Raw genomic sequence first — 461,373 nt, forward strand, 5'->3', positions numbered from 1 at the left:
GCCGAACTTGTTGCGTCAGATCCGCAGATCAAGGGCATGTGGGCGGTTCCGGTTTACGCGAACCCCACGGGTGCCGTGTACTCCGAAGAAATTGTCCGTACGCTCGCGTCGATGCCGACGGCCGCGCCCGACTTCCGCCTGTACTGGGACAACGCGTACGCCGTACATCCGCTTGTCGGCGAGACTGCGCCTTCCTACGACATTCTCTCGATGGCAGCGGAGGCCGGACACCCCAACCGTCCGCTCGTGTTCGCGTCGACGTCCAAGATCACTTTCGCCGGCGCTGGTGTGAGCTTCTTCGGTAGCTCGGCGGAAAACCTTGCCTGGTACCAGAAGTTCCTGGGCAAGAAGAGCATCGGACCGGACAAGGTCAATCAGCTTCGCCACCTGCGTTTCTTCGGCAATGCCGACGGCGTTCGTGCGCACATGGAGAAGCATCGCGCGTTCCTCGCGCCCAAGTTCGAGCTCGTACTGCGGATCCTCGAGGATCGTCTCGGTGCATCGAAGGTCGCGTCTTGGACCGAGCCGAAGGGCGGATACTTCATCAGCCTCGACGTGGTCGACGGCACGGCCAAGCGGGTCATCGAACTGGCGAAGAACGCGGGTATCGCGCTCACCGCTGCCGGATCGGCTTTCCCGTACAGCACGGATCCGGACGACCGGAACATCCGGTTGGCCCCGAGCTTCCCGTCCACGGCTGAACTCGAAGTTGCCATGGACGGCGTGGCTACGTGTGTTCTGCTCGCAGCTACCGAATCGCGTCTCTCCGAGATCTGAGTTCTCGAAGCGGCGTGCCCGGTCGGTACTTTTCGGTCTTGTCTTGTACCGTTCGGAGCATCAATTCCCGACATAGGGTGTAAATCCCGGAGGTTGTAGTGACGGGCGCGATCAACGCTTCGGATGGGCCTTCTTTCGAGGCGCACACCGCGAACTCGGAGTCGGTCGTCGAAGCTGACATACCGCGACGCACCCTCCGTGTCGGTGTTCTCGGATTCTCTGTACTCGGTGTTCTGGCAGTCGCGTCCGTGCTGATGGTTCTTTTCGCCGTGCCGATGAATACGCGGTACTGGGGCATCTTCGAAAATTTCCTCGATCTCGACGTCTACCGCCACGGCGGCAGCGTTGTGGTTCAGGGCCTTCCGTTGTACGACGGGCCAGTCCTGGAAGGGATGATGTTCACGTACACCCCGTTTGCGGCTTTGCTGTTCACGGTGTGGGCGGTGCTCTCGTTCAAACAGGCGATTGTCGTGTGGACGGGTTTGAACATCGCTGCGCTGTTCGCAGTGATCGTGTTGTGCTGGAAGTATCTCGGTTATCGGCTCGACGTGAAGGCGTACGCCGTCAGTGCGTTGGCCACCACGATCTTTCTGTTCATGGAACCGATACGTACGACGCTCTGGCTCGGGCAGATCAACATCTTCCTGCTGCTCTTGATCGTGTGGGACCTCGGTCGGGACGAGAAGAGTCGGCTCCGAGGAATCGGGGCAGGCATCGCCGCCGGCGTGAAGCTCACTCCGGCCTTCTTCTGGGCGTACCTTTTCATCACTCGTCAATGGCGTGCGTTGGTGACGGCCGTCGTGACGTTCGCTGCGACCGTTGCGATCGGCTTCGTCGTGATCTACAACGATGCGTACAAGTACTGGACCGGCACTCTTGTCGACAGCGAACGCGTCGGACCGACGGACGCTCCGAGCAACCAGTCCGTGTCCGGTCTGATCGCTCAGCTCACTCACACTCCGACGCCGTCGCGGGTCCTGGTCCTAGTCTTCAGTGCGCTAGCGGTATGCCTCGGACTCGGTGCCGCGTGGATTGCTCACCGCCACGGCCAGAAATTGCTCGGCCTCACCATGACGGGGTTGACTGCGACCACTGTCTCGCCGTTCTCGTGGGGCCATCACTGGGTGTGGTTCGTCCCGCTGGTCGTCCTCGCCGCGCACTACGCGATGGTGTCGAAGAAGCGCTGGGCGTGGGTGGCGCCGTTCGTTTTCCTGCTCCCGGTCTTGAACTGGTCTCACACCTGGTGGGACCCGTCGGTCATTCCGGGTACGGATCGCTTCATCGGAATGGGCCTGTTCATGTTCGTGCCGCCCGAGTATCTGCGGATTCCGACCGTCGGCGTCTACCTCTGGGTCTTCACGCTTGCCGCGGTCTCGACGTTGGTTCTGTTCGGCTGGAAGAAGTGGAAGATTCCGGCCCCGGATGCGTCGGCGCCGGTCACAACTGCCGTCTGACGTGGCAGTATCGGACTCATGGCACTTCAACTGAACCTTGTCGGTGACCCCGAAGCTGATGCCCTCCTGGCCGAGGACCCGTTGGCGTTGTTGATCGGAATGCTTCTCGATCAACAGGTTCCGATGGAAACGGCCTTCCTCGGTCCGAAGAAGCTGGCGGATCGGCTCAGCGGTATCGACGTCAGGCGTATCGCCGACATGGACACCGACGAGTTCATCGCCGTCTGCGCCGAGCCTCCGGCTGTGCACCGATTCCCCAAGTCGATGGGCGAGCGTATCCAGCTCATGTGCCAGTTCATCGTCGAGAACTACGACGGCGACACCGCGGCGATCTGGACTTCGGGAAATCCCGACGGCAAGGAAGTACTGAAGCGGCTCAAAGCCCTACCCGGTTACGGGGATCAGAAAGCCCGGATCTTCCTGGCGTTGCTCGGAAAACAGATCGGCGTCGAGCCGAAAGGTTGGCGCCAAGCGGCCGGCGACTACGGGCTCGAAGGTTCGAGGCGCTCGATTGCAGACGTGGTCGACGAACAGTCTTTGCTCGAGGTCCGCGAGTTCAAGAAGGCCGCAAAGGCAGCAGCGAAGGCCGACAAGAAGTAAGCCGCTTTCAGGACTTCCGGGACCCGCTGGCACGCACTACTTTCATCAGGTCGCCTGCGGGGCCCTCGAGCTGACGCGGCGGGCGCCACACTGCACGCAGGGATCGGTCGAGTTCCAAGCCTTCGACGGCTACCACCCGAAGTTCTCCCTGCTTCACCTGGTCCTCGACGGCCAGCGTGCTCAGTACCGCCGGGCCGACGCCACCGAGCACGCTGGTTCGAATCGCGGCCGAACTACCCAGTTCCAACAACGGTGCACCGCGCTCGTATTCGTGTAACGCCAGGTCGAGAGTCGTTCTGGTTCCCGATCCGGGCTCGCGCACCAGCAGCGGCGTCGCTGCCAGTTCGGCGACGGTCAGCGGCTTTCGTCGACGCGCCCATGGATGATCCGGATGAACGACCACGACCAGCGAGTCACGCGCGACGGTGACGCTGGACAGGCTCTTCGGAACGGTCGGTGACTCGACGAATCCGAGGTCGCACATTCCCACCTCGACAGCCTCGAGGACGCGGGTCGAGTTGTAGACCTGAAGGTGGACGGTGACACCAGGATGTAGTGACCGAAAGATACCGAGCCAGGCCGGAATCAGATGTTCGGCGACGGTCATGCTGGCACACACGGTCAATTCCGCGGATCGTTCGGTCCGCATCCCTTCGGCGACGTCGAGAAGCTGCCTCGAGTTGGCGAGGACGCGGCGCGCCCAGTGGACGATGACGGTCCCCTGCGGAGTCAAAGTCGCCCCCGTCGACCTTCGGTGTATGAGTGGCATCCCGAGCTGCCGCTCGAGGGCTTTGACGGCGCGGCTGGCATTCGGCTGCGCAATGTTTGCTGAACGGCTTGCCGCACTGAGACTTCCGTGATCATCGATGCCGATGAGTAGCTCGAGAGTGGTGAGGTCGGGCCACCGTCTGGTCATGCAAACAGGCTATACCGAACTTCACGTTCATATCGATTTGATATGCCGTAATGGTAGAAATCGCCCTACCGGAGCGATGGTGGCTCAAGGACGCTGGATGAGTGAACCGTGATGTGAAGTCCGTGGCCGAGAAACCCGCAGTCGCCCCTTCGTCAGAAGTACGACGGTGGTCCAGTGTGGCTGCATTGGTGCCCGGAGTTGCGTTGTGCGCCTTGGGGGCCACGGTCGCGCTGATAGCCGGTCAGTTCACCTCCGCCGTGAGTCCGTTGCTGATTGCGATCGTGGCGGGTGCGGTGTTGGCGAATGCCGTCTCTTTGCCGGCGAAATTCCAACCTGGCCTGGCATTCTCGGCGAAACGGCTACTTCGGGTGGGTATCGCTCTGCTCGGGCTGCAATTGATGTTCTCCGACATCGTCGGTTTGGGCTGGGGAGTGATCGCCGTTGTGGTTGCGATTGTGTTCCTCGGTATCGCCGGGACCATGTATGCCGGAAAACTTCTCGGATTGAGTTGGTCGCAGAGAATTCTGATTGCCTGCGGCTTCTCGATCTGTGGTGCTGCCGCCGTGGCTGCTGCGGACGGTGTGGTGAATGCGCGAGAGGAAGAGTTGCTCACCGCTGTTGCGTTGGTGGTGATCTTCGGAACTCTGATGATTCCGACAATCCCACTGTTGGCCAACGCTTTCGGTATGAACGAGGTCGGTGCAGGCATGTGGGCCGGTGGGTCGATCCACGAAGTGGCGCAAGTGGTGGCTGCCGGCAGCGCTCTCGGCGCCACCGCGTTGGGTGTCGCGACCGTGGTGAAACTTGCGCGCATGTTGATGTTGGCGCCGGTCATGGCGTTTCTGAGTATCCGGCAACGCAGGATGGTCGACAGCACTGCCGCCAAGCGTCCCCCGCTGATTCCGTTGTTCGTCGTGGCATTCATCGGCTGCATGGGCTTGCGCTCCACGGGCATCTTGCCGGATGAGCTTCTGGGGCTGGCGAAGACGGTGCAGACGGCGCTGTTGGCCGCCGCGATGTTCGCACTCGGGCTGGGGGTGCGGTTGAGCGTCATTCGTGGAGTTGGCGCCCGGCCATTCGTGCTGGCCGCGATTTCCACTGTGTGGGTGGCAACGATCGCCTACGTCGGAGTCGTGCTGGTCAGCTGATCGAGCGCTGAGTCCGCCATGCGCTCGGGCTCATCGAGAACTGAGTGCGAAACCAGCGCGAGAAACTACCCTGCGTCGAAAACCCGAGGTGCACAGCCACTTCGGTCAACGAATAGCGAGGGTTGGAGACAAATCGTTCCGCGAGGGAGCTTCGAACCGAATTGAGAACGGCCGTGAACGTATCTCCGGATTCGGCGAGATGACGGTGCAGTGTCCGCCGGTCGAATCCGAGACTGCGTGCCACCTGCTCGACAGAGCAGCGGCCGGTCGGAAGCAGAACTTCGATCAATTCCTTGGTGCGGCTGAGGGTATCGGAGGTTTCCGAGGCGGGAAGCGAGTCGAGGAACTGGCGAGCGTACGGCCGGAGTAACTCGTCGGAAAGTTGGTTAGCCGCATCCAGGTCGGCGGCGAAGAAAACGATACCGGTGAACTCGTGATCGAATTCCACCGTCTCGCCGAGGATTCGCCGATGCGTGCTCGTGTCTTTCGGGGCATTGTGCGTGAATCCCACGCTGACCGGTTGCCATCGAGAACCCAGGAAACTCCGCAGGATCTGCAGTGTCGCGCCGACTGCGAGTTCGACGCTCTGTCTGGTGTCGACCGGTTCGCCGACCTCGAGCGAGATTCGCAGGGTGGCGAGTCCGTTGACCTCGTTCAATCGAATGCGTAATGACTCGTTGTACGTGTGCTCGTATCGCATCAATACGTCGAGTGCGCTCCTGACGTCTGGTTCTTCCCTGATGACCAAGCTGAGGGGGCCGAGATTGGACAGTCGACGCAGGCCGGCGAGTAGAAGCCCGAAGTCTTCGTGTCCGGACTCCGCTGCCGATCGCTCCAGGAGCGATGCGATGGAGGCGGCCGGTACCCATTGGTCGGGGTTCGCCAGGCTTGCCGGGCTCAGGCCGACACTTCTCATGAGGGCAACAGCGTCCACGTCCACTGTTCGGCACAGGTCGACGTATCGGTTCAGTGACGCGTAGCGGGCGAGTGGCTTCATAGTGCCCCCTTTACTCGATGTCCCGAAATGTTGTGTTGTGTGTCTCGTCAAGTTAAGCATGTGAGCCGGATCTCACATAGTTTTGTTCACATCAGTTCGGCACGACCACGAAGCCGAGCACCGACTTCTGGAAGTTGTTGCGTACGAATACAGCTCGACCGTAATCGAGTCGAGCCCGCCCACAGAATTGGAGAGCATTGATGGCAAACGCCATTCGGTTCCACGAGATCGGCACACCGTCCGTCATGAGTTGGGAAGAGATCGAGGTAGGACGACCGGGCGCCGGAGAGGTTCGGGTTCGTCATGAAGCGGTGGGGTTGAACTTCGCCGACACCTACTTTCGAAGTGGCCTCTATCCTGCGCAATTGCCTGCCGGGATGGGCGTCGAGGGCGCCGGTGTGGTCGAAGAGATCGGCGAGGGAGTAGTCGATTTTGCAGTGGGGGACCGTGTGACCTACACCGGCAGTCCGCTGGGTGCGTACGCCACCGAGCGGATCATGGCGTCGTCCGACCTGATCGCGCTACCCGACGGCATCGCCTTCGACACCGCGGCCGCCATGACCATGCGAGGACTGACTGCCGCCTACCTTCTACGTCGCATCTACCCATTGAAAGCGGGAGACACCGTGTTGCTACATGCTGCGGCGGGCGGGGTTGGACTGATCTTCACCCAGTGGGCAAAACTGTTGGGAATCAATGTGATCGGAACGGTGTCGAGCGACGAGAAGGCGAGCGTTGCCCGAGCTCACGGTTGCGATGAAGTCGTCATCTACACCCGCGAGGACGTCGTCGCGCGTGTCAAGGAGATCACCGGGGGCGTCGGCGTGCCGGTTGTCTACGACAGTATCGGGCATTCCACGTTCGACATCTCTCTCGATTGCCTTGCCAGGCGGGGGCTGCTGGTGTGCTTCGGAACGGCGTCCGGACCGACTCCGCCGATTCAGGCAATGCAGTTGGCAGTCAAGGGATCACTCTTCCTCACACGTCCGGCTCTCGCCGATTACATCGCGGATCCCGAAGAACGTGCCGAACTGGCGGGCGAACTGTTCTCACACGTCGAGTCCGGGCGAATCAAGATCGAGATCAACCAGCGGTACCCCCTCGAAGATGCGGTGCGTGCGCACCACGACATGGAGTCCGGTCGCAGTATCGGTTCCTCCGTCTTCTCCGTCTGAACCGAAACAGCACTTCCCAGAGGAATTGTCATGACCAACACCGCAACGCTCACAGAAAACCTTCCCTCGTCGAGGAATACGATCCGCGTCGAGAAATTGACCTGTTCGATCGGGGCAGAGTTGTCCGGGGTGGATCTCGGCGAGGTCGCGCGAGATGATGCACTCTTCGCCGAAATCAAGGCATTGTTGCTCGAACACAAGGTTCTGTTCTTTCGCGACCAGACCTTCTCCAAAGCCGAGCACGTAGAACTTGCCCAGCGATTCGGTGAACTCGAGGATCATCCGGCTCTGGGCAGCGACCCCGACCACCCGGGCCTGGTCCGCATCTACAAGGATCTGGACAGCCCGCCGGAGCATTTCGAGAATGCATATCACTGCGACGCCACCTGGCGCGTTAACCCGCCCATGGGATGTGTATTGCGTTGTGTGGAAACACCTCCTGTCGGCGGCGACACGATTTGGGTGAACATGGCACTCGCCTACGAGAATCTGCCGGCGCGGGTCAAGGAGCAGATCAAGGATCTGCGTGCCAGGCACAGTATCGAGTCGACCTTCGGCGCTCGGATGCCGATCGAACAGCGGCACCAGCTGAAGGAACGCTTTCCCGACGCCGAACATCCCGTGGTACGAACACATCCGGAGACCGGCGAGAAGATTCTCTTCGTCAATTCGTTCGCCACACACCTCGTGAACTATCACACGCCCGAGAACGTCCGCTATGGAATCGATTACGCCCCCGGCGCCGGGAATCTGCTCACTTACCTGGCGAGCCAGGCTCAGATTCCCGAGTACCAGGTTCGGTGGCGTTGGACCGAAAACAGCGTCGCGATCTGGGACAACCGTTCGACACAGCATTACGCGGTGCAGGACTACTGGCCCGCGGTTCGAAAGATGGAGCGCGCCGGAATCATCGGCGACGCACCGTTCTGATCTCTCTTCCCAGCCCCGAAGATAAATTCATTCACTCGATCGGAGTCACGCTATGCATTTCCACGACGATTCACTGTTCCCCGAAACCCAGGACAAGCTTGTCATCACCGTTGCTCCCTACGGACCGGAGTGGGAGCCGGACGATTTTGCAGAAGACCTCCCTCTGTCGATGGACGAGCACGTCCAGCAAGCCGTCGACTGTTTCAACGCCGGTGCCACAGTTCTCCACATCCACGTGCGTGAACTCGACGGCAAGGGCTCGAAGCGTCTGTCGAAGTTCAACGAGCTTCTCGGTCGCTTGCGTGAGGCCGTTCCCGAGATGATTCTGCAGGTCGGCGGGTCGATTTCGTTTGCCCCGGAGGGGGAAGGTGCCGATGCGAAGTGGTTGTCCGACGACGTGCGTCACATGCTGGCGGAATTGGAGCCGGCTCCCGATCAGGTGACGATCGCGATCAACACCAGCCAGATGAACATCATGGAACTGATGACCGACGACGACATCGCGGGTACGTCGATGCAGCGTCCGGAATTGGCCGATACGTATCGGGAAATGACTGTGCCCGCCGGTCCGGAGTGGGTGGCAGAGCACCTGCGCCGGTTGCAGGCCGCTGGAATCCAGCCGCATTTCCAGTTGTCCAGTATTCCGCAGCTCGAAACGGTGGAGCGGTTGATCCGACGCGGCATCTACACGGGTCCGGTCAACCTCACGTGGGTCGCAATCGGCGGCGGCTTCGACGGCCCCAACCCGTACAACATGATGAACTTCGTCCAGCGTGTTCCCGACGGTGCGTGCCTGACGCTGGAAACGCTGATGCGTAGCGTCCTGCCGGTGAACACGATGGCCATCGCGATGGGCTTGCACGCTCGTTGCGGCAACGAGGACACCATCTGGGGCCGCAAGGGCGAGAAGATGACGTCGGTGCAGCAGATCGAGCAGTTGGTGCGCATTGCAGGCGAATTGGGCCGCGAGGTGGCTACCGCGAAGGAAGCTCGGGACATCTACCGGATCGGCGAGACGTATGCCGACACCGACGAGACGTTGGCGAAGCTGGGTTACGCGCCCAACCGCCGTATCGGCCAGCTGGGATTCACGCAGCACGCCTGAGTTCACACCCTCTCGTACAACAGTTCCGGGGGTACGAACCGCGACGGTTCGTACCCCCGAATCCCCCCGTCTACCTCGAGTACTTCCTAGGAGAGTCATGGGACTGCAAGCTCCCGCCACGCCACGTGTGGACACCGCGCTCGGAATCGGCGGACGACGAAAGTTATACCCGTGGATCGTTTTCGCCCTGGCTTTCGGTCTTCTGCTCTCGGACTACATGTCGAGGCAGGTGCTCAGTGCAGTCTTCCCGATCCTGAAAGCGGACTGGGATCTCTCCGATTCGCACCTCGCCTCCCTGAGCAGCGTGGTGGCATTGATGGTCGGGCTGTTGACGTTCCCGTTGTCGCTGCTCGCGGACCGCTGGGGCCGCGTCAAGAGCTTGATCTTGATGGCGGTGTTGTGGAGTGTCGCGACGTTGCTGTGCGCAATCGCTCAGACCTACGAACAGATGTTGGGCGCCCGGTTCCTGGTCGGTGTCGGTGAAGCGGCGTACGGCAGCGTGGGTATCGCCGTGGTCCTCAGTGTGTTTGCGCCCCGCGTGCACGCAGCTCTTGCCGGTGCCTTCATGGCCGGTGGATCGTTCGGTTCGGTCATCGGTGTGGCAATCGGTGGGTTCATCGCAGTCCAGTTCAGTTGGCGGTGGTCTTTTGCCGCCATGGCGATCTTCGGTCTGATTCTGGTCGCGCTCTTCCGTGCCCTCGTCACCGAGAAGAAGCTCACCGCTTACGCCGTCGAGGCCGCGCCGGATGCCGCCGGGGAAGCGGTGAGACACGACGGTTTTCGTGCGCCGGTGTCCTCGCTGTTCACCAATCCCGCCGTGTTGTTCGCCTACATCGGTGGTGGTCTCCAGATGTTCACCGCCGCTGTACTTCTGGCGTGGTTGCCGAGCTTCTTCAATCGTTACTACGATTTGGCCCCGGACAAGGCCGGCGTCACGGCTTCCGTGTTCGTCCTCCTGGTCGGAAGCGGGATGGTGGTCTGCGGTTTCATCACAGATAGATTCAGCCGCGACGATTCGGCGCGAAAATGGACCACCGCCATTGTCTACTGCGCCATCTCGTTGGTGACGCTGAGCGTCGGGCTCCGGTTGGGCACGGGGACAGCACAACTCGTGTTGCTCGGTATCGGTGCATTCTTCTCCGCCGGTTCGTCGGGGCCGACGGCAGCGATGGTCGCGAACCTTACCCATCACTCGATTCGAGCGTCGGCCATGGGAACGCTCACCGTCGCCAACAACCTTCTCGGGCTGGCGCTCGGTCCCTTCGTTGTCGGCATCCTCGCCGATCACCTGGGTCTTCTCGGCGCTCTACAGCTTTCGCCCTTCGTCTATGTCGTCGCGGCCCTCGCGTTGGTAGCCGGCAAGCGTGCCTATCCCGCCGGGATGAGGCGGCTGGCGACGTTGCAGAATCGGCCCGAGATCCTCGGCGCCACTGAAGTAACAGACGTTCGGAGCTCATGATGAATGAATCAACTACGGTAGTAATGGTTCCCGGTCTGCGGGATCATGTCGAAGATCATTGGCAGACTCACCTCGCGCGCAGGCTCGACAACGTTCTGACGGTTCCTCCCCTCGAGACCGACAAGCTCAGCCGCGATGCGCGGGTTGCGGCATTGAACGAGGTGCTGACAAGTGTCTGCGGGCCGGTGGTCCTGGTCGGGCACAGCGCCGGAGTCATGACAGTTGCTCACTGGGCGAGGGCGAATCATCGAGAGGTTGCGGGCGCACTTCTGGTCACGCCGGCGGATCTCGAACTTCCGCTGCCCGAGTCTTATCCGTCTCTCGAAGATCTCGACCGACACGGGTGGCTACCGATACCGCGTCAGCGTCTGCCGTTTCCGAGCACGGTCGCGGCGAGTCGGAACGATCCGCTGGCCGGGTATCGCCGAGTTGTGGGTTTGGCTGAAGGATGGGGGAGTCGGTTGCTGGATCTGGGCGAGGTCGGACACCTCAATCCGGCGTCCGGATACGGGTATTGGCCGCGGGCGGAGTCATTGGTGCGGGAACTGCTCGAGTCGGTGTCGCGCGCTGCCTCGTCTCATGCCACGGATTCCGATGCGCAGGAGGAACACAGTCGTGCTTGATCTTGCTGCTCTGCTGGAAGACTCGGCCCGGCGGTACCCGGAACGGGATGCGCTGGTTCTCGGGGAAGCGAGGCTGACGTATGCGCAGTTCGACGCCTACGCGAATCGCATCGCCCATCTGCTCGTCTCGCGGGGTGTCGAGCCAGGTGACAAGGTGGCGTTGTCCTGCCCGAACGTTCTCGAGTTCCCGATCGTCTACTACGGCATTCTCAAGGCCGGCGGCGTCGTCGTTCCTCTGAACATTCTGCTCAAAGGGCGCGAAATCGCCTATCACCTGGCTGATTCGGAAGCAAAGCTGTACTTCTGTTTCGAGGGAAGTCCCGAATTGCCGATCGCTGAGTACGCCATCGCCGGGTTCGAGCAGAGCGAGACCTGTTCGGCCCTGATCGTGATCAGCGCCGAGTCGGGTGCACCGTCGTCGATCCTCGGAGTCGAGACTCTAGGCGAAGCACTGGCATCCGTGTCCGGCACGGAAACGCCTGCAGTCGCGGTTGTTCGTGAACCGACGGACACCGCGGTCATTCTCTACACCAGCGGCACGACCGGAAAGCCCAAGGGTGCCGAACTCACTCACTGCAACATGGTCTTGAATGCACTGTCGACCAACCGGTTGTTCGAGAGCGTTCCGTCCATGCATGAGCGTTATCTCCTGACTTTGCCGTTGTTCCACTCGTTCGGCCAGACAGTGACCATGAATGCGGGAATCTGCGTCGGTGCCACCTTGGTGTTGATGCCGCGCTTCGATGCGACCGCGGCACTCGAGATCATGGAACGCGAAAAGATCTCGGTCTTCGCGGGCGTCCCGACCATGTATTGGGGACTGCTCGGCGTGCTGGAGGAGGTAGTGAAATCCGGGGTGGATATCGAGACCGTTGCACAGAACATGCGGTGCGCGATCTCCGGTGGCGCAGCGCTTCCCGTGGAAATATTGACACAGTTCAGGGAACGCTTCGGTGTTCAGATCCTCGAAGGGTACGGGTTGTCCGAGACCTCTCCGCTGGCCTTGTTCAGTGACCCGGAGAGCGACCCCCGGCCCGGTTCGATCGGCGTGCCGATCTGGGGCGTCGAAGCGCGGCTTGTCGACGACTCTTGGCACACGATCGCCGGCCCCGATGAAGTGGGAGAGTTGGCCATTCGCGGGCACAACGTCATGAAGGGCTATTTCAACCGACCAGAGGCGACGGCGGAAGTCATGTGCGACGGATGGTTTCGCACCGGGGATTTGGCACGGGTCGATACCGACGGAAATTACTACATCGTCGATCGCGCGAAGGACATGATCGTGCGGGGCGGATTCAACGTCTACCCACGCGAAATCGAAGAGGTTCTGCTCACTCACCCAGCCGTCTCACTCGTCGCTGTCGTCGGGGTGCCGGACACGAGCCTCGGCGAAGAAGTTGTCGCCTACGTGATCCTAGAGCCGAGTGAAGAGATCTCCGAATCGGATCTCGTGGAATGGTCGCGGGAACAGATGGCCGCCTACAAATATCCGCGCCGCATCGAGTTCGTGCCGTCGCTGCCGATGACGGCAACCGGAAAGATTCTCAAACGTGAACTGAATCAAGCATTTTCGATGGTCTGAGGAGATCGATGACTGACGTTCGAGCAAGTGAAGCTTTTCCCGTGACCCAGGCCATGAAGGATTCGGGTGGCTGGAATCCGTTGTGGGACGGACTTTCGGAGCTGGATCCCGAGTGGACCGAGCTGTACATGAAGACAGCAATGCAGCCCTGGAACAGTGGGGTGCTGTCACCTCAGGTGATCCAGTTGCTGTGCATAGCCGTCGATGCGGCGAGCACACACATGTACGCACCCGGCGTACGACGCCATATTCGCGCCGCGCTCGACATGGGAGTGACCCCGAAGGAGATTCTCGAGGTGCTGAAACTGACCACCGTCGTCGGGATTCATTCCTGCAATGTCGGCGTTCCGATCCTGATGGAGGAAATAGCAAACCGGTGAGGGCGGTCAGTCCCGCTCGCGGTTCTCCCGTTCCTCCCGCTGACGCTGGAGGAACGGGCTCGGGTTCTGTCCGCCGATCGGACCGTGGCCGAGGACTCCGTGCTCGTAGGCCGACTCCGCGTGCAGGGCAACGTCGATTCCGCGGGCCTCGTCTTCACGCGAAATGCGGAAGCCGAAGGTCTTGTCGATGAGCTTTCCGAGACCGTAGGTCACACCGAAGGCATAGAGCGCGACCACGACGACGCCGACGAACTGCTTGCCCAACTGCGCGAATCCACCGCCGAAGAACAAACCTTCCGGACCGCCCGTCATCACGGCCGTCGCGAGGAGTCCGATCAGCAACGAGCCGACGATTCCACCGACGAGGTGCACGCCGACGACGTCGAGGGAGTCGTCGTAGCCGAGCTTGTGCTTCCATCCCACGGCGTACGAGCAGACGATGCCGGCGATCAGACCGATGACGAGCGCACCGAACATGTTCACCGTTCCGCACGACGGGGTGATCGCGACCAGACCGGCGACGACGCCCGAAGCTGCGCCGAACGTCGTGGGGTGTCCGTCACGATTCTGCTCGACGAACAGCCAGCCGAGTAGTCCGGTGCAACCGGCGACGAGTGTGTTGAGGAAGATCTGCGAGGCCATACCGTCGGCCGCAAGGGCCGAGCCGGCGTTGAATCCGAACCAACCGAACCAGAGCAGGCCTACGCCGAGCAGGACGAACGGCAGATTGTGCGGACGCATCGACTCGGCCTTGAAACCCATCCGCTGGCCGAGGACCAGTGCCAATGCCAGACCCGACGCTCCGGACACGATTTCGACCACGAGGCCACCGGCGTAGTCGAGTGCGCCCATCTGGGCGAGCCATCCCTGCGGATTCCACACCCAGTGAGCGACGGGGACATAGACGAGCAAGGACCAGATGGGGACGAAGATCATCCAGGCGGAGAACTTCGCGCGGTCGGCGATCGCACCACTGATGAGTGCTGCAGTAAGGATTGCGAACGTCAATTGAAAGGTTGCGAACAACACTTCCGGGACATTCCCGTGCACGGTCGACGGGTCGATGCCCGCCATGCCGATGTGCTCGAGTCCGCCGATGATGCCACCGTGATCGTCGCCGAACACGAGGCTGTAGCCCACGAACAACCACGCAACCGTGACGAGTGCGATCGAGACGAAACTCATCATGATCATGTTGAGTACGCCCGTCGAGCGGACCATGCCGCCGTAGAACAGTGCGAGTCCTGGCGTCATCAGAAGTACGAGTGCAGTACTGACGAGCAACCAGGCAGTTGCTCCGGCATCGATGGTGGCGGGCACAGTTTTCTCCTCACGCACGCGGACCAGCCCGCGTGCACGGAACCCACGATGAGTGCGTGCGGTTTCCTCCGCACTGCGATTGTGTTGCGAACATGTTTCGGGAGAAGTCGGCGTTGCACCCGCACCGGACCACCTGTCGTGGGTCGCCGGTAGTCTTTGCGCGTGGCCCTGTACCGGAAGTATCGACCCGCGTCCTTCGCCGAGGTGGTGGGGCAGGAGCATGTCACCGCACCGCTCAGCACGGCCCTCGACACCGGACGCATCAACCATGCCTACCTGTTTTCCGGCCCGCGCGGCTGCGGAAAGACGTCGTCGGCGCGAATCCTGGCGCGTTCGCTGAACTGTGAGCAGGGACCGACGTCGACGCCGTGCGACGTGTGCGACTCGTGCGTTTCGCTGGGCCCGGGCGGCACAGGCAACCTGGATGTGACGGAACTCGACGCCGCAAGTCACGGTGGCGTCGACGACACCCGAGAACTTCGAGACAAGGCGTTCCACGCACCCGCTGCTTCTCGCTACCGCGTCTTCATCATCGACGAGGCACACATGGTGACGGCGGCGGGTTTCAATGCGCTGCTCAAGATCGTCGAAGAGCCGCCGGAACACCTCATCTTCATCTTTGCGACGACGGAACCGGAAAAGGTTCTCCCGACCATCCGTTCGCGTACACACCATTACCCGTTCCGCCTGTTGGCGCCGTCGACCATGCGCGGACTCCTGGAAAAGATCTGCGCCCAGGAGGGCGTACCGGTCGAGCCTGCGGTGTATCCACTGGTCATCAAGGCCGGTGGCGGTTCCCCTCGTGACTCGTTGAGTGTCCTCGATCAGCTGCTCGCGGGCGCAGGAGAAGAAGGTGTCACGTATCCGCGCGCTCTCTCTCTTCTCGGAGTCACCGACGTCGCGCTCATCGACGAAGCAGTAGACGCCCTGTCTGCCAGTGACGGGGCCGCGTTGTTCGGCACTGTCGATCGCGTGATGGACGCCGGTCACGATCCACGCCGATTCGCGCTCGATCTTCTCGAGCGCCTGCGTGATCTCATCCTGATGCAGGCTGTTTCCGATGCCAGCGAACGAGGATTGGTCGACGCTCCGGAAGCGGAGCTGGTCACGATGCGTGAGCAGATTCAACGAGTCGGCCCGGCCACGCTCACCCGCTTCGCCGAGACTGTCCATGCCGGGCTCAGCGAAATGCGTGGTGCGACGGCGCCGCGGCTACTGCTCGAAGTGATGTGCGCGCGAATGCTGCTGCCGTCGGCCTCCGACACCGAGTCAGCTGTATTGCAGCGGCTGGAGCGCCTGGAACAAGGTATTCCGGCTGCCGGAGTCGCGGCTGCTCCTCGCGCGGCAGCAACGCCGGCACCCACCGTGCCGCCGCTCGAACCGGAGATTGCTTCCAAGTTCCAACGGCCCTCTCAACGCAAGGCCGAGCCTGAGGCACGGCCGGAACCAGCCGCGCCTGCTCCAGCTGCGGCGCCGCCGGTTGTGGAGGCTCCTGTCGTCGAACCTCCGGTAGCGGCAGTTCCCGTCGTCGAGACTCCCACTGTCGAGATCGTGGAACCGCCGGTTGCCGAAGCTCCGGTGGTTGAAGCTCCGGTTGCCGAAGCTCCAATAGCTGAAGCTCCTGTGGTTGAACCACCGGTTACTGCTCCTGTCGAGGCGGAAGAGCTGATCGGGCTTGCCGAGCCGGAACCCGACTACGAGCCCGAGCCCGAGCCCGAGTTCGACGAGCCGGCGGTTGCCGAAGCTGCGCCGGTCTCGGCAGGCCCCACAGTCGAGACTCTCCGTGAATCGTGGAACACCTTGCGCAACAAGGTCGGTGAACGAAACAAGGTTCTTCCGGCCATGCTGTCCGCTGCGACGGTTCACGACGTGCGTGGACATGTCGTTGTCATCGCTCACGGCTCACCGGTCCTGGGTGCTCGTGTGACGCAACCGCACAACGCGGCGGTCATTTGCGAGGTCCTTGCCGAAATGTTCGGTGGCACTTGGCAGGTCGAGTATCAAGAAGGTGCGCCTACAGCGCCGACAGTATCGAGCGCAACCAAGGCGACGGAAGCTCCGAGCCGCCCTGCCGCTGCGCCCCGCTTCTCTCGCCCCAGTCAGGAGCGCGCAGCGCAGCAGCCCAAGGCCCCGCAGCCCCAGCGCGGAGATTCGGACGACATTCCGCCGCCCGAGGCCCCCGACTATCCGGAAGACCCTGGACCGGCCCCTGCTCCTGAGGTCGACTACGAGGCAACTCCTCCGCCTGCAACGCCGGAGGACGAGGACGAGATGTTTGCGGAGGCGGCGGAGCCCGCTGATCCGACTGCCAGACGTGATCCCGAGGATGTTGCAAAGGAACTCCTCAAGGACGTCCTCGGAGCTCGCCGCCTCGAAAGCTGAGTTGCCGTCTCGGTCCGTGTGCGTGAAACAGCTGTCGGAATCCAGCTGCACCACTGTGTGATCGAATTGTTATAAGTGCCGTTCCCTTTGTGCGCGCGCGTCTCGAAAGCGCGCCGGCTCGGCCTCGCAAAGCTGAATTGTATGTGGCTGGTTTGCTGGCACATTCGTTCGCTCAGTTCCGGTGTAACGAAACGTCGATTCGGACGATGGTCGCCGGAGAATATCTGGAATTTCTCGTTGTCTGATGGGCATTCGAGTGCTGCTGTTAAATTTCGGTGTGTCACGAATGTTCAGATTGATAGTTGTCGGATGTTTGATTTGCGGGGATCGACCAATTTGGGACATTCGGCGAATTGGCCACATATTCGGCATTGCGGCATTTCGGTGCATATTCAACTGAATATTTGCCGATCGCGAGAAAATGGCGGCGGTGAAACCGGGATCCGGTACGGATGTTCAAGCAGGAGCATGACCGGTTGCGAAGCAAATAAGTAACTCCGAGTTACAGCTAACGCTCGATTGCTGTCAAATTGCTGAAACACGTTCATTGCGCCGAACAACCCTTGTTATTTGTTTATGCCTTGAGGTGAATCTGCGTTTTACACACCGATGAGGGCGTGGTTAGTCTTCGGTCGATTGAGTCTCCCGTGGATGCGCGCGAAAATAGGAAGTGTAAGATGACTGAAGATTCAACTAATCCTGCGATTGCGATAGTCGGGATGAGCATGTGGTCCCCCGGTGCACATGATCTGCAAGGATTTTGGGAGAACGTCCTCGCGCGTCGGATGCAATTCCGAAAGTTTCCGGAGTCACGGATGTCCCTCGACGACTACTGGAGCGCGAGCCCTGACGACGTCGACAAGACATACGCCGATCGCGGCGCGTTCATGGATGGTTTCGAATTCGACTGGGTCGGTCGCCGGATACCGGAGCGGACCTTCAAGTCGACAGATCTCACACACTGGTTGGCTCTGGAAACAGCACTCGGGGCTTTGACCGACGCGGGCTACAGCCGAGGATCGGTACCCACTGGACGCAGCGCCGCAATCGTCGGCAACTCCCTCACCGGTGAAGAATCCCGGATGTGGTCGATGCGTTTGCGTTGGCCTTACGTCAAGCGCGCACTCGCTGTCGCAGCCGAAGCGCGCCAGTTGGACAGTTCCGTCGCCGATGCTCTCGCCGAGACGATGGAAGAGGTCTACAAGGGCCCATTGGTGGAGCCGAGTGAAGACACTCTCGCCGGCATGTTGTCGAATACGATTGCCGGCCGGATCTGCAATTATCTCGACTTCAACGGCGGCGGGTACGTCGTGGACGGTGCGTGCGCGTCCGGAATGCTCGCGGTGGCGACTGCAGCCGAAAAGCTGGCGTCCGGCGCGGCCGACTTCGTCTTGGCAGGGGGAGTCGACGTCAGCTTGGATCCTTTGGAACTGGTGGGATTCGCCCGTTTGGGTGCACTGACCCGTGGCGACATGAACGTGTACGACGCAAGCCGAAGCGGATTCATCCCGGGTGAAGGTTGCGGATTCGTGGCCTTGAAACGACTCGAGGACGCCAGGGCGGACGGCGACTACGTGTACGCGACGATTCGCGGCTGGGGCATCTCCACCGATGGCAAGGGTGGAATCACCAAGCCCCGCGCCGAAACTCAGGCCGAGATGATCCGTCGCGCATACTCGCGAGCGGGATTCGCGGCCAGCGAGGTTGCCTTCGTCGAAGGACACGGAACTGGTACTCCCGTCGGAGACCCCGTCGAACTGGCCGGCGTCCAGCAGGCCGCTCAGACGGACGGGCCCGTCGAGGCTCGTAGCATCGGCATGACGTCACTGAAGTCGTTGATCGGGCACACGAAGGCGGCGTCGGGCATCCTTGCGCTGATCAAGGCGACCATGGCCGTCAATCAACGAATCCTTCCGCCGCTCGCCGGTTGCACCGACCCGAACCCGGCGTTCGGAACCGAAGCGCCGGCACTCTTTCCGCTCGTCAACGGTGAGATCAGAGATCCGTCCGAGAAGATGCGTGCCGGTGCGCAAGCCATGGGTTTCGGCGGTATCAACTGCCACGTCGCGATCGAATCGGCTGATGCACCATCCAGCAAGCTGACACCCTCGCAAGACGTCCGCACGATGATGGCGTCGTATCAGGACACCGAGGTTTTCGTACTTTCTGCAGATTCTGCGATGGACTTGGCGACCCGAGCGCGGGATGTTGCAGATCTGGCGGTTCCGTTGAGTGTTGCCGAGCTGCTGGACTTTTCGGCGAAGCTCTCTCGCGTGATCTCGCCGACCGCGCCCTTCCGTGCTGCAGTGGTGGCCGGACGTCCCGCGCAGTTGGCCGAACGCATGCGTCAGCTTGCCGTGATCTGCGAGAACTCCGCTCCTGCATCCGGCCAGGTGAAGGTCGTGAGCAACGAGATCTCGATCTCGAACGCCGTCCACCATGACATCGGATTCCTGTTCCCGGGACAGGGATCCCAACAACTCGAGATGGCGCGCGTGCTGATCGAGCGCTTCGAGTGGGCACGCGAACTGGCGACCCAGGCGGACGGCTGGTTGGAGGGAGTTGGAGCGGAGGCGATCACGCCTCGAATTCTGCGGAACCCGGTCAAGAGCGCTGACGCTGCGGAATTGGCGAAGTGGAAGCGGGATCTCGCCCAGACGCAGTTCACCCAGCCTGCCGTCGCTTTGGCTTCGCTGCTCTGGTTCGAGTACCTCCGCCGATTGGGTGTCACACCCAGTGCTGTCGCCGGCCACAGTCTCGGCGAGTTGACCGCGCTCTACGCGGCAGGAGCTTACGACCAGAAGACGCTGATCACCTTGGCTGCGGCGAAGGGTGCGGCCATGGCTGTCAGTGGTGGTGGAAACGGCGCGATGGCGAGCCTGACCTGCGACCGATCGACGGCTGAGGCGATCATCGCGGAAACAAAGGGTTACGCGACCGTCGCGAATCTGAATACGCCTACACAGACCGTGGTTTCGGGCACCAAAGACGCGGTCGACGATGTGGTTGCCATCGCGAAGACGCGCGGAGTGTCGGCTCAGGCGCTTGCCGTGTCGAATGCTTTCCACTCCGAGATGATGAACGAGGCCGAGCGGGAGCTGAAGTCCACTGCGCCCGTTGACGAGCAAGTCGATTCGCTGACTTGCCCCGTGTATTCCTGCGTCGAAGGGAAACGCGTACAGACGCCACTGGCACTTCGCGAATTGGTCACCAAACAGGTTGTCTCACCGGTCGACTGGGTCAAGACGGTAAGTGGAATCTCGCAGGACGTGGACCTGCTCGTCGAGGTCGGACCCGGCCGTGTGCTGACCGGGCTCACCAAGGCGATCAATGGGACCGACGGCGTGCGCTGCTTCCCCGTTGCGTCCAAGTCCGGACGCGACGAGGACTTCAATGTCGCACTGGCCGCGATGTACGTCCACGGCGCTCAGGTCCGATGGAACGAACTTTTCGACGGCCGGTTCGTGCGCGAATTCGTTCCTGCCGATCAGAAGGTGTTCATCGAGAACCTGGCCGAGGCGAAGCTGACGGTTACCTCTGCTCCCGAACCGCTCGCACTTGGTACGTCCGGCGGGGATCCGGCTGCGGCGCTGGCCGATTACCTGAGCCGACGCGGGACCTTCCTCGTCGACGTGATTCGTGCTGATGTAGGCAGTGGAGCGACTTCTCCGTCTTCTCCATCTGCTCCGACTTCGCGGGCAGTCACCAACGGCCACGAATCCGTGGCAGCGAAAGCTCCTTCGCCGGTTTCGGCTCCGGTAGTCGAAGAGCCGGCTGACGCGGGCGCTGGGTCCGTGGAAAGTGAGCTGATCAGGATCCTCGCCGATACGACGGGATTCCCCGCCGAGTCGATCACGACGGATCTGCGTCTGCTCGATGATCTGAATCTCGACTCGATCAGTGCGGCAGAGGCTATTTCGAAGGTTGCGCATCAGTTCGAGGTTGTCGACCTCGACCCTGCCGAGTTGGCCAATGCCACGATCGGAGAAGCAGCATCGCTGATCCTTGCGGCATCACCGAATTCCGGTTCTGCCGTTCCAGCAGCGAGTTCGGTGCAGTCGGACGTGTCGCGAATACTGCTCGAGGTAATCGCGGAGGACACCGGATTTCCGGTGGAGTCTCTCGATGTGGATCTCCACCTGCTCGACGACCTGAACATGGACTCGATCAAGGCTGCCGATGCGATAGCAACTGTGGCAACGCGATTGGGTGTTCAGGGTGATCTGGATCCGGCCGAACTCGTCAACGTCAGCCTGGGTGAACTCATCGAAGTGCTCGATCGATCCGCGAAAGAGAAGTCGGGGCAGCAGCAGCCGGTTGCGCGGGCGCTGCCGGTGAAGGCAAAGGGTCTATCAGCCGACAGCTTCACCTGGGTTCGCGATTACACCCTGGAAAAGGTTCGGAGCGAGACAGCGTTGCACGGAGTCCGAGACCTCACGGACACGACGTTTGTCGTCATCGGTGACGACGCCGGTTTGGTCGGAAGGTTGGAATCCGAACTGCGAGGGCGTGGTGCTCAGGTCGACATTCGCACATTCTCCGACGGCGCTCCTGCGAATGCACAGCACGTGGTTGCCGTAATGCCGCGTGTGACCGATGATTCCGTCACCGAAATCGGCTTGCGCCGTGGGATCGAACACATGTACAAGATGGTTCCGGCGCAGCAAAGTGGAGGCGCACGAACCACATTGGCAGTGATTCAGTTCACCGATGTCGAGTTGGGCAATCCGGCGCCGGTATCGAGTGCGGCGGCTTTTGCCGCTTCGGTGCATCACGAGCGCCCCGAACTGGATGTCCGCGTCATAGGATTCGACGGCTCGACTGCGGACGCGGTGGTGGCAACCACCGTCGTCTCCGAGTTGGATTCGGTTGCATCCTATGTGTTCGCGACTTACGACACCGAGATGGGACGCACGGCACTGCAACCGCGGGTTCTCGCCTCGAGCGACTACACCGTCCGCGAGAGCGGGTTGGGAAGTTCGGATGTAGTGGTCGTGACCGGTGGCGCGAAAGGCATCATGGCGCAATGCGCTCTGGCTCTCGGCCGAAAGACAGGCGCCGAAATAGTGCTGATCGGAAGCTCTCAGCGACAAGCGGGTGACGAAATCGCTTCCACTCTTGCAGACTTCACGTCTGCCGGTTTGAGCGCTCACTACTATCGCTGCAACGTCACGGATGCTGCGGCGGTGGCCGGCGTCGTCGCCCAGATCGAGGTCGAGGTTGGGCCGATCACCGGGTTTGTCCACGGTGCGGGGGCGAATGTTCCGCGGCGGTTCGAGAGAGTCGACAGCGCTGCGGCTTTCAAGGAGGTTGCACCTAAGGTCCTGGGCGCAGCCAACTTCGTCGAAGCGCTCGCTGATCGCGACTTGAAGCTGTTCGTGGGCTTCTCCTCCATCATCGGATTCACAGGTATGCCCGGAAACAGCTGGTATGCATACGGAAACGAGCTTCTCGACGAAATGGTGATGCGGTATGCCGCCGGGCACCCGAAGACTCGGACGTTCTCGCTCGCGTACAGCGTGTGGGGGGAGACAGGCATGGGCGCCCGCATGGGCAGTGTCAACCACCTCGCGAAGATGGGTGTCATGCCGATTTCCACGGCTGCGGGAGTGGATCATTTCCTTCGCCTGGTCGACAGCGGACCCGAGGCGAGTCGTATCGTCGTGACCAGTCGACTCGGCGGTCTGGACACCTGGGCGCCGGCAGCACCGGCTCTGCCGGCGGTGTCGCGGTACATCGACCAAGTGGTGACCTTCGAGCCGCAGGTAGAACTGGTTACCCGGACGACGTTGTCCACCTCGGCAGATCCTTTTGTCCTCGACCATGTCTGGAAAGGATCGGCGCTGCTTCCGACGGTGTTCGGACTCGAGGCGATGTCGCAGGCGGCGGCCTATGTCACCGGACGCGTGACTCTGGGCCGCGTCCGCATCGACGACATCAAGCTGGATCGACCGATCGTCGTCGACACGGTCGAGGGCACCAGAGTCGAGATCAAGGCAAGCGTCGTGGAGCAGGATCGTGATGCTGCAGGAACGCGGGTGCATGTCACGATCGGCACCGAACGGACCGGGTACGGACGGCCCCATTTCTCGGCCGACTTCATCTTCGGGCTGGACGAAACACTGCCGGAGTTCGAGAAGGAGTTGCCGCGACCGGTGCTCGACATCGATCCGTTGGACGATCTCTACTCGTGGTTGCTGTTCCATGAGGGAGATTTCCGCCGACTCGAAGAGATCTCGAGCCTCGATTCCGAGCACATCCTCTTCAGCGCTATTTCGCGAGCCGACCGTAGGCAGCACCTCCTCGGTGATCCCTACTTCCTCGATTCCCTGCTCCAATCGGGCCAGATCATGGTTCCGCGGGAGATCTGCCTTCCGGTCAACATTGCGCGAATCGACATGTACGACGGACGATTCGAGGCTCGTTCGTTCACCGCGTACGCCTACGACAAGGTGCAGACAGAGACCCACATGCAAGCCGACGTGGCGGTGGTGAAGGACGGACGAGTGGTGATGCAGCTCGAGGGATATCGCTCCCAGATTCTCTCCCACGACGAAAGCCGTCCTACGGCTGAGGAAATCGCGAATCCGACTGCGCGCGACGCACAGATCATTCTCGACAAGCTCGCGCAACACAGCCGGGCGTTGGGAGTGAAGAGCCCGCGGGTTGTGGTCGCGCATACCCCGGGGATTCACGAGTTGACCAAGTCGGAACGCCACGAGCAGGAGAAACCGATCGCCGAGGCGGCCGTGAACATTCATCTCGATGAGGATGTGGTGATCAAATGAGTAATGCCTTTGCCATCGAATGGCAGGAAACCGGAAAGCCCGTCGTCGTCGGTGATATTCCGCCCTCTGTGGATGTCTCGCTCTCGCACGACGGCAGCAAGTCACTCAGTTCGGCCGGCGACTGGCCTCAGGGGTGTGACATCGAACCGATTCGCTCCCGAACCGCCGTGCAGTGGAAGGCGCTTCTGGGTTCGGCGCGGATTCCGCTGCTGGACGAGTTGATCGCAGGCGGCGAATCACTCGATCGTGCGGGAACCAGGCTGTGGGCGGCGGCCGAGGCGATCCGAAAGGCCACGGGGCAGATGTCGGTTTCTCTGGCGATGGGCGCCAGGGAGGACGACGCAGTGACCTTCCGCGGCGGCGCAGACGGAAGCGTGGTGGTTCTGACTTTTCCAGCTCTGTTGACGGACAACGAGGAGCGGATTCTCGCGTTTGTGACTCATGAGGAGGATGCGGAAGAACCGGCGCAGGACTCGGCACCACAGTTCGACTCCGGCCCGTTGTCGGCGAAGTCTCTCGCGCAGTTCGATCCGATGGCCTACGGCTCCGACGTGCATGTGGTGGCCCGGAGCGGCTATCCGGCGGTGACGATCCGGTTCCCCGTCGGGTTCCGGGACGCGTGCAACGTCGGTGGATCAGTGGGGTTCGCGAGCTTCGCGCTGTGGTTGGGCGCTTTGCGAGAGAGGGGAACCGGACCGATCTCGAAGCAGATCGTGGAGGACATGGCGACGGGTCGTTGGGGCATGGTGACCAACAACTCCGAGGTGTTCATCGATGCGAACCTGTACACCGACGACATTGTCGAGGGGACGATCTGGATCACCGAACTCACCGGTCCGGATCGGGCAACCACCAATCTGCATGTCGAATGGTCCCGGGTCGACGGCGAGACGCGCACTCACATCGGGTGGAGTGCGATGCAGACGACGTGGGTGGAAATCCTCTCCCACGGTGTGGTGGCGGCACGGCCGATGCCGCAGTACTTCCACGATTTCATCGAGCCGATGACGATTCCGACGGGGACGAAGAACATCGCTGTTCCCACCGAACCGAAGAACGTCGATCGTGGTTCCGTGATCCGCTCGGCTCCGATGGTGCCGCGCAATCCGTACCTGCTCGAATCCGAGGTGTTCTCGACGACGTTGCAGGACGGAAACGTCGTGGGCAACATCTACTTCGGCAACTATTACATCTGGCAGTCGAGGGTTCGGGACAAGTTCCTGGTCCGTTCTCAGCGTGAGGCCATGGCGGCCAGAGGCGCTCTCGGGGAACTTCGTTGTGTGCACACCAGGGTTGAGCATCTGCGCGAGGTCATGCCGTTCGACGACGTCCTGGTCACGATGTCCTTGTCTGCCCTCTACGAGAGGGGGATCGACCTCGAGTTCGAGTACTTCAAGGTCAATGAGGACGGATCACGGGAGAAGCTCGCGATCGCTCGGCACAGAACTGTCTGGACGATGCCGGGCGCTCCGGGAGAACTGGAAATCTCTCCGCCGTCGAAACTTCCACAGTCGCTGATCGATTCGGTGCTGGAGGCGATCGACGGAAAGTAGACGGGGGATTTTCCGAGATCGAAGTGGAGAGACGGGTTGCGTTTTCCTTGCGGGAGAACGCAACCCGTTTCGATGGGGAGGGGAATGTATGGGTATCGGGGTTTCCAGAAGATCGGTTCTGAAAGGGTCGGTAGTCGGCACAGCGGCTGTTGCTTTGGGTGCAAAGGCAGGTGCTGCTCCGGCGGGGAGTGTGGATATCGAGTCTCCGTTGATTTTTCATTCGCCGGAGTTCGAGCCGTTCTGTGACGAACTACATTCGTTGTCAACGCTTTCCGGAAACGAGATCACACTGACAGCGCAAGTGGGGCAACATGCCTTTCATCGGGATTTTCCCTCGTCCCCAGCACTGTCGTACCGCAGCGGAGAGATCGGTGGCGGTTATCTGGGCCCTACCGTCGAGGCGCATTCCGGCGAGCCGATCATGTTGACGTTCGAGAACGATCTGACCGGACATCCGTTGGCAGCGGACATGGATATGACGCTGCACGGAATGCAGGCCGACTTTCGTGCGCACCCGCCGACGTCGTTGCACTTGCACGGTGGAGTCACTTCACCTGAGAGCGACGGCCACCCGGAACTGCTGGTGATGCCGGGACAGGCTGCGATGCATCACTTTTTGCACGGTCAGGAAGCCGCCCACCTCTGGTATCACGATCACGCGATGGGCATCACCCGGCTCAACGTCTACGCCGGTCTGATCGGCAACTATCTGATCAGGGATGAATTCGACACCGGCGAACTGGGAAATCCGTTGGGGTTGCCGGCCGAGGAATTCGAGATCCCGTTGATCCTGCAGGAGAAGATCTTCACGCCGACAGGCGCCCAGAACGGCCGATCCACCATCTTGATCCCGGAAGGATCGTGGGAAGGCGGCGCGGTGGGCGACGTCGGCTTGGTCAACGGCAAGGTGTGGCCGGAACTGTCTGTGGCTCGGGGCCTTTACCGCTTCCGCATCGTCAATGCGGCGTCGGCAAGTGTGTGGAATCTTCACTTCTCGAACATGATGACGTTCTGGGTCATCGGCAACGACGCCGGAATGCTCGACGCGCCCGTCGCGGTCAATGCCTTCCGCTGCGCACCGGGGGAGCGGTACGACCTCCTCGTCGATTTCACCGGACTGTCGGAGGGTTCGACGGTGGAGCTTCGCAACGACGAGGCGCCCCCGCTACCCGCCGCTGTCATCGGTGAAGTGACGATGCCGCTGTTCTGCCGGTTCCGCGGTGACGCCAGGCGCGGATTCACCGGTGGTGTTCCGTCGCAACTGCGCGGTGGGCGCCGGCAACGTGACGTTCTCGCCCCGTTGGAGCAGCCGACGGTAATTCGCACGGTGACGGTGAGCCAGCAACTGGAACTGCGGAATCCACCGGCTCAGATGACGCTGAACAACCTGACGTTCAGCACCACGGACGTCGAGAGGCCGCGGCAAGGCACCGTCGAGCAGTGGAACATCGTCAACACCACGCCGGACCCGCATCCGATACACCTGCACCTGGTGAATTTCCGGATTCTCGGCAGAACACCGATGCGGACGCTGGAGTACTTGATCCGACATCCGCAGCCGGTGATCGGCAACAAGTGGACTCCGTCGCCCGAAGGGTTCGAGGCGGGGCCGATGATCGCGCCGGCGCCGTGGGAAGCGGGAATGAAGGACACCGTCAGGGTGGACGGCGGCACTGTCACCCGGATCATCGTGCGATTCCCCACCGCGGATGAGCTGGGTTTCGATCCCGACGCGATGTTCGATCGTCTTCCGAGCGGTGGGATGACGGGCAGTGGGATGACGGGCGGTGGGATGACGGGCGGCGGGCGCCACGATATGGCTGATTCTGGTCGACTCCAGGGATATGTGTGGCATTGCCATCTACTCGATCACGAAGATCACGACATGATGTTGCCGTATCGCATCGTGCCGTGAGTGCTTCCGGGGGCGCACCCGAAATGAACCGAAGCGGGCAGGCGTTCGCGCACCTGATCACCTCGGTCACCTAGCAGGATCGCTTCGGTCCTTCCCATGAATTTGGAACACGTTCTACAGTGAAAGGGCTGAGGTCTGTACCTCGGCCATGCGCCACCACCGAAGGTGGCGCGGACGATCTGCAGACCGGTTCGACGAATTACACGGAAGGAACACCTCACAGTGACCACAGAGGCATTCATTTATGAAGCCATCCGTACCCCGCGAGGCCGCGGCAAGAAGACCGGGTCGTTGCACTCGGTCAAGCCGATCTCGCTGGTCACGGGTCTGATCCAGGAACTGCGCGTGCGCTTTCCCGACCTCGACGAGGACCGGATCTCCGACCTCATCCTGGGCGTCGTCACCCCCGTTGGCGATCAGGGAATGGACATCGCCCGCGTTGCAGTCAACGATGCGGGACTGCCCGACACCGTCGGCGGCGTTCAGCTCAACCGTTTTTGCGCTTCCGGCCTCGAGGCCGTGAACATGGCTGCTCAGAAGGTTCGGTCCGGCTGGGACGAACTGGTGATCGCCGGTGGCGTCGAGTCGATGTCCCGCGTTCCGATGGGATCCGACGGTGGACCGTGGGCACTCGACCCCGCCACCAACTACGACAACTACTTCGTGCCGCAGGGCGTCGGCGCAGACCTCATCGCCACCATCGAGGGCTTCTCGCGTGACGACGTCGACGCATACGCCGTGCGCTCGCAGGACCTCGCCGCCAAGGCGTGGACCGGCGGATACTTCGCCAAGTCGGTAGTGCCGGTCAAGGACATCAACGGCATCACCATCCTCGACAACGACGAGCACATGCGTCCGGGCACCACGGCAGAGAACCTCGCCGGCTTGGCTCCCGCGTTCGGTGTGATCGGTGAAATCGGCGGATTCGACGCCGTGTCGCTGCAGAAGTACCACTGGGTCGAGAAGATCAACCACGTTCACCACGGCGGCAACAGCTCGGGAATCGTCGACGGCGCTGCCCTCGTGCTCGTCGGTAGCGAGCAGGCCGGCAAGGACATGGGTCTGACGCCGCGCGCTCGCGTCGTCGCCACCGCCACCAGCGGCGCCGACTCCACCATCATGCTCACCGGCCCGACGCCGGCGTCGAAGAAGGTTCTGGCAGCTGCCGGCCTGACAGTCGACGACATCGACCTCTTCGAGATCAACGAGGCATTCGCTTCCGTCGTCCTGAAGTTCCAGAAGGACCTGAACATCCCGGACGAGAAGCTCAACGTCAACGGCGGCGCTATCGCCATGGGTCACCCGCTCGGTGCAACCGGCGCGATGATCACCGGAACGATGGTCGACGAGCTCGAGCGTCGTGGCGGCAAGCGCGCCCTCATCACCCTGTGCATCGGCGGCGGTATGGGCGTTGCCACCATCATCGAGCGCGTCTGACGCGGCGTCCGTCCTTCCAACGAGGCTTACCAGGAGTCAAGCAAAGTGACTGATCAGAACATCATCAACTGGGACCAGGACGCCGACGGCATCGTCGTGCTCACCATCAACGATCCCAACCAGGGCGCAAACACCATGAACGACGCGTACATCGCGTCGATGAAGGCCACCGTCGACCGTCTGGTCGCCGAGAAGGACTCCATCACCGGTGCCGTCATCACTTCCGGCAAGAAGACCTTCTTCGCCGGTGGCGACCTCAAGAACATGATCAAGGTCGGCCCCGAGCAGGCCGAGGAGATCTACAACCACAGCGTCGAGATCAAGGCAGACCTGCGTCGTCTCGAAACTCTCGGCAAGCCGGTCGTCGCCGCCATCAACGGCGCGGCGCTCGGCGGCGGTCTCGAGATCGCTCTCGCGACCCACCACCGCATCGCGGCAGACGTCAAGGGCGTCAAGATCGGCCTGCCCGAGGTCACCCTCGGCCTGCTGCCCGGTGGCGGCGGCGTCGTGCGCACCGTGCGGATGCTCGGTCTGCAGAACGCGCTCATGGGCGTCCTGCTCCAGGGGCAGCAGCGTGGACCCGTTCAGGCCAAGGAAGTCGGCCTCATCGACGAGGTCGTCGGCTCGGTAGAAGAACTGGTTCCGGCTGCGAAGGCATGGATCAAGGCCAACCCCGAAGGCGGCGTTCAGCCGTGGGATGTCAAGGGCTACAAGATCCCTGGCGGAACTCCGTCCACTCCGGCATTCGCTGCCAACCTTCCGGCGTTCCCCGCGAACCTGCGTAAGCAGCTCAAGGGTGCTCCGATGCCGGCTCCGCGCGCCATCATGGCCGCAGCCGTCGAGGGTTCGCAGGTCGACATCGACAACGCGCTGCTCATCGAGGCTCGCTACTTCACCTCGCTGGTGACCGGCCGCGTCGCGAAGAACATGATCCAGGCGTTCTTCTTCGACCTGCAGTCGATCAACGGCGGCGGTTCACGTCCGGCAGGCATCGAGAAGTCCACCATCAAGAAGGTCGGCGTCCTCGGCGCAGGCATGATGGGCGCGGGCATCGCGTACGTCTCCGCGAAGGCCGGCTTCGACGTCGTCCTCAAGGACGTCAGCATCGAGGCTGCCAACAAGGGCAAGGCGTACGCCGAAGGCATTGAGGCCAAGGCGCTCTCGCGCGGCAAGACCACGCAGGAGAAGTCCGACGCACTCCTCGCCAAGATCACCCCGACGGCTGACCCGGCAGATTTCGCCGGCGTCGACTTCGTCATCGAAGCAGTCTTCGAGAGCCAGGAACTCAAGCACAAGGTGTTCCAGGAGATCGAGGACATCGTCGATCCCAAGGCACTGCTGGGCTCGAACACCTCGACGCTGCCCATCACGGGTCTCGCCACCGGCGTGAAGCGTCAGGAAGACTTCATCGGCATCCACTTCTTCTCGCCCGTCGACAAGATGCCGCTGGTGGAGATCATCCGCGGTGAGAAGACCTCCGACGAGACTCTGGCTCGCGTGTTCGACTACGTCCAGGCGATCCGCAAGACGCCGATCGTGGTCAACGACTCGCGTGGCTTCTTCACCTCGCGTGTCATCGGAACCTTCATCAACGAGGCCATCGGCATGCTCGCCGAGGGCGTCGAGCCCGCCACCATCGAGCAGGCCGGTATGCAGGCCGGTTACCCGGCTGCGCCGCTTCAGCTTTCGGATGAGCTCAACCTCACCCTCATGCAGAAGATCCGCAAGGAATCTGCCGACGCCGCCAAGGCCGAAGGCAAGGAACTGCCGGCAGATCCGGCCGGCGAGGTCATCAACACCCTCGTCGAGAAGTTCGATCGTAAGGGCAAGCTCGGTGGAGCCGGCTTCTACGATTACGCAGAGGGCAAGCGCACCGGCCTGTGGTCCGGACTCCGCGAGAACTTCAACTCCGGAACCTCCGACGCCCCGATCCAGGACCTCATCGACCGCATGCTGTTCATCGAGGCGATCGAGACGCAGAAGTGCTTCGACGAGAACGTCCTGATCACCACGGCGGACGCCAACATCGGCTCCATCATGGGCATCGGATTCCCGGCCTGGACCGGTGGCGTTCACCAGTTCATCGTCGGTTACGAGGGCGGCACGGCCGGCTTCGTCGCTCGCGCAAAGGAACTCGCTGCGCAGTACGGCCCGCGGTTCACCCCGCCGGCTTCGCTAGGGGCATAGCCCCCGTGCGCCTTTTTGGTAGTTACGGCTACCAAAAAGGCGCACAGGGGTTCATCCCCAGCCTGTGAGTTATCCACAGACGAACTCCGACAGCGAATTTCGCGTCAGTCCTGTCGGAGTTCGGCCTGACGCTTGGTGCCATGACTACGTCTCATGGTGGAAGCGAGTTTCTCCGGATTCTCGATGCGCAATCCGGTCTGGTACGGCAACAGCAACTCTCGTCATTCGGATACAACCGAGGGATGCTGCGGAACTTTCTGGACCGCGGCGAATGGCAGCGCGTTCTACAAGGCGTGTATGCAGTGACCGCTGGCCCGCTCACCAGAGAAATGATCTTGAACGCCGCTTGGCTTTATGGTGGCCCGCAAGCGATTCTGAGCCACGACACTGCAGCTGAGGAATGGGGAATGCGTCGCATCGACGCAGACAAGCCAGTCCATGTCACCGTGCCCTACGGCAAGTCGGCTCGCTGTCAGTCCGCGACAATCCGCCGAGTTCCAGCGCGAACGTCGGGTGCACTTGTCAGAGTGGGTGGCGTGGTTCACCCCGGGGTAGTCGTCCACCGATCCCGAGCCCACCGATACATCGGCGTGCCGTCAGTCATACCTCGAACGTCGCGGGCGGATACCGCGATTGATCTTGCGACCGCCGAATCCACAGCGCGAAGCGCCTACGTTTCACTCATCACCACAGTGACAAATGCGCGAATTCCGTTGAACGATGTGCGTCGTCGGATTGACGAACGAACACCACATCGATTCAAGGGTGCGCTTTCCGATGCGGTACGACTCCTGGCAGACGGGGTGCAGTCAACGCTCGAATACCACTATGCGGTCGACGTGGAGCAGGCGCACGGGTTGCCGTCGGCCAGACGCCAGTCTCCGGTCCGCGTCGACGGCCGCACGCTGTACGAGGATTGCGACTACAGCGAATTCGGTGTGCCGCTGATCGTGCGTCTCGACGGTCGGTGGGCGCATTCCATGGCCGAGGTGGCATTCCGTGATCGCCGCCGTGACAATGCGGCAGAGCTGGCAGGTCGTCCGCGGTTGGTCTACGGATTCGACGAGGTGATGAAGACCCCGTGCCAGGTTGCGCACGAGGTGGAGACGGTCTTGCGGCGGGGAGGCTGGGTGAGGACGCAGTCGGGTGCCTGCGGCACCTGTGCGCCTTTTTGGTAGTGCCGACTACCAAAAAGGCGCACAGGGGCTTTGCCCCTAGGCCTTCCACCACGGGCGAAGCGGCACATGCGCCTCACCCTTGGGGCCGAGCTTCACGGCCAGAACCTGGTGCAGCTGAACGACATTGCGCTCGAACCCGAGTCGTGAGCCGGCCATGTACAGGCCCCAGACGCGGGCGGTTCCTTCGCCGACCTCGGCGACGCAGGCGTCCCAGTTGTCGACGAGATTCTGGCACCATCCGGCGAGCGTCAGTGCGTAATGCTCGCGAAGGTTCTCTTCGTGACGCACCTCGAGGCCGACGTTCTGGATCTCGGAGATGATGCGACCCGAACCGGTGAGCTCCCCGTCGGGGAAGACGTACCGGTCGATGAATCCGCCTGCCTTGGCGCTGCTTCGGTTGTCCGGACGGGTGATGCAGTGGTTGAGCAGACGCCCACCCTCACGCAGCTTGCCCTTGAGGAACTCGAAGTACGCCGGGTAGTTTCCGACGCCGATGTGCTCGGTCAGGCCGATGGAGGACACTGCGTCGAATCCGGTCTCGGCCACGTCGCGGTAGTCGGAGAAACGGACCTGGGCGAGATCGGCGAGGCCCTCGTCCTCGATGGCCTTCTGTGCCCAATCCGCTTGCTCGCGAGAGAGAGTCACGCCGATCACCTTGACGCCGCGCCTGGCCGCGTAGCGGACCATCGAGCCCCAGCCGCAGCCGATGTCGAGAAGTCGATCACCCTTCTGGAGTCCGAGCTTCTCGAACACCAGGCGGTACTTGTTCTCCTGGGCTTCTTCGAGCGTCTGTTCCGCATTGTCGTAAGCGGCACAGGTGTACGTCATGGACGGGCCGAGGACGTACTCGTAGAAGGTGTTGGAGACGTCGTAATGGTGATGGATGACTTCGGCGTCACGAGTCTTGGAGTGACGCAGTCCTTCTGCGACGCGACGCCAGCGAGGAAGGTGTTCCTGGGGCGGCGGGGCGATGGGCCGCAACAGATCCCAGCCAAGTGAGCGGGTGATGCTGGCGAGTGTCAGTGCCGACGGGCGCTTGAGGTGGAGTTCGTCACCCATGATGCGCAGGATCTCGTACGGATCACCGGGGTGAACACCCTCGGCTTCGAGATCGCCGGAGACGTACGCGCGGGCCATGCCGAGATCGCCGGGCGCCGTTGCGAGATAAGTGGTTCCGCGAGTCGACTTGAGGTGCAGTCCGTAGTCGGCATCTTCGGGGCCGGCGGTGCTGCCGTCGTACGCGGTGAATCGAAGCGGCAGCATGCCGTCGGAAAGCGTCTCGAGAATCTCGGCAATAGAGAGCTTGTCCTGGCTTTTGGAGTCTTTGAACGTGGTCATTTACGTTGCACCGCCTTAGAGAATAGATCCAATAAACGGGATTTCGGGTCGTAGCGTTCCTTGAGTCCGATGTACCGGTCGCCGCCGTAGTACAGCTCCTCGAAGTCTTCCTTCGAGTAGTAGGAGTCGGAGTAGAGCGATTTGTGTCCGTCGAAATCGCTGACCTTTTCTTCGATCAGTCGATTTGCTGCCCCCTCGCGCTCACCGGGAACGATCGGCACCGAAGACCAGAAGCCGATGTTGACGTAGGTGCGCTTGGGTTCGAGGGGGTAGAGGGGCCACGGCCGTGATGCAGAAGCGGCGGCAGGGCTTGGCTCGCGAAGACGCAACGGGCACAACCACAGTGGTTCGATCGGGATTTCCTCGAGGAACCACGAGACGAAGTCCGCGGTTCGTTCGATGGGTACCTCGACGTCCTGGACGACGCGTTCGCGCGGGGGCTTGCCCTTGCGCTTTTCGAGGCGATCTCCGATGTCGTACTTGTGGTCGAGGGCGATCAGCTTCCAGTAGAAGCTGCTGCGCAGGTACTGCTTGGGCCAGAAGCGCCGGATCTTCGGGTTCTGTGCACCGAAAGCTCGTGAGCACCAGAACCAGTCGGTGTCCCAGCGCCACAGGTAGTCGCGAATGGTCAAGCGATCCGTCTTGGGCTGGGTGAGTGACGAATGCTGGATCGACCGGTAGAAGATGTCCTGGTCGGTGTAATCGCTGACCGGGCCTTCCTCGTCGGTTTGCACGCCGAGTGTGAGGTAGCTCTCGGAATCGGTGAAGACCACCCCGTCGAGATAGTCGACGGCGATCCCGTCGTACTCGCGTTCGGTGACGATGCGATCCATCGTTTCTTCGAGTTTCTTCAACGAATCGAAGCGCACGTGGCGCAAGGCGACGTACTTCTTGACGGGTTCGAGTGCGATCTTCAATCGCGTCGAATAGCCAAGGGTGCCGTAGGAATTGGGGAAACCGAAGAACAGTTCGGCGTGTTCGCCGTCCGGTGTTGCGGTGATGATCTCGCCGCTTCCGGTCAGTACGTCGATTTCGAGTACCGACTCGTGCGGCAGGCCGTTGCGGAACGAGGTGGACTCGATGCCCAGGCCGGTCACCGCACCGCCCAGGGTGATGGTCTTGAGTTGAGGCACGACCAGGGGCGCCAGCCCGTAGGGCAGCGTCGCGTCGACGAGGTCCTCATACGTGCACATGCCGGCGACGTCGGCTGTGCGCGCCTGCGCATCGACGGCGATGACACCTGCCAGACCGCTGACGTCGAGGCCGGGGGCCGACGTCTTGGCGCGAGCGCGGAACAGATTGGATGTCTTCTTTGCCAGGCGTACAGAAGCATCGGCGGGAATGGCGCGGTATGACGCGAGTAGGCGTTCGACGCCTTCTCTGTGCTGCTCGAACCCCATTTCACGCGCAGCATCGGAACCCGGGCCTTGCTTTGTCCGGATTCGATCTAACTTCTGAACTACCCCATTGAACGAGAGAGTCACACCCTGACGCTATCGGTAGTTGCGTGTGCAAGCTATCCGGAGGGGCATTAATGCCCGAATTTGATCGAGTTGTTGCAATCGAACTCGGTAAATGCTCCGAGTGGTGAACCAGCTCACACGGAATGGGTAGATGGTCGAGATACCCGGGCGCAGCAGGCAGTATGGAAAGGAATATCTGCGCAGTTCGAGGTGCGGATTCGGGTAGTCATTCGCGGTATCGAGCCGCGTTGGTCGAGCAAGGAGACGTAGGGCATATGGGTCAGGTCAATGCAATGAGTTCGACAGTCGTCACAGCAGCACCCGACAAGGTGCTCGCGGCGCTCTCGGACTACGAGACGGTTCGCCCGCGAATCCTGTCCGAGCAGTACCTCGACTACAAGGTCGTCGAAGGTGGCCAGGGTGACGGAACCGTCGCGCAGTGGACGCTCAAGGCGACGGAAAAGCGCTCGCGCAACGTCAAGGCGACAGTGACGGTCGACGGCAACGTCATCACCGAGAAGGACGCGAACTCCAGCCTCGTCACCACCTGGACCGTTGCCCCCAACGGCACCGGAACGACGGTGACGACGCTCACCCAGTGGCAGGGTGCCACCGGTATCGGCGGCTTCTTCGAGCGCACGTTCGCTCCGAAGGGTCTGCAGCGCATCCAGGCCCAGGTCCTGGACAACCTCAAGCGCGAACTCGTCTAACCGATCCTGCATCACCGAGATGGCGTCGTACCTTCACCGGTACGGCGCCTTCTTTCACGGGCCGGTAATGATCCGTCCGAATTCGGTGAGTGCGGGGTTTCCGCTTTCCCAGTAATCGCTGTGAACTCCGAACCCAGGCTCCCCGGGAGATCCGGTGAATACCTGCGCGCCGAATTCCGGATCCGACGGGTCGAACCCGTGGACTCCGAGGATCTTGGGGATCAATTGGACCGGATCCCAGAAGGCCGTCGTCGAATGAACATGGTGAGCCACCTCGTCCGAGTCGACGCCGTCCAGGCTCAGTTCGTTCACGCGCTCGGCATCGACGCCGGGGCTTGCGACAAAAACCAGTTCGTCGACGTCGAGAGAAGCGCCACGGGTAGTCGCAGCACCGATGACGGTGCTGCCGTAGGAATGACCGATCACCACGTTGTGCGAAGGCGGACCGTCATGCGAGGTTCGTAACCCGTCCTGGAAGCTGTCGAGCCTCGGCGCTGCGGAGGTGGCGTACCGATCCGATGCTGCGTCGGGAATGCCTGGGGGAGCGTCGTATCCGGACCACAGGATCACTGATGTGGCTTCCGTTGGCGCCGCCCTGACCGCCGCGTCGTACATGGCCTTGGTTCGTTGCAGGTCTCCGCCGACGCCCGACAGCCCGGAGCCGGTTCCGGGAACCAGTGTTGCGACGTTGCCGGCGGCATCGGGATTACCGACTGCCACGACGGCATGCCCATCCGTGACCGAGAGAAGGAACGTGTCCGGTCGAAGTTCGCCGCGCACGGCCGTGTATCCGGCAGCTACCGTTCGATCCGGTAACTGCTCGAGCGCAGAGAGGTACCGCCGGTTGTAGTAGTCCCGGTCCAGAGCGGGAAGGCCGTCCCGGCTACCGATGGACGGATCCCACCCCGCCAACGCGTCTTTCTCGTTGGGCGTGAGCGATTCCCAGAGTCGGTGTAGCTCCGTGGGTGTCCCGGGGAGTGTCGACCTCCCGTCGAGGATGTCGACGACAGTGCGGTCGAGGCGATCAGGCTGATTGCCAAGGAGTGATCCGATCTCTCGGAATGCCGCACCCAGAGCAGTCGCGGCCCGGTTGTCTTCGTCGTCGAGTGCCGTCAATGCAGTGGAGATCTTCTGCTGAAAAACCTTTGCAGCCGTGTCGTTTTCGGAATCTTGCATGGCGTCGGCCAGATTCCACGGCTGCTTCGTCTCAGGTGCCGATACCGCTCCACTGTCTGACACCGTCAAGCCGTGTTCGAGAGTCACCTCCTCGACCAGGTCCAGAACTGATTTTCGCGCCGCACCGATCGTATTGGACGCTCCGGCATACAGATCCGCAACTACGCGAACTGCAATCGACAGCCGCGACGAGGAAAGCGAGATGCCAGACCACTGCACTGCGGCTGCGCTCGACGCTTGTCCCTGCCAGAATTCGCGGACGGCGTCGATGCTGCGTCCGGCGTCATTGCCGAGAACTTCGATCTGCCGGTCGATGTCGATCAGTTCCGAAGCGCTTGTGCGCAATTTCTCCGGTGACCACGTTCGAAGCTGAGAGACGGTGGGCTGCATCAGTAGGCTCCGCGCAGTTCGGACACCACTTCGCCCTCGGCAGCGTCGTACAGACGTGCTGCGGCAGCGGTTCCCGACGCCATGAGTCCCAACTGCGTAGCCAGGTGCCGGTACGCGTCGGCGATGATGCCGGCATTCCCAGTCGACACAGCCGCGACAGCGGACGAGTTCAGGGCCGCCGCGGCTTCGAAAATCGGGCCGGCGGAATCGATCCCCGAGATCTGATCCGCAATTCGAGACAGATCAGCTGAAAGTTGCTGCAGAGCAGCGAAATCTACCTGAAGTATCGGCCCCATGGCAGAACCGTATCCAGGTGAGCGGGCTACCTCGGCGGTGCCGACATACCTGTGGACAAGTGGAATTTCTCCACAGAAGACAGGTCAGGGGGTTGTGAGGAAGGCGGTGACTCCGCTGGTGACGGCGGACGCATATTCCTGCTGACCGTCCGGGCTCGTCATGCGCGCTGCCTCGTCGGCATTTCGCATGTTGCCGAGTTCGACCAGAATCGACGGCCGCTGCGACAGATTGAGTCCCGTCAGATCGGCGCGTGGTGCCAGCCCGTCGTCACCGATGTAGGTCGACGGGGTGAGCCCGGCGGTGACGAGTGAGTCGCGCATGGTTTCGGCAAAGGCGACGGACGGGCCGGCCTGCACCGTGTTCAGCGGGGGCGCGGAGTAGCAGACGTGGAAGCCCTCGGCTCCGGCTGCTGCGCCGTCCGCGTGAATGCTCACCACTACGTCGGCGCCGGAGGAATTGGCAGCTTCGGCGCGTGCGTCGACGCAAGATCCGACGCTGATGTCGTCCGGTCGACTCAGGACCACTGTGGCGCCTTGGCCTTCGAGTTCGCTCTTGACCAGGCTCGCGACTTCCCAGTTGAAGGTGTGCTCGGGGAACCCGGCATCGGTGTTGGTGCCGGTGGTCTGGCAGTTCTTGGTGCCGCCGCGGCCCGTGGGGACCTGGGTGTTGATGCTGTCGTCGTTCGCCCCGCTGTGCCCGGGATCGAGGAAGACGACCTTGCCGGTGAGCGCAGCGGGGACGTCAGCGGCGACAGTGCTCAGCGGAGACACCTCGACCGAAGTCGTGGCCTCGGCAGTCTCGGTCGGAATCGTGCACGCAGCGCTCAGAAGCCCGGCCCCGACCACGGCGATCAGGGCAGTGGAGCGGAACACACGTGATGCCATGTTTGACCCTCTTGACGGTTTTACGGTGTCTGACTGGTTCCGGCGCACCCGCTCACGGTAGCGCGCACCGACTACGCTGGTGGGGATAACTCTGTAGAAAGGACCGCTCGTGCAACCAGGTGGAGCACCCGACATGTCTGCTCTGTTGGCTCAGGCTCAGCAGATGCAGCAGCAATTGATGGCGGCGCAGCAGGAAATGGCTCAGGCCGAAGTGACCGGTCAGGCCGGTGGCGGACTGGTTGTCGCCACGGTCAAGGGCACCGGCGAGGTTGTCGGTCTGCAGATCGATCCCAAGGTCGTCGACCCCGAAGATGTCGAGACGCTGCAGGATCTGGTGATCGGCGCGATCGAGGACGCTTCGCGTAAGGCACAGGAAGTCGCTGCTGAGAAGCTCGGCCCGTTGGCCGGCGGACTCGGCGGAGGCCTTCCCGGTCTCCCCGGCTTCTAGAAACGAGAACGCGTGTACGAAGGTCCGGTTCAGGATCTGATCGACGAACTCGGGAAGCTTCCCGGAGTCGGGCCGAAGAGCGCTCAACGCATCGCTTTTCACCTGCTCTCCGTGGAGCCTCCCGAGATCGACCGTTTGAAAAATGCATTGCAGCGCATCCGTGACGGCGTTCAGTTCTGCACGGTGTGCGGAACTGTCTCCGATCAGGAGAAGTGCCGCATCTGCGCCGACGCACGTCGCGATCGCACGGTGATCTGCGTCGTGGAGGAACCGAAGGACGTCCAGGCCGTCGAGCGCACCCGTGAGTTCAAGGGTCGTTATCACGTGCTCGGCGGTGCGCTCAATCCGCTCTCGGGGATCGGGCCGGACCAGTTGCGTATCCGGGAGTTGTTGGCTCGCATCGCAAATCAGGAGGACGGCGTCGACGTGTCCGAGGTCATCATCGCCACCGACCCCAACACCGAGGGCGAGGCGACAGCTACCTATCTCGTTCGCATGATGCGAGACATTCCGGGGCTGACGGTGTCTCGGTTGGCTTCGGGTCTTCCGATGGGTGGCGATCTCGAATTCGCAGACGAGTTGACGCTGGGTCGCGCTTTGTCCGGCCGTCGCGAATTGTCGCGGAACGCTTGATGAGCGGCACGGAGCAAGGTCAGCAGGTGCGCCGTACGTCCGAGCAGACGCGTGCGCAGATCATCGCGTCGGCCGGGAAAGCATTCGCGACTCGGCCGTACCGCGAAATCACGCTCAAGGACATCGCCGAAGACGCAGGCGTCAGCGCACCGCTGATCATCAAGTACTTCGGTTCCAAAGAGCAGTTGTACGACGAGTTGGTCGACTTCCGGGCAGCGGCGGTCACGGTCTTCGACGCCCCGAACGACTCGCTCGGCGAGCGCATGGTCTCGCTGTTCACCAAGCCGCTGGAGTCGTACAAGCCGCTGTCCATGAGCTTGTTGTTCATGAGCGGCGTCAGTGAAGAGAGCAACCGCAAGCTGCGCGAGAACTATTCGACGCAGATGATCGACACCCTCGCCGCTCGCCTGTCCGGCCGCGACGCGAGATTGCGCGCGGAACTGGCGATGTCGATGGTGGTCGGAGTGGCGATCATGCGCCGACGGATGATGGCCGGCCATGCCACCGGCACCCAGGACGAGGTGGTTGCGCTGTACGCACCGCTGGTGCAAAAGCTGCTCGACGGGTGAGCGGCGTCACAATTCTTGCTAGGTAAATATCCGTTCACCTAATGTAGGTGAACGGATATTTACCTAGTGAGAACAGGCGGTGTGGGGTGACGACGCTCGACCGTCCGCCGGGCACGCCTGCAGTCACCACCTTCGATACGGGACTCGCGCAGCCGCGCTCCCGCTTCCTGTTCCCCATCGTTGTCGCCGCCGCAGTGTTCCAGGCTGTTCTGCAGACGGTCATCGTTCCACTGCTGCCGGAGTTGCCGCACTTCACCGGCGCTGGACGCACGGCCGTGTCCTGGCTGGTGACCGTCACGCTGCTGGTCGGCGCTGTCGTCACTCCCATCTTCGGTCGACTCGCCGACATGTTCGGCAAGAAGAAGATGCTTCTGGTTGCATTCTCGATGATGACTCTCGGCTCGATGTTGTGTGCGCTGTCGTCGGACATCGCTGTACTCATCTTCGCGAGAGCGTTGCAGGGGGCCGGGTCGGCAGTCATCCCCATCGGAATCTCCATGCTGCGTGACGAATTGCCACGGAACAAGGTCAACGGCGCAGTGGCCATGATGAGTTCGACGCTCGGTGTCGGAACCGCTTTGGGCATACCGTTTTCCGCGATGATCGCGCAGTACTCGAATTGGCACGTCCTGTTCTGGGTAACCACCGCCATCGGGCTGTCCGTGACTCTTGCTGCGGTGCTGTTCATTCGAGAGTCCGAGCCGAATCCGTCGGGAAGATTCGACGGCGTCGGGGCGGTTGGTCTGAGCGCCGCGATGATTGCTCTGCTTGTGCCGATCACTCAGGGGTCGAGTTGGGGGTGGACCAGTGGAGCGGTGATCTCCATGCTGGCCGCGTCGGCGGTGCTGTTCACGCTCTGGGTAATTCAACAGCGGCGCAACGTAAATCCGCTGGTCGACGTCCGTGCTCTCGTGAAACGTGCAGTGTTGATCCCGCATCTGGCGGCTCTGCTGGTCGGGTTCGCGTTTTTCGGGAACACGCTGATCACGACACAACTGCTGCAGGGGATGAAGGGGCCGGGTGCCGGGTACGGCCTGTCGATCATCGCGGCAGCGCTCTGCCAGATTCCGGCGAGTATCGCGATGGTGCTGTTCTCACCGGTTGCGGTGCGTATCACCGACCGCTTCGGTTCACGGACCGCGATGTTGACCGGCGCCGTGTTCCTCGCCGGCGGGTACGGGATTCACGCCGTTGCCGGTAAGCCGCTGTGGGGAGTGGTTGCAGCACTGGGTATCACAGCGGTCGGGACTGCCATCGTGTACAGCACGCTCTCGCTGCTGATTCTGGTTGCCGTACCTCGTCAGCGACTGGCGGCTGCCAACGGGGTGAACTCACTTCTGCGGACGTCCGGAAGCACGATCTGCAGTGCGACGGTGGCAACCATTCTCGCTGCATTCGTGATCAGCGGTTCGGAACATTCCACGTCGTGGACCGGATTCTCCGTCGCCTACCTGGTGTGCGCGGGCTGCGCGGTGGTCGTGTTCGCGGTGTCGATCCTGTTGCCGCAGGGACGAACCCCGAAACATCTGGATTTGCCGGATCTGGTCAGGCGACCCTGAATCCCGAGAGGAAGAGCGTGATCATCAGATCCGCGAACTCGTCGGTGGTGTACTTCTGGCGATCCGGCCAATGCGTTGTCGACCACAAGGTGTCTCGTACCGATCGATAGAAAATTTCCGGTGCCACGTCTTTGCGGAAGATTCCCTGATCGACGCCTTCGGCAATCGCTTTCATCCAATGCTCGCGGACTTGGCGGGAAGGCCCGTCGACGGATTGCAGGAGATCGTTGTCGCGAAGATAAGCCCGATCGTTCTGGTAGATCGCCGTCGGGTGCGGGTGTAGTTCGATGACGACCAGCGTCTCGCGGATCAAGCCGCGCAGGACTTCCTCGGGGTCGTTTGCCGTCTTCTCCACCTGATCGAAGCGGAGCTGAATGTCGGTGATGAAGCCGCGCATGAGCTCGGCAACTATCGCATTCTTCGACTTGAAGTAGTGGTAGAGGCTGCCCGAGAACACACCGGCGGCGTCGCCGATCTCGCGAACGGTCGTGGTGGCGACACCCTTCCTGGCAAACAGCTCGGCTGAGCTCTCCAGGATCTTCTCCCGACGATCTGGTGATGCCACTGAAATCTCCACTGGTTGTCGGTCCTGCTCAGGGCAGGGTTTCGGGGGTGCCGGGCTGCCGGCGTCGAACGTAGCGCAATCCTGCCCGATAGCTCCGGCTCGAACCAATTCGTCGGTGAGATCGCGTGTTTCCACTTCCGGATTCCTATGCTAGCTTCAAAATCAAGCGCTTGCTCAACTTTCGTTCACGGAGGATTTCAGTGCAGAGCCTGCAGACGCAGTTTCCGAATTTCATCGGCGCAGAGGCCGAACCACCCCGCGTCGCCCGCTACGCCGTCAACGAGGCGATGATCCGCAACTGGGTCGAGGCGCACGACGACCGCAACCCGATCTACGTCGACGCAGAGGCCGCCCGCAGTACCGGCCGTCGAGACGTCGTCTGTCCGCCCGCCATGATTTCGACCTGGGTGATGGCGGGTTACCGACGTTATCGGCAGGTCCAGCAACTTCGTGCCGACGGAGCCTCCGAGGACTTCGCGTATTCACGACTGCTGGCGTTGTTGGACGAGGCCGGATACACCTCCGTTGTCGCGACCAACGTCGAGCAGGAGTATTTCGCGGAGCTGAGCCCCGGTGACCACGTCACCGCGCATTTCACCATCGAAGCGATCTCGCCGTTCAAACAGACGGCTCTCGGTCACGGGTGCTTCATCACTCTGTTCAAGAAGTACGTCGACCAGGGCGGAAAGACGCTGGTCGAAGAGCGTTTTCGATTGCTCAGGTTCAAACCAGATGCCCAGACAGATACTCAACTCGAAGTCCAGGAGGTAATCGCATGAGCGAGACTGGCTCCCGCAACACCGCTGTTCCGAGACTGACCGTCACCGACGACAACGATTTCTTCTTCTCCGCGGCCAAAGAGGGCCGCCTCGAGATCCAACGGTGTGCGGATTGCAAGACGCTGCGCCACCCACCCGCACCCGCGTGCCCGGAATGCCGCTCGTTCAGTTGGGACACAGTCGAATCCACGCGGCGATGCACGTTGCACAGCTTCACGATCATCCATCACCCGAAGGATCCTGCTTTCGAGTACCCACTCGCCGTGGGACTCGTCGATCTCGAAGAAGGCACGCGTCTGGTTGCCGACATCGCGGGGATCGATCACGAGGAACTCGACTTCGGCATGGAACTCGAAGTGACCTTCTCCGAGCACGCTCACGGCGAGATGCTGCCGCAACTGAGGCGACGGGGTTCGGTGCAATGACGAAACTGATTGACTGCGAAGTGGGTTCGGCCCTCCCCAGCCTCGAATTGCCGTTGGATCGAACGCTGATCGTCGCCACTGCGATCTCTTCTCAGGATTTCGAGGACGTGCATCACGATCCGGGCAAGGCACAGGATCGCGGAACTCCCGACATCTTCATGAGCATCAACACCACCAACGGGCTCATCGACCGCTACATCACCGACTGGTCCGGCCCGGCATCACGGATCGTCAAAACATCACTACGGCTTGGTGTTCCGAACTTTCCCGGAGACACCATGACATTCACCGGCGAGGTCACCGCCACAGACGGCCGGGCGCTCACCGTGACGGTTCTCGGGAAAAACGCCCGTGGAACACACGTGACGGCCGACGTGACTCTCGAACCGGTGGAAAGGGTAATCGCATGACACGAGGATTTTCGAGGCAAGCAGCCATCGCCGGAATCGGCGCCACCGAGTTCTCCAAGAACTCCGGCCGCAGCGAATGGCAGTTGGCGTGCGAATCTGTGATCGCCGCACTCGACGACGCGCACATCGAGGCAGAAGAGGTGAACGGATTTGCGCTGTTCACCATGGAGAACAATCCTGAGATTGCGGTCGCACGCGCCCTCGGGATCCCGGAATTGACGTTCTTCAGTCGAATTCCACACGGCGGCGGCGGTGCCTGCGCACCGGTTCAACAAGCAGCGCTTGCCGTCTCCAGCGGAGTTGCCGACGTTGTGGTCGTCTACCGTGCCTTCAACGAAAGATCAGGTCACCGATTCGGCGCCGGCCCGCCACCTTTTGCGTACAACGCGTCGACGGACCAGGAGTATCGGAACTGGATCAACCCGTACGGGCTTCTGACCCCGGCGCAGCAGGAAGCCTTCCTCGCCAAGCTGTACATGCACAAGTACGGGGCAACCAGCGCCGACTTCGGCCAGATCTCGGTCCTCTCACGCAAGCATGCGGCGAACAATCCCAAGGCCTGGTTCTACGAACGCCCGATCACTATCGAGGACCATCAGAACTCGCGCATGATCGCTGACCCCATCCGTCTGCTCGACTGCTGCCAGGAAAGTGACGGTGGACAGGCGCTGGTCATCGTCAGCGCGGAGCGCGCCCGCGACCTGCCGCACAAACCTGCGATCATCAGCGGTGCTGCGCAAGGTGTAGGTCCACAACAGATTTCGATGAGCAGCTACTACCGCGAAGACATCGACAGCATGCCGGAAGTCGAACTCGTGGCGCGCCAACTGTGGGACCAGGCCGGTATCGGCCCGGACGACATCGATGCCGCAATTCTCTACGACGCCTTCACTCCGATGGTTCTGCTTCAACTCGAGGAGTACGGATTCTGCGGTCGAGGTGAGGCAAAAGACTTCATCGCCGACGGGAATCTCGAGCTGGACGGTCGCCTGCCGATCAACACCCACGGTGGCCAACTCGGTGAGGGATACATCCACGGCGTCAACGGCATTGCCGAAGGTGTACGCCTGATCCGCGGCACCTCCACCAATCAACCCACCAAAACTCTGGACAACGTGCTCGTGACCGGCGGCTCTCCCGTCCCGCACAGTGCGCTCGTCCTCTCGGCAGATCGCTGAATCTGCCGCCTATTCGAGAAAGCAGGAACAAGATGAGCGAGCGGATCACCTACGCCAGGGCCACCCACGGCGAGGAAGAAATACAGGCTGTTGTCGACGTCTTGCGCAGCGGGCATCAAGGATTGCGCATCGGCAAGAACGTCTTCGAGATGGAAGAACGTATCGCGGCCTTGGCCGGCAAGAAGTTCGGCGTCATGTGCAACTCGGGATCCTCGGGTTTGTACTTGGCAGTCGAGCTGCTTGGACTGCCTGCGGGAAGCGAGATCATCACGTCGCCGTTGACGTTCTCCACCGATATCGCACCGATCGTGCGTGCCGGTCTGGTGCCGGTGTTCGTGGACGTGGAACCCAACACGTTCAACGTCGACGTCACCAAGATCGAGGCAATGGTCACCGAGAAGACCGGTGCCATCCTGATGCCGAACCTCGCCGGCAACTGCCCGGACTGGGACGTCATTCGTGATATCGCTGATCGCCATGGACTCAAGGTGATCGAGGATTCGTGTGACGCGATCGGCGCCACGCTCCGCGGTACTCCCACCGGGTCTCGGGCGGACATCGTCGTCACCAGTTTCTCGATGGCACACATCATCACGTGCGCGGGAACCGGTGGAATGGTGTGCGTCGACGACGAAGCCAGCCGTGACAAGGCTTTGCTGCTTCGCCGCTGGGGCCGTCGTAGCGAGCCGAACCTGTTCGGCAGTACCAAGTCCGGCCGAGTCTTCCGTGAAGAACTCGACGGCGTCGACTACGACAACGACTTCATCTTCGAGCTCATGTCGTGGAACTTCGAGCCCTCCGAACTCGGCGCAGCTTACGGCGTCGTGCAGCTCGACAAGCTGGAACAGAACTACAAGACGCGTAAGGCCACATTTGCGGCCTTCACGACGGCATACGGCGCCCACCCCGAATTCTTCACGACGCCGGTAGAACTCGACGGTCTCGACACGGCGTGGCTGTGTTACCCGGTGATGATCAACGAGAACGCCCCCTTCACGCGCAGCGACCTGCAGGAAGCCATCGAGGCCGACGGTATCGACACACGAACTGTGTGGAGCGGCAACGTCACTCGTCACCCGATGATGAACAACATCGAGTTCCGTCAGCCGGCCGAAGGATTGCCGGAAGCCGACGCGGTTTTCGCCCGAGGAATGACACTCGGCATGAGTCACGGCCTGCGTGAAGACGAAGTTGCACGGATTGCGGAGAGCATCAATCGCTTCGCCTCGAAGTTCAAATAGCATGACGAGGCGCTTTGACGGCCGCCGAGCGCTTGTCACCGGTTCCAGTCGCGGAATCGGTGCGGGCGTCGCGGAGCGACTGGCAGCCGAGGGTGCCGACGTCGCCCTCGTGGCTCGGACGCTCGGCACGCATGCAACCCTGCCCGGCAGTCTCGAAGAGACTGCGGCTCGAATTGCCAAGTACGGAACCAAAGTCGAGATAGTTGTCGCAGATCTGACGGACGAGCAGCAGCGCGACACCGTTGTGCCGCTGGCGATCGAGAAGCTTGGCGGGACTATAGACATCCTGGTGAACAACGCGGCAGCGGCGATCTATCAGCCGCTCTCGGATTACCCACTGCGGCGGCGACGGTTGATGTTCGAGGCAAATGTCCATGCACCGCTCGATCTGATGCAAGCCGTGGTGCCGGGGATGGTGGCAAACGGATACGGCTGGATCGTGAACGTGTCCAGTGGCACCGTCAAACCGTGGCATGGCCCGCCGTTCACGTGGGTCGAACCGGGAACTGCCATGACCGTGTACGGCGCGTCCAAAGCAGCGCTCAACAGGATGAGCAACGGCATGGGCGTGGAGCTTTACGGCCAGGGGGTTCGCGTCAACACGGTTCAACCGCGGGCAGCGGTGCTCAGTGAGGGCGCCAGGGTCCTGGTCGGTGAGACTATCCGGCCGGATCAGGTCGAATCTATGGAAGAAATGGTGGAAGCGGTCACAGCGCTGTGTGATTGCGACACCGAGTTCACCGCGCGCTCGAGCGTCAGCTTGGACCTGATCGACGAGTGGTCCCTTACCGTGCGTGGTCTGGACGGAACGGCATTACCGGAGAACCCGGCATTACGAACCGAGGAGTTGGCATGAAGCCCGTCATCGTGGACGCAGCACGAACGCCGTTCGGCAAGCGTGAGGGTTGGCTGTCCGGAGTCCACGCGGCGGAACTGTTGGGTTATGCGCAGAAAGGCGTGCTGGATCGGGTGGGCGTGGATCCTGACGCGGTCGACCAGGTCATCGGCGGCTGTGTGACGCCTCTCGGTGAGCAGTTCGGAAACATCGTGCGTACGTCCTGGATGCATGCGGGCCTTCCGTTGAAAGCGGGCTGCACCACGATCGACGCGCAGTGCGGAACCGCGCAGCAATCGGTGCAGTTGATTGCCGGGCAGATTGCCATCGGTGCAGTCGACGTGGGTGTGGCGTGCGGTGTGGAACTGATGTCGCGGGCACCACTCACCTACAAGGTGGGTACCGGCCTCGGAACACCACGTCCGGAGTCGTGGTCACTCGATACCGTCGACCAGTACACCGCAGCCGATCGGATTGCTGTCAAGCGCGGTTTCAGCCGCGAGGATCTCGACTCCTTCGGGCTGCGCTCGCAGCAGCGAGCCGCAGCAGCATGGGAGGCAGGACGCTTCGACTCGCACATCATCGATGTGGTCGCTCCGGGCTCTGACGCTCCGGTTCATCGGGATCAGGGTCTGCGCGAATCGAGTCTCGAAGGACTCGCGAAACTGCGGACCGTTCAAGAGGGCGGATTGCACACCGCTGGAACGTCTTCGCAGGTCTCGGACGGTGCGAGTGCCGCTCTGCTGATGTCCGAGGATCGAGCCAGGATGTTCGGGGTGCGGCCGCGGGCAAAGATATTGGCGCAGTGCGTCATCGGCGGAGACATCGAGTACATGCTCGACGGTCCCGTGGACGCGGCAAACATCGTGCTCGGCCGCACCGGTCTGACGATCGACGACATCGATCTGTTCGAGGTCAACGAGGCATTTGCTTCGGTACCGATGTCGTTCGCGCAGGTTCACGGCGTCGATCCCGAATTGCTGAACGTCAACGGTGGTGCAATCGCGCTGGGCCACCCGGCCGGTGCAACCGGAATCAGACTGTTGGCCAATGCCATCGACGAACTGGAGCGCCGGGACAAGTCCATCGCGCTGATCGCGATCTGCGCGTCCGCCGCAACCACCTGCCTGATTCTCGAACGCATCTGACAAGAACCGAAGATTGAGGAACCTGCCATGGCACTGCCCCTGCTCGAAGATCACCGTGACCTGGCGGAAGCGGTAGCCGCATTCGCGAACCGCTTCGGTGGAATCGCCGACACGCGGAGCAACGTCAAGCGGTACGCCGCCGGTGATCGGCCGGACTCGTGGGATGGATTGGTCCGTCAGGGACTGCACGCAGTGCACCTGCCGGAGCAGTACGGCGGTGACGGGGCAGGGCTTGCCGAACTGGCGGTGGTAGTCGAGCAATTGGGTGATGCGCTTTACCCGGGACCGTACGTTCCGACGGTCATCGCCAGTGGGATCCTCGCGAAAGCTGCCGGCCCGGCTGCGGAATCAATGCTGATCGAATTGGCCACCGGCGCAACCGGAGCAGTCTGCACCGGCGTGGGATTGCGCGCGGCTCGCAGCGATGCAGGGTGGACCGTGAGCGGTTCTGCCGACCCGGCTCTAGGTCTACCCGGAGCCGATGTCGTTCTCGTGCAAGCGAACAGCGAAGACGGCGAGTTGTGGTTCCGGCTCGAGCAGTCGTCTTCCGCTGCGGTGGAGGTCGAAGACGGAGTGGATCTGACACGCTCGATCGGGACGCTGACGTTGACCGATCACAAGGTCGACGCTGGGCTGATCGTCGAGGGTCTCCAGGCGCACCGAGTCGAACTGATCGTCAACACGGTGTTGGCTGCGGAGGCGAGCGGTATCGCCGGGTGGGCGCTACGCACCGCGGTCGACTACGTGAAGTCCCGGCAGCAGTTCGGCCGTCCGGTCGGAAGCTTCCAGGCAGTTCAGCACAAGGCGGCCATGATGCTGGTCCGCTCCGAGATTGCCTGTGCCGCAGCGTGGGACGCAGCTCGGTCCGAAGAGCACGGCGAGGATCAGCAGAGACTTGTCTCGGCTCAAGCTGCGTTGGCCGCTTTGCCCGTCGGCATCGAGAACGCCCTCGAATGTGTCACGTTGCTCGGCGGAATCGGATTCACTTGGGAGCATGACGCGCATCTGTACTGGCGCCGGGCAATCAGTATCGCTGCGGTGGCGGGTTCCGAGGTGAAGTGGGCACACACGTTGGGAGACCGGTCCGCCGATTCGGAACGGGATTTCTCCTTTGTAGACCCGGACATGCTGCCTGAACTACGAGAGCAGGTTCGCAGGGTTCTGGACGAGGTTGCGCTGCTGCCCGACGACGGAACCACCAGCGCCAGTTGGGCGCCGGCCAAGGGGAGCGCTCGACGCGCCCGATTTGCCGACGCCAAACTGGTAGCCCCGCACTATCGGGCGCCGTACGGGCTGGGAGCAGGACCGAGAGAACAGGCCGTCATCGCACACGAATTCGCGATGCGAGGTTGGGCTCAACCGTCCACGGTGATCGGGGAATGGGTGCTGCCCACGATTCTCGAACACGGCAACGCCGAGCAGCAGGACAGGTTCGTCGAGCCTTCGCTGCGCGCCGACATCATCTGGTGCCAGCTGTTCAGTGAGCCGGGCGCGGGATCAGACCTGGCCGGTCTGAGCACGAAAGCGCGCAAGGTCGACGGTGGCTGGGTCCTGTCGGGTCAGAAAGTGTGGAACTCGGGCGCGCACGAGGCCGATTGGGGAGTATGCCTGGCGCGTTCCGACGCCGACGCTCCGAAACATCGTGGGCTGTCGTACTTCCTGGTCGACATGACCTCGAAAGGTATCGACGTACGTCCGCTGAAACAAGCCACCGGTAAGTCGGAGTTCAACGAGGTATTCCTCGACGACGTCTTCGTCCCGGACGACTGCCTGGTGGCGGAGCCGGGGCAAGGGTGGAAGCTTGCTGCGACAACGCTGTCCAACGAACGCCTGAGTATGGGCAGCACGCTGCACCACGGTTCGAGTCGGCTGTTCCGTCAGGTTATCGCCGACGCGAGCCACGACTGCCCTCGCGAAGACGCAGTGGAGGGCCTCGGCCGCAGTATCTCTCGTGAGTTGGCACTGTCCGCGATGAATCTACGCGGGGTGTCGGCGCGACTGGCGGGTCAGGAACCGGGCGCCGAGATCAGCGTGTCGAAGGTGTACAACGCCCTGGCGCAGCGTGAGGGCTCGCGGGATCTGTTGCGACTGCTCGGACCTCGTGCCGCCGTTGTCGACCCGTCGGCGAATTACGCGATAGACCACATCGGACTTCCCTCGATTCTGTTCGGCGGCGGAACCGTCGAAATTCAACTCAACGTCATCGCGCAGCGCGTACTCGGCCTGCCGCGTTCGTAGATCTTAGGAGTTTCACCATGTACTTGGATTTGTCGGAGGAGTCGAAGACTCTGCGCAAGGAATTGCGGGCGTACTTCGCGGAGATCATCAACGACGAAGACCGCCGTGCTCTCGTGGATCAGACCGAAGGCGGCCCCGTCTTCGATCGCATTCTGCGCCGAATGGGTAAAGACGGTTGGCTGGGCTTGGGGTGGCCGGAGGAATTCGGCGGTCGGGGCGAGAACCCCGAAGCTCTGTACGTGTTCTACGACGAGGTGATTCGCGCCAATGCGCCGCTGTCGCTGGTCACGCTGAACACCGTCGGACCCGCTCTGATCAAGCACGGGACGCAAGCTCAGAAGGACTTCTTCCTGCGTCCGATCCTGGCGGGCGAGTTGATCTTTGCCATCGGCTACACCGAACCCAATGCGGGCACCGATCTCGCGGCCCTCGAAACACGCGCCCGCATCGAGGGTGACGAGCTTGTCATCAACGGCAACAAGATCTTCACCAGCGCCGGTGTGTTTGCCGACTGGGTCTGGCTTGCCGTTCGCACCGATCCCGACGCGCCTACGCATCAGGGCATTTCCGTGGTCCTGGTGCCGACCAATTCGCCGGGGTTCTCGGTCACCGAAATTCACACCGTGGGCGGAATCAGCACTTCGGCAACCTATTACGAAGATGTTCGGGTGCCGATCACCAATGTCGTCGGTGAGCTCAATCAAGGGTGGAAGCTCATCACCAACCAGCTCAACCACGAACGTGTTGCCCTGGCGGCACGCGGTGGTATAGCCAACGAGCTCTTTGCCGAGGTGGTCGAATGGGCAAAGACCGAACCCGCCGGTGACGGCCACGTCTACGACATCGGCTGGGTACGTGAGAAATTGGCGGAAGTCTACGCGCTGCTCAGTGCTGCCGACCTGATGAACCTACGACTGGTGGCGGACGTCGCCGCCAACACCTTGGGCGGCGGGGATTCGGCCGCGGCCAAGATCTTCGGTACCGAAGCCGTCGTCAGTGCGTACGGCATGCTGCAGGAAGTGCTGGGCGCCAAGGGCTTACTGCGCCCCGGCACACCCGGAGCGGTACTGGAAGGGCGGGTCGAGAACCTGGGTCGACGCGCACAGAACAACACCTTCGGCGGTGGAACCAACGAAGTGATGCGTGAAATTGTCGCCGCAAAATGTCTGGGCATGGCGCTTGCTGCGCGTCGCCGGCCCGCTGCACAGAACGAAAAGAGCTGACATGGAATTCGAATTCGACGACAACTTGTCCGCCGTGCGGGATCTGAGTGAATCGATCTTCTCGGCGAAGTCCGGAGTGGACCGACTGCGGGAAGTGGAGGGCGCCGGCGGTTTCGACGCCGAACTGTGGAAGCTCCTCGCCGATTCCGACGTTCTGGGAATTCCTCTGCCAGAGGAGGTCGGGGGAGCGGGACTCGGAATGCTAGGCCTGGCAGCGGTGCTCGAACAACAGGGCCGCCGGGTCGCCCAGGTGCCGCTCTGGTCGGTGATTTCGACGGCAGCGCTGCCGATTGCCGAGTTCGGCAGTAAGGAGCAGAAAGCGTCGTGGCTTCCGGGACTGCTCGACGGCTCGGTGATCGTCACCGGCGCCTTCGACACCGGCTACAACGCCGAGACGGCAGTTCGCGCCGAGCCGGCTCCTGACGGCTGGGTTCTGTCGGGCCACGTCGACTCCGTACCGGCCGCCGAGTTCGCTGCCGCACTGGTGGTTCCGGTGACGATGCCGGACGGCAGTGTCACCGTGATGATCGTGCCGACGGACCGGGACGCGCTGGTGCGTACACCGCTTGCGGTGACGAACCGCGAGAGCAACAGCGCTGTGCAGTTCGACGGGGTTGCGGTTACTGCAGCTGACGCACTTCCCGCGGACGGCGCGGTGGTTCGAGACTGGACGTTACGACGTGCGCGGGTCGCTCTGGCGGCCCTGGCTACCGGCGTCTGCGAGGAAGCGCTGGCGATGACGGCGAAATACACCTCCGAGCGAGTGCAATTCGGACGTCCACTCTCGACCAACCAGGCAGTTGCCGTCCGGGCCGCCGACGCGTACCTCGACACCGAGAGCACAAGATTGACCACCCACCGCGCTGCCTGGCTGATGGACAGCGGAGTCGAGAGTGAAGCGGAAGCGGCTGCGCTGGTCGCCAAATGGTGGGCGTCGCGCGGCGGTTTGCGCGTGGTGCACGCGACCCAGCACATGCACGGCGGAATCGGCGCGGATGTCGACTATCCGATTCACCGCTATTTCCTGTGGGGACGGCAGATCGCCTTCACTTTGGGGAGCGCGGGGGCGATAGGCGCCGAACTCGCCGATCAGTTGGAGATCCGAGCCCAGATCGGGGCGTCGGCGTGAATATCTGAGACGACAGGTTCCAGTCACGGGCAGCGCGTCGGCAATCATCGCGCTACTCTGCCCTTCGTGAATCGCACTAGTTCGTTCATCAGGCCGTTGGTTCCGCGGGACCCGCACGAGCCGCACCGGGTGGCGACGCCGCTCGAACTGCTCACCGACCTCTGCTTCGTCGTGGCGGTCGCTCAAGCGGCCACCGGCCTGCACCACGCGATCAGCGAAGGGCACGCGGCTTCGGGCGTCGGGCACTTCGCGATGGCGTTTTTCGCGATCTGGTGGACGTGGCTGAATTTCACGTGGTTCACCTCGGCGTACGACAACGACGACGGAATCGCCCGGCTGCTGACCATCTTCCAGATCCTCGGATCGCTGGTCCTTGCAGCCGGCATCGTCCGCTTCTTCAACGACGACGCCCTGCTGATCATCGTCGGCTACGTCATCATGCGAATAGCACTGGTCATCCAATGGCTCAGGGTCTCGCGGAACGACCCCGAACATGCGCTCACGGCGCGTCGATACGCTCTCGGAATCGTGTTGGTCCAGATCGGTTGGATCGGTTTCTACTTCGTGCCGTCCGCCGTTTACGTCCCGACGTTCCTGGTGTTGGTTCTGTGCGAATTCGCGGTACCGATCTGGTCGGAGAAGCCGGGCATGACGCCGTGGCACCCGCATCACATCGCGGAGCGGTACTCGTTGTTCTTCATCATCGTTCTGGGCGAGACGATCCTTTCGACCACCATCGCGATTCAGGACGCCGTGGACGGTGAGCATCCGGCAGCGCAGGTCACCTACGTCGTGATCGGCGGCATTCTGATTGTCTTCAGCCTGTGGTGGTTGTACTTCCAACGCAATGCAGGCGAAGTGATCGGCGGTCACAACGTCTCACCCTTCGTCTGGGGGTTCGGTCACTACTTCATCTTCGCCGCCGCTGCCGCCATCGGTGCGGGGTTGGCCTCGCGCGTCGACTTCTGGACTCATCACGGTGACGGCAGCGCGTTGGTGACGGGTGCTGCCGTCACCGTTCCGGTCGCGGTCATCCTTGCCGCCTTGTGGTTCATCCACATTCGACTACACGACTCCTCGGTACGCACCCTCGTGCCGTTCTCGGTCGCGATAGTCGTCGTGCTCGGTGGTACCTACACCGCGGTGCCCGAACTGGTCGCGGGACTGGCCTGCGCCGCGCTGTTGGCCGTGGAACTGATTCTGACCGAGGGCAAATCCGAAACCGTCTGAACCGGGTCAGCGAATCGCGAGTCGCTCCTTGCGGAGCTTGTCGACCTCGGGCAGATGCAGGGGTTCAAGCTCGTTCACACCCAAGGCGCGCATGAGCAGGAGGTCCGCGAGTTCGGGGTTGCGAGCCAAAGCGGGTCCGTGCATGTACGTCCCGATCACCGAACCCTGCACGACGCCTTCGAATCCGTCGCCGACGCCGTTTCCGACACCATGGGTGACACGTGCGAATCCAGAGGCTGAGCTACCCAGAGTTGTTCCGCCGCGGTGATTCTCGAAACCTGAGAGGGGCGCGGTGAGTCCGTCGATCAGCGGCTTCGTGATGACTTCGCCGATGGAACGCTTCTCCTGCGGCGAGGTTGTGACGTCGAGCATCGAGACACCGTCGACGCGTTCGCCGCTGGAGGTTTCGTACCAGTTGCCGAGCACCTGAATGGCAGCGCAGATCGCCAGAACCGGTGCGCCACGCTCGGCGGCGCGTTGCAGACCAGGGTATTTCGCGAGGTGACGCGTGGCGAGGCGCTGAGCGGAATCCTCGGCGCCACCCAACGTGTACACGTCGAGCGAATCGGGGACCGGATCGCTGAGGGTGATGTCCACGATTTCGGCGTCGTAGCCGCGCATCCGTAGACGCTGACGCAGGATCAGGGCATTGCCGCCGTCGCCGTAGGTGCCCATGACGTCGGGGAGTACCAGACCGATGCGAACTGTCGAGTCAGACATTGCGAGACTCCTTCGCGATGGCAGTGTTGAGGTCACGGAAGGCCGTGTAGTTCGCCAGTACCTCCACACGTCCGGGAGGGCAGGAAGCGATGGCGCGCAACGGGTCCGGGTCGAGAGTGTGCTCGACGCCCGCGTACGTGAGGCGAACTGCCAGATCTGTTCCGCGTTCACCGGCGGCCACTACCTTGACACCTTCGAAGTGCTCGAACTTCACGTCCCACAGCCAGGAGAGGTCCTCGCCGTCCGGCACCTGACCGTTCACCGCGATGACCAGACCGTCCACCGTGGGATCGATCATCGACAACGCTTCCTGCCAGCCGGCGGGATTCTTCGCGAGCAGCATGTGAACGGAGTGCGGTCCGACCTCGACGGTGCTGTATCGACCTGCGACTTCTTGAACCGTCGATGCGGCGGCAACTGCCCCGACCGGATCTGCACCCAAAGCCGCTGCAGCCGCTACGGCCTGAGCTGCGTTGCCGCGGTTGGCTTTTCCGGGGAGGGTCAACGTCATCGGAATCTTCAGGCCGTCGGGGCCGTAGAGATTGTCGTCGTCGAGCCACCAGGTCGGCTCGGGCCGCGCGAAGTCGGAACCGGTACTGCGCCAGTGCTTTCCCTCCCACACGATGGGTTCGCCGGTGCGCGGGCAGCTGACGGAATCGCCGGCCCAACCGCCGCCGGCAGCAACCCACACGACGTTGGTGGCGTCGTATGCCACGGAGGTGACCAGTACGTCGTCGCAGTTGGCGACGATCACCGCATTCGGATGCGCGTTGACGCACGCGCGCAGTTTCCGTTCGATCATGTTGATCTCGCCGACCCGGTCGAGCTGATCGCGGCTGAGATTCAGCAGCACGATCACTTCCGGGTTCACGGCGTCGGCTACGTGGGGGACGTGCAGTTCGTCGACCTCGAGTGCCGCCAGCGTCGCATCGGTACGCGCGGCCAGGGCGGCCACGATCCCGGCATCCATGTTGGCGCCGTCGGCCTGCGTGGCGACGTCACCGAGTGTCGCGAGCGCTGCGGCGGTCATACGCGTGGTCGTCGACTTGCCGTTGGTGCCGGTGACCACGACGGTGCGCTTGCCGCGTCCGAGCTGAGTCATGAGCGTCGGGTCGATCTTGAGGGCGATCAGCCCGCCGATCATCGAACCCTTGCCGCGACCGGCCTTCTGCGATGCCCAAGATGCTGCTGCGGCAGCTCGCATGGCGAGCTTTCCGCGCGCTGTGATCGATAGTCCAGTTCCCACGGCCCGAGTTTGGCACAGGGCGTCGTCAGACGCCGAGTCGCGCCGGTGGTGAGGCTGCAGGTGTGTCCGAGAAAACAGTGTTCGCGGGCTTACGTCTCATCTGTGCGGCGCTCGCTCCGGCGATCACGATGACCGCCCCGACCAGTGACAACGGGCTCGGATCCTCGTGCAGGAACAGCCAGGACGCGCCGATTCCCACGACTGGCACCAGCAAGGAGAGCGGCGCCACCATGCCGGCGGGATAGCGGCCCATGAGCATCGTCCAGAGCCCGGATCCGGCGATGGTGCCGAGCAGAATGATGTAGGCCAGCCCGACCAGCGACGGCCAGGCGTCGGCGCTGAATGCGGTGCCGAGTGCGTGCCAGCCGACTGTGGGGCCTTCGACCACGGCTGACAGAGCGAGCATCGGTAACGGCGGGATGACACACATCCACAACATCAAGCGCATCGGTGCAGGCTCGCCGACGGTGTTTGCCGCAGCCAAGCGGCTGCCGAGATTGCCGAACGCCCAGGACAGGCCGCCGAGGAGTGTGAGGACGACGGGCAGCAGTGCCGCGTGGTGCGAGCGGTCCCAGCCGATCAAGGACATCCCGCCAACGGCGACGGCGATACCGGAGACCTGCCAGACGCTGAGCTTCTCGCGGAGCAGGAAAGCGCCGAGTAGGACGGTGAACGGTGCTGACGACTGCAGGACAAGTGATGCAAGGCCCGTCGGCATCCCCGAATGCATCGCCCAGAAGAGGAAGACGAACTGGCCGAATCCGAAACCGAATCCGTAGAGCAGCAGCCAGCGGAGCGGCACCTGTGGACGCGGCACGAAGATGACCACCGGAATCGCGATGATCAGAAACCGCAGCGCTGCGAAGAAGAATGGCGGGAAATGATCCAGGCCGACGCGAATGGCCAGGAAGTTCAGACCCCACAAGACGATCACGGTCAGGCCGAGGAGACGGTCGCGGGGAGTCATGCGTTAATCGTGAGCCGTACGAAGCATCAGAACAAGCGAATATAGATGCACTATCCATGTAGTTTTGCTACATGGATATTCGTCACCGTATGGATGCCACGCGCCTGCGAATCCTCCGCGAGCTCGCCGACCGAGGAACCGTCGGCGCTACTGCTCTCGCCCTCTCGATGACGCCGTCCGCCGTCTCGCAACAACTCAAGATCCTCGGACGAGAAGCGGGGGTCTCGCTCCTCGAACCGGACGGGCGCACGCTGCGCCTCACCGACGCGGGTCGAGCGCTGGTGCTTCGCGCCGACGACGTGGTGGCGGCGCTAGACCGGGCGGCGGACGAGATGGCGTCGTACCGAGGCTCGCCGCGGGGAAAGGTGCGAGTCGCGTTCTTTCCCTCCGGCGCGGCGCTCCTGCTGCCCGGTGTCCTGACGGCGCTGAAGAACTCGGACGTGGACATCGACGCCTACGACGTCGACAAACCGGCGTCCGCTGTCCCTGGACTGTTGGCCGATCACGATGTGATCCTCACCCACCGTGACGAACGCGGAGCCGAGACGTCGTTTCCCCGGGTCAGCGTGCAACCGCTGATGCGTGAACCGATCGATCTGGTGCTGCGGCCTGATCATCCACTCGCCGAGCAGGATTCGGTCCGGCTGGAACAATTGGCCGACGAGAACTGGATAAGCGTGCGCGGCGGGTTTCCGGTCGACGACGTTCTGCTGTCGGTTGCGTCGGTAACCGGCGTCCAGCCTCGCGTCGCTCATCGGATCAACGATTTCCGCGTCATCGAAGAACTGGTGGCGGCGGGCCACGGCGTGGCTTTGATGCCGCGATACGCGATCACGCATCCCGGAGTGTCGAGGAAACCGGTGGCGGGAGTGCGCGCTGCACGAGTTTATGAATTGGCAACTCGGTTACACGCCAACCGCAGTCCGGCTATCGGAGTCGTGCTCGACGCCTTTCGTAACGTCGCGCGTGCTGTCGGTGAATGAAGGCCGTCGGTGAATGAAGGGCCGTTGGTGAATGAACGGCTGTCGGTGAATGAGCAGCTGTTGGTGAATGAACACAAAACGGGAGCGACACGATTAGTGTCGCTCCCGTTTCGGTAGTGCAATCCTCACGGATTAGTGAGGGTCGCTTAGTGAGGGCCGGTATCAGGCGAGAGCCTTGGCCTTCAGTGCTGCGAATTCTTCTTCACTGATGGTGCCGGCGTCGAGAAGTGCCTTTGCATCTGCGATGGATTCGGCCGGGGACTTTCCGGCAACCTCACGAATGTAGCTGTCCTGCGCGTTCTTGACCTGCTGCGCAGCCTCGAGGGACCGCTGTGCCATTCCGTCACTGCGAACGATCAGGTAGACGAGCGAGGTGAGCAGCGGAATGAAGAACAGGAAGACGATCCAGATTGCCTTCACCCAGCCGGAGGTCTTGTGATCGCGGAACAGGTCGGTGATGATCGAGAAGAGCAGGATCAAGTACGCGATGAACGCGAAGCTGATGATGATCAGCCAGAGGAAGTCCCAAAAGGAATCCATTGTCGAGCTCCATTTCACAAGTCGGATTTGTCTGAGCTGACTATCTCACGCGCACGGGGCGTCTGCATCATCCTCGATGGGTGAATTCTTTTTGTTAACTTCGCTAACCGACTCTTTCGGGACCAATGTCATGCCGAATCGAAAACATCGACCGAAAATCTTCAGTGCTCTGAAAACGACCCTGGCCCCACCCGAAAATCGGGTGAGACCAGGGATTGTTCACGAGTCGGGAGCTGAGTGTCAGCTGGCGCGGTTCACTGCCGAGACCACAGCGCGCAGCGAGGCCGTCGTGATCGACGTGGCGATACCCACACCCCAGACGACGGTGCTCTGACCCTCCGGGCCCGTCACGGCGCACTCGACGTAGGCCGCGGCCTGGGCGTCGTCACCGGCGGACATCGCGTGCTCGGAGTAGTCGAGGACACGAACGTCGAAGTTGATGCTTCCCAGCGCGTCGACGAAGGCAGCGAGTGGGCCGTTGCCGGTACCCGAGATCTCCTGCTCCTTGCCGTTCACCTTGACGATCGCGGTGATCGCATCGGTGCCGCCGTCCTCCTCGGACGCGGTGACCTTCTGCTTCATGCGCTCGAGCGGGGTGATGGGAGCGAGGTACTCCTCGTGGAAGACGTCCCACATTTCCTTCGGCGAGACCTCGCCACCCTCGCCGTCGGTGATCTTCTGGACCGACTGCGAGAACTCGACCTGCAGACGACGCGGCAGCACCAGACCGTGATCGGCCTTCATGATGTATGCGACGCCGCCCTTGCCGGACTGCGAGTTCACACGGATGACGGCCTCGTAGCTGCGGCCGACGTCCTTCGGGTCGATCGGCAGGTAGGGGACCTGCCAGAGAATGTCGTCGACGTCGGAGTTCTGGCTGTCGGCGTCGACCTTCATGGCGTCGAGGCCCTTGTTGATCGCGTCCTGGTGGCTGCCGGAGAACGCGGTGTAGACCAGGTCGCCGCCGTACGGATGACGCTCGTGGACGGGCAGCTGGTTGCAGTACTCGACCGTGCGACGGATCTCGTCGATGTTCGAGAAATCGATCTGCGGGTCGACGCCGCGCGTGAACATGTTCAGAGCGAGAGTGACCAGGCAGACGTTGCCGGTGCGCTCACCGTTGCCGAACAGGCAGCCTTCGATGCGGTCCGCGCCGGCCTGGTAGCCCAGCTCGGCTGCAGCGACACCCGTGCCGCGGTCGTTGTGGGGGTGCAGCGACAGGATGACCGAATCGCGGCGGGCCAGGTTGCGGTGCATCCACTCGATGGAGTCGGCATACACGTTGGGTGTAGCCATCTCGACGGTGGCGGGCAGGTTCAGGATGACCGGGTTGGCCGGCGTCGCACCCAGGGTTTCGGTGACGGCGTCACATACTTCCTTGGCGTACTCGAGCTCGGTGCCGGTGTAGGACTCGGGCGAGTATTCCCAGCGCCAGTTCGTGTCCGGGTACTTCTTCGACTCGGCGAGGACCAGTTCGGCGGCGTCGGTGGCGATCTTCTTGATCGTGTCCTTGTCGGCGCGGAACACGACGCGGCGCTGGAGAATCGAGGTGGAGTTGTAGAAGTGCACGATCGCGTTCTCGGCACCTTCACAGGCCTCGAACGTGCGCTTGATCAGCTCGGGACGCGACTGCGTCAGCACCTGGATGGTGACGTCGGACGGGATGGCGCCGTCCTCGATGATCTCGCGAACGAAATCGAAGTCCGTCTGGCTCGCGGACGGGAAGCCGACCTCGATCTCCTTGTAGCCCATACGAACCAGGAGATCGAACATACGACGCTTGCGCGCCGGGCTCATCGGATCGATCAGCGCCTGGTTGCCGTCGCGCAGGTCAACGGCACACCACTGGGGTGCTCGGTCGATGATCTTGTCCGGCCAGGTGCGGTCGGGCAGCGTGACCGTCTCGACCTCTTCGGCGAACGGGCGGTAGCGGAACGTCGGCATCGACGAGTTCTTCTGCGTGTTCCACGCAGGCTGGTCGGACGGTGCCGGCTTCGTGGGCGGGGTGATGGTGCGAGTGCCGGTGGTGAATGCGTCAGCGGGGGACATGGGTGTGATCTCCAGGATTGTGGACCCGGCCTGTTGACCTGTTGGTCAAGACCATGAGTCCGGAAGGCTTGGTCGACCGGCGCACAAAAACCCCGCGGCGGGAGGCCAGTCTGGATCAGACCCCGTCGCGGCAACCAAGAAGGAGTGCGCGCTGCATGCACAGCACTCTACTCCTGGATTTCGCGAGAAATCGGTGGGGTTCGCCCTCATGTCCAATTTGTCGCCGAATTGTGCTGCCGTTTCGGCCCCGAAAATGGTGGACTGTCGTCCATGGATCCCCGAATCGCCGTGGCGAGCACGTACCTCGACGCGCTCCGCAGTCACGATGGCAGTTCCGTACCGCTGGCTCCGGACGCGGTACGCCACGAGGTCGGGCTCAAGACCGGATTTTCGGGGAATCATTTGCGGCGCAGCCTTTCCGGAGGTCCTCAGTATCGCGTGATCCGCGACATTCGTGAGGTGGAGTGGACGGTCGACGGGGACGACCTGACGGCTGACTACCTCCTCGACGCCGGGTTGTTCGGGCGGAACCTGATGACCGTTCGGGTTACCGAGACCTTCCGGATACCCGCTGACGATCACCGCATTCACCACATCACCGCGAAGATTCGACCGGCGCGCGCCAAGCACACGTGATGCGCTCGATCCGCTGGATCGTCTGTTCACTGCTGATCGTTCTCGCTGGTCTCGGTGCTGCCGGCTCGGTGCTCGCGCTGTTCGTCCACACCCAGGTGAACGACACCGACAGTTACGTCGAGACGGTTGCCCCGTTGGCTTCCGAACCTGCTGTCCAAGCGGCTGTCGTTGATCGGCTGACCGAGGAACTGACGCAGCGGTTGGACCGGTTTCCGCAGGTGGTGACGAGACAAGCCGAGAAACTTGTTCGGGAGGCGGCTCAGTCGTTGGTCTCCAGCGACCAGTTCGCGACGCTCTGGACCGCGGCCAACCGTCAGGCGCACGCGCAACTTGCTGCGATGGTGACCGGCAGAGCCACCGACGGCATCGTTCGGTCCGACGACAGCGGAACAGTCACCTTGTCCCTCGAGCCGATCATGACAGAACTGCGGACGAACCTCCGCGATCGCGGATTCACCGTCGTCGATCGTCTTCCGACGTTCGATCCGCAGTTCGAGATCCTGCAATCCGACGAGCTGGTGCGGGCCCAGGACCTCTCGAACACTCTCGACCGGGCAGCGGCCTGGCTGCCGTGGGTGTCGCTGGCCTGTGCGATCGCGGCCGTCGCAGTTGCGCCGAGGCGAATGCGCGCACTGTCCCTGGTCGGGCTGGCGACGGCGGTGGCGATGATCGCCCTGTTGGTGGCGCTGGCCGTCGTGCGGCGAGTCTATTTACAGAATTCAGACATACCGTCATCTGAGGCGGCAGTCGCGGTGTACGACGCGCTGGCAGTTTCGCTGGTCAGCAGTATCCGCGTGCTTCTCGCCTGCGGAGTTGCCGTCACGGTGGTCGGTTACGTTGCCGGTGGCTCGCGTTCTGCGACGTTGATGCGATCGCGGATCTCGCAACTGATCCCGCGCGGATCTGAGGCGAACAGCAGTACGCATCGGGAAGTCCCAGGACCACCTCGGTAAGCTCGACCTCTGGTATCTGTAAACAATTTCGACCTGGAGGTAGAAACGCGTGGCTCTCGTCGTCCAGAAGTACGGCGGATCCTCGGTGGCAACCGCCGAGCGCATCCGACGAGTCGCTGAACGGATCGTCGAGACCAAGAAGGCCGGCAATGATGTCGTCGTCGTGGTGTCAGCGATGGGCGATACCACCGATGAGCTGCTCGATCTGGCTCAGCAGGTGTGCCCTTCCCCGCCGGCCCGTGAAATGGACATGCTGCTGACCTCGGGTGAGCGCATCTCCAACTCCTTGGTAGCGATGGCAATTCACTCCCTCGGCGCCGAAGCTCGTTCGTTCTCGGGCTCACAAGCCGGAGTCATCACGACCGGCAGCCACGGAAACGCCAAGATCATCGACGTCACGCCGGGCCGTGTTCGCACTGCGCTGGACGAAGGCTCGATCGTTCTGGTCGCCGGATTCCAAGGCGTCAGCCAGGACAGCAAGGACATCACGACGCTCGGACGCGGTGGCTCGGACACCACTGCCGTGGCGTTGGCAGCTGCACTCAACGCTGACGTCTGCGAGATCTACACCGACGTCGACGGCGTTTTCTCCGCCGATCCGCGCATCGTCCCCGACGCTCACCGCCTCGAGACGGTTTCCTTCGAGGAAATGCTCGAACTCGCAGCGTGTGGTGCGAAGGTGCTCATGCTCCGGTGCGTCGAGTACGCCCGTCGTTACAACGTGCCTGTGCACGTCCGTTCGTCATACACCACCAAGCCCGGAACAATCGTGTCCGGATCGATGGAGGACATTCCTGTGGAAGAGGCCCTGATCACCGGAGTCGCGCACGATCGCGGCGAAGCCAAGATCACCGTTGTCGGATTGCCGGACACACCGGGACACGCTGCCAAGGTGTTCCGCGCAGTCTCCGATGCCGAGATCAACATCGACATGGTGCTGCAGAACATCTCCAAGGTGGAGACCAACAAGACGGACATCACCTTCACGCTTCCGACGGCCGACGGCCCCCGCGCCGTCGAGATCCTGACCAAGCGTCAGGAAGACATCGGCTTCACGCAGATCTTGTTCGACGACCACATCGGCAAGGTTTCCCTGGTCGGCGCCGGAATGCGGAGCCACCCGGGCGTCACCGCCACGTTCTGCGAGGCGCTGGCCAAGGCAGACATCAACATCGACCTCATCTCGACCTCTGAGATCCGCATCTCAGTGCTGGTCAAGGACACCGAATTGGACGACGCTGTACGTGTCATCCACGACGCTTTCGGGCTCGGTGGCGAAGAAGAAGCAGTAGTACACGCTGGAACGGGACGGTAATTTCTCATGACGACTATCGCTGTTGTCGGTGCGACCGGTCAGGTCGGCATCGTCATGCGCACTTTGCTCGAAGAGCGGAACTTCCCCGCGGACAAGGTGCGGTTCTTCGCATCTGCACGCTCCGCCGGTAAGAAGCTGCCCTTCCGCGGCGAAGAGATCATCGTCGAGGATGCGGCCGCCACATCGGATGAGGACCTGAAGGGCATCGACATCGCCCTGTTCTCAGCCGGTGCGACGCTCTCGCGCGCCCAGGCTCCGCGCTTCGCTGCTGCCGGCGCGACCGTTGTCGACAACTCTTCGGCATGGCGCAAGGATCCCGAGGTTCCCCTCGTGGTGAGCGAGGTCAACCCGCAGGACACGAAGAACCTGGTCAAGGGCATTATCGCGAACCCCAACTGCACCACCATGGCAGCGATGCCGGTGCTGAAGGTTCTGCACGACGAAGCCGGTCTGCAGCGTCTGATCGTCTCCAGCTACCAGGCCGTGTCCGGTAGCGGCATCGCCGGCGTCGAGGAACTCCTCGGCCAGGTGCGCGCCGTAGTCGGAGACGCGGAGAAGCTGGTTCACGACGGCAGTGCCGTCGACTTCCCGGCCCCGAACAACTACGTCGCCCCCATCGCGTTCAACGTCCTGCCGCTGGCAGGTTCGCTGGTCGACGACGGAAGCGGCGAGACCGACGAGGATCAGAAGCTCCGCAACGAGAGCCGCAAGATCCTCGGACTTCCCGATCTGTTGGTTTCGGGTACGTGCGTGCGCGTTCCCGTCGTGACCGGGCACTCGCTCGCGATCAACGCAGAGTTCGCCAACCCGCTCTCGGTTGCTCGCGCCAAGGAGATCCTCGCCGACGCTCCGGGCGTCGAGCTGGTCGAGGTTCCGACGCCGCTGGCCGCTGCCGGTGGCAACGCGTCGCTGGTCGGTCGTATCCGTCAGGATCCGGGTGTCCCGGAGGGACGCGGACTCGCGCTCTTCGTTTCGGGCGACAACCTGCGTAAGGGTGCCGCGCTCAACACGATTCAGATTGCCGAGCTGTTGGTCGGCTAGATCTTTCGTTCGGTACCGGCCCCGCACCTAGGTGTGGGGCCGGTGTCGTTTCGACCGGCGCTCTAGTCGAGTTCGGAAATGGCGACCAGGCCACCGAGGTACTCGGCATCCGAATACGCTTTGGCGAGTAGCGCTCCGAGCTCACCGAGAGCTCCGTTGTCGCTGCCGTACGCAACAAACATGCCCGCTTCGGGATCGGTGCCGAAGCGGCCCTCCAGATGCGGTGCATCGCGGCCTACCACTGCGTGGGCGACCGACGCCCAGTCGTAACCGGAGCCTTCGAAACCCTCTACCTGCTCGAATATCGATGCCACCTTGCCGAAATGCTGGTCGGTGAGCATCAGTGACCAGTTGCCCGGAGACGTTTCGAAAAGCTGTAGCGGTTCGATCGATGGTGATTTCATGCGTGTATTGAAGCAGATCCGACCGACAGGTTTCAGTCGGCCGCTAACGCCCGACCGATTGTGCGAGAGCCACGGCAAAACTGGAAAGTCGTTCTCGGGTATAGGTTTCGGGATCACTGACGGCCAGTCGTCCGAGCATTTCGGCGAACGACATCATGGTGTGTGCGAGGAGAACCGGATCAAGGCCTTCGAGCTTCGACTCGAGGGCAATCCCGGCGCGGGCCAGTTCTTCGGCGCGGGCGAAGACAGCTCCGCGAGAGAGCTTCAACAAGCCGTGATACTCGCTGGGGGCGTTCTCGACAGACGTCAGAATCAGGCGCCAGCGCGTCGGGTTCTCCAGTACGGCGTCGACGAAGGCGCCGACGGTCCCGGTGTACGACGCCGCTGGGCCGAGTTCGCTCAGATCTGTCGGCATGGTTTCGAGCACCTGAGCGATGGCTCGCTCGTGCTCGCGGCGCAGCAGTGCAGCGACGAGATCGGTCCTGGTATCGAAAATCGTGTAGAGGACGGGCTTGCCGACACCGGCTTCGGCAGCGACGGATTCCATGCTGAGGTTGTGCAGGCCAACGCGGCCGGTGACCTCGAATGCTGCGTCGAGGAGCTGCTCGCGACGTTGCTCGGGCGCCATGCGAGGGGCGTACTTGCGCCGCGGTGTATCCGTTGCGTCAGCTTGTGACCTGGTCATCGTGTGCATCACCTCCGCTCTCACCCTAATCTGCCTGCCACTTCTTCGTGAATAATACGCAACCGTTGTATTCATCGTCTGCAATTGTTACGGTGGCGTTGTATTCGAATGGTGCTCAGTGAGGCGCCTCTGCCGAGATCTCGAGGAGAACAACCGCTATGACAGCGTCGACCTCTTTAGTGCCGAATGATCTGTTGCTCCATCCCTCCACGTACGATCGGCCGGAGTTCGACGCGACCACGCGGAGACTGCTGGGCGCGACCGTCGACTGGTTCGAGGCGCGTGGAAAGAATCGACTTCTGGCCGACTATCACGACAAGATCTTCTACTCCGACTTCCTCGACTTCGCGGCAAAGGAAGGCCTGTTCGCCACATTTCTGACGCCCGCCCGCGACAGTGGTGGCGACTCCGACAAGCGCTGGGATACCAGTCGTATCGCCGCGCTGTCCGAGATCCTCGGCTTCTACGGACTCAACTACTGGTACCCGTGGCAGGTGACCATCCTCGGTCTCGGGCCGGTGTGGCAGAGCGACAACGAGACGGCAAGGGCGCGGGCAGCTTCCGCTTTGGCTTCCGGAGGCGTTGCGGCATTCGGACTGTCCGAGAAAGAGCATGGCGCGGACGTCTACTCCACGGATATGGTCTTGACGCCCAACGGCAGCGGCGGGTACCTGGCCAGCGGTTCGAAGTACTACATCGGAAATGGCAACTGCGCCAACACGGTCTCTGTCTTCGGCCGTGTCGACGGAGTGGAGGGCACTGATCAGTACGTCTTCTTTTACGCCGACTCGGACCATCCGGCATTCACCGTGGTGAAGAACATCGTTCCGGCCCAGATGTACGTAGCGGAGTTCTCACTCGTCGACTATCCCGTTGCGGCAGAGGATATCCTGCATACCGGCGAGGCAGCATTCAGTGCCGCACTCAACACCGTGAACATCGGAAAATTCAACCTGTGCTTCGGCGGAATCGGTATGTCGACTCATGCCTTGTACGAGACGATTACCCACGCGCACAATCGAATCCTGTTCGGCAATCCCGTCACGGCGTTCCCACACGTACGACGTGAATTCGTCGACGCGTACGCGCGCCTGCTGGCGATGAGGCTCTTCTCGGATCGTGCGGTGGACTACTTCCGCACCGCATCGCCCGAGGACCGCCGCTACCTCTTGTTCAATCCCGTCACCAAGATGAAGGTGACAACCGAGGCACAGAAGGTGATCGGACTGCTCTCCGACATCGCTGCGGCAAAGGGCTTCGAGAAGGACAGCTACCTCGCGGTGGCCAAGATGGATGTCGACGGGCTGCCCAAGCTCGAGGGGACCGTCGCCGTCAATCTCGCCCTGATCGCCAAGTTCATGCCGGCGTACCTCTTTGCCCCCGAGTCATTTCCGGCGATTCCGACGCGCAACGACGCAGCCGACGATGAGTTCCTGTTCCGTCAGGGTCCGGCACGGGGGTTGTCGAAAGTTCGATTCGACGACTGGCGAGCGGTGTACGCGAAGTTTGCGGATGTTCCCAACGTTGCACTGTTCGTGGAGCAGGCAGAAGCGCTCGTGACCCTTCTAGTCGAAGCTGCACCGGATGCGGCGCAGCAGGTCGACTTGGACTTCGGCCTTGCGATCACCGAACTCTTCACCCTCGTCGTCTACGGCCAGTTGATCCTCGAACAAGCCGAGATCTTGGGATTGGACGAGGAGCAGCGGAACGGTGGGGTGCTGGATCAGATCTTCGATGTCCTGGTCCGCGACTTCAGTGCTGCAGCGGTGGAGTTGTACGGAAAACCCAGCGCCAGTGAAGATCAGCAACGGTTGGCACTCGCATCTATTCGGCGCCCCACGTTCGCGGCGGAGCGATTCGAGTACGTCTGGCAGCAAGTAGTCGCCTTGTCTGGTGCCTACGAAATGAACGGTGCAGGGTCAACGAACGGGGAGGAATGAAATGTCTGAACTGACGATGAATCGACCGCGTGAGGATTACGGCTTCTTCGGCCCAGGATCACCCAGTTGGAAGATCTGGGCCGCGCCGACAGCGCTGATCGGGTTCCAGCGGTCGGTGGTGCTCGAGCACTTCGACCCCTTCTTGGCTGCCGCAGTGGCAGACATGAGCGGGATTTACAGCGATCCGGCCGGGCGACTCGACCGAACCTTGGCGTACTTCCTGACCGTCGCCACTGCCGACGGGCGGACGGCATTGGCCTTGTCCGACCACCTCATGACAGTTCATGCTCAGGCCACGGGCATTGAACCGATCACCGGAACTCGTTACAGCGCAAACAATCCGGCGTCACAACTCTGGATCCACGTGACGGGTTGGCATTCGGTGCTCAAGTGCTACGAGATGTATGGGCCGGGCCCGCTTTCAGCTGTCGAAGAGCAGCGGTACTGGGAAGAATGCGTGATCGCTGCCGAACTACAGACATGCAAGACCTCCGACGTTCCACGCTCCCGAGAAGAGGTACGTGAGTACTTCGCTGAAGTCAGGCCCAGATTGTGTACCTCCGAGCGTGCCAACCGGGCGATGCACTACTTGTTGAGAACACCGAGAGCGCAGGGGAAGACGAAGTTCGCGACATTCAGCCGATTGGTCGCGCCGGCCACTATCGCGACTTTGCCCGGCTGGATGCGAACGATGGGTGGGTTCGATCAGCCAGCGTTGTTGGACAGAGCAATTGCGCCCGCGGTGCGAACGGCAGTCCGGTTGGGTAGTTCACCGAAGAACATGACCACTGCTCTGAAAGTCATTGCGCCGATGACGGGCAAGGTGTTGGAGCGCCACCTGCGTGACGAGCAACCCCTGGACCCGAGAGTTGTCACGCCAGCGGAGATTCGGGAGCGATTCCCGCGAGCCGCCAAGGTTGCGCAGGCCGTCTGACGGGTTCGCCACGGCCTGTTGGCACCGCATCGGGGGGATCCCTTCGATGCGGTGCTCGGCCGTGTTCTGTTGTGCCTGAGGTTCGTTCTCAGGTTTTGAATGTGGTGTTCGCCGGGCGCGGTTGCTGCCCGGGGTCGATCGAGGGCGGGGGAATGAACCAGGGTTTGTTGTCGACTCCGATGCGGATTTCCCATTTCCCGACGAACCCTGATTTTCGGTGCATCAGTCGGTGGTGTGAACGGCACAGCAGGACCAGGTTGTTCATCACCGTCGGGCCACCGTTGGCCCAGTGCCGGATATGGTGCGCATCAGTCCACGCGGGCACGCATGTGCAGCCCGGGAAGGCGCAGCCTTTGTCTCGGGCGATGAGGGCGACGCGTTGTTCGGCGGTGACCAACCGCTTCCCTGGTTGCGCATCCAAGGGCGCGCCGTGATCGTCGAGCAGAACGGTCGAGAGGAAACAATCACACCCGAGAAGTCGGGTCTGCGACACCGACAGTGGCCCGAGCCAGGGCATGTGCCCGACATCAAGATCCGACAAGTCCAGATCGGGTGAGCCTTCGTCGTCCACATCAGAAGGCGACGCGGCGCAATCCCGATGCTCCGCCAGATCCCGAGCATTGATGTGCACGTTCACGTGCGGGCGTTGACCACCGTCTGTGCCTGTTTTGGCGCAGTCGAGATAGCGGCGGATCAGTTCCGTGAACCCGTCGGCAGTTCGTTTCGCTGCCGACCGAGAATCCGGGGTTCCATCGGGTGCCGGGGTGGGCATCGTCAGATTCGACAACGCCGACAACAGCATTTCGCCGGTGAGGGCGTCGAAATCGCCGCGCACCACCACTCGACCGTTCAATGTCGAGGCGATCCGCAGCTCGTTCCGGTCGATGTCTTCGGCGGGTGGAATTTCATCGGATTCGAAGATTCGCTCCAAGGTCGCGATCACGTTCCGCACTTTCGTGGTCGTCGCTTCCACGCCCGACGCAGCCGCAAGCAGTAGGTCGATACAGCGAGGGAGCGCCTCCTCCGGCATGCCCTTCGGTGGTGATTCACAGAACGCCACGATCAACACGGCATGCTCGAACGAGCAATCCCCGCCATCGAACCGAGCAGCCACCGACGGAAACGGCCGCAAAGCAGCACCCAACGCGGCGATCTTCTTCCCGTCCCGAACCTGCAGCATCGTGTTAGCCGCCAACCACGCACCCACACCGCGACTGGCAATCACCTGATCATCCGGGCGCAACGACAACTCGTCCACCACCGCCACACGCACAGCTTCGAGACGAAGAATCTCCGCACTCGCTTCGACAGCAGCAGCGCGCAACTCGGCAGCAGTCAACCGCCACAGGCGTCCGCGTAACCCCACCGCAGAACCAGACACCACGTCCGACAACAAGACACTCATTGAATCCCCCGATCCCCTCCCCAAATTATACTCGAACATGCGTTCGAGTCAAGAGCGTTTTCGAATCTTCGGCTTCTCGCAAAGCTGCAAGAGTGCATCCGTTGTCCGCAAACGTGTTTCGTCGGGACGGAGGAGGTCGTCGAGTACGGCGACCGGTGCGGTGGGGTAAGGTCGCCGATTTTCGAGCTTTGGTTGGAGAAGGTGGTCGGTGTTTGACCGTGCGGGCACACGGGTAACCCGCTCCGGATGCCGTCAGCGTGAGGGGGCCGTGAGTGGACGAGTCACACAAGATCCGTCGCCGATCGTTTGTTCAAGGGCTTGGCCTGCTGGCCGGTCTGAGCGCGTTGTCCGCTGGATCAGCGACGGCTCGACCACCTGATGTCGATCCACTGCGCCCGTTCCAACTTCCGTCGCCCCGTCTGGAACCGTTTCGGGAGACCCTTCCTGTCCTGCCGGGCATTTCGGGTGGCAACCTGGAGCTTCGTGCGGCATCGTCGATGCACCGATTCCATCCGGACCTACCGTCGTCGCCGTCGCTGGGTTACGGCGGAATGGATTATCTGGGCCCCACCGTCGAGGCGCACGTCGATCAGCTCGTCACAGTCCGATATGCCAATGACATTTCTGCGTATCCGCTTGCCGCGGATGTCGATCCGGGTCTGCACGGCGTCAGCGACCTCGACCGCACACAGGTCCCCACCTCGCTTCACCTGCACGGAGGAGTTACTGCACCGCAGTTCGACGGGCATCCGGAGCTGATCCAGCGTCCGGGCGAAGGTTTGGTTCACGAGTACACGAATGGTCGTGCAGCCGGCAATCTTTGGTATCACGATCACGCCATGGGAATGACGCGCCTCAACGTCTACGCCGGGCTGGTCGGGATGTATTTTCTCCGTGACGACGCAGATACAGGCACCACCGGGAATTCTCTCGGCTTGCCGTCCGGCGAATTCGAGCTTCCGATGATTCTGCAGGACAAGGTCTTCACCTCCGACGGTCAACAGAGTGTCCGTTCCACGTGGCTCACTCCGCAAGGTTCATGGGATCCGGCGACCCCCGGTGACGTTGGCGTGGTGAACGGCGTCGTGTGGCCGAAAGTGGAGGTTGCCCGCGGCCTGTATCGATTGCGACTGCTCAACGCCGCAACCTATTCGGTGTGGAATCTGCATTTCGCAAATCGTATGCGGTTCTGGGTGATCGGGTCCGAAGGCGGTTTACTGGCCGCCCCGGCGCCGACGGATCACGTTCGGTTGAGTCCGGGTGAGCGCGCTGATCTGCTTGTCGACTTCAGTATGCTCGAGCCGGGCACGACGGTGGAATTGCGCAACGACGAACCGGTACCCCTTGCGGTGGCGCAACGCGGCACACAGGTGATGCCGGTCTTCTGTCGGTTCGACGTGGGCAGCGCAAAGGGATTCACCGGCTCGATCCCGCAGCAGCTGAATTCCGTTGCTGCCGAACCGGCGTCCCCGGATATGGTGCGAAATCTCACGATCATGCAGCTGTCGCGTCCCTCGGATTACCCGTCGATCACTATGTCGCTCAACAATTTGCGGTTCACTGATTCAGATATCGAACTGCCGCGTCAGGGAACCATCGAGCAATGGAATTTGATCAACATCACCACAGAACCGCATCCGATTCATCTGCATCTGGTGGCGTTCCGCGTTGTGGGGCGCCAGAACATCGACACTGCAGCGCTCATGCAGCGGTATCCGGTACCTGACCTGGGAGTCCGGTGGACGCCGTCGGCAGAGGAATTCGTGACCTCTTCGCTGCGGCCTCCCGAAGTGTGGGAAACGGGGGAGAAGGACACGGTCATCGTGGATGCCAACTCGATCACCCGCGTGATCGTGCGCTTTCCGACGGCCGACGAGTTGGGCTTCGATCCGGATGCAACTTTCGCGAGAGGTTCCATGGCAGATCACTCGGCACACGGAGAAGTCGGCATGGGGGACCTTCAGGGGTACGTCTGGCACTGCCACATGCTCGATCACGAAGACCACGACATGATGTTGCGATATCGGGTGGTGACGTAGCCTTCAAGGGGAGAAAAGTTCCCAGAGGAGGCAGCTGTGTCGGAAGGTGCGCCCACCGGGCCCCTGGACGGATATCGGGTGATTGAACTCGGAACCTTGATCGCCGGGCCCTTCGCCGGGAAACTGCTCGGCGACATGGGCGCCGACGTGATCAAGATCGAATCGCCGGACCGCCCGGACCCGCTTCGTACCTGGGGTCAGGCCGAGCAGGACGGTCATCGATTCTTCTGGACGGTTCACGCCCGCAACAAGCGGTGTGTGACGTTGGACCTTCGCGTCGACGCGGGACGAGACCTGTTTCTGAATCTGATCGAACATGCCGATGTGGTGGTCGAGAACTTCCGGCCGGGCACCCTCGAGAAGTGGGGCCTGGGATTCGACGTTCTCAGTGCGCGCAATCCGAAGTTGGTGTTGGCCAGGGTATCCGGTTACGGGCAGAGCGGACCGCAAGCCAAGAGCGCCGGCTACGCCTCGGTTGCCGAAGCGGTCAGCGGATTTCGGCATCTGAACGGTTATCCAGGGCAGGCGCCTCCGCGTATTGCCCTTTCGCTCGGAGATTCTCTCGGCGGGATGTTCGCCGTTCAGGGAGTGCTGGCGGCGTTGCTCTCACGAGAGCGGACCGGCCGTGGTCAGGTGGTCGACGTTGCCCTCACGGAATCCTGTCTGGCGGTGCAGGAATCCACGATCCCGGATTACGATCGGGGCCGGATCATCCGGCAGCCCTCGGGAACGAGATTGGAGGGTATTGCGCCGTCCAACATCTATCAGACCTCTGAAGGAAACTGGGTGGTGATCGCAGCCAATCAGGACACGCTCTTCGTGCGTCTGTGCACCATCATGGGGCGACCGGAACTAGCGCATGACGACCGCTTCTCCAATCATGTTGCGCGTGGCAAACATCAGGACGAGCTCGACGAACTGATCAGTGCCTGGGTCGCGCTCCAAGATCCCACCAGCCTGGTGGAACGCCTCACCGAAGTGGGAGTTGTTGCCGGGCCGATCAATACGGTTGAAGATGTCGTCAAGGATCCGCAGCTGATCGAGCGGGGGATGCTCGTCGACCACTACGACGAGCGGATCGGTGAAAACGTCCTCGGCCTGGGCGTCGTGCCTACCTTCAGTGAGACACCCGGATCCGTGCGCAACGCGGGAGCGTCGGCGCCGGGTCACGACAACTCCTCGGTGTGGGGCGGGCTCCTCGGACTCTCGGACGACGAGCAGGCAGAACTGAAGATGAAGGGCGTGATCTGACATGTCGGTACCTGGCGTGGGTATTCCAGCAGTCAGTATTCGTGAAGTCGGACCACGGGACGGGTTGCAGATCGAAGACCCGGTGTCGCTGGCGGAGAAACTTCGTCTTGTCGACGCTCTGGCTGCGACGGGTGTTTCGCGTATCGAGGCGACGTCGTTCGTCTCACCGCGCGCTGTGCCGGCGTTGGCCGACGCGGAATTGTTGGCCGCAGAACTGCACCAGTGGCCCGGCATCGAGTTCTCGGCATTGGTCGCCGGAATCGGTGGAGCGAAACGGGCCGTCGCCTCAGGAATGAAAACCGTCGAATATGTTGTGTCGGCATCGAATGGCCACAGCGAGGCCAACACTCGGTCGACGACGGAGCAAGCGACCGAACGTATCGGAGAGGTCGTCCGGATCGTCCACGACGCCGGAGGACGGGTGGAGGTCATCGTGGCCACAGCCTGGGACTGTCCGTTCGACGGTCCAACCGACCCGGATCGTGTTCTGCGGATTGCGGAGCAGGCCAAGGAGTTCGGTGCTGATCAGTTCTCGATCGCAGATACCATCGGCACTGCCACGCCGGGACGTGTCGGACGATTGATCGACGCTGTGGGCGAAAGAGTAGGTGACTTCGGCTTGGGTGCGCACTTCCACAACACGCGTGGCGCTGGTCTTGCGTGCGCGTTTGCGGCTGTGCAGCACGGTGTTCGAAACCTCGACGCGTCCACCGGAGGTCTCGGTGGTTGTCCGTTCGCTCCCGGTGCCAGTGGCAATATCGCGACGGAGGAACTGGTCTACATGCTCGAAGACATGGGCATCGCGACAGGTATCGACCTGGATGCGAGCATTCGTGCCGCTGCCGTTGCAGAGGAGATAGTGGGCCATACGGTTCCCAGTAATCTTCTCCGCGCCGGCGATCGGAAGCGGTAGGGACCTTTACTCTTCTCGGTTGGGTGATGCCAGCTGCAGTTTGACCAGCTGCTCGTGCGCCGCGGCCGGCCAACCGATGCGCTGCTTCTCCAGATACCAGGCACCGGCGGCAAATGCGATCGCGAGGACGATCCAGATCGCGACGCTTCCGATCTGAGAGCCCAGGTCGCTCGATGAGGACACTTCGCCCGTGCTGTAGTCGTATTCCGTTGTCGTGGTGATTCCCTCTACTGCGAAGGTCCACAGAATCGGAAGGGCACACAGTGCGGCGAGGGCACGTGCGACATGCGCTGGACGCAGTTCGAAGATCATTCATTTCTCCTGGTGATCGACCCGGTGAATCTCACTCTCCTCGAAAGCTATTCGGGTTCGACGGCGCTGTCTGTAGTCGGATCGACGGACATGGACGAGGTGCCGAGCTCTCCCCGGTCCCCCTGCCGTAGCAGCTGCATGCCGTTGTGATCGAACTCGATTCGTCGAACGTCTTCAGTGTCGACCAGCATCGTGGCCATAGCGGTGCGCCGAGGTGGAAGGATCCGTATGGTCACTTTTCCTCGCGTGATCGCGGTGAGTTCCCGGACGATGCTCGAGTGGATTCGGTCGCGCACGTCGGCGTTCGCGCCATCCATTCCGTGGTCGTCGAGCAGGACCACTTCGACGCCGCGGTTTCGAGCGGCACGCACAGCATCGATGACATCTGTCTGTTGTAAGCCTGTCGCCCTCAGTGAATCTCGGAGTTGCGCCTCGAGGAGTTCGCATTCTTGCCGCTCGGTGGTTGTCAGTGGAACCCCGGAAGCGACCCGTTCGAGGAGCGGGCGTGCAAGGACATCGAGCCTGTCGAGTTGAGCGTCGCGTTCCTCGAGAATCGCAGCACTGGCGGATGCAGAGGCAATTCGTTGGGTGGACTGCTCACGAAGTTCGTAGATAACCTTGGCTTGAGGACGGATGGTGTATGCGAAGAAGGTCGACATCAGAACAGGGCCCGCGTTGATGACCGTCAACGACACTCCGTACATGGCCCCCTGGCCGGTGGTGGAGGACCAGATGGCGGTCACCAACACCATGAGTCCAAGCCCGAGCCACGCGAGTGCTGTACGCCCACGAACGCACATGAAGGTGAAGACTGCCGTCGACATCCCGAACATCCAGAGTTGAGTCATGTCGTTGACGGGGACTGGAACCACTGACAACACCAGGCCGCTCGTGACGGCGCCGGTCAGAGACACCAGAACGCTCTGCCCCAGCGGCATCGGGTCGCCTCTGCTCAGTACGAGTGTGAAAGCCGCAGTCGAGCACACGATAATTGCCAAGATCATCGGCCAGACTGCGCGGACGTCGGACGACGTGTAGGCGACCGAGATCACGCAGGTGAGCGCGAAGCATGCAGCCATGAATCGAGCAGCACGGCTGTGCATGCCGAGAAGATCGCGGACATCTCGTCCGTCCGGTCTGGTCATGTCATCACCGCTACGGGCAAGCTCAACGTCAGAGTAACCGAAGTGCCGCGGCTGGGTGATGATCGAATGGTTGCCGATCCGCCGTCGAGTTGACGCATTCTGCCGCGGATGCTGACAGTGATTCCGAGGCGATGCGTCTCGACGGAGCTCGGATCGAAGCCGACGCCGTCGTCGGTGACGACTACTTCGAGGTGGGTGGCGGTTGCCGTGACCGTGACCGAACGCCGTGCACTGCTTCCGGCGTGTTTGACGCTGTTGCGCAGTGCCTCGGCCATCGCACCGGCCATCGCACGAATCGAGTCGGGTGCGTATCCGCTCGGATCAGACCCGTCGGAGAGGGCGGTCTCGAACGTGATGTTTTCGTCCACTTCCGAAGCGGCTGAACGCAACTGAGCGAGGATTCCGTCGAAGTCGAAACTCGTCTCGTGGTCGGTTCCGGAGCGCAGTTCGTCGAGTCTTGCCACCGTCCTTCGCGCCTGAGCGACGACCGAGGGATCGGCGTCGTTTCTCGAAGCAGCGAGCAGAGTCGACATCACGGTGTCGTGGATGAGTGCGTCGAATCTCTCGCGTTCGACGGATTTGGCCTCGGCCGCGGCGGCGCCGGCGGCAGCGGCATGAGTGGTGGCGATGGTCGCATCCAGTACTCGTCCGGTTCGCAAGGCCATGACGGCCGCTGCTACGAAAACCGCGCAGAATGTCCAGGCGAAGGCGAGGTCGGGAACCAACAGGTGCGTCGCGGGACTCGTCCGGATTATGTGATTGGTCAACTGTGCGAGTGTTGCCACTACGAAAAGGTGCACGACGGCAGCGGCCGGTCGCCAAGCTGCAGCGGCAGCAAGGCTGGCGACGCCGGGGAAATTGGAAATCCACAAGGTGAAATCTGTGACGTGGTCACCATTCCACGCCGGCCACCACAGGAGGATGACCACGACGTAGAGAACCGCATTTGCGCTCGCAGTTCGTTTCACCCATCGGGTGTCGGCGTGGAACGTCGATGCTCCCAGCGCCAGCCCACTACCGAAAGTCGCGACCACCGCCAGTGGAGTCCACCACGACGCAGACATCGTGGTGGCTTCTGCAATCGCAGGGGCAAGCAATATCAGATAGCAGACATAGCCGGCACCGATGAAACGGCCGAAGAGCCTCAGAATTTCGTCAGAAGCACTGGCTGTTTTGTCGAAAGCAACTCTGTCGATCAGAGTTCGTCGATCGTCACTATCTGATCTTGTATCGCTCGCACGAGTAATTCGCATTTCGTCGGTGCGTTCCTTCCAACGTCGGCATACTTCTCGCGAATCCGCGACAGGTGGGTCCCCACCGTTCCCACGCTGATGTAGAGGTTTTGAGCGACGCGTGACTTCGAATCACTCAGTAGCCATTCCCTGAGAACCTCGATTTCGCGCTCCGAAAGGTGCGGTCCGACGGGATCCTGTGCCATGCAGTTTTCCACAGTGACTGTCATGAGTTTCGTCCTTACTTCTCTGTAGCGGAATGACAGACCCCCGACAGTGCCGTCTTCTTGTCAGATGAATGTAATTCGAAGAGGGAAATTTTTCCCAGACATCAATTCCTCTGCCCATATTTTCAGGGGCAGCGCTGTGAGAGTTATTGTTGCCGAACCTCATTGTTAGTCAAAGTCAGCTTTTTTCCGGAAGTAGGCCGTTCAGGAATTGGTAATACCCCGTCTTCGACCGCGCGTTTGTACAAATCCGTTTTTGTCGGTGCGGGTCGTCCGACAGCCGCATATTTCTGCCTGATGCGCTGGAGGTAGTCGTTAACCGTCTGCGGCGCCAAACCGGTGAGTCGCGCAACTCGATCCGCCTTCTCTCCGGATGCGTAAAGTTCGAGGACCTCGAGTTGTCGAGGGCTCAGACCCACTTCGTCGAGACCTGGATCCCCGTCGATTGCGGCAGCCCACTCTGTCGTCACCACCTGCCTTCCCGACGCGGCGGCGCGTATCGCATCAACCACGACGGCAGTCGGTTCGGACTTGCGTACAACACCCAGTACGCCGGCACGGGCGGCCGAGCGAACGAGGTACGGGTTTTCCGCCCCGGTGAAGATCAATGTCTCGAGCCCGGCGGCCCGCAGTTGCTCGACATTGCTCTTGGGCGATGAACCGTCGGCCAGCCGGAGGTCGAGGATTGCCAGATCCAAGGCGACGTTCTGAGCGAGCATCTCGGACACAGTGGTCGCGATGCACACCAATTCGAGGTCCGGCTCGTCCTCGAGCATCACGGACACGCCGATTGCTACCGACTCGTGGTCTTCCACCAACCCGACACGGCGGTGTGGAAATGCTGTTTGCTCTGGCATAGCGATTGTTTCCCTCCGCTCGATGCGAGGACGTTATCAGGCAGAGCTGACTGACCGGTATGTTACGTGTCAAGATTTGAAGTCAGCCTGGACTGTTTTACGTTTCGGCTCTACAGTTATCTTGTGACCGAGACCACTTCCGATGCGAAAGTAAGCCGTACCCAGGCCGAACGTACAGCGGCGATGCGTGGGCGCCTCCTCGACGCCGCCGTCGAATCGTTGGTCGAGCTGGGCTACGCACGGACCAGCACGCAAGAGATCGCCCGCCGCGCAGGCGTCTCGCGGGGTACGCAACTGCATCATTTTCCGACCAAGGAATCGCTGGTCGTCGCGGCCGTCGAGTATCTGGTCGACAAGCGGCTGGAAGAAATCCTCACCGCTGAAGTGGATCGTGGTCGAGGCCTCGAGGTCCTATCGGACGCGTTCTCCGGGCCGCTGTTCTATGCCGCCCTCGAATTGTGGGTCGCGGCGCGGACCGATCCCGTTCTGCATGCGGCGACGGTGCCCCTCGAACGCAAGGTGAGTGAGGCGCTCGAGTTCGGCAGCGCCGAGTTGTTCGGTGATCGGTTCGATTCCGAGTCGGTCGAACTCACCATCGAACTCGTTCGTGGGCTTGCCGTCTCAGCCCTGTTTCGTACATCCGAAGCCGACGACGCGCTCAGAGCGCGATTGTTGCCGGCCTGGCAATCCCGAGTGGAGAAGAAGTGAAGCTTCCCGAACATGTCGAAACGCTGATCGTCGGTGCCGGATTTGCCGGTATGGGCTTGGCCGCCAGAATGCTTCGCGACAACCGCGCTGCAGACGTCGTGTTGATCGAGCGTGGAGCTGACATCGGCGGCACTTGGCGCGACAACACCTATCCAGGCTGTGCCTGTGACGTGCCGACGGCGTTGTACTCGTATTCTTTTGCGCCGAGCGCCGATTGGAGTCATACCTTTGCTCGTCAACCCGAGATCTACAACTATCTGAAGAAGGTGGCCGCAGACACCGGCATCGTGGAACGCGTAGTCCTGAACTGCGAACTCGAAGCTGCTGTGTGGGACGAGGATGCGGCGCTGTGGCGTATTCGGACATCTCGAGGGTCGTTGACGGCCAAAGCTCTGGTCGCCGCGACCGGAGCGTTGTCGACGCCCAAGATCCCGGATTTCCCCGGTCTCGACCAATTCTCGGGGACCACTTTCCATTCGGCGACGTGGAACCACGAACACGAACTGCGCGGTGAGCGCGTAGCCGTGATCGGAACGGGAGCGTCGGCGGTTCAGTTCGTTCCCGAAATTGCCGACCCTGCTGCCCATGTCACCGTGTTCCAGCGAACTCCGGCCTGGGTGATTCCGCGGATGGATCGCACCCTGCCTGCCGCACAGAAGGCCGTGTACTCGCGGATTCCCGTTACACAGAAGGTGATTCGAGGGTGGGTTTACGGCTTCCGCGAGCTACTCGGTGCCGCGATGTCGCACGCGACGTGGGTGCTGCCTGCCTTCGAGGCGGCCGCGCGCCTTCATCTGCGCAGACAGGTGAAAGATCCGGAGTTGCGCCGGAAACTGACTCCCGATTTCACGATCGGTTGCAAGCGCATGCTTCTGTCCAACGACTGGTTGCGCACCCTTGACCGCGCGGACGTGAGTCTGGTCGACAGTGGGCTCGTCTCGGTCACCGAAAACGGAGTGGTCGACGGAAGCGGAGTCGAGCACAAGGTCGACACCATCATCTTCGCCACGGGGTTCACGCCGACGGAACCGCCTGTTGCGCATCTGATCACCGGAAAACGTGGCGAGACGCTGGCCGCACATTGGAACGGTAGTCCCAACGCGTACAAGGGTACTGCGGTCAGCGGGTTCCCGAATCTGTTCCTCATGTACGGTCCGAACACCAACCTCGGACACAGTTCGATCGTGTACATGCTCGAGTCCCAGGCCGAGTACGTCAACGACGCCTTGAACACCATGAAGCGAGAGCGGATCGATGCCCTCGACGTGAACGAGACGGTGCAGGTGCACTACAACAAGGGAATTCAGCACGAGTTGCAGCACACGGTGTGGAACAAGGGCGGATGCTCGAGTTGGTACATCGATCCGGAGGGGCGCAACTCGGTGCAGTGGCCGACGTTCACTTTCAAATTCCGTTCGCTGCTGGAGCATTTCGATCGGGAGAACTACTCCGCTCGCAAGATCGAAAGCGTCGAGGCATGACCGCGACGCACTACGACGTGGTGGTTATCGGTTCGGGATTCGGTGGCAGTGTCGCCGCTCTTCGCCTGACGGAGAAGGGCTACCGCGTCGGGGTGCTCGAAGCCGGTCGACGGTTTGCCGACGACGAGTTGCCTGAAACCAGTTGGAGACTTCGAAAGTACCTGTGGGCGCCGTGGATCGGATGTTATGGGGTTCAGCGCATCCATCTTCTTCCGGATGTGCTCGTGATGGCGGGGGCCGGCGTCGGAGGTGGGTCGTTGAACTACGCCAACACGTTGTATCAGCCACCCAATCGGTTCTTCGAAGACCGTCAGTGGGCGCACATCACTGACTGGCACGACGAACTGGCGCCGTACTACGACCAGGCCAAACGGATGTTGGGTGTTCGCACCAATCCGTCCTTCACTCCTGCCGATGCGGTGATGAAGGACGTAGCCGAAGAGATGGGCGTGGGGGAGACCTTCACGTCCACCCCCGTCGGGGTTTTCTTCGGGGAGGCAGGAGTTTCCGTGCCGGACCCGTTCTTCGGCGGAAAAGGACCCGAACGCACAGGTTGCACGGAATGCGGGGGATGTATGACCGGTTGCCGAGTCGGTGCGAAGAACACGCTGGTCAAGAACTACCTCCATCTCGCCGAGCAAGCGGGCGCCAGGGTTCATCCGCTCACGACCGTCACCGACCTTCGGCCGGCGGCAAGCGGTGGTTACAGCCTGCTCGCGAGGCGAACGGACGGCGTCCGCCGGCGAGAAGTTCGGTTCACCGCCGATCAGGTGGTGGTTGCCGCCGGAACGTACGGAACGGCGAGACTGCTGCTCGGTATGAAGGAATCCGGTGCCCTGCCGGGCCTGTCGGATACTCTCGGCACCGTCGTACGTACCAATTCCGAAGCCGTACTGGCCGCAACGTCGAAGTCGCGTCGACGGAACTTCACGCAGGGCGTAGCCATCACGTCGTCCTTTCACCCGGATGATCACACGCACATCGAGCCGGTGCGATACGGCAAGGGCAGCAATGCAATAGGACTTCTGCAGACCGTCCTGAGTGACGGCGGTGGGCGAACTCCCCGGGTGCTGAAGACTCTGGCAGTCGCGGCCCGGCACCCAGGAGCGTTCTTGCGATCGTTGTCGGTACGGAACTGGTCCGAGCGAACCGTCATCGCGCTGGTGATGCAGACCGACGACAACTCCCTCGAACTTTCCAAGAACACCAAACGATTCGGGCGCTCCCTCACCAGTAGACCGGGACCGGGCGATCCACCTCCTCAGTGGATTCCGCAGGGTCATACAGCCATTCGCAAGGTCGCCGAGAAGATCGACGGCGACCCGGGTGGTTCCATCGCCGAGATCGTGAACATCCCGATGACGGCACACTTTCTGGGTGGCTGCGCTATCGGTGACAGCGCGTCGAGTGGCGTCGTCGATCCGTATCTGCGTGCATACGGTCATGAGGGACTGCACGTCATGGACGGTTCGGTGGTGAGCGCAAATCTCGGAGTGAATCCTTCCCTGACCATCACTGCGCAGGCGGAACGAGCGTGCGCGATGTGGCCGAACAAGGGTGGCGCGGACGCCCGCCCGAAGACCGGCGAGCCATACGTACGTATCGATCCGACTTTGCCGTCCGATCCGGTGGTGCCGACGCATGCACCAGGCGCTTTGCGGCTTCCCCTGACCGTTCGAGCTGAGAAGGTGTCCGATGTGGAGCGTGCCTGAATCGACAAGTGACCGCGTCGACTGGCCGGTGAGTGATCCGCCGCCGTGGCCGGCTCGCGTTCGCGCGACACTGTGGTGGCACCGCAGTACGTCGGCGGCGCGGGAGCTCGGCCCGGATGGTCGAACGATTCCGATGACGGTGGCCATGATGGTGGACTACCTCGATTCGCCGGTCGGCCCGTATCGCGAGATCCTCGCCAGTCCGGTCTTGCATGCGCCAGGGAAACGGATCGGGCCTATGCCGCGGATGGCGGTCCCTTTCATCGCGGTGGATTCGGAACCGTCGGTGCACGGTGGGCGAGTCCACTGGCAACTACCCAAGATTCTGGCCGAGTTCGACGGAGACGTGCAGCAGAAATTCACTGCAACCGGCGACGGATGGCGGGTGCGTTCGGATACGCGGATGCTCGGGCCGCGTCTGCCGATTGCCGGGGCGTTGGGATTTGCGCAGCCCGAGTCCGGCGGAGGTCTGGCGATCGCGTCGGCAAGGCTGACGGGATCGTTCCGATACGCGCGCGTGAGCGTCGAGGCAGAGGGGCAGACCCTGCCGGACTGGTTGGCTGCGGGCACCCATCACGGCGTCGTGATTCTGGGCGGAAAAATGACTACGGGAGCGGCCAGGCGTCGGTAACGGGGGTTTGACCTGCGAAAAAGCGACCAAGGCCGCCCGTCAGTGACCGGGCGGCCTTGGTCGTGTGGTGTGAAAGTCAGGTGTCGACGTCCCACAGGCGCCTCTCGGCGGGTGGTCGCTCGCAGCGACAAAAGGGGTGGGGCCCGGGGCTTGTTCGGACGCCGACAGGGTGTTCAACGGCGGTCTCCCCGGATTTGTTCCCGTCCTTGATATGTGACACCGGTCTCGATTCAACTTAGGCAATCCTTTTCTTGACTAATTCCAGAAAAGCGGCATACTGGGAAACATGCGAGACGGAGAGCATGACTTCGACCCCCGAGCGCAATTGCGCGCCGTCGGGTTGAGGGTCACTGCTCCGCGCCTCGCCGTGCTGGATGCGGTTACAGCCCAACCGCATTCAGACGCCGATTCTGTTGCAGCACTCGTGCGGCAGCAGCTCGGATCGGTATCCACACAGGCCGTTTACGACGTGCTGAAGGCATGCGTGAACGCAGGATTGCTGCGACGCATCGAGCCGGCGGGTTCGCCCGCACGGTTCGAGACGAGGACTGGTGACAACCACCATCACCTCGTCTGTCGCGGCTGCGGCAAGGTCGTCGACGTCGATTGTGTTGTCGGCCAAGCTCCCTGCCTCGAACCTTCCGATAATCACGGCTTCGAAATCGACGAAGCCGAGGTCGTGTTCTGGGGCCGTTGCGAAGATTGCCTGAAGAATTCTGCCGAATCCGACACCGAGTCGGACGCGGTCTCGCAGAATCGAATTGATGCGTCCAGAACCTCCGAGTCAGCCACCTCGCATGCAGCCCATGCGTTCGACTCGGATGCAGCCCCGCTCCTCTGACGCCCAGCCCACAACGCTAGGAGGCTTCGCCATGACCAAGCCCACCACCAACAATTTCGGTATCGCGGTCGCAAGTGATGACGAATCGCTGACCGCGGGTATTCAGGGGCCGGTGCTCCTTCACGACCACTACCTGATCGAGAAGCTCGCGCAGTTCAACCGCGAGCGTGTCCCGGAGCGCATCGTCCACGCCAAGGGCGGCGGCGCTTTCGGTGAACTCGTCATCACACACGACGTCAGCAAGTACACCAAGGCCGCGTTCCTGCAGCCGGGTAAGAAGACCGAGTCACTCGTCCGCTTCTCCACCGTCGCCGGTGAGCAGGGCAGCCCGGACACCTGGCGCGATCCGCGCGGTTTCGCGATGAAGTTCTACACCGAAGAGGGAAACTACGACCTCGTCGGCAACAACACCCCGGTGTTCTTCATCAAGGACGCCATCAAGTTCCCCGACTTCATTCGTTCGCAGAAGCGACTGCCCGGCTCCGGTCTTCGTGACCACGACATGCAGTGGGACTTCTGGACTCTGCGTCCCGAGACCGCTCACCAGGTGACCTGGCTGATGGGTGACCGCGGTATCCCGAAGACCTGGCGCAACATGGACGGCTTCGGATCGCACACCTACCAGTGGGTCAACGCTGCGGGTGAACGCTTCTGGGTGAAGTACCACTTCAAGACCGATCAGGGCATCGAGTTCCTGACGCAGGCCGAAGCAGACAGCCTCGCCGGTAGCGATCCCGACTACCACCGCGCGGATCTGTACAACGCCATCGAGGCCGGTAATTTCCCGAGCTGGACACTCAAGGTTCAGATCATGCCGGTCGACGAGGCCGAAGGCTACCGCTTCAACCCGTTCGACCTCACCAAGGTCTGGTCCCAGAAGGACTACCCACTGATCGAGGTCGGCAAGTGGACGCTGAACCGCAATCCGGAGAACTTCTTCGCGCAGATCGAGCAGGCTTCGTTCGAGCCGTCGAACGTGGTGCCCGGCATCGGATTCAGCCCGGACAAGATGCTTCTCGGCCGCGTCTTCTCCTACGCCGACGCACATCGTTACCGCATCGGCACCAACTACGCCGACCTGCCGGTCAATGCCCCGAAGAACGAGGTGAACTCCTACTCCAAGGAGGGCGCCATGCGTTACAGCTTCAATTCCCCGTCGACGCCGGTGTACGCACCGAACTCGTACGGCGGACCGCATGCCGATCCGTCGGTTGCCGGTGACGAAGGACTGTGGGCGTTCGACGGCAAAGCAGTGCGCGCCGGATACATCGAGCACGCCGAGGACGGCGACTTCACGCAGGCCGGAACGCTGGTCCGTGAAGTTCTCGACGACGCAGCTCGTGAGCGCCTGGTGAGCAACATCGTCGGCCACGCCCTTGCCGGCGTCAGTGAGGAAGTTCTGTTGCGTGTCTTCGAGTACTGGAAGAACGTCGACGCAGATTTGGGCAAGCGCGTCGAAGAAGGTGTACGCGCAGGTCAGTGACCCGCTGACATGAGCATCGCTTAGGTCTACCGAATGCGGACCGCTGCAAGGGAAATCACTTCCCGGCAGCGGTCCGTTTCCGTCTACCCAACTACAGAAGCGCAAACCAATAGACGAAGCATGCGAGAAGGAATACAACGACTGACTCCATGACGACACCCCTGTTCGACGTGCACTTCTGCTGTTCGCACTCTCCATGATCCGCTTCTCGAGCTGAGAATGCTCGGGGCACAAGTTTCGCGAACCGAGGTGTTGGGCAGTCAATTCCCATGGCAATAGGTGCGGTTCTCTTCGACATCGACGGAACGCTCGTCGATTCCAACTATCTGCACGTAGAAGCGTGGTCGCGAGCTTTCTTCGAGGTAGGTCGCCCGGTCGACGCGTGGCGGGTACACCGCAGCATCGGCATGGACGGAGACCAACTACTGGAGTCCTTGCTCGGCGAAGACATCGACGGGTGCGGACCGCGAGCCAAAGAACTTCACACCACGTACTACCGGCAGTCGGCCGACCGTCTCCGAGTACTGCCGGGAGCGCGCGAGTTGATCCGCCGAGTTCACTCGCTCGGACTGCATGTGGTGCTCGCTACCTCGGCGCCGGACGACGAACTGAAGTTGCTACGCCGGACGCTCGACATCGACGAAATGATCTACGCCGCCACCTCTTCGGAATCCGTCGACGAGGCCAAACCTGATCCGGACCTGATCGAGGTCGCGCTCGCGAAGGCAGGTGTCGACGCGGGCAATGCGGTCATGGTCGGGGATGCCGTCTGGGACATGAAGGCGGCGACATGGGCGGGCGTTGTGGCTGTGGGAGTGCGCAGCGGCGGCATGTCGACCGACGAACTCGAAGGTGCGGGTGCGACTGCCGTGTACGACGACGCCCGCGACCTCCTCGACCACCTCGACGGCAGTGTGATTTCCGAACTCGTTTCAGGCCTAGATACCGGGAGTTGATCAGTGATGGCACGATTCGGCTACACCTTGATGACGGAGCAGGCAGGTCCGAAAGAACTGGTTCGCCATGCAGTTCGGGCCGAAGAAGTCGGCTTCGACTTCGAAGTGATGAGTGATCACTACTCGCCGTGGCTGACCGAGCAGGGGCATGCACCCTACGCCTGGTCGGTGCTGGGGGCAGTCGCCCACGCCACCGAGCGAGTCGGTTTGATGACGTACGTGACTTGTCCGACCGTGAGGTACCACCCCGCCGTCGTCGCTCAGAAAGCTGCGACGATCCAGATCCTCGCGGACGGACGCTTCACCCTGGGATTGGGAAGTGGCGAGAGCCTGAACGAGCATGTGGTCGGCGAGGGTTGGCCGTCCATCGACACCCGCCAGGACATGCTGCAGGAGGCGGTGAGCATCATTCGCGCACTGCTCGCCGGAGATCTGGTGAGCTGGAAGGGGGAGTACTTCGACGTCCAGTCCGCCAGGATCTGGGATCTCCCCGAGAACCCGGTTCCGCTGGCGCTGGCCATGTCCGGAGACAAGTCCGTCGAGCGTTTCGGTCCGATGGCCGACGATTTGATTGCCGTGCAACCGGATTCGGAGCTAGTGCACTTGTGGAAGCACGTGCACGGCCGAGCATACGGATTGGCTCCCGCAGGCCGGACCATCGGTCAGATTCCGATCTCGTGGGACCCTGATCGCGACACGGCAATTGCACGAGCTCATCAGCAGTTCCGGTGGTTCGGCGGAGGGTGGTCCGTGAACTCCGAACTGCCGACGCCGGCGAGCTTCTCGGGTGCGACTCAGTTCGTGCGCAAAGAGGATGTAGCTGAAAGCATTCCGTGTGGTCCCGATCTCGATGTGATCGTCGAAGCGGTCAAGGCATACACGGACGCCGGATTCACCGATGTGGCACTGGTACAGATCGGTGGAGATACCCAAGGCCGATTCTTCGACGAGGCGGCCAAGCCGCTGCTCGAGGCTCTGCACGTCGAATTGGGTTGATCGAGAAGATCAATCGAGTTCCGCCGAGTGGGCTCTTGTCGAGTCGCGCGCTACCGCCGTGCAGCCTCGCCTGCTGCGCGACGAGGGCCAGTCCCAAACCGCTTCCGGCGTCGCCCGCACCGGTACCACGAACGAATCTCTCGAACATCGCTTCGCGTTCCGAAGGCGCGATCACGGTGCCGTTGTCGTCGACGAAAACCGTCGCCGAACCCGTCGCAGCCCCTGATCGGACGGTGATCTCGACTTCGTCGGCATTGCCGTGCCGAACGGAATTGGTGACGGCGTTGGTCAGCACCAGACGGATACCCGCGGGAAAGGCCTGAACCGAAAGTTCTTCCGGTGCTTTCAAACGAACGTCGACCTGCGGGTGCAGACGGCCGGCGTCAGCGACGGCGCGATCGGCAACCTCGACGAGATCGACGTCGGCACAATCCTCGGGATCGGCCACGTCACCCAGGGCTAGAGTCTCGAGGTCGGTCAGGGTGCGCTCGATCTGGCGCTGCGCTTCCAACAATTCGCCGGACAGTTCGCGCCGTTGGCTTTCCGTGAGATCGAGTGTTGCGAGAACTTCGAGATCGGTACGCATCGACGTGAGAGGTGTGCGCAGTTCGTGGGCGGAGACGCGAGCGAAATCGCGTGCCGACTCCAACGCCTCCTCGGTGCGGCTTCGATCGCTTTCGATGCGACTGAGCATGCTCTGGATTGCCTCCGACAGTTCTTCGGCTTCTCGCGTTCCACGTACCGACGGTGCCCGGCGCGAGAGTCCGTCGACGTCGAGGTTGTTGCCGATCGAACTGGTGGTCTCGGTCAATTGCTGTAGTGGCCGGACGGCTCGGCCGGTGAGGAACCAACCGAGCCCGGCCGCGGCAAGGATGGCGACCACTGCTGCAGCGGCCACTTGGAACTGCTGCTCACGGATTGCCTGGGTCAGTGGGTCTTCGGGGATGCTGACGGCCAGTGCGGCGCCGCTGTCGCCGGGCACCAGAACATCACGACTGCGAACATCGGTGGTAGCCAAGGCGCTGACGGTCGCGGCTTTGAATCCGGGGCTGACCACGGATGGTTCTGTTGTTGCAGTTGGTGTCTCGATGAATAGCGGGCTCGGCGCACTCGCCGCGACGCCCAGGGTGACGGAATCGAGAGTGCGTTCGAGTTGTTCGGATCCGTTGACACGCAGAAAGACCGCGAACGCAATTCCGATCGCGGCAATCACGATTCCGGCGGCCAGGCCCGAGGCGATGGCTACGCGAGTCTGAAGTGACAGCGGCCGCTTCATCGTTCGGCCCTCAGGACGAAGCCCACCCCACGCACTGTGTGGATCACGCGGGGCGCTCCGTCGACTTCGAGTTTCTTGCGTAGATAGGTGACAAAGACGTCGACGACATTGGTGTCGGCAGCGAAGTCGTAACCCCAGACGAGTCGCAGGAGTTGTGCGCGACTGAGTACGACACCGGCGTGCTCGGCGAGTACCGACAACAGGTCGAATTCTCTTTTGGTGAGTTCGATTCGTCTACCGTCGATGTGCGCTCGATGGCCACGGAGATCGACCGTCAGCGGTCCCACCGTGATCGGATGGTCGACCGACGGGGTGGCTCGCGTCGTGCGTCGAAGCAATGCGCGGAGTCTGGCGACGAGCTCGGCCAACTCGAAGGGCTTGGTGAGGTAGTCGTCGGCGCCCGCCTCCAGCCCCGCGATGCGATCACCCACGGAACTTCGGGCGCTGAGTACGCAGATCGGAACCTCGTTGCCGATCGCGCGCAGGGCGGTCACCACCCCGACGCCGTCGAGGCCGGGCATGTTGACGTCGAGAACGAGCGCGGCCGGGCATTGCTTGTTCACCGATGACAAGGCCGATCGTCCGTCGACGGCAGTTGTCGTGTCGAAGCCCGACAATCGGAGTCCACGTTCGAGCGAATTCAGAACCTTCGCGTCGTCGTCAACGATCAGGATGCGCTCGCGTGTACTCACCCCAGCCATGGTGCCATCGGATCAAGGCCTGGGGCCTCGCTCGGAGCGAGGGCCGTCGCATTCTCATCAACTCCTAAGAAACCGACAACAGATCTGCAGTGTTGGCTTCATAACCTCGGGTTTCTCGGATGCGACCGCGCCGAGAACTCGAGAACGTTCGATCAAGGAGAACAACGATGACGCGATTGAAAGTGAACGGCAAGCGGGCCCGCCGGACCGGTGTGGTGGTGGCGTCCGTGGCGGTCCTCGGTATGGCAGTGGCGCCGGGAATCGCCTGGGCTTCCAACCCGATTTCCGACGGGTCACCGGTGGCGGTGCGGTCGATCGCGACCGCTCCAGCCGAGTTGGGTGTGGCTCCCGAAGTAGCGTGTGGTGTCGCGGCGCCGATTTCCGACGAGGAGCTGCAGAAGCTCATCGACGAGGGGAAGGTCGTGCGCGCGGAGGAGGCCGGTACGGCCGCAGTCACTATCGAAGTGCCGAGCGAAGCTGCGACATTCGTTGCGCGTGAAGGGGTGCCGGCGTTGCCGACCGTCGAGTGGGCTCCGACGACCGAAGGTGTTCCGGCAGAGGTGCTCGACATGGCCGGTGTCGCTCCGCTGGAGGAAGGCGTTGCCCTGTCATGCACGGTTGCCGCGGGCTGACGAGCGAAAAAAGCTCCGCATGAACCGCTTTGACCTGGAACGGTACGGCCGTACTCAACTGGGTCTGGAGGTTGGTCAAGCCTGTCGGTAGCACTTGCTACGTTCGGGGCGGTCTCGGCGAGCATGCCGGGGCCGTCGCCGACGGCGTCATGTGTGTGGTGTCTTGCAGAGGGTGCGGTACGGCCTGATGCGGGGCGCGTTTCGAAAGGTGTTGTGTTTCATGGTCATGGGCCCCACCCACGCGATGTCCGGTGCTGCTGTGGGGTTGGTGGTTGCGGAGTTGTTGCCTCTCGACTGGGGAGGGCCCACATCCACTGCGGAAACTTTGACCTTTGCCGGAGTGTGTGCCGGAGCCGCCTTGCTTCCCGACCTCGATACCGGTCAGTCGACGGTTTCGCGATCATTCGGTCCGCTCAGCAAGGCTCTGGCCAAAGGCATCGACGCAATTTCGGTGACCTTCTACCGCATCACCAAAGGCAAGAAGGACGGCAAGCGTCGTGGTGGGCATCGGACGCTCACGCACACCGCGCTGTTCGCCGCCGGGTTGGGTGCCGGGGTCTCGGCGCTGGTTGTTCAGTTCGGGAAGCCAGCCATCATCATCACCCTGTTCTTCTGCCTCGGGTTGGCCATCCGTGGATTGGCGGGTGAATTGGCCAAGGAGAAGGGTTGGCTCGCGGTCTCCGCCGTTGCGTTGGTGCTCTCTGCCCTCACCTGGCAGTGGTATCCGAGTGAGGCTGGATCCACGGGGCTAGGTGTTGCGGTGGCACTGGGTTGCGCCACGCACTGTCTCGGCGATGCGATCACCAAGGAGGGAGTGCCGTTTCTTGCACCTCTGATCCCGCTCGGCGGCAAGCGATGGTGGGAGCAACGACTGCCGTCATTCCTATCCATCCGTGCAGGTGGGAACCTCGAGAAGATCCTGATCGGGCCGGCGTTGACGGTTCTGACTGCCTGGTTGATCATCAGTGCGTTCGACGGTGCCCCGGAAGCGATCTACGCGGTCTTCGCTCCGATGGTGCAGTGAGCTTCGGAAAACTTTTATTACGGAACCACTGGCATCGTAATCATATTTGTTCTACGTTCGTCCCTGACATGAACCGAGTCGGCTGACGGAGTGAGCAGTGGTGCATCAAGCAGAGCGCATGGCAGAGCACAGCTCGAGCGAAGACGGTGTGAGCCGGCGCGGATTTCTCGCAGCGAGTGCCGGCGCAGCTGCTCTCGCGGGCATTTCCTGGGCGCCGGCTGGAGCAGTTCCCTGGGGTTCGGCATCGACCATCGCGCCACCGCCCGGATTTCCGTCGGACATTCCGTTGTCACAGCAGGCGTACGCGAACTGGTCGCGAGAAATCATGCTCGACAGCGTGTGGACGGCCACGGCACGTCACAGCGATGACGTCGTCACCCTCGCCAACTGGGCGTTCGACAACGGGTACACAGTGCGTGCGAAGGGAACGATGCACGGGTGGAGTCCGTTGACGGTGGTGCCCGGCGCGCCTTCGGATCGAGTTCTGCTGGTCGATACGATGGCCAAACTGAATTCGGTTGTGGTGCAGCACGGCACGCCCGCAACGGTCACGGCGGGCGCCGGCGCCAGTATCGAAGCGATTCTGACAGCGCTCGAGCGAGAAGGGCTCGGCTGGGCCAACTCTCCGGCGATCGGTGAGCTGTCCATCGCCGGCGCGCTGGCGATCGGTGCTCACGGGGCAACCTATCCGGCTGTGGGGGAGACGATCACCCCTGGTCAATCGTATGGTTCGCTGAGCAACCTGATCACCGAGATCACGGTGGTGGCGTGGGAGGAAGGCATCAATCGGTACGCACTGAAGACATTTCACCGATCGGACGTCGAGAGCACCGCCTTCCTGGCCCATCTGGGTCGAACCTTCGTCACCTCCGTGACGCTGCAAGCCGGGGAGAATTATCGGCTGCGGTGCCAGAGTTTCACCGACATTCCGTGGCAAGAACTCTTTGCTGCTCCCGGGTCGCCAGGGCGTACCTACGAGAGTTTCGTCGAGAAATCCGGACGGGTGGAAGCAATCTGGTTCCCGTTCACGCAAACACCGTGGCTCAAGGTCTGGACACCGACCCCGGTCAAACCGCCGGAGTCCCGAGAGGTGAGCGGGCCGTACAACTACTTCTTCTCCGACGCGATTCCCGAAGAAGTCACCACCCCGTTGGGGATGGTGGCACAGGGTCTCCAAGCTGCGACGCCGCTGTTCGGCGCCTCTCAGTTCGGCGCTGTAGCAGCAGGATTGGTGCTGACTGACACCGACGATCTCTGGGGTTGGTCGAAAGACGTTCTGTTCTACCTCCGGCACACGACCTTGCGCGTCGTAGCCGGGGGCGGGGCGGTGATCACCAAGCGGTCCAACATCGGCCGAGTCGTCCACGAGATGACGAGTTGGCTGAACGAACGAATGACGCACTACGCGTCGTTGGGGCAGTATCCCGTCAACATGCCGTTCGAAGTGCGTCTCTGCGGTGTCGACGATGACGGCGAGGTGTTGGTCGACAGCGCCGGAGTGCCGGACCTGTCAGCGGTGCGGCCGCGGGCGGATCGTCAGGACTGGGACACAGCGATCTGGATGAACGTGGTCTCGATTCCCGGCACCGCGGGATTGCCTGCGTTCCTTCGCGAAATGGAACGGTGGATGGTCGCGAACTACTCCGGCGATTACGCGACCTTCCGTCCGGAGTGGTCCAAGGGGTGGGCATTCACCGATCAGGCGGCGTACCAGGACGACGAATTTCTCACCAGCACAGTGCCTGCCACCTTTCGTGCCGGTGGCGACGGGAATTGGGACTTCGCTCTCGCCACTCTCGACGAGCACGACCCGCACCGCGTATTCAGCAATACGTTCCTCGACCGCGTATTGCCACCCAGCTGAATCTCCTACTGCGGAAGCGGTTTGCGCCAACATACGTCGGTGACACGGATACGCTGATTGTTGTCACCGTTCCAATCGACGCTCAGCCCCTGAGTTCGGAGTGCGTCGGCTACCTGGCGCCCGACGGTCTGATCGGTGTGCGCGATCATGTGTGCCTTGGCGGTTTCGTCGCCGCCGAAGGCAGCGGCGACCAGCGCGGGATCGAGATCGTGGGCCGGACGAAACGCACTGTAGGACAAGTAGAGATCGGACGGCTCGTCGCCGAGACGCTCCGCATCTTGCATGTGGAAGAACGTGTACGCCCACTGAGCAAAGGGATACCCGTTCTGGTCGGGTTCGGACGGCGTGCGTTCGTCGTCGATTTCGGTAGTGCCGCACTGCATGCAGCAGGTGAAGTTCATCCGGGCTACGATGCCGTTGCGTTCGAGTTCGGCGAAGGCTGCGGAGAGGCGCTCGAAGTCTCCGGGAGCCGTCCACTGGGTCTGCTCCTCGAGTCTGTGGTCCCAGACCTCACGCACTACTGCGTCGATCTGTCTGCCGAGTTCGTCGTTCTCGAAGCCGCCCTCGACACAGTCTCGGGCGGCTTCGCAGATTTCGTCGAACGTCGCGAAACCTGGGACTACCAGTTCGCGTGCTTGCTCACGTACGGCGACGATGTCGGCCTCACTGAGCCCCGGTGCTGACCGTGACTGTGCTGACCGTGACCAGGGCAATCGCATACCGGCACCGTACTGCACCGATCCGACCGTCAGGCGACGTCGGCTGCTGCTTTCGTTTCCTCCTCGTTTGACGGGGCCGGCTTGTTCGGGATGAGCGCCGTCGCGATCAGGCCCACCACGACAAATCCGGCTGCAAGGTATCCGCCGAGTGTGATGCCGTGAGTCATCGCAGATTGGGCAGCGTCGGCGACGAAGGCAGTGTTCGGTGAACCGGCCAGCGAGTCGATGGCGGCGCCTGCGCTGTCGGTGACTGCCCGCGTCAACTGATCAGCCTGAGCTTGGTCGACACCGGATCCGGTGAGGTCGTTGTTCAGCGTCGAATTGAGAGTGCTGAAGAAGACCGTGGTGAGGACGGCGATGCCCAGTGCGGATCCGAGTTGGCGGAACGCGCTCTGAATGCCGGAGCCTTGACCGGCGCTCTGCTCGGGAATCTCCTCGAGCACGACGTTGGTCACCTGCGCAGTCGCAAAACCGACGCCGATTCCGTAGAAGAACAGCACTGCGGCGATAGTCCACCAGGGGCTGTCTGTCGCAGCGATGAATCCGAGACCGGCGAGACCGAGCGCCTCGAGAGCCAAACCGATACGGACCAAGCCCAACGGCGAGACCTTCGATGCCAGCCCGAAGCTCGCACCACTGGCGACAAAGCTGCCGATGGCAATGGGAACCAGTGCGAGCCCTGCCTGGAGTGCGCTGTATCCGAGCGTGAACTGGAGCCAGAGAGGAAGCACCGCAACGATTCCGAACTCGCCGAGCCCGATGATCAGCGTCGCGATGTTGCCGTTGCGGAACGACGAGATGGAGAACAACCGTACGTCCATCAGCGCCCGCGACGGATCGGCGCTGCGGGTGAGCATGGTTTGACGGTAGGCGAACGCACCGAGCGACAGAACGGCGAGAACCAACGCCACCAGAACCGGCGACGGTCCGCTGGACCATGACAGACCGAACAGATCGAAGGGTTCCTTCGTCGTCAGCCACCCGTACGTACGTCCCTCGACGAGGCCGAAGGCCAGCAGGCCGAGCCCGGCGATGGACAGTGCTGCTCCGGTGGCGTCGATGCGCCCAGCGGTGCGGGGTGAGGGCGCGATGAACAGCACTGCGCCGATCAGAATGAGCGCAGCAAGCGGAATGTTGATCCCGAATGCCCAACGCCATGAGGCATGTTCGGCAAGCCAGCCGCCGAGCAATGGGCCGAGGGCGGATGCAGCGCCGATGGTGGAACCCCAGACCGCGAAGGCCTGGCCGCGCGCCTTTCCGGTGAACATCGCGTTCAGAAGCGACAGTGACGTGGGCAGGATCATGGCCGCGCCGGCGCCCTGCAGGAAGCGCGCCAGGATGAGCAGACCGCCGTTCGGCGCCAGTCCGGCCAGCAGGCTCGTTGCGCCGAACACGACGACACCGGCGATGAAGATACGACGGGCGCCGACCAGGTCGGCAACTCTGCCGACCAGAAGCAGGAGTGCCGCGAACACGATTGCGTAGGACTCTTGGATCCATTGAGCCTGAACGGAATTGATCCCGAGATCTTCGATGATCGAGGGAACTATGACGTTGACGATCGTGGTGTCGACGACGATCAGTGCCACGCCGAGTGCAATGGCGATCAGGCCCAACCACTTACGGGTGGTGGGTGAAATGTTCACGAATAAACCTCCATTGTGAAGTAACTTTATTATGAAGGTATATTTGAGGCGGTAAGTTGTCAACGTGCGCGCTGGGTTCGACCGGCCGCCGTCTGGCACAGGAAAGGTGGGATCACCGAGGTGGAAGCACCGCGCGACATCTCCGTGGAGCGGGAGCGGCTGATGGACGAATTCCGCGCGTACGGTGGCACGTTCACCGAATTCAGCCATCGATTCGCGTCGTGGCTCGGCCTGCATTCCACCGACGCGACTGCCTTGATGGAAATCACCGCTGCCGAGGAGAAGGGGACGCCGCTCTCACCCGCCCGCCTCGGAGAGCGGATCTCGCTGACGTCGGGTGCAACCACCGCGTTGCTCAACCGCCTGGAGAAGGCGGGACATATCGTCCGGACCCGAGAGAATGCAGACCGGCGAGTGGTCACGCTGCACAGCAGTGCGCATGTGCAGGACCTGGCGGACGAGTTCTTCGGGCCCCTTGCCGTGCGACTCGACGCCATGATGGCGAAGTACCCGCCCGAACTGCTCAGTCGATTCGAGGAATTTCTCGTCGACCTTCACTCGACGATGAACGAACACCTCGAGCAGGACAACCGCTGAACAAAGAACGCCGCTCGACTCCGGAGAGTCGGGCGGCGTTCTTTGTGCCGGTGACGGCTACTTGCCGAGCTTGGCCTGCAGGTCGTCGAGAACCAGGCCGGCACCTGTCGGGCCGAGACCCAGGAACCAGGTCTCGTCGCTCACCTCGGTGGCGCGTCCTTCCTTGACTGCGTCCATGCTGGCCCACAGCGGTCCGGCAACAACCGTGGTCTGGCCGGTGTCGGCGGGATTTCCGTAGCTGGAGTAGAAGATTCGGTCACCCTCCGCCTCGGTGATCGTTTCCGGGCTGACCTCGACGGCCAGTTCGTCGATGTCCTGGATCGCCGGGCGGGGCAGGCCGACGTCCTTCAAGATGACGCCGATGAACGACAGATTGCCGTACAGGCGCAGCTTCCCGGACATGAAACGAACCAGTGAAACGGTCGGGGAGCCGTCGATCGACTCACGTACCTTGTCGGCGTGCTCTTGGTAGTCGTTGAGAACCTGCTCAGCCTTGGTCTCCTCGCCGAGTGCGTCACCGGCAAGGAGGAAGTTCTCCTTCCACGGAAAGCCGGGGCGGATGCTGAAGACCGTCGGAGCGATTGCCGCGAGTTGCGGGTAAAGCTTGTCCTGGCGCAGCTTGCTGCCGAGGATCAGATCGGGCTGCAGTGCGGTGATCGCCTCGAGGTTGAGGTTGTTGGTCGTGCCGACATCGGGGACACCGACCAACTTGTCCGCCAGGTACGACGGCTGACCGGCGGCGCTTTCCGGGCTGGCGATGCCGACCGGGGTGATCCCGAGCGAGAGAACCTCGTCGAGTTCACCGCTGTCGAGGACGACGACGCGGGTCGGCTTGGCCTCGAGGGTGGTCTCGCCCAGGGCATGGGTGATGGTGCGAGGGAACTCGCCTGGCGCGGCATCGCTGCCGAGCTTCGCGGTTTCCGTGTCGGCGGTGCTGAACAGCTTGCCGCCGGTCGCGACATCGGTGTTGCCGTTTGCGTTGCCGCCGGCGTCGGAAGAGCCGCAGGCCGTAGCGGCAAAAACAGTCGCCAAGGCAACCATGGCGACCCGGACCGACGTGCGGCTCCGGAGAGTGGTGCGTGAGTGCATTAGGCTACCCTACCTTTCGGCTATCGGGCTTGGTCAGGGAGGTATCCGCACCGTTGACGCCAGGTGAGCGGCGCGTCAGGTCTCGCTCAGCGGGACCGCTACGCAATTCGGACTACAGGGTGCGACCAACGTGTTAGCTTCGCGAAAGACCTGTACTGGTAAGCGAAGACGCGTGTAGTGAGGATTTCGATGACCCTGAACATTGCCGATCTGTTCGAGGCCGTTGCCGATGCGATCCCCGATCGAGTTCCCTTGATTCTGGAAGACGTGCGATTGAGCTACGCCGAACTCGAACTGCGATCGAACCGACTCGCTCATCACCTGCAGTCGGTGGGCGTCGAGCCTGGGCAGCACGTCGGTATTCACATGCGTAACTGCGTCGAGTACGTCGAAGCGCTCCTGGCTTGCTTGAAGATCAGAGCGGTACCGATCAACGTCAACTTCCGCTATACCGATGCAGAACTCCTGTACATCTACACCAACTCTCAAATGGTGGCACTGCTGGTCGAAGAGGAATTCGCGCCGACGGCATTGGCCGTGGTTCCGCAGTGTCCGGAGATCACCCACGTGCTGATCGTCGGCGAAGACTACGAGAACGCCCTTGCCGCGCAGACTGATACCCGCGACTTCGGCCCTCGCAGCAACGACGACCATTTCATCATCTACACCGGCGGCACAACCGGAATGCCCAAGGGTGTGGTGTGGCGGCACGAGGACTTCTTCTTCGCCGCGCTGTCCGGAGCGAACCTCAGCGGGCCGCCGCGTCGAAGTCTCGAAGAGGTTGTGGATGCAGCTGTAGCGAACACCAATCCAACTGTGCTGCTACTCATCCCGCCGCTCATGCATGGAGCCGCAATCTATTCACTGCTCACGGCATTCCTCATGGGAGCGCCCCGAGTACTGACCCGCAGCTTCGATCCGATGGAAGTGCTGCGACTGGTCGAGGCCGAGAAGATCACCGGAATCACCGTCGTCGGCGACGCGATTGCTCGGCCGATCGCCGACGCCATCACCGCAAGCGAAGGGCGCTACGACCTTTCGACTCTCCAACTGATCGGGTCGGGTGGCGCGTTGTTCTCCCCGAACCTGAAGGCAGAACTGACAACCCGACTACCGGGGTTGGTGATCAAGGATGCATTCGGTGCTTCGGAATCCGGCAACGACGGCGTCGTCGAATTCGGTGAGGACGGTTCCAAGCGAATTCGATCCAACCCCAACATGATTCTTGTCGACGACGAATTCCGTCGCATCGAACCAGGCTCGGACACAGTCGGTTTCATCGCCCGGGCCGGCCATGTTCCCGTTGCATACTTCGGCGACCCGGCCAAGACTGCTGCAACTTTTCCCGTCGTCGACGGGGTTCGTCTGGCGGTACTCGGGGACATGGGCACGATGGAAGCCGACGGAACCATCATGCTGCTCGGGCGCGGTTCGATGTGCATCAACTCCGGCGGCGAGAAGGTCTACCCCGAAGAAGTGGAGCAGGCACTCAAAACTCACCCGGCAGTTTTCGACGCCTTGGTAGCGGGCGCGCCCGACACTCGATTCGGTGAGAAGGTCGCCGCGGTGGTGCAGGTTCGACCGGGATTCGAAGATGTTGCGACGGAATCATTGTCGGAGCATTGCCGCACCCACGTCGCCGGGTACAAGATCCCCCGCTCGATCGTGCTCGTACCAACCATCCTCCGCTCGCCCAGCGGTAAGGCCGACTACCGTTGGGCTCGCGAAACCGTAGCTGGTTGTACATAATCGTGAAACACCTGCGGAAGTAAGTAGGTCGCTGACAGCTTCCATTCGCGCCCTGCTTTCAAGATTTCGATTGGAGATTTATGCCCACCAGGCAACTGACCTCGGTAGATTTCGGATTGATTGCGGCCAACGTGGAAAACCGTTCTACCGATGTTCTAACGATATTCCTGTTCGATTCAGATAGCTCTCTACCGCTCGATAGAAAAGAACTGCTCGAACTCCTTGCTGCGCGTGCGTCGAGGATCCCGCAATTGCGATGGACTTTGACCAGAGTCCCTGGAGGGTTGAATTTTCCCTACTGGATTGACTCCAAACCGTTCGATATTGACGACCATGTCGAAGATAATGTTGAAATTTCGACGTGGAAAGGTGTGTTCGAATACTCTGCCGAGTTGGCGGCGCGGTTTGTAGATCCTTACCAATGTCTGTGGCGTCTGCACGTCATTCGAGGTGTTCGCGATGCGCCTGGAGTGCAGGGGGAAGCAACGGTAGTGATTCTCAAGGCCTCCCATGCTCTGGGGGACGGACGGATGTACAACGAAATCGTTCACGATCTGTTTTCGACGAAGCAATTACCCGACTTTGTTCCGCAACTGACAACGCCGAACCCGTGGTGGTCGTCCGTCATGGGAATTATTGGAACGCCGCGTAAGTATGTCCGCGCATTAAGGGCTCTGCCGGAGTCCCGGAAGTACGACGCGCCGGATTCAGGTGGTGGCGCTGTGACCTTCACCGGCGAGCGCTCGGCGACAGCGGTCGCGCTCGATTTGGTACTGATTCGAGAGATCAAGAAAGAATGGCCAGGAGTTACGGTGACTGCCATTGCCCAGACCGTGATCTCGTTGTCTTTGGAAGAATATTTCGGTGACAAGAGTCCGCGGTCGATGCAAGTTATGTCCGGGGCACCCGTGGGTGCCGCAGTGCGCGGACAAAATCACATGGGCTGCTATCACATCGACTTGGCGTTGGGCACAGTAGATATCGAGGAGCGACTTGTCGCCATCACCAAGAACAACAATCAGGCCAAAGCGGGATATCTCGACGCATACCGAGCCGTACGCGCACTGCAATACGAACTTCCGGCAATTGCGATCAAAGCTGGATTGTCCGCGGAGCCCAAACTGGGAACTGTCGCGAGCAGTGTCAACCGTGGTCCCGCTGTCATGACACTCGGCACCTCGAAGATCCTGTCGACCGTGTCTTTCCCATACGCGTCCCCGAGGAGTCCCTTCAATCACGGTATCTACTCGGTGGGTGACGTGCTCGCTATTTCGGTGCTCAGCGGATCCCCGGACAGTGGTGACATCGACGACTACGCGACTGTTCTCGAGAGGAACGCGGCCCGGGTTCAGGCATGCCTCGCGGAGCGAAGTACTACAGCCAGGGCTCGATCGGCTTCTTCACCCACATGATCTTCTCGTCCGGATGCTCACGCCGAGCTTCGGGACGGTCTGGGTTGGCTGCTGCCCACACGGCTTTCTTGTCGAGCAGTCCGGCCGCGATGGTCCAGGTCTCCCGCGTGCTCGGCGGATTGGCGCCCGCCGCCCGCGCAAGCTTGCGTAGCCGATCGTCGGGCATGTCGAGCAACTCTGCACTACTGATATCGCGATCCCAGGCGAACTTGGCAAGACCGACAGCTTTCTCACGTCGGCTACGGCTCGCCATGTCGTTGTGCGAGAAGTCTGGTTCGGATGCCACGGCTTCACCTTATCGTCAACGAAATCGAGGCCCTCCCGCGTAAGCGGAAGGGCCTCGATTTCTGTTCTTCACTGTCGGGGTGGCGGGATTTGAACCCACGACCTCTTCGTCCCGAACGAAGCGCGCTACCAAGCTGCGCCACACCCCGTGTCGAACCTCGGTTAGCTTACATTACCGAGTCGACTGACATTAAATCCGCAGGTCAGTTGCGTAGAACCGACGCTGGAGACTCTGCGGAACTGTGTGCGGAGACATGCTCCGGTTCGCGCCTGGTCGCCGGAACCAAAGTCAGCAGAGTTGCCTCGGGGCGGCAGCAGAAGCGTGCCGGAGCCCACGGCGAAGTGCCGATGCCTGCTGAGACGTGCAGCTGGGTGTGTGCGCCCCACTTCGACGGTCCCTTGACCCGGGATCGGTCGATCTGGCAGTTGGTGACCAGCGCGCCGTAGAACGGAAGGCACAGCTGACCACCGTGCGTGTGGCCGGCGAGCACCAGGTCGTAGCCGTCGTCGGCGAACCGGTCGAGAACTCGAGGTTCGGGTGAGTGCGTCAGGCCGAGCTTGAGCTGGGCGACGGGATTGGGTGTTCCGGCGACGGTGTCGTAGCGATCGCGCTTCAGGTGCGGATCGTCGACGCCGGCGGCAGCAATGCGAATACCGGCCACTTCGAGTTCGCGGCGCACGTGGGTCATGTCCAGCCATCCACGTTCGGTGAACGCGGCCCGCAGATCGCCCCAGGGGAGGGGATCTCCGGTGATGCGCTTGTCCTTGTTGAAGATGTAGCTCAGTGGATTCTTCGGTTTCGGAGCGAAGTAGTCGTTGCTGCCGAAGACGAACAGACCCGGCCGAGCCAACAGATCGCCGAGCGCCTGGACCACTGCCGGGACGCTGCGCTGATGCGACAAGTTGTCTCCGGTGTTGACCACGAGGTCGGGGTCGAGGCCTTCGAGCTCACGCAACCAATTCTGTTTCAACCGTTGGTTCGGCATCATGTGCAGGTCGCTGAGATGGAGGACCCGCAGCGACGACGAACCGGGCGCCAGGACTGGCATCGTCACCTCACGCAGTGCAAATGCATTGCGTTCGATGCCGGATGCGTACCCGATCCCTAGTGCAGCGGCGCCCGCGGCACCAAGTGCGGTGCGGGTCAGATTGGTGCGGAACTGGGAAGACACCTCTCAAGGATACGGGTGTGGCGTTCTTCTGCGTCGCTCTCGCTGCCTTTTACAGCTATTCCACAGAGAATTGTGTCCGGGCGGAGGTAACTATCGGCACGCTCGAAACGCCGAGCGCGTAGCGTTTCCACCATGTCCGACACGACACCATCGCTCAAAGCCACCCTCCGAACCGACATGGTTGCATCCATGAAGGCGAAGGATCCGCTACGTACAGCCACCCTTCGGATGCTCATGGCAGCCATCCAGACCGAAGAGGTGGCCGGTAAGGAAGCACGGGTCCTCACCGACGAAGAAATCATCAAAGTCCTTGCAAAGGAATCGAAGAAGCGCGGCGAATCGGCCGAGATCTACACCGAGAACGGCCGCGGCGAACTTGCCGCGAAAGAGCGCGCCGAAGCTCAGATCATCGACGAGTACCTGCCGACGCCGTTGACCGACGCCGAACTCGTCGACGTCGTCGACACCGCCCTCGCTCAGGTGTCCGAGGAGCTCGGTGAGCGTCCGGGTATGCGTCAGATGGGCCAGGTCATCAAGGCCGCCAGCGCGCTGGCCAAGGGCAAGGCCGATGGCGCCCGTATCTCTGCAGCAGTGAAGTCCCGCCTGTAGTAGCGCGCCACCGGAAACCGAAAACGGCCGCGAACTCCGAGTCACTCGGAGATCGCGGCCGTTCTTGTTTTCAGGGCCGTCAGTTTTCAGGGCCGTCAGTTCGGTGGGGTCCCCGCAGGCGGTGCGGGTTGGCCTCCCGGGGGAGTCGCGCCCGGTGCCGGAGCTGCTGGAGCTGCCGGGGATGCGGGTGCTGCCGGAGCCCTCACGGAGCCGTCACTGATGTAGATCGTGACGGTCGAACCCGGGATCGCGGACCCGGACGGCGAAACTCCGGTGACCGTTCCCGCCCGTGCTCCGGACGCCGTGGTCACGGAATTGACCGTGAAGCCGGACGCCTGCAACCTCGACGTCGCCGCCGACTGGCTCAGGCCGACAACCTCGGGAACCTGGCCGTTCTGTGATCCCCGTGCGTACTTCTCGTCGATCGGAGGCAGCGAAGTGGGCCCGAAGTTGTTGGCGACCGGGTTCATTGCCGCGAACCAGGATCTCGCCGGTTCGGTACCGCCGTACAGGTTGCCGCTGTAGCAGGGGCGTAGCGGGCTCGAGCAGATCTCGCCGGGCGTCGGGGAGTCGCCGAAGATGTAGACGGCCGCAGCGAGGTTGTTGGTGAAGCCGAGGAACGCCGAGGACTTGTGGGTCTCGGTGGTACCCGTCTTGCCCGACATCGGCAGGCTCCATCCGGCGCTGCTCGCGGCACCGGCAGACGTACCGGCGCCGACGTCGTCACGGCTCATGGCGTTGGCGAGTGTGTCTGCCAAGCCGGGCTCGACGACCTGCTCACAGCCCTGCTCGGTGACGGCCACCGGCTTGCCGTAGCGGTCGAAGACCGAATCGATGGGACTCGGCGGGCACCACTTGCCGTGCGAGGCGAGAGTGGCCGCGACGTTGGAGAGTTCGAGCGGGTTGATCCAGGTGGGGCCGAGGGTGAACGAACCGAGGTTCTGTTCCTTCTGGAAGTCGGCCATGCTGCGCTCGTCGAAGCCCGAGGTGTTGGGATCGGCGTACGAGCGCATGCCGAGACGGACAGCCATGTCGACGGTCGGCGTGACGCCGGTCGCCTCGATGAGCTTGACGAAAGCGGTGTTTGGGGACTGTGCCAGGGCGTCGGTCACGGACAGCGTCGGCGGATAGTTGCCGGCGTTCTCCACGCAGTACGTCGAGACCGGGCAGCCTGCCGCACCACCGCTACCCATGCCCTTGGCTTCGAAGCGCTTGGGCACGTCGAGGGTCGCGTTGATGCCGAGGCCCTTCTCCATCGCCGCAGCGGTCGTGAAGATCTTGAAGACGGAACCCGCACCGTCACCGGCAAGGGAGTACGGCTGCGCCTGGACGGTTTCGTCGGCGTCGGCATTGAGTCCGTACGTGCGACTGCTGGCCATCGCGATGACCTTGTGTGAATCCTGGCCCGGCCTGATCACGTTCATCACGTTCGCGATGCCGTCGAGGTTGGCGCTCGCGTTCGCGTTCAGTCCGGCCTTGGTGGACGCCTGGACCTGCGGATCGAGAGTGGTCTTGATGAGGTAACCACCCTCGTTGATCTGGTCGCGGGTGATTCCGGCATCCGAGAGGTACTTCAGTGCGTAATCACAGAAGAATCCGCGATCGCCTGCAGCGATGCAGCCGCGCGGCAAGTTGTTGGGGGTTTCGAGGACGCCGAGGGGCTCTTCCTTGGCTGCACGGAACTCGTCGGCACGATCCGGAATGTTCGTGATCATGGTGTCGAGCACGGTGTTACGACGCTCGGTCACGCCCTCGACGTTCGTGTACGGGTTCAGCGCGGAGCTGGACTGAACCATGCCGGCCAGCATCGCGGACTGCGGAACGGTCAGATCTGCGGCGTCGACGCCGAAGTAGGTCTGAGCCGCGTCCTGAATGCCGAAGGATCCGTTGCCGAAAGGTACGAGGTTGAGGTACCGGGTGAGGATCTCGTCTTTCGTGAGTTCCTTGTCCAGCGTCAGCGCCATCCGGATCTCGCGGATCTTTCGGGCCGGGGTGGTCTCGATGGCAGCGCGGCGCTCGGCATCCGTCTTGGCCACGACCAACAGTTGGTAGTTCTTCACATACTGCTGATCGAGTGTCGACGCGCCCTGCTGCACTTCACCGGTCGTCGTGTTGGTGAGGAAGGCGCGCAGCGTTCCCTGCCAGTCGACGCCCTTGTGGTCGGGGAACCGGCGGTCCTCGATGGAGACGATCGCCAACTTCATGTTGTTGGAGATCTTCTCGCTCGGGACTTCGAAGCGTCGTTGGTCGTACAGCCAGGCAATGGGATTGCCTGCCGCATCGACCATGGTGGACACCGCGGGGACCGTGCCTTCGACCAGTTCGGCCGAGACGTTGTCGACGGTATCGGCAGCGCGATTGGACGCGAATCCGAATCCGCCGGCCACCGGGAACATCACCCCTGCGACCAGGACACCCGCCAATGCGGAGCTTCCGGCGAGCTTCGCCACTGTTTTTGCAATCGACACGATCTACAGAGTACGTGTGCCCACCCATTGGAACCGGTTTCAGTGTTTTGCGGGTGTTCAAAACCTCCTGAACACGCGCTTTGTACTGCCGTACCAAAAAATGCTCCCGACCGTCTTGCGTTAGGGGCGTTCTTTACCTAAATTGTGATCAGTGTGATCGACGTAACACTCGATCACGAATGTGTCTCAGCTTTCACGTGCTACCGCGAGACGGCTGAGATGGTGCGCTGCTCGCCTCATGGCGACGGTCAGACTTTGTAGAGGGGACCCAGAATGTACACAGCCACCCCGAGTAGCCGTTTGGACATCGAGCAGGCCGAGGCACGAATTGCCTGGGTAACTCAGGCGCGATGCCGCGAGGTCGATCCCGACCAACTTTTTGTTCGTGGCGCCGCACAGCGCAAGGCAGCCACCATCTGCCGTCACTGCCCGGTCCTCATGCAGTGCGGAGCAGATGCTCTCGACAACCGTGTCGAGTTCGGTGTGTGGGGCGGAATGACCGAACGTCAGCGCCGTGCATTGCTCAAGCAGCACCCCGACGTCGACTCCTGGTCCGAGTTCTTCGAAGACCAGCGCCAGCATCACTCAGCAGTCTGATCCAGGTCGATCGGGGGATCAGCCCTTACGAGTGAGCTGATCTCCCACCGCGCGCAGCGCCTCGAGGTCCGAGACCTCGAACGGTAGCGACGGAACACCGATCAGCGGCACCCTCGGGTGAGCTGCGGTGAATCGACTCAGCAAGGCGATTTCTCGCTTCGCGATCACTGCCCGATGGGCATGGATGCGGAGAACGGCTGCGGTGAGGGCCTCGGCCTCGGTCGCATTTTCCTTCGCTTCCAGTTTGTCGGCGGCGGTCACCGCATGATCGGCAGGCAGAGCCGTCAACGTCGGGTGAGTGCGGTTGAGAACCAGACCGGCCAACGGCATCGAGTCACCCGCAAGGCGATCGACGAAGAACGCCGCCTCACGGAGAGCGTCGGGCTCGGCCGCTGCGATCACCAGGAAATGAGTCCCCGGCTGACGCAGCAACTCGTAGGTCTTCGTGGCGCGTTCACGGAAACCGCCGAACATCGAGTCGAGCGACTGCACGAATGCCGATGCATCCGAAAGCATTTGGCTTCCCACGATGGTCGAGACACCCTTCAGGGCCAATCCCATCGCGCCGGCCACGAGCCTGGTCAGGCCACGGCCGGGTGCCGAGAGCAGCCGGATCATCCGTCCGTCGAGGAATGTTCCGAGCCTCTGTGGAGCGTCGAGGAAGTCGAGCGCATTGCGCGACGGCGGGGTATCGACGATCACCAGATCCCACGCGTCGTTCGACGCCAGCTGCCCCAACTTCTCCATCGCCATGTACTCCTGCGTTCCGGAGAACGATGTGGCAACGGTTTGGTAAAAGGGATTCGCCAGGATCTGCTCGGCCTTCTCAGGGCTCGAATGCTCGATGACCATCTCGTCGAAAGTCCGACGCATGTTCAGCATCATCGCGTGGAGTTCGCCCGTGGCCTCGGGACCCAGCTTCACCGGCTGCGGAGTGTTGTCGAGTTCGGCCACACCCAAGGCCTGTGCGAGGCGACGGGCCGGATCGATGGTGAGGACGACTACGCGTCGGCCCTCTTCGGCTGCCCGCAACGCCAGCGACGCAGCCGTCGTGGTCTTGCCGACGCCACCTGCGCCGCAACACACCACGATCCGGGCCGTCGGGTCCTTGATGATCGCCGAAATATCGAGGGCAGGAGCTGCGCGTCGGCCGGTCCTGGAACTGCCGACCGTCACGTTCTCGGTGGTCTCGGTCATCACACGCCCTGTTCCGTGAGGTATTCGGCCAGCTCGTAGAGCCCACCGAGATCGACGCCGTCGGCGAGTGCGGGAAGTTGCACCCGCGCGCCGTCGATCTCGCGGAGCTTCTCCGCACTGGATTCTTGAGCTTCGAGCACCGACGCGTGCTCGATCGTCTCGGTGAGCAGGCCGGCGAAGTCGTCGTCGGACAGATCGATGCCGACATCGGAGAGCGTCGACCGGATCGAAGCTGCATCGATGTTGCCGGCTGCAGCACCGGAGAGTTGGTCTTCGGGCAAGAACCTCGGGCTGGCGCGGTTGACGATGATGGCACCGAGGTTGAGGTCGTCACGCGCCAGTTCTGCGGCGGCGTCGGCGGTTTCCTGAACGGGCAGCGCTTCGAGAAGCGCAACAAGATGTACGACGGTCTCCGGCGAGTGCAGCAGCCGAACGACGCCTTCACTCTGCGAATGCACCGGGCCGCCCTTGGCGAGGTCGGCCATCGCCTTGGTGACGTCGAGGAAGCTGCCGATCCGCCCGGTCGGGGGAGCATCGACGACAACGGCGTCGTACACGCGTTTGCCGGTTCGATCGGTGCGGATGACGCACTCCTTGATCTTGCCGGTGAGCAGAACGTCGCGAAGGCCTGGAGCGATTGTGGTGGCGAATTCGATGGCGCCGAACTTACGCATCGCCCGGCCGGCGAAGCCGAGGTTGTAGAACATTTCGAGGTATTCGAGGAACGCGGTCTCGATGTCGACGGCCAGAGCCATCACTTCACCGCCACCTTCGGCGGCCGCGACCTTGGTCTCCTGCGGTGGAAGCGGTGGTACGTCGAAGAGCTGCGCGATTCCCTGGCGGCCCTCGACCTCCACGAGGAGAACGCGCTTGCCGCCTTCGGCCAACGCGAGCGCCAACGCGGCGGCAACCGTGGACTTACCGGTTCCGCCTTTACCTGACACAAAGTGCAGGCGGGCCTTCGTCGCAGACTCGGGCCAGGTCCTGCTCAGCTCATCTTGGGATGCAACCACACCGCGAGCCTATAAGTCTGGGGCCGAAGATGTACGCGGGATAGGCTCACCGCATGAGCGAAATAACTTCCTGGGAATACACCGTGACTCCGTTGCTGGTCCACAATCCGAAGGCAATTCTCGACAACTGGGGTGTCGACGGCTGGGAACTCGTCGCCGTCCTGCCGAGCGCGTCGGGCGAGCAGCACGTCGCGTACATGAAGCGTCCGAAGGGCTGAATCACATGGCAGAGGCAACACAGACCTGGTCGGAGCGTCTCGCCGAACTGGGCATTGCACTTCCCGCCGTCGCGGCACCCGTCGCTGCGTACGTTCCCGCGGTTCGCAGCGGCAACCACGTGTACACGTCGGGTCAGCTCCCGTTCGTCGACGGAAAACTGGCGCTGACCGGCAAGCTCGGCGCGGGCGTGTCGGATGAGGACGCCAAGGCCGCGGCTCGCACCTGCGCGCTCAACGCTCTCGCTGCCATCGACGCCCTGGTCGGCATCGACAACGTCGTTCGCGTCGTCAAGGTTGTCGGCTTCGTGGCATCCGCCGAAGGATTCACCGGCCAGCCCGGCGTGATCAACGGCGCATCCGAGTTCCTCGGTGAGGTGCTCGGCGACGCCGGTATCCACGCCCGTTCGGCAGTCGGCGTGGCAGAACTTCCCCTCGGCTCTCCGGTCGAGGTGGAACTGATCGTCGAAGTTCGCTGATGTCGACTGTCCATCCCGCCTACGCGCAGCTTCGCCGCGTCACCGACATCGCTTCGGTCTTGCTCGAGAACAACCCGGGCATGATGACGCTGGACGGTACGAACACTTGGATTCTGCATGCTCCGGGCAGCGTCGAGTGTGTTGTCGTCGATCCAGGCGACAACGACGAGGAACACCTGCAACGTGTCGCTGGTATCGGTCCGGTAGCGCTGACCTTGATCACGCACCGGCACTACGACCACACCGGCGGGGTGGACCGTTTCCACGAATTGACTTCGGCTCCAGTGCGTTCCGTCGACCCAACTTTTCTTCGCGGGGGCGCTTCGGCGCTTGTCGACGGTGAAGTGATCGAGGTAGCGGGCCTGAAGTTGCGGATCCTCGCGACGCCGGGCCATACCGCGGATTCGGTGTCGATAGTCATCGAGAACGATGCGAGCGTGCTGACGGGCGACACCATTCTGGGCCGCGGCACGGCAGTTCTCGACGACTCCGACGGCGATCTGGGGGACTACCTCACCTCGCTGCGATCGCTGGCCGCACTCGGCGAAGGACTGACGGTTCTTCCCGGGCACGGTCCGGACCTACCCGATCTGCAGGCGATTTCGCAGCAGTACCTCGCCCACCGCGAGGAGCGTCTGGATCAGGTGCGGGCCGCTCTGTCGACGTTGGGCGAGTCGGCCTCGGTGCGCGACGTAGTCGAACACGTCTACTCCGACGTGGACCCGAAGTTGTGGCCGGTCGCGGAGAAATCCGTCAACGTGCAGTTGGCGTATCTGCGACGCTGAGGCGCTCGGCGCCGACATGCAGAGCTGAGTTGTGTAGCCGAACTGCCGCCATCTATGCCGATCGAGGTATAGCTGGCGGCAGTTTTTGCATTTGTTTGATATGGGTCACGGCCCAATAGTTAGTCCATGACCTCACAATGCGACGGATGGATCCGCAATTACGTGGACGGCTCCTATGTCGAACCCGACGAGTCGTCGAGCTTCGATCAGGTCGACCCAGCAACGGGCCGTGTTCTCGCCCGGGTCCACGAGGCCGACAAGGCCCTGGTCGATCGGGCCGTGACCTCTGCCAGACGTGCTCTGGACAACGGTTGGGCCGATACGCCGGTTCGAGAGCGGACGGCTCTGCTGCGACGCGCTGCCGACCGGATCGAGGAGCGATTCGAAGAGTTCGTCGCCGCAGAGATGGCGGACACCGGCAAGCCGATCACGCAGGCACGCGAACTCGACGTCGCGCGCGCCCTGACGAACTTCCGCACCTTCGCCGACATCGTCGCCGCGGCGGGACAGGAATCGTTTGTCACGGACCTCGCGGGCGGCAAGCAGGCGCTGAACTACGCGATCCGCAAGCCGCTCGGCGTCGTCGCCGTGATCGTTCCGTGGAACCTGCCGCTGCTTCTCCTGACCTGGAAGGTTGCGCCCGCGCTCGCGTGCGGAAACTCCGTGGTGGTCAAGCCCTCCGAGGAAACCCCGGCGACTGCGTCGTTGCTGGCCGAGGTGCTCGAAGAGGTCGGCCTGCCTGCCGGCGTCTACAACGTCGTCCATGGATTCGGTGCGAACTCGGCCGGCGAGTTCCTCACCACGCACCCCGGTATCGACGGCGTCACCTTCACCGGATCTTCGGCAACGGGTTCGCATGTCATGAAAACCGTTGCCCCGCGGGTCCGTCCGGTCTCGTTCGAGCTCGGCGGCAAGAACGCCGCGATCGTGTTCGACGACGTCGACATCGACGAGGCTCTGACGGGTCTGACCAAGTCGGTGTTCACCAACACCGGCCAGGTCTGCCTGTGCACCGAGCGGGTGTACGTGCACCGCAGCATTTTCGAAGACATCGCCGGTGGACTCGTGGAGCGGGCAGCAGGACTGCGTCTGGGCGACCCGACGCTCGATGCAACGACGACCGGACCGCTCATTTCGCAGGCACACCGGAAGAAGGTACTCGACTACTTCGAGATCGCCGAGCGGGAAGGCGCGAAAGTGCTGACCGGCGGCGGTATTCCGGACCTCGGACAGGAACTGTCGGGCGGATCCTGGATCGAACCCACCCTGTGGACAGGCTTGACCAACAAGGATCGCGCCGTACGTGAGGAGATCTTCGGACCCGTCGCAGCACTCATTCCGTTCGAGACCGAAGCCGAAGCGATCGCCCTCGCAAACGACACCGAGTACGGCCTTGCTGCCTCCGTGTGGACCAACGACCTGCGCCGCGGACACCGCGTCGCGCAGAAGATGAACGTCGGAATCTCCTGGGTCAACACGTGGTTCACCCGCGAACTGCGATCTCCCTTCGGCGGCATGGGCCTGTCGGGCATCGGACGTGAGGGCGGCGAGTCCTCGCTGCACTTCTACACCGAACCGACGAATGTATGTGTGCAACTGTGAACATCGAAACCGCAAAAGTTTTGCAGAAATGAGCGAGGCGTGATGACAGCCCCCGAAGACACCGTATCCGCGCTCGCGCGTCGCCTCGACGACGCTGCGCAGACGCGCACCGACACCCCGAGCCTCGCCGACGAACACACCATCGACATCGACCAGGCCTACCGGATCCAGAACGAACTCCTCGAACGGCGCACCAGCCGTGGTGAATCGATTGTGGGCATCAAGCTCGGCTTCACGAGCAAAGCGAAGATGGCGCAGATGGGTGTCTCCGAAGTGATCGTCGGTCAGTTGACCGACGCGATGTGCGTGAGCAACGGCGGCGAAGTCGACCTGAGGACGTTCATTCATCCCAAGATCGAACCCGAAGTGGCATACCGCTTGTCGAAGGACGTCGATCTCGACGATCCGAACGTCGACATCGAAACCTGCGTCGACGCACTGGCTCCCGCAATGGAGATCATCGACTCGCGGTACCGCGACTTCCGCTTCACCTACACCGACGTCGTCGCTGACAACACCAGCGCTGCCGGGTACGTGATCGGGAGGTGGCTGCCGCTACAGAACGTCGAAGACCGTTCCGTACGTATGGAAGTCGGCGGTGAGACGGTAGTCGGGTCCACGTCGGCCATTCTCGGCGATCCGGCGCGCGCTTTGCATGCACTGCTCGACATCGCCCGCCGACGCCGAATCCCGTTGCGCGCCGGGCAGGTAATTCTGGCCGGTGCCGCCACAGCAGCTGTGCGACTCGACGAGGGCGTCGCACAGTGCACGATCGACGGACTCGGAACCGTCACGGTGAAAGGTGTGAAGCGATGAGTGGGGCGCAGGTCATCGAGAAGCTGGCGAAGCCGCGCGGAAAGTTCCCCCACGTCAAGGTGGTCGGCGATTTCGTCTATGTCTCCGGGACCAGTTCGCGTCGACCCGACAACACGTTTGTCGGCGTCGAGGTCGACGAGATGGGGACCACGGCGCTCGACATTCGGGCGCAGACGCGTGCCGTCATCGAGAACATCGCGGCGATTCTCGCCGAAGTGGGTGGAGAACTGAGTGATCTGGTTCAGGTCACCTCCTACCTGGTGTCGATGAACGACTTCGGCGGATACAACGAGGTGTACGCCGAACTGTTCGACGAAAACGGTCCGACGAGAACGACTGTGGCTGTTCACCAGCTGCCCCACCCTCACCTGCTCATCGAAATTTCCGGCGTGGCGTACGTGCCCGCCTCCCGACGCTCGGCGTCCGAAGATACGGAGAATGCATCATGACCACGATTCCTCCCGTCATCGACTTCAAGAAGTGGATCGACGACAACCGCCACCTCCTGCAGCCGCCCGTCAACAATCAGACGATGGCGCTCGGAGACGATTTCATCGTGCAGGTCGTCGGCGGCCCCAACCAGCGGACCGACTACCACCTCGATCCGTACGAGGAGTGGTTCTACCAGCTCGAAGGCGACATCCACGTCAATGTCATGACCGAAGACGGTCCTCAGCGCGTCGACATTCGCGAGGGTGAAACTTGGTTGCTGCCAGGAGACATTCCGCATTCGCCGCAGCGTCCCACCGCGGGCTCGATCGGCCTGGTCATCGAACGCGTCCGCAAGGAAGGCACGCTCGAGAAGTTCCAGTGGTACTGCCTCGAATGTGATCACAAGATTCACGAGGTCGAACTTCAGGTGCGCGACATCGTGGCCGACCTTCCGCCGGTGTTCGTCAAGTTCTACGAGAGCGAAGAAGCCCGCACGTGTGACAAGTGCGGCACGCTCCATCCCGGCAAGGGCTGAGCTATGAGCAACCTGATCGACATCCACACCCACTACGTGCCCAACGGGTGGCCGGATCTGACCGAAGACGCGGGGCCGCAAGCGCCGTGGCTGAAGGTCGAGTCGGAAACCGAAGCAATGATCATGATGGGCACCAAGGAGTTCCGTCGCATCCAGTCCGATGCCTGGGACGCCGAGGTGCGGCTTCGGGACATGGATGCCGACGGAGTGCAGACTCAGGTCGTCTCACCTACTCCGGCGTTCTTCAACTATGGCCGGAGCGGTGAGCAGGCAAGTCGCATTGCACGGATCTTCAACGACCTCGCACTCGAGATCGTGGAGCCGGCGAAGGATCGGTTGATTCCGTTCTGCCAGGTGCCTCTGCAAGACACCGACGCAGCGTGCCGTGAGTTGGAGCGGTGCATCGCGAACGGGCACCGCGGTGTCGAGATAGGCAATCATGTCGGCGATCTGGACCTCGACAGCGAGGGGGTGGTGACGTTCCTGCAGCACTGCGCGTCGCTGGACGTGCCGGTATTCGTGCACCCGTGGGACATGGCCAACTCTCCGCGCCTCGATCGCTGGATGGCGCAGTGGCTCACTGCGATGCCGGCCGAAACGCACCTGTCGATACTCGCACTGATTCTCGGTGGGGTGTTCGACAAGATCGACGATCGTCTCAAGATCGGATTTGCGCACGGTGGTGGATCTTTCGCGTTCTGGTTGGGCCGGATGGAAAACGCCTGGCACGGCCGCAACGACATCATCGGAACGTCGCAGTTCCCGCCTTCGCACTACCTGGGAAGGTTCTACGTGGATTCCGTCGTCTTCGACGAGCGTGCGCTGCGACTGTTGGTGGACACGGTGGGGGTGGACCGTGTGATGGTGGGTAGTGATTACCCGTACCCCTTGGGGGAGCGTCCGGTCGGTGAGGTGGTTCGCAAGAGTGAGTTCTTGGACGATACTGCGCGCCAACTGATTTCGCGGGGGAATGCCGAACGTTTCCTGGGTCTCGTCTGAGGCCCCGGCTATACCTTTTCCGGTATGGCGGACGGTGAATTCGGCATTTGTGAGTCATGTCTCGAGCGAGCACAATTCCAAACACAACGATCGACGACGCTCGTGATACCGACAATCCCGAAGACGGGGTCGGTGACTACAGACTTCATCGTCCGCCTGCCCCATCCAATCGATAGGTTCCGCGATGTCAGACAAGATATCCAACAGCACTACGAGCGACGGAAAGCCGTTGCCGGAGAAAGCGGCCCGTAGCCGAGTTGCCATGGCAACCCTGGCCGGCACAACTCTCGAATGGTACGACTTCTTCCTCTACGGCACAGCCGCCGCGTTGATCTTCAACAAACAATTCTTCCCGAGCCTGAGCCCCACGGCCGGCACGCTGGCTGCCTTCAGCACCTTCGCCGTCGGGTTCATTGCACGGCCGGTGGGTGGACTCGTGTTCGGGCACTTCGGTGACCGGATCGGGCGCAAGGCCACGCTCGTGGTCTCATTGGTGATGATGGGCATCGGGTCCACACTCATCGGCCTCATCCCGAACTACGACTCCATCGGTTTCTGGGCGCCCGTCCTCCTGGTGGCGATGCGCGTCGTTCAGGGCATCGGTCTGGGCGGTGAAGGCGCCGGCGCGACACTCATGTCGATGGAGCACGCGCCGGCGGGGCAGAAGAATCTCTATGCAGGTTTCCCTCAGATGGGCACACCCGCCGGACTGGTTCTCGCCAACGGCATCTTCCTGACGACCAACGCCGTGATGTCGGACTCGGCATTCGCTTCGTGGGGTTGGCGAATCCCGTTCCTGCTCAGCTTCGTTCTGGTGGCGATCGGTCTGGTGATTCGCCTGCGCGTCACCGAGTCGCCGTCATTCGCCGGGATCATGGAGAAGGGCGAAATAGTCCGCTTCCCGCTGCGTGAGTCGCTCAAGGTCGGCTTCCCCCGTTTGTCTCTCACGCTTGCCGCGTGCTTGGCGAACTCCGCCGTGGCGTACGCCTTCATGGTGTTCACCCTGTCGTACGGAACTCAACATCTGGGCTACGACAAGCAATTCCTGGTGCTCAGCGTGACCGCGGCAGCAGTCCTGTGGTTCCTTTCCATCCCGTTCTGGACAAAGATCGCCGACAAGTACGGGCGTCGGCACATGTTCATCGGCGGATCAGCTGCAATCCTGTTGTGGTGCATCGTGTTCTTCCCGCTCCTCAACACCGAGAACAAAATGGTCGCCGTCATCGCGTTCCTGGGCATGGGCCTGATCGTTCCGGTCACACATTGTGTCCAGGGCAGCATCATCGCCGATACCTTCCCGGCCAAGGTCCGCTATTCCGGCTCGTCTCTGATCCTCCAGAGCGGTGCAATTCTCGGCGGTGGACTGGCACCGATGATCGCCACGGCTCTGCTCGACGCCACCGGATCTTCGGTCGGTGTGACCTGGTATCTCGCCGGGGTGTGCACGATCAGCCTGGTCGGCGCCATCGCACTGTTCAAGATTGTCCCCGATTCGTCGCGGGGCTTGGAGCACGAGGAGATTCGCGTCTCCGAAAACGCCTGAGTCCTGGTTGATCCGACATCGGCCCGTTCCCTCTGGAGGGAACGGGCCGATCGGCGTTTCACGGTCGCATGAGCTCAGTTGCAAAGGACTCCAGCGTCGCGATCAGGGCCTGCGCGGACGGACTCGACGTGCGAGTCGCCGACGAGGTGATGCCGACGCTGTGCCCGATCGGATCGAGTGTGATGGACAGGGTGGTCAAGCGCGCATCGTCGCGGGGGATGAGGCTCGGTAGTACCGCGATCATGTCGGTCTCGACCAGTAGCTGACGCACGGTGAGGAAAGAGGTTGCCTCGACCCGATTTTCGGGCAACGGCAAGCCGTTCCGGGCGAAGAACTCCTCGAGTTCGCGTCGGAGCACTGTCTCGACCCCGGGAAGGATCCAGGGGAAGCCGCGTAGTTCTTCGAGTTGGACGTCCTCGCGGTGAGCGAGCGGGTGATCTACGCGGGTGACGAGTTCGACGGATTCGGCGTAGAGGTTCCGTCTTGTCGCGGTGTCATCGGTAGGTGAGGTGAGCCGGCCGACGATCAGGTCGATTCGGCCCGCTTCCAGATCGGTGAGCAACTGCTCTGGCGTACCTTCGCGCACGACGACGGTGAGCAACGGGTGGTGAACCTTCAGGCGCGCGATAGCGCCGGGAAGCAGCACGTTGGATCCGGCGAGATGTGTTCCCACGATGACGGTTCCGCGATTGGCGTCGGCAAGTTCGACGACGTGTCGCCCGGCTTCGGTCAGCTGCGCGATCACGGCCCGTGCATGAGTTGTGAAGGCCTCGCCGAAAATGGTCGGGGTGATGCCGCGTGGGCCGCGGTCGAAGAGCGAGACGCCGAGAATGGACTCGATGTCGTGCAGACTCCGAGTCGCGACAGGTTGCGTGATGTGAAGTGCGGCAGCGGCGCCGACCACACTGCCCTGACGGCTCAATGCGTCGACGAGCAGGAGATGGCGGAGTTTGAGTCGCCCGTCGAGGAGCTTGGGCATGTCCATGGAGCAATCCTAGACGGGATTTCTCCGGGTGGGTAGGCGCCCGAAGTTGCTCAGGAGAAGGTGATTCCGATCGATTGGGACGAGGTGTACTTCTCCCAGGTTTCGCTGCTGTCCGGACTTCCCGTGTGCGCAAACGACGTCCAGTGCCGGCGTATCCGACGGCCCAGTGCGTCGATGCTCTGCCAGTCGCTGCTGCCCAGCATCGGTGAGCCCTGCCAGGACTGCTCGGTTCCCAACACGAAGGGTAGTTCTATGCAGTGAGTTGCTCCGAAGACGTCGTCCGTCGGTGCCCAGTCGAAGCGGTACGTGTACACCGACGCGCCGGCCGCTGTGAAGGTCTCGGCCAGCTCCATTGCCGGTTCGGCAAACATGTTCTGTGTCAGTGCCTTTTCGGCGACGTGTTCGGGATCGGGTACTCCCGCTACGTCGCGCACGAAAGCAGATCCCTCGTCTCGGGTGTATCCCACGATGACGTCAGGCGCTGTTTCGAAAGTTCGGATCACCGGTTCCAGTTCGGAGATCGGCGCGAAGGGCGGTTGCACGACATTGGGGGACCGCCGGCTGAACTCGACAGCCGTGCCGCGGAATGCGTCGAGAATGTGGAAGAGCGGCGCGGTCCGAGGATCTCCGTCGAGCAGTCGGGCAAACGTCTCCCCGTTCTCGATCGCGGCAGCCTGCGTGAAGTTGAGGTCCGGCCGTGGGGTGCTCTGCAGAATTGCTCGATGGAACAGGGTTCGAGAGTTGTTACTGCTCAACAGATTCACAATGGAATGAGCGCCGGCCGACTGACCGAATACGGTGACCGAGTCTGGGTCGCCGCCGAATGCCTCGATGTTCTCGCGCACCCACTCGAGCGCCGCGATCTGATCGTGTACCCCGAGATTGCCTTCGCTGACGCCGTCGAGGAGGAGGTATCCGAGCACGCCGACGCGATAGTTGACCGACACCACGACGACGTCGCCCTCGGCTGACAAAGCGCCGCCGTCGTACCAGGGGAGTGAGCCGCCGCCACTGGAGTACCCGCCACCGTGAAGCCACACCATCACCGGGCGATGACCGGTCAGCGACGGGGTTGTGACGGTGACGGTGAAGCTGTCCTCGCTGTGCTCCGGTTCGGGGAGCGGTGGCCCCATGATGCGTTCGAGTCGTGAAGGTGGTTGGGGGAAGACCGTTCCAAGCGCTGTGGCGTCGAAGACGTCGGAGAACGGTTCCACCGGTCGCGGCTTCTCGAAGCGCGGTGCGCTGGCGTAGGGGATCGCACCGAAGTAGTAGGAACCGTCACGCTTTCGGCCGCGGACCTTCCCCAAAGGGGTGGATGCGATCACCGTCTCGAACGAGGGCATGGGTTCCTTTCTTCTTGTGCATGCTTTTTCGAGCATGCCAGGTGGATGCCGCGGCACAAATGCCTTTGTGGTCGTGCGGTATGCGTTACGGCGTGAGTGCCTGTACCAGTCGATCTTCGAGTCGCGTCGTCACTCGGCTGTATACGGAACCGTCGTCCAGGGCCCGGGACATCACGATCGCCCCTTGGATCCCGGCCACGGCTTCTTCGGCGAGTCCGATGGAATCTTCGGCACCGACGAGTGCCGCCTCGAGAGCCGCTGTCCATTCGTCGAAGTATGTTCGCACCCTGGCGCCGAAGCGGTTTCGCTCTTCACCGAGTGCAAATGCGCCGAACAGGCAAATGCGTTGCCCTGACCGAAAGTAGTCGCCCGCGGTAGCGAACATGCTCTGGATGCGCTGCCTCGGTGGAACCGATTCTGCTCGAAGAGGTTCGAAGACTTCGCTGCGAAACCATCCGTCGACCTCGTCGAGCACCGCCTCGGCCATCTCTTCCTTCCCGCGCGGAAAGAAGTTGTAGAGACTGCCTTTGCCCAAACCGGTGTGTTCGGTGATGACGGCCAGGCTTGCTCCGTCGAACCCGTAGGTTCGAAACACGTTCGCGAGAGCGGGAATCGTGTCCGAGCGTTCAGCTACCTGTCTGGCCATGGATTCATCCTTTCATCACAGACCCAACTCGCTCAGGCCCGGATGATCGTGCGGGCGTGGTCCGGTCGGATCCCAGAAGAACTTTCGCTCGGACTCCTCGATGGGAACGTCGTTGATGCTGGCATGACGGTGGTGCATGAGTCCGTCGGCGTCGAATTCCCAGTTCTCGTTGCCGTAGGAGCGGAACCACTGCCCGTCGTGATCGTGCCACTCGTACGCGAATCGCACTGCGATGCGGTCGTCGCTGTGTGCCCACAACTCTTTGATCAACCGGTAGTCCAGTTCGCGGGTCCACTTCTCGGTCAGAAGTTCGACGATCTCGGATCGGCCGGTCACGAACGTCGACCGATTACGCCACCAACTGTCCGGCGTGTAGGCCAGTGACACCTTGTGCGGGTCGCGGGAGTTCCATCCGTCCTCGGCGAGGCGGACCTTCTGGACGGCAGTTTCGTGAGTGAAGGGCGGAATCGGTGCTCGGACGGTCATTGCGGGGCCTCTCGATCAGATATGTACCTATCGGTACAGACTTTACCGATAGGTACAACAAGAGTCCAGTGAATGACTTCGGCCGCCCCCACCGAAGCGGGAGCGGCCGAAAGAGTCGAACAGGAAGAGCTAGCGCGCGCGACGAGCGAGGCGCTCGGAATCCGAGATCAGGACGCTCTTGCCTTCGAGGCGAAGCCATCCGCGGTGTGCGAAATCGGCGAGCGCCTTGTTGACGGTCTCGCGGGAAGCGCCGACGAGCTGGGCGATCTCTTCCTGCGTGAGGTCGTGAGTGACGCGCAGGGCGCCACCTTCCTGAGTGCCGAAGCGCTGCGCGAGCTGCAGGAGCGCCTTGGCGACACGGCCGGGAACGTCCGTGAAGATCAGGTCGGCCAGGGTGTTGTTGGTACGACGCAGACGGCGGGCGAGAACGCGCAGAAGCTGCTCGGCGATCTCGGGGCGCTGCTGGATCCATGCCTTGAGAGCGTCGCGGTCCATGCTCACGGCGCGAACCTCGGTGACGGTCGTAGCCGTCGAGGTGCGGGGGCCGGGGTCGAAGATGGACAGTTCGCCGAACATGTCGGACGGGCCCATGATCGTCAGCAGGTTCTCGCGACCGTCGGGTGAGCGTCGACCGATCTTCACCTTGCCGGACACGATGATGTACAGGCGGTCACCGGGTTCACCTTCGTTGAAGATGACATGTCCACGGGGGAAGTCGACGGGCTGCAGCTGCTTTGTCAGCGCCGCTACCGCTGAGGGCTCGACTCCTTGGAAGATGCCGGCTCTTGCCAGGACGTCGTCCACGTGCGCTCCTTGTTGGGATTTGTTCGTTTGTGGTGTCATTTTTGCGCTATCTATCTTTGTACCCTCGCTGCGCACAAACCGTCGTACACAGGCTCAGCCCTCATGAGTGAGACACTGTGTCCAATGCAATCTGTGTTCAATGCAACAGGTACGGCATCGAAGTCTACGTCCCGTTAGCTCGCGACGAGTGATTGATGCCACGTAAGAGCCGAAAATTCTTCCGGAATCTGCTGCGGTGACTACTTTGTATGGCCGTCAACTTGCCCGTTGTGTCCGGATTTCGCCCAGGCTGGCGCTCTCGGGAGCCTCCGACTGACGGCCCTTACGCCTCCGGTGGAAGCGGGCGAACGCATGGGGAAACCCATCGCTTGCCAGGCGGGCGACGTCGTCGTGACTTGCCTGGTCGAGGAAGTCTTCTACTTCATGCTCTTGGACCGAGAGCCGACGCAATCGCCCTTCGACTCGTTCCATCGCCAGGGCAAAGAGCATAAGCAGTAGCGGAAAGAGAATTACTGCGAGTCCTTGCATAGGGGGAAGTAAACACGTCGAAGGTCTCAGAATCGACACGACGGAGTCTCCACTCATGTCGTATCCGTACAGTTGTCTGAGTGCAGACCACCCCGACAGGCAGTTCAGAGCAGCGGAAGAAACCGCGTTCGGGGGGTGCGCGGAAGGAAGAATCACACCTCGGATTGGTACGCCGGGCGCGTCGGATGAATCGTGAGCTCGCTGTGGCTTTCCCACACGTGTACTGCGAACTCGACTTCACGACTCCGTTGGAACTGGCAGTGGCGACAATCCTGTCGGCGCAATGCACCGACGTCCGCGTCAACATGGTCACGCCGGCACTCTTCGCCCGTTATCCCGACGCAAAGGCATACGCGGAAGCCGATCGGACCGAACTCGAGGAGTACATCCGCTCCACCGGCTTCTACCGGAACAAGACGACGTCGCTGATCGGACTCGGTCAGGCGCTACTCGAACGCCACGACGGGCAGGTCCCGAACAAGCTCGAAGATCTGGTGAAACTCCCAGGCATCGGACGCAAGACCGCGAACGTCGTGCTGGGCAATGCCTTCGACATTCCGGGAATCACCGTCGACACCCACTTCGGTCGGCTCGTGCGTCGGTGGAAGTGGACCGAGGAAGAAGATGCCGTCAAAGTGGAACACGCCGTCGGGGCACTGATCGAACGTAAGGAATGGACTCTGCTCTCGCATCGCGTGATCTTTCACGGCCGACGGGTCTGCCACGCGCGCAAGCCCGCGTGCGGTGTGTGTGTTCTGGCCAAGGACTGCCCGTCGTACGGTCTCGGCCCGACCGACAAAACCGAGGCCGCGGCCCTGGTGAAAGGCCCCGAGACCGATCATCTGCTCGCCCTGGCAGGGTTGTGATCGCCGATGACAAGTGCCGGAAGATGGTCTCTCGCTGCGCTCGTGGTCGTCGCGGCTCTCGTCGTGGCGATCTGGCCGCGCGGGGGAGACGACACGACGCCCACGTCGACGGGCCCGTCCTCGTCCGCGTATCAGCCGCCGACGTTCACTCCGTCGTCGGAATCGCTCGATCAACTCCGTAGCCAGGCGGCTCTGGCCTCCTGCCCGACTCCGACCGGCGAAGCGCCTGCCGGCTCGGCTCTCGCCGGAATCACCCTCGACTGCGTCTCCGACGGAGCGCCCGTCGACCTTGCCGCAGCGGTGGGCGGAAAGCCGACCCTGCTCAATCTGTGGGCGTACTGGTGCGCGCCATGCGCCGAAGAGCTTCCGTACCTTCAGGAATTCGCGGAGCGCGCCGACGGCAGCATCAACGTGCTGACCGTGCATTCGGATCCGAATCAGGAGAACGCTTTGACGCGACTCATCGACTACTCGGTGCGTTTGCCCGGCGTCCAGGACGGTGACGGCAAGGTACGGATCGCAGTGGGCGCACCGCCGGTGCTGCCGGTGTCGGTGCTCGTGCGCGCGGATGGAACAGTCGCCAAGGTCTTGCCCCAACCCTTCCGCAGTGCGGACGAGATCGCCGCCGCTGCGGCGCAATATCTGGGAGTCGTCGTATGAGTACACCGGTTCCCGAGTGGTTGCGCGCTGTCGCCAGCACCCAGCCCACCGATCCCCATCGGATCAACCCCGTCCTCGAGCGTCGCGCGCCGCGCGGCACCGTGACGCGTCCGGCCGCGGTGCTCGTGCTCTTCGGCGGACCGCGTGAGGCCGACCCTCTCGCCGTCGGCGGCTTGCCGGAGGGCGCAGACGTCCTGCTGACCCAACGGGCGTCGACGATGCGTCAGCACAGCGGACAGGTCGCATTCCCGGGCGGTGCCGCCGATCCGGGCGACGACGGCCCCGTCGGCACCGCGCTGCGTGAAGCGCAGGAGGAGACCGGGCTCGATCCGAGCGGAGTTCAGCCGCTCACCGTGCTGCCGGAGATCTTCATCCCGCCGTCGGGTTTCGACGTGACGCCGGTGCTCGGCTACTGGGAGCAGCCGACGACGGTGGGCATTCAGGACGAGGGCGAGGTCGGACGGGTGGCCCGGGTGCCGCTGCGCACGTTGCTCGACCCAGACAACCGGTTTCAGGTTCGACATCCCCTCGGGTACCAGGGCCCGGCGTTCCGCGCCGACGGCATGCTGGTCTGGGGGTTCACAGCAGGAATCCTCGCGGCGCTGTTCACGGTGTCGGGCTGGGAGATTCCGTGGAACTACGAGGACGTGAGAGACCTGGACACAGCGCTGTCCGAGTTCGGTGAAGGTGTCGAGGATTCGGCGGTGCCGCGATGACAGGTTCTCGTTGGGTGGACATCGCCATCGTTCTGGTCGCCCTCATCGCGGCCACGTCCGGATGGCGTCAGGGAGCGGTGGCGTCGGCGCTGGCGTTCGTCGGCGTGATCCTCGGTGCCGTCGCCGGGATTCTGTTGGCGCCGCACCTGCTCGTGCACGTCACCGAAGGCAAGCTGCGCATCCTCGCGGGCATCTCGCTGATCGTCGTGTTGGTCATCATCGGCGAGGTCGCCGGCATGGTGCTCGGACGCGCGGCGCGCAGCGGAATGCACAGTCCGACGGCGCGATCCGTCGACAGCGTCATCGGTGCGGGTCTACAGGCGGTGGCTGTCGTGGTCGCGGCGTGGTTGCTCGCGATTCCGCTCACTTCCTCGTCGCAGCCGAACATTGCCGCCGCTGTTCGTGGTTCGGACGTTCTCGCCAGCGTGGACGAAGTGGCGCCGCAGTGGCTGCGCCGCATCCCGACCGAGTTCTCGGCGCTGCTCGACACCTCCGGCCTGCCGGACGTCATCGGCCCGTTCGGGCGCACGCCCATCACCGAGGTCGAAGCACCCGACGCGAGCGTTCTCGCCAGTCCGTTGGCGGCGCAGTTGCGTCCGAGTGTTCTCCGCATCAACGGCGTAGCACCGAGTTGCCAGCGCGCGCTCGAGGGATCCGGATTCATCGTCGCCCCCGAACGCGTCATGACCAACGCCCACGTGGTTGCCGGAACCGAGAGCATCACCGTCGACACCATGGAGGGCGCACTGCCCGCGCAGGTGGTTCTCTTCGACTCCGCCGTGGACATCGCGATTCTGGCGGTTCCCGGATTGGACGCGCCGGTGCTGCCGTTCGCTCCGGAGCAGGCTCGGACCGGTGACAACGCGTTGGTGCTCGGCTACCCCGGCGGCGGTCCGTACACGGCCAGCGCAGCCCGCGTTCGTGAGGTCCTCAACCTGAACGGGCCGGACATCTACAAGGCCGGAACCACCCAGCGTGAGGTCTACACCGTCCGCGGATCCATCCGGCAGGGCAACTCGGGTGGACCGATGGTCGATGATCAGGGGCGGGTCCTCGGAGTCGTGTTCGGTGCTGCCGTCGACGACAGTGACACCGGATTCGTCCTCACCGCGCAGGAAGTCTCGCGCCAGTTGAACGCGGCTGCCTCGGCATCGACGCCCGTACCGACGGGCGCGTGCATCCTGTAGCGGTCACTTCTCCGTAAGGAGGAAGTCCCCGAGTTCGCGATTGACGCGCTCGGGGGCTTCCTGATGCGCGTAATGACCGACTCCGGCAATGGTGCGCAGTTTCTCGCCGGGAGCCCAGTGCTTGTCGCGACGCACGGTACGGGTGAGCACGTACGGGTCGAGTTCGCCGTGAATCTGGACGATCGGAATGCGAAGAACCTGATCCATCAAACGCATGAAACGTCGGCCCTCGGGGCGGAGCTGGCTGCGGAAGGCCCAACGCTGGTACTCCAACGTGGAATGCGCGACGCCCGGGATCCGGATCGCGGCCCGCATCTTGCTCATGACGTCTGCGAATTCGGGTTGCTGCGGCCAGGTGGGGCCGGACCGCGAGCGAACCAGACGCTCCACTTCGGCGCCGTTGTCGGCCGTCAACCGACGTTCCGGGCGTAGCGGTACCTGATAGGCCAGGAACGAGGGCAAAAGCGCGCGGCGCTGATAGGGGTCGCGGACGACTGCTTTCTTGAGCGCCATCGGGTGTGGAGACGAGATCAGCGCGATCGACCGCACCAGGCGTGGATGCAGGAGCGCGGTCGCCCAGCACACCAACCCGCCGTCGGCATGACCGATCAGCGTGGCCTTGCCGTAACCCATCGCACGAATGAGGCCGGCTACGTCACCGGCGAGCGTCCAACCGTCGTAGCCGCGAGGGGGCTTGTCGGAATCGCCGTACCCACGAAGGTCCATCGCGACGACGCGGAATCCCTGCTCCGACAGTGCCGTCAATTGATGGCGCCAGGACCACCAGAAATCGGCGAATCCGTGCAACAGGACCACCAACGGAGCATCCGGCTCCGCGTCGCCTACCTCGACGACGTGAAACCGGATGCCGTTGGCGTGAATGTCCCGGTGAATCCAGGGGCCGTCGAACCTGACGGTGGATGGATCTGGGGCTGCCACTTTCGATCAGACTCGCTACCGGCGCGCGTTGAAATCGACCGACGGCTTTGCGTCGTCATGGCTGCCGGGGATGACGTTCTTGGCCTGCTTGAGCGATTCGATCGTCTTCTCCGGAGCCCTCAGCTTGCGCACGCGCAGATAACCGAGCAGCGCCAGAATCGCGGTGGTCACCACCATGATCAGGAAGACGATGAGGAACGCCAGCCAGCGCGGCACCCAGGTGTCGAGCATCTCGGCCAGGAAGAAAAAGAAGAAGAACGAGCTGAACAGCAGAACCGTGAAGGCCAGGATGAAGAAGACGCTGCCCTGCAGACCCTTCTTGACCTCGCCCGTCACCTCGGCCTTGGCAAGTTCGACCTCGGCGCGCACGAGGGTGGAGACCTGTGCGGTCGCGTCCTTGACGAGGGCCCCGATGGTGGCCTCGCCCGGCGTGCGGGCGTCCACATCGGTGAGAGGGATGGAAGAGACCGTGTTCGGTACTCCATCTCCGGTGAAGCGCTGGCTCTCTCCGTTGGTCAAGCTCACTTGTCGACCTCTCCAGGTAGTTCTCTCGCGTCCGTGGCAATGGCGGTGGAAGCGTCGTCTCGAGCCGCATGAACTCGTCCACGTCGCCACAGCAGCGCTGATCCGATCAGCGATGCCACCAACGATGTCACGAGAACTGCGGCCTTCGCTATCTCGGCCTCGCTACCATCGCCGACCCCGTCCAATGCGAGGTCTGCTACAAGCAGGCTAACGGTGAACCCGATGCCACCGAGAACTGAGAGGGCAAACATGTCTCTCAATTCCAGTGTCTTGGGTTTGGTTGCTATCCCCAATTTGATCGCGAGCAGGGAAATTCCGAAGATTCCGACGGTTTTGCCGACCAGAAGACCGACGACGACCGATTGCCCGACTGGGTCGGTGAAAATGTCGCCGAGTACCGCCGCGTTGATCGGAACACCGGAGGCGAACAGTGCGAAGACGGGGACACAGAAGCCTGCAGAGTAGGGCTGAATGCGGTGCTCGAGACGGCTACCGGGCGCGTACTCCTCGTCCGGATCGCGCCTCACCCGGGTGAGTAAGCCGAGCGCGACGCCCGCGAGTGTGGCGTGTATCCCCGCTTCGTGCATCGCGTACCAGGTCAGTAGTGCCAGCGGGACGTAGAGGAACGGCGTCGTGATGCGTTTGTGTTGGGCGTAGGCGTAGGCAGCCAGGGCTGCGGCCGCGGTCAGCAGCCACAACATCGCGAGGGAACCGGTGAACAGTACGGCGATGAGGATGATCGCGAGCAGATCGTCGACGACGGCCAGGCTGAGCAGGAAAACTCGGGCGCTCGCCGGGATCTTCGAGCCGGTCAGCGCGAGCACGCCGAGGGCAAAAGCGATGTCCGTCGCGACGGGAATGGCCCAGCCCTTGTCCATGCCGGGCGTGCCGAAACCGATGGACGCCGCGATGATCGCGGGAACCAGGACGCCGCCGCACGCCGCGATGATCGGGAGCATCGCGGCTTTGCGGTCCGCGAGTTCGCCGACCACCAGTTCACGTTTGAGTTCGAGGCCGGCGACGAAGAAGAAGACGGCAAGCAGTCCGTCCTGCGCCCACGTGCCCAAGCTGAGGTCGAGATGGAGTGCGGACGGACCGATCTGGAAGTCACGTAGTGCGATGTAGCTCTCACCGAAAGGCGAGTTCACCCAGATCAGAGCGAGGGCGGCAGCGATCAGGAGGATCGATCCGCCCACCGTTTCGGTGCGGAGGTAGCGGGACAGTTCGGAACGCAGGGTGGAGATCACGCGTGGGGACGACCTTTGTTCGTGCAACCGAATTCGGATGCAACAGACATGAACGTGATCGACGTTGTGACGCATCGAATGCACGTGCCGACCAGACTTCCCGGCTCACCTTTACGGAATTTTATCGCGGATTGCCCGCTGAGCCGAATTCGCGAACCGAATTTGCGTCGGAAAACCCCGCGGGTGTTCAATTCCTACTGATTGGGACACTATCCCACCAATTGGGCATCTTTCGTATAACGGCGCAGGAGCATGTTTTGAGCACGTCAGTCAGTGAGAATCCACCCAAGCCGGAGGGCGGCGACGCAGATACCGTCGCCGGAGTGCCGCGCAGCCGAATCGTGGTCGCCAGCATGGTGGGTACATCCATCGAGTTCTACGACTTCTACATCTATGCAACAGCGGCAGTATCGGTGTTCCCGCACCTGTTCTTCCCGAAGGGCAACGACACCACCGCGCTTCTCGCGTCGTTGGCGACGTTCGGACTCGCGTTCGTCGCCCGTCCCCTCGGTTCGATTCTCTTCGGGCACTTCGGTGACCGCGTCGGACGCAAGGCAACTCTGGTCGGCTCGTTGCTGACGATGGGCATAGCGACCTTCCTCATCGGACTACTGCCGACCTATCACCAGATCGGACTGCTGGCCCCGGCGTTGTTGGCGCTCATGCGTTTCTGCCAGGGTCTCGGGCTCGGCGGCGAATGGTCGGGTGCGGCGCTGCTCGCGACCGAGACAGCCAAGGAAGGCAAGCGGGCCTGGGCGGCGATGTGGCCGCAACTCGGTGCGCCCATCGGCTTCTTCATGGCCAACGGACTGTTCCTGATCATCACGTTGTTCATGAACCACGACAATTCCAGCCCGGACCTCGAGGGTGCCTTCCTGAGCTGGGGGTGGCGAATTCCGTTCCTGCTCAGCGCAATCATGGTGATGATCGGCCTGTACGTCCGGCTCAAGCTCGAGGAAACCCCGGTGTTCGCGCGTGCAGTCGAGCGCGGCGAGAAGGTCAAGACTCCGGTCGCCGAGGTATTCAAGACCAGCTGGCGTCAGCTGATCATCGGTACGTTCGTGATGCTCGCGACGTACACGCTGTTCTACATCATGACCACCTGGGTTCTCAGCCACGGAACCGACAAGACGCCGGCCGACGGTGGAACCGGTGCGGGCTTCAAGTACACCGATTTCCTTGTCCTGCAGTTGATCGCAGTCGTGTTCTTCGCTGCCGCCGTGCCGGTCTCGGGTTGGCTCGCCGACCGCTACGGGCGTCGTATCACACTGCTGATCATCACCGGCCTGATCATGGTGTTCGGCTTGACCTTCGGCGTGTTCCTCGAACCGGACGGAATGAACGACGGTCGTATGTTGGCGTTCCTCATCGTGGGCATGCTGCTCATGGGCCTGACCTTCGGACCGATGAGTGCCGTTCTCCCGGAACTCTTCCCGACCAACGTCCGCTACACGGGCTCGGGAATCGCGTACAACACGGCCAGTATTCTGGGCGCAGCGGTGGCGCCGTTCATCGCCGTCTACCTCGCGAAGAACTACGGCGTCGGTTGGGTCGGCATCTATCTTCTCGTAGCGGCGACGCTGACTTTTGTCGCGCTGCTGGTCATGCGTGAGACGAAGGGTGAGTCGCTCGACGATGTAGGGGCATAACCCTGCTGTGCGCCTTTATTAACCCCCGGCGGTTAATAAAGGCGCACAGCAGTTGTCAGGGAAGCTGAGCAGGCAGGACGTGCTCACCGGTCTTGTCGGTGCTCAAGGCCAGGGAGCTGATGTACTGCTTCTCGCCGTTCGGACCGGGCACGTTCGACGCGAGCATGTCGGGACGCTCGAATTCGATTCCGCTGACGCAGCACAGAAGCGTTTCACCGGAGGGGTTCCCGTACTCGTCGAACATCGGCAGATCGATGCCGTCGTCGGTGCGTCGTAGGTAGTACTTTCCCTTGGTGGCGACGGCCAGGATCGGCGGCATCACCAGTGCGATGACGATTGCGACGATCGGGGAGAACGGCTTGATCGCCGAACCGAAAGCACCGAAGAACACCAGGATCGAAATGCCCGCGGCCAGCAGCATCGACACGAAGCCGACGGGGTTGACGTCGTAGAGCATCCCGCGTCGGAACTCGGGGACTTTCGGGGAGAGCTTCAACCAGTACTTGTTGATCGCGATGTCCGAGGCGACGACCACGACCCAGGCGATACCGCAGTTGGCGTAGAACCCGAGGATCGTGTTGAGGAAGTCGAACATGTTGGCTTCCATCAAGATCAGTGCGATCGCCAGGTTGACCAGAACGAAGACCATGCGTCCGGGGTAGGTCTTGGTGACGCGGGTGTACGAGTTGGTCCAGGCCAGTGAGCCGGAGTACGCGTTGGTGACGTTGATCTTGATCTGGCTGATGACCACGAGGATCACGGCCAGCGTCATGGCCAGCCAGTGAGGCATCATGTCCTGGTAGATCTCGAGGAACTGGTGCACGGGCTGATTGGCGATCGAGGATCCGTCGACGACGTTCGCGATGATGTACACGGCGAGGAACAGTCCGACGATCTGCTTGAACGCGCCGAAGATCACCCAGCCGGGGCCGGCGAGAATTACTGCAGCCCACCAACGGCGGGTGTTTTCCGGCGTCTTGGGCGGCATGAAGCGTAGGTAGTCGATCTGCTCGGCGATCTGTGCGATCAGCGACAAGCAGACACCCGCGGCCAGCATCACCGATCCGAAGTTGACGCCCTTGCCGTTTGCGCCGTCCTCACCGCCGAAGGCGAAGAACGCGCTCACCGAATCAGGGTGCTTGAACAGCAGATACAGGAACGGCAGCACCATCATGACGAGCCACAGAGGCGTCGTCCACACTTGGAGCTTTGCCAGAGCCTTCATTCCGTAGATGACCAGTGGAATGACCATCAGGGTCGAGACCGCGTAGCCGATCGAGAGTGGGATCCCGAGCCCCAGTTTCAAACCCTGGGCCATGATGGAACCTTCGAGCGCGAAGAAGATGAAGGTGAACGTCGCGAAGATGACGTTGGTGACCACCGAGCCGTAGTAGCCGAAACCGCTTCCACGAGTGATCAAATCGAGGTCGATATTGTATCGCGCGGCATAGTAGGCGAGTGGGAAGCCGGTCGCCATGATGACGACGGCAAACACGGCGATGCCCAGCAATGCGTTACCGGTGCCGTACGAGATGCCGATGTTGGCGCCGATCGAGAAGTCTGCGAGATACGCGATTCCGCCGAGCGCGGAGGTCGCGACGACGCCGGTTCCCCATTTGCGGTAGCTGCGTGGCGCAAATCGGAGGGTGTAGTCCTCCAGAGTCTCCTTCAGCGCGGCATTCTCACCGAGATCTGCCCTGTCCGGTGCGCCGGCGGACACCTGCTCGTTCACTGCTGTCATGACGTCACTTCCCCTGGGTGCCTGTGCATGTGCACTTTGTGGTGCAGGCACCCAACCTAGGGAGGTGGCGTTACGCGGACATGTTTGAAATGTGTCGCCCACGTTGCGGATTCGATCCGCAACGTGAGCGAGCACTCATGGGACTTTCTTTACCTGTATCTGATCACCAACTGCCCGCGCCTGCAAGGCGAGTGGTTGCGTCCCGACCGGCCGAAGGTCGAGAACGGCGGCGGCCACCGGGTCGGCCAAGACGTTCCGGATGGTCCGGCGCAGGCCACGTGCTCCGTACACCGGGTCGAACCCGCGCCGTTGCAACAGGGCGACGGCGCTGTCCTCCACCTCGACGTCGATGCCTCTCCTGGCCAACCGAGTCGTGATCAGTTCGATCTCGAGACGGGTCACTTGTTCCGCGGTCTGTTCGTCGAACTCGTCGAGGATCACGGTTTCGTCGATGCGGTTGAAGAATTCGGGGTCGAAGAACTTCTCCAACGCGCGTTGCACCAGATGATGACCATGGCGCGGTCGATCGATCCGGACGCGATCGGCGAGCTGCCGCAGGTGAGATCGCCGACGTTCTGCCACCGCAGCAGAGCCGAGATTCGAGGTCAGGAACACGTAGCTGTTGCGGAACGAGATCTTCTGCTGACCGTTCGCCAACCGGAGTTCGCCGTTGTCGAGGACCTGCAGGAGCGCACGCAGCACGGTGGGGTCGGCCTTCTCCACTTCGTCGAACAGGACGATTCCGGGGGTGTACGGATCGCCCTCGACGGTGTTCTTGTCGAACAGCGTGAAGGACTCCTTGCTACCGGCATATCCAGGTGGAGCCCCGGAGAATGACGCCGCATAATGCTCTTGCGCAAGAGCATTCATGTCGATGCGGCACAGATCATCGGGTCCTGACCGTAGTTCTGCGGCCACGCGCCGCACCAATTCCGTCTTGCCGACGCCGGTCGGGCCAACGAGAAGGATGTTGGCGAGCGGACGCGTCGGATCCGTGGCACCGACATGCGCGATCGAAATCGCACGAACCACTGCGTCGACGGCGTCCTGTTGTCCGACGATCTTGGAACTCAGGGCTTTCGAGAGCTTGCGAGCGTCGAAGGCCCCGACCGGTACGGGTTCGGTTCGTTCCTCGGCCGGCGGTGGTGCTGCTGCACTGTTCCGGTCATGGAGCATGTCGGTGATATAAGGCACAGTGAGATCCTTACGCTTCGATTGTCTTCTCGACCGGCAGGTTTCCGACGCGACAATCCGCTACACCCACTGTGTCTCGGGTGATGGCCTCGACGCGTTCCTGAGCCTTCTGGGCGTCGGTGACCCACAGCTTGTAGAACTCGAACGGGCAGTCCGCGACGCCCTTGTCTCCGTCACCTGCTGCGTGGACACCGGAGTAGCCGCGATGGAGGAGTTTGAAGATGTGGTTCTGGGACTGATCGTTCTCGCGTGCGTCGCGAATGGCTGAGACGGAAAGCTGCGCGTACTGGATTCCGTATTCTTCTTCGCCGGTTTCACCCAGCGTCCGGCCGTCGAATCCGATGATCGCGGAGTGTCCGAAGTAGGAGTAGACGCCGTCGAATCCGGCCGCATTGGCAACTGCCACATAACAATTGTTGGCCCAGGCCATTGCCTTGGACATCATCACCTGCTGGTCCTTGGCGGGGTACATGTATCCCTGGCAACGGACGATCAGTTCTGCACCCTTCATCGCGCAGTCGCGCCAGATCTCCGGGTAGTTGCCGTCGTCGCAGATGATGAGCGAGATCTTCAGCCCCTTCGGGCCTTCGGTGACATACGTCGTGTCTCCCGGGTACCACCCTTCGATGGGGCACCAGGGCAGGATCTTTCGGTACCTCTGAACGATCTCGCCCTTGTTGTCGATGAGGATCAACGTGTTGTACGGGGGCTTGTTCGGGTGGTCTTCGTGCTGTTCGCCGGTGATGGAGAAGATTCCCCACGTGTCGGCTTCGCGGCACGCTGCGGAGAAGATCGCGGTCTCGTCGCCCGGGATGGTGGCTGCTGTCGCGTACATCTCCTCCTCGTTGTACATGATTCCCTGCGTGGAGTATTCGGGGAAGACCACCAGATCCATTCCGGGGAGGCCGGTCTTCATGCCGATCATCATGTCGGCGATCTTGCGCGCGTTCTCGAGGACGCCGGCGCGATCGTGCAGGCGGGGCATCTTGTAGTTGACCACTGCTACGCCGACCGTGTCGTTGCTCGAGGAGATGTCACCGTGTCGCATTGTCTTTCACTCCTTGGTTGTGTCGATCAGTTGAAGACTGGACGGGATTGGGGTACTGCGGTTTTGGGTGCAGCGAGGATCTTGGCCAGGCCCAGGAGAACCAGAAGCGCTCCGGCCCAACCGGCCGCGACGGCGGGTGTGGTGTGGAAGTTGTCGGTCAGGATCAGAAATGCGGGGACCGTGCACGTGGGCTGGCTCAGAAGGACCGCTGCCCAGCCGGTGAAGCGACTGAGATTCTCGCGGCCGAGCCCGAGTACCAGGAAGAACAGCGTCCACAGCGCTGCCCATGCGAGCCAGATGACCCCGAAGACGGGGTCGTTGCTCACTGTGAAAGAGAGGAAGGAGTACACGAGCGCGGCGCACGCGACGAACAGCGAGAACCACCCGATTCCTTCCGCCTCGAAGCCGGCGAGATTGCTGATACCCACGTAGAGATAGGTGAATCCGAACAGATAGAGCCCTGAGGCCGCCAGGACGGCACTCGAATCTCCCTGAGCCTGAATCAACATGACGGTGGGGACGACGCATTGAAGTGCGCCGACGAAGAGGTTGAGGACCGAGGCGGATCGAACGGGAACTGTGCCGAGCAGCATCAGTCCGTTGACGAAGAGGACGGCTCCCACGTAAAGCAAACCAACACTGCCCATCGGGCACCTCCGGTTACTTCGGGACGGTTACTTCGGGACGGGTTACTTTCAAATGAAATGATTCCAAATGAAACTAAGTGATGCGCGCCACAGAAGTCAAGAGGGAGATCTCAGGGAAAATCTCAGAGCGTTGCGATGATCGAGAAGTCGAGTCCGTCGGCGACGGCGAGCTGAATCTTCTGCCGTGCAACACGATCACGAAACTCGACGGTTCCGCGAGGCCCGTCGTACGCGGCACCCTCGACGACGGCGTCCAGGTCACGCGGATGTGTGCTGTCGGCGCGTCGAACCAGGGCCGAAAGGGTATGTATCCCTTCGTAACACGATTCGGCGGCATTGTTCAGCGCCGGAGCGTGCGCGCCGTGCAGTGCGATGTAGCGCCCGAGAAGATCCATGGAGTTGCCGTCGACCATCGAACGGAAGTACGCGGCGGAGGCAAACAGGTTGCGGGTTGCCCTCGGCCCGCTCGCGAGCAGCATGTTCTCTTCCATCAACGGGCTGAACCGGATCATCGACTCGTCGAGGCCGCGGCGGGCGAAGGCGCGGTTGAAATCGACGGCGTCCTGGCCGACGAGGAGCATGATCACGCCGTCGCAACCGGAGTTCGAGACGGTCTCGACCAACTGCTTCATGTTTCCGTGCCCGAGATCGACAAACGAACCGCCGACAAGGCTGAGATCGAGTTCGGTGGCGAATTGCCTCACGGCCCCGAGAGAGCTGTGCGGCCAGATGTAGTCGTCCCCGACGACAAACCACTTACGCGCTCCGACGTTGTCGCGCAGCCACTTCAGCGCCGGCGCGATCTGCTGCCGTGGTGTTTCGCCGGAGCAGTAGATGCCGGATCTGACCTCGCCGCCCTCGTAGAGCGAGGTGTACGAGTACGGAATGCGGTCCGCGACCACGGGTGCAAGAGCGTGGCGGACAGAGGAGATGTGCCAACCGCTGACCGCGTCGATGTCGCCTGCGTCGAGTAGTTGTCCCACGCGGGCGGCGACGACGCTCGGCGAAGCGCCGCCGTCGATCACTTCGATCTGGACTTCGCGTCCCAGCACGCCACCGGAGTTGTTGAGGTCGCGGGCGGCCAACTCGCTGATTGCTTCGCAGGAGGGGCCGAACAGTCCGGCCGGCCCCTGAAGGGGAACCACCATGCCCAGGCGCCACACCGCGCTGCGCGCGCGTTCGAGCGCGCCGGTAGCGCTCATGCGTCGCCGCCGGAATCGGGAGTCAGCGGCCTGGCCTGGGTTACTATCATTTCATTTGAAAGTATTGCCCGAGAAGTGTGAACTGCGCAACAGCGGGGGAGCGATCAGTGGGAAAAAGTGACTCCGGAATTCTTGATGCGTCGCTGACGACTGCGCTGGTCCGAGCAGCTCGAATGGCCGCGGCAGCGGCGGAGAAGGCGCTGGCGGCAGAGAATCTCACTCTCGATCACTGGATGACGCTCGAAGCCCTGGCGTCGACCGAGGGGCTGACGATGGCTGAGTTGCGCGATCGAACGGGAACTCCGGCTCCGACGCTGACGCGAGTTGCGGACAAGTTGGTCTCGCTCGCGCTCATCTACCGCGAAGTCGGGGAGGACGACCGTCGGAAGGTACGCGTGTTTCTCTCCTCGCGCGGAAAGTCCTTGCACAAGAGGGTTGCCGCAGACATCCGCGTAGCCGAGGAGTCCTGGCTGACGTCGAAAGAGGAAGTGAAGTTGCGAGAGGGGCTTCGCCCCTGTGTGCCTTTCCGGTAGTGGGGACTACCAAAAAGGCGCACAGGGGCCGAAGGCCCTACTTGCCGCGGATGGCGTCGAATACCTTGGGGTCGACCAGGGTCGAGGTGTCTCCGAGGTCGCGGCCTTCGGCGACGTCGCGCAGGAGGCGGCGCATGATCTTGCCGGACCGGGTCTTCGGCAGTTCCGGCACGATCGTGATCTGACGCGGTTTGGCGATGGGGCTGATGTCGGTGGAGACCTGAGCCTTGAGTTCGGCGATGAGGACGTCGCCGGTGTTCTCGACGCCTTCACGGAGGATGACGAACGCGACGATGCCCTGTCCGGTGGTCTCGTCGGCGGCACCGACGACGGCGGCTTCGGCGACTCCGTGATGGTTCACCAGTGCTGATTCCACTTCGGAGGTGGAGATGCGGTGACCGGAGACGTTCATGACGTCGTCGACGCGGCCGAGGACCCAGAGTGCGCCGTCGTCGTCGTACTTGGCGCCGTCACCGGCGAAGTACCAGCCTTCTTCGGCGTAGCGGGACCAGTAGGTGTCGCGGTAGCGGTCCATGTCGCCCCAGATGCCGCGGAGCATCGCCGGCCACGGCTCGTCGAGGACGAGGTAACCGTTGCCGCCGGGGCCGAGGGGCTTGGCGTCGTCGTCGACGATCTTCGCGGAAATCCCCGGCAGCGGTGCCATCGCGGATCCGGGCTTGGTGGCGGTGATACCGGGCAGCGGGGAGATCATGATCGCGCCGGTCTCGGTCTGCCACCAGGTGTCGACGATGGGGGCTTTGTTGCCGCCGATGACCTCTCGGAACCAGCGCCACGCTTCGGGGTTGATGGGCTCGCCCACAGATCCGAGGAGGCGGATCGAGGACAGGTCGTGGGCGTCGGGGATCTCGCGGCCCCACTTCATGAACGTGCGCACGAGGGTGGGTGCGGTGTAGTAGATGGAGACGCCGTACTTCTCGATGATGTCGAAGTGGCGGTGCTCGTTCGGGGAGTTGGGGGTGCCTTCGTAGACGACCTGGGTGACGCCGTTCGAGAGGGGTCCGTAGACGATGTAGGAGTGTCCGGTGACCCAGCCGATGTCGGCGGTGCACCAGTAGACGTCTTGTCCCGCTTTGTGATCGAAGACGTTGTGGTGGGTGTACGAGGCCTGGGTGAGGTAGCCGCCGGAGGTGTGGATGATGCCCTTGGGCTTTCCGGTGGTGCCGGAGGTGTAGAGAATGAACAGGGGATGTTCGGCGTCGAAGGCCTGCGCCTCGTGCTCGGGTGAGGCCTGTGCGACGGTTTCGTGCCACCACAGGTCGCGGCCGTCGGTCCAGTCGACGTCGATGCCGGTCCGGTTGACCACCAACACGTTCTGGACGGATTCGGCGCCGGCGACGGATTCGTCGACCGCTGTTTTGATGGGTGCTGCTGCGCCGCGTCGCCACTGCCCGTCGACGGTGACGACGAGTTTGGCTTGGGCGTCGTCGATGCGCGAGCGTAGGGCGGTGGCGGAGAATCCGGCGAAGACGACCGAGTGGGTCAGGCCGAGGCGGGCGCAGGCGAGCATGGTGACGATCGCTTCGGGGATCATCGGCATGTAGATCGCGACGCGGTCACCGGCGACGAGGCCGAGGTCGGTGAAAGTGTTTGCGGCGCGGCTGACTTCGGCGAGGAGGTCGTTGTAGGTCAGGTCGCGGGAATCGCCTGGTTCGCCTTCGAAGTGGATGGCGACGCGGTCGCCGTTGCCGGCGAGGACGTGGCGGTCGACGCAGTTGTAGGCGACGTTGAGTTTTCCGCCGACGAACCACTTGGCGACGGGGGCGTCGGTCCAGTCGAGGACGTCGGTCCATTTCTCGTGCCAGTGAAGGCGCTCAGCCTGATTCGCCCAGAAAGCGAGGCGGTCGGTATCTGCGGCAGCCTGCAACTCCGGTCCCGCGTTGGCGGCCGCAGCGAACTCTGCGCTCGGCGGATATGCCTGGGGGACGTCTGTTTCGGCTGCGCTTGTCATGGCTGACGGCCTTCTTTCCACTTTGATCGACACTTTTCTGACTCCGTGTGAGGGTAGTCACAAGCTCGCGTAAACGCACCGTTGCATCACGTTGCAACCCGTTATCCTGCGACGATCGGTCGAATTGATGCGACGGGTGGTCGCTTCCGCCGACGAGTGAATGGGCGCGGACAGATTTCCCTCGGAATTGCGGACAATGGGTGCGATGCGCGCCCCGCGTCGGATGTGTCTATTGTCAAACCATTATTCGACCACAACTCGAAGTCACGTTCACTTTCAGTTGTAGGCGACACGACGCCGGCAGTTACGGCTGTCGGCAGGCCGCGAGCATGCTCGGGGTCACTTAGATGTGGAAGGAATTCCTTTGCGTATCTCACGCATAGCGACGGGCGCGGTCGCGCTCGGAATGACGGCAGTGCTGATCACGGCATGTTCGTCCGGCGATTCGTCGGGCGGATCGTCCAGTGGCGTCGTCAACGCCTGGGCGGGCGAGCCTCAGAACCCGTTGATCCCCACGAACACGAGTGAGAACATGGGCGGCCGAGTCCTCGACTCGCTGTTCTCCGGTCTCGTTTCGTACACCGCAGACGGCGGTACGGAGAACGAGGTTGCCGAGTCCATCGAGAGCACCGACGGTCAGAACTTCACCGTCAAGCTCAAGGACGGTTGGACCTTCACGGACGGCACCCCCGTCACCGCGAAGTCGTTCGTCGACGCGTGGAACTACGGCGCCCTCTCCACCAACGCTCAGCTTCAGGCATCGTTCTTCGATCCGATCAAGGGCTACGACGAAGTTGCCGCCGAGGTTCCGACGGCACAGACCATGTCGGGTCTGAAGGTTGTGGACGACTCCACCTTCACCATCGAACTCAAGCAGCCCGAGTCGGCGTTCCCCGATCGCCTCGGCTTCACGGCGTACTACCCGCTGCCCGAGGTCGCGTTCAAGGACATGACCGCCTTCGGTGAGAACCCGATCGGCAACGGCCCGTACAAGCTCGACGGAACCGGCGCGTGGCAGCACAACGTCCGCATCGACACCGTCGTGAACCCGGACTACAACGGCAACCGTAAGCCGAAGAACGCCGGCGTCGACTTCATCATGTACAACAGCCTCGACACGGCGTACACCGATCTCCTGGCCAACAACGTCGACGTTCTCGACCAGGTTCCGCCGAGCGCCGTCACGACCTTCGAGTCGGACCTGCCCGGACGCACCGTCAACCAGCCGTCGGCAACCATCGAGACGTTCACGATCCCGGGTCGCCTGCCGCACTTCAGCGGCGAAGAGGGCATGCTCCGCCGTCAGGCGATCTCGATGGCGATCAACCGCGATCAGATCACCCAGCAGATCTTCAACAAGACCAGGACGCCTGCACTCGACTTCACCAGCCCCGCAATCAAGGGCTGGAACGACTCGCTGACCGGTAACAGCAACGTGAAGTTCGATCCCGAGGCCGCCAAGGCCGCTTGGGCCAAGGCCGACGCCATCGCACCGTGGTCCGGCAGCTTCGAGATCGCCTACAACTCCGACGGCGGACACCAGGAATGGGTCGATGCCACGGCGAACAGCATCCGCAACACCCTCGGTATCGACGCAAAGGGCAAGCAGTACGCCACCTTCGCTCAGATCCGCACCGAAGCCACCGACCGCACCATCCAGAGCTCTTTCCGCTCCGGTTGGCAGGGCGACTACCCGCAGCAGTACGGCTTCCTGGCGCAGAACTACCAGACCGGCGGCAGCTCCAACGACGGTGAGTACTCCAACCCCGAGTTCGACCGCCTCCTGCGCGAATCGGCCGGCCAGACCGATCAGGCGAAGGCTCAGGAACTGCTCGATCAGGCCCAGGAAGTCCTGCTCAAGGACCTGCCCGCAGTTCCGACGTGGTACCGCAACGCTGCCAGTGGATGGTCGGAGAACGTTTCCAACGTGACCATCAGCTGGAACGGTGTTCCGGTCTACGAAGACATCGAAAAGAACTGACGCGTAGAACGATCCGCATCTGAAACGTGAGTTCGGGGCGGCAGGCGCCCTGCCTGCCGTCCCGAACTCGTGTTCACACCGGACTGTCCGCTGACGTACACGATCATCGACAAGGAGGTGATCCGATGCTCTGGTACATCGGTCGCCGAGTGCTTCAAATGATCCCGGTTTTTCTCGGGGCCACTCTTCTGATCTACGCCATGGTCTTCCTGCTTCCCGGTGATCCGATTGCCGCGTTGGCGGGCGACAAGGCGCTCAGTCCGGCTGTGGCAGCACAGCTTCGGGAGCGCTACCACCTCGATCTCCCCTTCTATCAGCAGTACCTGCTGTACCTGAAGGGCATCTTCACGCTGGACTTCGGCACGTCGTTCTCCGGACGACCTGTCAGTGAAGTTCTGGCACAGGCATTTCCGATCACGATGAAACTCGCCTTCATGGCACTGATCGTCGAGACCGTCTTCGGTGTCGGCTTCGGCCTCATCGCCGGCCTGCGTAAGGGCGGATTCTTCGACAGCACCGTCCTGCTGTTCAGCCTCGTTCTCATCGCCATCCCGATCTTCGTGATCGGCTTCCTGGCTCAGTTCTTCATCGGCGTCAAATGGGGCATCGTCCCGCCGACGGTCGGTGGCAACACCAGCTTCACCAATCTCCTGCTCCCTGCCCTGGTTCTTGGTTCGGTCTCGTTCGCCTACGTCCTGCGACTGACCCGAACGTCCGTGGCGGAGAATCTGACTGCCGATTACGTCCGCACCGCTACCGCCAAGGGACTTTCCCGTGGACGAGTGGTTCGCGTGCACGTGTTGCGCAACTCGCTGATCCCCGTGGTCACGTTCCTGGGCGCCGACCTCGCAACGTTGATGGGCGGCGCCATCGTCACCGAGGGCATCTTCAACATCAACGGCGTCGGCGGCACGATCTACCAGGCCGTGACCAGAGGTGAAGCGCCGACGGTGGTTTCGTTCGTCACCATCCTGATCGTGATCTACCTGATCGCGAATCTGCTCGTCGACCTCTTGTACGCCGCGCTCGATCCGAGGATCCGCTATGTCTGAGACCGTGAAGACCGGACGCGCAGTCCGGCAAAGTCATTTCGTGGCACCGCCCGAAGTTGCGGCACCGGGGGAGACGGACGCCGTCAAACTCGATCGGGCGCCGACCAGCATGTGGACCGATGCGTGGCGCGACCTACGCAAGCGCCCCCTGTTCATCATCTCGACGATCATCATCCTCGCGGTCATCGTCATCGCAGCGTTTCCGAGCTTGTTCACGAGCACCGATCCGCGGTTCTGCGACCTGACCTACAGCATGCAGGGGCCGACCTCAGGGCACTGGTTCGGTTTCGACCGCCAGGGCTGTGACGTGTACTCGCGCACCATCTACGGTGCTCGCGCATCCGTACTCGTGGGCGTCGGCGTCACGGCGTCGGTGCTGGTGATCGGCGTGATCTTCGGTGCGCTGTCCGGTTTCTACGGCGGATGGACCGATTCGATCCTCTCCCGTGTCGCCGACATCTTCTTCGGCATCCCGCTGATCCTGGCTGCCATCGTCCTGATGCAGCTGTTCACCGATCGCACCATCTGGACCGTCGTCGGCGTCCTGGCACTGTTCGGCTGGCCGCAGATGGCAAGAATCGCTCGAGGCGCGGTGATCTCGGCGAAGAACAACGACTACGTCATGGCTTCGGAAGCGTTGGGTGTCTCGAAGCTCAAGACACTGATCCGCCACGTCATCCCGAACTCGTTGGCGCCCATCATCGTGGTCGCCACCATCTCGCTCGGTACGTACATCGTTGCCGAGGCGACGCTGTCCTTCCTCGGTATCGGTCTTCCGTCCACCGAGGTTTCGTGGGGCGGCGACATCAGCAACGCTCAGGTGACGCTGCGTCAGGGTTCGACCATTCTGTTCTACCCGGCAACGGCTTTGGCGATCACCGTTCTCGGATTCATCATGATGGGTGACGCTCTGCGCGACGCCCTCGATCCCAAGTCGCGGAAGCGGTGAGCACGATGACCACCAAGGAAACTCTCACCTCGGAGGAAACTCCGTTGCTCGAGATTCGTGATCTCGAGGTGTCTTTCCAGTCCAATTCCGGTCCGGTTCCGGCAGTTCGAGGCGTCAGCCTGACCGTCTACCCGGGTCAGACGGTCGCGATCGTCGGCGAATCGGGTTCGGGTAAGTCCACCACCGCCCACTCGATCATCAATCTGCTTCCCGGCACCGGCAAGGTGACGGCAGGCGAGATCATCTTCGACGGCAAGGACATCTCGAAGGTCTCGGAGAAGGACTTCGTCCACATCCGGGGAAGCCAGATCGGTTTGGTTCCGCAGGACCCGATGTCGAATCTGAATCCCGTGTGGAAAGTGGGCTTCCAGATCGAGGAAGCACTGGCCGCCAACGGAATTGCCAAGGGCAAGGCAGCCAAGGTTCGGGCCGCCGAACTGCTCGAGGAGGCCGGCCTCGCCGAAGCCGAGAGCCGGTTGGGGCAGTACCCGCACGAGTTCTCGGGCGGTATGCGTCAGCGCGCACTCATCGCGATCGGGTTGTCCGCTCGTCCGAAGCTCCTGATCGCGGACGAGCCGACGTCGGCGCTCGACGTCACCGTCCAGCGTCAGATCCTCGACCACCTCGACGGTCTGACTACGGAACTCGGCACCGCCGTTCTGCTCATCACTCACGATCTTGGCCTGGCCGCCGAGCGCGCCGAGCATCTGATCGTGATGAGCAAGGGTCGTATCGTCGAATCCGGTCCGGCACTGGAGATTCTGAAGCGCCCGCAGCATCCGTACACGCAGAAGCTGGTCGCGGCTGCGCCGTCGTTGGCGTCGAAGCGGCTCAGCTCGTCGGTGGCGCGCGCCGAGATTCGCGAACAGGCGGAAGAGGTCGCCGAAGCGGTCAAGGCCGAGGAAAGTGCGGCAGAGTCCTTCGGCAAGGTGACCGACGACGTTCTTGTCGTCGATCATCTGACCAAGGTGTTCAAGCTGCGCAAGGGTTTCCGCAAGACCACCGACTTCACAGCCGTGAACGACGTGTCCTTCAAGGTCCGCCGCGGAACCACGACTGCAATCGTCGGCGAATCGGGTTCCGGTAAGTCGACGGTCGCACAGATGGTCCTCGGTCTGCTCGAGCCCACTGCAGGCAACGTGGTCTTCGACGGTCAGGACGTGGCGAAACTCGGTGCGAAGGAAACATTTGCGTTCCGTCGACGAGTGCAGCCGATCTTCCAGAACCCCTACGGCACACTCGACCCGATGTACTCGATCTACCGCACGATCGAGGAGCCGCTGCGTACCCACAAGGTCGGGACCAAAGCCGAGCGTGAGGCTCGCGTCCGCGAACTTCTCGACAAGGTGGGTCTACCGCAGTCGGTCATGCGTCGGTTCCCGAACGAACTCTCCGGTGGACAGCGTCAGCGCGTCGCGATCGCGCGAGCACTGGCCTTGCAACCGGAGGTCGTGATCTGCGACGAGGCGGTCTCCGCTCTCGACGTGCTCGTGCAGGATCAGATCTTGACCCTGCTGAACGACCTGCAGGCAGAGTTCGGGTTGACGTATCTCTTCATCACGCACGACCTGGCCGTGGTTCGTCAGATCGCGGACAACGTGTTGGTGATGTCGCGTGGCTCGATCGTCGAATCGGCACCGATCGACGACGTGTTCGGCAATCCGCAGCAGGACTACACCCGCAAGTTGCTCGACGCGATTCCCGGTGGGTCCATCAAGCTGGGAAGCTGACGCAACAGGTAGGTAGGCAAGTCCGCAGAGGGGCTGCAAGGGTACCGTCGTTGATCGTGACGGACCCCTTGCAGCCCCTCGTCGATCTTCCAGGCGTACGCGCCGCCGCCGATCATGCGCGCGATGCTCTGGGTGAGGTTCATCGGCACAAGACCAACCGTCGCGGTTGGCCCACCACTGCCGCCGAAGCCGCGGTTCGCGCTGCGCGCGCTTCTGCATCGCTGGCCGGTGGCACCACCGAATTGCCGGCCGAGGGCATGGCCGGTGATCCGATTCTCGCGGGTGCTCTGCGCGTGGCTCAGGCTCTCGACGGCGACAGCCTTCCGCTCATGGAGTCGACGTGGAAGCGAGCCCCACTTCAGGCTCTGGCCCGGCTGCACCTGTTGGCCGCGGCGGATCTCGTCGAGGACGCAGATCAACTGGGGCGGCCACGGTCGGATCGCGGAGTGGGGGGAGCGGTTGGACGCTCTCGCCCAACTCGTTACAGGCGGAACCAGTGCACCGGCACCTGTTCTGGCGGCCGTCGTACACGGAGAACTCTTGGCGCTGAGCCCGTTCGGCACCGCTGACGGCATCGTCGCCCGCGCGGCCTCGCGTCTGGTTGCGGTCTCGTCGGGGCTGGATCCGCACAATCTCGGGGTCCCCGAGGTCAGTTGGCTTCGGCGGCCACAGGCGTACACGGACGGCGCGGCAGGATTCGCTTCGGGAAATCCGGCGGGCGTCGGCAGCTGGGTGATTCTGTGCTGTGGTGCTCTCGAAGCCGGTGCGCGAGAGGCGACTTCGATTGCCGACGCTGCTACCGGATAGTCCGGCAAATTGCCCCTGCCGGAACATAACGAACGGGCGGCGCTGCCGATAAATCGACTTCGCCGCCCGTCAGCACGGACTACTCGTTACCAAGCGTGCTCGGTGGGTTGTGTGGGTGGCCTCGGCGAGGGATCGCACTTTCTGAGGTCGTCCCCGCAACCTGTGCGGGGTCCTCGCTCAAATTGAACGAATCTCGCAGGCCCACAACGCTTCTGCCCTTATAGTGGCTTGTGCTCCGCGTGGGTGCCCTAGTGCCCGTGCTAGGAATTTCGGTTGGGGAAACGGTCCTTCTCTTCCGAGCCGTTCCTGGCCTTCCGTTCTTCCGTAACTCCTTTGTACCCTGTGTCCGGGCTCACAGCAAGTACCAATTTTTGTTTGTGGGCCTTGGATTTCAGCGTTTCCGGCGCAGTAGCCCGAAGGTCATGGCGCCGGCCACCAGAGCTGCGATTCCCACCGCAGCGGTAGTAGCCACCGTGGTCGTGGACTGGGCCGACAATCGGGCACGAAGTGAGACCGGATTCGAGAAAGTCAGTATGGGCCAACCGTTTACGGCCGCTTCCTTGCGCAACGCTCGATCGGGGTTGACTGCGGTCGGATGTCCGACAGCCTCGAGCATGGGTAAATCCGTCACCGAGTCGGAGTAGGCGTAACTGGCGGCGAGGTCGTAACCGTACTCCGCGGCGAGTTTTTCCATGGCTTCGACCTTGCCGGGGCCGTAGCAGTAGAAGTCCACCTCGCCGGTGTAGTGGCCGTCTTCCTCCCTCATCGACGTCGCGACGGAATGGGTGGCGCCGAGGGCGCGGGCGATCGGTGCGACGATCTCTTCACCCGAAGCAGACACGACGATGACGTCGTGTCCACGCAGCTTGTGATCTGCGATCAGATCGGCCGCCTCGGCGAAGACGAGTGGATCGACGATGTCGTGCAGAGTCTCCGCGACGACGGCCTTCACCTGTTCCACGTCCCAGCCCGCACACATCGCCGTCAGATGCTCGCGCATGCGCTCCATCTGATCGTGATCGGCGCCGGACAGTAGAAACAGGAATTGCGCATAGCTGCTCTTGAGAACCGAGCGTCGATTGATCAGACCCTGTGCGAAGAATGGCTTGCTGAACGCCAGGGTGCTCGACTTCGCGATGATCGTTTTGTCCAAATCGAAGAAAGCGGCTGTCCGCCCGGTATTCAGTCCGTTCGCAGGCTTGTCGGTCACAGGATTGAGGATAGTCCGACAGGCGGTTCGTGTGCTCTTCGGCAAGCGTCCTCTTTCGGCGAAAAACAGCAGTTCAGTGCAGCTCAGGCTTGCATTTCTCGCCGATGGCGGGTGTAAGATCGTTGCTGTTCGATTCGTTCGAACTAGTTCAGCCCGACCCCCCGGGGCTGAACTCAGACGGCCCCCGCCTCCTCCCCCCCCATTGGCGGGGGTCGTCCTCTGTCTCAGGCCTGTTTCTCCACAACCTCCCAGTTGTCCACAGGGTTGTTCGGCCCACTGTTTTCGGTGACGGAGCTCGTTTCAGGCTCTGCAGACATGAACACGACGATCAACTCTCGGGAATCCGGCGCTCCCATTCTGGTTCTCGTCGACGACGCGAAAATCCTCGCGAGCGTGCGACGCGTCGCTGCCGCGGTGGACCGCCGGCTGGACGAGGCCGAACATCCCGTGTCCCGGCAACAGTGGAACCGGGCCTCGGCGGTGGTACTGGACGCGTCGGCGGCGCGAGATGCTCTGGCTCGTTCCCCCAAGCGAACGCGAGTGTTCCTCGTATGCGACGGCACACCGACCGTCGACGATTGGAAGAGCGCCACCGCGATCGGAGCCGACAGCGTTCTGTCCTTGCCCGAGGAAGAGAACGCGCTGGTCGCAGTTCTGGCCGATCACGTAGACGTCAGTGGTGACGGCACCGTCGTGAGCGTGGTGGGTGGTTGTGGCGGCGGCGGAGCCTCGGCAACTGCTGCGGCTGTCGCGTTGACGTCGGCGGCACGTCACGTCCCGACGCTGTTGGTGGACGTCGACGCACTCGGTTCCGGCGCCGACGTGCTGTTGGGTATCGAGACTGCTCCCGGATTACGTTGGGGTGCACTGACCGTCGAGGGCGGGCGGTTGTCCCCGGATGCGCTGCGCGATGCACTGCCGGCGAAGGGAAAGTTTCTGAGGGTTCTGGCGAGCAGTCGCCGGGAGATCGACGGTCCGACAGTGACCGCCGTTCGCGCCGTGCTTGACGCAGGTCGCAGTTCCGGCGGGCTCGTGGTCTGCGACGTGCCACGTCATCCCAGCGAGGTAGGTCAGGCCGTGTTGGAGATGTCGGATTCGGTGCTCGTGGTGGTTCCGGCCACCGTGGCCGCATGCGTCGCGGCCGAGAAGGTCGGAGCCTGGGTGGTGCGACACAACTCCAACGTCGGGCTCGTCGTGCGTGGGCCGGCACCGGGAGGCCTACGCGGCGCCGATGTGGCAGACATGCTCGGCCTGCCCCTGACGGCCGTGATGCGCGGCCACCGATCGCTGGCGCCGATGCTCGAGCGTGGTGGCCTCGAATTGACCCGCGGTTGTCCGTTGAGTGTGGCGGCAACAGCGGTACTCGGCGCCGTCGAATCCGGCGCACGCCCGCGCAGGGCTGCGGCATGAGTGCGTTGGTCACGGCCGAACTGCTCGACCGAGTTCGCGAGCGATTGACGGCGTCGTCGGTCGCCGAGCCGACGGCGGCCACCGTTGCCGATGCCGTGCGAGCCGAGTCCTCGGGCGTTCTGGCGGACACGGATCTGTTGGGGGTCGTCAGGGTGCTCCAGACGGAACTGACAGGCGCGGGGCCGCTCGAACCTCTACTGCACGAACCCGGGGTCGCCGACGTACTGGTGACCGCGCCGGATCAGGTCTGGGTGGACCGCGGGGTCGGCCTCGAAAGGTCGGGGGTCCGGTTCACCGACGAGGCAGCTGTGCGTCGACTGGCGCAGCGGTTGGCACTGTCGGCAGGTCGACGCCTCGACGACGCCCAACCGTGGGTCGACGGCCGCCTGCGGGGCGTCGGCGACGGGCACTTCGGGGTACGACTTCATGCCGTACTCGCACCCGTGGCCCAGGGTGGAACCTGCGTGTCACTGCGAGTGTTGCGGCCCGCGACCCAGGGTCTCGACGCGCTGTCCGCCCACGGCGCCGTGGAACCGGACGCGCGGGAGCTCCTCAATCGCATCATTTCTTGTCGCTTGGCTTTTCTGGTGATCGGCGGGACCGGTGCGGGAAAGACCACGTTGTTGTCCGCCATGCTCGGCGCGGTCGACCCGCGTGAGCGAATCGTCTGTGTCGAGGACGCGGCCGAACTGGCGCCGCCGCATCCGCACGTCGTCCGCCTCGTCGCCAGAGCTCCCAACGTCGAGGGCGTCGGAGAGGTGACGGTGCGCGATCTGGTTCGGCAGGCACTACGAATGCGTCCCGATCGCATCGTCGTCGGTGAGGTCCGCGGCGCAGAGGTGACTGATCTGCTCACGGCGATGAACACCGGCCACGACGGCGGCGCCGGCACCGTTCACGCCAATTCGCCCGAAGAGGTGCCGGCCAGACTCGAGGCGTTGGCGGCGCTCGGCGGGATGGATCGCCACGCGTTGCACAGTCAACTTGCCGCGGCAGTTCAAGTGATCCTGCACGTGCACAGATTGGCTGACGGATCGAGGCGTCTCGAACAGATCGGTGTCATCGACCGCGGTGCGGACGGGTATGTACGAATCATGCAGGCGTGGCCGGACGGCGGTTCGGGTCGTGAGCGGCTCGAGCGGATGTTACGGCTTCGCAATCGAGAGGTCGGGACGTGACGGTTTCCCTCTTGGCCTTCGCGTTGGCGGTCTCGATTGCGCCGGTGCGGGATTCACGTGCTCGGCTCGCTACGTACACCCCGAGCGTCCGCAAGCCCTCCCGGCAGATTCGGTGGCAGTTCGTCGCCGCATTTCTCGCGATTTCGGCCGCGTGGATCCTCGGAGGTCTTCCGGCAGGGTGTGCGGCTGTCGTCCTCGCCGGGACCCTGATCCTCCGTGGCCGACGCGCGAATGCAGCCGAAACCCGGGATCTCTCACAGAAGATGCTGCTCTCCGGTCTGGAGGTGCTGATCGCCGAGCTGAGCGTCGGCGCGCATCCTGCAGCGGCCAGTTCTGTTGCAGGCGAGGAATGTACCGGAGAAGTGAGTGCCGTATTCCGTTCCGCTGGGGCCAGGGCGCGTCTCGGTGGTTCTGCCGCAGCGGCCTTCGCGGTACCGGATTCGTGCATCGAGCGTGAGTTCTCCCGCATCGCATCCGTCTGGCGGGTCGCCGACCAACACGGGCTGGCACTGGCGGAACTACTCGGCGCCGTCCGGACGGACATGTTGGGACGTAGACGCTTTCGTCAGCGTACCGAGGCCGGGTTGGCGGGCGCTCGGGCGACCGCTGCGGTGTTGGCCTTTCTCCCGCTGTTGGGGATCGGTCTCGGGCAATTGATGGGTGCTTCGCCGCTGCGCGTGCTGTTCGGAGGTGGGCTCGGCGGCGTGCTCCTGGTGATCGGAACCGCTTGTGTCTCAGCTGGTCTGCTCTGGACCGACCGGATAACTGCGAAGGTCACGTCGTGAGTTGGGCATCCGTGGCGATGATGGCGTTGGCGCTCGCGATCATTCCCGCTCGTCGCGGTGCTTCGGCCAGGGCGGCAGAAATTCTCTTCGCGGACACAACAACAGAAGATTCGGTTCCAGTCCCGGACAAGCCGGATCCACTCGCAGTTGCCGCAAGTCTCGACCTTCTCGGGGCCTGCCTACGAGCGGGGCTTCCCGTCTCCGCCGCGATCACAGCGATGGCGTCGACGGCACCGAAACCGATGGCCGACTCGCTTCGTCGCGTCGCCGACCTTCTGGCGCTCGGTGCCGATCCCGACGCCGCGTGGGGCGAAGCCGCTCTCGATCCCGATACCGAGGCGCTCGCCAGAATGGCTCGGCGTTCCGCCCGTTCGGGTTCGTCGCTGTCCTCATCCATGGCCGAACTCGCCGAGCGCAGTCGAGGTGACGCCGAGGATCTTGCTGCTGCCGCAGCCGAACGCGCGGGAGTGCTGATCAGCGGTCCACTCGGGCTGTGTTTCCTGCCGGCGTTCATCGCCTTGGGCATCGTCCCGGTGGTGATCGGGCTTGCCACGACTGTGCTCGGTAACGGCCTGCTGTGAGCCGGATCCGAGTGAAAGCTCCTGCGGCAGAAGTGCTGCCACAGGTTTCGATTGAAGGGGGAGAAATGATTTCGAAGACGTTGAGGACGGTGTCGGCCAGATTTGCGCTTTTGGTAACGGAGGACGACGGCATGTCCACCGCGGAGTATGCGATCGGCACGATTGCGGCTGCCGCATTCGGTGCCGTCCTGTACACGGTTGTCACTGGCGACTCCATTGTCTCGGCGCTGACAGGCATCATTGACAAGGCGCTCAAGACAGCTGTGTGATGTTGTCCACGAGAGGTATTCGGCAAGCCGACGACGGCGCCGTGACGGTGGAGGCCGCGATTGCTCTGGCTTCGATCGTCACGGTGGTCGTGCTGTGTATCGGCGGAGTCCTGGCGGTGTCGATGCAGGTTCGGTGTGTCGACGCCGCTCGTGAGGCCGCGCGGTTGGTGGCACGTGGTGATCGTGAGTCTGCGGTCACCACGGCCCGCCGGATCGCACCCGAAGATGCGTCGATCTCGGTGAAGATCGTGGACGGCTTTGCGGTGGCCGTTGTCAGCGCCGAGAGTGCGTTGCTGCCGTTGGTCGACATTTCTTCCGAGGCGGTGGCAGCAGTGGAGTCGGGAGTGGAGGAGGGGTGAACCTACGTGACGACGAAGGTGTTGCCACGGTTCTGGCGTGCTGCGTTCTGGCGGCGATCGTGATGGTGACCGGCGGGATGCTGCATGTCGGTTCCGCAGTGGTGGCTCGGCACACGGCTCAGTCGGCCGCTGATCTTTCGGCTCTCGGCGGTGCGGGCGCCTTGGACGGCGGCGACGAGTCGGCGTGCGAGATGTCCGCGGTGATCGCGGAGCGGATGCGCACGGTGCTCGAGGAGTGCGACGTCCAGGGGTGGGATGTAGTCGTCGAGATACGCGCACCGGTGTTGTTGTCGGGCTTCGGGATCGGGGATGCGCAGGCTTACGCTCGTGCAGGTCCGGTCAGCTGATCGTGTCGATCACGGCGGTCAGAACCTTGACCGCGCCGTCTTTGTCGAGTGGGTCGTTTCCGTTGCCGCACTTGGGTGAATAGACGCAGGACGGGCAACCGTGAGCGCACTCGCAGGACAGTATGGCGTCGCGCGTCGCGGTGAGCCATCGGGACAGTTCGCTGTGCCCTCGGTCGGCGAACCCGGCGCCGCCGGCATGACCGTCGTAGACGAAGACGGTCGGGAGTCCGGTGTCCGCGTGCATCGCGGTGGACACTCCGCCGATGTCTCCGCGGTCGCAGATCGCCACCAGTGGCAGCAGGCCGATTGCGGCATGTTCGGCGGCATGCAGTGATCCGGGGAACCGTTCGGGCGGGACCCCGATGGATTCGAGGAGTTCCGGCGTGACCGTGTACATCACTGCCCTGGTGGGCAAAGTGTGTGCGGGCATGTCGAGTTCGATCGAGTCGAGGACTTCACCCGAAGTCAACCGTCGTAGGTACCCGACGACTTGATGTGTCACCTCGACCTGGACGAGAGCGACGGCGATGTCGCCGTAGTTCTTGTGCTCGAGTTGTTCGGTGATCGTGATTTCGGTGGTCTCGCGAGCCGAGGTGGTCCAGTCCGGATTCTCGGTGTGCACCAGTGCGAGTCCGACGTCGAGGTCCAGTTCGTCGACGACGTAGGTCTCGCCTTGATGGATGTGCACGGCGCCGGGATGAACTGTGGCCGGAGCGCGGCCCGCGTCGACAGTGCCCAGCATCCGGCCGGATTCACCGTCGACAATGGCCACCTGAGTTCCGATGCCGCCGCGAATGTCCAAAGAGCCGTGGGGGTTCGAATCGGCGGTGACGAACCATCCGTGCTTTCGGCGCCGGATCCTGCCTTCCTCGGACAGTCTCGTCAGAACCTCGAGAGCCCCGAACGCGTCCACCTCGGCATCGGAAAGTGGGAGTTCCATTGCAGCGCAGAGAAGTTGTGGTCCCAGGACGTACGGATTTCCGGGATCTGTCACCGTCGCCTCGACGGGTTTGTCGAGTACCGCTGACGGATGGTGAACGAGGTAGGTGTCGAGTGGATCGTCGCGGGCGATCAACACGACGAGTGAACCCTCACCGCGTCGCCCGGAGCGACCCGCTTGCTGCCAGAACGAGGCGACGGTGCCCGGGAAGCCTGCCACGACAACGGCGTCGAGGCCTGCGATGTCGACGCCGAGCTCCAGTGCGTTGGTGGTGGCTGCGCCCAGCAGTGTGCCGTCGGCGAGTGCAGCTTCCAGTTCGCGTCGGTCCTCGGCCAGATATCCGGCGCGATACGACGCGACTCGCTCGGCGAGGTCCGGGTCCACCTCGGCGAGTAGACGTTTGGTGGCCATCGCGGTCAGTTCGGCGCCGCGGCGGGAGCGGACGAAGGTGAGAGTGCGGGCGCCTTCGATCATGAGGTCGGCCATGATCCGCGCGGCTTCCGCGCCCGCGGGACGTCGTACCGGGCTACCGTTTTCGCCGGTCAATGCCTCCAGTAGCGGTGGTTCCCACAGTGCGACGGTGCGTGGGCCGTGCGGCGATCCGTCTTCCGTGACCTCGGTGCAGTGTGCGCCTATGAGCCGCGAGGCCGCCGCGCCGGGATCTGCTGTGGTCGCGCTGGCCAGAATGAAGGTGGGTTCGGCGCCGTAACGGGCTGCAATTCTGCGTAATCGCCGGATCACGAGCGCGACGTTGGATCCGAAGACTCCCCTGTAGGAGTGGCATTCGTCGATGATCACGTATTTCAGGTTGCGGAAGAAGTGTGCCCATCGCTGATGGGTTCTGAGCAGAGAAATGTGGATCATGTCGGGGTTGGTGAAGAGCCAGCGTGAGTTCTCACGTGCCCAAGTGCGGAGTTCCTGAGAGGTGTCGCCGTCGTACGCACTGGCGTTCGTGCTGCGAAGTTCGACGTCGAAGTCGGTGAGGGACAGCACTGCTCGCAGTTGATCGGAGCCCAGCGCTTTGGTGGGGGAGAGGTACAGGGCTGTTGCGAGCGGATCGGTCGCCATGGCCGTCAGCACCGGGAGTTGGTACGCCAGTGACTTACCCGACGCCGTACCGGTGGCCACGACCACGTGTTTTCCGGCGTAAGCGAGGTCGGCGGCCTCACTCTGGTGGATCCACGGGGACCGCACGCTGTGCTCGGCGAGCGCACGTACGACGCTGGGGTGCACCCACTCCGGCCATTCGGTGAACTCGGCTACGCGAGCAGGTAACTGCGCGGTGAACATCAGTGGTTTTTCGCTTCCACTGACCCCTGCGACGACCCGATCGAGCAGCATCTGCCCGTAGGTCTCGCCAGGCTTCCCTCCCGGGGCGGGGATCGGGGAAGGTGCGTTCACGTGACTCTCCGGGCTCGGCGTTGGGGTGTGGCGGCAATCGGAAACTGTCGCTACCTGCAGTTTTGATGATACGCAACGGTCCGCGGTCTTGGTGGAACCGGGTGCTCGGCGCGCAAGCGGGAAACCACGATCGTGGGCTGTTTTTCTCGTAGCGAACTTTTAACGTTTTTAGTTCCCTTTTCGACTGTTGTGCACGCGGAGAACATGGTTGACTGACAATCGGTCGCAGCTTCTGTGTTCGTAGGCTTGAGAAAGTGCACGCTCGCAGGATCGTTGTTGCGGGCGCGGTGCTCTGCCTTTCCTGAGGGGGAAATAAAGACGTACAGCGGTCGGAACCGGCCCGGTGGACTGTAAGGGCTGTTCACCGAATCCGGTGTTAGAAAGAGAAGGAAAAGCATGGCACAGGGCACTGTGAAGTGGTTCAACGCTGAAAAGGGCTTCGGCTTCATCGCTCCCGAAGACGGTTCCGCAGACGTCTTCGTTCACTACTCCGAAATTCAGGGCAACGGCTTCCGTACCCTCGAGGAGAACCAGCGTGTGGAGTTCGAGGTCGGCCAGGGCACCAAGGGTCCCCAGGCTACCGGCGTTCGCGCGGTCTGATTTTTCCGCTCACTTGCTGAGCGAATAGTTCGGACAGTATTTGTCCCCCATCGCATCCGTGCGGTGGGGGACAAATCTTTTCGGGCTGAGTTAGTACTTTCCCTGTCCGAGGTGAATGCACGCAGCTGTTCGGCCACGGCCGGTCGTCTATGCCGTCGATACCTTCGTGGCTTACGTTTCACTCTGTGAGCCAACTGTCCTTTTTCTCTGCCGAGTCGATTCCACCTGCCGTGACGGACCTTGCCGGAATGCTGGCCGGACCGGGGCAGGTCGTGACCTCGGAGGATCGCGCGCGGATCTCGATCGTCGTGGATCGGGACTGGAGAGCACAGGCCGTTGCCGAGTTGATCGCGCAGTGCGGACTCGGGGCCGAGGTGACGCGTAGCGAAGAAGGCAGCCCACTCGTCCGAACTCAGTCGACGCCCGCACTCCTTCCGCTGTCCGTGCAATGGACCAAAGGAGCAGTGAAGGCCGTGCCGGTCGGGTGGGTTCCTAATTCTCGCCAACTCCGAGTGTGGGCCGTCGCCGCCGGCCGACTCGAAGAAGGCGGTGAACGATTCGTGTTCGGCCTCGACCCCCATGCGAAGGAGACACACGCACCGCTGGCTCAGGCCTTGATGAGGGTTGGTATCGCGCCGACTCAACTGGGTAACCGGACACCGGGTCCGGGGCTCCGTGTGTCGGGAAAGAAGAGACTGACAAAGCTCGTCGAATACCTCGGTGAGGCGCCGAAACACGTCGACACCTCGGTCGCCTGGCCACACGTCTGACAGTGCTCATGCCGCGTGTCCGACGGAGCCCATACTGTACTGATCTGCACGAATGTCTTGCGGGTATGTCACTCTGTAAAGAGAGACACGGGGTATAACTTGCTCCACACGTCTAGTTCTGAAGATCTGCCGACGGCAGTGAACGTCCAAAGGAAGGCTCGGGCAGCAGGTGGCTAAAGCGGACAACGGCAGCGGTCAGGGAGCGTCCGGTAACCCTCGTCGCCTCGTGATCGTCGAGTCACCGACCAAGGCGCGCAAAATCGCTCCCTACCTCGGTAAGGACTACGTCGTAGAGGCATCGGTCGGTCACATTCGCGACCTCCCGCGCGGCGCAGCGGACGTTCCGGCCAAGTACAAGGGCGAGTCGTGGGCCCGTCTCGGCGTCAACGTCGATCACGACTTCGAGCCGCTCTATGTCGTGAGCCCGGAAAAGAAGGGCAAGGTCGCCGAACTCAAGTCTCTGTTGAAGGACGCCGACGAGCTCTTCCTCGCAACTGACCCCGACCGCGAGGGCGAGGCAATCGCCTGGCATCTCCTCGAGACTCTCAAGCCCAAGATTCCGGTTCGTCGAATGGTCTTCCACGAGATCACCGAGCCGGCAATCCGTGCTGCCGCCGAAGACACCCGCGAACTCGACACCGACCTCGTCGATGCTCAGGAAACCCGCCGCATCCTCGACCGTCTCTACGGTTACGAGGTCAGCCCGGTTCTCTGGAAGAAGGTCATGCCGAAGCTCTCGGCCGGCCGCGTCCAATCGGTGGCCACTCGCGTCATCGTCCAGCGTGAACGCGAGCGCATGGCGTTCAAGTCGGCGTCGTACTGGGACATTTCCGCGACGCTCGACGCCGGTGCAGAGGCCAGCCCGCGTAGTTTCGGTGCTCGCCTGGTCTCCGTCGACGGTTCGCGTGTCGCCTCCGGCCGTGATTTCGGAGCTGACGGAAAGCTCAAGGGCAGCGCGGTCACTGTGCTCGACGAGGCGTACGCGCGTCGTCTCGCGGAAGCATTGCAGGGCGTCGACCTCACGGTTTCCTCCGCCGAGGACAAGCCGTACACCCGCAAGCCTTACCCGCCGTTCATGACGTCGACGCTCCAGCAGGAAGCCGGACGCAAACTTCGTTTCACGTCCGAGCGTGCAATGCGCATCGCACAGCGTCTGTACGAAAACGGCTACATCACCTACATGCGTACCGACTCGACGACTCTCTCGGAGTCGGCGATCGCAGCCGCTCGTGCGCAGGCCACCGAGTTGTACGGTCCGGAGTACGTCCATCCGACGCCGCGTCAGTACACCCGCAAGGTCAAGAACGCGCAGGAAGCGCACGAGGCGATCCGCCCCGCCGGCGACGTGTTCCAGACCCCGGGTCAGCTGCACTCCAAGCTCGATTCAGACGAGTTCAAGCTGTACGAACTGATCTGGCAGCGGACCGTCGCTTCGCAGATGGCCGACGCCCGCGGTACGACGTTGACGCTCCGCATCTCCGGCACGGCAGGCACCGGCGAGGACTGCACGTTCTCCGCTTCGGGTCGCACCATCGTGTTCGCCGGCTTCCTCAAGGCTTACGTCGAGAGCGTCGACGAAGAGGCCGGCGGTCAGTCCGACGACGCCGAATCCAGGCTTCCGGTGCTGGTCAAGGGTCAGGAAGTCACGGCCACCAAGCTCGATCCGGACGGGCACAGCACCAACCCGCCCGCTCGCTACACAGAAGCCAGCCTGATCAAGACGCTCGAAGAACTCGGCATCGGCCGTCCTTCGACCTACTCGTCGATCATCAAGACCATCCTCGATCGCGGATACGTCTACAAACGTGGCAGCGCGCTGGTTCCGTCCTGGGTGGCGTTTGCCGTCATCGGGCTGCTCGAGGTGCACTTCGGCCGGCTGGTCGACTTCGATTTCACGGCAGGAATGGAAGACGATCTCGACGCGATCGCCGGTGGCCGTGAGCAGCGTGGCAACTGGCTGAGCAGCTTCTACTTCGGCGGCGAGACAGGCGCTGAAGGTTCGGTCGCCCGCGAGGGCGGGCTGAAGAAGATGGTCGGTGTCAATCTCGAGGAGATCGACGCTCGCGAGGTCAACTCCATCCGACTGTTCGACGACGCCGAGGGTCGCGAGGTTCACGTGCGCGTCGGCCGGTTCGGGCCGTATCTCGAGCGCATGGTTCAGAATCCGGACGATCCCGAAGGCGATCTGATCTCGCAGCGGGCAAATCTTCCCGATGACCTGCCACCGGACGAGCTCACTCCCGAGTACGCCGAGAAGTTGTTCTCGACGCCTCAAGAGGGCCGCAAGCTGGGCGTCGACCCGCTGACGGGCCACGAGATCGTCGCGAAGGAAGGCCGCTTCGGTCCCTACGTGACCGAGATCCTGCCCGAACCGCCGGCCGAGCCGGAACCGGACATCGTTCCCGTCACCGCTCCCGAGCCGGAAGAAATCAGCTCGGGCAGCACCAAGACTGCGGTGAAGAAGGCCGCGGCCAAGAAGGCGCCTGCGAAGAAGGCTGCCAAGAAGGTCGCAGGCCCCAAGCCGCGGACCGGATCGCTGCTCAAGTCCATGGACTTGGCGACGATCACCTTGGAAGATGCGCTGCGTCTGCTGTCGCTTCCGCGCGTCGTGGGTGTCGACCCCGAATCGAAGGAAGAGATCACCGCGCAGAACGGCCGTTACGGTCCGTACCTGAAGAAGGGCACGGACTCACGCTCGCTCGCCAACGAAGAGCAGATGTTCACCGTCACGCTCGACGAGGCCCTCAAGATCTACGCCGAGCCGAAGCGTCGTGGGCGTCAGGCGTCGGCAACGCCTCCGCTGCGTGAGTTGGGCGTCGATCCGGTCAGCGAGAAGCCGATGGTGATCAAGGACGGCCGTTTCGGTCCGTACGTCACCGACGGCGAGACCAACGCCAGCCTTCGCAAGGACGACGACGTCGAATCCATTTCCGATGCTCGGGCGTCGGAGTTGCTGGCTGATCGTCGTGCGCGCGGCCCGGTCAAGAAGAAGGCAGCAGCCAAGAAGGCTCCGGCCAAGAAGGCCGCTGCCAAGAAAACAGCCGCAAAGAAGGCCCCGGCAAAGAAGGCCGCCGCCAAGAAGGCTCCGGCGAAGAAAGACTCGTAAGGCTTCGTCGGTGCCGACGGTTAGGGTTTTTGCATGAGTACTGAAGTGGCCGAACGAGGTGTGTTCGGTCGGCTGGTGGGTCAGCACGACGTCGAGCAGAGCCTGCGTGATGCTGCACTGTCGGCTCGTGGCGATTCCAGCGGCTCGGAGATGACCCACGCGTGGCTCTTCACCGGGCCACCCGGCTCTGGTCGTTCGGTGGCTGCTCTCTGCTTCGCCGCTGCCCTGCAATGCACCTCCGACGGTGCACCAGGGTGCGGTGAGTGTCATGCGTGTACGACGACGATGGGTGGAACCCATGGTGACGTACGACGGATCATCCCCGACGGCCTGAGCATCAGCGTCAAAGGCATGCGCGAGATAGTCAACATCGCTTCGCGTCGACCGACGACGGGGCGGTGGCAGGTGATCGTGGTCGAGGATGCCGATCGTTTGACCGAAGGCGCAGCCAACGCCCTCCTGAAGGTTGTCGAGGAGCCGCCGGACCGCACGGTCATCCTGCTCTGCGCGCCGACGACCGATCCGGAAGACATGTCTGTCACCCTCCGATCGCGGTGTAGGCACATGCCGTTGGTGACGCCGTCCGTCGAATCGATCGCTCAGGTGCTGATCGACCGCGACGGGCTGGATCCGGAACGGGCGAGAATCGCCGCATCGATCAGCGGCGGACATGTCGGCCGGGCTCGGCGTCTCGCCACCGACGAGAGCGCGCGCGACGAGCGTCAGCGTTCGCTTCGACTTGCCGCAGACGCGATCGGGGCTTCGACGGCGTACAAGGCCGCAGAGAACTTGGTGAAGTCGATCGAGGCTGACACCAAGGCGTTCTACGCCGAACTCAAGGAACAGGAGCTCGAGGAGCTCAAGGTTTCCTTGGGTGGTGGTGGAACCGGCAAGGGAACAGCCGGGACTCTGCGCGGATCGGCTGGTCTGATCAAGGACCTCGAAGCGCGTCAGAAATCGCGCGACACCCGGGCCCGCCGCGATCTTCTCGACCGGACGCTGATCGACCTGGCCGGCATGTACCGGGACGCGCTTTCCTATTCGCTGGGGTCGACGTCGACGGCGACCCATCCCGACATGGCTCGGCAGGCCGCCGAGTTGGCTGCGCGAACGTCCCCGGAGGGGTTGCTCAAGTGCATCGAAGCGGTGCTCGAATGCCGCGAGGCCGTCGACTTCAACGTCAAGTTGCAGTGGGCGCTCGATGCGATGGTTGCCTCCATCGGAGCCGCTTTCCGACCCCCGTTTTCGCGATCCGGGGGTTGACCAGATAGACTCGCCACCGCCGAAAGGCACGCTGCCTTAGCTCAGTCGGTAGAGCATTTCACTCGTAATGAAAAGGTCGAGAGTTCGATTCTCTCAGGCAGCTCAGCCAAGAGCCCCACACCCGGAAATCCGGATGTGGGGCTCTTGTCGTTAGTTCCCAATTCTTGCGTATGTGCGGTTTATCCTGAGTTCGGCGAACACGTGCCTGAACAGGGGAGACCTCGATGTCGGATCAGAACTGGGGACCAGGCCAACCATCGCAGAATCAGCCGCCGTACGGGCAGATGCCGCCGATGCCGCCGCAGGGTTATCAGCCGCCGACGCCCGCCTATCCGTACGCAAGCTGGATCTCGCGGGTGTTCGCGTCAATCCTCGACGGCTTTGTCGTTCCGCTCCCGGGCGTCATCCTCGCGATCATCGGGGCGGTGATCGCGTTCTCCGGATCCGAAGTGACCACATACGACGACGGCAGCGTGAGCGCTGAAGGCGGCAATCCGGTCGGCGTGATCGTCATGGTCGTCGGCATACTGGCGATCTTCTTGATCGAGGTATGGAACCTCGTCTTCAGACAAGGGAACACCGGACAGACGCTCGGCAAGAAGTGGCTGGGAATTTCGGTGATTCGGGAGTCCGACGGTGTACCGCTCGGCCCGGTGATGGCGCTGCTTCGTTGGATCATGATGGCGATCCTGGGTGGGGCATGCTTCCTCAACTATCTCTGGCCGCTCTGGGACTCGAAGCACCAGTGCTGGCACGACATGGTGGTCCGGTCGGTAGTCGTTCGCGCCCGCTAGTCGCGGCCGGGGTCTCTTACAGTGGGTGCCATGGAGTTGGAAGCGGTCACAAGTCGACGACGCTCGCTGGCCGCACCCGTCGGTGTTGCTGCAGTGGCCGTGACGGCCGCCGCGGTACTCCACTTCCGTGATCCCCACAGCGCGGGTAGTTACGGCGTTTGTCCGATGTACGCGTTGACGGGATTGTGGTGCCCGGCGTGTGGTGGCCTTCGTGCGGTCAATGACCTGACTAATCTGGATATTGGCGCCGCAGTGTCCAGCAATGCCTTGATCGTGCCGTTTATCGCGGTGTTGGTGATCGCGTGGATCGGTTGGACAGTGCGCCGTTGGAAAGGCACGCGGGATCGCATGATCGTGCTTCGGCCGACTGTGACGATCGTGGTGCTCGGAGTTCTCGTTGCATTTACGGTTGTTCGAAACACCCCGTGGGGGAGCTGGCTCGCGCCGGCGTGACGGTAAGAGGTCGACATGGCACTGCAGGTTTTTTCGCTCATCGTTCTGCTCGGCGCGCTGATCATCTTGATTCCGACGGCACGACGTGTCTTCGGCAAGAAGGACGACGAGTAGGCCTCGACAACTGGGCCCGCGCGGCACATGCTGGCGGTATGGCTGATTCGTTGAAAGCCCGCGTCAAGGAAAAGTTGCTGAGGCAACTCGCCGAGGACGGTCGGCACCCGATTCAGGAAGCTGAGGGTGACGATCCGCGGTTGGTGTCGATCAACGACGATCTCGAAGCGTTGGAGCAGGCAGAGGAAGGCGATCCGATCGTCGAAGAACTGGCCGAGAGGTACTGGGTTCCGTGAAGTTAACCGACCGCAGTGCTCTGACCTGGCGATTTGGTGTTGTGTTGATCTTCGCGTAACTTTGTCCAGGTCAGAGCGACACGGACACCGACTCCCACCTGCGAGGGTGAGTGACACGAGGTTGTACGAAGTGCCTGGCGAACACAATCCAGTTTTTCTTCACGGGGTTCCGGTTTGCGCCGGTGGCCAGGTTGGGATAGGCTGGAAAAGTTGCCCCGGAGCGTCGGCCATAGGGTCGTGGTGATGGTGTGTGCGTGTTCTTTGAGAACTCAACAGTGTGTCGATGAATGTCAGTGCCAAAATTTTTTTGGTGCTTCACATCCGCGAATGATCAACCGCCTCTTGGGGTTTGGTTGATTTGTGTGTGGTGTGAGTATTTTTCGTCGGTGATTGTTCATTCTTCCGTCTGAATGGTTGCCGACACATTTTTTGCTAGTTGAGTTTTTTTGCTAGTGATTTGACTCTTTTTGTCTATGACTGATTAGTGGGCTTGCCCGCGAAATCTAGAGTCTTCAACGGAGAGTTTGATCCTGGCTCAGGACGAACGCTGGCGGCGTGCTTAACACATGCAAGTCGAGCGGTAAGGCCTTTCGGGGTACACGAGCGGCGAACGGGTGAGTAACACGTGGGTGATCTGCCCTGCACTTCGGGATAAGCCTGGGAAACTGGGTCTAATACCGGATATGACCTCAGGTTGCATGACTTGGGGTGGAAAGATTTATCGGTGCAGGATGGGCCCGCGGCCTATCAGCTTGTTGGTGGGGTAATGGCCTACCAAGGCGACGACGGGTAGCCGACCTGAGAGGGTGACCGGCCACACTGGGACTGAGACACGGCCCAGACTCCTACGGGAGGCAGCAGTGGGGAATATTGCACAATGGGCGAAAGCCTGATGCAGCGACGCCGCGTGAGGGATGACGGCCTTCGGGTTGTAAACCTCTTTCAGCAGGGACGAAGCGCAAGTGACGGTACCTGCAGAAGAAGCACCGGCTAACTACGTGCCAGCAGCCGCGGTAATACGTAGGGTGCAAGCGTTGTCCGGAATTACTGGGCGTAAAGAGTTCGTAGGCGGTTTGTCGCGTCGTTTGTGAAAACCAGCAGCTCAACTGCTGGCTTGCAGGCGATACGGGCAGACTTGAGTACTGCAGGGGAGACTGGAATTCCTGGTGTAGCGGTGAAATGCGCAGATATCAGGAGGAACACCGGTGGCGAAGGCGGGTCTCTGGGCAGTAACTGACGCTGAGGAACGAAAGCGTGGGTAGCGAACAGGATTAGATACCCTGGTAGTCCACGCCGTAAACGGTGGGCGCTAGGTGTGGGTTCCTTCCACGGAATCCGTGCCGTAGCTAACGCATTAAGCGCCCCGCCTGGGGAGTACGGCCGCAAGGCTAAAACTCAAAGGAATTGACGGGGGCCCGCACAAGCGGCGGAGCATGTGGATTAATTCGATGCAACGCGAAGAACCTTACCTGGGTTTGACATATACCGGAAAGCTGCAGAGATGTGGCCCCCCTTGTGGTCGGTATACAGGTGGTGCATGGCTGTCGTCAGCTCGTGTCGTGAGATGTTGGGTTAAGTCCCGCAACGAGCGCAACCCCTATCTTATGTTGCCAGCACGTTATGGTGGGGACTCGTAAGAGACTGCCGGGGTCAACTCGGAGGAAGGTGGGGACGACGTCAAGTCATCATGCCCCTTATGTCCAGGGCTTCACACATGCTACAATGGCCAGTACAGAGGGCTGCGAGACCGTGAGGTGGAGCGAATCCCTTAAAGCTGGTCTCAGTTCGGATCGGGGTCTGCAACTCGACCCCGTGAAGTCGGAGTCGCTAGTAATCGCAGATCAGCAACGCTGCGGTGAATACGTTCCCGGGCCTTGTACACACCGCCCGTCACGTCATGAAAGTCGGTAACACCCGAAGCCGGTGGCTTAACCCCTTGTGGGAGGGAGCCGTCGAAGGTGGGATCGGCGATTGGGACGAAGTCGTAACAAGGTAGCCGTACCGGAAGGTGCGGCTGGATCACCTCCTTTCTAAGGAGCTTCTCCAATGTCAGGGTTCACACAGGTGAATTACTGGTTGGCAGAGACCGTTTCGGACACGATGTTGTCCGGCGGTTGCTCATGGGTGGATCGCTGACAAACTTGATCGTCGTACGGTTTCTCCTCTGTGGGAAACCGACGAACAATATATCGACATACTGTTGGGTCCTGAGAGAACACGCGAGTGTTTCCTCGAAGGAAGTAACGACAAATGACTGCAGTTGTCATACCGGTCCACTTTGGTGGGTGTTGGTGTCAACGTGTGTGTGGTTGTTTGTGTGTTGTTTGAGAACTGCACAGTGGACGCGAGCATCTTTGTTGTAAGTAATGAAGAGCGTACGGTGGATGCCTTGGCACCAGGAGCCGATGAAGGACGTAGGAGGCTGCGATAAGCCTCGGGGAGCTGTCAACCGAGCTGTGATCCGAGGATGTCCGAATGGGGAAACCCAGCACGAGTGATGTCGTGTTACCCGCGCCTGAATATATAGGGCGTGTGGAGGGAACGTGGGGAAGTGAAACATCTCAGTACCCACAGGAAGAGAAAACAACCGTGATTCCGTGAGTAGTGGCGAGCGAAAGCGGAAGAGGCTAAACCATGGGTGTGTGATAGCCGGCAGGTGTTGCATTCGTGGGGTTGTGGGGTTCATTTTGTCAATACTGCCGTGTTGGCCAACAGTAAGAAATCACAGGGTTAGTGGAAGTGGTCTGGAACGGCCTGTCGTAGAGGGTGAGAATCCCGTACACGAAAACTTTGTGACTGTTGTAATGGAAACCCAAGTAGCACCGGGCCCGTGAAATCTGGTGTGAATCTGTCGGGACCACCCGATAAGCCTGAATACTCCCTGGTGACCGATAGCGGACTAGTACCGTGAGGGAAAGGTGAAAAGTACCCCGGGAGGGGAGTGAAATAGTACCTGAAACCGTGCGCTTACAATCCGTCAGAGCCTTCGAGCAGTTTACTGCTGGGGGTGATGGCGTGCCTTTTGAAGAATGAGCCTGCGAGTTAGTGGCATGTCGCGAGGTTAACCCGTGTGGGGTAGCCGTAGCGAAAGCGAGTCCGAATAGGGCGATCGTAGTGGCATGCTCTAGACCCGAAGCGGAGTGATCTACCCATGGCCAGGTTGAAGCGACGGTAAGACGTCGTGGAGGACCGAACCCACTTAGGTTGAAAACTGAGGGGATGAGTTGTGGGTAGGGGTGAAAGGCCAATCAAACTCCGTGATAGCTGGTTCTCCCCGAAATGCATTTAGGTGCAGCGTCGCGTGTTTCTCACCGGAGGTAGAGCTACTGGATGGTCTAGGGGGCCCACAAGCTTACCGAAATCAGCCAAACTCCGAATGCCGGTGAGTGAGAGCGCGGCAGTGAGACTGCGGGCGATAAGGTTCGTAGTCGAGAGGGAAACAGCCCAGATCGCCAGCTAAGGTCCCTAAGCGTGTACTAAGTGGAAAAGGATGTGGGGTCGCGAAGACAACCAGGAGGTTGGCTTAGAAGCAGCCACCCTTGAAAGAGTGCGTAATAGCTCACTGGTCAAGTGATCCTGCGCCGACAATGTAGCGGGGCTCAAGTACACCACCGAAGCTGCGGCATTCACGCAATAGCCCCCAGTTGATCCAAGGATTTTCTGGCAGGTGTGTGGATGGGTAGGGGAGCGTCGTGTGGCCATGGAAGCGGCAGGGTGACCTAGCCGTGGAGGCCACACGAGTGAGAATGCAGGCATGAGTAGCGAAAGACGAGTGAGAAACTCGTCCGCCGAATGACCAAGGGTTCCTGGGCCAGGTTAATCCGCCCAGGGTGAGTCGGGACCTAAGACGAGGCCGACAGGCGTAGCCGATGGACAACGGGTTGATATTCCCGTACCCGTGTGAACGCGCCCATGGTGAATCAGTGATACTAACCATCCTGAAGCCACGAGAAGACCTTCGGGTCTCGAGTTGGTGGATGCATGGGACCTGATCTGGTAGTAGCCAAGCGATGGGGTGACGCAGGAAGGTAGCTGAGCCAGTCAGTGGTAATACTGGTGTAAGCGTGTAGGGCGTGACCTAGGCAAATCCGGGTCGCATACAAGCCTGAGACGTGATGCGTAGCCGATTGAGGCGAATTCAGTGATCCTATGCTGCCGAGAAAAGCCTCTAGCGAGCTTTCACACGGCCCGTACCCCAAACCGACACAGGTGGTCAGGTAGAGAATACTAAGGCGATCGAGATAACTATGGTTAAGGAACTCGGCAAAATGCCCCCGTAACTTCGGGAGAAGGGGGGGCCCTGTCTGGTGACGACATTTACTGTCTGAGCTGGGTGGGGCCGCAGAGACCAGTGAGAAGCGACTGTTTACTAAAAACACAGGTCCGTGCGAAGTCGTAAGACGATGTATACGGACTGACGCCTGCCCGGTGCTGGAAGGTTAAGAGGACCGGTTAGTTCCTTCGGGAGCGAAGCTGAGAATTTAAGCCCCAGTAAACGGCGGTGGTAACTATAACCATCCTAAGGTAGCGAAATTCCTTGTCGGGTAAGTTCCGACCTGCACGAATGGCGTAACGACTTCTCAGCTGTCTCAACCGTAGACTCGGCGAAATTGCATTACGAGTAAAGATGCTCGTTACGCGCGGCAGGACGAAAAGACCCCGGGACCTTCACTACAGCTTGGTATTGGTGTTCGGTTCGGTTTGTGTAGGATAGGTGGGAGACTGTGAAGCGGTGACGCCAGTTATCGTGGAGTCGTTGTTGAAATACCACTCTGATCGAATTGGACCTCTAACCTCGGACCATGATCTGGTTCAGGGACAGTGCCTGGTGGGTAGTTTAACTGGGGCGGTTGCCTCCCAAAATGTAACGGAGGCGCCCAAAGGTTCCCTCAGCCTGGTTGGCAATCAGGTGTCGAGTGCAAGTGCACAAGGGAGCTTGACTGTGAGACTGACAGGTCGAGCAGGGACGAAAGTCGGGACTAGTGATCCGGCACCGGCAAGTGGAAGCGGTGTCGCTCAACGGATAAAAGGTACCCCGGGGATAACAGGCTGATCTTCCCCAAGAGTCCATATCGACGGGATGGTTTGGCACCTCGATGTCGGCTCGTCGCATCCTGGGGCTGGAGTAGGTCCCAAGGGTTGGGCTGTTCGCCCATTAAAGCGGCACGCGAGCTGGGTTTAGAACGTCGTGAGACAGTTCGGTCTCTATCCGCCGCGCGCGTTAGAAACTTGAGGAAGGCTGTCCCTAGTACGAGAGGACCGGGACGGACGAACCTCTGGTGTGCCAGTTGTTCCGCCAGGAGCACCGCTGGTTAGCTACGTTCGGAAGGGATAACCGCTGAAAGCATCTAAGCGGGAAGCCTGTTCCAAGATGAGGTTTCTCACCCCCTCGAGGGGGTAAGGCCCCCGGCAGACCACCGGGTTGATAGGCCAGAACTGGAAGTGCAGTAATGCATGCAGGTGACTGGTACTAATAGGCCGAGGACTTACCACAAAGAAGCTACGCGTCCACTGTGCGGTATCTGAAACAACACACAGATACTGATGAGAAACCCTGTTTTCTCCATCCCCCAACACCAGAAACTGGTGTTGACGGGTGGTGAAACCAGGTGATCAGAAGAAGGTTACTGTGACAGTTTCATAGAGTTACGGCGGTCATAGCGAAGGGGAAACGCCCGGTCCCATTCCGAACCCGGAAGCTAAGCCCTTCAGCGCCGATGGTACTGCACTCGACAGGGTGTGGGAGAGTAGGACACCGCCGAACACACATTAGAGAAGCCCCCCAACCAGTACTGGTTGGGGGGCTTTCTCGTACCCAAAACACCCCCGACTTCGAGCGAACAGCACTTTCGTCGCCCCAGATCGACCCAACGCACCGTTCACACCATCAGGGGCGGGCACGCCGCCGACTCACCACCGCGTCCGGGATCGAGTGAACGGCACTCTCACCCTCTTGGACGAGGGGAACGGTACGTTCACACCATCACTGAAAAGTGTGCGCGCACCACAGGTCTCGTCAGTCGAAGGTCAATCTCGACACCAACCTGCCACGGAACCCGTCGAGCGTGGCTAGGCTCGGAAGAGGTGCCCCGTGTGATCGGGCCCACCTCACCTGTGCACGCGTGATGACTACGGAGGCTTCGATGACCGATATTCTCGACCGCACCAAAATCTATGTTGATGGCGCCTGGATCGAATCCACTGGCAGCGGTCGGATCGACGTTCTCAATCCGGCTACCGAAGAGCTGATAGGAACTGTCGCCGAAGGCACTGTCGAAGATGTCGATGCGGCCGCGAAGGCAGCACGAAAGGCTTTCCCCGCTTGGTCTGCACTATCCGGCGGCGAGCGAGCCGAATATCTTTCCAAAGCCGCGGCGATTATTGCCGAACGTACCGATGATCTTGCGGCGCTGGTTTCGCAGGATATGGGCATGCCGATCGGATTCGCGAAGCCCGTGCAAATCGGAATGCCGCTCGCGAATTTGAATGCATTTGCCGAATTGGCTCGCACTTATGATTTCGACGCTCACGAGGTCGGGAATTCGCTGATTGTTCGCGAACCTGCGGGTGTTGTCGGCGCGATCACTCCCTGGAACTTCCCGCTCCACCAAGTTGTCTTGAAGGTTGGCGGTGCGCTCGCGGCGGGCTGCACCGTGGTTCTCAAGCCCACCGAGGTTGCGCCACTCATCACGTACGCTCTCGCTGACATCTTCGACGAAATTGGTTTGCCTGCAGGTGTATTCAACCTGGTAAGTGGCTACGGCCCGGTAGTGGGTGAAGCCATCGCCGGCCACCCGGAAGTCGACATGGTCTCCTTCACCGGGTCGACTCGGGCAGGCAAGCGAGTGGCCATCGTCGCCGCGGACACCATCAAGAAGGTCTCGCTCGAACTGGGTGGCAAGTCGGCGAACGTCATTCTCGACGACGCCGATCTCGAAAAGGCTGTCACGGACGGCGTCGCAAAGTGCTTCATCAACTCGGGCCAGACCTGTTCGGCGCTGACGCGTATGTTGGTTCCCGCGGAGAAGGTGGATGAGGCAGCGGCAATTGCTGCTGCGGTCGCCGCTCATTTCCCGGTAGGTGATCCGACTCAGCCGACTTCGGTGCTTGGTCCTCTGGTGAACGCGAATCAGCTGGGACGCGTTCGCGGATACATCGAGAAGGGTGTGTCGGAAGGTGCCACCGCAGTTGTCGACGGTCGCGAAACCGGTCTGGCCAGTGGATATTTCGTCGGTCCGACGGTGTTCGCGAACGTGACCGAAGACATGACCATTGCGCGCGAGGAGATCTTCGGACCGGTCCTCTCGATCATGGGCTACAAAGACGAGGCCGACGCAGTGCGGATCGCCAACGGCACCGAGTACGGACTGGCCGGTGGCGTTTGGTCAGGTGACCCCGATCGCGCGGATCGCGTCGCGCGGCAACTGCGTGCCGGGCAGGTCGAGGTGAACGGCGGCGCCTTCAACACGAATGCTCCGTTCGGTGGGTACAAGCAGTCGGGCGTCGGGCGCGAGGCCGGCACGTTCGGGCTCGAAGAGTTCCTCGAGATCAAGGCGATTCAGAGATAGTTTGTTCGAGAATGGCGATGCTCCCGTACCAAGTGCGGGAGCATCGCCATTTTTGTACCCGGATCAGGACTTGGCGGCATCCAAATGCTGAGCCGAGATGTTCGCCAGATGTGTCAGGTCCGAGGCCACGGTCGCGAACGTGTAGCCCTCCCCGAGCCGTTGTGCCGCAACCTGACCGGAAGGTGTGTGGATTCCCGCAGCGACTCCGCTGACGGCGGCAGCTTCGCGCACCCTGGTGAGCGCTGATTCGAATTCCTCGGCGACGTCCGGATCGTTGGAGTGCTTACCTCCGACGGCGATTCGTAGGTCGGACGGCCCGACGTACACGCCGTCCAATCCGGGCACTGCGCAGATCTCTTCGACGTTCGCCAGACCCTGTGGGGTCTCGATCATCGCAAATACAACGGTGTCGCGGTTCGCGTCGGCGGGAACGGGGCCGATACGGAGTTGCGAGCGCATGGGTCCGTAGGAGCGGATGCCGAAAGGCGGATACTTGGCGGCTGCCACGGCGGCCGCTGCCTCTTCGGCGTTGTTGATCAGCGGAACGATGACGCCCACAGCGCCCGCGTCGAGTGCACGGCCGATGGGCGTCGGATTGTTTGCCTCGACGCGCACCATCCCGACGGTGGACGGTGACGAGTCGATGGCGGTGAGCCCGGCGACCATCCCCGAATAGCCGATCAGGCCGTGCTGCATGTCGAGGGCAATGTAGTCCCAGCCGACGTGCGCGATCCATTCGGTCGAGATCGGGCTGTCGATGACGGACCAATATCCGAGTATGCGTTCGCGTCCTCGGATGCGTGCGGCGAATTCCTGTGCTGACATAGTGAAGAACTCTTCCTGATGAAGGTCGGGTGTTTCAGCGGTTGTAGTTGGGCATGGGGCCTCGTAGGGCGGCACCGACGAGATCACACTCTTCGACGGTCGAGGCGTCGAGTGGACCTCGCCCGATGGCCGCGATATTGGATTCGAGGTGCGTTACTTTGGATCCTCCGAGGAGCAGCGATCCGGCGACGGGCTTGCTGACCAGCCAGCGCAACGCAAGCTCGGTCAGGGAGATGCCCGACTGCTCTGCGATTGCCGTCAGTTGAGCGATCGCGTCGAATATCTGTGTGTTCCAGTATCGCTCCTTGTACATCGACGCAAGACGTGAGTCGCCGAATCGGCCGTCGGCGGGACTTTCGTCGAAGGTGTGGCGCCCCGTGAGCAGGCCCCCACCGAGTGGGTTGTAGACCATGGTGGTCAGTCCGGTCACGTCCGCGAATTCTGCGTATTCTTCTTCGATGCGACGCGCGAGCAAGTTGTAGAGCTGCTGTGCGACGATCGGTCGGGGAGCTCCGACTGTGTCTGCGGTGTAGTTGATTTCACTGATTTGCCACGCTGCGAAGTTGGATACGCCGAGTGTGCGGATCTTGCCCTCGGCAACCAGTTCCGCGACGGTGGTGAGAGTTTCGGTCAGCGTGACGGTTCGGTCCGGCTGATGGAGATAGAACAGGTCGACGTAGTCCGTGTCGAGTCTGCGCAGGCTTCCTTCGACGCTTGCTCGGAGCCCCTCTGTCGAGAGTGGGCTGTTGTCGCCGGCATCGGGATGCGGCATTCCCGCTTTGGTGGCGAGAGTGACGGAATCGCGTCGGCCGTGGAGCAGCTTTGCCAGCATGCGCTCGGACTCGCCGCCCGCATAGCCGTTGGCCGTGTCGATGTGAGAGATACCGGCGCCTAGTGCTGCGTCGAGCATCGATCCGGCGCCCGATATGTCGACCGTGTCTCCGAATGTCATGGTGCCGAGCACCAGTTTCGGAAGCTCGAGTGGGGCGGTCATCAGGCAACTCCTCGTGATTCGGTCTGCTTGGCTAGCAAGTTCTTGGACAGGGCTGCCACCACGTGGCGTGGTTTGATGCCGACCATGGTGGTGGGATCGAGAGCAGCGCCTCGTAGTGCGCGGGTGTACGGCTCGCGCGGACTGGCGAGAACTGTGTCTGTGGAACCGGATTCGACGATGGTTCCTTTCGACATCACGACTACGGTCTCGCTGATTTCTCGGACGACGCCCAAGTTGTGTGAGATGAAAACGTACGTCAGACCGGTATCGGCCTGAATTTCACGTAGGAGCTCGAGTACCTGCGCTTGCACCGACACGTCGAGAGCGCTGGTCGCTTCGTCGCAGACCAGGATCTCGGGTCCGCTGGCAAGTGCACGAGCAATTCCGATGCGCTGACGTTGGCCTCCTGAGAACTCCGCCGGACGCCGGTGTAGTGCCGAGCTGGGCAAGCCAACGCGATCGACGAGTTCTGCTGCTGCCTTTGCGCGTTCAGACTTGCTCCGAACACCTTTGAGGCGCAGTGGTTCTCCGATGATGTCCTCGGCAGTCAGATGAGGGTCGAGCGATCCGTACGGATCTTGGAACACCATTTGAACGCGAGAGCGGTAGGGGCGCAGCGACTTCTCCGACATCTGCGCGATGTCATCTCCGTCGACGAGAATGCGTCCACTGGTCGGTGTGAGGAGTCGGACGATCGATCGAGCGATGGTCGACTTGCCACATCCGGATTCGCCGACGATGGCCAAGGTCTTGCCCTTTTCCACCGAGAAGCTCACAGCATCCACGGCTCGGAAAACTCCGTCGGGAACCGGATACTCGACCACGAGATCTTCGACGGCGAGAAGTGGCGTTTCGTGGCGGGTCATGCCGAGGCTCCGATCTGTGTTGAACGGGCGGGGTCGCCGTCCCAAGGCCCCAGTTGAGGTATGGCGTCGAGAAGCTTTTGTGTGTAGGCGCTTTGCGGTGAGTCGACGAGAACGTCGGCACTACCGGTCTCCACAAAACGTCCGTCCTTCATCACGTAGATGCGATCGGAGACCAACCGCGCAACTCCGAGATCGTGAGTGATGACCAGCATTCCGATCCCGGTGCGCTCCTGCAACTCGAGCAATAGATCCAGAATCCCGGCCTGAACGGTTACGTCCAGTGCGCTGGTGGGTTCGTCGGCCACGATCAGTTCGGGGCCGGCAGCAAGAGCGCCGGCGATCAGGACGCGCTGCAACATTCCACCCGACAGTTGATGCGGGTACTTGTCGAGTTGCTGATCCGGATACGGAATGCGTACCTGCTCGAGCAGTTGCACTGCCCGCTCGATTTGTTGCTTCTTCGCGGTCACACCGCTGTGGCGCACTGCTTCTCGAAGTTGGCTGCCGATGGTGTGGACGGGACTCAGAGCCGTCATCGGGTCCTGGGGGATGAGCGCGATGTGTTTTCCGCGAATATCGTTCAGGATCTTCGTGTTTCCGAGAATGTCCTGACCCTTGAACACGGCTTTCCCGGAAAGAACCGCAAGATCGTCCGGAAGCAGTCCGAGAATCCCCATGGCTGTCGTCGACTTTCCGGAGCCGGATTCACCGATGATGGTGACGGTTTCACCGGCGTCGATGCAGAAGGACACGCCGTCGACGGCTCGGATGACGCCGTTCGCCGTGACAAGTTCGATCTGGAGATCGTCGACCCGTAGTAGATTTCCCATGTCTCACGCCTTCGCTTTCTGGGCGCTGCCACGCCCGAACAGGCTTGCGCCCAGTCGTTTCGAACCTGCAGGACGATCGCGCAGACCATCGCCGAGTAGGTTCACTCCGACGACCAGCAGCACGATCATCAGACCGGTCAACGTGACGATCCACCATGACGTGGTGATGTAGTCCTGGCCGTCGGCGATGATTCGTCCCCAGGTAGCGAATGGACGTTGCGGTCCGGCGCCGAGGTAGCTCAACGAACTTTCCAGCAGTACGGCCTGCGCGAGCAGCAGCAGGACGACGAGCGATGCCTGCTTGACGATGTTGGGAATGACGTGACGAAGCAGGATGGCCATGCGGGTAAGTCCGAGGACTCGAGCTGCAGCTACGTAAGGCTTTTCGCGTTCGACGAGTACCAATGAGCGAGTCAACCGTGCGACTTCGGGCCACTGTGCGATCGCGATGACAAACGTGATGACGGGAATGGACGGGCCGAACAGCGCAACAACGAGAAGCAGCATCATCAGCAGAGGCAGAGAAAGCTGTGCTTCGAGTAGGCGGGAGATCACGGTGTCGACCCAACCACCGAAGTACCCCGCGGCGGATCCGGCGACGATGCCGATGACGCCGGAGACGATCACGGCGAGAATACCGATCGTCAGAGACACCTGGCCGCCATGCAGGATCCGTGAGAGCAGATCTCGTCCCAACTGATCGGTGCCGAACAGATGGCCGTCGGTGAGGGGCGGTAGCCGTCGACTGCTCAGGTTGGTCTGGTTCGGATCTGCAAGGGGGAGCAGCCCGGCCAATGCAACAGGAAGAATCACCAGGAGCGCGCAGATCGAGCCGGCCCAGATCTTGACTCGGCTGTCTCGCTTACGGCGCGTGGCTCCGGCGCGTGCGAAGTCTGCCTCGGTGACCGCGCTGGCGCGTGGAGTTGTTGGAGGTTCCAAGACGGTAGTCATCAGTTGGCGCCCTTTCCGAGTCGCACGCGTGGATCCAGGAGGGGGTAGAGGAGGTCCACTGCCAGTTGCACGAGCACTGCGAGAACCGCGGTGACAAGTACGGTGGCCTGGATGAGCGGGTAGTCGCGAGTCTCGAGTGCGCGGACCACCAGCGAGCCGACACCAGGCCAGGCGAACACGACCTCGACCACCACGACGCCGTTCAGCATTCCGGCAAATCTGGTGCCCAGCGCGGTGACGATCGGAATCGCCGAATTACGCATCGCATATCGCCAGGTGAGTTCGCGTTCCGATACTCCGCGAGAGCGTGCGACGGTGATGTACGGAGAAGCGAAGGCCGAGACCATTTCGCGTCGAACCATCCGGGAGATCAACGCGATCTGAAGGATGGCGATGGTGACGGTAGGCAGGATCAACGACGGCCATGTGGTGAAGCCGGCTGCCGGGAGTACTGGGATCAAGACCGCGAAGATCGTCACCAGCATCAGGCCGCTCCAGAACTCCGGCATGGACTGCCCGCCGACGGCTACGACGTTCGCACCGAGTTCACGTCTGGTGTCCGCGTGACGGGCCATCCACACGCCCAGCGGAATCGAGAGCACGGCGGTCAACAGAATGGAGCTGACGGCAAGGGTGATGGTGTACGGGAGACGGCCGAGGACAACGTCCATGGCCGGCGCCTGGAACGAGTACGACGTGCCGAGATTCAGGTGGACGAGGTCCCACAGGTAGATCAGGTATTGGGAGAACACCGACTTGTCCAAGCCCATGTCAGCACGGATCTGTGCGAGATCCTCGGTGCTGGCCAGCGGTCCGGCCAAGGCGTAGGCAGGATCGCCGGGTGCCATTCGGATCAGGACGAACACTGTTGTGAGCGTGAGGAAGATCGTCAAGGCGCTCTGTGCCAGACGTTTGAGCACGTATTTGACGGTCGGGTTGATCCGTGTGCGTCGACGCGGAGAGATTCCGAGAGCGGTTTGCGGTTTCGGAGCGGTGAGAGTCATCGCCTCAGGCCTCCAATCGGACGGCGCCGAGGTCGTAGGAGTTGATTGGGGTCAGTGAAACATTTTGTACACGAGTGCGTTTCGCAAGGAGTGCGTTGGGTACGAAGCTCCACAGGCAAGGCCAGGTGTTCCAGATGTCTTGTTGTGCGGCGTCGAGTAGAGCGGCGCGCTTGGTCGGGTCTGGTTCACTGGATGCGGCTTGGATCTTCGCGGTGATTTCGGGGAAGACGTACCCGTGATAGGTGTCGCGAGTTGCTTCCTTCTCCGCTGTGCCGGCGTACATCCCCTGCAACGTGGTCAGTGCAAGTCCGGTCTGGTTGCCGTAGCCGTTGCCCAGCACATCCCAGTCGCCGGTCTTGCCCTGGCGCCAGGACGAGATGTCACCGCCCGGTTCGAACTGCTGGAGTTTGACGCGTACTCCCACGGCCTTCATCATTTCGAGTACCGATTCCATCACCGAGACGTCGTTGGTGAACTCTCCGGTTTCCCAGATGAAGGTGAGTTCGAGGTCGTCGGCGCCTTCGGCCTCGAGCATTTGCCGCGCTTTCCGTGGATCATATTGGTAAGTGCCGGTTTTCACGGCTCCGTCCAAGGTCGACGGTGCGGGGCCGGTGGCCGGGACTGCGGAACCGATCAGCACGTCCCGAGCGAGTGACTCACCGTCGATGGCATACGTGAGAGCTTCTCGGACACGCGGATTGGACAGTGGGTGATCGGCGGGCTTGCGGAAGTTGAAGAACAGTTGGTTGATGCGTGTGCTCGGTACTGTGTCCACCTGGACACCAGGCAGATCGGCGAGTTGTTCGGCGGAATCGGGACTGATCGAGTCGATGACGTCGACCTCGCCGCTCCGAAGCGCGACGACGCGGCCGGCCTCTTCGGGAATGAAGCGGACCTGAACACGACGAACGCCGGGGGCCGGGCCCCAGTAGTTGTCATTGGCGACAAGTGTGTAATCGCCGGTGCCCCGGTTCGATTCGCTGACGACGAACGGTCCCGACCCGATTCCGCTCTGCAGTTCGTTGGGTTCGTTGGCAGCGGCCGGGGTGATCAAGATGTTGGACATGAGCGAGTCCAGAACCGGCACCGGGGAATTCGTCCGAAGGATGAAGGTGCGATCGTCGATGGGGACGACCGTCGGCCACTCGGGGAACTGCGGTGCGACAAACGATCCGCTGACCTGCTGGTACATCTGCATTGCCGTCGTGACGTCGTCGATCAGCACAGGTGTGCCGTCGGAGTAACGGATGCCCTCGCGGAGTCGAACCGTCCACTCGGTCGGGCCGGTCGATTCGAACCTGTCAGCGAGAACGAGTTGCGGTGTCAGATTGTCGCCGATCCGGGTGAGACCTTGTCTGACGCCACGTTGAGCCGTGACTGCTGCGTCGAATTGATTGAGTTTGTTGTCGAGGCTGACGAGCGAGCGGTTGAGCCCGAGCACCAGGGTGTCCTGTGTCGGTTTCCCGGTAGGGCCGGCGCACGCGGCAGTCGTGCCCAGAAGCGTTGCGCCACCGATCAGCCCGGTGAACTGCAGAAAGGATCGCCGGGAGAGCTGTGGTGTTCGCAAACGAGTATTGGTCATCGGTGACCTTTCGATCCTGACGGGGCAGCGTGGGGGCGACGCTCCGAGCGGACTGTTGGTGAACAATCGCGTCGGGCTCTCGCTTGTAACTCAGCTCACAATGGCACTGTTGCGCACTTCGCGCAAGTCCCGTAACTTCGATTGCGTACTTCGCGCATCGGTTGCGATGCTGTACATACTCGATTCAGACCGAAAGGGGGTCGAGGAATTCGATGAAACCACTGGTAATCATCGCTGATGATCTTTCCGGAGCAGCGGAGTCGGCCGCAGGATTTCTGCTCCGCAGTTCGGGCATATCGCTTCGGCTCGGCCCAGATGCGCCCGACGGATCAGGAGTGACGGTTTTCGATCTGCACTCACGGCGATCCGACCCCGCCAGAGCCTCTCGGGACGTAAGATCAGTTCTGCAATCGTCTGACGGCTCCGAGATCGTCAAGAAGATCGATTCCCTGCTCAGGGGCAACATAGCAGCGGAGGTTGGAGAACTCTCCCGCGACGGATCTCCGGTCATCGTCGCCGCCGGACTGCCCAGACAAGGGCGCACGGTGCAAGACGGCGTGGTGTTGGTCGATGGGGTTGCGTTGCACTCCACTGACCTGTGGCGCGCGGAGTCGAAGCCGACTCCTCGGTCGATTGCAGAGGCGCTCGGCCCGTCGGCAATCACTTCTGGCGTATCGCTGGATGACATTCGCTCCGGGCGTTTGAGCCAGGTTCTTGCGTCGATCTCAGAAGCCGGGTCGGTGGCGATCTGCGACGTCGAGACCGAGAGTGATCTGGAACTGATTGTGGCTGCAGCACAGGAGGTTCGGGGTTCTCGATTGGTAGGAACCTCGGCGCTCGCGATGGCAGTGGCACGACGAAGAACCGTGCAGTCACCCGTCGCGTGCCCATCTCTTCGTGTTTCTCGATTTACCTTGGTCGTCGTGGGGACGGCGGATGCGTCTGCCGGGGACCAAGTGGCATTGCTTCGGGATTCAGGGGCGCACCATATCGAAGTGAACAGTGCTGAGCTGCTGGCGCATTCGGTCGATCCGCTTCCGATTCTGAACGCACTGGATCGCGGAAACGTCGTGGTTTCGGTAAGTGGACCTGTCGTGCCTGCAGAATCCGTCCACCTCGTTTCGGCTCTCGCCGATCTGATCGCTGCCGTCGATGCAGGATTCTCCCACGACGATTACCCGATCGACCTGGTACTTACCGGTGGCGAAACCGCGCGCAGCGTTCTCGACCGCCTGCGGGTCGACACGCTGTCACCGATTTACGAAATCGAACACGGCGCCGTACTTTCCGTCGATCGAACCGGACGGTACATCGTCACGCGGCCAGGCAGTTTCGGGAATGCACACAGTCTCTTCTCCATAACGAAGTTTCTCGCGCAACCCACCCCGGTCGCCGCTCCGGACAGTCCGCCTTCAGTTACTCCTTCAGACAACGAGGTCAATCCCATGTCAATCGAATCCACTCCACTGCCGCTGATTGCTGTCACGATGGGCGACGGCGCCGGCGTCGGACCGGAAGTGATCGTCCCCGCACTCCTCGACGGTGAAACGAGAAAGCGTTGCCGCCCTGTTGTTGTCGGCGACGCGAAGCGATTACGATTGGCTGCCACGGTGCTCCGAATCGACGTCGACGTGGTCGCGATCGAGGAGATCAAGGATGCTGAATTCATCGATGGACGGATCAACGTCATCGACCTGGACTTGCTACCCGAGGATCTCGCCTGGGGTGAACTGTCGGCAGTCGCGGGAGATGCGGCCTATCAATATATCCGCGTCGCAAGCGAACTCGCCGTACGCGGTGAAGTCCAGTCGATCTGCACGGCGCCGCTGAACAAGGAAGCGCTGCATGCGGCAGGACACATCTATCCCGGACACACGGAATTGCTTGCGCACCTGACCGGTACCGAGGAGGTGTCGATGATGTTGTCGACCCCCAAGCTCAAGGTGATTCACGTGACCACTCACATCGGACTGCTCGATGCAGTTGCCAGGATCGAGCCCGGCCTGGTCGAGAGGACCATTCGTCGAGGTCACGAAGCTTTGGTGCGCACGGGCAATCCATCTCCGAAAATCGGCGTGTGCGGGATCAACCCGCATGCGGGGGAGAACGGGCTTTTCGGGTACGGAGAGGAAGAGCAGAAGATCATTCCCGCCGTTGAACTCTTGAAGGCAGAAGGAATCGACGTCCACGGCCCACTGCCGGCGGACACGGCATTCTTCCTCGCTGGACGTGGGGACTACGACTTGATCGTTGCGATGTACCACGATCAGGGGCACGGCCCGGTCAAGGTTCTCGGGATCGAGGCCGGCGTCAACATCACCGTCGGGTTACCTGTCATCCGTACCTCCGTCGATCACGGAACCGCTTTCGACATTGCAGGTAAGGGCATTGCCGAGGCCGGTAGTATGGTCGAAGCGCTGCGGCAGGCGGCCGAATTGGCAACCAGCACATTCGTTTCCAAGTAAGAACCACGGTTTGTAGGGGGAGGAGCGATGGCCATCCGGGAGTCGGAGGCGAGGCGGTCGGAGATTGCGAGGCTCGCTCGCACCAGCGGTCTGGCCAGTGTCGAGGATCTGTCTGCCCAATTCGGGGTGACTGCATCCACGATTCGTCGCGACCTGAGTCAGTTGACTGCCCAGGGAGTAATTGCTCGAACGTACGGCGGGGCGATTGCTCTCAACCCTCATCCGGAATCCTCCTTGCGTCAACGCGCAATGGAGGGATTCGACGCCAAACGGGGCATCGCCGAATGGGCTGCTGAGCAGGTTCGGCCCGGGGAAACCGTACTTCTTGATGCAGGTACCACCGTCGGAGCGATGGGAGAGTTCTTACGTCACGTGACGAATTTGACGGTGATCGCTGCAGGGCTGACGGCGCTCGAGGCGTTAGCCGACGCTGATGGCGTTCGAGTCGAATGTCTCGGCGGGACGCTGCGGCAGCTCAGTCAAGGATTCGTCGGGCCACTGGCGGAAGCGTCGCTGCAGCGGGTGTCGTTTGACAAGGCATTCCTCGGTGCCGATGCAGTTACGGCTGACCTGGGTATTTGTGAAGCTGAGCTCGATCAGACCCGGCTCAAGGAAATGATGATCGAACGTGCCGGCGAGGTCTACATCCTCGCCCACTCCGCCAAGCTCGGTGAACGTCCTTTCCATGCGTGGGCGCCGATACCGCCGGGGGCCGTGCTGGTTACCGATGCTGCAGTAGACGCAAAGCAAGTCGCGTTGTTTGAGGATGCAGGTATCCGAGTCCAAGTGGTGTGAGTTCCCGCTGCGTGCCGATCCGGGCACGGTGTCCGGCGTCACATGATGTCCGAATTCGTGAAAATCGACTGAAATGGGCAATCTTGCTGGGGAAATGGATACCTCTGAGTCTCTGACCTGTGGATTTGTCAAAGACTTCGGCGGACGCGTAACTTATTCCAAGTCAGAGCGACACGGACACCGACTCCCGCTTCACGGCGAGTGACACGAGGTTGTACGAAGTGCCTGACCAAATTTCGAAGTAGTTTCCATCGTGTATGGTTGTGCTTCACCTCCAGTTCTTCCCCGAATGTTCAGCGGTTTGCGCCGGTGGCCAGGTTGGGATAGGCTGGAAAAGTTGCCCCGGAGCGGCGGCCATAGGGTCGTGGTGATGGTGTGTGCGTGTTCTTTGAGAACTCAACAGTGTGTCGATGAATGTCAGTGCCAAATTTTTTTGGTACTTCGCATGTCGGATGATGTTCCGGGCCTTCGGGTTTCGGTTCTGATGTTCGGGGTGTGAGTATTTTTCGTCGGTGATTGTTCATTCTTCCGTCTGAATGGTTGCCGACACATTTTTTGCTAGTTGAGTTTTTTTGCTAGTGATTTGACTCTTTTTGTCTATGACTGATTAGTGGGCTTGCCCGCGAAATCTAGAGTCTTCAACGGAGAGTTTGATCCTGGCTCAGGACGAACGCTGGCGGCGTGCTTAACACATGCAAGTCGAGCGGTAAGGCCTTTCGGGGTACACGAGCGGCGAACGGGTGAGTAACACGTGGGTGATCTGCCCTGCACTTCGGGATAAGCCTGGGAAACTGGGTCTAATACCGGATATGACCTCAGGTTGCATGACTTGGGGTGGAAAGATTTATCGGTGCAGGATGGGCCCGCGGCCTATCAGCTTGTTGGTGGGGTAATGGCCTACCAAGGCGACGACGGGTAGCCGACCTGAGAGGGTGACCGGCCACACTGGGACTGAGACACGGCCCAGACTCCTACGGGAGGCAGCAGTGGGGAATATTGCACAATGGGCGAAAGCCTGATGCAGCGACGCCGCGTGAGGGATGACGGCCTTCGGGTTGTAAACCTCTTTCAGCAGGGACGAAGCGCAAGTGACGGTACCTGCAGAAGAAGCACCGGCTAACTACGTGCCAGCAGCCGCGGTAATACGTAGGGTGCAAGCGTTGTCCGGAATTACTGGGCGTAAAGAGTTCGTAGGCGGTTTGTCGCGTCGTTTGTGAAAACCAGCAGCTCAACTGCTGGCTTGCAGGCGATACGGGCAGACTTGAGTACTGCAGGGGAGACTGGAATTCCTGGTGTAGCGGTGAAATGCGCAGATATCAGGAGGAACACCGGTGGCGAAGGCGGGTCTCTGGGCAGTAACTGACGCTGAGGAACGAAAGCGTGGGTAGCGAACAGGATTAGATACCCTGGTAGTCCACGCCGTAAACGGTGGGCGCTAGGTGTGGGTTCCTTCCACGGAATCCGTGCCGTAGCTAACGCATTAAGCGCCCCGCCTGGGGAGTACGGCCGCAAGGCTAAAACTCAAAGGAATTGACGGGGGCCCGCACAAGCGGCGGAGCATGTGGATTAATTCGATGCAACGCGAAGAACCTTACCTGGGTTTGACATATACCGGAAAGCTGCAGAGATGTGGCCCCCCTTGTGGTCGGTATACAGGTGGTGCATGGCTGTCGTCAGCTCGTGTCGTGAGATGTTGGGTTAAGTCCCGCAACGAGCGCAACCCCTATCTTATGTTGCCAGCACGTTATGGTGGGGACTCGTAAGAGACTGCCGGGGTCAACTCGGAGGAAGGTGGGGACGACGTCAAGTCATCATGCCCCTTATGTCCAGGGCTTCACACATGCTACAATGGCCAGTACAGAGGGCTGCGAGACCGTGAGGTGGAGCGAATCCCTTAAAGCTGGTCTCAGTTCGGATCGGGGTCTGCAACTCGACCCCGTGAAGTCGGAGTCGCTAGTAATCGCAGATCAGCAACGCTGCGGTGAATACGTTCCCGGGCCTTGTACACACCGCCCGTCACGTCATGAAAGTCGGTAACACCCGAAGCCGGTGGCTTAACCCCTTGTGGGAGGGAGCCGTCGAAGGTGGGATCGGCGATTGGGACGAAGTCGTAACAAGGTAGCCGTACCGGAAGGTGCGGCTGGATCACCTCCTTTCTAAGGAGCTTCTCCAATGTCAGGGTTCACACAGGTGAATTACTGGTTGGCAGAGACCGTTTCGGACACGATGTTGTCCGGCGGTTGCTCATGGGTGGATCGCTGACAAACTTGATCGTCGTACGGTTTCTCCTCTGTGGGAAACCGACGAACAATATATCGACATACTGTTGGGTCCTGAGAGAACACGCGAGTGTTTCCTCGAAGGAAGTAACGACAAATGACTGCAGTTGTCATACCGGTCCACTTTGGTGGGTGTTGGTGTCAACGTGTGTGTGGTTGTTTGTGTGTTGTTTGAGAACTGCACAGTGGACGCGAGCATCTTTGTTGTAAGTAATGAAGAGCGTACGGTGGATGCCTTGGCACCAGGAGCCGATGAAGGACGTAGGAGGCTGCGATAAGCCTCGGGGAGCTGTCAACCGAGCTGTGATCCGAGGATGTCCGAATGGGGAAACCCAGCACGAGTGATGTCGTGTTACCCGCGCCTGAATATATAGGGCGTGTGGAGGGAACGTGGGGAAGTGAAACATCTCAGTACCCACAGGAAGAGAAAACAACCGTGATTCCGTGAGTAGTGGCGAGCGAAAGCGGAAGAGGCTAAACCATGGGTGTGTGATAGCCGGCAGGTGTTGCATTCGTGGGGTTGTGGGGTTCATTTTGTCAATACTGCCGTGTTGGCCAACAGTAAGAAATCACAGGGTTAGTGGAAGTGGTCTGGAACGGCCTGTCGTAGAGGGTGAGAATCCCGTACACGAAAACTTTGTGACTGTTGTAATGGAAACCCAAGTAGCACCGGGCCCGTGAAATCTGGTGTGAATCTGTCGGGACCACCCGATAAGCCTGAATACTCCCTGGTGACCGATAGCGGACTAGTACCGTGAGGGAAAGGTGAAAAGTACCCCGGGAGGGGAGTGAAATAGTACCTGAAACCGTGCGCTTACAATCCGTCAGAGCCTTCGAGCAGTTTACTGCTGGGGGTGATGGCGTGCCTTTTGAAGAATGAGCCTGCGAGTTAGTGGCATGTCGCGAGGTTAACCCGTGTGGGGTAGCCGTAGCGAAAGCGAGTCCGAATAGGGCGATCGTAGTGGCATGCTCTAGACCCGAAGCGGAGTGATCTACCCATGGCCAGGTTGAAGCGACGGTAAGACGTCGTGGAGGACCGAACCCACTTAGGTTGAAAACTGAGGGGATGAGTTGTGGGTAGGGGTGAAAGGCCAATCAAACTCCGTGATAGCTGGTTCTCCCCGAAATGCATTTAGGTGCAGCGTCGCGTGTTTCTCACCGGAGGTAGAGCTACTGGATGGTCTAGGGGGCCCACAAGCTTACCGAAATCAGCCAAACTCCGAATGCCGGTGAGTGAGAGCGCGGCAGTGAGACTGCGGGCGATAAGGTTCGTAGTCGAGAGGGAAACAGCCCAGATCGCCAGCTAAGGTCCCTAAGCGTGTACTAAGTGGAAAAGGATGTGGGGTCGCGAAGACAACCAGGAGGTTGGCTTAGAAGCAGCCACCCTTGAAAGAGTGCGTAATAGCTCACTGGTCAAGTGATCCTGCGCCGACAATGTAGCGGGGCTCAAGTACACCACCGAAGCTGCGGCATTCACGCAATAGCCCCCAGTTGATCCAAGGATTTTCTGGCAGGTGTGTGGATGGGTAGGGGAGCGTCGTGTGGCCATGGAAGCGGCAGGGTGACCTAGCCGTGGAGGCCACACGAGTGAGAATGCAGGCATGAGTAGCGAAAGACGAGTGAGAAACTCGTCCGCCGAATGACCAAGGGTTCCTGGGCCAGGTTAATCCGCCCAGGGTGAGTCGGGACCTAAGACGAGGCCGACAGGCGTAGCCGATGGACAACGGGTTGATATTCCCGTACCCGTGTGAACGCGCCCATGGTGAATCAGTGATACTAACCATCCTGAAGCCACGAGAAGACCTTCGGGTCTCGAGTTGGTGGATGCATGGGACCTGATCTGGTAGTAGCCAAGCGATGGGGTGACGCAGGAAGGTAGCTGAGCCAGTCAGTGGTAATACTGGTGTAAGCGTGTAGGGCGTGACCTAGGCAAATCCGGGTCGCATACAAGCCTGAGACGTGATGCGTAGCCGATTGAGGCGAATTCAGTGATCCTATGCTGCCGAGAAAAGCCTCTAGCGAGCTTTCACACGGCCCGTACCCCAAACCGACACAGGTGGTCAGGTAGAGAATACTAAGGCGATCGAGATAACTATGGTTAAGGAACTCGGCAAAATGCCCCCGTAACTTCGGGAGAAGGGGGGCCCTGTCTGGTGACGACATTTACTGTCTGAGCTGGGTGGGGCCGCAGAGACCAGTGAGAAGCGACTGTTTACTAAAAACACAGGTCCGTGCGAAGTCGTAAGACGATGTATACGGACTGACGCCTGCCCGGTGCTGGAAGGTTAAGAGGACCGGTTAGTTCCTTCGGGAGCGAAGCTGAGAATTTAAGCCCCAGTAAACGGCGGTGGTAACTATAACCATCCTAAGGTAGCGAAATTCCTTGTCGGGTAAGTTCCGACCTGCACGAATGGCGTAACGACTTCTCAGCTGTCTCAACCGTAGACTCGGCGAAATTGCATTACGAGTAAAGATGCTCGTTACGCGCGGCAGGACGAAAAGACCCCGGGACCTTCACTACAGCTTGGTATTGGTGTTCGGTTCGGTTTGTGTAGGATAGGTGGGAGACTGTGAAGCGGTGACGCCAGTTATCGTGGAGTCGTTGTTGAAATACCACTCTGATCGAATTGGACCTCTAACCTCGGACCATGATCTGGTTCAGGGACAGTGCCTGGTGGGTAGTTTAACTGGGGCGGTTGCCTCCCAAAATGTAACGGAGGCGCCCAAAGGTTCCCTCAGCCTGGTTGGCAATCAGGTGTCGAGTGCAAGTGCACAAGGGAGCTTGACTGTGAGACTGACAGGTCGAGCAGGGACGAAAGTCGGGACTAGTGATCCGGCACCGGCAAGTGGAAGCGGTGTCGCTCAACGGATAAAAGGTACCCCGGGGATAACAGGCTGATCTTCCCCAAGAGTCCATATCGACGGGATGGTTTGGCACCTCGATGTCGGCTCGTCGCATCCTGGGGCTGGAGTAGGTCCCAAGGGTTGGGCTGTTCGCCCATTAAAGCGGCACGCGAGCTGGGTTTAGAACGTCGTGAGACAGTTCGGTCTCTATCCGCCGCGCGCGTTAGAAACTTGAGGAAGGCTGTCCCTAGTACGAGAGGACCGGGACGGACGAACCTCTGGTGTGCCAGTTGTTCCGCCAGGAGCACCGCTGGTTAGCTACGTTCGGAAGGGATAACCGCTGAAAGCATCTAAGCGGGAAGCCTGTTCCAAGATGAGGTTTCTCACCCCCTCGAGGGGGTAAGGCCCCCGGCAGACCACCGGGTTGATAGGCCAGAACTGGAAGTGCAGTAATGCATGCAGGTGACTGGTACTAATAGGCCGAGGACTTACCACAAAGAAGCTACGCGTCCACTGTGCGGTATCTGAAACAACACACAGATACTGATGAGAAACCCTGTTTTCTCCATCCCCCAACACCAGAAACTGGTGTTGACGGGTGGTGAAACCAGGTGATCAGAAGAAGGTTACTGTGACAGTTTCATAGAGTTACGGCGGTCATAGCGAAGGGGAAACGCCCGGTCCCATTCCGAACCCGGAAGCTAAGCCCTTCAGCGCCGATGGTACTGCACTCGACAGGGTGTGGGAGAGTAGGACACCGCCGAACACACATTAGAGAAGCCCCCCAACCAGTACTGGTTGGGGGGCTTTCTCGTACCCAAAACACCCCACCCCGCCAACACCCGAAAGCACCGCCGCCGGCACCCCCGACTTCGAGCGAACGGCACTTTCGTCGCCCCAGATCGACCCAACGTACCGTTCACACCATCAAGGGCGGGCACGCCGCCGACTCACCACCCCGTCCGGGATCGAGTGAACGACACGCTCACCCTCTTCAACGAGATGAACGGTACGTTCACTCCATCAGGGCAGGGCAGGGCAGGGCAGGGCAGGGCAGGGCAGGGCAGGGCAGGGCAGGTGAGCGGATGGGCAGATCCGACAGGCGTTATCGCAGAGCCGCCTGCAGCACCTCGCAGAGCACGTCCAGCGTCCTCGAATACTGCGACTGCGTCGGCGTGCTGTAGCCGACGACGATGCCGTCACCGCCGACTGACGACACGTCGGGATGTCGGAAGACCGACAGCCCTTCGAGCCCGAGGTCGCGCGCCTGGGCCGCTGCAAGAACAGATTGTTCGGTGCCGGAGGGCAGACGGATCACAGCGTGAAGTCCCGCGGAGATCCCCTCGACCCTGACCTGGGGTACTTGCTGCGCAAGTGTCGCAACCAGTTGATCGCGTCGTCGTCGGTACGAGGTGCGCATCTTTCGAATATGGCTGTCGAATCTTCCGGATTCGATGAAGTCCGCCAAGGTCAATTGATCCGTTGAACTTACCCAGCGTTCGTAGGGTCCCTTTGTTGCGAGGACAGGTTCGATCAGCCTGTCCGGCAACACCATCCATCCGATGCGAATTGCCGGCGACAGTGTCTTGCTGACAGTGCCCAGGTACGCAACGTGCTGCGGTGCGATTCCTTGGAGTGCACCGACAGGTTTTCTGTCGTAACGGAATTCGCCGTCGTAGTCGTCCTCGATGATGACGCCACCCGTAGTCGTGGCCCATTCGAGAGCGGTCGCGCGCCTCGCCGGTGTGAGGGGACCGCCGAGAGGGAACTGATGGGTCGGCGTCAGCAGAACACTTTCAGCAGATGTAGAGGCCAATTCGTCTGTGCAAGTGCCTGATTCGTCAACCGATATGGGAACTGTCAGCAGCCCTTCGTCGGCGAGCAACTGCCGGTGCAGGTGAAGGCAGAAAGCGTCGACCGCAATCGTTCCTCCGAGTGCGCGGGCAAGGAGGGAGATCCCGTGACCCGAGCTGGCACTGATCACAATGCAGTTCGGATCGACGCGAACGCCTCTGGTGCGGCTCAGGTATGTGGTGAGGGCGTTTCGGAGTTCGACTCGGCCTCTGGGATCAGTAGTCGCGAACGCGTCGGTCGGCGCGGTGGTCAAAGCACGTCTGGCGGACGAAATCCATGCAGCGCGGGGAAACGCCGACGCGTCGGGCGATCCAGGGAGAAGGCTGTAGGTCCAGCGTCGTCGAGTCGGTGATGGCTCGACCTCGCGGGTGTGTGTGCTGGCGAGCGTGGCGACCAGGGTCCCGGAACCAGGCCGTGTGACAAGCCACCCAGCTGCGGCGAGTTCGGCATAGCAGTCCGCAACGGTGTTTCGGGCAACTCCGAGGTCGAGCGCGAGGGTGCGGGAAGGTGGGAGTCTGGTGCCGGGCTTCAGCAGTCCACTGTCGATCGCGTCGCGAAGGGTCTGAAGCAGTGCAGCGCGAACCCCGATTCCCTGTGGCAGCTCGATATGTAGATCGAACCCAAGATTGGCCCACGAATTCACCACCGGATTGAACCATGTTTCCGGGTCTTTCCGGGATTACCGTTTGAGTTATGACTACAGCAACAGGACAAAGACTGGATATCGCAAAGCTGGCGCCCGAGGTCTACAAGGCGATGATTGCGTTGGATGCCGCTGCACGCAAGGGGCTGGAGCCGACGCTCGTCGAGCTGGTCCTCACGCGTGCGTCGCAGCTGAATCATTGCGCATGGTGCCTGGACATGCACACTCGCGACGCACGAAAGGTCGGCGTGACGGAGCAGAAGCTCTACCTACTGAACGCGTGGGAAGAAGCGCGAGGGATGTACTCCGATCGTGAACGTGCCGCGCTCGCCTTGACCGAGGCCGTGACAGTCCTCACCGACGGTTTCGTTCCGGACGAGGTGTTCAGCGAGGCTGCCGGCGAATTCTCGGACGTGGAACTGGCTCAGCTCATCAGCGTCATTTTGACGATCAATGCGTGGAATCGCATTGCGGTTACCACGAGGAAGGCGCCTCCGGTCCGAGACTGATCCGAGGCCGTGCTCCGCTCTCCGGCAGGGCAGGGTTCCGCCGTCGGAGATCTGGATAATCGACGCAAAGAGGACCAAAAGATTGGTTCAGGGTGCGAACAAAACCAACAGATTCTTTGAATGTGAGGCAAATCACACAATGTGAGTGGAGATTGTTCTGGGCATCTACAAGTTGCCCGAATCCCGACAAAGCAGTCTCGGTCGGAAGTTTCCGGCGAAGGGGTCCGCATAGCGGGCCCCTTCTTTTGCGCGCGAGCTGAAAACGCCCCTTCCTGTGAGTTTCCCCAGAATGTCCAAGTTACCGACTGGCTAGCGTTGGCGAAATGTCGGGAACGTCGCGGTTGGATGAGCAGATTTTGGGGGGGATCGCGATTGTTGTGCGGTTGGACAAAGGTTCAGTCACCTTCATGGCTAACTCGTCATCCGAATGTCCAAGCTGCGCCCTGGGTGCTCGACGATTGGGTGATCTTTCTTGAAACATGCACTACATTGCCATTCAGTAACTGGCTGATTGCCAAAAGTGATCGGCTGATCCTCTCGGAAGTGAGCGCTGGGTGGCGTGGTATTGGGAATCCAGGCAACCGTCCCGCTACCGAAATGTCTTGAAAGGGAAGCTTTGATGACTGTGTCTGGTTCACGGCGTAGGCCGCTTGTTCTCCGGCTCTCGCTAACTGCAGCTATTGCCGTAACGGTCGCCGGTGGTAGCGTTGCTTTTGCTTCGCCAGCTGTGTCCGCGCCGATGCCGGTGCGAACCGCGGCCGCTCCGGCGTTCACCGCCGGGTTGTGTGAGGGCACCGAGTACACGCCCTCGGAGCAGATGCTCGACATCTCCGGCATTCGGCTGGATCACTACAACGACGGCAACATCGTGCCGATGTACGGCACCACCGATCGGGGTACCTCGGCCGCGGTGGATGCTCCGGTCTGCGGTGTCCGCGACGTCGACGGAATTGCGAAGTCGGAATGGATGTACTGCACGGACTTCGATCTCGATCCGTGTGCCGGTGTCGACGAGAACGGTTTGCCGGTTGACAAGCACAACGACGAGATGGGTGCGACGGTGCCGTCTTCGGGCAATCCCGATCTGTCAGCCGACGATCTCGCTGTCATCAGTTGGTTGCTGCAGAATCCCGCCAAACTCGACGGTGTCGTTTCGGGAAATGGCAGCGAGGATGCACGTTCGGCGCGGCAGACGCTTGTGTGGTGTGTCTCGGACTACGACAATCCGCTGATGGCCGATTTCAAAAGCCTGTGCGACAGGAACATCGGCGACGACGAGCGAGCTCGCATCGTCGAGATCATGAACGTCACGCAGACGCTCGACCTCGTTCGCAAGACACCCGCGACGGGGACTCTGAAGGCCGGCGAGACTGCCGTTTTCACCCTGAATACGAATATGTACCGGAAGCCGATCACTGTTCAGTCCTCGGCGGGCACCGAACTGACCGTCTGTGGTGACAACGCCACGGCGACGTTGACTGCAAATCAACTGACGGTCGACGGCCGCGGCGACGCACCGACTGCTGTTGATCTTTGCCTCACCGCTGCGGCCGGCGGGGACTACTCGGTGACTGCAAGCGTCATTCCGGATTCGGTCGAGAACCTGCACTGGAACACGGCAGGCGCACAGTGCCAGATCTTCGCGTCGTTCGACACCGTTCGGCCGGCTTCGATGAATGCATCTGCCAGCGTCGGATATGCAGCAGCACCCACGACGACACCGGCAACGAGCACGCCGGCAACAACGACACCGGCAACGACCACACCGGCCACCACGACGCCTGCAACCCCGGTCGTTCCGATCGTGCCGATTGTTCCCATCGTGCCCATCGTGCCGATTGTGCCTGTAGTTCCGGGTGCACCTGTTCCGTCGCAGCCGGTTGCAACTCCCGCAACTCCGGCGCCGTCGGCTCCGAAGCCGGCCACTGGCCCCCGCCCGGTTGCCATCGACGGTGGTGCTGCTGAACAGAATTCAGGCCGCAACGTCGCCGTCGCAGTGACGGGCCTCGGGCTTGTCGGAATGGCTGCTGCCGGAGCAGTTGCTCTCCGCCGCAAGCGATCCTGACACCAGGCACGTGTAGTAGACGTCGGCACCGATCACGCTTCGTGTGATCGGTGCCGACATTGATCAGACGCAGGGGGCGTCAATTCGCACGAGGTGCCGGGGGCGCCTCATCCCGCAGGAGACAGTTCGATGACCATGTACGAGTCGGATCCCAATCCATCCAATCCATACGACGATCCCAACCACGATCAGCCCGCGAGTCCAGGCAAAGGGCGTCGTGTCGCGTTCATCCTGGCTCTCATCGCGGTGTTGGTCGCCGGTGCTTCCATGGCCTTCGTCGGCCTGCGATCCTCCGATGACGATGCTGCGATCCCGCCGAGTCCGGGAGTTGTCATGTCGCACTCCGCGAATCCGGCAGCGCCTACGGATGCGTTGATGACTCCCAACACTCTTTCGCTCGACCCGGTCGGTGTTCAGGCGCCGATCGTGGACGCCACCGTGCCGGAAGGAGTTCTCACTCCGCCGGAGAACGTCAAGAACGTCGGAATCTGGCTCGACGGTGCATCTCTCGATTCCGCCACCGGCACGACCTTGATTGCCGGACACGTCAATCTGACCGGCCAGGGTAACGGCGCGCTGTTCGACCTGGGCACGATCGAGCCGGGTGAAGTGATCCGTACATCCGACGCGACGGGTAAGAGCACGTCGTGGAAGGTGACTGCGGTGACGACGCGCCCGAAGGCCGATGGTGTGGAGGAAAGCGTGCTGGCCGGCCCGGAAGGCCCTCGTAAGTTGGCAGTCGTAACCTGCGGCGGCGAACTGCAATTCGAGGACGGTGTGGGCAACTACGCCGACAACGTCTACCTGTACGCGGATCTGATGGTCTGAGACACAGGAATGATTCCGACGGTCCCCGATCCCTCTTCGTAGAGATCGGGGACCGCCTGTTGGATAGTGTCGCAGGTATGGATCTTCACTTGTCTGGAAAGCGTGCGATCGTTGCCGGTGGTAGCAAGGGGATCGGTCTGGCAATCGCCAGAGGTCTGGCCGCTGAAGGGGTCGACATCGCGATACTCGCGCGCACTGAGCGAACCGTCGTAAGCGTTGCACGAGATTTGGTTTCGGAGTTCGGAATTCGTGCGATCGGAGTCGTGACGGATACGCGAGACGACGACGCGGTTCAGGCGTCGGTGCGGCAAGTAGTAGAGGAGTTCGGCGGCGTCGACATTCTGGTCAACTCCGCAGCGACTCCGTTCAGCGCCGGAAAGCCGACGGATTTCGAGGCGACCACCGACGACGTCGTGCGAGACGAAGTCGAAGTGAAAGTGCTCGGCTACCTGCGCACTGCGCGTGCTGTAGCGCCGTATCTGATCGATCAGGGTTGGGGTCGGATCATCAACATCAGCGGTTTGGGTGCCAGACAGGCAACCTCGATCGCCCACACGATCCGCAACGTCAGTGTGTCTGCGCTGACCAAGAATCTTGCAGACGAGCTGGGCCCCAAGGGAATCAACGTCACCGTCGTCCATCCGGGCGTGACGCGGACCGAGAGGTTGACCGCGCGGATTGCGCGCGAGTCGGAAGAATCCGGCCGCTCGCAGGCGGAGGTGGAGCGGGGTATCGCGACGAATTCGATACACCGGATCATCGACGCCGAAGAGGTGGCTGATGTCGTGACCTTCCTGGCATCGCCGCGAAGCATCGCGATCACCGGTGACGCAGTGGCAGCGGGTGGAGGAGTGCCAGGGCCGGTCTACTACTGAAATTGTGCGTACTGCTACCTGCCGGCGGTGGTGACGATCGTGTGAACGCGTCCGCCGCCGAGTCTCTTGCTTTCGTACATCGCCGAATCGGCGACTTTCTGCATGTCCGTGAACGCTGCTGCGCGGTCTTCTCCGGCGACGAATTTGTGGGTACGCACGGCGATTCCGATGCTCGAAGTCGACGGTATCTCGTCGGTATTCGAGTGCATTGCCGGTCCGATCGAGTTGAGCATCGGTCCGATGGCTGGCACGGAAAGTCTTTGAACGAGGATGAATTCGTCGCCGCCGACCCGCGCGACGACAGCATCGGCGTGTGCCCAGGCGGATAACCGCTGCGATACCCGGAGAATGATGCGATCGCCGACGTCGTGGCCGTGCACGTCGTTGATCGTCTTGAACCGGTCGATGTCGATCGCGATCACGAGTAGTGCCGCAGATTCTTGACGCTGGAACCCCTCGAGTACCTTCTCGACGTGGCGGTCGAGGCCACGACGGTTCAAGAGGCCGGTGAGAGGATCGAGGTCGGAACTGGAAGCATCCATGCTGAGCATCGTCAGCACGATCTGCGAGATGAATGCGCAGACCACCAACGCGGTGATGACGACCAGTACTTTCGAAACACCAAGGGCTGGATCGCGATCCGGCCCGAACAGAATTGGCTGCGCAGCCACCGCGATCACAAGAAGCGAAAAAGCTATGTGCGCGATCTGCAACTTCGGGTTGTGGAAGTAGGCGATGTAGATGCCGACCAGAGCAAAAATGACACAGGTGAGCAATCGTGCGAGCTGGGAGGAATCTCCAACGACGGAGATCGTGACCGCGATGTCGCAGAAGACCACGAAACCGAACGAGCGACGCTTTGTGGGGCCGAAGACCCACCATGAGACTCCGACTACGAAGCACGAGATCACGACAACAGTATTGAAGAACAGCGCAATCGTGCTTGTCGGACCGGCAGGGCTGAATCTGTTCAGTAGTGCGCACACTCCCAGTCCGATGACAATGATGCCAAGTAATAGCCGGGTGGCGGTCGTGAGGCCGTTGTCGCGGAGATAGCGAGTGAAGCGGTCGTATTGATCGGGAAGAATCAACCACTCGCGGGTCAGCGTCCTCATCGACTTCATCTGCGATGTCATGAGTGCATCAGTCCTCGAAGGCTGGAGCGTGCGCCATTCATCGCGAACTGATTCCTCTTCTGTCTGGCACATTGCAATGCTAACTGGATCGATGCCGCATCGGACCGAGATGTTCGGATCGGCGACCCGGATGTCTGCGTTGCGCCAGCATGGAGTATAAATACATCTTGTGTCTATGTTGTATTCCGCTTCCGAAACCGTCTTCCGCGAAGTCAAGGAGCTGATCCTTTCCGGCGAGCTCGCCGGCGGGGAGCTGATCAGTGAGGGTGACATCGCTGCACGGACCAATGTGAGCCGAACGCCGGTGCGTGAGGCGTTTCTGCGTCTCGAGTCGGAAGGTTGGATGCGCCTCTATCCGAAGAAGGGGGCGCTGATCGTCCCGGTCGCGGATGGGGAAGCGGAACACGTAGTCAGTGCCAGACAGCTCGTCGAGACTCAGAGCGTTCGAGTGGTGTCGGTCCGACCGCACGCACGGGAAGCGCTTGTCGCAGCGTTGCGCGCGAATCTGATCGAGCAACGTGAGATTGCTGATCGCGGGGACGTGGCCGCGTTCAGCGCAATCGATGCAGACTTCCACAAGATGATCGTTGCCGCCGGCGGGAACCCTTTGCTCGACTCGTTCTACGCGAGTCTGCGCGACAGGCAACGACGGATGACAGCCCGGTCGATCTCACGCGACCCCGGCCAACTCTCGCGCATCCTTGCCGATCACACCGCGCTTACCGACCTCGTCGACACAGGCGATGCCGACGGATACAACACTGCCGTCCTCACACACATGCGCCAGGTCCACGGCCTCGGCTTCGAAGGAACTCTGTGATGAGCACCCAAACGATCGGCGCTGGGACCGCGGCCGAAACTCGTCTCGAGGGTGAACGCCTCTCCGGCGGAAAGTGGCTGTGGCTGACCGTTGCCGCCAGTATGTTCGCCGCTGCCTGGGGCGGAAACGAATTCACCCCACTGCTGGTGATGTACCGACTCGACCACGGCTATTCGCCGGTGATGGTCGATTTCTTCCTCTTCGCCTACGTCGTCGGAATTGTGCCGGCCCTGCTGCTCGGCGGCCCGCTGTCCGATCGATTGGGTCGACGCCCGATCATGCTCCCCGCGCCGATCATCGCGATCGCCGGTTCGACGCTGCTCGCTTTCGGGGCGGACTCCGCCGCTGCTCTCATCCTGGGAAGAATCCTCTGTGGCATCGCCTTGGGGATCGGTATGGCCGTCGGCGGCTCCTGGGTCAAGGAGTTGTCCACGCAACCTTGGGACCCGACGGCGTCGGAAGGCGCAGGTGCTCGGCGAGCAGCGATGAGTCTGACCGCGGGCTTCGCCTTGGGAGCGGGTGCTGCGGGAATCTTGGCGCAGTGGGCGCCCATGCCGAGTGTGTTGGCGTACGTGCTGCACATCGCGATCACCGTCCTCGCCGCCATGGCGCTGTGGCGTGCGCCCGAAACACGACCGGCACAGGCGAAATCCGACCGTCGCAGGTTGATCGACGACCTCAAGATCCCCTCGGCAGGTCACCGCAGATTCCTCTACGTCGTCGTTCCGTTGGCGCCGTGGGTGTTCGGTGCCGCCAGTGTCGCGTATGCAGTTATTCCGGCGCTCATGACCGGGCACAGTGGCGATGAGCCCGTGGCCTTTTCGGCTCTGCTGTGCATGGTCGCGCTGACATGCGGATTCGCGATTCAGTCGTTGGGGCGCAAGATCGACACCGACCGCAGTGCTCGTGGCGCCGTTGTGGCTCTGGTGTTTCTGGTGGTCGGTATGGCCGGTGCTGCTCTGGTTGCGTCGACGCTGACCGTGGCGATCGCGATCGTGGCTGCAGCGATCCTCGGTTGCGGGTACGGCATGGCACTGGTGTCCGGGTTGCTGGAGATCCAGCGAATCGCGGGGCCGGACGATCTGGCAGGATTGACCGCGGTGTTCTACTCGATCACCTACATCGGGTTCGCGGTGCCTGCGTTGCTGGCGATGCTGTCGGAAAGCATTCCGGCACTGAGCTACACGGTGACTCTGCTGTTCGGATCAGCCGCCGCCGCTGCCTGCTTGATTCTGATTCTCTTCAAGTCGCGTTCACATCTTCCGAGCGCGTGAAGCCGGCCCGCCGACTCCTGCGAGAGTCGGCGGACCGGGGCGAAATCACGCGTCTACGGTTGCGGAACCGTTTTCCGAATTGTGGACCGAATTGTGTACCGAACCAGCCGGAACCGATGCGGTCTTGTTCAGGCCGTTGAGCAAACCGGTGATATCGACGCCTGAGCTTTCGAGAGTTTCGATGACACCGGCAATCACCTGGGGACTGATGCCCAGGATCGAGCCGATCGAACCCTGCGCCCCGTCGCTGCCGCCGACGATGGAGATCCGATCGATGTCGCCGACCGGCTTCGCTGCTGCTGCGGTGGCGTCGACCAGTGCTGCCAGAACGTCAGGCAGAGTGAGCAACTGCGCGGCCTGCGGGGTGTAGGAATTGAGCGCCTCGGCGATCTGACGCTTACCGGCAGCTTCGGCTTCGAGCTTGGCGCGCAAACCATCCGCTTCGGCCTGCTGTTCGGCGCGAACGGCGTCGGCCGCTACCTTGCGGCCGTCAGCTTCGGCTTCCAGACGTGCACGAAGGCCGTCGGCATCAGCCTGCTGCTCGGAGCGAACAGCGTCGGCGACGAGCTTTCGTGCATCGGCCTGAGCCCCGCCGGCCTGCCTTGCTGACTCGGCCTGTGCCTGGGCGCGGAGGATCGCGGCCTGTCGCTCACCCTCTGCGCGTGCGATGGAGGCTTGGCGTTCGGCCTCGGCCGGTGCAATGACATCTGCCTGCAATGCCGCTTCCGATTGCTGGGCGCGACGACGCTCGACCTCGGTGCGAGCTTCGACGCGGGCCGCCTCGGCCTGCTCACGTGCGATGCCGACGGCCTTCTCGGCCGTTGCCTGCGCGAGTGGTCCGGCCTGGTCGGCTTCGGCATTCTCGGCTTCGGTCTGTGCTCGCAGGCGAGCGAGTTCGACGTCGCGCTTCTGATTTGCACTCGCGATCGCAGTGTCGGCCTCGGCCTGTGCGACGGAGCCTGCCTGTCGCGCCTTTGCCGACTGGATCTGCGAATCACGCTCTGCTTCAGCAGTTCCGATCGCGGCATCACGTTTGACCTCGGCGATGCGGCGCTGACCGAGCGATTCGAGGTAGCCGTTGAAGTCGGAGATTCCCGCGATCTTGATGACATCGACTTCCATGCCGATGCGTGCGAGGTCGCCGCCTGCCTCCTCGACCACGCTGCGTGCGAGCGAATCGCGGTTGGAGTTCAGATCCTCGACCGTCATGGTTGCGGTGATTCCGCGCAGGCTACCGGCGAGGATTTCGTTGATCTGCTGCTGGAGTTCGTCCAGGTCGGAGGTCAGGAATCGTTGCACCGCTGTCTGAACCGCTTCGTCGGCAGAACCGATTCGTACCAGGCCGACTGCCTCGACGTTGACCGGAACACCGTCGTTGGAGAGCGCATTCTTGAGATTGATGCTGACGTTGAACGGCTCGAGCGACATGATGTCGACGCGTTCGATTCCCGGAATCTTGAACCGGGCTCCGCCGCGGACGACTTTCGGCTTGCCTCGTCCGGTGAAGACCGCCACTTCGTTCGGCGGGACCTTGACGTAGTTCTTCACGTAGATCGCGGGGAGAACGATGAAGATGATTACTGCGACTACAACCGCAATGATGATGATTGGCAGCATGTATCGAGTCCTTAGATCGCGTCGTCAACCGTGACGACGTGAAGGTATTGATCGTCCACATCGGCGATGTAGACGGTGGTGCCGGTGGTGAGCGCCATCGGCTGTGCACTGACGGCCTTGGCCTGGACGCGATTGCCTTCGGCGTCGACGAACGAGACTTCTCCCCAACCTTCGGCTGCGATGGTGAGGGTGACCGTGCCCAACAGTCCGTGGTATGAATTGCGCCCGATGTGCGAATTATCTTGTTGTTTAAGGAGATAGGGGAGAAGAAGGCCGCGCGTGACGACAACGAGAACGGCGGCGAGTGCGAGTGCTGCAATCACCGCTACCAACGTCGGAGCGTCCGCGAGAGTGGCAGCTACGCCGCCGGCGCCGAAGCCGAAAAGTGCTGTGGCCAAAGTTGTCAGGCTCAGAAATGGCAGCCCGTCTGCGTGGCCGCCGCCCAGATCTGCAACCTCGCCGACGGCAAAGGCTCCGATCAGGGCGACGACCCCGATCACGAAACATATTGTGAATACAACAAACATCGATCCCCCGATCTACCTGTCGAGGAAGCGTGCCCTGAGAATTGTGTTGTCGGGGTCGTCCCTCGGCCCACCTCTATAGTAAAGGTAAGACAAAGCTAATCGGCGCATTCGGAATGTTTCGGCGTGGTGCTACGGCTGGGGGAAAGCGTCAAAGCCGAGGTAGCGGGCGTTGATTCAGCCATGCATCCCAGAGAGGGCGCAGTGGGGTGTCGGTGAAACGTGAAGCGAGATCGGTGAATTGCTCGGTGCTGACCGTGCTGTGCCGATGCTTCGTGGTCCACTGGCGGATCAGTTCGAAGAATTTCTCGTCTCCGAGAACGCCGCGCAGGGCGTGCAGAGTCAAGGCGCCCCGCTTGTAGATTCGATCGTCGAACATCAGGGCAGGACCGGGATTGGCGACGATCAAGTCCTGAGATTTACGCCCGAGCCCTTGATAGGCGTTGGTCGCGAGTTGGTTCGAGGATGGGCCACCGGAATTCTCGGACCAGATCCACTCCGCGTAACAGGCAAAGCCTTCGTGCAGCCAGATGTCGCACCACTGCCCGAGAGTGAGGCTGTTGCCGAACCATTGATGGGCAAGCTCGTGTGCGACAAGACGTTCGGAACCGCGCCTGCCCGTGCAATGGTTGGCTCCGAAGATCGAGAGTCCCTGCGCTTCGATGGGGATTTCGAGTTCGTCGTCGGTGACCACAGCGGTGTAGTCGGCAAAGGGATACGGTCCGAACAGCTTTCCGAAGACCTCCAACATCTGGGGTTGGCGCCCGAAGTCGATGTCGAACGCTGCTCGCAGCCGAGGTGGGTGAACGGCGAAGACCGGTACCGGCCCGGCGCTCACTTGTCGGTGCTCGTACTGACCGATCTGAATGGTTGCCAGGTAGGTTGCCATCGGTTCGGTCTGCTCGTAGACCCACGTCGTCTGACTTGCACGGGTCTGCTTGCGGATCAGCTTGCCGTTGGCGAGGGCATAGAACGGGGAATCGGTGGTGATCGAGATGCGGTACGACGCTTTGGAAATCGGATGGTCGTCGCACGGGAACCAGGACGCCGCGCCGTTGGGCTGACTTGCGACCAAAGTTCCTTCGTCGAGTTCCTCCCATCCGACTTCGCCCCACAGGCTCTTGATCGGCTCGGGGTTGCCGCTGTACGCGATGGTGACCGACAGGGCACCGCCCGCGGGGATCTTGGTAGACGGCGTGAGGATCAGCTTGTTGTTCAAGTGCGCGTACTTGGTGCCGCGGGCACCGTTGACGGACACCTTGGACACCTGCAGGTTCTGCGCGAGGTCGAAGCTGAACTTGGATCGGCTCTCGGTGGTGACAGCGGTGATGACAGCTTTGCCGGCGAGACGGTTGCTGAAGACCTTGTACGTCAGTTCCAGTTCGTACCGGGACACGCGGTACCCGCGGTTGCCGTTGAGCGGCAGGTACGGATCGATCGGCTCCTCGAGCATTCGGTTCGGCTTCACGACGCCACCCACGGTGCAATCGGGTTGCCCTGCCAGCGGGTGGAGGGCGGAACGGTGTCACCTCGCATCACCAGAGATGCAGGCCCTACCGTCGCTCCCGCGCCGATGCCGGCTGCGGGTAGCGCGACACAGTGCGGTCCCAGCGTTGCTCCTGCTCCCAAAGTGACGGTGTCCATGGACATGATCCGATCATGGAAGAGATGAGTTTGCACGACGCACCCCCGTTCCACTGTCGCTCCGTCGCCCAAAGTCACAAGATCTGCCTCGGGTAGCCAGTACGACTCACACCAAACGCCCTTGCCGATCTTGGCCCCGAGCCCACGCAAGAAGATGTTCAGTACGGCAGTACCAGTCGCTGCGCGAGCGAACCACGGCGCCGCGACGGTTTCGACGAACGCGTCGGCTACCTCGTTGCGCCAGACGAACGAACTCCACAGCGGATGCTCGACCTTGGCGATGCGCCCGACGACGATCCACTTGGCGGCGATGGTGATCGCGCCCGCCACTGCTCCGGCGACGAGCAGAATTACGCCGCTCAACAGAGCCGCGAACCAGAATCCGACGGCGCCGACCAGTGCTTCGAGTGCAAACAGAACACCGAGACCGATGCCGAACGTGACCATCACGGGGATCAGTCGGCAGGTTTCGACCACTCCGCGGGCGATCTTGAGTCGCATCGGCGGATTGAACGTGCGGGCGGCGTCGGTGTCCCCGGCAGCCCTTCTCAGACGTACCGGTGGACTACCCAGCCACGATGATCCGGACTTGGCCTTGGACGGGGTAGCCGACAGAACCGCCACGAGACCGTTCTTGGGGACGCGTCGACCGGGGGCGGTCATACCGGAGTTGCCGAGGAACGCACGCTTGCCGATCTTGGCCTGTTCGATGTGCATCCAGCCGCCGCCGAGGCCGTAGCTCGCAACCATGGTGTCGTCGGCGAGGAATGCGCCGTCGGCGACCGTCGTGAACTTGGGAAGGAGGAGCACGGTGGATGCTTCGACGTTCTTGCCGATCTTGGCGCCGAGGAGGCGGAGCCATCCCGGCGTCAGCAGGCTCGCGTAGAGCGGGAAGAGGAAGGTTCTGGCCGAGTCGAGCAGGCGTTCGGTCGCCCACACCTGCCAGCCGATGCGGCTGCGGACAGGGTGGTAGCCGGGGGTCAGCCCGATCGAGAGAAGACGAACGGCCACAAGGGTGATGACTGCGAAGACGAGCAAACTCAGGATGGTCGCGACGGGAAGCATGATCAGCGATTGGAGCACTGCACTCGCGAGCGTGTCGGTGTCGCGGATCCACCAACCGATCAAGGCGATTCCGGCCATCAGAGCGAAGATCGGCATACCGGCCAGGAAGACCGAGGTGACGCCGTATACCGGCACCCAGCCGGGTGCGCGCTTCGGATGTTCGGCCGGCCAAGGATGATTCGCTTTCCCGACCTTGGTGGCGGGGGAGCCGGCCCACTGCTGGTTTGCCTTCACTCGGCCGAACACCGCAGATCCGGGTTCGACGACGGCGTCGCGACCGATACGCGCGCCGGGCAGAAGCGTCGAGCGTGAACCGACGGAGGCGCCGTCGCCGATCTTGATCTCGCCGATGTGAATGACGTCGCCGTCGATCCAGTGGCCGGAGAGGTCGACTTCGGGTTCGACGGAGCAGCCGTCACCGAGTTCGAGCATGCCGGTGATGGGAGGAAGTGTGTGGAGATCGACGCCGCTGCCGATGTCGGCGCCGAGGGCGCGGGCGTAGTAGAGCATCCACGGTGCGCCCGAAAGGTTTGCTGCGCCACTGGCTTCGGTGAGTCGGAGCGCTATCCACAGACGCAGGTGTTCACTACCACCTCGCGGGTACGTTCCTGGCTCCAACTTGCGTAGGAGCAGGCGCGCCCCGACGACGGCGATGGTCATACGGCCGATCGGCGTGATGAACACGATGAACGCCAACAGGATCCACCACCACGAGACCGTGGGCGCCCAGCTGACGTCGACGAACCAGCCGAGGACGTTGTTCGCGATCGCCAGCCACGTCACCCACTGCAGTCCGGTGAGCGTCGTGAGCGGAACGGTGACGGCGATCTGCGCGAGCTGAGTCTTCAAGGGTGTCGGAGCGACGATGCGCGGCTCCACAGTTTCGGTGGGTGCCAATTCGTCGAGATATTCGGCGAGCGATCCCAACCGTGGGTGGTCGTAGAGCTGTGCGACGGTCACTTCGGGGAACCGCTCGCGCAGGGCGGTTACCAGCTGAGCCGCAGAGAGGGATCCGCCGCCCACTTCGAAGAAGTCGTCGTCGAGTCCGGTGATCTGCGCGCCCAGGATCGATCCCCACAGGCCGGCAACCCAGGCAGCGGTGCCGTCGAGGCCCAACGCGGCCCCCGCATCTTCACCGGCGCCGGGCAAGGGCCACGGCAGCGCATTGCGGTCGACCTTGCCTGACGTACGCGTCGGAAGTTCGTCCATCAACGCCAGACGCGGCACGAGGGCTGCTGGTAGCTGCTCGCTGAGCAGCGCATGAGCGGCCTTGAGATCGAAGTCGGGATCCGTGCTGGCGATGTATCCGACGAGGAGCTGGTTGCCGGCTGCAGTCTTCTTCACGGCTGCGGCAGCGCCGCTCACGCCCGGCAGGTTCTGCAAGGCGTTGTCGACCTCACCGAGTTCGATGCGCCTGCCGCCGAGCTTGACCTGATCGTCCGCGCGGCCCTGGAACATCAGGCCGGTGGTCTCGAGCCGGACCAGGTCGCCGCTTCGGTAGGCGCGATCCCACCCGAGCGAGGGCATCGACGCGTACTTCTCGGCGTCCTTCGCGGGATCGAGGTAACGGGCGAGGCCGACGCCGCCGATCACCAGCTCGCCCACCTCACCGACCGCGACGGGATTGCTCTGGGCGTCGACGACGGCAAGGTCCCAGCCGTCGAGGGGGAGGCCGATGCTGACGGGGCTCTTGCCGTCCATCAGTGCGCCGCAGGCGACGACGGTTGCCTCGGTGGGGCCGTAAGTGTTCCAGACCTCGCGGCCCTCGACGGCCAGGCGCTCTGCCAGTTCGGGTGGGCAGGCTTCGCCGCCGAAGATCAGGAGTCGAACGGCTTCGAGGGCCTCGGCCGGCCACAGAGACGCAAGCGTCGGCACAGTGGAGACGATGCTGACGTCACGCGAGACCAGCCACGGGCCGAGGTCCATGCCGCTGCGAACCAGTGAACGAGGCGCCGGGACGAGGCAGGCGCCGTGACGCCACGCGAGCCACATCTCCTCGCAGGACGCGTCGAATGCCACGGAGAGTCCCGCGAGGACGCGGTCACCAGGCCCGATGGGCTCGTCCTGGAGGAACATGCGCGCCTCGGCGTCGACGAAGGCAGCGGCATTGAGGTGAGTGACCGCGACGCCCTTGGGGGTGCCCGTGGATCCTGAGGTGAAGATGATCCAGGCGTCGTCCTCGGGTTCGGGTTCGCGAACCGGTGGATGTTCGAGCCGCTTCGGCGCCGTCCCCGGCTGGATTCCGTCGCCGGTGATGATTGCCGCTACCTGCGCCTCGCCGAACACCAACTCGGCGCGCTCTTCCGGATCGTCGGCGTCGACGGGAACGTAGGCGGCGCCCGCCGCGAGGATCGACAGGATCGCCACGTACAGCGAACGCGAACCTGACGGCATCCTGATTCCGACGCGGTCACCTGCGCCGACGCCGGCATCACCGAGCCAGCGCGCACCGAGCGCGATCTCGTCGAGCAACTCCGAGTACGACAGTGTGGTGTCGCCGTCGTCGATGGCAGGTGCTTCCGGGTTGGCCTCGGCTGAGGCCCGCACGATGTCGATGAGCGTGCGCGGCGCAGGTGCATGCGCCGACCGTAGGAATACGGACGGAATCCCGAAAGATTGTTCCGTCTCCGACTGCGACTGGAGTGGCAAACCCGTTGGTCCTGTTCTACTCACGAAACTTAGAGTCCTGCGAACTGTCGAGTTGAAAGTCTCATGACAAGTTTGCGAGTTGGTGAACAGATATGCCTAATGCAACATGCCGAACGTGCCGGTCAGTCCGTACTGGCAGCTTGCGCGTGGCCTTCTGCCGAGTCGGCGAACTCGGGTGTGTCGAACACCTCTCCGCCCAGCGGATCGACGACCTTCGATTCCTCGGAGAAGTCGACGGCGCCGGTATCCGGGTCGATGTTGACCGCATGGGCGGGAACTTCGTGGACCGCGACGAGCATGTGGGCGTCGGAGGGATCCGTCATGATCCCGCTTTGTGACGGAGTGAGCCCGGCGAAGGTCGACGAGATCTTCAGATCGCGGAGCCGCTTTTCGGTGGGTTGCGGAACGTCGGTCGATGCCGAGGTATTTGTAGAAACCCGCAGATAGCGTGGTGCCGACGCGACCTCGTATCGGAATGCCTTCAGCATCGACAGACATGCCAGCACCATGATGACCGAGAACGGTACCGCCGTGGCGATGGCAACGGTTTGCAGCGCCGTGAGCGATCCACTGCCACCCACGATGAGGAGAACTGCGGCCGCGGCACCGGAGAGGAACGTCCAGTAGACACGCGTGATCTTGGAGGTCTCCAAGCTGCCACCGGTCGCAAGGATGTCGATGACGATCGAGCCGGAATCCGCGGACGTGACGAAGAAGAAGACGATCACGACGATCGCGAGAACACTCGAAATCGTTCCGAGCGGAAGTCCGTCGAGAAGCGTGAACAGCGACGTGTTGGTGTCCACTGCGCCGGATGCGTCGAGCATCGTGCCCTCGTTGCGCTGACGCAGAATGCCGGAGTTACCGAAGATCGTGAACCACAACGAACCAACCAGCGTCGGGGCCAGCAGCACACCGAAGACGAATTCGCGGATGGTGCGGCCGCGTGAGATGCGCGCGATGAACATGCCGACGAACGGTGCCCAACTCATCCACCAACCCCAGTAGAAGATGGTCCATGCACCCTGCCAGCCGTCTTCGGCGAACGGGGACGTGCGCAGCATCAGCTCGGGCAAGGCCTGGACGTATCCGCCGAGGTTCTGCACCCACGACTGCATCAGGAACAATGTCGGTCCTAGAATCAGGACGAACAGGGCCAGCGCGGCAGCAAGCATCATGTTGATGTTGGAGAGCCACTTGAGGCCCTTCGTGACGCCGGAGACGACCGAGAAGGTGGCCATGCCCGTCACGATGACGATGATGGTGATGACCAACCAGTTGTCGGTCTCCACCCAGCCGAGGTAGTCGAGGCCGGCCGAGATCTGCTGGACACCGAAGCCCAGCGACGTCGCGACACCGAACAGCGTGCCGACGATGGCGACGACGTCGATGGCGTGGCCGATCTTTCCTTCGATGCGAGCCCGTCCGAGGAGCGGCTCGAGCAACCAACGGATCGAGAGCGGACGACCCTTGCGGTAGGTCATGTACGCCAGACCAAGGCCGACGACGACGTAGATCGCCCATGCATGAAGGCCCCAGTGGAACAGCGTCAGTTCCATCGCTTGATTGGCTGCGGCGTCCGTGGATCCCGCGATCTGCCCGGCGACGGGAGGGTTCACATAGTGCGAAAGGGGTTCTGCCACTCCGTAGAACACGAGGCCGATGCCCATCCCGGCGCTGAAGAGCATCGCGAACCACGAGAGCATGCCGAACTCGGGTTGCTCGTCGTCGCGCCCCAATCGGATGTTGCCGATGCGGCTGATTCCGCAGTACAGCGCAAAGATCACGAAACCGGTAGCAGAGAGGATGTACCACCAGCCGACGCCGTCGCTGATCACGTTGTTGAGAGTTTCGAAAGCATCCGCAGCGGTTCCCGCATAGATCACGGCAAAGGCGATCAGGGCAAAGATCACTATCGACGCGGGGATGAACACGGGTTTCCGTAGTTCACGCCACGCAGTTTTGACCGCAGTCATTCCACTCCTCGAACAATCAGGCATTCACAGCGCCCATACGGGCAGCCACGTGTCACGCGTAGGTGGGCGTTGCGCTCACACCATCGCAGGTCAAGACCGGGCTATTGCTTTGAAATTCAACGTAACGTCAAGTTTCGGTCAACTCAACTGGACGAAAGATGCTGCACTGTCGCGAAAGTTCTCACTGGATACCGTAGTTCCGGTTGTAAATCGTTGGGTAATAGTGGCATTGGGCCATGAGTGGAATGCTGAACGGCGAATTCGATTGGTACGGTGAGTTGAATCGGTCGAGTCGACGCTCACCGATTGACCACATTTGTCAAACTCGGCGAAACAGCCTGTCTGTCAGGTGGTTAACTCCTGGTGTGCTTGCCCGATCGTGGCGGTCAGGTGTCGATACCTAACTGTGATTGTGATGGTCGCAACTATCAGTGATGCGGGCCCTGTTCGCCCCGCTGAGCGTCGATCAGATCCATCGCATCCTTCAGACCCAAGCCCGGATGCAGTTCGCGTAGTGCCTTGATTGCCGGAATACGGTCGTCAGTCGACGCGAGTGCGCTACGGACGTCGTCGGCGGGTATTTCGGTGGGGGCAGTCGTCCCTTCCCACCACACCGACTGAGGTTTGTTCCTGTTTCGCCAGGCTTGGCCTGCGTAGTACGCAGACCCGACCGTCGCGAAAAGCCAGATTGCGAGGAATGCCCAATTCCAAGCTGTGGGTTCTGTGATGACCTTGTCGATGGTGCTTGGGCCGAAGAAAATGAGAAGCCAGGCCAGCACGATCGTCTGCCACCATCGCTCGACGCGCCTGCTCGGATTCCACCACTCGGCCATCGATCGATACCCGCACAGTGCTGCGGTTTCGATGCGACGATGGAGATCATGGAGATTCGTGATGCGGTGGAGCGATTTCGAGGGGAATCAGGGACCTCGACGATCTTCGGAGAACCGCACCAGACCAGCGACGGATCGACGATCATCACGGTTTCGCGTCTACACCGGCGGTGGCGCCGCGACCCGATACCGGTGCCAGTGGGAGTGTTCTCGATCCACGAGGGTGAGCCGTCGTGGTCACCGGCCGTCGATCACACCAGGGCGGCTTTGATGGGGGAGTTCATCGGGTTGGCGGCCGCAGTGATCGCAACTCTGGCCGTTCTACGTCGTCCGCCCTGGCCTGATGTGACGATTCAGAAGGGGTGACCCAGAATTACGCCGATCAGTTGGAACGGCATCGCGAGGAACATCGATCCGACGTAGAGCGGATAGCGAATCGGATCGCCGGCGAGGTAACCCTCGGCGAGCCAGGCCATGACGTCTGCTGATCCCATAGTCGTTACTTCCCTTCGCTGTTGTGGTTCACCGACATTTTCGGTCGTGGGAGTTGTTTTGTTACAGGCGAACTCGAAGGAGGAGTACATGTGAAGGCAGTTTCGACGCAGCAAACGTCGTCAAGCGAGATCCCCGGGGGCGGTGTCCTCTAACAGCTAAGTCTCGATACTTAGCACTGTGCCGTAGTGAAATCTGTGCGTTCTGCACATGTCGGGACAATTCGGTGAGCCCTACAGTCGCTGCATGACAACGACACCTTCTCCTCTCTCAGGCAAGACCGTCGTACTGATCGGCGGCGGAACAGGCATCGGGCTGCGAGTGGCGCAGCTTGCCGTCGACGCCGGTGCGCAGGTAGTTCTCGGCGGCCGAACCGCATCCAAGCTCGAAGCAGCGGCCGCGCAGCTGGGTGAGGCGGCGCACTGGTTCACCGTCGACACCTCCGACGACGACTCGGTGAAAGCGTTCTTCACCAACATCCCCAGCGTCGATGCGCTCTTCACCACGGCTGCCGATTACCAGGTCGGCTCGTTCCGTGAACAGAGCGTCGAGGAAGCGGCGTCGCCGTTCACCTCCAAGTTCTGGGGGCAGTACCGCGTCGTGCACGCTGCGCTCGACAAGCTGACACCCACCGCATCGGTGGTCCTCATGTCCGGCGCTGCCAGTGTGCGGCCACCCGCAGCTGCCGCGGCATACGTTGCAGCCAACGCGGCAATCGAGGGGCTCGGGCGGGGGCTGGCGGTCGAACTGTCGCCGATCCGCGTCAACACTGTCGCTCCCGGAACCATCGACGGGCATCTGTGGGCTCAGCGCCCGGCGGAGGTTCGGGAGGCCGCGTTCACCTGGAGTGCCGAGAACAACGTGCTCGGCCGCGTCGGGAACGAAGACGAGATTGCACAAGCGGTGTTCTATCTCTTCACCAACACGTACACAACGGGTTCCACGCTGTACCCCGACGGCGGGTACGCGTTGCGTTAGACCCGTGCCATTTGGCGACTGTGTGAAATGACGACTGTGCGAAATGCATTGTCGTAACACGAAGAAACGCCAATTCGCCCATAGGCGTGACCCCTGCCACATTCGTACCGTCTTCTCCGAGAACACTTCCCAACTATTCGAGGAGTCCGTCATGAAAAACACGTCAGCGACCGCCGCCGGCGGTGAAGTGTCCGACGGTGACGACTACGCGCTCACCCGCGTTCCCGACGAAGCACGATATTCGTGGTTCTCGGTGGCAGTACAGCGATTCGGTCAGGTATCGGCACTCGCACAGTTCTTGCTCGGTGCGACGCTCGGCTACGGTATGACGTTCTGGAATGCCTTCTGGGCATTGACAGTCGGGGCGGTGATTCTCGAGGTCGTCTGTATTTTCATCGGCATCATCGGGGTTCGTGAAGGGCTCAACACATCGGTGGTCGCACGCTGGTGTGGATTCGGGCACGCAGGTTCCGCGGTGATCGGTTTGGTGATCGGGGTCAGCCTGATCGGTTGGTTCGGCATTCAATCTGCTGTCTCTGCATCAGGTTTGCACGGAATCATGCCGTTTCTGCCGCAGTGGGCGTGGGCTTTGGCCTTCGGTCTCCTGATTACCGCGATAGTCCTTCGCGGGTTCGGATCCATGCAACTGATCGCCAACATCACCGTTCCGCTGTTCCTGATCCTGGTCGGTTGGGCCGTCGTCGCCGAACTGCGTAATCACTCGCTGTCAGATCTGATGACATCTGCTCCAGCCGGGCCGGAGCTCAGCTTCCTCGCCGGAACTACCATCGTCGCAGGCGGTTTCATTGCCGGAGCAGTGATCACACCTGACATGACGCGCTTCAACCGCACGGCAGGCGATGTCGTGAAGCAGACGCTCGTCGGAATAACGTTGGGCGAATACGTGATCGGGCTGACCGGTGTTCTTCTTGCCCATGCCGTTCGCAGTTCCGACATCGCCACGATCATTCTCTCGTCGGTCGGTTGGGTCGGCGTTCTGATCATCGTTCTCGGCACCTTCAAGATCAACGACTGGAACCTGTACAGCTCGGGGCTCGGCGTCGTGAACTTCATCGACGTCGTGTTCGGTCGACGGATCAATCGCGCCGTCGTCACCGCTGTGGTCGGCATCACCGGTTCGGTCCTCGCGGCTGCCGGAATCCTCAACTCGTTCACCGACTTCCTGATCCTGTTGGGCGTCGGATTCCCGCCGATCGCCGGGATCATGGTGGCGGAATACTTCATCGTCAAGACATGGCGCAAGGATCTGGAGGAGAGTCGAGCTGCGGGTACCCTCCCGAACTCGGCACCCACTTGGGTACCGGCCACGCTGGTGATCTGGATCGTCTCGGCGCTGATCGGTCATTACAGCACCTTCGGCCTGCCGTCGATCAACGCGGTGGCCTCGGCCTTCGTTCTCTACGTCGTCGCGGGTCGACTCGGCCTGATTCGCGGAGTCGGACGCACCGCAACCGAAGCGCCGCAAGAGACTTCGGGAAAATCTGCGCTCACGCACTAGCACGGCACACACTGTAGAAGGGAGTTCGCGATGCGAATCGGAATCGACGTCGGTGGTACGAACACCGATGCGGTCCTGATGGACGGGACCACCGTCATCGGGCATGTCAAACACTCGACCAGCAAGGACATCACCGGCGGAATCGGCGGAGCTCTGACGGCGCTGCAGCAGCAGTACTCGTTCTCTCCCAGCGCTGTTCAAGCAGTGATGATCGGCACGACGCACTTTCTCAACGCTCTCATCGAGCAACGCGGACTTGCACCGACAGCGGCTCTGCGATTGGGGCTTCCGGCGACCGCGGCGCTTCCGCCGATGGTGGGGTGGCCGCGAGACCTGGTCTCCGCTGTGCAAGGAAGGCGCTACCTCGCTCACGGTGGGCACGAGTTCGACGGTCGTCGTATTTCGTCGCTGGACCCCGACGAGATTCGCCGCCATGCCGCCGATATGGCTCGCAGCGGTACTCGTTCGGTCGCAATATCTTCGGTGTTCTCTCCGGTCAATCTCGAATGCGAAGCGGCCGCCGCGGAGATCGTGCGTGAGGAACTCGGCCCGGACGTCGCAATTTCGCTCTCGCACGAGATCGGTCGAGTGGGTCTACTTCAGCGGGAGAACGCGACCATCATCAATGCTGCGCTGCGCGAGCTCGCCGATCACATCGTCGACGGTCTTGCCCGATCTTTGGTCGAGCACGGCATTGTCGCGCCGCTGTACCTGAGCCAGAACGACGGAACCTTGATGGACATCGAGTACGCGAGGCGTTATCCGGTGGCGACTTTCGCTTCGGGGCCGACCAACTCCATGCGAGGCGCCGCTGTGCTGTCCGGTCTGGCCAGCTGTGCGGTGATCGACATCGGAGGTACCACTACCGACGTGGGCGTATTGACCAACGGTTTCCCGCGAGAAGCCACCACGGAGGTGACGGTCGCCGGGGTACGGACCAATTTCCGTATGCCGGACGTCTTCTCGATCGGTATCGGTGGTGGTTCGCTGGTGGATGCAGACGGACTCACAGTCGGACCCGAATCTGTGGGATACGAATTGGGTTCACGGGCACTCGTATTCGGCGGTGACACGTTGACGGCCACCGACATAGCCGTCGCGGCAGGCTTGGCCGACGTCGGAGATCGCAGTGCGGTGGCGCACCTCGACCGCGGCCTGGTGTCGACGGCACTCGACCGGATCTCGCGCCGAGTCGCCGACGCCGTGGAACAGATGCGGACCACGTCGGATCCACTTCCCGTTGTGGCGGTTGGCGGGGGATCGGTACTGCTGGAGCGTGAACTCCCGGGCCTGGGAATGGTGATTCGTCCTGAGCGCTTCGATGTTGCCAATGCGATCGGCGCTGCGATCGCGCAGGTCAGTGGTGAGGTAGATCGAGTCGAAGCGGTGCGGGACGGGCACCGGCAGGTTTTTGCCGACGATGCTCGCCAGGAGGCGATCGATCGGGCAGTCGCCGCAGGCGCACGGCCCGAGTCGGTGCAGATCGTGGAGTTCGACGAGGTCCCGATTCCGTATCTGCCGGGCAACGCAACACGTATTCGAGTGAAGGCAGTCGGTGACTTGGCACTGCACAGTGGTTTGGTCTCCACCGGTCAGGAGGGCTCACGATGAGTTGGACACTACGAACGGCGGATCTCGACGACCTCGCCAGGGGCGCAGCCTTGTTGGGCACCGGCGGCGGGGGAGATCCGTTCGTCGGCAAGATGTTGGTCACGCAGGCGCTCGGTGAGGCCGGTGAAATCACAATTCTCGATCCGGAGGAGCTTGACGACGACGCGTGGGTGATTCCCGTCGCGCAGATGGGTGCCCCGACCGTCGTGGTCGAAAAGATGCCGCGCGGAACCGAACCCGAGCTGGCGCTGATCACGTTGGAGAAGCACACGGGTCGAACTGCAGATGCCACGATGCCGATGGAGTGCGGCGGAATCAATTCGATGATTCCGTTGCTGGTGGCCGCACGGCGCGGCCTGCCGGTTGTCGACGCCGACGGGATGGGGCGAGCCTTTCCTCAGCTCGAGATGGAAACCTTCTCGGTGTACGGGATTTCGGCGAGTCCGCTCGCCATGGCGAACGAGCACGACGAGGTGGCGATCTTCGACACCGGAAGTGACAACAGCAGATTGGAGGGCCTCGCCCGCGGGGTGACGTCGAGGTTCGGTGGGATGGCGCACATCGCGCAGTACTCGATGACGGGTGCAGATGTGAAGCGGACGGCGATCCCACGGACTCTGTCGTTGGCCATGACCATCGGCCGGTCCATCAGACTTTCACGTGAGCAGCGGGTGGACCCGGTGCAGGCGCTTGTCGACAGTCTCGCCGACACGCTCTACGGATACGGGCGAGTTCTCTTTGACGGCAAGGTGATCGATGTCGACCGGCGAACCGATGAGGGGTTCGCTCGGGGTTCGGTGCGGATCGCCGGCGTCGGAGACGAAGAGCTGGAGGTTCAGTTCCAGAACGAAAATCTGATCGCCGTCCAATCCGGAGTGATGGTGGCGATCGTGCCAGACCTGATCTGCATCGTCGAGGCCGATACCGCCGAACCCATCACCACCGAGGGCTTGCGGTACGGGCAGCGCGTTGCGGTCATCGGGATCGCGACCCCACCCATCATGAGAACCCCGGAGGCACTGGCGGTCTTCGGCCCGGCTAGCTTCGGGCTCGATCGCCCGTTCCTGCCGGTGGAGACACTCGAGCAACCTGTACTGGCAGAATAGCGAGCCGTGAGCAGGCTGCACGCGGTCCGGGAGGCCGACCTCGACGCGATCGCAGCGGGGGCGGTGGTCCTGGGCTGCGGCGGGGGCGGCGATCCACGCTTGTTCGTGGAATTGCTGCGTCCACTGATGACGTCTACTTCGGTGGAGGTCATCGCGCCGGACCAGTTGCCGGAGGAGGCATTGGTGATGCCGGTGGGAATCGTCGGATCGGCCCTGGCCTTGGAGGAGCAATTGCCCTCCGGGCGTGAGTTTGCAGATACTGCAGCAGCTTTGACGCGCTGGACCGGGAAGCGTCCGACCGCGGTGATGACTTTCGAAGGCGGTGGACTCAACGCTCTCTCCGGCATTGCGGCGGCGTTGGCGTTGGGAATTCCCGTGGTCGACGCGGACCTGCTGGGTCGAGCGATGCCGCGGCTCGATCACCTCTCTCTCGCCGCAGCCGGGTTGGAATTGTGCCCGGTCACACTCGCCCAGCCCGGCGGCCTCATTACCGTCGTCGACGGAGTGGATGTGCTCGGCGCCGAGGTAGCAGTGCGGTCGTTGATCGGGAGAACCAGCGGTTGGGGCGCTCTGGCGATCGCGTCGATCGATGCGCGGACGGTGCAGGAGGCGTGCATTCCGGGAACTCTCTCCCGAGCATACGAACTGGGTCAGCACATCGGGGCCCTGGGCAGTTGGCAGGAGATCGCGGAGAGCTCCGGGGCCCTGGTAATGGGGACTGGCCGGGTGCGTGCGGTCCGTCGTAGTCGTCCGGACACCGGCGATCGTCGGGGCAGCGTGATTCTCGAACACGATTCTGCGGTGATACGAGTCGAATTCGAGAGTGAGTTCCTGACCGTCGCGTTGGACGGCGAGATGATTGCAACGTGCCCGGACATCGTGACGTTGCTCGACGTGCGGACCGGCGCCTTCGTCTCGTGTGAATCCGTGCACCAGGGGCACGATGTGGCCGTGTTGGTTCTTCCCGGTCCACAGTGGTGGGCGGAAGAAGTGGGCAGATTGAAAGTTGTCGGCCCGCGGGCATTCGGGATCGACCACGACGCAGTGCTGATGGAGGCGCGATGAGCGCGAGTGTTTCGGCGTTGCTGAACAACCCGGCCTTTGTCGGGCTGTATCGACTTGCCGGGGAGGGTGATCCCGTCGTGACGACAGTGGGAGCACTCACCGGGGAATCGGCACAGTCGGCCGAGGCCGTGTCGGATGCGGCGAGTTCAGGATCAGTTCTGGTGATTCTCGATCGAATCGACATCGGGGAGTGGAGATTCGACGCTCTCCTTCGGCGCACAGCGGCGACCGGCTGCCAGGTGGTCGCTGTGCACAGCACTGCGGCGGAGGATGCGAATCTCTCGTTGCTTGCCGATCGGCTCGGACTGGTGGTGCTCGGAGTATCCGACCCGTGGCAGTTCAGCGTGGATCTTCGTGATCTTCTCTCGAATTCGCGGGCGGTGATGGCCGACGCAGTACTGCGGGCGACACACGCGGGCCAACGAGCCGGAGGAAGCGTCGAGAATCTTCTGTCGGTGCTACTGAACACCTTTCAGCGTTCATTCTTTCTCCTGGACACGTCCGGACGTCCGATGACCGGCGCCGACCTGTTGTCAGACGCTGATCGAGCAGCTGCCGGTATGTTGTCGGGTCGCGGGGCGCCCACCACGGTCGAATTGGACTCCGGCGGGGTCCTGATTGCGTGCCCGGTGATGTCCGGCGCAGCCCGAGAGCCCTGGCTGGCGGTGCTGCTCCCGGTGCGTCAAAGCGTCGAAGAGGCTTCTCTCTCAGTGGTTCTCGACGTGGCCTCGTTGGCTGCCGGGCACCGACTGGCCGTTGCGCGCATGGTCGACGAGCGTGAAGCGCGCCGGCGTAGCGCGTTGCTCGGTGAACTGATCGACACGTCAGCAGACGCCACACCCGGACTGCTCCGGCGCGCACTCGACGCGGGTTGGATGCTGGACGGATGGCACATCGGCATCAAAGTCCTGGCGGTCGGTGAGGTCGACCTGGTGGCAAGACGCAGCGAGGTTGCAGATGCTCTCGCCGCCGAGGGAATCGACGCCAATGTCGTGGAACAGGCTGACGGCTGGGCGGCGTGGACGACTCTGCCAGGCGAGCCGCGACCGGAGGCGATCACCAGGATCGCCGAGTGCATCCGTGCAGCTCAGGCCAGGTTGGAACCCACGATGGAGACCTGGGTAGGTGTGGGACGCGCACACGACGGTCCGGCTGGAATCGGTTCGTCCCTGTCGGAGGCCGGGGATGCCGCTCGGCTCGCCGGTTCCCGATCTCAAACAGGTCGATTCCTGCACGTGGACCGCCTCGGGCTGGCGCAGTTGCTGCTGGCGTGGACGCGAACCGACACCTTCCAGCCTGCGGCCGCGGCATTGCTCGCACCGCTACGCGATTCCAATGGAGAGTTGCTCGAGACTCTGTCGACGTACCTCGACGAAGAATCGTCTCTGGCTCACACCGCAACCCGAATGGGCTTGCACCGCAACACCGTATCGAGTCGGATCGATAGAATTCAGCGCCTTCTCTCGGTCGATCTGGCCGATCCGGAAACCAGGCTTGCGCTCCACCTCGCCTGCCGGACGATCGCGCCGTGACGACGGTCTTCGCAGCTTCGTCTTGACAAGCGCGGGAGGTTCCTGCCATCCTCGTTGCCAGGTCACGAGTACCAGTGTTCAGCCCCGGCTTGCTGGTCGGCAACCCTCCTCCGCGGTGGGGTGCTCCGGGTGACGACCCGGCTGCGTTCGAAAACGAATGCGGCAAGCGCGGACTCTTCCGGGGCCATCTCCCGACGAACGAGTCCTTGAACGTGAGGATTGTCTTCGATGACTGCTGTATTGAGTGCCGACACCTGCTGCACCACCGCGATTGCCAAGGTTTCGGGTGCCGACCTGCAGGTTCCATTGGTTCAGGGCGGCGAATGCTCCTACGCCAACTTCGACTACGCGGCCAGCGCGCCGGCATTGGCCCAGGTCACCGACCGTATCGCCGAATTGTTGCCCACGTACGCCAGCGTCCACCGCGGTGCCGGCTACGCGTCCCGGATCTCCACGCTCACCTACGAGAACGCTCGTGAATCCGTTGCTCGTTTCGTGAACTGTGCCGACGATCAGGTTGTCGTCTTCACCCGGAACACCACCGATTCGCTGAACCTGCTTGCGCAGTGCGTCCCCGGCAGCACCGTCGTCCTCGACGTCGAGCATCACGCAAACCTGTTGCCGTGGAACGACGCTCGTATCGTCACCGCCGCAGACACCATCGAAGAAACGATCGAGCGTCTGATCGGTGAACTGTGCACCAAGCCTGCCGCGCTGCTCGCAATCACCGGGGCCTCCAACGTGACCGGTGAGATCCTGCCGATTGCACGTTTGGCTGACATCGCTCACCGTTGCGGCGCACGTATCCTCGTCGACGCTGCTCAGTTGGCTCCCCACCGTCGCATCGACCTGCAGGAATGCGGCGTCGACTACGTAGCGTTCTCGGGCCACAAGCTGTACGCGCCCTTCGGCGCCGGCGTTCTCGTCGGCCGCCGTGACTGGCTCGACGAAGCTCAGCCGTACCTCGCCGGCGGCGGCGCCGTGCGTGAGGTGACCGTCGAATCCACCGAGTGGGCTTGCGCGCCCGCACGCCACGAGGCGGGTTCCCCCAACGTGCTCGGTGCGGCAGCCATCGCGACCGCCTGCGAAACCCTGCACGCCCTGGACTTCGACGTGATCGCCGAGCATGAGAAGGCGCTCACCGCCCAGCTCACTGACGGCTTGTCCGCCATCGAGGGCGTCTCACTCGTGCGACTGTGGAACGACGCTCCCGACGCCGTCGGAATCGTCACCTTCACCGTCGACGGATTCGAAGCGGGCGAGATCGCCGCATTCCTCTCCGCCGAGCACGGCATCGGAGTTCGCGACGGTCGCTTCTGCGCACATCCGGTTCTCGCGCGCCTCGGCCTTTCCGGCGGTGCAGTTCGCGCCAGCCTCGGCCTCGGTAGCAGCTCGGACGACGTGACGCGGTTGGTCGACGCCGTGAACATCCTGGTTTCGAATCAGCGTGATTGGAAGTACGCGAAGACGGCAGGTGCGTGGAACCCTGTGCCCGAGACCCGCCCCTTCCTCGGAGCCGCAGACGACAATGCCGGCGCAGCCGAGTGCGTCTGAGCTGAGCTCGGTCCCCGAAAACTCGAACGGACAACTAGCATGGCAGCCATGGCACCAGCGGATTTTCCCGCCACCCCTTCGAGAGTGAGCATCACTCTCGGTCAGTGGTGCCGTCGCCATGTCGATCTGTGCCGCACCTCTTCAGGAATGTGTTCGAGCTGACGATTCGTCTCGCTCATCCCATACTTTTCTGATTTTCGGAGGTCTCACATGTCTTCACTCGCTTCGCATTCTCTGCACGTAGCGGTCGAGTTGACCGGATCCGGTCACCATCCGGCCGCTGAGGGCGCACCCGGCAACCTGCCCATCATCGGCGGCGACTACTGGGTGGACCTCACCGAGGGTGAAAAGGCTCTCGATTTGGCTTCATTCCCTACCAATGTGGTTCGGATTCGCGCTGCGGATCTGCGTGAGGCACAGCTCGAACGCGCACGGATACGCGCTGCCGTCGCTGAAGAAGGACGCGATCCCGACAGCGTCGCAGTGCTGGTCGATCTCGAGATTCTGATCGCGCCGGAGGCTCGCTCCGCTCGTAAGGAGCTTGCGCAGTTGGACAGCGCGTTGACCTCGCCGCGGGTTCCCGTTTCGCTTCATTACGTCGGAACGCCTTCCGGTCTCGGCAGTTTGATCGCCGATATCCGAGCTGCGGAGGTCGCCGACGGCGTTACGTTGCTGCCTCTCGCATTGCCTCGCACGCTCGAGCATCTGGTGGACAGCACCATTCCGTGGCTTCAGGATCGCGGACTTGTCACACCGTCCACCGCAGTCGACGAGGTTCTCGGGCGTTTCGGACTGCCGCCCCGTCATCGCACGCTTGCGTCCTGATCGTCACCGATTGCATCTGCGTACAGGTGGAACAGCGACGGTAATTCGTCGGCACCGTCCACCTGTGCCAGAAGCGTCCAGCACTGCGCAGTGATCGACCGAGCCCTCGTGCCGATCCAGTTGGTGGGCAGTAGTTCCGGCGGCAACAGCGGATCCGGTTCCATGGCTCGCGTGAATTCCGCCGCGAGTTCGATGGTCATCGTGACAGCATCGGTACCCGGACTGTTCTGCAGTTTGTGCAGGCGTGCGGTCGCTACGTCGAGTAGCCGTTCGTATCCGTCAGCGATCTGGTCCAGTGGCCACAACTGCGCGGCAATCTTCACGGGGTCTTCGAGAGTGCCCACTTTCAGATCTCGAGTGGTGAGAGAAGACAGGTGCTGTTCGACGTCGAGTTCGGCGGCCGCATCGCGAATATACGGTTCCCAGGCGTGCGGCGAGACGTACAGACCGCCCTGGACGAGCGCGCCGCCGAGGTAAACGACCCTGGTGCGCAGCGCATCTCGCCCTTTCCGTGACGACTCCGGAATTGCGAATCCGGCCAGGTGCCAGTACCCGTCCCACGGCGTCACAGTGTCGCGGTCTTGTCGATAGGCCAGCCGAACGAATTCGACGTCGGGTTCCATCTCGCGCAGGGCTTTCGGCGTTGCTCGTAGCGTGGCCTGCCGCCCGCGACCTTCCTGAGTGAACTTCCCCTCGGTGACCAACCGCTTGATGCACAGCCGAACCTGTTGATCAGTTTTGCCGAGGGCGTCGGCGGTGGCATAAAGGGTGCGTCCGTCGACAGTTCCGTCCGTGCGCAGTAGTCCCTCGATCAAGATCCTCGTGGGTACCTCGACGTCCCTGTCGGTCATCGCCATGTCCTTTCCTCGCTTCTCGACATCTTCGCCCACAACTGTACTATCGAATGTAATACGATCGTTTCAAATTCGTACGTTAGGGCGGGAAGATGGCAGCGGAATCGATGAGCGAGGGCAAGAGTAAGCCTCGTTTACGCAGGTGGATGGTTACTTCCCTGGCGGTGGTCGTTGTTCTGATCGCGACTCTGGTGGGCTGGACGCTGTACCAGAACACCTATGACATCCGAGAGGAAAAAGTGACGATCACCGGGGGATCGGTGCCGCTCCAGGGACTCCTTGCACTGCCCGAACACGGTGACGGTCCCTTCGGGCTCGTGGTTTTCGTCCACGGAGACGGCCCGGTCGATGCAACACATGAGACGTTCTATCGACCGGTGTGGGAGGCGTTCGCAAAGGCGGGGTACGCGTCACTCTCCTGGGACAAGCCGGGGGTGAATGGGGCACCGGGCAATTGGCTCGACCAGAGCATGGACGATCGCGCGGCAGAAACGGAAGCGGCAATCGAGTGGGCGCGGGGACGTTCGGATATCGATCCGTCTCGGATCGGTCTGTGGGGTGCAAGCCAGGCAGGGTGGGTGATGCCTAAGGTGGTGAACCTCGACCCGGACGTAGCGTTCGTCATTGCCGTGGGTCCCGCGATCAACTGGCTCCAACAAGGCGAATTCAATACCCTAGCCGAACTTTCCGAGAGAAATGCGTCGGCCGACGAGTTCGAGAAAGCGCGGGTCGATCGTGCGAAGAACTTGGATCAGTTGGCCCGTGATGCATCGTTCGACGATCTCGTGGCCTCCGGCGAGGCCGACGGTCTCACCGAAGACCGGTGGAACTTCATCCGAAAGAACTACCTCTCGGATGCGCGAGCCGATCTCGAAACCGTGAAGGTTCCGGTGCTCTTGATCATCGGCGGACAAGACGTCAACGTCGACGTGGCTGATACCGAAAGGGTGTATCGCGAATTGTTGGACACTCCAGGGCAATTGGTGGTCAAGAAGTACCCCGACGCTACGCATTCGATCGTGGACAAGGATCTCGAAGACTCGGAAGTGAGGTCCGCTCTGGTGGCCGTCCTTGCTCCCCGTTCGATCTTCGCTCCCGGCTATCTAGCGGATCAGACTGCATTTTTGGAGGGAATTCATGGCTGACGGAATCACGGTTGTCGCACTGGGTGGTGCCGGTGCCATGGGCTCGGCAGCAGTTCGTCTGGCCGCAACATTGCCGGGAATCGGCAAGGTAGTAGTCGCGGATCGCGATATCGATGCTGCGAAGCGTCTTTCAGTTGAACTGGCGCAGGCGTCAGCGGAAGTCGAGGCGCGCCGCATCGACGTCACGGACGGTCGCACGCTACGTGAATTGCTTGACGGCGCAGACGTGGTCGTCAATACGGTCGGACCGTTTTTCCGTTTCGGCGTCGGCATTCTCCAGGCAGCGATCGGGACCGGGACTCACTATCTCGACATCTGCGACGACTGGGAGCCGGCCGTCGACATGCTGGAATTGGACTGTGCCGCGAGGGGAGCCGGAATCTGTGCGGTAGTCGGCATGGGCGCAAGTCCCGGGATGAGTAACCTCCTGGCCGCGATGGCAGTCTCGCGATTGGACGTGGTCGACGATCTGTATACAGCCTGGCCGGTTGATGTCGAGGGCGAGGACGAGTCGGTGGACACATTGAGTGCAGCCGCCGTTCACTGGATGCAGCAGATCAGCGGCCAGGTTCCGGTGGTTCGTGCGGGGCGAATCGTCAACGAAGAACCGTTGCGTTCCATCGCACTCGAACTGCCCGGCGGACGTCGGGGGAACGCTTACGTGGTCGGGCATCCGGAGCCGGTGATGTTTCATCGGACCATCAATCCTGCGGGGCATTCGGCAAATCTGATGGTCATCACACCGGAAACCGTGGCGTTTCTCGACGTTCTCCGCGCCGACATCGACAAGGGGAGAATCGATCTCGACTCGGCCGCCGAAGAATTGGGCAAGCCTTCGCTCGGACGGATGATCCGTGCTGCGCCTCGAATGCTCACGCGCGCCGGCCACGGATCCCTGCCGTTGTTCTTCGCCTCGGCGACAGGAATGTTCGACGGAAGAGCGATGCGCGTCGTGGCCCGGATTGCCGACGATTCACCGGTGTCGGAGTTGCTGTCGGACATGGCCGGTGCAACCGGAATCCCCTTGGCGCTCGGCCTTGCTCAGGTGGTGTCCCGGCTCGCCGACGGAACGATTTCGGATCGGATCGGTGTGCACTCACCCGAGAGCGTCGTCGACCCGGAAGTTCTGTTCACTGCGCTGGCGCGGTTGTTCGATCGAACCGACTGGAGTGAGATCGTCACCGTCGAATCCGAGTTCCGCTAGTCAGTTCGCGGCGTGTGATCCGATGCGACTGCGGATTTCGGTCTCGACGCGATCGGCGTCCTTGGGGCTGAACGAAGGCGATCCGTGGCCGGCGAGAGTGAGTACCACCGCGGTCTCCTTCCACGGGCGTGAAAGATCCAGGCTGTACCACGAGCTGAAATCTGTTGTTCCCCAGATTCGTAGGCGTCCGCTCAGCCATGACATGACTCCGAGGTCGACGGATTCGATCTGCGAGTACAGGACGAACTTGCTGACAAACGGAAAGTAGTAGTGGCGGATCGTGACGCCCTGATCGTCGATCCGGACGGTTCGGTCCTCGTAGATTGTCGATGTTCCTGCACTCACAGTGATAACCCGGTTCCTGCTGGTCGATGCTCTCGATGGCTGCCTGAAAACCAACCATACAGTCTCTATTGGGACAGGCTGCGAGCGCGGGCGTCAAGCGCTGGTGGGCCTTGAGACGACGAGATCACTCACCGCGATCTGAGCGTTGCCGATTGCCGCCTGAACCGGTTCGCAACTACTCGATGCTCTGGCGAGCGCAAGAACTGCGGTGAGTAGGGCGGCGTCGGGCTCTCCTTCGAACGGTCCGCTCTGGACGTCGAACTTTCCAGCGCGCAACTGCTTTCGGGCATTGATTCCAAGTTGTGAAATGACCTCGTCCATCGCGGTCAGGCACTGGGCGAGCGCGCCGATCGACCAGTAGAGATCGGCAGCGACGACGGGTGTCTGCGATGCCACGGTACCGGCGCGGCGCAATCGGTGGTGAGTGTCTCGGAGTATCTCGGGCAGCCTGTGGTCTGCGCAATGTTCCATCCCGCCGCCTCCGTAAGGTGTAAAGTTAGGTTATTCAATTACGGTAGGGCAGGACGGTAAGGGATGCAAGTAGTTTTAGACGATTACGTCGCCGGTGCGTCGTTTGCGACCGACTTGGTCAATACCTCGCCCCGCGTGTGGGTGGAGGCAGGTGACGCGTTGGCTGCCCCTCAGGCGCTTCACGATCTACTGGACGAACATGGACTCTCGCCGGATGCGCTCACCAACGGACGTCGGCTTACCAGCGGTGAACTTGCTGAGGTCAAGGAACTCAGAGAGGGGATTCGTTCGATTCTCGATGCTCCGACTTCCGATGAGCTCGTTGATCGCACTCATCGACTCCTGCAGACCGTCCCGCATCACGTCCGACTCGTGCCTGATGCCCGGTCCGACTATCGATGGAATGCGGTACCGGACAGCAGAATCAATCTCACCGGCGAACTTGCGCTGTTGATCGGCTACTCGTTGCTGGGGACTCTGCGCACATTGGGGTACGAACGATTCCGCCCATGCGCCTCGCCGACGTGCAACGGGGTGTTCGTCGATACAAGCCGTGGAGGGCGACGCCGCTACTGCATGCCGGCGTTGTGCGGCAACCGAATCAACGTCGCGAATCACCGTCAACGGCAGCGTCGTACTTAGCGTCTGCGCTTGCCCGGTCGATAGTGACAATCGAACAGAGTACGGCCGACTGTATGGGGAACTTCAACGAGATACAGACCACGTCAATCCCGCACGATTGTCGCCATGGCAACTCCTAGTAGATGGCGGCTCGTATGAAAGCCCGTTCTGTCTCCGCGACAGCAGTTATCAGCGTTGGGGTTTTCACCCTGGCCGGGTGTGGCGGCGCATCCAGTCCCGGAGGTTCGGTCGGTGAGTATGCAAAGGACGGCAGTTTCACGACTGTCATCAACGCCGATCCCGGAAATCTGCACCCTCTGATCACCAACCTTACGTCGACTCAGATCGTGAACGCGTACTCGTACGATTCGTTGATCGACATCGACGCGCAAACACGCACTGTGCGTCCCTATCTGGCGGAGAGCTGGAGTGAAGAAGGGAACACGCTGAAGTTCGTGCTCAAGAAGGGCATCACTTGTGCCGACGGCACTTCCTTCACCGCACAGACCGCGGCCGATGACATCAACTGGGTCATGGATCCTGAAAACGCTTCACCGCTACGCGGATCCACTGTGCCGATGTCGACTTCGGCCTCAGCGGACGGTGACGAACTGACGGTGACTACCGCCGAGCCAGCGCCCTTCCTGCTCTCTCGAATCGGCGCGTTGCGGCTTCCGTGCGCTGCGACGCTCGAAGACCCGGCCAGCATCCGTTCGAGTAGCAACGGAACGGGTCTGTTCAAGGTCACCGAAGTTGTTCCGAACGATCACATCACGATGGAACGCCGCGACGGTTACACCTGGAGTCCGAACGGCGAGACCACTTCCGACACTCTCGGAGTGCCGAAGACAGTGACGATCAAGATTGTCACCGATCCCAGTACGACGGCGAATCTTGTTCTCACCGGCGGAGTGAATGCCGCAGCGGTCACCGGTTCGGACGAGGAACGAGTCTTGGCCGCGGGTCTGGATTCGAAGACCTACACCACGTTGTCCGGCGAGTTCATCTTCAATCATTTCGCGGCCCTACCCACGGCAGACCGTGCTGTGCGGCAGGCCCTCGTGCAGGCAGTAGACCTGGACGACTACACCGAGATCACCACCGGCGGTAAAGGAACCCGCGCACGCGCCCTCGCGGTTTCGGAACCCCTTGCCTGCGACTACAACAGTGTCGAAGGGACGATCCCCGATTTCGACGTCGATGCAGCAAAGAAAACGCTGTCCGACGCAGGTTGGAAGGCGGGTCCCGACGGCATCCTGACGAAGGACGGTCGACCGCTTGCCCTCAACGTGATTTTCAACAACTCACGCGATACGAACTCTGCCGCCGCGGAATACGTGGCAACACAGTGGGAAGGACTGGGCGCGAATGTGAAACTGACCGGCGGCGACTACAGTTTTGTCATCGCCAACACATTCAGCACCACCGACCTGTCGTCGTGGGACGTTTCCATCGGTTTGACGCTGGGGAGTGATACGCCGAGCATCTTTGCCAAGTACTTCACCGGCCCGCCCAAACCTGAAGGAGTGAACTTCGCTTCCCTCGACAACAAGAAGTACATCGAATTGTCCACTGAGGCTTCGCTTCTTCCCGGTGACGAGTCTTGCAAGGTCTGGGAGGAAAGTGAGCGCGCGTTGTTCAACGACATCGACCTGCTGCCGGTATCCACGACTCCCGCTCACATGTTCTTCAACGGCGCAACGTCGATCTACCCGCCATCGAGCGGAATCCTTCCGGGCTCGGCGATCCGTGTCCTGAAGTAGGACCCTCGACAACCGCTCACTTTCGGGTATTGATCATCCGAAGAGCAAACCGAAATACCACTGCAGCACCCGCACCTGCAGCCAGGCCGGCGACGACATCGGCAAGAAGGACACCGACGCCTATGCCCAGGACGGCAGCGGCGGCGACAGCAAGGGCTACGTCAGCACGAGGAGCGGCGATCGCGGCATCCTTTCCCCGAGTATCGAACGAGCACCCATCTCAACGGAGCATGTCACGAAACTGTCGTCCGCAGGTGTATCAACAGCAAAATGTGTGAAACGCGTCGGCCCCGACGGAGTTGGACTCCGCCGGGGCCGGGCTGTGTGTACAGCGCAGTGTGTATTGCGCGCTGGCTCAGTGTGTCGGAACGGATTCCTTCGACGTGGTCGGGGACGTATCGGTGTGCTGGCTACCAATCTCCTTGCGGGAGTTGGAGCTGTTGAACCGAGGGAGGAAACCGGCCAGGACGAGTGCGACGACGGCGGATCCCGCAGCGAGGGCCATGACGACGCGGAAAGCGTTCTCCGACGGCAGCGTTGCCCCACCGATGGACATGGTCATCTGGGCGATGACGACACCCGCGATGGCGCTGGCGAATGATGTACCGAGGGAGCGCATCAGGGTGTTGAAGCTGTTGGCTGCACCGGTCTCGGACGGAGGAACAGCCCCCATGATGAGAGCGGGCATCGCGCCGTAAGCCATACCGGTACCGGCGCCGATGATCACGGCGATCACGATCAGTTCCCAAATCGAGTGCATGGCGAAAATGCCGATGCCGTAACCGATTGCGACGACAACGGCGCCGAGCATGAGCGTCACCTTGGGGCCGTGCGAATTGGTGATGCGTGAGGACAGCGGAGAGATCAGCATCATGATGATGCCGGAGGGAGCCATGACCAGACCTGCGGTGAGCATCGAACCGCCTAGGCCGTAACCAGTGACTTCAGGCAACTGGACTACCTGGGGAAAGACCATGCTGGCGGCGAACATCGCGAATCCGAACACGATCGATGCGAGGTTGGTGAAGAGCACCTGGCGGCGGATGGATACGCGTAGATCCACCAGCGGCTTGGGGGTGCGTAGTTCCCACCAAGCCCAGAATCCGAATATCAGGATCGCGGCGCCGAACAAGGAAAGCGTGAGCGTGCTCGTCCAACCCCAGTCGCCACCTTTGGAAATGGCCAGTAGTAGAGCGATGAGGGCGGCTGAGAGCGAGATTGCCCCGCCGAAGTCGAACGTGCCACCTGTGCGAACCGTCGATTCGGGGACCAGGACGACAACAAGAACGGCCGCAAGAGCGCCGAGCACGGCTGACGCCCAGAACAGGACGTGCCAGTCGGCGTACTCGGCGATCAAAGCCGCGATCGGAAGACCTAGAGCGCCGCCGACTCCCAGTGAAGCGCTCATCATCGCAACAGCGCCGGCGAGCTTCTTGGGCGGAAGCACGTCGCGCATCACACTGATGCCCAGCGGAATGACGCCGGCAGCAAGGCCCTGCAGGATTCGGCCGGCAACGAGGGGGATAACGCTCGAACTGAGTGCTCCGACCACCGAACCGGTTACCAACAGCGCCATGCTGATCAGGAGTAGACGCCGTTTGCCGAACATGTCGCCCAAGCGGCCCATGGTCGGGACGGCGACGGCAGCTGCGAGCAGCGTGGCGGTCACAGCCCACGCGGTATCGGACGCCGGCGCGTTCAGGTACTCGGGCAGATGCGGGATGATCGGGATCACCAGCGTCTGCATGAGCGAGACGACGATGCCGGAAAACGCCAGAACAGCCACCACTGCGGTGGTGGCTGGCGACTTCGTTGTCTGTGGCGGCGTTGTCGGTGGTGGTGAAGTGGTTGACGACATTGCGGTAACTCCATCGGAGGAAGAACGAATAATAGTTTAAGTCAGTTGCTTGAACTAAAGTTAAATCAAGTGACTGACTTAACGGAAGGCTGTGTCTCCGATCGTGACGAATATCTCCGGTGCCGAGCAGCTTCGGATGGTCGAGGATGATGGTGTCCATGACTACGAGGACTGAGGACGCGTCGGCCGATGTCGGCGGCGCCGCAAATTCCGCGCGCTCTGCTGCAACCCGAGACCGCATTCTCGCCGTCGCCGAGCAGTTGTTCGCAGAACATGGAGTCTTCGCGGTTTCGAACCGTCAGGTGAGCGACGCGGCAGGTCAGGGCAACAATGCTGCCGTCGGATATCACTTCGGAACCAAGACCGATCTGGTCCGCGCGATCGTGAACAAGCATTCCCAGCAGGTCGAGAAGAACCGTGGCGAACTGCTGCGTGAGATCGAAGGGTCCACAAATGTTCGTGACTGGATTTCGTGTCTGGTTCGGGCGTCGACCGATCACTACGCCGAAATGGGTGGCCCGACCTGGTATGCGCGGTTCAGCGCGCAGATTCTCACCGACCCGGTCCTGCGGAAAATCGTTTACGACGAGGTGCTGGCCTCGCCTACTCTGCAGGAGACGCTTCGCGGACTTTCAGCCTGTCTGACTGACATGCCGATGAGTGTTCGACGCGCCCGCGCGGACATCGGGCGTAATGCGATCGTGCACATGTTCGCCGAACGCGAGCGCACGCTTGCCGAAGAGGGGCCGGACGCGGTCACGTCATGGGAGGACTTCACGACCGACCTCGTCGACGCGCTGGTCGGACTTTGGACGGCTCCGATCAGCCGCTGACCGGCCGTTTGTCCGCGCTAGCCGCCCGGTCCGGGGCAACCCTGCGCAATGGATCTCGCGTCGGCGGAAGATCCAGGAGCAAGCCGACTCCGGCAAGAATGATGACAAGACCGCCAACGAGCGCGAAGGTAACAGGCTCGTTCAACCACAGCACTCCGATGGCTGATGCCGAAATCGGAACGAGAAGAGTGACGGCCGATGCCGCGACTGGACCCGCCTGACGAATTATCCAGAAGTAGACCAGGTAGCCACCGGCGGTAGCCCCCAGCCCCAGGGCTACCACGGCGATGAGTGGGCCGACGGTTATGGGCCCCGGAGGGGGAGCGACGGCGGACACCGGCACCAAGAGGGCGACCGCGGCAAGTTGTTGGCCGAGGGCCAGCGTCAGGGGTGGAGTGTCCTGGAACGACTTTCGTGCGTAGACACCTCCGACTGCGTACAGCAGCGCCGCGGTCAAAGATGCGCCAATGGCCAGCATTGCGCGACTGTCGATCGCTGACGGAATTCCGCCGACAAGCACCGAGACGCCGACGATGCCGATCGCGACCCCCGAGAGTTTTCGCCAGGTGATCTTTTGTCGAAGCCAGAAAGCGGCGACGAATACTGTGAACATCGGAGTCGTGGCATTCAGGATCGACGCCGTCGACGAGTTGAGGCCGACGATCGCAGTTGCGACAAGTGTCAGGGGCCCAGCGACATTGAGGGCAGCCAGCAGTAGGAATGCAGGAAACCGATGACGGACCGCGCGCCAGGTCGATCTGCTGGAAGCAGTTATCAGCGCGAGAACCAACGCTGCAACAATGAAGCGGCCGTGCGTCGTGCCGACGGCGCCGAGAGTTGGTGCTGCCACAGCAACCAGAGGGAACGAGCTTCCCCAAAGCATGCCGACCAACAGCAAAGCTCCAACTACGGCGAATCGGCTGCTGCCGATTGCTTTCCAGTTCTTCATTGCTCCTCTTCGTCGACGACCACGCGGACATGGATGGTCGATGCCAGACCTACCTTATACCCCCGGTAGGTATAAGGTTGAGTGTGTCATGATGCTGTAGGTGACCCGAGACTGGGGACGCATTATTCGTTCTCCTGCAATGGTTTATGTGCCGAGATGCTGTACGCGCAGACCTTCAAGTTATCTCCAATATACCTATAGGGGGTATATTGATTGTGTCGGGCTCGCTTTCCGGGCCACATCCGTCCAGCAAAAGAACAGGAATCCCAATGAGCAGTTGTGGCTGTGGCAACACCCCGAAGTCTGACGCCAAAGGCGATGTCGGCGCTGTCGGTTCGGCGATGCCGACCGGTGGGAAAGACCTACTCACCGCTGGCAGTAGTGAACTCGTCGAATGTCGGGTCATGCCGGGCAGCGTGATCGAGAAGGTGCGTGCCGAAGCGGAAGGCCTGTTTCGTGACTTCGAAGGAAATCGGTACTGGTTCTGCTGCAAGGGATGTGGTCCTCGGTTCGACGCAAATCCCAGGAAGTATGCCGACGTGAGCTGAGCGAAAAGTGGTGGTGCAGGCGATGGCTGCACCACCACTTTCGTTGTAGCCCTGTCGGGGGCAGTCGGACCGTCGACATCAGACGGCGCGAGCGCACGCGCACTGGGCAGCCGCCAAGGTGCATTCGCCTCGGGTGGTTTCGTACGTCGCCTGTACGGGCAATTCAGCAACCGTCTCCCGAGGCCAAAGTGCAAATCCTGCAACGGCTCCCACCGCGGCAAGCGCTGCAAGGATGCTCCAGGTGACCGCAAATCCCGCGCTCGAACCAACCCATCCGGCGATCGGATAGGTGACAAGCCAGGCAAGGTGCGACAGGGAGAACTGGGCTGCGAACACCTCCGGAATACTTGCGGGGTCGACGGAGCGCCGAAGTACTTTTCCGGTCGGCGTGACGAGCATGGCCATCCCGGCGCCGACGAGTGCCCACACTGCGGCAGTGAGCATCCACGTGAATGCACCGGCCACGGCGAGGGCTGCTGCCGCGCTGGCACTGACGACCAAGACAACGGAACCTGCTGTCATCACAGTGCGTTCAGCGGTTCTGTCGAGAACGCGTGGAAGAAGCAGCGCGGTCACCAACGTGCCGGTGCCTGACGCGGCAAGCATCCACGCCACGTCGGATTGGGTTCCACCGAGCTCGTCGCGGACGTAGTTGACGGTGTTGACCACCACGATCGATCCGGCTGCTGCCGCCACGAGATTGAGTGCCATGATGCCGCGCAGTCGCGGCGTGGTCACGAAGATTCGCACCCCCGACGCGATCCGATCCCACGCCTTGCGGTGAGTACTTCGGCGAGCGTTGGGGATTCGGGTGGCCAGCACGAGCAGTGCCGAGACCGCAAAGCCCACGGAGGTGGCGACGAACAACAGGTTGAATGTCATGAAGGACAGTGCGACCGCGGCAAGAACAGGGCTGAGCAGGCTTTCCATCGTGTAAGCGACCTGCGATGCCGACAGTGCGCGGGTGAAATCGGCCTCGTCGGTCACGATGTCAGGGATGACCGCCTGGAACGTGGGAGTGAACGCTGCCGACGCAGCTTGGAGAACGCCTACCAGCACGTAGATGTGCCAGATCTCGCTGACGAAGGGCAATGCGATCACGACCGCTGCACGAATGGCGTCGAGGGCAACGAGGAAAGCCCGCCTCGGCAACCGGTCTACGTACGCCGCCGCGAGTGGAGCGATCACGACGTACAGGGACATCTTGATCGTCAGCGCGGTGGCCAGCACGGCTCCGGCGCTCGGTCCGGCGAGTTCGTAGGCGAGTAGACCCAGCGCAACCGTCGCCAACCCGGTGCCGAACAGCGCGATGATCTGGGCGCTGAAGAGCAGGCGATAGTCGCGAATCAAGAACAGACGCAGGCTGTTCCGTTCCGGTGCGGAGTTAGCGATCCGGTTCATTTGGTTTCACTCCCGCGACAAGATTGAAAGCTCCGGTCAGGACATTGAGGGCGACGATTCCGACTACGTCGGCGATCTCGCGATCACCGTAGCCGTGCGCTCGAAGGCCCGTGATGTGTTCGTCTGAAATCGAGGCAGGCTCCCGATAGACGCGAAGCCCGAGGTCGATCATTGCCGCGATGGCGGGATCGGCCGAGGTGCCCGCGCGGGCACGCTCGATCTCGTCCGCCTCGACGCCGTTGGCGTGCGCGGCGGCCACGTGGGCTTCGAGGCAAACAGCGCAACCTTGCTGGACCTGCACAGCGATAGAGATTCGCTCGGTGATCTTGCGGCTCAGTTTCGCTCGCTTCATTGCTCGGCTGAGTTGCAGATAGCCGCCCAGCACAGCGGGCGAATGAGCCATCGCCGCGACCATGTCACCGACCTGTCCGTGACGGTTGACGAGTTCGGCGAGAAGGTCTTTCGATGCACCGACAGCGGTGGTGGGCGTGAGAGAAGCAAGGCGCGACATAACGAGTCCTAAGTGGTTCCGCCGGTGGTGGGTTCGGCTGGTGACAGCCGGCCGAACCCACCACCGGAGTTGGTCAAGAATTGACGGTGGATTGAACGGGTCGAGGATCGTCGACCTTGGTCGACCGCATCACGATCGCGGTGATTGCTGCGCCAACCACTGCGATGGCGGCTGCTCCGAGGAACACGGCGGAGAAACCGTTCGTCAACTCCGTCAGGTCACCGAGTTGATCAGCGCCGAACACTGCTGCGATCGCGGTCATCACCGCGAGGCCGACAGCCGAGCCGACCTGGTAGCTGACGTTGACGATGCCGGAAGCCAATCCGCCCTCTTCCGGGCGCGCAGCCGAAATCGCCGTACCGAGTGAGGGAATGAACGCCAGCGTCATACCTGCCGCAGCCACGAGCGATGCCGGCAGTACGTCGACCCAGAAGTTGCCGGTGGGCCGGATCAACGACATCCAACCCAAACCGATTCCCAGTACCAGCAATCCGGTCACGATCATCGCTTTTGCACCGAAGCGTGCCATGGCCCGTGGTGCCACGACGACCATGCCGAGCATGACGAAGATCGTCATCGGCAGCAGCGCCGCACCGGCCGGGAAGGCGCTGTATCCGAGCACTTGCTGCAGGTACAGGTTCAGGAAGAACCACATCGGTATCCAGGCAGCGCCGAGGACGAGCTGAGCGATGTTCGCGGCACCGAGGTTGGGCGCCTTGAAGATTCCCAGACGCACCAGAGGTTCCCGACGCTTGGACTGGATCAACACGAATGCACCCAACAGAGCGGCCGAAACGGCGAGCGCCAGCCACGTCTGCCCGGATCCCCATCCAACATCAGGTGCTCTGACGATGCCGAAGACTCCGACAGCAAGACCTGCGGTGACAGCGAGTGCGCCGAGGAAGTCGATCGACCCGGTACGTGCCGGTGCGTTCGGCATCAGGAGGGGAGTAGCGATCAGCGCGATGACAGCGATGGGAATGTTGAGGTAAAACACCCAAGGCCAGCTGGTGTATTCGGTGATGACGCCGCCGAGGAACACGCCGGCCGTACCGCCGGCCGGGGCGGCAGCGCCGTAGATGGACAGCGCCTTGGTCATTTCCTTTTGTGTCCTGCCGAACAGCATCATCAGCAAGGTGAGCGCCGATGGTGCGATGAGTGCGGCGCCTGCGCCCTGGACTGCACGGCCCGCAAGTTCGACGGCGACGTTACCGGCGGCACCGGCGACAACGGAACCGATCAGCAGGATCAGCCAACCAGCAGAGAACACTCTGCGGGCGCCGAACAGGTCGGACAGGCGGCCGCCGAGGAGGAGTAGCCCGCCGAACGCGATGACGTACGCATTGAAGACCCAGGTCAGGCCTTCTTGGGAAAAGCCGAGATCGCTCTGCATCTGGGGGAGAGCGACGCCGATGATGGAGGTGTCCATGATTACCATGAACTGAGCGGCGGCGATCAACGCCAACGCCCACCACTTACGGGTGGATTTCGGTTGTGTGGACATTCTGAGTTCCTTACCTGTACGGGGTATAGGTGATGCTTGTGTGGTCAAGGGGTGTCGTAAGCGGGCCTGGGTGACATCGGCGCAGCGCTTCGTTGGGGTGCACGGGGAAATGCTGCTCTTGGAACTCATTCGGCCGGCGCTCTGCGTAGATGCGCATCGGATCTCCTTCGAGTGAATTCAGGGTGTTCGAGTAGTTCGTTGCATACCCTAGGGGGGTATGGTACAAATTGCAACAGGTTCGATGTCAAGGAGTGCAGAACCTGACGCAGACGGCAACGAAAGTGCTGCCGACCCAAACTTTGGAGGGCAAGATGTTCAGCGACAACGGCTACACACTGGAATTGGCAACGTCGGAGGCGGCCGTCGGCAACCATGTCCCCTTGCAGTTCCGGATCCTGGATCCGGTTGGAACTCCGTTGATCCGGTACACCGACACCCACGACAAGCAGTTGCATCTGATCGTGGTCGGTCTGGACCTGACCGGATTCCAGCACGTGCATCCCGAATTGGACGAGAACGGAAACTGGCATGTGTCAGTCGATTTCGATCATGCGGGAGACTATCGAGTATTCGCTGATTTCACTCCGGACGGTGGTGACGGAATCACGCTCAGTGCGGATGTGCGCGTCGCCGGGTCCTATGATCCTCGGCCGTTGCCCGCCGCTGCTGCCGCCACGACGGTCGACGGCTATACCGTCTCCCTCGAAGGCGCGGCCCATGCCGGCCAGACATCGAAGCTCACGCTCTCGGTCAGTCGTGACGGAATCCCGGTCACAGACTTGCAGCCCTACCTTGCTGCGTACGGGCATCTGGTCGCGTTGCGTGCCTCCGACCTCGCCTATCTCCATGTCCATCCGGACGGCTACCCCGGTGACGGTGTCACGCCGGCCGGACCGGCTATCACCTTCTACGCCAACATGCCGAGCGCTGAGGACTACCGGTTATTCCTGGACTTCAAACATGGCGAAGTGGTACGTACGGCGGAATTCACGCTGACGGCCGACAATGCGACCACGCCTGGGGTCGAACACTCGAGCCACTCGCACCACGGGCACTGAAACCGAATGCGTTTCGCAGCAACGGGAAAACGGGCATGGGCAATCGCCATGCATCCATCTGTTCGTGCAGTAGCGAAATGCGTGGCGATGTGCGCAGTGATTGCTCTGCAAGACAACGGAAGTCGAAGAGTCGCCGCACATCGCCCCGGTAACGAGAATTGTTGCGAAGTCACGCGTTGACGAACAGGAGGACATCGAATGTCGGAAGCGACAGAAGTGGGCAGTGCGCCAAGCAGTGCTCCAAACAGTGCCCAAGGCAGTGATGCGACCGGCGATGCATGCTGCACGAGTGATTCGCACGGCTACATCACCGCCAAGGGCGACTACCTGGCGCGTCTGCGTCGCATAGAAGGTCAAGCTCGCGGCCTGCAGCGCATGGTCGACGAGGACAAGTACTGTATCGACATCCTGACGCAGGTGTCGGCGATGACCAAAGGCCTCCAGGCGGTGGCCATGGGCCTGCTCGAGGACCACATCGGCCACTGCGTCGTCAAAGCCGCTGTTGCCGGTGGGCCCGAGGCGGACGCGAAGATCAAAGAAGCGAACGACGCGATTGCGCGATTGGTCCGCTCATAGAATTGTGATGAACATTGATACCTTGGTGCGCATGTTCAGTATCGAGATCCGTCGTACATTCGCTGTGAGGCAGGGGCTTCCGGCACCGGTGCGGGACGCGAAGAACTTGCCGCCGCTGATGCCTGCCGACGGATTTCGCGTGACGATGCGAGTGGCGTTCTCGTTCGAGGACGACCAACTCGGAGAACGTGGATGGTTTGTCGACACGGACGCTCTGGACGAGTCCGTCGATCGATGTGCCGAGCAATTGGCGAGCGGTGCCTGGCCGGAGATTTTCGATTTCCGTCCGTCATTCGAGAATGTCGCGAAGTGGGCTTTCAGTGAACTTGCGTCCAGCATTCCTCAGCTGACCTACGTCGAACTCGACAACGAGACGATCGGTGTGGCAACAAGATACGTCAGATCACACTGATCTGACGTATCTCGTTGACGCACCGCGTTCGGTCGACCGGCCTACTGGTAGAGGCGCAACGCAGAACCGATGAAGGTCTTACCGAATGCGAGTCCGGCCTTGTTGAAGTAGAAGCTCAAGACCGTATCTGCAAACGGGACTGCGGACACCGTTTTGGTGATCTGTGACTCGGCGTCCGCCCACTCCGCGCACGCTGCTTCGCCGGTCAAGCCGGATGCCTTGGCAACGGCTGCTTCGTAGGCGGGGTTGTTGATCGAAGAGAAGTTCTTACCTGCTGCCGGAGCAGGACCGGAGAAGAACGGGACGAACCCGCTGGGAACCGAATTGTTGATCTGGATCCACGCGATGTCCCACTGGTTGTTGTCCTTGCCACTGAGCATGACGTCGACAACCTTGGTCTGGTCGGCTCCTGTCACCTCGACGGTCGCACCGAGGTCGGACCATGCCGACTGGGTGAGCTCGGCTGCCGCGCTGCGCGCATCTTCGCCGGCAGCGTAGAAGAGGCGGAGGGTCAGCGGCTTTCCGTCCTTGCTTCGTTTGCCGTCGGAGCCGGCGGTCCAACCTGCAGCGTCCAGTGTTGCCTTTGCTGCGCTGAGGTCGAAGTCCGGAATGTTGCCTGCGACAGAGTCGTACACACAGGCTCGGGGCTCGACGGAGACAAGACTTGTTGCACGGGTGCCCTGGCCGCCGGTGATGACTTCAGCGAGATCGTCGAGATTGACAGCCTGGACGAGAGCTTTTCGAACGGCGGGATCACTGGTCGGATTGTCCGCAATCTGATTGAAGTACATCTGACCGGCGGGAAGTGGGCGCTGGACCGAGTCGAAATTGGCGGCATCGATGCGATCCTTGTCCGGACCGGCGATCGGAGATGCGCTCAGTTCGCCTGAGAGAAGCTGGTTTGCTGCGGTGCTGACATTGGGTGCCATGACAGCAATGACTGTCTTGGGGACACCCGGTGTGTCGGAGGTGGTGTCGTCGGGCCCCCAGCTGTAACCGTCACGACGCTCGAACGTGTAGTGGTCATTGGCCGAGACTTCGGTGACTTCGAACATGCCGGAGCCCAGCGACTTGTTGTTCGAGGCGGTCGGATCTTCGAGTCCGGCATCGCACATGATCGGGAGGCGACTGATGGTGAGGAGGAGGAACGGGGTCGGCGCCGGAGTGGTTACCGTGATGGTGCGGGTGGCGAGATCGGCAGTGGCCGAAGCGCCGATGGGAACTGTGGTGCCGCGTTGTTGTGAACCCTTGGCTGGATCGGCTACGAAGTTGATGTTGTTCGCGACGGTCTGTGCAGTCAGCGTCGACCCGTCGGTACAGGTCACGCCTTCACGAATGGTGAAGGACGCGGAGGTCGGCGTTTCTTCCCACTTCTCGGCCAACCATGGTTTGAATTCACTGGTTTCAGGATCCTGGTAGACCAGGGAGTCGTACGCCAGCTTCGAAATTTCCGCGGTTGCCGCAGAGCCGGACATGATCGGGTTGAGTGCACCCGGATCGCCTTGCAACGCGTACCGGAAGGTTCCGTCAGTCAGAGGCTCACCGCCGCCGGAGCCCGAGGACGTGCCTCCCGAGCTGCAAGCCGACAATACGAGCGCGAGCCCCGCGGTCGCGGCAAGCGTCGAATAGGAGCGGTGTTTCATTGTGCCTCCGTGAAGGAGCCGGGGCCCGGGAGTGAATCGTGAGGGCGCAGTCGAGTGTGACCGCTAAATCTTGGCGTAGGACGTGACGGGCATCTCGGTCGATCCTCACGAAAATCGGGCGGATTTTTGTTCGATTTCACGAAGGTTGGAGTTCTGGTTCAGTTCACGGGGAGTCGAGGTCACTTCGTCGTGGCCACCCGGTCTCCGTGAGCACGGTTGCTGGAACTGACCTCAACGGGGAGGTGGGGCCGAGACCGTGGAGGTCTGCGTCGTCGTCGATTTCGGACCAGAATTCGTCCGCCGAAACATCAAGGCCGAGAACGATCCACGGCGGTCCGGCTTCTTGGAACGCGTACGAGACGGTTCCGGTACGCGGAATTGTCGTATCGAACAGTCGGTCTCCGACGGGATAGCCCTGCTGCTCGCCGACCAAAGTCAAGGTAGTCGGTTCGAAGGATGCATCGCGCAGAATCTTCTCGACTGCGCGGTCGAAGCTCTGCTGGACGCTGAACTCTTCGTCCGAGTTCGAACCGGTGAACTCGGGGAAATGCGCACAACACAAAACGTATGGGCCTGCTGAGTTGCAGTAGAGACGAAACACGGGAAATCCACCGGCCACGACGTGACGTTAGCAGGGCGTCGAAATGGAGAAGTTGCTGTTTCAGCAAAGATGGTTGCGTGAGTTGTGGAAGGTCGTTCATCCTGGGTGCATGAGCAACGAACACCACAATCACCACGAAAACTCCGATACCACTGAGAATCCGTACGCCAAGGCGGACGCACAGTTCTGGAACTCGCTGTACGAGGAACGCCCCGCACGCTGGAGCGGAAATCCCAACCCACAGTTGATTGCCGAAGCCTCCGACCTGGAACCGGGCACGGCACTCGACGTCGGTTGCGGCGAAGGTGCCGACGCTTTGTGGTTGGCGCGTCGCGGGTGGAAGGTCACCGGCACCGACATCTCGTCGGTTGCGCTCGGCCGCGCCCAGGCTCACGTCGAGGGCGAAGGCGTCGACATCGAATGGCTGGAAGCCGACCTGACGAAGTGGGATCCGCAGGGGCGCTCGTTCGATCTGGTGTCCGCGCAGTTCTTCCACATGCTCGAACCCGCGCGCGGGGAATTGTTCCGTGCTCTCGGAGATCTGGTCGCGCCCGGCGGGCATTTGCTGATCGTGGGCCACTCACCTCACGAGTCGCCGACCGAGCACCATCGGGCCATGCTCCATACACCCGAATACGTGGAGTCGCTGTTCACCGATGGTTGGAAGGTGTTGGTCTCGGAGTCGCGGGAACGTGATCTTCCCGCGAACCCCGAGATGCATCACACGACGGATACCGTTGTGCTGCTTCAGCGATTGAGTGCGAGCACCGACAGCAACTCGTAAGCGACGTGGGCGGCTGCGATACCGGTGATCTCGGCGTGGTCGTACGCCGGCGCTACCTCGACGATGTCGGCGCCGACCACGTTGAGTCCCACCAACCCACGCAGTGTGTTCAACAATTCGCGAGAGGTCATGCCGCCCGCTTCGGGTGTTCCGGTGCCCGGAGCGTGGGCGGGATCGAGTACGTCGATGTCGACGGAGACGTACACCGGGCCACCGTCGAGGCGCTTACGCATGCGCTCGACGATGCTGGCGACACCGTCGACCTCGTAGTCGTCACTGCGGATCACCTGGAAGCCGAGGACGCGGTCGTCTTCGAGGTCTTTCTCGCTGTAGAGCGGTCCACGGATGCCGATGTGCTGCGAACGCTCCATGTCGATCAGGCCCTCTTCGCTGGCGCGGCGGAAGGGGGTGCCGTGGGTGAAAGGCTGACCGAAGTAGGTGTCCCAGGTGTCGAGATGAGCGTCGAAGTGCAGGACGGCGATCGGGCCGTGATCGCGGGCCAGTGAACGCAGGATCGGCAGTGCGATGGTGTGATCGCCGCCGAGCGTGAGCACGGAGGAACCGTCGGCGCGCAGGTCGGTGACGGCGGACTGAACCGTCGTGAGAGCTTCCTGGATGTCGAAGGGGTTGACGCCGATGTCGCCGAAATCGGCTACCTGCTGGTTGGCGAAGGGCGAGACCTTCAGCGCTGGGTTGTACGGACGCAGCAGCTTCGACGCAGCGCGGATGTGCCCCGGACCGAACCGGGCACCGGGGCGGTAGCTGACACCCGAATCGAAGGGGATGCCGAGGATTGTCACGTCGGCGCGCGAGACCTCGTCCAGGCGCGGGAGACGCGCAAAGGTGGTCGGCTCGGCGTAGCGGGGGACGCGCGTGGCGTCGACGGGTCCGATGAACGATCCGGGGTTGTTGGTAGCCATGTGCAGAGGTCCCTGCTCTCGATTCGGCGCACACCGGGCGCCCTTCAGTGATGTAGCTCTCTGAGCAAGTATGGTTTCTTCAAGAGGCTCGGTTGTCAACCCCTGTTTCCTGAAAGGGACACGGCGGTCGTGAAGGAGTGGGTTCAGTGGCCAAGGCGAAGGAAGCGGTCGAGCCGGTCGGACCGCGCATCGGGGCGAGGCTCAAGGCGGCACGTCAATCGAAGCGGTTGACCCTCGACGACCTGGCCGAGGCCTGTGGTGTGACCAAGGGGTATCTCTCGAAACTCGAGCGCGATCACGTCAACGCGTCGGTGGCGACCCTGATCAAGGTGTGCGCGGTGCTCGAGATCCCTGTCGGATCCCTGTTCGAGAATGCGTCCGCCGGTGAAGTAGTCCGCGCCGACGCCATGCCGCAAATCAGCTTCGGTGGCGAAAAGATGACGGAGTACCTGCTCACGCCTACCAACGAGCGTCGAATCCAGGTGCTGCTCGGCGAGCTGGAACCAGGCGGCGGAAGTGGTCGGGAGTTCTACAGTCTGCCGATCGACGTGAACTTCGTGCACGTGCTCGAGGGCGGCTTGCGGGTCTCGTTCGAGGGCGGTCGGACGGATCCGAACGGTGAGGCCGTCGATGCCGAAGACGTCGTACTTGCGGCGGGCGATTCCTTCACATTCACGCCGACGCACAACCATAGTTTTCAGGCCGAAGGCTCGGTTCTGGCGAAGGTTCTGTGGGTCTTGAATCCGGCATTGCCGGAAGGGCCCCGCGCGTCGTCTTCGTGAGACTCGAATCCGTGAATGTTGATTCTTAGGAAACAAGAGTTGACATGATTGGCGGCACCCGTCACGCTGGTAGTTGTCCCCGTCACATACACCGTCGAAAATTGGCGTCACGGAACTCCTGAAGGAGCGCACCATGCATGTCGATTCAGTTCGAGTTGGCCTGTTCCAAGGTCCGCTCACCACCCCGGACACCTTTGCGTCGGTGGAGTTCAACCTCGCTGCAATCGACACTGCTGCCCGCGAGGCTGCAGCATCCGGTGCGAAGATCCTGCTGACGCCGGAGATGTCCGCAACCGGCTACGACATCGGCGAACTGGTGTCGCTACGCGCGGAACCGGCCGACGGCCCCATCTTCGATTCCGTCGCCGCGATTGCTCGAAGCGCCGGCATCGCAGTCGTCTACGGCTACCCCGAACTCGACGGGGGAGATGTCTACAACAGTGTGCAGGTGGTGGACCGCGATGGCTCTTCGCTTGCGCACTACCGCAAGACACACCTGTTCGGCACGCTCGACCGCGAACATTTCCGGCCAGGTGAGACCCTGGTGGTCGGGTTCGATTTCGAGGGCATCCGCTGCGGATTGTTGATCTGCTACGACGTGGAATTTCCGGAAGCGGTTCGGGCCCATGCCGACTCCGGTACCGAATGGCTCATCGTGCCGACAGGGTTGATGACTCCGTACGAACACATTGCGCAGCAAGTGGTTCCGGCCCGCGCATACGAGAGTCAGATGTTTGTCACCTACGTCAATCGTTGCGGCGCCGAAACCGAGCTGACCTACTGCGGTCTCTCGTGCGCCATCGCGCCCGACGGTGCCGAGTTGGCGAGGGCCGGCGGCGACCAGGAATTGCTCTTCGCGGACATCGCCGCCGCCACCGTCGCGCAATCGCGCACTCTCAATACACATCTCGACGATCGACGCCTCGATCTGTATCCAGACCTTCCTGTCACGACTGTCTCCAAGGAGAACCGTAGATGACCATCCCAGTAGCTCCGGACAGTTCCTCGGAACCCGGCAAGCAGCCGCCCCTCACGATGTTCGGACCGGATTTTCCGTTCCCGTACGACGACTACGTTTCCAGTCCGGCGGGACTCGGCTCGGTGCCCGACCTGGCACTGGGTACCGAGGTTGCCGTGATCGGTGGCGGACTCTCCGGCATGATCGCGGCCTACGAGTTGCTCAAGATCGGTCTCAAACCGATTGTCTACGAAGCCGATCAGATCGGCGGCCGGATGCGGTCGGTCGAGTTCGACGGGCACCCCGGGGTTGTCGCCGAGATGGGCGCAATGCGTTTCCCACCGTCGTCGACGACGTTGTTCCATTACCTGAACGAACTGGGTCTGCAGACCGAAGAGTTCCCCAATCCCCTTGCCGAGGTCACACCGAGCACGGTCATCGATCTCAAGGGTGAGAGCCACTACGCGCACACTCTCGAGGATCTGCCGCCGATCTACACCGAGGTGGCGCAGGCCTGGCAGCGCACTCTCGAAGAGCATGCCGATCTGATTCCGTTGCAGCAGGCCATTCGTGACCGCGACACCGCAGAAATCAAGCGGATCTGGAACGACCTCGTGGTGCGCTACGACGACCAGACGTTCTACGGATTCCTCGCCGCGTCGAAGCACTTCAAGTCCTTCCACATGCGGGAAGTGTTCGGACAGGTCGGATTCGGTACGGGCGGTTGGGATACCGACTACCCCAATTCGATCCTCGAAATCCTTCGTGTGGTCATCACGGCCGCCGACGACGACCACCGCGGCATCGTCGGTGGATCGCAGCAGCTGCCGATGCGGTTGTGGAACCGCGCCCCGGCGCAGATGGCGCATTGGCCTGCCGGTACGACGGTCGCTTCGCTCAACGACGGCAAGACCCGTCCCCGCGTCACCGAACTCCGCCGTACCGAGCCCGGCAACATCACGGTCACCGACTCCGACGGGTTCATTCGTACCTATGCGAGTGCCGTTGTGACAGTGCAGAGTTGGATGCTGCTCAACAACATCAGGTGTGACGACGACCTGTTCCCGATCGACCACTGGACTGCGATCGAGCGGACTCACTACATGGGTTCGACCAAGGTGTTCGTGCTCGTCGACCGCCCGTTCTGGAAGGACAAGGATCCCGAGACCGGGCGTGATTCGGTGTCGATGACATTGACCGACCGCATGAGTCGCGGCACATACCTGCTCGATCAAGGTGAGGGCAAGCCCGGCCTGATCTGCTTGTCGTACACCTGGTCGGACGACTCGCTCAAGCTGCTGGCGCTCGACGCCACCGAGCGCATGAACATCATGCTGCGCTCTCTCGAAGAGATCTACCCGGGCGTGGACTTCCGCCGCCACATCATCTCGAGCCCGGTGACGCTGTCGTGGGAGACCGAGCGCGACTTCATGGGTGCGTTCAAGGCGAATCTTCCGGGGCACTACCGCTACCAGGAACGCCTGTTCTCGCACTTCGTGCAGAATGATCTCGAACCGCGTCATCGGGGAATCTTCCTCGCCGGTGACGACGTGTCGTGGACCGCCGGCTGGGCCGAGGGCGCGATCCAGACCGCGATCAACGCGGTGTGGGGTGTCGTCAACCATCTCGGCGGCGCTGCGCCTACCGAGAACCCCGGACCCGGCGACGTGTTCGAGGAGCTCGCTCCGATCAGGTTGGGCGACTGAGCTCACCGCAACTGCCGAAATGTCGTGCCCGATGGGGGTTGGTACTCCTATCGGGCACGACCTCTTTCCGGTGATCCACGCAACACTGGAAAGTGTTCGGATCCAATAATTTCCAGGAGGGTGTTCAATGGCGAGCACATCATCGGCGACCAAGACCGCAGCTGCAGAATCGAGACCGGCAGGCGGTGATCGATCCGGTGACCCGGCGCTCGAACTGGTCGCCGAATTGGCCGCAGCGGGCCAGCGACTCGTCTTCCGTCAGGGTGACAACCTGAACAGTGACGATCTGACCTGCGTGGTGCTGTGGCCGTCCGGAGAGCCCTCCCTCTCCGATCTGTGCGAGAACTTCGAGTCTCTCGGACTCCGAGTTTCGACGCACCGCCCGCTTCCGACCGTTCTGGGTTCTGCGCATTACTTCACCTTCGAGCCGAGCACCTTCGACGGCGGTGCGCTGGAGAAGATGGCGGACGCCTTCGAAGCCGTCATCGCCGGACAGACCCGGATGGATGCGTTCTCCAGTCTGATCGGACGAGCAGACATCACCTGGCGCGATGCAGAGTTGCTGCGCGCTGCGTGCCGTTTCCTCGCTCAGGCTCGTATCGGTTTGTCCGAGAGCTACATCGTCGGAGTGTTGGCAGCGAAGCCACTCTTCGTACGGCAGGCAATCGAACTTTTCACCGCGCGTTTCGACCCCGCCGTGGCGGGTGTGCGTGAGACAGCTGTGGCTACCGCAACGGCAGCTATCGACGAATCAGTCGACGGTGCAGACACTCTCGACGAGGATCGCGTCTTGCGCGGCGTTCGTTCGTTCCTGCAGGCGACTCTGCGCACCAACTGGTACCTGCGCGGTGAGAGCGGCGAACCGCTGCCGTACGCGTCGTTCAAGATCGACTCGCAGTTGCTCTCCACTCCGCAGAAGACCGTTCCCTTCCGCGAGATCTACGTCAGCGCACCCAATGTCGAAGGCGTGCATCTGCGTAGTTCCTCCGTCGCCCGTGGTGGCCTGCGTTGGTCGGATCGATACGAGGACTTCCGCACCGAGGCTCTGAGTCTCATGAAGACCCAGAGCGTGAAGAATTCGCCGATCGTTCCTTCGGGAGCCAAGGGCGCGTTCGTGGTTCGGGGCACGTCGTCACCAACCCCCGCGCAGGTGCAGGAGTCGTACAGCACCTTCATTCGCGGCTTGCTGGACGTGGTGGACAACATCGTCGACGGCGCTGCGGTACACCCGGCAGAAGTAATCGAGTACGACGGTGAAGACTCCTATCTCGTCGTGGCAGCAGACAAGGGGACAGCGCGGTTCTCCGACGTCGCGAACGGCATCGCCGTCGAGCGTGGTTTCTGGCTCGGCGACGCTTTTGCTTCCGGCGGTTCGGCCGGCTACGACCACAAGGCGATGGGCATCACCGCTCGCGGCGCCTGGGTAGCGGTTCGACGGCACTTCGCCGAGCGCGACCTCGATGTCGACACCGATCCGTTCACCGTCGCGGGTATCGGGGACATGTCCGGCGACGTGTTCGGCAACGGAATGTTGCTCTCGCACAAGATCCGTCTGGTCGCGGCATTCGATCACCGCCACATCTTCATCGACCCGAACCCCGACACCGAGACGACGTTTGCCGAACGCGCTCGCCTCTTCACCGTGCCGCGCTCGTCCTGGGACGACTTCGATCGCACCGTGATGTCGCCTGGTGGTGGCGTCTGGCCGCGGAGCGCGAAGTCGATCCGCCTTCCGCTCGAGGCGCGTGCGGCCCTCGGAATCATCGAGGAGAAGCTGACCCCGCAGGAACTGATCCGAGCGATCCTGTGTGCTCCGGTGGACCTGTTGTGGAACGGCGGCGTCGGTACCTACGTGAAAGCGTCGACCGAAAGCAACGTCGACGCGGCCGATCCGTCCAACGACGCAGTTCGCGTCAGCGCTGACGAGTTGCGTGCGACGGTGGTCGGTGAGGGCGGCAACCTCGGCTTCACCCAGCGTGCCCGCATCGAATATGCCGCTGGCGGTGGCCGAATCAACGCCGACTTCATCGACAACGCGGCCGGCGTGGCTACCTCGGACCGTGAGGTCAACATCAAGATCGCACTCGCAGCGTTGGACTCGACCTCGCGCAATGAACTACTCGCGGCGGCCCAGGACGAGGTGGCCGCATCGGTGCTCGAAGCCAGTGAAGATCAGACCCTCGCGATCAGCCTGGCCGAGCACCGCGCACCGGCCCTGCTCGATCAGCACGAGCGGTTGATCGAGAACCTCGTCTCGGCGGGCGCCATGAAGCGACTGGAAGAATCTCTGCCCGACGCCAAGGCGCTGGCGGTCAGGGCGCGTGCCGGGCAGGGTCTCCTGCGGCCGGAACTTGCTGTGCTGGTGGCGCAGTCGAAGAACGTACTGACTGCGGAACTGGGCGCATCGACGGTCCCGGACAATCAGATCTTCGCCGATCGTCTCCCGCAGTACTTCCCGCTCTCCGTCGTCGAGGCCGCACCGGACGCAGTCCGCGCACATCGGTTGGGCCGCGACATCATCATCACCTCGGTGGTCGACGAACTGGTCAACCGCGTCGGCCCCGGCGTGTTGTTCCGGCTCGAGGAACACCTCGGAGTTCGCAGTCCGGAAGCGGCTCTGGCCTACGCCGTAGTCAGCGAAGTGCTTGGAACGGAGGACCTTCGACGTGAAATCCTGAACTCCGATCTCAGTGCCACCGAACAGCTGAAGGCTCTCGATCGCTTGCAGCAGCTGTTGGAATCCGAAATGAGCTGGGTGTTGCGCCGCCCGGGTGCTGCCGGCCGGTTCACCGTGAACCCGCGCGCCGACATCGATCGGTGGGCAGCCCCGGTGCGGGAACTCACCGACGGTTTGTCGGCAAGCGAGCGCATCGAGGCGTCTTTCGGAGCGCTCGCCCTGGCAGACATTGCACTGCAGGAAAATACGACGGCCGCGGCCGCAGCCGCGATCTATCGGGAACTCTCCGACGCTCTCGACCTGGGCGATGTTCTCGGCGGCGTCGACGTCGCCGTCGGTGCCTCGCATTGGGAGGTCATGGGCAGCGCTGCCGTCCACGCCAGGTTGACGGCGCGTTTCGCAGACCTCGTGTCCGGAGCGCTCGGAGAAGGTATTCCGGAGGTCGTCGAGCTGTGGACCGCCGCCAATCCGCAAGCGGTGCGCCGGTTCACGGCTTTGATGTCGAGTGTGAGCCGCAGTGGAGCGCTGGACACCGCCCGTCTCTGCACGGTCGACGCCGAACTCGAACTACTCGTTCGCGGTGCGTCCAGTTTCGCTTCGGTACACGCCGCGGAGGGTTCAGCGGCCCTCCCAGGCGAGTAGCGATAGCAGCAGTTCGGCTCTGACCCTGGCCTGCCCGAGGTCGCATTGCAGCAGTTCCTCGATGCGTGCGATGCGACCTCGGAGGGTGTGCCGATGAACACCGAGTTCGGCTGCAGCCGACTCCCATTGGCCGTTTGCCTCGAGATAGGCGCGCAAAGACGCGGCCAGTGCGGTTCCGTGTGCCTGGTCGTGTTCCGTCAGCACCGGGATGGTGTCCGCAGCCATGGCGATCAATGCCTCACGGGCAGACTCGGATGCCAGAATCGTCGAACCACTCAGAGCGTCGAACTCGAGAATACGCGCCGTAGCCGTCGTGAGGTTGGCCGCGGCGCGGGCCTGGACGAGTGCGCGGGGTGCGTCGAGAAGACGGTGAGGGGTGCTGATTCCGGCACGCACGGCTTTCGCTTCGGTGGGGGAGAGCTGCGCCAGTAGTGTTTTGGCGGTGTCGATTGTGTCGGTTCCGCGGAGGAGGACGGTCAGCGAACCGTCCTCGGATTGCGCGAACAACGGCCGGCCTGCTCGCGCGAGAGCGTTGTCGAGTTCGCGAAGAACTGGGCCGAGTCCGGATCCGCGAACGTGGACGACACGAATGTTGCCGTGCGTGTCGCTTGCCTCGTCCAAATACGACGGCACACTGTCTTCGGGGATTCGGCCGTCGAGTAAGAGCCCGAAAGCCGTGGCGTTGAGTCGAGTTCGCTCGGCCCGTAGTCGAACCGGTTTCTCGAGTTCGAGAGTGAGCAGCGAGACCGCATGCCCGAGCAACACTCTGTCGATATTGCTCAGGGGCCCGGCGCCCGCCATGGCGAGGTAGCCGTGCCAACTGTCGGTGACGCCGACGGGGGACAGTGTCAGCGTCCGTTCGGGTGTGCTCTGCGAGATCGACGCCGGAGCGTTGGGATCGCGGGTGGTCGCCGCGACCGCGCGAACCTCGGTGATCAACGACTTCTGGTTTGCCGGATGCACCGCGGTGATCCGATCTCCGACAAACGCCACCGAAGTTTTTGTGGCCGTGGCCAGTTCGCGCACGATGGCAGACACGCCACCGCGCAGTGCAACGCGGGTGATGCGCGTCTGTACTTCTGCCGCGCGGAGTACCGATTCGTACTCCTGCTGGCTCAGACGGGTCATCACCGCGCGCGTGACTGCCGCGAACGGGGTCGTGAACGGCACTTCCAGCAGGGGGAGTCCGCGGCTGCGGGCGGCGGCAATCAGGTCTGTGGGCACACTCTCGTGGGAAAGGCCGGTCCCGAAACCCAGAGCCGATACTTCTGCGGCGGCCAGACGGTCGATGTACTCGCTGTAGTCGGTGGCGTCCGCGCCCACCAGTGCCAGCCCGGTGGTGAGCACCAATTCGCCGCCGGAAAGCCACGGGGTGGGGTCCGTCAGCTCTGTGGCCTGCGCAAACGTGACGGGGTGGGTGGCAGCTGCTCGGTCGGTGAGCAGAGCCAACGAGAGGTGTTTCTGGCGCAAGAGCCACGAGATCGGAACCGTCACCTGATCAAGGCTAGCTGTCGTTGCCGATATGGAGTAGCCCTGGAGCTCCGGGTATCCATTTCGGCAGTGCTTGCGATGCTTCGCGCGTCGCATACTCGAATGCAATACACAACCGAGAGGGTGGTCACATGAGTGCAATCGAATACCGGCTTCCGCAGGAGCGTCGCATCGTCACGGAGTTCCCGGGCCCGCGCTCGGCTGCGCTCGCCGAACGCCGTAAGAAGGTCGTCGGCGCCGGCGTCGCATCCACCCTCCCGGTCTACGTCGCCGACGCAGACGGCGGAGTCATCGTCGACGTCGACGGCAACTCGCTGATCGACCTCGGTGCCGGTATCGCGGTGACCAGCGTCGGCGCCTCCAACCCGGCCGTCGTGTCCGCAGTTCAGGATCAGGTCGCGCACTTCACCCACACCTGTTTCATGGTCGCTCCGTACGAGGGCTACGTCGAGGTCGCCGAGCGTCTCGCCGAACTCACCCCCGGTGACCACGAGAAGCGTTCCGTGCTGTTCAACTCCGGCGCAGAAGCTGTCGAGAACGCAGTCAAGATCGCCCGTCACGCAACCGGTCGCGACGCAGTCGTCGTCTTCGACCACGCGTACCACGGCCGCACCAACCTCACGATGGCACTGACCTCGAAGTCCATGCCGTACAAGAGCGGCTTCGGTCCGTTCGCCCCCGAGGTCTACCGCGTCCCGATGTCCTACCCGTACCGCGAGGGCCTCAATGTCGACGGCTCCAAGATCACCGGTGAGCAGGCCGCACAGCGCGCCATCACGATGATCGAGAAGCAGGTCGGCGCTGCCAACACGGCCGCCATCCTCATCGAGCCCATTCAGGGTGAGGGTGGATTCATCGTTCCCGCAGAAGGATTCCTCCCGACGCTCGTCGCGTGGGCCAAGGAGAACGGCGTCGTCTTCATCGCCGACGAGGTTCAGGCAGGCTTCGCTCGTACCGGCGCCTGGTTCGCCAGCGATCACGAGGGCATCGTGCCCGACCTGGTCACGCTCGCCAAGGGCATCGCAGGCGGCATGCCGCTCGCCGCTGTCACGGGCCGCGCCGAGCTCATCGACGCTGTCCACCCCGGCGGCCTCGGTGGCACCTACGGCGGTAACCCCGTCGCCTGCGCCGCTGCATTGGCGTCCATCGACCAGATGCGTGAGCTCGACCTCTGTGGCCGCGCACGCACCATCGAGTCGACCGTCGTCGGCCGAATGAACGCACTGGCAAAGGAACTCGACGTCATCGGCGACGTTCGCGGTCGCGGCGCCATGCTCGCCATCGAGCTGGTCAAGCCCGGTGGGCAGGAGCCGGACGCCGACATCACCAAGAAGATCGCCGCCGAATGCCTCGCTGCCGGCGTCGTGATCCTCACCTGCGGTACCTACGGCAACGTCATCCGTCTGCTCCCGCCGCTGGTCATCTCCGAAGAGCTGCTCGACGACGCGTTGACCGTCCTCGAGACCGCCATCCGCACTGCAGCACAGGGGAACTGACATGTCCAACGTCTCGGATCTTCTCGACTCGGTACCCAAGGGTCTCTGGCTCGGCGGCAAGCTCGTCCCGGCCGAGAAGACCTTTGCGGTCTACAACCCGGCAACGGGTGAGGAACTCGCCCAGGTAGCCGACGCCACCGCTGCCGACGGTATCCGTGCGCTCGACCTCGCCGCTGCGGCGCAGGAAGACTGGGCGGCCACTCCGGCACGTGTACGCGGCGAGATTCTGCGCACCGCCTTCGAATTGCTGCACGCCCGCGCCGAGGACTTCGCGCTGATGATGACCCTGGAAATGGGTAAGTCGTTGGCAGAGAGCCGCGGTGAGGTCAACTACGGCGGCGAATTCCTGCGCTGGTTCAGCGAGGAAGCAGTACGCATCGGCGGACGTTTCACGCAGGCTCCGGCCGGCAACGGTCGCATCCTGGTCACCAAGGAAGCCGTCGGACCGGTCCTCGCGATCACCCCGTGGAACTTCCCGCTCGCCATGGGCACACGCAAGATCGGACCGGCGCTGGCTGCCGGTTGCACCATCATCGTCAAGCCCGCCGAGGACACGCCGCTGACCATGCAGCTCCTCGGTCAGGTGTTCGCCGATGCCGGTCTGCCCGACGGTGTGCTCTCGATCCTCCCGACGTCCGACGCGGCCTCCATCAGTGGACCGCTGATGGAAGATGCGCGTCTGCGCAAGGTCACCTTCACCGGCTCCACTGGCGTCGGAAAGTTGTTGGTGCGCAATGCTGCTGACAAGCTGCTCCGCACGTCGATGGAACTCGGTGGCAATGCACCGTTCATCGTCTTCGACGACGCGGACATCGACGCAGCTGTCGACGGCGCAATGCTCGCGAAGATGCGTAACGGCGGCGAGGCCTGCACCGCGGCCAACCGCATCTACGTCGCCAACTCGGTGCGCGAAGAGTTCACCGACAAGTTCACCGCCAAGGTTGCGGCCTTGAAGGTGGGCGCCGGTGACGCCGAGGGCACCAACATCGGACCGCTGATCAACACCAAGCAGCTCGCAACCGTCACCGGACTCGTCGACGACGCCGTGTCCAAGGGTGCTCGCGTTCGCACCGGTGGATCGGCACCCGAAGGCCCCGGGTTCTTCTTCACCCCGACGGTCCTCGACCAGGTGCCCGCCGACGCGCGCCTGCTGAAGGAAGAGATCTTCGGACCCGTTGCGGCAGTGGTCGGTTTCGACACCGAAGACGAAGCGATCGCGGCTGCGAACAACACCGAGTACGGTCTCGTGGCGTACTTCTACACTCGCGACATCGACCGTGCGATGCGCGTCTCGGCCAAGCTGGACACCGGCATGGTGGGCGTCAATCGCGGCGCGATCTCCGATGCTGCCGCGCCGTTCGGTGGGGTGAAGGAATCGGGCTTCGGCCGTGAAGGCGGAACCGAGGGTATCGACGAGTATCTCGATACAAAGTACGTAGCGCTCTAACTTGCTGTGCGCCTTTATTAACCGCGGGCGGTTAATAAAGGCGCACAGTTGTCTATTGACCTAACGGAGTCGGGCGGTAGTACTTGCCCTCGTGGTAGAGCAGGGGCGCTGCAGCGGATTCGTCGTCTTCTTCGGCGTGAACCCGCGTGACGAGTCCGATGACCAGCGTGTGGTCGCCGACAGGGATCAGCTGGTCGACCTTGACGCGCATCCAGCTGGGGGTGCCGTGCAGCACCGGCTCCCCGGTGTCGAGCACTGCCCACAGTGACTCGTCTGCAAAACGCTGATCGGCACTACGCGCAAAGCGCTGGGCCAGATGCTGCTGATGTTCGCCGAGAAGGTGGATCACCAAGGACTCGGCTGCCTTGAGTGCATTGATGCTCGACGACGTCTCCGCGATGTTGAACGAGACGAGCGGCGGCTCGAGGGAGACGGACGAGAACGAGGTGGCGGTGAAACCCACCGGGCCGGTACCCGAATCGAGGGTCACGACGGTGACACCGGCGGGGTGGCGGCGAAGCGCAGCGCGGTAGTCACCGGCGCAGATGCCGGTGGACAACTCGGGCGTCGCTGCTACTTCGGGGACGTCGGGGGTGGTGTGGCTGGAAACGGCATTCGGCTTGTCAGACAACGGGAACTCTCCGGCTGGAACTCGAGGTGTGCGGTGTGGTCGAGGTGACTGCGCTCGGCATACACAGACAGGCGTCGGTGCGGCACAGATCTACGTGCCGTCGACGCCAGTGGTTGCCGGCCGGGGTCCTGGTTGCAGTGCACATGGTGCGTCCAACTATAGGTGGACGCACGTCTGAGTGGTTTCGGACCGGGTTGGCTGAAGTGCTTCAGTCCATGTCGACGGCGAGGCCGGCGGTGATTCGGAGGAGTTCGGAGTACGTCGTGCGAAAGACCGTGTTGGGGTGCCCGGCGGCTGCCCACAACTCGGGGTACTGCTCGAGGGCGGTATCGACGTACGTCGGCAGGTTGGTGGGATGCCCGAGCGGAGCGACCCCACCGATCGGCTGGCCCGTCGCGGACTTGGCCATCTCCAGCGGCGCCCGCGTGAGCTTACCTTCGAGGCGTTCGCCGGTGGCCTTCAGATTCACCTGATGCGCGCCGGAGACCAGCAGCAGGACCGGATCGTCGTCGAGAAGGAACACCAGTGACTTGGTGATCGCGCCTACCTCCACCCCGACGGCCGCCGCTGCCTCGGCCGCGGTGTGCGTGGCTTCGGGCTGCGTGACGATGACGCCGTGGTGACCCCGTGAGATCAGTGTTTCGGCGACGTGCGAGGCGTTGGGGTGGAGGAGGCTCGTCATGAGTTCAGACTAGGACTAGTCGGCGTTCGCCACAGCTGGAGTCGGCGTCGTGTCGGTGGACTTTCGGTTGCGACGGATCGTAAAGCCGAACAGCATGACCGCACCGATCAGTGCGTACAGGAAAAGCGTCAGAGCAGGCTGGCCGACGCCGACGTTGTTGAAGTAGACGATGCTCCGCACGCCTTCGGTGCCGGCGCCAGGTGTGATCCATCGGCCGATGGCGGCATAGAACGAGGGAATCACGTTGGAGCCGAATGCGCCTCCCGCACTGGGATTGCCGAGGATCACGAAGACGGCGATAGCCAGCGGGACTGCCAGAACGCCGATGGCAGCGCGCAATCCGAGTGTGAACATGGCGGTGCCGAACACCACGGCTGTTCCCAGGATCCACAGCGGGAACCAGTGGCCCGCGAAAGTTCCGAGTACGTGTGAGGTAATGAGGGCGCCGAGAGCTCCCGAGATGATCGAGTAGATCGCGATCACGCCCGTGTGTGCGCTTGCCTGGCGGAGAGTCTTCGGCGCACCGATGAACAGTCCGATGGCTGCCGCGAGGAGATAGCCGCCGACGACCCAGCCGACCGAGAGGTAGAAGCCCGAGAGGCCGCGGTTGTCGTGGGCTCCGACGGGGATCTCGTCGCGGACGACGAACTGTCGGTCCTGTGTCGCCTCGACCTTCGTGAACACCGCTTCGAGTGACGTCGCGATGGAGCTGCCGCCCGCGCTCGCGGTGATCAGGGTGTCCGGCCCGGCCGGGTTGATGACAAACGCGCCCTGGATCTCTCGGTCGTTGATCATGCGGCGAGCGGTCGCCGTGCTGTCGACCACCTGAGCGTCGAGCGGGCTGCCGTCGATGGCGTTGAGTTTGTCGGCGATCTGCTGATCCATGCCGTCGGGTGTGCCCTGATCGGCGATGACCGCGATTTCGATGTCTCGCGGAGTCGGCTGATGGAAGGCGGCGACGTAGCTGAGGATGAAGCCCATCTGCAGCAGGAGCACGCCGACGAACAACGCGGCCATCACCTTGGGTGCGCCGTACTTCACGAGCAGATTGTCGTGGTGGTGTTCGTCGTGGGTGGAGCTGCTGTCTGGTGCGGCGTGTGCCGGATGCGTAGTGGTCACGAAAGAGTCCTGATCTTGTCGAAAGTAAAGAGCTTGTCAATACCCGAGGTATTGAATACTCTAGGTATCGTGACTGAATCTCGTCAACCGGACTGGACGCCGGTAACCCGCCCCGGACGTGACGTGGTGCGGCAAAGACTGCTCGACGCTGCGGCGGAAGAGTTTGCGGAGCGCGGATTCAGTGCCGCACGTCTCACTGAAGTTGCTCGCCGAGCGGGCTTCACCAAGGGGGCTGTCTACTCCAACTTCGAGTCGAAACAAGATCTGTTCGCCGAACTGTTCGCGCAACGGTCTCTCGAACTGGCCGGCCGGGTGCTCGCCGAGATCGCCGGGATGAACCCGTCCGACGCGGCGGGCAAAGGTGGCGAGGCCATTGCCACGTGGATGGTCGACGACCCGGGGTGGTCGCTTCTCGTCCTCGAATTCGGAGTGCTCGCCGGGCGTGATCCGCAGATCGCTCAGGCGTACTTACGTGAGCGTCGCCACTTGCGCAGCCAACTCGTGGAGTTGATCGGCGAACGTGCCCGTGAATGGGGAGTGGACGATTCCTTTGACGTGCGGACAACCGCAATCTCGTTGATGGCGTTGATATCCGGGCTCGTTCTCGAACACTCCGTGGATCCGGAAGAGGTTGATCAGAGTGTCATGGGTGCCGCCGTGACGGCACTCTTCGCCGGCGCCGTCGCACGGGCAGGATTGTCCGCCGTCTGAGTTGCTCGGTTGACAGGCAACAGATTTGAGAACTACCCTCTGGGTGCAGTACCTCGTTAGGTGAGGCTTCTGCACGAACACAGGCCACTGATCTCACGACGTCGAGAGACGCCCAAGGTTAGGACAGATCTCCCCGGCTTAAGGGGTGATCCAAAGTGGCTTCCCGTTCTTGATCGGGACACGTCGTGCAGTGCCAAAACTCGGACGTGGAGGTGTTTTCGCAGCTTGATGCCGGTTTCTTCCGGCGAAGGCGAGAGTACGTCGATATTCGGTTCTCCTGGCGTGTGCTGTGCGCATGTACTTGTGTGGCGTCATCGGACGCCCCGAACTTTCAGGAGGTGACCATCGTGGACGACCCGCCGAGTCGATATTCGACCCATCCTTCTGTTCTTGCCGACGATGCTCACCCCGGTCTTTTGCTCTTCAGTCACTGACTCTTTGCATCCTCGGCTTCATCTGCGCGGCGTTGCCGCGACCGCTGACGACTTCCATTGTCGCTCAGCGCATTCTGCTGCCCTCATGCACTGGCATGGTCCGGCGTGTTCAGGCAGCCGAGGAGATTCGTCATGTCATTTTCCGTTCTCGCATTGCGGCCACGGCCCACGAGAAACATTGCACAACAAACACATTCAACAGTCCTGGCAAAGGAAAGCGCACAGGAATTGGTCGACTTCTCGGCCTCGGACACGCGCACCGTTCTCGCGGATCTGACCACGACGGCCAACGGCCTTCGTGACGATCAGATCGACGATCTTCGTCGGCAATACGGGCGCAACGATGTCCGCCACGACCGCCCGGCGCCGGCAATCGTGCAGTTCGCGGGAGCCTTCAAGAACCCGTTCATCCTGATCCTGGTATTCCTCGCCCTGATCATGGTCGGGACCGACGTGGTCTGGGCGGACCCCGAGGACGGTCCTTCCTACGAGGGCATCATCACTCTCGGGTTGATGATCTTTGTCAGTGTCTCACTGAGGTTCTGGCAGGAATACCGTTCGAGCCGCGCCGCCGAGGCGCTCAAGGCGATGGTTACGACGACCGTCGCGGCCACCCGCAAGATCAACAACACCGTGGTCACGGCTGAGATTCCGATCGAGCAGTTACTGCCGGGGGATGTAGTCCAGCTTGCCGCCGGCGACATGATCCCGGCCGATGTCCGCATCATCCGGGCCAAGGATCTACAGGTCAATCAGTCCATGCTCAGCGGTGAATCGATGCCGGCCGAGAAGTCGGCGGACCCGTCGTCGGGGATCGACGTCGATCGGCTGCTCGAAGCCGAGAACATCGGGTTCATGGGTACTTCCGTCGTGTCGGGCAGTGGCACCGCCGTCGCGGTACACACCGGCAAGCGGACCTACTTCGGTGCCATGACAGCACAATTGGCGTCCAAGCGGCCCGAAACCAGCTTCGACATCGGGGTGCGCAGCGTCAGCTATCTGCTGATCAAGTTCATGCTGATCATGGTTCCCGCGGTGTTCATCATCAACGGGCTGACCAAGGACTGGAGCCAAGCACTACTCTTCGGCGTCGCCACCGCCGTGGGGTTGACTCCGGAAATGTTGCCGCTCATCGTGACGGCGAACCTGGCCAAGGGTGCGCTCCACATGTCGCGCAAGAAGGTGATCGTCAAGCAGATCAACGCGATTCAGAACTTCGGTGCCATGGACGTTCTGTGCACGGACAAGACCGGAACTCTCACCGAGGACCGCATCGTTCTCGGTGAGCATCTCGATACTGCCGGACGTAAGTCCGAGGACGTATTGCGGCTAGCGGCGGTCAATTCCGTGAATCAGACCGGATTGCGCAGTCTTCTCGACGACGCGGTGATCGAGGCCGCCGGTCCCGAAGTGGTCGAGGAGATCTCGCGTCGGCACGGGTTGGTGGACGAGATTCCCTTCGACTTCAAGCGCCGTCGACTCTCCGTGGTGGTCGACCACGGAGACGCCGATCTGATCGTAACCAAAGGTGCAGTGGAAGAGCTCCTTTCGGTCTGTGAATCGGTGGAACTGGACGGGGTGACCCACCAATTGACACCGGGATGGCTGGCCCGAGTCGACCGTCTGGTCGCGGAGCTGAACGGTCAAGGCAAGCGAGTGCTTGCGGTGGCAACCAAGACAGTCGTCGAAGAGCAGCGCCGCGAGTACTCGACGGCCGACGAAGAGGGCATGACCCTGGTCGGTCTGCTGGCCTTCCTCGACCCGCCGAAGGAATCTGCGGCCGGGGCGATCGAAGCCCTCGCGAGCCACGGAGTCGCGGTCAAGGTAGTGACGGGTGACAACGAACTGGTCGCCGAAACCGTCTGCGGCAAAGTCGGTATCGACGTGGGGACCGTGGTCTCCGGCGCCGAGATCGAAGCGTTGAGCGACGACGCCCTCGACGAGTTGGTGCAGCGGACAACCGTATTCGCGAAGACGGATCCGATGCAGAAGGCACGCATTGTCGAATCGCTGCGCCGGGTCGGCCACACGGTTGGTTTCCTCGGTGACGGTGTCAACGACGCACCCGCACTGCGGGCTGCGGACGTCGGCATCTCCGTTGACACAGCGGCGGACATCGCCCGCGAATCCGCGGACATCATCTTGCTGGAGAAGGACCTCGGTGTACTCGAACAAGGAATCATCGAAGGGCGTCGTACCTTCGGAAACATCCAGAAGTACATCAAGATGACTGCGTCGTCGAACTTCGGGAACGTCTTCTCGGTGCTCGTCGCCAGTGCCCTGCTGCCGTTCATCCCCATGATTCCCGTAGTTCTGTTGTTGCAGAACCTGATCTACGATCTCTCGATGCTCACGATCCCGTGGGACCGTGTCGACGACGACTTCCTCGCGAAGCCCCGCAAGTGGGAGACCAAGAGCCTTCGCCGGTTCATGGTGTTCATCGGCCCGATCAGTTCGATCTTCGATATCTCGACGTTCGCGCTGATGTGGTTCGTGTTCGCCGCCAACTCTCCCGAGCATGCAGCGCTGTTCCAATCGGGTTGGTTCATCGAGTCATTGATCTCGCAGACGCTGATCGTTCACATGATCCGCACCCGCAAGATCCCGTTCATCCAGTCGCGTGCATCGCTGCCGGTACTGCTCAGCACGGGCGCTGCCTGCGTCTTCGCGCTGGTGTTCCCGTTCACGTCCTGGGGTCATTCCCTCGGGTTGGTTTCACTGCCGTGGAACTACTTCCCGTGGCTGGTCCTCACCCTCGGGGCATACTGCGTCGTCACGCAGGTGGCCAAGGGAATGTTCATTCGTCGATTCGCGACCTGGCTCTAGGAGTTCACCGTGGAAATCCACGTCATCCTTGTGCGGATAGCGCTCGGGCTCGTCCTCGGCGCTGCCGTCGGGATCGAAAGGCAATGGCGCGCAAGGATGGCGGGTCTGCGAACCAACGCGTTGGTGAGCTTGGGTGCGACGCTCTTCGTCATCATGGGCGCGTACGGGTTTCAGGGCCCGGACGCCGATCCGACGCGCGTCGCAGCGCAGATCGTCTCGGGGATCGGTTTCCTCGGTGCTGGAGTGATCATGAAGCAGGGTGCGTCGGTCACCGGCCTGAACACTGCCGCCACTCTGTGGGCCACGGCCGCCGTCGGCGCACTGGCCGGAGGCGGAATGTACTGGGTCGCGGTGTTCGGGGCCGGCGCAATCATGTTGGCGAACACGCTGTTGAGGCCGTTGGGTCGGATGATGGATCACCAGCCTGCCCGAACCGGACGCGAAGAACCGCCCGCGGACTACACCTTCGAGGTGACCTGTCACGGCGACGCCGAAGCTCACATCAGAGGTCTTACCGTGCAGTCCATTTCGAGGCCCGAGTTTCAGCTCCGGTCAGTGCAGTCCTTCGACATCCCGGACAGCGACCGCGTGCGGGTGGTGGCCGAACTGGCTGCCGCGGAGCGTGACGACGGACTCCTGGAATCCGCCGTCAGCCGACTTAGCCTTGAACCGTTGGTGACTCACGTTCGGTGGGAGGTGGAACCGTCGAAGTAGATTCAGGCTCGCTGTCAGTCAGTGCGCATGTTCTTGCGGCGCAAGTGAGTTCCCCGGTGCAATGTTCGCGCAGTTGGACGGTGCAGGCTTGCCGTTCAAGCGGTCGTCGACCCAGGCGAGCGCACCGGGGAGCCAGAGCATGGCGCCGAGGAAGTGGCTGATGGTGTCGTACTGGTCGTACTGAATCGCCAGGCCGGCGTCGCAGTACTTGCGCGCGAGGGTGCGGACGTCGCCCGTGATCATCACGCCGTCTCCCGCTCCGACACCGGGGCCGCCGGGTTGGGTGCCCTCGATGGTGCCGTTGGCCGCCTGCGCGATGAACATCGGAATGGTCGGTGTCGCCGCGGTGCCCATGTTGATCTTGTTCACGACATCGACGTACTCGGGAACCGTATTGGGATCGGCGTACTCGGGTTTGACCAGATCCTGCCAGGTCAGTCCGGGATACTGTGCCAGCACATTGCCGATGGACGCGTCTTCGAGTCGAGCCATGACGTCGCGTCCACGGTCGCTGAGATACTTCCCGAAATCGATGTCGTACGAACGCGCAACGCCGACGACTGCCATGCCGACCACGCCGCCCCACCCGATGCTTCCGCTCGCGTAGCGAAGGTTGTTGGCCGGATTGACCAGCACGCCTCCCTGCGCGGCACCGATCAAGTTGTCGTTGATCTCCGGTGCATATGCGGGAGCGAGTATCGAAGCCCAGTTGGTGGCGATCGCTCCGCCGGAGTAACCCATCAGCGCGATCTCTGCGTCGTCGGTGATTCCGGTTTCCGGGACATCGCGGGCGGCACGCAGAGCGTCGAGCGTCATCATCCCGTATTCGGGTCCGGCAGCGAAGTTTGCATCCGGGCCCTCGGTGTCCGGGACGACGATCGTGTAGCCCAATGCGAAGAGCGGCCCGAACAAGGCTGCCTCGATGGACGTGAAGGTACCGCCGACGTTGAAATTGCGCCCACTCGGCGTCCAATCTCCGATCGGGGTGTTGCCCGCGATGGCCCGCGACGGACTGTCGTCGGGGTTCAGTGAATCGTAAAAGGATTGGTACGAAACAACTTTATCCGGTTGAGCGTTGGCCGGGCGCAGGATCGAGGTGACGTTGGCCGACGGCTGACCGAGGGCGTCGGTTGATCGGTAGAGAACCTGCACTGCCTGTATCGGGGTCGGGATGTTGAGAATGGTGTACGGCACGGTGCGAGTCTCGAGGACCGCGCCTGGAGCGTACGACGAGAGAGGCGCCGCGCCCTCGTAGCTGTAGAAACTGTCATCAGGGGACTGGGCAAGAGCCGGCTGCGCGAGTGCTGCCGGTGCACCGACGCCTGTCAGTGCAACCGCGAGTACTCCGACAACTGTGCGAGATAAGACCCTTGACGACATACTCGTCCTCCACATTGGTGTGCCACGCCCCACCCTGAGATCGCGGTGTGACGACCACCATATATTACTCGCGGGTAATGTGGGGATCGGTCAGATCGGGCGCAGGCTCGAGGTCTCGGCGTAGGAAGATTTCGGAGGGCTCGCCTGGGAGTAACAGAACTCCCGCGTCGGTATATCCCATTGCGCGATAGAAGTTCTGGGCTGATTCGTCGGCGAGTGTCGAGGTGAGGACCTGCGAGTGTCCCGCGCCGCTCATGCGTTTTTCCCAATCTGTGACCAAAGCGCGCCCGATGCCTTGGCCGCGGTTCGAAGACAGGACGGTCAGCATGTTCATGAACGGAATCTCGTCCCAGAACAAGCCCCAGCGCAGCCATCCGATTGGATTACCGTTGTCCTCGGCGATGAGTATCCGGCCGCGTTGGACCACTGACGCGAGTTCCTCGGCAGCGACGTGCGAGTCGTGCTCACGTAAGAACGGCAAGTCTGTCTGCGCTGCGACGCGAATGTTCACCACAGAAGTCAGTATCGCCGTTCAGTCGGAGTTGATGGCGTTCGGCTTGGACAGGTAGACGACTCCGGGGATGTGGCTGGGGTCCGGCGGCAATTGGGAGTAGCCCGCTCGGGTGTACAGGCGAATGTTCCGCAGGCTCCTGCTTCCGGTGAACAGCTCGAAACGTGTGATGTGCTCCGGAGCGTTCTGTTCCACGTGCTGCAAGAGGCGTCGGCCGAGGCCGTTGCCCGCCAAGTCCGGTGCCACCATGAGGCGACCGATCTGCCATGCGGTTCCGTCCGCGGTTCCTCGCACGGCCCCGACGAGCCGGCCGCCGCGTCGTGCGGTCCAGACAGTCGACTCCTGAACCCAGGCTCGGACCGTGGGTAGGTCCTCGTGGAGCGGGGGTATGTCCATGCTGTTGTTGGAGATTGCTTCCGAAACCCAGCAACAGCGTTGTAGAACAAGGATTTCCGCGGCGTCCTCGTCCGTTGCGCGCTCTATGACTATCTCGTTCATGGTTTCCCTTACGAATAGGTTCTTCGCACCCGCAGGGCAATTGTTCACCCGCAGGCTGAATTTGGCGCGCGGCTGAACAATTGGCGCGCGGTTGTGAATGCAGAGCGTTTCAATTCAGGCATAACAAACAAAACGCCCGCGACCAATTGGTCGCGGGCGTTTCGTGAAAAAGAACGTCAGACAGTTGCGGGAGTGTTCTCGTCCAACTTCGGATCTGCGTTCGCGATTCGCTTGTTGCGAATGAGGCTGCTGATGAAAGCAGCGCCGATCAAGAAGACACCGACCAGGCCGGTGATGATCTCGTTGATGTGAACGCCGATGGACACCATCAAGATGACGGCCAGAGCGCCGATGGCCCAGTGCGCACCGTGCTCGAGGTAGACGTAATCGGAGAGCGTGCCCTTGCGGACCAGGAAGACCGTGATGGAACGGACGAACATCGCGCCGACGAAGCCGAGGCCGAGGGCGATGATGATCGGGTCTGCTGTGATGGCGAATGCGCCGATGACGCCGTCGAAGGAGAAGGACGCGTCGAGGACCTCGAGGTAGAGGAACAGGAAGAAGCCGGCCTTACCGGTCGCTTTCGCGAGCTGCGTGGGGCCGCCGGACTTGGTGGTTTCTTCCTCTTCGCCTTCTTCCGGCAGATTGAACAGTTCACCCAATCCGTTGACCGCGATGTAGGTGATCATGCCCAGAACGCCCGAGATCATGACGGTGGAGACCTTGTCGTCAGCAGCGAGGAAAGAACCACTGAGAACCAGGACGATGCCGGCCACGACGACGGAGAGCTGATCGAGCTTGCCGATGCGAGCGAGCGGCTTCTCCAGCCAGGACAGCCAGGTGATCTCACGCTCTTCGAAGATGAATCCGAGGAAGAGCATCAGCAGGAACATGCCACCGAAGGCAGCGATCTGCGGGTGAGCGTCGGTGAGGATGGTTTCGTAGCTCGGCTCGCCGTTGGCGAAGTACGCGGCGTCGTCCGCAGGCGGGTTCAATGCCAGGTCGAGTGCAGCTACGGGTCCGAGACCGGATGCAGCCCAGACGATCACGAGCGGGAACACCAGACGCATACCGAAGACGGCGATGATGACGCCGATGGTGAGGAAGATCTTCTGCCAGAATTCACTCATTCTTTGCAGAACAGTGGCGTTGATGACGGCGTTGTCGAAGGAAAGCGAGATTTCCAGAATCGACAGGATGATGACGAGGAACAGTGCCTCGGGTCCGCCGTAGATGAACGCAACGATCATCGCGAGGATCGAAATTGCGATGGATAAACCGAATATTCGCAGTACCACGGAGCGTGGCCCTTTCTAGTTGGTCAATGCAGAGTGGTTACTGCAAGCGGTCTCTCACCGCATCCGAACGTGAAAACGGGGAGGGTTCCACAGACTACTGCGGAACCTTCCCCGAGTCAGCTCGTCGAGAGCGAAGATCAGACGTTGACGCCGTAATCGCGCGCGATGCCCGCGAGGCCGGACGCGTAGCCCTGGCCGATTGCGCGGAACTTCCACTCTGCACCGTTGCGGTACAGCTCACCGAAGACCATGGCGGTCTCGGTGGAAGCGTCCTCGGAGAGGTCGTAACGAGCGAGCTCGTTGCCGTTCGACTTGTCGACGACGCGGATGTACGCGTTGCGGACCTGGCCGAAGGACTGCGAGCGAGCTTCTGCGTCGTAGATCGAGACGGGGAAGACAACGCTCTCGACCTCGGCGGGAACCGCTGCGAGGTTCACGTCGATCTGCTCGTCGTCGCCTTCGCCTTCGCCGTCCGTGTTGTCACCCTTGTGCTCGATCGAGCCGTCGGGCGAACGGAGGTTGTTGAAGAAGATGAAGTGCTGGTCGGAGAGGACCTTCTTGTTCGAGCCTGCGCCGATTGCGCTGGCGTCGAGGTCGAAAGCAGCTCCGGTGGTGGAACGTGCGTCCCAGCCCAGGCCGACGACCACTGCAGTCAGGTTCGGGGCCTCCTTCGTGAGAGAGACATTGCCGCCTTTGGTCAAGCTGACGCCCATTCAGGGGTCCTTTCAAGAGGAGAGACAAGGCCCACTACGACGCGAAGTCGTCTTGGGAGTGTGTTTACCTCCACCACCCTAACCGCAGTTCCGGTGTGTTCGCCGTAACAGCAGAATTACGAACCGAGAAGCGAAGTGCTGGACCCGTAGGATTCAATCGTGGTGGGAAGATGGTCGGAGCGCTTCAATCGGGGGGCAAGAGTGGGGGAGTCGGTCAGTCGTGCGCGGGAGGCGCAGACGGCCATGGTTTCGGCGTTCCTCGACATGGACAAGCGGCAGACCATCGCGTCGGCAGCAGTCGACGCTTCCGCCGAGCTGTACCCCGAGCGAGGGCTGCGCGCTGCGTGGGAACCCGTTCGGGATCGGTGCTTCCAGGCTGCGTCGGATTACCTCGACACATCCGAGCGCTATGGCAACGATCAGGTACTTCACCAGAACCCGAACGGTGCTCGGGCGGCGTTCGAAAAGTCGGTAGCCGAACTCGTCGAGGCGGCGAAGGGCGTCGACGCCTTCTACAACGGGCATCGTGCGCACCTCGAGCAGGCGACGGTCACCATGTCCGCCATTCCCGTCCTCGGCCAGCAGGCCCGAACCCTGGCGAACGCCGTCCGGGAAAAACTGGCTGCCACCGATCAGCGCTATCGCGAGTACCCGTCGGTGGTGACGGCCTCCGAACACCTCGACGACGCGGTTGCAGCGCTCGACAATGCGCGCTCATCCGGTCGCGCCGACGCAGTCCGCACGCGGGCCGAGAGTGTCCGCGAAGCGGTATCGGCGCTCGAGGAAGCATTGGCAGAAGCCCCGTCGACCCAGCACCGTGCCGAGATGACGATTTCCTCGGTCTCGACCAGGTTGTCGGCAGTGCGCACTCGAGTGGACCGCCTGGATCCGGCGTACTCCGCATTGCTGCGCGAGTTCAACGCCGCGAGTTCTGCTGACCTCGTCGACAACAGCAGTCGCAGCCGAGCGCATATCGATCAGGCCGACATCGATCTCAAGGAAGCGAAGCAGTCGCTGGCTGCGGGAAACCCCGAACATGCACTGGCTTTGATGGCCGAAGCCCGCGTGCACCTCGCCGACGCCGAAGCGTGTGCCGACGCCGTGACGGACCGTCTCGCTACTCTGCGTGCAGTCCGGGCAGATCCGAGCCAAAAGGAACGTGAGGTTCGTTTCCGGCTGAAAGACGCCCAGATGTTCGCTGTTAACCAAGGGTTGGTGGCGGAGTGGGGCTCCGTACTCGATGCTCAACTAGCAAGGATCGAGCGAGCGAGTGCGTCACTGTCGGGAACTCATCCGGACTACTGGTCGTATGTATTACAGCTGGACTCGGTATCGACGTTCATCACCGAAGTTGTCGAGAAGATGCGGGCGCGAGCCGGCAAAAACTGAATGGTCGGGCCGATCGGGGGATCGGAGTTGCTCGACGCGTTGTCACAGGGGGTCGTTTCATGGACTTGATTGCGGTTACAGAGAGAAGAGAAATGCAGCACTTTCAACATCTCGAGGATGACGTGCGGGAGCAACTGTTCCTGCATGCGCCTCGATCGTTCGCGGATTCCGACGAGAGGGATCTGCTCGCGATTGCTCTGGGTGCAACTCTCTACGTTCCTGCCACCCGAGCCGGGTTGGCCGACATCGTGGTCAAGCGTGCGTCCGAGGGCGTCAGCTCGATGGTGCTTGATCTCGAGGACGCCGTCGCGGATCACGAGGTGGAGTCGGCGCGAGCGAACGCGGTTGACGCTCTCGACAAGATCGCGTCCACCGACGCCGTCGGCATGCTGCTGTTCGTACGGGTCCGTGAAGTCGCGGACATCCACAAGGTCGCCGCGTCGTTGACCGAGGGGCGCGCCGCGCTCACCGGGTTCGTCATCCCGAAGTTCGGCAGCGAGTCCGGCCCCGTGTTTCTCGACGCCGTCGCGGACGCATCCGAGTTGCTGGGCAAGCATCTCTACGCGATGCCGGTACTCGAATCACCCGCGCTTGTGCACCGCGATACTCGCGATCTCGAATTGCGCACCATCAGTGGGATTCTCGCGCAACACCGCGATCGAATCCTTGCCGTCCGCATCGGCGCCACCGACATGTGCAGCACCTTCGGCATCCGTCGTGACCGCGATCTGACCATCTACGACGTGCGCGTGGTGGTCGACGTCATCGCCGACATCGTCAACTATCTCGGGCGCGCGGACGGTTCGGGTTTTGTCATCACCGGGCCCGTGTGGGAGTACTTCGCCGATCACGAACGCATGTTCCGGCCGATGCTGCGCGCCACCCCGTTCGAGGAACACGACGCCGTCCGGTTCCGTCAGCATCTCGTCAGCCGCGACCTCGACGGTCTGCTCCGTGAGATCGCGCTGGACCGAGCCAACGGAATCCAGGGCAAGACGGTCATCCACCCGTCGCACGTCGCAGCGGTCAATGCATTGTCCGCCGTCACGCACGAGGAATATCACGATGCCCTCGACATTCTCGGTGCCGACGCCGGGGGAGTTCAGGCGTCCGGCTACCGGAACAAGATGAACGAGATGAAGCCGCACCGCAATTGGGCCCATCAGACTGCGCTCCGAGCTCACGTGTTCGGTGTGACCAACAAGGGAATCACGTTCGTCGAGTTGCTGACGGCGTTGGTCGATCGATGACAGAGGTTGTCCAGTCCAAGGACGTTCCCTGGGCTACAGCAGAATTCGGCTTGGACCTCGTTCACGGTGATTCGTCGCTCGGGCATTCGGTGCCCGATCTGGTGATCCCGGGTCTTCGGCGGAATCCGCGTCGCGCTCACCTGCTGGTGTCCACTGTGCTGGGAAAGCACGTGCCCACCGAGCCGTCCGTGGTCATCGGTGCTGCCGACGACCTCGGCGATCTGGTGCGGACAACCCTCGGTGAGGGTGTCGACGTCGTCGTGCTCGGGTTTGCCGAAACCGCAACAGGTTTGGGTCATTGCGTTGCGGCCCGTCTGCGCGCTCACTGCTACCTGCACTCCACGCGCCGAGACGTACCAGGTGCTACGACGCTCGCCGGGTTCGAGGAGGGGCACTCGCACGCCACGAGCCATCTGATGCAGCCGACGTCCGCCGAACTGTTCGAGAACGACCTGCCTCTGGTCCTCGTCGACGACGAGATCTCCACCGGCGCCACCGCGATCGATGCCATCCGGGCGCTGCACGGGCAATGCCCGCGAAGCCGCTACGTCGTGGCCTCGCTGGTGGACATGAGAACCGAGGAACACCGAGTCGCCGGCGAAGCCGCGGCGGCAGAGTTGAATGTACGAATCGACCACGTCTCTCTCGCTTCGGGTTCGACGGTCCTGCCCGACGGCCTGACCGAGCGCGTCACGGCGCTGGATGCTCCGGATCTGAATCCGATCGGTGACCGCCGCGGCACGCTGTCTCAGATGGATCTGCCGTGGCCGGCACATGTCCCCGACGGTGGCAGGCACGGCTTTCTCGACGGCGACACCGCGGCATTCGAGTCAGCCGTCGAGGCAGCGGTGTCCATTCTCAAATCGTCGATCGACGCGTCGCGTGCTGTGATCGTGATCGGTCACGAGGAGTTGATGTACCTGCCACTGCGCATCGCTGCGGGCTTGGAAAGCTCTGGGCGAGCAGTTCGTTACCAGACCACGACGCGTTCACCCGCCTACGTCGTTGACGTGCCGGGATACCCGCTGCGTCGCGGGTTCACCTTTCCGGCGCCCGAACTGGGCGAGAACGAGCCTCGATTCGTCTACAACGCGCAGTGGCCTGATGCGGCGGTCGACGCCCTTGCGTTGCTGGTCATCGACGAGCCCGCCGACACCGATCGGTTGACGGCGATGGACGGAGTGGTCGAGGTGTTGCGGAACTCCGGCACCGACGTCCTGGTCGCCACCGTTCGCGGGGCCGATCCGTCGGCGCTGCGAGATTCCAGAGCAGGGAGCTCGTCATGAACGAACCATTGGTCGGGCCCGAATTCGGTTCGTACGCGCCGGGCGAAGTGAAGTGGCTGCTCAAGGATCTCTCGCACGTGGATCTCGAAGCGGATGTATCCGTGCGCGAGAAGCGTATTCAGTCGGGTGAGGCGCACTATGCCGAGTCTCTCCCCATCGAGTACCAACCCGATCAGGCATACCGGGATCTTTTCGAGACGGTGCTCGCCGAGAGCGCTCCACGGTTGGCGCGCGCTGTCGGGACCGTGATGGACCTGGTCTTGGCCGAGCGGGGGAGTGACATCACGCTGGTCTCACTCGCCCGGGCCGGAACACCGATCGGGATTCTGATGCGGCGCTGGGCCCAGCAGACCCGCGGGTTGACGTTGCCGCACTATGCGGTGTCCATCGTCCGTGGCAAAGGAATCGATTCCGTCGCACTCGATTATCTTGCGCACCATCACGACTCGGAGAACGTCGTCTTTGTCGACGGCTGGACGGGCAAGGGCGCCATCGCCCGCGAACTCGACGCAGCGTTGACGGAGTACCACGAGGCAGGCGGAGCGAAGTTCGACTCCGATCTGGCTGTTCTCGCCGACCCCGGACACTGCGTGCGAACGTACGGGACCCGTGACGACTTCCTGATCGCGTCGGCGTGCCTCAATTCGACGGTGTCCGGCTTGGTCTCACGAACTGTCCTCAACGACACCCTCATCGGGCCCGGCGATTTCCACGGCGCCAAGTTCTACGCCGACCTCGCCGACGTCGACGTTTCCAACAGGTTGCTCGACGTGGTCTCGGCCGAGTTCGATTCGGTTCGCGGCGACGCAGCGGATTCTCTTGCTGCAGTGCTCGATTCCGATCGGACGCCGACCTGGGCCGGTTGGGAGTCGGTGGAGAAGGTGCAGGCCGAGTACGGGATCTCGACGGTCAACTTCGTCAAACCCGGTGTCGGAGAAACAACCAGGGTGCTGCTGCGCCGGCTTCCCTGGAAGGTTCTGGTGCGCGAACTCGAAGCCCCGGAGCACGCACACATCCGGTTGTTGGCACAGGCCCGTGGGGTCCCGGTCGAGGTCGTCCCGGATCTCGCCTACTCGTGTGTCGGCCTGATCAAGGACATCACGTGAGCCGTGTGGACACCGCTGCGTCCCAGGTCCTGATCGCCACGGATCTGGACCGCACGATGATCTATTCGCAGGCCGCGATCGGCGGCGATCCCAGTGGCTCCGACCTGGATTCGGCACCGAGCCCGCTGTGCGTCGAGTACTACAACGGCGGTCCGCTCTCGCACATGAGCGTCGAATCGATCGAACTGCTGATTGCGCTCAGCTCGCGGGTTCCGGTGATTCCGACAACCACCAGGACCATTGCGCAGTTCCAGCGGATCGATCTTCCCGGCGGACCGTGGAAGTACGCGATCACGAGCAACGGCGGAAACATCCTGGTGGACGGCGAAGCCGATCGCGACTGGCGAAACGAGATCGACCGGTCGACCCGTAAGGCCGGCGCCGAGTTGCCGCAGGTTCAGGCCGAACTGGAATCGCGGATCGACTCGAGCTGGGTCAGCTCCATTCGTGTTGCCGACGACCTGTTTCCATACCTGGTCGTCGATCTGGCCGTGATGCCGAGTGAATTCGAAACCGAATGGAATCACTGGTGCGTGACGCGGGGCTGGAATGTTTCGCGTCAAGGCCGGAAGATCTACACGATGCCCGACGCCGTGTCGAAGTCACGAGCGCTGGCAGAGGTGCGCCGCAGACTGGTCGAGTCGGGTGATCTGGATCAGTCCGCCGTCGTGATCTCGGCTGGTGACGGCGCATTGGATGCGGACATGCTCGAATACTCCGATTTCGCGATCAGGCCCAGGCACGGTGAGCTGGAAGAACTGAATTGGCAACGGCCGACCGTTACTGTGACAGAAAGGTCCGGTATCGCAGCGAGCGCGGAGATCTTGCGGTGGTTCTCTTCCGCGCTCGGGTAATACACGCTCTCTATGAAGGGGATTTAGTTGTCTGTATCGCTTGCCAAAGGGCAGAACGGCCCGCTGGACGTCTCGGATGTAGTTGTCTCGGTTCAGCTGGCTGCGGCCGCTGACCTGTCTGCACTCCTCGTGACGAGCAACGGAAAAGTTCGTTCCGACGCCGACTTCGTCTTCTTCAACCAGCCGACCGGACCCGGCGTGCAATTGGTACCCAACCCGGGTGGCATTGCCTCACTCCGAGTCTCACTCGCCGGCGTACCCGCCGATATCGAGCAGGTTCGCGCCGTCATCACGCTCGACGACGCTTCGTCGAACTTCGGGCGCACTGCTGCACCGACCGCTCGGGTCTCCGATGCGGCCGGGAACGTGTTGTACGAGTACGTGATCGACGGCCTCACCACCGAGTCCATCGTCATCGCGCTCGAGGTGTACCGACGCCAGGGTGCGTGGAAGGTGCGCGCCGTCGGCCAGGGGTACGCGGGTGGATTTGCCGCGCTGGTCACCGATCACGGTGTGTCGGTCGACGATGCGCCCGCGCCGCCGCCGCCCACTCCGGTCGCGGCTCCGGCGCCGATCACCCCGCCCTCGTCCGTCGCTCCTACACCGCCGGCGTACAACCAGCCGCCGCAGCAGCAGCCTTCGTACAACGCGCCGCCGGTTCCGCCGGCCCCGCCCGCGTACAACCAGCCGCCTGCCTACAACCAGGGACCGACGCCGCCGGCCTACCCGCCGGCGCAGCAGCCTGCGTACAACCAGCAGCCGACGTACAACCAGGCACCCCCGGCGCCTCCCGTGCAGAACCAGCCGCCGGCGCAGCAGCCCGAGGTGAGCCTGGTCAAGGGACGCCCCGTCAGCCTGACCAAGGGACAGAAGGTCACACTCCGCAAGGAGGGCGGCGTCGCGCTCACCATGATCCAGATGGGTCTGGGTTGGGATCCGATCAAGAAGAGCGGCCTGTTCGGAAGCCGTACCGCCGACGTCGACCTCGACGCTTCGGCACTCCTGTACGCCGACGGCAACCTCGTCGACGTCTGCTACTACGGTCAGTTGACGTCCAAGGACGGCTCGGTCCGTCACATGGGTGACAACCTGACCGGCGACGGAGACGGCGACGACGAGGTCATGCTCGTCGATCTGCAGCGGGTCCCGGCTCACGTGACCACCGTGATCTTCACCGTGACCTCGTACCGCGGACACACGTTCGAGCAGGTCTCCAACGCTTTCTGCCGTCTCGTGGACAGCACCACCAACTCCGAGCTCGCTCGATACACGCTCCAGGGCGGCATGGCTTTCACCGGAATGGTGATGGCAAAGGTGTACCGCGTGAACGGTGAATGGAAGCTGCAGGCCATCGGTGAAGGTATCCAGGCCAAGCACGCAGGAGAAGCTGCGCCGCAGCTGGGCCGTTTCCTCACTGCTTGAGTCGAGACTGCATAGTCGAGATGAATCCGGTTCGGCGGTAGGTGATTTCGATCGCCGTCCGTCGAACCGGACATCGTTTCCCCCTCTGTGCGTTAACCTCATGCGGCATGTCGAGCCGTCAGTCGAGCGGCCGTGCGCGAGAGGACTTGGCACAGTAGATGATCATTCGAGGGAAACTTCTCGGTCGGGCGGCGGCTGTCGCAGGCGTTGTGCTGGCGCTCGTGAGCACCGGGATCGCGCAGGCTTCGGTGCCGCAGTCGGAAACGCTGTCAGGTGTATCCGGCACCGGGATCAAGTACGTCGCCCTCGGTGACTCCCGCGCCTCCGGCCCAAGGCTGGAACCGATGTACCCCGACGCCTGTTCGCGTTCGTACGAGAACTTCGCGGGCAAGATCTCTCGGGCACTCGAGGTCGCGGAGTTCGCCGACGTCTCTTGCAGCGCGGCACGCGCCGAGAACATCATCGACACTCCACAGCTGATTCCGAACTACTGGCCTGTCCAACTCGATGCCGTTCACCCGGACACCGACCTGATCACCATCTCGATCGGCGGCAACGACTCCAACAGCATCTTCCTCGGTCCCCTGTGCGTCGCTCCGGGGCCAGGAACCGATCGTGGATGCCGGTACGACCCGCTCGCGAATTCCGTCGCCCAATCCGGAATCGACCGGGCTGCCGGAGAATTGGATCGCATCCTGACCGCGGTCACGCAGCGCGCGCCTAACGCTCGCATCTACCTGATCGGTGAGGGCGGCATGATCTCCTCTCGCGGATGCTGGCCGAACATCCCGTTCTCCGACGCCGACGCAGCCTGGTTCATGGACTATTTCGCGCGCTACAACACGAAGTTCGACGAGGTCGCCCACGCCCACGGTGTGCGCACCGTCGACATTGCGGCGGCGAGCATCGCCGGCGGGCACGACGCATGTGCGAGTGCAGATCAGCGTTGGTTCGAAGGCCTGTTCTCGGAGTCGACGGCGCAGCGCTTGCACTTCACGGACGCTGGGATGACCGCGGTGGCCGATCTAGTGGTGGCGGACGTGCAAGGCTGACCGAGAGAGCCCGGTCATGGCATAGTTCGCTGCTGTGGGTATGACTTTTGTTCCCGGACAGAACGCGCCGCTGCAGGCGCCCGTGGTGACGTTTCGAGCCGAGAGCCAGACGCCGTTCGACGTGTCGGCGCTGGTAGCGGACGCGAACCTGCGGGCATTGGCGTCCGCGGACTTCGTTTTCTACAACCAACCATCCACCGCTGGAGTGCAACTCGACCAGAGCGGCATCCGGGTGGAACTCGATCGACTTCACCCCGATGCCGCGGCCGTGTTGTGCATCGTCAGCGTGGATCCGGCAGCGACGGCCGCGGGCGCATTTCGCACGGCCGGGCTCTCCGCCACCCTGAGCGATCAATCCGGTTCGGTCCTGGCCGAATTCGCGATCCCCACCGCAGGTACCGAGACAGCGGTCATCTGCTGGGAGCTGTACCGGAAGTCCGGTTCCTGGAAGATTCGGGCCGTAGGGCAGGGCTATGCGGGTGGTCTGGCGGAACTGATCTCGGTGCACGGCGTCGAGGTCGACGACGAGCCGGCGCAACCAGCCCCGACAGCCGCGCCCGCGTGGGACTCCGCCGTGGAGCCGTTGGAGGTGGGCCGCGGCCTCGAGCGTGCGTGGATGATCTTCGAGGACGCCTCGCGTTCTGCCGCTTCCTTCGTCTCCAGCAGTGAGTACGCGCTTGCCCGTTTGGACGAGGATCTGACCGCTGCCGTCGCAGATCCGTCGTTGCGGAACTCGGCAGCGGGAGTGGCGGCGCGCGATGCCGCACAGAAGCGTCACGACGACCTCGTCTCACTCGCACGGGACAACCACGCCCGCGACAGCGCTCAGCTTGCGCACGAACTCGGTGTGATCGACGGCGTGCTCCCACGGTCGATGGCGTCGTGGAAGTCGGTGTCGTGGGCGGGTACAACCGATCCGGCCCAGATCACGGCCGTCAGCGACGGAATGCGTCTTGGCGAGCTGTCGGCTCCGGACCGCGGCACACTCACCGTTCCGTACTGCGTCCCGTTGCCATTGCGCCGGCCGATCTGGGTGGACAGCACGTCGAGCAAAGCAGCGCTCGGTCTGATCAGTGCCGTCACCGTGCGCGTCATGGCCGCCGGCCCGATGCCGCTACTCGACGTCGTCGATCTGACCGGCTCGCTCACGCCACTGACCGACCGACTGGCACCGATGCTCGCGGGGCCGGTCATCACCGCTCACACCGAGATCTCGGCGCGCTTGCGGGCACTGGCCGAGGCCGTCGACATGGGCGAACTCGCGCGAATGAGTGGTGTCGCAGATGGCCCGAGTTCCCTGCGCCTGTTGATCCTCAGCGATTTCCCGCACGGGTACTCCGCCGAAGACGCACAGACCATCATGTTCCTCGCCGAACGCGGACCGGGAATCGGTTTGTCGATACTGATTGTCGGAGAGGATGAGTCGAACTTCGCGGAAGAATCCGTCGCCGCGCTGTCCGAGGGGTGCCAACATCTTTCGGCAGCAGGGCAGACGGAGGTTCACGATCCGTGGACCCGCACGCAATGGCACTTCACCCCGGACGTGCTCGACCCGATCTCCGAGTCGCGAATTCTGGCAGTGTTCGACCGCACCTAGTGGCCGATGGCGGATTGCCGAGCGCACAGGCAGAGTGGTGGTACGACCACGCGCGGTGTGTGGCGGCAATACTCGAGGAGACTCATGGCATTCTGGGATCAGTTGAAGGCTAAGGCTCAGGAGATGAACGGCCAGCTCAAGACAAAGACCAGCCAGTTCCAGAACAAGGAATTCAAGAACGCGAGCATGGCAATGTGCGCGTTGATCGCCGCCGCAGACGGTTCGATCGATCCGTCGGAGCGTCAGAAGACCGCCGCGCTGATCATGAGCAACGAGTCGCTCGCGGTCTTCCCGCCGGACGAGCTTCGTGAGCAGTTCGACTGGTACTGCAGCAAGCTGTCCTCGGACTACGAGTTCGGCAAGGTCGAGGCAACCGCGACCATCGCCAAGCTCAAGTCGAAGCAGGATCAGGCCCGCGCGGTCATCCAGATCGGCATCATCATCGGCGGCGCGGACGGCAACTTCGACGAGCACGAGCGCGGCGTCGTACGCGACATGTGTTTTGCCGTCGGAATCTCTCCGGCAGAATTCGATCTCTGATCGATTCAGGGTATGAAAGCGGGTGCGGCGCGAAAGCGCTGCACCCGCTTTTCTTTTCAGTACTCGGGATAACCGTCCTCGGGCCCGAGCATGCGCTCGATCCTCGTCCGCGTGATCTTGGCGAGCTCGTCGACGCAGACCTTGCGCTCGACGGACCGTTCGTTGGACATGCGCTGGCCGATGTTCTCGAGCAGGTCGTCGGCGTCATGGCCGTGCGAACACCACAGATACCGGAAGCCGAAGTTTCGCTCGTACTCCTCGCCGGCGCGATAGATGGTAGCCATGACGGCGTCGTCCGGAACCCAGATCGAGCATTGCTCGAGGTGGGACGGCACGCTGTTCTTGCGCACGCCGATCGGTGGATGGCATTGCAGGGCGCGTTCGACGTCGACGTCCGAGAGGTTGAGAATCGCGTCCTCGGCTCGCGAGAGGATCTCCGCGTGATCGGCGAACGGGCGTCCGTCGCTGACCCACCCGGCCCACGTCAGCGAGCAGCAGCACTCGAACAGTGCGTGAACCGCCTTCTGTCGCGGTAGTTCGTTGAAGCGCTCCAACCCGATCGATTGATGTAGCAGCATGTGACCTCCCGGCCCGTTGTGCCTTCAGGCGCGCTCGCCATGCCGCGCGGTAACCAGATGTGCGGCCACTTCGATAATTCACTGCTTCACCTGGGAAAGGAAGGTTTGCTCACCGAGTTTTCAGGTTCTTAACGCGGCGTAACGAGCTGACCCACACAACGCAGAAGCCCCACCGGCGACAACCGGCGAGGCTCCAGACCGGGAATCTCTAGAAGGAAAAACCCGATCATGACTGACGCTATTCGCCGGCGGGCCTATATCCAGCCAAGGCGCTCGCGATCGCCATTGCCCTCGGCATCACCGCCTGGCGCATTCGTACATTGCTTCGGCCATCACCGGGACCGGTTCTACGAGCCGCACTCGAGGATGCGTGGAAGACGAGATTGCGGCCACCCACTGCTCCAGGAAACAAACGACGATCATCCACATTTCGCCACCATCGCTGCGGACGAGCGGCATCGCGCAGATTGTTGCCGACTGCCGCATAGACGCCGTGCTCGACGACCCACGATTCGAGCAGCCCCTACTAGGCGTAGTGGTGCCTGTAGCGTCCATGCCATGGGCTCCCGAAATTCCCGGCGATGGGGATATGCGCTGACGGCATTGGCGGTCATCGCGGCCGGTATCTCGGTCTTCGGCCCACAGAGCTTTCCGGGGCGAGAGCCGACATTCACCGGGGCCACAGCCTGGAACATCGATCCCGACGGCACCATCACTGAGATTACGGATTCGGACCTCGTTGCCGAAACCACGTTCGAGGACCCGCCGCCGCTCCGGGCAAGCGCAGTCGTCCGTGAGTTCCACGCCGAGGAAGGCTGGGGTGTACTCGACGCAGCCGAAATTCCCGGCGGTTGTTGGGTGTTCTACTCCGAGATTGTGGCGACTGGGTACCGCGTCCTGACTCCAGGCTAGCTAGTGGACCTTGAATATGAGGACCTTGTTGCGCAGTACGGTTCCGACGCGCACCAGGATGGCTACCGTTATCGTGCTACGTCCGTCCATCCGTGAGCCGCGCTGGTCTGGTAACGCGGATTTGGACCGCTTTAGGTGGGCGAAGTGGAATACCGGGAGTGCACCGACGGCGGACTCAGACATCCAGCATTCAAAGGTTTGCGCTCGACAAGTCCGCTGACGAAGTCAACCCGCCGGGTCGTCACTGATTCAGTGCAACAGCACAATTGAGGAAGGTTCGTTGTGGACAATTGGTGGTTGTACTGGAGCCCGTTTCCTCAGCCTGTCCGTGAGTGGCTGTGGATGATCGTGCAACAGATTTGGTCTGGCTGAGACCGTAGACCGGCGAGACTGGTCAGGAAATCGGCGGTATCTGGCTGACCAGTGATTCGTACGATCGCTCTATTGCTCTTAGGACTTCGGCCGGTTCGATGTATTGGTTCTTCTCACGCAGCGCGTATTCCAGTTCTTCGCCATCGCGAACGCTTTCAGGCACCAGCACGTGCCATTTGTACCCCCGGGGTTGCAACCGGACTCCGGCCTCCGCGAGGTAGGAGTTGACGTCGTCGTTGACCATCCGCAGGTCTTCTTCGGTGTATGGCTCGAACCAGACTTCCTCGGGTTCCCTGCTCGGGTCACCGCGAGTAACCCGTACGGGCGGGTGCGCGGATGCCGGATGCGGTGTCCTGTAGCACCTGCTTGGCCCCGCAACCCACGCGGTCAGCGCTCCGTGTCCATTCGAAATGACGCTGACGTAGCGACCCACAGGCAGGGCACTGGGCACCTGACCGTCGACCTCGGACAATGGATACTCGCTCCAGTACTGCGCCATGTCGTCCATTATCGTGCGCAAGCTGTGATTTCGGCATTAAGGGAGCAGACGCAGCAAGGTGCAACGGATGCAATTGTTCTCTGCCAGAGTTGAATTCCCTAAGGAAATGCCGTTCACGTTGCATGGTAGTTTTCGTCGATGGATTCCGTCTCCTTGGTCCGCGTGACCGAAGCACTGAACGCTGCATGGGGACCCGATACGTGCGCTCCAGAAGACATCGGGGATTGGTCGGAGGAGAATCCCGCGCGCGGGCAATGTGCGACTACTGCGGTGGTGGTGCACGACTATTTCGGTTGTGACCTGGTTCGCGGCGAGGTGCACGTTCGAGGTGAACGAGTGGACTTTCACTGGTGGAACCGGTTACCGGACGGGTCGGCGATTGATCTCACGCGTGAACAATTTTCGGTGCAGGAGAGCGTGATCGGTGGTGTCTATGTTCCGCGTCCGACGGGTTGGACGCGGCTCGATTATGAATACTCACTCCTCTCAGGCCGAGTCGCCGAACACTTGAAGCGCTCACCCACAACATTTTTGGCGTCACAGGGTTGAACCTCACTGCACCAGATCGTCCGCGCGATGTCCTTGTGGATCGGCGATGGCGGTGCGCTTGGTTGGTCATGCCTCTTCGTGCGCATTCGAGCCCGAAGACACCCATCAATCGTGCACCGTGCCACATCAATGCCCTCACTACGCATTTCCAGCCACACCTTGTGTGCACCGTAGACCGAATAATTCTCGGTATGCACACGGCTGACCTCGGCTTGAAGTTCTTCGTCGCGCACAGTCCGCTGGCCCCTCGACTGCAGGAGCGGCACCCGAAGATGGTCGAACCGGTGTACCGGCACCCTCGGTTCGCGCAGAATGGTAGTCGGCGTACACGCGGATGAATCCGGGGAGCGGTGCAATGATCCGACGACGGCTCGGCCAAGTATTGATGGTGATCGCGCTCGCCTTCGCGGCCGTCTCGACCGCGCCCGTCCACGCGCAGGAACCGGCGCCAATCACGACGCCGGGCACAGTGACCGCGGCAACTTCCCTGCCGCACTCCTTCTGGATTCCCGGCGCCGCCAACGCATCAAAGCTCACGTACTGGTCCACGGGACCGCTGGACCGGCCCGCTTTGAGTACGGGCGCGCTCTTCCTGCCCCCCGGCGATCCACCCGAAGGCGGTTGGCCGGTCATCTCGTGGGCTCACGGCACTGTAGGTATTTCCGACCAGTGCGCTCCCACCGTGACCGGGACCGTCGGCAGTCCATACCTCACGAACTGGCTCTCGCAGGGCTACGCGATCGTCGCGACCGACTACGTGGGGCTCGGCACGCCGGGAATCCACGCGTACCTGGACGGACCGTCGGCGGCGCACAGCGTGATCGACATGGTGCGTGCCGCGCGTGCGGTCGAACCGTTGCTCTCACCGCGGTGGTTGGCACTCGGACAGTCTCAGGGCGGGCAGGCCGCTATGGTCACGGCAGCGATCGCCACACGGTACGCACCCGAATTGGACTACCGGGGCGCGGTCGCGACCGGGGCGCCGTCCAATCTGGAGAACCTTGCACCACTCGTGGGGCCGGACTTTCCCCGCTTGCCACTGACCGGCAGTACCGTGTTCGTCTCGTACCTCTTGGCCGGACTCCGGGCGGCGCGACCCGATCTCGACATCGATCGCTACCTGACACCACGCGGCACGGATGCCCTGGCCCGAGCCGAAACCGACTGCTACCAGGACATGGCATCGGGCCTCGGCGACGTCACGATCGGCGATCTGGTGAACCGGCCCCTCGACGATCCCGCGGTGCTGGCTGCTGCTCGCGCCATGCTGGAGATCCCGACGACCGGGTACGACCGGCCAGTGTTCCTCGGACAGGGGCTGACGGACGAGATGGTGCCGGCACCGCTGGCTTTGAAACTCGCGGCCGAACTCGCCGCCAACCGCCAGCCAGTTACATTCCGCACATATCCGAACGGTCATATCGAGACGATGCGGGCAGCGCTCCCCGAAAGCCTCTCCTTCGTCCGGAATCTCTTCCAGCCGTAGGTGAATCATGCGTTTCGTGAGAGCCTGTCCGACCCACTTTTCATCTTCTCAGCACCGTCAGGAGTGCGCGGCTGACCGAGGATCTGCCGAAGCCGAGCGTTGCAGCTATGGCGTCGAGGCTCTTGCCCCCGCCGCAGGTTGGACCGTCACCGAACATCGGGAGCGAGGCGCGTCAATAACCATAGACCTCAACATCGCATGTCCTGGGGGCCGCGGATCTAGACACGTACAGCGTCCAGGCGATCGACTTCGACGTTTCGGATCGCTTGGGGCCACAGTGCGATGCGACCAGGCGAACCGACTTTGGCCGTTCTGCTGAAATATTCTTCCTGGCAACAAAATTCGACTGAAGCTGGTCAGGAGATGACCTCGATCGCTAGTCCTCGTCCTCGTACTCCGGTTCGGGCTCATCCGCCCATGCCTGATATCCCGGACTCTTCAGATGCAGGTGGATCGCACTGACACCCAGGTTCAGTGTGATGACCGCTTTCGGCAGATCCCACCGGATAGTTGCCTCAGGTTCGGCGCTCGTGGCTGTCCCCAGGAGTGCAGTTAGTGCCACATCGAGGTTCGTGAATCCTTCGACCAGCAACGGACGCACCACGGTCATGGGCGTAGCATCATCTGCCACGTCCGTGACTAAGATCGAGATCGAATCCATTCTATGTTGCCGCCCGAACATGTTCGCCGTCGGCCGGCTGACATGAAAGTTCGTCCGAATCGAGCCGCCAGCATGCCTGAGTTCGACGAGCTCCCATCCAGCCTGTGCGCAGAATGGTTCCAGGTCGTCGACGGCCCAGTCCAGTCGAATTCTGCGGCGAGGCGGGCGATCCGGGTGGCGCCCTCGATGTCGACGTGCATGCGTGGATGCTATCTGCGAGTGTCAACATGACCTGCACCTGGAACGGACGCTCCTAGGAATTACACGCTGTCAGAGAACTCGGCCGCCGCGGAGGTAAACCTGCGCTGAACGCCGAGGTCAGAGATCCCGCGCCGAGTGTCGCAGCGGCGAGAACGCCAGTGTGCCTGCCGCGATTGCGAACACGATGGTGACGCCGATCAGGGTGGGGCGTTCGCCGATCGCGCCGACCAACAGTCCTGCTGTCACGGCACCGAGGGCGGCCATGGTGCGGTTGACGGAACGCCGGGCGGCATTCACGCGCCCGAGAAGCTCATCCGGAGTGAGCGCTTGCCAATAGCCCATCTCGTTCGCGTTCTCCGCGCCTGCCGCCAAGCCCTGCAGGCCAAGAGCTGCGAAGAGCAGGAGATGGCCAACAATTGTGTCGGTCGCGAAGGTAACGAGAAGCCAGGTGAGGGGATACAGCGAGCGGGAGAGGATGACCGTTCGTCCTGGTCCGATTCGAGTGCCGATCGCATGTGCACTGGACGCTCCGAGGAGGCTTGCGACACCGAACGTCGTCAGAAGCAGGCCGTATGTGTAGGCGCTGAACCCGAGTGAGCGGAGGGCGAAGAGAGACAGCACAGTCAACGCGGCTCCGTTGGCGAGGAACCACACGTGTGTCGATATTGCGAGCGGGTTGAGAGTGCGGTGGCGGTAGGTGAATCTCAGACCCTCACGCACTTCGTTCATCAGGTTGCGGGAGCGAGAAGCGGGTCGCGGCTCGTCTACGTCGAGACCGTAATTGAGTGCGGCATCAGCGAGATAGCTGATTGCGTCGACGGCAATCACCACGGGAGCGCCGAGCAGGCCTACGAGTGCGCCCCCGACCGTTGGCCCCAATGTCGTTGCTGCTGCGTCGGCTTGGTCGAGTCGAGCGTTTGCTTTCACCAGTTGGCTGCGTGGAACCAGCCGGGGTAACAAGGACTGCATCGCAGCGAAGCCGAACACCGAGAAGGAGCCGAACAACAGCAACGCGATGACCAGGACCCAGATGTGCAGAAGGCCGGCGAGCCACAGAAGCGGAACAGTGCCGAGTGCTACCGCTCGACCGACGCTGGCCCACACTAGGATTGGCTTGCGCCGCCACCGATCGACGTAAACCCCCGCGAACAACCCGAGCACCGCATAAGGAATCAACTGAGCCGCGTTCACCATACCGACTTCGAAGGGCGTCGCGTCTAGAAGCTGCACTACCAAAATGGGCATCGCCACCGCTGTCACCGACGAGCCGGCCGAACTGATCACCGCGGCCGTGAGGAAGCGGCGAAATGATGAACGATTGACGGCCGGAGAAACCTCACTCATCGCTTCTACTCACGATGCCGCCACATGTCCGACTCCGCAGGTCCGTCCCATGAAGGGAACTGTAGTCGAGCACGCCCGATATGGTGCTGAGCCCGGGACGGTTGTTTGGCATTGCGAAGTTGACAGAAGTGCTCGACATGGCGACAGGGGGGCGACTCTACCGATTCGAGGGAAGGCATCACCATGATCGAAACAGGCTCTCCCACACGCATTTTCGTGATACCCCGCACTGAAGAACGCGACGGGTACGAGAATGAGTGCTTCACCCATTACGTCCAAGGCATGTTCCACCGCTGGATGTCAGGGCGCCACAGGATCTTCGGCCCTTTTCCTCGCACGCCAAGCCGTCGCCAGCGGCACCGTCGAATGCGCATTGGCTGTCGGCTTCGAGCAGATGAAACCCGGCGCACTCAAGCGGGTCTGGGACGACCGCCCAGCGCCGACGTTCCGTTTCGACGATCTGATGACCGAGATCCAAGGCGTCCACGACGCGCCGCGCACAGCCCAGATGTTCTATCGGAACCATGTCGACAATGCGGTGGCAAGACCGTCCTCGGTGCCTGGTGGGCAGATCTGGTCGGCTGCGGCAAGCACGGAAGCGGGTGCGTGACCCATGGCCACTCCGTGAGCTGCCCAGTCCAGCATTTCCAGATCGTTGATGCCGTCACCGACGGCTAGGGTCCGTGTTGCGGCGACGCCCAGCTCGATGCGCAGCCTTTCCAGCATCGCAGCCTTGCTTACGCCGGCTGCGGTCAAGTCGGCCAGTGGTTCGTCTTCGTAGCACAGGCTTCGAATGCCGGGGAGGTCGAGAGTAGACAAGATTTCGGTCAGCTCCTGCCCACTGCGTCCAGGCCAGTGGATCGCTAGTCGGGTGGTCGGCGTGGTCGCAAGTTCGTCGATATCGACCAGCTCGACCTCGCCGTGGTGCATATCCGCGTCGTCGACAGGGCCGGTTGCTCTGACCCCGATGCCCGGGTTCTCGGCTACGAAGATCGCGCCGGGTAGTTGTTCGCGTAGTGCCGCGATGGGAGTGCGTAAATCGAAGACCACTTGCTCCGCGATTTTCCCGGTTGCGGCATCGATCAGCACGGCCCCGTTGGAACAGATCGCGAACCCCGTCATGATGTCGAGCTCGAGTAGGAACGGTCGTGTGGCGGGGGCGAGTCTGCCGGTGCACAGCACGACGTGGGCTCCGGATCGAACAGCTGCCCGCACAGCCGATCTCACTGCGATGCTGATCGTTTCGTGCGCGAGCGGATTCGTGTCCTCCGCGACGTGCAGGGTGCCGTCAATGTCGAGGGCAATCATCATCGGGTGGCCGGATTCGAAAACCAAGGGTCATCCTTCGATAGTGTCAACTCGACAAAATTCATCGGTAGACCGTGTGTAGGTCGGTTCGGGTGCAACATACTCGAATCGGTATTCGTCGCCCAAACAGAAGCGGTGTCCGCCACGTTATCGGCACCGTCCACACACTCGGCGGGCGCGGCATCGCATTCCGCTCCCTCACAGAAGGATTCGACACCACCGAGGACGGACGGTGGTTCCTGAGCTGCAGTCACCGGATCACGCGAGGCCGCCCGAGGCCATGAAATTCCCGAATCAGAATTGTCAGACCTGTTTAATGAACTCCCCACAAGGTGAGACGGGTTTCTCGGACACGCTGTCGATTCGACAACTGTTGAAATCGATTTCGCTCCGGAACCGTTTTCTGTCGGCGGACGAGGGTTAGCTGGTGGTCTGCACTCATTTCTCAGTCACATACGGGAACATGTCTCATCCTCTGGTGCCTCAGAAACAGCCTTGGTCTCAACAGTTCACGGCCGATTCTGAGACTGACAGCGAAAGCCGAGACCGCAGTCGGCGAACCAAAGAGGGCTTTCCACTCCGGTTGAAGGGTCCCTGGCTGGTATGCCTCGTATGGCCCGCGAGATGGCCTGCAACAAGACGGTTTCCGGCGGATTGAGCCGCTACTGTGCAAAGAGTCGGAAACGGTCGTCGCGAATGGCCGCTGCCACTTGTTGGGCACTCTGTTCTTCCTCGTCGCCCGACGTGTCCAGTACATGATCATCGAGCTCGCCGAGGTCGGAGAACTGATCCCACATCGAGAGGATTGGCCCCTCGTCGATCAAGGCGCTTGGCGCGGTTCGGGCTTGGGCTCGCTTCAGCGTGATGTCGCGCTGCGGCCGGAGCACGATGTAGTGGACCGCCAAGTTCGGGTGCTGTGTCGCGTGTGTTCGGAAGTGGGGGAGCATCCACGGCCCGATGATTCCGTCGATCACCGTGGTGAAGTCGCCGCGAGCATAGGTATAGGCGGCGCCGGCGATCACATCCATGACAGTCTGGTTCTGCGCATCGGACGTGGGCTCGTACGGAGGTATCGCGCCCGAAACGATGCAGTGCCAGAAGTCGTCTGTGTGCAGATGAACGCCTTTGCTGTAACCGCGGGCAAGTTTCGCGGCGAGGGTCGACTTCCCTGCCCCTGGTGGGCCGGTCAGAATGATCACTTGTGCGCTCACGCACCACAACCTATCCCTATCTCGACGGCTGAAGCACCCGATTTTCCCGGCCTAGGTCCAGTATTCTCGCCGAACGTCGCGGCGATGTCGTGCGAAGCGTCGCCGCCGTCGTGCTCGCGGTTTGGCCGCGAACATTTCGGTCCCGAAATCGCACTCCGAGTTGGCCCGCTGGCAATTCGCCGCCCTGCACCCGGATCGTGCGTTCTCGTGCGGGTAGTGCAAGCAGGGTGGGGCGGAGGTTTCGTGGTTGTCGACGCCGTCGAAGTCTCCTATGGCATCTCAGATGGAGATACGTCCAACCCTGGGTCAGCTTCGCCGGAAAGTCGAGTATGGTCCGGTCATGGGCCGACTCACAGAACTACTCAAGTCCGTAAAATCACTCGGATCACGCAAAGACACCGCCGCCAAGCAGGAAAAACGCGCACTGGATCGGTGGGAAAACGAAGGCGGCCCTGTCGCAGAGGATCCACGACAACGCTGACCCCGGACGAGTGCCAGCGCGCCTGGACCGATCAACCCAGCCAGAATTGGCCGCAACTACCTGATCGGCGCCGGCAGTGCAGACCTCGACGCACACGGAAGTACAACAGACGTTTTCGATGGCTGAGTTCGGTTGCACTACGTCGGGGGCAGTGACGAATCCCCGTGGTGACCGGTGGCTATGACGACCACCTGAACAACAGCGTCTTCAGGCATCTCGGGGTAGTAGTTGACCCGGAGTTGTCTTGCGAAATTCGTCATGTCGGTGCCGGGTGGCTGGCGGGCTGCTAGCGGCGACAGATGAGCGAGATCGTACGTTTCTACAGCGGTGACCTGTCCTGAAAGGGGGCGGGCGGTCGGGTGATTTATCGAAGATGAAAATTGCCGGCCCTTCGTGAATGTCTTCGCGCCAGCGGACGGTGGAAACTTTCGCGCCAGAAACCACTGCCGTGTAATGCTTCTGATGAAAGTGCACGGTTTGAGCAGGAGCGCAGGTCGTCATGTTCGCATTGTCCACTAAGCACGGCCAGCACCAAGGCGGTCCTACCCTCGATGGCGGCGGCCGAAAGCGTGGCCTTCGCGCGGGGTGACCGAATCCGACTTCATCACGGTTGCAGGGTTGATCCTGGCCACGGTGACGATTGCCAGAGTCCGGCGCGGCCGGCGATCGAGTATCGAATCCTGAGCTGGTACCTCGCTCGTCAGATGTAGTACTGCAGATGGATGTGCAGTCGAGTACCTGCTGATTGACTCTCTCCCGGAAGGGAGTCGTCAATGAGCACGTCCGTCAACCGAAGCCGCTGGTCGATCGTTGCGTTGTCATGCGCCGGAGCGGCATTGGTGGCCGCGTTCGTTTTGGGCCCGGCCGCGTTGTTACGCGGACGCTATCCGCAGTTCCAAGATCAATCCGTCATTAGTGTGCTGCTCGGCCGCGGCTTGGTCGACTACTGGGGTAGCGGAGTCCGCACCTATCCTCCCGGCTTGGCGGAGATGGTGGACTACTGGTTCGAGTGGCACGCGATCAAGATCGTCATCTCGGTGCTGCTGACCGCGGTTCTGGGTCTGCTCGCGGCGACTCTGTGGCGGCGATCTCTGACGGCCGGCGTAGGTTGCGTGGTCGCGGCGGCCACTACGACTGTGCTGTCATTGTTTTCGGTGTTTGTGGCTGTGCTCAACATCCAGTCGACGGTCGCACCCGTAGTCGCGCTGCTTCCGATGCTCTCCGCTGACAACGCGGACGGGCAGACAGCGCAGTCTCTGATCGAGAACGGTGTGCAGAGCGGAGACTCCAGGCCGCCACTGCTCGAGTTGCTCACACAGGTTGAGCACTACAACTGGGCGGCGATTGTCGCTACCGCCGTGGTGATCGCTGTAGTCGCAACCGGAACCGTCATCGCCTTCCGACGCTACAGGTCGTCGGACACGATCAACGGTGCCCACCGTCGGATGTTCGTCGCCCTCGGATCGCTCGGTGCTGTGATGACCATTGCGATGGCGCTGCTGTTCGTTGCGGCCGTTGTTGCCGTCGTCGATCCAGGAGAAGCTCTGCTCGGCGTGGTCGGCCTGTGACTCTATTGCCGGACCAAGATGAAGGGCGACGGCGTATCCATGACCGAATCGCGGAAGTGCTGAACGTCGCTCGCAGTACGTTGTACCGAAACCTGCAGTAGCAAAAGTGAATTCGCTATGTCATTGGAAATGTTGCGTCTTCGCCGGCACTGATGTCGCCGGTTCGGCCTCGATGGATGTGCTTCCTACAATTCGATGGGGCGATTCGGGTGTGGGCCTGTGGTTGGCGCGCTGATATCTGTGCGCCATTGCCTCGACCGCGGTGAGTGGGTAACGCAGCTGTCTGTCGAAGTGGGAGAGGGGCAGCTGCGTCGCGGGTTGCAGATCGTCAAGCCGCGGCCCTCGACGGCTCGTTGCGGTAACGCGAGAGCCGGCCGTCGGTTCCGGTAAGCCGCCAGGACCAGAGGGTGAGCCGGGTGCGCATTCCGTTGGCGTCGGCGAGGCTCCGGACGTCTGCGCAGGACTCTGCAAGGAGTCGCCGGAAATCGGGGTTGCGCATCGAATAGGTCTCGCGCAGAACATTGCGGGGGATACCCAGCAACGTCGCGTCCTGCCGGCTCGGGACGACGATGGACCAAAACCCTATGCGCATGACTACAGGCGTGGTGAGGCCGAGTGCGAGGCGGTTGAATCGGCTCATGCGCGGAGCGTGATGGCGCAACCATGCATGGGCGAACCCGATGTGACGTGCTTCCTCGGCGAGATGGATCTGCATGATGCGGTCGGTGAGCGGGTGAATGCCACCGCCGCGCATGATGCTCTTCTGGATGTGGTCGATCGGCTCCTCTCCAGCGAGGATGATCTGAAAGAAGAAACTGGGCCACAGCGATCCCAGCGAACCGACCAGGGGGAAGGCCTTGACAAGCCACGTTGGGGCACCGTGGACCTCCGGAGCCACCCGGTTGGTGAACTCCTGAAACATCTGGATGTGGTGCGTCTCTTCGGTGAGTTCGTGCATGAAGTAGCGGAATTCGGGGTTCTCGTTCGCCAGGCCCATCAAGAACTGGGTACCGCCGAGAAGGAGCAGTTGCTCGAACTGGGAGCCGGTCTTTGTTATAGATGCGAGCCGAATCCGGGCAACCCGCCGTTGTTCCTGGGGTGAGAGCGCGCGGTACCAGTCGGTGTGGGACAAGGGGTCGACCGCGGGGAGTGTCCATCTTGGGTCGTCCGCGGGGGCGGCGAACTCGGGCGAATTCCAGGCGATGTCTTTGAACGCCTCGAAGTGGAGCCCTGTCGAGGATGCCTCGGACAGTGTGCGCAGAGTGTCGTGGTAATCGCGATGTTCGTTGACGGTATTGCGCCCCGGAGTTAACCGGACAGATGGCGCGTTACGCCGCGTGCGACGAGGTGTTAGGAACTGCATTTCGGGCTCCTTTGTGGCATCTATCTCAGACGTGCCCACAGTAAACTAAGTGTGACTACGCGTCCACAGTAACTGTATGAGTCTGCACGTCCACGGGTAAGTCCGGAAGGGCGAAAAGGACGCTCAATATCGCACCATGCACGCAGCTCTCGGCATTTGATGGTGGTGTGGGTCCTGCTGTCGAGACGAGGGTGCTGGACGTAGCCGACGGTGGCACGTTGGGCCGTTGTGTGCATCCGCCCACCTCTACGGTGGGATGGGCCCAGGACGAAGTTCTCGCGATCTCGTCGTGGTCGGTGTCCCCGCGTGGTCGGGTCGGAGCTCACCTCGTCGAACGTGTGTCCCTGCACCGCGACGACATCCGAGCAGGCGCAGACAGTTGATCATGTGGATCGGCCCGCACCTCTTTCGTTGTGCGACGGGGATCCGATAGCCCGTGGTTGTTGCCGGGATGGCGACTGGTGACAGTCGAAATATCTCACCGGCAACTTCAAGTTAAGTCAATTCTTTTCCTTAAGTGACTGTGTAACAACCGGTTTCAGTGGAGGTCGCTATCTGAATTGAAATTCTGGGCGAAAATGTACGACGACCAATGGCTCTGGCAGGGGTAACTGTGCGCGTCACCGATGCCGGCGGAACCAACAGCGTCGAGATCGACATGCTCGTGACCGCCGACGCCATCACCGAAGTGCCGTCGGTCGGTTGAGACTTGTTCAGCGCCGAGCCTGCAAGAGCGGAGTTTGCGTCAGGCGCGGCCGGAAGATAGGCGATAGCCTTCATGGTGTGATCGCGCTCTATACGGCATTGGCTTTAGCGGTGGGTGTTGCTGTCGCGGCGCGCCGTCCTGTGGGCGGCAGAAAGAATCTGACAGACGTCTTCGGCGGCACCGAGCATGAAGCGGTCCAAACCGGAACGCGTTGGGCTGTAGACGTACTGGAGTCGGAGGGAATCTCTGCTTCGGAGCAACCGTTGGCCGCATTACGTGAGTTGCGTCGGGCTAATCGGGCGTTGTCGCTTACCGGTGCCAAGGTTCTTCTGGATCAACTTCTGCCACCTCGCTAGCGCAGTCGCGGATCGCTGTCACCGAAACAGCGGATCGCTGTCACCGAAATGCCAGCGACCTGGGCCTGGCAGCTGCTGAATGCACGGAAAAAGGGCCGGCGAGCACTTTGCTCACCGGCCCTATGAGTGAAGATCGTCCTGGGTCACCACTGCTTGATGTCGACGGTGCTCGTCCGGATCGCAGGATTGTTGACCGTGAACGTAACCTCGCCGCGATGGTTGGCGGTCTCGTCCACCAGCTGATCAATACGTGCGGATGTGGTGTGGCCGGGATTGCCCAACGCTGAACGGACTGCGAGGTAGACGCCTACGCCATCCGCGCCGAGGACTTCGCAATCTGGATGACCGGACACTGGATCTGGGCGTTCAAACACAAATCCTGGCGCACCCGCCTGCCCCCTCCGGAGCAGTCGGGAATCGTTTGTCCGGGTGCCGATCTTTCGACACCATATGGGCCGTCCACTCGGGCCGATGCCCCACCTATGTTGCTGACTTCGGCAACACACGCAACATAGATCTGCGATTACCGCTTTCCGTTCAGGGAGTCACGATCGGGAAGGTGGGGTCGGGAGTGTCGAGGATGTCGAACAAACGTGTCAGCACGTTGGGGTCCCCGGTGTGTTGCAACCCTTCGAGACCATTTCCTGCGAGCACGCCGAGAAGTTGCGGTTTAGTGAGGGTAATCGTGAGATCGACCTTCGCCAGAGTACGCGGATTCTTCGTTCGAATGAGCGCACCGTTCGAGAGGGAGAGCCGTAGAGTGTGCTCGAGATCCGTGAAATCCCAGTCGATGCGGAATGAATCGTGCCTTGCACGGGGGCCGTTCACGCGGATCGCGATGGTGTCGAAGAGTTGCTCGACTGAGAGAGCATCCGCCATCCCGGTGCTGGTACTCACCGGTGTCGGTGCGATACCGGATCGCAGCTCCTTGGCGCCGGTCAGATAGAAACCACGCCATGTGGCGTTCTCCGAACCGTAACCAAGTCTGGTGAAGACGTCGGCCAGGACTCCTGCGGCATCGGCGTTGTCCGGGTCTGCGAACACTGCGTGTTTGAGTAACTCCGCTGCGAACCGCAGATCGCCTTTCTCTGCATACTGTTTTCCCTTGGTGAGCACTACGTCGATGCCGCCGAATGCTTCGACGTAGCGAGAGGCTTGTGCGCGAGGGGGGTGCTGCCACAGAGACGAGGGGTGGCCGTCGAACCATCCCAGGTAGCGCTGGTAGATCGCTTTTACGTTGTGATTGATGGATCCGTAATATCCTTGGGCAGACCATGAATCAGCCAGACGCGGTGGCAATTCGAATTCCTCGGCTATCTCTGGTCCGGTCAGGCCGGCATTCAACATTCTCAGGGTCTGATCGTGCATGTACATGTACAGGTCGCGTTGCACCACGAGGAAGTCGTCGATTGCATCCTTTCCCCACGTCGGCCAATGGTGCGATGCAAACGCCACATCTGTTTCTGCACAGAACAATTCGATCGCTTCGTCGATGTACTGCGACCATGCCCGCGGGTCGCGAATCTGTGCGCCTCGCAGGGTGAGCACATTGTGCAGGTTGTGCGTGGCATTCTCGGCGAGGCAGAGCGCGCGGTGGCGAGGGAAGTGAAAGTTCATCTCTGCCGGTGCTTCGGTGCCGGGAGTTACCTGAAAGACGATGGGGACGCCGTCGAGAGTTTCTTGCTGACCGGTGTGGGTGATGTCTATGGTCGGGGGGATCAGTCCGATGCTTCCGGAGGAACCCCGAATGCCCAGGCCCGCGCTGACTTGTCCTTCCGCCGAGACCGGCAGTGCGTAGCCGTACATATAGGTTCCGCGCCGGTTCATCGCGTTACCCGCATAGACATTTTCGGATACGGCTTCGGCCATGAATCCCTCGGGAGCCAGGATCGGCACATCCCCGCGCCCATCAGGTAGAACTCCGTAAACACCGCCGAAGTGATCACCGTGCGAATGGGTGTAGATCACGCCGGTTACAGGACGCTCGCCGCGGTGCTCGCGATAGAGTGCGAGTCCGGCTGCTGCGCACTCGGCGGAGATCAGCGGATCGATGACGATGACTCCGATGTCACCTTCGACGAGCGTCATGTTCGACAAGTCGAAGCCGCGAATCTGGTAGATACCGTCGGTGACTTTGTACAAGCCGTTCTTCCGGACGAGTTGCGCTTGTCGGAACAAACTCGGATTGACTGTGGCGGGGCACTGTTCGTCGAGGTAGCCGTATCCGGACAAATCGAAAACGATTTCGCCGGTGGCGTTTCGGATCACCATCGGGTCGATCGTGGCGATGAATCCACGGTCGGCGTTGTCGAAATCGGTGCGGTCGTCGTAGTCCAACGCCATTGCTGTCAACTCCTTGGTTCGGGAACTCTCGCCGACACTTCTACCGACCGATTTTCTGTTCTTATCTCCGGATGCACTTCACCTGATTCGGATGAACTGGCCCTTGTTTGTGGTGCGTGGTAGACGCTGGGACGGGCGCCGCCAGCAGGTGCTGCCATGGAACGAGGATTGATTCGACTGATTCGGTAGAGAGGAGGTCGGTGCTCGATCAGGCCGGTGACCTTACGATCTTGAGTCGACATGCGTACACAGTGTCGGTACACCTGGGACACGGGCGGCCGATCGCTGCACCACTGGGCACGGCACTACACAACGTTGCGGATAACGGCATGCTCGTGGTCGAGAACTCTCTCATGTCTGCTATCGGAGTTCACGCTGACGGCTCTGACACTCCGACCGGTGAGGTCTTCTTCGTGAATCGGCGCAGAAAGCTCTGTTGGACCAGGAGTGTTCTCCCGCGTATGCATCGTCGGGTGTAACTGGACCGCGATGGGCGATTTCCCTGCGGTGGTCGCGGCAGTAGGGGTCGCTGGCCTGGGGTATGTACGACTCGATCAGAGTGCACATCCGACTGCTCCCCTGCGTTGAGTGTTTCCGGCGCCCGCTTCCGGAAGCGGGGGACCTCGACGGTTCGCGCAGTGGGCGTCTCGCGGAACGGGTGGTGTCGGATGTTTGAGGTGGACTCTTTCGTCTCACTTGTGGGACAGCCGCGGCCGGGTGTGGCGGTTCGTGTGAGCGCTTGTGTTGGTGCCACCGAGAAGGGCAGTGAATGACGCCACGTCCAAGATCGGTGCCGGCCGTCCACCGCGCGCCTTCAGTTCGTCGACAACTGCTTGGCGGGGAACATCGGTCAAGGTATGTATCAGAGGTTCAACGACTTCGAGATGATGCTTCGCATGACCTCGCTGGTACCGCCGAAGATCCGGGACACCCTGGCGTCGGTGTAGAGGCGGGCGATCGGATATTCACTCATATATCCGTATCCACCGTGCAACTGCAGGCACTTGTCGATGATGCGGGCCTGATTTTCCGTGCAGAAAAGCTTCACCTTGGCTGCGTCGGCAACGGATAGTCGTCCGTCATCGAGCGCAACGAGCGCTCGATCGGCGAGGGCCTGCGCCGCTTCGAGGTCCGTCGCGCAATCGGCGAGGACGAACTTGGTGTTCTGGAAGTCTGCAACTCGCTGTCCGAAAACCTTGCGGTCCTTGACGTAATCAATCGCTAAGTTCAAAGCCGCGGTGGCAGTTGCCTGAGCGGCGATGGCAACGGTGAGTCGTTCCTGTGGCAGGTTCGCAGTCAGCATGGTGAACGCGTCACCCTCTACGCCCAGCAGGTTCGCCGCCGGAACCCGGACGTTGTCGAACATGAGTTCCGCGGTGTCCTGGGCTTTGAGACCCATCTTGTCGAGGTTTCTGCCGCGTAGGAAGCCTGCCATATCGGCCTCGACCACCAAGAGTGACAGTCCCTTTCGTCGATTGTCGCTCGACTTCCCAGTCCGCGCTGCGACAATGACGAGATCGGCATTGATTCCGCCGGTGATGAACGTTTTTGCACCGTTGAGCACGTAGTTGTCGCCGTCGCGCACGGCAGTGGTTGACATCCCAGCGAGGTCCGAACCCGTTCCGGGTTCGGTCATCGCGATCGCAGTGACCAGATCACCGTTGGCGAAACCCGGAAACCAACGCGCCTTCTGCTCGTCATTCGCATACTCGAGAAAATAGGGGAGTACGGTGTTGAGGTGGACCTGCAATCCACCGACTGTTGCAGCAGCATAACCGGTTTCCTCGAGCACTACCGCGTTGAAACGGAATCCCTTGACACCCCCGCCGCCGTAATCTTCCGAAATCTGCAGTCCGTTGATGCCCAATTCCGCTGTCTTGCGATACAACTCCCGTGGCACCACTCCGGCGGTTTCCCACTCGGGAATATGGGGAACGATCTCTTTGCCGATGAACTGTCTGACCGTCTCGCGGAATGCATCGTGGTCGGCAGTGTAGACATCTCTGAACATGAATTCTCCTGAACGTGTGCGTAAGTGGTCAGCGTGGTGATTTATCGACCCTTGAAGGTGGGAGCACGTTTCTCGAGGAATGCGGATGCCGCTTCACGTGCGTCCTCGGTGTGAAACGAACGGACCATTGCGGCCACCTCGGTAGCCGCGTAGTCGCCCAATGACATCGTCTGGGCCGCAATGAGATTCTGCTTCATCTCTCGGAGCGCGATCGGAGCAGATCCAGCCAGCCGATCCGCGAGCTGCCGTACTGCTGCGTCAAGTTGGTCGGAGGATACGATCGAGTTCACCAATCCCAGTCTGAAGGCGGATTGCGCATCCAACTTGGACGGTGTCAAGAAGAGCTCGCGCGTTCGTGCACCACCGAGCATTCGGGTCAGAAACCAGATACCGCAGAGATCGCCGGACAATCCCGCAGAAAGGAAAGCGGTATTGAAGACCGCAGCATCGGAGGCGACGCGGAAGTCGGCGGCGGCGGCCAGGGATAGGCCGGCACCGGCGCACGGACCGTTGATCGCCGCGATCGTCGGGCGCGGAAACTCGTACAACTGCTCCGCAACGCGTGTGGAGGCGCGCAACCGTGAGGTATCCCCTTCTACGGAATCACCTTGCAGGGAACGCGATCGGGGCTCAGCGGCTAGATCGGCGCCGACGCAGAACGCAGAGCCCTCGCCGGTGAAAACTACGACGCGAACATCGACGGATTTTTCCAACTCACCCAATGTCTCCGATAATTCGCCGAACATTCGCAGTGAGAGTGCGTTTCGACGTCCAGGATTGCTGAGTGTGACTGTCGCGATTCCGGTCTCGATCGAACATGAGACTGTTGAGCGGGGACCCCTATTTGCCATCGATGGCCTTTCATGATCGTGAGTCACCGAAGATCTTTGTTTTCAACGGCACTCATCACATCAAACGACGAGGTATCGACGGCGTCAAAGACACGATTCGGGCTGCATTGACTGCAATTGCCTATAGGTCGGTGGGCAGGAGATCGTCGGGAACCTGCTCAACTGGGGATTCGTCTCGAAATGCCGACACATTGCGTCGCTCCATTGCTGCGACGATCTTCGAGGTTGCGTCTATCCGTGAATGTCCTTGTGCCATTTGCTGGTCCACAGCTCTCTCCCACTGTCCGACCAGGAGGTTCGAGTAGTCCAGAAATGCCGTAGCAGTTTCAGTGAGTCGACCGATGCGGTGCACGAACCCTATGTCGCGGCAAAGAGACGGGGTCAGATCTCTGACCACTGCACCGCGCTGCTTCGCCTCCACTGCGACGCGCATCGAGACGATCGCCGCACCGCCGCCGGAGAGAACGATCGGAACGACTGCGCCGCGCTGGGGGACCTCGACGGCAACATACGGTTCGACGCCGCTGCCGCGAAGCATTTTTTCGACGTAATCCCGATTGGCGGTGTTGCGTCCTCCCATGACCAATGGGATGCGGTCGAGCATCTCGAGTGGGACGGGGTCGGGCAGATCGTCTCCTGTACCTGGCGGCAGTACGAGGACGAATCGCTGACGGACGACATCTGTGCTCGCAAATGCCCCGCGGGGAAGCGGCAGCATCGTCACGCCGAGCTCGCAGGCGCCGGACTCCACCAGCTCGAGCACCCCGGCGAGGTCGTCACGTTCCTCGACGCGCATACGAATGTTGGGGTACTTCACTCGAAAACGCGCGACCCACACCGACAGTGGATCGGTGGACATGTCGGAGAGAGCCGCGATGTCGATGCGGCCTCGCGCGAGTGCCCGTACTTCGCGAACAGCGACTTGTGCCGCGTCCATTTCGCGCAGCACCCTGCGCGCCGGGCCGACCAACGCCTCGCCGGCCGGGGCGAGTACGAGACCCCGACCGACGCGGTGAAACAACTCCGTTTTCAGTTCACTCTCGAGCTTGCGAATCGATTGGGACAACGACGGCTGAGCGACATGGAGCGCTAATGCGGCACGGTTTATGCCGCCGTTGTCGACCACCGCAAGAAAGTATTCCAATTGCCGCACGTCCATGCTGGCAACGTAGCGACTCCGAACGCGCTCGTCCCAGTCGGGACAATCCACCGGTTCGGGGTGGCTAGCTTGAGGGGCATCCGTTGGTGACGATGTCGTTGTACTTCGGATCGATCTTCGGATCGACATACGAGACATTGGCGTTCCAAAGTTGCTCGCTCAGGTCCATGGTGAAAGTGTCGCGCTCACTCTCCCAAACCCCGCGGGCTGTGTCCTCGGACAAGCCGGTCCAGGCAACGAGGATTCTGGTGGCTTCGTCGGAGTTGGCGTCGTCTGCGATCCACTCGATCGAGGATTTCATGGCACGGCAGAACTTGCCGATCGCGTCTGGATTCGTGTCCCAGAATTGCTTCGTGGTGGCGAACATGCCGGTCACGTCGTTCTTGCCGCGTTCACCCATGGTGCCTTCGGTGGAGCCGGCGATGATGCGAAGCTTGGTGCCCTTGGCGAGTAGCGACTCGTACGTCGTCAGGCCCAGAACACTTGCGTCCGCTTGGCCGTTGGCGATCGCGGCAGCTGTTGTTGCGGGGGATCCGGTGCCGATGAAGGTGATCGCCGTGCCGTCGATGCCGTACTCCTCGAGAACACTGAGAGTTCGCTGTTCGTTGGAGTCACCGCGCTGTGGGACCGCGAACCTCTTGCCCGGGAGCTGGTCGAGAGTAGTGATGCCGGATTCCTCGGTCGCCACCATCACGACTCGGCCGCGTGAGTAGGGGCCCAGTACTTTAAGTTCCTGCCCCTGGGCACCGGCGGGGACGATGACGCCTGGCTGACCGAAGGTGACCTGGGTGCTGCCGCCGATCATCGCCGACAGAATTTCGGGGCCGGACTTGCCGTCGATCAGCGTGACGTCCAAGCCTTCGTCGGTGAAGAAGCCCTTGGTCTCGGCGACGCCGAGCGGATAGGTGTAGATAGTGCCGGGGAACGAACCGACATTGATCTTGTTGGGATCGTTGCTGCCGGCCTCGGACGAGCCGCAAGCCGCGGCCCCGGCGAGCAGTGCAAGGGCTCCGCAAAGAGAGAGGATCTTGGTTTTCATGGTGTCTGGATCTCCTGGATCATAAGGAAGAGAGATGTTAAAGAGATGCCCGGAAGCGCTCGTAAAGTTCTTGGTAGCGCGGGTGGGCAGCCACGCTCTCCAGATCGCGGGGCCGTTCGATACCGACTTCGACATCGTCGAGGATCTTGCCCTCGCCCAGGAGGACGACTCGGTCCGCGAGTGTGATCGCTTCACCGAGGTCATGAGTGACGAAGACGACTGTGCGTTGCGGTCCGGACTGCCACAATTCGAGAAACTGTTGCTGGACCGAGATTCGAGTGCGAGCGTCGAGGGCTGCGAAGGGTTCGTCCATCAGCAGGACGTCAGGATCGAGAGCCCACGTGCGGGCAAGCGCGACGCGCTGACGCATGCCCTGGGACAGCTGCCATGGCCACAGCCGTTCGGAGCCGCCGAGGTGTACGCGGCCCAGCCAGTCATGTGCGACCTTGCGCCGGGTAGCGCGGTCAATTCCGCGCAGTTCGAGCCCGTATTCGACATTGCCCTGGGCGGATCGCCATGGGAGCAGCGCGTCTCGGGCGAGCATGAAGCCCAGGTGAGGGCGGGCTTCTCGGGGGCTGGTGCCGTGGACCTGGATCGAGCCGGACGACGGTTCGACCAGGGCAGCGATCATGTTGAGCAGAGTGGTTTTGCCGCAGCCGCTGCGTCCGACCAACGCAACGAACTGACCGGCTGCGATGTCGAGGTCGATGTCGTGCAGGACTGTGTGGGTTCCGCCTTCGGGCTTGTCGAAGGTGACTCGTGCTTGGTGCAGCCGGATCATCGTGGCGCTGCGGTTGATGTTCTCAGTGCCGGTACTGACGGTGGTGCTGTTCATGGCAGTCATCTCTTCTGGATCAGTGGTCGGCGGGGGGTTGCCAGCGGAGGAGTCGCCTCTCGATGGATCCCATGAGTTGGTTCAGGGTGACGGCGATGACGGCGAGCAAGATCAAGATTGCGTAGACCGCCTCGAGTTGGAACAGGGACGAGTACTTGGCGATCAGTTGGCCGAGGCCGTTTTCGGCCGCGATCAGTTCGGATCCGACGACGCCGAGCAGTGCGTAGATCAGCCCGAGTCGGAGTGAGGCGATGATCGCAGGAGTGGCCACCGGCAGCATGATTTTCCAGAACAGGTGGTGTTTTTTCGCACCTAGTACCGCAGACAGGCGTAACCATTCGGAGTCGGCCGACCGGACACCGGCTCGCGACGCTGACAACACGATGAAGAACACGAGTGTGCTGGCCAGTGCGACTTTGGCTTCGGTGCCGATGCCGAACGCGACGATGAAGAAGGGCGCGAGGGCGATACGCGGCATTGCGTTGGCTGCGTCGAGGAACGGAGCGAGAATGCGCTCGAAGGTCGGCAGTAGGCCTAGTGTGATACCTGCGACGACGCCGACGATGCTGGCCAGGACCCAGGCTATGACGACGGCGAGCATCGTGGCCTGGCCGTTGGACCAGAGCTCCCCGTTCTTGACGGCCCCGACGAAGTAGTCCCATGACTGCCTCGGCGACTTGGCCAAAATCGGAGTGATCAACTGGTAGCGCGCGGTCAGGTCCCATGCGCCGAGCCAGACGACGACGAGCGCGAGTTGAGCAACGCGGATCAGCAGCGTCGATTTTCGTGCGTTTCGGGGTCGGCGGACTTTCGCCAGCGGGCGGACGGGTGTGCCGGGTGGCACGTCGTCCTTGCGATGCATCGACTGCTCGTCGGCAGTGATTTGCGACATGACGGACTCCTTAGTTGCGGCGGGCCTCTGCTCCGCGGCGCCAGAGCTCGAAATCGTGCTAGACCCGAGCAGTTGATAACTTTGCATCCTAGCTTTGCACATGTCAACAGTGCATAAAGGCGTTTTGGCACCAATAGATGAGTCTCGAAATATGACAAAGTCGTTCACTTTGTTACTTTCAAGTACGGAAATCGGCGGGTTGGCGCCGCCTGGTGAGACAAGCCAGGAATCGCGAACAGCGACTCGAACACCTGCTAACATCTGCGCGACGCCAACCGGTGTTCTTACATGAGAGGGCTAATAAATGACCGAAGGGTCTCCTCAACGTCGACCGCGTAACCGCAAACAACTGATCGTCGCGGCCGCCGCACGACAGTTCGAGCGAAAAGGCTTCCACGACACCTCTGTCGCAGATATCGCGGCCGAAGTTGGGATCACCGGTCCGGCCCTCTACCGCCATTTCCGCAGCAAATCCGACTTGTTGATGGCCGCCATCGAGCTCGAGATCGACCAGATCGAACGCATCTACACAAGTGACACGGAGTTGCCGGCACTTCTCGGCGAGGCCGCGAAGGCACTCTTACGTCCCGGACGCGTCAACACACTGTGGGAACGCAGTAGTCCTTTTCTCGAGTCGGAAGCTCGGTCGAGGCTCGCCGAGCGACACCTCGCAGCACTGATGCCGTTACGAGCAGCGCTGCTTCGCGCCCGCAGCGATCTGACCGAAGCCGACGCTGATGCCCTGACCTGGGCTGTTCATGCGGTGATGAACACTGCGCGAGCTTTCGAGCGGGTGAAAGTCGACAGGGAGCGGGGGCGCCGTCTCATGGTCTCTGCCGCAACTGCTGTGGCAGAGATCCCTCGATTGCTGCCCGTGGCGCAGGAACCGGCGCCACACACTCCGGTAGTGGGTGTGCTCAGTTTCGCGTCTCGGCGTGAGGCTGCACTGGCCGCCGCTGTGCACCTTTTCGCCGAACGAGGGTTCCAGGCCGTCGGAATGGATGATATCGGCGCTGCGGCAGGGATATCCGGGCCGACGCTGTACCACCATTTCCCTGGTAAATCCGCGATACTTTCCCACATCATCCTGCGTTGTCTCGAAGCACTCAATTTCGATTTGGCAGCCGCGTTGTCGAGTACTGACGACCCTGCCGAAGCTCTCGAGTTGGCGCTTGCATCGTTCGTCCGAATCAATGTCGCGCAGGGGGATGCGCTCGTGGCGTTGACAACCGGGATCGTCCATGTTCAGGAAGAGGAGCGAGCCCCGATCCGACGAGCGCAGCAGGACTACGTCAACGAATGGGCAGTATTGCTCGCAGCGAGTCGGAAAGACTTGAGCCAGGCCGACACAGAAGCTTTGGTCCGCGCAGCCCAGCGCGTGATCGACGCGATGCGTCATCACCTCCCTGTTCGGAAAACCGAGCAGCGTCAACCGCTTCGGCGGCTCGGGCATGCCGTTCTGGGCATCGAGGAGAAGTTCGACACCGCCGATCTTCTGGTTTGACCGGAGTCAGGCCGACGGAACGACGCACTCGCTGAGACGGCGCGATGTGCTCGCGGTTTCGGAATTCGTTGGAAAATAGCAACATTCAGTGGCGAACTTGGATCCAGTCGACGGGAGTGCGACCGGATCCAAGTTCGCATCGAGACTGCGTGAAATTGGTACCCACTTACGGAACCGTTTGCAGTTCAAGCATTTTGCTTTGCCGCCTCGCGCTGCGTGAAGAACTGTTCGACAGCTAGGGCGTGGTCCCCTGAAGCGAAGCACTCTTTCTCCACGGACAGTGCCAGGTCGAGGACGGTGTTTGCGGTGTCGCGCAGGATCGCGTTGAGGACCTGCTTGGTGCCCTGAATGGCCCGTGTGTGCCCATCGGCCAATCGCTGAGCCAATGCGTGTGCAGCGTCGAGCAACTCGTCGGGGTCGACAACGTGGTTGACGAGTCCGATGCGTTCCGCCTCGGTGGCATCGATCTTGTCGCCGGTGAAGAAGTATTCTTTGGTCCGGGCCATTCCGACCAGCCAGGGCCAGACGATCGCCCCGCCGTCTCCTGCGACAACCCCCACGTTGACGTGAGGGTCGGCGATAATGGCAGTTCGTGAGGCGTAAGTGACGTCGCAGAGCAAGGCAATGGTCGCTCCCAAACCGATTGCGGGACCGTTGATGGCGGCGATGATCGGCTGCGGCACCTCGAGCAGGTCGACGATGATCGACCGAGCATCGCGGAAGAAGTCGTCGAGTTCCTGACCTGCCGACATCCGCGGGCCCTTCAGGTTGCCGCCCGCCGAGAAGGCCTTGCCGTTTCCGGTCAGTACGACGGCCCGCACCGAGGTGTCGCGGCGCAGTTCGCGCCACAACCGGATGAAGTCGCGATGCGTGGCGTGATTGATCGCGTTGAAGTCGTCGGGCCGGTCGATGCGGACCTCAAGGACCGCACCGTGGCGGGTGGTGGCGAGGTTGTCGAACGCGTAGTTGTGCAGCTCCATAGCTTTTACTCCTGCTCGGTTTGTTTGGGGGTCAGAGGCGTTCGAGGATCGTTGCGTTTGCCATCCCGCCGCCCTCACACATCGACTGGAGCCCGTATCGAATGTCGTGGTCGACCATGTGGTGGACCATTGTTGTCATCAGTCGGGCGCCGGAACCGCCGATCGGGTGACCGATCGCCATCGCACCGCCGTTCGGGTTCATCCGCTCGTACGACGCACCGGTGTCGCGCAGCCACGCGAGGCTTACCGGTGCGAACGCCTCGTTGATCTCGAAGACTCCGATGTCGTCGATGCCCAGACCCGCCTTGGCCAGCGCCTTGGCGGTCGCGGGGATCGGGCCCTTGAGCATGGTGACCGGGTCGGTGCCCGCGACGACAGCGGTATGGATACGCGCCAGTGGGCGCCAGCCCTTCTGCTGTGCGATCTCACTGGTCGTGATGAGCAGTGCGGCCGAACCGTCGGAGATCTGTGAGGCGTTGCCGGCGGTGATGGTTCCGTCGCCCCCGAAGGCAGGTTTGAGTGCACCGAGCCCTTCGATAGTAGAGCCGCGACGGATGCCCTCGTCCGTGTCGAAAAGTCGCGTGGAGCCGTCCTCGCCGGCTACCTCGACCGGCACGATCTGGTTCTTGAATCGCCCCTCGTCGATCGCTTGCGCGGCACGCGCGTGAGAGTCGAGCGCATGATGGTCGAGGTCCGTGCGGGTGAGGCCGTACTCGTCGGCGATCATCTGTGCGCCGACTCCTTGATGGAAGCGTATTCCGTTGTAACGCTGCAGCACCGAAGGGCCAAACGGTTCACCACACGAACCGTCGCCGAGCGCCGCCTGCGCCGGAACGGCGCTCATGATCTCCACACCGCCGGCCACGGCGATGTCGTACTGCCCCGAGATCACACCCGCAGCGGCCTGGTGCACCGCCTGCTGAGACGAACCGCACTGGCGCTCGACCGTCACAGCAGGGACGGACTCGGGCCAGCCCGCAGCGAGCACCGACGCTCGGCCGATGCCACCGCTCTGCATGCCGATGGGGATCGCGCAGCCCCAGACCACGTCGTCCACAAGCACGGGGTCGAGGCCCGTGCGCTCGATGAGCGCGTTGAGGACGATGGCGGAGAGATCTGCCGAATGGAGTTGGGAGAGTGAACCTTTGCGTTTCCCGACCGGGGTCCGAACTGCTTCGACGATAACGGCGTCGCGCATCATCGGGCACCCGCATCGACGGTGACGCACTGACCGGAGACGTAGTTCATCTCCTGCAGACACAATGCGTAGATTGCCCCGGCTGCTTCTTCGGGCGTACCCGGGCGTCCGAGGGGGCTGGTCTTCTGCACACTGTCCATTGCGGCCTGGCTGACACCGACCCGCATCTTGCGGCCCTCGATCTCGACAACGGTGTCCTCGCTCGCAACAGCTTCGGTCATCCGAGTCAGGATGAAGCCGAAGGCAACAGCGTTGACATTGACCCTGTAACGGCCCCATTCCTTGGCGAGAGTCTTGGTCAAACCGATGACGCCGGCCTTCGCGGCAGCGTAATTGACCTGGCCCGGGTTGCCGTAGACGCCGGAGACCGACGAGACGTTGACGACCTTGCGGTGGTACTCGGTCGGGTTCGACTTGATGTACGGGGCGGCCGCCCGCAGGATCTTGAACGGCGCGGTCAGGTGCATCTCGAGGACACTGTCCCACTGCTCGTCCGTCATCCGTTGGATGACGTTGTCCATGATGTAGCCCGCGTTGTTGACGATGATGTCGATGCCGCCGAAGTTCTCGACTGCAGTGTCGACGAAGCGCTGAGCGAAGTCGGGCGCGGTGACCGAGCCGACGCAGGCGACGGCCTGCCCGCCTGCCCTGACGATGTCCTCGACGGTCTCCTTGGCGGGCGCGTCGTCGAGGTCGTTGACGACGACCTTGGCTCCTTCGGCTGCCAGCTTGAGCGCCACGGCGCGTCCGATTCCGCGACCGGAGCCGGTGACGACCGCGACTTTGTCCTGAAGTGTGGGCATGTCAATTCTTCCTTTGTGAGAGAGGGTCAGCCGAGTCGTACGACGGCAGCGCCGCGGAGTGTGACGGTGCCGTCGGGTAAAGCGACGGTGAGGTCGAGATGAGCGAGATCGTCGTCGGTCTTTGTCACGGTGCCCGTGCAGGTCGGTTCGCTGTTGACGGGGGTTATCGCACTGAAGCGGACCTCGAAGGAGACGATCTGTTCCTGCGGCCAGTGGTCGGTGAGCAGTCGACTGAGGTAAGCCATCGAGAGCATCCCGTGGGCGAAGACGTCGTCGATGCCGACCGCATGGCATGCGTCGGTGTCGATGTGCACGGGGTTGTGGTCGCCGGAGGCGCCGGCGTAGAGAGCCAGGGTGGTGCGGGTGATCCGAGGGCAGGCGAGGTGGAGCTCCTGGCCGAACGCGAGGTTGGTGGCGGTGGTGGTTGGCGAGGTCATCGGGCCGCCTTGGGATCGCGCACGACGATCGTGCTGGTGAGTGTCGCGACGGGTTTTCCCGCGATGCCGACGTGGGTGTCGCGGACGATGAATTGCAGCGCGCCGCCCTTCTTGGTGGACACGTCGGTGACTTCGGTCCAGAAAGTCAGTACGTCGCCGGCGTGAGCGGGCGCGTGGTAGGTGAATTTCTGTCCACCGTGGAGGATGGTGCGGACATCGACGCCGAGTTGGGCGAGGAAGTCGCCCCGATTGGGGTTGTCCATCTCCAGGCAGAAGTAGAAGGTCGGAGGGATCGGGAGATCCGGGTGGCCTGCAGCTCTAGCCGCGTCGAGGTCGCTGTAGCGCGGGTCGGTCTGGCCGGTGGCCTCGGCGAAGAATCGCAGCCGTCCACGCTCGGCGGAGGTCGAGAACTCGTCGGTGCGAGTACCGATGAGCGAGGGGTCGATAGGGGTAGTCATCTCACGAGAGCCTCTCCAGAAGGGTTACGACGCCGGCCGTGCCCAGACCGAGGTTGTGCTGCAGTGCGAGTTTGGCGTTCGGCACCTGCCGCTCGCCCGCGGTGCCGCTCAGTTGTCGAGTGAGCTCGACGATCTGCGCGAGCCCGGTAGCACCGAGAGGGTGGCCTTTGGAGAGCAGACCGCCGGACGGATTGGTGACCACGCGGCCTCCGTAGGTGTTGTCACCTTCGGCGATGAACTTCTCGGCGCCGCCGGGTTCACAGAGCCCGAGGCCCTCGTAGGTGAGCACCTCGTTGATGGTGAAGCAGTCGTGCAACTCGACCACGTCGATGTCGGCCGGATCCACCCCTGCTTCTTCGTACACGCGCTCAGCGATTCGGCGTGTCACATCTGACCCGACAAGGGAGATCGCGCTCCGTCTGTCGAAGAGGTCCTGGTCGTCGGATTCCAGTGCCTGTGCCGTTATCGCGACCCGGGCGTCGAGGCCGTGCTTGCGGGCGAATTCCTCGGTGCACACCACGGCGGCGGCCGCGCCGGAAGTCGGTGGGCAGCACTGCAGCCGGGTCAGTGGACCTGCGACGGTGGGGGAGGAGAGCACTTCTTCGACGGTGATTGGAGTGCGGAAGACGGCGAGTGGGTTGTCGCCCGCGTGCCTGCGCGCTTTCACGGCGACGGCTGCCAGCGTCTCGGCAGTAGCGCCCGTCTTGTCGAGATACTCCTGCGCCGCTGCCGCGAAGTACTGCGGCGTCATCGGTAGTGCGGGATCGACGGCGTAAATGTCGTCGAGTGCGGCCTGGAACGCCGACAGCGGAGCGGGACGGTCAGTCCATTTGGCGGTGAGCGCGCCCGGCGGCATCTGCTCGAAGCCGATAGTTAGCGCACATTCGGTTGCGCCACTGGCAACGGCTTGTCGGGCCAGCCACAATGCCGACGAGCCGGATGCGCAGTTGTTGTTGACGTTGAGCACAGGAATTCGAGTCATTCCGAGCTGGTACACAATTCTCTGGCCACAAGTCGAGTCACCGTAAACATATCCAGCGTAGACCTGGCCGATTTGATTGTAACTCAAGCCGGCATCGTCGAGGGCTGCCCGGGCGGCGGCGGCACCCATATCGTCATATCGTGCGCCGACACTGGGTTTGGTAAAGGGGATCATTCCTGCGCCGGCGATCAGCACTCGAGATTTCATTCTGGCCTCCTTGCCTAATGTTCATTAACTTTTAAACGTCGGACGGCGCACTGTCAAGGGGCTGCAACGCGGGGTCGGGTGCAGGCTGTCCACAAAGGCGTCGGATCCGGCAAAGTAACTGATGATTCGGGAACCATCTTGACACAAGCAGGGTAAAGTGAATTATCGTTAGAGTCAGAACGGTTGCGACTAGGGGGCTGTTCGTCAACGAAAAGGAGGATGCCGTGGCCCACCGGACAAGTCCGACGAAGCTCGGAACGGAGGCGTCGATCGACGATCCCGAGCGGAGCCTCGATTTCACCACCGCCGCAAGGTTGGCCGACCTCGTCTTTGTTCGGCCGCACCGCGCGGACACCTTCCACGGCAGTGGCCATGCGGGTGCACCGAAGCGCGTAATGGGCGGACAGGTCGCCGCCCAGGCCCTCGCCGCCGCGGGAGCGACCGTCGACACCGACCGGGTTCCACATTCGCTGCACGGATATTTCCTGCGCGAGGGCCGACCGGACGAGGTCATCGAGTACCACGTTGAACGCAGCCGAGACGGCCGCGGCTACAGCGCGCGTCAGGTGTCCGCAGTTCAGGACGGTTCCGAAATATTCGTGATGACAGCATCTTTCGTTCGAACGACTGCTGGCAGTGAACGGCATCTGGTCGCACCTGTCGTGCCCGCTCCCGCGACTGCGCCCGACGTGTACGACGTGTGGCGCTCGTTGCATCCCGAGGCGCACGCCGAGGCGGTCTACGCCGGCGCGATCGAGGCGCGCATCGTTCCGCGTCCGACGGGCCCCACCGCGCCTGGCGCTGATGGCGCTGTCCGCCAGGATGTTTGGCTGCGCTCACGGAGCCCCTTGCCGGACGACCCGCTCGTGCACGCCTGCGCTCTGACGTATCTGTCGGACAGCACACTTGCGCAGTCCTCGGCGATCGAGCACGAAGTGATGTACCCGCTGCGCCGGGAACCCGGTCGAGTCGGGTTGGCCTCGATCGATCACTCCGTCTGGTTTCACCGCCCGCTACGCGCCGACGACTGGCTGCTTCTGCGTCAGGCGAGCACCAGCGTCGCCTCTCGGCGGGGATTCAACCAGGGCACGTTCTGGTCACCCGACGGAACGATGGTTGCCAGCGCCGCCCAGGAGTCGGTGGTCCGGCTTCTTTCCAACACAAAGGACGAAAAGTGAGTCAACACAGAGAACAACTGGACGGCAGGGTCGTGATCGTGACCGGCGCCGGCGCCGGCATCGGTCGCGAGCATGCACTGCTGATGGCACGTGAGGGGGCGCGGGTCGTCGTCAACGACCTGGCGGAGCCCGCCGACGTCGTATCGGAAATCATCGCCGCCGGCGGACGGGCAGTCGGCGTCGCAGGCAATGTCTCGGAGATGGCAACCGGTGAGCGCCTCGTCGAGGCCGCGCGCGACGCGTTCGGTGACCTGCATGCGATCGTCAACAACGCGGGCGTCGTCCGCGACGCGATGGTCTGGAACATGTCCGAAGAGGACTACGACCTCGTTGTCGACGTCCACCTCAAGGGTGCTTTCTCGGTGACCCGGGCAGCGGCCCGGCACTGGCGGGCGGAGAGCAAGGCCGGCCGTCAGGTCGACCGCGCGATCGTCAACACCACGTCGGCTGCGGGTTTACACGGCAACGTCGGACAATGGAACTATGCGGCAGCCAAGGCTGGTCTTGCTGCGCAGGCCCTGCTCGCAGTGGCCGAGCTCGGTCACTACGGCGTCCGCGCCAACGCGATCTCACCTGCTGCCCGGACCGCAATGGTCACCTCGTCGCCCGGCCTCGCCGCGGCTGTAGCCGCGCCGGAGGACGAAGATGCGTTCGACAAGTTTCACCCGCGCAACGCTTCGCCGTTGGTCGCTTACCTCGTCAAGGCGGATTGCCCGTTCACCGGGCAGGTTTTTTCCGTGACCGGTGGTCATGTCGGTCTCTATCGCGGGTTCTCGGTCGGTCACGTCGTGGAGGCCGACCATGGCTGGAGCGTCGCCGAACTCGCCGCGATCATGGAGGACGAGTCGTTTCCGCACGCACTGGAGATCATTCGCCCGAACATCATGAGTTGAAAGGTCTGACCCGATGTACCTTACCCATGCCTTGCACCGCGCGGTTCGCTACTGGGCCGATGACGTCCTGACCATCGACGCCGACCGTGTCTTCACCTCGGTCCAGTCGGCTGATCGTGTCGCCCGGTTGGCAGGCGCGCTACACGCGCTCGGAGTCGGCGACAACGACCGGGTTGCGATCGTCGCGCTCAACTCCGATCGGCACCATGAAGTTTTCCACGGGAGCTGGTGGGCGGGGGCGGTACCGAGCCCACTCAACACGCGGTGGTCGGCAACCGAAATCACATACGCGCTCAACGACTCCGGCTGCAAGATTGTTTTCGTCGACGAGGCTTTCGCCCCCCTGGTGCAGGTGATGCGCGAGCAGGTCCCCGGACTCGCAGCCATCGTGTACGTCGGACGCGGTGAGGCGCCACAGGGCACCGTCGTCTACGACGAAATGATCGCGGGGGCCGCACCGGTCGCCGATGCGCACCGGTCGGATGACGACCTCGCATTCGTCCTCTACACCGGCGGCACCACGGGCGCCGCCAAGGGCACGATGATCACCCACCGTTCGTTTCTCACCGGGCTGCTGAGTTACCAGATGTCCGGCGCAGCGGTCCGCGCCGGCGGCGTCACCATGTTGACCGGGCCGCTCTTTCACATCGGCGCCCTGCTGGGTTGGTACTCCCAGCAACTACTCGGCGGCAAGCTCGTGTTCGTGCCGACGTTCTCGCCGGAGAACGCGATGCGCACCATCGAGAAACACCGCGTCACTGGATGCGCACTTGTACCGACGATGATCCAACGAATCTGCGAGCACGAGGATTTCGCGTCGTACGATCTGGGCAGCCTCGAATTCATCGGATACGGCGCGTCGGCGACCCCTGACAGCCTCCTTGCGCTGGTCATGAAGAATCTGCCGCACACGCAGCTCGTGCACGTCTACGGCATGACCGAAACCGGTTGCCTGACAATGCTCAACGGGCCCGACCACCGGGCCGGCCGCAAGCTCGGGTCGGTTGGGCGGGCGACCCCGTGCATCGAGCTCGAGGTCGTCGACCCCGACGGGAACCCGGTCCCTCCGGGGACGGTAGGCCAGATCGTCACCCGCGGTGACCATGTGATGGCGGGCTACTGGAACAAACCCGAGGAAACGGCAACCACGATCCGTGACGGCTGGCTCCAAACCGGAGACGGGGGCTACCTCGACGAGGACGGTTACCTCTGGATCGCCGACCGTCTCAAGGACATGATCATCACCGGCGGTGAGAACGTGTACCCCGCCGAAGTCGAGAACGTGCTCGCGGGGCATCCCGCGGTCGCGGCTTGCGCCGTGATCGGCGTCCCTGACACCGACTGGGGGGAACGGGTACATGCCGTCGTCGTTCTGCGTCCCGGACACGACGCGTCGATCGAGGAAGTACGGGCCTTCGTCAAGGACAGGATCGCCGGGTACAAGGCACCGCGCAGTCTGACGATTGTCGACGAAATGCCCATGACCGGCACCGGAAAAATCATCAAAGGCAAGTTGCGCGACACCATCGCGGCCGGTTGAGCCGGACGACACAAGGAGAGTTCGAGAATGCAACGCAAGATCTACGACGCCGACCACGATGCGTTTCGTGACATGATCCGCGGTTTCATAGCGACCGAGGTCTCACCTTCTTATACGGAGTGGGAACACGACCGCATGGTGCCGCGCGAACTGTTCCGCAAGATGGGCAAGATCGGTGTCACCGGTTTCGGCATCCCCGAGGAGTACGGCGGGCCCGGTGAGGTGAGCTTCAAATACCAGGCGATCATCTCCGAAGAGGTCGCGCGCGCGTGCGTGCACTTGGGGCACTACGGCTTGAGCACCGGAATGGTACTGCCGTACTTGCTGAGCCTTGCCACCGACGAGCAGAAGCAGCGGTGGCTGCCGGATATCGCATCGGGCGAGATCCTGTTGTGCATCGCGATGACGGAGCCCGGCACCGGCTCCGACCTTGCCGGAATCCGGACTTCGGCCCGGCTTTCCCCCGACGGGCGTCACTATGTGATCAACGGCGCGAAGACGTTCATCTCCGGTGCCCGAAACTCCGAGTTGTGCGTCGTCGCCGCTCGTACGGCGGCGCCGAGCGAAACCGACCGGCGCGCGGGATTGAGCCTGATCGTCGTTCCCACCGACGCCGACGGCTTCGAGTTCGGCCGCAACCTCGACAAGATCGGACTCAAGGCCAGCGACACCAACGAACTGTCGTTCACAGACGTACACGTCCCGGTCGAGAACCTGCTCGGCGAGGAGGGGGCGGCATTCAGTTATCTCGGGCGGAACCTTCCCCGGGAGCGGCTGATCGTCGGTGTCGACGCCGTCGCGCGTGCACGTGCCGCAGTGGACATGACCTGCGACTACGTCCAAGAGCGGAAGGTATTCGGCAAGCCTGTCGCCGCGTTCCAGAACACCAAGTTCGTGCTCGCTGAGTGCGACGCCGAGGTAGCAGCGAGTCAGGCCCTGGTCGATCGTGGCATCGAACTGGAAAGCGACCACGAACTGACCGCAGCCGATGCGGCGCGCATCAAGTTGCAGACCACCGAGATGGCCGGCCGCGTTGTCGACAAGTGCCTCCAACTGCATGGCGGCTACGGCTACATGCGGGAGTACGCCATCGCTCGGATGTTCGCTGACCTGCGAGTCAACCGCATCTATGGCGGATCCACCGAAGTCATGAAGACCATCATCGCGAAGGACATGGGCCTGTAAGGCCTGGAGGGACAACCATGACCGACACCGTTCTGTTCACTATCGAGGACGGCATCGCGACCATCGCGATGAACCGTCCCGAGCGTCGCAACTCCTTCAACTTCGAAATGGCCGACGGACTGCTCGACGCGCTCGAGCGCTCCGAGATGGATTCGTCCGTCCGGGTCGTCGTGCTCACCGGTACGGGTGACCATTTCGGTGTGGGGCGCGACAACGCCGGTGCCACGCCGGCGCCTTACCCACCGGGGGACCATCTCTCGGGCCGGACCGGATTGATGCACTACACCCGACTGATCACCCAGATGCACGACATGAACACGCCGATCATCGCGGAGGTCAAGGGCGGCTGTGCCGGTGCAAACATGTCGTTCGCCCTCAGTGCCGACCTGCGATACGTCTCGACCACGACCGTGATGCGCACGGCTTTCGTCGACGTCGCCTTCGGCGGCGACCTCGGTGGGCCGTGGCAGCTCTCGCGGATGCTCGGCCCGGCCAAGGCAGCAGAGTTGATGCTGCTCTCGCCGAAGATCCGCGGCGCGGAGATCGTCGAATGGGGACTGGCCAACGAGGTACTGCCGCCCGAGCAACTCTCGGCGAGGGTTCGCGAGGTCGCTGCCAATATCGCGACGAAATCGCCGAGAGGTCTTGCCGCTGCGCGGCGAAACCTCAAGGCCGCGGCAACTTTGTCGCTCGGCGACTACCTGCCACTCGAGGCCGAACAATTCGCGACCTGCCTGGCGTCGCCGGACGCCGAAGAAGCGCGGCTGGCGTTCATCGAGAAGCGCGTCCCGAAGTTCGTGAGCTGACCTGATGACCACCAAACCAGTCACCTCACGGGGTCCGCTCACCGGTGTCCGGATACTCGAACTGGGCGGTATCGGTCCCACGCCCTTCGCCGGGATGCTGCTCGGCGACATGGGCGCCGAGGTCATCCGAGTCGACCGACCGAGCGACGCTGGCCGGGACAACCCTTTCCCTGTGTTGCACCGCAACCAACGCTCCATCACGGTCGACCTCAAGGACCCGCGCGGAGCCGATCTGGTTCTGGATCTCGCCAGTGGCGTGGACGCTGTCATCGAAGGTTTTCGGCCCGGTGTAGCCGAGCGACTCGGTGTCGGTCCGGACGAGATGCTCGCCCGTAATCCCGCTCTCGTGTACGGCCGGATGACCGGCTGGGGGCAGGACGGGCCGCTCGCCCAGGATCCGGGTCACGACATCAACTTCATCGCTCTCACCGGCGTTCTCGGAGCTATCGGTACCTGTGATGAGCCGGTGCCGCCGCTCAACCTGGTGGGGGACATGGGAGGCGGAACATTCCTCGCGCTCGGTGTGCTCGGCGCCATTCTGAACAGCCGCAACTCCGGCCTGGGCCAGGTTGTCGACACCGCGATGGTCGACGGAAGCGCCATGATGATGGCGATGGTGCACGACTTCTGGAATGCGGGCCGGTGGAATGTCGAACGGGGCACCAACGGGATCGACGGTGGTAACCCCTGCTATGGCGTCTACCGCTGCGCCGACGATCGCCATGTCGCCCTCGGTATCGGGGACGAGCGTTCCTACCGCGCGATGCTCGGCGTCCTGGGCCTGATTGGGCATCCGACGTTCGCGGACCGGACGGACAGTGCCGCGTGGCCGCTCATGCGAAAGACTCTCGCCGCCTTGTTCATTCAGCACGAACGCGACCAGTGGGAGACGATCTTCGACGGACGCGGCGCAAGCTTTTCTCCCGTTCTCGACCTGACGGAAGCACCCCACCACCCGCACAACCATGCGCGTCAGACATTTCTCGTCGGTCAATCCGGGACCATCGAACCTGCACCGATGCCGAGATTCTCCGGTACGCCACTACCGCGACCGGTCGCCGCGCCTGTCGTCGGGGCCGACACCGGAGCTGTGCTGCTGGCCGCGGGAGTCGGGCCGGCGCGGATCGACGAATTGCGGGCCGCTGATGTCGTCAACTGAGTTCGAGGGGGTGCGGACCCTGTCCGTCTCCGTCCGGTACGACGATCTGGGTCCAGAGGGGCACGTCAACAATGTCGCGTCGGTACGGATCGTCGAGGAGGCGAGACGTGCCTACCTCGGTCGACCGGTGACGTTGCACTCCTCCACCGGCGGGTTGCTCGATTCGCTCCCGAAGAATGTGCGGCACATGGTGCGCAAGCAGGACTTCGACTACCGCAGGGAACTCTGGTATCAGGCCTCGCCACTTCTCGTCGACTTCTGGGTGTCCGATATCGGTACGACGTCCTTCCGATTGCGCAGTTCCATTCGCACGTGTGCTGCCGCCGATCCCGCGGTGGTCGCCGAAACGGTGATTGTGTTGGTTGGTGAACAGACCCGCAAGCCGTGGCCGATGCCTGACGAATTCCGCCACCGGCTGAGATCTTTTTCGTAGCGATGTAGTCGGGCTGGGCGAGACGGTAGCAGCGTCTCACCCAGCCCGACTACAGCGTCGTCGACTGAAAGCTAATCCGGCAGGTGTGCCAAAGACGAACCACTCGGCACGAATCAAGCTGTGTGGCCGAATGTCGCGGTTTCCCTGTGGAGAACAGGCTGTTCGGTCCTCAGTATTGTTCACGCCGAGGGGCAGGTAAGCCGAGTTAGTCGGGAGCCTGTCACGGATCGACTCCACTTCGGGTGGCCTGCGCGGATGCGTCATCGGAAGCCACCCGAAGTCGGTCGGCATTACGCGGCCTGTTGATTCACAAGTTCTTGTCGCAGTTCACGTAGTCGGCGAGGCATGTTCCACCCGGCGACGGCGGTGATACGACCCGATTCGTCGCGCTGAACGGCGGCGAACGGCCCATCGTCGATGGATCCTTCCACCGCGGTGAAGTCGGCGGTGGTGGGGCGGCCGTAAACCTGGATCCGCACGTCGTACTGGTCGCTCCAGAAGTAAGGCACCGGCGAGAACGGTATACGTTCGCCCAACAAAGTCCGTGCGGCAGCCATGCCTTGTTCAGTGGCGTTCATCCTGTGTTCGAGTCGGAGCCGGCCCAGGATCGGGTGCTGCCACGACGCTACGTCGCCAGCAGCGACTATCCCGGGGGCGGCTTGGCAGAATTCGTCGCAGTGAAGGCCGTTTTCGAGGACCAGTCCGCTACCGCTGAGCCAGTCAGTCACTGGCTCGGCGCCGATCGCTATCAGCACCACGTCCGCCGCAATTTCCCGACCATCCTGCAGTACAAGTGCTCTCACACGGCCGTCTGTCTCGCGGATGTCGGTAACCCCGCTCCCGCCGAGAAGTTGAACGCCGTGGTCGCGGTGCAGCTGTGCGACCCGCGTCCCGATCCTCCGGCCGAGTTGGCGTTCCAGAGGTAGATCCAGCGGGTCGATCACAGCCACTCGGCAGCCGAGTCCGGCGGCCACCGCGGCGGCCTCCGTACCGAGGAAACCCGCGCCCACGATGACGACTGCGGCGCCAGGCACCATTTCCCTCTGCAGTGCGAGCGCGTCTTCGACGGAGCGAAGAACGTGTACGCCCCGGCGGCCGTCCGCGAACGGTAACGTCCGCGGACGCACACCCGTGGCTATGACCAGACCATCGAAACCTACTCGGGAGCCGTCCGAGAGCCCGATCTCGCGAGACTTGAGGTCGAGGTGCTCGGCCCGCACTCCCAGTCGCCAGTCGGCGTCGAGGCCTTCGAGTGCGGCGGGCGGGCGCAGCGTGAGCTTCTCCTCGGCCCATTCACCGCGCAGCAGTTGCTTCGACAGCGGTGGCCGGTCGTACGGTGGCCGTGTGTCGCCGTCGATCAGCATCAGCCGGCCTGTGTACCCTTCGCGTCGGAGTGTCTCGGCGGCGGTCAGACCCGCTGCGGAGACGCCGACGACCACGACCTGGTCGATGGTCATTCTTCGACCACTATTGCGAGCGCCGGGCACAGTAGTGCGGCCTCGTGCACCTGCGCTGCGAGGTCGGAGGAAGGTGCATCCTGGAGCAGGATGACTATGCCGTCTTCATCGCGCTGGTCGAACACTTCGGGTGCAGCGAGTACACACTGTCCGCCGCCTACGCATTTGTCTTCGTCGATGTGAATTCTCATCATGCGGTCCTTTTTTCGTTCACCAGGTCACGGGCAGGCGGTGCAAGCCGTAGATGGACATGTCGGTTTTGTATTCGAGGTTTTCGAGCGGTTCGGCGAGTGCGAGCGTGGGGATTCGTTTGAGCAGGGTCGAGTAGACGACCTGTAATTCGACGCGGGCGAGTTGCTGGCCGAGGCACTGGTGGACGCCGAAGCTGAACGCGAGGTGGTGCCGTGCGGGGCGGCTGATGTCGAGGTCGTCGGGTTCGCCGTGGCCGTTGCTGGTGAAGGCGGCAGTGTCGCGGTTGGCGGTGCCGAAGTCGAGGATCAGTCCGTCTCCGGCGTGGATCTCGGTGCCGGCGATCTCGAAATCATCGATTGCGACGCGCCGGGCTCCGGAGTGGACGATCGTGAGATAGCGCAGTAATTCTTCGACTGCGCCCGCGACGACTGCGGGGTCGTCGGAGTTGCGGATCAGAGCGGCCTGCGCCGGATTAGACAGCAGAGCTGCGGTCCCGAGGGCAATCATGTTCGCCGACGTCTCGTGGCCTGCGGTCAGAAGCAGCAACCCCATCCGTGCGATTTCTTCATTGGTCATGTGTCCGGGAATCAGCTGCTCGACGACGAGTCGGCTCAGGGTGTCGTCAGTGGGGTTGTCCATCTTGCCGTCGATGACCACGGCAATCATCTCGAGCATCTCCTCTGCCGCTGCGACGGTGTCCTGCGCCGTGGAAGTCGCTGCAGTGAACACCTTGGTGAGCACCTGAAAACGGTCGTGCTCGTGATATGGCACCCCTAGCAGTTCGCAGATCATGACCGACGGCACCGGCAGAGCGAGCGCTTCGACGAGGTCCGTGGGTTTCGGGCCTGCGAGCATCTCGTCGATGCACTGGTCGGTGACGGTCTGGACGACCTCGCGCATTCCTTGCATGCGTTTGGCTGTGAAGTCCCTTGCCAGTGCACGGCGTGGGATGTCGTGGGCGGCACCGTCTTCCGTGAAGAAGGTTTTCGCCCGTGCTCGGCGGGCCTTGATCGCGGCGGAGCTGTGCGGATATGCCGGGTTGTCGGTGTCGGCGCTGACGTGCGGGCTAGCCATCACCGCGCGGACGTCGGCGTGCCGTGTCACGAGCCAGGGTTGGGTGCCATCCCAGATGCGTACCCGTCGTAGTCCGTCGACGCGCTGGATCTCGAACAGTTTCTCTGCCGGATCGAACGGGCAGCGCTCGACGTTGCGAGGCATCGGGTACTGGGGGACATCGACTGCGTGTGTCATACAAACTCCAGAGGCTGAGTTGTGGAATTTACTCTAGATCTCATTCACTTATGCACTCTATTATGCTGTTGTTCGACCAAAATGCAACGACAGATATCAAACGAATTGTTACATCAACTTTCCCTGAGCCTCTTGACATCCTGCTGTCGGAGCACATACAAGTAAATGATCGTTTGACTCCTAGGAGGCAATAATGTCCACTACCGCACTCGTAACCGGCGCCGCTCGCGGCATCGGCCGACAAATTGCCCTCTCCCTCGCCCGTGAGGGGTACGCCGTCGCTGTCGTCGACACCGACTTCAACGGTTACCGCGCGTTCGGCGAGGCCGCCGGGTCGGTCCTCGACGAGCTGAGCGAAATCGGAGTGCCGACCATCGCGCTCGAAGCAAGTACCACCGACGTCGAGGCGATGAATGCGCTCGGCGAACAGATCCTCCGAGAGTGGTCGCAACTCGACGCCGTGGTGTGCAATGCCGGTGGTGGGAGCGGAGGTCTCGCCGAAAACACCGCCGCCACCATTGATCTGGAAGCGCTGGACGACGTCCTGCGTCGCAACCTTCACGGCACGATCACGACCGTGCAGGCATGCCTACCGGCACTGCGAGAAGCAACCAACCCCGCAATCGTGACAATGGGTTCGGTTACTGGGGCGATCGCCAACCCTCAGGGCACCTACGCCCACTACGGAATCACCAAGGCAGCCGTCATGCACTACACCCGTTACCTTGCGAACGAGCTGGCGGCGGAGGGGATTCGGGTCAATTGCGTTGCTCCAGGTCTGATCTCGACCGGCAGGCTGCGCAAGCGACTCAGCGAACAGCCCGAGCGCGAGAAAGAGATTGCCGACAGTCTCGGGACACCGGACGAAGTTGCCGAGGCCGTGCGCTATCTCGTCTCACCCGCCACGACCCACATGTCGGGACAGGTACTCCAACTTTGGCCCCCGAATGCCCTGTGAGTCCCGACCCCTCGATCAAGGAAGACCTCACGTGCCCACACATCTGACCACGCGACAGGTCGCTCAGGCGCCCAGCCTCTGTCACGTATTCCAGTCCACTGCCACTACTTACCCCGATCGTGTCGCGCTGCGGGACTGGGCGGACGGGCGGACCTTCACCTGGCGCGAGTATGACGTACAGGTTCGACGCATCGCCGCCGGTCTCGCGGGCCTCGGGGTTCGCCCCGGTGACACAGTTGCGATCATGTTGAGGAACCGTCCGGAGTTCCACTTCGTCGACGCAGCAGTGATGCATCTCGGTGCGGTGTCGTACTCGATCTACAACACCTTCACCGCCGAGCAGGTCTCCTCATTGTTCGGCAGTGCCGGCAGCCGCGTGGTCGTGTGTGAGGCGCAGTTCAGCGAGGTCGTTCGCCCGGCTGCCGGGCAGTACCCGGGTACTCGCGTGGTTTGCATCGACGACGCTGCGGCCGACCAGATCTCACTGGAGGCGCTCTACGCGCTCTCCGATCCGAATTTCGACTTCGATGCGTCATGGCGCGCCGTTTCGCGCGACGATCTGGCCGCGCTGATCTACACCTCGGGCACGACAGGGGACCCCAAGGGCGTCGAGATCGCCCATGCCAACTTGCTCTACTCCGCGTCGACCAGGGCGGCGCAGCAAGAGGAATTCACGACCCCCGACGCAGAGGAGCGGGTGCTGTCGTATCTCCCTGACGCCAACCTCGCAAACAGATTCGCCGCGCACTACCTACCGATGGTGACCGGGGCAACGGTGACAGACGTAATCGACGGAAGGTCAGTACTGACAGCATTTTCGGAGGTGCACCCGTCGACCTTCATGGGCGTACCGATGATCTGGTACAAGCTCAAGACAATGATCGAAAATGCGATCGCCGCGGAGCCCCCAGCCGAACGAGACATAACCGAGCGAGCACTCGCAGTCGGTCTGGAGAAAGTCCGCCTCGAACTCTCCGGCGCACCGGTTCCCAAGGCGCTCGAGACTGAGCACACAGCCTTGGACGCGAGCGTCTTGGGCACGTGGAGAAGACGATTTGGTGTCGACGCCTTGTACTACGCAACATCCGGCGGCGCACCGATCGCGCCGGAAACACTGGAATTCTTTCTGGCACTTGGCGTGACAGTCTGCGAAGTCTACGGACTCACCGAGAGCGCGGCATCAGGCATCGCCAACCACCCTCACCGGATCAGGATCGGCACCGTGGGACAGGCGCGCAACGGCGTAGAGGTGAAGCTCGCCGGCGACGGTGAACTACTGCTCCGTAGTCCCGGCGTGATGCGGGGCTACCGCAACGACCCGGCGAAAACGGCCGAGGCCGTCGATACGGAGGGGTGGCTACATACCGGCGACATCGCCACCCTCGACGAGGACGGCTACGTCCGAATCGTCGACCGCAAGAAGGACATGATCATCAACTCCTCGGGCAAGAACCTCGCCCCGGCAAACATCGAGAACGCGCTCCGACTCGCTTGTCCCCTTGCCGGTTCGGTTGTCGCAGTCGGCGACGGACGGTCACACATCGCGGCGCTGATCGTTCTTGACCGCGATCAGGTCGCTGCATTCGCGTCCGCTCGCGGTATCACGGACCTTCGTGCGGAGACGCTTTCCCAGGATCCACAGGTGATGAACGAGGTCGCCGAGGGAATTGCGCGAGGCAACGAGAGGTTGTCGCGGGTGGAGCAAGTGCGCGCTCACCGTGTGCTGCCGATGTACTGGGACACGAACGGCGAAGAGCTCACCGCGACCACCAAGGTGCGGCGCAAACTGGTGCACGAGAAGTATGCCGATGAGATCGACGCCCTCTATGCCTGACAACGATTTCGGTGAAGGCCGCACCATCGTCGTCACCGGCGCCGCAAGTGGCATCGGCGCCGCTACAGCGAAACACCTCCGCGCCCAGGGAGATCACGTCATCGGTGTCGACCTCGCCGGCGTCGACGTCAGCGTGGACCTCGCGACGCTGACCGGCCGAGCCGCGATTGTCGATGCAATTCGTGATCTTGCTCCGCACGGCATCGATGGCATCGTCGCCAATGCTGGTGTTCATCGTCGGGACGCCATGACGGTGCGGGTCAACTACTTCGGTGCGATCGCGAGCCTCGAGGGGCTACGCCCTCTGTTGCGTCTCGATGCGCCACGCGCGGTGCTGATCACATCGCGGGCCGTCCTTCTCCCAGTAGACGACGGTGTGGTCGAAGCTTGCTTAGCCGGAAATGAGGGGCGCGCCGTCAGTCTGGTCGACGCGCTACCCGGCGACGCCGAGCACACGGCATATGCCAGCAGCAAACGAGCAGCGGGCCGATGGCTACGACGCACAGCTCCGACTGCGGAATGGGCAGGCGCAGGCATCCCGCTCAATGCAGTGGCGCCTGGATGGGTCAACACGCCGATGACCGTCCGTGATCGGACTCCGGCGGACGTCGCTCGCGTGATGGCAGCACGTCCGATGCCGCTCGGCGGACGGGCCGAGTCGACAGACATAGTTCCGGCGATTGCATTCTTCCTCAGCCCGGCCAATACGCGGATCACCGGGCAGACCCTATTCGTGGACGGTGGCGGCGAGACGTTGATGTGCCAAGAGGACATTTGGAACGGCGCTGCGCGCGACGAACAACGAATGTGAATACCGGGCGGCGACTTCATCGTCCGTAATCCTTACCGCGTCGCCCTCGGAATGTCGATTCGCGTAGCGCGACAAACCGCCAAGGGCCGGTCGAACCAGATCATCTGCAGTGCAATCAGATCCCCCGAATCGTCGGCGATACCCTGCCTGCCCCCCGGACACCTATGTCGAAAGGCTCTTTGATGATCGACTCCGAGGTCCTCAACTACGAGTTCCCCACCTATCTGAAGGCCATCGCCGACTTCACCGCCAACGAACTCGTCCCGGCGGAGAACGAGATGGTTGCGGCGGGCGAGGTGCCCGCCCGCATCCTCGACAGGATGGCTGCACTCGGCCTATTCGGCATTTCAATACCCCGTGCCTACGGCGGCCTCGAATGGACCATGGAACAGCAGGTGAAGCTCACCTTCGAATTCACGCGTGCGTCGTGCGTGTACCGGTCACGCTTCTCGACGGTGATCGGCCTGTGTTCGCAGGCCATCCTCGATCACGGAACCGAGGAACAACGCCTACGGATGCTTCCTGCGATGGCAGCAGGAGAGTTGGTTACGGCATTCGCCCTCACCGAAGACGCTGCCGGATCGGATGCAGCCCACCTGCGCACCGCAGCCGTTCGCAACGGTGATGTGTACGTTCTGAACGGCAGCAAACGCTACATCACGAACGCCGCCTGGGCAGACGCCTTCATTGTCTTCGCCCGCACCGACGAATCCGAACATGGCGCCGCGGGAGTGTCAGCCTTCATCGTAGACGCCAACTCTCCCGGCGTGCGGACGGTCCTTCCCACGATCATGAACGGGCATGCAGAGGCGCCTGTCGGCGAGATCTACTTTGACAGTGTCGAAGTGCCCGCGGCGAACCTTCTTGGAGGTGTTGAAGGTTCGGGGCTGACGATGGCACTGCGCGGCATCAATCACGCCCGTCTGCATGTCGCCGCGACCTGTGTCGGCCAAGCCACTCGTATGTTGGAAGAGACGACTTCACATGTCAACGGCCGCAGACAGTTCGGTGGCCCGCTGGCCGAACTCGGTGCGGTTCAGGCGACACTCGGAGCCAGCTTCGCCGACCTCGAGGCGGGGCGTGCACTGACAATGGAGAGTGCGCGAGCCTTCGACGTCGGTGTCATTCCCCGCCACCGCATCGCTTCCGCCAAGCTGTACTGTTCCGAAATGGCGAGCCGGGTCGCCGACCGTTGCGTTCAGCTACTGGGAGGCGAGGGCATCGTTGGCCCGCATCCCGTCCCACGGATGTGGCGTGATGTTCGTGCGTTGCGCATCTACGAGGGATCCTCTCCGATCCATGAGCGGAACTTAGCCGGAGCGATGATCAGACAGGTTGGCGTCGATGGGAGACTGCCTGATTCATACCGTGTCTGATTCGGGTTGGCGGAACCCTCGTTGCAAGAAATGTAGTCCGGACCCATCGAGAGGACGGGAAACTGACATCAGGCGACGTGGCCGTCGTAACTACCGAAGGATCCGGCTTCAGTCGGATAATAGGTGGCCCGGAGTGGGTGCAGTTGTTTGGCGCCGGGGAGCGGTCAATCCAGCGTGCCGTCCGTCGAGAGGACGTTCGTCGGCGAAGACCGGTGCGATCTTGTTGTCGAATACCGTGAGGGCCGATCCGATGGACATATGCATGTCGAGGTATTTGTTGTTCCAACCACGGCCGCCGAAGAGGACGTTGTACTGGGACGCTTCCTGCTTTGCCACTCGCCTGTAGCGATCGAGCTTTTCCCGATCATCAGGCGTGTTGATCGGGTAGTACGGCTCATCTTCTTTCTCTGTCGCACAGGAGCTCTCCGACGTCCTGCGGCCCGCGATCACACCCGTCACCGAAGTTTCCGCGGACTCGATCGCCGCAGCGCCCCGCGAGAACGTCATGACCCTTCCCGGGCGCTGGCAGGCCATGATCGAGCACTACGACACCATGCCCGAACAGGCCTACACCTGGGCGAGTCGGATCAAATCCGAAGCACCGCAACATGACCCACAGCCGTTCGAGATCCGCTCCACGCCAAAGCCGGCCGCTCCGGAGCGAGAACTTGCCGACCTCGATACCATCAAGTTCCACACCCACTGGAGTCCAGAAGTCGACTACCAACTTGTGAACAGCCGCACCATCCCGCAACACAGCAGCAGACCAGAAGTACCGAGACTGTGAGCATCATCGGATACGCCCGCGTGTCCAACCTCGAACAAAACCCCGAACTGCAGCAACACACACTCCGCCAAGCCGTCGCAATCCGCATCTTCACCGTCTACGAATCAGGCTCCACAGCGCAGCGCCCCCAACTCGCCGAATGCCTGAACTACCTACGCGACCATGACGGCGATGTCCTCGGAGTCTGGAAACTCGACAGGCTCGGACGATCTATCCGCCAGGTCATCGACACCGTACACACTCTTGGCGAAGGTGGCATCGCATTCCGTTCCCTCACAGAAGAATTCGACACTACTGCAGCAGGTGGAGAATTCCTCTTCCACATTATGGCGGCCCTTGCCCAAATGGAACGCCGCATGATCGTCGAACGCACCCACGCCGGCCTCGAAGCTGCCCGCCGGCAATGCAGACACGGCGGACGGCCCACCGTCATGATTCCCAAACGCATCGAACTTGCCCGCACCCTGCGCGAGCAGGGGAGAAGTCTCGACGCCATCGCCTTGACACTCGGCGTCGGCCGATCCTCCGTCAGTCGCGCACTCACATCGGAAGTCCGCCAGGACTGAACGCGACAAAGGTATCGCTCAGTCCCGCGGGTACTAGCTTAGCTCAACCCAACTGGAGAGAGTTCATTCCGTCAGGTGCCCGAAGAACTCTTCTGCGACAGCGGTCAGTTTTTCGTGTTCTCTCCGGGGCAGTCGCAGTGCGGCGGCCTCCAACTCAGCGGTCGGGGACGGGTCCGGTGAGTGGAATGTCGGTGGCCCGGACATCTACAGGTATCGCGACATCGTGGACTTGGCGTTCGCCGCGGTGGACAAGCGGCCCCGAATGGTCTCGGTCCCTGCCGGATTCGTCCGGCCTGTCATCTGGACCGCGGATCGCCTGGGGCCGCGCCCGTCGTCGCTGGCTCGATTCTTCATCGAAGGGCTCCAACGTGAGTCGGTGGGCGAGCGGACTGGCACTCACCGTCTCTCCGACTACTTCCGCGACCTCGTGTCAGCGGATCAGGAATCGTAATTGACCCTTTGCGCAGCGCATGACACTGCCAAGCCCTCACCCTGAGTAGTGCTGAGCCGCGCCTCGGGTGGTGAGGCGCTATCGCCTTCACACGATTGGAGCTGCGGAACAGGACATTTTCCCGGAGAAACTTTCGCGGGGATAAACGAATCGATTCTGGTCGAACGCATGAGGGGAAACATGACTATCTTCTTCGACATCATGCTCGTACTCTGCGTCGTCTCCATAACAGTGTTTTCTGGATACGTTCTTTATCGCTTGGTGACAGACGAATCGAACCTGCGATAGCCAGTCGCTTCGACGTGTGGGTGCAGCGGGGGCCGATCGTCCTATCGATCCGCACCATCGCAATGGGTTTCAGGGCGAGCCTCGCACGCAAGATGTGATATCCGCGAGTTTCGCCTGAATATAGGCACGCAGCACTTCTTTCTGTGCGATCTTCCCTGGTGCATGGCCTGGACCAACCCTCTGCTCATCGTTTGCCGCGTCAACCGACGTGGACGTGTGGCCGGCGGGACTGGTCGGGTTCGGCGCGGCGGAGGACCTCACGGGTCACGGGAGCGGTTTCGCCCTCACCGATGAACAGGAAGCGGAGCAGGTACATGATCGGGTTTCCCTCGGTCCACTCGAAGTAGACGTCGGGAATCACGCCGGTGATGTCCCTCGTCCGCAGGAGAACCGCCGCAATGGTGTTGGGGACGGCCGGGCTGTCGACCCACAGAATCCGGTGCACACCGCGCTGTCGGCCGTGGACGAGGAGGTCGGTGCTGAATTCGGAGGAGTCTGTGACGTTGACTTCGATGAAGATGATCGACTCCGCCTCCGGGATGTTGCTTTCGGCGCGCTGCCGCGATTCCTTCTGCCGATACTCGTCCTCGTCGAGACGGTCGACGTCGTGCGCCACCATCGCGAGGTAACCCTTCTCGGCTGCCTCGGCGATGAATTGCAGCGCGGTCTCGTCGAATTCGACGGAGGTTGCCCGTAGTTCGAAGGCTCGCGAGATCCGGGAAAGGAAGGACACCACCATGATCGCGGCGATGAAGAACGACGCCACTTTCACACCGTCTGGACGTTCGAAGATGTTCGCGATCGTCGTGTAGACGAACAAAACTGCGACAAAACTGAACCCCACGAACAGTTTTCGCTGACCGTGCTTACGAGCGGACAGTGCAACGGCGACGGTCGCCGACGAGATGAGCACGAGGACACCGGTTGCGTACGCGGAACTCTGAGCGTCGACACCGGCGTCGAAGTAGATCGTGACAGTGATGGCGATGACGCTGAACACGAGGACCAGCGGACGCACGGCGCGGGCCCACGACGGCGCCATGCCGTAGCGGGGGAGATACCTCGGAACAAGATTGAGCAACCCTGCCATTGCCGATGCACCGGCAAACCAGAGGATCAGAATCGTGCTGAGATCGTAGACGGTTCCGAAGATCTCACCCAGATAGTCGTGGGCGAGAAAGGCAAGCGCGCGACCGTTGGCAGCGCCTCCGGGTTGGAACTCGTTTTCTGGGATCAGGATGGTGGTGACCAGGCTCGACGTCAGCAGGAATCCGCTCATGATCAGCGCCGCCGTGGTGAGCAGGCGCCGCGCACCTTTGATGCGGCCACGTGGATTCTGTTCGGTGTCGTGCGGATCGCCCTTGATCTGCGGCATGACCGCGACGCCGGTTTCGAAGCCGGACAGACCGAGAGCCAACTTCGGGAAGACGATCAGCGCGATCAGGATCATCATCGCCGGGTTTCCGTGCTCGGTGGTCATGGCGCGCGTCCAGTCGGTGACCAACGACGGCGCGGTCGCGATGTGCCACAGACCTACGGAGATGACCACCACGTTCAAGGCGAGATAGACGGCGACCAATCCGACCGCGATACCGATCGCTTCGGTGAATCCGCGGAGGAAGACCGCAGCGAGGAGCGCGAGCAGAACCAGGGTGACGGCGACGGTGTGTCCGGAGAGAAAGGTTGGAGCAAAAGGATTCTCGACGAGGTGCGCCGTGGCATCGGCAGCCGAGAGCGTCATAGTGATGAGGAAATCGGTGGCCGCGAAGCCGAGAAGCACGAGAACGAAGATCTTGCCGCGCCACTTGGGCAGCAACTTCTCGAGCATGGCGATCGAACCCTCGCCATGCGGACTCTCGCGAGCCACTCGCCGGTAGACCGGTAGAGCGCCGAAGAGTGTCAGCAGGATCAATACGACTGTCGCGATGGGAGCCAACGTGCCGGCCGCCAGTGCCGCGATACCGGGTTGGTAACCGAGAGTGGAGAAGTAATCGACACCCGTCAGACACATCACCTTCCACCACGGGTGGCGCTTCTCCTTCTTCGGCGCCATCCGGTGTGGCCCCAGATGTCCGGCTGGTTCCTCGGTGATGTCCGCGAGTAGCCAGGCCTCGGTGCGTTGTTTCACAGACGGAGCCGTGTTGTCGGCCGGGACCTCGTTGTCGGCTGCGGTCACCACGGCGTCACGGCTTCAGATAAACATCGTTGAGCGTGACAGTCCGCAGGTTTCGGCTCCGGATGATGTCCACCAGATGCGGATACACGTGGGTCACGGGCAGATAGTTGAGGTGCCCGATCACGATGGCCCCCGGATTGAAGTACTGGTTCGCCATTTGGAGGATGTACTCCTCGGTGATCAACGAAGAATCCGACAGTGATCCGTACCAGAGGGTGGGCACGGTGTAGCCGACGCTCGCGGCCACGGAATCGACTGTCGCGTTGTGCCTTCCATACGGCGGCCGAAAGTACGGCGCCGCGTCCACGCCGTAGGTGTTGCGCAGGAACGTGCCGTTCTTCGTCAGCTCGTCGGCGATCTGCTGCTTCGACACAGACGTCAGATCCGGGTGCGAGTAGGTGTGATTGCCGAGCTGAATTTGTCCGCTCTCGACCAGCGGTCTGAGAAGTCCGGCGTTTTCGGTCCACGAGTTGTATTGCCCGTTGACGAAGTACGTCAAACGGATGCCGGTGTCTTTTGCGAACTGTGTGTAGAGGCGCACGACTTCGGAGCTGGCTCCGTCGTCAACCGTCAGGGCAAACAGATCCCCACCGCCGGGTAACGCGGTCAACGATCCGCCGGCGGGCAGCGGCACCCGGGCAGACGGCGGTGGAGGCGGCAACAAGGCAGGCGGGAGATCCGGGACAGGGACGGGGTCGGTTGGTTCGTCGGCTGCAGCGATTGCCGTCCCGACCGAACGTGACGAACAAGCGGTTCCCATGGTCACCGCGGCGGTTCCGGTCAGAGTTGCTGCTGCGAGGGCACTGAGGAAGCGTCGGCGGTCCACAGGGCGGAGCCTAGAGCAGATTTGCCCTATTCGGACTTCATTCTCAGCGTTTTTTCAGCCAATGACCAGCCGTGTCCGGTATCGACAGGTTCTACTCAGGAACGGTGGATAGCGTGTCGGCCGTGGAACCGCGACCTCGACACTCGGCAACCAAGCACAGACGTAAGCGTCAACCGCAGCGGTCGACGCTCTCGGTGGGGCGCAAGCTGGCGGCGGCGTCCCTGTCGACGACGATTCTGGTGGGCGTCGGAATCGGCTGGTACGTGCAGTCGGATTTGACGTCGGGGCTGTACCGGTCGGATGCGCTCTCCGCCCTCGGTGACGACGCCGGCAGTTCGCTCGACGGGGATACCAACATCTTGTTGATCGGGCTCGACAGTCGCAAGGCGATGGACGGCAGCGATCTGCCGGCAGAGTTCGTCACCGACAAGCTGCATGCGGGGGACAGCGATGTGGGTGGATACAACACGAACACGCTTATCCTGCTCCATGTTCCGGGCGATGGCGGCAAGGCCAGTGCGGTGGCGATCCCACGCGACGACTACGTCGCTGTTCCCGGCTACGGAATGGCCAAGATCAAGGAAGCGTACGGAATGGCGAAGGCTGATGCGGACGCCAAACTCATAGCGGACGGTGTGACGGATCCTGCTGCACGAGAGCAACAAGCGCGTGAAGTCGGAAGACGGTCGACACTGACCACCGTGCAGAATCTGCTCAAGGTTCCGATCGATCACTTTGCCGAAGTGAACCTGATGGGCTTCTACGACGTCGTCTCGGCTATCGGCCCCGTTCAGGTGTGCCTCAACAATCCGGTGCAGGATGACTTCTCGGGCGCCAACTTCCCGGCCGGAGTTCAGACTCTCGATCCGTCACAGGCACTTTCGTTTGTCCGTCAACGCCACGGCCTGGACAACGGGGACTTGGATCGCACCCACCGGCAGCAGGCTTTCATCAGCGCGGTGATCGCCAACTTGAAGGGCTCCGGCGTCATCGGAAACATTCCGAAGATGACGGCACTGGCCGACGTGGTGAAGAAGGATGTGGTGATCGATTCTGCCATGGATCCCGTCCGATTCGCTTCTCAGGCAAGCGCTCTCGCAGGTGGGAACATCGACTTCTACACCCTGCCGATCGAGGGATACGAGACCGTCGACGGCCAGGACGTCAACATGGTCGATCCGGCGCGTCTGCGTAGTGAAGTGTCGCGGATCTTCGCGGGAGGTGGCTCGGCATCTGCACCTGCGATGGACACTGCTGTCTCGACCGGGAACGAAGTTGTGGACATCCGCAACGGAACCGCGACGGACGGGTTGGGCGCCGCGTTGGCAGCGGCGACGAAAGCGTCGGGAGTCGAAGTCGGAGAGGTGAGCACCGCAGCTGCGACGGCAAAGTCGGTGGTCAGCTATGGAGTCGGCGCCAAAGCCGTCGCAGAGGCGCTGGCCGAGCAGTTGGGCGTGGCCGCAGTGCCTAACGAGCAGGCAGCGGCCGAATCAGTGTCTGTACTGATCGGTGAGGACAATGCGCAGGCCGTGTTCTCGGCCGCTCCGGCGCAGTCGGACTCGTCCGTATCCGCCGGCACCGTTCCCGATACGGGAGCGCAGGGATCACCCATCCGGGCCGACGCGAATGGCGGCATCCCCTGTGTGGACTAACTCTCAGGTAGTTCGCACCAAACTCACGCTGACTTCTTCGATCTGCGGGTCTACATTGGAGAAGTCGAACTCAGTCGGGTACTTCACCTTTGGGGTACCTGACTGAGATTGCGTAGTTGAAAGGATCACCGACATGGCTACAACAGCAGCGGTACAGAATCCGACACGCTCACGTGCCAGGACCATGTCCTTGTCCGAGTACGTGGCCGAGCATCCGGCGCAGCGCGTTTTCCCACCGACCAGTGAGCGGGCGGCCAGGATGGCGATGCTCATCATGTTCGCCCTGATGGCCGTCACCCTCGTCGTACTGGTACTTGACGAGGCAGGAATCTTCGGATGAAGGCAGCGGTCTTCGGCTGAGCCCGACCTTTAGTTACTCTTGAGTAATGACTGAACAGAAGAGCTGGAATGCGTTCACCGTCGAGCGCGAAGACAACATCGCCCAGGTGACGCTGATCGGGCCGAGCAAGGGCAACGCGATGGGGCCGGATTTCTGGAGTGAACTCCCCGAAATCTTCGCCGACCTCGACGCCGACCCCGAGGTGCGTGCAATCGTCATCGCCGGTTCCGGCAAGCACTTCTCGTTCGGACTGGACCTGCCGGCGATGAGCGGTGAATTCGGTGCCGTCCTCGCGGACAAGGCTCAGGCAGGCCCGCGCACCAAGTTCCACGACATGATCAAGCGCATGCAGTCGGGCATCAATGCCGTCGCAGACTGCCGCAAGCCCGTCGTTGCAGCTGTTCAGGGCTGGTGCATCGGCGGCGGCGTCGACCTCATCACGGCGGCGGACATCCGCTACGCAAGTGCCGATGCCAAGTTCAGCATCCGAGAGGTCAAGGTCGCGATCGTCGCAGACATGGGCAGTCTCGCACGTCTGCCCGCGATCATCGGCGACGGACACCTGCGTGAGTTGGCTCTGACCGGCAAGGACATCGACGCAGCGCGCGCCGAGAAGATCGGTCTCGTCAACGACGTGTTCGACGATGCCGACGCAGTGCTGGTCGCGGCGCGCGCGACCGCCAAGGAGATTGCGCTCAACCCGCCGCTCGTCGTCCACGGGATCAAGGACGTGCTCGATCACACCCGCAGTGCGAGCGTGAACGACAGCCTTCGCTACGTCGCAGCCTGGAACGCGGCGTTCCTGCCTTCGCAGGATCTGACCGAGGCCATCACCGCCGTCTTCCAGAAGCGCCCGCCGGTCTTCCAGGGTGAGTAGGAACTGCAAGGGTGAGTAGGAACTGCAAGGGCGAGTAAAAACAGCACAAAAATCCCCGCACATCTTCCGATGTGCGGGGATTTTCGTAAGGCCTGAGAACTCGAGCTCAGTGACCGCCGTTGGCAGCGAGACGCTTGATCGAAGCCTCGATCTCGGCCTCTGCCTCGGCGCGGCCGACCCAGTTGGCTGCCTCGACGTGCTTGTTCGGCTCGAGGTCCTTGTAGTGGACGAAAAAGTGCTTGATCGCATCGAGCTCGAACTGTGAGATGTCACCCAGATCCTGGATGTGATCCCAGCGGGGGTCACCGGCCGGAACGCAGAGGACCTTGTCGTCTCCGCCGGCCTCGTCGACCATCTTGAACATCGCGACTGCGCGAGCCTCGACGATGACGCCGGGGAAGACCGACTCGGGGAGCAGGACCATGGCGTCGAGCGGATCGCCGTCCTCACCCAGGGTGTTTTCGATGAAGCCGTAGTCGGCCGGGTAGCCGAAAGCTGTGTAGAGGTAGCGATCGAGTTTGACGCGACCGGTTACGTGGTCGACCTCGTACTTGTTGCGCTGACCCTTGGGGATCTCGATGGTGACGTCGAACTCCACGCCGATTCCTCGCTGTCGTGTCGGTAATGATTCGTCGGAAGGATATCGGGTCAAGGATAAGGTTGCCTGACCACCCAGTAGGCAGAGCACAGACGGAGGGGCGTTGGCGGGCCAAGGAAAGAAGAAGATCGGCTCGTTGGAAGAGAGTCGACGGCGTAACTTCCGCATCCTTCTGGCGGTCGGTGCAGTGGTTGTACTGGCCGTCGCCGGAGTTGTCGTCGTGAAACTCGGTACGTCGAACGACACCGCGGGCAGCACGACCGTGACTACGTCGCCTCAGCCTGCGCTCGTGACGCCGTCACCCCAGGTGGTGCCCGTCCCGACGGACGCACCGATCCCGAGCGCGTCGGGAATCGCAGCGGCGATCGGCCCGGCCGTGGCCAACCCGGATCTGGGGAAGTTCACCGGAGTAGTCGCTGATGCGCTCACCGGAAACATTCTCTGGAGCACGGACCCGTCGACGCCGATGACGCCCGCGTCCACGACGAAGGTGCTGACCGCATCGGCGGCACTGCTGAAGTTGCCGCTCGACCACCGGCTGTCCACGACGGTGGTGCCCGGAACGAGCCCCGGGCAGGTCGTTCTGGTCGGCGGCGGTGACCCGACGCTGACGGCGACGCCGAAGGGGCAGAGCGGGTACTACGCCAACGCAGCGCACATCGCGGATCTCGTCGACCAGATCAAGGCTGCCGGTACGCCGGTGAACAGCGTCGTGGTGGATTCGAGCTTGTTCAAGGGCGACAACATGGCCACCGGCTGGTTTACCGCGGACATCGCGGCGGGCTACATCACCCCGGTCGAATCGGTGATGATCGAAGGCGGTCGGTACGACGGCACTCAAGACGAGTCACCGCGTTCGGAAACTCCCGCGTTGGACGCGGGCAAGGTTCTCGCTCAGGCGCTCGGTGTCGATCCCGCCAACGTGAGTCTCGGCGCCGCGCCTGCCGGTGCCAAGCCGATCGCGACCGTGCAGTCGGCACCGCTGAGCGACCGGTTGCTGCAGATGATGGAACATTCCGACAACGTGCTCGCCGAGACCATCGGGCGTGAGGTCGCGATTGCCTCCGGAATCGAAGCCTCGTTCACCGGAGCAGTCGACGCGACCGGCAAGACCCTGCAGGCGGCCGGGTTCGATTACACCGGAGTTTCGTTGCACGATTCCAGCGGGCTGTCCGTCGACGATCTCATTCCTGCTCAGGTACTCGATCGGGTCATGACGGCTGCGGCCGGTGACGGTGATCCGAAACTGCGCCCCCTGCTGGACTACCTTCCGGTGGCCGGCGGAACAGGAAGTTTGTCCGACCGCTACGCGTCCGGAAACCGAACCGGTGCGGGTTGGGTGCGGGCCAAGACGGGAACTCTCTCGACGGCCAGCGCGTTGTCAGGGTTCGTGGTCGATCAGAACGGGCGAGTGCTCACCTTCGCACTGATGTCCAATGACCGGCCGCCAGAAGTGAGCCGTCCTGCCCTGGACGCGATTGCCGGAGCATTGAGGAATTGCGGGTGCCAATAGTGGCCGAAAAGACTCCACAAGATGATGACGCCTCGGCTCCGCTCGGTGGTGCCGTCGACTGGAGTCTTGCCGCCAAAGCCGGGATAAAACTGGCGCGCGGCGGCCCCGCGATGTCTCGCTACACGGCCGAGACGGCAACCGCAGAACTCGCCGAAGCGTCCGAGCGCGCAGAACTGCCGGTTCGTGAAGTGACCGGGCTGGCCGACGGTCTACCGGTCCCGGCCGCTGACGTGCTTGACCGGGCCGGGTGGATCACGGCAGCCTCGCGGTCGATGGCACATCTCACCGGCGCGGATCCCGACGGCAGTGGCAATCTCATCGTCGGAAAGCCGGCGGGCTTGCAGGCCGGCGCCATGCTGGCGTACCTGTCTTCGGCGATCCTCGGGCAGTACGACCCGTTCACCGGCGAGCACGGCACCCTGCTTCTGGTCACACCGAACATCGTCTCCGTCGAACGGTCCCTTCGGCTGAACCCGAGTGACTTCCGGTTGTGGGTCTGCCTGCACGAGGTCACTCACCGGGTCCAGTTCTCGTCCTCGCCGTGGCTCGCGGAGTACATGAAGGAATCCGTCGAAACGCTTGGTGCGACGGTGGACGAGTCGATGACCGACGTTGTCGGGCGCCTTGCTGCAGAGCTGCGCTCGCGGAAGGAACCCGACTCCAGTGACGGTGCGACGGCGGGCGGCATCATCGGACTGCTGCGCGCCTCGCAGGCGGAACCCCAGCGTGACGCGCTGGATCGGATGCTCGTACTCGGCACTCTCCTGGAAGGGCATGCAGACCACGTGATGGACGCCGTCGGTCCCGCTGTGGTGCCGTCGGTGGCAACGATCCGCGCGGCCTTCGACAAGCGTCGGCAGCGCAAGTCCAACCCCGTGCAGCGGATCATCAAGATGCTTCTCGGCATGGACGCCAAGATGGCGCAGTACGTACGCGGCAAGGCCTTCGTCGACGCGGTGGTTCTCAAGGTCGGCATGGAGCAGTTCAACACCATCTGGACCGGGCCCGAGACCTTGCCGTTGCTGGACGAGATCGACAATCCCGACGCGTGGGTAAAGCGCGTTCTCGGCTAGATGCTGCTGCCTGAGACGCCTGCCCTACTGGCGCTGCGACAGGCCGTGCGGGCATGGACGGTCGCATTCGAGCCACGACGCCGTGTGGTCGTCGCCCTGTCCGGGGGAGCCGATTCGTTGGCCCTGACAGCAGCAGCGGTGGCGGAAACCGATTCGGTCGACGCGTTGATCGTGGACCATCGCCTACAAGATGGTTCGGATGCCGTCGCGCGCTCGGCCGCAGACCAGGCGCTGGCGCTGGGTTGCCGGACCGCGACGGTCCTGACCGTCGACGTAGCCGATGGTGGGAGTCTCGAGGCCGCTGCGCGTGAGGCTCGGTACAACGCCCTACGCGACGCGAGGGCTGACCTCCCGGTTCTGCTCGGACACACGCTCGACGATCAGGCCGAGACCGTGCTTCTCGGACTCTCGCGCGGGTCCGGTGGGCGATCGATTCAAGGTATGGCTGCATTCGACGCTCCCTGGGGACGGCCGCTACTCGGCATCCGGCGATCGGTGACCAGGGCGGCCTGCGTCGACCTGGGCATCACGCCGTGGGAGGACCCGCACAACAACAATCCCGAGTTCACTCGCGTGCGTCTGCGGCACGAGGCGTTGCCGCTGCTCGAAGAAATTCTCGGCGGGGGAGTTCCCGAAGCGTTGGCCCGAACCGCGACGCAGTTGCGTGAAGACGGCGAGGCGCTCGACGAGTACGCCGAAGCCCTACTCCTACGGGTTGTCGTCGACGGAGAAGTGGAAGTGGACACACTTGCCGAAGCGCCCACCGCAATCCGTCGACGCGCTCTGCGGGCCTGGCTCCTGCAGGGCGGCGCAAAAGCATTGACGGACAAACAGTTACGCGCAGTCGACGCCCTGGTGACCGACTGGCGGGGGCAAGGCGGCGTCGCGATCGGGGGCGGAACACCGGAGGCGAGGTTGGTGGCGGCCCGGCGACGTGGCAGGCTGATCCTCGGATTCGAAGACCGACGAAGGGTTTGACGCGTGTACGAGGGCGACATCGCATCGGTACTGATCTCCGAAGAACAGATCCGTGCACGAACGGCGGAACTGGCTGAGGACATCGCCAAGCGTTACCCGGCAGGCGCCCCCGAAGGGGATCTCCTGCTGATCGGCGTCCTCAAGGGAGCGGTCTTCTTCATGACCGACTTCGCCCGCGCCCTGCCGATCCCGTCGCAGATGGAATTCATGGCCGTCAGCTCCTACGGATCCTCGACCTCGTCTTCGGGTGTCGTCCGCATCCTCAAGGACCTCGACAAGGACATCGCCGGTCGCCACGTGCTGATCGTCGAGGACATCATCGACTCCGGTCTCACGCTGTCGTGGCTGATGCGCAACCTCAAGACACGTAATCCCGCTTCGCTCGAGGTTGTCACCCTGCTCCGCAAGCCGGATGCGGTCAAGATCGACGTCGACGTCCGCGACGTGGGCTTCGACATCCCCAACGAGTTCGTCGTAGGTTACGGCCTCGACTACGCCGAGCGGTACCGCGATCTGCCGTACATCGGCACCCTGGACCCCGAGGTCTACGGCGGCTGAGCCTGCTCGCCGGTTAGAACTCTTCACATTTCGGCACCTCTGCATCAGTCCGCCGAACGGACGACAGACAGGTCTCCGAGGCGTCGCTAGATTCACGGAATGCGCTATCGACGGCTTATTCGGTGACCCTTCCGCCACCACCGCCACCGCCACCACCGCCCCCGCCTGGTGGGGAGCAGCAGTACTGGAGTGCCCAACCGCAGGGCGTTCTGTACCAACCTCCGACCACAAACGGCCTCGCAATTGCCGCCCTGGTCGGGGCGCTCGTGCTGGCGCCGGTCGGCATTGTGCTCGGCCACATTTCGCTGGCGCAGATCAAACGAACCGGTGAGCAGGGGCGAGGACTTGCAATCGCCGGTCTGGTCATCGGCTACATCTTCACCGCGCTTCTGGTGCTGTCGATCGTGTGGATGTTTCTCATTGCCAATGCAGTCACCCGCGCGTTCGACGACTACGACAGCGCGTCTTCTCTCTACTACACATCTGAATCGTCGAGTACGACTTATCCGACGTATGCGACCACCACATCCCGGACGGTGGCGCCGACGTACAGCGGAAGCGACACGGCGTCGGTCATCGCCAATGCCTCGGTAGGTGACTGCGTCGTACGAAGGCTCGGGGCAGACAAGGGCGACGGGACCAGCGAGACATACGTCAGTCCGGTCTCATGCAGCTCGAGCAGCGCCACTCACCGGGTAGTCAGCCGCGGCACGTCCACATCTTCGTGCACCGCCGATTGGGTTCGCAAAGAGAGTCCTGTCGTAGTGCTTTGCCTAGCGGACGAATGATCGACAGAGGGAGACACAACCGATGACGTTGCCGCCCCCGCCCCCACCTCCCCCACCACCCCCACCTTCACCACCGCAGGCTCTGGTTGCCGGACATCCTCCGCCCTCTCGATCTCGTGGCCGAGGATGGATTGTTGCCGTTGCAGCCCTTACCGCCGTCGCGGCCCTCGCCGCAGGCGCCGTCACCGTTGTCACGATTCTCCGGTCGGGAGACACCGATGGACCGGTGGCAGGCCAGCTGGTCAACACTTACCCGACGCAGCCGACGCCAGGGTGGTCGTTGGACGTTGACGAGGTTCTGCCGGGCGGAAGATTTCTGTGGCCGGATTCGCTCGGTGCGAGCTATGGAACGGCGAGATTCATCGACGTGGGACAGACTCTGATCACTACGGTCGGTCCACAGCAGGGCCAGCAGTCCCAACTTGTTGCAGTCGACGCCGAGAGCGGATCCATTCGATGGCAAACGCCGGTCGCCGGCACGGTGTCGTGTGCGACCACCGCGATCGATGCAGCCCTACCTTGTGTCGTCAGGAACCCTGGTGGAACAGCTCGAGTCGTTTCCTTCTCGCTCGACTCGGGGGCGATTCGTTCGAGTGTCGACACCGATACGGCCACCTTGGTCGAGGTTTCCGACGGAGCGGTCTTCACTGTCGGCGGTAGCCAGTCCGGGCTGGTGATTTCGCGCGGAACCCCCACTGACCTCGATGCGGCGTGGACAACGACAACTCCACCGGAAACCGACTGCGTCGGATCCGGCGATTCGCATTCGTTCGAGATCGTCGACGGCATCGTCTATTACTCGAGCATCGGATCTACGGCGCTCAACGCGGTCGATGGCGCACTGCTTTCGAATCCGAATCTGGGTGGCTACGAGGCACTTCCAGGACAAGGTTTTGCCGGCGTCCTCTGTGCGATGCCATTTGCGTCGGACGGATACTCCAGCATCGTGTCCGACCGTGACGGTGCCGAGAGATTTAGAGTTGACGAAGACGCACCGGCATCACCGTGGCTTGTCTCGGCATCGAAATCTCGTCCGTACATCGGCTCGCACGGTGCCTACGACATGAACGACGGCACCGAGCTGTGGTCGGTCATCGGCGGAGACCACTTCTCGCTACGCCGGATCGTCGGCGACATCGTGTTGGGCAACGACTCGGACACGCTCTCGGCCTACCGAATCGACACCGGGGAACAGTTGTGGTCGACCAAGATCGGCGACTACTTCTCTTACTCGGTCTCGGACGGTGAGCGAATTCTCGTCCATCCTAACGACGGCAGGGTACTCGCCGTCGAACTCGACGACGGCTCTGTCAGTTGGTCCCTCGATTCCCACACCAACCACTGGTCTTGGTCGAAGGCCCACGACGGACTCGCCTCGATCTCCAATGACAGATTCCTCTACTACCCACCGACCGGCGGACCGTCAGGAGCACCGGGCAGGCTGCCCGCTGTCCCTGAATTCGACGGAGGCAACGAGTACGTCACGAAATGCGGACGGACACCGACCCTGACGCCGGTTGAATACCGCACGCAGGCAGAGGGTCTCGTCGTTCTAATGGAAATGAAAGCATCATGTCCCGGCGGAGACATCGTCTCCACCGACGCGCTTCGTGTATCGATCACCGACACCGGCCAGAGCGTTGCATCGGCGGTGTTCGACTTCTCCGATGCGCCGATCTATCTTCCCCGAACCGATGGGACGAACACGACGAACTCGATCCAGCGCGAGTTCCTGTACGACCTCGGTAGCTTCTGGAGGCTGCCGAACACTCTCGGTGAGTCTTCGAGTCTGACCAATTCGAGAGCGTCAGGTGCTCAACTCGTCGAATGCGAGGACGAGGGGACGAGTGATACCAGCCTGACATCCGGGCCGGCATCGCGAAGTGACACCAATACGCCGATCCGACCCACACGTAGCGCGCAGCCGACAACGGGCGACGTCGAATCTGCGAGTCTCGACGCCCTCCGGGCTCAGGCCGACGCCGATCGCCCCTTTGTGATCGGTGACCTCGCGAACAGGTGGGTGGCTCAGATCTCCTCCAAGCGGGTCGGACTCGATGCGGCGGATATCAATGGCGCTCAGGTGCATTGGACTGCTGCCCAGATCCTGCGACAGCATCTCGAACTTCGTCTCATGTATCCGGAGGTGCGTCTGCTCTGGAGTGACGAATGGCGGACCTTCGATCTCCGGGGTTGGTGGATAACCGTCGCAGGCTTGACGTTTGCGGATGCGGATGCGGCCAACGGGTGGTGCGATTCGAAGCGGATTGCCAACGATCAATGCTTCGCCAAGATCGTCAGCAACGATCGCGATTCGTCGGAGACCACTAAATATCGGCGATAGTGCCTGACCCGTTCGGCGCACTTCCCACATCTGAGGAGCTTGGCGAATGACCGAAGACAACTCGCGTCAACCCGGTGAACCATCAATAAGCGGTTCGCCCCAGTCGCACGGCATGTATTCACCGCCACAGAGCTATTCACCGACGCGATCTGCGTTCGTGGATATTCGGATCGGTGACTACACCCGCGACGGGACAGCCGCGGCACTGCTGTTCGTGTCGCTCTTCTTACCGTGGAGTGCGACCGTCGGAATAGCCCGCGTCGGTTCGAGTGCTCTTGTGCTGCTTCTGGTTCTGCCGACACTGCTGTCGCTGGCGTCGCTGTTACTGCCGTACGTGGCGCGACTCGGAATGCTCGGGCCGAATTGGAATGTCGGGCAGATACGTGTGCTGCGTCTGGTGGCCAACGGACCCCTCATTGCCACTGTTGTGGGTCTTGTCGTCTACGACGTCATTCGTGGAATGTTCCGATTCAGTGAGAGTTCGAGTACTTTCACCGGCAACGGGGTTGGCGCTGGAGCGTGGTTCGGGCTTGCCGGCGCCCTGCTCGCAGCTCAACCGCGCGCGGCCGAAATTCGCATCGACCCTCGAACCGCGCCGCGATGGTTGGCGTTGGTGAAGCCGCTTGTGTTTGTGGCTTGGGGGTCGTCAGTGGCCTCGGCGCTACTCGCGCTGATCTACATCCTGGTCTCCGTCAGTCGCTACCGATATTACGACGGGCCGCAGACATTCGAGAGCCTGATCGTTCTCTTCGTGTCGTCGGCCGTTCCGATCGTCGTGGTGGGTGTTGCGGCAGTCGGTCTCGCCAGACGGTTTGCGTCCTGGCGCCTCACCATCGCCGCGCTCGGCATCGCTCTCCTCGCAGCCGGATTACTCCACTCGATCAGCGAGGGCACAAGTGTCGAGCTGTTCCACACGGTCACGGCTAGTCCCTACTACGGCATCACGTTCTTGATTGCCGCAGCCGCAATTACATTCATTCCATTCGGTGTTGCGTCCGTCGGCGACGGGACGCACCCCGGATACGTCTGGCTCGCAGCGGCACGAAACGGCATGCTGTTGATCGCGGTGTGGAGCTTCGGTGTTGGATTCTCTCAGATCGCAATGGCAGCAACGCAATTTGGCATCGTGCCGTGGGGAGATGCGTTAGTGCTCGCTGTTCTCGCGATACTCTTCGGGATTCTTGCCGTTGTCGGAGTCAGATCACTGTCGCTTCGGTATTTTTCGCTCGACCCTCGCCCGTCACGCGAGGTCGGTCTCGGAGTCTGTCTCGGCTTGCTCGTCCTGATGATCGCTCGTCTCGTGGTGCAGTCGGCCATGTATGGCGAAATATATTACAGTGCATGGATATTCGATCTCGCCATGGCGATGCTGGTGGTTCTGGTTGCTCTCGCTCTCACAGTCTCACCGGCTGTTCGGAAATTGTATGCGGGGGTGCAACTGTTCGCGTCGGCCACCACGGTTACAGCTGCGATACCGAATCTCGGACAGCCCGTTCGGCCTTCGGGGCGTGCTCTCGAGGCTGCGGATCCGCGGACTCCGGCGGCGGTGCTGTTCGAGATTGCGTCGAGTTCGCCGGAGTTGCGGCCGGCGATTGCTGCGAATCCGTCGACGTACGACGATCTTGTGACGTGGCTCGAAGCGCTGGGTGATCCGGCTGTGGATGTGGCGTTGGACCGAAGGGCTGCTGGGCAATTCGGTCTACCTGAACCTGAACCTGAACCTGCGACCGAGACGTTCATTTCGAGCGGACCGGAGTCCAGCTCCAGCGGCGAAATTGTGCAACCGTTCGCACCGCGATCGGCCGTGCCGCAATTTGCCGTGCCGCCACCGGACCCGGGGTATGGGCCGACCGGCGTTCCACTCCGGCCTGGTGGGTTTCGGCCGGCCGGAGCCGGGATACGAGTTGCCGCGCGGTTCATCGATTTTGCCATTCTCGCAGTTGTGTCGGTCGTCGGCGGAATGATCTCCACCGCGACGCTCGGAAACGGATTCGACTTCGATTCCTACCGGACAAGTTCGGGTCTGATCGGCCTCATGATCGGGATCGGTTCGATCGTGTACTTCGTATGGGGAGAGTCGGCATTCGGGGTAACCCTGGGTAAACTCGCCCTCGGAATAGGCGTTCGCTCGGTAGGAGGTGCGCGTCCGGCCCTGGCGCAGTCCTTCAAACGGAATGCATTCGTGATCCCCATGTACCTCGGATCGGCTGTTTCGGCGTTGGCCATGCTCGGTAGTGGTGACGAGCTCGTCGGCATGCTGAATTCGTTGTCGTTGGGCAGTGTCGCGAGCATTCTCGGTTCTCTGGTAACAGTCGCTATTTCGATCGCGATCATCGTTTCGATCAGTAGCGCACCGGACGTCCGCGGCTTCCACGATCGGATGGCTGATGCCGTCGTCGTGGTCACCAGGCAGTGAGCGAGCACGCTTCGAGTGAAACAAGCACACCTTCAGGGCGTCAGCAGCTTCTTCTGGACCTTGCCCATAGCGTTGCGCGGCAAGCTGTCCACCAGACAAACCTGGCGTGGGCGCTTGTGGATCGACAGTGATTCGGCGACGAAGTCCGAAACCACAGCGCAGTCGGCTACGTCGCCGACGATGAAGGCGACTATGCGCTGGCCGAGATCGTCGTCCGGCATACCGACGACGGCGGCCTCGCGAACGCCGGGGTATGCCAGAAGTGCCTGTTCCACCTCGCCGGCACCGATGCGGTATCCACCGGACTTGATCATGTCGACCGACTCGCGACCTACGATGCGGTGGAATCCGCTGTCGTCGATCACCGCGATGTCGCCGGTGCGGAACCAGCCGTCTTCGGTCATGGATTCCGCTGTCTTCGAGGGGTTCCCGAGGTACTCGTCGAAGAGAACGGCGCCCGCAACTTCCAGTTGCCCAAGCTGCTCTCCGTCGTGCGCCGACAATTGGCCGTTCTCGCCGCGCAACCTCGTCCTGACTCCCGGAACGGCGTGCCCGACCCAACCCGGGCGACGTTCGCCGTCGTGCGTCGTGCTGACGGTGATGAGGGTTTCACTCATTCCGTAGCGCTCGACGGGAGCCAACCCGGTCAGCGATTTCATCCGCTCGAACAATGGAACCGGAAGTGGTGCACTTCCGGACACGAGCAAGCGCGCGGATCGCAATGCTGCTGCCGCCGAGGGATCACCGCACACGCGTGACCAGACGGTCGGAACACCGAAGTACAACGAGCCACCCGCTGCGGCATACGAATCCGGAGTTGGTCTGAAGGTATGAATCAGTGGCGAACCCACGCGCAAGGCGCCCAACACGCCGAGAATCAACCCGTGGACGTGGAAGAGGGGCAGTCCGTGGACGAGTGTGTCCTCTGGCGTCCAATTCCACACATGAGCGAGCGCGTCGAGATCCGCTGCGATCGATGCTCGCGAGAGGACAACGCCTTTCGGAGCTCCGGTGGTTCCTGAGGTGTACATGATCAGTGCGGTAGCTGCCGCGCTCGGTTCGGGATAGGACGTCGCAGATCGCGCGTGAATATCGATGGGAATCAACGGGATACTCGAATCCGACGGTCCGTCTCCGAGTATCAGTTCGGCCTGGGAATCGGCGATGATGTGCTGACGTTCGAGCGGGCCGGAGTCCGGCGGGATCGGGACCACGGCAACACCGGCGATCAGTGCGCCGGCGACGGCGACCACTGTCTCGAGGCCGGCGGCGGCTTGTACTGCCACTCGCTGTGCACCGTGGATTCGATCGGCGACCGCGGTGGCGGCGGCAAACAAGTCGGCGCGAGAGAGGGTTGCGCCTTCGCCGAAACTGACCGCCGCTCCGTGATCGTCGAAGATGCGGGGGTCGAGGGAGCGCAGAAGTGTGGATTCGCTGTTCATCGCGAGTTCCCTTTCTTTGAGCGAAGATTCAGACGGACCATGGAACAACGAACAGCAGCCAGGCGAGAATCGGCGTCACCACCATGATGGTCATGCCCCACCGCATCGTCAGCCCGAACACCACGTCGCGTTCTTCCGGAGCGGCGTTCGCGACCACCAGCGCGCCGTTGGTCGAGAACGGACTGCAATCGACCAGAGACGAGGAGATTGCCAGCGCGATGACCAGACCGGTTGCATTGACCTGACCGGTCATGAGGAATGGAATTGCCAAAGGGATGAGTGCGCCGAGGATTCCCGTGGTGGATGCAAACGCCGACACGATCGCGCCGATCAGGCAGATCAAGAAGGCTGCGAGAAGTGGAATCCCCACGTGTGCAACAGAATCCCCGAGCCACTGGACGGTGTTCTGGTTCTGCAGAAGAGCGACGTACGTGACGATTCCGCCGATGAGGAGCACGGTGCCCCAGCTGATCTTGTCGACGGCGCCGCGGGCGGAGGCAGGGAAGATCAGGGTGAGAAGTACCGCGACGGTCAGTGCGGTGAATCCGACGTCGAGGTCGAACACCAAGGCGCCGAGTGCAAGCGACGCCAGTCCGAGCAGGGTGAGTCGCCGCTCGAGGTTGAGTGCTCCCTCGTGCGGAGCGGTCCCACCCGAGGACTTGCCGCCACCCTTCGAGCTGTCGCCGGAACCCGAACCGGTGATGGTGTCGCCACCGCCAGACGCGTTGCCGACTGCGCTGACGAGCACGCGCTCCGAGGCGCCGCGTGCAATCAATGCGCGACCGCCGAACGAGACGTACGCGATTGCGGCAACAACGGCCGCGGCCGCGAAGGTCGAGACGAACAGCAAGGCCGGGCTCGACGGGAGGCCGTTCTGACGCATGACGTCGTTGGTGATCACACCGAAGATTCCGATAGGGGAGAAGCTGCCCGCCGTTGCGCCCTGGACGACCATGAAGCCCATCAGCATGGGGTGGATCCGGTAGCGGGTGGCGAAGCCCATTGCCACCGGCGCGATGATGGCGACGGCAGCGGGACTGACCGCGCCCATGGCGGTGACGGCCGCGCACACCGCGAACATCGCCCACGGCACGAGAGCCACTCGTCCTCTGACCGCCCGAACGGCCGCGTGAATGATCCAGTCGACCGTGCCGTTGTTTCTGGCCAGCGCGAACAGATAGGTGACGCCGACCAGGATGACGAAGAGGCTGGCCGGGAAGCCGTCGAGGATCTCGCTGGTATCGACGGTGAAGACCAGTGTTCCGACGACGAAGGCAGCCACCAGGGCGAGCGCACCCATGTTCACCGACCTCACGGTGGATATGACGAACACCAGGACAAGTACTGACAGGGCTATGACATTTGCCATCGAACTCTCAATCCGTTCGCGACCAGCTTGTGGTCTGCATCACTTGGAATTGGCCTAGCCTCTCTGCCACTGCTCCATTTGTCAAGTACACTCCGAGGCATGAATTCGACGTCATCGCCCAGCTCGCGCTCGGGCCTGCCCGGACGATTGAAGCGTCCGCGCCTGTACGAGCAGTTGGCCGAGCACATTTCGAATTTCATCGAGGCTCAAGGCCTTTCGCCCGGCGATCGGCTTCCTCCCGAACGCAGCCTGGCTGCCGAACTCGGCGTGAGTCGCGCGTCGCTGGCTCAAGCGCTCGTGGCCCTCGAGATTCGGGGCAGAGTCGAAATTCAGCACGGTAACGGTGCAGTGATTCGTGAAGCTCCGACGCCCGACGCGGGCCGCTCTGCGGACTCGGGAGTGCGGCTACAGGACCGAACCGTCGACGAACTGACTGCCGCCAGGGAGGCGATCATGGCCGGCCTGGCTCGGGCGGCGGCGTCGAATCCCAACGCTGCGCTTCGGGTCGCGATGTTGACCGACGACGGGACCGCGAGAAACTTCGCCGAGACATGGCGCTGCGTCAGGCACCTGGCCGGTGGCGGCTTATTGGCTGATCTCGACGACACCATCGCCAAGCAGGCGGACGTGCCCGAGTCCTCGGCGCGACTGTCTGCGCGACTCGATCAGCTCGCGCACCGGATCATCGACGGTGACCAATCGGGCGCCGCTGACGCTGTTGCGGGAATCCTCTCCGAAACGGCCTGACGAATAACGACGGACGAGCGTCGGAAAAGCGCACGATAACCACTATGAGCATGTTCGCTCACAGGAAACTGTGCTGCGACGTAGCCCGGGAACCTGATCGGCAATGCGCACGTTGAACACAGTGACGACCGTTCCAACCAAGCGGCACGGCCGCTGGCGGGCATCGATGGGGCCGATCGCGGTAACCTGCAGGTGTCCGGTTGGCAGCCGGAAGGCGACCTGGCAGACCCGCACTCTCGAAAGGACCGGCCACATCGGCCGACCTGTATGAACCGTAAGACTGTGTTCCGTAACGTGCTACTCGTAGCCGTCGTGCTGTTGGTGATCTATGCCTTCAGTTACTTCAGCAACGACACCCGCGACTTCAAGACCGTCGACACCTCGGTCGCGATCTCCCAACTCGACGCCAAGAACGTTGAGTCGGCGCAGATCGACGACCGTGAGCAGCAGGTTCGTCTGTGGCTCAAGAACGGCAACGACGCCACCGACGGTAAGACGCAGATCCTGGCGAAGTACCCCGCGAGTGCGTCGGAGCAGATCTTCGACAAGGTCGAAGGCGCCGGTGCGGACAAGTTCAACACGACGGTCACTCAGGAGAGCTGGCTGACGTCGATCCTTCTGTTCGTGCTGCCGATGATCATTCTGTTCGGCATCTTCTTCTTCGTCATGAACCGGATGCAGGGCGGCGGTGGTCGCGGCGGAGTCATGGGATTCGGTAAGTCGAAGGCCAAGCAGCTCACCAAGGACATGCCGAAAACCACGTTCGCAGACGTCGCCGGTGCGGACGAGGCTGTCGAAGAGCTGTACGAGATCAAGGACTTCCTGCAGAACCCGGCTCGCTACCAGGCGCTCGGCGCCAAGATTCCGCGCGGTGTGCTGCTGTACGGCCCTCCCGGAACCGGTAAGACGCTGCTCGCTCGCGCTGTCGCAGGCGAAGCCGGCGTCCCGTTCTTCACCATCTCCGGCTCGGACTTCGTCGAGATGTTCGTCGGTGTCGGTGCTTCGCGTGTTCGCGACATGTTCGAGCAGGCCAAGCAGAACAGCCCCTGCATCATCTTCGTCGACGAGATCGACGCCGTCGGTCGTCAGCGCGGCGCAGGACTGGGCGGCGGACACGACGAGCGCGAGCAGACACTCAACCAGTTGCTCGTCGAGATGGACGGCTTCGGCGATCGCACCGGCATCATCTTGATCGCCGCAACCAACCGCCCCGACATCCTCGACCCCGCACTGCTGCGTCCGGGACGCTTCGATCGCCAGATTCCGGTCGGCGCCCCCGACCTCGCCGGTCGCCGCGCGATCCTGCGCGTGCACTCGCAGGGCAAGCCGATCGATCCCAACGCCGACCTCGAAGGTCTCGCCAAGCGGACCGTCGGAATGTCGGGTGCTGATCTCGCCAACGTCATCAACGAGGCTGCGCTGCTCACCGCACGCGAAAACGGAACCGTCATCACCGAAGCCTCGCTCGAGGAATCGGTGGATCGTGTTGTCGGTGGACCGCGGCGTAAGAGTCGCATCATCAGCGAGCACGAGAAGAAGATCACGGCGTACCACGAGGGTGGTCACACGCTGGCTGCTTGGGCAATGCCTGACATCGAGCCGGTCTACAAGGTCACGATCCTCGCTCGCGGACGCACCGGCGGCCACGCGATGACCGTGCCCGAGGACGACAAGGGTTTGATGACGCGTTCGGAGATGATCGCTCGTCTCGTCATGGCAATGGGTGGACGCGCCGCCGAGGAGTTGGTGTTCCACGAGCCCACCACCGGAGCGTCGTCCGATATCGACATGGCGACCAAGATCGCCCGCGCGATGGTCACCGAATACGGCATGAGTGCCAAGCTCGGCGCGGTTCGCTACGGACAGGAGGGCGGGGATCCGTTCCTCGGCCGTTCGATGGGCGTTCAGTCCGACTACTCACACGAGATCGCCCGTGAAATCGACGAAGAGGTGCGCAACCTCATCGAGGCAGCGCACACCGAAGCGTGGGCAATCCTCAACGAGTACCGCGATGCGCTCGACCTCATCGCTACCGAACTGCTCGAGCGTGAGACGTTGACTCGCAAGGACCTCGAGAAGATCCTTGCCGGCGTCGAAAAGCGTCCGCGCATCACGGCTTTCAACGATTTCGGTGGGCGCACGCCTTCGGATCGTCCGCCGGTGAAGACTCCTCGCGAACTCGCGATCGAGCGCGGCGAAACCTGGCCGGAGCCCGCTGCCGCACCTGTTCTCGTCAAGGCAGGCGCACCCAACAGCGGTGCCCCCAACGGCGGTGTCCCCAACAACGGTGGTCTCCCCAACAACGGCAACCAGGGGCCCTCGAACGGCTACGCACAGCCTTCGTACCCGCAGCCGAGTGCTCCGCAGCAGACTCCGCAACCGGGGACACCCGACTACGGAGCGCCCGCCGGATGGTCGGCACCGGGTTGGCCTCCGCGTGAGAACCCGTCGCCGACGTACCCCGGACAGCAGTCGGGTGGGTACACCGGTGGACAGAATCCGACCCCGCCGAACCAGTCGCAGGGCCAGTACGGTCAGCCCCAACACGGTCAGCCCCAGCCCGATCAGGGGCAGTACGGCCAGCCGCACCCGGGACAGCAGGCGTACCCGGAGCAGCCGCACCCCGGCCGTCGTTACCCCGCGCAGCCCGACTACCCGGTGCAGTATCCGGACAGTGGACCCTTCGCCGATCCGAACCGGGGAAACCCGTCGGGTGAAAACCAGTGGCAGAGCCCCGCACCGGAACAGCCGCAAACTCCTCCTCCGCATCATTCGGCTGAGGACGAGGGACCGAGCACCGTTCGCTGGGACGGACCGGACGGATCTCGCTGACCTTGCGCCACTAGGCTCTGCGGCGGGGGACCTGTGAACAATTCTCGAGGAGAGTTCGGTTGTCGGTGAATGATGTGGCCAGTGAACTGGTGTCGCTCGGAACGGGCCGCCCGTTCGATCAGGCGCGGGCAGAGGCTGCCGTACGGGAATTGTTGATCGCGGTCGGGGAAGATCCGGAGCGCCCAGGCCTGCTCGATACGCCGGCCCGGGTTGCGCGCTCGTACAAGGAGATCTTCGCGGGTTTGTACTCCGAGCCCGACGACGCGTTGAACACGACTTTCGACGAGGGTCACCAGGAGTTGGTGCTCGTGCGAGACATTCCGATGTTCTCGACGTGCGAGCACCACCTGGTGTCCTTCCACGGTGTTGCTCACGTTGGCTACATCCCGGGAAAGTCGGGCAAGGTCACCGGTTTGTCGAAGCTTGCGCGCGTCGTCGACCTGTACGCCAAGCGTCCGCAGGTTCAAGAACGCCTGACCAGTCAGATCGCGGACGCATTGATGCGCAAGCTCGACCCGCGTGGAGCCATCGTCGTCATCGAAGCCGAGCATCTGTGCATGGCGATGCGCGGTATCCGCAAGCCCGGAGCCAGCACGACCACGTCTGCGGTTCGTGGGCTCCTGCAATCCAGCGCGGCCTCACGGTCCGAAGCGCTGGACCTCATCCTGCGTAAGTGAGCAAGATGTCCGCGGCTCCCGTTGCAGGCAGCGATCCGGCCCGGATGGTCGTGATGGGGATTCTGAACGTCACCTCCGATTCGTTTTCCGACGGTGGTCAATTTCTCGATCGTGACGCGGCGATCGCTCGCGGACTCGAACTGCAACGCATCGGCGTCGACATCGTCGACGTCGGCGGCGAGTCGACGCGCCCCGGAGCCACCCGTGTCGATCCGAAACTCGAGGCGGACCGAATTGCCCCGGTGATCGAAGAACTCGTGGCAGCCGGAATTCGCGTCAGCGTCGACACGATGCGTGCTTCCGTTGCCGCCGCCGCGATCGAAGCGGGCGCAGGCATCGTCAACGACGTATCGGGTGGTCGCGCAGACCCCGACATGGCCTCCGTTGTGGCCGACGCCGGAGTGCCCTGGATCCTCATGCATTGGCGCTCGGCCGGTGACTACGTCCATCGTGGCAGCGCCGATCACTACGACGACGTGGTCCGCGACGTCCGTGACGAACTGCTGTCGCAGGTCGATCTGGCGTTGAAGGCAGGGGTCGATTCGTCGTCGATCATCCTCGACCCCGGCCTCGGGTTCGCTAAGAACGCCGACCACAACTGGGCACTGTTGCGCGCACTACCCGAGTTCAACGCGACCGGATTCCCGGTACTGGTCGGCGCTTCCCGAAAGCGGTTCCTGGGGTCTCTGCTCAGCGATCCCGACGGCAATCCGCGTCCACCTGGTGGCCGCGAGACTGCGACGGCCGTGGTCTCCGCCCTTGCAGCGCGCGAAGGCGCCTGGGGAGTTCGGGTGCACGACGCACAAGCTTCGCTCGACGCCATTGCCGTGGTCGACGCCTGGAACCGTGGACGAGAAAGGGCCTGACATGGGGGACCGAATCGAATTGCGCGGACTGAAGGTTCGCGGCAATCACGGAGTGTTCGACCACGAGAAGCGTGACGGTCAGGACTTCTTCATCGACATCACCGTATGGATGGACTTGGCTCCCGCCGCGGCGTCGGACGACCTGACGCAGACCCTGCACTACGGCGAGTTGGCGGAAGCCGCCGCAGCGATAGTCGCCGGCCCGTCGCGCGATCTCATCGAGACCGTCGCCGCGGAGATCGCCGACGACGTCATGAAAGATTCGCGAGTCGAGAGCGTCGAGGTTGTTGTCCACAAACCGTCGGCACCGATTCCGCTGGTTTTTGCGGACGTCGCCGTCGTCGCACATCGGACCCGATCGGCATGACGCGCGCTGTTCTGTCGATCGGTTCCAACATCGGCGACAGCGTGGCTCACCTGCAGTCCGTTGTCGACGGGTTGGGCAGCGCCGTCGTTGCTGTCTCACCGGTCTACTCGACCGCGCCGTGGGGTGGCGTCGAGCAGCAGGATTTCTACAACGCGGTGGTGGTGGTCGACGATCCCGAAGCCGATGCCGCTGAATGGCTTCGCCGCTCGCAAGCTCTCGAGGAAGCCGCAGACCGGGTGCGCGAACAGCGGTGGGGGCCACGGAGCCTGGACGTGGACGTAGTCGACTGCGAAGGCGTCGTCAGTTCCGATCCCGTGCTCACACTTCCGCATCCGCGCGCGCATCTTCGGGCATTCGTTCTCGTTCCTTGGCTGGACGTCGAGCCTGACGCGACGCTGATCGTCGACGGCCAGAAGTTGCCGGTGGCACAAATTCTCGACGGCCTCGATCGCACTGAGCGCGAAGGTGTCCGCATTACCGATGTGGTGCTTGCGCGGTGACCGAAAACGACAAGGGTTTGAAGCCGACCCGGATCAGTGAACTCGCGGTACTCGCCGCAGTGGCGGCCGTGGCCACCTGGATTCTGATTCGCGTGTTCTACGGTTCGATGCCGCCCATCCCTGTTTATGCGGGAGCGTCGCTGTACTTCGTGGCCGTTGCCGAGGCCGTCTTCGCTTTTGTCATTCGTTCACGCGTCAAGAACCGGCAGGTCGGCGACGGGCTCAGACAGCTTCATCCGATCACCGCCGCCCGAGCGCTGGCATTGGCCAAAGCATCCGCTTTGGTCGGTTCAGCTACCGTCGGTGTCTGGGTCGGAGTGCTGGTGTATCTCATCCCACAGCGCTCGGTTCTGCAGGCTGCAGCCTCCGACACGCCGGGCGCGTGGGTGGGGTTGGGCGCCGCAATTGCGCTGGTAGCGGCAGCTCTGTGGCTCGAACATTGTTGCAAGACGCCGGAAGATACACCTGACGAGCCTGCGCACTGACAGCCTGGTCGGCAAATCACCCACCGAGGTACGTGGCGACCCCGGTCTCGGCAAGTACCCTGGCAACCATGACAAATTCTGGTCGATCGAAGTCTGCGCGCCGAAGCAAGCGCAGCGCGAGCCAGATGATCATTGCTGCTCTTCTGGCACTTGCTGTCATTGCTTCGCTGTTTCTGATTTTCAGTAACAGCGTTCAGCTTCTTCGGGTGGGTCTGGTCGTCGCTCTGTGGGCAGCCACCCTCGGCGCTATCGCCATGACCAAGTATCGGCGTGAGTCGGCACTGGACAAAGCCAAGGTTGCCGATCTGCAGACCGTGTACGAACTGCAGCTCGAACGTGAAATTTCTGCTCGACGCGAGTACGAACTGAGCGTCGAAGGTCGCGTGCGACGTGAGGTGACCGCGGACGCGGAGGAGCTGGCCGGGTTGCGCGCCGAATTGGTGGCGCTGCGCCGAAACCTCGAAGCACTGTTCGAAGGTGGGCTGCTGCCCGAACAGACCGCGCTCAAGACCGATTCGACGCGAGTGCCGGAACTTGGCGGTAGTTCGTACGGCGCGTACCAGCCGGCACCGTCGGGGTTGTACGTTCCCGGCGCCGGCCAGAGCGGGCCCAGCCAACCGGCACCGAACGTCGGCGGCTTGGCTTCGCCCAACGACGATCCGGTGACTGCTGAGACAACCGTCGTGTTCGCGGAGACGTCGTGGCGTGACAGCAGCTTCGTGGCGCCGCGCGTCATCCCGACCCAGAAGTCTCGAGAGACGCAGAAGTCACAAGAGACGCAGAAGTCACAAGAGACGCAGAAGCCCCAGAGCGGGAACCAAGCACCGAGTTCTCCGGTGAGTTCCTCGCCGACACGAACGGTGAAAGACGTTCCGGTGAAGAAGGATTCGGAGCCGGTCGCGCCGGTCGAGCCTGAAGTCAAGGCTCCCGCCCAGGCCCCGAACATCGAAGATGCCGTCATCGAAGACGCTGTCGTCGAAGAGGTGCCCGAGGTTGTTCCCGCGGTTGTTCCCGAAGCTGTCGCGGAAGCTGAACCCGAATCCGCTGCGGAGCCTGACGCGGAGCCGCGACGTCGTCGCCGTGCTGCCCCGGAAGATGCCGCCAGTGGTGCTCATTCCAACGGATTGACCGTCGCCGAAATCATGGCAAACCTGAGTTCGAACAACCCGTCCGAAGGCTCCGGTCGACGCCGTCGCCGAGAGGACTGAGTCGCAGATCACTCGCCCGGCCATGGCATGACGGTTCGGGCGAAGGATATCCTCGGACGCAGAACGTCTGGTACCCGCCGAGCGGGACTGGAACGAACGAGAGGAATCCGGTGACTTCCTTCGGGATCACTAATGGACCTGCACCTGCGCGATTGACGGTAGGAATTGTCTCCGCAGGCAGGGTCGGAACAGCTGTCGGTGCCGCATTGGAGCGAGCCGGTCATGTTGTCAGCGCTTGCTCCGCCGTCTCCAGCGCCTCGGTTGCCCGCGCTGTGAAGCGGCTTCCCGATACCGAAATTCTTCCGGCCGCCGACGTCGCAGCTCGTTCCGAGTTGCTGATTCTCGCCGTTCCTGACGATCAACTTGCGGATCTTGTTCGAGGTCTGGCGGCCACCCATGCCGTCAAGCCGGGCACGCTCGTCGCCCATACGTCCGGTGCCAACGGGATCGCGATCCTGACTCCACTCACCGAACTGGGCGCACTACCCCTGGCTATCCATCCGGCGATGACGTTCACCGGTCACGACGAGGACACCGCACGGCTGTCGTCGGCATGCTTCGGAATCACCGCTGCCGACGACATCGGTTACGCGATCGCGCAGTCACTGGTCCTCGAGATCGGCGGCGAGCCCGTCCGAGTGCGCGAGGAGAACCGCGCGCTCTACCACGCCGCACTGGCTCACGGCAGTAATCACCTGGTCACGCTCGTGGTCGACGCCGTCGAGGCCCTGCGAGCGTCGTTGCAAGGTGACGAGCTGCTCGGTCAGCAGTTGGTCGACGGCGATCCGGGTGGAGTGGCCGAGCGAGTCCTGCAGCCGCTGCTGTCGGCGGCCTTGGACAACGCGCTACGACGCGGTCCCTCGGCGTTGACCGGCCCGGTGGCACGCGGCGACGCTGCTGCTGTCGACACACATTTGCGCGTACTGACAGACCTGGATCCGGAGCTCGCTGCCGGCTATCGGGCGATGTCCTTGCGATCGGCCCAGCGGGTGGGCGCCCCCACCGAATTGTTCGACATCTTGACTGAAACGGGAGGTGACCGTCGTGAGTGATCTGCAGGGCGGATACAAGCGCGGCGAACTGACGGTGCACCACGATCCGGACAAGCTTCGGCGCGTCTCGCGGGCACTGCGAGGTGTCGGGCGTCAGGTGGCGCTCGTTCCGACGATGGGTGCGCTGCATGCCGGCCACATCGAACTGGTTCGTCAGGCCAAGGTCACCGGCGCCGTCGTGATCGTTTCCATCTTCGTGAACCCGCTCCAGTTCGGTGCCGGTGAAGACCTGGACGCGTACCCGCGCACTCTCGATGCGGATCTCGACCTGTTGCGCGCCGAGGGCGTCGAATTGGTGTTCGCGCCGAGCGCCAAGACGATGTACCCGCGTGGTCAGCGCACCACCATCGTGCCGGGCCCGTTGGGTAGCGAACTCGAAGGCGGAGCGCGCCCCACTCACTTCGCGGGAATGCTGACGGTAGTGGCGAAGTTGCTGCAGATCGCGGTACCCAATCACGCGTACTTCGGTGAGAAGGACTACCAGCAGCTGACGCTCATCCGTCAGATGGTGTGGGATCTCAACTTCGATGTACAGATCATCGGAGTTCCGACGGTTCGCGAGTTCGACGGTCTCGCGTTGTCCTCTCGCAATCGCTACCTCGACGAGAACCAGCGCGCGGCAGCGGTCGCGCTGTCCGCCGCTCTGATCGCCGGTGCACACGCGGCGGCTGGGGGAGCGGAAGCAATCCTGGAAACCGCACGCGCTGTTCTGGCAGCTGTTCCGGAAATCGAGGTCGACTACCTCGAGGTTCGGGGCGTCGATCTGGGCCCCGCGCCCGAGCGAGGTGACGGTCGACTGTTGGTGGCCGCCAAGCTCGGAACCACCCGTTTGATCGACAACGTCGGTGTCGCGGTGGGAACCGGCTTCCTCGAGCGTGACACCGACCCATCCGCCGACGCCATCGACGACCTGCTGTCTCACTGAGCACTTTTCACGAGTAAGGACCTGGATATGTTTCGCACGATGATGAAGTCGAAGATCCACCGCGCCACCGTGACTCACGCCGACCTGCATTACGTCGGCTCCGTCACCGTCGACCAGGATCTGATGGACGCCGCAGACCTCCTCGAAGGCGAACAGGTGTGCATCGTCGACATCGACAACGGTGCGCGTCTCGAGACGTACGTCATTGCCGGCGAGCGCGGAACTGGTGTCATCGGAATCAACGGTGCGGCAGCGCATCTGGTCAAGCCAGGCGACCTGGTCATCCTCATCGCCTACGGCGTGATGAACGAGCAGGAAGTCAAGGAGTACTCCCCGCGCGTAGTCTTCGTCGATGCCGACAACAAGCAGATCGAACTCGGTTCCGACCCGGCTCACGCGCCGGAGGGTTCGGGTCTGATCACCCCACGCATGCTGTCGACGCTCGAGGCCTCGCGCGAATCCAGCCTGGTGTAATCCATGCTGCTCACGGTCGACGTCCGGAACACCAACATCGTTCTCGGTCTGTTCTCCGGGACTGGTGAGTATTCGAAGCTGTTGCAGGACTGGCGAATGCGAACCGATCCTCGGATGACTGCCGACGAGTTGGCGTTGACCTTCCGTGGGCTGTTGGGTTCTCATGTCGATCAGATCACCGGCGTTGCGGCGCTGTCGACAGTGCCGTCCGTCTTGCGTGAAATCCGTGTGATGCTCGAGCGGTACTGGGGTCACGTTCCCCATGTGGTGGTCGAACCGGGTATTCGCACCGGTGTGCCACTGCTGGTGGACAACCCCAAAGAGGTGGGAGCCGACCGGATCGTCAACAGCCTTGCCGCTCACCATCTTTACGAGGGGCCGTGCATTGTCGTGGACTTCGGTACGTCGACCTGTGTCGACGTCGTTTCCGCCAAGGGTGAGTTTCTGGGCGGCTGCATCGCGCCCGGACTCGAGATCTCGACCGATGCCTTGGCGTCGCAGTCCGCTGCGCTGCGCAAGGTCGAATTGGTGCGCCCGCGTTCGGTGGTCGGCAAGAATACCGTCGAATGCATGCAGTCCGGTGCGGTATTCGGCTTTGCAGGCCTCGTCGACGGATTGGTCAACCGCGTCCGCGACGAACTACCGGAGTTCGGTGGTGACGACGTCTCCGTGATCGCGACCGGGGACAGCGCACCGCTGATCATTCCCGAGTCCGACACCATCGATCACCTCGAACGGGACCTCACCCTCGAGGGGCTGAGGTTGGTCTTCGAGCGCAATCAGGCGCGTCGTGGATCCGGTCGACGACCCGTCGCCTGATCGATGGTTTCGTTCCAGCGGTTTCGCGATTGCAAAAGTTATGCCACAATGGTGCTCGTGAATCGCTGCATGGGTGCTCAGGAGTGTTGTCGAGGCTGACCGCTGCCTTGACCAATTCACATTCCTTGGAGCTAGCTCGTGCTATCCACATATTCTGCAGATCTCTCTGTTTTGACCCCGACTCTCGCTGCTGATCGTGCTGTTTCCGCAGGTCGTAGCGCTAATCGTGGGGCGTCCGGACGCCGTCCGAGTGTTGCGTCGTTGCCCACCCGCCTTCGCCCGGCCGATCTGCTGCGGCTGACCGACGAGGGAGCAAACGGCGTGCTCGACGGCCGTTTCGATCACCTCATCCCCGACACCTTCCCGACGCTCGACCGTTGGTCCACCCGCTTGCACGCGGACGACGACGTCGATGTGTGGCTCATCAGTTGGGTGCCCGAACGCAACACCGAATTGCACGACCACGCAGGCTCGTTCGGCGCCTTGACCGTCCTCAGTGGTTCGCTCACCGAATTCCGTTGGGCCGGTGACGCCCTGGTGGAACGCCAGCTCGATGCCGGCGATCAGGCTTCGTTCCCGCTCGGATGGGTTCACGATGTCGTGCGTTCGACGGATGCTCCCGGTGCTCCGATCGAAATCAGCTCTGATGCACCGACTCTGAGTGTTCACGCCTACTCGCCGCCGCTGACGGCAATGTCCTTCTACGAAGTGACGGATCACCGGACACTTCGCCGCACCCGTACCGAGCTGACCGACCTGCCCGAGGGGGGCACCAAATGACCATCGACCAAATGCTCGACGACGCTCGCGCACAGATCGATCGTATGTACGTCTTCCAGCTCACCGAAGCCTTCCACCGCGGCGCGATCTTCGTCGACATTCGCCCGCAGGCGCAGCGCGCCATCGAGGGAACTCTTCCCGGTGCACTCGCGATCGAGCGGAACGTGCTCGAATGGCGCCTCGACCCCACCAGCAGCGCACACCTCGCGTTGGCCACCGACCACGACGTCGAGTGGGTGATCGTCTGCTCCGAGGGCTACACCTCGAGCCTGGCCGCAGCGTCGTTGCAGCAGTTGGGTCTGCACAAGGCCACCGATCTCGTGGGCGGGTACCAGGCGATCAAGGCCGCCGGCCTGCTCGGTGCGCTGAGCGGAGTTCGTCATTGCTCCCGCGAGTTGGCGGCGGTTTCGGCTCATTGAGGTATTTGCTGTGCGCCTTTATTAACCGCGGGCGGTTAATAAAGGCGCACAGCGGGTCTGGCGGTACATCTTCGGGCTCATTCCGTGATGACGGGTGAACGCGGTTGTGAGGGCAAAGGGGCTCGAGTAGCCCACTTCTCGCGCGATCGACGACACCGTTCGTGCCGGGTCTGCGAGTAGATCCGCCGCCACGGACAGTCGCCACTCGGTCAGATAGCCGACAGGTCCGATCCCCATGAGGCTGGTGAACCGGCGCGCGAAGGCCGCTCGCGAGCTGCCGGCCTCCTGGGCCAAAGCCGCGACCGTCCAGGGGTGTTCCGGCCGATTGTGTATGAGCCGCAAGGCATGCCCGATGATGGGATCCTCGTAGGCCTTGATCCATCGCGGTGATCGATCCGGGTTCGCCGCGAACCAGGTACGGACCGCCGAGATCAGAACCAGGTCGAGGAGCCTGTCCAACAACACTTCCTGTCCGGGCCCGTCGGCGGCGATCTGTTGTTCCAGAAGGTTTGTCATCGGCGCGGTTTCGATGCTGCGTCGCACTACCGCGACGGGTGTCAGGCTGTCGAGGATCTGACGGCTGACATAGGAGTCCAAACGGTATGTGCCCGTGAGCATGACGGTCTGACCACTGGTCGAGTTGCCCCAGGTGCGAACGCCGAGAACCGACATGTCCTCGAGTGGTGTGCCGTCGACCGCAGCGCAATTCTGTGCTTCGTCGATCAGTACGTGGACTGGTGTGTCCGGGTGATCGGCGACCGTATACGGATCGGGGCCGCGCAACAGTGCAACGTCGCCGGCCTCGAGATCTTCTGTCTGTCCGGTGTCGGAGACGACGACCGCGCTGCCTCGAACCAGAACCAGCACGGTGATCGGTGCGTGGTCCTCGATACGTAATGACCACGGTGGATCGAGCAGCGAGCGCAGTAGAAAAGCGCCCTCCGCCCGCGATCCGGCCAGCATCATCGACAATGCATCCATGCTTCGACCGTAGACGCTGGCGTATGTTTTTGCGACCTTCGGCTATGGATCGTATTGACGCTCCGCGGTCGAATGAGTGCATGACGACAACAAGCGACATTCAATCGGCAGTAGTGATCGGTGGTACCGGCAAGACCGGTGCGCGCGTTGCGCAGAGGCTGACGGCGGTGGGAATCCGTACCCGAATCGCATCGAGAACATCCGGGGCGCGTTTCGACTGGAACGATCAGACGACGTGGCAGCCAGCAGTGTCCGGCGTCGACGTGGCATATGTGACGTATGCGCCAGATCTGGCTGTTCCGGAATCGAGCACCCACATCGAGGAGTTCGCGGAGCTTGCGTACCGCGAAGGGGTTCGTCGCATGGTGCTCCTGTCCGGGCGCGGTGAACCGGCGGCGCAGAAAGCCGAGCAGGTTCTCGCCGACAGCGGTCTGGAATGGGCTGTGGTGCGGGCCAGTTGGTTTGCCCAGAACTTCAGTGAGGGGTACCTACTCGATCCGATTCGGGAAGGCCACCTGGCACTTCCGGTCGGTGAGGTGGGGGAGCCGTTCATCGACGTCGACGATCTCGCCGACGTGGCGGTGGCCGCATTGACTCGAACCGACCTCCTCGGCCGAGTTCTCGAGGTGACAGGTCCGGAGTTGCTCACTTTCGCGGCGGCGGTGGATGCGATTTCGACGGCGTCGGGTCGTCTCGTGACATTCGAAAGAATTGGACTCAAACAGTTTTCCGACGGCATGGCGGAGGTCGGCGTCCCGAGTGACGTCGTGGAGTTACTCAGGTACCTGTTTGCCGAGGTTCTCGACGGACGAAATCAAAGTGTGACCGGCGTCGTCGAAGAGGTCCTGGAACGACCCGCTCGAGATTTCACCACTTTTGCCGCCGAGGCTGCTCGAACGGGGGTCTGGTCGTGAAGAAATCCGAGATCTTCTTGGAGTTGCTCGTCGGCGTGACTGCGCTCGGCGCGCTCGTTGCCGGTGGCGCGTTGTTCGCGTTCTCGGCCTTCGTAATGCCCGCTCTGCGGTCGGTCGATGCACACGCCGCGATCACGTCGATGCAGGCGATCAACGTCGAAGCACCGCGGAGCGCCTTGATGCTGCCACTCGTCGGATCGGCGCTCACCGCGATCGCCGCCGGAATCTGGGCAGCGATCTCCAGACCGGACGGCTGGGTCCTTGCCGTTGTCGGTTGCGTCGGGGTGCTCGCGTCCTTCGCGGTGACAGCGATCTACCACGTCCCCCGCAACGACGCTTTTGCCTCGGTCAGCGCTACCGATGCAGCCGCATGGGCGTCGTACGAGGCGGGTTGGACGGTGTGGAATCACGTCAGGGTTGCGCTGTACTTCCTGTCGGGAATCGTGCTCGCGGTCGCCGCGGTGCTACCAGCAACAAACGCGGTGGACACGGCCCAGTAGTCTTGTACCCCGTGAGTGATGTAGAAGCCCAGCCAGTCGACGACACCCCCGAGCAGCTCCGTATCCGGCGCGAGAAGCGTGAACGGATCCTGGCGCAGGGGCAGGAGGCGTACCCGGTTTCGGTCGATCGCACCCACACGCTCGCGCAGATCCGCGCGGAGTACCCGGAACTCGAGCCGGACACGGCGACTGGTGTGCTGGTCGGCGTCGTCGGCCGCGTCATCTTCATGCGCAACACCGGCAAGTTGTGCTTCGCGACTCTGCAGGAAGGCGACGGTACCCAGCTGCAGGCCATGATCAGCCTCGCCGGCGTCGGCGAAGAGGCACTGGCTGCCTGGAAGTCCGACGTCGACCTCGGCGACTTCGTCTTCATCCACGGTGAGGTCATCAGCTCCCGTCGCGGCGAGCTCAGCGTGATGGCCGACGCGTGGCAGATCGCGTCCAAGTCGCTGCGCCCCCTGCCGGTTGCTCACAAGGAAATGAGCGAAGAGTCCCGGGTGCGTCAGCGCTACGCGGATCTGATCGTTCGCCCCGAGGCTCGGGACAACGCCCGCAAGCGCGTCGCAGTTGTCCGTGCGCTGCGCAATGCACTCGAGAGCCGCGGCTTCCTCGAGGTCGAGACGCCGATGCTGCAGACGCTGCACGGCGGCGCGGCAGCTCGCCCGTTCGTCACGCACTCGAACGCCCTCGACATCGACCTGTACCTGCGTATCGCGCCGGAACTGTTCCTCAAGCGTTGCGTCGTCGGCGGTATCGAGAAGGTCTTCGAGATCAACCGCAACTTCCGCAACGAGGGCGTCGACTCCACCCACTCGCCCGAGTTCGCGATGCTCGAGACGTACGAGGCCTACGGCACGTACGACGATTCCGCGAAGATGATTCGTGAACTCGTCCAGGAAGTTGCGCAGGAAGCATTCGGCACGCAGGTCCTCACCCTCGCCGACGGTTCCGAGTACGACGTCAGTGGCGAGTGGCAGGTTCTCGAGATGTACCCGTCGCTGTCGGCTGCCATCGGCACCGAGGTCACGCCGGATACAACGGTCGACGAGCTTCTCGCTCTGGCGGAGAAGGTCGGCCTCGAGGTTCCCAAGGACAAGGGCTACGGCCACGGCAAGCTCGTCGAGGAGCTGTGGGAACACCAGTGCGGCGATCAGCTGTACGTGCCGACGTTCGTCCGTGACTTCCCGGTCGAGACGTCGCCCCTGACCCGTGATCACCGCAGCAAGAAGGGTGTCACCGAGAAGTGGGACCTGTACATCCGCGGATTCGAGTTGGCGACAGGCTACTCCGAACTTGTCGACCCGGTCATCCAGCGTGAGCGCTTTGTCGACCAGGCGCGCCTCGCGTCGGCAGGCGACGACGAAGCGATGGTGCTGGACGAGGAGTTCCTCGCCGCGATGGAACAGGGCATGCCGCCGACCACCGGCACCGGCATGGGAATCGATCGACTGCTGATGGCTTTGACTGGTCTCGGTATTCGCGAGACGATCCTCTTCCCGATCGTTCGTCCGTCCGCTCGCTAGCTTTACTTCGATCAAGGTTCGGCCGCACATGTTGCGGCCGAACCTTTTTCAGTTGAGGCGCTCCCAAGGTATTCGATAGTTCCCAACGACATTCGCCTGCGGCAAAGGATTCATCCATGCGCGGTCGCCCGAGTTTCGGACTCTCGAATTGTTGCGATGATTTGGTCGATCGTGCCCTGGTTGAGTGCGTCAGGTAGTCCCTGATCCGACTGGACAAGGAAGACCATGACCTCGGCTGTGGAGTATCCGGGTGTGGTGACGACATCGAATTGTGCTGAGGGCGGATAGCATTCGTTGTCCGCCGGGATATTTGTGACGGTTGCGGCGTACCGGATCGCAGGGCGTCCGGAGATGGTGAAATTCGTGGGTCCGCCGTAAGCGATACTGGCGAGAGTGCCGTTCTTGGAGGCGAAGATTGCGCTCGGTATAGGTCTTTTCTCGAGCCGTCGTCTGTCATGATTCCCCCGTCTGGATGCATCCCCCGATGCGTCGCGAGGAGCGTATCGGCACTGTCCTTGTCGCAAGACAAGTCGACCGGCATACCCGGTGGCGAGAAGTCCAAATCATCCTGACGAGCCGAGACAGGACGTTTGTCCAGGTGCTATTGTCGCTGCTTATCGAAGGATCTGGGGAGGAATGGTCGTGGTGAAAAAGGTTGTTGTCACGATGGTTGACGATCTGGACAAAAAATCACCCGCGGACGAAACTGTGGAGTTTTCCGTCGACGGAGTTGCTTACGAAATCGATCTCACCGCCGCCCACGCCGCGGAACTGCGCGATGCACTGAAAAAGTGGATTCCCCATGCGAGAAAGTCGAATTCCGCAAAATCGGCCAACGGATCGGTGGCCAAGTCTCGCCCAGTTGCCGACCGCGATCAGAGTGCCGCCATCCGCGAATGGGCCAAGGGTGCCGGCTTCGAGATTTCGGCCCGCGGTCGTATTTCCAGCGAGGTGCGCCGAGCCTACGAAAAGGCCGTCTGAAATGGATCGCGAATGGATTCGGGCGCATTTTGCCGAAACGGATTGATAACGCGTTCTAGTTTGTTAGCGTCTGCACGGTTCGCATCTCTCGTAGAGGAGTCGGTCGTGCAGAGAAACAGGTTGTTCGGGGGCGTGGTTCTTGCCGCTCTGATGCTCGTCGGGTTCACCTCCGTGGCTTCGGCTCAGGCTCCGTTGCCCGTGCCCAATGCCTTCCTTGCCGGTGTTCCTCAGGAGTTGGGAAATCCTGGCGGTTCAGCTCCTGGATCCAATGACTTTTCGTGTAAACCGACTGCCGAACATCCCAATCCGGTTGTGCTCGTTCACGGAACGGGTGGAAACAGGCAGACCAACTGGGCCACCTATGCGCCGTTGCTCGCCAACGAGGGCTACTGCGTCTTCGCGCTGACGTACGGCAACTTCCCCGAGCAACCGTGGCCGTTGTCGGCGATCGGTGGAATGCAGGAAATTCCTTCCAGCGCAGCACAATTGTCGAATTTCGTCGATCAAGTTCTTGATGCCACGGGTGCTACATCGGTAGATCTGATCGGACATTCCCAGGGCACCATCATCAACGGGTATTACGCGAAGTTCCTCGGTGGTGCCGACAAAGTGGACAACATCGTCTCGGTGGCGTCGCTGTGGAAGGGAACGCTCGGAAACGAGCAGGCAAGTGTCGGCCGCAGCCTTCGCGAACTCGGGGTATCCGAGGCAGCGCAGGCCGGATTCCCGATCTGCAAGGCATGTCTGAACATGGGGGCAGGCTCGGAGTTCATCGAAAATCTCCGTGCGGGAGGCGTTTACGCGCCGGGTGTTCACTACACGAACATCACGACCCGCCACGACGAACTGGTGCTGCCGTATACAAATGGGCTGGAGCCTGGGCCGAACGCCACCAACATCGTCGTCCAGGACGGTTGTGAGCAAGACATCTCCGATCACCTCGCCATCGCGGCATCGCTGCGCGCCGCGACTTTTGCTCTCAATGCACTCGACCCCGCGCATCAGCGGCCGGTACCGTGCAACTCGGTATTGCCCGTCGTGGGTTGATCACTATGCGGAGGCCTTCGGTGGGGATTCGAACATGCGTGGGCGCTCTCGCTGTGGCGGGAGCCGTGGCCGCGTCCGCGCCGTCTCTTGCGTCGGCGAACGAACCTCTTCCCGTTCCGTCCGGTTTCCTCAGTGGAATCGCCCTCGAAGCGACCAACCCGGGCGGATCGGCCCCTGGCACCAACGACTTCTCGTGCACGCCTTCCGCTGCTCATCCTGATCCAGTCGTCCTGGTGCACGGGACGGCGGCCAACCGTCAGACCAATTGGGGCGTACTCGCACCCGTACTGGCCAACGAGGGATACTGCGTTTTTGCGCTCACCTTCGGGAATCGGACGGACCAGCCGTGGCCGATTTCCGCGGCCGGCGGTCTCGCACCACTCGGAGACAGCGCAGGGCAGCTGTCGGACTTCGTCGACGACGTTCTCTCTGCGACGGGTGCCTCGAAGGTCGACCTGATCGGACACTCTCAGGGGACGACGGTCAGTGCGTACTACGTCAAGTTCCTCGGCGGCGACGCGAAGGTTTCCAAGATCGTCTCCATCGCTCCGTTGTGGGACGGCTCGGAGGTCGGGCCGCCGGAAGGCGTCGGGGGACCGGATTTCGACAACGCCACCTTCGTGACCGAACTGCGCGACGCGGGCGTCTACTCCGATGACGTCGAGTACACCAACATCGTGACTCGGTTCGATCAAGTGGTCGTTCCGTACAGCAGCGGAATACTGGCCGCGTCGAACGCGTCGAACATAGTTGTTCAGGACGGTTGCGAGCAGGACCTGTCGGATCACATCGCGCTGGTGGCGTCGCAGCGAACGGCGACTCTGACGCTCAACGCGCTGGATCCGTCGAATCCGCGTGAGGTGCCGTGCGCTCGGGTACTCCCGATATTCGGCTGATCAGGCGTCGAAAATCGCTGTTCGCTTCAGGCGTACAGGAACCGGGAAACGATTCCCTCAGCTGCGACGTTGTGAACGGTAAGCAGTCCGGCTTCCGCCGCCAATCGGGTGGAGGAGCAGCAGGTGGACTTCGCGCCCTCTAGAGTAATAAGTGGGGTCGTGCAACCTTTGTCGATTCGTGGACGTCAGTCCGCTGACCGGCGAGGCGATCAGTCTGTAGTGCCGGAGCGAAACGCGGCGACCAGGGACGAGACATCCGGTCTCGAACCTGCCCGCCGGAGAGTGTGAGGGAGAGCGATGTTCGAGAGGTTCACCGATCGCGCGCGGCGCGTTGTTGTCCTGGCTCAAGAAGAAGCCAGGATGCTCAACCACAACTACATCGGCACGGAGCACATCCTTCTCGGCCTCATTCACGAGGGCGAAGGTGTTGCAGCCAAGTCGTTGGAGTCGTTGGGTATCTCCCTCGAGGGAGTCCGCAGCCAGGTCGAGGAGATCATCGGCCAGGGCCAGCAGGCTCCGTCCGGTCACATCCCCTTCACACCGCGCGCCAAGAAAGTCCTCGAGCTGAGTCTGCGCGAAGCGCTGCAGCTCGGACACAACTACATCGGTACGGAGCACATCCTGCTCGGTCTCATCCGTGAGGGTGAGGGCGTAGCAGCCCAGGTTCTGGTCAAGCTCGGTGCCGATCTCAACCGCGTCCGCCAGCAGGTCATCCAGCTGCTGTCGGGCTACCAGGGCAAAGAGCCCACCGAAACCGGTGGCACCCGCGGAGAGGCCGGCACGCCGTCCACCTCGCTCGTGCTCGACCAGTTCGGTCGCAACCTGACGCAAGCTGCCCTCGAAGGCAAGCTGGACCCGGTCATCGGCCGCTCGAAGGAAATCGAGCGTGTCATGCAGGTTCTCTCGCGTCGTACCAAGAACAACCCGGTTCTCATCGGTGAACCCGGTGTCGGTAAGACCGCTGTGGTCGAGGGCCTGGCTCAGGCAATCGTCAACGGTGAGGTCCCCGAGACCCTCAAGGACAAGCAGCTGTACACGCTCGACCTCGGGTCGCTCGTGGCCGGCAGCCGTTACCGCGGTGACTTCGAAGAGCGCCTGAAGAAGGTTCTCAAGGAGATCAACACCCGCGGCGACATCATCCTGTTCATCGACGAGCTGCACACCCTCGTGGGTGCGGGCGCGGCCGAAGGCGCTATCGACGCGGCCTCCATCCTCAAGCCCAAGCTTGCTCGCGGTGAGCTGCAGACCATCGGTGCCACCACGCTCGACGAGTACCGCAAGTACATCGAGAAGGATGCTGCTCTCGAGCGTCGTTTCCAGCCCGTTCAGGTGGGCGAGCCGACCGTCGAGCACACCATCGAGATCCTCAAGGGTCTTCGTGACCGCTACGAGGCTCACCACCGTGTCTCCATCACGGACGGTGCTCTCGTGGCAGCGGCGACGCTGGCCGACCGCTACATCAACGACCGTTTCTTGCCGGACAAGGCGATCGACCTCATCGACGAGGCGGGCGCGCGAATGCGCATCCGTCGGATGACTGCACCGCCAGACCTGCGCGAATTCGACGATCGCATCGCCGACGCGCGTCGCGAGAAGGAGTCCGCGATCGACGCGCAGGACTTCGAGAAGGCTGCGAACCTGCGTGACAAGGAGAAGACCCTCGTTGCTCAGCGCGCTGAGCGTGAGAAGCAGTGGCGTGCGGGCGACCTGGACGTCATTGCCGAGGTCGACGACGAGCAGATCGCCGAGGTTCTGGGCAACTGGACCGGTATCCCCGTCTTCAAGCTCACCGAGGAGGAGACCACTCGTCTGCTCCGCATGGAAGAGGAACTGCACAAGCGGATCATCGGCCAGGAAGAGGCGGTCAAGTCCGTCTCGAAGGCGATCCGTCGTACGCGTGCAGGTCTGAAGGATCCCAAGCGTCCCTCGGGCTCGTTCATCTTCGCCGGCCCGTCCGGTGTCGGTAAGACGGAGCTCGCGAAGTCGCTCGCCAACTTCCTGTTCGGCGACGACGACGCTCTGATCCAGATCGACATGGGCGAGTTCCACGACCGCTTCACCGCTTCGCGTCTGTTCGGTGCCCCTCCCGGGTACGTCGGGTACGAAGAGGGTGGCCAGCTCACCGAGAAGGTGCGCCGCAAGCCGTTCAGCGTCGTGCTGTTCGACGAGATCGAGAAGGCACACCAGGAGATCTACAACACCCTCCTGCAGGTGCTCGAGGACGGCCGTCTCACCGACGGTCAGGGACGTACCGTCGACTTCAAGAACACGGTGCTGATCTTCACGTCCAACCTCGGTACGTCGGACATCTCCAAGGCAGTCGGCCTGGGCTTCAGCTCGGGAACGGGCACGGAGTCGAACTACGAGCGCATGAAGCTCAAGGTTCACGACGAGCTGAAGAAGCACTTCCGTCCCGAGTTCTTGAACCGTATCGACGACATCGTCGTCTTCCATCAGCTCACGAACGAGCAGATCGTTCAGATGGTCGACCTGATGCTCGCTCGCGTCGAGGCGGCACTCAAGAACAAGGACATGGCCATGGAGGTCACCGACAAGGCCAAGTCGCTTCTGGCCAAGCGCGGATTCGATCCGGTACTGGGTGCACGACCGCTGCGTCGCACCATCCAGCGCGAGATCGAGGACCAGATGTCCGAGAAGATCCTCTTCGGAGAGATCGGACCCGGCCACATCGTGCTCGTCGACGTCGAGAACTGGGACGGCGAAGGCTCGGGCGAGGACGCGAAGTTCACGTTCACGCCTACCAAGAAGCCGATCGACGTGCCGGACGCACCGCCGATCGAGCTGACCAAGGCCGGCGAAAGCGAAAGCGCAGCAGAGTAGTACAGCAGAGTAGGTAACGAACGGGCGGCACCTCACCGGTGCCGCCCGTTTCGTGTATCACGGGAGAGGGCGTACACATGAACGACATCGAACTGGGTCACCTGCGTCGTTGCGTCGAATTGGCAACGGAAGCATTGGATGCGGGCGACGAACCTTTCGGTTCCGTCCTGGCAGCGGCCGACGGAACATTTCTGGCGGAGGATCGAAACCGGATCGCGGGCGGCGACAACACTCGCCACCCCGAGTTCGAGCTGGCTCGGTGGGCGGCTCAGTATCTGACGCCGGACGAGCGTTCGACGGCAACGGTGTTCACTTCGGGAGAGCACTGCGCGATGTGTTCGGCCGCGCACGCGTGGGTGGGCCTCGGACGTATCGTCTACATCTGCTCTTCGGCTCAACTCGGCGACTGGCTCGCGGAGTGGGGTGTGTCCCCGGCGCCGGTGAAGTCTCTGTCCGTCAACGAGGTTGCGCCGAACGTCCCGGTCGAAGGCCCGGTGCCGGAGTTGGTTCCGCTGGTGCGAGAACTGCATCGGAAGTTGCATTCGCCGAGTGCTTGACGGGCACACACAAACGGGCGGCACCTCGCTGGAGGTGCCGCCCGTTTGCGTGTGAAGTCAGGAAACTGCGTCGACCGCTCGAACCTTCTCTCGCAGTTCACCCTTGACGACCTTGCCGCTTGCATTGCGCGGCAGTGCTTCCACGACGACGATGTCCTTCGGGTGCTTGTAGCGCGCGAGACGATCGTTGAGGAAGCTGCTCAGCTCCTCGATGGTCAGGTCCACGGCTGAACCTGGCGCCATCGCGACGATCGCTACGGGCACCTCGCCCCACTTGGCGTCGGGGCGGCCGACGACGGCCGCTTCGACGATCAATTCGTGTTCGTAGAGGACGTTTTCCACCTCCGCGCAGTAGATGTTCTCTCCGCCGGAGATGATCATGTCCTTCTTGCGATCCACGACGTAGACGAAGCCTTCGTCGTCGACTCGAACGAGATCGCCGGAGTGGAACCATCCACCGTGGAAGGCGTCAGCGGTGGCGGTGGGGTTGTTCCAGTATTCGCTCATCATCGTGGGCCCGCGGTAGACGATTTCACCGATTTCACCGGGCGCCACGTCGTCCATGTTCTCGTCGACGACCCTGGCCGAGATGGTCGGGATGACCCGACCGACGGATCCGAGCTTACGAATCGCATCCTCGCCGTCGAGAACGCAAGTGATGGGCGACATCTCGGTCTGACCGAAGACCGCGACATTGAATGCGTCCGGGAAGGTTTCGGCCATTGCCCGCAGGATCGTGTCGGACGACGGTGCGGCGCCCCACGAGATGTTCTTCAGCGACAGTGCTCGCGGTTGCGCCTTCTGTACGGCGCACACGGCCTGCCATTGCACGGGCACGAGGAACAAGCTGGTGACCTTCTCGGCTTCCAGGATGTCGAGTAGTTGACCCGGGTCGAATGCGCCGACCGGATGGATCACCGTGGTCGTGCCGAGTTGCAGGCTCGGCGCTATGGAACCGAGGGCTGCGATGTGGAACATGGGCGACGCGCAGAAGCCGATGGAATCGGCATTGAACAGGTGGAAGGCCCTGATACAGGTCAATGCTTGCGAAGACAGGTTGGAGTGGGAGAGCACCGAGCCCTTGGGGCGACCGGTGGTTCCTGAGGTGTACATGATGAGTGCAGGAGTGTCGTCCGGGATGTCGACGAACGCGTGCGACTCGCCCTCTTCGCTGATCAAGTCCTCGTAATTCAGGCTGTCACCCTCGGCGGGGGCGCCTACGGTGATGGAGATGTCGATACCCTCGGACGCGGCTCGCGCAGCTCCGGCCAACGGAGCCAACGGTCCTTCGGCGACAATGACTTTGGAGCCGGAGTCGTTTACCAGATAAGCGACCTCGGGTGGTGTCAGACGGAAGTTCACCGGAACAGCGATGGCGCCCAGTGCGTTGGTCGCGAGCACGACCTCGAGGTATTCGGGGCGGTTGAGCATCAGGATGAGCACGCGGTCGCCGAAGCTGACGCCGCGTCGGGCAAGAGCGTCCGCCAGCTTCTCGACGCGTGCGTCGAGGGTGCTCCAGGTGATGGAATCGCCGAGGAATCGCAGTGCGGTGCGATCGGGAATCATCTGCGCATGCCTGGCGATCTGATTGTTCCAGTTGGTGCGGCGTGAACGCTGCGCCTCGGAGACTGCATCGGTGGAGGCCATCGATGGGTTCCTCTCATGCGTGGGTGATTGTGTGACTCAGGCTACAGTGAGCCGTCGATTCGTACAGTGGTTTTGTTAACGAAAATTCGCAGTGATTACTTGAAGTGGGGCGCGCGTTTCTGCAGCATCGCCATCGCGCCTTCTTTGAAGTCCTCGCCAGTGAGAAGTTCTGCCTGGCCGGTATTTTCGAGCTCCAGCGCAGCATCGAGGCGGTCCAGTGTCGCCGCATTGAGCGCGCGCTTGGTGAGTTCGAGGGCGCGTCGGGGAGCCTTCGACGTGCGATCGACGACGGAGTCGACGAGTGCGTCGAACGCGTCGTCGGCGACGGTGCGGGACACGAGCCCGAACCGCTCTGCGTCCTCGGCGGAAACTCGCTCGCCCAGCAATGCCATCTCGGCCGCTCGGGCACGTCCGATCGCTGCCGGTACCAACGCACTGGCGCCGCCGTCGGGCATCAGGCCGATGTTGACGAAGGAGAGGAGGAAATAGGCGCTCGATGCGGCGTACGTCAGGTCCGCGGCTAGAGCGATGGACACGCCGACGCCGGCGGCCGGACCGTTGACCGCGGCGATCACCGGGACCGGGGCGCTGGTGATGGCGCGAATCAGCGAAGTCGCCGCATCCATGACGACTTTCGGGTCTGCGGGGTTGGCGGCCGCTGCGGCGAGGTCGGCTCCGGTGCAGAACGCTCGACCGGATCCGGTGATGACGATGGTGCGAACGGCCGGGTCTGCGCCGCCGTCGTGGACGGCAGCTGCGAAAGCAGTCATCGTGGGCAGATCGATCGCGTTCATCCGCTTCGGGCGGTCGAAGGTCAATCGCAGTACACCGTCGGTGATTTCGGAGCGAAAGCCCGTCTCGGCGGTGGCGGTCATGCCGCGCTCACAGCGGTGACGAATCCGGAAAGCCGTGAAGTGATGAGGTGTTCGGCCTCCGAGACCATGCGGTCGATCATGTTTGCGACGGTCGGGATGTCGTTGATCAATCCTTGGCTCTGTCCGGCGGACCAGATGCCTGCATCGAGGTCGCCGTCCTCGAAGACCTTGCGTCCGCGGGCTCCGGCTACCAGATGCTGAATGTCGCTGAACTGCGCGTCGCCACGTGCTTCGATGTCGACGACCTCGGCACTGATCGCATTCGCGGCTACGCGCGCGGTGTTGTGAAGGGTCCGGAAGATCAGCTTGGTGTCGCGTTCGGTGTTTGCGACAATCTGCTCTTTAACCGATTGTGCGACAGGGGATTCCACGGTACACATGAAGCGAGTTCCCATGTTGACGCCGTCTGCTCCGAGCGCAAGCGCCGCGACGAGTCCACGTGAATCTGCGATTCCGCCTGAAGCGATCACCGGAATCGTGAGTTGCTGCGTGGCCGCCGGAATCAGAATGAGCCCTGGTATGTCGTCCTCGCCTGGGTGCCCGGCGCATTCGAAGCCGTCGATGCTGACGGCGTCGACGCCCAGTCTCTCGGCTTTGACCGCATGTCGAACTGCAGTGCACTTGTGGATAACCTTCACGCCCGCGTCCTTGAAATGCGGAAGATGATCGATCGGATTGGAACCGGCGGTTTCGACGATCTTGATCCCGGATTCGATGATCGCCTGGCGGTATTCGGCGTACGGCGGCGGCGTGATCGACGGCAGAATAGTGAGATTGACGCCGAAAGGCTTGTCGGTGAGATCGCGGGTTCGAGCAATTTCCTTGACGAGGTCTTCCGGTGTGGGTTGAGTGAGGCCCGTCAAGAACCCGAGGGCGCCGGAATTTGCCGTGGCCGCAACAAGTTCTGCCCGTCCCACCCACATCATGCCCCCTTGCACGATGGGATGGTCAACGCCGAACATTTCGGTGAAGCGAGTGCGAATCATTTGCTCACAACTACTTTCTTACGGTCGGTCATTCGGCATCGAACCCTCTTGCAGGCGAAGAAGACCTCACGCCGCAGGGAACGAGCCCGCCAGCGGACTACGTGCGAGGTTATGCGAATCGTCACTAACATAACACCGCTGAGAGAGCGGGTGTCAAGACTCTTTTTCCGGAATCCGTCCGCCGCTACAACTGCGTTGTAGGGTTTCGGGTGAAGCAGTACCGGGCGCGAATTGCGACCTTCGCGACGGTTAACATGATCCGTTCGGACTCGCGCCCGTGGAAGTGCGGTGCAGCGGACGAAGGCAGTGCAAGAGAAAGCAACGGAAGTGGAGGGTCAGGTGCCCGGACAGACACGCGTCTCCGTGCGTGGCGGCGACCCTGCACCACGGACGCGTCCGAAGAATCGGAAGGCGCAAATCGCGGCCGCTGCTGCGGAAGCATTCAGCGAACGTGGCTACCACGCGGTGGGCATCGACGAGATCGCAGCGAAGGTCGGAATTTCCGGTCCGGCCCTCTATCGTCATTTCCCCACGAAATACGCCCTGTTCGTCTACACCGTGAACAACCTGACGCAGGCGTTGTTGGATGCCAGCGATCCAGCTGTGCACGGAAACGAAAATCCACGCGAGCAGTTGAACTCCACGATGGTGGGTGTCATCCGCGCGACGATCGAGAATCGGCGCCGGGGAGGGCTCTACCGATGGGAGGGCAGGTATCTGGTCGACGAGGATCGTGAGCAATTGCGGGTGGGAATGCGCACGCTCAATCTTCGGATCGCCGAGCCGCTGGCAGCGGTTCGTCCGGAACTCGACCCGGCGGATGTAGAACTCATCGCGCCCGCCGTGCTCAGTGTGATCGCCAGTATCACCGGTCATCGATCCGCGTTGTCCGCCAAGCAGATCGAAGCGCTGATTCTTGCGGCATGCTGGTCCGTCATCGGCGTCGAATTGCCCGCTGCCGAGGAGGACGGCGCGAGGGCAGGGGCGTCCGAACGCAAAACAGGCCTCGTACGGACGTCGAAACGTGAAGTGCTGCTTCAGGAAGCAGTGTTGCTGTTCTATCAGCGCGGCTACCACGACGTGAGCATCGAGGAGATCGGTGCCGCGGCGGGTATCAACGCGTCGAGTGTGTATCGGCACTTCGCGAGCAAGGCCGACCTTCTTGCTGCGGCCTTCCACCGTGCGTCCGATCGTCTGACTATGACGTTGGGCTCGGCGTTGGCTGAGTCGGAGACTCCTCTCGCGGCCGTCGAGACGTTGGCGAAGATGTACGTCGAGGTTTCGTTCGGAACCAGCGAACTGTTGGCCGTGTACTTTGCCGAGATCGGCAGTTTGCCGGATCGATCACGGACCGAGTTGCGCAACATTCAGCGTTTGAACGTCGAGGAGTGGGCGCACTTGTGTGTCGAGGCGCGTCCGGAGTTGTCGATCGTCCAAGCGCGGTTTCTCGTCCACGCGGCGCTCGGACTGGTCTTCGACATCGGCCGAATCGTGCACTTTTCCTCGGAGAACTCCGCGCAGGCCCGCGTCGAGAAACTGCTGTCCGCGACGCTCCTCGGGTAGTCCCGTCCGAAACAGTAGGTGTGACTTCACGTATCGCGGGTAGGTTCGTGATCGCAAGGCGTTCACCGAATCATGTGAAGACGGAAGTAGGGACAGCAATGCCAACTCGTACCGCACGCACCGCCTGGAACGGCACCCTCGAGGCCGGATCGGGACAGGTGGAACTCACCAGCTCGGGCGTCGCCACCTTCGACGTGTCGTTCCCCAAGCGCGCAGCTGAGGAGGCCGGCGGAACCACCAGCCCCGAGGAACTCATCGCCGCGGCGCATTCGTCCTGCTACGCGATGCAGTTGTCGGCCCTGATCGCCGAGGCCGGCGGGACCCCGCAGAGCCTCGACATCACCGCGGACGTGTCACTCGGCCCCGACGCGGTCGGATTCAAGCTCACCGGAATCAAGCTCACCGTTCGCGCCGAGGTCGACGGCCTCGACGCCGACGGTTTTGCCAAGGTTGCCCAGGCGGCCAAGGAAACCTGCCCGGTCAGCAAGGCACTGACCGGCGTAGACATCACGTTGGATGCGGCCCTGGACTGATCATCTCGCGCTCGGGCGCCCCCTCCGGCGCCCGAGTGCGGTGGTGTGTGACGACCAGGTAGCTCGCGAACAGGATCGGGAGCACCCACAGGTCCGAGGGATCGCGATAGACCAGGATCGGCAAGAGATCTCCGCGGAATCCTCCTGCGGTCAGGCGGAGAAACCCGATCACCCACTCGTATGCGTCGCCGATCGGCGATATCACCTTCACGGCGGCGAAGCCGATCCCCGTGACCGCGATGGACCAGGCGATCGCTGCTCGCCCCACCAGACTTCGCCTGAGCACCTCGAGAACCGAGAGCAGAAGCAGGGGAAGCAGGAACACACCGGCAACGTCGGACAGCTTGCCCGTCATCGTGTTCCCGAATGCCCCTTTGAGTACGTGGTCGTTGATCAAGATGACGGCCACCGAGACCAGTGCCCACGGATTCAGCAGCAGATCGCCCGGACGGTTCACGACAGGTTGATGATTGCCGAGCCGGACGAGAACAGATCGCACTTGAACTGAAGGCGCAGACCGGTGGCGGCTTCGGGGACCTCGTACGCCAATTCGCCTCGCTTGGCAGCGCCCGGCGCGAGCTCTCCGTCGACACTCGACGTGCTGCTGTCGGTGAACGTGATGTTGTACGACTTGTTTGCCGAGTCCTGCAGTTCGAAGCACATCATCGACGAGACCGTCGACGGCTTGTCACTGTTGTTGGTGACCTCGGTGTCGACCACGACGTAGCGGTTTCCGGGATCAGCGGTGATGAACTGATTGGTCGAGACGTAGGGATCGACGACGCCGTGTACCTGGACGCGCCAGTCGCCCAGTTCGACGACGTCACCGATTCCGAAGGCGGCCGCAGGTGCGGCGGAAGAACCGTTGTCGTCGACCTTCTTCGCTTCGTCGGTCTCGCCCGAGGCGATGGTTGCGAACAGGGCTGCGCCGACGGCGAGGAGGGCGAGGGGAGTGCGGAGTGATCGCATGATGTGCGCCTTTCGAGAGTTGGTATGGCACAAGTCAACGATGTGCGGACTGCCCACCGCTTCGGTCGAAAGATCGGTCCGCCTCATCCTTTCGGTCGGAGCCTGGCGGTTCGTCCACCCGTTCGGCTGATTCGAGGCGTCGGTGGCGGTGGATACGCTTGCTCGGTGATCACCACCAAAGGAACCGTTGTGCGACGACGCGTATGGACTACCGCCGCTGTCGCGTTCAGCCTTTTCTGTTCCTTCATGACGGTGGGCATCGCAGGCGCGTCGGGAAATATGCCACCGGTATTGGTCGGTATCGGGTTCGTCCTGGGCGTGGCCGGTGGGATATCGCTTGTGTGGCGCCATCAGTATCCCTGGGTGGTTCTGGCGATCACGCTGGTCGGCCCGTTGTTCTTCCCCACCGATGCGACGGCGGCGCTCATCGCATTGTTCGCCGTTGCTCGAATCGCGCGTGGGCCTCGGCTTGCTGCCGCTGCGGCAGCTGTCTTCGTCGCGTGCGGAATTTCGTTGACCTACGACGCTTTTCGCAATCGTGAGTACTCCGTTCTCACGATGGGAACGATGAAACCCAAGGACGGTTCGGCGGTCGTTCAATACGACGTCGCCATCTGGATCCCGTGGCTCGTCGCAGCCGTCATGGCCGGCATCGTCGTGGCGCTCTCGCTCCTGATTCGGACCAGAACCGAACTCGTCGAGGCCGAACACGTACGGGATCTTGCCACCGAGAAAACAGACGTGATGCGCGACGAGATGATTCGCACCGAGGAACGAACGCGGATCGCGCGCGACATGCACGACACGATCGCGGCCAGTCTGAGCCGGATTTCGTTGTTCGCCGGTGGGTTACAGGTCAGCGCGGCAGACAATCCCGAGAAGGTCGTCAACACCGCTGCGATGATCAGAACCACCGCGCACGAGGCTTTGGACGAATTGAAGGGAATCGTCGGAGTGCTCAGGGGAAGCGGTGATCGCCGCGAACACGGCGGGCACCAGGGGATCGACGCGATCGGCGATCTGGTCAACGGTGCACGCGCCGCGGGCATTCACTGCCGTCTCGAATCGGAGTTGCTCCCGGGTGATGTCGGAATGCTGGCGGGGCACGTCTGTTATCGCGTCGTTCAGGAATCGTTGACCAACGTCCAGAAGTACGCGAGCGACCAGATGCTCGTCGTTTCGGTGACCGGGTCGCCGCACGACGGAATTCGTATCCTCGCACGCAACAAGCTGAGCGAGCTTGCACCCATGACGTCGATCGGTTCGCGGTCCGGCTTACGCGGGTTGGCCGAACAGGCAAGAGAAATCGGCGGCAAGGTGGAGGCAGGCGCGCTGGGGGACGATTTCCTCGTCAGTTGCTGGGTGCCCTGGTCGTCGTAACCCTCCCACCCTCCGACTGTCGGGGGCTCTGGGTAATCTGAGCGCACTATGGACGCTGACTCGCGCATCACAGTTTTGATCGTCGACAACGACGCCTGGGTTCGGCGCGGAATGAAGGACATCCTGGAAGCAGCGCCGGACATCGTGGTGGTTGCCGAGGCCGAGGACGGCGATCAGGTCGCAGCCAAAGTCACTCGGTTTCGTCCGCACGTGGTGCTGATGGATCTGAAGATGGCACGGGTCGGTGGCTTGGAGGCCACCCGAGAGTTGATGACCATGAGCAATCCGCCGAAGGTCATCGCGATGACCGCCTTCGACGTCGACGACATGGTCGTGCAAGCGGTCGAGGCGGGCGCGCACAGTTTCCTGAGCAAGGACGCGGCCCCACAGGCGTTCCAGCAGGCAGTACGGGTGGTGGCGTCGGACCACTCGTTGTTCAGCTCCGATTCTCTACGTGCCATCGTGGCCTCGGCGCCGCGTCGGCAAGCACCCGACCTGACTCCCCTCGCTTCGCTCACCGAGCGTGAGCGCGAAGTGCTGACAATCCTGGCGACAGGCGCGGCCAACAGCGTCATCGCGGAGCGGCTGTACCTCGGTGAGACCACCGTCAAGACGCATATCTCCTCGTTGTTCGCCAAGCTCGGTGTGCCCAACCGGGTGAGTGCGTCGTTGATCGCGTTCCGGTGTGGTCTGGTCACGTGATTCTGTGACCTCGTGACGTGAGCCGGGACTAATCCCGGCCCTGTTCGTTGTTGCACCTTCGGTGACTGATCAAATCGTGATTGACCAAGACGTGACCATCGAAGTGTGGTCTGACGTCGCTTGTCCGTGGTGCTACATCGGAAAGACCAGGTTCCTTTCGGCTCTGGATCGTTTCGAGAACAAGGACCGCGTCAACGTCATCTGGCGCTCGTACCAGCTCGCTCCGGAGACCCCGGTGGGAGAGGGACGAACCGAACTCGACGCCTTGGTCGAGATGAAGGGGATGGCGCCTGAACAGGTACGTCAGATGTTCGCCCACGTCAGCGCGACGGCAGCCGAGGTCGGCTTGACCTTGGACTTCGACACCGTGATCGCCGCCAACACCTTTGATGCGCACAGGTTGCTGCATCTCGCGGGTGAGCGGCAGAACGAACTCCTCGAAGCGCTGTTCAAAGCGCACTTCAGCGACGGCAAGGTGATCGACGACCGTGAGGTGCTGGTCGAGCTGGCCGTGAGCGTCGGCCTCGACGCCGACGTCGTGCGCGAGCAACTGGGCTCCGATGCCGCAGCCGAGGCTGTTCGCGAAGATCTGTCCATGGCCCGCCAACTGCAGGTCAGCGGCGTTCCGTTCTTCGTCGCCAACCGTGCGGTCGCAGTATCCGGCGCTCAACCCGAAGAGGTGTTTCTGCAGTTGCTTACTCAGGCCTCCGAACCGGCCTGAGTAAGGCGAGCGGCACGAACTGCCGGGGCGTTCGAGAACGGCAACAGATGTGCACCGTCGTCGGGGCAGGAAAGCGTGACGTGCGCTGCATCGACGAACCGGTACGGCTGCGCTGCAACAACTCCGGCAAGGTTCTTGCGCAGACGCGACATCTCGGCCCGCGCGGTCACCGTGCGGGCCGGGTCACCGAAAAGATCCTGCGCCAACCGCGATGCGGTCAGTCCACGCCTCTCGGATCCGAGGAGAAACAGAATCTCCGCATGCCGCTGGGTCGGGGAGTAGGCCCATTCGCCCAACCCCGACGTGACGGTCACCGACATGTTCTCGGAATCGCGCAGATCGATATGCACCGTGGGCGCACTGATTTTCTCGCCGGTGGCGATCGGCCGGACCACCCACCCGCCGGGAAGTGGATCCAGTTCGCACAGACCCAAAGCGGGGAACCACGTCCTGCCGGGAGCCAAAGCCGCGGGGAGCAGCACGCGCGAGCGATGAGGTAGCGCATCGACCGCCGCTACCCAGCCATGAGTATCGATCACCAATGCCGGTGATCCGCTACGAGCAAGCATCGGCCCTGCAACAGAACGCAATTGATCGAGATTGTCCCGATGCTTGTCGCGCAGGTGTGATTGCGCGAGGCGTGCGACGGCGTCGACCAGAGCGAGTGTGGTGGGGTGGACGGTCTTGGCGGGACCACTGATGTCGACGACGCCGATGACACGGTCGTCCCGCGGATCGCGGATGGGTGCCCCCGCGCAGGTCCACGGATGATGGCTGCGCGCATAGTGTTCCGCCGAGAAGATCTGAACCGCCTGTCGTGACACCAATGCCGTTCCGATGGCGTTGGTGCCGACGCTGTCCTCGGCCCAGTTCGCACCCTCGACAAATCCCAGACGCGCAGCTTGGTCCAGTACTCGATGGGACCCGCTGCGCCACAGAACAGTTCCGCGAAGATCTGCGACGACCATGATGTTCTCACCGCTCGCGGTAACCGATTCGAGTCCACGCGTCACGTCGTCGAGCACGTCGTACAGTCCGGACTCACGACGACGGAGATCGAGTTCGGCGACGTCCATGGACGGTTCGACCCGGTTGTGTTCGGGGTCGATACCTAACTCGCGCAGGCGTTGCCACGATTGGCGGACCACGTCCCTGGGGCGGGCCGGTGCGCGGTCTCCGGCCATCGTCGCGTCGTACACCGCGGCGAGGGTCCTCGCGTAGTCGCGAGGATCCTCGCCGGGCGGCATCGCGGGCTCGGGCAACCGCTTTTTCAGCGAAGATACCGTTTTCAGCGAAGACACCGCTTTCAGTGAAGACACCGCGGTCAGCGGTAGACGAGGCCGCCGTCGATGAGACCGGCCTGACCGGTCATGTAGTCGGAATCGGGCCCGGCAAGGTACGAGACGAAACCGGCGACATCGTCGGGGGTTTCAGCTCGACCCAGCGCAATTCCGCCGACGAACTTCTCGTAGGTGGCGCCCTCTGGCGCACCGGTCAACTCGGCGAACCTCTTGTCGATCGTCACCCACATGTCGGTGCCCACGACGCCGGGGCAGTACGCGTTGACGGTGATTCCGTCGGACGCGTATTCCTTGGCCGCAGCCTGAGTGAGGGCCCTGACCGCGAATTTTGTTGCGCTGTAAACACCTAACATGGCGAACCCGTCGTGACCGGCGATGGATGACGCGTTGATGATCTTTCCGCGCTGACCCAGAGCTTGGAACTTTGCTGCTGCAGCTTGAATTCCCCACAGGACGCCGTCGACGTTGACGCTCCAGATCTTGGAGACCTCTTCCGGCGTCGCGTCGGAGATCGGGCCGACGAGAGCGATTCCCGCGTTGTTGACGATGACGTCGAATCCGCCCAATTCCTGGTGTGCATGTTCGACGGCTGCGTTGACCTGCGCTCGATCGCTGACGTCGGCGACAAACGTCGTTGCACGACGGCCGATCCGTCTGATCTCGTCGGCAACCGCATCCAGCTTGGTCTGGTCGAGGTCGACTAACGCGATGTCGGCGCCGTCGTGGGCGAGGCGGAGAGCGATTCCGCGTCCGATGCCTTGGCCGGCGCCGGTGACCAGTACTACCTTGCCCGTGATGCTCATGCAGATCTCCTCGTAAGCAGTGAACCAGTCGGTTGTGAACCGGTGAGTGATTTGTATGTGACGGCGACCACAATGCGGAAGGGTTGCACCGTGTTGCAATTCCGGAAAATCGGACAGCAGTTGCAACCCTCGGCAACCCTCCCGGTACCCCGCGCGACGGTTCCATAGTTGCGCCACCACTTCGCGAATCATCTTGCGAGACAATCTGGGAGAGGGCACATGACCGCTACAGTCGACACACCCACGGAACCGGCCACGCCGAGCCGACAACCGTCACGCCGCTGGATCGGGTTCGGGATCGCGAACCTCGTGATCGTTCTCGTGCTGGCCGTGGCGAGTTGGTACCTTCTGGCCGATCCGACCACCAGTCCCTGGAGTTTCTATCCTCTGCCGTTCAACGCGGCGCTTTTCTGGGCAATCCTTTTTGTTGTGTTCATCGGCTTCAATTGCGAGTTCGCCGGCTTCGACCGACTCCCGCAGCCGGCGAAAGGCCTGGCGATCATGGTCGCGACCGCGGTCTTCGCCGTCGTGGTGACGTGGCTCCTGGCAAACGGCTTGGGGAGTTTGTACCCGGATTTCGCGGCCGATCGTGAGGGCGGCCTCGGATATTTCGCGGGTGCGCTGTTCGTGCTCTTCGGCTTCGGGACCTGGGTGATGGTGGTCCTGAACTGGCAGCATTGGCCGTGGACTTCCCTAGGGATGAAGCAGCCGTTGGTGGGTTTGTGTGAGATCGCGTTTGTCGCCGTTCCGACGCTGGCGCTGTACTTCGTGTTCGGTCTGCCGTCCGTGTCGCTGTCCGCCACGGATCCGTTGATGACCGTCGACACCGTACTCGGGTGGTTCTACTGCGTCGTGGTGGTCGTGATCCTGACTGGCCAGACGCTCGACAACTGGCCGTGGCGACTGTTCGGCGGCGGCGGTAAGACGGCGCTCGCAGCCACGATCGGTAACTTCGCCGTCGGAACCGGCTTGTACTTCGTGGCACTTCCGGTCGTGAAGGTGTTGGTGGGAAGCGATGCCGTTGCCGAGTTGGGTGGTGTGGTCCATCAGTTCCCGGCGCAGCTCGGTGTGTGCTGGGCCTTCTGGATGATCTTCTGGGCCAACGCCTTCGGTAACAAACCCACGGGCTTTGCGGACGGGGTCAACCTGGCGATCCGCGCGCTGCTCACGTTTGTGCTCGCGGTGGTCACATTCTTGTTCTATTACCGCTTTGCAGCAGAGCACATTCTTCACGAGCCGGCAGTTGTCGACGGATTACACGGCAATGCACTGGGTTTCGTGGATTGGGCCGTGTTGTGGACGTTGTTCTACGTCGTGGGATTTCAGTCGCTGGGACTCGGCAAATTCAAGCCTGCTGAGGGGTGAGTCGGTTGCCCGCACATCGGTGCGGGCAACCGGTGTCGGACGCCGGCACCGCGTCCACTGATTGCAACAGACTGCAACGCTTGTGACCGGGGCCACTTATGGGATGTGCTGTGTGTCACATTCACAAACAAGGAGAAGTGATGACGCAAACCATCGATTCCGCAGTCACCCCCGAGGTGAAGTTGACGGCGGTGACACCTCAGGAGCGCGTCGACGCCTGGCTGGCGGATTTCGAGTCGGCCCTCGCGGCTCGTGACATCGAGCGTGTGGCAGGCAAATTTGCACTCGACAGCTTCTGGCGCGACTTGGTGTCGTTCACCTGGAACATCAAGACCGTCGAAGGTCGCGAGCAGATTGCCGACATGCTCTCCGAGCGTCTCGACGACACCGATCCTTCGGGATTCCGGACCACCGAGACACCCGACGAAGCCGACGGCGTCACGTCAGCCTGGATCGAGTTCGAGACTGCAACCGGTCGCGCGCACGGACACCTTCGTTTGAAGGGAGATGAAGGTTGGACCCTGCTGACGTCGCTGCAGGAGTTGAAGGGGTACGAAGAAGGTAAGGGCACTCGTCGTCCGCGCGGCGCCAAGCATGGGGCAGACCCGAACCGCATCACGTGGGCCGAGCAGAAGGAGATCGAAGACCGCGAACTCGGTTACACCACACAGCCTTACGTCGTGATCGTCGGCGGCGGCCAGGGCGGCATCGCGCTCGGCGCCCGGATGCGTCAGCTCGGAGTACCGGCCATCGTGATCGACAGCCACGAGCGACCCGGCGATCAGTGGCGCGGACGCTACAAGTCCCTGTGCCTGCACGATCCGGTTTGGTACGACCACCTGCCCTACATGCCGTTCCCCGACAACTGGCCGGTGTTCGCGCCCAAGGACAAGATCGGCGACTGGCTCGAGATGTACACCAAGGTCATGGAGGTTCCGTACTGGAGTTCCACGACCTGCACCTCTGCGTCGTTCGACGAGAAGACCCAGGAATGGAACGTCGAGGTCAACCGCAACGGCGAGAAGCTGACGTTGCGTCCCAAGCAGTTGGTGATGGCGACGGGTATGTCCGGCAAGGCCAACGTTCCGACGTTCCCCGGGCAGGACAAGTTCCTCGGCGATCAGCACCACTCGAGCAAGCACCCCGGCCCGGATCAGTACGTGGGCAAGAAGGTCGTCGTGATCGGGGCCAACAACTCCTCGCACGACATCTGCGGCGCACTGTGGGAGAACGGTATCGACGTCACGATGGTGCAGCGCAGCTCGACGCACATCGTGAAGTCGGATTCGCTGATGGATTTGGGCTTGGGCGATCTGTACTCGGAGCGAGCACTGGCCGCCGGCATGACGACACACAAGGCGGACCTCACGTTCGGTTCGCTGCCGTACCGGATCATGCACGAGTTCCAGATCCCGGTGTACGACGCAATCCGTGAGCGCGACAAGGATTTCTACGATCGCCTCGAGAAGGCGGGCTTCGAGCACGACTGGGGCGACGACGGTTCGGGCCTGTTCATGAAGTACCTACGCCGTGGCTCGGGCTACTACATCGATGTCGGCGCTGCCGAACTGGTTGCCAATGGAGACATCAAGCTCGCGCACGGCAATGTTCGTGAGCTGACCGAGAACAGCGTGATTCTCGAAGACGGTACGGAATTGCCTGCCGACGTGGTGGTCTACGCGACCGGCTACGGCTCGATGAACGGCTGGGTGGCGGATCTGATCGGTCAGGACACCGCCGACAAGGTCGGCAAGGTGTGGGGCCTGGGGTCGAACACCACCAAGGATCCGGGACCGTGGGAAGGCGAGCAGCGCAACATGTGGAAGCCGACGCAGCAGGAAGCGCTGTGGTTCCACGGAGGCAATCTGCACCAGTCGCGCCACTACTCGCTGTACTTGGCGTTGCAATTGAAGGCGCGTTACGAGGGCATCCCGACGCCGGTGTACGGACTGCAAGAAGTGCATCATCTGAGCTGAAAAAGAACTGCTGTGCGCCTTTATTAACCGCGGGAGGTTAATAAAGGCGCACAGCAGGTTCAGCGAAGGGCGTACTTTTTTGCTACTTCGGTGTTCTTGGTCGCGCGCTCGGTGAGGAAGGCGAATGCCAACCCGAGTACGAGCCAGAGCGTCGCCTGCGTAGCGAGCGAGGAAAGTCGGAACTCCCACAGCAGAGTTGCCGGGAAGTCCTCGCCCACCTCGTTGATGCCGGGAAGCGAGACGTAACCGATCGCGACGATCACCAGGAACGCAGCCACCGGAGCAGCGATGCGCACGCTGAGGAACTCGTGCCCGGAAACTGCCTTTGCCGCCGCTGCTGCCGCGGTGACGGACAGCAGCCCGAGAATCACGGCGGCCAGCCACAGCAGTGTGCGCTGGTTGATGGTGTCGGGATCTCCGACGGCCGGCGGATTGGCCGGGTACTTGAAAAAGGGGACGGCCTCGATAGCCAGCCAACCACCGACGGCGATGGTGATCGCCAACAACGGCCCGGACATTCCGGTGAGTCGTCGAGCGTAATTGGCAACGACCGAGAAGATCGCCCCGAGTGCCAGTCCGGCAAGCGCTGTGGCCAGGAACAGCCCGGCGCGCTGCCCGTCGCGACTCACCAGTGGTTCTTCTTCGTCACCGTGCGAATGCCCAGCGGCTTCGCCGGAAACCTCACCGGTGGCGCTGTTGGCTTCTTCGATCGCAATGGCAGCGTTGACGTGCGGTTCACCCAGCACGAATGCAACTCCGCCGGCAAGGATGCCTGCGATCAGACCAGCCAACAAACCACGAATGAGAAGCTTCGTGAAATTGTCGACTAGTGGCACGGCAGGCCCATCAAGTGTCGACCGTCGTGCATCAATTCATGCATGTACATGCCGGTGCGAGAGATAGCGCCCTGGTCGAATCCGACCAGGTAGAGAGCCAGCATCGCGAACAGAACTACTGCAGCGGCGAGGAAAGCAAGACGAGTCGAATCGATCGACGTATCGGGAGAATAGGCGAGAGCCATCGAAGCCTCCTGGGATTTTCGCGTCCCCTAGGTCCATGCGATGGCCGAAGTGTCTGGCTGTCGAAATAGTCGTGCCGAAAAAGGCACTTCACCTCGAATTACAGTGGCGCGACCGCTCCGGGCTTTCACCGGATTCCTGTCGGACCATCGCGTTTACATGCGAACTTTTGCACTACAGCCCGCACCGTGTCAACGCGTGAAGCCGAGATGACCGTCGATTGTGCCCGCCAAGGCAGGCACAATCGCTCGAGATCAGCTCTTTGCGGCGACGTCCAGGACAACTTCGAATTCGAGCAACGACGCACCCGAAGCGACGGGCTTCGCGCGCTCGCCGGAATGGGCTTCACGGGCGGGGCCGTCACGCCAATCGGCGAACGCCTGCTCGGACTCCCATTGGGTCACCACGAAGTAGCGGCTCTCACCGGCGGTGGGGCGGAGGAGTTGGAATCCGAGAAAGCCCGGGGAGTTCTCGACTGCGTGAGCGCGTGCTGCGAAGCGCTTCTCCAGTTCGGGGCCGGCGCCCTCGGGGACCTCGATTGCATTGATCTTCACGACTGCCATGCAAGCGACATTACCCGCGCACCTTCACCGCGTACCGTGACACTCGTGTTGCATGACGAAGGTGGAACGGGACAACCGATTCTGTTGTTGCACGGCCTCATGGGCAGCTCCCGAACGTGGCGACGCCATGTGCCGTGGATCCGCGAGTTCGGCCACGTCTACACCTTTGACGCTGCCGGTCACGGCAGGCCGGCGCCAGCGGCACTGACTACCGAGGCATTCGTCGAGGACCTGACATCGGCCGTTGCGTCCATCGAGGAGCCGATGATCGTGATCGGTCATTCGATGGGGGCTCTGCATGCGTGGTGCTTCGCCGCCGCGCATCCCGAAAAGGTTTGTGCGCTGGTCCTCGAAGACATGGCCCCGGACTTTCGTGGACGCACCGCTGCGGACTGGGCGCAGATGATCTCGGCGTGGCCGCAGCCGTTTGCTTCCGAGGAGGCGATGAAGGAATTCTTCGGCCCCGTCGCCGGCCAGTACTTTCTCGACTCTTTCGACCGCCGCGACGACGGGTGGTACCTGCACGGCGACGTGTCGACCTTCCGCGACATCTCGGAGGAGTGGGGCACGAGGCATTTCTGGGATCAGTGGAAGGCGATCGAGGTGCCGACCTTGCTGATCGAGGGAGAGTTCACCATCACCCCTGAGGGACAGATGCGAGAGATGGCCGAGAGGCCGGGAACTCGGTACGTACGTATTGCCGATGCAGGCCACCTGGTCCACGACGATCAACCGCAGCGCTATCGCGAAGTGGTGACGGAATTCCTTCACACGGTGAGCTGACTTCGGATCGACGCGCCCACCTGCTCCAGCTCGACGGCTCGCCTGGCCAGGAGTCCGGCAGCGAACTTCGCCTTGTCGCCGCGATGGCGGGGGACGACGTGCAGGTGCGAGTGGAACACGGTTTGGCCCGCGGCACGCCCGTCGTTGACGAGAAAGTTGACTCCGTCAGCGGCGATGTCGCAGCGGCGTAGAGCTCCGGCGATGAGCGTGCCGACGCGGAACATCTCTGCGCCTTCGTGACTTTCGAGAGCATCGAGGTTCTCTGCATGACGCTTGGGGACCACCAGGGTGTGTCCGCGACTCACCGGCCGTGCATCGAGGAATGCGAGAGTTGTCTCGCTCTCGTGAACGAGAATCGCCGGCTCGGTCAGCGCGACGATCTTGCAGAAGACGCAGGAATCGGTGCTCATGCCTACAGAATGTAGTCCGAAATCAGATCCGACCCCGACTACAGCAAGCGCAGTTGGCGTGCCCTCGTGATCGCTTCGTTTCGATTGTGTACGTCGAGCTTCTTGTAGAGAGTGCGCAGTTGAGTCTTGACGGTGTTGACGGACACGTACAGTTTGTCGGCCATCGCAGCCGACCCCATGCCGAGCGCCAGGAGTGAGAGGACTTTCTGTTCGCGTTCGGTCAGCTCCACGATATGTACGAATTCCGGAAAAGATTCCGCAGGAGCCCTTTTCGAGAATTCGGCGAGTGCACGCGATTTCGTTTCGGCCATCGATTCGAGTTTCTCGACGTCCGACGATGCGATGGTCGCGAACGAACGTAGAAGTCCGGTCTGATCCGCGATGCTGCACGCTCTGGACCACTCCTGAGAGGCGAGGCGTGGCTCACCCAGCTCGGAGTGTGCAACCGCTTGCACCAGAAGCGATTCCATCTGTGCCCGCGGATAGGATACGCCAGACCAGTCGAACTGGTGACACAGCGCCACCGCGGCCTCGTTCTGGCCGATCCGCTGACGTAAACGCGCCACCGACGTGAGCGTCCACGGGTTGGCTGCAGGATCGATGATCTCCTTGGCCAGTGCTACGGCATTGTTCCCCTGTCCGAGAGCGAGCAAGAGATCGATCTCTGCGGATTGCAACAGAGGAAGCGCGAAAGATGTAGCCGTGTACTGCTTGGAATGTGCTTCGATCGCATTGTGGAGCAACAGTAGTGCCGCAGTGTGGTCGCCGGAGGTCAAGGCGAATTGGCAATGCGCATAGACGACGAATGCCCACAGTTCCTCGGTGTCGGACGGAAGACCGAGTTCGGTCAATGCGAGACGTGCGTCGTCGAAGTCGAGTGTGTCGAGAGCAGTGAGCGCCCGCGCTGTCAGGCCGGCGATCTTGACCACAGGTTCGAGCCAACCGCCGGGGTCCGGATGCTTCTGTTCGAGTTCGGACCAGTGTGTGGCCTGCCGCGGCTCACCAGCCAGCGCCCAATTCAGGGCGGCACTTCCCGCAGAGTTACGAGCGATGAAGTCGACTCCCTGAGACAGGGCGCCGTGGTACGCCATTCGAGCCTTGATCGTGGATTCTGTGAACCTGCCGCTCAATTGAAAATTGATCGCCCATTGAAGTCGCATGAGAGGGAGCTGTGCGCTGACCGCTTCCGGGTTGTTCTCCAGCGCACTGCGACTGAGATGAGACAGGCGCCTGGTGGTTTCTGCTGCGAGCCCGTACTCGCCTGCCATCCTGAGCATGATCGATTGAACGCAGGCAATGCTCAAGGCGTCCTTCGCGCCGGATTCAGCGCCGAGAGCCCACAGTTCTGCCGGCGATTCGGGTAGCAAGTCGACTACCGTCGAGCGCTCGCTCGGATGCATCGTGAACAGTGCGCGCCCCGCCTCCACGGCAGAGTGTTTGTCCGCAGCTTCCGCCGGAATCCGTTGGAGAGCAGAGCGAACCGAGTCCAGATTGTGGACGATCATCGTCACCCAGTGTTGCTCGACGATGTCTACTGCCAGGGTCCAGTTCTGTGCCTCGACCGCGTATTCCAGCGCCGACGCGTGATGACCGTGGTCGAGTCGGTTGTGTGCGAGGAACGAAAGACGTTGCGCCGGATCGACTCCAGCGCGCTTTTGGTGCGCGAGTATCGATCGACGAATTGCAGGCGGCAGCTCCCAGGTTTCTTCGGCTTCGGTCTCGACCCGTGACAACAACCCGGCTGTCTCCAGTATCGCCAGGCGCACGCGAATCTGATGAACGGTCTCGCCATCCTCAGGGTGTTGGGACTCGAACAGCATGGCGGCGATGTCGACGGTGATCGATCGCGCAAAGGCCGTCGCGAGCAGGAACTCGAGTTGTTTCACATGATCAGCGGTCATGAGAACGGATTTGTTCACGTAGTCGTCGATCGCCTGCGCGATGTTCTTCCTGATCATCTGCTCGCGGTTGCGGCTACCCGATGTCTGGACGGCGGGAACGGCGACACGAACCAGCGCTGGCAGCCCACCTGTCAGGGATGTGATTTGTTCGGCATCACCGTCAGTCGTGTTTACGTCAGCTTGTGCGAGCAAATGGGCGGTATCGGCTCTCGTGAACAACAGCTCACTCGCGCCTATCACCTCGTGGTCCGTGTCGAGCAGGTACGGCTCGGAGAACATGCCGAAGCCCGAGAGCGTGACCACGAGGTCCAGGTTGTGACAGAGGGCGAGGAGTTCGATCAACTGATCGTCCAACTCTGGTTCCGATATCAGATCCGGCCTGATCAGCACGAGCAGCACGGGGCGGCTGAGGGCGTTCAGGGATTTGGCGACAGCGGTGAAAGGATCGGCGAGATCGTCGACGTCGGGCAGTGCGATTCCGGCAGCGTGGATTCGATCGAGGACAACGGCCCAGAAATCTTCGAGTGTCGACGAGGGCCGTGGGGCCGAGACCCAGACGAGTATTCGTTCGGATGCCAAATGGGCGCGCAGCCACGATGCGATCAACGACGATTTCCCGTGGCCGTTCGGTGCACGGACGATTGTCAGCGCGGCACGTCGGTCAAGTTTGTCGAAGAGCGCTTGCCGGGGAATCGACGTCGCGAGGGTGCGCCTTTCTGGAATAGCTGCCCAGTCGTGGCCGTCCATCCCGAACATCAGCGCGGACCCTTTCTGCTTTCGCGCCCCGCAATGATTGAAGAGTTTGGGCGGATTGTCTCGATCCATCTATCTACAGGGAGGAGCGTAGCTGGTGCGAATCCAGAGCGTGCCATCCCGGGCAATTCACCCGGGAATTCACCCCGGCTGAGAGAAGTTCACCCACACAATCACGCCGTCACCATTGGCTTTCGAGTCCCTCGAGCGACTTCTATTGAACGTAGCTCGGGATTCGCCAAATGTGGCCGCGAGCGCCTGTCGGAGGCCCGAGAGTCAGACATCGAAGGAGCGTCGTGAGAACTCGTCTGTCAGAGGTGCGGTCGAAGGCCGTTGTCGTCGGACTCCGGCCGAGAGCGTGGCGCCGAGGAGTGCGAGGTATCGGCATAGTTGTCGTGACCGGAGCTCTGGCGGTCGGCGCTGCTGCGCTCGGCTTGCTGCCGATGCAGTCGGATCTTCGATTGGCGGCCGAGGGAGAGTTCGTGCCTCCCTTCACCGTCGAGCTGACGGCGATTGACGGTGCACCGCCCTTCGATCCCGCTGACGGTCCAGGGCTCGATTCGGGCCCGTCCAACGGCATTGTCCGAGAGGGTGATCCGGTGACGTATGTCATCGACATCGGTGTCCGGGGCAACCCGCTCTCCGACGTGGTCGTGCAACTTCCGGTGCCTCGAGGTTTCGTTCTGCCGTCCGTGCCTGATTACTGCGGAGACGGCTCGGGTATCGACGAGGTCGGATTACATTGCCTGATAGGCAATCTGGAAGCGGACCGGTACTTCACCCGAACGGCGACGATGACTGCGGGAAAGCGGGAAGACGCCGACGGTCTACCGATCGCTGCACTGGTCACCGCAGATCGGGGGGCGGTTCGCGTGCGGTCGGGCGATGTCACGGTGCGGGTGGCGACCACCCCGGGAGTGTGTGATCCGTACGGGATTTCTGTTGGTGGTCAGAGAAGCCAGTGGGCTGCTGTCTCGGCAGATGGACGAATCTCAGGTCTGGTGACATCGGGCATCTCGGAGGCGGTGGTGATCGACGGCGTCGATCAATGCGGGCACGCGACAGCGCGGACGGTGAAACCGTTCGAGGGTCACTTCTCGTTTGTCGGACTGCTACCGGGGACGTATCGCGTCACGGTCGACGGCCGAGCGCCGGTGGAAGTGGTGCTGGAACCAGGTGCAATGGCGGTCGGTGGCCTGACGTTCTGATACAGCTTCGCAGGAATGGCAACACTCGTAACAGTCAGTAGTAGTCAATGGAGGATCCAGTGCGTGAAAGCCTGGGCGTTGTATTCGAAAATCAGTCAATTTCAACAGCTCTCGTAGATGCAGACACACCCCTTCTGGGCTCGATCGACGAGTTCCGTCACCCCTGGGGTGCAGACGGGACTGTTCCCTCTCCGCAAGCGTCGGCGCGCGCACTCGCCTCCGCGGCCGAGGTCGCCACCGGTCGAGCCCTGCGCTCGAATCTGTGCCCCACCGTCGTCGGAGTGATGTGCGAGCGTGCGGACGTGCGCGAACATGTCTCGAATTCGTTGTCCTCCAGTCCTTTCGAGAACATCGAGTTGGTCAACGGTCTCGACGCACGGCTTGCCTACCTGCGGACGGTCGACGCTCTCATTGGTGTTTCGCCGATTCTCGCGTTCTGGCCGGACGGCAGTGAGACCGTGATCGCGGCCGTCGACCCGAGAGCAGGCGTCGTGGACTCGGCGCATCGTTACGACACGGCCGAGTTGCTTGCGGACAGCTCGACATTTGCTGCGACATTGGACCTCCTCGTCGCCGAACGAGACCCTGTGCCCAAGATGCTCGTCGCGATGCTCGTGAAGGAAGACTCTCGGCAGCCGTCCGCGGAAGCCGCTGAACTGGCAGGTCTCGGCTTCCTGTTTCTCGGCGAGCGGACCCAACTGGCGATAGGGGCTGCGCTGGTAGCGGCCGATCGCGGAAGCGAAGTTCGGTCCGGTGACGGCATGGCTGTCCGGCCCGTCAACAGGGTCCGGTGGGCGGCGGCAATAGTGCTGCCGCTCCTGCTCATGCTGACGGGATTGCTGATCGCTCTGTCGCCGGACGGGTCGCGAGCGGTGTCCACTGATCGCCCGAACATCGGCGCCGAGTCGGCGACCTCCACCAGCGGGCCCCCGCCCGGCGCTGCCCTACAGATTCCGACACTTGCGCCTTGCGATCCAGTGGTGCCTGCCGTTCCTGCTGTACTTCGGCGTTCTGATCCGGAAGTCGCACCGCTCCAGACCGACGAACCCACAGCCGAAGAATGCACCCCGCTGCGAGTCGGCTAAGCCGTACCCTCTCCGGCCAGCGCAAACAGGCCGTCGTCGGTCTGCTCGACCAGTCCGTCGACCAGCAGTGAATGCAACGCACGGTCACGCTGACCTGGATCGGCCGGCCAGACGATGTCGAGTTGCGCGCGCTCGACCGGACGGTGACTCTCGCGAAGAACGGCCATCAATTTTCCACGAACCTGGCGATCTGTGCCCGCGAACTTCTGCACCTTCTTGGGTGGTCCGGTGTGTGCCGGTTTGCCCGAAGCGACCCACGCGCAGTTCGGCAAAGGGCAGTTCTCGCAGTTCGGGTTCCGCGCCGTGCAGATCAGTGCACCGAGTTCCATGAGAGCTGCGCTGTAGGTGGCGGCGCGCGCACGCGTCCTCGGCAGCAGCGCCGCCACGTCGGCGAGGTCTCGCGTGTTGGACGGGTTCCCGGGTTCTGCATTGCCGTGGACGGCTCGCGCAACTACGCGTCGTACGTTGGTGTCCACCACAGGCACTCGCTGTCCGTAGGCGAAACACGCGACGGCGCGGGCGGTGTACGAACCGATTCCCGGTAGCGAGAGCAAGGTATCGACGTCTTCCGGGACCACGTCACCGTGCTCGGCAGCCAGGACGCCCGCGCATTCGTGTAACCGCAGCGCGCGTCGTGGATAACCGAGTTTGCCCCACGCGCGAAGCACCTCTGCCTGGCTCGACGCTGCCATCGCCGACGGCACCGGCCAGCGCTCGACCCACTCTTCCCAGATTGGCGCAACGCGCACCACCGGCGTCTGCTGGAGCATGATCTCGCTCATCAGGATCTGCCAGGCACTGACGCCCTCGCGTCGCCACGGCAGGTCGCGAGCCGTCTCGGAGTACCATTTCAGCAGCACCGAAGATTCCACTGCCACTGCTACCGACACACTCCTCGAACCTGTGCTCCTGGTCGACGAAGGACACGTCGACTTGTGGACGCCACTTTATCGGCAGTCGCCGACAGTGATTTCTCGTACCCGAAAACCTGGGGTGAGTGGCATCGAGACCACTCACCCCAGGTTGATCATGATGCGTACTGAGCGTTCGCGGTCTCCACACGGGTGCTTGCGACGGTCGGCGAGGTTCCGGAGTATCGGCGAATGATCACGTAGAGGCAGATCAATCCGATAGCACCGGCAGCGGCGAGGAAGGAACCGACCTTCCATGCGTTGTCCGGATTTCCGTTGATCAGCATCACCATGATCATCGGCGCGAAACCTCCGATGATTGCGGAGATCTGATAACCGAGTGAAGCGCCGGAGAATCGAATCTCCGGTGGGAACAGTTCAGCGAATAGTGTTCCCTGCGTGCCAGTTTGGAGGGACATTGCTACTACGCCGACGATAACCGCGACGGCAAACGGCCAGATCGTGTCCGGGCTGGATCCACCGATCATCAGCCACATCGGGATACCCCAGAGCATCATGGCTGCGGTGCCGAGGCCGAAGACCAGTTTGCGACCGTAGAGGTCGGACAGATATCCCGCCAGCGGAACCAGGGGAATCTGTATTGCACATGCGATCAGGATGTAGGTGAGGACCGTCGACCGCGGTATTTCCAGGTAGGTGGTCGCGAACTGAACCGAACCGGTGATCATCGTGTAGAAGAAGATCACGCCGATGGCATTGGCGCCTGCTGCAGCGAGGACTGTGCCTGGATTCTTCTTGAGCACTTCGAGAATGGGGGACTTCCGAACGACCGGAGATTCGGCGAGTTTTTCTGCGAGTGCCTTGAACTCGGGGGTTTCTTCGAGATAGCGATGGATGAGGAATGCCACTGGAAGCATGACCAAGCTGATCCAGAACGGGATCCTCCATCCCCAGGAGAGGAACGAATCAGCCGCAAGAGTTGCTGTCAGGACCAGGAACACGATATTGCCCAGCACCACACCGATCGGAACACCGAGTTGGGCGAAGCTGCCGAAGAGCCCGCGGCGGTCCGCCGGTGCGTTCTCGGTGGCCAGCAATACGGCCCCGCCCCACTGTGCTCCCACGGCCAAGCCCTGGCAGATTCGCAGCGTCACGAGGATGGCCGGGGCAAGCCACACGACATTGGTGTTGGGGACGAAACCCACCAAGGAGGTTGCCACCGCCATGAGGACCACGGCGGCAACGAGCACCGGCTTTCGGCCGTACCGGTCACCGAAATGACCGGCGAGCACACCACCGATAGGACGGGCGATGAATCCGACTGCGACGGTGGCAAACGAACTCATTGCAGCGACCACCTCGCTGTCGGTGGCGAAGAACGTCGAGTTGAACACGAGCGCGGCGGCAGTCGCGTAGATGAAGAAGTCGTACCACTCCAGGGAAGTGGAGATAGCGGCTGCAAAGGACGCGCGCCGAGATCTGCCCGGGCGCTCCACCGCAGATTCGGTGTTGTTGGTCATCGCGATTCGCTCTCTGTGGGGTCGTTCAGTTGAGTTCGGTCAGGACGTGAGTTGCGGCAAGTTGGGTGTGCGGCCGACGACGAGCTTGTCCCGAGCGCCGGCACCAGACGGAATCGTGCTCGCCGGGTATTGGGTCGAAAGGTGGTGACGCAATATCCAAGTGCGAGTGGGTTCTTCGATACGAGAAGTCATATCTCGCCGCCATTGCCGTACCGGAGGCGCTCGCAAAGTCGGGTGGCGAAGGTGACCACGTCGAGGCCGCCGGCGACGTGTGCAGCGTCATCTCGTGGCAATGCGGAGGTGGTCATGTGGCCCGCACTCCTTCGTTCCGAATTTGCCAAACGATCGTTCGGCTGCGAGTCATCATTGACCTAGCGATCGTTAAATGTCAATAGTCGGGAAAAGTGCGTTTTTGCAGCGACTTTCTCCGCAAGGAGGGTGCGATTCGAAATCTGTTGCCAAACGATCGTTCGCCTGAGATGATGATTAGTCAGTGATGCAGGTCTCAGGAATGGAGATACCGATTCGAGCGGCGGGGGTGCGGACGAAAGTCGAGGCACGCTGGTCTCGCACATCGACGGCGTTGAGTGGCTTCAGCCAATGCGACCCTTCAGATCTTCTTTGGCGGAGGTGTCGCCCAGCTCAGCTTGATTCGATCATCGCGGTCGCCAATGCGCAGTACCGAGACGCGATATCTTCCGCATTCATCGGTCCGTCGACGCGCCACCACACACAGACTTGCTGCCCCATGTTGATGATGGCGCGCACGGCATCTCGGGGAAAGGGAGTGTGGAAAGCACCTTCTTCAATGCCGCGTTCGACGACGTCGCGAAACATGCTTTCCTGCTCGTCACGCAGGGTTACGACCAGACGGTGACCCGATTCGTCCAAGCTGCGCAATTCTGTCGCTCCTACGAGGGCGTCTTCGCGCCTGGTCGTATGGAACATGACCCAAGCGCGGACGATTGCTTGCAGTTGGTCTTTCGGGTCGCCGCCGGAGCGCAGCAGTGCACTGCGGGTCATGCTGATGGCGTCGTGTAGCGCCCGAATCATGATTTCTTGAAGGATTTCCTGCTTGGATTTGAAGTGATGGTAGATGGACGCGACAGTGAGATCGGCGCCGGCGGAGATGTCACGCATGGACGTCCCGTGATAGCCGCGCTCGTTCATGTTTCGGACAGCGGAATCGAGTATGAGTTGCCGGACAACGACTGTCTTCGCCCCACTCATTGTTCGGTTTCCTTCTCATTTCCTCGGTGCCTGCGTCTTGCCCAGCTTAGAGCCGAACAGTCGCGGGACACACCTGATGGAAAGGAACCGTCTTGAACTGCCGATATGGGCAGAATACCGATTATCGTTCGCTGATCGCCACCCGGAGAAAGAGGTACCTGTGGAACACATATCGATGAGTATCGAAGACGGTATCGCCGTGATCACCCTCGATCGACCGGACAAGCTGAACGCATTCACCACGACGATGGAAAACGAGCTCATCGAAGCGTTCGACTCCACCGACGCGAACGACGCTGTGCGCGCGGTGATCCTGACGGGAGCGGGCCGCGCGTTTTGCGCGGGGGCAGATCTGTCCTCGGGGGCAGAGACATTCTCCGAATGGAGCGCCGAGTCGAACGGAACTGACGCGGACGGTGACGATCTACGTCGGGACGGTGACGATCTACGTCGGGACGGTGACGATCTACGTCGGGACGGCGGCGGACGCGTCGTCCTGCGAATGTTCGATTCATTGAAGCCGATCATTGCGGCCATCAACGGACCGGCGGTCGGCGTGGGTATCACCATGACTCTTGCGGCCGACTTTCGCTTGGCCGCCGACGACGCCAGGATGGGTTTCGTCTTCAATCGGCGAGGACTCGTGCCAGAGTCGTGTTCGTCGTGGTTGCTGCCGAAACTGGTTCCGCTCCAGCGAGCCCTCGACTGGATCTACTCCGGACGGATCTTCACTGCTGCGGAAGCATTTTCGGCCGGGTTGGTCTACCGACTGCATTCGCGCGAAGATCTTCCAGGGGAGGCGACGGCGCTCGCGCATAGCCTGACCCGTGACAGCGCGCCGGTATCGGTTGCCCTGTCGCGTCAGATGATCTGGCGCATGCTGGGAGTCGAACATCCCATGGTCGCGCATCGCGTCGAGAGCATCGGAATTAATGCTCGCGGTGCTCAGGCTGACGTTCGTGAAGGTGTTGCGGCGTTTCTGGAAAAGCGAGAGGCGGTGTTTCCCGACCGTTGCAGTGACGCAATGCCAGATCTGTTCTCATCCCATCTCCCACGCCCCCGGTGGTGAGCCGCTACGACCTTCGAACCGTCGGCGTTGTAGCTCATGCGGTCAACCAGTGCGGCGGGTAAGTGCCCTCCGCTTCTCCAGGGGCGTTGTGGAGAACCAACGCCTACAGCTTCGAGTGAGGGTGCTCGGTTCGGAATAGCCGAGTTGGCGTGACACTTCGGAGAGGGACACGTCTCTGTTCGAGAGAAGACCGAGAGCAAGTTCGCGTCGTGAATCGTCGACGAGCGATTCGAACGCCTTGCCTTCCAACGCCAATCGTCTCTGCAATGTTCGCGGGTGCAGCATCATCAATGTCGCGACTTGCTTCAGTGTGGCTGCACCCGCAGGCAGGGAACGCACGATCAAAGCCGACACCGCGTCGTGGAACGCGACATCCGGATCTCGACCCGCCATGAAACGCACGGCGAAGTCGTAGGCCAACGGATCCACCCGGGGCAGGTGGCGCTGCATGACTCCGCGCGGAAAGGTCAACAGATTCCGATCCGAGCTGAACTCGACGGAACAACCGAAATGCTCTACGTACCTGCGCATTTCGGAGATACGTGGATGTTGAAATGAGATGTGCGTCGGATGGAAATCCGGGCCGGCCATCATCCGGAACGTCTGAAGCGTTACGCCCATCGCCAGTTCCACGACGTGGGACCGATACGGAAGTCGATGCAGCACGGTATCGAGTCCGTAGGACACCTCGGTGTCGCCGACTGTCAGATCGACCGCCAACGCCGGACTGTACACGTGCGCGTATCGGGCGACGTCATGCAACGCATCTCCGATTGTCTCGGCACTGCGGGCCGCGATGGCAACCGGACCGAGAATGTCCGGGTCCTGTCTGCCTGCGAGCCTGAGTGCGAAGTCGGGCGACTCCAATTCATCCGCGCAGAGTCCGAGCAGCGTGGACAAGGCACTGAACGGCAAGAAGTGGTCGTACGCGCCGATGATGGCCGGATCGATGCCCACACGGTCGAGGAATTCGTACGGATCTCCACCGAGTTCGGAGATCAACTCGGGCAGTCGCGTCAGCGACGAGGCACTGATCAGATCTGCCATGTGTCGAAATGTAAATAAATTGGCGCATGATGTCAATTTTCTCGTCGCCTGAGCAGTGATGATCAACACAGGTTGGCTGGTTCAACGTCGAGCGCCATCCCTGGAGGAGCCAGAAATGACAACACTCACCGACCGCACTGCACTGTTCATCGATGGACTGTGGAGATCACCGGATACTTCCGAAATCATCCGAGCCGTATCACCTTTCACAGAGCAGCAGATAGGCTCGTTCCCCGCCTCCGTATCGACGGATGTCGACGCAGCTGTATCAGCGGCTCGAAAAGCGTTGCGACGGAATGACTGGGCCGATCTTTCCGCCGCAGAACGTGCGCGTGTCATCCGCAGGTTCGCCGACGAACTCGAGAAACGATCCGAAGACCGCGCGTCGGCGGTCACTCACCAGAACGGCATGCCTATCGAGCTCGCCCGTTTCGCCGAGGGGGCCGCACCCGTCCAGCTTTTGCGCTATTACGCAGGCCTCGCCGAGTCGATGCCTACCGAAGAGCGACGGGCCAGCCAACCGATGCCGGGTACGACAATCGTGCGACGCGAGCCGATCGGTGTCGTTGCTGCCATCGCGCCCTGGAACTTCCCGGCTGTGCTTTCGATGTTCAAGATCGCCCCGGCTCTTGCTGCGGGATGCACCGTCGTGCTGAAACCCTCTCCCGAAACCACCTTGGACTCTTATATATTGGCCGAGGCCGCCATTGCGGCAGAACTTCCCGCGGGTGTCATCAACATCGTGACTGGCGGACCGGAGATCGGTCAGTATCTCGTGGCGCATCCCGGGATCGACAAGGTAGCCTTCACCGGATCCACTGCGGCCGGTCGACACATCGGCACGGTGTGTGGCGGTATGCTTCGCCCCGTTACCTTGGAGTTGGGTGGCAAGTCGGCGGCCCTGGTCCTCGACGACGCGGATGTCGAGGAGACGGTAACCGGTCTGGCAACTGCATCCCTGCTCAACAGTGGGCAGACGTGCTATATGTCGACTCGAATCTTGGTTCCCCGCAGCCATAGTCGGACGTACGTCGACGCCATTACCGCGATGGCCGAGGGTCTGCAGGTCGGCGACCCGATGGAACCGTCGACGTTCGTCGGCCCGATGGTAAGCGCAAGGCAACAGGAACGTGTGCTGTCCTTGATCGACCAGGGACGCTCGGAGGGCGGAACTGTCACCACGGGTGGCGGACGCCCCGCCGACCTCGACACCGGATTCTTCGTGCAGCCCACGGTGTTCGCCGATGTCGACAACGACAGCACCATCGCACGGCAGGAAGTATTCGGGCCGGTGCTGTCAGTCATTTCATACGACGACGTCGATGAGGCTGTCGCGCTTGCCAACAACTCCGAGTACGGCCTCGGTGGGACTGTATAGACCTCCGACGAGGAACGCGGTATCGCAATTGCTCGACGTGTCGAGACCGGCTCGTTCGGTGTCAACACCTTCAACCTCGACTGGGGTTCACCGTTCGGTGGAGTCAAAGCCAGCGGCCTGGGTCGTGAACTCGGTCCCGAAGGGCTCGCGGCGTACCAGCAGCTCAAATCCATTTTCCTCGCATCCTCGTAAGAATCGAGCCACCATGTCCGACGCAGGACTCGCCGGCGCTCGTGCGCTGGCAGAAAACACAGTGAAAATCGCCGAGCAGTTCGGCACGACCGAGTGGGAAGCAGACAGTGCGTGCCACGGTTGGCGCGTCCACGATCTCATCGGTCACATGGCGTTCTTCTTCAACTTCATCGCCGATCCGGATCTGGTGTTCCCGCCGAACCCCAGTGGAAAGTCCGAGCGGCTCAACGATGCTGCCGTCCGCGAGCGTGCCGATCTACCGCACGAGCAGATCCTGGACTACTACCGGGAACAATCCGAAGCGGGACTCGCGACGTTGGCCGCGCTGCAGACAGAGGAGCTTCGCAACAACACACTCGAGATGCTCGACCTCGGGACTTATCGCCTTCATCAGCTCAGTGACGCAGTGTCGTTCGACCATCTCGTCCATTTGACGTCGGATCTTCTGTCGCCGTTCGGACCGTTTCCTCACGGTGAGATCGACGTGGCGGCCGCTGTCGATCCGGCGATCGACTGGATGGTTGCGGGGCTCCCGCAGATGTGCGGCGAAGCTGTCGCCGCCGCCTTGACATCGCCTGTGGCACTGCGCCTCAACGGCGCCACCGAGCGCACTTTCGTCATCTCTCATGGCGATGGGGGAGTGACCGTCACCGAAGCTGACGACGTGCCGGAGAACGTCGCGACCACCCAGGCCACCGAATTCCTGCGGTGGGGGACCACCCGATCTGCATGGCGGTCTGCCGTCGAGGTTTCCGGCGACCGCAAGACCGTCGCCGCAGTCCTCGATGCCATCGACATCGTCTGACCCACAACGAACCCGAGATCCAGAACAAGAGGAAACAGCTATGTCTCAGTACTTGCAGGACAAGGTCATTCTCATCACCGGTGCAGGCGGTGGGTTCGGTCAACTCATCGCCGAGAAGGTGGCAGCGCAGGGCGCCAAAGTCGTCGGCGTGGACATCAACGAGGCGGGCCTGAAGACTGTATTCGACGGTATCGCGGCCGCGGGATTCACCGGTACCTACAAGATTGCCGACGTCACCGACATGGATCAGGTCATCGCTGCGGCGCAGCACGGCATTTCGGAGTACGGAGCGCTCGACGTACTCGTCAACAACGCAGGCGTCATGCCTCTCGCGTATTTCGCCGATCACGAACGTGCGTGGCAGAAGTGGCACAAGGCAATCGACATCAACATCAAGGGCGTCGTGAACGGAATCTCCGCCGTATACGACCAGATGATCGAGCAGGGACGCGGTCAAGTCGTCAACATCTCGTCGATCTTCGGAAACGCAGGCATCGACGGTTCCGGCGTCTACAGCGCGACCAAGGCTGCAGTCACCACGATCTCGGATTCACTGCGAATCGAAGCCAAGGGCAAGATCAAGGTGACGACGGTCAAGCCCACAGGCGTGACAGGAACAAACTTGGCGAGCTGGATCGTCAATGAGAACGCGATCCTGGGTCTCACCGGTCAACGTGCGGGAACCTACATGGAGAACGTCGGGCATCTAACCGACGGCACCCTCAGCCCCGGGCAGAAGGACGTCGACTCCATCGAATACTGGCTGATCAAGCCCGACGATCTGGCCGACGCTGTTGTTCACATCATTGATCAACCATGGGGTATCAGCATCAGTGACATAACCGTGCGCGCCAGCGGCGAGGATTACCTGTACTGACGACCTGATCGAAAACCGCTCCCTGCCAGTGTGGCTTCGCGAACATCGTCGAGGACGACGGCCCGGGGGCGTCCCGCGGGCAGACGCCATTGCCATGGTCTGCCTGTCGCCGTAGAGTCCTACTTAACGATCGTTAAACTGTTGCTACGGCGGATTCCGTTTGTCAACGAAGTCGCCGGGACCAGTCCGAGGAGTTTGAATGAAAGCAGTCCACTTGGTGGAGGCGACGGGGCCCGGAGGTCTGTCGTTGGTCGATGTCGACGAACCTGTCGATCCGGCACTGGTGGTAATTGATCTGCACACCGCCGGAGTGAGTTTCCCCGATCTTCTCCAGACCACGGGCAGCTACCAAACGGTGCGCGAATTACCCTGCGCGCTAGGGGTTGAGGGCGCCGGTACCGTTCGGAGCGCGCCACCCGGGTCCGGCTTCACACCCGGGCGGCGCGTGGCCGTGCTTACGGCCGGGGAAGGTGCGTGGCAGCAGACCGTTGCGGTCGCGCCGTCCAATGTCTTTGCTCTGCCTGATGCGGTCTCGCTCTCGGCCGGCTCGGGATTTCTCCTGAATTATCTGACTGCGCATTTCGCCCTCGACGAACGCGCGCGATACCGTGCCGGCGAGACCGTCCTGATTCACGGCGCGGCCGGTGGATTGGGTACGGCCGCGTTGCATGTCGCGTCAGCGCTCGGTCTGGAGACCGTCGCTGTCGTGAGTACAGGCGAGAAGGAGAAAATCGCCGCGGAGTCCGGGGCAACGCACGTCGTGTCGGTCGACGGGTGGAAGGAACGCGTCCAAGGGATTACGAATGGGCGCGGTGTCGACATCATTCTCGATCCGGTCGGTGGTGACCGCTTCACCGACAGCCTGCGCAGCCTTGCGCCGAACGGGCGCCTGGTCGTTTTGGGATTCACCGGCGGTGATATTCCCACGGTCAAAGTCAATCGACTTCTCCTGAAGAATATTTCGGTTACCGGTGCAGGATGGGGTGAATATCTGAAAACTGATCCCAAGTATCTGGCGCGTCAATGGCAGGAGCTCTACCCCCTGCTCGAGTCGGGAGCTCTGAGGGTGCCCGAGCCCACCCTCTACCCCTTGGCGCGTGCCGCCGATGCATTGAAGTCGTTGCGTGAGCGTACGGCGGTAGGAAAAGTCGCGCTGTCTCTCGAATGATCTCTACACGAACAACTTTGTGAACAAACGACCTTAGCGAACGAACCTTGGAGTAAACCATGTATCCCGGAGCGTATGTTGCGACAAACCCGGATAAGGCCGCGGTAATCGTTGCCGAGACCGGTGAAGCGGTGACGTTCGCGCAATTGGAATCGAATTCGATTCGGATTGCGCGAGTGCTCCACGGACTCGGGTTGCGGCGAGGCGACAACCTGGCCGTGCTCGCCACCAATAACGTTCAGGTCTTCGACATCTACTGGGCGGCTATGCGATCCGGTGTCTACCTGACGATGGTCAACTGGCACCTGACCGCTCCGGAAGGTGCATACATCGTTGAGGACTGCGAGGCAAAGGTAGTCATCGTCGATGCTGCTCTGGGCGAGCTGGCAGAGACGCTGTCCGAACTCGTTCCCCGGCAGGTGACCAGGCTTTCCTTCGGCGGTCAACTAGACGGATACGACTCCCTCGACCAGGCGGCTGACATGGAGTCGGACATACCGCTCCCGGATCAACCGCGCGGCGCCGACATGTTGTACTCGTCGGGAACAACCGGCCGTCCCAAGGGCATCAAACCGGCTCTACCGAATCGCCGGATACAGGATCCCGGCGATCAGATGACGACAATGAACCAAAGTGTTTGGGGTGTAACCGAAGACGACATCTATCTGTCCCCGGCGCCGCTCTATCATGCCGCTCCGCTCCGGACGTGCGCGTCGGTCCAGGCGCTGGGTGGCACCGTAGTGATGATGAATCGGTTCGATCCGGAAAAGGCCCTGGAATACATCGAGCATTATCGCGTCACGTACAGCCAATGGGTGCCGACAATGTTCGTGCGCATGCTCAAACTGCCACAGGAAACCCGAGACCGTTACGACATATCGTCTCTGCGACTTGCCGTCCACGCAGCCGCACCGTGCCCTGTCGATGTGAAGCGAAAGATGATCGATTGGTGGGGAACGATTCTGGACGAATATTACTCCTCGACGGAACTCAACGGCATGACCATTGTTCACTCGGACGAGTGGCTGCGAAAGCCGGGCACAGTGGGGCGAGCCGCACTGGGAGTGCTCCACGTATGTGGGGAGAACGGCGAAGATCTACCCTCCGGCGAGGTGGGTACGCTGTACTTCGAACGTGACGAATTGCCCTTCAACTATCACAATGCGCCCGAAAAGACCAAGGAAGCACAGCATCCCGCCCACCCGACCTGGACGACTACGGGTGATGTCGGCTTCATGGATGAGGAGGGTTATCTGTTTCTGACCGACCGTAAGTCCTTCATGATCATCTCGGGTGGTGTGAACATATACCCGCAGGAGATCGAGAACGTGCTGATCGAGCATTCCTCGGTATTGGACGCGGCGGTGATCGGGTTGCCCGACGACGAGATGGGGGAGATAGTGATGGCTGTCGTCGAGCCAGTCCCCGAAGCCGAAGCCGGCGATGCGCTTCGCGACGAACTGCTTTCTCATTTGCGCGGACAGATCGCCAAGTACAAGTTGCCGAGGCGACTCGTGTTCAGTACGGATCTACCTCGAACTCCGACCGGAAAACTGGTCAAAGGGAAACTGCGCGAACACTATTCAGGGGAGGTATCCGTCGGATGAGCGGCCCGATGCACGGTGTTCGCGTGCTGGAACTCGCCGGGTTGGGGCCGGGGCCACACGCTGCGATGATGCTTGCAGATCTCGGAGCGGACGTAGTTCGAGTCGAGCGTCCGTCTGGTGGACTCGAGATGTCGCCACGGGAGCAGGACCAACTTTTGCGGGGGAGACGGTCGGTGGAAGCCGACCTCAAGACCGAGTCAGGCCGAGACCTGGTGAGAGCCCTCGTCTCGAAAGCCGATGTGCTCCTGGAAGGTTTTCGGCCCGGTGTGACCGAGCGGCTGGGTTTCGGTCCCGACGTGTGCACCGAACTCAACAGCCGGCTGATCTACGCACGTATGACCGGATGGGGCCAAGACGGCCCACTCGCGCAGCGGGCGGGGCATGACATTACTTACCTGGCGCTGACCGGAGTCCTGCACGCCATCGGTCCGGCCGAGAAACCCACGGTTCCGCTGAACCTCGTCGGGGACTTCGGCGGTGGCTCCATGTTCTTGATCCTCGGAATCGTCTCTGCCTTGTACGAGCGAGAGAGTTCGGGCAAAGGACAAGTGGTCGATGCCGCAATTGTCGACGGAACTTCGGTGTTGGCGCAGATGATGTGGTCGTTGCGAGGGAGCGGACAGTGGAGTGACTCACGTGCAACCAACCTCCTGGACGGTTCCACGCCGTTCTACGACACCTACGAATGTTCGGACGGCAAGTTCGTAGCAGTCGGTGCCCTCGAACCGCAGTTCTACGCGGCGCTCCTCCAAGGCCTGGATATCGCGCCGGAATCGTTGCCTGAACAGATGGATCGAAGGGGTTGGCCCACAATCCGAGAACGGTTCACGGAGGCGTTTTCGTCGCGCACGCGAGACGCCTGGGCAGCGTTGTTCGAATCGACGGACGCTTGTGTTGCTCCTGTCCTGAGTCCCGCCGAAGCCGCGCTGCACCCGCATCTTGCCCAGCGGGGAACTCTTGTCGAGGCCGACGGAATAGTGCAGGCGGCACCCGCGCCGCGGTTCTCCCGTTCCAGGACTGCGCAGCCGTCAGGTGCTCGGCCACCCGGGGCCGACACCACCGTCGTGACGAAGGATTGGCTGGGCGGCTGAGGGAAGAAGTACAGGTGAGGAATGTCGCGACAGCCTCTCTCGATCGTTCTTACGTTGCCCCCCTACTCATCGTCGATGGATCGCGAAGATCAACTTTTGTAGCACAACTCGATCGAGTCTGACTGACAAGGAATTTCAATGACCGAAACGCGACCGGATGTCTACGCGAGCCAAGACGGCGGGGTGCTCCGCATAGTTGTCAACAGGCCAGCGCGAATGAACGCGTTGACTACCGAAACCCTGGAGAGACTTGCCACGATCTTCGTCGAGCACGCACAATCCTCGGACGTGCGGGTGGCGGTTCTCGAAGGAGAGGGCAAGGCCTTTTGCACGGGCGCGGACCTCGCGGACGTGACGTTGTCCGGTCCGCCGTCGGCGGACACGATCGATGCCGCCAATGCCTTGGTGCAGACCATTCGAGAGTTTCCGTTTCCGGTGGTCGCTGCGGTACGAGGCCCTGCCGCAGGTGTGGGTGTTTCGCTGGCTTTGGCGTGCGACCTCGTGCTCGCGGCGGAGTCGAGTTACTTTCTGCTCGCGTTCACCAAGGTGGGATTGATGCCGGACGGTGGAGCTACCGCACTGGTGGCAGCGTCGATCGGTCGCGCGCGCGCGATGCGCATGGCGCTGCTGGCCGAAAGATTATCCGCTCGAGATGCTTTCGACTGCGGCCTGGTCTCACACGTGTGCGAGGACGACGCCTTCGCGGTGGAATTGGCAGACCTGACCCACCGATTGGTCGCCGGGTCGTCCCCTGCTTTTCGGTTTACCAAGAAGGCGATCAACGACGCTACGCTCACCGAACTCGGTGATGCGTTCACACGCGAGCGCGTAGGCCAGATCGACCTGTTGGGTAGTGGTGATTTTGCCGAAGGTGTTGCGGCGTTTCAGGAAAAGCGCGCAGCAGTCTTCGGATAGACGAAGCGAGAACGGCGCTTACAACGACCGTGGTCCCGAACACAGGATGTTCGGGACCACGGTCGTTCTCGGTGCTGATCAACTCTTTGCGATGTCGCGACCGATTATCTCCTTCATGATTTCGGTGGTTCCGCCGTAGACGGTCTGGATTCGGCTGTCTACGTAGGCCCGGGCGATCGGGTACTCCATCATGTAGCCGTATCCACCGTGTAGTTGTACGCAGCGATCCACGACGCGCTTCTGAAGTTCGCTGGCCCACCACTTCGCCTGTGCTGCTTCGACTGCTGACAGTTGGTCGTCGTTGATGGCCAGGACTGCGTTGTCGACGTATGCCTGTGTCACGTCGATCTCGGTCAGCATCTCGGCGAGGGCGAATCGAGTGTTCTGGAAGTCGCCGATCGGCTTGCCGAAGGCGGTGCGGTCGAACGCGTAGTCTTTGGTCCATTCGTAGGCCGCACGCGCGGAACTGATTGCGCTCGCGGCGATCGACAGACGCTCACGGGGAAGACGCTCCATGAGATGAATGAGGCCTCCGCCCTCCTCGCCCAGGAGGTTGCTTGCCGGGACTCTTACGTTGTCGAACGACAACTCGGCTGTGTCTTGACCCGCCAACCCCACCTTGTGGAGTTTGCGACCGCGGGTGAATCCGTCCATCCCGCGTTCGACCACGAGGAGGCTGAATCCCCGCGACCCCGCTTTGCGATCGGTGCGGGCCGCAACGATGACGATGTCGGCGTGAATTCCGCTGGTGATGAACGTCTTCTGTCCGTTCAAGATCCAGTCGTCGCCATCTCGAACAGCGGAGGTCTTGATGCCTTGCAGATCACTGCCGGTACCCGGTTCGGTCATCGCGATGGCGCAGATGAGTTCACCGGCAGCCATACCAGGTAGCCAACGTGCTTTCTGCTCGTCTGTGCCGAGGTCGGCGATGTACGGAATGACGATGTCGTCCTGAAGGCCTAGTCCGGCGCCGAACGAGGTGGTGCCGGTACGGGCGATCTCTTCGGCGACCACGTACCGGTACCGGTAGTCGAGTTCACCCGAGCCTCCGTATTGTTCGGGGACGGCCAGGCCGACAATACCCATCTTGCCGGCCGCGAGCCACGCTGATCGGTCGACGAGCCTGGCTTCTTCCCAGCTGTCGTAGTGAGGCGTGATCTCGCGGGCAATGAACTCGCGCACAGTCTCTCGGTAGGCCTCGTGGTCGGCTGTGAACAGTGTTCGACGCATGGGTTGCTCTCCTGTCCTAGACGGAAACGCGTTCGGTCATCGAACGCAAGCGTGCCCCGATGATGGCCTCTGCTTCGGACACCATGCGCTGGACCAACTCGTCGACGGTGGGGATGTCGTGGATCAGCCCCTGTGATGTGCCGACCGTCCAGATACCGGCGTCGGGATTACCGGTTTCGTATACGCTTCGCCCACGCGCTCCTGCTACCAGGTCGCGCACATCCTCGAATTGTCCGCCGCGGGAGAGTATGTCGACAACCTCTCGGCTGACGATGTTGCTTGCCACGCGTGCAGTGTTGCGGAGTGGTCGGAAGATCAGTTCGGTCTGTGTTTCGTCTGCAGCGACGATGGCTTCTTTGATGTTCTGGTGGATCGGAGACTCGGTGGTGCACATGAATCGCGTACCCATGTTGATGCCGTCTGCTCCGAGCGCCAGCGCGGCGACCAGACCACGTGCATCGGCGAAGCCGCCGGAAGCGATCATGGGTATCGAAATCTTTTCTGCGGCAGCTGGAATCAAGACCAAGCCTGCGACATCGTCTTCCCCTGGATGGCCGGCGCACTCGAATCCGTCGATACTGATTCCGTCGACACCGAGATCCTGTGCTTTGACCGCATGTCGGACTGTTGTGCACTTGTGGAGCACTTTGATTCCGGCGTCATGGAAGATCGGCAGGTGAGGACCGGGATTGGAACCTGCGGTCTCGACGATCTTCACGCCTGAGTCGACGATCACCTGGCGGTACTCGTCGTACGGCGGTGGCGTGATCGACGGCAGAATTGTGAGGTTGACGCCGAACGGTTGGTCGGTCAGGTCGCGGCATCGGGCGATTTCGTTCGCCAGGTCGGCCGGCGTCGGCTGCGTGAGTGCAGTGATGAATCCCAATGCGCCGGCATTGGCAACGGCTGCGACGAGTTCTGCTCTGCCGACCCACTGCATTCCACCTTGGACGATGGGGTGGCGAACGCCGAACGTTTCCGTGAATGCTGTCGAGATCATGAAAATCCTTGTTGTTCTCTCGGGACGAATGGTCAGAGGTGGGATATTCCGGCGAGGTCACTGACGTATTCGCGTGCCCTCGTCGGATCGAAGGAGCGTGAGATCTGCAGTTTCTCGGCCTCGAGTGATCCTTCTGCGTGCGTGGCCAGGACTGACTGATATCCGCCGTAGTCGCGGGCGGTCAGATCCGCAATGAAGTTGAGTAGACGGAGACGCTTTTCGGCAGGAACTGCTGCAGCGTAGTATTTTTCGAGAACTACACGAATTTCGGGATTCTCCCAGTCTTCACCGCCGGGGCCGGTGGCGAGGAGGCCACCTGAGAGATCGGTGAGGATGGCGACCGCGTTGTGGAATCCATGTGCGAAGTGGTATTTGGCCATGTTGACGGCAAGCGGATCTGGTTGCCTGACACCGTGTGCTCCTGGCTTTGATCGAACGGCGGCGAGTTGAGCCAGTCCGCGCACGGTCTCGCTCCAGGTGATCAGTTCGGTGATCTTGCCCTTCACGTGGCCTGCCTTGTTGATGCCGTTGGCCTCGGCGATCAGTGAAGCTGCTCCGACCATGATGTCGAGTAGGGGCAACTTGTAGTTGATGGCGGTGAAACGGTGGTAATCGACAAACGCCAACGCGAGTGGTCCGGCAAGTTCGGGTTGACGGTTGAGGAAGACTCGATTGTTCGGTACTCGGACATCGTTGAAGACGGTGAGCGATTCGAGGAGTTTGTGTTTCGTGGAGATCGGAAATTCGAAGGAGTTGCGTTCTCCGGCTGCGTAGGGAGAGACGTACAGCTCGAGACCTGGTGTGTCGATCGGGATGGCGAAGGACACTGCGTAGTCGGCGTCTTCGGGGCCCATTGCGCGGGTGGGCAGCACGATCAACTCGTCGGCGTTCGCCGAGAACGAAGTGTGGCACTTCGCGCCGCGCACGGTGATGGAGTCGGCGTCCTCGTCGACGATGTGCAGGTAGAGGTCTGGGTCTGCCTGTTGGCGCGGTCCAAGTGACCGGTCACCCTTGACGTCGGTTTGCGCGACGGCGAGTGCGAGATCGCCGTCGCAGACCCGCTTGTAGAAAGCGCGCGCATTCTCGAGACCTTCACCGCTGGTTGCACGAAGAAGGGCGAACAGCGCATCGCTGCCCACCTCTTTGAGGACGATGGTTCCGCCGCCGCGCCGCGATACTTCCTCGATCAGGGCGCCGCGACGAATCAGGTCGTCCGCAGATGTCGGCGCCACGTAGAACGCGCTGACTGGGTCGCCGTCGACATCGGTGACCGCGAGGTCGGGTCGATCGTCGGCGATGTCGTAGCACAGTGCTGAATGATCTACTGCGAGAGTCAGTTCGGGTTCGGCGTAGACATCGGAAATCTTCTTGCCTCGGTAGAAGACTCGGCGATCGTCGCTGAGCCCTTTTCGGTACTGGTCACTGGATCGCACGGCCACTGGATACTTCCTTGATCTTCTGTCGCGGTTATTGCATTCAACTTAGATTAACGATCGTTAAGTAAGTGTGCAATCATCATGTGTTCGACGATTTCCGGCCATTGATGGCGCAGGTGACGAATCAGGCCGTGGTGAAGATCGATTTGGTCTGGAAGTATGCGGCCAGGCCTTCCGGTCCAAGCTCGCGACCGATGCCGCTGGCCTTGGTGCCTCCGAACGGTGCCCCGAAATCGAGTGTGTAGCCGTTGATCCCGAACGAACCGGTATCGACTGAGCGGGCTATTTCCATCCCGCGGTCGAAGTCGGCAGTCCACACGGTTCCACCGAGGCCGTACTCGGAGTCGTTGGCGATTGCGATGGCCTGTGCCTCGTCGGTGTATGGAATGACAGAGAGTACGGGGCCGAAGATCTCTTCGGTTGCAATCGTGTGGTTTGCGGAGACGTTACCGAAAACGGTTGGCTCCAGGAACCATCCGCGCTCGAGTGTGCGCGGTCGTGATCCGCCGGTCGTGATCCGTGCGCCTTCCGCAGTGCCTGCGGCGATGAAGGACTCGACACGTTCGCGCTGCCCGGCGCTCACGAGAGGGCCGATAAAGGTGGTGGGATCCAACGGGTCGCCCACCGGCAGCGACTCGACCATTGCGGTGACGGCATCGAGCACTTCCTCGTAGCGTCCGACGGGCGCGAGAATTCTTGTCGAGGCGTAGCAGGTTTGTCCAGTGTTGATCAACGATGCCGTCGCCAAACCTGCCATCGTCGCGTCGAGGTCCGCATCGTCGAGAATGACTGCGGCGGACTTGCCGCCGAGTTCGAGCGATACCGGACGCAGAAGTCGTCCGCAGGTTGCTCCGATGTGTCGGCCTGCCGGTGTAGAGCCAGTGAACGCGACCTTGTGTACACCCGGATGAGCGACGAGGTATTTGCCGATTTCGGGTCCGCCGGTGACGATGTTGAGAACACCGGCAGGAAGACCGGCCTCCATTGCGGCCTCGGCGAGGACGAACGCGTCGAGCAAGGTCTCGGGTGACGGCTTCAGTACGACGGTGCATCCCGATGCGAGCGCGGGGGCGATTTTCATCATTGCGAGAAGAGATGGGAAGTTCCACGGTGCAATCGCGGCAACAACACCGATCGGTTCTTTCCGAACGATGGTGGTTCCCGTTCCGGCCAGCGCGTGACGGGGTTCTTCGAGCTCGGTCGTGCGGGCAAGCGCGGCGTAATAGCTCAAAAGCCCTGAAGGTCCCTGTCCTTCAGCGACAGTGGAGATCGATACGGGCATTCCGTTCTGCTGGCTGACCAATCGGGCTGTGAGGTCGGCGCGACGCCCCAAGGCTGTGGCAAATCGATCCAAGGCGTCGGCTCGGTCGGCAGGCTCGAGTCGCGACCACGTACGAAAGGCCCGGCCCGCCGCCGCGACGGCAGAATCGACGTCGTTTGTTGCGCTGCCCGGCACGCTGCCGATCTTCTCTTCTGTACTGGCCGAGTGCACCGAGATGGCGTCCGAAATCGTCGGTGATTGCCAGGTTCCGTCTATGTAAAGGGCGGAGTGAGTGAGAATCATGCAGGCTCCTTGCGGTGGGTGGGTGTGCGGGGATCGGGGCGCTCACGTGGACGTAGGCAAACCGCCACACTCATGACTTAGCGATCGTTACATAAGTCATTTGACTCACAAGCTATGTTGCTCCGCCTGTGGATGTCAATGGTCGAGGTGTCCGGCCGTGCATGAGAGTGGTGACCTGATCGGCGGCTTCACTCACGAGCTTGCCCAGTGCGGCGATCCGCTCCCCGGTCAGTGGTGACGGGGCATCGACCAAGCAGAGGATCAGCGCCGGTGTCGAGTCCTGGGCGAAGGCGACGGCATTGACGGACAGCAATTGATAATTGCCGTCGAGGTCGAGTGTTCCGACCGCGACATCCGCGGACAGAAGACGTCGCGCTTCTCTCAGTGCGAGTGCTGCCCTCTGGCCGCCGACTCCCGGGCCGCGCATCTCGGCGACGGCGTCGGAAATTGAACGTTCTTGTTGGCGAAGGCATTCCACGGCGAACCCGCGCTCTCGAATGGCCGTGAGGATTGGCTCGTACTCCGACCGTAGAAGTGCGGCCTCCGTGTCCAATGCCTCCTTGCCGAGGAGAAACCATTCGTGGAGGTCGTTCTCGTCGAGCCATGCGGCAAGGCCTGCACCCAGTGGAGGTGCCATCAGCACATTGTCGCCGATGCGCAACCCGAGAGTTCCGCTGCGCCTGGAGATCGGTTGAATTGCCTCGGCGACAACGAGGTCGGCGCCGGATCGGATGAATCCGAGACAGGCCAGTTCGGATGTGTCGGCCAGTTCTTGCATGACGGTGCGTGAAAGATCGACGACATCGATTGCGCGGGAAGCGGCTTGGCCGATGGGGACTAGCGCCGGGCCGAGTTGGTAGGTCTTGCGGATCGGGTGACGGACGAGCCAGCCGGCCTCGGCGAGAGCGACGACCATGGGGTAGCAGGTCGCCTTTGCGACGCCGAGGTGTCGTGCGATATCGGCGAGGCTCCGCCCCGCCGTGGGGTCGGATGCCAGCAGTTCGGTCAGCATGACGATTCGATCGGTTTGAGGGGAATTTCGTGCCATGTGTTCGCATAATGCCACTCTGGCGTCGCACTGTGACCCACGATACAGTGGAATGACTTAGCGATCGTTAATCAAGCGGCAAACTCCGGAAGGAAATACATGATTGTCAACGGTGGCGAATTACTTGCCAGAGCACTAGCTGAAGCGGGCACAACCGAGGTCTTCACCCTGCACGGAGGGCACTTGGATGCTTTCCTCGTAGCCTGTCGACGTCACGGCATCCGGCTCACCGACACCCGACACGAAGCCACTGCGGGACACGCTGCGGATGCGTACGCGCGAGTGACGGGCAATTACGGCGTTTGTGTAGTCACCTCCGGCCCGGGCTTCACGAATGTCTACACCGCGCTGACCAATGCACTCCTCGATCGCACGCCGACTATCTTCGTCGTCGGTGCTCCGCCGATGCGTGAGACCGAGACGAATCCGCTTCAGGGTGGTTTCGATCAGATTGCCGCAGCTGTTCCGGTGACCAAGTGGGCATACCGCATCACCGATCCGGCACGCGTCCCCGAGATAGTTGCTCTGGCAATTCGTAAGGCGACGACCGGAATTCCGGGGCCGGTGCTGCTCGAAGTGCCGATCGACGTGATGTTCGGTGAAGCCGACGAAGACACCGTGAGATTTCCGGTGAACTACACCGTGAGTGCGAGGTCGGGTCCGACTGCTGCAGCGGTCGAGGTCGCTCTCGATCTGCTCGGTGAAGCGACGAACCCCGCCATTGTGATCGGAGGTGGCGTCACTTTCTCCCATGCGAGCGCGGCGCTGGTGGCGTTCGCGGAAACGGTGGACGTGCCGGTGTTCTACCCCGGGAAGTCCGATGGAGCGGTACCCGCAAGCCATCGACTGGCCGGCGGCGGACTGTTGGCGATCGGCTCGTTGCCTGCCCTTGGGTATCCGACCCCCGACGTGGTATTCGTTGTCGGTGCCCGAGCCGGGATGTTCACCGGCGGACGCACCAGCTTGTTCCCCGGTGCGCGGTTGGTCCAGATCGACGTCGACGCGTCCGAAATCGGGCGTATGCAGGACGTGGACGTTCCGATACTTGCCGACTGTCGAGAAGCGCTCATCGCTTTGAAAACTGCTGCTGATCAACGTCAATGGCCCGATTGGAGTGCCTGGGTCGATGCCGCCACCAGTGCGAAACATGCGCACCGGCATGGTTTCGAGGACGAAGCGACGGAAAGCGGTAAGGCGCATCCGTACTTTGCAGCGCGCGCGATCGTCGAAGCCTGCCCGCCCGGTACTACTTTCGTGATGGACGGTGCCGAGGCGCCGTCGTGGGGCGAGTTCTTCACTACCACCGAAGAGGTTGGTGGTGTCTTGAGGCTCGGCTACCTCGGATGCCTGGGTGTGGGGCCCGGTTTCGCAATCGGCGCACATCGGGCACGACCGGAATCACCCGTTGTGCTCATTACCGGTGACGGCGCGGCAGGATTCCACATCCAGGAATTCGACACAATGGCCCGTCATGGAATACCTGTTGTGACAGTGATATTCAACAATGCAGTGTGGGGGATGTCGATCCACGGCCAGGAAGCGGTGTACGGGGACGAAGGAATTGTCGTATCCGAACTCGCAGACAGCGCATACGAGAAGGTTGCCGAGGCCTTCGGTGGATACGGAGAGCGTGTTAAGGATGTCGCCTCCATCGCCGACGCTATGAAACGCGCGTTCGACGCGGGGGTTCCCGCATGTATCAACGTCGAGGTGGACCCGCACGTAGTCCACCCCATCACGACGATGATGCTCGGTGACGTCACGAGTACGGACGAAATCGTTGTCCCGTACTACGAGAACATTCCTCGCTGATGCCGGGGCGAATGGAAGGTGCAGTAGCCGTCGTGATCGGCGGAGCATCCGGTATCGGTTGGGCAACAGCGCAATTGCTGGCTGCCGAAGGCGTGAGCGTCGTGATAGGCGACATCGACATCGAAGGCGGGCGGAAACGCGCCGTAGAACTCGGTGGGCGAGCTGAAGCAGTCCGGGTCGACGTCGTCGACGAAGAATCGGTCAAGGGGATATTCGAGGGGGCCGAGGCGCAGCATGGTCGGTTGGATATCGCGGTCAATTGTGCCGGGGTGAATCTGCCGGGCTACATAACGGATTTGGAGGCGCAGACTTGGCGGCGCACCGTTGACATCTGTCTCACCGGAGGTTTCTTCGTGATCAAGCACGCGGCGCGTGCCATGACTGCCGGTGGATCGATCGTCTCGATCACCTCATTGAACGCACGGCAGGCGGCTGCAGGTTTTGCAGGATACTGCTCCGCCAAAGCTGGCCTCGCCATGCTCACCGAGGTTGCGGCACTCGAACTCGGAGACCGGGGGATACGCGTCAACGCGGTTTCGCCAGGTCTTGTCGAAACGCCACTTGTCGAGGGTCTCACCGGTGTGCCGGCTATTCAGGCGGACTTCACCGAGAACACTCCGCTCGGACGTAATGGGTTGCCACGCGACGTTGCCGAAGCGGTGTTCTTCCTCGCTTCCGATGCTTCTTCGTGGATCACGGGCGAGGTTCTCGATGTCAACGGGGGTGCCCACTTACGTCGGTACCCGGACGTGATGAAACACATCGAGGCGATGCAATAGCTCGTCGAGAGTTCGTCGGTTCTGATAGCGCCCGGTGTCGTCCACGCGCCCGGGCCGGAAGTTACGTCCAATCCAGAAAGGGCTTTTCACGATGTGCTCGCAATATCGCCTTGCCGATGAGTCTCGACGCCACGCTGCTGCACGACCAGACGCCCTCGCGTTGACAGGTCGAGACGGGTCGATGACGTTTGCCGAGCTCGACCTCCGCACCAGTCGGCTGGCCAACGTTCTTCTCGACCTGGGTTGTAGATCTGGAACCAGGGTGGCTGTGGTGGACAGAGGCTCGACTCAAGTCGTCGAGATCGTACTTGCGGCAGCGAAGATCGGGGCAGTGGCAATCCCGATCAATTGGAGGTTGTCCGGCGCCGAGGTTGCCGAGGTGCTCGCCGACGCGGACGCTCGTGTGTTGTTCTTCCACAGTGAATTCGAGGGTGTGGTCTCGGCGGTGCAGGCATCGGAAGGGGCGAAGCTGCGTGTCGTGAAGATCGACGGTTCCGAGGAGTTCGACTACGAAGCGCGATCGGCAGGCGCAAGTTCGGTCGATCCGGGATGGCGCGGAAGCCTGGACGACGTTGTACTGCAACTGTATACATCCGGAACGACGGCAAAACCCAAAGGTGTTCTCACATCCAACAGGAACCTGGAGGCATGCACGCGAACCGGCGGGCCATGGGGATTCGACGAATCCTCGGTCAGCTTGTGTGCGATGCCCCTGTTCCACATCGGTGGATTGGGTTGGGCGCTCGTGGGACTTGCGAATGGCGCCCATAACGTCGTTCTCCCAGAATTCACACCTGCCGGTCTGTTGGAAGTACTGGAAGGGATGAGTATCACCAATACCTTTCTCGTGCCTTCCGTCATCGGGATGCTGGTCGACGTACCAGGCGCGCGAGAGCGCAATTTCGCAACTCTCCGATCCATCGCTTACGGTTCCTCGCCGATCACACCATGGGTCTTGAAGCGAGCTCTCGAGACGTTCCGCAAGCCCCTGTTCCAGGTCTACGGGCTGACCGAAACGCATGGAGCAGTAACACAACTCGATTCTTGTGACCATGCGGTGGACGGCGAGAAGGTCGGACTGCTGCGCTCGGTCGGAAAACCCTACCCCTGGGTGGACTTGAAGGTGATGTCACCGGAAGGCGAGGAAGTTGCGGTCGGCGAGGCCGGCGAGATCTATGTCAGGTCTCCGCAAACGACCGAAGGTTACTACCGACGGCCGGAAGAGACTGCCGCTGCGATAGATACCGACGGGTGGTTCCATACCGGCGACGTGGGACGGGTCGACAGCGAGGGCTACGTCTACATCACCGATCGGATGAAGGACATGATCATCACGGGTGGAGAGAACGTCTATCCCATCGAAGTCGAATCGGTCATCGCCGACTATCCGGGAGTATCCCAAGTTGCCGTCATTGGAGTGGAGGATCCACTGTGGGGCGAGGCGGTCAAAGCCGTCGTAGTTGCTGCTGCAGGGCATCAACTCGATACCGACTCGATTTCAGGTTTCGTTCGAAGCCGACTTGCCGGCTACAAGTGCCCCAAGTCCATCGAGATAGTCACGGAACTTCCGTTGGGTGCTACGGGCAAGATCCTCAAGCGCGAACTTCGGGCGCGATATTCGACAGTATGAGAATCAACGTGCACGCTTGCGGCCGGGCTTGCATCCAACCGTATTCAGTGCGATGACGGCGTACTTCTGAGCTACCTCTTCCGGGGTGAGTTCTCCCTTGGCGTGATACCAGCGCGGAATCGACTGGCACATCGCGAGAAGTGCGCGGGTGGTCTCGGGCACGTCTGCTACTGAGAAGAGACCTCGTTCCGAACCCTCGGTGACTATGCCGAGCACCAATTCTTCGACGCCCTTGCGTACGACACGATATCGCTGTCGGTGTTCGGGGCTGAGGTAGCGCACTTCCCCCTCGAGGGCTGCCAACCGAGAGCGGGTCGTCATACGAAGCACGATCGCTTCGACGACGTTGGTGAGCTGTTGTCGAGGGTCGTCTCCGCCGTCGGCGTACGCGCTGTGGGCACGAGCGAGGACGTCACTGGTCGAAATCTCCAGCAGAGCAAGGAGGATCCCTTCTTTGCTCTGGTGGTGGTAGTAGAGGGCGGGGATCGTCACGCCGACGCGGCGTGCGATCTCGCGTATCGAAGTACCGTGGAACCCGTTGTCGTAGAATCCTTCGAGGGCGGCTTCCAGGATAGGAGTCAGCTCGAGCGGCTCGATCCGTCGCCAACTGGCTGTGGCGTCCTTCGCCGAATCTTTCGTGGCCATACGTGGTCCCCTAGCTATCGCTCGATAATGCTCGGGGAGATACTACGCCGCGACGAAGTCACAACAACTGCACGTTGCTCAGTTTCCACTCGCCGTCCTCGCGGACCAGCGAAAGTTGCATCCGGTTGCGGTCGATTCTCGGATCGGGGGAGTTGGTGTTCGTGATCGTCTGATCGAGGAACACGAGCACCTCGGCGTTGTCGCGATCACTGCTCGCCAACCCGGCTGAAATGATCTGAGCGGACGAGGTCGCCTGATACTGCACGATCATGTTCTGCAAGTTGGCTGCCACCTGGGCGTACTGACCGGCGAATTCGCCGACAGAATTGTCACGGACCACGGAGAGATTCTGATCGAGGTTCTGGAAGTTGTACGTCGCAAGATCAGTGGCGAATTGCCGTCCGCTGTCCAGGGCGCTGATACGCGCGTTTTCGTCGACCGATTTCTGCCAGGTCGCGAATGCGCCCCATCCGAGCGCCGCGACCACGACCAGGGCGCCGGCAACGATCGCTACGGTCTGCTTGCGAAGCCGCTTGGGCTTGTCGACGATTGTGGGCGTCTGGGGTTCGGTTGTCTCGGTCATTGCGTTCCTTGTACTAGTAGTGCGGCAAACGAGTTGTCACCGAGAACGGTGTTCTGACCACCGTTGAGGCCCAGACGAATCGACGTTCCGTCACCGGCTGCGACCGTTCCGAGGGCAGGATCGTATTCAGCAACCCCGTCGATCGTTCCAGTTCCGGTGGGGACGTTCTGCGATCCGCGATTCTGGATCCGGCCCGACTGGTCCGCGCAGTGTTGGTTCTTGTCGAGCGTGGTCGGTGAGGTGTCCTGTACCGATCGCCGGGGCGTGTCGTAGATACAGACCGGTCCGAGTGCTGTGATCAGATCAAGCTGTGCCCGTCCGTCTTTGACGATACTTCCGAACTTCTCGAATCCTTTGGGCACCACCACCAACAAGGCATCGACGGCGGGCATCCGTGCAGTGACGATCTGAGTGGAGACGAGAGAATTGGCCAACAGCAGACTGAACGGCTCACGACTCTGTTCGATGAGAGGCAGTATCTGATTGTCGAGAACACTCGGGCTTCGATCGAGGAGTGTGCGCAGTTGCGGATCGGAGTTTCGTACCTGATCTGTCAATTGGCGAAGTGTGAGTGCAACTTCGGGAAGAGCGTCAACATTTTCCTCGTTCGCAGTGAACAGTGAGCGCGAGTTCTCGACGAGTGTGTTGACACGCGGTTGATCGGATTGGACAGTGCGCGCGAGCACGTCGAAGTTGTCGACGAGCGCCTGCAGATCCGGACCCAATCCGTTCAATCCCTCGCCGAGTTCGTGCGAGAGGGTTCGCAGGTCTGCCGGATCGACGGTGTCGGCAGCAGCGTTGAAATTCGCAATCACGGTTCCCAACGCGACCGGGATCGAAGTGCGCTCAGTCGGAACAACGGAACCTTCAACCAGATACGGGCCGCCGTCGGTCTGCGAGGACAACTGAACTTTCAATACCGGAACGGCGGTGTCCTGGCTGATGGCCACATGCGAATCGTTGGGGATCTGTTTGTCGGCGGCGATGCTCAACGTCATCACGACGAGGTCCTGGGCAGAGTCCACCTCCACCGACTCGACGTCGCCGACGGTGACTCCGCGATAGGCCACTTCCGAACCGGGAGCGATTCCGGCCGCGTTCTCCAATTCGACGATGACCGAGAAGGTTCCGGTGAACGGATCTCCGGCACCGACTTGCCGGAGTACGTACGTCGTGCTGACCACCGCGATGAGGAGAAAGGCGGCGATCTCGAAATAGACGGTTCGGTTCTTCATCGCGTTCCTCCTTGCAGGGGTGTCGTGATCGGCAGTTCCCGATCGGAGGCGGGCAGAGGTGGCAGTGGCGGTGCGGCGCCCGGGATTATCTCGTTGAGCACTCCGGTCACGGTGCCCTCGACATCGACGTCGAGGTCGATGTTCACGTAATCGCCTGGGCTGGCACGCTTGAGGAGCACTCTTGCGTTGTCCAGGTTGGCCATCGTCTCACCCAGTGTCGGCCCCATTGCCGAGAACTGGTCGAGGATGGGTGACAGTCGTCCGGTGATCTCGGAAATCTGGTCGGCCGACTGGTCGAGTACGGAATTGGTTGCGGTACTGAGCCGATCGGTTTCGTCGAGTAGATCGAGGAGCGGTTGTCGTTGGTCGGCGATCACGCCCAATGCGGGTGTGAGTGTGCGCAAGCCTTCGTCGATGGTGGCGCTCTCGTCTCCGATCAGAGCGCTGAGCCGGTTCAGTGAATCCAGTGCCGAATTGATCGATTCCTTTCGGTCGTCAAGTGTTCCGAGAAAAGTGTCAAGGCGTGCAAGCAGATCGCGGATCGTCTCCTCCCTGCCGTCGAGAATCTGATCAGCCTCACTGACGATGTTCTTGACCTGCGCCAACCCACTGCCGTTCAACAGGGTTCCGACGGCGCCGAGCAGTTGTGCGACATCGGGTCCGCGCACGGTCTCCGATCGCTCGATGGTGGAACCTGGTTCGAGAATGGGGCCCGCTGGATCGACCGGAACTTCGAGGTTGACGAACGCATCGCCGATCGGGGTCGACAGTTCGATCCGAGCGCGGGTGCCGACAGGTAGTTCGATGTCCGACGCGATTTCGGTATGTACCACGGCTGCAAAGGTTTGCGCGCTCATCGACGTGACTCTGCCGACCACTGCCTGGCCGATCCGCACCTCGCCGCCGACGGGAAGTAACGACGCGTCGACGAATTCCATGTTCAGCGGGTACGACTCTCCTGGCAGACCGCGTCCGAGGGGGAGGTGCTGGAAGTTGAGACTGCAGCCGGTCAATGGCGCGGCGATGACAAGTGCCACGACAACGCTCACCACGGACTTGTTCGACGCCATCAGTTACCCCCACCGAGGATGCGTGCCAGGTCGGAGCTGCCTGCCGAAGGAAATTCGATGGGATTGACGATTCCCGGCCCTGTGCACAGCGGTATCGGCATCTCCTCGCACAGTTCTCTCGTCGTGTCGAACTGTGAGAGATCGGTGGCGACGTTCAATCGTGCTCTGGCTCGGCCTTCTTCGGTGACGAGGTTGGCGACGTTCTCGAATCCCGTTGGTGCCGTTTCGATGATCTCGCGCAGTTGATCCTGTTTGGTCGCGACTGCACCGGCCAACTGTGCGAGCGTACCCAGATCGGCGGTGACCGCCTCGCCGTGTTCGGCGAGTAGCGCTGAGACCTGTCCGAGCAACGTGGTCAGGGAATCGAGCGCCCCGCTGATGTCTTCTCGCTGGGCGCTGAACGTGCGGGCGGTGACTGTCACCGAGTTCGACAGGGAGTCGACCTTGGTCTGGTTGTCCGCGATCAACTGCACGAGGGTGTTCAGGTTCTTCACCAGTTCGGAGATGTCGGGACTTGCACCCGCCAGTACCGAACTGGCCTGTGAGATGGACCGAACGGCATCGTTGAATGCTTGCCCGTTGCCGTCCAACGCGTGGGCGCCTTCTCCGATGAGGTCACCGATCCCGCCGCCGTCGGCGCCAGGGCCGAGCGCCACCGTCAATTCGTTCACCGATGCGGTGAGTTGGTCCCACGTCAGAGGGGAGTGAGTGCGTTCGAGAGGGATCACCGCGCCGTCGATGAGGAACTCACCGTCCTCGTAGCCGGGGCCGAGTTCGATCGTGCGGTCACTGATGACCGTGGGAGACAGGACCCAGGCCTGCGCGTCGGCGGGTATACGTGTTCCGGATGGCAGGCTCAGCGCCACTCGTACCCGGGACCCTTCCGGCGTGACGCTCTCGACCCTCCCGCTGGGAACTCCCAGAATCGTCACTGTGTTCCCGGTGAAGATAGCGTCGGTCGAGGTGAATTCGGCGGTGAGAGTGAGTCTGTGTTCGTCACGCGTGACGAACAGGACGGCACCGATCGCGCAGATCACAATCGCTGCCAGCACGGCGAGTTTCTTGACGGTCGTGGTCATCGACACCCCTGAACGAGCCCGACGACGCACAACCAGTTGTCCGGGATGAGGGTGGAGGGTGAGTTGAGGTCGAGCCAGTTGCCGTTACCGGTTGCGTTGGTGACGTAGCGGACGCTGGGGGCGAAGTTGTCGAGCAGTGTGGTCAGTGATTGTTCGTTCTCGGACAGAACTCCCGTCACCACGTGGATGTCTCCCATGACCGAGTCGATCAAAGCCTGGTTGTCGCCCAGGAACCGGGCAAGTGTGGTGCTCAACTGATTCAGGTCTTGTACAAGCGCATTCAGCACATCTCGCCGGTCGGCGATCGTGGACATCACCAGATCCGCATTCCCCAGAAGGGTTTCCAGAGTGTCCTTCTGCTCGATCAGTGTTGCGGTCGTCTGCTGCGCTCCGGTGAGAAGGGAACGGAGCGCAACGTCGTTGTCGTTGACTACTCCGGAGAGTGCGTCGATTCCCTCGAGTGAGCGGCGAATGAGTTCGGGATCGTCCGGTGAGTTGTCGGACACCACGGTCAGCATATTTCGCAGTTGTTGCAGATCAAGGTTTTCCGACGTGGATTGTGCTCCTCGACCGAGATCGTCGAGAGTGAAGGGAACGCTCGTGTTCTCGATGGGGATGGTCGAACCTGCGGGTAACGAGCGCGATCCGTTCGGAGTGACGTCGAGCGAGCGTCGGCCGAGCAGAGTCGAGATCTTGATGTCCGCACGGGAGTCTTCGCCGAGAGTGACGCCGTCGTCGAGTCGGAAGGTGACTTCAACCGAGTTGCCGCTGACCGCCAACGAGGTGACCACCCCGCTCGGGACTCCCGCGACGTTGACCGGATCGTCCTGCGTCAACCCGGTGGCGTTGGTAAAGACGGCGTGGTACTCGTTGGTCTTGACCTTCAAGATCAGTTGAGGGACAACGAGTGCGGCCAGAACCACACCGACTCCGACGAGGATGCAGATGATTCCGTTGCGGACCGGGTTCTTGACGGTGAGCCAGTTCATCGGCACACCGCCGAACGCTCGGGGCCGCCGAGGGTCACCGATTGGTCCAGCGCGCTGAGCCGGAAGTTGCAGATGTAGATGTTCGCCCAGCTTCCGTAGCTCATCGCGATCCCCAACTGGGTGAACAGTTGATCGAAAGCGGTGATACCGGTCGCCAGCGACTCACGATTGTCGACGACGACGCGAGCCGACTGATCGATCGAAGTCAGCGCGCCAGCCAAGTCCGGTTCCACGCCCGTCACCAAGTCCTGAAGTGAAGAAGTCAGGGCGCCTGCGGAATCCACTGCGGCCGAGATCTGTTGGCGGTCCTGTGCCAAACCGCCGACCAGTGCGTCGAGCGTGTTGATCATCTCGACGAAGTTGGGTCGATTCGTCGTGGTCACGGTAAGGACCCGGTCGAGGTTGTTCAGTAGTTGGTCCAAGATCGCGTCCCGGGACGTCAAGTTCTCGGTGACGGCAACAGTGCGCTCCAGCAGGCTTTCGATGGTGGAACCTTGTCCTTGGAATACCTGGACGACCTGTGCGGCAAGCTCGTTGACTTCTGCGGGGTCAAGTGCGTCGAACAGGGGACGGAATCCGCCGAGGATGTCGGTGAGGTCGATCGCCGGCTGAGTCTGTTCCACGGGAATTGTGGCCCCGGGGGAGAGGTAGTTGCCTGTTGCGCGTTCGGCCTGTCCGGGTTCGATCGAAATTGTTCGCGCTCCCAACAGGTCTGCGTACCTCACCACAGCGCGACCGTCGGACGGAATACGTTGTGCAGATTCGAGTTCGAAGCCGACGACGGCTTGGTTGTTCACCAACTCGACGCTGTCGACGCGCCCTACTCGCACCCCGGCGATCTGAACATCGCTGCCGGTGACCAGGCCGGAGGCATTGACGAAGACGGCCCGGTACTGCGAACTCGACCCGGAGACTGGGTTGATCAGAGTGCTCACCACAACCACGGTGGCGAGAATCGACAGTGCAGCAAACAGTCCGAACCTGATCAGAGATTTCTTCACGCTCATCCGCCCATCACCGTCGTGCCGCGAAATACCGGCCCCGCCACGAGAGTGTCCAAAGCTGTACCGCCCTGGGTGAGAGCCGAGATCAGGGACTGTTCGGCAGGGCTGCCGACCGGGCCGACGGTTCCGCCGAACGCGGTCGCGGCGGCAGGACAGTTGGGTCCGCGGGTTCCGTCGTACTGTGGGCAGTCGGTCTTTCCGTACGGATACAGATCTGTGACGGACAGCCGTAGATCGGTGCTGAGCCACGGACCATGCGCCAACGCGGGCGGGAGCTTGATCGTGAGATTGCGCAGGCCGTTGTAGAAGGTGGTGATGTGGTCCGGCCGCGAAGTGATTGCGCCGGTCAGGGAATCGGCGTCGTCGACCAAGGTGATCATGCGGTCGCGATTGTCACCGATCAGACTCGTGGCAGCAGCTCCCGTGCTGGTGCCGGCACGCAGAAGCCCCGCCAACCCGTCGGATTTCTCGACGACGGTCTTGGATGTGGTGATGGAGTTCTCGAATGCGGCGAGCATGTCCGGCGCACTCGTCGAGAGACTGTCGGCGAGGGTGGCTATGTCGTCGAGGTCGTCACCGAGTCCGTCGATGACGGGCTGCGCACCGACCAACGCTTGGTGGACTGAATCGAGCGATTCGCCGATCTGGTTTCCCTTGCCGCTCAACGCGTCCGAGACTGCCGTGAGTGCGACGTTGATGTCGGCGGGGTCGAGGGAAGAAACGAGCGAGTAGATCCGTGAGATCGATTGGTAGAGCTGGACCGCGACTTCGGACTGATCGGATACCAATTCGGTACCCGGCACGAGAGCAGGACCACGCGAGAGTCCGTCAGGTTGAATCAAGTCTACGAAGAAGTCACCGAAGATGTTGCGGGGCATCAGTCGCACCTGACTTGTCGACGGTATGTCCTCGAACGCTCCCTCGTCGATCGCGAGTGAGACAGTCGAAGCGGTGGTGCCCGGCTCGATCTCGGCCACAGCGCCGACGACGACGCCGCGGTACTGTACCGAGGATCCGACTCGCAGCGCACCGGCACTGGCGGGGACGACAGCACTGACCTGCGGTGTGGAACCGGTGGAGTCCGTACCTCTGCTGAACAAGAAGACGTAGGCGAGGATCAGGATGACCACGGCGAGTAAACCCCGCAGTGCCAGGGTGATTCGGCTGGAATTCGTGACGATCATCCGGTCAGCCCGGGTACGTGAGGTTTGAGTCCCCACAGCGCAATGGTCATCGCGACGTCGGTGAATGCAAGGAAGACGATGCTGGTGCGCAACGCTCGTCCGGCGGCTCGTCCGACGCCTTCGGGTCCACCCGTCGCGGTGTAACCGTAGTAGCAGTGCACGAGGGTCACGACGACCGCGAACACCATGACTTTTATCAAGGACAACCAGATGTCGTTGGGAGAGAGGAAAAGACTGAAGTAGTAGCCGTACGTTCCCTCCGACTGGCCTTTGACCCGGATCACCGCAAGCGCCGTTGCCATGTACGAAGCAAACAGGCCGACCAGGTACAGCGGGACCACCGCGATGAGCGCCGCGATCATTCGGGTGGTGACCAGGTACCGCAGCGAGGGAATCGCCATGACTTCGAGCGCGTCGATTTCCTCGGAGATCCGCATCGCTCCGAGCTGCGCGGTGAATCCGGTTCCGACCTTGGCTGCCAGGGTGATTGCGGCAACGAGTGGTGCCACCTCGCGAGTATTCGCGATGGCGGACATCACGCCGGACAGCGGTGCGAGGCCGACGAGGTTGAGTCCGCGGTAGCCCTCGAGTCCGATCTGGGAACCGGCGAAGAACGAGATCGCGAAGATCACGACGACGCTGCCGCCTCCGGCGAGCAGGGTGCCCGAACCGAATGCCACCTGGGCGACGAGACGGGCGACTTCACGCCAATAGCGCTTGAGGGTTGCGGGAATCGAGGTGATGACGCGCGCGTGGAACGTGAACTGATCGCCGAGTCGACTCAGGCCGTCGACGGTCCGCGAACTGACCCGCTTGGCACGAATTGCGATGGGCAGGTGCATCAATAGGCACCTTTCACCGAGACGAACAGTGGGTAGAACTGAGTAATTGCGAGGTTGGCGACAAACACGAGGACAAACGAGAGCACGACGGTCTCGTTGACTGCGTCGCCGACGCCTTGAGCTCCGCGCTTGACGGTCAGGCCCTTGTAGCAGGCCACGATTCCCGAGATGAGAGCAAAGGCAACGGCTTTGATGCCGGAGACGACGAAGTCGCTGGGTTGACTGAATTGAACGAGATTGCGCAGGAAACTCTGTGCGTTGCCGTCGAGTATCAGGACGTGAACGAAGAGGCTTGCGCCCAAACCGATTACGAGAACTATCGAGTTCAGTAGGAGGCAGACGACGGCAATGGCGATCATCCGGGGTACGACCAGGCGTTCGAGCACGGGTAGACCGAGCACTTCGAGTGCATCGATTTCCTCGCGTATCGTTCGCGCTCCCAAATCTGCGCAGATTGCGGAACCGCCGACACCGGCGATGATCAGGGCGCACACCAGGGGGCCGGCCTGTCCGATGATGAGGAACGCGACGACGGCACCGCTGTACGCACCCGCGCCGATTTGATCTGCGAGCGCACCGATCTGCAGTGCTACCCCGACACCGAGGGGAATCATCACCAGAGCGGACGCGACCGAGGTGACGTGGGCGAGAAACCACATCTGGTCGAGCGCCTCACGCCAGGCGAGGCGCTTGTGTCGAAGAGATGTGAACGCCGCAACGCACACGCGAACGGTGAAGGTGAAGAGCAGTCCGATCTCGGAGAGCAGGTTCGAGAACATGTTCGTCTTGGCGGGGGAGACAGCAGTTGTTTCCCCGGTTGTTCCATTCCCGGTCGTCGTAGCTTCGGTGCTCACGCCATCCCCCTCTCCGGCCGAATCGTTCTGGTCGGGTTTCTTCGATCACACTCGGGAGCTTGAAGTGCTCCAGGTCACGTTCGGAGACGGTATCAGGAAACTGACTCTGAAGTAAGTTCCATTTCGGCCACTTCATCACCGGGCGCGAATGTCGACGCGGAACTTTCGTTTGCGTCCACGCAACCTTCCCGGCGAGAGCCCGAAATGCGGCGGGTGCACAATGAGTGAATGCCACGATCAAGCCCCATTTCCGCTTGGAAGTCCCTTCGCGAAGGCAACGAGCGATTTGTCAACGACGCGTCCATTCACCCCAGCCAGGGAATCGCGGACCGCGCGAAACTCGTCGATGGGCAGCACCCCACAGCGGTGCTGTTCGGTTGCGGTGATTCGCGCGTAGCCGCCGAGATCATCTTCGACCAGGGTCTCGGCGACATGTTCGTCGTGCGCACTGCAGGTCACGTGCTCGACGATTCGGTGCTCGGTTCCATCGAGTACGCGGTTCACGTGCTCAACGTGCCGCTCATCGTCGTCCTCGGGCACGACGGTTGCGGTGCCGTGAAGGCAACGCTCGACGCCCTGGACAAGGGCGCAGTTCCCGACGGATTCATCCGCAGTGTGGTCGAGCGTGTTGCTCCGTCCATCCTGATGGGCCGCAACGAGGGCTTGTCCACCGTGGACGAACTCGAAGGCCGTCACGTCGTGGAGACCGGCTCGCTGATCATGCAGAGGTCCCGGATCATCGCCGACAAGGTGGACAAGGGTGCGTGCGCGATCGTCGGCGTCACGTACACATTGTCCGACGGTCACATGCGAGTTCAGGGCGCGGTCGGCGACATCGGCGAGAGCGTCGAGACCGTCGAGGGTTAGATCTTCCGGGGCAGTGGTACCTGGCAGCAGACAATGGGTACCGACACGCCGCCTCAGCTGACGGTTAGTGGACCCTGCGCCAACTACCGTTGAGTCCGTGTTGGAACCTAATGGACCACTGCCCCCCGAGATCTACTGGCGTCGCCGGGCGCTGGCCATTGGTGCCGCCGTCATTGCACTGGCGTTGATCATCTGGGCGGCGTCCGCCCTCTTCGGCGGTGGAAGTGATACCCCGGAGGCCGATTCGGCCGCTGCGAGTTCCTCGCTGACGACGGACGTCTCCTTCACCCCCAACCCTTCCGGCTCCAACGCGCCGGACGGTGGCGGTGGCTCGGGTGGCGGCGCTGCCGGTGGATCAGGTGGCTCGGGCACGCAGGCTTCGGGATCGTCTTCGTCTTCTTCCTCTTCGTCGACCACCGGGGCTCCGGTCCCGGCCGGTCAGTGCGCCGACTCGTCGCTGGCAGTCAAGGCCACCGCAGACAAGGCGACCTTCGCTCCCGGCGAAGAGCCGTCGTTCACGATCGTCATCACCAACATCGGTTCGGCACCCTGTGATCGAGATCTGGCGGGCGGCCTTCAGCAGGTGCTCGTCTACAGCATCGACGGCAAGACCCGGTTGTGGTCCAACGTCGACTGCTACCCACAGCCCGCAGCCGACGTACGCAATCTCGCGCCCGGCGAGCAAGCTGCGTTCAAGGTCGCCTGGTCGGCCACGACGTCGACCCCCGAGTGCGCGACCGCGCAGAACCCCGAGCGCAATCCGGTGGGCGCAGGCGCTTACACGGTTGTCGGGCAGCTCGGTGCACTGCGAAGCTCCCCGGAGCCGTTCAACATCGCATGAGCGCGGGCAAGCCCGAACAGGCCCGCTAGTTGAAGGATCCGGTGATCGACGTTTCCGCGAGCCGGGAAAGTCCCTCACGGATGTGACGCGCCCACAGCCCGCCGATGCCCTCGACCGACTGCAGATCAGCAGCCGTAGCGGCCAGCAGCGACTGGAGAGTGCCGAAGGATCCGACCAGCCGGTGGATCTGATGGAACTGCAATCGAGGTACACGCATCAGCACGCGATATCCGCGAGGAGTCATCGGAGTGTCGAGGGCTTCGATCGTGCCCGGATAACCGAGAACACGCGCAAGAGTCGTGAGATCGAGTAGATCGGCGTCGGTGACGCGATCGAGTGCGACGAGGACGTTGTCCATCGCCGCGGTGCCGATGGGTTCGGGACCGGCAAGATAGTCCCGAACGATGAGTTGACGTGCAATGTCGTTGTCGCCGACCAGTTCTTCGAGCTGCAGTGCCAACTGGCGACCGTCGGTGCCGAGTTCGAGGACATCCTGTTCGATTTCGATCGACACGCGGCGAACCATTTCGAGGCGCTGTACGACGGTCAACGCGTCGCGCAGAGTCACGAAATCCTCGATCTCGACCACCGACAGTTGCCGTGTCACTTCGTCGAGTCGCGCTTTGTATCGTTCGAGCGTCGCGACGGCCTGGTTGGCGCGCGAAAGTATGGTGGCCGAGCCGTCGATGACGTGCCGGATGCCGCCGACGTACACACTGACGATCGACATCGACTGACTGACCGAGACCACGGGATAGCCGGTCTGAATTGCCGTGCGCTCGGCAGCGCGGTGCCTCGTGCCGGATTCGACGGTGGGAATCTTGTGATCGGGAACCAGCTGGACGTTGGCACGCACGATGCGTGTGCCGTCCGTCGAGAGGACAACCGCGCCGTCCATCTTCGACAGCTCGCGCAATCGGGTCGGTGCGAACTCCACGTCGAGGTTGAATCCGCCGTCACACAGCGCTTCCATTTCCTCGTCGTATCCGAGGACGATCAGCGCGCCGGTACGGCCGCGCAGAATTCGTTCGAGCCCGTCTCGCAAAGCGGTACCCGGCGCCAACCTGGCGATGGTCTCTCGCAATGCCGACGACGACTGTGTGTCCGCCATCGCACTGATCATTGAGAAACTCCCTGCTGAGGTCGATGTCACTTCGGTCGGGTCCGATGCCTGCGCCGGACGGATCCCCGTTTAGATTACCTATCCATGAGTAGTACCTGGACCCTGCCTGATGACCTGACTGTCCCGGAGCCGGTCGAATTCTTTCCGGCCGCCGGCGAGAAGCTGCCTCAGCACTGGTCGAAATGCTTCGGCTGCGGCGACGACCAGCCTGCGGGAATGGCGATGAGTTTCAGGGCTGGTAACGGACTGGAAGTGACCGGTCGTCTGGAGGTCGCCAAGAAGTATCAGGGCGGTCCAGGTGTCATTCACGGCGGCATTCTGTCGACGGCATTCGACGAGGCTCAAGGTATGGCATGTATGGCTCTCGGCTCGCCGGTGGTGACCGGGCACCTCGAGATCGACTTCGCCCGGCCGATCCCGTTGGGATCGGTGCTCGAATTCCGGGCTCGCATCGACGGCGTTGTACGCCGCAAGGTCTACACCAGTGCAGAAGCGGTGATCGTCGAAGGTCCGACAGCGGATCCGGACACGGTGGTGGGAACCTCCCGCGGACTGTTCCTGACCATCACCTCGGAACACTTCGCCAAGACGAAGGAGTTCGTGGACGGCGAACCGACGTCCCCGTTCGGCACCTCGTCGGTCTGACGAGGTAGTCGGCCGAGGGACGATCACTTCACCGGCGTGAGCTTGGGGCGAGACGGGGCTTGTTTGCCGCCCATCAATCCGGCGTAGGCCAGTGCCTCGGCCAGATTCGCTACTTCGTTGACGCGCATGCCGGGAATGTTCGGGCCGGAATCGACCGGCACGATGGCGCTGGTGAATCCCAGTCGGGCAGCTTCGATCAGCCGTCGGTTCACCCCGGCAACCCGTCGAACCTCCCCGGCGAGTCCGACCTCGCCGAGGATGACGAGCCCCTTGGGGACGGGTTTGGCTTTCACGGCGGAAGCGACCGCAATGGCGAGAGCCAGATCGGCACCCGGCTCGGTCATCCGCATACCGCCGACGGTCGCGGCGTAGACGTCGGCCTTCGAGATCGACACTCCGACGCGGCGCTCCAACACGGCCAGAACCATGGCCACACGGGCGGTGTCGAGCCCGCTGACGGCTCGGCGAGGTGTCGGTAGCGGCGTGGCGGCGACGAGCGCCTGAACTTCACCGAGTAGAGGTCGCTTACCGTCCATCATCACGGTGACGGCAGTGCCTTCCACAGCTTCTTCACGGTGATGCAGGAACAGGCCGGACGGATCGCTGATCTCGTTGATGCCCTGCTCGCTCAGCTCGAAGCATCCGACCTCGTCGGCCGCACCGAATCTGTTCTTCACGCCGCGGACCATGCGCAGGGTGGAGTGCTTGTCACCTTCGAAGTGCAGAACCACGTCCACGAGATGCTCGAGCGAGCGCGGACCGGCGACGGCGCCGTCCTTGGTGACGTGGCCGATCAGAAGCACCGGGATTCCACTGGCCTTGGCCAGGGAGGTCAGGGCGCTGGTGACGGCCTTGACCTGAGTCACGCCGCCGACGACCCCGTCGACGTCGGCAGCAAGCATGGTCTGCACCGAGTCGACGATGACCAGTGTCGGTTTGACCTGCTCGATGTGGCCGAGGATGGTCGCGAGATCGGATTCGGCCGCCAGATACATCCGTTCGTGGACAGAGTTGGTGCGATCTGCCCGAAGTCGAACCTGACCGGCGGACTCCTCGCCCGTGACGTACAACGCTCGATCATCCGCGCTGCGCATCGCCCAGCGGTAGACGACCTCGAGAAGTAGCGTCGATTTTCCGACGCCGGGCTCGCCCGCGAGCAGCACCACCGAACCCGGTACGACGCCACCGCCGAGGACGCGGTCCAACTCACCGATCCCCGTGGGTTTGGCCTGCGTCGAGGTGCTGTCGATCTGTGTCAGCGGCGTGGCCGGCGTCGTAGGCAGCACGGCGCTTGATCCTGCTTTGGCGAGTGAGGCGCCGGCGCGACTGGCGACGGGTGCCACTACGGCGACCTCGGTCATCGAGCCCCACGAATCGCAGTCCGGACATCTACCGACCCACTTGGGCACTACCGACTGGCATTCGGAGCAGCGGTAGTTCGATTTCACTTTGGCCACCGGGACAGACTAGAGGCGGGGTCCGACATGGACCCCGCCTCTAGTGTGATTTTGAAGTTGTTCTGCGAGGCGCATTGTGCGCCTTGATAATTCGAGGCTCAGTGCCCAGCTTCTGCAACGTCGGGCGACTTGTCCGACTCGTTGCGCTCGAGCTGCGGGCCTGCGTCGACAGGTACGTCGACGGTGACCGATCCGGCCTTCTCGAACTTGAAGGTGATCGGGACGGTCAAGCCGGGGCGAACGCCTGCCTTGATGTCCTGCAGAACGACGAGAGAGAGCGCAGCGGGTGCGTCGTCGTTCTCTTCGTTGTTCTTGATCTGGGTCTCGGCCTCGGTCGCGGCGCCTTCGCCTGCGGGCAACTGACCGGCCTGCAGCGACGTCTGCGGCTTGATCGTCAAGCCACCTACCTCTTCACCTGCGATGACGCGTGCTGCGTAATCGGTGGTGATGCTGACGAGCTTGTCCGTGGTCTCGGCGCTGTCGTTCACGACGGTGAACGCGAGCACGGCGTTGCCGCCCGGCTCGATGCTGTACTCCTCGGACGAGGGGTAAGCGATGTGCACGTTGCGCAGTGCGATCTCACCGAGGTTGGCGCTGTTGCCGTTCACGGCGGCCTGCTGGACGGCGGTCTGGCTCACCTGTCCGGAACCGCAAGCGGACAGCGCGATGGCTGCGCCTGCAGCCAGTGCAATGGCGGTAGCGACTCGACGAGTCGGCTTACGGATAGCAGTCACGATTTGTCCTCCACGGCGTCAGGTTCGCACTCCACTAGGCAGAGTAGTAGATAAGGTCCCGCGGGCTGGCCGTCGGGTCGCCACAACGGTTGTCTGCGTGGGCTTTCAGTCCGTTACGCAGGGGTGCTCCAGACCAGTTGAATGCACGTACAACAAGCCCTGTCAACCCCTACGCTCGAGCAAGGATGCCCCTGACCTGCACAGTTGATGAGTGGTTGGTTCTTTCACGTGTTAAACTAGTGGAATCGAAAGGGGCACGGGACACATGATTTTCAAGGTCGGAGACACCGTCGTATACCCCCATCACGGTGCGGCGCTGATCGAAGCTATCGAAACCCGCACCATCAAGGGTGAGCAGAAGGAGTACCTGGTTCTGAAGGTCGCTCAAGGCGATCTCACAGTACGGGTTCCTGCAGACAACGCAGAGTACGTCGGAGTTCGTGACGTGGTCGGCCAAGAAGGCCTCGACAAGGTTTTCCAGGTTCTGCGAGCACCGCACACCGAAGAGCCCACCAACTGGTCTCGTCGATACAAGGCAAATCTCGAGAAGCTTGCCTCAGGTGACGTGAACAAGGTTGCAGAAGTTGTTCGTGACCTGTGGCGTCGTGAGCAGGACCGCGGACTTTCCGCTGGTGAGAAGCGCATGCTCGCCAAGGCTCGTCAGATTCTCGTCGGAGAGCTCGCGCTCGCCGAGGGCACTGACACCGAGAAGGCAGAGACCATTCTCGACGAGGTCCTCGCGGCCGCGTCCTGACTGCAACACAACAAAGCTGACAGTGGCAGTAGTAGCCCTGGTACCTGCCGCAGGTCGGGGAGTGCGATTGGGCGAGAAATTGCCCAAGGCATTTGTCGAACTCGGTGGGTGCACCATGCTTGCACGCGCGGTCGATGGACTCCGGAAATCCGGAGCGATCGACCGCGTTGTTGTCATTGTGCCGCCTGAACTGGTCGAATCCGTCGTAGCCGACCTCGGTCGTGCAGCGGACGTCGACGTCGTCGGCGGTGGTGCCGAAAGAACCGATTCGGTTCGAGCCGGCCTCAGCGCTGCCGGCGACGCAGATTTTGTACTCGTGCACGATGCCGCACGGGCATTGACACCGCCGGCGTTGATCGCGCGCGTCGTCGGAACTCTCCGAGCCGGCAGCTCCGCTGTCATCCCGGTACTTCCGGTTACCGACACGATCAAGTCGGTGGACGTACTCGGCGCAGTCACCGGTACGCCTCTGCGTTCGGAGTTGCGTGCGGTTCAAACTCCCCAAGGATTCTCCACCGACGTCCTGCGCAGTGCGTACGACGCCGGTGACGTCGCCGCGACCGACGACGCCGCTCTGGTCGAGCGTCTCGGTGTTTCGGTGCAGACGATTCCCGGCGACGCTCTCGCCTTCAAGATCACCACTCCGCTCGACCTGGTCCTTGCACGGGCGCTCCTGAGCTCGGAGACAGCGTTGAGTGCGGATTCACAGGACGGAAATTAGATGCGCGTCGGTCTCGGCACGGATGTTCATCCCATCGAGGTCGGTCGTCCTTGCTGGATGGCCGGGTTGCTGTTCGAGGAAGCAGACGGGTGCTCGGGCCATTCGGACGGCGATGTCGCCGTCCACGCGCTGTGTGACGCGTTGCTCTCTGCGGCGGGCCTCGGTGACCTCGGTTCGGTTTTCGGCACCGGCAGGCGCGAATGGGACGGCGTGAGCGGCGCTCGAATGCTTGCCGAGGTTCGCCGACTGCTCGAAGAGAACCAGTTCGCCGTCGGCAACGCCGCGGTGCAGGTCATCGGCAACCGTCCGAAGATCGGGCCACGTCGCGACGAGGCACAGAAGGTGCTCTCGGACATTCTCGGCGCGCCTGTTTCGGTGTCCGCGACCACCACGGACGGCCTCGGCTTGACCGGTCGCGGCGAGGGGATCGCCGCCATGGCCACCGCGTTGGTCATGACAACCGAACACGACAGGTAAGATCGCTGGTCGTGACCCTGCGCCTATACGACACCGGTACGCGGGCCCTTCGGGATTTTGTTCCGTTGGCCCCCGGACATGCATCGGTGTACCTGTGTGGGGCGACAGTTCAGGGCGATCCTCACATCGGACACGTTCGTAGCGGCGTCGCTTTCGACGTGCTGCGACGCTGGCTGTTGGCGCACGGCAACGACGTTGCCTTCGTGCGCAACGTGACGGACATCGACGACAAGATTCTCAACAAGGCCGCCGGCGCCGGTCGACCTTGGTGGGAGTGGGCGGCGACGTTCGAGCGGTCGTTCACGTGGGCCTACGACCAACTGGGTGTGCTGCCGCCGTCCATCGAGCCGCGGGCCACCGGTCACGTGACGCAGATGGTCGAGATGATGGAACGCCTGATCGAGAACGGCCACGCGTACGCGGCGGGCGGCGACGTCTACTTCGACGTGCAGAGCTACCCCGAGTACGGCGCACTGTCCGGCCACAAACTCGACGACGTTCATCAGGGCGAGAGTGCGGCCGAGGGCAAGCGCGATCCTCGCGACTTCACCCTCTGGAAGGCCGTCAAGCCCGGTGAGCCCTCGTGGCCGACACCGTGGGGACCCGGCCGTCCGGGCTGGCACCTCGAGTGCTCGGCCATGGCGGAGTTCTATCTCGGGGCGGCATTCGACATCCATTGTGGTGGACGCGATCTCGTCTTTCCGCACCACGAGAACGAAATTGCGCAGGCCAAGTGCGCCGGCGACGATTTCGCTCAGTACTGGTTGCACAACGGCTGGGTCACGATGAGTGGCGAGAAGATGTCCAAGTCGTTGGGCAACGTTCTCTCGGTGCCGAACGTGCTCAAGAAGGTTCGTCCGCAAGAACTTCGGTACTACCTCGGTAGTGCGCACTACCGTTCCAATCTCGAGTACTCGGACGAGGCGTTGGACGAAAGTGCGAAGTCCTACCAGGGGCTCGAGTCGTTCGTCCTGCGCACACACAAGCGTGCGGGCGGCGTCGAACTCGGTACGTGGACCGAAGGTTTCGCGGCGGCTCTCGACAACGACTTGTCGGTGCCGATCGCGTTGGCCGAGATTCACGGCAAGGCGAGCGAGGGTAATTCCGCGCTCGCTGCCGGTGATCTCGACGCGGCTCGGGTGGCTGCCGGCCAGGTGCGGGCCATGCTCGCGATCCTGGGCGTCGACCCACTCGACGAGCATTGGACGCAGTCCGGTGGCGACACCGAGACGGCAATGGAAGCTTTGGACGTGTTGGTGCGGGCCGATCTCGATCGTCGGCAGCAGGCACGTACGGAAAAGAACTGGGCGGTGGCGGACGAGGTTCGCGATCGCCTCATCAAGGCGGGTATCGAAGTAACCGATACTCCCGACGGACCCGAATGGTCCCTTAAGGCAGGGCAGTAACAATGGCTGGAAACTCGAGCAGGCGCGGCGCAGTCCGTAAGGGCGGCACCAAGAAGGGCCAGGTTGCCGGTTCCGGCGGTAAGCACCGTCGCGGTCTCGAAGGGCGTGGCGCTACGCCGCCCGCCGAGGCACGCACCAAGCATCCCGCGGCAAAGCGTGCAGCGCGCGCCGCACGTGCCGACGAGAAGCAGGGCCGCGGTGGCCGTCCGGGTCCGGGCCGCAAGGTTCTCGACGGTCCCGAGACAGTGCTCGGACGCAACCCGGTGGTCGAGTGCCTACGCGCCGGCGTTCCGGCGACTGCACTGTGGGTCGCCGTCGGCACCGAGAGCGACGATCGACTGAAGGAATCCGTTCAGCTCGCTGCGGATGCCGGCATCTCGATCCTCGAGGTCCCCCGCACCGATCTGGATCGCCTCAGCGCCAACGGTCTTCACCAGGGCATCGCCCTGCAGGTTCCGCCGTACCGCTACGCGCACCCGGACGATCTTCTGTCGGAGGCACGCAAGCATGCCGAGCCGCCGCTGCTCGTCGCGCTGGACAACATCACCGATCCCCGCAACCTGGGTGCCGTCGTGCGCTCGGTCGCAGCTTTCGGTGGACACGGCGTCGTGATTCCGGAGCGTCGTAGCGCGAGCGTGAGTGCTGTCGCTTGGCGTACCAGCGCCGGCGCTGCCGCTCGTTTGCCGATTGCTCGGGCAACCAACCTCACCCGCACGCTCAAGGACTGGGCATCGAAGGGTGTTCAGGTCGTCGGTCTCGACGCCGAGGGCGACACCACTCTCGACGATTTCGACGGCAGCGGTCCCGTTGTGATCGTGGTCGGTTCCGAGGGCAAGGGTCTTTCGCGCCTCGTCCGCGAGAACTGCGACGCGATCCTGTCGATTCCGATGGCCGGTCCGGTCGAGTCGCTCAACGCCTCGGTTGCCGCCGGAGTCGTCCTGGCGGACATCGCCCGCAGGCGTCGTAGCAGCTGAGTTGTAACGGCTTTCGGGTGAGTCTGGCGGGTTCTAGCTCCGTACCGACCAGGCTTCCCACAGTGCAGCGTAGGAACCGTCCGCGCCGATCAGTTCGTCATGTGTTCCGCTCTCGACTACGCGGCCACCGCTCATGACGAGTATGCGATCGGCGCGGACTGCTTGGCTCAGCCGGTGTGCGATCACCACGGCGGTCCGGCCGGTGACTGCGAGCTCGGCTGCCTGATCGAGTAGACCGGCTGCGGTGGTTCCGGCTTCGGCAGTCGCCTCGTCGAGGATGACGACGGGAGGATCGAGCAGAGCCAGTCGGACGAGGGCTATGTGCTGTGCCTGCGCCGCCGTCAACTGGTACCCACCGGCCCCGACCCTGGTCTCGAGTCCGTCCGGAAGTTCATGAATCCATTGAGCTTTCATCGTGTCGACGGTTTCGGCGATCTTCGCATCGTCCGAATCTGGTGCACACAACCGGAGATCGTCGGCGATCGTCCCGACGAACACGTGAACTTCCTGGCTGACGAGGACGACTTCGTGCCGAAGTTCGGCATCACTCAGGTCGTCAATCAGTGTGCCGTCGACGGTGATTCGCCCGTCCCCGACGGGAATGATGCCGGCAATCAGTTTGGCGAGCGTGGTCTTTCCGGCGCCGCTGCTTCCGACGACGGCGATTCGTTCCCCCGGTGCGATCGAGATCGAGATCGAATCGATCACCGGGGTGGAGTTGTCGTACGAGTAGGAAACCCGGTCCACCTCGACGCCGATGGGTTCGGACCGAGCCGAGGCAGGAATGCTCGTGGGCCGCCCGGGCATCGCGGTGACTCCGATCAGGCGAGCGAGGCTGGCACCCGCATCCTGCAATTCGTCGATGTTCGAGAGAAATACCGCGATGGGGCTGAACAGACTGTGGAAGTAGAGGGCGGCGGCGGTAGCGGCCCCGATGGACACCGAGCCTGTGGTCACGAGCCAGTAGCCGACGCTCAGGACGGCGGCCAGTCCGAGCAGTTCGGCGCCGTTGAGTTGGGCGAAGAAGTTGGTGCGCAGGCGAACTGCCTGCATGTCGAAGCTGATGGCATGCTCGGAGGTCTCGGCGATTCGGTCGATGTGCTCGTCTGTTCGCCGCAGGGCAGTGACAGTGCCTGCGCCTCCGAGAGTTTCGATGAGCTGTTGTCCCCGCCTGGCCTGCGCAGCGCGAGAGCGTCGGTAGACGGGTCCGGAGCGTCGGAGGAAATGACGAAGAGCGAAATAGTGAATCGGCGCAACGGCAACGATTGCCACGGTGAAGCGCCAATCGATCACTCCCACACCGACAAGCGTCAGTGAAATCATGAACAGGGCAGACACGGTGGCGGGTAGTACTCGCGCGATGACGGTGTTTACCGCTTCGACGTCGCCCGAGACCCGGGAAATCAGATCACCGGTTCCGGCATCCTCGACCAGTGACGACGGCTGCGCGAGGGTGGCGGCGAACACGTCCTCACGAAGATCGGCCAGCACGTTCTGCGCGACGTTCGCCAGAAGCTGTGTGCTCCACCAGGTCAGCGCAACCCCTGCTGCCGCTGCGCCGAGCATGAACGCGGTGATACGCAGGAGTGAGGCAAACGGTTTGCCCTCCGTGACCGCATCGACCATGAGTCCGAGCAGTGCCGGGGTGGACAGGCCGCAGGCCGTAGCAGAGAGAAGTACGACGGTCGTGAGTGCGAGCGCTCGCTTGCGTGGCCGAAGCAGTGCGATCAATGCGCGGACGGTCTGCTTGGTCGACGCGATCGGCAGGGCAGATACAACCGGAACAGCAGATGCATCCGGAAGGGTATCGGTCACAGCGACTCTCCCTCCCGAACGCCGTGGTCGATCGTGACGACACGGTCACACGAATGGAGCAGGGTCGGGCTCGAGGTGATCACCAGAATGGCCTTGTCGGGGAAGTTTCTCAGCGAGTGTGCAATCCGATGCTCGGTGACAGAGTCCACGGAAGTGGTGGGTTCGTGGAGGACCAGGATCGGCTGGGGTTGATGGAGAGCGCGGGCGAGGAGAAGGCGTTGGCGTTGACCTCCGGAGAGTTTTTTTCCTTGCTCGCCTACCTCGGAGAGGTGGCCGTCGGGCAGATGCGTCAACACGTCGTCGAGCGCAGATGACGTCATTGCCGACGAGTCGACGTTCGCTGCAGCCAGATTGTCGAAGACGGTGCCGGTGAACACGGTTCCTTCATGGGCGGAGACGAACACCTGATCACGAACTCCGTCCGGGCCGAGGTCGGTTGCATCGGTGCCGAAAACGAAGTAAGAGTCGGGGGCGAGCGGGGTCTGATAGGCGAGTTGTCGTGCCAGTCGGTCGGCGGAATCGTCAGCGCGCACACCCACCACTTCTCCGCGGCGAGCTGAGACGACGGTTCCGTTGTCCGCCGAAATCAATAGGGCGTCTTCAGTTCTGGCAGGTTCGGTCGCGGCCGTGGGGGCCAGCGATTCGATCAGGTGTGGCTCGGCCAACAGTTCGGACAGTCTGCGCGCGGAACCTCGCTTGGCAGCGAGTTCGGCACCGAAGAACCCCAGCGTTTCCATCGGACCGGCAATCACTCTGCTCAAGCCGACAACGGTGACGAAGTTGCCCACGGTGATCGTGCCTTGATGCGCCATCCACGCGGCTCCAAGCGCAACCGAAGCCAGCACCAACGCGGAGACCCCGGAATTGAGCGCGGTCAGGCTGGACATTGCTCTGACCGTCCGGATCGCTGCCTTCATCGACTCCCGGCTCGCGTTGACGTATCGCGACAGGGCGGTGGGTTCAGCCCCGAAACCCTTCAGTACCCGCAGTCCCAGCGTGAAATCCGTTGCAAGCATGCCTGCCTCGGCTGCCTTCTTCTGCTCTGCATACACGCGCTCGTCCAACGGACCGCTGATCTTGTGGATGAATATGAGCTGCGCAGCGGTGATGAGTACGACGATCAGTGCGAGCGGCCACGAGACGAAGGCAAGCGAAATCACTGCCGCGGCGAGCCCCGCAAATGCCGAGCCCTGTTCGGCGACAACCCAGGAGAAGCCCGAGACGTGTGAGGCATCCGAGGTAGAGATGGTGAGAACTTCACCGGTCGAACGCTGAGCTTTCATCCCCCTGGCATCGAGTACTCGTCTGGCAGCATTCAGTCGTAGGTCGTGTTCGCCGTAGACGAAGACCTGCGTGTTCAGGCGAACTGCGATGCGCCACGACAGAGCGAGTCCCACGAACAGAGCACACAGCACCGCAAGCCACACGAGAAGTGCTGTGCTGTCGGACTTTCCGATTGCCCGGTCGACGACGGTGCCGATCAGCACCGGGATGAGGGCTTGAGCTACCTGATACGACGCCTGCCCGGTGACGGCTGCAACCAGTCGCGGGCCGCGTCCGGAGGAGAATGATCCGACTCGGATCATCTCCATCGGACCGGAACGAGTTTCGGGCAGCGCTGACACTCGTGAAACTCCTCGCCCAGATCTGAACACTCGTTGTGCAGTTCTACGGTAGAGCCGGTGCGAGTGCGGAAAGTGCTCGCAGATGCCAAGGGCTACGCGGCAGCGGCCAGATGGAGTATCGACACCCCATTACCGGGATCGGGTCTCGATATACCTGGCTGGTCGAAACAAAGTACGTTTGCGAAGAGAGCTGACAGAAGATGAAGAGCACTACCCGAATAGTGGCTGCGTTGGCCGCGATTGCCCTGCTCGCAGGCTGCCAGAGCAGCACCGAGTCAACAGCGTCGGAGGGCACGACGCAGTTGGCCGAGGCCGGCGCGCTGCCGGTCACCGTTGATCACGCGTACGGGTCGACCACCATCGAGACCGAACCTCAGCGGATCGTGACTATCGGCTGGAACAGCCAGGATTCGGTCCTCGCACTGGGCAAGACACCCGTCGCCATGGAGTCGTTCAGTGGGGCAGGCTTGGAGAACGGCATCCTGCCGTGGGACGAAGAATTGTTGGGCGATGTCGAACCCACGTTGCTCGACAGCACGTCCGGTGTGCCGTTCGAGCAGATCCTGGCGTTGGAGCCGGACGTGATCATCGCAGTGGTCTCGGGAATCACCGAAGACGACTATGCACGTCTTTCCCAGATCGCACCCACCATTCCGTTCAAGGAGACCGCATGGGCGACCACGTGGCAGGAACAGTTGTCGACCATCGGATCAGTACTCGGCCAACCGAAGCGGGCTGCCGAGCTGATCGAGGAAACTGACGATTCCATAGCCGACCTGGCTGCCGGATCCCCCAATCTGAACGGGAAAACCTTGACCTTCCTCTCGGGAAACATCGACGGCCTCACCAATTACTGCGCTGACGATGGCCGAGTCATCCTGATGTCCCAGCTCGGACTGAAGCAGTCGGCCGGAAGCGCAGAGCTGTGCGGCGACACCCAGGGGTCGGTGACTGCATCGCGCGAACAGTACAACGAACTGGACGCGGACGTGATCGTGCTCAACGACGCGAGTGGTCAGGGGCTACCCGGATTGATGGGGGACAAGTTGTTTGCCGACCTGCCGGCAGTCAAGGACGGCAGGCTGATTCAGCAGCTCGGTCTGGCGCGAGTCATGGCCTTGGCGTCACCCACGTCGCTGAGCGTCAAATATGCTTTCGCGGAACTGGTCTCGAAGATGAACGGGTTCTGACCCGCTGATGAAACTGACCAGCTAGGCTGACAACTCGCACGAGTCCGAGTAGTAGTTCTTCGGTGTGCGTCCGGTGACCTTGCGGAACACGCTGGTGAAGGCGCTGGGGGTTTCGTATCCGACGCGACGGCTTACCGTCGAAACAGGAACGCCCGCAGCGAGATAGGACATCGCAGCGCGGACGCGAACTTGAATTCGCCACTCGGTGAAGGACATCCCCGTGCCTTGAGAGAACACGCGGCTCAGGGTGCGGGGGCTTCCGCCGACCACGTAGGCCCAATCGGCAAGCCCGCGTTGATCGGCGGGGTCGGCGATCAGGCGGCGTGCGACGGCGAGGGCCCGGGGATCGGCGGGCATCGGTACTGCGACATCAGCCGCCTCGATGGGCGCGAGCGTGTCGAAGACTACGGATTCGGCGCGCAAGCGAGCCTCGGTAGGCATATTTCGCTGGTGCAGATGGATGAGCATCGTCTTGACGACGTCGTCGATGCCGATGATCGCGGGTTTTGTCCACGGGTGGGGGAACGACTCGGGCCGGAAATAGGTGAAACGAGCCTCGGTGGATGCGCCGAGCGTGATGCGCCGTGGAGTTCCAGCCGGAATCCACATGCCGACCGTCGGTGGTATCTGCCAACGAACGTCGTCGATGTACGCGCTCATCTCGCCGGAAGCGCCCCAGAGGAGTTCGTGTTCGGGATGGCGGATCTCACGCCACGCGCGCTTCTGATCACGCCCGATGGTGGACGTCGTCATCGAGAAGGGGAGCGGAACGTACCGGCCTGCCGGCACAGCCCAGTACGGAAATCCTGTGGAACTCATCGGTGGATCATACCGCGAATGACTTAGGTAATGCTTTCCTATTTGGTTCTTTGATGCAGGCGCGACGGAGTGTGATCGCCACAAAAGATCGAGGGTGGCACCGAGTCCGAAGACTCGATGCCACCCTCGAACACATTCCCCGACGGAGTGTTTACAGGTGGAGCAGGCGGAGCGAGTGAATCAGCTGCCGTTGGCCAGGACACCGCTGATGATGTCGGAGATGAAGCCGGCCGGGTTGTCGAGGATGGAGGATCCGGCCGAACCGGTTCCGCCCTCGCCGTCAGAAGAGCCGAAGCCCAGATCTGCCGAGCCCGATGCGGCCGCCTCGCCGGGGTTCTTGGCGCGGATCTTGGCGTAGACGCCGCTGATGTTCTGTTCGGTATTGAACGTCGAGATACCGATCGAGCTCGACATTTCCTGGTACGAGCCGATCGGTGCATCGTCGGCGACGAGGTACTGCGCCTCGATCGTCACGGTCTTGCTTCCGGTGGGTGAGATCAGCCAGCCGGTGCTGGGCACATTCACGGTTCGGGCGGCAGTGTCAACCGAAGGCGTGACGGATTCGGTCTTCTGACCGCCGATCAAGTGCCACGCGTTGACCGTTGCCGTGCCCTGGATGTACTTGAACGTGGCGGGGTAGCGGTCGACGAACTGGTCGACGTAACGCTCGGGGTGGCCTGTTGTGGAGATGACCGTGCGCACGGTGACTTTGCCGCCGGGTGCAACTTCGCCGTCGCCCACGATGCTCTTGGTGATTCGGACGTTGGAGGAGTTGACCGTTGCCGCGGACGGGTGGGTGGCATCGGCGCTCGCGGTGCCTGCGGTCATCACGAGTCCGCTGGTGGCAAGTGCAGCGATTGCGATTCCGGTGAGTGTTTTGCGCATTGAAAAACGTGACATGAAATTCTCCGTTCGAGGGGTTCACGCTGACGGCGATGGGATGACTCTTCAAAGGTTGCGCCGCGGTAACCATTGAAACCTATCGGACGCTTGCCTATGTATCAGTTCGGCAGAATTTGCGGAAAAGTCCGAATTAAGAGGACTTTTTCGGTGTCGATTGCCTGCCGTTAACTGATTGTCGACTATTTCGACGAAAAGCTGGGCGAATGTCCAGGTCGACTGTATCGTACTTCGAGAGTCGGGTTGCAACAAGTTCCAGTAATCAATGAATTCGGTTGTCCTGGAACCACACAGAGTGGAGATTGTTCGTGGCAAAGTTTGGATCCAGGAATCGTAGTCTGTCCACCGTTGGAGCTGGTTTGGGGGTGATTGCTCTTGCTGTGGGCGCAAGCGCGCTGGGTGCGGGAGTCGCGACTGCCGAGACAGCAACTTCCGGTGCCTACACATTTACTCGGACCGTGGACAATGCGTCCCCGAAGGTCGGTGACACGATCACCTACACAACAGTGTCGAAGAAGAGCGGAATCGACGGATATATCAGCAGGTTCACCGAGACGCATGCCGCATGCTTGACCTTTGTCCCGGGCTCGGCGAAGGTCACGAAGTTTCACGTTGGCGGGACAATGACCGAAACCACTGAAACGCCGGAACTGACAGCCACGACGGTCGAGGTGACCAGTGCCGGCTGGATCAACAACGGCAGCAAACCGGTGACCATGAAGACCAGCTACACGGTCACTGCTTCGTGTGCGCCGGGAACCGTGTACGGAAGTGGATTGGCGGTAGGTGCCACGGTGATGGGCAACGGATTCCAGTCGAGTGCGAATTTCGCCAACTTGGGCCCGTCCATCACTGTCCGCGCCGCGGATGTGGTCGATCCGGTTGACCCGGTCGATCCCGTTGATCCGGTTGATCCCACTGGCCCCGGAACCGGTGGCGGAACCGGATCGCTCGGCTCGTTGAGTGGTGGCCTCGGTTCCCTCAGCGGCCTGTTCGGCTCCAGCTAGGCGAGAGTTGTGAAACGGCGGGCCGAGACTGTCGTGGTCTCGGCCCGCCGCGGTTGTTCGGAGATCGGGTATTCAAACCATCAGGTGCTCAGCCGAATTCGATCGAGGTGTTGATTTCTTCCACCTGGTTGGAGGTCTGCATGTTCGTCGTGTCGGTGAACTGGTTTGCAAAGCTGACCAGGTAGACCGGCGAGTTGTCGTCGGCTTGGTAAGCGACGACCGTCATGACGGCGTAGAGCGGAACGTCCAGGTTTGGGGCGGTCCAGGTTCCGGAGAGGCGGAAACCCTGCTGTCCGTCGACGTCGATCTCGGTGTACTTCACCTCGGTCCACCCGTCGAGAGTGGCGATCGTTTCACGCGCAGCGGCAAGAACCTCGTCTTTTGTTGCGGTGCCCTGGTTTTCGACCGTCACCGTGGTGTTCGGCATGAAACCGCTGGGTTCCTGGCTGTTGCTGGACAACGCGTCCGTAACGCCGGCAGGGATGTTCTCGCCGTGAGTCCAGCTCGGCGGGAGGCTGACGCTGATGCTCGGCGCTTCGGGGTCGTCGCCGGTTTCGATCGTCGTCCGATCACCGATGAACGGTGTTCCGTCCCGCAAGGTCGGCGTCGCGGCAGCGGCAGACGGCGAGGATGCAGAACTTTCGGAAGCAGTGGTCTCACTGGTGTTGGTATCACTGGAGACGGCGTCGCCGCTTTCCGAACTGCTGCATCCGGGCAAGACGAGTGCAGCAGTGATCAGTGACGCTATTCCGAGAGCAAGTGTGCTGCTCTTAGGGCTCATAGTGTGACAGTCCTTCAGGTTCTGGCGACGGCCGAGCGCCGCCGGCAGCATTGCTGGCGCGGCTGAGACTATCAGCGCTACGACGGCCGAGTAGTGGCCTTGAAGGTAATGGTGCTGCCGGGCCGCAGCTGTGCCAGCGACGCAATCCCGGCGTCGGAAACGACGGCGATGACCGGGTATCCGCCGGTCACGGGATGGTCGGCGAGGAACACGACGGGCTGGCCGCCTGGTGGTACCTGGATGGATCCCGTCACGACGCCTTCGCTCGGCAATTCCTCGGTGCGTGAGCGATGCAAAGGCCCTTGGCCCTGTAGCCGGACCCCGACTCGGTTGGTGTGTTCGGTGACTTTCCACGTGGTGTGAAGGAGCGCGTGAACGGATGCGGCGGTGAACCAGGAATTTCGGGGGCCGAGCGTGATCTCGATCGGAACCGCGCCGAGTGCAGGTGCGGGCGGTGGAATCAACTCTTCGGTGGGCCACGTCCCTTCCTCGGCCCCGAGGAGGAGCAGATCGCCGGCGGCGAGCGGCGGCGGCCCGAGTCCGGAGAGCGTGTCGGTGGATCTGCTTCCGAGTACCTGCGGGACGTCGACGCCACCGCGTGCAGAGATGTACGTTCTCAACCCGGTTGTGCTGTAACCCAATTCGAGAATGCTGCCACTACCCAGATGGATGCTCGCGTAGTCAGGTGCCGGCCGTCCGTCGACGGCCAGCGGCACCCGCGCGCCTGTCGCTGCCACCGTCATCGAACCGACGGCCCGCATAGCGAAACCCCCAGCGGTGACTTCGATGGTTGCTGCTCGAAAAGTGTTGCCTACGAGTCTGTTGGCGCTGTCGTGCGAGATCATGTCGACGGCGCCGGATCTTCCGACCCCGAGGGCGCCGTAGCCTCTCCGCCCGCGGTCCTGAACTGTGGCGAGCGGGCCGGTACGCGCAACCTCGAGCCAGGCCATGAATCCATTGTCCCGCAACAGCGCGGTGAAGACACCAAAATCATGCTTGCACCAAAATCATGCACGGACAAAGGTGACTGTGGTGCCGGGTAGAAGCAGCGCCGGCGGGCGGCGCTCGGCATCCCACACCGACAGTTCAGTCGTTCCGATCAACTGCCACCCGCCTGGGGAACTACGCGGGTAGACGCCCGAGAACGGTCCGGCCAACCCGACTGCACCGGCGGGGACCTGCCTGCGCGGGTCCGATCGACGTGGAACTTCGAGCTTTCTCTCGTTGCTGGTCAGATACGCGAAGCCGGGGGCGAAACCGATGAACGCGACGGTCCACGACGCAGACGTGTGAGCATCGATCACACCGTCGACCCCGAGTCCGGTCAGCTTGCCCACCTCTACGAGATCGGGGCCGTCGTAGCGGACCGGAATCTCGACAGCAGACCCGCTCTCGTCTGCTGTGAGTTCGATCGGTACGGCCCCACGTACCCATTTCTCCACCAGTTGGTGCGCGGTGATCGTGTTGTCGTACTCGATCAAGATGGTTCGCGCCGCGGGAATCAGGTCGATCACGCCGGGGATCCGACTGGCGTCGAGAGCCCTGAAGTTGCCCAGCACGCTCGGCAGTTCGTCGTACTCGACGAGGACTGCGGATTCACCGGCGGGCAGGATCGTGATCATGCGAACGGCGTGATCTCGACGTCGGAAGATTCGAGGAGAGCACGGATTGCCACGGCCATGTCGACGGCTGCCGGACTGTCACCGTGCACGCACACCGATGCGGCAGCGACTTTCAACGTGCTCCCGTCGACGGCGTCCAACTCGCCGTCGACGACCATTCGCCGAACCCGTTCTGCAACAAGCGTCGGGTCGTGAAGAACGGCGCCCGACTCGGTGCGGGGGACCAGGGTGCCTTCCGCCGTGTACGCACGATCGGCAAAAGCCTCGGCGACGATCTCGAGGCCGGCCTCGCGCGCCTCTTCCAGAAACACCGAACCCGGTAGTCCGAGAACAGGTAGCGAACTGTCGTAGGCAACGACGGCGGCGACCACGGCCCGCGCCTGCCGTCGGTGATGGACTATTGCGTTGTAGAGCGCGCCGTGGGGTTTGACGTACGTGACCCGCGATCCGGCGACACGAGCCAAACCGTCGAGTGCCCCTATTTGATAAATGACGTCGGCGGTGAGGTCCTTCGGGGAGACGTCGATGAAGCGTCTGCCGAAACCGGCGAGGTCTCGGTACCCCACCTGCGCGCCGATCCGGACGCCGCGGGTGGCGGCGGATTCGCAAGTCGCCAACAGCGTCGTCGGGTCGCCGGCATGGAATCCGCAGGCGATGTTCGCGCTGGTGACAAGTTCGAGCATGGCGTCGTCGTCGCCCAGGGTCCAGGCTCCGAAGCCCTCGCCGAGGTCGCTGTTCAGATCAACGCTGTAACCCATACCTCGATTCTAGGTAGGTATGGGCTCTCGGTGTTCAGGCGTGCGCCGGAATCCGTCCGGCATTCTTGCGACGTGCGGATCCGAAGAGTCGGCATATCAGGTAGATCACGAACGAGACCGAGGTGACGAAACTCGAGACGGGAACGCCGGGGGCCAGCGAGAGAAGGATGCCGCCGACGGCTGCCAGTTCGGCGAACACGACGGAGAGGATCGTGGCCTTGAGTGGGCTTGCCGTGACGTACGCGGCGGCCGCTGCGGGGGTGATCAGCAGCGACATCACCAGCAGAGCACCGACGATCTGTACGCCGAGTGCTGCGGTGATGCCGACCAACACTGCGAACACGATCGACAGTGCCCGAACCGGAACACCGCGAGCTGCAGCAACTTCGGGGTCGGTGCTTGCGAACAGCAAAGGGCGGTAGATGAATCCGAGTGTGCCGATCACGATGACCGCGCACAGCAGCAGAAGTTCGAGACCGCTGTTTCCCGGCGCCACGATCTGTCCGACCAACAACGAGAAGCTGGTTCCCGTGCGACCGTCGTACGCCCAGAGGAACAACACCGACAGGCCGAGGCCGAAAGCCATGATCACGCCGATCACCGAATCTCGGTCGCGCGCTTTGGCTCCGAGCAGTCCGAACAGCACTGCCGCGACCACGGATCCGACGATGGCACCGAAGCCGACGCCCACACCGACGAGAAGTGCGGCGGATGCGCCCGTCAGTGACAGCTCACTCGTTCCGTGCACCGAGAACGACATCTGACGGCTCACGATCAGCGGCCCGATGATGCCTGCCAACAATCCGAGGATGGCACCGGCAATCAACGCCTGTTGGACGAAGTCGTACTGCAGTAGGTCGACGGTGGCGGACACGTCGAACATCCGCGACATCGCGTCGGTGAACTTGTTACTCACTGGTGGTGATCCTCATCAGAATGGTGAACGCCTTCTCCCGGGCGTAGTCCGCCTGCGCTGCCGAGCGCGTCGATGGCGTCGCCGGTGCCGATCACGACGAGGCGGCCACGAACCTGCAACACTTCGACGTCGGTGTTGTACAGATCCGAGAGAACTTCGGACGTCATCACTTCGGCCGGCGTCCCGATCCGGAATTTGCCGTCCACCAGATAGAGCACTCGATCCACCAACGGCAGGATCGGATTGATCTCGTGCGTCACGAACAGCACCGCGGTGTCATGGCTGCGCCGACGCTTGTCGATCAGCGTCGAGACCAGGTGCTGGTTGGCGAGGTCGAGGCTGAGCAGCGGCTCATCGCACAGCAGGATCCGCGGGTCGCCGACCAAAGCCTGTGCGATCCGCAGTCGCTGCTGCTCACCGCCGGACATGGAACCGATGGGAGCGTCGGCGAACGACTGGGCGCTGACCTGTGCGATGGCGTCGTCGACGATCTTGCGGCGACGACCCCGACGCAGTAACCCCGTACCCCACTGGTGACCGTCGACGCCGAGGCCGACCAGGTCGCGGCCGCGGAGCGGGAGGCCGTCGTCGATGGATTTCTGCTGCGGGATGTACCCGACGTGTGAGTTCCCGGCCCGTGCCGGCGTGCCGACGATCTGTGCACTACCGCCGCTGAGTTGTAGTTGGCCCAGCAGAATCTTCAGGAGTGAGGTCTTGCCCGACCCGTTCGGCCCGAGTACGGCGATGAACTCACCTGGCTGTACCTCGAGATCGAGCCCGTCCCACAATGTGCGGGCGCCGAAGGACAATCGAGCGTCCTTCAGCGTCACAGCGGGCACGGAGGCCGCTGAAGGCGCGGTGTTACCAGAAGGCACGGTGTTACCAGGGGGCACAGGAGTATTCGCGGAAGTTTCTGTCACAAGCCGATCGGTTCTTCTCGGAAATGGTGGGGCAAATAATTACTGGGCAGAGAGGGCGTTTGCGAGCGACTCCGCGGTCTGCGTCTGCCACTGAATGTAGTCCAGGCCCTCGGGGAGAGTCTCCGTAACCTCGACGACGGGCACTCCGGCGGTTTCGGCTGTGGTGCGCATGTCCTGGGTCACTTTGTCCTGCGTCTGGATGTTGTAGACCAATGCGCGGGCCTGCTTCTCCGAGAGGAGTTGGCGGGTTGCGGCGATTGCGGCCGGTGAAGGATCGTTGCCGTCTTCGATGGCGCTGGTGAACTCTTCGGGAGTTGCGTCCTTCAGTTCAGCTGCGACCAGGAGGTAGTGCGCGATCGGCTCGGTCTGCGCCACCGGTGCGCCTGCGTGGGCAGCGGCGATGGAATCGGTGATCGCTGTGACGCCGGCGAGCTTCTGGCTGTATGCCTTCGCGTTGTCCTCGTAGGTCGCCGCGTTGTCCGGATCGAGAGCGCTCAGCTGATCGGCCACCGAATGTGCGACGGCGTCGACGGTCGGGATGTCGAACCAGACGTGTTCGTTGACTGCGCCGTGGGTGTGACCGTCATGCGATTCGCCCGCGGCTTCGCCGGCGTGGATGCCGCCGTCGAGCAGGTTGTAGGCGTTGACCGTCTTCTGCTCGCCCTTGCCTGCGTCGAGGACGTCGGTGATGAACTGGTCGTAGCCGCCACCGTTGTAGACGACGAGCGATGCGTCGGTGATCTTGGCGGCGTCGGCGGGAGTCGCTTCGAACGAGTGCGGGTCCGCGGACGGCTCGTTGATGATCGACGTCACGGTCAGCTTGTCGCCGGCGACTGCCTGCGCGACGTCGCCCCACACGTTCGTCGATGCGACGACGGTGATGCCGTCGTCCTTCGAGGAGGTTGAGCTGCACGCGGTGAGCGCGAATGCTGCGGCGACCGAGACGGCCGCGAGGGCGGTGGCGGTGCGGAATTTCGACGACGAACGCACGTGCTTTTCTCCTGAACAAAGGCTGGGCTAAATGCTATTGGAAACCGTTACCGTTACACATTAGCGCATAGTCGCTGGTAGTTCACCTTCGGTTCAGCCCCAACGCGCCGTCTGCGGGCACTACGGCTAACGTCCGTTTATGCCCCGGTCCCGTCAGCCACGCCGTCAAGCCACTTTGGCGTCGCTTGCCGCCGAGCTCAATGTGTCGAGAACTACAGTCTCGAACGCGTACAACCGACCCGATCAGCTCTCCGTCGAGCTGCGGGATCGAGTGCTCCAAGCGGCCAAGCGACGCGGATACCCCGGACCTGATCCGGTCGCCCGCTCCTTGCGAACTCGCAAAGCCGGCGCCGTCGGTCTCCTGCTCACCGAAGCACTCAGTTATTCGTTCCGTGACCCGGCTGCCATGAGCTTCCTTGCCGGTCTCTCGGAATCGTGTGAGGACGCCGGACAGGGCTTGCTGCTCATCCCGGCCGGGCCCGGCCGCGACGAGGTGGATGCTGCGGCCGTGGTCCAGCAGGCGGGCGTCGACGGCTTTGTCGTCTACTCGGTGGCCGACGACGACCCGTATCTTGCCGCCGTGCTCGAGCGTCACATTCCGATCGTCGTCTGCGACCAGCCGCGCGAGATTCCCGGTGCATCGCTCGTGGGCATCGACGACCGCGCTGCCATGCGCAAGGTCGCCGATTACCTCATCGGGCTCGGCCACCGTGACATCGGCGTGCTCTGCATGAGGCTGGGGCGCGACCGGATGGACGGCGTCGTCAGCCAGGAACGACTCAAGTCCCCACACTTCCACGTCCAGCGTGAGCGGATCGAAGGAGTGCGCGACGCGATGGTGGCGGCCGACATGGACCCACTCTCACTCACCGTGATCGAGCGGTACGTCCACACATCGCAGTCCGGGCACTCGGCGGCGGCGGAAGCTCTCGCGACCAACCCCGAGATCACCGCACTGGTCTGCACCACCGACGTGCTGGCTCTCGGCGCTTTGGACTGGGCGCGCTGGCAGGGCATCGATGTACCTGGCCAACTGTCGATCACCGGATTCGACGGCGTCGACGAGGCGCTGCGCGAATCACTGACAACGGTGCGCCAGCCCCAGGAAGAGAAGGGCCGGCGCGCCGGTGCGCTCCTGATGTCGCCGTCTGGATCCGGCGTTCCGATAGTCGAGATGCTCGACACCGAACTACTGGCCGGGCGAACATCAGGTCGGATCAAGGGGTAGCGCTCACGCCAGGAGTTGGGCGCAGCGCAACAATCCCAGATGGCTGTACGCCTGGGGATGGTTGCCCAGCGAGCGTTCCGCGATGGGGTCGTACTCCTCCGCGAGTAGTCCGGTAGGACCCGCTGCCGCGACCAACTGATCGAACAGTGCCTCTGCTTGCAGGCGTTGTCCGATCAGCAGGTAGGCCTCGACGAGCCAGGCGGCGCAGAGGTGGAACCCACCTTCGATGCCGGGCAGGCCGTCGTCGTGATGGTAGCGGTATACCGTTGAGCCGCTGCGTAGTTCGGCCTCGGTGGCTACGACGGTCGCTGCAAAGCGCGGATCCGTCGGATCGATCAGCCCCGACAGCCCGATGTGCAGAGTCGCCGCGTCGAGATCGGTACCGTCGTAGGCTGCGGTGTACGACTGGACGTCGTCCTTCCAGCCTTTGTGTCGTACTTCGTCGGCGATCTGGTCACGCAGTTCCACCCACTCGGGCAGGGCCTCGCGAGAAAAGCGGGTCGCAAGATCGACGGCGCGGTCGACGGTGACCCAGCCCATAACCTTGGAATAGACGTGGTGGCGCGGGTTGTCGCGAATTTCCCAGATGCCGTGATCGGGTTCGAACCAGCGCCGCTGCACTGCTTCGACCATGGCGCACACCAGTTCCCAGTCGCGGTCGCTCAAAGGATCGGGATCACCGGCCTTTTCGCGTGCATTCGCCAGTTCGACGATGAGCTCGACGATCGGGCCGAACACGTCCAGTTGAACCTGCTGATTCGCGGCGTTTCCGACGCGGACCGGCCGGGAGCCGGCGTATCCGGGAAGTGAATCGATGACGGCCTCTGGCGGTAGCGAAGTCCCGTAGAGCGTGTAGAGGGGGTGCAGGCGCTCGGGTCCCGGCAGTGTTTCGAGCACGCGGTGGACCCAGTCCAGGTAGTTCTCGGCCTCGTCGGTGGATCCGACGCTCACGAGAGCTGTTGCGGTGAGGGCGGCGTCGCGCAACCAGCAATAGCGGTAGTCCCAGTTGCGGACTCCGCCGATCTCCTCCGGCAGGGACGTCGTCGCGGCAGCCATGATGGAACCGGAATCGGCGTGGACCAGCCCGCGCAAGGTCAGTGCAGAGCGTTTCATCAAGTCCGGCTTCAGCTTCGGGAGTTCGAGCGTCTTGGCCCAATCGGACCAGTAGGCCTCCGAGGTCGCTCGACGCTCCAGCTCCGGAACGTCGGAAGGGCCGATTTCTTCTGTTCCGCAGCGCAATTCGAGGACGACGTCACCCTTGGACGGCTCGACGATGGCGTGGGCGGTCTGCTGGTTTCCGTCGGTGGCGATGTTCCACAGCACACCGGGGGAGCGGAGCACGTACGGCTCGTTGGTGCCGAGGACCCGAATGCCCTCGTCGACGACCTCGAGCGTGACCTGACCCTGGCCGAACTCGGGACGGGGTGCAAACGAGACGATCGCGTCGGCCTGACCGGAAATGATGCGGGTCAGGTCGGTTCGTCCCTGTGGGACGTCGTGGGGGAGGTAGTCGGTGACGGACAGGCTCGCCCAGCGGGTCTGAACTGTCATCGTGCTGTCGATGTACTTCTGGCTCAGTGGTAAGGCTGTGCGTCGAGGCCCGACCGAGAAGTGGCCGGCCCCGGTTCCGCCGAGAAGGTGTGCGAAGACGGCCGCTGAATCCGGTTCCGGGTGACACAACCAGGTCAGCGTCGCATCCGGGGTCACCAAAGCGACGGTGCGCGGACTGGCGAGCATCGAGAGTCGCTCGATGGGCGGAGCGTCGGCGCCGGAAAGCCACGTACGACGCTCGTCGAGCAGGAACGCCAGAGCGGCAGCGACGTCCTCGGTGCTGTCGACGCGATAGTCGGCGACGGTGTCCCCGCTGCCGACCTTGATTCCGATGTCCGGCCCCTGAAGCCTGCTGAACGCCTTTTCGTCGGTCACGTCGTCGCCGATGAAGACGGCAGCGGTTGCGCCGTCCTGATGGCGAATCAAGTCGAGTGCGTGCCCCTTGTCGGTGGCGATGACAGCCAACTCGACCACCGATTTGCCCTCGGTGACCTGAACGCCTGGCCAGAGTGCCGATTCGGTGCGGACGGCGATGAGCGCCTTCTCGGCGTCGTCGGCACTGGTGTTGCGTACGTGCAGTGCAACGCTGGCGGGCTTCTTCTCCACCGTTGCCCCAGGGGTGTCGGCGGCGATTCGGCCCAACTCGGTGACGATCTCGTCGAGCAGTTTCCTGGCGTCGGCGTCGATCGCGTGAACGAATCCGATGTCGAACTCGGAGCCGTGGCTGCCGACCAATTGCACTTCGGCGGGAAGTCGGGACAGCGCAGCCAGATCCTTGAGGGCGCGGCCCGAGATCACGGCAGCCGTCGTCGACGCGAGGCTGGCGAGAGAGCGAAGCGCACGCACCGTTTCCGCCCGGGGATACGCCTTGTCCGGGTTGGCGACGATGGGTGCCATCGTCCCGTCGTAGTCGGAGGCTACGAGCAGACGCGGCGTGCGTGCCACGCCTGACAGCGCTCGGCGGAGTTCGATGGACAGATCTTGTGCGCTCACCTCTTCAAATCTAGGTGATGCAGCGACTCCTGGCTCGATACGTTTCCGGCCGATCAGTGCAAAAATGACAGATGCGACAAAGGATGTCTATTCGGGTTTCCGAGTTCCGTCACCGAGCAGCAGTTCAACCGTCAATTCCAGTCGATTGGCGACATCGGTAGCCGAAGAGCGTCGCGTGAGCCATGCCACCAAATTGGACAGCCACACATCGGAGATCACGCGCGCGATCGCCAACTGCTCTTCGGTTGGCTCCTCTTCGGTCATCGCTCGTGCGAAGAGGCGGTCCATCAACTGGCCCACCTGATCGACCTCGGCCGCTGCGGAGGCGTCGGCGAACATGAACGCGCGAGTCATCGCTTCGGTGAGGAGCGGATCGCGCTGCATCGCGCGGGTGATGAGGCTGAGGATCAGCTGCATCCGCTCGAGCGGGCTGGTTCCAGGTGGGATCTTGCCCTTGGAATCGATCTTCTCGAATTCGCGTGCCAGGGCGGACACCAGTAGGTGAACCTTGGACGGGAAGTAGCGATAGAGCGTTCCGACTGCGACGTCGGCACGCTCGGCCACGGCGCGCATCTGAACAGCCTCGTAGCCCCCCTTGGACGCCAAGGCGAGTGTTGCGTCGAGAATCCGCTTGCGGCGTTCACGTTGCGCGTTGGAGCTGAGATCGTCGTCCCCGAGCGTTGCAGAAGCAACCGCGTTGGAGCGGGATCGGGATGTTGTGGTCATCGACAAATTCCTTCGCGCCTTGACTCTTGGCCAGGTGTCATATTAGAACACGTTCTAAACAATTGTGTCACTTATCGAGAGGCGGGAACCAGTTGTGACAATCGCCACGACCGATGAACAGCGGGCGGTCCAGGAATCGATAGAGGCCTGGGCTCGCTCGGCCACGCCGATGGACATGGTACGCCGTGGACCAGCAGTTTCGTGGCGGGAGAAATGGTCCGAGTTCGCGTCTCTCGGGATATTTTCGGTCGCCGTTCCCGAAGCGGTAGGCGGAGCCGGGGCCGAAATCGTCGATCTCGCAGCAATGCTCGAGCAGGCGGCAATCGAACTCGTGCCGGGTCCTGTTCTCACGACTGCACTCGCAGCTCTGGTGGTGGGGCGTAGTTCGTCGCCCGCGGCCAAGCGATGGTCCGAAACGCTCGCCGACGGTGCGCTGCCGTGTGCCGTCGTATTGGACGAAAGTCCAGTTGCGGCAACGGCGAATGCGTCCGGCGGCATCGAGCTTCATGGCGAAGGAGGTTACGCCTGGGGCGGCGATTCGGGCGTATCGGTACTCGTGTCGGCGGGCGTCGTGTCCGAAGACGAAGGCTCGCGTGTCGTCTGGGCCCTCGTCGACGGAGACGGCGAAGGCGTGACCTACGAAGCGGTCGACACGATCGACAAGTCGCGACCACTCGCGCGAGTCTCCTTCGATCGAGTGACGGTCGACGCCGACCGAATCCTCGATGACATTGCGCCAGGATCGGTTTCCGACCTAGCGGCGGTACTGGGGGCAGCCGAAGCTGCCGGAATCGCGGCGTGGAGCCTGCGTACTGCGGTGGAGTACGCGAAGATTCGCGAACAATTCGGAAAGCCCATCGGCTCGTTCCAGGCGATCAAACATATCTGCGCCGAAATGCTGTGTCGCGTAGAGAATGCCGGAGCCGTCGCCTGGGATGGTGCGGTCGCTGCCGAGTCGGGCGACGAACTTCCGATCGCCGCAGCAGTGGCCGCCGCGGTGTCGCTGGATGCCGCTGTCGACACGGCAAAGGACTGCATTCAAGTGCTCGGCGGCATCGGATTCACCTGGGAGCACGAGGCGCACTTCTACCTTCGTCGAGCACTGTCGCTCCGGCAGATTCTGGGCGGATCGTCTCATTGGCGCGCACGCGTCGCGGAATTGACGATCGGCGGCGCACGGCGTCACCTTCAGATCGACTTGAGTGAGCTCGAATCCGACCGGTCCGAAATTCGCGAAGAGGTAGCGCAATTGGTGGCGCTGCCCGAATCCGAGCAGCGCAACGCGTTGGCCGAATCGGGCTACCTTGCGCCGCACTGGCCCAAGCCGTACGGCCGGGGCGCCAAGGCCGCGCAACAGATTCTGATCGAAGAGGAATTGGCGGCCGTCGGTATCGGCCGACCCGATCTGGTGATCGGCTGGTGGGCAGTGCCGACCATCCTCGAGCACGGCAGTGCGGAGCAGATCGAAAGATTTGCGACTCCGACGCTCAAGGGCGAGATCACCTGGTGCCAGCTCTTCAGTGAACCCGGCGCAGGTTCGGATCTTGCGGCACTGCGCACGACCGCGGAAAAGGTCGACGGCGGTTGGAAGCTGAACGGCCAGAAAGTCTGGACTTCGCTTGCGCGTGAAGCTGACTGGGCCATCTGCCTCGCCAGGACCGACCGCGAGGTTCCCAAACACAAGGGCATCACGTACTTCCTTCTCGACATGAAGACGGCTGGGATTCGAATCTCGCCGCTGCGCGAGATCACCGGAGATGCCCTGTTCAACGAAGTCTTCCTCGACGACGTCTTCGTCCCGGACGAGTGCGTCGTCGGCCAGCTCGGTGGAGGCTGGAAACTGGCCCGAACGACCCTCGCCAACGAGCGGGTCGCAATGAGCGGTGGCTCTTCGCTCGGCGGTGCGATGGAGGAATTGCTCGAGCTGGCCGGCGACCCCGATCCTGTGGTGGCAGACAAGCTCGGTGGGCTGATCGGAACCGCCATGGTGGGCTCACTGCTGGAATTGCGCACGACACTGCGGCAATTGGACGGTCAGGATCCGGGTCCGGCGTCGAGCGTCCGCAAGCTGGTGGGCGTGCGCCAGCGTCAGAATGTCGCAGAGTTCGCCATGGAATTGGGTGGCCCGGCCGGATGGGTGGAGGGTCCGCTCTCGCGTGAGTTCCTCAACACGCGATGCCTGTCGATTGCCGGCGGAACCACGCAGATTCTGTTGACCGTCGCCGCGGAGAGAATTCTGGGCCTGCCCCGTGATTAGACGGCGTGAGTAGAGGCCTTTAGAAATGTCCACGTTGGTGATACAACTAGAACACGTTCTACATCAGAGACAGGATTGCCAGCGTGGACTTCACTCCCGATGAAACCCAGGAAGCGGTAGCCGAGGTGGCTACCGCGCTCCTTGCCCGCGAACTGGAGCCGGACGCGCTCTGGGCGGCATTCGCCGATGCCGACCTGCTCACGTTGGCCCTGCCCGAGCGTCTGGGCGGCGAGGGACTCTCCGTCGCCGACGTCGGTTCCCTCCTCGTCGAGGTCGGCCGGGCCGCTGCTCCAATTCCGGCTCTCGCAACCCTCGGCTTCGGTGTACTCCCCATAGTCGCTCTGGGGACCGACGCTCAACAGGACGAATTGCTCACCGGAGTCGGCGCCGGACGGGTGTTCACCGCGGCGCTCGGTGAGCCGGGTCAGCAGTTCCCGGCACAGCCGTCGACCACCGCGCAGCAGTCGGGCGACTGGTATCGCGTCAGCGGGACGGTGCTTGCCGTGCCTTTCGCGGCGAGCGCACACAGAATTCTTGTGCCCACCGACGCCGGAGTCGTTCTCGTCGATCCGACCGCCGCCGGCGTCGCATTGACGCCGACCCCCAGTGCGTCCGGCAGTCCCGAGTTCGCAGTCACGATGGACGAGGCAGTCGGTGAACTTCTCGGTGCCGGCGAGGAAGCCGTCCAGACGCTGTACCGGATCGCCACGGCAAGCATCGGAGCCGTTGCAGACGGTTTGGTGTCCGGTGCCGTCGATCTCACTGCGGCACATGTCGGCTCGCGTGAGCAATTCGGTAAGCCGCTCGCCACGTTCCAGGCAGTCTCACAACAGATAGCCGACGCGTACGTCACCTCTCGGACCCTTCACGTCGCGGCGTTGTCGGCGTCCTGGCGCGTGTCGGAGGGCCTGGACGCCCAGTCGGACCTCGACGTCATGGCGTACTGGATCGCCCAAGAAGTGCCTGCCACGATGCAGGTGCTTCACCACCTGCACGGCGGTCTGGGCGTCGACGTCACGTATCCACTTCATCGTTACTACTCGACTGCAAAAGACCTGGCACGCCTGCTCGGCGGTGCTTCGCAGCGACTCGACCTCGTGGGGGCCCGGTGTTCATCGATCTGACCGACAGTCAGCGCGCATTGCAAGCTGAACTTCGACGCTACTTCTCGACGCTGATCTCGCCCGAAGAGGCCAAGATCATGCGCGTGGAGCGGCATGGTCCTACCTATCGCGAGGTCATCCGTCGTATGGGCAAGGACGGCTGGCTCGGCGTCGGCTGGCCGGTGGAGTTCGGCGGACGTGGGTTTGGTGAAGTCGAGCAGCAGATTTTTGTCAACGAGGCTGTGCGGGCGGATGTCCCACTGCCTTCGGTGACGTTGCAGACCGTCGGCCCGACTCTGCAGAAGTACGGCAGTGAGGAGCAGAAGCAGAAATTCCTGCCCGCGATCCTCGCCGGTGAAGTGCACTTCGCGATCGGCTACACCGAACCGGAAGCCGGCACCGACCTTGCAGCACTGCGCACTTCGGCCGCACGAAATGGTGACGAGTACGTCGTCAACGGCCAGAAGATTTTCACCACCGGCGGGCATGACGCCGATTACGTGTGGCTCGCCGTGCGGACAGGGTCTGCCGATTCACGGCACCGCGGCATCTCCATCCTGATCATGGATACCAAAGATCCTGGCTACACCTGGACCCCGATCATCACCTGCGACGGTGCGCATCACGTCAACGCCACCTACTACGAGGACGTTCGCGTTCCGGCGAACATGCTTGTGGGTGAGGAGAATCAGGGCTGGCGCCTGATCACGACGCAGCTCAACCACGAACGCGTCATGCTCGGTCCGGCAGGTCGTGTCGCAGGGATTTACGACCACGTCTTCGATTGGGCCAAGCGTGAAAACCTGCTCGATCACGTTGACGTACGGCGCGCGCTCGGCGAAATTCATGCGACGTACCGCCTCAACGAACTGCTCAACTGGCAAGTGGCGTCGAGTGATTCGGAGTCGGTGGATATCGCCGACGCTTCGGCAACCAAAGTGTTTGCGACCGAGCGTATCCAGCGGGTCGGTCGACTGGCGGAAGAGATCGTCGGGCGGTACGGAAATCCGATCGATCCCGAAACTGCTGATCTCATGGAGTGGCTGGACATGCAGATCAAGCGCAACCTGGTGATCACCTTCGGCGGTGGAGTCAACGAGGTGATGCGCGAATTGATTGCGACCGCCGGCCTGAAGCTTCCTCGCGTTCCGAGATAGGAAACAAATCGTGTCAGATCCCATTCTCACTGCTGCCGAGCGGGTTCGAGAGGACGGGCCAAGCGCTCCTCGCGCCGGCCGGGACCCCGTGAACCTGCCGATGATCCGCAACTGGGTCGAGGCGATCGGTGACGAGAACCCGATCTACGTCGACGAATCGGCTGCCCGCGCCGCCGGACACGACGGAATAGTCGCACCGCCGGCGATGGCGCAGGTATGGACGATGCGCGGTCTGGGGGCAATTCGAGAAGCCGACGATCCGTTGGGCCGGATGACGGACATCCTCGACGAGGCCGGATTCACGTCCGTCGTCGCGACCAACTGCGATCAGATCTACCACCGCTACTTGAAGCCGGGTGAAGAAGTCACCATCTCCTCGGTGTTGGAAGACGTTGTGGGACCTAAGAAGACAGGTCTTGGTGAAGGGTGGTTCTTCACTACCCGTAGCTTCTGGCGGGTCGGCGAGGAACTGGTCTCGGAGATGATGTTCCGGATCTTGAAGTTCGCGCCGCCAGTCAGCGAGAGTTCCTCCACTGACGTGCCTGCGGACCTGGACGCATCTCGGATGCTGCGCCCGACGGCGTCTCTCGACACACAGTTCTTCTGGGACGGTGTCGCCGCACACGAGTTGCGTATTCAACTGCGTGCGGATGGTTCGGTACAGCACCCGCCGGTGCCCGCGATCTGGAAAGACAAGTCGGAGCAGACCGACTACGTGGTCGCGTCAGGTCGGGGAACGGTCTTCAGCTTTGTCGTTCACCACGCCCCCAAGGTTCCTGGTCGGTCGTTGCCGTTCGTCGTGGCCCTGGTCGAACTGCCCGAGGGTGTGCGGATGCTCGGCGAATTGCGCGGTATCGATCCGTCGAGTGTGTCGATCGGGATGGAGGTGGAGGCGATCTACCTCGACTTCCCCGGAGACGACGAGACCGGGGGAACTCCCTGGACTCTGTACGCCTGGCAGCCGGTTTCTGTGTCTGCGGTGTCTGCGGTTTCTGCGGTGAAGGAGTGACGATGACTTTGACGACGGATATCACTGTGGGAGAGGTTCTTCCGCAGCTCTCGATTTACGGCGACCCGACGTTTGTGGTCTCGGCGGCGCTCGCTACCCGCGATTTTCAAGATGTTCACCACGACCGCGATCTCGCACAGAAACGCGGCTCGAAGGACATCTTCGTCAACATCCTCACCGATACCGGCTTGGTGCAGCGATTCGTGACCGATTGGGCCGGACCGCGAGCTGTACTCACGTCGATCAAACTCCGCCTCGGAGTCCCCTGGTACGCCTACGACACCTTGACGCTCTCCGGAACGGTGACCTCCTACGACGAGGATCTCGTGTCGCTCGCGGTGGTCGGCAAGAACAGCCTGGGAGATCACATCACCGCACAGGTCACACTGGCATTTCCGGCGTCGGGCTCGAATGGAGACATTGAAAACGGAGACATTGAATGAGCGCATTGTCCGGCAAGGCAGCGATCGTCGGAATCGGAGCCACGGATTTCTCGAAGGACTCCGGTCGCAGTGAACTGCGACTTGCCGCCGAGGCTGTTCAAGCCGCGTTGGACGACGCCGGTCTGACACCCGCCGACGTCGACGGTCTTACCTCGTTCACCATGGACACCAACACCGAAGTGGCAGTGGCTCGTTCGGTGGGTATCCCGAACCTCAAGTTCTTCAGTCGTATTCACTACGGTGGTGGTGCCGCTGCGGCGACGATTCAGCAGGCCGCCATGGCTGTTGCCACCGGCGTCGCAGACGTCGTCGTCGCTTACCGCGCGTTCAACGAGCGATCGGGTGCGCGTTTCGGGCAGGTGAACTCCGGCCTTGTGGCGCAGGTCAATTCGTCGGGAACGGACAACGCCTTTTCCTATCCTCACGGATTGGGTACTCCCGCATCCTTTGTCGCGATGGTCGCGCAGCGATACATGCACGTATACGGAGCGTCCAGCGAGGACTTCGGTCGAATCGCCGTCGCGGACCGTAAGCATGCAGCCACCAATCCGAAGGCGTTCTTCTACGGAAAACCGATTACCCTCGAGGACCATCAGAATTCGCGATTCATCGCCGAACCTTTGCATCTTCTCGATTGCTGCCAGGAGTCCGACGGCGGCATCGCGATCGTCGTCACCTCGGCAGAACGAGCCAAAGATCTGAAGAACACCCCAGCCGTTATCGCAGCGGCCGCACAGGGCAGCGGGGCAGATCAATACATCATGACCAGCTATTACCGCGACGGTTTGACCGGCTTACCGGAGATGGGCCTTGTCGGCGATCAGCTTTGGTCACAAAGTGGGCTGCGCCCGTCGGACATGCAGACGGCGATCTTCTACGACCACTTCACGCCCTATGTTCTGATGCAGCTCGAGGAACTCGGTTTCTGCGGTAGGGGAGAGGCCAAGGACTTCATCGCCGGTGGCGCAATCGAACTCGGAGGCAAGCTTCCGATCAACACCCATGGTGGACAGCTCGGCGAGGCATACATTCACGGGATGAACGGTATCGCCGAGGGTGTTCGGCAGATCCGCGGTACTTCGGTCAACCAGGTCGACTCCGTCGAGAATGTACTGGTGACTGCGGGAACGGGCGTTCCGACATCGGGGCTTGTGCTGACTCGCTGATTATCGTGGGCACAGCTTCATCAAGCGTCACGGCCGGTTGGCACCGCATCGAGGTCTCCTTCGATGCGGTGCTCGGTCCGTGTTCTGTTGTCGCCAAAGAGGTTTGACCTCTCAGGTTTTGAAGGTGGTGTTCGCCGGCCTGGGTTGCTGTCCGGGGTCGATCGAGGGCGGCGGGATGAACCAGGGCTTGTTGTCGACACCGATCCGGATTTCCCATTTCCCGACGAACCCGGATTTTCGGTGCATCAACCGGTGATGTGAACGGCACAGCAGGACCAGGTTGTTCATCACCGTCGGGCCACCGTTGGCCCAGTGCCGGATATGGTGCGCATCAGTCCACGCGGGCACGCATGTGCAGCCCGGGAACGCGCAGCCCTTGTCTCGGGCGATCAACGCGACGCGTTGATCGGCGGTGACCGACCTCTTTCCTGGTTTCGCATCGAGCGGTGCGCCGTGATCGTCGAGCAGGACGGTGGAGAGGAAGCAGTCGCAGCCGAGGAGTCTGGTCTGTGACACGGACAGTGGTCCGAGCCAGGGCATGTGCCCGACATCGAGATCCGATACAGCCATTCCGTCATCAGAAGTGGAGGGTGTTGCGGCGCAGTCCCGGTGCTCCGCCAGATCGCGAGCATTGATGTGCACGTTCACGTGCGGACGCTGACCACCATCGGTGCCGGTCTTGGCGCAATCGAGATAGCGGCGGATCAGTTCGGTGAACCCGTCGGCCGTGCGTTTCGCCGCCGACCGGGCATCGGGGGTTCCGTCCGGTGCCGGGGTGGGCATCGTCAGATTCGACAACGCAGACAACAGCATTTCGCCGGTGAGGGCGTCGAAATCACCGCGCATCACCACTCGACCGTTCAATGTCGACGCGATCCGCAACTCGTTCCGGTCGACGTCTTCGGCGGGTGGAATCTCATCCGATTCGAACAACCGCTCCAAGGTCGCGATCACGTTCCGCACCTTCGTGGTCGTGGACTCGACACCGGATGCAGCAGCCAACAGTAGGTCGATGCACTTCGGTAGCGCCTCCTCCGGCATGCCTTTCGGTGGTGATTCGCAGAACGCCACGATCAACACGGCATGCTCGAACGAGCAATCCCCGCCATCGAACCGAGCCGCCACAGCCGGAAACGGCCGCAAAGCCGCACCCAATGCGGCGATCTTCTTCCCGTCCCGAACCTGCAGCATCGTGTTGGCCGCCAACCACGAACCGACCCCGCGGCTGGCGATCACCTGATCATCCGGGCGCATCGAGAGTTCGTCGACCACTGCCACCCGCACAGCCTCGAGACGAAGAATCTCCGCGCTCGCCGACACCGCAGCCGCACGTAACTCAGCAGCCGACAACTGCCACAGACGTCCGCGTAACCCCACCGCAGAACCCGAAACCACGTCCGACAACAAGACACTCATTGAATCCCCCGATCCCCTCCCCAAATCATACTCGAACATGCGTTCGAGTCAAGAGGTGCTTTTGGGCTCGCTCTAGGATCGCTGGATGTTCACGTTGACTACGGAACGCCTTGTTCTTCGAGATTTCACTGCCGCGGATGAAGGTGCCGTCCATCAGTACGCGTCCGACCCTGCCGTCTGTAGATATGTTGATTGGGGGCCGAACACCCCTGCGGTGACCAGGGCGTTCCTGGCTGACGCTGCACTAGAAGCTGCGCTCGTCGAACGTCGCACGTTCACCCTGGCCATTACGTCGAAGGCCGATGGAACGGTCATCGGTTCGGTAGCTGTGTGGGAAGTATCCGCCGTGCACAGGCGGGCGGAACTCGGTTTTGTCGTGGACCCGAAGTTTCAAGGGCGAGGCTATGCGTCGGAGGCGGGGCGCGCGGTTCTGGAATTCGCCTTTGCTCGCTTCGGAGCGCAGCGAGTGCAAGCAACGTGTCGTCCCGAGAACTCGGCGTCGGCGTCGGTGCTCACCAAAATCGGAATGGAGGAGGAGGGGCGAATGAGGGCACACATGGTGATCCGGGGGACCGCGGTGGATTCGCTGCTTTTTGCTGCAACACGACCCGCCGCCGTACAGCCAGAGATCACGTCATCTCACTTCGCGTGACCTTCCCGGGCCCTGGTGCGATACTCGAACCATGTTCGAGGATGCCTTGCTCATCGACGCGGCCGGCCAGCCCACTATGCAGCATCACCAGGCCTTTTCTCGGGACTGGGACCGCATCAAGGAGTGGTCCGACAACATCTACATGCCGTATACGGTCACGCCGATCGGAAGTCGGTTGAAGCCGGCTTCGGACATGTACTCCGCGGCAGTCGGCAAGATCGACGTCACCAGATTCTGTTACGGGATTCCGGTCTCCGTCGGTGAATGTTCGCCTGAGGCCGGAAACATTCTGGTTCTGACGACTATCAGAGGCAACGGTCGACATGCCCTCGGCGGAGGAACTGCGGTGAATACTGCCGTGGGGGAGACCTTTGTCGCCGACTGTAGCCGGACCGACTACTTCGTCGAATTCGACGAAGATCATCTGCAGCTGAATCTCACTGTGCCGCATCAGCTTGTCGCCGATCACGCCATGCAATGGTTCGGGTCGGTTCCCGACGACCGTCTGTGGCGGCACAAGTGCACCATTGGCGGGCGGGGCTCGAGTTGGCTGGCATTGATGGACTACGTCGTTCGCGCAATTGCAGAGTCGCCTGAGGCGATGTCGAGCGAAAGGCTGGGTGCCAGGGTTCAAGAACTCATCGCGGCTCAGCTTCTCGACGAGTGGGCGACGCAGGCCGGGATGCAACTCGGCGTCGACGTCGCCTCCGCCGAACCTGCCTACGTGCGATCGGCAGAGGAGTACATCGATACGTTTGCTCGCTCGGTGCCGACGGCATCGGAGATCGCGGCTGCGGTGGGTGTCAGTGTCCGGGCGCTCACTGCGGGATTTCGACGGTACCGAGACACCACGCCGGGGCAACGATTGCGCGCGCGTCGGTTGGAGGGTGTACGCGTCGAACTGTTGCGTTCCGACGGGAGAACCGTCTCCGAAATCGCCAACGCCTGGGGCTACGTCAATCTGGGCATGTTTGCGGCCACATACCGGAAACGGTTCGGAGAGTTGCCTTCCGAGACCCGGAATCGACTCTGAGGACAGTTGTTTGAACGGTCATGACGATCGTTTTACGCACTCGATGAACTGCCGTGATCCGTTGTTTCGTGTCGGAGCGTTCTGCAAGGATTGAAATCGAACGTGACAGCAATCCCACGAGCTAGGAGTACGTCATGGCAACTCGACTCAATCCGTACATCAGCTTCAACGGCAATGCCCGTGAGGCGTTGGAGTTCTACAAAGAAATCTTCGGTGGCACGCTGGCGCTGAGCACGTTCGGTGAGTTCGGCAATCCCGATGAAGGCGGCGACAAGATCATGCACGGAATGCTCGAAACCGATCAGGGATACACCCTGATGGGTGCCGACACTCCGCCCGGCATGCCGTACAACCCCGGCGACAACATCACGGTCAGCCTCAGCGGCGACGACGGCGATGTGCTGCGCGGGTACTGGGAGCAGTTGTCGGGAACGGGAACTGTGAGCGTTCCACTCGAGAAGCAGATGTGGGGCGACGAATTCGGCGCCTGTACAGACAAATTCGGCATTTCCTGGCTGGTGAATATCGGAGCGCCCCAGAGCTGACTCCAATCTCTGCCCGGTTCTGCCGAAACGAGACAGTTTTCCTGCCGTTTCGAGGCAGAGCCGGGTGTGTGATCACCGTTACATTCTGTTCGACAAGACAAGTTGCAAGTCGGATGGAGAAATGCAGTGACGATCGAAGATATTGCGCAGAAGCCCCTTTCGAAGCAGCGCCTCGACGACGTGCTGGCGCGAGCAACTCAGGGGGCTGATCGCGTCCCGGGTGTGGTCGCGATGATCACGGATCGAGAAGGCAACATCTACGAGGGTGCTGCGGGCGAGCGGACTCTCGGTTCCGGCGTTCCGATGACCCTCGATACAACCTTTGCGCTCTTCTCCACCACCAAGGCGATCACCGGTACCGCTGTCCTGCAATGTGTGGAGGAGGGATTGCTCGATCTCGATGCACCTGCAGCGACCTATGTTCCCGACATCGGTGAGCTGCAGGTCCTGGACGGTTTCGACGCCGGCGGAAACCCCGTTCTTCGAGAACCCAAGCGTGACATCACCACTCGCATGCTGCTCCTTCACACTGCAGGGTTCGGCTACGACTTCTTCAACGAGTCGTACAACCGGCTCTCACAGGAACATGGGCAGCCCAGCGTGATCACGTGTAGCAAAGCGGCGCTCACGACACCGCTGCTCTTCGACCCGGGTGAGAAGTGGGAGTACGGCACCAACATCGACTGGGCCGGACAGGTCGTCGAGTCGATTCGAGGTCAGCGACTCGGCGATGTCATGCGCGAGCGCATCTTCGAACCTCTCGAGATGACGGATACGGCATTCACGATGAGCCCGTCGATGAAGGATCGACTTGCACCGATCCATCAGCGCGAGAGCGACGGAAGCCTCACTCCGCTCATCGGATTCGAGCTTCCGGCCGAACCTGAGGTACATATGGGTGGTCACGGTTTGCACGGCACTGTCGGCGACTACATGAAGTTCATTCGTATGTGGCTGAACGACGGCGCGGGCACTTCGGGTCGCGTGTTGTCGCCGGAGACGGTAGCTGCAGCCGTTCAGAACGGGCTCGAAGGCCAGCACGTGGGGTTGTTGCCCGGAGTTCTCCCGACGCTGTCCAACGATGCGGAATTCTTCCCCGGTGTACCCAAGGGATGGGCATACTCCTTCATGACAAATGAAGAGGTGGCACCCACCGGTAGGCCGGCCGGATCGCTGGCTTGGGCGGGTCTTGCCAACCTCTATTACTGGATCGACCGGCAGACCGGCGTCGGCGGGTTCTGGGCAACGCAGATTCTGCCGTTCGCGGACCCTGGATCCATCAACGGATACCTGGAATTCGAGACCGCCGTTTACCAGTAACCGGCTGGATTCCCGCTGTCCGGGATCGACTGTTTCTTTCGGGCGGGTTCGGAGTACGCATGCAGTACAGCGCACGCTTGCATACGACGAACTAGGAGACGGCATGAACAGCCTCGAAGGCAGCTTCGAAGGAAAAGTTGCACTGATCACCGGCGCCGCACGCGGTCAGGGGCGCGCCCACGCTGTCGCATTCGCGGAGCGTGGCGCGGACATCGTGATCTGCGACCGGTGCGAGAACAGTGATGTCGTCGCCTACCCCCTCGCAAACGAGGAGGATCTGAAGGAAACCGTTCGTTTGGTGGAAGCCACCGGTCGTCGGTGCATTGCCGTCAAGGCAGACACTGCTGATCGCGACGCAATGGACGCGCTCGTTGCCCGCGCTGAAGCCGAGTTCGGCCGTGTCGACATCGCCGTCGCGAATGCCGGTGTGTCCGTGCCCGCTCCGATCACGTCGATGACGTCGGCACAGTGGAACGAAGTCATCTCGTCGAACCTGACCGGTGTGTTCAACACCGTTGCGGCCGTGTCAGGTGGAATGGCGGAACGTGGTTACGGTCGCATCATCACGATTTCCTCGATGATGGGTCGATCCGGTGGCACCCAGATGGCGGCGTACGGCGCCTCCAAATGGGGCGTCATCGGTTTGACGAAGAGTGTGTCGCTCGAACTGGCAAACTCGGGTGTGACCGTGAATGCTATTGCACCGGGGAACATCTCGACGCCGATGATTCACAACGACATGATGTACGCGATGATGCGGCCTGACCTCGAATCGCCGACGGCAGACGACGTCGAACCCGTGTACGCGACTCTGCATGCGCAGCCGGTCGGTTGGCTGGATCCCTTCGAGATCACGCGAGTAGTCCTGTTCCTCGCCGCCGACGCGAGTGCCCACATGAGTGGCATCGTGGTTCCTGTTGACGCCGGAGTCGCCGCTCGCTCGAACGCTTGACGGACAAGACCGTTCGCGCGAAAGCGCGGACCGGGTGGGTCGTCGGCGTCCTGAGTCTGAGCGGCGTGGTGGTCGCGCTGCAACAGACCTTGGTGGTGCCGGTGCTGCCCGAGTTCGCGACGGCATCGGGAGTATCGTCGGCCACCGCTTCGTGGCTGGTGACCTCGACATTGCTGACCGGTGCCGTCGCGACCCCTCTCATCGGCAGACTCGCCGACATGTTCGGAAAGCGCGCGATGATGCTCGTCTGCCTTGCCGTGATGATCGTCGGCTGCATGGTTGCTGCGCTCAGCCAGAGTTTCTGGTTACTGATCCTCGGACGCTCGTTGCAGGGGTTCGCGACGGCACTTCTGCCCGTCGGAATCAGCATCATGCGCGATGTCCTTCCTCCGGAAAAGCTCAGTGGTGCAGTAGCTCTCATGAGTGCGACGTTGGGGATCGGCGGCATGTTCGGTATGCCGATGGCGGGGGTGATCTCGGCGCACTGGGGGCTACCCGCGCTTTTCTGGGTCACCGGTGGATTCGGGGTCGTACTGATAGTCGTCTTGCCTCTGGTGGTGCCGGAATCGGCTGTGAAGAGTCGCGGACGCTTCGACTTTCTGGGAGCCACAGTCCTCACGCTCGCTATGACTGCACTGCTGCTGGCCGTTTCGAAAGGAACCGAATGGGGCTGGGCAAGCCCCGAGGTTCTGGTTCTGATCGCGTCCGGCGTGGTCTTGCTCTGTGGATGGATTCCGTGGGAACTGCACACGCCGGCACCGCTGGTCGATCTGCGGACTTCCCTTCGCGCTCCGATTCTGGTTTCGAACGTCTGCGCAGTATTACTCGGTTTTGCCATGTTCATCAGCGCGTTGGCGGCAACGCAGGAACTTCAGTTGCCCCTGGCGTCGGCGGACGGTCTCGGACTCTCGGCTGCCGAAGCCGGACTGGCGATGATGCCGGGCGGAGTCCTGATGATCGGATTGGCGCCGGTGTCGTCGAAGGTGACGAGGCGATGGGGAGCGAAGGCTACGTTGGCGTCGGGTGCGATCGTCATTGCAATCGGCTATGTCTTGCGTGTGCTGTTGGCGCCGACGTTGGTCAATATCGTGATCGGCGCTGCCGTGGTATCGGCCGGTGTGGCATTTTCCCTGGCAGCCATGCCGACGCTGATCACCGAATCTGCACCGATCCATCAGACTGCCTCGGCCAACGGATTCAACAGCCTGCTCCGTTCGGTCGGTACCTCCACCGGAAGCGCCGTTGCGGCAGCGGTATTGGCCGGTTCGACGGTGGTGATCGGTGCGAGCACTGTGCCGACCCTGCATTCGTTCGCGGTTTTGTACTGGATCGGAGCGGGCGTATCGGCACTGGCGGCCGCGGTGACCTTGGCAGTGAGGGTGGAGCGGACGGGGGCGGTATCGCGGCCCGAGTTACCAATTGCAGCCGAAACCGATGGCGCAACGAAGATCGGGTGAGTCGACGGACTCACCCGATCTTCGTCACCGTTATCTCCGACTGGAATCGACCAGGTACTCGAGATTCTGGTTGTACGGTGTGGCCGTCACCGCCGCGTGCGAACTCACCCGAGACACCTCGGTAGTGCCGCGAACGACAGAGGCCTTGATGGAACCTACTTTCAACGGGGCGATGCAGCTGCTCATCCCGGCCGGGGCATTGCAGGTGGTAATCGTGGTTCCCACCGTCACTTTGACGACTGCGGGAGCGGTCAAGAAGGTGAGAACCTCGACGGTATCGCGAGCGGGGGATGACCATTGGCGCAGTGTCATAGGGGCAGCAGAGCGATTGACGGGGACCGCGGAGACCGACTGATTGCGATAGACGAGATACGCGGTGTCGCGAACAATCGCGGGTGAGGCGCCGGAGCGGAAGCTGTACAGCCCGTAGGAACTCATGTCGAGTAACGCGCGCCCATGACCGGCGCTGGGTGCGAACGACGTTCCCTCGCTGTAGTCGTTCCAGGTGACGAGCTGTACCCATTCACTGTTGGACGCAATCGCAATCTGCCACATGTTCTGCAGATTCTGTGAATTCTGTGCCTCGTCGTAGATCGACTGACTTGGACGAACATCTTGGAAGGCGACTGGTTGCATCCATATCTTTCCCAAGGAGTGAGCGGCAGCGGCAAGTCCCATCGGAGAGTTCGGGTTCGATCCCGAGAGCGGATTTCCTGCCGGATTTCGATTACCCCAATTCGACATCCCGTAGCTTATCGATGCAAAAGAATTCCGGTTGGCTGCAGCGTCGAGGAAAACCGGAACAAATGCCACATTTATGCCGTAAGAATTCTTCATCAGAGTGATGAACTCCGACCACCAGCCCGCAGTCTTGTTTTCGGCAAGGAATGGAGATATCACGAGCCGTCCGTCGTTCAATTTGAACGATGATGCCATGGTCGAATACGGTTTCATCTCTGCTGCCATTTGAGCTGCGGTCATGTTTTTGAACGCGCCGTTCATATCAGGCATGAGCATGATCTTGAAATTCGGATCGACTGCTGCGGCCGCTTTGATCAGGGCGGTGGGCACGGTGGAACCCCACCAACTGGTGTCGGTTGCCTTGGCGATGATGTCGACGGAGAATCCGTCGATGCCCGTGGCGATTGCCGAACGAACTTCGTTTTCGAGGTCGCGTTGGCGCCACTGCGTATCGGCGATGGGTTGCCGCGGTGTCGGCCGATCGCGGAGGAATCCTCCGTAGCGAACGTGTTTGTTGTTCTCGCCGTTGAACGTAAGATATTGTGTCGCATAGTAATCGCCAGACGGATTCGCATTGTCGATCGAAACCGGATAGGGCGGGAAGTAGTGAGCGAAAACCAACTTTCCGTTCAGTGCTGACTTGGGTGGAATGTCGAAGGGCAGCGCTGCAGATTCAGGATTCGCCGAGAACGAGGCCGGCGTGTACGTCGACGCGGAGCGTGGTTGTGTGTTGTACGCGGCGATCAGTGCGGCCGCGACAATCACGGCCAGGGTGAAGCAGATGGTCTCGAAGGAATATTTCGCCGTTTTTCGGATCCACGGAGTTCGGATGTATCGAGTTCTGATACCCATGGCACAGTCAGCCTTTCTCGATCCCCCGAAGTGTGAGTCTTCCCCGCGTGCACTGAATCGGTGATTCAATTCTTTTCGGCCTCTGTCTGATTTGTAATTCGAGATTCGACACCATAAGTCAACCGTCACCGGCCCGAGTGTCACTTGCTGAACGAGTGTAACGCTGCCGCGTTCATCATGAATACCTGAAAGCGGTCTTTGTTCAAGAATTTCGGGTTTTTCTTTCCGGTATATATCCGTCGAAAGGTCGGTGAAATTTATCGGCTGTATTGGACAGGACTGGGACGTGTGGTCTGTTCCGTACCTCGTGGCCGAAAGGCACCGGCGAAACCAGGGAGGTGATTGCAGCCGGGCAACTGACGAAATTTCCTGGAATGTGTCGGCCTCCTGGGTCACACTGGGGAACGGACTACCGACGGATTACCGACGCGGGAGGGCTCATGACCGAAGCGATTGTGGCCGAGGGGCTGGTCAAGAAGTACGGCGACGTCACGGCATTGGACGGCATCGACCTGGAAGTGCGCGAGGGTTCGGTGATGGCTCTATTGGGCCCCAACGGCGCCGGAAAAACCACTGCGGTAAGGATATTCACGACGCTGCTCATTCCGGACGGTGGACGCGCCAAGGTTGCCGGGCTGGACGTGGTCGAGGATGCGCGGGCGTTGCGATCCAAGATCGGTGCTTCGGGTCAGTACGCCGCGGTCGACGAGTACCTGACGGGCTATGAGAACTTGGACATGGTCGGGAGGCTGTATCACCTCGGCGCCCGAAGCAGTAAGGCCCGAGCGCGTGAATTGCTCGAGCAGTTCGATCTCGTCGAGGCTGGAGATCGGCCGGTCAAGGGCTATTCCGGCGGAATGCGGCGACGTCTCGATCTCGCCGGCGCATTGGTTGCTCGGCCGCAGGTGTTGTTTCTCGACGAGCCGACCACCGGCCTCGATCCTCGGGCGCGACTCGGTCTCTGGGACGTCATCGAAGGGTTGGTGGCTCAGGGGACCACGCTGTTGCTCACGACGCAATACATGGAGGAAGCCGAGAGGTTGGCCGACCAGATCGCCGTCATCGACCGCGGCTCGGTCATCGCGCGCGGTACTGCAGACCAGTTGAAGGCGCGGGTCGGGGGTGAGCGCATCGAATTGAGCGTGCACGAGGTCGAACATCTCGACATCGTCCGCGAGGAATTGCGCTCGCTTGCCGTGGGGGACATTCAGGTTCAAGAGAATGTCCGTCGCGTCACCGTTCCTGTCGACGACGGCACCGACGCGTTGGTGGCGGCGCTGAATCTTCTGTCGGTACGAGGCATCCGCGTATTCGACGTCGGCTTGCGCAGACCCACTCTCGACGATGTCTTCCTCACACTGACCGGGCACCAGGCTGAACTGGAGGATCAGAAATGACCGTGCAGATGGCGCTCGAAGACGGTTTGACCATCGCCAGGCGAAACTTGATCAAGATCAAGCGCGTTCCGGATCTGCTGGTGTTCACCACTTTGTCGCCGATCATGTTCGTGCTCTTGTTCGCGTATGTGTTCGGCAGTGCGATCTCGGTCCCGGGCACGTCGTATCGAGAATTCCTGATCGCCGGAATCTTCACGCAGACGGTCATATTCGGTGCCACCTGGACTGGTTTGGGGATGGTCGAAGACATTCAGAAAGGAATCATCGACAGATTTCGATCGCTGCCCATGGCTCCGTCTGCCGTGCTGACAGGCCGAACATCGAGTGACGTGTTGATCAACGTCATCAGTTTGGTGGTCATGTCGTTGACCGGTCTTCTGGTCGGGTGGCGGATTCACTCCAGTTTCCTCGAAGCGGTGGCGGGTTATGCGTTGCTTCTGTTCTTCGCGTACGCGTTGTCGTGGGTCATGGCTGTTGTCGGGCTTTGGATCCGGACACCGGAGGTATTCAACAACGCGAGCTTCATCGTCATCTTTCCGCTGTCGTTCATCGCGAACACTTTTGTCGAGACCACCAATCTTCCCGGCCCGCTCAAAGTGATCGCCGAATGGAATCCGGTGTCGGCGGTTACTCAGGCGGTGCGTGAATTGTTCGGCAATACCAATCCTGCGATGACGGTTCCGGATGCGTGGCCGCTGCAGAATCCGGTCATCGCGTCGTTGTTGTGGACTTTCGGTTTGCTGATCGTCTTCGTGCCGTTCGCTATTCGTCGGTATCAGAAGGCAGTCAGCCGCTGACCTGGTGATTCCGGCCGGTAGGGTGGATATGTGCCGGAGCCCGAACGCATCGACAAACGCAGCCTGAGATACGCCGGGCGACGTGAGGAGTTGCTCGACGCGCTGACCCGTTACGTCATCGACAACGGTGTCGGGGAGTTGACGGTGAGGCAGCTCGCCAAGGCCGTGGGTGTGTCGCATGCGTCGTTGCTCAACCATTTCGAGAGCAAGGAGAATCTGCTCTCCGAGGTCATCGAGAACATGCGTGGTGAGTCCATTCCGATTGCGGTGCCGATGAAACCGGGGGTCGATCCGGCGACAGTGCTGACTGCGTGGTGGACCGAACGTACGACGCCGGAGGTCCTGCCGCGGTTCCGGGTGATGGTCGAGATCTACGCCCTCGCGCTCGGCGACCGCGACCGCTACGGACGGTTCCTGGACCGTTTTGTGGGCGATTGGATCGAGGCACTGGAAGCCGGTCTACGACAAGCGGGTTGCCCTGAGGACGATGTTGCCTCTGTCGCTACTCTGTTGCTCTCGCAAATGCGGGGTCTGTCGATGGATCTTCTGGCCACCGGGGACCGGGCCCGCGTCGATCGCGCGTTCGGGCTTTTTGTCGACGGCTTTGCCGCCCGCGCTCGGGAGTGGTCCACGCCAGGATCCGATCGCCTTCAACACTGACCGATCACCACGGTCGACGCGGTCTCGCTGTAGGTTGCCACCCGAGTGAGAAACCCTCCCCGAGTGAATGTTTCAACAGTCATTTCGACCTGCTCCGTACTCGTCTCGACGAGAAGACAGCCACCCGGTCGTAGCCACGGCGCGGCGTCCGCGATGATGCGACGCTGCAGGTCCAGTCCGTCGGTACCGCCGTCCAACGAGACCAGCGGTTCGTGAAGACGGGCTTCGGGCGGCATCAGCCTGATCGATTCGGTGGGGACGTAAGGCGCATTGGCGACGACGACATCCACGCGACCGAGTAATTTCGTCGGCAGTGGTTCGAATAAATCGCCTTCGAGTACACGCTCGGGCGGTGTGATGTTTCGGCGAGCGCACCGCACTGCGGCCGGTTCCACGTCTACCGCGTACAAATCGACGGCGTCGAGCGTCGACTGCAGGACAGCACCGACAGCTCCTGAGCCGCAACACATGTCGACGACGACGCTTCCTGGGGTGACAAGTGAGCAGGCCTGCCGGGCGAGGAACTCGGTGCGCCGGCGTGGGACGAAGACTCCGGAGTCGATGTGAATGCGCAAGCCGCAGAACTCGGCCCATCCGAGGACGGGCTCGAGTGGTTCGCCGGCAACTCGTCGGTCGACCATCGCGTCGAGTTCATCGCGAGAGCGTGCGGTGTGAAGAAGTAGGCGAGCCTCGTCTTCGGCGAAGACGCAACCTGCTGCTCGGAGGATCGCGGCCACCGACTTCTGCTGCGAAGCAGGGAAGGTCGGGAGATCAGGTGCTGACATGAGAGAGCCTTTCGGCCTCCTGATCTCGCGGGGGACCTGCACGTATCGAACACCGCCACCCTACCCGAGCAGGCGTGTCACGACGGTCGATGCGGAGCGGAAATTTAGGTTGACCAAATGGTAAGGCTGTTCTATGGTCTGAACTCGATCAGCTGATGTGGGGCCGATCACCACATATGCACCGTCACCGCAATCGGTAGGAGAAGTACGTGAGTAAGCGACTGTGTAGGACGCTCGTCGGACTGAGTGCGAGTGCGTTGGTGGCGTTGACAGTTGCGGCGCCGGCCGGAGCGGAACCGAACGATGCTCCGGGTGCTGTCGTGAGTCAGGAGTTGCTCGGTCCCGACCGGGTGATCCCGGGTGCCGTGAGCGCAACGAAGGTGACGTACTGGTCGACGGGCCCGAAGGATGTGCCGATGACGAGTACCGGTGTGGTGTATCGCCCAGAGGGAGCTCCGCCCGAGGGTGGTTGGCCGGTCATCTCCTACGCGCACGGGACGGTGGGTGTCGCGGATCAGTGTGCGCCGAGCAGCAGTGTTCCACTCGAACGGACCGCGACGCATCTGGGTCACTGGCTGGAGCAGGGATACGCGGTCGTGACCACCGACTACGTGGGGCTCGGAACACCCGGTGTTCACCCGTATCTCGACGGTCGTTCCGCTGCACACAGCGTTGTGGACATGGTGCGTGCCGCTCGTGCGGTCGACGACGACCTGTCGAGCGCATGGGTTGCGATGGGGCAGTCGCAGGGCGGGCAGGCGACTATGTTCACCGCTTCGCTTGCCACTGCTTACGCGCCGGAGTTGGACTACCGCGGCGCTGTCGCCACTGGTGTCCCCTCGAACATCGAGAATCTTCTACCGCTCGGTGGTCCGGCTTTCCCGGCGCTTCCGCTCAAGGGTACGACGGTCTACATCGCGAACGTTCTTGATGGACTGCGTGCTTCGCGGCCGGATATCGACATCGACTCGTATCTGACCCCGCTCGGCAAGACCATCCTCGACGACGTCGAGAACAACATGTGCTACACCGAGGCGCGCACGAAGTACGGAACCGTCACACTCGGGCAGGTGCTGACGAAGTCGCTGGACAATCCAGTATTCATGGAGGCTGCGCGTGACTTGCTCACTGTGCCGACCGCAGGATACGACCGCCCGTTCTTCATCGGTCAGGGGTTGTCGGACATCGATGTTCCGGCACCGCTGACACTGAAGTTCGCGGCCGACCTTACTGCCAACGGTGTCGACTTTGCATTCCATACCTATCCCACTGATCATCTGGGAACCGTTCCGGCTTCGGTTCCAGACAGCACCCCGTTTGTCGCGGCACTGTTCTCTGGTCAACGGCCCTGCACCGGAAGTCTCTGCTGACCAACATCTTTCAGGCGGCACCAACTCCGCGCAGATAGATGTCGATCGGGATCCGAAGTTGCCGAACGGTTTCGGAGGAGCGGGGATCTCGGCTACGCGCTCCGAGGCAGTAGTCGAAGATCAAGCCCTCCAGAAGGCTCAGAAAATTTTCGGCGGCGACGTCAGGATCGTCAACGCCAATGATGTCGAAGACAGGCCTTGCCTTCTCCCGTGAAAACAGGCTGTCTTCGAGGAGTTGGTGCAATGCCGAATCTCGGGGAGTTTCCAGGAGTAGTGCATATCTCGCGATCAATTCGTGTCTGCGGTGCGAAAGAAGATCATCGAGATACTCGGCCGTCAGGGCAGCAGGATCGCTGGGCCTCTCGCGGAGTTCGTCGAATATCGAACGTGACCGGTGCACGATGTGCAATGCGGTTGCTTCGAGTAGTGCCTCGCGAGTGCGGAAATAGTACGACGTCGAACCGGCAGGAAGTTCCAGGGACTGATCAACCGCCCGATGGGTGAGTGCACGCGGGCCCTGCTCGGCGATGATCGTGACGGCGGATGCCGCGATGAGGGCTCTGCGATCAGGCTTCATGCCGTTCCTTGCTGTCGATGTTGCATGCTGCCGGAGTTGAATGTTGCTGGAGTTGAATGTTGCTGATGGTGCGTCGTGAGGGTCACATTGACTCGATTTGCCTTCGATCACTAGCCTCGACTCTACAGACGTAGAGGAGTCTTATGCTACTGGACGAAGAGCAGTTGGCGGCACGCGAAGCCCTCGACGCACTGCAGGCCCGGATCTCGGGCGGTGAGGTCGGGGGTGGGATCTATCTCTGGGGTAGCGTCGGCCGCGGGAAGACGATGCTCATGGACGAGTTCTACGACGGGCTCCCGGTCGGCAAGCGGCGCATTCACTTTCATCGGTTCTTTGCAGATCTGCACTCTCGGGCGCATGAACTCGGCTCGATGGGCGTGGCACTGGATCACGTCGTCGATGGAATCCGTGTGCTCTGTTTCGACGAGTTCCACCTCGACGACGTCGCCGACGCCATGTTCATGGCAAGGGTTCTCGACACAATCGTCGCGAAAGGCGTGACTGTTGTCGTCACGTCCAATGTTCCGCCGACCGATCTTCTTCCCAATCCGCTTTTTCACGAGCAGTTCGTTCCGTCGATCGAGTTGATGGAGCGGACTCTCGAGGTGATCGAGTTGGGTGGCTCCGTCGACTATCGGACGGCAGGACAGCCAGGTGCCGGGGACTACCGATTTGCGACAGGGGAATTCCTCCTCGGCTCGGGAATTACGCGGCCTTCGGGCGAAAGTGTCGAATTGACGATAGGCACACGCACCTTGGAGTGCTCGGCGATTCGAGACGGTGTCGTCTGGTTCGACTTCGAGGTGCTGTGCACTGGTTCGACCGCGGCTGCCGATTATCTCGCGCTCGCCGCACGCTTCGACGACTGGGTGATCTTCGGAGTGCCGGTGCTCGCCCAGGCGTCGGAATTTGCCCTTCGCCGTTTCGCGAATGTCGTCGATGTTCTCTATGACGTCGATGCGCGGCTGACGATCTACGCCGACGCCTACGTCGAAGAAGTGGCAGGCAGCCTCCGGGACGTGCCGGGGTTGGCGCGCCTCTACAGTCGTCTGTCGCTACTGGCGAGGTCGGCGGCGGGCAGCATCAGTTGAGGAGTAGCGTCAATTCCAGGTGAGGCCGCCGGTCGCGGCGCTGGGCGTGAGCCCGAACATACTGTGGCAGATCCGGTTGAGATGGGCGCTGTCGGTGAAGCCGGCCTCGTGGGCACTGGTTGTCAGGCTTGCGCCACCGCTCATCACTTCCATGGCGCGTCGTAGCCGCAACCAACGAATGTAGGTCGAAAAACTCATCTGCAGTTGATCGTTGAAGATTCTTCCCAATCGGCCGGGTGAGATGGAGACCAGCGCGGCGGTGTCCGTCAGCGTTATCGGCCCTGAAAGTCGCTCGTGAAGTAGCGTCAGGGCATGCTCGAGCGCCGGGTGAAGAGCGCGTACGCTCGACGGCTGTCTACTTTCGGACAGTGAATCGATCAGCCTCGCTGCGTATTCCAGATCCGAATCAGCGCCGCGGTCCGTCATCGCTACTGCGGTCTGCCCACGGTCCGACCAGTCGGCCACACCACCGCGGCCCGGCTCCGGTGGCCTGATGCGCAGACCCATCCCGGTGGTGGAGTCAATGTAGATCGCCCGTCCCCGCGCACCCTCGGAGGCGGACAACGCGTGGACCGCCCCGGATGGAATGACCACGGACCGTACGACTTCACTGTGGCCGTCCCCGTCCGTGACCGTGACGTCCCCGTCGTCGATGATCATGATCTGAACAGCGGCGTGCGAATGCATGTGCGCGGATCCCACTGCGCCGGTGAACATGAGAATTCCGGGCTGCATGTGGACGGCGCCGGACCAGGTCATGTCGGAAATCATAGTGACGACCCTGACAGAGCTCGGGGTCCGGTCATCCTCCGGTAGGACCGAGCTCAGCCCGAAGATCGTGCGCTGGGCCGATGTGCTGGCGAGGGGTTCACGAGAAGGTGGAATCATGAACAACGCACAAGCACCCGCAGTCCTGTCGGTCCACGCGCTGGGCAAGTCGTACGGCGACGTTCCAGTGCTCCGAGGTGTATCGCTGGAAGTGCGCGCCGGTACTGCTACGGCCATCATGGGTCCTTCAGGGTCGGGCAAGTCGACTCTGCTGCATTGCATGTCAGGAATCGTCAAGCCCGACTCGGGAGCAATCCTGCTGAGCGGCAGGCATATCGAGAACCTCGGTGAGAACGACCGCAGCCGCCTCCGACGCGAGTCGTACGGATTCGTTTTTCAATCGGGCCAACTGTTGCCGGAGCTTCCGGCGATCGAGAACGTCGCTTTGCCCTTGGTGCTCAACGGGTTGTCCATCGCCGAAGCCAAGCGGACGGCGCACGGCTTCTTTGCGCCATTGGGACTGGACGGGCTGCAGGACCGTCGCCCGGGTCAGATGTCGGGTGGGCAGTCGCAACGTGTGGCGATTGCGCGAGCGTTGGTGACCAAACCCGCCGTTCTCTTCGCAGACGAGCCGACCGGTGCCCTCGACGCGCAGACGAGTTGGGAAGTGATGAGGGTGTTGCGTGATTCGGCTCAACAGATCGGTTCTGCGTTGGTCGTCGTCACTCACGATGCCGAAGTCGCTCGGTGGTGTGATCGCACGATGATGATGCAGGCCGGTTCGCTCGTCGGGACACAGGTGGCGGCATGAAGGCCACAGCGCGCGTTGCATTGATGACGGTGCGAGGTGAAGGCCGAAAGGCCTTGAGTACCTTCGCGCTTCCCGTAACGGCCTTTGCCGCCTCGACGACGTTGTTGCTGACGGTGCTCGGCGGCTACGGTGCATTTGCGGGCAGATCGAGCGAACCCGAAGCCGAGGCGTACCTAGCACTCGCAGGGGTTGCTTCGGTGTTGATGATCGTTCCAGCCGTCACTCTCGGCCTGGCGGCGGCCCGCTTGGGCGCGCGCCGTCGCGACGAACGACTTGCCTCGCTGCGACTCATCGGATCCACCCCTCGCCAGATCGTTGCGCTGTGCGCTGCGGAATCGGGTATCCAGGGCTTGGCCGGTGCGTTGATCGGTGTGGTGGGATACCTCCTCGCGTTGCCGCTCGTAGCTCTCTTGAGATTTCAAGGTCGGACATTCGAGTGGAGTGAGCTTTGGGTAGGCGCACTTCCGCTGGTGGGCATCGTATTCGGAATGACCATCCTGGCTGCTTTGACGTCGATGCTCGGGATGCGCCAGGTGTTCGTGAGCCCGTTGGGCGTCACGGCGGGCAATCCCAGCGCCGCACCGAAGATGATCTTCGCGGTGGCTGGGGTGGGGGTTCTTGTGGGATGGAGTGCATTCGGGGGCTCCGCGGCAAGCATCGCGGCAATCCTGGTGGGCCTTGGTCTCTGCTTCGGCGTTGTTGCGTTGGTCGGTCCGTTCGTCATTTCGCTGCTTGGACGGATCATGCTCAAATGCGCCAAAGACGGTGCTTCGCTGATTGCGGC

At 62.1% G+C, this 461,373-nt stretch carries 410 protein-coding genes, 2 tRNA genes, 6 rRNA genes, 3 pseudogenes and 3 riboswitches (2 of these 424 cut by a window edge); of the genes and pseudogenes, 251 read left to right on the top strand and 170 right to left on the bottom strand.

The genetic code is table 11. The annotated features are described in order from the left end of the window. From KTR60_RS01875 to KTR60_RS01885, 3 genes are all read left to right on the top strand, one after another. Positions 1–777 carry the 3' portion of an aminotransferase class I/II-fold pyridoxal phosphate-dependent enzyme gene (locus KTR60_RS01875; protein ID WP_228401710.1) on the top strand. It extends 513 nt beyond the left edge of the window, so only the last 777 of its 1,290 coding nucleotides appear in the window; its start codon lies off the left edge, out of view; the stop codon is at positions 775–777. Between the two features lie 98 nt (positions 778–875). Beyond that, on the top strand, positions 876–2,231 hold the full coding sequence (locus KTR60_RS01880; RefSeq protein WP_030535732.1) for a glycosyltransferase 87 family protein: 1,356 nt from the start codon (positions 876–878) through the stop codon (positions 2,229–2,231). A gap of 18 nt (positions 2,232–2,249) precedes the next feature. Continuing rightward, a complete protein-coding gene (locus KTR60_RS01885; RefSeq protein ID WP_003943868.1) occupies positions 2,250–2,831 on the top strand; it encodes an HhH-GPD-type base excision DNA repair protein in 582 nt (193 codons plus the stop codon). Between the two features lie 7 nt (positions 2,832–2,838). Here KTR60_RS01885 and KTR60_RS01890 read toward each other — a convergent pair whose 3' ends face one another. Beyond that, a complete protein-coding gene (locus KTR60_RS01890) occupies positions 2,839–3,747 on the bottom strand; it encodes a LysR family transcriptional regulator (RefSeq protein WP_003943906.1) in 909 nt (302 codons plus the stop codon). 101 nt (positions 3,748–3,848) lie between these two features. Here KTR60_RS01890 and KTR60_RS01895 point away from each other — a divergent pair, with 101 nt between their 5' ends. Further along, positions 3,849–4,895 (top strand): YeiH family protein, encoded by a 1,047-nt coding sequence (locus KTR60_RS01895; protein ID WP_228401712.1) that lies wholly within the window; start codon positions 3,849–3,851, stop codon positions 4,893–4,895. On the opposite strand, the gene KTR60_RS01900 is transcribed toward KTR60_RS01895, so the two are convergent. Next, a complete protein-coding gene (locus KTR60_RS01900) occupies positions 4,888–5,892 on the bottom strand; it encodes an AraC family transcriptional regulator (RefSeq protein ID WP_007731570.1) in 1,005 nt (334 codons plus the stop codon). The two genes, KTR60_RS01895 and KTR60_RS01900, sit on opposite strands and share 8 nt — an antisense overlap. 200 nt (positions 5,893–6,092) lie before the next feature. On the opposite strand from KTR60_RS01900, the gene KTR60_RS01905 reads away from it, so the two are divergent. From KTR60_RS01905 to KTR60_RS01935, 7 genes are all read left to right on the top strand, one after another. Then, positions 6,093–7,067 carry a quinone oxidoreductase family protein gene (locus KTR60_RS01905; RefSeq protein ID WP_228401714.1) on the top strand — a complete coding sequence of 325 codons (975 nt, stop codon included), beginning with the start codon at positions 6,093–6,095 and terminating at the stop codon, positions 7,065–7,067. 30 nt (positions 7,068–7,097) lie between these two features. Then, entirely contained in the window at positions 7,098–7,997 is a 900-nt protein-coding gene (locus KTR60_RS01910; RefSeq protein WP_007731564.1) for a TauD/TfdA dioxygenase family protein, read from the top strand. Between the two features lie 52 nt (positions 7,998–8,049). Beyond that, positions 8,050–9,102, top strand: a complete 1,053-nt coding sequence (locus KTR60_RS01915; RefSeq protein ID WP_003943988.1) for a 3-keto-5-aminohexanoate cleavage protein — start codon at positions 8,050–8,052, stop codon at positions 9,100–9,102. A 97-nt stretch (positions 9,103–9,199) separates the two neighbouring features. Beyond that, positions 9,200–10,561: an MFS transporter gene (locus tag KTR60_RS01920; protein WP_030535728.1), complete on the top strand. Its 1,362-nt coding sequence runs from the start codon at positions 9,200–9,202 to the stop codon at positions 10,559–10,561. After that, positions 10,561–11,184: an RBBP9/YdeN family alpha/beta hydrolase gene (locus KTR60_RS01925; RefSeq protein ID WP_065352836.1), complete on the top strand. Its 624-nt coding sequence runs from the start codon at positions 10,561–10,563 to the stop codon at positions 11,182–11,184. Before KTR60_RS01920 ends, KTR60_RS01925 begins: the two co-directional genes overlap by 1 nt. Next, positions 11,177–12,766, top strand: coding sequence for a long-chain-fatty-acid--CoA ligase (locus KTR60_RS01930; protein WP_065455099.1), 1,590 nt, complete (start codon positions 11,177–11,179; stop codon positions 12,764–12,766). The genes KTR60_RS01925 and KTR60_RS01930 overlap by 8 nt, the downstream gene beginning before the upstream one ends. Positions 12,767–12,774: 8 nt before the next feature. Continuing rightward, positions 12,775–13,146 carry a carboxymuconolactone decarboxylase family protein gene (locus tag KTR60_RS01935; protein WP_020905896.1) on the top strand — a complete coding sequence of 124 codons (372 nt, stop codon included), beginning with the start codon at positions 12,775–12,777 and terminating at the stop codon, positions 13,144–13,146. A gap of 6 nt (positions 13,147–13,152) precedes the next feature. Here KTR60_RS01935 and KTR60_RS01940 read toward each other — a convergent pair whose 3' ends face one another. Then, positions 13,153–14,466, bottom strand: a complete 1,314-nt coding sequence (locus KTR60_RS01940; protein ID WP_003943791.1) for an ammonium transporter — start codon at positions 14,464–14,466, stop codon at positions 13,153–13,155. Between the two features lie 162 nt (positions 14,467–14,628). Here KTR60_RS01940 and KTR60_RS01945 point away from each other — a divergent pair, with 162 nt between their 5' ends. From KTR60_RS01945 to KTR60_RS01975, 7 genes are all read left to right on the top strand, one after another. Then, complete coding sequence (locus KTR60_RS01945) at positions 14,629–16,848, top strand: DNA polymerase III subunit gamma and tau (RefSeq protein ID WP_228401716.1); 2,220 nt, start codon at positions 14,629–14,631, stop codon at positions 16,846–16,848. A gap of 677 nt (positions 16,849–17,525) precedes the next feature. Further along, positions 17,526–23,636: a type I polyketide synthase gene (locus KTR60_RS01950; RefSeq protein WP_228401718.1), complete on the top strand. Its 6,111-nt coding sequence runs from the start codon at positions 17,526–17,528 to the stop codon at positions 23,634–23,636. After that, positions 23,633–25,189: a hypothetical protein gene (locus tag KTR60_RS01955; protein WP_064443011.1), complete on the top strand. Its 1,557-nt coding sequence runs from the start codon at positions 23,633–23,635 to the stop codon at positions 25,187–25,189. Before KTR60_RS01950 ends, KTR60_RS01955 begins: the two co-directional genes overlap by 4 nt. Before the next feature lie 88 nt (positions 25,190–25,277). Beyond that, entirely contained in the window at positions 25,278–27,104 is a 1,827-nt protein-coding gene (locus KTR60_RS01960) for a multicopper oxidase family protein (protein WP_228401719.1), read from the top strand. 222 nt (positions 27,105–27,326) lie between these two features. Then, positions 27,327–28,541 carry an acetyl-CoA C-acetyltransferase gene (locus tag KTR60_RS01965; RefSeq protein ID WP_007731553.1) on the top strand — a complete coding sequence of 405 codons (1,215 nt, stop codon included), beginning with the start codon at positions 27,327–27,329 and terminating at the stop codon, positions 28,539–28,541. 45 nt (positions 28,542–28,586) lie between these two features. Further along, the gene (locus KTR60_RS01970; protein WP_003943799.1) at positions 28,587–30,728 is read left to right on the top strand and encodes a 3-hydroxyacyl-CoA dehydrogenase NAD-binding domain-containing protein; all 2,142 of its coding nucleotides are present in this window, start codon (positions 28,587–28,589) and stop codon (positions 30,726–30,728) included. 140 nt (positions 30,729–30,868) lie between these two features. Next, positions 30,869–31,906 (top strand): type IV toxin-antitoxin system AbiEi family antitoxin domain-containing protein, encoded by a 1,038-nt coding sequence (locus KTR60_RS01975; RefSeq protein WP_058227083.1) that lies wholly within the window; start codon positions 30,869–30,871, stop codon positions 31,904–31,906. A gap of 36 nt (positions 31,907–31,942) precedes the next feature. Here KTR60_RS01975 and KTR60_RS01980 read toward each other — a convergent pair whose 3' ends face one another. Next, complete coding sequence (locus tag KTR60_RS01980; RefSeq protein WP_003943932.1) at positions 31,943–33,244, bottom strand: class I SAM-dependent methyltransferase; 1,302 nt, start codon at positions 33,242–33,244, stop codon at positions 31,943–31,945. Beyond that, on the bottom strand, positions 33,241–34,644 hold the full coding sequence (locus tag KTR60_RS01985; RefSeq protein WP_007731548.1) for an FAD-binding oxidoreductase: 1,404 nt from the start codon (positions 34,642–34,644) through the stop codon (positions 33,241–33,243). The genes KTR60_RS01980 and KTR60_RS01985 overlap by 4 nt, the downstream gene beginning before the upstream one ends. A 338-nt stretch (positions 34,645–34,982) precedes the next feature. On the opposite strand from KTR60_RS01985, the gene KTR60_RS01990 reads away from it, so the two are divergent. Beyond that, a complete protein-coding gene (locus tag KTR60_RS01990) occupies positions 34,983–35,417 on the top strand; it encodes an SRPBCC family protein (RefSeq protein WP_003943959.1) in 435 nt (144 codons plus the stop codon). Positions 35,418–35,471: 54 nt separating this feature from the next. Here KTR60_RS01990 and KTR60_RS01995 read toward each other — a convergent pair whose 3' ends face one another. From KTR60_RS01995 to KTR60_RS02005, 3 genes are all read right to left on the bottom strand, one after another. Continuing rightward, complete coding sequence (locus tag KTR60_RS01995) at positions 35,472–36,983, bottom strand: alpha/beta hydrolase (protein ID WP_073512836.1); 1,512 nt, start codon at positions 36,981–36,983, stop codon at positions 35,472–35,474. Further along, positions 36,983–37,279, bottom strand: coding sequence for a hypothetical protein (locus KTR60_RS02000; protein WP_030535717.1), 297 nt, complete (start codon positions 37,277–37,279; stop codon positions 36,983–36,985). The genes KTR60_RS01995 and KTR60_RS02000 overlap by 1 nt, the downstream gene beginning before the upstream one ends. A gap of 84 nt (positions 37,280–37,363) precedes the next feature. Beyond that, positions 37,364–38,164 (bottom strand): Rv3717 family N-acetylmuramoyl-L-alanine amidase, encoded by an 801-nt coding sequence (locus tag KTR60_RS02005; RefSeq protein WP_030535716.1) that lies wholly within the window; start codon positions 38,162–38,164, stop codon positions 37,364–37,366. 109 nt (positions 38,165–38,273) lie between these two features. Between KTR60_RS02005 and KTR60_RS02010 the strand changes: the two genes are divergently transcribed. The 4 genes from KTR60_RS02010 to KTR60_RS02025 all read left to right on the top strand — a co-directional run bounded on the left by KTR60_RS02010 (position 38,274) and on the right by KTR60_RS02025 (position 41,373). After that, complete coding sequence (locus KTR60_RS02010) at positions 38,274–38,612, top strand: YbaB/EbfC family nucleoid-associated protein (protein ID WP_003943929.1); 339 nt, start codon at positions 38,274–38,276, stop codon at positions 38,610–38,612. 12 nt (positions 38,613–38,624) lie between these two features. Further along, positions 38,625–39,245, top strand: a complete 621-nt coding sequence (recR, locus tag KTR60_RS02015) for a recombination mediator RecR (RefSeq protein WP_003943917.1) — start codon at positions 38,625–38,627, stop codon at positions 39,243–39,245. Then, a complete protein-coding gene (locus tag KTR60_RS02020; protein ID WP_054188608.1) occupies positions 39,245–39,814 on the top strand; it encodes a TetR/AcrR family transcriptional regulator in 570 nt (189 codons plus the stop codon). Before recR ends, KTR60_RS02020 begins: the two co-directional genes overlap by 1 nt. 86 nt (positions 39,815–39,900) lie before the next feature. Then, positions 39,901–41,373, top strand: coding sequence for an MFS transporter (locus KTR60_RS02025; RefSeq protein WP_228401721.1), 1,473 nt, complete (start codon positions 39,901–39,903; stop codon positions 41,371–41,373). On the opposite strand, the gene KTR60_RS02030 is transcribed toward KTR60_RS02025, so the two are convergent. Beyond that, the gene (locus tag KTR60_RS02030) at positions 41,360–42,073 is read right to left on the bottom strand and encodes a TetR/AcrR family transcriptional regulator (protein ID WP_175280092.1); all 714 of its coding nucleotides are present in this window, start codon (positions 42,071–42,073) and stop codon (positions 41,360–41,362) included. The genes KTR60_RS02025 and KTR60_RS02030 overlap by 14 nt on opposite strands. A gap of 65 nt (positions 42,074–42,138) precedes the next feature. Between KTR60_RS02030 and KTR60_RS02035 the strand changes: the two genes are divergently transcribed. The 11 genes from KTR60_RS02035 (at position 42,139) to KTR60_RS02085 (ending at position 53,774) form a co-directional block, all read left to right on the top strand. Next, positions 42,139–42,717: an FAS1-like dehydratase domain-containing protein gene (locus KTR60_RS02035; protein WP_209911042.1), complete on the top strand. Its 579-nt coding sequence runs from the start codon at positions 42,139–42,141 to the stop codon at positions 42,715–42,717. Further along, the gene (locus KTR60_RS02040) at positions 42,714–43,142 is read left to right on the top strand and encodes a Zn-ribbon domain-containing OB-fold protein (RefSeq protein ID WP_204855037.1); all 429 of its coding nucleotides are present in this window, start codon (positions 42,714–42,716) and stop codon (positions 43,140–43,142) included. The genes KTR60_RS02035 and KTR60_RS02040 overlap by 4 nt, the downstream gene beginning before the upstream one ends. Beyond that, on the top strand, positions 43,139–43,552 hold the full coding sequence (locus KTR60_RS02045; RefSeq protein WP_204855036.1) for an acyl dehydratase: 414 nt from the start codon (positions 43,139–43,141) through the stop codon (positions 43,550–43,552). Before KTR60_RS02040 ends, KTR60_RS02045 begins: the two co-directional genes overlap by 4 nt. Continuing rightward, complete coding sequence (locus tag KTR60_RS02050) at positions 43,549–44,730, top strand: lipid-transfer protein (RefSeq protein WP_047888076.1); 1,182 nt, start codon at positions 43,549–43,551, stop codon at positions 44,728–44,730. Before KTR60_RS02045 ends, KTR60_RS02050 begins: the two co-directional genes overlap by 4 nt. Before the next feature lie 32 nt (positions 44,731–44,762). Beyond that, on the top strand, positions 44,763–45,971 hold the full coding sequence (locus KTR60_RS02055) for a DegT/DnrJ/EryC1/StrS family aminotransferase (RefSeq protein ID WP_118604741.1): 1,209 nt from the start codon (positions 44,763–44,765) through the stop codon (positions 45,969–45,971). 1 nt (position 45,972) lies between these two features. Continuing rightward, positions 45,973–46,827 (top strand): SDR family NAD(P)-dependent oxidoreductase, encoded by an 855-nt coding sequence (locus KTR60_RS02060; RefSeq protein WP_064443015.1) that lies wholly within the window; start codon positions 45,973–45,975, stop codon positions 46,825–46,827. Beyond that, the gene (locus tag KTR60_RS02065; protein WP_064443016.1) at positions 46,824–47,954 is read left to right on the top strand and encodes a steroid 3-ketoacyl-CoA thiolase; all 1,131 of its coding nucleotides are present in this window, start codon (positions 46,824–46,826) and stop codon (positions 47,952–47,954) included. The genes KTR60_RS02060 and KTR60_RS02065 overlap by 4 nt, the downstream gene beginning before the upstream one ends. 27 nt (positions 47,955–47,981) lie before the next feature. After that, on the top strand, positions 47,982–50,192 hold the full coding sequence (locus tag KTR60_RS02070; protein ID WP_058038229.1) for an acyl-CoA dehydrogenase: 2,211 nt from the start codon (positions 47,982–47,984) through the stop codon (positions 50,190–50,192). A 17-nt stretch (positions 50,193–50,209) separates the two neighbouring features. Then, positions 50,210–51,415: an acyl-CoA dehydrogenase family protein gene (locus KTR60_RS02075; protein WP_058038230.1), complete on the top strand. Its 1,206-nt coding sequence runs from the start codon at positions 50,210–50,212 to the stop codon at positions 51,413–51,415. 1 nt (position 51,416) lies between these two features. Next, positions 51,417–52,544, top strand: coding sequence for an acyl-CoA dehydrogenase family protein (locus tag KTR60_RS02080; RefSeq protein WP_064443018.1), 1,128 nt, complete (start codon positions 51,417–51,419; stop codon positions 52,542–52,544). Positions 52,545–52,610: 66 nt separating this feature from the next. Beyond that, on the top strand, positions 52,611–53,774 hold the full coding sequence (locus tag KTR60_RS02085; protein WP_064443019.1) for a low temperature requirement protein A: 1,164 nt from the start codon (positions 52,611–52,613) through the stop codon (positions 53,772–53,774). A 6-nt stretch (positions 53,775–53,780) separates the two neighbouring features. Here KTR60_RS02085 and KTR60_RS02090 read toward each other — a convergent pair whose 3' ends face one another. From KTR60_RS02090 to KTR60_RS02100, 3 genes are read right to left on the bottom strand one after another with little or no spacing between them, the layout of a single operon-like run. Continuing rightward, a complete protein-coding gene (locus KTR60_RS02090; RefSeq protein ID WP_007731510.1) occupies positions 53,781–54,494 on the bottom strand; it encodes a type 1 glutamine amidotransferase in 714 nt (237 codons plus the stop codon). Next, positions 54,487–55,740, bottom strand: coding sequence for a Mur ligase family protein (locus KTR60_RS02095; protein ID WP_003943457.1), 1,254 nt, complete (start codon positions 55,738–55,740; stop codon positions 54,487–54,489). Before KTR60_RS02095 ends, KTR60_RS02090 begins: the two co-directional genes overlap by 8 nt. A gap of 25 nt (positions 55,741–55,765) precedes the next feature. Beyond that, a complete protein-coding gene (locus tag KTR60_RS02100; RefSeq protein WP_003943484.1) occupies positions 55,766–56,707 on the bottom strand; it encodes an EamA family transporter in 942 nt (313 codons plus the stop codon). 89 nt (positions 56,708–56,796) lie between these two features. On the opposite strand from KTR60_RS02100, the gene KTR60_RS02105 reads away from it, so the two are divergent. Next, positions 56,797–57,690: a LysR family transcriptional regulator gene (locus KTR60_RS02105; protein ID WP_064443020.1), complete on the top strand. Its 894-nt coding sequence runs from the start codon at positions 56,797–56,799 to the stop codon at positions 57,688–57,690. Positions 57,691–57,852: 162 nt separating this feature from the next. Here the strand turns inward: KTR60_RS02105 and KTR60_RS02110 are convergent, their stop codons facing one another. Together KTR60_RS02110 and leuA are read right to left on the bottom strand one after the other, a co-directional pair. Further along, positions 57,853–58,230 (bottom strand): SHOCT domain-containing protein, encoded by a 378-nt coding sequence (locus KTR60_RS02110; RefSeq protein WP_003943489.1) that lies wholly within the window; start codon positions 58,228–58,230, stop codon positions 57,853–57,855. A gap of 240 nt (positions 58,231–58,470) precedes the next feature. Then, positions 58,471–60,279 carry a 2-isopropylmalate synthase gene (leuA, locus tag KTR60_RS02115; protein ID WP_003943488.1) on the bottom strand — a complete coding sequence of 603 codons (1,809 nt, stop codon included), beginning with the start codon at positions 60,277–60,279 and terminating at the stop codon, positions 58,471–58,473. 270 nt (positions 60,280–60,549) lie between these two features. On the opposite strand from leuA, the gene KTR60_RS02120 reads away from it, so the two are divergent. From KTR60_RS02120 to KTR60_RS02135, 4 genes are read left to right on the top strand one after another with little or no spacing between them, the layout of a single operon-like run. Then, positions 60,550–60,915, top strand: coding sequence for a hypothetical protein (locus tag KTR60_RS02120; protein ID WP_003943492.1), 366 nt, complete (start codon positions 60,550–60,552; stop codon positions 60,913–60,915). Further along, positions 60,915–61,868: a hypothetical protein gene (locus KTR60_RS02125; RefSeq protein WP_007731502.1), complete on the top strand. Its 954-nt coding sequence runs from the start codon at positions 60,915–60,917 to the stop codon at positions 61,866–61,868. Before KTR60_RS02120 ends, KTR60_RS02125 begins: the two co-directional genes overlap by 1 nt. Positions 61,869–61,917: 49 nt before the next feature. Then, positions 61,918–63,183, top strand: coding sequence for an aspartate kinase (locus KTR60_RS02130; protein WP_003943494.1), 1,266 nt, complete (start codon positions 61,918–61,920; stop codon positions 63,181–63,183). A 6-nt stretch (positions 63,184–63,189) separates the two neighbouring features. Continuing rightward, positions 63,190–64,224 carry an aspartate-semialdehyde dehydrogenase gene (locus KTR60_RS02135; protein WP_042447794.1) on the top strand — a complete coding sequence of 345 codons (1,035 nt, stop codon included), beginning with the start codon at positions 63,190–63,192 and terminating at the stop codon, positions 64,222–64,224. 62 nt (positions 64,225–64,286) lie between these two features. Here the strand turns inward: KTR60_RS02135 and KTR60_RS02140 are convergent, their stop codons facing one another. Then, complete coding sequence (locus KTR60_RS02140; RefSeq protein WP_228401723.1) at positions 64,287–64,628, bottom strand: Imm51 family immunity protein; 342 nt, start codon at positions 64,626–64,628, stop codon at positions 64,287–64,289. A gap of 43 nt (positions 64,629–64,671) precedes the next feature. Next, a complete protein-coding gene (locus KTR60_RS02145) occupies positions 64,672–65,322 on the bottom strand; it encodes a TetR/AcrR family transcriptional regulator (RefSeq protein WP_007731498.1) in 651 nt (216 codons plus the stop codon). 149 nt (positions 65,323–65,471) lie between these two features. Here KTR60_RS02145 and KTR60_RS02150 point away from each other — a divergent pair, with 149 nt between their 5' ends. Beyond that, complete coding sequence (locus KTR60_RS02150; protein ID WP_161121107.1) at positions 65,472–67,253, top strand: acyl-CoA dehydrogenase; 1,782 nt, start codon at positions 65,472–65,474, stop codon at positions 67,251–67,253. 1 nt (position 67,254) lies between these two features. Beyond that, positions 67,255–68,187, top strand: a complete 933-nt coding sequence (locus KTR60_RS02155) for an oxygenase MpaB family protein (RefSeq protein ID WP_007731493.1) — start codon at positions 67,255–67,257, stop codon at positions 68,185–68,187. 88 nt (positions 68,188–68,275) lie between these two features. Here KTR60_RS02155 and KTR60_RS02160 read toward each other — a convergent pair whose 3' ends face one another. Further along, entirely contained in the window at positions 68,276–69,592 is a 1,317-nt protein-coding gene (locus KTR60_RS02160; RefSeq protein WP_116057405.1) for an HNH endonuclease signature motif containing protein, read from the bottom strand. A 272-nt stretch (positions 69,593–69,864) separates the two neighbouring features. On the opposite strand from KTR60_RS02160, the gene KTR60_RS02165 reads away from it, so the two are divergent. From KTR60_RS02165 to KTR60_RS02175, 3 genes are read left to right on the top strand one after another with little or no spacing between them, the layout of a single operon-like run. Then, positions 69,865–71,631 (top strand): multicopper oxidase family protein, encoded by a 1,767-nt coding sequence (locus KTR60_RS02165; RefSeq protein WP_228401725.1) that lies wholly within the window; start codon positions 69,865–69,867, stop codon positions 71,629–71,631. A 36-nt stretch (positions 71,632–71,667) separates the two neighbouring features. Further along, on the top strand, positions 71,668–72,882 hold the full coding sequence (locus KTR60_RS02170) for a CaiB/BaiF CoA transferase family protein (RefSeq protein ID WP_228401726.1): 1,215 nt from the start codon (positions 71,668–71,670) through the stop codon (positions 72,880–72,882). A 16-nt stretch (positions 72,883–72,898) separates the two neighbouring features. After that, positions 72,899–73,795, top strand: a complete 897-nt coding sequence (locus tag KTR60_RS02175) for a hydroxymethylglutaryl-CoA lyase (RefSeq protein ID WP_370333090.1) — start codon at positions 72,899–72,901, stop codon at positions 73,793–73,795. Positions 73,796–73,801: 6 nt separating this feature from the next. On the opposite strand, the gene KTR60_RS02180 is transcribed toward KTR60_RS02175, so the two are convergent. From KTR60_RS02180 to KTR60_RS02200, 5 genes are all read right to left on the bottom strand, one after another. Next, positions 73,802–74,107 (bottom strand): hypothetical protein, encoded by a 306-nt coding sequence (locus tag KTR60_RS02180; RefSeq protein WP_007732306.1) that lies wholly within the window; start codon positions 74,105–74,107, stop codon positions 73,802–73,804. A gap of 47 nt (positions 74,108–74,154) precedes the next feature. Continuing rightward, entirely contained in the window at positions 74,155–75,252 is a 1,098-nt protein-coding gene (locus KTR60_RS02185; protein WP_047270032.1) for a hypothetical protein, read from the bottom strand. After that, a complete protein-coding gene (locus KTR60_RS02190; RefSeq protein ID WP_228401728.1) occupies positions 75,249–76,316 on the bottom strand; it encodes a sensor histidine kinase in 1,068 nt (355 codons plus the stop codon). The genes KTR60_RS02185 and KTR60_RS02190 overlap by 4 nt, the downstream gene beginning before the upstream one ends. Before the next feature lie 131 nt (positions 76,317–76,447). Beyond that, positions 76,448–76,714 (bottom strand): response regulator transcription factor, encoded by a 267-nt coding sequence (locus KTR60_RS02195; protein WP_370333094.1) that lies wholly within the window; start codon positions 76,712–76,714, stop codon positions 76,448–76,450. 143 nt (positions 76,715–76,857) lie between these two features. Then, complete coding sequence (locus KTR60_RS02200) at positions 76,858–77,568, bottom strand: LuxR C-terminal-related transcriptional regulator (RefSeq protein ID WP_007732315.1); 711 nt, start codon at positions 77,566–77,568, stop codon at positions 76,858–76,860. Between the two features lie 183 nt (positions 77,569–77,751). Here KTR60_RS02200 and KTR60_RS02205 point away from each other — a divergent pair, with 183 nt between their 5' ends. The 8 genes from KTR60_RS02205 (at position 77,752) to KTR60_RS02240 (ending at position 86,376) form a co-directional block, all read left to right on the top strand. Beyond that, entirely contained in the window at positions 77,752–78,276 is a 525-nt protein-coding gene (locus KTR60_RS02205; protein ID WP_202427151.1) for a TetR/AcrR family transcriptional regulator, read from the top strand. After that, positions 78,273–79,757 carry a flavin-containing monooxygenase gene (locus KTR60_RS02210; RefSeq protein WP_228401730.1) on the top strand — a complete coding sequence of 495 codons (1,485 nt, stop codon included), beginning with the start codon at positions 78,273–78,275 and terminating at the stop codon, positions 79,755–79,757. Before KTR60_RS02205 ends, KTR60_RS02210 begins: the two co-directional genes overlap by 4 nt. Continuing rightward, a complete protein-coding gene (locus KTR60_RS02215) occupies positions 79,754–81,469 on the top strand; it encodes a GMC oxidoreductase (RefSeq protein ID WP_228401732.1) in 1,716 nt (571 codons plus the stop codon). The genes KTR60_RS02210 and KTR60_RS02215 overlap by 4 nt, the downstream gene beginning before the upstream one ends. Beyond that, a complete protein-coding gene (locus KTR60_RS02220) occupies positions 81,453–82,100 on the top strand; it encodes an acetoacetate decarboxylase family protein (RefSeq protein WP_228401734.1) in 648 nt (215 codons plus the stop codon). Before KTR60_RS02215 ends, KTR60_RS02220 begins: the two co-directional genes overlap by 17 nt. Positions 82,101–82,386: 286 nt before the next feature. Then, positions 82,387–82,941 (top strand): Fur family transcriptional regulator, encoded by a 555-nt coding sequence (locus KTR60_RS02225; RefSeq protein WP_003943517.1) that lies wholly within the window; start codon positions 82,387–82,389, stop codon positions 82,939–82,941. A gap of 31 nt (positions 82,942–82,972) precedes the next feature. After that, the gene (locus KTR60_RS02230) at positions 82,973–84,424 is read left to right on the top strand and encodes a catalase (protein ID WP_003943483.1); all 1,452 of its coding nucleotides are present in this window, start codon (positions 82,973–82,975) and stop codon (positions 84,422–84,424) included. A gap of 269 nt (positions 84,425–84,693) precedes the next feature. Next, complete coding sequence (locus KTR60_RS02235) at positions 84,694–85,380, top strand: HAD family hydrolase (RefSeq protein WP_065455116.1); 687 nt, start codon at positions 84,694–84,696, stop codon at positions 85,378–85,380. A gap of 6 nt (positions 85,381–85,386) precedes the next feature. Continuing rightward, positions 85,387–86,376 (top strand): LLM class F420-dependent oxidoreductase, encoded by a 990-nt coding sequence (locus KTR60_RS02240; protein ID WP_228401736.1) that lies wholly within the window; start codon positions 85,387–85,389, stop codon positions 86,374–86,376. Here the strand turns inward: KTR60_RS02240 and KTR60_RS02245 are convergent. Then, complete coding sequence (locus KTR60_RS02245) at positions 86,273–87,652, bottom strand: sensor histidine kinase (protein ID WP_136471619.1); 1,380 nt, start codon at positions 87,650–87,652, stop codon at positions 86,273–86,275. The genes KTR60_RS02240 and KTR60_RS02245 overlap by 104 nt on opposite strands. Then, entirely contained in the window at positions 87,649–88,353 is a 705-nt protein-coding gene (locus tag KTR60_RS02250; protein ID WP_228401738.1) for a response regulator transcription factor, read from the bottom strand. The genes KTR60_RS02245 and KTR60_RS02250 overlap by 4 nt, the downstream gene beginning before the upstream one ends. A 167-nt stretch (positions 88,354–88,520) precedes the next feature. On the opposite strand from KTR60_RS02250, the gene KTR60_RS02255 reads away from it, so the two are divergent. The 3 genes from KTR60_RS02255 (at position 88,521) to KTR60_RS02265 (ending at position 91,873) form a co-directional block, all read left to right on the top strand. Further along, entirely contained in the window at positions 88,521–88,985 is a 465-nt protein-coding gene (locus KTR60_RS02255; RefSeq protein ID WP_003943487.1) for a hypothetical protein, read from the top strand. A gap of 220 nt (positions 88,986–89,205) precedes the next feature. Then, positions 89,206–90,009, top strand: coding sequence for a metal-dependent hydrolase (locus KTR60_RS02260; protein WP_007732353.1), 804 nt, complete (start codon positions 89,206–89,208; stop codon positions 90,007–90,009). Between the two features lie 118 nt (positions 90,010–90,127). Continuing rightward, positions 90,128–91,873 carry a cholesterol oxidase substrate-binding domain-containing protein gene (locus KTR60_RS02265; RefSeq protein ID WP_039973296.1) on the top strand — a complete coding sequence of 582 codons (1,746 nt, stop codon included), beginning with the start codon at positions 90,128–90,130 and terminating at the stop codon, positions 91,871–91,873. A 5-nt stretch (positions 91,874–91,878) separates the two neighbouring features. Here the strand turns inward: KTR60_RS02265 and KTR60_RS02270 are convergent, their stop codons facing one another. Together KTR60_RS02270 and KTR60_RS02275 are read right to left on the bottom strand one after the other, a co-directional pair. Beyond that, complete coding sequence (locus KTR60_RS02270) at positions 91,879–92,592, bottom strand: DUF6891 domain-containing protein (RefSeq protein ID WP_228401740.1); 714 nt, start codon at positions 92,590–92,592, stop codon at positions 91,879–91,881. Between the two features lie 29 nt (positions 92,593–92,621). After that, positions 92,622–94,238 carry a DHA2 family efflux MFS transporter permease subunit gene (locus tag KTR60_RS02275; protein ID WP_042446649.1) on the bottom strand — a complete coding sequence of 539 codons (1,617 nt, stop codon included), beginning with the start codon at positions 94,236–94,238 and terminating at the stop codon, positions 92,622–92,624. Between the two features lie 120 nt (positions 94,239–94,358). On the opposite strand from KTR60_RS02275, the gene KTR60_RS02280 reads away from it, so the two are divergent. Next, positions 94,359–94,835 carry a MarR family winged helix-turn-helix transcriptional regulator gene (locus tag KTR60_RS02280; protein ID WP_003943458.1) on the top strand — a complete coding sequence of 159 codons (477 nt, stop codon included), beginning with the start codon at positions 94,359–94,361 and terminating at the stop codon, positions 94,833–94,835. Between the two features lie 57 nt (positions 94,836–94,892). On the opposite strand, the gene KTR60_RS02285 is transcribed toward KTR60_RS02280, so the two are convergent. Beyond that, on the bottom strand, positions 94,893–95,924 hold the full coding sequence (locus KTR60_RS02285; protein WP_003943522.1) for an ABC transporter substrate-binding protein: 1,032 nt from the start codon (positions 95,922–95,924) through the stop codon (positions 94,893–94,895). Positions 95,925–96,113: 189 nt separating this feature from the next. Between KTR60_RS02285 and KTR60_RS02290 the strand changes: the two genes are divergently transcribed. After that, complete coding sequence (locus tag KTR60_RS02290; RefSeq protein ID WP_221742609.1) at positions 96,114–97,673, top strand: acyl-CoA synthetase; 1,560 nt, start codon at positions 96,114–96,116, stop codon at positions 97,671–97,673. A 116-nt stretch (positions 97,674–97,789) separates the two neighbouring features. Further along, complete coding sequence (locus KTR60_RS02295; RefSeq protein ID WP_221742610.1) at positions 97,790–99,085, top strand: wax ester/triacylglycerol synthase family O-acyltransferase; 1,296 nt, start codon at positions 97,790–97,792, stop codon at positions 99,083–99,085. Here the strand turns inward: KTR60_RS02295 and KTR60_RS02300 are convergent. The 3 genes from KTR60_RS02300 to KTR60_RS02310 form a co-directional block, all read right to left on the bottom strand. Then, positions 99,048–99,371 carry a hypothetical protein gene (locus KTR60_RS02300; protein ID WP_221742611.1) on the bottom strand — a complete coding sequence of 108 codons (324 nt, stop codon included), beginning with the start codon at positions 99,369–99,371 and terminating at the stop codon, positions 99,048–99,050. The two genes, KTR60_RS02295 and KTR60_RS02300, sit on opposite strands and share 38 nt — an antisense overlap. A gap of 74 nt (positions 99,372–99,445) precedes the next feature. Beyond that, positions 99,446–99,519 (bottom strand) — tRNA-Pro (locus KTR60_RS02305). Between the two features lie 54 nt (positions 99,520–99,573). After that, entirely contained in the window at positions 99,574–100,542 is a 969-nt protein-coding gene (locus tag KTR60_RS02310; RefSeq protein WP_003943461.1) for a metallophosphoesterase, read from the bottom strand. 132 nt (positions 100,543–100,674) lie between these two features. Between KTR60_RS02310 and KTR60_RS02315 the strand changes: the two genes are divergently transcribed. After that, positions 100,675–101,151: a GatB/YqeY domain-containing protein gene (locus KTR60_RS02315; protein ID WP_003943491.1), complete on the top strand. Its 477-nt coding sequence runs from the start codon at positions 100,675–100,677 to the stop codon at positions 101,149–101,151. Between the two features lie 95 nt (positions 101,152–101,246). On the opposite strand, the gene KTR60_RS02320 is transcribed toward KTR60_RS02315, so the two are convergent. Then, on the bottom strand, positions 101,247–103,601 hold the full coding sequence (locus KTR60_RS02320) for a penicillin-binding protein (RefSeq protein ID WP_323374420.1): 2,355 nt from the start codon (positions 103,599–103,601) through the stop codon (positions 101,247–101,249). Between the two features lie 291 nt (positions 103,602–103,892). Here KTR60_RS02320 and KTR60_RS02325 point away from each other — a divergent pair, with 291 nt between their 5' ends. Beyond that, positions 103,893–104,216 (top strand): WhiB family transcriptional regulator, encoded by a 324-nt coding sequence (locus KTR60_RS02325; RefSeq protein WP_007732375.1) that lies wholly within the window; start codon positions 103,893–103,895, stop codon positions 104,214–104,216. A gap of 18 nt (positions 104,217–104,234) precedes the next feature. Here the strand turns inward: KTR60_RS02325 and KTR60_RS02330 are convergent, their stop codons facing one another. Further along, the gene (locus KTR60_RS02330; protein ID WP_007732380.1) at positions 104,235–105,413 is read right to left on the bottom strand and encodes an ArsA family ATPase; all 1,179 of its coding nucleotides are present in this window, start codon (positions 105,411–105,413) and stop codon (positions 104,235–104,237) included. Continuing rightward, positions 105,413–106,426 (bottom strand): ArsA family ATPase, encoded by a 1,014-nt coding sequence (locus KTR60_RS02335; RefSeq protein ID WP_037130910.1) that lies wholly within the window; start codon positions 106,424–106,426, stop codon positions 105,413–105,415. The genes KTR60_RS02330 and KTR60_RS02335 overlap by 1 nt, the downstream gene beginning before the upstream one ends. Positions 106,427–106,479: 53 nt before the next feature. Between KTR60_RS02335 and KTR60_RS02340 the strand changes: the two genes are divergently transcribed. The 9 genes from KTR60_RS02340 to KTR60_RS02380 all read left to right on the top strand — a co-directional run bounded on the left by KTR60_RS02340 (position 106,480) and on the right by KTR60_RS02380 (position 113,832). After that, positions 106,480–106,644 carry a hypothetical protein gene (locus KTR60_RS02340; RefSeq protein ID WP_003943454.1) on the top strand — a complete coding sequence of 55 codons (165 nt, stop codon included), beginning with the start codon at positions 106,480–106,482 and terminating at the stop codon, positions 106,642–106,644. Positions 106,645–106,649: 5 nt separating this feature from the next. Beyond that, positions 106,650–107,120, top strand: a complete 471-nt coding sequence (locus KTR60_RS02345) for a RidA family protein (RefSeq protein WP_003943508.1) — start codon at positions 106,650–106,652, stop codon at positions 107,118–107,120. Continuing rightward, entirely contained in the window at positions 107,120–107,905 is a 786-nt protein-coding gene (locus KTR60_RS02350; protein ID WP_007732381.1) for an MBL fold metallo-hydrolase, read from the top strand. The genes KTR60_RS02345 and KTR60_RS02350 overlap by 1 nt, the downstream gene beginning before the upstream one ends. A gap of 126 nt (positions 107,906–108,031) precedes the next feature. After that, the gene (locus KTR60_RS02355; protein ID WP_003943524.1) at positions 108,032–109,507 is read left to right on the top strand and encodes a 2-hydroxymuconic semialdehyde dehydrogenase; all 1,476 of its coding nucleotides are present in this window, start codon (positions 108,032–108,034) and stop codon (positions 109,505–109,507) included. Between the two features lie 42 nt (positions 109,508–109,549). Beyond that, the gene (locus KTR60_RS02360) at positions 109,550–110,323 is read left to right on the top strand and encodes a 2-keto-4-pentenoate hydratase (protein WP_042446669.1); all 774 of its coding nucleotides are present in this window, start codon (positions 109,550–109,552) and stop codon (positions 110,321–110,323) included. Next, the gene (locus KTR60_RS02365) at positions 110,320–110,772 is read left to right on the top strand and encodes a RidA family protein (RefSeq protein WP_003943520.1); all 453 of its coding nucleotides are present in this window, start codon (positions 110,320–110,322) and stop codon (positions 110,770–110,772) included. Before KTR60_RS02360 ends, KTR60_RS02365 begins: the two co-directional genes overlap by 4 nt. After that, positions 110,769–111,290: a 3-hydroxyanthranilate 3,4-dioxygenase gene (locus KTR60_RS02370; RefSeq protein WP_003943511.1), complete on the top strand. Its 522-nt coding sequence runs from the start codon at positions 110,769–110,771 to the stop codon at positions 111,288–111,290. The genes KTR60_RS02365 and KTR60_RS02370 overlap by 4 nt, the downstream gene beginning before the upstream one ends. A 3-nt stretch (positions 111,291–111,293) precedes the next feature. Continuing rightward, positions 111,294–112,289: an amidohydrolase family protein gene (locus tag KTR60_RS02375; protein WP_042922846.1), complete on the top strand. Its 996-nt coding sequence runs from the start codon at positions 111,294–111,296 to the stop codon at positions 112,287–112,289. A 184-nt stretch (positions 112,290–112,473) separates the two neighbouring features. Further along, a complete protein-coding gene (locus tag KTR60_RS02380) occupies positions 112,474–113,832 on the top strand; it encodes an MFS transporter (protein ID WP_042446679.1) in 1,359 nt (452 codons plus the stop codon). A gap of 58 nt (positions 113,833–113,890) precedes the next feature. On the opposite strand, the gene KTR60_RS02385 is transcribed toward KTR60_RS02380, so the two are convergent. From KTR60_RS02385 to KTR60_RS02410, 6 genes are all read right to left on the bottom strand, one after another. Continuing rightward, on the bottom strand, positions 113,891–114,817 hold the full coding sequence (locus KTR60_RS02385) for a LysR substrate-binding domain-containing protein (RefSeq protein WP_003943516.1): 927 nt from the start codon (positions 114,815–114,817) through the stop codon (positions 113,891–113,893). Positions 114,818–114,867: 50 nt separating this feature from the next. Beyond that, positions 114,868–116,160 carry a carboxylesterase family protein gene (locus KTR60_RS02390; protein WP_228401742.1) on the bottom strand — a complete coding sequence of 431 codons (1,293 nt, stop codon included), beginning with the start codon at positions 116,158–116,160 and terminating at the stop codon, positions 114,868–114,870. Between the two features lie 85 nt (positions 116,161–116,245). Continuing rightward, a complete protein-coding gene (locus tag KTR60_RS02395; protein ID WP_003943459.1) occupies positions 116,246–116,806 on the bottom strand; it encodes a TetR/AcrR family transcriptional regulator in 561 nt (186 codons plus the stop codon). A 15-nt stretch (positions 116,807–116,821) separates the two neighbouring features. Beyond that, positions 116,822–117,292 (bottom strand): DUF1348 family protein, encoded by a 471-nt coding sequence (locus KTR60_RS02400; protein ID WP_007732407.1) that lies wholly within the window; start codon positions 117,290–117,292, stop codon positions 116,822–116,824. 129 nt (positions 117,293–117,421) lie between these two features. After that, on the bottom strand, positions 117,422–118,096 hold the full coding sequence (locus KTR60_RS02405) for a Crp/Fnr family transcriptional regulator (protein WP_003943506.1): 675 nt from the start codon (positions 118,094–118,096) through the stop codon (positions 117,422–117,424). A 255-nt stretch (positions 118,097–118,351) separates the two neighbouring features. Then, complete coding sequence (locus KTR60_RS02410; protein ID WP_039973294.1) at positions 118,352–118,624, bottom strand: hypothetical protein; 273 nt, start codon at positions 118,622–118,624, stop codon at positions 118,352–118,354. An 80-nt stretch (positions 118,625–118,704) separates the two neighbouring features. On the opposite strand from KTR60_RS02410, the gene nth reads away from it, so the two are divergent. The 4 genes from nth to KTR60_RS02430 are packed head-to-tail and all read left to right on the top strand — an operon-like array spanning position 118,705 to position 122,053. Next, complete coding sequence (gene nth / locus KTR60_RS02415) at positions 118,705–119,490, top strand: endonuclease III (protein WP_003943471.1); 786 nt, start codon at positions 118,705–118,707, stop codon at positions 119,488–119,490. Positions 119,491–119,496: 6 nt separating this feature from the next. Then, positions 119,497–120,150 (top strand): TlpA family protein disulfide reductase, encoded by a 654-nt coding sequence (locus tag KTR60_RS02420; protein ID WP_003943500.1) that lies wholly within the window; start codon positions 119,497–119,499, stop codon positions 120,148–120,150. Then, a complete protein-coding gene (locus KTR60_RS02425; protein ID WP_007732411.1) occupies positions 120,147–120,866 on the top strand; it encodes an NUDIX hydrolase in 720 nt (239 codons plus the stop codon). The genes KTR60_RS02420 and KTR60_RS02425 overlap by 4 nt, the downstream gene beginning before the upstream one ends. After that, a complete protein-coding gene (locus KTR60_RS02430) occupies positions 120,863–122,053 on the top strand; it encodes a MarP family serine protease (RefSeq protein WP_003946095.1) in 1,191 nt (396 codons plus the stop codon). The genes KTR60_RS02425 and KTR60_RS02430 overlap by 4 nt, the downstream gene beginning before the upstream one ends. A 3-nt stretch (positions 122,054–122,056) precedes the next feature. Here the strand turns inward: KTR60_RS02430 and KTR60_RS02435 are convergent, their stop codons facing one another. The 3 genes from KTR60_RS02435 to nhaA are packed head-to-tail and all read right to left on the bottom strand — an operon-like array spanning position 122,057 to position 124,848. Further along, complete coding sequence (locus KTR60_RS02435; protein WP_228401743.1) at positions 122,057–122,992, bottom strand: alpha/beta fold hydrolase; 936 nt, start codon at positions 122,990–122,992, stop codon at positions 122,057–122,059. A gap of 15 nt (positions 122,993–123,007) precedes the next feature. Continuing rightward, positions 123,008–123,517 (bottom strand): phage holin family protein, encoded by a 510-nt coding sequence (locus tag KTR60_RS02440; protein ID WP_007732413.1) that lies wholly within the window; start codon positions 123,515–123,517, stop codon positions 123,008–123,010. Continuing rightward, positions 123,514–124,848, bottom strand: coding sequence for a Na+/H+ antiporter NhaA (nhaA, locus tag KTR60_RS02445; protein WP_007732414.1), 1,335 nt, complete (start codon positions 124,846–124,848; stop codon positions 123,514–123,516). The genes KTR60_RS02440 and nhaA overlap by 4 nt, the downstream gene beginning before the upstream one ends. A 173-nt stretch (positions 124,849–125,021) precedes the next feature. Here nhaA and KTR60_RS02450 point away from each other — a divergent pair, with 173 nt between their 5' ends. Beyond that, positions 125,022–126,413, top strand: a complete 1,392-nt coding sequence (locus tag KTR60_RS02450; RefSeq protein WP_228401745.1) for an MFS transporter — start codon at positions 125,022–125,024, stop codon at positions 126,411–126,413. A gap of 55 nt (positions 126,414–126,468) precedes the next feature. Here KTR60_RS02450 and KTR60_RS02455 read toward each other — a convergent pair whose 3' ends face one another. The 5 genes from KTR60_RS02455 to KTR60_RS02475 all read right to left on the bottom strand — a co-directional run bounded on the left by KTR60_RS02455 (position 126,469) and on the right by KTR60_RS02475 (position 132,245). Continuing rightward, entirely contained in the window at positions 126,469–128,154 is a 1,686-nt protein-coding gene (locus tag KTR60_RS02455) for a purine-cytosine permease family protein (protein ID WP_047270014.1), read from the bottom strand. A 135-nt stretch (positions 128,155–128,289) separates the two neighbouring features. Further along, positions 128,290–129,348, bottom strand: coding sequence for an AAA family ATPase (locus KTR60_RS02460; RefSeq protein WP_047270013.1), 1,059 nt, complete (start codon positions 129,346–129,348; stop codon positions 128,290–128,292). A 10-nt stretch (positions 129,349–129,358) separates the two neighbouring features. Beyond that, on the bottom strand, positions 129,359–130,396 hold the full coding sequence (locus KTR60_RS02465) for an aliphatic amidase (protein WP_003946093.1): 1,038 nt from the start codon (positions 130,394–130,396) through the stop codon (positions 129,359–129,361). 26 nt (positions 130,397–130,422) lie between these two features. Then, the gene (locus KTR60_RS02470) at positions 130,423–131,043 is read right to left on the bottom strand and encodes an AmiS/UreI family transporter (protein ID WP_042922853.1); all 621 of its coding nucleotides are present in this window, start codon (positions 131,041–131,043) and stop codon (positions 130,423–130,425) included. 122 nt (positions 131,044–131,165) lie between these two features. Next, a complete protein-coding gene (locus KTR60_RS02475; RefSeq protein WP_228401747.1) occupies positions 131,166–132,245 on the bottom strand; it encodes a substrate-binding domain-containing protein in 1,080 nt (359 codons plus the stop codon). Positions 132,246–132,352: 107 nt separating this feature from the next. On the opposite strand from KTR60_RS02475, the gene KTR60_RS02480 reads away from it, so the two are divergent. Then, positions 132,353–132,778: a MarR family transcriptional regulator gene (locus tag KTR60_RS02480; RefSeq protein ID WP_042446697.1), complete on the top strand. Its 426-nt coding sequence runs from the start codon at positions 132,353–132,355 to the stop codon at positions 132,776–132,778. A 37-nt stretch (positions 132,779–132,815) separates the two neighbouring features. On the opposite strand, the gene acs is transcribed toward KTR60_RS02480, so the two are convergent. Beyond that, complete coding sequence (gene acs / locus KTR60_RS02485) at positions 132,816–134,747, bottom strand: acetate--CoA ligase (RefSeq protein ID WP_007732429.1); 1,932 nt, start codon at positions 134,745–134,747, stop codon at positions 132,816–132,818. 364 nt (positions 134,748–135,111) lie between these two features. On the opposite strand from acs, the gene KTR60_RS02490 reads away from it, so the two are divergent. The 5 genes and pseudogenes from KTR60_RS02490 (at position 135,112) to KTR60_RS02510 (ending at position 141,266) form a co-directional block, all read left to right on the top strand. Then, a complete protein-coding gene (locus KTR60_RS02490) occupies positions 135,112–136,728 on the top strand; it encodes a peptide ABC transporter substrate-binding protein (RefSeq protein WP_007732431.1) in 1,617 nt (538 codons plus the stop codon). 125 nt (positions 136,729–136,853) lie between these two features. Further along, positions 136,854–137,780, top strand: a complete 927-nt coding sequence (locus tag KTR60_RS02495) for an ABC transporter permease (RefSeq protein WP_019746637.1) — start codon at positions 136,854–136,856, stop codon at positions 137,778–137,780. After that, the gene (locus tag KTR60_RS02500) at positions 137,773–138,729 is read left to right on the top strand and encodes an ABC transporter permease (protein WP_228401749.1); all 957 of its coding nucleotides are present in this window, start codon (positions 137,773–137,775) and stop codon (positions 138,727–138,729) included. The genes KTR60_RS02495 and KTR60_RS02500 overlap by 8 nt, the downstream gene beginning before the upstream one ends. Positions 138,730–138,734: 5 nt before the next feature. Then, positions 138,735–140,459 carry a dipeptide ABC transporter ATP-binding protein gene (locus KTR60_RS02505; RefSeq protein WP_143173114.1) on the top strand — a complete coding sequence of 575 codons (1,725 nt, stop codon included), beginning with the start codon at positions 138,735–138,737 and terminating at the stop codon, positions 140,457–140,459. 56 nt (positions 140,460–140,515) lie between these two features. After that, positions 140,516–141,266 (top strand): annotated as a pseudogene (locus KTR60_RS02510) (oxidoreductase). 391 nt (positions 141,267–141,657) lie between these two features. Here KTR60_RS02510 and KTR60_RS02515 read toward each other — a convergent pair. Beyond that, positions 141,658–142,476: an HAD-IB family hydrolase gene (locus KTR60_RS02515; RefSeq protein WP_003946123.1), complete on the bottom strand. Its 819-nt coding sequence runs from the start codon at positions 142,474–142,476 to the stop codon at positions 141,658–141,660. 315 nt (positions 142,477–142,791) lie between these two features. On the opposite strand from KTR60_RS02515, the gene ssd reads away from it, so the two are divergent. From ssd to KTR60_RS02550, 7 genes are all read left to right on the top strand, one after another. Beyond that, positions 142,792–143,886, top strand: coding sequence for a septum site-determining protein Ssd (gene ssd / locus KTR60_RS02520; RefSeq protein ID WP_209922594.1), 1,095 nt, complete (start codon positions 142,792–142,794; stop codon positions 143,884–143,886). Next, on the top strand, positions 143,883–145,064 hold the full coding sequence (locus tag KTR60_RS02525) for a TadA family conjugal transfer-associated ATPase (RefSeq protein ID WP_212633868.1): 1,182 nt from the start codon (positions 143,883–143,885) through the stop codon (positions 145,062–145,064). The genes ssd and KTR60_RS02525 overlap by 4 nt, the downstream gene beginning before the upstream one ends. Continuing rightward, a complete protein-coding gene (locus tag KTR60_RS02530) occupies positions 145,061–145,849 on the top strand; it encodes a type II secretion system F family protein (protein ID WP_212633869.1) in 789 nt (262 codons plus the stop codon). The genes KTR60_RS02525 and KTR60_RS02530 overlap by 4 nt, the downstream gene beginning before the upstream one ends. Further along, positions 145,846–146,430 (top strand): type II secretion system F family protein, encoded by a 585-nt coding sequence (locus KTR60_RS02535; RefSeq protein WP_212633870.1) that lies wholly within the window; start codon positions 145,846–145,848, stop codon positions 146,428–146,430. The genes KTR60_RS02530 and KTR60_RS02535 overlap by 4 nt, the downstream gene beginning before the upstream one ends. Before the next feature lie 65 nt (positions 146,431–146,495). Then, the gene (locus tag KTR60_RS02540) at positions 146,496–146,699 is read left to right on the top strand and encodes a DUF4244 domain-containing protein (RefSeq protein ID WP_042446719.1); all 204 of its coding nucleotides are present in this window, start codon (positions 146,496–146,498) and stop codon (positions 146,697–146,699) included. Continuing rightward, the gene (locus KTR60_RS02545) at positions 146,699–147,058 is read left to right on the top strand and encodes a TadE family type IV pilus minor pilin (RefSeq protein WP_228401751.1); all 360 of its coding nucleotides are present in this window, start codon (positions 146,699–146,701) and stop codon (positions 147,056–147,058) included. The genes KTR60_RS02540 and KTR60_RS02545 overlap by 1 nt, the downstream gene beginning before the upstream one ends. After that, entirely contained in the window at positions 147,055–147,405 is a 351-nt protein-coding gene (locus KTR60_RS02550) for an Rv3654c family TadE-like protein (RefSeq protein ID WP_003946120.1), read from the top strand. The genes KTR60_RS02545 and KTR60_RS02550 overlap by 4 nt, the downstream gene beginning before the upstream one ends. Here the strand turns inward: KTR60_RS02550 and KTR60_RS02555 are convergent. Beyond that, positions 147,398–149,686: a DEAD/DEAH box helicase gene (locus KTR60_RS02555; protein WP_050655288.1), complete on the bottom strand. Its 2,289-nt coding sequence runs from the start codon at positions 149,684–149,686 to the stop codon at positions 147,398–147,400. The two genes, KTR60_RS02550 and KTR60_RS02555, sit on opposite strands and share 8 nt — an antisense overlap. A gap of 456 nt (positions 149,687–150,142) precedes the next feature. On the opposite strand from KTR60_RS02555, the gene KTR60_RS02560 reads away from it, so the two are divergent. From KTR60_RS02560 to KTR60_RS02615, 12 genes are all read left to right on the top strand, one after another. Beyond that, positions 150,143–150,346, top strand: coding sequence for a cold-shock protein (locus KTR60_RS02560; RefSeq protein ID WP_003946117.1), 204 nt, complete (start codon positions 150,143–150,145; stop codon positions 150,344–150,346). A 185-nt stretch (positions 150,347–150,531) separates the two neighbouring features. Further along, the gene (locus KTR60_RS02565; RefSeq protein ID WP_003946106.1) at positions 150,532–151,116 is read left to right on the top strand and encodes a hypothetical protein; all 585 of its coding nucleotides are present in this window, start codon (positions 150,532–150,534) and stop codon (positions 151,114–151,116) included. Between the two features lie 169 nt (positions 151,117–151,285). Then, positions 151,286–154,222 carry a type I DNA topoisomerase gene (topA, locus tag KTR60_RS02570; RefSeq protein ID WP_003946104.1) on the top strand — a complete coding sequence of 979 codons (2,937 nt, stop codon included), beginning with the start codon at positions 151,286–151,288 and terminating at the stop codon, positions 154,220–154,222. A gap of 33 nt (positions 154,223–154,255) precedes the next feature. Next, a complete protein-coding gene (locus tag KTR60_RS02575) occupies positions 154,256–155,485 on the top strand; it encodes a DNA polymerase III subunit delta' (RefSeq protein WP_019746652.1) in 1,230 nt (409 codons plus the stop codon). Between the two features lie 30 nt (positions 155,486–155,515). Beyond that, a tRNA-Thr gene (locus KTR60_RS02580) sits at positions 155,516–155,588 on the top strand. A gap of 121 nt (positions 155,589–155,709) precedes the next feature. Continuing rightward, positions 155,710–156,279, top strand: coding sequence for an RDD family protein (locus KTR60_RS02585; protein WP_047270004.1), 570 nt, complete (start codon positions 155,710–155,712; stop codon positions 156,277–156,279). A gap of 30 nt (positions 156,280–156,309) precedes the next feature. Further along, the gene (locus KTR60_RS02590; protein ID WP_007732476.1) at positions 156,310–156,732 is read left to right on the top strand and encodes a DUF2752 domain-containing protein; all 423 of its coding nucleotides are present in this window, start codon (positions 156,310–156,312) and stop codon (positions 156,730–156,732) included. 152 nt (positions 156,733–156,884) lie between these two features. Then, a complete protein-coding gene (locus KTR60_RS02595; RefSeq protein ID WP_003946112.1) occupies positions 156,885–157,082 on the top strand; it encodes a hypothetical protein in 198 nt (65 codons plus the stop codon). Between the two features lie 512 nt (positions 157,083–157,594). After that, positions 157,595–159,112 (top strand): 16S ribosomal RNA (locus tag KTR60_RS02600). 327 nt (positions 159,113–159,439) lie between these two features. Next, a 23S ribosomal RNA gene (locus KTR60_RS02605) occupies positions 159,440–162,576 on the top strand. Positions 162,577–162,729: 153 nt separating this feature from the next. Beyond that, positions 162,730–162,846, top strand: a 5S ribosomal RNA gene (gene rrf / locus KTR60_RS02610). Together the 16S, 23S and 5S rRNA genes form the textbook arrangement of a ribosomal RNA operon. A 379-nt stretch (positions 162,847–163,225) precedes the next feature. Next, positions 163,226–164,650: an aldehyde dehydrogenase family protein gene (locus KTR60_RS02615; protein WP_007732506.1), complete on the top strand. Its 1,425-nt coding sequence runs from the start codon at positions 163,226–163,228 to the stop codon at positions 164,648–164,650. Positions 164,651–164,713: 63 nt separating this feature from the next. Here the strand turns inward: KTR60_RS02615 and KTR60_RS02620 are convergent, their stop codons facing one another. Genes KTR60_RS02620 through KTR60_RS02650 form a run of 7 tightly spaced genes read right to left on the bottom strand, consistent with a single transcriptional unit; the run spans position 164,714 to position 171,702 of the window. Then, on the bottom strand, positions 164,714–165,475 hold the full coding sequence (locus KTR60_RS02620) for an HpcH/HpaI aldolase family protein (protein WP_007732505.1): 762 nt from the start codon (positions 165,473–165,475) through the stop codon (positions 164,714–164,716). Between the two features lie 34 nt (positions 165,476–165,509). Continuing rightward, positions 165,510–166,469, bottom strand: a complete 960-nt coding sequence (locus tag KTR60_RS02625; protein WP_042926594.1) for an aldo/keto reductase — start codon at positions 166,467–166,469, stop codon at positions 165,510–165,512. After that, entirely contained in the window at positions 166,469–167,335 is an 867-nt protein-coding gene (locus KTR60_RS02630; protein WP_228401752.1) for an ATP-binding cassette domain-containing protein, read from the bottom strand. Before KTR60_RS02630 ends, KTR60_RS02625 begins: the two co-directional genes overlap by 1 nt. Beyond that, positions 167,332–168,165 carry an ABC transporter ATP-binding protein gene (locus KTR60_RS02635; RefSeq protein WP_007732500.1) on the bottom strand — a complete coding sequence of 278 codons (834 nt, stop codon included), beginning with the start codon at positions 168,163–168,165 and terminating at the stop codon, positions 167,332–167,334. Before KTR60_RS02635 ends, KTR60_RS02630 begins: the two co-directional genes overlap by 4 nt. 3 nt (positions 168,166–168,168) lie before the next feature. Next, the gene (locus tag KTR60_RS02640; RefSeq protein ID WP_003941426.1) at positions 168,169–169,116 is read right to left on the bottom strand and encodes an ABC transporter permease; all 948 of its coding nucleotides are present in this window, start codon (positions 169,114–169,116) and stop codon (positions 168,169–168,171) included. Next, positions 169,116–170,120 (bottom strand): ABC transporter permease, encoded by a 1,005-nt coding sequence (locus KTR60_RS02645; protein ID WP_007732496.1) that lies wholly within the window; start codon positions 170,118–170,120, stop codon positions 169,116–169,118. The genes KTR60_RS02640 and KTR60_RS02645 overlap by 1 nt, the downstream gene beginning before the upstream one ends. A 4-nt stretch (positions 170,121–170,124) precedes the next feature. Further along, positions 170,125–171,702 (bottom strand): ABC transporter substrate-binding protein, encoded by a 1,578-nt coding sequence (locus tag KTR60_RS02650; protein ID WP_007732494.1) that lies wholly within the window; start codon positions 171,700–171,702, stop codon positions 170,125–170,127. Positions 171,703–171,914: 212 nt separating this feature from the next. On the opposite strand from KTR60_RS02650, the gene pdxA reads away from it, so the two are divergent. From pdxA to rrf (KTR60_RS02675), 5 genes are all read left to right on the top strand, one after another. After that, positions 171,915–174,167 (top strand): 4-hydroxythreonine-4-phosphate dehydrogenase PdxA, encoded by a 2,253-nt coding sequence (pdxA, locus tag KTR60_RS02655; RefSeq protein WP_064113774.1) that lies wholly within the window; start codon positions 171,915–171,917, stop codon positions 174,165–174,167. Between the two features lie 27 nt (positions 174,168–174,194). Further along, positions 174,195–174,962 carry a DeoR/GlpR family DNA-binding transcription regulator gene (locus KTR60_RS02660; RefSeq protein ID WP_003941419.1) on the top strand — a complete coding sequence of 256 codons (768 nt, stop codon included), beginning with the start codon at positions 174,195–174,197 and terminating at the stop codon, positions 174,960–174,962. Positions 174,963–175,600: 638 nt separating this feature from the next. Beyond that, a 16S ribosomal RNA gene (locus KTR60_RS02665) occupies positions 175,601–177,118 on the top strand. A gap of 327 nt (positions 177,119–177,445) precedes the next feature. Beyond that, positions 177,446–180,581, top strand: a 23S ribosomal RNA gene (locus tag KTR60_RS02670). Positions 180,582–180,734: 153 nt separating this feature from the next. Next, positions 180,735–180,851, top strand: a 5S ribosomal RNA gene (gene rrf, locus KTR60_RS02675). Positions 180,852–181,190: 339 nt separating this feature from the next. Here the strand turns inward: rrf (KTR60_RS02675) and KTR60_RS02680 are convergent. Beyond that, on the bottom strand, positions 181,191–182,585 hold the full coding sequence (locus tag KTR60_RS02680) for a PLP-dependent aminotransferase family protein (RefSeq protein WP_228401754.1): 1,395 nt from the start codon (positions 182,583–182,585) through the stop codon (positions 181,191–181,193). A 47-nt stretch (positions 182,586–182,632) separates the two neighbouring features. Here KTR60_RS02680 and KTR60_RS02685 point away from each other — a divergent pair, with 47 nt between their 5' ends. From KTR60_RS02685 to KTR60_RS02700, 4 genes are all read left to right on the top strand, one after another. Then, the gene (locus KTR60_RS02685) at positions 182,633–183,091 is read left to right on the top strand and encodes a carboxymuconolactone decarboxylase family protein (RefSeq protein WP_228401756.1); all 459 of its coding nucleotides are present in this window, start codon (positions 182,633–182,635) and stop codon (positions 183,089–183,091) included. 619 nt (positions 183,092–183,710) lie between these two features. Next, positions 183,711–185,156 (top strand): hypothetical protein, encoded by a 1,446-nt coding sequence (locus KTR60_RS02690; RefSeq protein ID WP_228401758.1) that lies wholly within the window; start codon positions 183,711–183,713, stop codon positions 185,154–185,156. 129 nt (positions 185,157–185,285) lie between these two features. Further along, on the top strand, positions 185,286–185,984 hold the full coding sequence (locus KTR60_RS02695; protein ID WP_228401760.1) for a class F sortase: 699 nt from the start codon (positions 185,286–185,288) through the stop codon (positions 185,982–185,984). Between the two features lie 77 nt (positions 185,985–186,061). Continuing rightward, complete coding sequence (locus tag KTR60_RS02700) at positions 186,062–186,859, top strand: SDR family NAD(P)-dependent oxidoreductase (protein ID WP_047269707.1); 798 nt, start codon at positions 186,062–186,064, stop codon at positions 186,857–186,859. Positions 186,860–186,873: 14 nt separating this feature from the next. Here the strand turns inward: KTR60_RS02700 and KTR60_RS02705 are convergent, their stop codons facing one another. Beyond that, positions 186,874–187,995, bottom strand: a complete 1,122-nt coding sequence (locus KTR60_RS02705; RefSeq protein ID WP_042450505.1) for a GGDEF domain-containing protein — start codon at positions 187,993–187,995, stop codon at positions 186,874–186,876. A 175-nt stretch (positions 187,996–188,170) separates the two neighbouring features. On the opposite strand from KTR60_RS02705, the gene KTR60_RS02710 reads away from it, so the two are divergent. Next, positions 188,171–188,815 carry a GntR family transcriptional regulator gene (locus tag KTR60_RS02710; RefSeq protein WP_007727164.1) on the top strand — a complete coding sequence of 215 codons (645 nt, stop codon included), beginning with the start codon at positions 188,171–188,173 and terminating at the stop codon, positions 188,813–188,815. Next, positions 188,815–190,089, top strand: coding sequence for an MFS transporter (locus tag KTR60_RS02715; protein ID WP_228401762.1), 1,275 nt, complete (start codon positions 188,815–188,817; stop codon positions 190,087–190,089). The genes KTR60_RS02710 and KTR60_RS02715 overlap by 1 nt, the downstream gene beginning before the upstream one ends. A 45-nt stretch (positions 190,090–190,134) precedes the next feature. On the opposite strand, the gene KTR60_RS02720 is transcribed toward KTR60_RS02715, so the two are convergent. From KTR60_RS02720 to KTR60_RS02745, 6 genes are all read right to left on the bottom strand, one after another. Then, complete coding sequence (locus KTR60_RS02720; RefSeq protein WP_050655914.1) at positions 190,135–191,706, bottom strand: flotillin family protein; 1,572 nt, start codon at positions 191,704–191,706, stop codon at positions 190,135–190,137. A gap of 11 nt (positions 191,707–191,717) precedes the next feature. Further along, positions 191,718–192,233 (bottom strand): hypothetical protein, encoded by a 516-nt coding sequence (locus tag KTR60_RS02725; RefSeq protein ID WP_063315111.1) that lies wholly within the window; start codon positions 192,231–192,233, stop codon positions 191,718–191,720. A 148-nt stretch (positions 192,234–192,381) separates the two neighbouring features. Next, positions 192,382–193,683, bottom strand: a complete 1,302-nt coding sequence (locus KTR60_RS02730; RefSeq protein ID WP_228402254.1) for a M1 family metallopeptidase — start codon at positions 193,681–193,683, stop codon at positions 192,382–192,384. Between the two features lie 11 nt (positions 193,684–193,694). After that, positions 193,695–197,588 carry a Pls/PosA family non-ribosomal peptide synthetase gene (locus KTR60_RS02735; protein ID WP_219469203.1) on the bottom strand — a complete coding sequence of 1,298 codons (3,894 nt, stop codon included), beginning with the start codon at positions 197,586–197,588 and terminating at the stop codon, positions 193,695–193,697. Between the two features lie 122 nt (positions 197,589–197,710). Further along, the gene (locus tag KTR60_RS02740; protein ID WP_060939649.1) at positions 197,711–199,564 is read right to left on the bottom strand and encodes a BCCT family transporter; all 1,854 of its coding nucleotides are present in this window, start codon (positions 199,562–199,564) and stop codon (positions 197,711–197,713) included. Positions 199,565–199,992: 428 nt separating this feature from the next. Next, positions 199,993–200,397 carry a ribosomal protein L7/L12 gene (locus KTR60_RS02745; RefSeq protein WP_228401764.1) on the bottom strand — a complete coding sequence of 135 codons (405 nt, stop codon included), beginning with the start codon at positions 200,395–200,397 and terminating at the stop codon, positions 199,993–199,995. Positions 200,398–200,436: 39 nt separating this feature from the next. On the opposite strand from KTR60_RS02745, the gene KTR60_RS02750 reads away from it, so the two are divergent. Next, on the top strand, positions 200,437–200,763 hold the full coding sequence (locus KTR60_RS02750) for a hypothetical protein (protein WP_039972778.1): 327 nt from the start codon (positions 200,437–200,439) through the stop codon (positions 200,761–200,763). Here the strand turns inward: KTR60_RS02750 and KTR60_RS02755 are convergent. Next, positions 200,751–200,891, bottom strand: a complete 141-nt coding sequence (locus KTR60_RS02755; protein ID WP_003941170.1) for a hypothetical protein — start codon at positions 200,889–200,891, stop codon at positions 200,751–200,753. The two genes, KTR60_RS02750 and KTR60_RS02755, sit on opposite strands and share 13 nt — an antisense overlap. 244 nt (positions 200,892–201,135) lie before the next feature. Between KTR60_RS02755 and KTR60_RS02760 the strand changes: the two genes are divergently transcribed. From KTR60_RS02760 to KTR60_RS02795, 8 genes are all read left to right on the top strand, one after another. Continuing rightward, a complete protein-coding gene (locus KTR60_RS02760; protein ID WP_042922757.1) occupies positions 201,136–201,867 on the top strand; it encodes an SDR family oxidoreductase in 732 nt (243 codons plus the stop codon). A 151-nt stretch (positions 201,868–202,018) separates the two neighbouring features. Next, entirely contained in the window at positions 202,019–203,386 is a 1,368-nt protein-coding gene (locus tag KTR60_RS02765) for a purine-cytosine permease family protein (RefSeq protein WP_054187860.1), read from the top strand. A 30-nt stretch (positions 203,387–203,416) separates the two neighbouring features. Further along, positions 203,417–204,997, top strand: coding sequence for a hydantoinase/oxoprolinase family protein (locus tag KTR60_RS02770; RefSeq protein ID WP_228401766.1), 1,581 nt, complete (start codon positions 203,417–203,419; stop codon positions 204,995–204,997). After that, positions 204,994–206,103, top strand: a complete 1,110-nt coding sequence (locus KTR60_RS02775; RefSeq protein ID WP_228401768.1) for a DUF917 domain-containing protein — start codon at positions 204,994–204,996, stop codon at positions 206,101–206,103. Before KTR60_RS02770 ends, KTR60_RS02775 begins: the two co-directional genes overlap by 4 nt. Before the next feature lie 6 nt (positions 206,104–206,109). Then, positions 206,110–207,168 (top strand): DUF917 domain-containing protein, encoded by a 1,059-nt coding sequence (locus KTR60_RS02780; RefSeq protein ID WP_228401770.1) that lies wholly within the window; start codon positions 206,110–206,112, stop codon positions 207,166–207,168. Next, positions 207,165–208,700: a PucR family transcriptional regulator gene (locus KTR60_RS02785; protein WP_228401772.1), complete on the top strand. Its 1,536-nt coding sequence runs from the start codon at positions 207,165–207,167 to the stop codon at positions 208,698–208,700. The genes KTR60_RS02780 and KTR60_RS02785 overlap by 4 nt, the downstream gene beginning before the upstream one ends. 60 nt (positions 208,701–208,760) lie before the next feature. Beyond that, positions 208,761–208,875: riboswitch (SAM riboswitch) on the top strand. Positions 208,876–208,928: 53 nt separating this feature from the next. Then, positions 208,929–210,254 carry an aminotransferase class V-fold PLP-dependent enzyme gene (locus tag KTR60_RS02790; RefSeq protein WP_050655922.1) on the top strand — a complete coding sequence of 442 codons (1,326 nt, stop codon included), beginning with the start codon at positions 208,929–208,931 and terminating at the stop codon, positions 210,252–210,254. Positions 210,255–210,464: 210 nt separating this feature from the next. Further along, positions 210,465–211,079, top strand: coding sequence for a hypothetical protein (locus KTR60_RS02795; protein ID WP_050655923.1), 615 nt, complete (start codon positions 210,465–210,467; stop codon positions 211,077–211,079). Here the strand turns inward: KTR60_RS02795 and KTR60_RS02800 are convergent. After that, positions 211,058–211,936, bottom strand: a complete 879-nt coding sequence (locus tag KTR60_RS02800) for a PaaX family transcriptional regulator C-terminal domain-containing protein (protein WP_206434809.1) — start codon at positions 211,934–211,936, stop codon at positions 211,058–211,060. The two genes, KTR60_RS02795 and KTR60_RS02800, sit on opposite strands and share 22 nt — an antisense overlap. Positions 211,937–212,079: 143 nt before the next feature. Between KTR60_RS02800 and KTR60_RS02805 the strand changes: the two genes are divergently transcribed. Then, positions 212,080–213,078: an alpha/beta hydrolase family protein gene (locus tag KTR60_RS02805; protein ID WP_228402255.1), complete on the top strand. Its 999-nt coding sequence runs from the start codon at positions 212,080–212,082 to the stop codon at positions 213,076–213,078. Then, positions 213,071–214,282: a saccharopine dehydrogenase family protein gene (locus tag KTR60_RS02810; protein ID WP_228401775.1), complete on the top strand. Its 1,212-nt coding sequence runs from the start codon at positions 213,071–213,073 to the stop codon at positions 214,280–214,282. Before KTR60_RS02805 ends, KTR60_RS02810 begins: the two co-directional genes overlap by 8 nt. On the opposite strand, the gene KTR60_RS02815 is transcribed toward KTR60_RS02810, so the two are convergent. After that, on the bottom strand, positions 214,283–214,627 hold the full coding sequence (locus KTR60_RS02815; protein ID WP_042450522.1) for a hypothetical protein: 345 nt from the start codon (positions 214,625–214,627) through the stop codon (positions 214,283–214,285). It lies immediately after the preceding gene. Between the two features lie 93 nt (positions 214,628–214,720). Next, positions 214,721–215,098 (bottom strand): hypothetical protein, encoded by a 378-nt coding sequence (locus KTR60_RS02820; protein ID WP_042450525.1) that lies wholly within the window; start codon positions 215,096–215,098, stop codon positions 214,721–214,723. A gap of 63 nt (positions 215,099–215,161) precedes the next feature. Between KTR60_RS02820 and KTR60_RS02825 the strand changes: the two genes are divergently transcribed. Continuing rightward, positions 215,162–215,740: a CGNR zinc finger domain-containing protein gene (locus KTR60_RS02825; protein WP_042450527.1), complete on the top strand. Its 579-nt coding sequence runs from the start codon at positions 215,162–215,164 to the stop codon at positions 215,738–215,740. A 134-nt stretch (positions 215,741–215,874) separates the two neighbouring features. Continuing rightward, positions 215,875–217,482 carry an ABC transporter substrate-binding protein gene (locus KTR60_RS02830; RefSeq protein WP_218695577.1) on the top strand — a complete coding sequence of 536 codons (1,608 nt, stop codon included), beginning with the start codon at positions 215,875–215,877 and terminating at the stop codon, positions 217,480–217,482. A gap of 355 nt (positions 217,483–217,837) precedes the next feature. Here KTR60_RS02830 and KTR60_RS02835 read toward each other — a convergent pair whose 3' ends face one another. Beyond that, entirely contained in the window at positions 217,838–219,340 is a 1,503-nt protein-coding gene (locus tag KTR60_RS02835) for an MFS transporter (RefSeq protein WP_020906025.1), read from the bottom strand. A 158-nt stretch (positions 219,341–219,498) separates the two neighbouring features. Here KTR60_RS02835 and KTR60_RS02840 point away from each other — a divergent pair, with 158 nt between their 5' ends. Continuing rightward, on the top strand, positions 219,499–220,173 hold the full coding sequence (locus KTR60_RS02840) for a TetR/AcrR family transcriptional regulator (RefSeq protein ID WP_042450572.1): 675 nt from the start codon (positions 219,499–219,501) through the stop codon (positions 220,171–220,173). Here KTR60_RS02840 and KTR60_RS02845 read toward each other — a convergent pair. Beyond that, on the bottom strand, positions 220,163–221,122 hold the full coding sequence (locus KTR60_RS02845; RefSeq protein WP_208689917.1) for a DMT family transporter: 960 nt from the start codon (positions 221,120–221,122) through the stop codon (positions 220,163–220,165). The two genes, KTR60_RS02840 and KTR60_RS02845, sit on opposite strands and share 11 nt — an antisense overlap. Positions 221,123–221,391: 269 nt before the next feature. On the opposite strand from KTR60_RS02845, the gene KTR60_RS02850 reads away from it, so the two are divergent. After that, complete coding sequence (locus tag KTR60_RS02850; protein WP_003941173.1) at positions 221,392–221,670, top strand: YHS domain-containing protein; 279 nt, start codon at positions 221,392–221,394, stop codon at positions 221,668–221,670. Between the two features lie 78 nt (positions 221,671–221,748). Here KTR60_RS02850 and KTR60_RS02855 read toward each other — a convergent pair whose 3' ends face one another. The 3 genes from KTR60_RS02855 to KTR60_RS02865 all read right to left on the bottom strand — a co-directional run bounded on the left by KTR60_RS02855 (position 221,749) and on the right by KTR60_RS02865 (position 225,086). After that, positions 221,749–223,071, bottom strand: coding sequence for an MFS transporter (locus KTR60_RS02855; protein WP_178377292.1), 1,323 nt, complete (start codon positions 223,069–223,071; stop codon positions 221,749–221,751). After that, on the bottom strand, positions 223,055–223,582 hold the full coding sequence (locus KTR60_RS02860; protein WP_020906029.1) for a carboxymuconolactone decarboxylase family protein: 528 nt from the start codon (positions 223,580–223,582) through the stop codon (positions 223,055–223,057). The genes KTR60_RS02855 and KTR60_RS02860 overlap by 17 nt, the downstream gene beginning before the upstream one ends. A 73-nt stretch (positions 223,583–223,655) precedes the next feature. After that, entirely contained in the window at positions 223,656–225,086 is a 1,431-nt protein-coding gene (locus KTR60_RS02865) for an MFS transporter (RefSeq protein WP_228401777.1), read from the bottom strand. 311 nt (positions 225,087–225,397) lie between these two features. Here KTR60_RS02865 and KTR60_RS02870 point away from each other — a divergent pair, with 311 nt between their 5' ends. The 3 genes from KTR60_RS02870 to KTR60_RS02880 all read left to right on the top strand — a co-directional run bounded on the left by KTR60_RS02870 (position 225,398) and on the right by KTR60_RS02880 (position 227,132). Then, entirely contained in the window at positions 225,398–226,144 is a 747-nt protein-coding gene (locus KTR60_RS02870) for a hypothetical protein (RefSeq protein WP_416309251.1), read from the top strand. Between the two features lie 198 nt (positions 226,145–226,342). After that, positions 226,343–226,720, top strand: a complete 378-nt coding sequence (locus KTR60_RS02875) for a metal-sensitive transcriptional regulator (protein WP_020906032.1) — start codon at positions 226,343–226,345, stop codon at positions 226,718–226,720. Positions 226,721–226,727: 7 nt separating this feature from the next. Then, positions 226,728–227,132 carry a 6-carboxytetrahydropterin synthase gene (locus tag KTR60_RS02880; protein WP_007727099.1) on the top strand — a complete coding sequence of 135 codons (405 nt, stop codon included), beginning with the start codon at positions 226,728–226,730 and terminating at the stop codon, positions 227,130–227,132. A 41-nt stretch (positions 227,133–227,173) separates the two neighbouring features. On the opposite strand, the gene KTR60_RS02885 is transcribed toward KTR60_RS02880, so the two are convergent. Together KTR60_RS02885 and KTR60_RS02890 are read right to left on the bottom strand one after the other, a co-directional pair. Then, on the bottom strand, positions 227,174–228,775 hold the full coding sequence (locus KTR60_RS02885; RefSeq protein WP_003941166.1) for an ABC transporter substrate-binding protein: 1,602 nt from the start codon (positions 228,773–228,775) through the stop codon (positions 227,174–227,176). A gap of 163 nt (positions 228,776–228,938) precedes the next feature. After that, positions 228,939–229,394 carry a hypothetical protein gene (locus KTR60_RS02890; protein WP_228401782.1) on the bottom strand — a complete coding sequence of 152 codons (456 nt, stop codon included), beginning with the start codon at positions 229,392–229,394 and terminating at the stop codon, positions 228,939–228,941. A 91-nt stretch (positions 229,395–229,485) separates the two neighbouring features. Here KTR60_RS02890 and KTR60_RS02895 point away from each other — a divergent pair, with 91 nt between their 5' ends. Further along, positions 229,486–230,160 carry a class I SAM-dependent methyltransferase gene (locus tag KTR60_RS02895; RefSeq protein ID WP_037129351.1) on the top strand — a complete coding sequence of 225 codons (675 nt, stop codon included), beginning with the start codon at positions 229,486–229,488 and terminating at the stop codon, positions 230,158–230,160. Here the strand turns inward: KTR60_RS02895 and speB are convergent. Further along, entirely contained in the window at positions 230,124–231,080 is a 957-nt protein-coding gene (gene speB / locus KTR60_RS02900) for an agmatinase (RefSeq protein WP_003941134.1), read from the bottom strand. The two genes, KTR60_RS02895 and speB, sit on opposite strands and share 37 nt — an antisense overlap. A gap of 146 nt (positions 231,081–231,226) precedes the next feature. Between speB and KTR60_RS02905 the strand changes: the two genes are divergently transcribed. From KTR60_RS02905 to KTR60_RS02920, 4 genes are all read left to right on the top strand, one after another. Beyond that, entirely contained in the window at positions 231,227–231,862 is a 636-nt protein-coding gene (locus tag KTR60_RS02905) for a helix-turn-helix domain-containing protein (protein ID WP_007727089.1), read from the top strand. A 133-nt stretch (positions 231,863–231,995) separates the two neighbouring features. After that, on the top strand, positions 231,996–232,841 hold the full coding sequence (locus KTR60_RS02910) for a carbon-nitrogen hydrolase family protein (RefSeq protein WP_065351871.1): 846 nt from the start codon (positions 231,996–231,998) through the stop codon (positions 232,839–232,841). After that, entirely contained in the window at positions 232,838–234,526 is a 1,689-nt protein-coding gene (locus KTR60_RS02915; protein ID WP_228401784.1) for a flavin monoamine oxidase family protein, read from the top strand. Before KTR60_RS02910 ends, KTR60_RS02915 begins: the two co-directional genes overlap by 4 nt. A gap of 127 nt (positions 234,527–234,653) precedes the next feature. Beyond that, positions 234,654–237,845 carry an NAD-glutamate dehydrogenase domain-containing protein gene (locus tag KTR60_RS02920; protein ID WP_228401785.1) on the top strand — a complete coding sequence of 1,064 codons (3,192 nt, stop codon included), beginning with the start codon at positions 234,654–234,656 and terminating at the stop codon, positions 237,843–237,845. Here KTR60_RS02920 and KTR60_RS02925 read toward each other — a convergent pair. Continuing rightward, a complete protein-coding gene (locus KTR60_RS02925) occupies positions 237,822–239,339 on the bottom strand; it encodes a PucR family transcriptional regulator (protein WP_064443054.1) in 1,518 nt (505 codons plus the stop codon). The two genes, KTR60_RS02920 and KTR60_RS02925, sit on opposite strands and share 24 nt — an antisense overlap. 128 nt (positions 239,340–239,467) lie before the next feature. Here KTR60_RS02925 and gabT point away from each other — a divergent pair, with 128 nt between their 5' ends. Both gabT and KTR60_RS02935 read left to right on the top strand, forming a co-directional pair. Next, entirely contained in the window at positions 239,468–240,832 is a 1,365-nt protein-coding gene (gabT, locus tag KTR60_RS02930; RefSeq protein WP_007727077.1) for a 4-aminobutyrate--2-oxoglutarate transaminase, read from the top strand. Position 240,833: 1 nt separating this feature from the next. Further along, a complete protein-coding gene (locus KTR60_RS02935) occupies positions 240,834–242,279 on the top strand; it encodes an NAD-dependent succinate-semialdehyde dehydrogenase (RefSeq protein ID WP_042922728.1) in 1,446 nt (481 codons plus the stop codon). Between the two features lie 52 nt (positions 242,280–242,331). Here KTR60_RS02935 and dszD read toward each other — a convergent pair whose 3' ends face one another. From dszD to KTR60_RS02950, 3 genes are all read right to left on the bottom strand, one after another. Further along, positions 242,332–242,910, bottom strand: coding sequence for an NADH:FMN oxidoreductase DszD (gene dszD / locus KTR60_RS02940; RefSeq protein ID WP_003941189.1), 579 nt, complete (start codon positions 242,908–242,910; stop codon positions 242,332–242,334). A 208-nt stretch (positions 242,911–243,118) separates the two neighbouring features. Further along, positions 243,119–243,592 (bottom strand): YbaK/EbsC family protein, encoded by a 474-nt coding sequence (locus KTR60_RS02945; RefSeq protein WP_065351875.1) that lies wholly within the window; start codon positions 243,590–243,592, stop codon positions 243,119–243,121. A 15-nt stretch (positions 243,593–243,607) separates the two neighbouring features. Further along, positions 243,608–244,711, bottom strand: a complete 1,104-nt coding sequence (locus KTR60_RS02950) for an ABC transporter permease (RefSeq protein ID WP_221741659.1) — start codon at positions 244,709–244,711, stop codon at positions 243,608–243,610. A gap of 126 nt (positions 244,712–244,837) precedes the next feature. On the opposite strand from KTR60_RS02950, the gene KTR60_RS02955 reads away from it, so the two are divergent. From KTR60_RS02955 to KTR60_RS02965, 3 genes are all read left to right on the top strand, one after another. Then, a complete protein-coding gene (locus KTR60_RS02955) occupies positions 244,838–245,422 on the top strand; it encodes a TetR/AcrR family transcriptional regulator (protein WP_037129354.1) in 585 nt (194 codons plus the stop codon). Between the two features lie 45 nt (positions 245,423–245,467). Then, positions 245,468–245,641, top strand: a riboswitch (M-box (ykoK) riboswitch). 347 nt (positions 245,642–245,988) lie between these two features. After that, positions 245,989–248,682 carry a magnesium-translocating P-type ATPase gene (gene mgtA, locus KTR60_RS02960; protein ID WP_228401787.1) on the top strand — a complete coding sequence of 898 codons (2,694 nt, stop codon included), beginning with the start codon at positions 245,989–245,991 and terminating at the stop codon, positions 248,680–248,682. Between the two features lie 9 nt (positions 248,683–248,691). Next, entirely contained in the window at positions 248,692–249,396 is a 705-nt protein-coding gene (locus KTR60_RS02965; protein ID WP_003941187.1) for an MgtC/SapB family protein, read from the top strand. An 18-nt stretch (positions 249,397–249,414) separates the two neighbouring features. Here the strand turns inward: KTR60_RS02965 and KTR60_RS02970 are convergent, their stop codons facing one another. From KTR60_RS02970 to KTR60_RS02990, 5 genes are all read right to left on the bottom strand, one after another. Beyond that, entirely contained in the window at positions 249,415–250,776 is a 1,362-nt protein-coding gene (locus KTR60_RS02970; protein ID WP_209922002.1) for a lipase family protein, read from the bottom strand. Between the two features lie 64 nt (positions 250,777–250,840). Further along, positions 250,841–251,290, bottom strand: a complete 450-nt coding sequence (locus KTR60_RS02975; protein WP_208689910.1) for a GNAT family N-acetyltransferase — start codon at positions 251,288–251,290, stop codon at positions 250,841–250,843. 18 nt (positions 251,291–251,308) lie between these two features. Then, positions 251,309–251,785: a GNAT family N-acetyltransferase gene (locus KTR60_RS02980; RefSeq protein ID WP_042922718.1), complete on the bottom strand. Its 477-nt coding sequence runs from the start codon at positions 251,783–251,785 to the stop codon at positions 251,309–251,311. Between the two features lie 176 nt (positions 251,786–251,961). Then, a complete protein-coding gene (locus KTR60_RS02985; protein WP_054187878.1) occupies positions 251,962–253,083 on the bottom strand; it encodes a DUF475 domain-containing protein in 1,122 nt (373 codons plus the stop codon). Between the two features lie 137 nt (positions 253,084–253,220). Next, positions 253,221–253,796 carry a TerD family protein gene (locus tag KTR60_RS02990; protein WP_003941199.1) on the bottom strand — a complete coding sequence of 192 codons (576 nt, stop codon included), beginning with the start codon at positions 253,794–253,796 and terminating at the stop codon, positions 253,221–253,223. Between the two features lie 243 nt (positions 253,797–254,039). Here KTR60_RS02990 and KTR60_RS02995 point away from each other — a divergent pair, with 243 nt between their 5' ends. From KTR60_RS02995 to KTR60_RS03035, 9 genes are all read left to right on the top strand, one after another. Beyond that, positions 254,040–255,185 (top strand): hypothetical protein, encoded by a 1,146-nt coding sequence (locus tag KTR60_RS02995; RefSeq protein ID WP_007727045.1) that lies wholly within the window; start codon positions 254,040–254,042, stop codon positions 255,183–255,185. Between the two features lie 92 nt (positions 255,186–255,277). Continuing rightward, the gene (locus KTR60_RS03000; protein WP_042950575.1) at positions 255,278–256,435 is read left to right on the top strand and encodes an HpcH/HpaI aldolase/citrate lyase family protein; all 1,158 of its coding nucleotides are present in this window, start codon (positions 255,278–255,280) and stop codon (positions 256,433–256,435) included. Next, positions 256,432–257,721, top strand: a complete 1,290-nt coding sequence (locus KTR60_RS03005; RefSeq protein ID WP_228401790.1) for a phosphoribosyltransferase family protein — start codon at positions 256,432–256,434, stop codon at positions 257,719–257,721. Before KTR60_RS03000 ends, KTR60_RS03005 begins: the two co-directional genes overlap by 4 nt. Continuing rightward, positions 257,718–258,827, top strand: coding sequence for a cysteine protease StiP family protein (locus tag KTR60_RS03010; RefSeq protein ID WP_003941082.1), 1,110 nt, complete (start codon positions 257,718–257,720; stop codon positions 258,825–258,827). Before KTR60_RS03005 ends, KTR60_RS03010 begins: the two co-directional genes overlap by 4 nt. A gap of 56 nt (positions 258,828–258,883) precedes the next feature. Continuing rightward, the gene (locus tag KTR60_RS03015) at positions 258,884–259,681 is read left to right on the top strand and encodes a hypothetical protein (RefSeq protein ID WP_054826428.1); all 798 of its coding nucleotides are present in this window, start codon (positions 258,884–258,886) and stop codon (positions 259,679–259,681) included. A 27-nt stretch (positions 259,682–259,708) separates the two neighbouring features. Beyond that, complete coding sequence (locus KTR60_RS03020) at positions 259,709–261,103, top strand: TerD family protein (RefSeq protein WP_039972770.1); 1,395 nt, start codon at positions 259,709–259,711, stop codon at positions 261,101–261,103. Positions 261,104–261,261: 158 nt separating this feature from the next. Then, entirely contained in the window at positions 261,262–262,155 is an 894-nt protein-coding gene (locus KTR60_RS03025; RefSeq protein ID WP_003941085.1) for an SGNH/GDSL hydrolase family protein, read from the top strand. A gap of 40 nt (positions 262,156–262,195) precedes the next feature. Further along, positions 262,196–263,752 (top strand): TerD family protein, encoded by a 1,557-nt coding sequence (locus tag KTR60_RS03030; protein WP_228401792.1) that lies wholly within the window; start codon positions 262,196–262,198, stop codon positions 263,750–263,752. Positions 263,753–263,836: 84 nt separating this feature from the next. Next, positions 263,837–264,292 (top strand): tellurite resistance TerB family protein, encoded by a 456-nt coding sequence (locus KTR60_RS03035; protein ID WP_003941110.1) that lies wholly within the window; start codon positions 263,837–263,839, stop codon positions 264,290–264,292. A gap of 56 nt (positions 264,293–264,348) precedes the next feature. On the opposite strand, the gene KTR60_RS03040 is transcribed toward KTR60_RS03035, so the two are convergent. Next, positions 264,349–264,870, bottom strand: a complete 522-nt coding sequence (locus KTR60_RS03040) for a 2-oxo-4-hydroxy-4-carboxy-5-ureidoimidazoline decarboxylase (protein ID WP_054826198.1) — start codon at positions 264,868–264,870, stop codon at positions 264,349–264,351. Between the two features lie 558 nt (positions 264,871–265,428). On the opposite strand from KTR60_RS03040, the gene KTR60_RS03045 reads away from it, so the two are divergent. Beyond that, a complete protein-coding gene (locus tag KTR60_RS03045) occupies positions 265,429–265,782 on the top strand; it encodes a hypothetical protein (protein WP_228401795.1) in 354 nt (117 codons plus the stop codon). Positions 265,783–266,176: 394 nt separating this feature from the next. Here the strand turns inward: KTR60_RS03045 and KTR60_RS03050 are convergent, their stop codons facing one another. Both KTR60_RS03050 and KTR60_RS29275 read right to left on the bottom strand, forming a co-directional pair. Beyond that, the gene (locus KTR60_RS03050) at positions 266,177–266,653 is read right to left on the bottom strand and encodes a DUF5956 family protein (protein WP_228401797.1); all 477 of its coding nucleotides are present in this window, start codon (positions 266,651–266,653) and stop codon (positions 266,177–266,179) included. 467 nt (positions 266,654–267,120) lie between these two features. Beyond that, on the bottom strand, positions 267,121–267,498 hold the full coding sequence (locus KTR60_RS29275; RefSeq protein WP_416309252.1) for an IS3 family transposase: 378 nt from the start codon (positions 267,496–267,498) through the stop codon (positions 267,121–267,123). Positions 267,499–267,557: 59 nt separating this feature from the next. On the opposite strand from KTR60_RS29275, the gene KTR60_RS03055 reads away from it, so the two are divergent. Continuing rightward, positions 267,558–268,688, top strand: a complete 1,131-nt coding sequence (locus KTR60_RS03055; protein ID WP_228401800.1) for a lipase family protein — start codon at positions 267,558–267,560, stop codon at positions 268,686–268,688. 376 nt (positions 268,689–269,064) lie between these two features. Here KTR60_RS03055 and KTR60_RS03060 read toward each other — a convergent pair whose 3' ends face one another. After that, entirely contained in the window at positions 269,065–269,562 is a 498-nt protein-coding gene (locus KTR60_RS03060) for a DUF6301 family protein (RefSeq protein WP_323374421.1), read from the bottom strand. Positions 269,563–269,667: 105 nt separating this feature from the next. Next, positions 269,668–270,894, bottom strand: coding sequence for an MFS transporter (locus KTR60_RS03065; RefSeq protein ID WP_228401802.1), 1,227 nt, complete (start codon positions 270,892–270,894; stop codon positions 269,668–269,670). A 307-nt stretch (positions 270,895–271,201) separates the two neighbouring features. Between KTR60_RS03065 and KTR60_RS03070 the strand changes: the two are divergent. Further along, positions 271,202–271,408: pseudogene (locus KTR60_RS03070) on the top strand (lipid-transfer protein); the annotation flags it as partial. On the opposite strand, the gene KTR60_RS03075 reads toward KTR60_RS03070, so the two are convergent. Next, a complete protein-coding gene (locus KTR60_RS03075; protein WP_141751457.1) occupies positions 271,408–272,229 on the bottom strand; it encodes an HAD-IIB family hydrolase in 822 nt (273 codons plus the stop codon). The pseudogene KTR60_RS03070 and the gene KTR60_RS03075 sit on opposite strands and share 1 nt — an antisense overlap. Positions 272,230–272,864: 635 nt before the next feature. Then, positions 272,865–273,413, bottom strand: coding sequence for an AAA family ATPase (locus KTR60_RS03080; protein ID WP_021333803.1), 549 nt, complete (start codon positions 273,411–273,413; stop codon positions 272,865–272,867). Between the two features lie 1,254 nt (positions 273,414–274,667). On the opposite strand from KTR60_RS03080, the gene KTR60_RS03085 reads away from it, so the two are divergent. Continuing rightward, the gene (locus tag KTR60_RS03085; RefSeq protein ID WP_228401805.1) at positions 274,668–275,462 is read left to right on the top strand and encodes a hypothetical protein; all 795 of its coding nucleotides are present in this window, start codon (positions 274,668–274,670) and stop codon (positions 275,460–275,462) included. Positions 275,463–275,790: 328 nt separating this feature from the next. Here the strand turns inward: KTR60_RS03085 and KTR60_RS03090 are convergent, their stop codons facing one another. Next, positions 275,791–276,825 carry an AurF N-oxygenase family protein gene (locus KTR60_RS03090; RefSeq protein WP_064113761.1) on the bottom strand — a complete coding sequence of 345 codons (1,035 nt, stop codon included), beginning with the start codon at positions 276,823–276,825 and terminating at the stop codon, positions 275,791–275,793. A 167-nt stretch (positions 276,826–276,992) separates the two neighbouring features. On the opposite strand from KTR60_RS03090, the gene KTR60_RS03095 reads away from it, so the two are divergent. Both KTR60_RS03095 and KTR60_RS03100 read left to right on the top strand, forming a co-directional pair. After that, positions 276,993–277,208, top strand: a complete 216-nt coding sequence (locus KTR60_RS03095; protein ID WP_228401806.1) for a hypothetical protein — start codon at positions 276,993–276,995, stop codon at positions 277,206–277,208. 400 nt (positions 277,209–277,608) lie between these two features. Continuing rightward, a complete protein-coding gene (locus KTR60_RS03100) occupies positions 277,609–277,887 on the top strand; it encodes a hypothetical protein (protein ID WP_228401808.1) in 279 nt (92 codons plus the stop codon). Positions 277,888–278,030: 143 nt separating this feature from the next. On the opposite strand, the gene KTR60_RS03105 is transcribed toward KTR60_RS03100, so the two are convergent. The 8 genes from KTR60_RS03105 to KTR60_RS03140 form a co-directional block, all read right to left on the bottom strand. Next, the gene (locus tag KTR60_RS03105) at positions 278,031–278,261 is read right to left on the bottom strand and encodes a hypothetical protein (protein WP_228401810.1); all 231 of its coding nucleotides are present in this window, start codon (positions 278,259–278,261) and stop codon (positions 278,031–278,033) included. Between the two features lie 163 nt (positions 278,262–278,424). Then, the gene (locus KTR60_RS03110) at positions 278,425–280,230 is read right to left on the bottom strand and encodes an alkyl/aryl-sulfatase (protein WP_228401812.1); all 1,806 of its coding nucleotides are present in this window, start codon (positions 280,228–280,230) and stop codon (positions 278,425–278,427) included. A gap of 862 nt (positions 280,231–281,092) precedes the next feature. Further along, positions 281,093–282,241, bottom strand: coding sequence for an acyl-CoA dehydrogenase family protein (locus tag KTR60_RS03115; protein WP_228401813.1), 1,149 nt, complete (start codon positions 282,239–282,241; stop codon positions 281,093–281,095). A 41-nt stretch (positions 282,242–282,282) separates the two neighbouring features. After that, a complete protein-coding gene (locus tag KTR60_RS03120) occupies positions 282,283–283,092 on the bottom strand; it encodes an enoyl-CoA hydratase-related protein (protein ID WP_228401815.1) in 810 nt (269 codons plus the stop codon). Between the two features lie 121 nt (positions 283,093–283,213). Beyond that, positions 283,214–284,251, bottom strand: a complete 1,038-nt coding sequence (locus KTR60_RS03125; protein WP_228401816.1) for a LysR family transcriptional regulator — start codon at positions 284,249–284,251, stop codon at positions 283,214–283,216. Between the two features lie 64 nt (positions 284,252–284,315). Then, entirely contained in the window at positions 284,316–285,290 is a 975-nt protein-coding gene (locus tag KTR60_RS03130; RefSeq protein WP_228401818.1) for an ABC transporter substrate-binding protein, read from the bottom strand. Between the two features lie 37 nt (positions 285,291–285,327). Next, positions 285,328–286,125, bottom strand: a complete 798-nt coding sequence (locus KTR60_RS03135) for an ABC transporter ATP-binding protein (protein ID WP_228401820.1) — start codon at positions 286,123–286,125, stop codon at positions 285,328–285,330. 19 nt (positions 286,126–286,144) lie between these two features. Further along, positions 286,145–287,017, bottom strand: coding sequence for an ABC transporter permease (locus KTR60_RS03140; protein WP_228401821.1), 873 nt, complete (start codon positions 287,015–287,017; stop codon positions 286,145–286,147). 304 nt (positions 287,018–287,321) lie between these two features. Between KTR60_RS03140 and KTR60_RS03145 the strand changes: the two genes are divergently transcribed. Further along, entirely contained in the window at positions 287,322–288,521 is a 1,200-nt protein-coding gene (locus KTR60_RS03145; RefSeq protein WP_228401822.1) for a TetR/AcrR family transcriptional regulator, read from the top strand. 185 nt (positions 288,522–288,706) lie between these two features. Here the strand turns inward: KTR60_RS03145 and KTR60_RS03150 are convergent, their stop codons facing one another. The 6 genes from KTR60_RS03150 to KTR60_RS03175 are packed head-to-tail and all read right to left on the bottom strand — an operon-like array spanning position 288,707 to position 293,586. Continuing rightward, positions 288,707–289,501 (bottom strand): enoyl-CoA hydratase/isomerase family protein, encoded by a 795-nt coding sequence (locus KTR60_RS03150; RefSeq protein ID WP_228401823.1) that lies wholly within the window; start codon positions 289,499–289,501, stop codon positions 288,707–288,709. A gap of 31 nt (positions 289,502–289,532) precedes the next feature. Beyond that, positions 289,533–290,699, bottom strand: coding sequence for a thiolase family protein (locus KTR60_RS03155; protein WP_228401824.1), 1,167 nt, complete (start codon positions 290,697–290,699; stop codon positions 289,533–289,535). Next, positions 290,699–291,502 (bottom strand): SDR family NAD(P)-dependent oxidoreductase, encoded by an 804-nt coding sequence (locus KTR60_RS03160; protein ID WP_228401825.1) that lies wholly within the window; start codon positions 291,500–291,502, stop codon positions 290,699–290,701. Before KTR60_RS03160 ends, KTR60_RS03155 begins: the two co-directional genes overlap by 1 nt. 26 nt (positions 291,503–291,528) lie before the next feature. Further along, entirely contained in the window at positions 291,529–291,939 is a 411-nt protein-coding gene (locus tag KTR60_RS03165; protein ID WP_228401826.1) for a MaoC/PaaZ C-terminal domain-containing protein, read from the bottom strand. Continuing rightward, complete coding sequence (locus KTR60_RS03170) at positions 291,936–292,397, bottom strand: MaoC family dehydratase N-terminal domain-containing protein (protein WP_228401827.1); 462 nt, start codon at positions 292,395–292,397, stop codon at positions 291,936–291,938. The genes KTR60_RS03165 and KTR60_RS03170 overlap by 4 nt, the downstream gene beginning before the upstream one ends. 1 nt (position 292,398) lies before the next feature. After that, positions 292,399–293,586 (bottom strand): thiolase C-terminal domain-containing protein, encoded by a 1,188-nt coding sequence (locus tag KTR60_RS03175; RefSeq protein ID WP_228401828.1) that lies wholly within the window; start codon positions 293,584–293,586, stop codon positions 292,399–292,401. A 224-nt stretch (positions 293,587–293,810) separates the two neighbouring features. Here KTR60_RS03175 and KTR60_RS03180 point away from each other — a divergent pair, with 224 nt between their 5' ends. Genes KTR60_RS03180 through KTR60_RS03210 form a run of 7 tightly spaced genes read left to right on the top strand, consistent with a single transcriptional unit; the run spans position 293,811 to position 300,780 of the window. Beyond that, the gene (locus tag KTR60_RS03180) at positions 293,811–294,764 is read left to right on the top strand and encodes an acyl-CoA thioesterase (RefSeq protein ID WP_228401829.1); all 954 of its coding nucleotides are present in this window, start codon (positions 293,811–293,813) and stop codon (positions 294,762–294,764) included. Next, on the top strand, positions 294,761–295,657 hold the full coding sequence (locus tag KTR60_RS03185; protein ID WP_228401830.1) for an SDR family NAD(P)-dependent oxidoreductase: 897 nt from the start codon (positions 294,761–294,763) through the stop codon (positions 295,655–295,657). The genes KTR60_RS03180 and KTR60_RS03185 overlap by 4 nt, the downstream gene beginning before the upstream one ends. A gap of 13 nt (positions 295,658–295,670) precedes the next feature. After that, positions 295,671–297,197 carry a class I adenylate-forming enzyme family protein gene (locus KTR60_RS03190; protein WP_228401831.1) on the top strand — a complete coding sequence of 509 codons (1,527 nt, stop codon included), beginning with the start codon at positions 295,671–295,673 and terminating at the stop codon, positions 297,195–297,197. A gap of 27 nt (positions 297,198–297,224) precedes the next feature. Beyond that, positions 297,225–298,382, top strand: a complete 1,158-nt coding sequence (locus tag KTR60_RS03195; protein ID WP_228401832.1) for an acyl-CoA dehydrogenase family protein — start codon at positions 297,225–297,227, stop codon at positions 298,380–298,382. 17 nt (positions 298,383–298,399) lie between these two features. Next, entirely contained in the window at positions 298,400–299,188 is a 789-nt protein-coding gene (locus KTR60_RS03200; RefSeq protein ID WP_228401833.1) for an enoyl-CoA hydratase/isomerase family protein, read from the top strand. A 4-nt stretch (positions 299,189–299,192) separates the two neighbouring features. Then, a complete protein-coding gene (locus KTR60_RS03205; protein WP_228401834.1) occupies positions 299,193–300,347 on the top strand; it encodes a CaiB/BaiF CoA transferase family protein in 1,155 nt (384 codons plus the stop codon). After that, the gene (locus tag KTR60_RS03210; protein WP_228401835.1) at positions 300,334–300,780 is read left to right on the top strand and encodes an acyl-CoA thioesterase; all 447 of its coding nucleotides are present in this window, start codon (positions 300,334–300,336) and stop codon (positions 300,778–300,780) included. Before KTR60_RS03205 ends, KTR60_RS03210 begins: the two co-directional genes overlap by 14 nt. Positions 300,781–301,070: 290 nt before the next feature. Here the strand turns inward: KTR60_RS03210 and KTR60_RS03215 are convergent, their stop codons facing one another. Genes KTR60_RS03215 through KTR60_RS03225 form a run of 3 tightly spaced genes read right to left on the bottom strand, consistent with a single transcriptional unit; the run spans position 301,071 to position 303,680 of the window. Then, on the bottom strand, positions 301,071–302,237 hold the full coding sequence (locus tag KTR60_RS03215; RefSeq protein WP_228401836.1) for an NAD(P)/FAD-dependent oxidoreductase: 1,167 nt from the start codon (positions 302,235–302,237) through the stop codon (positions 301,071–301,073). Then, positions 302,234–302,428 (bottom strand): ferredoxin, encoded by a 195-nt coding sequence (locus tag KTR60_RS03220; RefSeq protein ID WP_228401837.1) that lies wholly within the window; start codon positions 302,426–302,428, stop codon positions 302,234–302,236. Before KTR60_RS03220 ends, KTR60_RS03215 begins: the two co-directional genes overlap by 4 nt. Positions 302,429–302,447: 19 nt before the next feature. Beyond that, a complete protein-coding gene (locus KTR60_RS03225) occupies positions 302,448–303,680 on the bottom strand; it encodes a cytochrome P450 (RefSeq protein WP_228401838.1) in 1,233 nt (410 codons plus the stop codon). A gap of 193 nt (positions 303,681–303,873) precedes the next feature. Between KTR60_RS03225 and KTR60_RS03230 the strand changes: the two genes are divergently transcribed. The 4 genes from KTR60_RS03230 (at position 303,874) to KTR60_RS03245 (ending at position 308,659) form a co-directional block, all read left to right on the top strand. Continuing rightward, entirely contained in the window at positions 303,874–304,638 is a 765-nt protein-coding gene (locus KTR60_RS03230; RefSeq protein ID WP_228401839.1) for an SDR family NAD(P)-dependent oxidoreductase, read from the top strand. A 31-nt stretch (positions 304,639–304,669) separates the two neighbouring features. Beyond that, positions 304,670–306,472: an AMP-dependent synthetase/ligase gene (locus KTR60_RS03235; protein WP_228401840.1), complete on the top strand. Its 1,803-nt coding sequence runs from the start codon at positions 304,670–304,672 to the stop codon at positions 306,470–306,472. Further along, a complete protein-coding gene (locus KTR60_RS03240) occupies positions 306,465–307,283 on the top strand; it encodes an SDR family oxidoreductase (RefSeq protein WP_228401841.1) in 819 nt (272 codons plus the stop codon). The genes KTR60_RS03235 and KTR60_RS03240 overlap by 8 nt, the downstream gene beginning before the upstream one ends. Before the next feature lie 182 nt (positions 307,284–307,465). Beyond that, positions 307,466–308,659, top strand: a complete 1,194-nt coding sequence (locus KTR60_RS03245; protein WP_228401842.1) for an acyl-CoA dehydrogenase family protein — start codon at positions 307,466–307,468, stop codon at positions 308,657–308,659. A 108-nt stretch (positions 308,660–308,767) separates the two neighbouring features. On the opposite strand, the gene KTR60_RS03250 is transcribed toward KTR60_RS03245, so the two are convergent. Beyond that, complete coding sequence (locus KTR60_RS03250; protein WP_416309253.1) at positions 308,768–309,166, bottom strand: UDP-galactopyranose mutase; 399 nt, start codon at positions 309,164–309,166, stop codon at positions 308,768–308,770. On the opposite strand from KTR60_RS03250, the gene KTR60_RS03255 reads away from it, so the two are divergent. From KTR60_RS03255 to KTR60_RS03265, 3 genes are all read left to right on the top strand, one after another. Next, the gene (locus KTR60_RS03255; RefSeq protein WP_228401843.1) at positions 309,165–309,446 is read left to right on the top strand and encodes a hypothetical protein; all 282 of its coding nucleotides are present in this window, start codon (positions 309,165–309,167) and stop codon (positions 309,444–309,446) included. The genes KTR60_RS03250 and KTR60_RS03255 overlap by 2 nt on opposite strands. Beyond that, positions 309,443–310,012: a recombinase family protein gene (locus KTR60_RS03260; RefSeq protein WP_228401844.1), complete on the top strand. Its 570-nt coding sequence runs from the start codon at positions 309,443–309,445 to the stop codon at positions 310,010–310,012. Before KTR60_RS03255 ends, KTR60_RS03260 begins: the two co-directional genes overlap by 4 nt. 223 nt (positions 310,013–310,235) lie before the next feature. Then, entirely contained in the window at positions 310,236–310,463 is a 228-nt protein-coding gene (locus KTR60_RS03265) for a hypothetical protein (RefSeq protein WP_228401845.1), read from the top strand. Between the two features lie 487 nt (positions 310,464–310,950). Here the strand turns inward: KTR60_RS03265 and KTR60_RS03270 are convergent, their stop codons facing one another. After that, entirely contained in the window at positions 310,951–312,930 is a 1,980-nt protein-coding gene (locus KTR60_RS03270; RefSeq protein ID WP_228401846.1) for an amino acid permease, read from the bottom strand. A gap of 4 nt (positions 312,931–312,934) precedes the next feature. Next, positions 312,935–313,753, bottom strand: coding sequence for a polysaccharide deacetylase family protein (locus KTR60_RS03275; RefSeq protein WP_065456184.1), 819 nt, complete (start codon positions 313,751–313,753; stop codon positions 312,935–312,937). A gap of 122 nt (positions 313,754–313,875) precedes the next feature. Between KTR60_RS03275 and KTR60_RS03280 the strand changes: the two genes are divergently transcribed. The 3 genes from KTR60_RS03280 (at position 313,876) to KTR60_RS03290 (ending at position 316,622) form a co-directional block, all read left to right on the top strand. Then, positions 313,876–315,405 (top strand): LCP family protein, encoded by a 1,530-nt coding sequence (locus tag KTR60_RS03280; RefSeq protein ID WP_228401847.1) that lies wholly within the window; start codon positions 313,876–313,878, stop codon positions 315,403–315,405. A gap of 133 nt (positions 315,406–315,538) precedes the next feature. After that, positions 315,539–315,745, top strand: coding sequence for a hypothetical protein (locus tag KTR60_RS03285; RefSeq protein WP_124568973.1), 207 nt, complete (start codon positions 315,539–315,541; stop codon positions 315,743–315,745). A 46-nt stretch (positions 315,746–315,791) separates the two neighbouring features. Continuing rightward, positions 315,792–316,622 carry a crotonase/enoyl-CoA hydratase family protein gene (locus tag KTR60_RS03290; protein ID WP_228401848.1) on the top strand — a complete coding sequence of 277 codons (831 nt, stop codon included), beginning with the start codon at positions 315,792–315,794 and terminating at the stop codon, positions 316,620–316,622. A gap of 106 nt (positions 316,623–316,728) precedes the next feature. Here the strand turns inward: KTR60_RS03290 and KTR60_RS03295 are convergent, their stop codons facing one another. Continuing rightward, complete coding sequence (locus KTR60_RS03295) at positions 316,729–317,220, bottom strand: inorganic diphosphatase (protein ID WP_003941181.1); 492 nt, start codon at positions 317,218–317,220, stop codon at positions 316,729–316,731. 103 nt (positions 317,221–317,323) lie between these two features. Between KTR60_RS03295 and dacB the strand changes: the two genes are divergently transcribed. The 7 genes from dacB to KTR60_RS03330 all read left to right on the top strand — a co-directional run bounded on the left by dacB (position 317,324) and on the right by KTR60_RS03330 (position 326,890). Next, positions 317,324–318,733 (top strand): D-alanyl-D-alanine carboxypeptidase/D-alanyl-D-alanine-endopeptidase, encoded by a 1,410-nt coding sequence (gene dacB / locus KTR60_RS03300; protein ID WP_228401849.1) that lies wholly within the window; start codon positions 317,324–317,326, stop codon positions 318,731–318,733. Continuing rightward, positions 318,733–319,806 carry a zinc-dependent metalloprotease gene (locus KTR60_RS03305; protein WP_054187886.1) on the top strand — a complete coding sequence of 358 codons (1,074 nt, stop codon included), beginning with the start codon at positions 318,733–318,735 and terminating at the stop codon, positions 319,804–319,806. Before dacB ends, KTR60_RS03305 begins: the two co-directional genes overlap by 1 nt. After that, positions 319,807–320,784 (top strand): tRNA lysidine(34) synthetase TilS, encoded by a 978-nt coding sequence (gene tilS / locus KTR60_RS03310; RefSeq protein WP_228401850.1) that lies wholly within the window; start codon positions 319,807–319,809, stop codon positions 320,782–320,784. Positions 320,785–320,787: 3 nt separating this feature from the next. After that, positions 320,788–321,342 carry a hypoxanthine phosphoribosyltransferase gene (hpt, locus tag KTR60_RS03315; protein WP_003941159.1) on the top strand — a complete coding sequence of 185 codons (555 nt, stop codon included), beginning with the start codon at positions 320,788–320,790 and terminating at the stop codon, positions 321,340–321,342. Positions 321,343–321,464: 122 nt separating this feature from the next. Next, positions 321,465–322,130, top strand: a complete 666-nt coding sequence (locus KTR60_RS03320; protein WP_020968343.1) for a DUF4190 domain-containing protein — start codon at positions 321,465–321,467, stop codon at positions 322,128–322,130. Positions 322,131–322,152: 22 nt separating this feature from the next. Beyond that, positions 322,153–324,474, top strand: a complete 2,322-nt coding sequence (locus KTR60_RS03325; RefSeq protein ID WP_228401851.1) for a PQQ-binding-like beta-propeller repeat protein — start codon at positions 322,153–322,155, stop codon at positions 324,472–324,474. A 46-nt stretch (positions 324,475–324,520) separates the two neighbouring features. Then, a complete protein-coding gene (locus tag KTR60_RS03330; protein ID WP_228401852.1) occupies positions 324,521–326,890 on the top strand; it encodes an RDD family protein in 2,370 nt (789 codons plus the stop codon). Between the two features lie 32 nt (positions 326,891–326,922). Here the strand turns inward: KTR60_RS03330 and KTR60_RS03335 are convergent, their stop codons facing one another. Both KTR60_RS03335 and KTR60_RS03340 read right to left on the bottom strand, forming a co-directional pair. Next, on the bottom strand, positions 326,923–328,332 hold the full coding sequence (locus KTR60_RS03335; protein ID WP_073512064.1) for an acyl-CoA synthetase: 1,410 nt from the start codon (positions 328,330–328,332) through the stop codon (positions 326,923–326,925). A 28-nt stretch (positions 328,333–328,360) separates the two neighbouring features. Further along, entirely contained in the window at positions 328,361–329,701 is a 1,341-nt protein-coding gene (locus KTR60_RS03340) for an SLC13 family permease (RefSeq protein WP_003945503.1), read from the bottom strand. A gap of 99 nt (positions 329,702–329,800) precedes the next feature. On the opposite strand from KTR60_RS03340, the gene KTR60_RS03345 reads away from it, so the two are divergent. The 14 genes from KTR60_RS03345 to KTR60_RS03410 all read left to right on the top strand — a co-directional run bounded on the left by KTR60_RS03345 (position 329,801) and on the right by KTR60_RS03410 (position 341,852). Beyond that, a complete protein-coding gene (locus KTR60_RS03345) occupies positions 329,801–330,448 on the top strand; it encodes a FadR/GntR family transcriptional regulator (protein WP_228401853.1) in 648 nt (215 codons plus the stop codon). A 267-nt stretch (positions 330,449–330,715) separates the two neighbouring features. Then, a complete protein-coding gene (gene ftsH / locus KTR60_RS03350) occupies positions 330,716–333,280 on the top strand; it encodes an ATP-dependent zinc metalloprotease FtsH (protein ID WP_058039266.1) in 2,565 nt (854 codons plus the stop codon). A gap of 59 nt (positions 333,281–333,339) precedes the next feature. After that, positions 333,340–333,957, top strand: a complete 618-nt coding sequence (folE, locus tag KTR60_RS03355; RefSeq protein WP_019746783.1) for a GTP cyclohydrolase I FolE — start codon at positions 333,340–333,342, stop codon at positions 333,955–333,957. A 5-nt stretch (positions 333,958–333,962) separates the two neighbouring features. Next, a complete protein-coding gene (gene folP / locus KTR60_RS03360) occupies positions 333,963–334,823 on the top strand; it encodes a dihydropteroate synthase (RefSeq protein ID WP_047269727.1) in 861 nt (286 codons plus the stop codon). Position 334,824: 1 nt separating this feature from the next. Then, positions 334,825–335,190 (top strand): dihydroneopterin aldolase, encoded by a 366-nt coding sequence (gene folB / locus KTR60_RS03365; RefSeq protein ID WP_003945780.1) that lies wholly within the window; start codon positions 334,825–334,827, stop codon positions 335,188–335,190. After that, the gene (gene folK, locus KTR60_RS03370; protein WP_007727001.1) at positions 335,187–335,690 is read left to right on the top strand and encodes a 2-amino-4-hydroxy-6-hydroxymethyldihydropteridine diphosphokinase; all 504 of its coding nucleotides are present in this window, start codon (positions 335,187–335,189) and stop codon (positions 335,688–335,690) included. Before folB ends, folK begins: the two co-directional genes overlap by 4 nt. 17 nt (positions 335,691–335,707) lie before the next feature. Next, the gene (locus tag KTR60_RS03375) at positions 335,708–336,175 is read left to right on the top strand and encodes a DUF3180 domain-containing protein (RefSeq protein WP_153213529.1); all 468 of its coding nucleotides are present in this window, start codon (positions 335,708–335,710) and stop codon (positions 336,173–336,175) included. A gap of 68 nt (positions 336,176–336,243) precedes the next feature. Next, positions 336,244–337,383, top strand: a complete 1,140-nt coding sequence (locus KTR60_RS03380) for a DUF6779 domain-containing protein (protein ID WP_228401854.1) — start codon at positions 336,244–336,246, stop codon at positions 337,381–337,383. Between the two features lie 110 nt (positions 337,384–337,493). Next, the gene (locus KTR60_RS03385; RefSeq protein WP_003945822.1) at positions 337,494–338,435 is read left to right on the top strand and encodes a Rossmann-like and DUF2520 domain-containing protein; all 942 of its coding nucleotides are present in this window, start codon (positions 337,494–337,496) and stop codon (positions 338,433–338,435) included. Next, positions 338,428–339,360 (top strand): pantoate--beta-alanine ligase, encoded by a 933-nt coding sequence (panC, locus tag KTR60_RS03390; protein WP_180279602.1) that lies wholly within the window; start codon positions 338,428–338,430, stop codon positions 339,358–339,360. The genes KTR60_RS03385 and panC overlap by 8 nt, the downstream gene beginning before the upstream one ends. 27 nt (positions 339,361–339,387) lie before the next feature. Then, a complete protein-coding gene (panD, locus tag KTR60_RS03395; RefSeq protein WP_003945761.1) occupies positions 339,388–339,834 on the top strand; it encodes an aspartate 1-decarboxylase in 447 nt (148 codons plus the stop codon). A 3-nt stretch (positions 339,835–339,837) separates the two neighbouring features. After that, positions 339,838–340,653 carry a type III pantothenate kinase gene (locus tag KTR60_RS03400; protein ID WP_007726991.1) on the top strand — a complete coding sequence of 272 codons (816 nt, stop codon included), beginning with the start codon at positions 339,838–339,840 and terminating at the stop codon, positions 340,651–340,653. 261 nt (positions 340,654–340,914) lie between these two features. Next, complete coding sequence (locus KTR60_RS03405) at positions 340,915–341,433, top strand: cysteine dioxygenase (RefSeq protein ID WP_007726989.1); 519 nt, start codon at positions 340,915–340,917, stop codon at positions 341,431–341,433. Then, entirely contained in the window at positions 341,430–341,852 is a 423-nt protein-coding gene (locus KTR60_RS03410) for a rhodanese-like domain-containing protein (protein WP_003945445.1), read from the top strand. The genes KTR60_RS03405 and KTR60_RS03410 overlap by 4 nt, the downstream gene beginning before the upstream one ends. A gap of 21 nt (positions 341,853–341,873) precedes the next feature. Here KTR60_RS03410 and KTR60_RS03415 read toward each other — a convergent pair whose 3' ends face one another. After that, entirely contained in the window at positions 341,874–342,833 is a 960-nt protein-coding gene (locus KTR60_RS03415) for an AraC family transcriptional regulator (RefSeq protein ID WP_228401855.1), read from the bottom strand. A gap of 80 nt (positions 342,834–342,913) precedes the next feature. Between KTR60_RS03415 and KTR60_RS03420 the strand changes: the two genes are divergently transcribed. The 8 genes from KTR60_RS03420 (at position 342,914) to KTR60_RS03455 (ending at position 352,092) form a co-directional block, all read left to right on the top strand. Beyond that, positions 342,914–343,747: an NAD(P)H-binding protein gene (locus KTR60_RS03420; RefSeq protein ID WP_050656737.1), complete on the top strand. Its 834-nt coding sequence runs from the start codon at positions 342,914–342,916 to the stop codon at positions 343,745–343,747. Then, on the top strand, positions 343,744–344,247 hold the full coding sequence (locus KTR60_RS03425; protein WP_042451953.1) for a DUF1772 domain-containing protein: 504 nt from the start codon (positions 343,744–343,746) through the stop codon (positions 344,245–344,247). Before KTR60_RS03420 ends, KTR60_RS03425 begins: the two co-directional genes overlap by 4 nt. A gap of 11 nt (positions 344,248–344,258) precedes the next feature. Continuing rightward, positions 344,259–345,770 carry a lysine--tRNA ligase gene (lysS, locus tag KTR60_RS03430; protein ID WP_003945834.1) on the top strand — a complete coding sequence of 504 codons (1,512 nt, stop codon included), beginning with the start codon at positions 344,259–344,261 and terminating at the stop codon, positions 345,768–345,770. Between the two features lie 642 nt (positions 345,771–346,412). Beyond that, the gene (locus tag KTR60_RS03435) at positions 346,413–346,751 is read left to right on the top strand and encodes an Lsr2 family protein (protein WP_323374290.1); all 339 of its coding nucleotides are present in this window, start codon (positions 346,413–346,415) and stop codon (positions 346,749–346,751) included. 105 nt (positions 346,752–346,856) lie between these two features. Next, a complete protein-coding gene (locus tag KTR60_RS03440) occupies positions 346,857–347,798 on the top strand; it encodes an esterase/lipase family protein (RefSeq protein ID WP_416309255.1) in 942 nt (313 codons plus the stop codon). A gap of 5 nt (positions 347,799–347,803) precedes the next feature. Then, complete coding sequence (locus tag KTR60_RS03445; RefSeq protein ID WP_371698843.1) at positions 347,804–348,694, top strand: esterase/lipase family protein; 891 nt, start codon at positions 347,804–347,806, stop codon at positions 348,692–348,694. Between the two features lie 297 nt (positions 348,695–348,991). Further along, complete coding sequence (locus tag KTR60_RS03450) at positions 348,992–351,535, top strand: ATP-dependent Clp protease ATP-binding subunit (protein ID WP_003945604.1); 2,544 nt, start codon at positions 348,992–348,994, stop codon at positions 351,533–351,535. Positions 351,536–351,612: 77 nt separating this feature from the next. After that, positions 351,613–352,092 (top strand): nucleoside deaminase, encoded by a 480-nt coding sequence (locus tag KTR60_RS03455; protein ID WP_007726965.1) that lies wholly within the window; start codon positions 351,613–351,615, stop codon positions 352,090–352,092. A 57-nt stretch (positions 352,093–352,149) separates the two neighbouring features. Here the strand turns inward: KTR60_RS03455 and fadD5 are convergent, their stop codons facing one another. The 3 genes from fadD5 to KTR60_RS03470 form a co-directional block, all read right to left on the bottom strand. After that, the gene (gene fadD5, locus KTR60_RS03460) at positions 352,150–353,739 is read right to left on the bottom strand and encodes a fatty-acid--CoA ligase FadD5 (RefSeq protein ID WP_003945871.1); all 1,590 of its coding nucleotides are present in this window, start codon (positions 353,737–353,739) and stop codon (positions 352,150–352,152) included. Positions 353,740–353,834: 95 nt separating this feature from the next. Further along, positions 353,835–354,614: an enoyl-CoA hydratase gene (locus KTR60_RS03465; protein WP_162113924.1), complete on the bottom strand. Its 780-nt coding sequence runs from the start codon at positions 354,612–354,614 to the stop codon at positions 353,835–353,837. Beyond that, entirely contained in the window at positions 354,611–355,600 is a 990-nt protein-coding gene (locus KTR60_RS03470) for an NAD(P)H-dependent flavin oxidoreductase (RefSeq protein WP_228401857.1), read from the bottom strand. The genes KTR60_RS03465 and KTR60_RS03470 overlap by 4 nt, the downstream gene beginning before the upstream one ends. Positions 355,601–355,939: 339 nt before the next feature. Between KTR60_RS03470 and KTR60_RS03475 the strand changes: the two genes are divergently transcribed. Both KTR60_RS03475 and KTR60_RS03480 read left to right on the top strand, forming a co-directional pair. Further along, positions 355,940–357,163 (top strand): TetR/AcrR family transcriptional regulator, encoded by a 1,224-nt coding sequence (locus tag KTR60_RS03475; RefSeq protein WP_042923747.1) that lies wholly within the window; start codon positions 355,940–355,942, stop codon positions 357,161–357,163. Between the two features lie 98 nt (positions 357,164–357,261). Then, a complete protein-coding gene (locus KTR60_RS03480) occupies positions 357,262–357,696 on the top strand; it encodes an OsmC family protein (RefSeq protein ID WP_042923588.1) in 435 nt (144 codons plus the stop codon). On the opposite strand, the gene KTR60_RS03485 is transcribed toward KTR60_RS03480, so the two are convergent. Continuing rightward, positions 357,671–358,153 carry a hypothetical protein gene (locus tag KTR60_RS03485; RefSeq protein ID WP_042923589.1) on the bottom strand — a complete coding sequence of 161 codons (483 nt, stop codon included), beginning with the start codon at positions 358,151–358,153 and terminating at the stop codon, positions 357,671–357,673. The genes KTR60_RS03480 and KTR60_RS03485 overlap by 26 nt on opposite strands. Beyond that, positions 358,150–358,665, bottom strand: coding sequence for a DUF4352 domain-containing protein (locus KTR60_RS03490; RefSeq protein ID WP_042923591.1), 516 nt, complete (start codon positions 358,663–358,665; stop codon positions 358,150–358,152). Before KTR60_RS03490 ends, KTR60_RS03485 begins: the two co-directional genes overlap by 4 nt. A 24-nt stretch (positions 358,666–358,689) precedes the next feature. On the opposite strand from KTR60_RS03490, the gene KTR60_RS03495 reads away from it, so the two are divergent. The 3 genes from KTR60_RS03495 to KTR60_RS03505 all read left to right on the top strand — a co-directional run bounded on the left by KTR60_RS03495 (position 358,690) and on the right by KTR60_RS03505 (position 361,468). Continuing rightward, entirely contained in the window at positions 358,690–360,045 is a 1,356-nt protein-coding gene (locus KTR60_RS03495; RefSeq protein WP_042923593.1) for a sensor histidine kinase, read from the top strand. Between the two features lie 48 nt (positions 360,046–360,093). Beyond that, entirely contained in the window at positions 360,094–360,747 is a 654-nt protein-coding gene (locus KTR60_RS03500) for a response regulator (RefSeq protein WP_042451934.1), read from the top strand. 91 nt (positions 360,748–360,838) lie between these two features. After that, entirely contained in the window at positions 360,839–361,468 is a 630-nt protein-coding gene (locus KTR60_RS03505) for a DsbA family oxidoreductase (protein ID WP_228232432.1), read from the top strand. Here KTR60_RS03505 and KTR60_RS03510 read toward each other — a convergent pair. Together KTR60_RS03510 and KTR60_RS03515 are read right to left on the bottom strand one after the other, a co-directional pair. Beyond that, positions 361,447–362,715, bottom strand: a complete 1,269-nt coding sequence (locus KTR60_RS03510) for a GAF domain-containing protein (RefSeq protein WP_020968367.1) — start codon at positions 362,713–362,715, stop codon at positions 361,447–361,449. The genes KTR60_RS03505 and KTR60_RS03510 overlap by 22 nt on opposite strands. A 77-nt stretch (positions 362,716–362,792) precedes the next feature. Then, a complete protein-coding gene (locus tag KTR60_RS03515) occupies positions 362,793–363,572 on the bottom strand; it encodes an acetoin reductase (protein WP_081558742.1) in 780 nt (259 codons plus the stop codon). A gap of 219 nt (positions 363,573–363,791) precedes the next feature. Between KTR60_RS03515 and KTR60_RS03520 the strand changes: the two genes are divergently transcribed. Beyond that, a complete protein-coding gene (locus KTR60_RS03520; protein WP_209911258.1) occupies positions 363,792–364,937 on the top strand; it encodes a hypothetical protein in 1,146 nt (381 codons plus the stop codon). Between the two features lie 140 nt (positions 364,938–365,077). Further along, positions 365,078–366,913, top strand: a complete 1,836-nt coding sequence (locus KTR60_RS03525) for a flavin-containing monooxygenase (RefSeq protein WP_228401858.1) — start codon at positions 365,078–365,080, stop codon at positions 366,911–366,913. Positions 366,914–366,972: 59 nt separating this feature from the next. On the opposite strand, the gene KTR60_RS03530 is transcribed toward KTR60_RS03525, so the two are convergent. The 3 genes from KTR60_RS03530 to mhuD all read right to left on the bottom strand — a co-directional run bounded on the left by KTR60_RS03530 (position 366,973) and on the right by mhuD (position 368,495). Beyond that, positions 366,973–367,749, bottom strand: coding sequence for a CbtA family protein (locus tag KTR60_RS03530; RefSeq protein WP_007726928.1), 777 nt, complete (start codon positions 367,747–367,749; stop codon positions 366,973–366,975). Further along, positions 367,740–367,934 carry a CbtB domain-containing protein gene (locus tag KTR60_RS03535; protein ID WP_003945915.1) on the bottom strand — a complete coding sequence of 65 codons (195 nt, stop codon included), beginning with the start codon at positions 367,932–367,934 and terminating at the stop codon, positions 367,740–367,742. Before KTR60_RS03535 ends, KTR60_RS03530 begins: the two co-directional genes overlap by 10 nt. A 24-nt stretch (positions 367,935–367,958) precedes the next feature. Continuing rightward, positions 367,959–368,098, bottom strand: a riboswitch (cobalamin riboswitch). A gap of 88 nt (positions 368,099–368,186) precedes the next feature. Further along, the gene (gene mhuD, locus KTR60_RS03540; protein WP_007726927.1) at positions 368,187–368,495 is read right to left on the bottom strand and encodes a mycobilin-forming heme oxygenase MhuD; all 309 of its coding nucleotides are present in this window, start codon (positions 368,493–368,495) and stop codon (positions 368,187–368,189) included. Between the two features lie 45 nt (positions 368,496–368,540). Here mhuD and KTR60_RS03545 point away from each other — a divergent pair, with 45 nt between their 5' ends. Continuing rightward, positions 368,541–369,278, top strand: a complete 738-nt coding sequence (locus KTR60_RS03545) for an alpha/beta fold hydrolase (RefSeq protein WP_007726925.1) — start codon at positions 368,541–368,543, stop codon at positions 369,276–369,278. On the opposite strand, the gene KTR60_RS03550 is transcribed toward KTR60_RS03545, so the two are convergent. Continuing rightward, the gene (locus KTR60_RS03550) at positions 369,263–369,688 is read right to left on the bottom strand and encodes an HIT family protein (protein WP_003945905.1); all 426 of its coding nucleotides are present in this window, start codon (positions 369,686–369,688) and stop codon (positions 369,263–369,265) included. The two genes, KTR60_RS03545 and KTR60_RS03550, sit on opposite strands and share 16 nt — an antisense overlap. Before the next feature lie 38 nt (positions 369,689–369,726). Next, the gene (locus tag KTR60_RS03555) at positions 369,727–372,414 is read right to left on the bottom strand and encodes a helix-turn-helix transcriptional regulator (RefSeq protein ID WP_228401859.1); all 2,688 of its coding nucleotides are present in this window, start codon (positions 372,412–372,414) and stop codon (positions 369,727–369,729) included. A 224-nt stretch (positions 372,415–372,638) separates the two neighbouring features. Here KTR60_RS03555 and KTR60_RS03560 point away from each other — a divergent pair, with 224 nt between their 5' ends. Together KTR60_RS03560 and KTR60_RS03565 are read left to right on the top strand one after the other, a co-directional pair. Beyond that, entirely contained in the window at positions 372,639–373,550 is a 912-nt protein-coding gene (locus KTR60_RS03560) for a hypothetical protein (RefSeq protein ID WP_158171001.1), read from the top strand. 59 nt (positions 373,551–373,609) lie between these two features. After that, complete coding sequence (locus tag KTR60_RS03565; RefSeq protein WP_228401860.1) at positions 373,610–374,635, top strand: hypothetical protein; 1,026 nt, start codon at positions 373,610–373,612, stop codon at positions 374,633–374,635. Here KTR60_RS03565 and KTR60_RS03570 read toward each other — a convergent pair. The 3 genes from KTR60_RS03570 to KTR60_RS03580 all read right to left on the bottom strand — a co-directional run bounded on the left by KTR60_RS03570 (position 374,632) and on the right by KTR60_RS03580 (position 378,257). Then, on the bottom strand, positions 374,632–375,513 hold the full coding sequence (locus KTR60_RS03570) for an A/G-specific adenine glycosylase (protein ID WP_007726916.1): 882 nt from the start codon (positions 375,511–375,513) through the stop codon (positions 374,632–374,634). The two genes, KTR60_RS03565 and KTR60_RS03570, sit on opposite strands and share 4 nt — an antisense overlap. 149 nt (positions 375,514–375,662) lie before the next feature. After that, entirely contained in the window at positions 375,663–377,027 is a 1,365-nt protein-coding gene (locus KTR60_RS03575) for an MFS transporter (RefSeq protein WP_042451923.1), read from the bottom strand. A gap of 642 nt (positions 377,028–377,669) precedes the next feature. Beyond that, positions 377,670–378,257 carry a TetR/AcrR family transcriptional regulator gene (locus KTR60_RS03580; RefSeq protein WP_042451920.1) on the bottom strand — a complete coding sequence of 196 codons (588 nt, stop codon included), beginning with the start codon at positions 378,255–378,257 and terminating at the stop codon, positions 377,670–377,672. Positions 378,258–378,417: 160 nt separating this feature from the next. On the opposite strand from KTR60_RS03580, the gene KTR60_RS03585 reads away from it, so the two are divergent. Beyond that, entirely contained in the window at positions 378,418–379,326 is a 909-nt protein-coding gene (locus KTR60_RS03585) for a crotonase/enoyl-CoA hydratase family protein (RefSeq protein WP_099697746.1), read from the top strand. A 42-nt stretch (positions 379,327–379,368) separates the two neighbouring features. Here the strand turns inward: KTR60_RS03585 and KTR60_RS03590 are convergent, their stop codons facing one another. Then, a complete protein-coding gene (locus KTR60_RS03590) occupies positions 379,369–380,373 on the bottom strand; it encodes an AraC family transcriptional regulator (RefSeq protein WP_064443074.1) in 1,005 nt (334 codons plus the stop codon). A gap of 115 nt (positions 380,374–380,488) precedes the next feature. Between KTR60_RS03590 and KTR60_RS03595 the strand changes: the two are divergent. From KTR60_RS03595 to KTR60_RS03625, 7 genes and pseudogenes are all read left to right on the top strand, one after another. Further along, positions 380,489–381,943 (top strand): annotated as a pseudogene (locus KTR60_RS03595) (aldehyde dehydrogenase). A gap of 13 nt (positions 381,944–381,956) precedes the next feature. Next, positions 381,957–382,748 (top strand): maleylpyruvate isomerase N-terminal domain-containing protein, encoded by a 792-nt coding sequence (locus KTR60_RS03600; protein ID WP_042451910.1) that lies wholly within the window; start codon positions 381,957–381,959, stop codon positions 382,746–382,748. Positions 382,749–382,788: 40 nt separating this feature from the next. Further along, positions 382,789–383,625 (top strand): SDR family oxidoreductase, encoded by an 837-nt coding sequence (locus tag KTR60_RS03605; protein WP_019749697.1) that lies wholly within the window; start codon positions 382,789–382,791, stop codon positions 383,623–383,625. 199 nt (positions 383,626–383,824) lie between these two features. Further along, a complete protein-coding gene (locus KTR60_RS03610; protein ID WP_064443076.1) occupies positions 383,825–384,793 on the top strand; it encodes an NADPH:quinone oxidoreductase family protein in 969 nt (322 codons plus the stop codon). A 59-nt stretch (positions 384,794–384,852) separates the two neighbouring features. Continuing rightward, on the top strand, positions 384,853–386,400 hold the full coding sequence (locus KTR60_RS03615; RefSeq protein WP_064443077.1) for an acyl-CoA synthetase: 1,548 nt from the start codon (positions 384,853–384,855) through the stop codon (positions 386,398–386,400). Next, a complete protein-coding gene (locus KTR60_RS03620) occupies positions 386,397–387,491 on the top strand; it encodes a CaiB/BaiF CoA transferase family protein (RefSeq protein WP_228401861.1) in 1,095 nt (364 codons plus the stop codon). The genes KTR60_RS03615 and KTR60_RS03620 overlap by 4 nt, the downstream gene beginning before the upstream one ends. A gap of 138 nt (positions 387,492–387,629) precedes the next feature. Continuing rightward, positions 387,630–388,406: an enoyl-CoA hydratase gene (locus KTR60_RS03625; RefSeq protein WP_042451896.1), complete on the top strand. Its 777-nt coding sequence runs from the start codon at positions 387,630–387,632 to the stop codon at positions 388,404–388,406. A 78-nt stretch (positions 388,407–388,484) separates the two neighbouring features. Here KTR60_RS03625 and KTR60_RS03630 read toward each other — a convergent pair whose 3' ends face one another. The 5 genes from KTR60_RS03630 to KTR60_RS03650 form a co-directional block, all read right to left on the bottom strand. Next, on the bottom strand, positions 388,485–389,636 hold the full coding sequence (locus KTR60_RS03630) for an acyl-CoA dehydrogenase family protein (RefSeq protein ID WP_192711844.1): 1,152 nt from the start codon (positions 389,634–389,636) through the stop codon (positions 388,485–388,487). A 16-nt stretch (positions 389,637–389,652) separates the two neighbouring features. Beyond that, entirely contained in the window at positions 389,653–390,636 is a 984-nt protein-coding gene (locus tag KTR60_RS03635) for an NAD(P)H-dependent flavin oxidoreductase (RefSeq protein WP_042451892.1), read from the bottom strand. A gap of 32 nt (positions 390,637–390,668) precedes the next feature. After that, complete coding sequence (locus KTR60_RS03640) at positions 390,669–392,075, bottom strand: 4-hydroxyphenylacetate 3-hydroxylase N-terminal domain-containing protein (protein WP_228401862.1); 1,407 nt, start codon at positions 392,073–392,075, stop codon at positions 390,669–390,671. Between the two features lie 121 nt (positions 392,076–392,196). Next, a complete protein-coding gene (locus KTR60_RS03645; protein ID WP_042451887.1) occupies positions 392,197–393,636 on the bottom strand; it encodes an aldehyde dehydrogenase in 1,440 nt (479 codons plus the stop codon). A 112-nt stretch (positions 393,637–393,748) separates the two neighbouring features. Beyond that, positions 393,749–394,684, bottom strand: coding sequence for a helix-turn-helix domain-containing protein (locus tag KTR60_RS03650; RefSeq protein WP_054826795.1), 936 nt, complete (start codon positions 394,682–394,684; stop codon positions 393,749–393,751). A gap of 99 nt (positions 394,685–394,783) precedes the next feature. Between KTR60_RS03650 and KTR60_RS03655 the strand changes: the two genes are divergently transcribed. The 3 genes from KTR60_RS03655 (at position 394,784) to KTR60_RS03665 (ending at position 398,905) form a co-directional block, all read left to right on the top strand. Next, complete coding sequence (locus KTR60_RS03655) at positions 394,784–396,496, top strand: thiamine pyrophosphate-binding protein (protein WP_228401863.1); 1,713 nt, start codon at positions 394,784–394,786, stop codon at positions 396,494–396,496. Beyond that, positions 396,496–397,275 carry an SDR family NAD(P)-dependent oxidoreductase gene (locus tag KTR60_RS03660; protein ID WP_054826797.1) on the top strand — a complete coding sequence of 260 codons (780 nt, stop codon included), beginning with the start codon at positions 396,496–396,498 and terminating at the stop codon, positions 397,273–397,275. The genes KTR60_RS03655 and KTR60_RS03660 overlap by 1 nt, the downstream gene beginning before the upstream one ends. A 91-nt stretch (positions 397,276–397,366) precedes the next feature. Continuing rightward, positions 397,367–398,905 carry a long-chain-fatty-acid--CoA ligase gene (locus tag KTR60_RS03665; RefSeq protein WP_054826798.1) on the top strand — a complete coding sequence of 513 codons (1,539 nt, stop codon included), beginning with the start codon at positions 397,367–397,369 and terminating at the stop codon, positions 398,903–398,905. A 3-nt stretch (positions 398,906–398,908) separates the two neighbouring features. Here the strand turns inward: KTR60_RS03665 and KTR60_RS03670 are convergent, their stop codons facing one another. Genes KTR60_RS03670 through KTR60_RS03715 form a run of 10 tightly spaced genes read right to left on the bottom strand, consistent with a single transcriptional unit; the run spans position 398,909 to position 408,390 of the window. Further along, entirely contained in the window at positions 398,909–399,550 is a 642-nt protein-coding gene (locus tag KTR60_RS03670; protein WP_054826799.1) for a TetR/AcrR family transcriptional regulator, read from the bottom strand. Between the two features lie 58 nt (positions 399,551–399,608). After that, positions 399,609–400,133, bottom strand: a complete 525-nt coding sequence (locus tag KTR60_RS03675) for a hypothetical protein (protein ID WP_042451875.1) — start codon at positions 400,131–400,133, stop codon at positions 399,609–399,611. Beyond that, positions 400,130–401,368 (bottom strand): MlaD family protein, encoded by a 1,239-nt coding sequence (locus KTR60_RS03680; protein WP_042923604.1) that lies wholly within the window; start codon positions 401,366–401,368, stop codon positions 400,130–400,132. Before KTR60_RS03680 ends, KTR60_RS03675 begins: the two co-directional genes overlap by 4 nt. Beyond that, entirely contained in the window at positions 401,365–402,438 is a 1,074-nt protein-coding gene (locus KTR60_RS03685) for an MCE family protein (protein WP_228401864.1), read from the bottom strand. The genes KTR60_RS03680 and KTR60_RS03685 overlap by 4 nt, the downstream gene beginning before the upstream one ends. Then, entirely contained in the window at positions 402,438–403,517 is a 1,080-nt protein-coding gene (locus KTR60_RS03690) for an MCE family protein (protein WP_192711848.1), read from the bottom strand. The genes KTR60_RS03685 and KTR60_RS03690 overlap by 1 nt, the downstream gene beginning before the upstream one ends. Then, on the bottom strand, positions 403,514–404,506 hold the full coding sequence (locus tag KTR60_RS03695; protein WP_228401865.1) for an MCE family protein: 993 nt from the start codon (positions 404,504–404,506) through the stop codon (positions 403,514–403,516). The genes KTR60_RS03690 and KTR60_RS03695 overlap by 4 nt, the downstream gene beginning before the upstream one ends. After that, on the bottom strand, positions 404,503–405,513 hold the full coding sequence (locus KTR60_RS03700) for an MCE family protein (protein ID WP_076948563.1): 1,011 nt from the start codon (positions 405,511–405,513) through the stop codon (positions 404,503–404,505). Before KTR60_RS03700 ends, KTR60_RS03695 begins: the two co-directional genes overlap by 4 nt. Continuing rightward, positions 405,510–406,694, bottom strand: a complete 1,185-nt coding sequence (locus KTR60_RS03705) for an MCE family protein (RefSeq protein WP_081557326.1) — start codon at positions 406,692–406,694, stop codon at positions 405,510–405,512. Before KTR60_RS03705 ends, KTR60_RS03700 begins: the two co-directional genes overlap by 4 nt. Then, positions 406,691–407,536 (bottom strand): MlaE family ABC transporter permease, encoded by an 846-nt coding sequence (locus tag KTR60_RS03710; RefSeq protein WP_003945610.1) that lies wholly within the window; start codon positions 407,534–407,536, stop codon positions 406,691–406,693. Before KTR60_RS03710 ends, KTR60_RS03705 begins: the two co-directional genes overlap by 4 nt. Then, positions 407,536–408,390 (bottom strand): MlaE family ABC transporter permease, encoded by an 855-nt coding sequence (locus tag KTR60_RS03715; RefSeq protein WP_003945667.1) that lies wholly within the window; start codon positions 408,388–408,390, stop codon positions 407,536–407,538. Before KTR60_RS03715 ends, KTR60_RS03710 begins: the two co-directional genes overlap by 1 nt. A gap of 228 nt (positions 408,391–408,618) precedes the next feature. On the opposite strand from KTR60_RS03715, the gene KTR60_RS03720 reads away from it, so the two are divergent. Then, positions 408,619–409,257, top strand: a complete 639-nt coding sequence (locus KTR60_RS03720) for a carbonic anhydrase (RefSeq protein ID WP_007726896.1) — start codon at positions 408,619–408,621, stop codon at positions 409,255–409,257. A 97-nt stretch (positions 409,258–409,354) separates the two neighbouring features. Then, positions 409,355–410,098: a DUF4232 domain-containing protein gene (locus tag KTR60_RS03725; RefSeq protein ID WP_007726893.1), complete on the top strand. Its 744-nt coding sequence runs from the start codon at positions 409,355–409,357 to the stop codon at positions 410,096–410,098. 25 nt (positions 410,099–410,123) lie between these two features. On the opposite strand, the gene disA is transcribed toward KTR60_RS03725, so the two are convergent. After that, positions 410,124–411,209: a DNA integrity scanning diadenylate cyclase DisA gene (gene disA / locus KTR60_RS03730; RefSeq protein ID WP_024487741.1), complete on the bottom strand. Its 1,086-nt coding sequence runs from the start codon at positions 411,207–411,209 to the stop codon at positions 410,124–410,126. A 96-nt stretch (positions 411,210–411,305) separates the two neighbouring features. Here disA and KTR60_RS03735 point away from each other — a divergent pair, with 96 nt between their 5' ends. Further along, complete coding sequence (locus KTR60_RS03735) at positions 411,306–411,866, top strand: PaaI family thioesterase (protein WP_003945494.1); 561 nt, start codon at positions 411,306–411,308, stop codon at positions 411,864–411,866. 23 nt (positions 411,867–411,889) lie between these two features. On the opposite strand, the gene radA is transcribed toward KTR60_RS03735, so the two are convergent. Both radA and KTR60_RS03745 read right to left on the bottom strand, forming a co-directional pair. Further along, complete coding sequence (radA, locus tag KTR60_RS03740) at positions 411,890–413,323, bottom strand: DNA repair protein RadA (protein ID WP_003945739.1); 1,434 nt, start codon at positions 413,321–413,323, stop codon at positions 411,890–411,892. A gap of 98 nt (positions 413,324–413,421) precedes the next feature. After that, the gene (locus KTR60_RS03745; RefSeq protein WP_214924136.1) at positions 413,422–414,057 is read right to left on the bottom strand and encodes a copper chaperone PCu(A)C; all 636 of its coding nucleotides are present in this window, start codon (positions 414,055–414,057) and stop codon (positions 413,422–413,424) included. A 265-nt stretch (positions 414,058–414,322) separates the two neighbouring features. Between KTR60_RS03745 and carD the strand changes: the two genes are divergently transcribed. The 5 genes from carD to rlmB are packed head-to-tail and all read left to right on the top strand — an operon-like array spanning position 414,323 to position 418,389. After that, positions 414,323–414,811, top strand: coding sequence for an RNA polymerase-binding transcription factor CarD (gene carD, locus KTR60_RS03750; protein WP_003945666.1), 489 nt, complete (start codon positions 414,323–414,325; stop codon positions 414,809–414,811). A gap of 22 nt (positions 414,812–414,833) precedes the next feature. Beyond that, complete coding sequence (gene ispD / locus KTR60_RS03755; protein ID WP_039972758.1) at positions 414,834–415,532, top strand: 2-C-methyl-D-erythritol 4-phosphate cytidylyltransferase; 699 nt, start codon at positions 414,834–414,836, stop codon at positions 415,530–415,532. After that, positions 415,533–416,009: a 2-C-methyl-D-erythritol 2,4-cyclodiphosphate synthase gene (ispF, locus tag KTR60_RS03760; RefSeq protein ID WP_228401866.1), complete on the top strand. Its 477-nt coding sequence runs from the start codon at positions 415,533–415,535 to the stop codon at positions 416,007–416,009. A gap of 11 nt (positions 416,010–416,020) precedes the next feature. After that, entirely contained in the window at positions 416,021–417,415 is a 1,395-nt protein-coding gene (gene cysS, locus KTR60_RS03765; protein ID WP_003945830.1) for a cysteine--tRNA ligase, read from the top strand. 2 nt (positions 417,416–417,417) lie between these two features. After that, a complete protein-coding gene (rlmB, locus tag KTR60_RS03770) occupies positions 417,418–418,389 on the top strand; it encodes a 23S rRNA (guanosine(2251)-2'-O)-methyltransferase RlmB (protein ID WP_003945749.1) in 972 nt (323 codons plus the stop codon). A gap of 33 nt (positions 418,390–418,422) precedes the next feature. Here the strand turns inward: rlmB and KTR60_RS03775 are convergent, their stop codons facing one another. Next, a complete protein-coding gene (locus KTR60_RS03775; protein ID WP_228401867.1) occupies positions 418,423–420,204 on the bottom strand; it encodes an ABC transporter ATP-binding protein in 1,782 nt (593 codons plus the stop codon). Next, positions 420,201–421,829, bottom strand: a complete 1,629-nt coding sequence (locus KTR60_RS03780; protein WP_228401868.1) for an ABC transporter transmembrane domain-containing protein — start codon at positions 421,827–421,829, stop codon at positions 420,201–420,203. Before KTR60_RS03780 ends, KTR60_RS03775 begins: the two co-directional genes overlap by 4 nt. A gap of 200 nt (positions 421,830–422,029) precedes the next feature. Here KTR60_RS03780 and KTR60_RS03785 point away from each other — a divergent pair, with 200 nt between their 5' ends. After that, complete coding sequence (locus KTR60_RS03785) at positions 422,030–423,019, top strand: iron-siderophore ABC transporter substrate-binding protein (RefSeq protein ID WP_003945426.1); 990 nt, start codon at positions 422,030–422,032, stop codon at positions 423,017–423,019. 21 nt (positions 423,020–423,040) lie between these two features. Here KTR60_RS03785 and KTR60_RS03790 read toward each other — a convergent pair whose 3' ends face one another. Both KTR60_RS03790 and KTR60_RS03795 read right to left on the bottom strand, forming a co-directional pair. After that, complete coding sequence (locus tag KTR60_RS03790) at positions 423,041–423,838, bottom strand: helix-turn-helix domain-containing protein (RefSeq protein ID WP_228401869.1); 798 nt, start codon at positions 423,836–423,838, stop codon at positions 423,041–423,043. Between the two features lie 180 nt (positions 423,839–424,018). After that, positions 424,019–424,738 (bottom strand): hypothetical protein, encoded by a 720-nt coding sequence (locus KTR60_RS03795; protein WP_003945935.1) that lies wholly within the window; start codon positions 424,736–424,738, stop codon positions 424,019–424,021. A 365-nt stretch (positions 424,739–425,103) separates the two neighbouring features. Between KTR60_RS03795 and KTR60_RS03800 the strand changes: the two genes are divergently transcribed. Then, the gene (locus KTR60_RS03800; RefSeq protein WP_228401870.1) at positions 425,104–425,745 is read left to right on the top strand and encodes a hypothetical protein; all 642 of its coding nucleotides are present in this window, start codon (positions 425,104–425,106) and stop codon (positions 425,743–425,745) included. Positions 425,746–425,833: 88 nt separating this feature from the next. On the opposite strand, the gene KTR60_RS03805 is transcribed toward KTR60_RS03800, so the two are convergent. The 7 genes from KTR60_RS03805 to KTR60_RS03835 all read right to left on the bottom strand — a co-directional run bounded on the left by KTR60_RS03805 (position 425,834) and on the right by KTR60_RS03835 (position 431,732). Next, positions 425,834–426,526 (bottom strand): LpqN/LpqT family lipoprotein, encoded by a 693-nt coding sequence (locus KTR60_RS03805; protein WP_228401871.1) that lies wholly within the window; start codon positions 426,524–426,526, stop codon positions 425,834–425,836. 77 nt (positions 426,527–426,603) lie between these two features. Then, positions 426,604–427,476: a biotin-dependent carboxyltransferase family protein gene (locus tag KTR60_RS03810; RefSeq protein ID WP_042923740.1), complete on the bottom strand. Its 873-nt coding sequence runs from the start codon at positions 427,474–427,476 to the stop codon at positions 426,604–426,606. Positions 427,477–427,533: 57 nt separating this feature from the next. Then, the gene (gene pxpB / locus KTR60_RS03815) at positions 427,534–428,148 is read right to left on the bottom strand and encodes a 5-oxoprolinase subunit PxpB (protein WP_083197630.1); all 615 of its coding nucleotides are present in this window, start codon (positions 428,146–428,148) and stop codon (positions 427,534–427,536) included. Then, positions 428,145–428,906, bottom strand: coding sequence for a LamB/YcsF family protein (locus tag KTR60_RS03820; protein WP_228401872.1), 762 nt, complete (start codon positions 428,904–428,906; stop codon positions 428,145–428,147). The genes pxpB and KTR60_RS03820 overlap by 4 nt, the downstream gene beginning before the upstream one ends. A gap of 34 nt (positions 428,907–428,940) precedes the next feature. Continuing rightward, positions 428,941–429,822: a metal ABC transporter permease gene (locus KTR60_RS03825; RefSeq protein WP_003945811.1), complete on the bottom strand. Its 882-nt coding sequence runs from the start codon at positions 429,820–429,822 to the stop codon at positions 428,941–428,943. Further along, a complete protein-coding gene (locus KTR60_RS03830) occupies positions 429,819–430,697 on the bottom strand; it encodes a metal ABC transporter ATP-binding protein (RefSeq protein WP_047269722.1) in 879 nt (292 codons plus the stop codon). The genes KTR60_RS03825 and KTR60_RS03830 overlap by 4 nt, the downstream gene beginning before the upstream one ends. An 84-nt stretch (positions 430,698–430,781) precedes the next feature. Further along, positions 430,782–431,732 (bottom strand): metal ABC transporter solute-binding protein, Zn/Mn family, encoded by a 951-nt coding sequence (locus tag KTR60_RS03835; protein ID WP_003945647.1) that lies wholly within the window; start codon positions 431,730–431,732, stop codon positions 430,782–430,784. Positions 431,733–431,871: 139 nt separating this feature from the next. On the opposite strand from KTR60_RS03835, the gene KTR60_RS03840 reads away from it, so the two are divergent. Beyond that, a complete protein-coding gene (locus KTR60_RS03840; protein ID WP_003945452.1) occupies positions 431,872–432,960 on the top strand; it encodes a LacI family DNA-binding transcriptional regulator in 1,089 nt (362 codons plus the stop codon). Between the two features lie 3 nt (positions 432,961–432,963). Here KTR60_RS03840 and otsB read toward each other — a convergent pair whose 3' ends face one another. Together otsB and kstR are read right to left on the bottom strand one after the other, a co-directional pair. After that, complete coding sequence (gene otsB / locus KTR60_RS03845; protein ID WP_047269638.1) at positions 432,964–435,504, bottom strand: trehalose-phosphatase; 2,541 nt, start codon at positions 435,502–435,504, stop codon at positions 432,964–432,966. An 87-nt stretch (positions 435,505–435,591) separates the two neighbouring features. Next, complete coding sequence (gene kstR / locus KTR60_RS03850; protein WP_003945752.1) at positions 435,592–436,230, bottom strand: cholesterol catabolism transcriptional regulator KstR; 639 nt, start codon at positions 436,228–436,230, stop codon at positions 435,592–435,594. Positions 436,231–436,324: 94 nt separating this feature from the next. Between kstR and KTR60_RS03855 the strand changes: the two genes are divergently transcribed. The 6 genes from KTR60_RS03855 (at position 436,325) to KTR60_RS03880 (ending at position 443,365) form a co-directional block, all read left to right on the top strand. Then, positions 436,325–438,487, top strand: coding sequence for an acyl-CoA dehydrogenase (locus KTR60_RS03855; protein WP_228401873.1), 2,163 nt, complete (start codon positions 436,325–436,327; stop codon positions 438,485–438,487). 83 nt (positions 438,488–438,570) lie between these two features. Next, entirely contained in the window at positions 438,571–439,611 is a 1,041-nt protein-coding gene (locus KTR60_RS03860) for an acyl-CoA dehydrogenase family protein (RefSeq protein WP_003945711.1), read from the top strand. Continuing rightward, positions 439,596–440,747, top strand: a complete 1,152-nt coding sequence (locus tag KTR60_RS03865) for an acyl-CoA dehydrogenase family protein (RefSeq protein ID WP_058227266.1) — start codon at positions 439,596–439,598, stop codon at positions 440,745–440,747. The genes KTR60_RS03860 and KTR60_RS03865 overlap by 16 nt, the downstream gene beginning before the upstream one ends. A 7-nt stretch (positions 440,748–440,754) precedes the next feature. Continuing rightward, positions 440,755–441,756, top strand: a complete 1,002-nt coding sequence (locus tag KTR60_RS03870) for a bifunctional MaoC family dehydratase N-terminal/OB-fold nucleic acid binding domain-containing protein (RefSeq protein ID WP_050657067.1) — start codon at positions 440,755–440,757, stop codon at positions 441,754–441,756. 2 nt (positions 441,757–441,758) lie between these two features. Beyond that, on the top strand, positions 441,759–442,199 hold the full coding sequence (locus tag KTR60_RS03875; RefSeq protein ID WP_020968404.1) for a MaoC family dehydratase: 441 nt from the start codon (positions 441,759–441,761) through the stop codon (positions 442,197–442,199). Next, positions 442,196–443,365, top strand: coding sequence for a lipid-transfer protein (locus tag KTR60_RS03880; RefSeq protein ID WP_003945661.1), 1,170 nt, complete (start codon positions 442,196–442,198; stop codon positions 443,363–443,365). Before KTR60_RS03875 ends, KTR60_RS03880 begins: the two co-directional genes overlap by 4 nt. 111 nt (positions 443,366–443,476) lie before the next feature. Here KTR60_RS03880 and KTR60_RS03885 read toward each other — a convergent pair whose 3' ends face one another. Continuing rightward, positions 443,477–444,781 carry an HNH endonuclease signature motif containing protein gene (locus KTR60_RS03885; RefSeq protein ID WP_228401874.1) on the bottom strand — a complete coding sequence of 435 codons (1,305 nt, stop codon included), beginning with the start codon at positions 444,779–444,781 and terminating at the stop codon, positions 443,477–443,479. An 85-nt stretch (positions 444,782–444,866) separates the two neighbouring features. Between KTR60_RS03885 and KTR60_RS03890 the strand changes: the two genes are divergently transcribed. The 6 genes from KTR60_RS03890 to KTR60_RS03915 all read left to right on the top strand — a co-directional run bounded on the left by KTR60_RS03890 (position 444,867) and on the right by KTR60_RS03915 (position 450,740). Next, positions 444,867–445,433, top strand: coding sequence for a GNAT family N-acetyltransferase (locus KTR60_RS03890; RefSeq protein ID WP_118606818.1), 567 nt, complete (start codon positions 444,867–444,869; stop codon positions 445,431–445,433). 31 nt (positions 445,434–445,464) lie between these two features. Then, positions 445,465–446,466 carry an AraC family transcriptional regulator gene (locus KTR60_RS03895; protein WP_228401875.1) on the top strand — a complete coding sequence of 334 codons (1,002 nt, stop codon included), beginning with the start codon at positions 445,465–445,467 and terminating at the stop codon, positions 446,464–446,466. Positions 446,467–446,600: 134 nt separating this feature from the next. Continuing rightward, positions 446,601–447,011, top strand: a complete 411-nt coding sequence (locus KTR60_RS03900) for a VOC family protein (RefSeq protein WP_042920520.1) — start codon at positions 446,601–446,603, stop codon at positions 447,009–447,011. 180 nt (positions 447,012–447,191) lie between these two features. Then, positions 447,192–448,331, top strand: a complete 1,140-nt coding sequence (locus KTR60_RS03905; protein ID WP_228402258.1) for a serine hydrolase domain-containing protein — start codon at positions 447,192–447,194, stop codon at positions 448,329–448,331. A gap of 103 nt (positions 448,332–448,434) precedes the next feature. Then, entirely contained in the window at positions 448,435–449,283 is an 849-nt protein-coding gene (locus KTR60_RS03910; RefSeq protein ID WP_003945658.1) for a mycofactocin-coupled SDR family oxidoreductase, read from the top strand. Beyond that, positions 449,280–450,740: an MFS transporter gene (locus KTR60_RS03915; protein WP_007734043.1), complete on the top strand. Its 1,461-nt coding sequence runs from the start codon at positions 449,280–449,282 to the stop codon at positions 450,738–450,740. Before KTR60_RS03910 ends, KTR60_RS03915 begins: the two co-directional genes overlap by 4 nt. A 30-nt stretch (positions 450,741–450,770) precedes the next feature. Here the strand turns inward: KTR60_RS03915 and KTR60_RS03920 are convergent, their stop codons facing one another. After that, on the bottom strand, positions 450,771–452,729 hold the full coding sequence (locus KTR60_RS03920) for a glycoside hydrolase family 71 protein (protein WP_228401876.1): 1,959 nt from the start codon (positions 452,727–452,729) through the stop codon (positions 450,771–450,773). 44 nt (positions 452,730–452,773) lie between these two features. On the opposite strand from KTR60_RS03920, the gene KTR60_RS03925 reads away from it, so the two are divergent. From KTR60_RS03925 to KTR60_RS03935, 3 genes are read left to right on the top strand one after another with little or no spacing between them, the layout of a single operon-like run. Beyond that, the gene (locus KTR60_RS03925; RefSeq protein ID WP_019746865.1) at positions 452,774–453,730 is read left to right on the top strand and encodes a daunorubicin resistance protein DrrA family ABC transporter ATP-binding protein; all 957 of its coding nucleotides are present in this window, start codon (positions 452,774–452,776) and stop codon (positions 453,728–453,730) included. Continuing rightward, complete coding sequence (locus tag KTR60_RS03930; RefSeq protein WP_003945537.1) at positions 453,727–454,527, top strand: ABC transporter permease; 801 nt, start codon at positions 453,727–453,729, stop codon at positions 454,525–454,527. Before KTR60_RS03925 ends, KTR60_RS03930 begins: the two co-directional genes overlap by 4 nt. Before the next feature lie 30 nt (positions 454,528–454,557). After that, positions 454,558–455,187 carry a TetR/AcrR family transcriptional regulator gene (locus tag KTR60_RS03935; RefSeq protein WP_192711918.1) on the top strand — a complete coding sequence of 210 codons (630 nt, stop codon included), beginning with the start codon at positions 454,558–454,560 and terminating at the stop codon, positions 455,185–455,187. On the opposite strand, the gene KTR60_RS03940 is transcribed toward KTR60_RS03935, so the two are convergent. Next, a complete protein-coding gene (locus tag KTR60_RS03940) occupies positions 455,178–455,972 on the bottom strand; it encodes a putative protein N(5)-glutamine methyltransferase (protein ID WP_192711919.1) in 795 nt (264 codons plus the stop codon). The two genes, KTR60_RS03935 and KTR60_RS03940, sit on opposite strands and share 10 nt — an antisense overlap. 209 nt (positions 455,973–456,181) lie before the next feature. On the opposite strand from KTR60_RS03940, the gene KTR60_RS03945 reads away from it, so the two are divergent. Continuing rightward, complete coding sequence (locus KTR60_RS03945; RefSeq protein ID WP_228401877.1) at positions 456,182–457,342, top strand: lipase family protein; 1,161 nt, start codon at positions 456,182–456,184, stop codon at positions 457,340–457,342. Between the two features lie 10 nt (positions 457,343–457,352). On the opposite strand, the gene KTR60_RS03950 is transcribed toward KTR60_RS03945, so the two are convergent. Next, complete coding sequence (locus KTR60_RS03950) at positions 457,353–457,919, bottom strand: TetR/AcrR family transcriptional regulator (RefSeq protein WP_007734055.1); 567 nt, start codon at positions 457,917–457,919, stop codon at positions 457,353–457,355. A gap of 143 nt (positions 457,920–458,062) precedes the next feature. Between KTR60_RS03950 and zapE the strand changes: the two genes are divergently transcribed. Then, entirely contained in the window at positions 458,063–459,010 is a 948-nt protein-coding gene (gene zapE, locus KTR60_RS03955; protein ID WP_193595648.1) for a cell division protein ZapE, read from the top strand. Positions 459,011–459,019: 9 nt separating this feature from the next. Here zapE and KTR60_RS03960 read toward each other — a convergent pair whose 3' ends face one another. Continuing rightward, complete coding sequence (locus tag KTR60_RS03960) at positions 459,020–459,769, bottom strand: helix-turn-helix transcriptional regulator (protein WP_228401878.1); 750 nt, start codon at positions 459,767–459,769, stop codon at positions 459,020–459,022. Here KTR60_RS03960 and KTR60_RS03965 point away from each other — a divergent pair. Both KTR60_RS03965 and KTR60_RS03970 read left to right on the top strand, forming a co-directional pair. After that, positions 459,744–460,589 (top strand): ABC transporter ATP-binding protein, encoded by an 846-nt coding sequence (locus tag KTR60_RS03965; RefSeq protein ID WP_054188043.1) that lies wholly within the window; start codon positions 459,744–459,746, stop codon positions 460,587–460,589. The two genes, KTR60_RS03960 and KTR60_RS03965, sit on opposite strands and share 26 nt — an antisense overlap. Beyond that, positions 460,586–461,373, top strand: the 5' portion of a protein-coding gene (locus KTR60_RS03970) for an FtsX-like permease family protein (RefSeq protein WP_054188044.1). It continues 520 nt past the right edge of the window; 788 of the gene's 1,308 nt are visible here — the first part of the coding sequence; it begins with the start codon at positions 460,586–460,588; its stop codon lies off the right edge, out of view. The genes KTR60_RS03965 and KTR60_RS03970 overlap by 4 nt, the downstream gene beginning before the upstream one ends.

It is taken from the genome of Rhodococcus sp. C1 (genome assembly GCF_020809065.1).
In the GTDB taxonomy this organism is placed as follows: domain Bacteria; phylum Actinomycetota; class Actinomycetes; order Mycobacteriales; family Mycobacteriaceae; genus Rhodococcus_F; species Rhodococcus_F qingshengii.

What these genes read in the sequence shown, in the direction of transcription:
- KTR60_RS01885 (WP_003943868.1), top strand. Translation starts at nt 2,250, where the DNA reads ATGGCACTTCAACTGAACCTTGTCGGTGACCCCGAAGCTGATGCCCTC.
- KTR60_RS01890 (WP_003943906.1), bottom strand. Translation starts at nt 3,747, where the DNA reads ATGACCAGACGGTGGCCCGACCTCACCACTCTCGAGCTACTCATCGGC.
- KTR60_RS01900 (WP_007731570.1), bottom strand. Translation starts at nt 5,892, where the DNA reads ATGAAGCCACTCGCCCGCTACGCGTCACTGAACCGATACGTCGACCTG.
- KTR60_RS01905 (WP_228401714.1), top strand. Translation starts at nt 6,093, where the DNA reads ATGGCAAACGCCATTCGGTTCCACGAGATCGGCACACCGTCCGTCATG.
- KTR60_RS01910 (WP_007731564.1), top strand. Translation starts at nt 7,098, where the DNA reads ATGACCAACACCGCAACGCTCACAGAAAACCTTCCCTCGTCGAGGAAT.
- KTR60_RS01915 (WP_003943988.1), top strand. Translation starts at nt 8,050, where the DNA reads ATGCATTTCCACGACGATTCACTGTTCCCCGAAACCCAGGACAAGCTT.
- KTR60_RS01920 (WP_030535728.1), top strand. Translation starts at nt 9,200, where the DNA reads ATGGGACTGCAAGCTCCCGCCACGCCACGTGTGGACACCGCGCTCGGA.
- KTR60_RS01925 (WP_065352836.1), top strand. Translation starts at nt 10,561, where the DNA reads ATGAATGAATCAACTACGGTAGTAATGGTTCCCGGTCTGCGGGATCAT.
- KTR60_RS01935 (WP_020905896.1), top strand. Translation starts at nt 12,775, where the DNA reads ATGACTGACGTTCGAGCAAGTGAAGCTTTTCCCGTGACCCAGGCCATG.
- KTR60_RS01950 (WP_228401718.1), top strand. Translation starts at nt 17,526, where the DNA reads ATGACTGAAGATTCAACTAATCCTGCGATTGCGATAGTCGGGATGAGC.
- KTR60_RS01955 (WP_064443011.1), top strand. Translation starts at nt 23,633, where the DNA reads ATGAGTAATGCCTTTGCCATCGAATGGCAGGAAACCGGAAAGCCCGTC.
- KTR60_RS01960 (WP_228401719.1), top strand. Translation starts at nt 25,278, where the DNA reads ATGGGTATCGGGGTTTCCAGAAGATCGGTTCTGAAAGGGTCGGTAGTC.
- KTR60_RS01975 (WP_058227083.1), top strand. Translation starts at nt 30,869, where the DNA reads ATGACTACGTCTCATGGTGGAAGCGAGTTTCTCCGGATTCTCGATGCG.
- KTR60_RS01980 (WP_003943932.1), bottom strand. Translation starts at nt 33,244, where the DNA reads ATGACCACGTTCAAAGACTCCAAAAGCCAGGACAAGCTCTCTATTGCC.
- KTR60_RS01985 (WP_007731548.1), bottom strand. Translation starts at nt 34,644, where the DNA reads ATGGGGTTCGAGCAGCACAGAGAAGGCGTCGAACGCCTACTCGCGTCA.
- KTR60_RS01990 (WP_003943959.1), top strand. Translation starts at nt 34,983, where the DNA reads ATGGGTCAGGTCAATGCAATGAGTTCGACAGTCGTCACAGCAGCACCC.
- KTR60_RS01995 (WP_073512836.1), bottom strand. Translation starts at nt 36,983, where the DNA reads ATGCAGCCCACCGTCTCTCAGCTTCGAACGTGGTCACCGGAGAAATTG.
- KTR60_RS02000 (WP_030535717.1), bottom strand. Translation starts at nt 37,279, where the DNA reads ATGGGGCCGATACTTCAGGTAGATTTCGCTGCTCTGCAGCAACTTTCA.
- KTR60_RS02005 (WP_030535716.1), bottom strand. Translation starts at nt 38,164, where the DNA reads ATGGCATCACGTGTGTTCCGCTCCACTGCCCTGATCGCCGTGGTCGGG.
- KTR60_RS02020 (WP_054188608.1), top strand. Translation starts at nt 39,245, where the DNA reads ATGAGCGGCACGGAGCAAGGTCAGCAGGTGCGCCGTACGTCCGAGCAG.
- KTR60_RS02040 (WP_204855037.1), top strand. Translation starts at nt 42,714, where the DNA reads ATGAGCGAGACTGGCTCCCGCAACACCGCTGTTCCGAGACTGACCGTC.
- KTR60_RS02045 (WP_204855036.1), top strand. Translation starts at nt 43,139, where the DNA reads ATGACGAAACTGATTGACTGCGAAGTGGGTTCGGCCCTCCCCAGCCTC.
- KTR60_RS02050 (WP_047888076.1), top strand. Translation starts at nt 43,549, where the DNA reads ATGACACGAGGATTTTCGAGGCAAGCAGCCATCGCCGGAATCGGCGCC.
- KTR60_RS02055 (WP_118604741.1), top strand. Translation starts at nt 44,763, where the DNA reads ATGAGCGAGCGGATCACCTACGCCAGGGCCACCCACGGCGAGGAAGAA.
- KTR60_RS02060 (WP_064443015.1), top strand. Translation starts at nt 45,973, where the DNA reads ATGACGAGGCGCTTTGACGGCCGCCGAGCGCTTGTCACCGGTTCCAGT.
- KTR60_RS02065 (WP_064443016.1), top strand. Translation starts at nt 46,824, where the DNA reads ATGAAGCCCGTCATCGTGGACGCAGCACGAACGCCGTTCGGCAAGCGT.
- KTR60_RS02070 (WP_058038229.1), top strand. Translation starts at nt 47,982, where the DNA reads ATGGCACTGCCCCTGCTCGAAGATCACCGTGACCTGGCGGAAGCGGTA.
- KTR60_RS02075 (WP_058038230.1), top strand. Translation starts at nt 50,210, where the DNA reads ATGTACTTGGATTTGTCGGAGGAGTCGAAGACTCTGCGCAAGGAATTG.
- KTR60_RS02080 (WP_064443018.1), top strand. Translation starts at nt 51,417, where the DNA reads ATGGAATTCGAATTCGACGACAACTTGTCCGCCGTGCGGGATCTGAGT.
- KTR60_RS02090 (WP_007731510.1), bottom strand. Translation starts at nt 54,494, where the DNA reads ATGTCTGACTCGACAGTTCGCATCGGTCTGGTACTCCCCGACGTCATG.
- KTR60_RS02100 (WP_003943484.1), bottom strand. Translation starts at nt 56,707, where the DNA reads ATGACTCCCCGCGACCGTCTCCTCGGCCTGACCGTGATCGTCTTGTGG.
- KTR60_RS02105 (WP_064443020.1), top strand. Translation starts at nt 56,797, where the DNA reads ATGGATGCCACGCGCCTGCGAATCCTCCGCGAGCTCGCCGACCGAGGA.
- KTR60_RS02110 (WP_003943489.1), bottom strand. Translation starts at nt 58,230, where the DNA reads ATGGATTCCTTTTGGGACTTCCTCTGGCTGATCATCATCAGCTTCGCG.
- leuA (WP_003943488.1), bottom strand. Translation starts at nt 60,279, where the DNA reads ATGTCCCCCGCTGACGCATTCACCACCGGCACTCGCACCATCACCCCG.
- KTR60_RS02120 (WP_003943492.1), top strand. Translation starts at nt 60,550, where the DNA reads ATGGATCCCCGAATCGCCGTGGCGAGCACGTACCTCGACGCGCTCCGC.
- KTR60_RS02125 (WP_007731502.1), top strand. Translation starts at nt 60,915, where the DNA reads ATGCGCTCGATCCGCTGGATCGTCTGTTCACTGCTGATCGTTCTCGCT.
- KTR60_RS02135 (WP_042447794.1), top strand. Translation starts at nt 63,190, where the DNA reads ATGACGACTATCGCTGTTGTCGGTGCGACCGGTCAGGTCGGCATCGTC.
- KTR60_RS02140 (WP_228401723.1), bottom strand. Translation starts at nt 64,628, where the DNA reads ATGAAATCACCATCGATCGAACCGCTACAGCTTTTCGAAACGTCTCCG.
- KTR60_RS02145 (WP_007731498.1), bottom strand. Translation starts at nt 65,322, where the DNA reads ATGCACACGATGACCAGGTCACAAGCTGACGCAACGGATACACCGCGG.
- KTR60_RS02150 (WP_161121107.1), top strand. Translation starts at nt 65,472, where the DNA reads ATGACAGCGTCGACCTCTTTAGTGCCGAATGATCTGTTGCTCCATCCC.
- KTR60_RS02155 (WP_007731493.1), top strand. Translation starts at nt 67,255, where the DNA reads ATGTCTGAACTGACGATGAATCGACCGCGTGAGGATTACGGCTTCTTC.
- KTR60_RS02160 (WP_116057405.1), bottom strand. Translation starts at nt 69,592, where the DNA reads ATGAGTGTCTTGTTGTCGGACGTGGTGTCTGGTTCTGCGGTGGGGTTA.
- KTR60_RS02180 (WP_007732306.1), bottom strand. Translation starts at nt 74,107, where the DNA reads ATGATCTTCGAACTGCGTCCAGCGCATGTCGCACGTGCCCTCGCCGCA.
- KTR60_RS02185 (WP_047270032.1), bottom strand. Translation starts at nt 75,252, where the DNA reads ATGACCAGACCGGACGGACGAGATGTCCGCGATCTTCTCGGCATGCAC.
- KTR60_RS02190 (WP_228401728.1), bottom strand. Translation starts at nt 76,316, where the DNA reads ATGTCTGCGTCGTGGTGGACTCCACTGGCGGTGGTCGCGACTTTCGGT.
- KTR60_RS02195 (WP_370333094.1), bottom strand. Translation starts at nt 76,714, where the DNA reads ATGACAGTCACTGTGGAAAACTGCATGGCACAGGATCCCGTCGGACCG.
- KTR60_RS02200 (WP_007732315.1), bottom strand. Translation starts at nt 77,568, where the DNA reads ATGCCAGAGCAAACAGCATTTCCACACCGCCGTGTCGGGTTGGTGGAA.
- KTR60_RS02205 (WP_202427151.1), top strand. Translation starts at nt 77,752, where the DNA reads ATGCGTGGGCGCCTCCTCGACGCCGCCGTCGAATCGTTGGTCGAGCTG.
- KTR60_RS02215 (WP_228401732.1), top strand. Translation starts at nt 79,754, where the DNA reads ATGACCGCGACGCACTACGACGTGGTGGTTATCGGTTCGGGATTCGGT.
- KTR60_RS02220 (WP_228401734.1), top strand. Translation starts at nt 81,453, where the DNA reads ATGTGGAGCGTGCCTGAATCGACAAGTGACCGCGTCGACTGGCCGGTG.
- KTR60_RS02225 (WP_003943517.1), top strand. Translation starts at nt 82,387, where the DNA reads ATGCGAGACGGAGAGCATGACTTCGACCCCCGAGCGCAATTGCGCGCC.
- KTR60_RS02230 (WP_003943483.1), top strand. Translation starts at nt 82,973, where the DNA reads ATGACCAAGCCCACCACCAACAATTTCGGTATCGCGGTCGCAAGTGAT.
- KTR60_RS02235 (WP_065455116.1), top strand. Translation starts at nt 84,694, where the DNA reads ATGGCAATAGGTGCGGTTCTCTTCGACATCGACGGAACGCTCGTCGAT.
- KTR60_RS02240 (WP_228401736.1), top strand. Translation starts at nt 85,387, where the DNA reads ATGGCACGATTCGGCTACACCTTGATGACGGAGCAGGCAGGTCCGAAA.
- KTR60_RS02245 (WP_136471619.1), bottom strand. Translation starts at nt 87,652, where the DNA reads ATGAAGCGGCCGCTGTCACTTCAGACTCGCGTAGCCATCGCCTCGGGC.
- KTR60_RS02250 (WP_228401738.1), bottom strand. Translation starts at nt 88,353, where the DNA reads ATGGCTGGGGTGAGTACACGCGAGCGCATCCTGATCGTTGACGACGAC.
- KTR60_RS02255 (WP_003943487.1), top strand. Translation starts at nt 88,521, where the DNA reads ATGACGCGATTGAAAGTGAACGGCAAGCGGGCCCGCCGGACCGGTGTG.
- KTR60_RS02260 (WP_007732353.1), top strand. Translation starts at nt 89,206, where the DNA reads ATGGTCATGGGCCCCACCCACGCGATGTCCGGTGCTGCTGTGGGGTTG.
- KTR60_RS02265 (WP_039973296.1), top strand. Translation starts at nt 90,128, where the DNA reads ATGGCAGAGCACAGCTCGAGCGAAGACGGTGTGAGCCGGCGCGGATTT.
- KTR60_RS02270 (WP_228401740.1), bottom strand. Translation starts at nt 92,592, where the DNA reads ATGCGATTGCCCTGGTCACGGTCAGCACAGTCACGGTCAGCACCGGGG.
- KTR60_RS02285 (WP_003943522.1), bottom strand. Translation starts at nt 95,924, where the DNA reads ATGCACTCACGCACCACTCTCCGGAGCCGCACGTCGGTCCGGGTCGCC.
- KTR60_RS02290 (WP_221742609.1), top strand. Translation starts at nt 96,114, where the DNA reads ATGACCCTGAACATTGCCGATCTGTTCGAGGCCGTTGCCGATGCGATC.
- KTR60_RS02315 (WP_003943491.1), top strand. Translation starts at nt 100,675, where the DNA reads ATGTCCGACACGACACCATCGCTCAAAGCCACCCTCCGAACCGACATG.
- KTR60_RS02325 (WP_007732375.1), top strand. Translation starts at nt 103,893, where the DNA reads ATGTACACAGCCACCCCGAGTAGCCGTTTGGACATCGAGCAGGCCGAG.
- KTR60_RS02330 (WP_007732380.1), bottom strand. Translation starts at nt 105,413, where the DNA reads ATGACCGAGACCACCGAGAACGTGACGGTCGGCAGTTCCAGGACCGGC.
- KTR60_RS02340 (WP_003943454.1), top strand. Translation starts at nt 106,480, where the DNA reads ATGAGCGAAATAACTTCCTGGGAATACACCGTGACTCCGTTGCTGGTC.
- KTR60_RS02345 (WP_003943508.1), top strand. Translation starts at nt 106,650, where the DNA reads ATGGCAGAGGCAACACAGACCTGGTCGGAGCGTCTCGCCGAACTGGGC.
- KTR60_RS02350 (WP_007732381.1), top strand. Translation starts at nt 107,120, where the DNA reads ATGTCGACTGTCCATCCCGCCTACGCGCAGCTTCGCCGCGTCACCGAC.
- KTR60_RS02355 (WP_003943524.1), top strand. Translation starts at nt 108,032, where the DNA reads ATGACCTCACAATGCGACGGATGGATCCGCAATTACGTGGACGGCTCC.
- KTR60_RS02360 (WP_042446669.1), top strand. Translation starts at nt 109,550, where the DNA reads ATGACAGCCCCCGAAGACACCGTATCCGCGCTCGCGCGTCGCCTCGAC.
- KTR60_RS02365 (WP_003943520.1), top strand. Translation starts at nt 110,320, where the DNA reads ATGAGTGGGGCGCAGGTCATCGAGAAGCTGGCGAAGCCGCGCGGAAAG.
- KTR60_RS02370 (WP_003943511.1), top strand. Translation starts at nt 110,769, where the DNA reads ATGACCACGATTCCTCCCGTCATCGACTTCAAGAAGTGGATCGACGAC.
- KTR60_RS02375 (WP_042922846.1), top strand. Translation starts at nt 111,294, where the DNA reads ATGAGCAACCTGATCGACATCCACACCCACTACGTGCCCAACGGGTGG.
- KTR60_RS02380 (WP_042446679.1), top strand. Translation starts at nt 112,474, where the DNA reads ATGTCAGACAAGATATCCAACAGCACTACGAGCGACGGAAAGCCGTTG.
- KTR60_RS02385 (WP_003943516.1), bottom strand. Translation starts at nt 114,817, where the DNA reads ATGGACATGCCCAAGCTCCTCGACGGGCGACTCAAACTCCGCCATCTC.
- KTR60_RS02390 (WP_228401742.1), bottom strand. Translation starts at nt 116,160, where the DNA reads ATGCCCTCGTTCGAGACGGTGATCGCATCCACCCCTTTGGGGAAGGTC.
- KTR60_RS02395 (WP_003943459.1), bottom strand. Translation starts at nt 116,806, where the DNA reads ATGGCCAGACAGGTAGCTGAACGCTCGGACACGATTCCCGCTCTCGCG.
- KTR60_RS02400 (WP_007732407.1), bottom strand. Translation starts at nt 117,292, where the DNA reads ATGACCGTCCGAGCACCGATTCCGCCCTTCACTCACGAAACTGCCGTC.
- KTR60_RS02410 (WP_039973294.1), bottom strand. Translation starts at nt 118,624, where the DNA reads ATGCAAGGACTCGCAGTAATTCTCTTTCCGCTACTGCTTATGCTCTTT.
- KTR60_RS02420 (WP_003943500.1), top strand. Translation starts at nt 119,497, where the DNA reads ATGACAAGTGCCGGAAGATGGTCTCTCGCTGCGCTCGTGGTCGTCGCG.
- KTR60_RS02425 (WP_007732411.1), top strand. Translation starts at nt 120,147, where the DNA reads ATGAGTACACCGGTTCCCGAGTGGTTGCGCGCTGTCGCCAGCACCCAG.
- KTR60_RS02430 (WP_003946095.1), top strand. Translation starts at nt 120,863, where the DNA reads ATGACAGGTTCTCGTTGGGTGGACATCGCCATCGTTCTGGTCGCCCTC.
- KTR60_RS02455 (WP_047270014.1), bottom strand. Translation starts at nt 128,154, where the DNA reads ATGACAGCAGTGAACGAGCAGGTGTCCGCCGGCGCACCGGACAGGGCA.
- KTR60_RS02465 (WP_003946093.1), bottom strand. Translation starts at nt 130,396, where the DNA reads ATGCGACACGGTGACATCTCCTCGAGCAACGACACGGTCGGCGTAGCA.
- KTR60_RS02470 (WP_042922853.1), bottom strand. Translation starts at nt 131,043, where the DNA reads ATGGGCAGTGTTGGTTTGCTTTACGTGGGAGCCGTCCTCTTCGTCAAC.
- KTR60_RS02475 (WP_228401747.1), bottom strand. Translation starts at nt 132,245, where the DNA reads ATGAGCGCTACCGGCGCGCTCGAACGCGCGCGCAGCGCGGTGTGGCGC.
- acs (WP_007732429.1), bottom strand. Translation starts at nt 134,747, where the DNA reads ATGACAAGCGCAGCCGAAACAGACGTCCCCCAGGCATATCCGCCGAGC.
- KTR60_RS02495 (WP_019746637.1), top strand. Translation starts at nt 136,854, where the DNA reads ATGCTCTGGTACATCGGTCGCCGAGTGCTTCAAATGATCCCGGTTTTT.
- KTR60_RS02500 (WP_228401749.1), top strand. Translation starts at nt 137,773, where the DNA reads ATGTCTGAGACCGTGAAGACCGGACGCGCAGTCCGGCAAAGTCATTTC.
- KTR60_RS02505 (WP_143173114.1), top strand. Translation starts at nt 138,735, where the DNA reads ATGACCACCAAGGAAACTCTCACCTCGGAGGAAACTCCGTTGCTCGAG.
- ssd (WP_209922594.1), top strand. Translation starts at nt 142,792, where the DNA reads ATGAACACGACGATCAACTCTCGGGAATCCGGCGCTCCCATTCTGGTT.
- KTR60_RS02525 (WP_212633868.1), top strand. Translation starts at nt 143,883, where the DNA reads ATGAGTGCGTTGGTCACGGCCGAACTGCTCGACCGAGTTCGCGAGCGA.
- KTR60_RS02540 (WP_042446719.1), top strand. Translation starts at nt 146,496, where the DNA reads ATGATTTCGAAGACGTTGAGGACGGTGTCGGCCAGATTTGCGCTTTTG.
- KTR60_RS02545 (WP_228401751.1), top strand. Translation starts at nt 146,699, where the DNA reads ATGTTGTCCACGAGAGGTATTCGGCAAGCCGACGACGGCGCCGTGACG.
- KTR60_RS02555 (WP_050655288.1), bottom strand. Translation starts at nt 149,686, where the DNA reads ATGCTGCTCGATCGGGTCGTCGCAGGGGTCAGTGGAAGCGAAAAACCA.
- KTR60_RS02560 (WP_003946117.1), top strand. Translation starts at nt 150,143, where the DNA reads ATGGCACAGGGCACTGTGAAGTGGTTCAACGCTGAAAAGGGCTTCGGC.
- KTR60_RS02575 (WP_019746652.1), top strand. Translation starts at nt 154,256, where the DNA reads ATGAGTACTGAAGTGGCCGAACGAGGTGTGTTCGGTCGGCTGGTGGGT.
- KTR60_RS02585 (WP_047270004.1), top strand. Translation starts at nt 155,710, where the DNA reads ATGTCGGATCAGAACTGGGGACCAGGCCAACCATCGCAGAATCAGCCG.
- KTR60_RS02590 (WP_007732476.1), top strand. Translation starts at nt 156,310, where the DNA reads ATGGAGTTGGAAGCGGTCACAAGTCGACGACGCTCGCTGGCCGCACCC.
- KTR60_RS02595 (WP_003946112.1), top strand. Translation starts at nt 156,885, where the DNA reads ATGGCTGATTCGTTGAAAGCCCGCGTCAAGGAAAAGTTGCTGAGGCAA.
- KTR60_RS02615 (WP_007732506.1), top strand. Translation starts at nt 163,226, where the DNA reads ATGACCGATATTCTCGACCGCACCAAAATCTATGTTGATGGCGCCTGG.
- KTR60_RS02620 (WP_007732505.1), bottom strand. Translation starts at nt 165,475, where the DNA reads ATGTCAGCACAGGAATTCGCCGCACGCATCCGAGGACGCGAACGCATA.
- KTR60_RS02625 (WP_042926594.1), bottom strand. Translation starts at nt 166,469, where the DNA reads ATGACCGCCCCACTCGAGCTTCCGAAACTGGTGCTCGGCACCATGACA.
- KTR60_RS02630 (WP_228401752.1), bottom strand. Translation starts at nt 167,335, where the DNA reads ATGACCCGCCACGAAACGCCACTTCTCGCCGTCGAAGATCTCGTGGTC.
- KTR60_RS02635 (WP_007732500.1), bottom strand. Translation starts at nt 168,165, where the DNA reads ATGGGAAATCTACTACGGGTCGACGATCTCCAGATCGAACTTGTCACG.
- KTR60_RS02640 (WP_003941426.1), bottom strand. Translation starts at nt 169,116, where the DNA reads ATGACTACCGTCTTGGAACCTCCAACAACTCCACGCGCCAGCGCGGTC.
- KTR60_RS02645 (WP_007732496.1), bottom strand. Translation starts at nt 170,120, where the DNA reads ATGACTCTCACCGCTCCGAAACCGCAAACCGCTCTCGGAATCTCTCCG.
- KTR60_RS02650 (WP_007732494.1), bottom strand. Translation starts at nt 171,702, where the DNA reads ATGACCAATACTCGTTTGCGAACACCACAGCTCTCCCGGCGATCCTTT.
- pdxA (WP_064113774.1), top strand. Translation starts at nt 171,915, where the DNA reads ATGAAACCACTGGTAATCATCGCTGATGATCTTTCCGGAGCAGCGGAG.
- KTR60_RS02660 (WP_003941419.1), top strand. Translation starts at nt 174,195, where the DNA reads ATGGCCATCCGGGAGTCGGAGGCGAGGCGGTCGGAGATTGCGAGGCTC.
- KTR60_RS02685 (WP_228401756.1), top strand. Translation starts at nt 182,633, where the DNA reads ATGACTACAGCAACAGGACAAAGACTGGATATCGCAAAGCTGGCGCCC.
- KTR60_RS02690 (WP_228401758.1), top strand. Translation starts at nt 183,711, where the DNA reads ATGACTGTGTCTGGTTCACGGCGTAGGCCGCTTGTTCTCCGGCTCTCG.
- KTR60_RS02695 (WP_228401760.1), top strand. Translation starts at nt 185,286, where the DNA reads ATGACCATGTACGAGTCGGATCCCAATCCATCCAATCCATACGACGAT.
- KTR60_RS02700 (WP_047269707.1), top strand. Translation starts at nt 186,062, where the DNA reads ATGGATCTTCACTTGTCTGGAAAGCGTGCGATCGTTGCCGGTGGTAGC.
- KTR60_RS02705 (WP_042450505.1), bottom strand. Translation starts at nt 187,995, where the DNA reads ATGACATCGCAGATGAAGTCGATGAGGACGCTGACCCGCGAGTGGTTG.
- KTR60_RS02710 (WP_007727164.1), top strand. Translation starts at nt 188,171, where the DNA reads ATGTTGTATTCCGCTTCCGAAACCGTCTTCCGCGAAGTCAAGGAGCTG.
- KTR60_RS02715 (WP_228401762.1), top strand. Translation starts at nt 188,815, where the DNA reads ATGAGCACCCAAACGATCGGCGCTGGGACCGCGGCCGAAACTCGTCTC.
- KTR60_RS02720 (WP_050655914.1), bottom strand. Translation starts at nt 191,706, where the DNA reads ATGCTGCCAATCATCATCATTGCGGTTGTAGTCGCAGTAATCATCTTC.
- KTR60_RS02725 (WP_063315111.1), bottom strand. Translation starts at nt 192,233, where the DNA reads ATGTTTGTTGTATTCACAATATGTTTCGTGATCGGGGTCGTCGCCCTG.
- KTR60_RS02730 (WP_228402254.1), bottom strand. Translation starts at nt 193,683, where the DNA reads ATGCTCGAGGAGCCGATCGATCCGTACCTGCCGCTCAACGGCAACCGC.
- KTR60_RS02740 (WP_060939649.1), bottom strand. Translation starts at nt 199,564, where the DNA reads ATGACTGCGGTCAAAACTGCGTGGCGTGAACTACGGAAACCCGTGTTC.
- KTR60_RS02745 (WP_228401764.1), bottom strand. Translation starts at nt 200,397, where the DNA reads ATGGCCGAGTGGTGGAATCCGAGCAGGCGCGTCGAGCGATGGTGGCAG.
- KTR60_RS02750 (WP_039972778.1), top strand. Translation starts at nt 200,437, where the DNA reads ATGGAGATCATGGAGATTCGTGATGCGGTGGAGCGATTTCGAGGGGAA.
- KTR60_RS02755 (WP_003941170.1), bottom strand. Translation starts at nt 200,891, where the DNA reads ATGGGATCAGCAGACGTCATGGCCTGGCTCGCCGAGGGTTACCTCGCC.
- KTR60_RS02760 (WP_042922757.1), top strand. Translation starts at nt 201,136, where the DNA reads ATGACAACGACACCTTCTCCTCTCTCAGGCAAGACCGTCGTACTGATC.
- KTR60_RS02765 (WP_054187860.1), top strand. Translation starts at nt 202,019, where the DNA reads ATGAAAAACACGTCAGCGACCGCCGCCGGCGGTGAAGTGTCCGACGGT.
- KTR60_RS02770 (WP_228401766.1), top strand. Translation starts at nt 203,417, where the DNA reads ATGCGAATCGGAATCGACGTCGGTGGTACGAACACCGATGCGGTCCTG.
- KTR60_RS02775 (WP_228401768.1), top strand. Translation starts at nt 204,994, where the DNA reads ATGAGTTGGACACTACGAACGGCGGATCTCGACGACCTCGCCAGGGGC.
- KTR60_RS02785 (WP_228401772.1), top strand. Translation starts at nt 207,165, where the DNA reads ATGAGCGCGAGTGTTTCGGCGTTGCTGAACAACCCGGCCTTTGTCGGG.
- KTR60_RS02790 (WP_050655922.1), top strand. Translation starts at nt 208,929, where the DNA reads ATGACTGCTGTATTGAGTGCCGACACCTGCTGCACCACCGCGATTGCC.
- KTR60_RS02795 (WP_050655923.1), top strand. Translation starts at nt 210,465, where the DNA reads ATGTCTTCACTCGCTTCGCATTCTCTGCACGTAGCGGTCGAGTTGACC.
- KTR60_RS02800 (WP_206434809.1), bottom strand. Translation starts at nt 211,936, where the DNA reads ATGGCGATGACCGACAGGGACGTCGAGGTACCCACGAGGATCTTGATC.
- KTR60_RS02805 (WP_228402255.1), top strand. Translation starts at nt 212,080, where the DNA reads ATGGTTACTTCCCTGGCGGTGGTCGTTGTTCTGATCGCGACTCTGGTG.
- KTR60_RS02810 (WP_228401775.1), top strand. Translation starts at nt 213,071, where the DNA reads ATGGCTGACGGAATCACGGTTGTCGCACTGGGTGGTGCCGGTGCCATG.
- KTR60_RS02820 (WP_042450525.1), bottom strand. Translation starts at nt 215,098, where the DNA reads ATGGAACATTGCGCAGACCACAGGCTGCCCGAGATACTCCGAGACACT.
- KTR60_RS02825 (WP_042450527.1), top strand. Translation starts at nt 215,162, where the DNA reads ATGCAAGTAGTTTTAGACGATTACGTCGCCGGTGCGTCGTTTGCGACC.
- KTR60_RS02830 (WP_218695577.1), top strand. Translation starts at nt 215,875, where the DNA reads ATGAAAGCCCGTTCTGTCTCCGCGACAGCAGTTATCAGCGTTGGGGTT.
- KTR60_RS02835 (WP_020906025.1), bottom strand. Translation starts at nt 219,340, where the DNA reads ATGTCGTCAACCACTTCACCACCACCGACAACGCCGCCACAGACAACG.
- KTR60_RS02840 (WP_042450572.1), top strand. Translation starts at nt 219,499, where the DNA reads ATGACTACGAGGACTGAGGACGCGTCGGCCGATGTCGGCGGCGCCGCA.
- KTR60_RS02845 (WP_208689917.1), bottom strand. Translation starts at nt 221,122, where the DNA reads ATGAAGAACTGGAAAGCAATCGGCAGCAGCCGATTCGCCGTAGTTGGA.
- KTR60_RS02850 (WP_003941173.1), top strand. Translation starts at nt 221,392, where the DNA reads ATGAGCAGTTGTGGCTGTGGCAACACCCCGAAGTCTGACGCCAAAGGC.
- KTR60_RS02855 (WP_178377292.1), bottom strand. Translation starts at nt 223,071, where the DNA reads ATGAACCGGATCGCTAACTCCGCACCGGAACGGAACAGCCTGCGTCTG.
- KTR60_RS02860 (WP_020906029.1), bottom strand. Translation starts at nt 223,582, where the DNA reads ATGTCGCGCCTTGCTTCTCTCACGCCCACCACCGCTGTCGGTGCATCG.
- KTR60_RS02865 (WP_228401777.1), bottom strand. Translation starts at nt 225,086, where the DNA reads ATGTCCACACAACCGAAATCCACCCGTAAGTGGTGGGCGTTGGCGTTG.
- KTR60_RS02870 (WP_416309251.1), top strand. Translation starts at nt 225,398, where the DNA reads ATGTTCAGCGACAACGGCTACACACTGGAATTGGCAACGTCGGAGGCG.
- KTR60_RS02875 (WP_020906032.1), top strand. Translation starts at nt 226,343, where the DNA reads ATGTCGGAAGCGACAGAAGTGGGCAGTGCGCCAAGCAGTGCTCCAAAC.
- KTR60_RS02880 (WP_007727099.1), top strand. Translation starts at nt 226,728, where the DNA reads ATGAACATTGATACCTTGGTGCGCATGTTCAGTATCGAGATCCGTCGT.
- KTR60_RS02885 (WP_003941166.1), bottom strand. Translation starts at nt 228,775, where the DNA reads ATGAAACACCGCTCCTATTCGACGCTTGCCGCGACCGCGGGGCTCGCG.
- KTR60_RS02895 (WP_037129351.1), top strand. Translation starts at nt 229,486, where the DNA reads ATGAGCAACGAACACCACAATCACCACGAAAACTCCGATACCACTGAG.
- speB (WP_003941134.1), bottom strand. Translation starts at nt 231,080, where the DNA reads ATGGCTACCAACAACCCCGGATCGTTCATCGGACCCGTCGACGCCACG.
- KTR60_RS02910 (WP_065351871.1), top strand. Translation starts at nt 231,996, where the DNA reads ATGCATGTCGATTCAGTTCGAGTTGGCCTGTTCCAAGGTCCGCTCACC.
- KTR60_RS02915 (WP_228401784.1), top strand. Translation starts at nt 232,838, where the DNA reads ATGACCATCCCAGTAGCTCCGGACAGTTCCTCGGAACCCGGCAAGCAG.
- KTR60_RS02920 (WP_228401785.1), top strand. Translation starts at nt 234,654, where the DNA reads ATGGCGAGCACATCATCGGCGACCAAGACCGCAGCTGCAGAATCGAGA.
- gabT (WP_007727077.1), top strand. Translation starts at nt 239,468, where the DNA reads ATGAGTGCAATCGAATACCGGCTTCCGCAGGAGCGTCGCATCGTCACG.
- KTR60_RS02935 (WP_042922728.1), top strand. Translation starts at nt 240,834, where the DNA reads ATGTCCAACGTCTCGGATCTTCTCGACTCGGTACCCAAGGGTCTCTGG.
- KTR60_RS02945 (WP_065351875.1), bottom strand. Translation starts at nt 243,592, where the DNA reads ATGACGAGCCTCCTCCACCCCAACGCCTCGCACGTCGCCGAAACACTG.
- mgtA (WP_228401787.1), top strand. Translation starts at nt 245,989, where the DNA reads ATGTCATTTTCCGTTCTCGCATTGCGGCCACGGCCCACGAGAAACATT.
- KTR60_RS02970 (WP_209922002.1), bottom strand. Translation starts at nt 250,776, where the DNA reads ATGTCGTCAAGGGTCTTATCTCGCACAGTTGTCGGAGTACTCGCGGTT.
- KTR60_RS02980 (WP_042922718.1), bottom strand. Translation starts at nt 251,785, where the DNA reads ATGAACGAGATAGTCATAGAGCGCGCAACGGACGAGGACGCCGCGGAA.
- KTR60_RS02990 (WP_003941199.1), bottom strand. Translation starts at nt 253,796, where the DNA reads ATGGGCGTCAGCTTGACCAAAGGCGGCAATGTCTCTCTCACGAAGGAG.
- KTR60_RS02995 (WP_007727045.1), top strand. Translation starts at nt 254,040, where the DNA reads ATGGTTTCGGCGTTCCTCGACATGGACAAGCGGCAGACCATCGCGTCG.
- KTR60_RS03000 (WP_042950575.1), top strand. Translation starts at nt 255,278, where the DNA reads ATGCAGCACTTTCAACATCTCGAGGATGACGTGCGGGAGCAACTGTTC.
- KTR60_RS03005 (WP_228401790.1), top strand. Translation starts at nt 256,432, where the DNA reads ATGACAGAGGTTGTCCAGTCCAAGGACGTTCCCTGGGCTACAGCAGAA.
- KTR60_RS03010 (WP_003941082.1), top strand. Translation starts at nt 257,718, where the DNA reads ATGAACGAACCATTGGTCGGGCCCGAATTCGGTTCGTACGCGCCGGGC.
- KTR60_RS03015 (WP_054826428.1), top strand. Translation starts at nt 258,884, where the DNA reads ATGATCTATTCGCAGGCCGCGATCGGCGGCGATCCCAGTGGCTCCGAC.
- KTR60_RS03025 (WP_003941085.1), top strand. Translation starts at nt 261,262, where the DNA reads ATGATCATTCGAGGGAAACTTCTCGGTCGGGCGGCGGCTGTCGCAGGC.
- KTR60_RS03030 (WP_228401792.1), top strand. Translation starts at nt 262,196, where the DNA reads ATGACTTTTGTTCCCGGACAGAACGCGCCGCTGCAGGCGCCCGTGGTG.
- KTR60_RS03035 (WP_003941110.1), top strand. Translation starts at nt 263,837, where the DNA reads ATGGCATTCTGGGATCAGTTGAAGGCTAAGGCTCAGGAGATGAACGGC.
- KTR60_RS03040 (WP_054826198.1), bottom strand. Translation starts at nt 264,870, where the DNA reads ATGCTGCTACATCAATCGATCGGGTTGGAGCGCTTCAACGAACTACCG.
- KTR60_RS03045 (WP_228401795.1), top strand. Translation starts at nt 265,429, where the DNA reads ATGGGCTCCCGAAATTCCCGGCGATGGGGATATGCGCTGACGGCATTG.
- KTR60_RS03050 (WP_228401797.1), bottom strand. Translation starts at nt 266,653, where the DNA reads ATGGCGCAGTACTGGAGCGAGTATCCATTGTCCGAGGTCGACGGTCAG.
- KTR60_RS03055 (WP_228401800.1), top strand. Translation starts at nt 267,558, where the DNA reads ATGATCCGACGACGGCTCGGCCAAGTATTGATGGTGATCGCGCTCGCC.
- KTR60_RS03065 (WP_228401802.1), bottom strand. Translation starts at nt 270,894, where the DNA reads ATGAGTGAGGTTTCTCCGGCCGTCAATCGTTCATCATTTCGCCGCTTC.
- KTR60_RS03085 (WP_228401805.1), top strand. Translation starts at nt 274,668, where the DNA reads ATGAGCACGTCCGTCAACCGAAGCCGCTGGTCGATCGTTGCGTTGTCA.
- KTR60_RS03090 (WP_064113761.1), bottom strand. Translation starts at nt 276,825, where the DNA reads ATGCAGTTCCTAACACCTCGTCGCACGCGGCGTAACGCGCCATCTGTC.
- KTR60_RS03110 (WP_228401812.1), bottom strand. Translation starts at nt 280,230, where the DNA reads ATGGCGTTGGACTACGACGACCGCACCGATTTCGACAACGCCGACCGT.
- KTR60_RS03115 (WP_228401813.1), bottom strand. Translation starts at nt 282,241, where the DNA reads ATGTTCAGAGATGTCTACACTGCCGACCACGATGCATTCCGCGAGACG.
- KTR60_RS03120 (WP_228401815.1), bottom strand. Translation starts at nt 283,092, where the DNA reads ATGGCAAATAGGGGTCCCCGCTCAACAGTCTCATGTTCGATCGAGACC.
- KTR60_RS03125 (WP_228401816.1), bottom strand. Translation starts at nt 284,251, where the DNA reads ATGGACGTGCGGCAATTGGAATACTTTCTTGCGGTGGTCGACAACGGC.
- KTR60_RS03130 (WP_228401818.1), bottom strand. Translation starts at nt 285,290, where the DNA reads ATGAAAACCAAGATCCTCTCTCTTTGCGGAGCCCTTGCACTGCTCGCC.
- KTR60_RS03135 (WP_228401820.1), bottom strand. Translation starts at nt 286,125, where the DNA reads ATGAACAGCACCACCGTCAGTACCGGCACTGAGAACATCAACCGCAGC.
- KTR60_RS03140 (WP_228401821.1), bottom strand. Translation starts at nt 287,017, where the DNA reads ATGTCGCAAATCACTGCCGACGAGCAGTCGATGCATCGCAAGGACGAC.
- KTR60_RS03145 (WP_228401822.1), top strand. Translation starts at nt 287,322, where the DNA reads ATGACCGAAGGGTCTCCTCAACGTCGACCGCGTAACCGCAAACAACTG.
- KTR60_RS03150 (WP_228401823.1), bottom strand. Translation starts at nt 289,501, where the DNA reads ATGGAGCTGCACAACTACGCGTTCGACAACCTCGCCACCACCCGCCAC.
- KTR60_RS03155 (WP_228401824.1), bottom strand. Translation starts at nt 290,699, where the DNA reads ATGCGCGACGCCGTTATCGTCGAAGCAGTTCGGACCCCGGTCGGGAAA.
- KTR60_RS03160 (WP_228401825.1), bottom strand. Translation starts at nt 291,502, where the DNA reads ATGCCCACACTTCAGGACAAAGTCGCGGTCGTCACCGGCTCCGGTCGC.
- KTR60_RS03165 (WP_228401826.1), bottom strand. Translation starts at nt 291,939, where the DNA reads ATGACCTCGCCAACCACCACCGCCACCAACCTCGCGTTCGGCCAGGAG.
- KTR60_RS03170 (WP_228401827.1), bottom strand. Translation starts at nt 292,397, where the DNA reads ATGACTACCCCTATCGACCCCTCGCTCATCGGTACTCGCACCGACGAG.
- KTR60_RS03175 (WP_228401828.1), bottom strand. Translation starts at nt 293,586, where the DNA reads ATGAAATCTCGAGTGCTGATCGCCGGCGCAGGAATGATCCCCTTTACC.
- KTR60_RS03190 (WP_228401831.1), top strand. Translation starts at nt 295,671, where the DNA reads ATGTACCTTACCCATGCCTTGCACCGCGCGGTTCGCTACTGGGCCGAT.
- KTR60_RS03195 (WP_228401832.1), top strand. Translation starts at nt 297,225, where the DNA reads ATGCAACGCAAGATCTACGACGCCGACCACGATGCGTTTCGTGACATG.
- KTR60_RS03200 (WP_228401833.1), top strand. Translation starts at nt 298,400, where the DNA reads ATGACCGACACCGTTCTGTTCACTATCGAGGACGGCATCGCGACCATC.
- KTR60_RS03205 (WP_228401834.1), top strand. Translation starts at nt 299,193, where the DNA reads ATGACCACCAAACCAGTCACCTCACGGGGTCCGCTCACCGGTGTCCGG.
- KTR60_RS03210 (WP_228401835.1), top strand. Translation starts at nt 300,334, where the DNA reads ATGTCGTCAACTGAGTTCGAGGGGGTGCGGACCCTGTCCGTCTCCGTC.
- KTR60_RS03215 (WP_228401836.1), bottom strand. Translation starts at nt 302,237, where the DNA reads ATGACCATCGACCAGGTCGTGGTCGTCGGCGTCTCCGCAGCGGGTCTG.
- KTR60_RS03220 (WP_228401837.1), bottom strand. Translation starts at nt 302,428, where the DNA reads ATGAGAATTCACATCGACGAAGACAAATGCGTAGGCGGCGGACAGTGT.
- KTR60_RS03225 (WP_228401838.1), bottom strand. Translation starts at nt 303,680, where the DNA reads ATGACACACGCAGTCGATGTCCCCCAGTACCCGATGCCTCGCAACGTC.
- KTR60_RS03230 (WP_228401839.1), top strand. Translation starts at nt 303,874, where the DNA reads ATGTCCACTACCGCACTCGTAACCGGCGCCGCTCGCGGCATCGGCCGA.
- KTR60_RS03240 (WP_228401841.1), top strand. Translation starts at nt 306,465, where the DNA reads ATGCCTGACAACGATTTCGGTGAAGGCCGCACCATCGTCGTCACCGGC.
- KTR60_RS03245 (WP_228401842.1), top strand. Translation starts at nt 307,466, where the DNA reads ATGATCGACTCCGAGGTCCTCAACTACGAGTTCCCCACCTATCTGAAG.
- KTR60_RS03255 (WP_228401843.1), top strand. Translation starts at nt 309,165, where the DNA reads ATGACCCTTCCCGGGCGCTGGCAGGCCATGATCGAGCACTACGACACC.
- KTR60_RS03250 (WP_416309253.1), bottom strand. Translation starts at nt 309,166, where the DNA reads ATGACGTTCTCGCGGGGCGCTGCGGCGATCGAGTCCGCGGAAACTTCG.
- KTR60_RS03285 (WP_124568973.1), top strand. Translation starts at nt 315,539, where the DNA reads ATGGCTACAACAGCAGCGGTACAGAATCCGACACGCTCACGTGCCAGG.
- KTR60_RS03290 (WP_228401848.1), top strand. Translation starts at nt 315,792, where the DNA reads ATGACTGAACAGAAGAGCTGGAATGCGTTCACCGTCGAGCGCGAAGAC.
- tilS (WP_228401850.1), top strand. Translation starts at nt 319,807, where the DNA reads ATGCTGCTGCCTGAGACGCCTGCCCTACTGGCGCTGCGACAGGCCGTG.
- KTR60_RS03325 (WP_228401851.1), top strand. Translation starts at nt 322,153, where the DNA reads ATGACGTTGCCGCCCCCGCCCCCACCTCCCCCACCACCCCCACCTTCA.
- KTR60_RS03330 (WP_228401852.1), top strand. Translation starts at nt 324,521, where the DNA reads ATGACCGAAGACAACTCGCGTCAACCCGGTGAACCATCAATAAGCGGT.
- KTR60_RS03335 (WP_073512064.1), bottom strand. Translation starts at nt 328,332, where the DNA reads ATGAACAGCGAATCCACACTTCTGCGCTCCCTCGACCCCCGCATCTTC.
- KTR60_RS03340 (WP_003945503.1), bottom strand. Translation starts at nt 329,701, where the DNA reads ATGGCAAATGTCATAGCCCTGTCAGTACTTGTCCTGGTGTTCGTCATA.
- KTR60_RS03345 (WP_228401853.1), top strand. Translation starts at nt 329,801, where the DNA reads ATGAATTCGACGTCATCGCCCAGCTCGCGCTCGGGCCTGCCCGGACGA.
- ftsH (WP_058039266.1), top strand. Translation starts at nt 330,716, where the DNA reads ATGAACCGTAAGACTGTGTTCCGTAACGTGCTACTCGTAGCCGTCGTG.
- folP (WP_047269727.1), top strand. Translation starts at nt 333,963, where the DNA reads ATGTCCGCGGCTCCCGTTGCAGGCAGCGATCCGGCCCGGATGGTCGTG.
- folB (WP_003945780.1), top strand. Translation starts at nt 334,825, where the DNA reads ATGGGGGACCGAATCGAATTGCGCGGACTGAAGGTTCGCGGCAATCAC.
- folK (WP_007727001.1), top strand. Translation starts at nt 335,187, where the DNA reads ATGACGCGCGCTGTTCTGTCGATCGGTTCCAACATCGGCGACAGCGTG.
- KTR60_RS03380 (WP_228401854.1), top strand. Translation starts at nt 336,244, where the DNA reads ATGACAAATTCTGGTCGATCGAAGTCTGCGCGCCGAAGCAAGCGCAGC.
- panD (WP_003945761.1), top strand. Translation starts at nt 339,388, where the DNA reads ATGTTTCGCACGATGATGAAGTCGAAGATCCACCGCGCCACCGTGACT.
- KTR60_RS03400 (WP_007726991.1), top strand. Translation starts at nt 339,838, where the DNA reads ATGCTGCTCACGGTCGACGTCCGGAACACCAACATCGTTCTCGGTCTG.
- KTR60_RS03410 (WP_003945445.1), top strand. Translation starts at nt 341,430, where the DNA reads ATGACCATCGACCAAATGCTCGACGACGCTCGCGCACAGATCGATCGT.
- KTR60_RS03415 (WP_228401855.1), bottom strand. Translation starts at nt 342,833, where the DNA reads ATGGATGCATTGTCGATGATGCTGGCCGGATCGCGGGCGGAGGGCGCT.
- KTR60_RS03420 (WP_050656737.1), top strand. Translation starts at nt 342,914, where the DNA reads ATGACGACAACAAGCGACATTCAATCGGCAGTAGTGATCGGTGGTACC.
- KTR60_RS03445 (WP_371698843.1), top strand. Translation starts at nt 347,804, where the DNA reads ATGCGGAGGCCTTCGGTGGGGATTCGAACATGCGTGGGCGCTCTCGCT.
- KTR60_RS03450 (WP_003945604.1), top strand. Translation starts at nt 348,992, where the DNA reads ATGTTCGAGAGGTTCACCGATCGCGCGCGGCGCGTTGTTGTCCTGGCT.
- KTR60_RS03455 (WP_007726965.1), top strand. Translation starts at nt 351,613, where the DNA reads ATGAACGACATCGAACTGGGTCACCTGCGTCGTTGCGTCGAATTGGCA.
- fadD5 (WP_003945871.1), bottom strand. Translation starts at nt 353,739, where the DNA reads ATGGCCTCCACCGATGCAGTCTCCGAGGCGCAGCGTTCACGCCGCACC.
- KTR60_RS03465 (WP_162113924.1), bottom strand. Translation starts at nt 354,614, where the DNA reads ATGACCGCCACCGCCGAGACGGGCTTTCGCTCCGAAATCACCGACGGT.
- KTR60_RS03470 (WP_228401857.1), bottom strand. Translation starts at nt 355,600, where the DNA reads ATGATTCGCACTCGCTTCACCGAAATGTTCGGCGTTGACCATCCCATC.
- KTR60_RS03480 (WP_042923588.1), top strand. Translation starts at nt 357,262, where the DNA reads ATGCCAACTCGTACCGCACGCACCGCCTGGAACGGCACCCTCGAGGCC.
- KTR60_RS03490 (WP_042923591.1), bottom strand. Translation starts at nt 358,665, where the DNA reads ATGCGATCACTCCGCACTCCCCTCGCCCTCCTCGCCGTCGGCGCAGCC.
- KTR60_RS03495 (WP_042923593.1), top strand. Translation starts at nt 358,690, where the DNA reads ATGGCACAAGTCAACGATGTGCGGACTGCCCACCGCTTCGGTCGAAAG.
- KTR60_RS03500 (WP_042451934.1), top strand. Translation starts at nt 360,094, where the DNA reads ATGGACGCTGACTCGCGCATCACAGTTTTGATCGTCGACAACGACGCC.
- KTR60_RS03510 (WP_020968367.1), bottom strand. Translation starts at nt 362,715, where the DNA reads ATGCCGCCCGGCGAGGATCCTCGCGACTACGCGAGGACCCTCGCCGCG.
- KTR60_RS03515 (WP_081558742.1), bottom strand. Translation starts at nt 363,572, where the DNA reads ATGAGCATCACGGGCAAGGTAGTACTGGTCACCGGCGCCGGCCAAGGC.
- KTR60_RS03520 (WP_209911258.1), top strand. Translation starts at nt 363,792, where the DNA reads ATGACCGCTACAGTCGACACACCCACGGAACCGGCCACGCCGAGCCGA.
- KTR60_RS03525 (WP_228401858.1), top strand. Translation starts at nt 365,078, where the DNA reads ATGACGCAAACCATCGATTCCGCAGTCACCCCCGAGGTGAAGTTGACG.
- KTR60_RS03535 (WP_003945915.1), bottom strand. Translation starts at nt 367,934, where the DNA reads ATGGCTCTCGCCTATTCTCCCGATACGTCGATCGATTCGACTCGTCTT.
- mhuD (WP_007726927.1), bottom strand. Translation starts at nt 368,495, where the DNA reads ATGGCAGTCGTGAAGATCAATGCAATCGAGGTCCCCGAGGGCGCCGGC.
- KTR60_RS03550 (WP_003945905.1), bottom strand. Translation starts at nt 369,688, where the DNA reads ATGAGCACCGATTCCTGCGTCTTCTGCAAGATCGTCGCGCTGACCGAG.
- KTR60_RS03555 (WP_228401859.1), bottom strand. Translation starts at nt 372,414, where the DNA reads ATGGATCGAGACAATCCGCCCAAACTCTTCAATCATTGCGGGGCGCGA.
- KTR60_RS03575 (WP_042451923.1), bottom strand. Translation starts at nt 377,027, where the DNA reads ATGACCAACAACACCGAATCTGCGGTGGAGCGCCCGGGCAGATCTCGG.
- KTR60_RS03580 (WP_042451920.1), bottom strand. Translation starts at nt 378,257, where the DNA reads ATGAGTGGGGCGAAGACAGTCGTTGTCCGGCAACTCATACTCGATTCC.
- KTR60_RS03590 (WP_064443074.1), bottom strand. Translation starts at nt 380,373, where the DNA reads ATGGCAGATCTGATCAGTGCCTCGTCGCTGACGCGACTGCCCGAGTTG.
- KTR60_RS03600 (WP_042451910.1), top strand. Translation starts at nt 381,957, where the DNA reads ATGTCCGACGCAGGACTCGCCGGCGCTCGTGCGCTGGCAGAAAACACA.
- KTR60_RS03605 (WP_019749697.1), top strand. Translation starts at nt 382,789, where the DNA reads ATGTCTCAGTACTTGCAGGACAAGGTCATTCTCATCACCGGTGCAGGC.
- KTR60_RS03610 (WP_064443076.1), top strand. Translation starts at nt 383,825, where the DNA reads ATGAAAGCAGTCCACTTGGTGGAGGCGACGGGGCCCGGAGGTCTGTCG.
- KTR60_RS03615 (WP_064443077.1), top strand. Translation starts at nt 384,853, where the DNA reads ATGTATCCCGGAGCGTATGTTGCGACAAACCCGGATAAGGCCGCGGTA.
- KTR60_RS03620 (WP_228401861.1), top strand. Translation starts at nt 386,397, where the DNA reads ATGAGCGGCCCGATGCACGGTGTTCGCGTGCTGGAACTCGCCGGGTTG.
- KTR60_RS03625 (WP_042451896.1), top strand. Translation starts at nt 387,630, where the DNA reads ATGACCGAAACGCGACCGGATGTCTACGCGAGCCAAGACGGCGGGGTG.
- KTR60_RS03630 (WP_192711844.1), bottom strand. Translation starts at nt 389,636, where the DNA reads ATGCGTCGAACACTGTTCACAGCCGACCACGAGGCCTACCGAGAGACT.
- KTR60_RS03635 (WP_042451892.1), bottom strand. Translation starts at nt 390,636, where the DNA reads ATGATCTCGACAGCATTCACGGAAACGTTCGGCGTTCGCCACCCCATC.
- KTR60_RS03645 (WP_042451887.1), bottom strand. Translation starts at nt 393,636, where the DNA reads ATGATTCTCACTCACTCCGCCCTTTACATAGACGGAACCTGGCAATCA.
- KTR60_RS03650 (WP_054826795.1), bottom strand. Translation starts at nt 394,684, where the DNA reads ATGGCACGAAATTCCCCTCAAACCGATCGAATCGTCATGCTGACCGAA.
- KTR60_RS03655 (WP_228401863.1), top strand. Translation starts at nt 394,784, where the DNA reads ATGATTGTCAACGGTGGCGAATTACTTGCCAGAGCACTAGCTGAAGCG.
- KTR60_RS03660 (WP_054826797.1), top strand. Translation starts at nt 396,496, where the DNA reads ATGCCGGGGCGAATGGAAGGTGCAGTAGCCGTCGTGATCGGCGGAGCA.
- KTR60_RS03665 (WP_054826798.1), top strand. Translation starts at nt 397,367, where the DNA reads ATGTGCTCGCAATATCGCCTTGCCGATGAGTCTCGACGCCACGCTGCT.
- KTR60_RS03670 (WP_054826799.1), bottom strand. Translation starts at nt 399,550, where the DNA reads ATGGCCACGAAAGATTCGGCGAAGGACGCCACAGCCAGTTGGCGACGG.
- KTR60_RS03675 (WP_042451875.1), bottom strand. Translation starts at nt 400,133, where the DNA reads ATGACCGAGACAACCGAACCCCAGACGCCCACAATCGTCGACAAGCCC.
- KTR60_RS03680 (WP_042923604.1), bottom strand. Translation starts at nt 401,368, where the DNA reads ATGAAGAACCGAACCGTCTATTTCGAGATCGCCGCCTTTCTCCTCATC.
- KTR60_RS03685 (WP_228401864.1), bottom strand. Translation starts at nt 402,438, where the DNA reads ATGGCGTCGAACAAGTCCGTGGTGAGCGTTGTCGTGGCACTTGTCATC.
- KTR60_RS03690 (WP_192711848.1), bottom strand. Translation starts at nt 403,517, where the DNA reads ATGACCACGACCGTCAAGAAACTCGCCGTGCTGGCAGCGATTGTGATC.
- KTR60_RS03695 (WP_228401865.1), bottom strand. Translation starts at nt 404,506, where the DNA reads ATGAACTGGCTCACCGTCAAGAACCCGGTCCGCAACGGAATCATCTGC.
- KTR60_RS03700 (WP_076948563.1), bottom strand. Translation starts at nt 405,513, where the DNA reads ATGAGCGTGAAGAAATCTCTGATCAGGTTCGGACTGTTTGCTGCACTG.
- KTR60_RS03705 (WP_081557326.1), bottom strand. Translation starts at nt 406,694, where the DNA reads ATGATCGTCACGAATTCCAGCCGAATCACCCTGGCACTGCGGGGTTTA.
- KTR60_RS03710 (WP_003945610.1), bottom strand. Translation starts at nt 407,536, where the DNA reads ATGCACCTGCCCATCGCAATTCGTGCCAAGCGGGTCAGTTCGCGGACC.
- KTR60_RS03720 (WP_007726896.1), top strand. Translation starts at nt 408,619, where the DNA reads ATGCCACGATCAAGCCCCATTTCCGCTTGGAAGTCCCTTCGCGAAGGC.
- disA (WP_024487741.1), bottom strand. Translation starts at nt 411,209, where the DNA reads ATGGCGGACACACAGTCGTCGTCGGCATTGCGAGAGACCATCGCCAGG.
- KTR60_RS03735 (WP_003945494.1), top strand. Translation starts at nt 411,306, where the DNA reads ATGAGTAGTACCTGGACCCTGCCTGATGACCTGACTGTCCCGGAGCCG.
- carD (WP_003945666.1), top strand. Translation starts at nt 414,323, where the DNA reads ATGATTTTCAAGGTCGGAGACACCGTCGTATACCCCCATCACGGTGCG.
- ispF (WP_228401866.1), top strand. Translation starts at nt 415,533, where the DNA reads ATGCGCGTCGGTCTCGGCACGGATGTTCATCCCATCGAGGTCGGTCGT.
- rlmB (WP_003945749.1), top strand. Translation starts at nt 417,418, where the DNA reads ATGGCTGGAAACTCGAGCAGGCGCGGCGCAGTCCGTAAGGGCGGCACC.
- KTR60_RS03785 (WP_003945426.1), top strand. Translation starts at nt 422,030, where the DNA reads ATGAAGAGCACTACCCGAATAGTGGCTGCGTTGGCCGCGATTGCCCTG.
- KTR60_RS03790 (WP_228401869.1), bottom strand. Translation starts at nt 423,838, where the DNA reads ATGAGTTCCACAGGATTTCCGTACTGGGCTGTGCCGGCAGGCCGGTAC.
- KTR60_RS03795 (WP_003945935.1), bottom strand. Translation starts at nt 424,738, where the DNA reads ATGTCACGTTTTTCAATGCGCAAAACACTCACCGGAATCGCAATCGCT.
- KTR60_RS03805 (WP_228401871.1), bottom strand. Translation starts at nt 426,526, where the DNA reads ATGAGCCCTAAGAGCAGCACACTTGCTCTCGGAATAGCGTCACTGATC.
- KTR60_RS03810 (WP_042923740.1), bottom strand. Translation starts at nt 427,476, where the DNA reads ATGGCCTGGCTCGAGGTTGCGCGTACCGGCCCGCTCGCCACAGTTCAG.
- pxpB (WP_083197630.1), bottom strand. Translation starts at nt 428,148, where the DNA reads ATGATCACGATCCTGCCCGCCGGTGAATCCGCAGTCCTCGTCGAGTAC.
- KTR60_RS03820 (WP_228401872.1), bottom strand. Translation starts at nt 428,906, where the DNA reads ATGGGTTACAGCGTTGATCTGAACAGCGACCTCGGCGAGGGCTTCGGA.
- KTR60_RS03840 (WP_003945452.1), top strand. Translation starts at nt 431,872, where the DNA reads ATGCCCCGGTCCCGTCAGCCACGCCGTCAAGCCACTTTGGCGTCGCTT.
- kstR (WP_003945752.1), bottom strand. Translation starts at nt 436,230, where the DNA reads ATGACCACAACATCCCGATCCCGCTCCAACGCGGTTGCTTCTGCAACG.
- KTR60_RS03875 (WP_020968404.1), top strand. Translation starts at nt 441,759, where the DNA reads ATGACTTTGACGACGGATATCACTGTGGGAGAGGTTCTTCCGCAGCTC.
- KTR60_RS03880 (WP_003945661.1), top strand. Translation starts at nt 442,196, where the DNA reads ATGAGCGCATTGTCCGGCAAGGCAGCGATCGTCGGAATCGGAGCCACG.
- KTR60_RS03885 (WP_228401874.1), bottom strand. Translation starts at nt 444,781, where the DNA reads ATGAGTGTCTTGTTGTCGGACGTGGTTTCGGGTTCTGCGGTGGGGTTA.
- KTR60_RS03890 (WP_118606818.1), top strand. Translation starts at nt 444,867, where the DNA reads ATGTTCACGTTGACTACGGAACGCCTTGTTCTTCGAGATTTCACTGCC.
- KTR60_RS03895 (WP_228401875.1), top strand. Translation starts at nt 445,465, where the DNA reads ATGTTCGAGGATGCCTTGCTCATCGACGCGGCCGGCCAGCCCACTATG.
- KTR60_RS03900 (WP_042920520.1), top strand. Translation starts at nt 446,601, where the DNA reads ATGGCAACTCGACTCAATCCGTACATCAGCTTCAACGGCAATGCCCGT.
- KTR60_RS03910 (WP_003945658.1), top strand. Translation starts at nt 448,435, where the DNA reads ATGAACAGCCTCGAAGGCAGCTTCGAAGGAAAAGTTGCACTGATCACC.
- KTR60_RS03925 (WP_019746865.1), top strand. Translation starts at nt 452,774, where the DNA reads ATGACCGAAGCGATTGTGGCCGAGGGGCTGGTCAAGAAGTACGGCGAC.
- KTR60_RS03930 (WP_003945537.1), top strand. Translation starts at nt 453,727, where the DNA reads ATGACCGTGCAGATGGCGCTCGAAGACGGTTTGACCATCGCCAGGCGA.
- KTR60_RS03940 (WP_192711919.1), bottom strand. Translation starts at nt 455,972, where the DNA reads ATGTCAGCACCTGATCTCCCGACCTTCCCTGCTTCGCAGCAGAAGTCG.
- KTR60_RS03950 (WP_007734055.1), bottom strand. Translation starts at nt 457,919, where the DNA reads ATGAAGCCTGATCGCAGAGCCCTCATCGCGGCATCCGCCGTCACGATC.
- zapE (WP_193595648.1), top strand. Translation starts at nt 458,063, where the DNA reads ATGCTACTGGACGAAGAGCAGTTGGCGGCACGCGAAGCCCTCGACGCA.
- KTR60_RS03965 (WP_054188043.1), top strand. Translation starts at nt 459,744, where the DNA reads ATGTGGACGGCGCCGGACCAGGTCATGTCGGAAATCATAGTGACGACC.
- KTR60_RS03960 (WP_228401878.1), bottom strand. Translation starts at nt 459,769, where the DNA reads ATGACCTGGTCCGGCGCCGTCCACATGCAGCCCGGAATTCTCATGTTC.